Raw genomic sequence first — 325602 nt, forward strand, 5'->3', positions numbered from 1 at the left:
TACTATCTCAGGAGCTACAACTACTATTATTTACCCGTCCAGCATGCCCCCACACAGGAGGGTTATGGGCGCTATGGCATTGTCCGCAACAACGAATATCGTATCGAGATCACTAGCATCTCAGACTTTGGTACTCCGCTGCTAATGAACCCTGCGGATCATCCTGATAAGTACGTCCCCAAGCAGCCTATCTCTGCCACACTAACCCTCACGCCTCTTGTGGAGCACAATGACAAAGCCGACTTGTAGTCTCCCCTATCATCTAATAAATCATACTTAATTTATAGACGCCACGCTTAGGAAAACAAGCTATTCTTCCTAAGCGTGGCGTTGCTTTTGTAAAGCTATCGATCAACTAGACCACAGACACGCTTTCGAAGCATTTCCTTGAAACAAAGGCAATGATATGTGGCGTGATTTGCGTAGCTTTGTACAGGAAGTTTGAATTTGCAATTAAGACAATATGAAGAATAGACTCTGCGACCTACTAGGCATACGTTATCCGATCATTGCTGGCGGTATGGTCTGGTGTAGCGGTTGGCGACTCGCTTCGGCTGTGAGCAATGCGGGAGGATTGGGTCTCTTAGGTGCTGGCTCAATGTACCCTGAGGTGCTACGCGAACATATAGCCCGCTGCCGTGAGGCTACGGATAGACCTTTTGGGGTTAATGTGCCGCTACTCTACCCTGAGATTGACACATTGATCCAGATCATCATCGAGGAGCGAGTGCCTATCGTGGTCACATCGGCGGGCAGTCCCAAGCGCTTTACGCCCCTCCTCCATGAGCATGGGATCAAGGTGATGCACGTGGTCAGCAGTACGAAGTTTGCGGTCAAGTGCCAAGAGGCGGGTGTCGATGCGGTGATTGCCGAGGGCTTTGAGGCTGGCGGTCACAACGGTCGTGAGGAGACTACGACGCTGGCGCTGATACCGGCTGTGGCGCAGGCTATTGACCTGCCCCTCGTGGCGGCGGGCGGGATAGCTTCGGGGCGCTCTATCGTGGCGGCTCAGAGCCTAGGCGCTGAGGGTGTGCAAATCGGGACGCTCTTTGCGCTGAGTGAGGAGAGTAGTGCGCATGCGACTTTCAAGGAAGCGTGCGTCAAGAGTGACGAGGGGGACACGATATTGACCCTCAAGGAGCTCGCTCCGACACGCTTGCTGAAGAACGACTTTTACCAACAGGTGGCCACCCTGCAAGCTCGGGGTGCCTCTGCTGATGAGCTACGAGAGCTACTCGGGCGGGCCAGGGCTAAGCGTGGTATCTTCGAGGGAGACCTGACGGAGGGCGAACTAGAGATTGGTCAGGTGGCTGCGCAGATAGAGCAGGTGCAGCCGGTGTCTCAGATCTTCGAAAATCTTATTGCTGAGTACAATGCGGCTCGTGCGGAGCTGCTCGATATGAACTGGACAAATTGCTAAGGGCTATACCTTATATATGTACGATAAATACACTTACCATCCTTATCGCCATCTGACAGGCGCTGGCGTGGCGTTGATTACTCCATTTCTGGAGAATGGGCAGGTAGACTCGGCTTCGCTGAGCCGTCTGACGGAGCATGTGGTCTCAGGCGGATGCGACTTCGTAGTGCTGCTCGGCACTACGGGCGAGTCGCCTACGGTCGTTTACCCTGAGCGACTACTACTGATCGATGTAGTGCGACGGGCCATCGATGGTCGCTGTCCGCTGGTCATCGGTGTCGGGAGCAACAACACGCAGGACCTATGCCAGCGTATGAGCGACCCAATCTATGACAATGTCGATGCCATCCTCTCAGTCGTACCTTATTATAATAAGCCAACGCAGGAGGGACTGTATCTCCACTTTATGGCTGTTGCCGAGGCAAGCAAGAAGCCGATCATACTGTACAATATCCCCTCGCGTACTGGATGCGACCTACAGCCCCAGACGGTAGCTAGGCTACAGCGTGACTCGGCAAAGATCATCGGTATCAAGGAGGCTTCGGGGCATGTAGAGCGAATCGGAGAGATTCGCGAGCTATGCCGTCCTGACCTGCTGGTCTACTCGGGCGATGACCACCTGACGAAAGATATCATCCGGGCGGGAGGCGATGGAGTGGTCTCGGTCGTGGCAAACGCTTATCCGCAAGCGATCAAAGCGCTCGTCTCGGCTCTCATTACAGAGCAGCGGGAGCAGGCGGATGAGATTGATGCACTCTTTACGGAGATGTATCAGTTGCTCTTTAAGGAGGGCAATCCCGTGGGTATCAAGGGGCTGCTTCAGACCATTCACCTTATAGAGACCTGTGCGGTGAGACTACCGCTATGCCATGCTACGGAGCAACTCACGAGCCGACTACGTGCAGTACACAAAGAGCTACTCGTACCCTTGCAGAAGTTAGGAATAGACCCTCGACTATGATACTAAGCTCGCTGAGTGTCATCAACTTTAAGAATGTCGCTACGGCAAACTGCCACTTTGCACCCAAGCTCAACTGCTTCTTCGGGGGCAATGGTATGGGCAAGACCAATCTCCTAGATGCTATCCACTACCTCTCGGTGGTGCGTGGGCATCTAGGCACTACCGATCGCTACGCCATACGTCACGGGGCGCAAGAGGCGATTATACAGGGCGAGTACCTATGGGACGATGGGCAGGAGGACAAGATCAGCCTGCGCATCTCTACCGAGCGAAGCAAGCAGCTCTCTCGCAATGGTCGTCTCTACAAGCGTCACAGCGACCACATAGGGCGCTACCCGCTGGTTATCATATCGCCACACGACCAGAGACTCATACGTGGGGGAAGCGACGAGCGCAGACGCTCCGTGGACCGTATCCTCTCACAGCAAGACGCGACCTATCTGGCGAACTTGATCAACTACAACAGAGCTCTCGACCAGCGCAACAATATGCTGCGCAACCAGATCCACGAGCCAGCTCTGATGGATATCCTCGAGGAGACCTTAGCGACGACGGGACTAGCAGTCTCCACGATGCGACAGGCTTATGTCGATGAGCTCGTCCCCACCTTCGATCAGATTTATCAGCATCTCGCTGCGGGGGTAGAGCGTGCGGTCCTATCCTTTAGTGCCGGCAGTGCCAGCACCGCTCAGGAGCAGCTGCGCATACTACGAGACCATCGTCAGCGAGACTACGAGTATGGCTTCACAGCGACCGGCTGCCACAGAGATGACTTTGAGATGCTCCTCGGAGAGAACCTCATGCGCAAGATAGGTTCCGAAGGGCAAAACAAGACTTACCTCATCGCCTACAAGCTAGCCGAGTACCGCTATCTGCAGCAGCACTTGACGAATCAGACGGCTCCCCTACTCCTCCTCGATGACATCTTCGACAAGCTAGACAGCGACCGTGTGGAGCGCATCATCGAGCTCGTTGCTACGGACACTTTCGGACAGATCTTTATCACCGACACGAACCGCAAATACCTCGATGAAATCATCTCGTCGAAGCAAGTCCCCTATCGCCTCTTCCAGATCCAAGAGGGCGCTCCGACGGAAGTCACCCCGGGGTAATAAACTGCTGAGAAAGTGAGCTGACAGAGCACTTTTGAATTCGAAAAGAGAACTTTAGCGCAAAGTATCGTGGAAATAGTTTGTTTCTCCACTTTAATTCCGTATCTTTGTAGGGGCAAAGAGAGGAGACCCTGAAAAGCTTTCTCTTTGTCCCTTCTAAATAAAGCAAAAGGAGGCCATCCAGCTCCCCTATTGCACACATAGACAAGCATATAATCCCAAAACAATAAATATAGTAAGATGAAAAAGCACAACTTCTATGCTGGTCCCTCGGTACTAAACCGTGGCGTGATCGAGCGCACTGCTGATGCGGTGCTGAACTTCGCTGACATGGATCTCTCACTCCTTGAGATCTCTCACCGCAGCAAGCAATTCCAAGCTGTTATGGACGAGGCCGTAGCTACCTTCAAGGAGCTACTAGACATCCCCGAGGGTTACGAGGTACTTTTCCTCGGTGGTGGTGCTAGCCTCCAGTTCTACATGGTACCGCTCAACCTCATGGGCAAGAAAGCAGCTTACCTCAACACAGGTACGTGGTCTACCAACGCTATCAAGCAGGCTGGCTACGTAGACAAGGTCTTTGGTACGGAGACAGTTGTTGTCGCTTCTTCAGAGGACAAGAACTTCACCTACATTCCTAAGAACTTCACCATCCCCGAGGATGTAGACTACTTCCACTACACCTCCAACAATACCATCTACGGTACAGAGATCCGCAAGGACTTCGACTGCAAGGTACCTCTTGTTGCCGATATGAGTAGTGATATCTTCTCTCGTCCAGTAGACGTCAGCAAGTACGACTGTATCTATGGTGGTGCTCAGAAGAATATGGGTCCTGCAGGTACGACCTTCGTAGTCATCCGCAAGGATGCGCTAGGCAAGATCGATCGTCCACTACCTACGATGCTCGACTACCAGACGCACGTCAAGAAGGGCTCTATGTTCAATACGCCTCCTGTCCTACCTATCTACACTTGCCTCCAGACCATGAAGTGGTACAAGGAGATGGGCGGTGTCAAGGCTATGGAGCAGCGTGCTAAGGAGAAGGCTGACGCTCTCTACACAGAGATCGACCGCAACAAGCTCTTCCGTGGTACTGTCGAGGCTGAGGATCGCTCTCGTATGAACGTATGCTTCGTCCTCAACGACGAGTATGCTGAGCTACAAGATGACTTCTTCAACTTCGCTACTGAGCGCGGTATGGTAGGTATCAAGGGTCACCGCTCTGTAGGTGGCTTCCGTGCATCTCTCTACAACGGCCTCGAGATGGAGAGCGTACAGGCTCTGATCCAGGCTATGCAGGACTTCGAGAAGAAGCACTAATCTCTCTCATTACTTACATAACACTATCTGTCCTACCCCGCAGCACCTCACACCAACAGGGGGTCTACGGGGTAGGCTCCTAAATAAAGATATCACTCAATACTATGACTAAAGTACTTATCGCAACTGAGAAGCCCTTTGCACCAGTCGCTGTAGATGGCATTCGCAAGATTGTAGAGGGTGCTGGCTTTGAGCTAGTACTCCTAGAGAAATATACAGAGCGTCAGCAGCTCCTCGACGCTGTCAAGGATGTAGACGCTATCATCGTACGTAGCGACAAGGTCCAGGCTGACGTCTTTGAGGCTGCTAAGAACCTCAAGATCGTCGTACGCGCTGGTGCTGGCTATGACAACGTAGACCTAGAGGCTGCTACCAAGCACAACGTCTGCGTGATGAACACCCCTGGACAGAACTCTAACGCTGTCGCTGAGCTCGCTTTCGCACTCATGCTTGCTATGGTTCGCAATCACTTCAACGGCAAGTCTGGCTCTGAGCTCAAGGGTAAGAAGCTCGGTATCCAGGGCTTCGGACACATCGGTCGTTGCCTAGCTAAGATCGCTCACGGCTTCGGCATGGAGGTCTACTACAACAAGCGTCACCGCCTTGATGCTGCTGAGGAGAAGGAGCTCGGGCTCACCTACTGCAGCCAGGAGGATCTCTTCAAGCAGTGCGACATCGTATCGCTCAATACGCCTAAGACCGCTGAGACTGTCAAGAGCATCAACGGCAAGTATGTCAAGATGATGCCTCAGGGTGGTCTCATCGTCAATACAGCTCGTAAGGAGATCATCGACGAGGAGTGCTTCCTCGCAGCTCTCAAGGAGCGCACAGACGTACGCTACGCTACCGACATCCAGCCTGACATGCACGAGGAGTACCAGAAGGAGCTACAGGATCGCTACCTAGCAACCGCTAAGAAGATGGGTGCTCAGACAGCTGAGGCAAACATCAACGCTGGTCTTGCTGCTGCTAACCAGATCGTCGGCTTCATCAAGGATGGTTGCGAGACTTTCCGCGTCAACTAATCTGTAGACGACTTAGAGACTTTGGTCTCCTCACCTAGAGGGGACCGAAGTCTTTCTTTTTCACTCTCACCACACACTCAAAGACTCTTTATTATGGCTATAATCAAACCATTCAAAGGATACAGACCACCTCAAAACCTTGTTGAGAAGGTCAACTCTCGTCCCTACGACGTGCTAAACTCTGACGAGGCTCGCAAGGAGGCTGAGGGCAACCCCATGTCTCTCTACCACATCATCAAGCCAGAGATCAACTTCCCCGCAGGTACCGACGAGCACGACCCCAAGGTCTATGACGAGGCTGTCAAGCAGTACCAGCACTTCAAGAAGGAGGGCTGGCTCGTACAGGACGACAAGGAGTGCTACTACGTCTATGCTCAGACGATGAACGGCAAGACACAGTATGGTCTCGTTATCGGCGCTTACGTCGAGGACTACCTCAACGGTGTCATCAAGAAGCACGAGCTCACACGTCGTGACAAGGAGGAGGATCGTATGAAGCACGTACGCATCAACAATGCGAACATTGAGCCGGTCTTCTTTGCTTACCCTGACAATGCTGAGCTAGACAAGATCGTCGCTAAGTACACGGCTCAGAAGCCTGTCTACGACTTCGTCGCCAACGATACCTTCCAGCATCAGTTCTGGATCATCGACCAGGATCAGGATATCAAGCGTATCACCGAGCTATTTGGCCAGATGCCCGCGCTCTACATCGCTGACGGTCACCACCGTAGTGCTGCTGCAGCGCTCGTAGGTGCTGAGAAGGCTAAGCAAAACCCCAATCACCGTGGTGATGAGGAGTACAACTACTTTATGGCTGTAGCCTTCCCCGCTAACCAGCTCACCGTCATCGACTACAACCGTGTCGTCAAGGACCTCAACGGGCTCACCAGCGAAGAGTTCCTCAAGAAGCTCGAGAAGGACTTCGTCGTCGAGAAGAAGGGCACAGAGATCTACAAGCCCGCTAAGCTGCACAACTTCTCGCTCTACCTCGATGGCAACTGGTACTCGCTCACCGCTAAGCCAGGCACCTACGATGACAGCGATCCTATCGGTATCCTAGACGTCACCATCTCGTCGAATCACATCCTCGATGAGATCCTCGGCATCAAGGATCTACGTAGTGACAAGCGCATCGACTTCGTCGGTGGTATCCGCGGTCTTGGCGAGCTCAAGAAGCGTGTCGACTCAGGCGAGATGAAGGTCGCACTAGCCCTCTACCCCGTCACGATGAAGCAGATCATGGACATCGCTGACACGGGCAACATCATGCCACCTAAGACCACCTGGTTCGAGCCTAAGCTCCGCTCCGGTATCGTCATCCACGAGCTCAGCTAAAGCACAAACACATCTATATACGATTAGGGGACTGTACCTTTTGCGGTGCGGTCCCCTTTTTCTATTCTTTTGCGCTAACCGCTTAGCAGTCAAAACTGACATAACGATCAGTACACTAGACTGAAACTGGAGTTTCATAGGGAGGAAACTGGAGTGCCATACGTGTGGCACTGATTTCTCTAGCGGTATCCCGTCTGATTTCGTACCTTTGTGCTAGAAGTCTCCACAAGGTCGTGGAGGCATTTACCTCTCTAGATAGTTTTATGAACCAAGTATCTCCTTCTCCTGAGACTCTATCCGCAGTGCGTGAGGCGGTCGACGTATTACAGCGTGGTGGTATCATCCTCTACCCTACTGACACGATCTGGGGCTTGGGATGCGATGCGACCAATGAAGAGGCGGTGGATCGCCTCTCGGCAATTAAGGGTCGCCCCATGGGCAAGCCGATGCTGATGCTGGTCGATAGCGACGTGCGAATACAATCATACGTGCGTACGGTGCCATCGATGGCGTACCAATTGATCGATGTGGCGGTGCGTCCGCTCACCATTATCTACCCCGAGGGGCGCAATGTGGCGCCACAACTACTGGCGGACGATGGCTCGATCGGGATACGCATCGCAAGCGATACGCTCTGTCAGGAGATCTGCCGCATGCTGCGCCGACCACTCGTCTCCACCTCGGCCAATCTGGCGGGGACTAGTTCGCCACACAACTATTCGGAGATTGATCCCGCACTGATCAAGATGGTCGACTATGTGGTCCCGCTACGCCAAGATGAGCATATCGATGGCATGCCCTCAGACATTATCAAGCTGGGGCTCAATAATGAGGTGCAAGTCATTCGCTAAGTAATAAGGTTGGTCAGAAGCCGTTAAACGCCCTTTTAGTAGCTCCTAAACACGGTCCGATCTATGAGCAAGAAGTCTCGACAAGCTATGGTACGTCTGCGCTACATCGTCTCTGACCTTGTGGCGGTGCTGCTGGCAACGACGCTCTTCAACGTGGTGCGCTACGTGGTCGAGGATCAGAGTGCGACCTTTGGCGAGCTGTCGCTCTTCCTCTTCAACACGAAGATGTACTGGGTGACGCTCGTGGTGGTACTCTTCTGGATGGGCTTCCTAACGCTCTCGGGGTACTATAATAAGGTATTAGCGAAGAGCCGCATCGACGAGTTCTTTCTGACGGCTGGGAGTGTCTTCGTGGGGGTGGTCATCGAGTATCTCTTCCTCGTGGTGGACGATGTAATCGATGGGCGCAGTGAGCATCTGCTCCTCTTCGCCCTGCTCTATCTGACGCACTTCCTCCTCATCTATGCGGGTCGCCTGACGATTACTTTGCAGCAGATTAGGTATGACCGCATGCCAGAGCATTGGCCACAGATCCTGCTCATCGGGACGCCCGAGGTGATCGACAAGTTGCAGGCGGTGCGTATGGAGATGCATTACCACGCTGTGGCGCAGCTCCCCTTCGACTCTGAGCCTGTCACACTAGAGCAGGTACAGACTATACTGGAGGAGCAACCGATCGAGGCGATCTATATGGTGGCCAATGAGGCGGACACGCTACGAGCTACGCATCTGCTCTATGAGCTGTACCGTTGCAAGCTACCGATCAAGATATATCTAGAGGGGGTGATGGGGGTACGCTCCTCGCTACAAGCGCGCACGCTCCGTGGGTTACCGCTACACGATGTGACGCAGACGCAGATGAGCGAGATGGAGCAAAATGTAAAGTGGCTCTTCGACCGTATCGTATCGCTAATTTTGCTGATCCTCCTGTCGCCTCTCTTTGCGGTGCTAGCGGTCTTGGTTCGGCGCTCTTCGGAGGGACCCGTCTTCTATCGTCAGGAGCGTGTGGGGCGTGGAGGGAAGCCTTTTTGGATCTATAAGTTTCGCACGATGTATACGGACGCAGAGGTAGCGGGCCCTCAGCTTAGCCACGAGGGAGACAAGCGAGTCACACCATTGGGTGCCAAGCTACGCAAGTACAGACTGGACGAGCTACCCCAGTTTTACAATGTATTGCGAGGCGATATGTCTATCGTGGGGCCTCGCCCCGAGCGCGCTTACTACATCAAGCAGATCCTCGAGCGGGCGCCTTACTACTACCTGCTACACCAGCTACGGCCGGGCATCACGTCGTGGGGAATGGTGCGGTACGGCTACGCCTCGACGGTCGATGAGATGGTCGAGCGACTTTACTATGACTGGCTCTACTACGAACACATGTCGATCAAGCTCGACCTAGCGGTGCTGCTCTGCACGGTGGGCACTATTATCAAGGGAAAAGGAAAGTAACACGGCTGCGATGACGACTACGACTACACGCATATCACTACTACAACGCTTCATCCTATGGAGAGAGGCTCACATCAGTGAGCGCATCTTCGTACTGATCTTATCTTTTATCATCGGTATCTTGACCGCCCTGGCTGCCTTTGCGCTCAAACAATTGATCGGCACGATACAGCATCTCCTGATGCCCGCCATACGTCAGGCTAATGTGTGGTACCTGATCCTGCCACCTATTGGCGTCCTGCTGACGGCGGGTGTGGTCAAGCTCTTCATCCGTGACGACATAAGCCACGGTGTGACGAAGGTGCTGGGCGCTATGTCACAGCGCAAGAGTCGTATCAAGCCGCACAACACCTGGTCGTCGCTCCTAGCTAGTTCGATCACCATCGGCTTCGGTGGATCGGTCGGTGCCGAGTCACCTATCGTGATGACGGGAGCCGCCATCGGGAGCAATACGGGACGGCTCTTCAAGCTGGAGCAGCGTCAGCTGATGCTCCTCGTGGGGTGCGGTGCTGCGGGGGCTATTGCGGGGATCTTTAAGGCGCCCATTGCGGGCTTGGTCTTTGTGGTGGAGGTGCTACTCCTCGACTTGACACTGAGCAGTGTGCTACCGCTACTGATTAGCTCCGTCACCTCGGCTACGATGGCTTACCTGCTGACGGGACAGCAGGCGATGTTTTCCTTTTACCAGAGCGACCCTTTCACGGCAGAGCGCATCCCCTACGTGATCCTGCTCGGTATAGCCTGCGGCTTCACCTCGCTCTACTTCTCCAAGGTGATGTTTGCACTGGAGAGTTGGCTCAAGAAGCGCAGCAACTTCCTCAAGCGTTACGGCATCTCGATGCTTATCCTCAGTGTGGCTATCTTCCTCTTTCCACCGCTCTTTGGCGAGGGTTACAGCACGCTCAGCGACCTGATGGCGGGACAGTACAGCTCCGTGACGGACAATAGTATCTTCGCCTCCTTCGGGAGTAACTATTGGGTCATCTTCGCCTTCCTCCTCTGCACGATGCTGGTGAAAGTCTTTGCCTCCGTAGCGACCAATAGCGGCGGCGGATGTGGCGGACTCTTTGCGCCTAGCCTCTTCGTGGGGGGCTTGTGTGGCTTTGTCTTTGCCTATGCGCTAAACTTCTTCCCCTTCATTGAGGTCTACCTACCGCAAAAGAACTTTGTCCTCATGGGTATGGCGGGCGTAATGGCGGGCGTGATGCACGCTCCGCTGACGGGTACCTTCCTCATTGCTGAGTTGACGGGTGGCTACAACCTGCTTCTGCCACTCATGCTGGTCGCTATCTGCTCCTATGGGACGATCCGCATCTTCATGCCTCACAGCATCTACTCACTCCGCTTGGCGCAAAAGGGTGAGCTGATGACCCACAGCAAGGATCAGGCGGTGCTCACGGTGATGAGCATCGACAATGTGATCGAGACGGACTTTGATAAGGTCTACCCCGACATGACGCTCGGCGAACTGGTTCAGGTGGTGGGACGTGCTAAGCGCAATCTCTTTCCTGTGGTGGAGCGTGAGACAGATAAGCTCCTCGGTGTGGTTTCGCTCGATGATATACGCAATATCATGTTTCGCCCTGAGCTTTACGACCGCTACAAGGTGGATCGTATCATGGTCTCCCCGCCAGCCCGCATCCAGAGCGATATGCACATGGACCACATCATGCACCTCTTTGACGAGACCAAAGCGTGGAACCTCCCCGTCGTAACACCCGAGGGGCAGTACCTCGGCTATGTCTCTAAGTCTAAGATATTCAACACCTACCGAGAGGTGCTCAATGTCCTCTCACCTGACGAATAAACAGCTATGAAGAAAGATCAAGTCCGCATCATCTTTTACGGCACCGCTCCCTTTGCGACGGCCTGCCTAGAGCGTCTCGTCGACGAGGGCTACCCTATTGTCTCTGTCGTCACGGCTCCTGACAAGCCTGCGGGTCGTGGACATCGCCTGCAGCCCTCGGCGGTCAAGGTCTGTGCGACCAAGCTCGGACTACCTATATTACAGCCGACAAACCTACGAGACGAAGCTTTCGTCCAGCAACTCACGGAGCTAAAGCCAACGCTCGGCGTGGTGGTCGCCTTCCGTATGCTACCTCGTGAGGTGTGGAGCTTGCCCCCGTGGGGGACGGTCAATATACATGGCTCGCTACTCCCGCAGTATCGTGGCGCCGCTCCGATCAATTGGGCACTAATCAATGGCGAAAGCGAGACGGGCGTGACCCTCTTCCAGCTACGTCACGAGATCGATACAGGAGACATCATTGCCGCTTCGGCTTGTCCGATCGAGCCAGAGGACAACTTCGGCACCCTTTACGACAAACTGATGGCTCTGGGTGCTGAGCTACTGGCTCACGGCTTGAGCATACTGACGCAGCACGAGGGTTGCTACCCACAAGCACTACCGCAAGAGGAGCACCCCGACCTGCGCCCTGCTCCTAAGCTTACGAAAGAGAATACGCGCATTGACTGGCACCAGTCGGCGCACGAGATACACAACCTGGTACGTGGCTTGGCACCTCAGCCTGGTGCCTGGACGATGCTGGAGCTTCCCAACGAAGAGCCTCTCCTTGTCAAGATCTATGCGACCACGCTCCCGCAGCAGGAAGCGGACGAGCGACCCGTGGGACAGAGCCTCTCTCCTCGCAAAGGTCAGCTAGCCGTGCAGTGTGGCGATGGATTGCTCCTCATCGAGCAGCTAAAGCCTCAGGGCAAGAAGCTCCTCTCGGCACGTGATTGGCTCAACGGACTCAAAGTCTCTGTCGAGGAGGTTCGCTTCGTCTAGCCATTTCCATACAAGCAAAGTGACCCCACAGCTATCCATCACCCTACCTCCCTCAAAGAGTCTCTACAATCGGCTCTTCGTGATGGCACGGCTGGCGCATCGGCCCATCCCGTCGCTGTGGCATCAGCTAGACCTCTGCGAAGACTTGGCGGTGATGCTACATGCCTCGGGGAGTAGCGAGGAGCGCATATCCGTAAGGGCTTCGGGAACGGCTATGCGCCTCCTGACCGCACTCTTTGCTTTGACCACAGAGCGAGAGGTTCTGCTCGTTTCGCCAGTTCGTCGTATGACCGAGCGACCACTAGCACAGCTCATCGCACTACTCTCTCAGCTCGGAGCCGACATAGTCCAACCATCGTCCCAAGAGCCTGTCGAAGGGCTTTACCCACTGGTTCGCGTTCGTCCGATGAGCCTGCAGCAGGAAGGTCTCCCCACGCTAATCCTGCCGAGCGGACTAGAGAGCAGCCAGACGGTCACAGCCCTACTCCTCATTGCTCCCTATCTGCCCCACGGACTAGCCCTTCGCTGGCAAGATGACCAACTCCCCAGCGCCTCTTACATCCAGTTGACCTGCTCCCTGATGCAGACATGCGGCATCGAGCTCGCGGTTGATTGCCACGGGATCTATGTTGCCCCAGGAGCCTACTGCGAGGCAACGCTCACACGCCTACTCTCGCACCCCATCGGTGACTGGTCCTCAGCGCAGTATCCCCTCCAGTGGGCACTTATGGCGCCACGACCCTGCCAGCTCTTGCTGACCAATGTACCAGCGCAGAGCTTGCAACCTGATGCTCGTGCCTTAGAACTGCTACAGATCTCCCCCGAATGGCTAAGCGCAGGTGACAACACCCTCTGCTTTGACAGCGAGCTACTGCAGAAGCATTTGCGTGAGCTCACGTTTGGGAGCCTCTCCCTGTCAAACAATCCTGACTTCGCACCTACACTCATTGCACTACTCCTCTACTATCAGAAGAAAGCGCAGCTCCGTGGACTAGACCTCCTACGCCTCAAAGAGAGCGACCGCATCGCCCTCATTCTGCGCAATGGCGAGCAGCTTGGTTATCAGCTCACCTACGAAACGGAGAGCGGCTTCTGCTTAGCCGGCAGCGCACCAAGCTCCGTTCACACCCCAGTACCCATTGCTACAGATGTCGACCACCGTATGGTGATGGCATGGGCTCCTTTCGCCTGGTATCACCAGCTACAGATAGAGACTCCGCAAGCAGTTGACAAGAGCTACCCCACCTTCTGGCGAGACCTTCGCAAGCTCTGCGAGGTCATCGAGACACCTTTATATATATGAGCACGAATCCCCTTCACTATGACCTTTGACACATTAGACCTTTCGCCCGAACTCCTTCGTGCCACCGCCGACCTAGGCTTCTCCGAGCCTATGCCCGTACAGCAAGAGGTCATTCCATACCTATCCACTCATCGAGGGGATCTGATCGCGCTCTCCAAGACCGGCTCGGGCAAGACCGCCGCCTACGGACTGCCCCTCTTAGAGCGCATCATACAGGCAAGAGGCTCCGCACCCTGTGGACTCATCCTTACGCCAACACGAGAGCTCGCAATACAGGTGCAGAGCGACTTAGTCGCCTTGGCAAAGTATACCTCCGTTCGCCAAATCCTAGCCCTCTACGGCGGTGCCTCCATCGAGGAGCAGATCCGTCAGCTCGCCAAGGGATACCATATTATAGTAGCCACTCCCGGCAGACTCTGCGACCTGCTTAGGCGCAAAGCTGTCAAGCTGCGCAAGGTCTCGGTCGTCGTCCTCGACGAAGCCGATGTGATGCTCGACATGGGCTTCCAGCGAGATCTGCAGGAGATCCTGCAGGCGGTGCCACAGCAGGTGGAGCATTGGCTCTTTTCCGCCACCATGAGCCGAGAGGTGCGGGAGATAGCCGACAACTATATCAGCGATGCCCACGAGGTGCAGATAGGTGCGCTCAATAAAGCGAATGCGGACATCAAGCATCTCTACGTAGCGGTCCCAGCACGGCACAAGTACGCCGCTCTGAAGCGTGTCGTCGACTACTACCCCAATATCTACGGGATCATCTTCTGCCGCACCCGTGCCGAGACCAAGGAGATCGCCGAGTGGCTCATACGAGATGGGTACAATGCCGATGCGCTCCATGGCGACCTTAGCCAAGCGCAGCGAGATATGGTGATGAACCGCTTCCGCATACGCAACCTGCAGCTACTCGTTGCGACCGACGTGGCAGCACGTGGACTCGATGTAGATGATGTCACTCATGTGCTTCACTACGGCCTGCCCGCCGATCCCGACAGCTACACACACCGCAGCGGACGCACCGCTCGTGCTGGCAAGACGGGTCTCTCGATAGCCATCTGCCATCTACGCGACAGCAAGCAGATACGCATCATCGAGCAGCACGCTGGCATTCGGATTGAGTCGATGCCCCTCCCCTCTGGTCAGGAGATTTGTAAGAAGCAACTCTTCGCGCTAGCTACCAAGATCGAGTATGCCGACAGCAACGAGCATGGCACTCAGTACGATGAGTTACTCAATGCGATCGTGCAGAAGCTCGCCTGGCTCCCTCCCGAGGAGATCATACGTCGTGTCCTCACACTGGAGGCGGACCGTATCATGCGATACTACGCCAATACGCCCGACCTCTCGGCCCAAGAGCTAGCCACCGAAGAGCCTAAGTATAGGACAAAAGATTCCCACGAGGAGCATCGCAAAGCACCCAAAAAGCGTAGCCGCACCGACCTGCCGCCTATGACCTCGCTACGGATCAACCTCGGCAAGCGCGACAAGCTCTATCCGAACCGTCTCTTAGAGTTGATCAACCGCACGCTCCCCTATAAAATCACCATCGGCAAGATAGATCTCAGTCCCAGCTACAGCTACTTTGAGGTAGCCAGCGAATGGGCCGAAACAGTTGCTGCAGCCCTGAGCGAAGAGGAGTACAACGGCCGCCCCATCCGTGTCACCATTCAGAAGGATCGGTAAAACCCACGAGCCTGTATCACAACCCGCTTTCACCCAAGCATAGCCAAAAGCGTCGCCAGTCGCTCTCTTTTTCACGCTCAGGCACCTTTTAGGTATTGCAAAATTGTGAATTATTTGCTACCTTGCGACAAGTTTAGTGAGAAGCTAGTCAAGTAAGCCTAAGTAAGGGGAGAAACAAAGCATCAGAAGTCCCTACTTTCGCTCTCCTCCGATTAGCATTTTCGCTAGACTTACACATTGACGACCGCTACACTAGCTAGCGACGTCTAGACGACTGCAAACAAATTATTCACTCTAATATAACAGGCTATGCAATTGTATCAGACATCAGACATTCGAAACATCGCCGTCATCGGCGGCTCGGGTAGCGGCAAGACAACTCTTGCCGAGGCTATGCTCTATGAGAGTGGCGTCATCAAGCGCCGCGGGACTATCCAGGCACAAAACACTGTGTGCGACTACTTCCCCGTAGAGAAGGAGTATGGCTATACCGTTTTCTCCACCCTATTTAGTGTCGAGTTTGCTAATCGCAAGCTCAACTTCATCGACTGCGCAGGCTCCGATGACTTCGTCGGTGGCACTGTCGCTGCACTCCACGTGACTGACTCGGCTCTCGCTGTGGTCAATGCCAAGGAGGGCGTCGAGGTTGGTCTGGTCAATCAGATGCGTATCATAGAGCAACTGCATAAGCCTGTGCTCTTTACGATCAACCAGCTGGATAGCGACAAGGCAGACTACGACAGCACAGTCGCTGGGCTCAAAGCTCGCTATGGCGGCAAGGTGGTCGTCATTCAGTACCCCGTACAGGAGGGTCCAGACTTCCACCAGGTGGTCGATGTGCTCAATATGAAGATGTACCAATGGAAGCCTGAGGGCGGCGCTCCCGAAGAACTCGAGATCCCAGCTGATCAGCAAGCACGTGCTGAGGAGCTGCGCCAAGCGCTCATCGAGTCGGCTGCTGAGCACGAGGAGCATCTGATGGAGACCTTCTTTGAGAAAGGGTCGCTCGACGAGGAGGAGATCGTACAGGGCATGCGCAAGGGTATCGTCCTCGGAGATATGTACCCCGTCTTCTGCGTCAGTGCGCTCAAGGATATGGGCGTACGTCGTACGATGACCTTCCTGGGCGATGTAGCACCTCGCGTCACCGAGTCTGCGCTACCCGTCACGACGGAGGGCATAGAGGTAGCACCTGATGCTACCGCTCCCGTGAGTCTCTACTTCTTCAAGAGCACCGTAGAGCCTCATATCGGTGAGGTCTCTTACTTCAAGGTTATGAGCGGTACACTCAAGGAGGGTATGGACTTGACCAATGCTAAGAATGGCTCTAAGGAGCGCCTCGGTCAGATCAACGTGGTGGCTGGTGCGCAAAAGGAGAAAGTGAGCCAGCTCGTCGCTGGAGACTTTGGTGCAGCCGTAAAGCTCAAGGATGTACGTCGTGGAGCTACGCTCAATGATAAGGGTGTGGACTACCAGTTCCCCAACATCGAGTACCCCGCCCCCAAGTATCGTCGTGCTATCGTAGCAACTAATAGTGCCGATACGGAGAAGCTCAGCGAGGCTCTCACACGTATGCAGGAGGAGGATCCCACATGGATCGCTCAGCAGAGCAAGGAGCTACGTCAGCTCATCGTGTATGGTCAGGGAGAGTTTCACCTACGTACGCTCAAGTGGCGACTGGAGAACAATGACAAGATCCCCGTCACCTTTGAGGAGCCACGCATCCCCTACCGTGAGACTATCACGAAAGCAGCACGCGCTGACTATCGTCACAAGAAGCAGTCGGGCGGTGCTGGGCAGTTTGGCGAGGTGCATCTGATTGTCGAGCCTTACGAGGAGGGCAAGGAGCTACCAAGCGTCTTCCGCTTTAACAATCAGGAGTTCAAGATCACGCCTCGTGACACCCAGACCGTCGAGCTAGCCTGGGGTGGCAAGCTCATCTTCGTCAATAGTGTCGTAGGTGGAGCCATCGACAACCGCTTCATGCCAGCCATCCTCAAGGGTATCATGGAGCGCATGGAGCGTGGCCCGCTGACAGGCTCCTATGCTCGTGACGTGCGTGTGATCGTCTACGATGGTAAGATGCACCCCGTAGATAGCAATGAGATCTCGTTCATGCTGGCTGGGCGCAACGCCTTTAGCGAGGCCTTCCGCAATGCTGGTCCTAAGATCCTCGAGCCTATCTACAGCGTCGATGTGACCGTACCCGCAGACTACCTAGGCGATGTAATGAGCGACCTGCAGGGACGCCGTGCACTCATCATGGGTATGAGCAGCGATGGCAACTACGAGCAGCTCTCTGCCAAGGTGCCTCTCAAGGAGCTGAGCGACTACTCTACTTCGCTCAGTTCGCTGACGGGTGGACGCGCCTCGTTTGTCATGAAGTTTGACGCCTACGAGCTAGTCCCGACAGATGTCCAGGAGGCACTCCTGAAGGCCTACACAGAGGAGAGCGAGGAGGAGTAACAGACGGCTCCCCACTACCCTACTAAGTATCAGAGCGGTCTCAGGTCATGACGACTTGAGGCCGCTCTCTCTGTATGTAGTCGACAGCTCTCCCTAAATGCACTACTTGCCAATTTGTATCGTACTGATTTCTTAGCAGATACGAGTTCCAAGAGTTATTCCCCTCTTGGAACTTTTTAGTTCCAACAGAGGAACTTTTCGGTTCCAAGGGAGGAACTTTTTAGTTCCAGCGGAGGAACTTTTTAGTTCCAACCGAGGATCCGTTTGGCGGATAGACGTAGTTCTCTTTGTTTTTGTATCTTTGTTCGCAAGGGAGGGCTATTTTATCAGTTTGATGACGATGATCATCTGCTGCGGGTGCCTCCCTTCGCTATTTTGGTCTCTAAGACATCGCAGATATATACACTAACAAGGTTAGAATACTATGAATAAGCAAATCTATTTGGCCCTCGCATTGATCTTATCAACTTGCTTTGGGTTGGTCGGTTGTTACCGTGATTGCCCCGATGATGGTGGCGATCCCAACAAGGAGGATACGATCCCGATGGGCGAGTACACCCCTATCTACGAGCTAGATGCAGATGGCAATCTGAAGCATCTGCCGATCCCCTTCGTAGACTTTATGGCGGGTGAGCTACCCCTCAGGAAGTGGGAGGCCGCTCACGGAGCCATGCTACAGAAAGAGGTGGTTGCTGACTTTAAGGGTCAGCAGGTCAAGAATTACGTCTTCAACACTCAGGACAAGAGTGGCAAGCAGCCGCTACGCATCTATCTCGTCGGAGATGCTGGCAAGGGTAGACTACAGATATCAACCCTCCTCATCGACAAGAAGCTGGTCTACAATGAGCAGGGCGAGATCAGACAGGAGTTTGACATGATGACCATCAATGATGGCTTTGCGGCGATGGACGACAGCTCCAGCAAGACACCTATGTACCGCAAGGGGAACCTTATCGTAGGGGTCTCACAGAGCAAAGATCAGGCTGGATATGCTCAGCTCTCCTTCCTGCCTATGCCAGGATCGGTCCCTACGGGATACTTCGACAAGAGTCTCAAGGACTTCCCCTTCGCTAGTAAGAAGGCTGAGGATACCTCTCTAGATGAAATCCGCAAGTATGAGGCCGCTCTAGGACTCAGACAGGAGAAGGCGCAGAGTGATCCCAAGCGTGCCAACTTCATCACGAAGGACAAGAAGAAGGGCAACTTCGACCTAGTCGCTTACTACCCACAGGGCTACACGTCCAAGGGAGAAACTTACAAGCCTGGTATCCTGGCACTCAGTTATGCTCTCACTCTAGATATGGTAGAGAACAATGCCGAGGTAGCCGAGTGGTTTGTAAGCAACGGCTTTAGCAAGCCTCAGAAGTCAGACATTAGCGACAATACCTTCACCAGCGAAAACGACTACTACACACTCCTCATCATGGAGGGTGGTAATGGTGTAGCCTTTAGCTTCTCTGCCAAGGAGGAGGCACCCACGCCTGATCCCGCAGAGGACACTAGCATCTTCCCCTCCTACAACTTTAAGGAGAAGTTCAACCCCGCTGACGTGCCTACCCCAGGAACACCCGCAGGCTCTATCTACACCAGTGAGATGGCTAAGGGAGAGAATGTCACCTACAACGCTCCTGAAAAAGGCGATGATGGCAAGATAGACTATGGTATGACCAACCTTCAGGTCTTGATCAAAGACCCCTTTAAGGATAAAACTGCCGCCATCAACGGCTATTACTACTACGCTGCCTACGAAGCCACAGAGGCTACGATGCACGTCTATGATAATGGTGGACTAGCCATCAACCACGCTAAACAGTTTAAGACGGGTATCGACAAGGAGCTCAAGGCTGCTCTCGAGAAGGGGGGCTACCAATACACTGGAACGGAAAAGAGAACCTCGGGCTCTGAGTACTGGTTTTACTACAACGCTGAGCACAATGTTTCCCTCCACGTCTATAAGATGAAAGATAGCAGCTTCCTCATCGCTAACTTCTGGCCTGGCGATGACTACAAGCCACAAGCGGGCAACCAGATCCGCCTAAATACGCGCTACATACGCCGCTAAGCAGGAGCCTGTCGCCCCTGTGCGACTCGCCCAATGTACTAAACAGAGCAAGAGCCTACTCGCTAATCAGCGGGCAGGCTCTTGCTTTATCTTGCCATCTCTCTAAGTTACTCCCCCCCCTATCAGTCACTCCGTTTGTTAACTTTCCAAAATGCTTCCAAGCTTGGAAAAATAATTTTCCAAGGGAGGAAACTTTACTTTCCAAGGGAGGAAAAATAAATTTCCAACGCTGGAAATGTTTCGTTCCAACAGAGGAAAGGAAGCTGACCTCTGTTGAGACGTTTACACGCCCCAACTAAACAACGAAAGATAGGTGTAGTGCTTGGAGCCAGCTAGCCCTTGTACTAGCTTTTGGGCTGCGGGACTAAGATGGGCAGTTGCTGCTTTTGGATCGTGATCTCGATGCGACGCCCCAGCTCGATGAGCTCACCATCGACCTGCGCATAGTCCTCCTTCTCACGCTCTATGATGAGGTGGTCGGTGCGATAAATGTCGATGGAGGCACTATCGTTGATGTTTTTAGTAAAGAGGTTGATCGCCACCTGCGGAGCTTTTAGGAGCGACATATTGCGGATGACCACCACGTCAAAGAGCCCGTCGTCCAGCTCAGCCTCTGGGGCGATGATCGCATTATTGCCATACTGATCCGCATTAGCGCAGGTCACGAGGAAGGCTTTCTGCTCGATCACCTCACCGTTGAGATGAAGGCGATAAAGCGAGGACTTGTGCTTGATAAACTGATCGACCGTCGAGAGGACGTAGGAGAGTGGCCCCCGGAAGCTCTTCTGGTCGTAGCTAGCGGTCACCTGAGCATCAAAGCCCACGCCGAAGGTCACGAAAAAGGGAACCCCATCGGCCTCGCAGCAGTCGATACGCTTGGTATACCCTCGGCGAATAACCTCTAGGGCTGCTTCGGGGTCTAGCGGTATGTCTAGCGAGCGCGCCAACCCATTGCCCGACCCCATCGGGACGATGCCGAGAGACATCTCTGTCGTGCGCACCGCATCGGCTACCTCATTGATCGTACCATCTCCACCGATGGCAATAACTGTGTCAAACCCTTGACCAGCTATATCCTTGATGATGCGATCGGCATGTCCCTCTCCGTTGGTATAGACGAAGTATAGCTCACTGCCATTGTCCGAGAGCATGTTAAATGCGAGCTCTGGCAGACTCGTCTTCCTAGAGGTGCCAGAGATAGGATTGATGATGACGAGATACTTCCTTTGAGAGCTTAGCATACGACCAGATCTCTAGTGGTGGAAGGCGAGCATACGCTCACGAGCATACGACTCGTAGGGCGTACCTGGACGGCCATAATTGCAAAAAGGCACAATGCTAATGCCGCCTCGTGGCGAGAAGTCGCCCGTCACCTCGATATACTTCGGGTCCATCAGACGGATCAGGTCGTCCATGATGATGTTCACACAATCCTCATGAAAGGCACCATGCGAGCGAAAGCTAAAGAGATAGAGCTTGAGGCTCTTGCTCTCGACCATACGCACGTCTGGGATATACTCTATATATATGGTAGCGAAGTCAGGCTGCCCAGTGATAGGACAGAGTGCCGTGAACTCGGGGCACTCGAAGCGTACGTGGTAGTCGCGGTCTTGATGTCTATTCTCAAAAGCCTCTAGCACACTCGGATCGTAGTCCTGTGCGTAGACGGTGCGCTTATTGCCTAGTAGGGAGAGCCCCTCGACAGATTTGTCACGAGCTCCGTCATGAGCTCCCGCAGGAGATATAGTTTCTTTCATATTACAGATTTAGGATATTGGACTAGTGCTACTAAGCCTCTAGTAGCACTAGTCTCTATAGCATTAGAGTAGGTGTGAGGCCAGCTCACTGAGTTCGCTGCGCTCTCCCTTGATCAGGTTAACGTGTGCGAAGAGCGTCTCACCACGCATCTTGTCGATCATGTAGGCGAGACCATTGCTCTGGCTGTCTAGATAAGGTGAGTCGATCTGCTCCACGTCACCGCAGAAGATCATCTTCGTCCCCTCACCAGCACGCGTGATAATCGTCTTGACCTCGTGAGGAGTCAAGTTTTGCGCCTCATCGACGATCACGATAGCGTCCGCCAGACTACGACCACGCAGATAGGCTAGAGCCTCGATGATGAGCTTATTGTCCTGCTGGAGCTTCTCCAGCTCAGCCTGCTGCTTGCCGCCCTTAAACTGCGACTTGATCACATTCAGATTGTCAAAGAGGGGCTGCATATAGGGGCGCACCTTCTCCTGCTCCGTACCAGGCAGAGCACCGAGATCCTTATTGGCGAGAGCCACGATAGGACGTGCCAGCATAACCTGTCCATAGCGGTCAGCTTGGTCTAGAGCTGCGGCAAGTGCTAGGAGCGTCTTACCGGTACCGGCCTTGCCCGAGAGTGCCACGAGGAGTACGTTGGGATCCATCAGCACGTCAAAGGCAAAAGCCTGCTCCGCATTCCTAGGCGTGATGCCCATGTGAGTGAACTTGTCTACCCGCTGCACCATCGCCTCAAAGGGATTGTAGCGCGCCAGCACACTGCTCTGGTCACTCTTGAGGACGAAGCACTCATTGGGTTGTATCTTGCTGCCAAACTCAAACTCGTCAAGTGCTACTCCCTGCTCATTGTCATAGAGACGATTGATAAGCTCTGCATCGATCCCCTCGAAGACTGGCTGAGCCTCCTCAAAGAGGTCGAAGGTCTGCACCTTATCGTTGAAGTAATCCTCTACAGGGATGCCGAGCGACTTAGCCTTCATACGGAGGTTTATGTCCTTGCTCACGAGGATCGTCTGCTCTCCTTCGTTTGCCTCAGCAATGTGTAGCGTAGCGCTCATGATCTTATGGTCTGGGATGTTTTCCCCAAAGGCGTGCGCCACACGCTCATGAGGCTTATTGCCTAGATAGACGTAGAGGCGTCCTCTCCCCTCTCCTAGGTCAGCGCCATGCTCGAAGAAGTCAGCATCCGTCAGCTCATCAAGTCTGCGAACGAAAGCACGTGCGTTGAAGTTGATCTGATCGGAGCCTTTCTTAAACTTGTCCAGCTCCTCGAGCACCACGATGGGAAGATAGATGTCATTGTCCTCAAACTTGTCGATGCACTCATAGTCGTGCAGGATGACGTTGGTGTCCAGGACAAAGTTCTTGCTGTGCGATACTCTTGTAGCCTTGCCCTTAGCACTGGAGCGGGGCGTCGTCTTGGAGTGACTCTTGTTGGAGGTTCCCTTTCGCTCTGTAGTAGCAGAGGAGGTCTTCTTTTGAGCTGTTGGCATATTGGTCTGTTTTTCTAGTTCATATTCGCAAGCTTGTATCTTGCTCGTCCCAAAGTTAGCTATTTTGCTCCAAACGGCCAGCATCCAGCATCTAGGAGAGGACTACTTTGTCTAGATAAGCGGGTTCTTCCTTAGAGTGCGAGCCTAAGATGTCGCTGGTTTGAAATATATTTGGTAAGTTTGTACTATCGAATAAGAACCAATCTAGCAACAGAATATTCTATGGCAACTTTATCACCCGAACTAATACAACAAGCACAAGAGCGTGCTAAGCAATGGCTCGCACCCGCCTTCGACAGTGAGACACGTCAGCAAGTAGAGGCTCTCCTCGCCGCTGAGGACAAGACACCTCTCGTGGAGGCCTTCTACCAAGTACTAGAGTTTGGCACGGGAGGTCTGCGTGGCATCATGGGAGCCGGCACTAACCGCATGAATAAATACACCGTCGGCATGGCTACGCAGGGACTGGCCAACTACCTCCTGCAATGCTTCGCTGGCGAAGAGATCTCCGTAGCTATCGGATACGATGGGCGCAACAACAGCCCCTTCTTCGCTCAGACGACGGCCGACGTACTCACGGCAAACGGCATCAAGGTCTACCTCTACGATGCGCTCCGCCCTACCCCGATGGTTTCCTATGCGATCCGTCAGCTGGGCTGTAAGAGTGGCGTCATGGTGACCGCCTCGCACAATCCCAAGGAGTACAACGGCTACAAGGTCTTCTGGAGCGATGGTGCACAAATCATCGCACCGCACGACAAGGCAATCGTCAATGAGGTGAAGAGCATCACAGACATTGCCCAGGTGAAGTGGCAGGGCAATCCAGCGCTCGTCGAGATGATCGGAGCTGAGATGGACGACCGCTTCATCCACGATGTCTGTACCCTATCGCTCTCGCCTGAGTCGGTGCAGCGTCACAGTGATATGGGGATCGTCTACACACCCATCCACGGTACTGGCGTGCGTATCGTACCTCGTGCGCTAGAGGCTTTTGGCTTTAAGAATATCATCCATGTGCCGGAGCAAGATGTGATCGATGGCAACTTCCCAACGGTCGTCTCACCGAATCCCGAGGAGCCGGCAGCTATGAAGCTGGCGATAGAGCGTGCCGAGGCTACGGGTGCTGACCTAGTCCTAGCAAGTGATCCAGACGGCGACCGCATCGGTGTCGCTGTACGCAACGAGCAGGGCGAGATGCACCTGATCAATGGTAACCAGATCTGCGCCCTCCTGACCTACTATACGATAGCTCGCCGCAAGGAGCTGGGCGATCTACGTCCCGATGACTTTGTGGTCAAGACGATTGTGACTACGGAGCTAATCCCCGCCATTGCCGAGGACTACGGTGTAGAGTGCATGGACTGCTACACAGGCTTCAAGTGGATCGCCAATGAGGTCCGCGAGCAGGAGGGCAAGCGTCGCTACATAGGTGGTGGCGAGGAGAGCTACGGCTACCTCTGGGAGACTTTCGTACGAGACAAGAGCTCGGTGTCGGCTTGCTCTATCTTTGCAGAGCTGACTGCGTGGGCTTTGGACAAGGGCTTGACCATTGATATGCTCCTAGAGAAGATCTACTACGAGCATGGCTACTTCCTCGAGCAGGGCATTAGCGTAGTGCGCAAGGGCATCAAGGGAGCTCAGGAGATTAGCCAGATGATGGTCGACTACCGCTCCAACCCGATGAAGGAGCTGGCGGGCAGTCCCGTGGTAAAGATACTAGACTATCAGTCGCTCGAGGGTAAGTGCCTCAAGAGTGGCGAGACCTTCCCGATCAAGATGCCAGCGACCAGCAATGTGCTACAGTACCACACGGCCGACGGGACAGTTCTCTCGATACGTCCCTCAGGCACGGAGCCTAAGATCAAGTACTACATCGGTGTCACCTACAAGCGTGGCTCTGGTCCCGCTTGCGACCATCCCGAGCAGCTACTCCGTGACCGCATCAAGGCAATACGTGAGCAGCTAAGCATCTAAGAGCTGGTACACATTATATATATGGTTACAGACGATATCTACCAGCTCATCTCTGATCATCAGATCGCCGCAGCTGTCAAGCTACTAGGTGAGCAGATACAGTCTCATGTGCGTATCCCCGTGGAGCAGCGTGACCGCTACCACTCGGCCAAGCGCATCCTAGAGACGATGCTACAATACCTAGAGTCGCCGATACAAGACCCAGAGCTGGAGGCTAACTATAGCTACCTGCTCCGGACGCTCTACGAGGTAACCGATGCTCTGAGAGATAGTGAGTGGCTGGCTCAATCGCCCCAGTACGAAAAGCAAGCGAACTACTACTCCCTACTGCTGGACAATGGAGGACTCGCAATGGTTGTCGAGCAACTGACGCTCCAGTCCAACCTGTCTACAGTAGACCGTCCGCGCTACGACGAACTGGTCAAGCGCCTCACGATGGGACTCCTCTATACGCAGGAGTGGAGCGACGAGGTAGCCTCTGCGCTAGACCAGCTAGACGACTACATACAGCAGGCGGCACTCACAGCTGTCACCCTAGCCTTGCTACGCACGTGGCACTGGGGCAAGCTCTGTTGGCTACTCGCTAAGCTGATGGAGACACGAGGCGAACAGACGATGGTGCGCATTCGTGCCGTCGTCGGGGTGCTACTCGTCGGCGAACTATACAATAGCCGTCTAGCACTCTACGAGGAGCAGCTCCCCTACACGCTCCAGCAGATCGGAGAGGCAATCACCCTCGAGGAGTACGACATGATCTGGAGCCACCGCCTCCGCATGAAGTACACCCCACAAGTGGTGGAGTATGTGCAGAAGCTCTTCGGACGCTTTAACAGTCCTGAGTTTCAGCAACGCTTTCAGGAGATTATCTCTTCGACAGGCGATAGCACCAAGCCAGCCACCTTCGAGAGTGTCTTCGGCGATGAGGAGGAGCTACTACCCCTCGTGGACGATGTACAGGATGGGTACGAAGCTCTGAAGCGTCTCGTAGCACGAGGCTTCGATGTCAACGCCTTTGCGACTAACTCGCTCCTGCAGGGTCCTTTCTTTGAAGATGAGACGCACTGGCTTATCCCGTTTGACCTGCAGCACAGTTCGCTAGCGGCCGTGATGGCTCAGTTTAGCAATGAGTACCAGCTCGGCGAGGATCAGATCATGACGCTACTGCGTGAGTCCATCTTCCAGCAGGTCGACATAGACTTCTACGGCTCTATCTTTAGGATTAGCCAACTGCCTGGTCAGGTGCTACAAGGCATCTCACAGGGCGTCCTAGCTATGGAGAATGTGATCAACCGCACTCCATACATCCGTCCACAGGAGCGGCGAATGCTGGTGGCGGACGACTATACGAAAGCACTGCAAGGGTACATTTGCCAGTTAGCACGCATCTTCGCCTTTATTGAGGCAAAGGTAGCTGCCAGGACTCCCTTTAAGATGCTCTTTGGTCAGCCTAATCCCTTTGCACAGGTTCAGTCGGAAAAGCTCTGCGACAAGCATCTTGACCTACTGCGCGCTTACTGCGTTCAGACGAAAGAGTACGCTGGCGAGCAAGCGACGATACAAATGCAGCTGGGACGCACCTCAGATCCTGAGACTCGAGCCCAGCTCATGTACCGTCTCGCACAGACCTACTACGAGGAGCAGAAGTACATGCAGGCTTACTTCGTCATGCAGCAGATCCCTCCGCAGCTACTCTCGGGAGACACGAGTCCCCTCTTTATCGCGCAGATCCTCTACCGCATGGAGCAGCCGATGCTCGCTATCTCACTCCTCGAGCAGGTACGCCAGCAGGCAGAGCCTGAGCGGCCTTCGCTCGCTATCTTGCGACTACTCGGCGTGCTCTATGTGAAGCTCCGCACTTACGACAAGGCGCTCCCGCTGCTCTTGCAGTGCGAGTTTGAGGATGAGCACCCCGATACGCTCTATCCGCTCATCGCTTGGTGCCTCATGATGACACAGCGCTGGGATGAGGCAAAGGCTTACGCCAGTCGCCCCGTCACCTCGTACGATCAGCTGGACAAAAACTCTCTAGAGCTTCACTACAAAGAGTTTGTGCCCCTACTGCCAGTACTTCTTACGCTCATCGGTGGAGATCTGCAGAGCACACTACAAGCTCTAGGTAAGCTACTAGCCAACGCTGACGAGCACCAGCAGAAGAAACTTATCTCTGCCTATGGGGAGTGCGTGTACGACCTGATGCAGCTAGGCGTGCCGAGTCATCTGCTGGTGCTAATACACACCTGGCTCCATCAGCGTGTAAACACTTTCTAAGTTCATTCACACAGACCAAATACATACTTCTATTCATGATAAATATTCATCAGTTCGACTTCTCTGGTCTCCGCGCACTCGTTCGTGTAGACTTCAACGTCCCCTTTGATGATAAGGGGCAGATCACTGACGACACCCGCATGCGTGCAGCCCTGCCTACGCTACGCAAGATTCTATCCGATGGCGGCAGTGTCATCATCGCTACGCACCTCGGTCGCCCAAAGGGTCGTGATCCCAAGCTCTCTACCGCACTCATCGTACCGCATCTCAAGGAGCTCACCCACGTACCAGTCATCCACTGCCCCGTGAGCCGTGGTGCACAGGCACAGGAGATGGCGCAGGCACTCCAGTCGGGCGAGATCCTTGTACTAGAAAACGTCCGCTTCGAGGAGGAAGAGCAAGGCAAGCTAAACAACCCCGATCAATACACCAACGAGGAGGATCTCAAAGCTGCTAAGGCTGATCTCAAGGAGCGTCAGAAAGCTTACGCCGAGGAGATGGCTACGCTAGCAGATGTCTACGTCAACGATGCTTTTGGCGCAGCACACCGAGCACACGCTACGACGGCTCTCATCGCTCAGTACTTTGCCGCAGACAAGAAGATGTTTGGCATGCTCATGCTACAAGAGGTAGAGGCTGTGCAGCGTGTCCTGCATGGTGCTAAGCACCCCTTTACCGCTATCTTAGGAGGTTCTAAAGTCTCCTCAAAGATCGACATCATCCTCAACCTGATGAACAAGGTGGACAACCTCATCATCGGAGGCGGTATGGCCTACACCTTTGTCAAGGCGCAGGGTGGCGAGATAGGTCGCTCCCTCTGTGAGGAAGACAAGATCGACGTGGCACGAGACATCATGGAGCGCGCTAAAGCTAAGGGCGTGCGACTCCTCCTACCCGTAGATACGGTCGCCACGTGTGACTTTGCTAACGATGCCCCTGCCGAGACCTTCCCGACCAATCAGATTCCTGCCGACCGCATGGGTATGGACATCGGCGCTCAGGCTTGTGCCGACTACCGTGAGGTTATTCTGACTAGCAAGACGATCCTGTGGAATGGTCCTGCGGGAGTCTTTGAGTTTGACAACTTCGCTCGTGGCTCCGAAGCTATCGCTCAGGCAGTCGCTGAGGCTACACGACAGGGAGCCTACTCGCTCGTCGGTGGTGGTGACAGTGTCGCCTGCATCAACAAGCTCGGTCTAGGCGACGAAGTATCTTACGTATCTACTGGTGGCGGTGCGCTCCTAGAGGCTATCGAGGGAAAAGCTCTCCCAGGCATCGTAGCCATCGACCCGAACTATGGCAAGTAGTATGAGACAAGACGCATCCGCTACCCCACTCGTCTCGCTCGTTCGTATGACGCGGTGCGACCTCTGCAATGAGACGCACCAGAGCCATCTACCTACGCTCAGACAGCTCTACGAGGATGCTTTTCCTCATAGTGAGCGTCGCCCGTGGAGTGATCTAGAGCAGCTCATCGGGGAGCAGGGTGCTTATCACTTCTTCCTCTTAGAGCATCCCGAGCTAGGGGTCGTAGGCTTCGTCACGCTGTGGCACTTTGACGACTTCTACTACGGAGAGCATTTTGCCATCCTGCCACAGCTGCGCAACCATCGTCTAGGCGAGCAAACACTGCACACAGTCAAGGAGTACATCGGGCATGAACCCCTTTACTTCGAAGTAGAGCCCGAGACACTCTCCGAGATAGCTGGGCGACGCATCAACTACTACGAGCGCAACGGCTTTCAGGTGGTCAAGCGGGACTATCTGCAGCCCCCGTATCACCGTGAGGAGCAGGGCGTACCGCTCTACATCATGTCGTCCGAGCTAGGAGAGAGAGACTTCATCGAGCGGGTCTGCCAGACGCTCGTCGATCGAGTCTACCCGCACTTCTAGACAGACACGACATCCCCCATCAACGCAAGAGGGGACGGCCACACGAGTTGGTCGTCTCCTCTTTTTCTTGTCTCTTTGATACTCAGTTCCACCCTTGGAACTGAAAAGTTCCAAGAGGGGAACTATTTTTGGAACTCGTATGTACTACTAAGCCAGCACGATACAAAGAGATCCCAAGTCCGCCCCACAGCTTTCGCCCAAGGGGGGCAGTACGAGTTACAGCTAAGTTGACTTCGCCTAGCTCTCTACCTGCTGCAGGTCACAAGCGGTGCGGTAGTAGCCTGGCACATCGTACAGTTCGTCAGGCGTGCCAGAAGCAGCAACCGTGCCCCCAGAGAGTACTACGATGCGGTCCGCATTGCGTATCGTGCGCATACGATGGGCAATGATTAGCACCGTCTTATCCGTCGTAAGCTGTGAGAGAGCCCGCTGTATATGCGTCTCGCTCTCCGCATCTTGGCTTGCTGTCGCCTCATCGAGGATGATGATCGGAGCATTCTTGAGGATAGCTCGAGCTATCGATATGCGCTGACGCTCACCGCCAGAGAGGCGACTGCCATTCTCCCCTATCTGCGTCTGGTACCCCTCGGGCAGCCGCGCTACAAAGTCGTCACACTGCGCTAGCCGAGCTGCCTCGAGGACCTCGGCATCTGTCGCCTCTTTGCGTCCGACGCGAATGTTTTCCATCACCGTATTATTAAAGAGTACCACATCTTGAAAGACGATGGCGTAGTACTTGAGGAGTGTCTCTGGATCGACTGCTGTTAAGTCTTCGCCCCCGAGCGATACAACCCCACTCTGACAGTCCCAGAAGCGGGAGGCCAGTCGTGCACAGGTACTCTTGCCCCCACCGCTCGGACCGACGAGAGCTGTCACCTGGCCCTGCTTGGCGGTAAAGGAGACATGATTCAGCACCTGCGCACCCTCATTGTAGGAAAAGGATACATCCTCAAACGTTAGGTCGACGCTCTTAGGCGCAAAGTCCGTCCGCCCCTCCTGCGTCGGCATATTGTAGATCTCATTCATACGATCTATCCGCACAGAGGCAAAGAGCGTTACGAGGGCATTCGTCATCAGCATAGTCAGTGGTGTATAGACCGACACAGAGATGAGCAGGAAGAAGAGGAGGATGCCGAGCGACACCTCTCCCGCTAGGTAAAGGTGGCTCCCCACGATGACCAGCGTCGGGATCGCCAGCTGTAGCAAAGAGCGTAGTCCATTGACCACGACGAAGCTAGCCAACTCGGTGTTAAAGCTGGTGCGCTCATGACTCGCCAAGACGGCATCCAGCTCTGTCATATAGAGCGTTTCGCCACCGTATGCCTTGATCGTCTGATGTAGCTGTAGCCCCTCCTCGACCTTTTCGCTCACAGAGAGCTGCGACTTGGAGAGCTTGACGAAGGAGCGCTTTTGCGAAGCCAGACATCCCCATAGGATCAGAAGCGACACGGGTGCTGCCCAAAAGAGTGCCAAGGCTAACCGCCAATCTAAGAAGGCTAATCCACATCCCGCCAAGATGAGGACGATAAAGGAAGCTACCATCTGTGGCAGTATATGCGAATATGCGTTTTCAAGAAATGAGACATCAGACATCACACGACTTGTCAGATCGCTTGCATCGTGACGGTCAAAGAAGGAGAGCGGTAGTCGTCTCATCTTCTCCGCTAGTCGTATGCGCATAGTAGCACTCTCGCTGTAGACGGCGAGGAAGGTGCTGTTGTACTGTCTGCGAGTGATGAGATACATACCTATTATAGATAAGAGTGCCATCCCTACCAGCCCCCAGAGGGTGAGGTCTCTGCTCTCGCCAAATAGCTCCATCATTAGGAGGTAAACGAGCATCACGGGGAGCATGAAGGAGAGGTTTTGCACACCAGTCCAGAGACAAGCCGAGAGGAAGTTGTGCGCTCCTCTAGGCGAGAGCGCCATCTTGCGCTCCATCCAGTTGATTAGATTTAGATGCTTCATAGCTTATATAGTCCATTTGATAGATTCTTGATACTCTTGCCACATAGAGGCATAGAGTCCATTAGTACGAGCCAGTAGCTCCGTGTGTGAGCCTTGCTCTACGATGCGTCCCTGCTGCATCACCACAATGAGATCCGCATTGACCACCGAGGAGAGACGATGCGCTATCATCAGGACGGTCTTGTGCACCATCAGACGATGCAGGCTCTCCTGGATCGCATGCTCACTCTCAGGGTCGGCAAAAGAGGTAGCCTCGTCAAGGAGCAGTATAGGCGCATCCTTGAGGAAAGCTCTCGCCAGAGCGATCCGCTGCTGCTCTCCCCCACTGAGGTAGACACCCTTAGAGCCGATGACCGTGTCCAACCCTTGTGGCAGACTACGCACCAGCTCTAGGCAGTGCGCTTTGTCGAGAGCCGCATAGATCTCTTCGTCCGTAGCCTTAGCAGACCCATAGGCTACATTGTCACGGATGGACTTCTTAAAGAGCCTTTCACTCTGGAAGACGAAGGAGATATGCCGTAGCACCTCCTCGACAGCAACCTGACTTATATCTTCTCCCCCGATAGTAATCCGCCCTGTCTCCACATCCCAAAAGCGAGCCACGAGACGAGCCAGCGTTGTCTTGCCACTACCGCTAGCTCCTACGAGAGCCACGCAGGCGCCCTCAGGGATTGTGAGCGTCACATCACTCACCGCCAGAGGAGCCTCTGGAGTATATCTAAAGGATACCCCCTCCAGCTGGATCGTATGACTAGAAAGCTTGAGAGGCGTACTATCCTTTGCCCCCAAAGAGGCATCGCAGAGGGCATCCAGCCTATCCAGAGCCTGCACAGCCTCACGCTTACCACTGACCACATACATGAGTCGCATCGTACACTCCCCGATGAAGGGCGTCACGAGGATAAAGAAGACCAAGCTACTCACCACACCGACCATATCTTCGCCTCGGCTCAAGAGATAATAGGCAAAGGGTACCAAGATAAAGGCATAGCCAAAGGAAGCTACCGTGTAGATGCTAAACATACGCCGACAACTACGAGCATAGACCTTCGCCCACTTAGCATAGTCCAGTAGCGTCTGGTGAAAAGCATTGAAGGAGTAGATCGACTGCTGGAAAGCTTTCACCACGGGCATACCACGCACATACTCGACCGCCTCGCTACTCATCCTTTGCTGGTGATTCATATAGGCACCCATACTCTCACGGTACGCTTTGTTGGTCATCATCGAGCCCATCGCTAGGAGCTGTATCAAGACTGGTATGAGACAGAGCAAAGCCATGCGCCACTCCAGGACAAACATCATCACGCAGAGCGTCCCAAAGCAGACCAGCGTCCCAACGAGGTCTGGCAACTGGTGAGCGCAGAAAGTGTGGGTCAGACCAACATTGTCGTCGATGACGTTTTTGAGCTTGCCTAGGTTCTGCTGATCGAAGAAGCCCAAGGGCATCTCCAGCATACGCCTCATAGCATCCCCTCGCAAAGTCCGCTCTACCCTAAAGGCTGCCACATGCGTCAGCATCAGTGCCAACCCGTAGAGGAGTAGATAGAGCAGTCCCGCCCCGACTGCCCACCAAGCCCATCGCGTGATGGCGCTGGAGTCCACAGAGCCACTGAGCAACTCACGCAGGATAAGCCAAATAAAGATGAATGGCACCAGTGCCACCACGTGCGCCACAGCAGAGCAGGCCAGCCCTAGATAAGCGATCGGCCGCTTGCTCCCCATGGAGCGTCCTAGGCGTCCCAATGCGCCTAGGGATTGATTGTTTGATTGTCTCATATTGATCTGTTGTTATATACTACTTGGAGCCGTTTTGCGTTAATAGGCCCTATGCGCAAGAGCGTTCAGAGAGGAGGCAGAAAGCATCGCCCTATGGACACTCTTACACCGTGCAAAGGTAGAGCGTAATCGTTAGAACAGCAATACCAAATAGTCGGTAATATACTGTATATCAAAACAATGCGAACGTTCAACAAGGATCGTTCAAAGCTCGCAATTCGCTACCTCCACTTCTAGACAGACACAGCCTCCCCCATCAATGCAAGAGGAGACGGCCACACGAGTTGGTCGTCTCCTCTTTTAAGTTAGCGGGGTGTGGTCACTTAGTGGCGCTGGACCACTATGCGATGTAGCTCTCCTGAGATCTGGAGTAGGTAAAGCCCCGCAGGCAGATGGCTCAAGTCCATCTCTGCGATGCCCTGCGTGTCTGCCATAGCGACAGCCACGGCTTCGCCCTCTATATTATATAGTGTGAGCAGCAGATGTGGTGCAACGCCTGCTATGTGTAGCTCCTGAGCCGTGGGATTGGGATAGATCTGCAGCTGTGCACTAGCTACGTCAGTAACGGCTGTGCTCTTCTTAAAGGTTACCTTGACCTCGGTAGCTCCCTTGACGACAAACTGCTTGCTTGTCGTGATATCTTCGTCGCCCGCCATAATCTTGTCCAGCTCATAGCCTGTCTGTGGAGTGGCAACGACCGTGAGCTGAGAACCCTCCTCAACCTTTGTCAGATCCTTGGCACCCTCAACCTTTGCCGTACCGCCATCGCCAACAACGAGCGTCACTGCGAAAGTCTCTGCGACACCCTCGTACTCCTCTTGGTTGTCGTTAAGAACCTTCCAGTTGCGAGAGCGAGCATTTGCTACATCGACCTTTGTTGCCTCATTGTCTTGATTTGCTTTACGACTTGAGACGAGGATGAGTTGCCCCTCCTGAGTAGGTGTGGGTAGCGTACTGATCAGATGCGTCATACTGATGCCTTTGATTTGATTGCGTGGGCACTCTAGGTAGCTAAGGTTCTTTACACCAGAGAGGTCTAGACCCTGTAGCACATTATCTCCACAACTAAGAGCGACCAAGTTTGGGGTCTGCGATAGGTCCAGTGTTGCGATCTGGTTCTTCGAGCAGACGAGCGTTTTAAGATTTGGGGCCTTCGAGAGATCTAGCGTGGGTAGGTTGTTTTGTGCGCAGTCGATAAACTCCAATGCGGTAGACTTCGGAAGGTCTAGCGTAGAAAGCGCATTCTCGTTGCAGATGAGTCTCTTGAGCTGCGTGGCGGAAGAAAGTCCTTTGATCTGCGTGATGTCATTGCTAAAGCAGAGAATGCTATTTAGCTTCACACAGCGAGATAGGTCTAGCGTGGTGAGTTCATTTTTCGAACAGTTAAGATTCACTAGCGAAGGCATCTGAGTCACATCTAGCTGCGTCAGCATCGCATCAGAGACGAAGAGATGAGAAAGCTCTCCACGTATCGTGATCTTCTGAGATGCAAGCGTATACTTGACGGAGCCTGAGTTAGACTTAGAGGGTTGCTCCTTGACTCCATCGATGGTGATCTGGTTGACATCCTTAGCTATATAGCCAAACTCGATTTGCTCACCGACCTGCTTGGCAGTGGTGAATGTGACCGAGTAGCTGCTCTGCTGAGCTGACAGTGCCAGTGATGACCATAGCAGCACGAGAAAGAAAGACACCCCGAGGGCGCGGAGAAAGATCTGTTGATTACTTTGCTTCATAGGATAAGTTTGAGATTGTAGGTTTATAAGGTTACAAGAGAGTGACTACTTAGGTCGCTTAGTGGCGCTGGAGCACTATGCGATGTAGCTCTCCTGAGATATGGAGTAGGTAAAGCCCGGCAGGCAGATGACTCAAGTCCATCTCAGCGACGCCCTGCATGTCTGCCATAGCGACAGCCACGGCTTCGCCCTCTATATTATATAGTGTGAGCAGCAGATGTGGCGCAACGCCTGCTATGTGTAGCTCCTGAGCCGTGGGATTGGGATAGATCTGCAGCTGTGCACTAGCTACGTCAGTAACGGCTGTGCTCTTCTTAAAGGTTACCTTGACCTCGGTAGCTCCCTTGACGACAAATTGCTTGCTTGTCGTGATATCTTTGCCACCCGCCATAATCTTGTCCAGCTCATAGCCTGTCTGTGGTGTAGCGATGACCGTGAGCTTAAGACCTTCGGGCACCTTAGAGGGCTCCACATCTTCCTGAATCTTTGCCGTACCGCCATCACCTATGACGAGCTTCACAGCATAGCTGTCGACACCCTCGTAAGGATCTTGCTTGTCGTCTATCACCTTCCACTTGCGCGTGATAGCCGTGGCTACATCCTCCTTTGTGGCGATATTGTCTTCGTCATCCTTACTGCTCGACACTAGGATTAGCCAACCGCCTTTTTCGGGTGCTGGTAGACTACTTATCAACTGTGTCATAGCCTTTCCTCTTATCTGATTACCAGCACAGTTGACATCGTCTAGGTGGCTCAGGTTGGATAGATTTAGAGCCGTCAACTTATTGGCAGAGCAATCTAAAAAAGCTAGTTGCTTCGTCTGAGACAGATCTAGGGAGGTGATATTATTCTCTACACAGGTCAGGTTTTCTAGAGCCGTGGCATTAGAGAGATCTAGCGAGGAGATGCTGTTTTTGGAGCAGTCCAGATGTATCAGTGCCTTCATTTGAGAGAGATCTAATGCGCTAATAGCGTTTGCCTGACAGAGGAGCGTCTTAAGCTGTCGTGCGGAGGCGAGTCCCTTTATCTCCGTGATGTTATTGTGTAGGCAGTGAAGCTCCTTTAGTGCCACACTACGAGACAAGTCTAGAGAGGTAAGATTATTTTGAGCGCAGTTGAGGGTCTCCAGCGAAGGCATATTGGTGACATCAAGCTGCGTCAGCATAGCGTCTGAGACGAAGAGCAGGGAGAGCTCTCCTCGTATCGTCACGGTCTGCTTAGAGAGTGTGTATTTGATAGGCGTGCTCGAGCCAGACCTCGAGGGTTGCTCCTGGACTCCATCGATAGATATTTTGTCGACCTCCTTAGCAAGGAGTCCGATTTCGATCATCTCGCCAACCTTCTTAGAGGTTTTCATAGTGACGTAGTGATCGGTCTGCTGAGCTGACAGTGCCAGTGATGACCATAGCAGCACGAGAAAGAAAGACACCCCGAGGGCGCGGAGAAAGATCTGTTGATTACTTTGCTTCATAGGATAAGTTTGAGATTATAGATTTATAAGTCCACAAACCAGTGAGCGTGCGTTAGAGCCCGTTCACAAGACTTATGGTAGTAGACAGTCAGCTCCTGCTACAAGCTGAGAGCTGAGGGTCAAACCACCCACACATATATATATGACTAGTTATTCCCGGGTGCGAAAGTACAAAAAATGTATCGTACGATAGCCACATGGCGATTTCTAGTCCAGAGCTAACGCACTATATATAATGAACTCATCGACCTCTCTACTCCTTGCTGGTCGCTAATGTGTAGTTTCTGAAAGAGCAATTATGATGCGTCAGCCCTAGCTGGGAAAAATCGATGCCGACTCGCTACAATAATTTAGACCTGACTACATATCGAAACGGCACCATGTCGGGGAAAAGTGATTTCCACGTGGATATTTTGAAATCTCCACGTGGGGAATAAAAAATTCTTCGGAGGAATGAAATGAAACTTCGGAAGAATCAAATGAAACTTCGGAAGAAATGAATCACGCCCACATGGAAAATAAAAAACATCCACGTGGAGATTTGAGATTCCCCACGTGGATATTCGAGAAAGGAGAGAATCGGACGAATCTCCCCGTAAAGATATGTAAATGGGGATTAGAGGTTAGAGATGAGAAATTAGAGATCCGATCACTCTGATAGCTCCGATGGTTCCGATAGCTAACAGCTAACAGCCAATTCAGGGGTGACACATTATATATATGGTAACCTCATCTATGCCTCGCTTGTCGCTAATGGGTTGCTGCTGTCTAGTAAAAGCTTTTTGAGGGGGCATTGAGTAGGTCGTTCTGCAGAAATAAGCTAATTATCAGTTCATCAGCATGAAAGTAAAGTTTCATAGGTAGGAAACTGTAGATTGGTCAAAATCGAGGACAGAGTAGCATTTCGATCTGACTATCTCGGGCATTAAGAGCCGAAAAGTCAGGACAGGTAGCCCCAATTCATCAGATTTAGAAGCTAACAAGAGGTCCTCGCAGAGACTTTTCGTTTTTGGTCTGCCGAATACTTGCTTCATTGGGAAATTAGGTGTAACTTTGTCGTACATATCCGATAATCCTAATCATTAATTCAAATGAAGACAAGTGAGATCATTGCCCAGCTAGAGGCAAAGCATCCAGGCGAGCCGGAGTTTATCCAGGCTGTCCGTGAGGTCCTCCTCTCTATCGAGGACATCTACAACCAGCATCCAGAGTTTGAGAAGAACAAGATCGTCGAGCGCCTCGTCGAGCCCGATCGTATCTTCACCTTCCGTATCCCCTGGGTAGACGACAAGGGTGAGGTACAGATCAACCTCGGTTACCGCGTACAGTTCAACAACGCCATTGGCCCGTACAAGGGTGGTACGCGTTTCCACCACACGGTGAACCTCTCTACGCTCAAGTTCCTCGGCTTCGAGCAGACCTTCAAGAACGCACTCTCTACGCTCCCTATGGGTGGTGGCAAGGGTGGCTCTGACTTCTCTCCAAAGGGTAAGAGCGAGCGCGAGATCATGCGCTTCTGCCAGGCTTATGTCACAGAGCTCTACAAGTACATTGGCCCGGACATGGACATCCCTGCAGGCGACGTAGGTGTAGGTGGTCGTGAGGTAGGCTTTATGTACGGTATGTACAAGAAGCTCACCCGTGAGTGCACTGGTACCTTCACTGGTAAGGGTCATGAGTTCGGCGGTTCACGCCTCCGTCCTGAGTCTACTGGCTATGGTGCTATCTACATGGTCAATGATATCTGCAAGCAGCACAACATCGACTTCAAGGGCAAGACGGTTGCTGTATCAGGCTTCGGTAACGTAGCTTGGGGTGCTACCATGAAGGCTACTGAGCTAGGCGCTAAGGTTGTCTGCATCTCTGGTCCTGATGGTTACATCTACGATGAGAACGGTGTCAGCACACAGGAGAAGTTTGACTACATGTGCGAGCTTCGCAACAGTGGTAACGACGTCGTAGAGCCATACGCTAAGAAGTTTGGTGCACAGTTCTTCGCAGGCAAGAAGCCTTGGGAGCACAAGGTAGATATCGCTCTCCCCTGCGCTATCCAGAATGAGCTCAACCTCGAGGACGCTAAGAAGCTTGTTGCAAACGGCGTAACAATCGTTGCTGAGGTTTCTAACATGGGTTGTACAGCAGAGGCTGCTGAGTACTTCGTTGAGAAGCGTCTCATCTTCGCTCCTGGTAAGGCTGTCAACTGCGGTGGTGTCTCTTGCTCTTGCCTAGAGATGTCACAGAACGCAGCTCACATCTACTGGTCTGAGGCTGAGGTAGACGAGCGTCTACATCAGATCATGAAGGACATCCACACTCAGTGCGTAGAGTATGGTAAGGAGCCAGACGGCTACATCAACTACGTCAAGGGTGCTAACATTGCCGGCTTCATGAAGGTCGCTAAGGCAATGGTTGGTCAGGGCGTCTGCTAAAACAGATATACAGCACAATAGCCTAGCTACACACGTATGCGTGTCAGCTAGGCTATAGCTTATACCTTATTTGTTTGCCTTTTCATTAGAGAGGGTCGCTACTCACACGAATAGCGACCCTCTCTCTCTATTTTTCTATCTATGCCCCCTGAGACCGTTGACTTTTGCAACAGTCTCCCCTATCACCAGCGAATCGGCTCGTAGCCGTATCGCTGTAGGTAAGCATTGCCCTTGGAAAAGTGCCGGCAGCCGAAGAAGCCCCGGTGAGCCGACAGCGGACTAGGATGAGGCGCCTCGAGGATGAGGTGCTTCTGGCGGTCTATCAGTGCCCGCTTACAGCGCGCATAGTTGCCCCAAAGCATGAAGACGAGATGCTCCCTCTGTCTACTCAGGAGCGAGATAACCTGATCGGTGAAGGTCTCCCACCCGCGTCCCTGATGCGAGCCTGCTTCGTGTGCTACGACCGTTAGCGTAGCGTTCAGTAAGAGGACACCCTGACTGCACCAGGGCGTCAGATGCCCGCCGACGATCTGCGAGGGATGCCCTAGATCGGAGGAGATCTCGGTCAGTATGTTGCGCAGGCTGGGTGGCACCTCGACACCCTCTGGCACAGAGAAGGCTAGTCCCTCGGCTTGCCCTACCCCGTGGTAAGGATCTTGCCCGAGAATGACAACCCGCACATCTTCAAAGGGACAAAGGTCAAAAGCCCGAAAGATCTGTCCTCCAGGTGGGTAGATCCTCTTCGTCTGGTACTCCGAGCGCACAAAAGAGGTTAAAGTCTCAAAGTAAAACTTCTCAAACTCCTCCTCCAGCACCCGATGCCAGCTAGGCTCTATACGGACATTCATACGATACGGCTTAATAGTTTTATCAAAAAGCTAAGCGAGCCTCCTCTGAGCAACGATACTGGTGTCGCTACTAGAGAAGACTCGCATATAATGATCGGTAAGCTTACGACTACTTGCCCCAGCGCTTGATGACAGCCTCCTGAAGCATCTCTCTAAACTTAGGATGTGCGATGCCGATAAGTGCCTCAGCACGCTCACGAGCCGTCTTACCACGCAGACGCGCTACACCATACTCCGTGACAACATAGTCCACGTCGTTGCGACCCGTGGTGATGGCTGCGCCCTCGGCTAGGATCGGCACGATACGGCTGATCTCGCCGCCCTTGGCAGTAGAAGCGAAGGCAAGGATACTACGCCCGCCCTTAGAGCGTCTAGCACCACGCATGAAGTCCACCTGACCACCAGAGCCACTCAGCATGCTGTAGCCGATGCTCTCAGCATTAACCTGACCGAGCAGATCGATCTCTAGGCAAGAATTGATCGAGACCATGTTGTCGATGCTAGCCACGACAAAGGGATCATTCGTATAGCTCACAGGATACATCTCAACCTCCTCATTGTGGTCAAAGAAGTCGTACAGCTCCTTCGTACCCATCGCAAAGGCCGTGACCACCTTGTTAGGATTGCGCGTCTTACGCTTGCCCGTGATGACACCCTCACGCATCAGCTTCATAACACCATCGGTGATCATCTCCGAGTGGATACCTAGATCCTTGCGATCCTTAAGATTGCTCAGGACAGCATCGGGGATAGCACCAATGCCTAGCTGTAGCGTGTCGCCATCCTTGATCATGGATGCACAGATCTCACCGATCTTGCGCTCTATCTCACCAGGCACAGCGGGGGGCACCTCAGGTACAGCCGTACTCACCTCGATGATATGATTCAGCTTCGTCACATGGATCAGGTTGTCGCCACCGATGAAGGGGAGCTGATCATTGACCTCTGCGATTACGACACGAGCAGCATCGGTAGCTGGCTTGGTATAGTCACACGAGAGACTGAAGGAGCAGTAACCCTCTTCATTGGGTCTGGTCAACTGGACGATAGCAACATCTACAGGGTAGAAGCCATCGGTAAAGAGCCCTGGCACCTCATGGAAGTGGCAGGGGAAGAAGTCCACCAACCCCGCACGGCACGCCTTGCGCGCGTTGGCCTCGAGGAAGTTGATCTTAAGATTAAAGTTTTTGGCTATCTCAGGCGTAAACTGGTACCCAGCACCATAATACAGGACGTGAAAGATATTACCTGCGGGCAGCTCAGCGACATGCTCCATCATACATTTCAGGAGCGTATCAGGGGCGGCAGCCGCATGACCTATGACAATGTTACACCCCTCTGTAAGTTCCTTCTTGAGAGCCTCTAGGGGGGTGGTCAGATGAGATTGATAATAGGACTTCCAGTCCTGATTCTTTTGCATAGTGTGTCTAGCTTATCTGTTGAATGAAGTGTTGTCTATACTTAGCCCTTGAAAGCGCAGCCTCGCTCGTAATGGACTTAGAGCGAGGAGCGCATCGAGCTTTGTCGAGTACAAAGATACAAATTATTACGGAAGCGACTTACTCGTAAGCCAGCTCCAGGATCTGTCGTACGATCTCGGGCGTCATATTCTGATGCTCACCGAGTACAGTGCCACGCTCCGTAAAGCGACGCACCACCTCGTCGATCACCTCGTGAGGTACCTCCGCATCACGTAGCGTGACCGAGAGACCGAGCTTGGCAAAGAACTGCTTCGTCGCTTCGATAGCTGCCGTAATAGCGTGCTCTTCGCCTTGGCACGCCTGAGGGGTCAAGCCCCATATCCGAGCCGCATACTGCAGGAGCTTGTCCTGCTTGCCTAGATGGCGCATCACCTGTAGCGTGGCGGGCAGGATGATTGCGAGCGTATGCCCGTGTGTCAGACCCGTCAGGGCGGTCACCTCGTGACCTATATAGTGCGTACTCCAGTCTTGATCCACACCCCACGAGAGGTAACCGTTGAGTCCGACAGTAGCGCAGAGCATAAACTCACCCATCAGATCGACATCCTGATGGTTGTGCGTCAGCCCTGGGGCAATCTCAATGAGCGTGTGTAGCACCCCCTCGGCCATACGATCCATCAGGAGCGGACTGCGCATCGTCGTCATGTACTGCTCCATAACATGGACGAAGGTATCGGCTATACCACACGCTACCTGATAAGGTGGTAGAGAGGTCGGTATACGAGGGTCTAGGATGGAGAATTGTGGATGCTTGCTTGAGAATGAATACTTCTCCTGCGTCTCACGACAAGAGATAACTCCACCACTATTCATCTCCGATCCCGTAGCGGGGATCGTGAGCACGACACCGAGCGGTAGATGCTCGCCCCTATGCTTGCCAGCACGAACTATATCCCAAGGGTCCTGGTCACTGCACATCGCAGCGATGATTAGCTTACTTGCGTCGATGACTGAGCCGCCGCCTACAGCTAGGACAAAGTCGCACTGCTCCTGACGCCCCAGCTGTACAGCCTTACGGATCGTCTCGACCGTAGGATTGGACTCGATGCCCCAAAACTCGGTCACAGAGCGGCCCTCCAGTGCTTGGCATACGGCATCGTAGACGCCATTGCTTCGTATACTACCACCGCCCATCACGAGGAGGATGCGGTAGTGTGGATCAATGAGCCGAGGAAGCTCAGCAATGCGTCCCTCTCCGAAGACAAGCTTCGTGGGATTGTAGTATGTGAAGGGTTGTATCATGCTTCTTGGTAGATTAAAGTGTGAATTAGAAGATAGGCTTCGTAGCCTTGCCAAGAGCAAAGATACGAGTTTAGTCCATTATCTTCAGGTAAAGCTGGTCGATGATGCCATCTGCGACACCAATCGTTGGTACGATCACCTGATCCGCATGTAGGGCCGCGACGACTCTGGTGAAAAGCTCACCCGCCGGGACAATCACATCAGAGCGATCGGGCTTTAGATTAAAGCGGGTCATACGCTGTTCATCCGTCAGTGCCGCCAACGTCTCGTAGATCTCTTGCAGCGCCTCAGCAGAGATGAAGCGGGTATCCGGCATGGAGGGGTCTGTCGTGCCGTTGATACGTGCGAGCCGATTGATATTGCCACCCGTACCAACGATGGTCGCAGCTCCGTACTGACTATACAGCTCCGAGAGATACTGGTCAAAAGCCTCGAATGTCGCATCTCGCACTACCCCACTCAGCATACGCACCGTGCCGATGTCAAAGGAGCGTGTGGCGACAGGCTCTCCTCCCACATAGAGATTCAACTCCGTGCTACCGCCCCCCACATCCATAAAGAGGTAGTTACGATCTGTCGTGACGATACGGTGTATCTTGCTTTGCGCCACGAGAGCTGCCTCCTCCTCACCTGAGATCACCTCTATCTGTATACCCGTCTTACGTAGCACCTTGTCCACGATCTCACTAGCATTGCTCGCTTCGCGCATCGCTGAGGTAGCGCAGGCGCGGTAGTGAGCCACGTCGTAGATCTTCATCAGATGCTTGTAGACCTTCATGAGAGAGAGTATATCACGCTGCTTCCTCTTAGATATCTGTCCAGAGATAAAAGCATCTTCGCCCAGTCGGAGTGGCACACGCAGGAGCTGCACCTTGCTGAGCGGTTGATCAGAGAGGTCACTATTGACGCACTTGATGAGGAGCCGCACGGCATTCGAGCCAATGTCGATGGCGGCGAGGTTGAGCTTTCTCATATCTTCGTATCAGTGTCTATGTCTTGCTGTAGGTAGTAAGCGTAGAGGTCGGTCTGCGAGCGGTACCATGGCGTCGGAGCATCCTCACGCCGAGGACGACCGTCGTGACTATTGACGTAGTGTCCCTGCGATACATCTTGCAGTCCGCACGCCACGATGTGATGCAGGTCTCGCTGTATCTCCTTGTCGTAGACAGGAGCCACCACCTCGATACGCCGGTCTAGGTTGCGCTGCATCCAGTCCGCTGAGCCGATGAAGTAAAGCGGATCGTCATTATTGCAAAAGATAAAGATACGCGAGTGCTCCAGATAGCGATCTATGATGCCATAGACGCGAATGTTTTCGCTCACCCCTTTGACACCCGGCACCAGCGAACAGTTACCACGCACCAAGAGGTCAACGTCTACACCCGCCTGAGAGGCTGCGTAGAGACGCTTGATGAGGGCTGGGTCAACGATGTGATTCACCTTGACCATAATGTAGGCAGGCCTGCCAGCGAGCTTGTTTTTGATCTCCCGATTGATCAGAGCGGTAAAGCGACGACGCATATCATTTGGCGAGACTAGCAGCTCCTTAAAGTGGGTGTCTAGGTAAGGCTTCTCGATGTACTTAAAGACATCCGCCACCTCCCTCGCCACACACTTATTGGCGGTCATGAGCATCACATCGGTGTAGACACGGGCTGTGCCCTCGTGCATATTGCCCGTACCGATGCAGGCTATATCTCCATGACGGGTCGTGATATGGACCAACTTGCTGTGTATCTTCAGCGTCTCAGGACCAAAGAGCACATTGATGCCCGCCTCGATCATCTCCTTAGCCCAGGCTATGTTGCTCTCCTCGTCAAAGCGCGCCAGCAGCTCCACGACGACCGTCACCTTCTTGCCATTCTTAGCCGCAGCGATCAGGGCATTGATCACGTTCGAGTCCTTGGCGACACGATAGAGCGTACACTTGATTCCACGCACCTCATCGCTAATAGCTGCCTCACGCAGGAGGCGCAGGAAGCGGTTGAAGCTGTGATAAGGGAAGTGCAAGTGCCGGTCTCGATGTAGCACCTGATCGATCATACTCTCCGTAAAGTCAATGCCATCGCCTAGGATCGGTGTCTGTGGCGGATTGCACAAGTCTTGGCGACCGCATTTGGGGAAGTCCATCAGGTCACGCAGATTGTGGTAACGCCCGCCCGCCACCTTGGCATCGTTACTGTCTAGTCCCGCCTTGCGAAAGATCTTGTTGCGCAGCGAGCCAGGCATATCGGCATCGTAGACCACACGGAGCATCTCACCCTTGCGACGGCGACGCAGACCCTTAGAGACACGCTGTACCACACCCACATCGACATCCTCCTCGCGAATGTCCATCTCCGCATCTTTGGTAAACTTGAAGGTGTAAGCCTCAAAGTCATTACACCGCAAGCCCGCAAAGATATACTTAAGGTTGAAGCGAATCACATCATCGAGGAACATGATGCAGACCCTCCCCTCCTCATCGTCTGCTATGCGGATAAATCGGCCGAACTTCTCTACCGGAGCTTTGATGATGCCGACGCTCTGACGCAGTGGTTTGTCGCTGCCCGGCTCCAGCTCTTTCATCTGCACCGCTAGGTAGATCGACTCCTCTATCTGATCTGCCGAAAAGTCCATCTTGCGCAGCGAGAGCGGATTAGTACTTGCACCCAGCTGCCTAATATAGAAGTCAAAGACCTGCTCCTCCTGTCGAGGCGTCAGCTCCCGCTCGTTGACCACTCGTATGCCCTCCTTAGCGAGATCATCCAGTGCCTGCTGAAAGTTCTCCTCAAAGGTCTCAGCATACTCCTTATTGAGCTTGTAAATCTTGCGTAGCGTCCGCTCCGCTTCTTTACGCTGCGGTGCTGACAGCTCCTCGTCCTCTGCGATACGCCGTAGCGAAGCCACACGCACACGAAAGAACTCGTCCAGGTTGTTTGAGTAGATGCCCAAGAAGTTCAGGCGCTCCATCAGCGGGACATCCTCTCGGGCACTCTCTAGGAGGATGCGCCGATTGAAGGACATCCAGCTTACATCTCGATCTATGTAAGGGAATTTGTTCACTTTGCGTTTTGTTGTTTTGCCCATAAGTTGCGATACAATGGTATTTGGGCAAATGTACCACTTGTATGTTGAGGTTCTGTTAAGAAAGCGTGTATACCCCCCGCTCTAGTCACGGCGGAAGATATCTCGTGTGTAGACCCGCTCAGCGACATCGTCGAGATCCGCATGGTAGCGGTTCGTAATGATCGCCTGAGAGCGAGCCTTAAAGGTCGCTAAGTCGTTCTCCACAAGGCTCCCGAAGAAGGTCGTATGCTGCGCCAGCGTAGGCTCGTAGATAATCACCTTGGCCCCCTTAGCCTTGATGCGCTTCATCACCCCCTGGATTGAAGAGTGGCGGAAGTTGTCACTGTGGCTCTTCATCGTCAGGCGGTAGATGCCGATGACGCACTCACGCTCTTGCGTCGGGTCGTACTGATTCTCCTCCATATAACTATAGTAACCCGCCATCTTGAGGACCTGATCAGCGATGAAGTCCTTGCGCGTACGATTGCTCGCCACGATAGCGCCGATGATGTTTTGCGGCACAGCATCGTAGTTGGCGAGGAGCTGCTTCGTATCCTTAGGCAGGCAGTAGCCTCCATAGCCAAAGGAGGGATTGTTGTAATGGTCACCAATACGGGGATCTAGGCAAACGCCCTCGATGATGCTCTTGCTGTCTAGCTCCTTAAGCTCGGCATAGGTGTCCAGCTCGTTGAAGTAAGAGACCCGCAGCGCTAGATAAGTGTTCGCAAAAAGCTTGACCGCCTCAGCCTCCGTCGTACCCATCAGTAGCACAGGCATATCTTGGCGAATGGCCCCCTCACGTATCAGCTCGGCAAAGCTCTCTGCACGCTCCCGCTGATGCGCACTCTGCTTGTCATAACCCACGATAATGCGCGAAGGGTAAAGATTGTCGTAGAGTGCCTTGCTCTCGCGAAGGAATTCTGGCGCAAAGAGGATGTCGTCGTAGTCCATCATCTCACGCAGGTGAGCCGTATAGCCCACAGGCACCGTCGACTTAATCACAATTGTCGCAGAGGGATTGCAGGCTCGCACGGCAGAGACCACCGCCTCGACGGCAGAGGTGTTGAAGAAGTTCTGTACCGAGTCATAGTTGGTCGGCGTGGCCACCACGACGAAGTCCGCCCCACGATAAGCCTCCTCGGCATCTAGCGTAGTGCGCAGCCGGAGCTGTCGTGTCGCCAGGTACTCCTCGAGGTAATCGTCCTGTATCGGTGACTTACGCTGATTGATTAGGTCTACCCGCTCGGGCAGGACGTCCACGCCCACGACCTCGTGGTGCTGTGCCAGAAGCACCGCCACCGAGAGTCCCACATAGCCCATGCCTGCGACTGCTATCTTCATACGTTGAGAGGTTACATTTTAGTGTCTGGACAAAAATACAACAATTCGTGGATAGCGGCTCATTACTCCCCTATCCGCAATGCCGCAAATCGCTACAGGTCGCATCGTTATTCGTCTTGTCTTGCCACAACGACCACCCTCCCGCTAATCCATCTCTGTGAGTCTCCATCAAGCAGTCGCCCCCTCCGCAACGCTCGCATCGCACTGAGTACGTAACACATACGAGTTCTAAAAAGAGCTCCCCTCTTGGAACTTTTCAGTTTGTCCTCTCCTGAAATAGTACACAGTTGGGAAGCCAACCCCAACAACTATGAAAGAAGAAAAAAGTAACCGAGGACGAAAGGGATATCCCCTAGATTTCAAGTGGAGAGTCATTGATGACCTCCTAGCCACTGGCGAGAGCATCGCCACGACCAGCCAGCGCTACGGCATTACCACACGCACCATTCGAAATTGGTTGCGTACCTTTGGAGTAGAGTTACCCAACCAAAGCAGCAGTAGCACTATGAGCAAGACAAACAAGAACAAAGACGTAGATCCAGAGTACGCAGAACTCAAGCGCGAAAACGCTCGCCTCAAAGCAGCCCTCTTCCAGGCTGAGAGCAAGGCATTAGTCAACAAGACACTACTCGAAGTGGTCTTGAATCGCTACCACATTGATCTAAAAAAAAAGACCGATTTGCAGCCGTGAGACAGCTTGAACACGCCAAAGTGAGAGATCAAAAGCTCTCCATAACCTACCTTTGTCAGCTACTAGAAGTCAGCCGCAAAGGCTACTACAAGCACACCTTCACCGAGCAAGACGAAGATGTCAAAGTAGCCTCCGTCCTACACTATTGCCAGTATGTGCGAAGTAAGCTCCACAGGGCAGGCGTAGACACCCTTCAGCAGTGTGCCAAGGAATACTTCGAAGGAACCTTCCAAGTAGGTCGCGACTGGCTGTACAAAGTCTTAGGAGCCAACGATATGCTGCTGAGAAGTCGCAAGCACAAGCGTCCACCCCAGACGACCAAGGGAGTGGTTAATCACGGCTTCCAAGACCACCTGAACACCACCCCTAAATACATTGCCACTGACCATTGCCGGCTCACCGTCTCAGACATAACCTACGTCAAATGTTTAGGGGGCTTCGCATATCTCTCCCTGACGATGGACGCTTATAGCCGCATCATCACCGGCTTTGACCTGCAGCCCACGCTCTCCACAGAGGGCCCCTACAACGCACTAAGACAGACCGTTGACTTCTACCAGAAGCATGGCTTTGACCTCAAAGGGCTCATCTTCCATAGCGACCGAGGCTGTCAATATGTCTCCAAGCAGATGACCGACTACGAGGCCAGCCTAGGCATCGTAACCAGTGTCACCCAGACAGGCAACCCTCTCCACAACGCTATGGCAGAGCGACTTAACGGGATCATCAAGAACGACTGGCTCTACAACTTCGAGGATAAGCCCATAGATCAAGTTCGAGAGATCCTCTCGCAAACGATTGCTCTCTATAACACAGCGCGTCCTCATCGAGCCATCAACAAGAAGACTCCGATGCAGATGCTCATACCAGATTACCCCAACCCTATAACCACACAACCCTCTAAGAAACAGACATCTAAGAACAATTCACCAAAAGCTCCGAGCCTCAAATCTCCGAGCTCATGCCGCTTAACTCCACACAAAGACCTATCTTTGTGTACCTCCGCAGTAAAAACGACCACAAGTCGTGTACCCTAGCAGGAGCAAAACTAACAAATGAGTACACTCACAGGACTAACAAAAATGGATCATCCGAGATTTTGTGTGATGACCTGATCGTGGGCTAAGAAAGAAGCTGGCTCTATCTTTAGTACCTTTGAAAAAGTTAACCAATACTATTCGTTAGTACTTATGATAGAAACCAGCTTCCTATATCACAGCTTTGGAGTACGAGACGTTGTCAATACTCGTTGCGAGTACAAAGGTAACAAAACAATCATACACGTACGCTCCACACGTCCGCTTTGTTATTGCCCCCATTGCCACTCCTACACCTTGCTCAAAAATGGAACAAGAATGCGACAGATACAAACCTTACCTATTGGCTCCCGCCGTTGCTATCTCAAGCTGACGAACCAACGCTATAAATGCACCTCTTGCCATTGGGATGGCTGGCAAAAGATTCCTGGAGTATTGAAAGGCAAGTCCTATACTTATAGATTTGCGCAGCATGTCATTGACTTACTTAGAATGGGAACGATTAAGGCTGTTGCGAACCATCTAGGTGTCGGCTGGGATCTAATCAAAAGCATCCATAAAGACTACCTAAACAAGCGATACAAAAGCCCCAAATTAAAAGGACTCAAACGCATCGGCATAGATGAATTTGCTGTTAGAAAAGGACACATTTACGAAACCATTGTCGTAGACCACGACACGGGACGGATTGTTTATAGTCATCCAGGTAAAGACAAAGAAGCCCTAACCCCTTTTTGGGAAATGCTCAAACGTAGAAAGATAACGCTTGAAGCAGTCAGCTGCGATCTTTCCCCAGCCTATATAAGCGCAGTGATGGCGTATCAACCGAAAGCTCAGATAGTCTTAGACCACTTTCATATTATGAAGTTGATGAATCAGAAGATCGATGCTCTTCGCAAAGACCTATATAGAGAGGAGACAGATCTCAATAAGCGTAAGGTTATCAAAGGAGTTAGGTATTTACTTCTAGCAAATGGAGCAGACGTAATGGATGCGCTTCATCGCACAAGGTTAGAGAATGTGCTGGCTATGAACAAGCCTCTAGCTATAGCATACTACCTCAAAGAAGATCTTAGACTATTCTGGCAGCAGACCTCAAAAGAAAAGGCTGAGTCGTTTTTGAAGAAGTGGCTCGAACAAGCAGACGATTCGGGTGTTAGGCATGTCAAACAAATAGCTAAAACTATCCGGCTCTATCAATGGGGCATTCTAAATTGGTATGATCACCCCATTTCCAATGGGGTGGTCGAAGGAATCAATAACAAGATCAAAGTCCTCAAAAGGATTGCCTACGGATACAGAGATATGGACTACTTTCAACTAAGACTTTTTGCTCTCCACGATCAGGTCATCACACAGAATCTCGGATGAACCACAAAAATGACCCGAGTACCATCTCAGTAATACCTTCCCAACTGTGTACTTTTTTCAGGAAGAGGACAGTTCCAAAGGAGGAACTTTTCGGTTCTCAGGTAGGAGCTCAAGATTTCCAACGGTGGAAAAGAAAATTTCCAACGCTGGAAAAGAAAATTTCCAACGCTGGAAAAGAAAATTTCCAACGCTGGAAAGAAAGTTTTCCTCCCTTGGAAATTTATTTTTCCAAGGCTGGAAAGTTTTTGGAAACTTGTAGGAGAGACTCATCGTTTGACGAAATAAGACGAGCCACCCTGTGTGGGGTGGCTCGGATATGTCTAGCGGGAGTAGCTACACGTCGGCTTAGGTCGGCAGGTTGAGCTTGCTCGCGATCTGATTTGCGAAGTCAAGGCGATCACAAGCAGGGAGTGTTGACTTTTGCAACAGTCTCAAGTAGTGTGAAGACGGAAAAAGCCCCACGTCTGACGAGCAGAGCGTGGGGCTTCTGATAGTTGCAGCTTGACGAGACTATTACTTAGTTTGTAGTCTCTCTAGGCTGGTCGGTTGGTATGCTAGATGCCTAGCTGCTTCTTGACCTGCGCCGTGATATCAACAGCTGAGGGAGCCATATAGAGCATTATCGAGGCCTCCATGACATAGGTGTAGCCACCAGCGTCGCCTACCTTCTTGATTGCCTCTACAATCTTCTGCTGGATAGGTGCCATGAGGGTAGCCTGCTGCTTCTCCATATCTTGCTGCATAGCTTGATAAGAGCGCTGGATGCGGTTTTGCAGATCAGCTAGCTCCTGCTCGCGACTCTTGAGGAGAGCGTCAGAGAGTCCCTCCTTGTCCTTCATATAGAGCTCGAGCTTCTTCTGATACTCGTCGTTCATCGTCTGCATCTCTGCCGTGTACTTTTTGTCTAGCTCTTGGAGACGATCCTGAGCGACCTTCATATCAGGCATAGCGGTGAGGAGCTCCTGAGAGTTGACGACTGCTATCTTCTGCTGAGCCGTAGCTACGACAGGTAGCAAGAGTAGGAGTAGGGTTAGAAACAGATTCTTTGTCTTCATTGTTCTGTATTTAAGTTATTGATAATGCGTATGTATAGGGTTAGCGCTTGCGCCCATAGCCTAGCTTCTCTAGGACCTGATCGCTGATGTCGATAGATGGATTGGCAAAGACGATGCCTGCCGTAGAGCGGTCGAGGACTAGCTGGAATCCGCTCTGCGAAGCGATCTCCTTGATTGCTTGCCATATCTCGTCCTGTAGCGGCTTAACCATCTTAGAGCGACGCTCGAAGAGCTCACCCTCGGGACCGAAGTACTTGCCCTGTAGCTCGGTGGCCTGCTGCTCGGTCTTGACAATTTCCTCCTCACGCTGACGCTTTTGCTCGGCTGTGAGGAAGACGAGGTCGCTCTGATACTTCTTATAGAGCGTCTCAGCCTTGTCTTGGAGTGTCTTGACTTCCTGTTGCCAACGCTTAGAGACGGTCTCGAGCTGCTCATTCATCATCTCATAGTTGGGGATGTTCTTGAGGATATACTGCATATCCACAAGCGCAAACTTCTGTGCTGATGCTCCCAGTGTAAGAGCTAGGAGGAGTGTGAGGAGATATAGATGCTTTCTCATAATATAGATGTTTAGAAGGTCTGTACTAGTGTATATAGATGGCTTGGGTACTTGTTTGTTTAAGTGGAGCAAGCCTCGTACTCATACGCTAAGGAGACTAAAACTCCTGACCCATGACGATGTGGATGTTGCTGCCGCCTCGCTGTGAGGAGCCGTCAGGCTTGTCAAAGCCATAGCCCCAGTCGAGTCCGAGCATGCCAAGGAAAGGTAGCGTGATACGGAAGCCAACACCAGCCGAGCGCTTGAGATTGAAGGCGTTGAAGTTGCTGATGTCTCGCCACGCATTACCTGCCTCGAGGAAGGCGACGGCCCATACATTGTATTGACCCTCAAAGAGTATGGGCACATGTAGCTCAGCCATCATACGCATATAGGCATAGGCGTAGTCATAGTTGCCACCAGCGATCGATCCGTTGCTATATCCACGTAGCGGGATGGTCTCGTTGAGGAAGTTGCCTACATAGCCGCTCATGTTGTCTCCACCCATGTAGTAAGTGCCAAAGGGAGAACGCTTAAACGGTGTGTAGTGTCCGATGAAGCCTGCGTCTAGACGCGTCATGAGTACGGGCGTATACTTCACAGTGACAGGGTTCATGAGCGGGGTGAAGACCTTGCCCGAGAACTTCCACTTGTGGTACTCTACAAAGCGGTATCGATCCTCTGACTTGAGGTTAATGTTGGAGTAGTCGATGCCGTCCCAAAGGGAGTATGGAGGCGTGGCACTGACTGACAGCGTAAAGGAGGAGCCACGACGGGTGTAGATCGGATTGTCGATTGAGTTACGCGAGAGTGCCAGCGTGAGGCTTATGTCGTTAGCATGCCCATTGTGAAAGCCCTGGAAGGTCTCATAGACCCAATCACGGAGGTAGTAGTGGGTATAGTTGAGCGTAGCATTGACGTTAAACCAGTTGTCAGGCCAGTTGAGTCGCTTACCGAAGCCGACCGTGGCGCCGAAGATGTGCATGGACTGGTTGGGGTTGTAGGAGTTTTCCATCAGCGACTGCCTATAACCACCATCGTATCCATAGCCACCATAACCGCCATAACCACCATAACCGTAACCACCATAGCCGCCGTATCCGCCATAGTAACCTGGGTAGTAACCCATACCCTGCGTACGATTATTATAGTAGCGAGTATCGATAGCGGTCTGCATGGAGTAGAAGAGCGATGCCGTAAAGAAGTTCGGACGCTTGCCACCAAACCAGGGATCGGAGAATTGTAAGCTAAACGAGTGATAGTAGCGACCATTACTCATTGCATTGAGAGAGAGGGTCTGGCCATCGCCCTGCGGTATGAGACCACGGTACGCCTTCGGGTGAAAGAGGTTGTAGATCGAGAAGTTGGTAAAGTTGATACCAGCACGCCCGATGATACCAGCCTGAGACCAACCAAAGGAGAGCTCAAACTTGTCATTGTTTCTGCGCTGCAGCGAGTACTCTATATCTACGGTACCCTCCTGAGGGTTGGGGATTGGCGTGGGGAAGCTCTTCTCTGGATCAAAGTGCCCGAGCTGGTTAAGCGTCATCCAGGAGTTCATCATATCCTCCTTGCTAAAGAGCTTGCCAGGCTTCGTAAAGAGCTCGCGACGAATCACCTCCTCGTAGATGTCGTGGTTACCACGTATGATCACCTTGTCGATAGTAGCCTGTGGCCCCTCGACAATGCGTAGGTCAAGCGAGACGGAGTCGCCCTCGACGTATGTCTCTACGGGATCTATGCCTGAGAAGATATATCCATTGTTGTAGTAGAGGTTGGCGACAGCATCGTCCTCGACATAGAGACGCTTCGTAAGGCGATCCTGATCATACACATCTCCATGCTGCATGCCGAGCATAGCCTCTAGGAGTGGCGTGGGGAACTTCGTATTGCCCACGAAGTTGATATCCTTGATATAGTAGCGGTGCCCCTCGGAGATGTTGATGAAGATGTCGATCTGCTTGTCGTTTTTCGGATTTCGAGCGATAGAGTCTGACAGGATCTCTGCATCACGATAGCCCGCCTTATGATAAGCATTTAGGATGTTGTGCAGATCCTCACGATAGACATCTTGGATGAATTTCTTGCTTTGGAAGAGCTCTAAGAGGGAGTTCCACAGATTGCCACGATTGAGTCGGAAGGTCTCGTTCGTCTTCTTCATCGCCTTGCGCAGATCTGTATCAGAGAGAGCTTTATTGCCTGAGAAGTAGATGTTAGCGATCTTCGTCTTGTACTTCTTATCGACCGTGATGCCGAGCTTGACATAGCCCTCACGAGATAGGTCAGGCTGCTGATCGAAGGTGACCTCCATCTCGCTATACCCCTTCTCATTGTAGTACTTCTGTATCAGTTGCTCCGTGCGATCTAGCACATTGGGCGAGAGCTGCATACTCTCTCGTAGACCTGTTTTGGTCTGCAGGTCTTCCTGCTCCGACTTCTTGATGTTGTGGAAGGTCACCGAAGCGATACGAGGATGCTGCTCCAGCTGCACCTCTAGCCAGACCTTGTCTCCTACATACTTAGTCACCAGCACACGTGCATTGGCAAAGGTGCCATTGCGTGTGAACTGCTGCACTACAGCCGTCGTAGCAGCTCCTGGTATCTCTATGCGCTCCCCTACCTTGAGACCTGTATAGCCTAGCAAGACCTCCTGATCATATCCTTGTGCACCCGTTATGGTCACACCCGCGATGGTCTTGGTGACGGGACGAGCGTAGTCGATCTGAGGCGCATAGATCGTATCGGCAGGAGTAGTAGCAACTTGTGCGCTCACAGAGGTGACTGTGAGGAGTGCTATAAGTGCGAAGAGTATGTTGTGATATCGTTGCATTGTCATCGTTAAGAGATCAGATGGGGTCTGTGATATATGGGTCTGTGTTTTTACTGAAGCACCTTGCCAAAGCGTCTCTGGCGTGAAGCATAGTCTGCCAGTGCCTTGTCAAGCTCAGCCTCATCAAAGTCGGGCCATAATGTATCTGTGAAGTAAAGCTCTGTGTAAGCAGATTGTAATAAGAGGAAGTTCGAGAGCCTCTGCTCTCCACCTGTGCGAATGAGCAGGTCGGGCATCGGCATGCCACTGGTGTATAGGTAGTCATTGATCAGCTCGGGACGAGCCAGATCGTCGCTACTGAGTCGTCTGGACTGTACATCCGCAACGATATGTCGTATCGCATGGCTAACCTCTGTATAGGAGGAGTAGCTGAGCGCGATGCATAGGGTGATACGCTGACCACCCTTCGTCTGCTCCATAGAGTCTCTAAGCTGCGCGGCTGTCTCGGCGGGCAACTGGTCTATATCTCCAATAGCTCGTAGTCTCACGCCCTCCTTGATGAAGCGTGGCGTGTACTCGTGGAGTCCCTTGGCGAGGAGCTGCATGATATAGCTCACCTCGGGCTCTGGGCGACTCCAGTTTTCGGTACTGAAGGCGTAAACTGTCAGATACGGGATGCCTCTATCTGCTACGGCTGAGAGAGTCCGCTCTAGCACATCGGTACCCTGCTTGTGTCCGTAACTGCGAGACAAGCCTTTGCGCTGCGCCCAGCGACCATTACCATCCATGATGATGGCTATATGCTGTGGTGTCTGTTCTTTCATCATTTAGGTGTCTGCCAATTAGGGTAGCTATCCGATCCGTGACAGGGTTCGCTACGTTTGCCAAATTCATAGGTGATACTCACGATCAAGCCTATCGTAGCATCGCCCCCCTTGATCCAGTCCACCGGCATCCCGTAGGGGTTGTTGAGCCAGCCCGTCTGCTCTGTGGGGGTGTCCAGATGAGAACTAATGTAATAGATGCCCTGCAGTGCGGCGATCAGGTTAAGTCGATTGCGGAGCTTGTACTTGATGCCTGTCTTGATGCCTGCGCCTGGCAGGAAAGCCATCTTATGCGCCGCTAAGGTCGTGCCGACACTAAGACCAGCTCCTATATAAGGTACCAAAGAGCGGGTCTGCAGGTAGCGAAACTTGTCACTATAATGAGCAAAGTTGTACTCCACCCAGCCATTCAGAGCCAGCAGATGAGAGGCTCCACGGGTAGCTTGATCAGCCACTCTAGCCTGCGGATAGTCTGTCTGCGCATAGCGACAGTCGAAAGGGAGGAAGCTGTATCCGAGTTCGCCCGAAAAGGCCAGTCTGAAGTTGTGATTGTAGCGAAAGACTACCCCTCCCGTTCCTCCTATCGGCACAAAAGGAATACGTCTATTGGCATCTCCTAGATAAGACGCCGCCCCCACAGATCCGCCCATCTCATAGCGATACTCCTGTGCCGTCAGTGAGACAGCACAGAGCATCAAGAGGAGAGAAGCCAGAAGGCAGGAGCGGGTCGGCATAAGTCTACGAGGGTATACTTACTTAAAGTTTAAAGCGTATAGGTTGCCCGATCCAAAGCGTAGGCGTACCGCCCTTGATCCCTCCGAAGAGGTAAATGCGTCCATCATCGCCACGGTAGAGTGCTAAGCCTTGCTGATGCTTCTGTCCCTTCTCATAGTAGAGCGATGGAAGTATAGACTCTTCCGTCAGCTGCTGCCACATAGCGCCGTAGTTGAGAGATACGTAAGCACGCATAGCGGGTTGCTCAGCTTGCTTAGGACGAGCCGCCGGCTTGACAAGCAGTATAGTGTGGTCTTGAGGCTCATAGACCATCGCTCCAGATAGGTCGCTCGGCCAGATCTTGCTCACGACACCAGCATCGTGCGGTGTGAGCCAGTCAAGGCCATTGGAGGTGCTGTAGGCAAGTGCCGTCGTATCAGCGACAGAGCCACCGACTAGAAGTGCTACTGGATGATGCTCTACAATAAACGAGAGACGGGCATTCTGCTCTAGAGGGAAAGCCGCTGGGACTCGTATGCCTCCCTCACTATTGAAGTGTACCCCATCAGCAGACTTCACAGCTACGAGAGGCTTATTCTCCCCTCTATGGTATAGATTGCCCAAGAGATAGGAAGCTCTACCTGGCAGGGCATTGCTCTGCGCCCAGTCTCCCCCATTCGCGTGGTCGTAGCAAGCCTGCTGACCGCTCTCCTGTAGACAGAGGATCGCATCACGGCCGCCCTGCTCCACGATGTCTACGATGGGTGAGTCGAGCGCATTAGGTATTGTCACCTCTTGCCATAGTTCTGGCTCCTTGTGTGAGGCACGCCACAGATGTCTCTCGCTGGTAGTACGTGTGAAGTAGTAGTAAGCCTCGCCATTGTCCACGAGACGACTCAACACAATGTCCTCATTCGTGGCAGAAGCCGGCGCTGGGTGTGCAGACTTCGTCCAGGTGTGGGTGTATGGATCACGATCGTAGATGTTTATCTTGAGCTTATACTCCTTAGTCAGGGACGCGTTTTTACGATGCTGCATGACGATGCGAACTCCCTCAGCATGCTTGGACATATTGACCGTGTCTAGTCCTGACATAGAGGGTTGCTCGACACCTCCTATGTACACCTTAGGGAGCGCATCAGGCGAGGCTACAATCTTCAGCTTGACCGTCCCGATTTTAGTTCCCTTAGGTAGCGGGCGAGCGTTGTATATCAGTCCTTTGCGATGATCTATGGAGAAGAGTGTCTTCTCCAGCTCAGGGACAGACTTGTCACTCATCTTGAGTTCTGAGATCAGTACGCTCTCTATCCGAACATCCTCGACAATCGACTTGCGCTGGCAGCTAGGTAAGCTGATCAGCGGTAGCAAAGCTACAGCGAGGAGTAGGTATCTATGGAGTGATTGTATAGTACGAGTCATATAGAATTGTTGATATGAAGACAAAGATACTACTTCCCACGAAAATAGAGGTCAGACTTTAGAAGTGAGAGGTTAGAGAGACCACACGCCAAAGGATACGAGAAGAGGTCTAACTTCGAATCTCTAACTTCTATTCTCTAAAGTCTAGTGCGACACATGCACCCGCTTGGTGGCGGGAGCCATCGTCAGTCTTTCCTGCACGCGCTCGGTTACTGCCGTGGCTAACTCAGCGAAGTAGTGGCTCATCACCTGGTCACTCTGCGCAGCTATAGGCTCTCCGGCATCGCCAGCCTCGCAGACACTCTGCACGAGCGGGAGCTGACCCAGGAGCGGGATGTTAAACTGCTCAGCCAGTCGCTTACCACCGTCACGACCGAAGATGTAGTACTTATTGTCGGGTAGCTCGGCTGGCGTAAACCAAGACATATTCTCCACCAAACCGAGGATAGGCACATTAACCAGGTCGGTCTGGAAGAGATTGATCCCCTTCATCGCATCGACGAGAGCCACCTCTTGCGGTGTGGTCACCACGATAGCCCCCGTGAGCGGTAGCGTCTGGACTAGCGTCAGAGCTATATCTCCCGTCCCAGGAGGCATATCGATGAGTAAGTAGTCCAGCTCTCCCCAGTGTCCCTCTGTGAGGAGCTGCTTGAGCGCATTCGAAGCCATCGTGCCACGCCATAGGAGCGCTTGGTCAGGACGTACGAAGAAGCCGATCGAGAGCATCTTGATACCCTCTGACACAACAATGGGTGCGATACGGTCCTTGCCGTCTACCTCCTCAGCGACAGGACGGGCATCCTCACAGTGAAACATCTTCGGCATCGACGGCCCATAAATATCGGCATCGAGGAGCCCTACTTTGTAGCCTTGGCGAGCCAAAGCCACGGCGAGGTTGCTCGTGACAGTGCTCTTGCCGACGCCTCCCTTGCCACTGAAGATAGCGATCGTATTAGAGACCATCGGGAGCGGGTTCTCCACCTCAGGCTGCTCAGGCTCCTCTCTAAAGGTTGCCTTGATACGCCCCGCCACATCTGCCTCTGCATCGAGGAAGGTGAGGATGGCGGTCTCAGCCGCTTTGACCACGGAGCGAGCAAAGGGGTCTCGCACACGGGGGAAGTGTAGCGTCAGAGAGATCCGTCGTCCCTCTATCTGTATGTCGTCAGTCACGATGCCAGAAGAGACAATGTCCGTACCCGTACCTGGGTAACGCACATTGCGTAGCGCATCGAGGACCTGCTCGGTTGTATAGCTATTCATATCTTGTTTCTGTTTTTTTGGTCTAAGCTTTTATTCCTCCTGGGCAAAGGCTTGCTCCACTTGGTGCAAGAGACCTCCAGGTACTTGCGACCAACTGGTATAGTCGTCATGCTCCGGTTCACGCTCGGGCTCTAGCCATTGCTCGCGCATAGGCAGAGCAAAGCGAATATACTTGATTATCTTACCTCTGCCCAACCACTGCTTCTCGTAATGGGTCAGAACGCGCGGTATGCCATACTGTGTCAGCACCTGCTCCTCTTGGTATAGATCAGGCAGTGCCACTAGAGGCTGTATATCATTCACCTCTAGCAGACTCAGCGTGTACTCATAGAGGAAGGTGCTATCCGTCTTAAGATGCACCACTCCGTCGGGCTTGAGATAGCGATTGTAACTAGTAAAAAAGGCCGAAGAGAGAAGTCTAGCGCGTGTCCGCTTCATCTGCGGATCGGGAAAGGTGATCCACAGTTCGCTCACCTCCCCAGGAGCAAAGGCTAGCGGTAGCAGATTGATGTCGGTCCGTAGGAAAGCAGCGTTAGAGAGACCTTTGTCCAACGCCTCCGTGGCACCATGCCACATACGCGCTCCCTTGCGGTCCACTCCGATATAGTTGTGGGTGACATCTTGCTGAGCCAGTGCGACCGTGTACTCGCCTCGCCCGCAGCCCAACTCTAAGATGAGCGGGCGATCCTCGTCAAAGGCTCGCTCGCACCACCCTCCAGCTATTTGTCCTGCCACCTCTGGGGAGGAAAGCTCTGCATAGCCATACTCATACACATTGGGATAGCTATGCAGATCGGCAAATTTCTCCAGTTTACGTCTAGCCATAGGCGTACCTCAGTATCGATTACGTCTACTCCTCATCAGTATCGATTACGTCGACTAGCCCCTCCTCGGCATAGTAGTCGTAGAGCGTGGAGATCAGGTCATACGCATTATCTTCGTGCATCTTGACACCCACATCTTCGCTCAGACGACCAGAGACAAAGCTAGCCATCTCATCTATATCGAGATAACCCTCCTCATCATCTACCCCCTCGGAGTACTCGTCACAGAGATCCATGACGTAGAGAAAGATCTCGTCATCATCATACTCCTTGACAAAGGAGGGATCTAGATGGTTGCGCAGATACTGGATCGCATTGCGATCGAGCTGCTCAAAGTCTATGTCTGCCATGATACTATATATTGTATAGGTTATAAGTCTGCGACTGGCTTACATCACTTCAGCGACTTGTAGAAAGCCTCTAAGAGTCGTCCCGCCCCCACAAAGGGTGTGATACGATTCTCCAGGACCTCGTGCTCTATCGTCTCTTGAAGCTGCTTGACCTGCTCATTGTCGTAGAAGGAGCGACGCAACTCCTCGTTGACCGTCTCATACATCCACCACTTCTCCTGGCGACGACGATTATAGTCAAAGTAGCCACTCTCCTTACTCGTTTGGCGATACTCATCGATCATGTCAAAGATCTCCTTGATGCCTATCCCCTTCAGACCTGAGTAGGTCATAACCTTCGGCTCCCAGCCCGACTCGGTAGCGGGAAAGAGCTGGAGCGCGTTGCGAAAGTGCTGCGCCGCAAGACGAGCCTTATCTACATTGTCACCATCAGCCTTGTTGATGATAATCCCGTCAGCCATCTCCATGATACCGCGCTTGATGCCTTGTAGCTCATCGCCGGTACCAGCTAGCTGGATCAGGAGGAAGAAGTCGACCATCGAGTGCACAGCCGTCTCACTCTGCCCTACGCCCACCGTCTCGACAAAGACCGTATCAAAGCCCGCAGCCTCACAGAGGATAATGGTCTCACGCGTCTTGCGCGCCACACCACCTAGCGAAGAGCTACTAGCACTCGGACGGATGAAGGCACGCTCCTCACGAGAGAGCCGCTCCATACGAGTTTTGTCGCCTAGTATACTCCCCTTAGAGATCTCACTACTGGGGTCGATCGCCAACACAGCCAGCTTGTGCCCCTGCTTAATGAGGTGCATGCCGAAAGCATCGATCGATGTACTCTTACCCGCTCCAGGCACGCCAGTGATACCGACACGCATCGACTGCCCACTGTAAGGTAGGCACCCCTCCAGTATCTGCTGCGCCTTGAGCTGATGGTCATGACGTGTACTCTCGACCAGCGTCACGGCACGAGCCAGGAAAGTGCGATTGCCCGCTAAGATCTCCTTGATATAACGCTCCGCCGAGTAGTCCTCACGCTGCACCCGTTGTTGGCGCAGATAAGGATTGACCATAGGCTGAGCAGAGACACCTTTATTCACCTTGAGACCCGCATACTGAGGGTCATTTTCAGGATGATCATTCGTGAGCATATCGGGGAGATTAGAGGTTAGAGATTAGAGATCAGAAATTAGAGGTCAGAGGTTAGTAGTAACTTTAGCTAACAGCCAACAGCCAACATCTACCGCTTAGGTATGACGATCAAGACATTGCGTAGCGGAGCGTTCGGATCATTCAGCAACAAGTCAAAGTTTGCCTTAAGTGCCCCACGAGAGCGATCAGCTCCCTCTAGATTCAGGCGATAACGTATATCGAAGCTCTCGCCAGGAGCAATCGTCTCAGGATAGTCTAAGATGGTCAGGAAAGCTGTATTGCTCTCTGCAGAGTAGACATGCATCGGAGCTTTGCCATCATTTTTCAGAGTGACTGCTCCCTCATACACCGTCTCTTCTGGAGCTAAGTCCGTAAGACGCTGATAGGTCTTTAAGTCCGCAAGCGGTGCTGCTGCCCCCTTGTCAAAGTGCGGGGGCATCACAAGACGTACCATCACCCCACCAGAGAGATCAGGCTCACCATCCTGCGTTCGTACAGTGATGCCTATCCACCCTTTGTGAATGCCCGGAGCCACCGATCCATCAGTACGCGCCGTCAGGAAGATCTCCTCAGGCTCATAAGCTGCCAGTGTGGCTTGGCTTATACTACTAGATAGAAAGCTGGGTAGCGTATCCAGAGACACCACTAGAGGCCTACTCGTCGGATTATTGAGCATCAGACGGATCGTGTTCTCTTCGCCTGCTGGTTGCAATGGAAAGTCTAGAAAGAGGTTGCTCACCTGTAGTGCGCCAATCTCTTGCTGGTAGCGTGCATTCGTTGGGATCGGTCTGCCCAGTGTAGCTACGTTTCCCTTGATCGTCAGCTTGATAGGCTTACTCGGATCTACAGAGGTGTAGACACGCGTATACTTAACGAAAGAGCCTGGACGATTTAGCGGATTATAGGTGATCAAGATAGGTATCGAATCACCAGGAGCTACAGCCGTACGATCGTAAGTAGGTGTCGTACAGCCACAATCCGTATTAACACGCAGTATGACCATCTGCTGGTCAGAGACGTTGTGCAGGGTGAAGCTGTGAGACACCGTGCCCCGCTCCTCAGCAATCGTACCGAAGTTGTGTATTGCTGAGAGAGAGTCGATCATCTCTGCCGGCCGTTGCGCACGCACTACCCCTAGAGTAGCCGTGAGAGAGAGCAGGAGAGCTAACAATCTTCTTGTTGTAGCCATAACGATCTATCTTAGTTTGCTTGAGGCACGCTCCTCCACCCCATCGTCTTCGTCATGAAGGCTGTGGGGCTGTAGCGTATGTCGCCTCAAGTGACTATAAGACTTATCTCAGTAGTACGACTACTCGACCACGCCCTTGATGCGTAGTATGTAGCTACCATCCTTACCATTGCTATAGATAGAGATGGTCTTGACAAATTGCCCAGGGCGTCCTGCTGGATTGTAGGTCACCTTAACCGTTGTAGTCTTGCCCGGAGCGATAGGAGCTGTCTCGAACTCAGGCTTCGTGCAGCCACAAGAGGCTACGACACGAGTGAGGACGAGCGGAGCATTACCTGTATTCTTGATCGTGAAGGTATGGCTCACAGGGCCGTCTACCTCCTTGATAGAGCCAAAGTCAAACTCCGTCTCCGTAGCTGTAATCTGGGCACCAGACTGCTTGCTTGTGGTCTGCTTATTCTGAGCGCCAGCTAGCGTAGCACAGAGTAGTAGGATCGTTGTAAGGATTGCAATGCGTTTCATAACTTTGTTGTTTAAGATTATGTCCATAGTTAGTGTATTAAGCACGGGGGAATAGCTACACCACACAGAGCTCGCTCGCTCCATACGGATAGTCCCTCTGCTCTGCAAATGTACTCTTTTTTAGTCATACAAAGGCTATACCACGCCACAATTCACCATTTCAGCACGCTAAAGTGAGACTGTTGCAAAAGTCAACAGTCTCACAATCTTGCTTGCAAGATTGTCTAGACTTTGCAGAAAGGATGAAGCGCAAGGCGCTGAGGGTGAGGTCTGAAGGGAGCATACCTCCGTATGTGACCGAAGCCGAATCCCGAAAGCAACACAGCGATTCGCCTTTATGCAACAGTCTCAAAGTGTCTATCACGAGCGGAGTGACAACCCCTCAAGAAGCTAGCAGACATCGGCGAAGATCAGAAGCATCGAAAGAAATCAGACTCCATTGACGCTCTCCACCTTTCCCTAATTGATCGAAGGCAACGCTCCCCCATCTCTGCGATCCAATCTACTCCCCACGTGGATATCCTCAAATTTCCACGTAGGAATTTCCAAATCCCTTGGGAGGGACGAAATAAAACTTCGTGGCAGGGCCGACGCCTTATATACTATGAGCTCATCTACCGCCCTACTTCTCGTTTGTCGTCGTGTGTAGCTCCTGACTGAGCGACTATGATGCGTCAGCCCTGTTTGGGTAAATTCGACGCCCGCTCGTTACAATAATTTAGAACTGGCTACATATCGATACTGCGCAGTGTCGGGAAAAACTGATTTCCACCTGGATATTTCGAAATATCCACGTGGAGAATAAAAAATTCTTCGGAGGAATCAAATGAAACTTCGGAGGAATGAAATGAAACTTCGGAAGAAATGATTCGCCCCCACGTGGAAAATAAAAAATATCCACGTGGAGATTTGAGATTTTCCAAGTGGATATTCGAGAAAGGAGGGAATCGGACGAATTTTCCCGTAAAGATATGTAAATGGAGATTAGAGGTTAGAAGTTAGATATTAGAGGTTAGAGACCGACAGCTAGTTGTGGGTACGCTCGGCTCTGGAGCAGACCATCGGTACGTCCATCTCCGTCAAGGCAATACGTTGCTCTCCTTTCGCCTCCTGAGACTGTTGACTTTTGCAACAGTCTCCTCCTATGCTCCTTTGGCTTCAGACGGCAGGCTATCAAGAAATGATGCTGCGTGACAAGTATACGCCTACCCAGAGAGCAAGCAGGCCGATCAGCACGCTGCCCACAATATAGAGAATGGCTAGCCCATAAGCTCCCTCACGAAGCATGGCGTAGCTCTCTGCTGTAAAGGTTGAGAAGGTGGTGAACCCACCGCAAAAGCCTGTGATAAAGAGCAACCGAAGATGCGCTGTATCGCTACACAAGCCGATCAATAGACCTATGAGAAAGCAACCCAAGACGTTGACCACGAGTGTGGCCAACGGTATAGAGCCGGTATAGTGACGAGCTAGCAAGATGGCTGTGAGGTAGCGCATAGCACTCCCGAGAGCACCGCCTAGCGCTACAAGAAGAAGCTGTCTGAGCATAATCCAATCTGAGTCGAAGTCAGTAACCTTATCGGTCTATATAGACGAGCTTGTTGCCTTTTCTATAGTCACAAGCCCCTCTAGACTTCGATAATAAAAAAAATAGGTAGCACTCTCTCTGAACGGGAGAGTACTACCTATTATATTTATAGGATGATACATCCTGTCTCGCTAGTCGCTCAACTTAGCACCGATGAACTGACGGTTGAGGCGTGCGATGTGGCTGATGGAGACACTCTTAGGGCACTCCAGCTCGCAGGCACGTGTATTCGTACAGTTTCCGAAGCCTAGCTCATCCATCTTAGCGATCATCGCCTTAGCACGCTTGTGCGCCTCAGCACGTCCCTGAGGTAGCAAGGCCAGCTGGCTCACCTTAGCAGAGACGAAGAGCATAGCGGAGCCATTTTTGCAGGCAGCAGCGCAAGCACCACAACCGATACAAGAGGCTGCATCCATCGCTTCGTCAGCCTTGTGCTTAGGGATGGGGATCGAGTTAGCATCAGGTACACCTCCCGTATTGACAGAGACATAACCACCAGCCTGTATGATCTTGTCATAAGCAGAGCGGTCGACCATCAAGTCGCGAATGATCGGGAAGCCAGCAGATCTCCAAGGCTCGACAGTGATGGTGTCACCATCCTTGAAGGTGCGCATGTGTAGCTGACAGGTGGTGATGGCATTGACAGGACCGTGTGGGTGCCCATCGATATACATAGAGCACATACCGCAGATACCCTCACGACAATCGTGGTCGTAGATAACGGGTTCCTTATCCTCGGCAATGAGCTGCTCGTTGAGTATGTCGATCATCTCAAGAAAAGAAGCGCTCTGAGGCACATCCTTGAGTGCATAGGTCTCAAAGTGTCCCTTCTCGCGGGGACCTCTCTGACGCCATACCTTGACTTTGATATTTATATTGTGATCCATTGCTATGATTATCTACAGGGTTGCTTAGTTCTTATAGTTACGCTGGAGACGCTCGGTGAATTCGTATACCAGTGGCTCCTTGTGCATGACAGGGTCTTGACCCTCGCCTTGATACTCCCAGCAGGAGACGTAAGCAAAGTTCTCATCGTCACGCTTTGCCTCACCCTCCTCAGTCTGATGCTCTATGCGGAAGTGTCCACCACAGCTCTCCTCACGGTCGAGGGCATCGTGTGCCATGAGCTCGCCGATCTCGAGGAAGTCTGCTAGACGCAGCGCCTTCTCTAGCTCGATGTTGAGATCGTCGACCTTACCTGGTAGGTGGAGGTCACTCCAGAAGACCTTGCGCAGTGCCCTGATCTTCTCAATACCTGTCTGCAGGCTCTCCTTAGAGCGTGCCATACCGACATACTCCCACATGATGTGTCCTAGCTCCTTGTGGATGCTATCGACCGAACGCTTACCATGCATCGAGGCAATGCGCTGGATGCGCTCCTTGAGTGCCTTCTCAGCCTCGTCAAACTCCTTGTGGTCTACGCTAAAGTGCGGTACCTGGATCTGATCCGAGAGGTAGTTCTGTATCGTATAGGGCAGGATAAAGTAACCATCGGCCAGACCCTGCATGAGGGCTGAAGCACCGAGACGGTTAGCACCGTGGTCGGAGAAGTTTGCCTCACCGATAGCAAAGAGCCCAGGGATAGTGGTCTGTAGCTCATAGTCGACCCATAGACCACCCATCGTGTAGTGGATAGCTGGGTAGATCATCATCGGGGTCTCGTAAGGATTGTCGGCAGTGATCTGCTCGTACATCTGGAAGAGGTTGCCGTACTTGTCCGCAACAACATCACGCCCCATACGCTCGATAGCATACTTAAAGTCTAGGAAGACAGCGAGACCCGTATTATTGACACCGAAGCCAGCATCGCAACGCTCCTTAGCAGCACGGCTAGCGACGTCACGAGGTACTAGGTTACCGAAGGCGGGATAGCGACGCTCGAGGTAGAAGTCACGATCCTCCTCGGGGATGTCATTTGCCTTCTTGGTACCAGCTTGTAGTGCCTTAGCGTCCTCCAGCTTTTTGGGTACCCAAATACGTCCATCGTTACGGAGAGACTCAGACATAAGCGTTAGCTTGGACTGGAAGTCTCCGTGCTCGGGGATACAGGTCGGGTGGATCTGCGCCATACAGGGATTGCCAAAGTAAGCACCCTTCTTATAGCACTGCCAAGCAGCTGACCCATTGGAGGCGATAGCGTTCGTCGTAAGGTAGAAAGCATTGCCATAGCCACCCGTAGCGATCACAACGGCATGAGCGGCAAAGCGCTCGATAGCACCTGTGACTAGGTTGCGAGCGATGATACCTCTAGCACGACCATCGATGATGACTAGGTCTAGCATCTCGTGGCGGGTGTAGAGCTTGACGCTACCCTTGTGTACCTGACGGCTGAGTGCTGAGTAAGCACCGAGGAGTAGCTGCTGACCCGTCTGACCACGAGCGTAGAACGTACGGGAGACCTGCGCACCACCGAAGGAGCGGTTATCTAGTAGACCTCCATACTCACGTGCGAAGGGGACGCCCTGAGCGACACACTGGTCGATGATTGCGTTAGACACCTCTGCGAGACGATAGACATTTGCCTCACGAGCGCGGTAGTCACCACCCTTGATGGTATCGTAGTAGAGACGGTAGATGGAGTCACCGTCGTTCTGATAGTTCTTTGCAGCATTGACACCACCCTGTGCAGCAATAGAGTGTGCACGTCGTGGTGAGTCCTGTATACAGAAGTTCAGCACGTTGAAGCCTAGCTCTCCTAGAGAGGCTGCTGCAGAGGCTCCTGCTAGACCAGTACCCACAACAATGACGTCGAGAAGACGCTTATTGGCGGGGTTGACTAGCTTCTGATGATTCTTATAGTTAGTCCACTTCTCAGCTAAAGCACCTGCTGGGATTTTGGCATTTAGTTCGCTCATATCTCTGATGGTTAAGATAGTTCGTAGATTAGATGATAGGAAGAGAAGCTACAGTATCCTCAGCGTAGGGGATAGCCTCATTAAGACTCTCAGGACCTGAGTAGATGAAGCCAAAGTAAACGACTACAACGGCAAAGATGAGTACCAGTAGTGTGGCGACGATGTAGCTGATGACATGGAGGCGGTTGAACCACTTCTTATTGTTCCATCCGAGTGTCTGGAAGGCACTCCAGAAGCCGTGCGTCAGGTGGAACCAGATAGCTACGAGCCATACGAGGTATAGGATTACCACCCAGACATTGCTAAAGGTCTGCACGACGAGCTGATAGCCCTCTGCGCTCTGACCGCCCGTCCACTCTTGTAGCTGCATCTTGCTCCAGAAGTGTGTTAGGTGAAAGACCAATAGCCCCAAGACGATGATGCCTAGGACAAACATGTTCTTGCTGGCCCAATCTATCTTGGCACGAGTGAAGATAGCATAGCGATCATTACCACGCGCCTTGCGATTGAGGAGCGTCAGCCAGGCCGCATAGATAATATGTACAATGAAGCCTAATGCAAGGATGGGCACCATAATCTGTACCAAGATATTGGTACCCATGAAGTGGCAAGCTTGATTGTACAGGTCCGTGGGGAACTCGCTATTCACGTTGATAGCATCGTAGACGGCCAGCAGGTTGATGCTGCCATGTAGCAACAGGAAGATAATCAAGAAGAGCCCAGATAGACTCATGATGAACTTTCTCCCGATCGATGATTTAAAGATCCACATATTTGTTGGTTTGGTTACTTAAGTGATGTTGTTATCAATGACTATTGGTCTGTCTAGATATGGCAAAAAGCTACGCAGCGCTACTCCTAAGAGCGACCTACCTAACCTTTACGATAGCGAGACTTACCCTTCACTCCACAAAGATACCAAAATACCTACAATTAACTACTATAACCTCATTCTAATTTATACTCCCGTACGATCCACAAAAATAAAACTCGTAGAGAGCACGCCTTCTTTGTGGTCTATTAGATTGTTTGCAGACTCTGGATAGGCATTGCGTACGTCCGAGGGGAGCCTTTATGCTCCCCTCATACTACCCCTGCACTATCTACTATTGGTATGGTACTTCTGACAATTATCGAGCTGGAATAAACAAAGTGAGCGTGCTGACTGTAGAGGTCAACACGCTCACGACTGGGTATAGTATGAGGGGGCGATGCCCCTACTCTATCCTTATAACGAGTGCTTATTCAAAGGGGAAGGTCTTGATGAGCTCCTCAGCCTTGTTCATCTGCTCGTACATGACGACGTCATCCTCGACACGAGGGCAGACCTTGCGGAAGGTAGCGAGGAAGCCCTCGAGACGCTCCGAGGTCTTCATAGGACGACGGAACTCGATAGCCTGAGCGGCATTGAGTAGCTCGATACCGAAGAGACGATAGAGGTTGGCGATGAGTGGCATAAGCTTCGTCGCTGCGTTAGCGCCCATAGAGACGTGATCCTCCTGACCATTGCTGGAGACGATACTATCGCTAGCTGCTGAGTGGCAGTACATCTTGTTTTGGCTGACCATAGCAGCTGCGGCATACTGCGGGATCATGAAGCCACTGTTGAGTCCAGGATTGGCCACGAGGAACTCAGGCAGGTCGCGTAGCCCGAGGATGAGCTGTGCGACACGACGCTCTGAGATATTGCCTAGCTCAGCGAGCGCTATAGCGAGGAAGTCGTAGACGATGGCTAGAGGCTGGCCATGGAAGTTACCGCCTGAGACGACCATATCGTCATCGGGGAAGACAGTTGGATTGTCCGTAACAGAGTTGATCTCAGTCTCTACGACACTACGCACGTAAGCGATGGCATCACGCGAAGCTCCGTGTACCTGGGGCACACAGCGGAAGCTGTATGGATCCTGTACCTGGGGCTTGGGCTTAGCGATCATCTCACTACCCTTGAGTAGCTCACGCATGTGGGCTGCAACCTGTATCTGTCCCTGGTGTGGACGTATCTGGTGCAGACGATCATCATAGGGTGCGTCTAGTCCGGCGAAAGCCTCTAGTGAGAGAGCTGCGCACCAGTCGGCAGCTAGCTTGAGGCGCTCTGCCTGTATGAGGGCGTAGACACCGTGTGAGCTCATGAACTGAGTACCATTGAGCAGGGCTAGACCCTCTTTGCTCTTGAGCTTGATGGGCTCCCAGCCAAACTTGCCGAGGACCTCGCAGGAGGGAAGCTTCTCGCCCTTGTAGCGTACCTCACCGTAACCAATGAGCGGTAGGAAAAGGTTAGCCAGAGGAGCTAAGTCACCTGAAGCACCTAGCGAACCGCGGTCATAGACGACGGGTAGGACATCCGCATTGAGCATGTCAACGATGCGCTGTACGGTCTCTACCTGTACACCACTATTGCCGATCTGCAGGGCATGAGCCTTCAGAAGGAGCATGAGGCGAATGATGGGCTCTGCGACCTCGTCGCCACAACTACAAGCGTGGCTCTTGACGATGTTTTCCTGAAGCTTGGTGAGCTGATCAGGCGAGATGGTGCGGTTACAGAGTGAGCCGAAGCCCGTGGTGACACCGTATATGGGCTTGTCGACCTCCTCGACCTTGCGGTCTAGGTAGTTGCGGCAGTGCTCAATACGCTTGATAGCCTCTGGTGAGAGGGTTAGCTCGAAGTGGTTCTCTAGATACTCTCGGCATAGCTCGATAGTGAGCTGCTCGCTACCGATGGCGAATGATTTGCGTGCTGACATGTTTCTCTATTTGCAAGCTTCCTTAGTATACTCTATGACCTTAGCCTCACGTTCGATCACCTCACGCTCGAGACGATCAGCCTCTGCGGTCATGTCTGCGACAAATTGCTCGTCCTTGATGGAGGTCAGGTTGATGCGTACGTTAAAGAGTGCCCCGATGATCGCATTACGTGCGGACATCATAGCGACACAGCCATCGGTGACGGCGTTTTGGTTACCGTTGGAGACAACCTCCTCGATATCGCTGAGCAGGCTGTAGACACGGCGAGCGACCTCCATAGGTACGTTGGCAGCAATCTTGGTAGCCTCTTGGATCTGGGCAGAGCGTGCAGCCTTCTCTTCGTCAGTCTCTTTAGGCATTTGGAAGGCAGCAAAGACAACATTGTAAGCCTCGCTATCACGATCTACATCGAGGATCAATTGCTGACGGATCTGCTGCACACGCTCGGCGAGCTGCTTCATCTGCTCCTCGACCTCGGCATACTTTTTCTTGCCAATGGTGAGACCTGCTACCATCTCCGTGAGAGCTGCTGCAATGGAACCACAAAGTGCTGAGATGCTACCACCTCCAGGTACAGGATCTTTGCCTGCGGTGACGTCAAGAAGCCCCTTGACGGTCAAGTCTGTTAGACTATTATTCATAGGATGATTGAGATTGTTTGTTTGTTAATTAGATGGGGTGCGACTAACTTTATTTAGAATGCTAGACGCTGGGTGCGGGCGTCACGAGTTTGTTTTCGTAGATGGTACCCGCCTTGATGGTGGCTCGTACGAGGTTGACACCAAAGTGATAAGAAAGGAACTTGTACGAGGGGAAGCGTAGCAACGCTAGGTCGCCCGCCTTGCCTACCTCGATGCTTCCGATCTGATCTGCACGACCGATGGCGGCAGCGCCATTGAGCGTGAGTGCGGTGACGGCCTCCTCGACAGTCATACCCATATAGATGGTTGCTAGAGCAAACATCAAGGGGATGGAGGAGCTGAAGCAGCTTCCTGGATTGAGATCAGAAGCAACGGCTACAGCACAACCTGCATCGATCATACGACGTGCTGGCGCATACTTCTCGCCTAAGCTGAAGGCGGTACAGGGCAGACAGGTAGCCACCGTGTCGCTCTGAGCCAATGCTTGGATACCCTTGTCAGAGATCTGTAGTAGGTGGTCTGCAGATAGACATCCTAGCTCGGCTGCTAGCTCAGCACCACCGAAAGAGACGATCTCGTCAGCATGCATCTTGACTTTGAGCCCTAGCTCCTTAGCACGAGTCAAGAGGATGCGTGTCTGCTCATGGTCGAAGACCCCCTTCTCTGTAAAGATGTCGCAGCACTCTGCCAAGCCTCGCTCTACGACTACTGGCATGACTGTGTCACAGAGGTAGTGGATGAAGTCTGTGGAGCGTCCCTTGTACTCGGGCGGCGTGTCGTGCGCTCCCATGAAAGTGGGATAAAGGTCTATCGGGTGCTGCTTCTGTAGCGTCCGAATGACCTCTAGCTGCTTGATCTCCGTGTCAAGCTCCATACCGTAGCCACTCTTAGCCTCAACGGTGGTGACTCCCATTGATAGCATGGCGTCTAGATGTGCAGAGGCACGCTGGGTAAGCTCCTCAGCTGTTGCGCTGCGGGTCGCTTTCATCGTGTTGGCTATACCCCCACCACGCTCCATGATACTCATATAGCTGTCACCAGCTAGTCGCCACTGGAACTCATCCTCACGGTATCCCCCGAAGATGAGGTGGGTGTGACTATCGACGAAGCCTGGCAGGACGCACCCGCCCTGAGCATCATAAGCGACGCAGTCGGCGTGGTCTACTTGCTCGGCTTCCTTCATGGTCCCGACGAAGGCTATCTTGCCTTGTCGTACGATGATGGCGGCTGGTCCTTCGATGACTCCAATCTGGCGCATCGCCTCAGCGCCATGCTGTGCGGTAGAGCCTGGACGGGTCACGATCTGACCAATGTTGTATAGATAGAGATTGGACATTAGATTTTAGAAGTTAGAGGTTAGAGAGTAGAGTTTCTAGGCTTTTTAGGTACACTAGTGTCCCTAGTGATACTAGTTGTACTAGGGAGACTAGCTATCCTAGAGACTCTACTCTCTAGTTGGTAAAACGTTCTCTTTGAACTACTCCATCATGCGGAGCTCGAGGATCTGGGTCTCGCAGAAGTTCTCGATGCCGAGGTAGTACTCAGCGCAGTCGATGAGAGCCTTCATAGGTACGAGGCCGATGACCTCAGCACCAACAATCTCGACACCGTAGCGACGAGCCTCCATACGTACCATCTCGTGAGCACGATAGACGGCTGTCTTGGTGTAGTCGGTGAGGTTCATAGAGACCTGTACGATGTGCCTGTCGGTCAGCTCTACGCCCATAGCCTTGCAGAAGCGTAGACCGCCACCGATGTGACGTACCTTCTTAGCAATCGCATCAGCGATAGAGAGGTCAGAGGTGTTGAGGTTGACATTGTAAGCAACGAGTGGCATACGAGCACCGACAGCTACGACACCTGCTGTGGGGTGGATATCAGCTGGACCGAAGTCTGGGTGCCACTCATCCTCGTGGATCTTCTCAGCCATACCCTCGAATTGTCCCTTGCGGATCTTAGCGAGGTTCTCACGATGAGGAGCTGTAGCACTCTTCTCATAGAGGAAGACGGGTACACCGATGCGCTCACCGATCTCCTTACCGACCTCCTTAGAGAGCTCGATAGCCTCCTCCATCTCCATATTGCGAATGGGGATAAAGGGGATAACGTCGACAGCGCCCATACGTGGGTGCTGACCCTCGTGCTTGGTCATATCGATCACCTTGACAGCGATCTCGACAGCCGCGATGACAGACTTGCGGACAGCCTCAGGCTCGCCCATGACGGTCACCACGCAGCGGTTGTGATCCTCGTCATTGCTGTAGTCTAGGAGCTTGACGCCCTTGGTCTCTCTAAAGGGTTGTACGATCTGCTCAATCTTTGCTTTGTCGCGTCCCTCGCTAAAGTTGGGGACACACTCTACGATCTTTGTCTGGATAGCCATTGTATTATCTATTTATAGTGTTGTGTATTGATATCTTGGTAAGCCTTTTCGATAGGTCTCCTCAAACATTCCGCTAAGTTACTGATTATTTGAAGTCCTGTCAAGCTTTTCAAGAGAGAAATAGTACTAAAGTGTTCGTTAACTCTTGTAATAAGTGCGCTTGATACGTGGTGAGAGCTTGGAAATCACTTCGTATGGTATAGTGCCGATGCGCTCTGCGAGGTCACTCACCTGCAAGCCTGGCACACCGAAGATGATCACCTCGTCACCCTCTGCGACCTTGCCTTGGAGTGCCGTGAGGTCGACCATGCAAGTGTCCATACAGACGTTGCCCACGATCGGACAGAGCGTGTCGTGGATCATAACGCTCCCCACGCCACAGCTAAAGCGTCTGTCATAGCCATCGGCATAGCCAATCGGTATGATACCGATCTGCCCGCCAGGAGCGACCTGCCCACGTCGTCCGTAGCCGATAGTCTCCCCATCAGGGATCGTCTTGATCTGTAGGAGCGTGGTGCGCAGCTTAGCGACAGGCTCGAGGGTGAGACTACCCGTAGCACTAATACCATATAGTCCTACTCCTAGACGCCCCATATCGTAGTGATGATGGTTATATCGCTCGATGCCCGCAGTGTTTTGGACGTGACGTAGAGGACGATAAGAGAGCTGACTCGTCAGGTAGTCAGCACCCTCATCATAGAGGGCAAACTGCTGTTCCGTGAAGTCGCTCATCATCGGCTCATCGGCAGCTGCTAAGTGCGTAAAGATACTCTGCACCCGTATCAGTGGCTCCACCTCGTGTAAGGTCTGAGCTAGATGCTCTAGGGTCGCTCTATCTGGCGTAAAGCCTGTACGGTGCATACCGGTGTCTAGCTCGATATGAACAGGATAGTGGCTCAGCCCCTGACGCTCCACATGACGGGCAAACTCACGAAGTATGCGTTCGTTGTAGATCTCAGGCTCTAGGCGACTCTGCGTCATCACCTCAAAGGCCTCAACCTCAGGGTTCATCACGATAATCGGAAGAAGGATTCCTTTGCTGCGAAGCTCCTTGCCCTCGTCAGCTAGTGCCACCGCCAGCGCTGCGAGATCTTGTTGCTCCAGAGCCTTGGCCAACTCGTAAGCTCCGATACCGTAGCCCTGCGCCTTGGCCATAACGATGATACGTGTCTCAGGTGAGAGGAGCGCCTTGTAGCTCTTCAGATTGCTCACCAAAGCCTCTAGATCTATCTCTAGTGTGGTCTCGTGTACCTGCTTGGCTAGGTGCTGTACGATCCGTTCGAATTGGAACTGTCTGGCCCCCTTGACCAAGATCTCCGCATGACTGATGGTGCCGAGCAGGTCATCGGCGAGGAGCTGGTCGGTCGTCTCGTAGAAGGCGGTCTTCCCTTCCCCACTCCCCTGGAAGTAGTCCTGATAGTTGCACAGCTCCCGTCCCACACCGATGAAGAGCGTGTGCGGATACTGTGCGATCATCTCCCCCACCTGCTTGTAAAGGTCTCGTGGTAGCTGAGCACTCTGTAGGATATCGGAGAGGATGATGACCGCTTGCTGATGCGAAGTGGCGGTGCGCTGCTTCTGAAAGTCTAGCGCGATGCGTAGCGAGTTGATGTCGTTATTATACGCATCGTTGATCAGTCTATTGCCTGCCTGCCCCTCTTTGACCTCTAGTCTCATCTCTATCGCCTCCAGAGTTGCAAAGCGCGCTAGCACCGCCTGGCGCTGAGCCGTGGTGAGTGGCAGGAGACCAATGAGACAGAGACAGTGGGTAGCGTTTTGTATGGAGGCTTGATCCGCAAAGGGAATGGTCACCGTGCTGCTCTCATCCGCATGCTGCGCTGTAATGGTTGTAGTGCCGTCCCCTGAATTGCTGTAGGAGACGTGGTAGTAAGCTTTGCCTGGGGTAAGGCTCCAGCCGATAGCTTTGTCCGAAAGTCCTAGGTTGTCAATGCCTCGCTGTATCTCATCACTGTCGGCATCGTATACAAAGTGATCAGCATCGACAAAGAGCTGAAGCTTCTCTTCGATCTTCTGATTGAGCGAGACGAAGTTCTCTTGATGCGCTGCCCCAATGTTGGTCAATATACCGAGCGTCGGTCGTATGATACGCTGGAGGCGTAGCATCTCCATCGGCATCGAGATCCCCGCCTCAAAGATAGCGAGCGTATGCTCCTCCTCCATATTAAGTATCGAGAGCGGCACGCCTAGCTGCGAGTTGTAGCTCTTTGGCGAACGCACGATACGATAGCAGCCTGAGAGGAGGTGGTAGAGAAACTCCTTGACGACCGTCTTACCATTGCTCCCCGTGATACCGATGACTGGATAGTCGTAGCGCATACGCCAGTGGCTAGCGATCTGCTGCAGCGCACGGAGCGTCTCCTGCACCTGTACGATATTGGCATCAGGATAGCGCTCCACGTAAGGCTCGATCGGCTCACAGATGAAGAAGGCACGCACCCCATGCTCATAGAGCTGGGGAATATATTTATGTCCGTCGCCCGAGGCGGTACGCATAGCGAAAAAGAGGCTGTCACTCGGAGAGGTGAGCTTACGACTATCGGTCAGGATATGCCGTATCGGACGCTCATCGACGAGATGCGTCTGGATAGGACGAAGGTACTCAAGGATGTTTTGCAGTGTAGACATTATAGTTGTGTAATAGGGGTCATAATGATTCGATGATGGAGGGTATGCAGAGCTTCTCACCATATTGCTTCTGGTAATGTGCTATGCGCTCAGCTATCTGTGCCTCTAGTCGCTCGGCTCCATGCGGAGTCTTAGGGCGATGCTGTGAGAGCTTACGCAGACGCTGAGCGGCCTGACGCATCTCCACCTCACGCGCCTCTTGGCTTGCCCAGTATGCGACGAAGTGATCTGCGATATAGTCGATCGCCTCTTCAGACGGATGAGTCAAGTCACTAGCGTAAAAGCGATAGTCCCGCAGTTCGTCATGCAGGATCTCATAAGCGGGGAAGTAATGACAGGCGGGTAGCTCACGACAGAGCGTGTCGCAGAGGATACGAAGCTTGCTCTTTGACAAGTTGCTCTCCGCCAAGCCATCCTGCAAGTAGCGCACGGGACTAACCGTCAGAACTACCTGCAGTGGATGCTTTGCAAGAAGCTGAGAGAGCGTCGCAAGCATACGCTCCTGAAGTAGTTCTAGTGAAAGGTCCCGTCTGTCGAAGAGACGAGCAGGCAGTTGCTGGCAATTTGCCACAGCACGACCATCCTCAGCCAAGTAGTAGACCTGCGTAGTGCCTAGGGTGATCCAGAGCCAGTCCGCCTCCGCGAGTCGGCTATGAGCTGTATACCATAGCTGGGCGGTCGCCTCATGCGCCTCCTCGAGACTCTCGCCATAGATCGCACTATGGTGGCGCAGACTGTAGTAGAGTCCGTCGCGCTCTATAATATAAGGAGTGTAGTCGGGTCTGTGCTGCTCATCGCGGAGCAGATCCTCTAGCGTATCGCAGATACTGATCGGATTGTAGAGCGTACCATAAGGATTGACCAGTACGTCATACCCAAGATGTCTCATACGCTCGCCTATATGCTCACTAAAGCAGGAGCCAAGTGTCAAGATACGACCCCCATATCGCCCCGCTATAGCTGTCGGCAGAGGGGCTATCTCGATCGGTGTGAACCACTGTATGGAGGGTGAGGTGAGCATCTAGTGAAGTGTCAAGGCGCAGAGCCACCACAAAGGTACAAAAAAGCGGGTAGCACTCGGCTGAGTACTACCCACGATTCAGAGGAAACAGCGTACCTGATAGTGTATTAGTGAGTCGTCCTCTAGAAGCGGCCCACGATTCCTATCGAGTAGTCTCTTGTGTTAACCTTAGCCTGTGCCGACGGCATGGTACTGAGCAGGCTAACCTGTCCGAAGAGTCCGAAGAAGCCGTACCCTATCTCGCCACGCAGATCAAGTCCGAAGGGACGCACGTTGAGATCATTATCCACGAGCGTATTGACACGCTCATCGAGCGAGCGGGTGCGAGAGTTTTGCAGGCAGACGATCTTAGGAACGACCGCTAGCGAGCTCCACGCATTCGTCTCACCCCACGAGAGCGATAGACCTACGGGCATCTCAATAGTAAGGATACCTAGCTGCGTCCATGAGTAAACCATATCTGTCGACTCCTGCTTTAGGATAGTCAGTCCCTCATCGTCACGCTGCATAGCGTACTTCTTATCAAAGGCAAAGTTACGCGCCACGAGCGAGGTCCCTACGTTGAAAGCCCACGGACTACGCCCGATCTGAAGGATGCCATAAACACCAAATTCTCCACGAGTAGAGCCCCAGAAGCGCTGCTTGCCAACCCACTCAGGAGCGGTAAAAAGGTTCCAACCGAAGGAGGCTACAAAGTGATAAGAGACATCTCCCATGAGTGTCTTGTAGATGACGGGTCGTCCGTCTTGCTTATGGACCGTACTGACTCGGGAGCGATTCCAAGCAGATTGACGACCGCCTCTCGTCCATACCCTATCTATATAGAGTGGCACTTCTTTCTCCTGTCCCTTCGGGAGTCGGCTCGTCACCTCTATCTGAGTATCTTTCTCACCTCGCATCACATAGACCGTGCGGTCAGCTAGCTGGATCGTATCACACGATGTTCCTGTCTGCCCTGCAGCTCCTAGCGTAGAGAGCAGTAGGGTGACCAGTGCAAATAAGGGTAATGTATAAACTCTTGAGTACATAGTTACGATGCGATTAGAAGGTGATACTTAGTCCAGCTGTGAGGAGGCCCTTGTTGTTGTACCCGCTCATAGCGTCTTTGACGAGGAGTAGCGACTGAGGCGTATAGTGCACGTATAGTCCGATAGGCCTAAAGTCGATAAAAGCACCATAAGTCATCGACAAGGGCGGCGTAGCCTCTGTCATCGTACGCTCCTTGTGGCGATTGCCATACTGCTTGTGCATCACATACTCCTTGTACTTGATCTGCGGGATCACCTCGATACCGATGCGCATACGATTATTCATCATCGGGCGCATCCCCAGCGTGATTGGCAGCGATATGTATCGTGTCACCAGCTTGCTCTGACGTAGTCCTATCTCCTCATCGTAGTGGCTTTGGTTCAGTGCGTTGAGCTCCCTATTTGAAGTAAAGTAGTAGCCATCACGTAGGCTGTAGGAGCGCCCCTCCAGTGCAAAGTCAAAGCCGACGAAGTAACGCCCCTTGATATAGTACCTATACCCTATCGGAGCCACCATATAGTGGTTGAAGCAGGGGGTAGCAGCATGCGCGAAAGCATCTCCCAGCATCATCGTCGAGCCGAAGTAAAGCTTCGGGAAGAGCCGTATCGTACCCCAGCGAAAACTGTTGTCATCATAGACTCCGAATACACCACCCATGCCCGCAAGCACCTGACGTAGCTCACGATCTACCGAGAAAGCGTTCGTCTCCATACGGCGCACACGGTGCCGCTCGTTGTAGTCGACGAGTGTCACATCGGTCTGATCTTTACTAGACTCTATAATGACTTTGTAATCATCCCGCTCGATGATTGTGTCTGGAGCGAGGGTCGCCAAGGGGGTTGCCTCTAGCCAGTTAGTGGCACAGAGAAGAAGCAAACCTGCCAGCAATCCTCCTCGTAGCGAAGCACGTAAGTAATACTGCATAGGTAGTTGTGATATGAGTTGGTTAAACGATGTTTGTTACTCCGACAAAGTTAGAAAAATATTGCTAGCCGATGAAGAGTTCCTACCTTGGAAACTTTCTTTTCCTACCTTGGAAATTTTATTTTCCACCGTTGGAAACTTTTTGTTCCTCCCTTGGAACTGAAAAGTTCCAAGAGCAGAACTATTTTTGGAACTCGTATGTATAACGGGTTCAGCACGATACAAGAAGAGCTGTACCTCGTTGACGAAGTACAGCTCTAGCCTATTGTTAAGGTGTGACCTTACTGTGGTTGCACAGCAGGGGTGGTTAGCGACGCTGCTTCTGCTGCTCTTTTTGCTGCGCCTCTCGCTCTTTGAGCTTACGACGACGCTCCTCCTCGAGTGCCTTGAGACGCTTCTGACGCTCTTTCTCCTGCTGGCGTAGCTGCTCCTTGCGTGCTTTCTCCTGAGCACGACGCTCTGCCTCCACACGCTTGATCTGCTCCTGACGCAGTTGCTCCTGGCGGCGCTGCTCTTCACGGCGAGCCTTGAGCTCTGCATCGCGCTGGCGCTGACGCTCCTTGAGTTGCTCCTCACGCTCACGCTTCGCCTGACGCTCTTGCGCTTTGCGCTCGCGCTCCATCTGCTTTAAGTCTTCAGGAGTCACTTGTCGTGCCTTTTGGATCGTGGTGCGTTGATCCTGTACAGGCATCGTTTCCTCTGGCTTTTGCAGTAAGCTGTCCAGCTGCAGCTCCACCGCAGGCAGAGCGATCTGCGAGCGGTCTATCTCGAAGGTGATCGGCTTATCGACGGCGGGCAGTGCGGGCGAAGCAACCGTATCGGTCTTCACGGGCTTCTCAGCCTGCGAACCTGTGAGGAGGAGCCAGCGATCTAGGAGATAGTGCGCTGCGGGGTAAAGCTCGACCAAGCTATCAGCCACGAAGGTCATATAGTCGCCAATGCTCTTGGCGCCCGTGGCGACCTGACGGTAATTATCCTCCGTCATAACGAGGAGCAGTGCCGAACTGTCCAAAGCGGAGAGATAGCCCTCAGGACTATAAGCCCGAGTCACGTACTGCCATGCGACAGTAGCCGAGGGGAGGTCGCTGATGGTCAGGAGGGTCTCATGCTCCGAGGGTGCGAAGGCTACGGGGAGGATGTAGTCGGTGAACTGAGCGTAGTTGAAGCTCTCGACGGCGAAGCGCAGAGAGCGCTCCAGAGCGTCGCCTCGCTGTGGCACGATAAGCAGAGCCTGGTACTTGTCGCTACGCTTTCCAATGGTAAAAGGTTGCTCCGCCAATGTTCCCGCGACACTATCCTGCGAAGCAATGCGCAGATCCCAAGCCATGCCTTGGTAGCCACCCTGAGCGATGTGCGCTCCACGCAACAGACGCTGGAGCATCTCCTGAGCGAGTACGGCGACCTCCTCTTTAGGATAAGATGTGGTGAGCGACTCAAGCCCCTTTCTAAAGGCGGCTTCGTCACCCTGCAAGACATAGCTGAGCGCATTGACGAAGGCAAACTGCGGCAAGGTCTCGGAAAGCGGATAGGACTCCGCCGTCTCACGATACAGTCGCTGCACCTCTCGTGATCGGCCAGCTAAGTAGGCGTTGAAGGCTTGGTCGTAAAGTCTCTCATCAGCCCCGATGTTGGCGCGTAGCTTGGCTATGTAGTTAGGATCTTGTAGCGTGACGGCAAGTGGGTCTTCGGGCAGCTCAGCGAGTAACTTGCGTCGCCACGGCTCGGCGAGGTCTGCCCGCTCTAGTCGCTGATAGAGCATGTAGAGCGTGTAGTATATGGAGGCTCTGTCAGCGTACTCGGGATAGCGTCTGAGCAGGTCTTCGTAGCTCTTGACCGCCTCTTCGAAGCGCTCCATCTGCTCGTTGAAAGCTTTGCCCATACCGACCAGCGCCGTCTGGATAATCTCATCCGAAGCGGCAATCTGCTCGGGCGTGGTGGGGAGCTTGGAGAGGTAATACTCCCTCTGGAGGGGATCTTGGTCTGCGGGCAAACTATCGGTGGCAGAGGAGAGGCTATCTGTAGCATTGGCTACTGTGGATAGCGAGTCAGCGGGCTGTTCGCCAGGCTCACCCATCTGAGCCGTAGGGTCGCTCGCATCAAAGGAGATCTGCTTATTACGTCTCCGCCAGTCGTCCGCCAGTGGACGCTTGCCCCACTTGCGCTCGAAGAGGTCCTTACCCTGGGCCACCAGCGTAGGATTGTAGAAGTAGCTCTTGCCATTGCCACTACCCGCCATCGGGGGAGGCGTACCGAGACCGCCAGGACGACCGCCGCCAGGCATATTGATGTCGGCCTGCTGGTTGAGTGCCTCGTTTTGCCCCTGCTGCTCAGCGAGTAGCTCCTGCTTACGAGCCTCATCCTGCGCCTTCTTGTAGGCGGTGATGAGACTATCCGCATAGACCAGTCGCTCCGCTTCTGGGAGTGCTGCAACGCGGCGCAAGCTGTCCTGCTCGTAGACTTGCTGCGCAAAGGATACTAGCTGGTCTAGATCTGCCGAGAGCTTGGTCACAGCCTCGTAGCGTGGATGGCTTTTCTCAATAACACCCGCTGCGCCTGCGTACGCTTCCTGAGCCTTGAGGTAGTTGTTTTGCGCTAAGTAAATGTCGCCCAGATGAAGCTGACAGAGCATATAGTCGAAGCTGCGCTGCGTGCTCTGCTCCACGCCATGCGTAAAGGCAGTGACGGCATGTGTCGTGTCGGGCATCGCCAGGTAGAGGCGTCCCTGCGTGAGGTATATCTGGTCGACGAGCTCTTTGTTCTTATCTCTATGGGCCAAGCGCTCTAGACGCTGGATGACTCGCTGCGGATTGCCCTGCGCCTCGATCTCTAGGCGACGCATCGTGGCGGCAAACTCCAGCGGATAAGGTGGCGCCAGACGTATCACACGCCCGAAAGCTTGTGAGGCGTCGCTCCAGCGACCTTCATTGCTGTAAAGCTGCCCTAGGAGATAGTACAGTCTAGCTCGTTGAGCTTTGATCGGCTTGCGATCAATCGTCTGCTGCAGGTAAGAGATAGCTGAGAGCGTGTCGCCCTGCTTGAGTGCTAGCTCTGTCTCTGCTAGCGGATAGATCTTACTGCGACTCTTGTAGACGCCCTCTTCCGGTAGATTGTTCAGGATCTCGTCTGCTTCGCCTACCCAGCCTAGAGCAAGGTAGCAGCGAGCCTGCCAGATGCGCGCTTCGTCCCGCACCCTATCCTCCGTGCTGTAGAGCCTCGTCATATAGGAGAAGGTCGCCAGCGCCTCCATGAAGTGACCGCCGTAAAACTGCGCCTTCCCCACCATCATCCAGGCATTGTGCAGGAAGGGGTTGTACTCCATCTTGTTGTAGAAAGCCTTCTTCTTCGGATTGCGCAGGAGGTCTTCTCGCGAAATCTTCGGCTTCGTGCGGATTGAGTGCTCACGGATCGCCTTTTGTCCCTTTTCGATCGCTTTGCCTAGCGAACCGCCCACTTCTGTCTCCTCTGATGACTCCGCCCCGGCTGTGCGTGTGATAGGATCGGGTACCAGTAGCTCGGTGTAGCTCTCTGACAGGTCTTGGTAGAGAGACTTGTACCCCTCGTTAAAAGCTAACTGACCGTTGTGATAGACGTTGTAGCGTGTGGTCAGATTGTGGTAAAAGCGCGAAGCACTATCATTGCGCTTGGTACTACAGCCCACGGCACTGCCCAAGACGCACAGCAAAGCTACCACTACGCCTAGACAATGCTTAGTGCGCAGTGGTAGCTTACCACGATAAGATCTGTCTCTGTCTGTCACGCTTACAATTAAGTCTTAATCCTTGGGGGGCGTATCTATGCTACAATCCCCTACTCTCACAAACGTACCAGACCTTATATATATTGTACTATGCGCCTACCGTGTGACCAACTGCAAGATCTCAGGCGGGAGCAAGATGCCACGCATCGAGAGACTCTTGAGCCACCCCTTATAGTCGGTCTCGAGGAGCGTCTCGGCCACCTCGCGGAGCATCGCTAGCTCCGCATCGGTGTAGCTCTCTATAGGGCGGTGCGCCAAGACGTCCAGCTCCTCGTCGTCGTAGTAGACGATCCGAGGGGCGCGTCTTATCGCTTTCTCAGCCTCGGAGCAAGAGTCCGTACAGCTAGCACAAGCGGTCGCATCATCAGCACAGCGACTCGTTTCGGACTCGTCAGAGAGTGACTTTCTCAGTTCACGCTCCACCTCGCCGAGGGCAGAGCCTAGAGCTGACTCCTCAGTCGTCTGCGAGCTTTGCTGTGAAGCGTCGTTCGCGCCACGAGACTTCTGTCGCTCCGACCAGCGGACGAGCAGATGCACGATCAGTCCTATCGCTATGGATAGAAAAAAGATCTCTAGAGCCTCCATAGCTCAGCTTCAAAAGGCACTAGCAGGTGGGTAGCACCATCTTGTCGATACGCTCCTTGTGACGACCGCCCTCAAAGGGGGTGTCAAGGAACGCATGCAGACAGCGCTCAGCCTCCGCAGTCTCTATGAAGCGTGCCGGCATGACCAGCACATTAGCATCATTGTGCGCCCGGATGAGCTTAGCAATATCCTCGTTCCAAGCGAGCCCTGCACGGATGACGTTATACTTATTAAGCGTCATAGCCATGCCATTGCCCGTACCGCAGATAGCAATACCACGATCTACCGTACCCATCTGTACCGCAAAAGCAAGCTGATGCGCATAGTCTGGATAGTCACAGCGCTCCTCCGAATGAGTACCGTAGTCGACACACTCGATCTGCATGGCGGCGAGCCACTCTTTGACCTGCTCTTTGAGCTGATAGCCGGCGTGGTCTGAGCAAATACCTAGTTTCATAAGACTATTTCTCTATATCGTTTCGATTAATCCTCATCCTTCATAGGAGACTCAGGAAGCACGAAGTCTACGAAGCAAAGCCCTGCTAGTGCCGTACCGTAGCGCTTGGTCACCGTGATACCCTCCGTGATGAAGTTGAGCTCACCGAGGTAGTACTGACTGTATGTGTTCTGGTGCAGATCGTTGATGACACGTATCAGACGCGACTCTAGCTCCTCGATACGGTAGCGACCGCTCACCTCGCAGACGAGGCCACCAGCCTTCTCGTCGAAGTTCTCATCCTTGTACATCCAGGCGTAGACGACACCGGCGCTGACGAACTCATCTTGGATACCGTGCGAGACAGACATAATCGTCTTGAGCTCTGAGCCAAAAGGCGGCATATCCACCTCATCGGGCGATACAAGTCGAGCCGTAGCGGGTAGGACGGAGGAGTAGACCATTATATTATAGTCAGCGATGCCCGCATCGTAGAGTGCCATGTGGTAAGAGCCAGCATGCTTCTCAAGGTCAGACTCACCGCTTCCTTTTGTCGTAAAGAATGTATTGGGGATCAAGTTCCCGTAGTACTTGTTGCTCATCGTGATAGTTATTTATGAGTTAGGGAATATCTAATTTGCGTGGGCAAATATACGAAAGTAAGGGGACATAGCCAGAATTGGCGCATTACGTAGATTCAACTAAGGATGCATCTGTTCTGCCAACCATTCTTTCAAAACAACAGCATGATTACATTTCTCGTTTTTTGCGCCATACAGCAGGGTCACGTTATGATCTTGCAACTTCTGCACGCACAAATCTTTAAACTCCTGTGACGCTGAGTTCTCGGACAATTCCTGTCTGTATCTCTGTTTGAACTCATCATATCTTTCAGGAGTATGGGAAAACCATTTTCGAAGTCCATCTGATGGTGCGATCTCCTTAGCCCATAAATCAATTTTAGCTTTTTCCTTTTTCATTCCTCGTGGCCATAGTTTGTCCACAAGAACACGAAAACCATCTGCTTCAACTGGTGTTTGATAGATTCGCTTGTATCTCAATTCATTCATTATGTATTGTCGCCTTTAAGGTGAGAATTCATTCACTCGTGGTTGAAGGCAAATGTACGAATAAGTCATCATAATACGGTGCTATAATCGCACTCCATAGTGACTCTTGCATCTCCGCTGATTCCAATCTCCACCGATGAATTGCTTGATTTCCTTGATAGTAGCATTGACGCATTCATTCTAGATTGTGCACCACTCCCGCATTTGCTGATTGAATCTACGGGGAATATCTGTCCTATAATCTGACCAAAATATGTATATTTGCTGGCGATTGGTTAGCCCTAAGGGGGTGGCCAGCAAGTCTTGATTAGACTGATATAAATTCACTTTAAACAACCGTGAAATATGAGCGAATTCTTACATAACACTGCTGATGAGCGCAAGGCGATGCTCAAGGAGATACTCCTGCGCTTACATCAAGGAGAGCAGCCCGAAGCTCTAAAGCGGCAACTCTCCACACTCCTCCACGCTATCCCTTACCAAGAGGTCGTCGCTGTCGAGGAGGAGCTGATAGCTCAGGGACTACTATCGACAGATGAGATACAGCTCTTTTGCGACCACCACTCAGAGATCCTAGAGGGAGCTATAGATGTGAGTGGGGCTAAAGAGGTGCCGGCGGGGCATCCCATAGACACCTTTAGAGCTGAGAATGTAGCCCTAGGAGAAGTAATCTCCGAGTACTATGCTTTGGCAAAGGAGGTCAAAGAGGAGCACTGCGAGCGTCCTCTCTCAGAGCTCTTGCTAAGTCTGAGATCTATCTTCAACCGACTGATGGATGTAGACAAGCACTATCTGCGCAAGGAGTACCTCCTCTTCCCGTACTTAGAGCAGCATGGAGTGACTGGACCTCCTGTAGTCATGTGGGGCAAGCACGATGAGATTAGGAAGCTACTCAAGAGTGCCATAGCAGTACTCTCTGGGGAGACTTCAGATATGGCATCTCTGAGAGCTCACATCGTGGAGACCTTTGACCCCGCAGTGGAGATGCTGGACAGTATGATCACCAAAGAGGAGATGATCCTCTTCCCCATGACACTGGACCTACTGTCGAAGGCTGAGTGGTATCACATTTATCAGGAGACCCCTGAGTTTGGATACTGTCTATATGACCCACAGACTGTATGGAAACCAGACGTGGAGGCGGACAACCTGCACTTTCAGTACGAGAGCCATGATGCTATACGGCTGTCCACTGGTGCCTTTAGTGTAGCGGAGCTAGAGGCTCTACTCATCCACCTCCCGATAGACATCACCTTTGTGGACAAGGACGATAAGGTGCGCTTCTACTCTCACAGCCCCAAGCGTGTCTTCGCTCGCAATAGATCCATCATCGGTAGAGATGTGCGTATGTGTCATCCGCCCGAAAGTGTCCATGTCGTAGAGACTATCCTTGCGGACTTCAAGAGTGGTCGCCAGAGCTGTGCTAAGTTTTGGATTGGCAACTTCCGTGGGCGATTTATCTATATAGAGTACACGGCTGTGCGTGACCCCGAGGGTAACTATCTAGGGGTCGTCGAGTGCTCTCAGGATATTACTGAGCTACGGCAACTAGAAGGCTCTAGGACTCTTCTGAATTATGACTGATACGACACCTCTACTCATCACCCCTGAGACCAAAGTGGGGGCGATGCTGGACCGCTACCCAGAGCTCATCGATACGCTTGTATCGCTCTCGGATCGATATAGGAATCTGACTAATCCGATACTGCGCAAGACTGTAGCACCTCGTACTCCGCTCAGACTCGCAGCTCAGATGGGTGGTGTGGACTTAGCACTACTGGTTAACACGCTACGCCAAGCCGTCGGACAGCCACCGCTTGACTTGCCAAAGTAGGGCTTATGCGCATTCGTCTACTTTGGACGAAATCTAGAAAAAGGAGACTCAATCGCAACTCGAAGCGGTTGAGTCTCCTCTTGTTTTGCCAGTAAAGGCATGGGGGCTGATGAGTGTTTTCTCAGCGGGTCACGCGGATGTTGTAGCGACTCTTGTAGTCCACCTGGGGCATCTCGGGAAGTGACTTGAGGTACTGGACGATCACCTCGGCAGTCGTGATGCCTTGGTTCTTGTCAGGAGCCGAAGTATGATAGGTGTAGGCGGCCTGCACGTAAGAGCTCGTGGCTAGCGTGTAGAGTTTGTCTGGATCGATCGGTGTGTCGCTACCAGCGGGATAGACGGTGCAGTCGAGCAGTACGCCCGTGTCGTCAAGCTGGTAGTCCACCCGTAGCCCCGACGTGTGAGCTGGCGCATTGCTATCGGTCGTCCAGGCGTGGATGAAAAAGTCTTTGAGCTGTCGTCCCGTCATCGTGAGCACGGTCAGCTCATTGCCAAAGGGGTCTAGACGAAGGATGTCTTTGAGCGTAATATTGCCCTGTGGCAATTCACCGATGCGTACGCCACCTGGGTTTTGCATCGCAAAGTCCGCATGGCTATACCAGCGCTGCGCATCGGCAAAGATAGCGCCCAGCGTGTATTTGTCTTGGATCGGGTGCGGATTAGTCGTCACCACTTCGGCAAAAAGCGGATTAGCATTGTAGCCCTCCACCATGCGCTGCATCTTCTCATTGACCCCACCAGCGTGCGGGTCGGCTGGGAGGAGCATCTCTTGGTGTGAGAGCACCTGCCCACCTCTATGTCGTATCAATGCGAGGGAGATGTGGTGCGCCTTGTAGCCAGACTGCACGATGGGAACGGACGAGTGCAGATTGTTCGGGTGATCAATGAGCGTATGCGAGTGTCCGCCCACGATGAGATCTAGGTAGGGAGCCACCCTCGCCAGTATCGTATCCTCCTGCACGCCAATATGCGTCACAGCTATCTGCAGATCCGAGCAACCCGCCAAGTAGCGGTAGTTCTTAATCTCCTCGAGTGGCTGGGTGAAAGCTACGCCCCGTACATTCTTCGGGTGCGAATCGGGAATGCCCAACTCGCCCAGCTGAAGTAGCCCCACGACAGAGACCCGCGTGCCGTCAGGCATCGTGAAGATCTTGTAGGGCTTCAGGGCAATGCCATAGGAGGGCGAGGGAAAGACATTGGCCGAGAGGAAGGGGAACTTCGCACGATGCGAAATGTCGCCCAGTCCGTGCTGCCCCAGGTCAAACTCATGATTTCCCAAAGCCGAAGCGTCAAAGTGCATCTCATTCATCAGCTCGATGATCGGTAGCCCCTTCGGCTGGAAGTTGTCATTGATCGGGTTGCCCGTCTGTAAGTCTCCCGCAGCTAGCAGGAGCAGGTTGGGATAGATCGCCCGCATACTATCGACCATAAAGGCGATGCGGGGCAACTGATCGATGTTGGCATGGATATCATTGAGTCCTACGACAGCAAGCGTCGACACGCCACTCGGTTGTGCCTGCTGCTTGGCACGGCAAGCCGACAGGCTCCCCACGAGGAGCAGAAGTAATGCACCGTAAAGTGTATAATTAAAGGTCTTTCTCATGATCTGAAAAATGCTTTGTTATAGTTCTTTCAACTGACTTAGCGTAGCCGAGAGCGTACCCTCAGCTAGGCGAAGCTCTATGTCGTCGCCCTCACGAAGCTGCGAGGGGCTTTTGACCAGGTCGCCCTTGTGGTGCACGATAGCGTAGCCACGCTGCAGGACCGTCTGCGGGTCCATCGCTCGGATGATCTGCGCTAGATGCTCTATCTGCGTGCGCTGTGTGGTCGTAATCTTGCGCTGCTCCTGCAGGCTCTGCTGTCTAGCTTGCCACTCGTTGAGCTGAGCCGTGAGGTAACTCGCATAGCGATGCCTAAAGAGACTCAAGAGCGTATCCCACTCGTGCCGATAGCTCTTCGGCAGATAACGCGCAGCGCCAGCCAAGCGCTCTCGTTGTGACTCCAGTAGCATATGCTGATTGTGCAGTAGCGTACGAGGAGAGACGGAGAGTTGCTCGCGTAACAATAGCATCTGGCGCTCCTCACGGTGTAGCTGCTCTAGCGTCGTCTGGCGGAGTAGCTGAGCCAAGCGTTCCAGCCCCGTCTGCGCCGTCTGTCTCGCCTCCAGCCAAGATCGCTCCAGTCGCTGATGCGCCTCCTCGAGGAGCGTGTACTCTGCGCACCAAGCATCGATCACAGCGGTAGCCACTGCCGTAGGGGTTTTGAAGGCTCTGTGCGAAACTAAGTCCACGACGCTCTCGTCCCGATCGTGCCCAATGCCGCTCCACACAGGGAGGGAAAACTCCGCCACCGCACGAGCTACTCCGAAGTCATCGAAGGTGCCCAAATCAGCCGTAGCTCCCCCGCCTCGTATGATGACCACAAGGTCAAAGAGCATCTCGTGCTGGCGCACCCTTTCGAGTGCTGCAACGATAGACTGCGGCGCACTTTTGCCCTGCATCGTGGCTCGAAAGAGCGCTTTCTCTATAAAAGGAGCCACCGCACTCTCCTCCAGATGTCTCGTGAAGTCTTGGTAACCAGCAGCCGTCGGCGAGGAGATGATAGCGATGCGTCGCAAAGGTCTCGGCATCGGGTGCTGCTTGTTGCGCTCCATCAGCCCCATACGCTCTAGGAGCTGGAGCGTCTCACGTCGCTGTCGTGCCACCTCGCCCAGTGTGTAGCTCGGATCGATGTCCTGTATGTCTAGTTGCAGCCCATAGCGTGGATCATACTTGAGCTCCACGAGTGCCAATATCTTGATCCCGTCCGTGAGCGGCTGCCCCGTCACCTGCTGGAAGTGCTGAGCGATCTGATTGTAGCGGCTAGACCAGATCACAGCCGAAATCTGCGCCGATAGCTCTCCCCCACCCAACTCTGGGTGCAGCGGGTCCGACGTCTTATCTATTAGGTTAAAGTAGCAATGCCCCCGCTGGCTGCGTCCACGGTAGCCACTCACCTCACCCGTCACGTAGTAGAGCCGATTGTAATAACGATCAATGCAGCGCTGCAACGAGCTCAGTAGCTCGGTCAGCGTGTACCGCTTGGCTACTAACTCTGAGGCTTGCATCTCTAGTGAAGACATGGCGCAGGGGGAAAAGGCTTTTAGTTAGTCAAAGAGCGATACCTCTGGAGGCAAATCCTGTCGATAGGTACGCCCCAAGTGAGCATACGCCAAGCGTGTTGCCTGCCGTCCTGTACGGGTACGCTGTATGAAGCCCTCCTGAATGAGAAACGGCTCATACACATCCTCGATCGTACCAGGGTCCTCGCCCATCGCCGTGGCTATGGTGGTTAGCCCGACGGGTCCTCCGTCAAACTTGTCGATGATGGTCTTCAGCAGCTTGTGATCCGTATGATCCAGTCCATGCTTATCTATGTGCAGCGCTTCGAGTGCCACCGTCGTAATATTGCTATCGATCACCCCGTTGCCCTTGACCTGTGCAAAGTCTCGCACCCGCTTCAGGAGCGCATTGGCGATACGAGGCGTGCCACGACTACGCAGCGCGATACCCCGAGCGGCCTCCTCCTCGCACGGCACCTCTAGTATGCGAGCTGAGCGCAGTACGATGTCCGTGAGCGTATCCACGTCGTAGTACTCTAGATGTAGGTTGATGCCAAAGCGGTCCCGCAGCGGAGCCGTCAGCAGACCGCTACGCGTGGTCGCCCCCACTAGTGTAAAGGGGTTGAGGTCTATCTGTATGGAGCGCGCTCCTGGCCCTTTGTCGATCATCAGATCAATCCGAAAGTCCTCCATAGCCGAGTAGAGATACTCCTCCACAGTATGGCTCAAGCGATGGATCTCATCGATAAAAAGCACGTCACGAGGCTCTAACGAAGTGAGCAATCCCGCTAAGTCTCCCGCCTTCTCCAAGACAGGCCCCGAAGTAATCTTCATGCCGACCCCTAGCTCGTGCGAGATGATGTGCGAGAGGGTCGTCTTGCCCAGTCCTGGAGGACCATAGAGGAGGACGTGGTCGAGTGCTTCGTCACGGCGACGAGCCGCCTCGACGAAGACCTTCAGATTGTCCACAACATGTCCCTGACCTCGGAAACTGTCGAAGTAGGAGGGGCGCAACTGCTCCTCCTGCTGCAGGTCAGACAAACTCTGCGGGGGCGTACGCTCCTCGCGTATATCAAATGGATCTCCGTTCATACGTCAGCAAAGTTAGCGAAAAAGCTCATAGCCCCACCCCCTCCGCCCTGCCATAAGAAGAAAAGTCTAACAAAGGAGCAACTCTTTCCAGGAACTACTCCCAAGTAGCCACGTGGAGAATGTGAAGTCCCCACGTGGGCGAGAGAAGACTCCTCCGAAGGTTGATTCGAATCTTCCGAAGTTTTATTCCTTTCTATCGCGGTATGAATACTCGACTTCGACCAATCTATAGTTTCCTTCGTATGAAACTTTTGTGCCACGCGGTATGAAACTTTTGTTTCACCCAAGTGGTACTGATAGTTAGCTCATTTCTGCAGGGGAACCTACTTGAGCCTCCCAAAACCTTCTACCGGACAGCAATAATCTCCTTTCACGTGGAGATTACCTTTTATTATGAGGAAGGGATTATGAGGAAGAGAGGCTCGTGCTGCCCCCTTTTTTGATACCTTTGCACCGAGTTTGTAAATGGGATAGTCGCTCTAGACGACACCCCTCACAAGAAGGCAGACGTGACCCAAACAGATACTATCAACTTCACTCAAGGACCGATCCGTAAGCAGTTGCTGCGACTGGCGGCTCCGATCGTCGCCACCTCGTTTGTCCAGATGGCGTACAACTTCACCGACATGGCGTGGCTCGGACGTCTCGGCAGTCGTGAGGTGGCCGCCGTCGGCGTCATCGGGGTGCTCCTATGGATTGCCACCTCGATCGCTCAGCTCACCAAGATCAGTGCCGAGGTATGCGTCTCGCAGAGCCTCGGAGCGCGCGATAAACCTTTGGCGATCAAATTCGCCCGCCACTGTACCACCTGGGCGCTCATCGTCGGGACTCTCCTGGCACTCGTCTACCTATTCTTTGGCTCTCCCATCGTGGGCGTCTACAATCTAGAGACAGATGTGCACCAGATGGCACTGAACTACCTGCGCATCGTGTTGATTGGCTTGCCAGGCTACTTCCTGACGCTCGCCATGAGTGGCATTTACAATGCGCATGGACGGAGCATGACCCCATTCAAGATCAATTCGCTGGGGTTACTCTTCAACATGATCCTCGACCCGCTACTCATCTTCGTCTGTCATCTAGGAGTCATCGGAGCAGCCCTCGCCACACTCCTCTCTCAGCTGGCCGTCTGCTCTATCCTCTACTATCGCATGCAGCACCGAGACAAGATACTTGACGGGAGCTCTATCGTGACCAAGCTCGCGGGAGAGCAGAGCCGACGCATCTTCGCTATCGGCGTACCGGTGGTGCTGCTCAACTCTCTCTTTGCGCTGATCAGCATATTTATGGGTCGCTTAGCCTCTGAGCAGGGTGGTGCTATCGGTGTGGCGGTCATGACGACGGGCGGACAGCTAGAGGGCGTGACGTGGAATGCGTGCCAAGGCTTTTGCACTGCCCTAGCGACCTTCGTGGGGCACAACTATGCGGCACGTCAGTTTGACCGAGTATGGCGTGGCTACAAGACGACGATCCTCATGACGCTATCGATAGGTCTCTTCGGGACGCTACTCTTCCTCTTCCTGGGCGAAGCCTTTTTTGCGCTGATTGTGCCAGATCCTGAGACCTATATTGAGGGCGGACGATACCTTTACATCGCCAGCTTCTCCCAGCTCTTTATCATGGCGGAGATTACGACGCAGGGGCTATTTTACGGTGTAGGACGAAGCAAAACGCCAGCCATAATCAGCATCGTGGGCAATCTGCTACGCATACCGCTAGCACTCCTACTGATCTACCTAGGATGGGGACTACCTGCCGTCTGGTGGGCTATCTCCCTCTCATCGATCGGCAAGGGTATCACCGCCATCATCGTACTACTCATCAAGAGAAACAAACTAACCCCAACGAGCTTAGCCGCTTAATAACGCTATGTACCACCACTACACCTTTACTACAGAGCAACTCGGAGAGACGGAATGGGCGATGCCTCTACTCGCTCAGACGTTAGCCGACTGGGGCTTCGAAAGCTTTCAGGAGGAGCCAGGCAAGGGGCTGCTTAACGCCTACATATCCGATGACGCTTGGCAGGAGAGCCACGACGTTGCCACACAACTTGCCACGGATGCGGGCGTCTTGACACTATATAATATAGAGTGGCACTATCGCCAGTCAGTAGCCTCCTCAGGTGACTGGCTAGCAGCGTGGCGCAGTACGACCTTTGAGCCGATATCTCTACGGGGGCGCATGCTGGTCACCACGCCTGAGCTGGCACCAAGCTCACAAACGCATGAACTACAACTGCTCATCGAGGCGTACAATTCGTTTGGCTCGGGCGAGCACCACACGACACGGATGATCCTGGAGCATCTACTCGATTACGATGTGACAGGCGCTCAGGTGATCGACATGGGGTGCGGTACGGGCATCCTCGGCATAGCAGCTCTGCTACTCGGTGCTGGCTCGCTCGTAGCGATAGACATCTCGTCTGAGTGCGTGACCAATACGCTACACAACCTCCAGCTCAACGGCTTCGCATCCTCGGAGCGGATCAGCGTACTGCATGGTGACGCTGCGCAACTCTCCGCCTACCCCAGCAAGGCGGATCTGCTCTTTGCCAATATACACCGCAACATCATCCTAGAGGATCTGCCCCACTACGTAGCGGCTGTACTATCAGGCGGCGAGGTCTGGCTCAGTGGCTTCCTCCTCTCCGACCGCACGGCTATCTACCAAGCCTTAGAGGCTGTGAAACTAGCGGTCGTTGATGAAGCTACCTCCGAGGAGTGGCTCTTCGTGCGTAGCCGCAAAGGGTGACGAGATGCTCTCGTCGAACTTTCCTCTTTGAGAGTGCCTTACAGACACTGTAAAATGAGACAAAAACAGTGCCGGTAAAAAGTTTTAGCGTAAAGAATGAGAGTTTATACTCGCATTTTCTGTATCTTTGTGCTATTCAAGACATATAGTGGGATGAGAAGCTGGTTCATCAGATAGCCCTTTTCACTACCACTGACGATAAGTCAATTACAATGAGCGAACAAGAGAAAGACATAATGACTACACCTCAGGATAAAGGTGCTTACTCAGCCAGTAGCATACAGGTACTCGAAGGACTAGAGGCGGTGCGCAAGCGTCCCGCCATGTATATCGGAGACATCAGCGAGAAGGGACTCCACCACCTTGTCTACGAGGTGGTCGACAACTCTATCGATGAGGCTCTGGCAGGTTACTGTACCGAGGTACTGGTGGAGATCCTACCAGACAACTCAATCCAAGTGACCGACAATGGTCGTGGTATCCCTGTCGATATGCACGCCAAGGAGGGCAAGAGTGCCCTCGAGGTGGTCATGACGGTACTGCACGCTGGTGGTAAGTTTGACAAAGGTTCTTACAAGGTGTCAGGAGGTCTCCACGGTGTGGGTGTCTCCTGCGTTAATGCGCTCTCCGAGTCACTCATTGCCGAGGTACATCGTGACGGTAAGATCTATCGTCAGGAGTACAGCCGTGGTAAGCCTCTGACGGGCGTTGAGGTGGTTGGTAAAGCCGATGATACAGGTACGCGTATCACCTTCAAGCCTGACGACACGATCTTTCGTGAGACAGTATATAGTAGTGACACGCTCTCACACCGTCTGCGTGAGCTATCCTATCTAAATGCGGGTCTGCACCTTAAGCTCATTGACCACAGAGTGCACGATGAGGAGGGACAGACTAAGTCTTGGGTCTTCTACTCGGAGAATGGACTGAGCGAGTTCGTTCGCTACGTAGATGGTGCTAAGGAGTCGCTCATCCATGACGTCATCCATCATACGACAGAGAAGCAGGGCGTACCCGTCGAGGTGGCGCTGACCTACAACACTTCTTATCAGGAGAACGTCTACACCTACGTCAATGACATTCACACCATCGAGGGCGGTACGCACTTGACAGGCTTCCGCCGTGGACTGACCCGCACGCTCAAGAAGTATGCGACCGACTCGCACCTCCTCGACAAAATCAAGGAGGAGATCTCGGGCGATGACTTCCGTGAGGGCTTGACCGCTATCGTCAGTGTCAAGGTCGCTGAGCCACAATTTGAGGGACAGACGAAGACGAAGCTCGGAAACAGCGAGATCGTTGGTGTCGTCGATGCAGCCGTCAGCGAGGCTCTAGAGATCTACCTCGAGGAGCACCCCACAGAGGCTAAGCTCATCGTTGACAAGGTCATCCTAGCAGCCCAAGCACGTCACGCAGCACGCCGAGCTCGTGAGTTGGTACAGCGTAAGTCGCCCCTCACAGGCGGTGGGCTACCTGGCAAGCTCGCTGACTGCTCGAGTAAAGATCCTAGCGAATGCGAGCTATTCATCGTGGAGGGAGACTCCGCAGGTGGTACTGCCAAGCAGGGACGCGACAGCAAGTATCAGGCGATCCTCCCCTTGCGTGGTAAGATCCTCAACGTGGAGAAGGCTATGCAGCACCGCATCCTAGACAATGCGGAGATCAAGAACATCTACACAGCCCTTGGCGTGACGGTCGGCACAGAGGAAGACTCCAAGGCGCTCAACCTCTCCAAGCTTCGCTACCACAAGATCATCATCATGACCGATGCCGATGTCGATGGTGCGCACATTGCGACGCTGATCCTCACCTTCTTCTTCCGCAATATGCGTCCGCTCATTGAGAACGGCTACGTCTACATTGCCAATCCACCCCTCTACCTCTGCAAGAAAGACCGCATCGAAGAGTACTGCTGGACAGACGAGCAGAAGGCTGACTTCGTCACTAAGTATGGTCAGGGACAGGAGAACCGCATCAAGATACAGCGATACAAAGGTCTCGGTGAGATGAACGACGTACAGCTCTGGGACACGACGATGAATCCGCAGACGCGTACCCTACGCCAGGTGACCATAGACAACCTCGCGAGCGCCGACTCGGTCTTCTCCATGCTCATGAGCGAAGATGTCGAGCCACGACGCGAGTTCATCGAGGAGAACGCTACCTACGCCAACATTGACGCCTAGCACCTAGCTATGAAGACCAAGCGTGTCGCAGCCCTGACCATGGTGCGCAATGATGACTTCTATCTGCGCAAGTGGACAGCCTACTACGGCCGAGAGCTCGGTGAGGAGCATCTCTACATCTATCTAGATGGCAAGGATCAGCCCCTACCCGATTGGTGTCCTCAAGCTACGGTCGTGGCGGTAGATAAGATCCAGGGGCAGGTAGTCTCTGCCGAAAAGGAGCGACTAGCCTTCCTCTCTGAGCGTGCTAAGGAGCTACTCACCACAGGAGGCTACGATCTCGTCATCGGAGTCGATGCCGACGAGATACTCGTCGTCGACCCGCTCGTTGGGATGGGACTCAAGGAGTACCTAAGCCAGCGTCCTATAGGTGTCAGTGTCTCGGGACTGGGCGTCGATGTGGGGCAGCATCTTGAGCAGGAGGGAGACATTCGAGAGGATCTGCCCTTCCTCCAGCAGCGTCACTATGCGCGACTATCGACACGATACACCAAGCCATGCGTCATCGCACAGCCAGTCATCTGGGGATCAGGCTTTCATCGCATCAAGGGACACAACTTTACCATCGATCCGCAGCTCTACCTCTTTCACTTTGGCTACTTCGACATGAAGCGTATCGAGGCGCGCTTTGCCGATCCAGACCGACGAGAGGCTGGCTGGACCAAGCATATCGCCAAGCGGTCGAAGACCATCCAGCAGGTGACCAACCATAAGGCTCGTCCGTGGGACTCCACCGCACGCCTAGCTCGCACACTCCAGACCTATATACGTCCTCCCTATGCGTGGAATAAGCCCGCCATGCTGGGGCTCTGTCTCATCGTCGAAATCCCTGAGCGCTTTCGCAATATCGTCTGACCCCCTACCTAGCCATCTCTTATGCCTAAGATCTCCGTCATCATCCCTATATATAATGTAGAGAAGTACCTGCGACGCTGTCTAGACAGTGTCGTGGCGCAGACCTTCACCGACTGGGAGGCTATCTGTGTCAATGATGGGAGCCCTGACAATAGTGCGCAGATCTTAGCCGAGTACGCTGAGAGAGACTCGCGCTTTAAGATTGTGAATAAAGAGAATGGCGGACTTTCAGACGCTCGCAACGCCGGCATGGCCGTTGCTAAGGGCACTTTCGTCAACTTCCTGGATTCAGACGATCTGATCCATCCACAGACCTTTGAGATCGCCTACGCTTTGATCCAGCAAGAGGATGCCGATATCGTCTCTTGGTACAAAGACCCACTCTTTCGTCCTCGCCTCCTCGTGCGTCATGCGCTAGGCTTTGACATTGATAAGACGATGCCTCGTGGTCTCAAGAGACGCTTCACGCTAGACAAGGTGAAGTATCACACGACCGATGATGTCTTCGCTCACGTCACGGAGTACAGCCATACGAAGATCGAGAACCCGATCAAGCACTTCTACGTCTGGCGTCACTTGCTTCGTAGGAGCCTCGTGGAGGATGTCCCCTTTCTCAAAGGAGTGATCTTCGAAGACTTCCCCTGGTGGAGTGAGGTGATCCTCAAGAATCCCCGAACGGTCATCACCGATCTGCCCTTTTACTACTACTTCCCCAACATCGGATCGATAGACCGTTCCTCTAGTCGGACTAAGAAGGTCAAGAACTGGATCAAAGGCTTGGAGCACACCTATCAGCTCTATGAGCAGCGAGCTACGCCCTACCAGAAGGAGCATTGGCAGCGTGAGTGTATGTGGGCTATGATCAATAATCGTATCGCCTACAAGTTAGAGCAACGCATCACCGACCCTACTGATCGTCAGGAGCTGGCTCGAGATCTGGATAAGCTGAACAAGCTGGGGGTCTTTGACCATCCCTTTACGATCGAAGGTGTCAAAGCTCATCAGCGCATCCTGCGCTTTATCGATCAATATCAGTAGTCCCCTAGTCGCACCAAAGAGATGAACATAGCTTTCTTCAATTGGTATGCGATCGATCTGCTCTTTAGTGGCATCGAGAAGGTCTCTCATCGTGTAGCCACAGCTCTGGAGCAGCGAGGACATCATCTCTGCTACGTATGTGTGGATAGCTGGGGTAAGACCGCTCTCAAGCAAAACACCCTCATACTCCCCAATCCCTCTAAGATCAATTCGGAGGAAAACCGCATCGCCCTCAGCAACTTCCTGCGCTCCCACGACGTCTCCATCTTAGTCTCACACTCTGCTTATAGTCGTAGACTAGCAGTTATGCTCCGCGAGGCGACCGATGAGGCAGGAGCCAAGCTCGTACAGGTACTACACACTACCCCCGACTCGTATCACTACCGATACTGGAGCCACAAAGTGGTCAACTGGGTCGTCAGAGCCTTTATGAATCGCAAGTGGGGCAACTCTTGGCAAAAGATCTACGATCTCTCCGATGCTTTTGTTGTGCTGTGCCAGCCTAGTGCTGACTTCATCGCACAGATTGCTCACATCAAGGACACCTCGAAGTTTGCCGTCATACACAACGCCAATACGTATCTCCCTACGGAGCTAGCCCCTGCCTATGACAAGGAGCCTATCGTACTCTACGTGGGTCGTCTCGTCAAGGGCAAAGGTATCGAGCACATCCCCGCCATCTGGCGACAAGTCTCAGCAGCGCATCCCGACTGGCGACTGGTCGTACTCGGCGATGGCCCCTATCGTGCTACGCTAGAGCAGGCACAGTTAGAGCACTGTGACATCTTAGGCACGCAAGAGCCTAAGCCATACTACGAGCAGGCTGCTATCTCTATCTTAACCAGTGACGCTGAGGGGTGGTCGATGGTTCTCACCGAGGCCATGCAGCACGGGGTCGTACCCGTCGCTTTTGACTCCTTTCTAGCCACGGGGGTAGTCCTAGACGAGGGGCGTGCTGGCGTGCTGGTGCCTCCATTTGACCTTAACCTCTTTGCTCAGGAGGTCTCCTCGCTGATAGCTGATAGCGATAGACGCAGAGCTATGGCAGCACACGCTAGAGAGTATGTGCAGACCTTTGATATAGACCATATTATTACAGACTGGGAGAGACTCTTTGAGAGATTGTCATAATCCGTAGAGCTAGGAACACTCTACTAGTAAATCAGAACTTAAAGCTTCTATCATATCGAATGATTACAACCAAATCACGTTGGGTAGCGATCGCCTGTCACACGCTCTGGGCTATTGTACTGATGCAACTGTGCCGATTGCTCTACTACTTTTACAACCAATCTTTCTTTCCCTCGGTCGATGGCTGGCAGTTGCTCCACCTCATGCGGGGAGGCTACATACTAGACATGGTCGCCATCGCATACGGACTGCTACTCTACTACCTGATGATGATCGTAGGCGCTTACCTACCTAGACGGATCGAGATGAGTAGCTGGTATCGCTGGATACGCCATATAGCATACATCTTGCCACTAGGCTTCTTCATCTTCCTCAATGTCTCAGACACCGGCTACTATCCCTTCGTACTGAGGCGAGCAAATAGTGACATCTTCCGAGAGTTTCAGGGGAAGAGTATGTTTAGCTTCTACAAAGACTTCGTTGTAGAGTTTTGGCCACTCACCATAGCGTTCTTCGTCTTGCTCGCTCTAGCCATAGCGGGCTACTGGCTGGTGCAGTACCAGCGTGAGGCGCGCACCTCTCGCCGCTCTTACTGGGTAGACGGCACCTGCACACTGGGCATGGTCATCTTCCTCTTCTTCAGTATGCGTGGTACTTGGGAATTTTCGAGCAAACCCGTACCGACGATGCACTTCTTCTCCTACACGACTGACCCTGAGCAGTTCCCCTTGCTGCAAAACACCCCCGTCGCCCTGACAAAAGACGCCGCCTCACGACAGCTCTTCACCTTCTATACAAACGAAGAGCTACCTACCATCTTCACACCTTACTATCAGGCAGCTCCACTCTCAGAGAGCGATACGCTCTTTGGCTCTATGCAGGGGCGCAACGTCGTCGTGATCATCCTAGAGAGTATGGCGCGAGAGTACACGGGCTACCTCAATCGGTATATCGACGGGTACCCGAGCTACACTCCCTACCTCGATAGCTTGATGCCACACACGCTCTATGCGCAGTACGGCTTTGCCTCTGGCAAGCGATCCGTCGAGTCCTTTCCCTCGATCTTCGTCTCGCTACCTTCGTTTGGTGGCACCTTCGACGATGAGGCGTGGACTATGGACAACTACCAGCACTTCGACTCCTACGATACGGGCTTGCCCCTATCACTAGGCGATTACGGCTTCCACCTCAAGTTTTACCATGGTGATGAGCCGGGAGCTATGGGCTTCTACTCCTTCCTCAATCGCCTAGGTGTACAGGATCAATACACAGCTCAGGACTATCTAGCTAAGCATCCTAATGAGTCTAATGCTAAGGTCGGTACATGGGGTATCCACGACCTACCATTCGAGCAGGCTATGGCTGAAGATATGAAGTCGCTCCAGGAGCCATTTGGAGCCTTCTTCTTCTCGCTCTCTAATCATAGTCCTTTTAGCATGCCGAAGGGCTACAAAGGCAAACTAAAGCGAGGTACCCTCCCTATCCATCAAACAGCCCAATATGCCGATGACGCTCTCCGAGAGTTTTTCGAGCGGGTCAAAGAGGAGCCCTGGTATCACAATACACTCTTCGTCATCACGGCCGATCACACAAGCCTCAGCGACCAACCTCTGTATGCCAACTTAGCAGGACACGCTGCGGCGCCTATCTTATTTTTCGACCCGCAGGGCAAGCTACATGGAGAGATCAGCGACTATGTCGTGCAGCACATAGACATCCTCCCCACGCTCCTCTACCTGCTCGGCATCACGGAGCCTGTACTGAGCTACGGGAGTAACATCTTCGACCAGCAAGCAGAGCACTATGCGCTCAACTTCTACCACAACCAGTACCTCTTCTTCACGAAGGCGCTCACGCTCACGATGACCACCGATGGTCAGGTCAGCATCCAGAAGCCAGCAGCCTACCTGCAGACGGAGCCCAATCGCGCCACCGCCCCCACCTCGTCAGAGGTGTCGCACTACACCGCACTCTTTAAGGCGATCGTACAGGACTACAACAACCGTGTCCTCAAGAGCTCCTTCTCACTCAGAGATGTGACTCCCAAGTCGTCAGACTAGCCCTGCGACCTTCCGCTTAGTGCAATTTGTCGTGTAAGCTCGCACAGCCTCGTAAGAGCAAGGCACAGCGATCAAACGGCTCTCGAACGATAGCCACGTGGAGACTTATGAATTCTCATGTGGCTATTCTTTACTCTCCACGTGGGGAAGGAAAAATTCTTCGGACTTATCATTTCATTCTTCCGAAGTTTCATTTCATTCTTCCGAAGTTTTATTTCGTCCCCACGTGGGGATCGTTTTGTCCCTCCCTTGGGATTTTTTCGTCCCAACGCGGGTGGGAGATTTTCGTCCCATCAGTATGGGACGACCTTTCGGGACTATTTGTCATATTATAGACCCCAATGTGTAACCCGCTGTAGGTACGCACGGATAGTGTTTAGTGGGAGGGCATCCGTCTCCAAACCAGCGAAACGATGCTGTAACCTTTGACGACAACTGACGAACCGACGCTCTGCGTCCGTGCCGGGGCTCCCCACCAAGGGCTGCACGTGAAGTTTGCGGCATTGAGGATAAGTCATAGTCTAGAAATTTAGTATATTTGCGGGCAGTTGGGTACACTTTTTCCTCGAAAATCAAGCGGATTTTCCAAAAACAGCGCTGTAACCAACTGACGCTCAGCATGTCTTAGAATTAGCTCTCGCAGAGTATCTTCCACTAGAACAAGGATTAAGACTTGAACTCTCCGAAGTTTGGGATTATATTGATTAGTCTCGCAGAGTATCTTCCACTAGAACAAGGATTAAGACAAATTGGTTTAGTGTCATATCATCAAACTGATTGCCCTCGCAGAGTATCTTCCACTAGAACAAGGATTAAGACTTCTTTAGAAGAGAAAATATACTTCATTGAGGACTCGCAGAGTATCTTCCACTAGAACAAGGATTAAGACATTGTAGAGGTCTATCAAAACTCCAGAAATATCTGGCTCGCAGAGTATCTTCCACTAGAACAAGGATTAAGACTTCGTCAAAACTATACACGTTCATTTCTATTGTTTTCATCTCGCAGAGTATCTTCCACTAGAACAAGGATTAAGACTCTCTGACCGGTGGATGAAAAGACCGCTTCGACTACCTCGCAGAGTATCTTCCACTAGAACAAGGATTAAGACTTGGCACTCGTAGTGCGTAGAGGATGAGCCATATCATGCTCGCAGAGTATCTTCCACTAGAACAAGGATTAAGACACCCAAGAAGAGCTTGGGCTGTAGAATCCTTTATGTCTCGCAGAGTATCTTCCACTAGAACAAGGATTAAGACGACGAGAATGTAGCCTCTACCACATAGTGGTAGACCACTCGCAGAGTATCTTCCACTAGAACAAGGATTAAGACTGGGAATTCATGGTTTTTTCAAAGAGGCCTAAAACCCTCGCAGAGTATCTTCCACTAGAACAAGGATTAAGACGTAGCAATTGCTCGCTTATCGCCTGCATTCCAGGCGCTCGCAGAGTATCTTCCACTAGAACAAGGATTAAGACACCTGCCCCGCTGTCTTCATTATCTTTTTCATAGTCCTCGCAGAGTATCTTCCACTAGAACAAGGATTAAGACATTGTAGCATCCTTAATTATTACTTTCATACTGCAAACTCGCAGAGTATCTTCCACTAGAACAAGGATGGATGTAGAGAGGCTGGGACGTAAATCAAGAGAGGAGGCTGTTGCCACAACAGCCTCCTCTTGTTGTCATACGCCTTGCTGTGACGGGAACGGACACACCGATGGTCTGCGTCCGTGCCGGGGCTTCCCACTAAGGGCTGCACGTGAGCCTTGCGGAGTTGAGACTAGGGCGGATCTTCATCGGATAGAGATATTTTTCGTAACTTAGCCATCTGAAAGTAGAGGTCTCTCTCGGCTTTTAGCTCGATGAGTGACACCTGCTGGGTGTGGGTGGACAACTCGGAGGGGGCACTTCTCTCGGAGTCTCGTCTACCAGCCTCTACAACCAAGCGAATAAAACACAATTGACTCTATGGAAGATAGTATAGATAGGATTATCCCGGTGGATATTGAGGACGAAATGAAGACCTCTTACATTGACTACTCAATGTCTGTCATCGTATCTCGTGCACTACCCGATGTGCGTGATGGTCTCAAGCCTGTGCATCGTCGTGTACTCTACTCGATGAATGAGAGTGGCAATACCTATAATAATCCTACCCGTAAGTGTGCACGCGCCGTCGGTGATATATTAGGTAAGTATCACCCCCATGGCGACAGCTCCGTATATAACACATTGGTACGTCTCGCACAGGGCTGGAACATGCGTTACCCGCTCGTACAGGGACAGGGTAACTTCGGCTCTATCGACGGAGACTCACCCGCTGCGATGCGTTACACGGAGTCGAGGCTCAACCAGTTTGCACAGGAGATGCTCCGTGACATTGACATGGAGACGGTGGACTTTCAGGACAACTTCGACGGAGACTTCCAGGAGCCTACTGTACTACCTTGTCGCATCCCGAACCTCCTGATCAATGGTGCTGCTGGTATCGCCGTCGGTATGGCGACCAATATGGCTCCGCACAACCTTACTGAGACGCTGAACGCTTGTATCGCTTACATCGATGCGCGTGGCGAGATCACGGTCGATGAACTGATGCAGTATGTCAAGGCGCCTGACTTCCCCACGGGCGGTGTCATCTACGGCTACGAGGGGGTCAAAGAGGCCTTCCACACAGGCCGCGGACGTATCGTGATACGTGGCAAGGCTGACATAGAGGAGCACCACGGCCATGAGCAGATCATCATCCGTGAGATACCTTATCAGGTACGCAAGAGCGATATGGTCGCTAAGATCGCCCAGCTGGTCAACGAGAAGAAGATCGACGGCATCAGCGACATCTCTGATGAGTCGAGCAATAAGGGTATCCGCATTGTCATCGATATAAAGAAGGATGCCAACGCTGGCGTCGTACTCAACTACCTATATAAGTACTCCGACCTGGAGAGCTACTTCAGCGTCAATAACATTGCGCTAGTCCATGGTCGCCCTCGTCTGCTCAACCTTAAGGATCTCATCGGCCACTTCGTCGATCACCGCCACGAGGTGGTGACACGTCGTGCGCAGTATGAGCTTCGCAAGGCTCAGGAGCGTATCCACATCTTGGAGGGCTTGATCATTGCCGTAGACAACATTGACGAGGTCATACGCATCATCCGCTCTAGTGAGGAGACTCGCGAGGCGATGAATCGACTGATGGAGGCTTTCAACCTCTCGGAGCTACAAGCTCGTGCTATCGTCGATATGCGTCTGCGACAGCTCACAAAGCTCGATATTGACAAGTTGGAGCATGAGTACAATGAGCTCAAGGAGCGTATCGACTACCTAAACCTCTTCCTCAGCGACATCAATATGCGTATGGAGAAGATCCAGGAGGAGTGCCGTGAGATCATCGATAAGTATGGCGATGAGCGTCGCTCGGAGATCGTATATGCTTCGGAAGACTTGAATCCTGAGGACTTCTACGCTGATGAGGATATGGTCATCACCATCTCTCACCTAGGATATATCAAGCGTACACCCCTCTCGGAGTTCCGCACACAGACGCGTGGCGGTGTCGGGGTCAAGGGTGCCGATAGTCGTGACGAGGACTTTGTCGAGTACATCTACTCAGCGACGATGCACGCTACGATGATGCTCTTTACCGCTACGGGACGTGTCTACTGGCTTAGGGTCTTTGAGATACCCGAAGGCTCCAAGAGCTCTAAGGGCAGACATATCCAGAACCTACTAGACCTAGACGAGGAGAATCGTGTCACGGCTTTCCTACGTATTAAGAACTTGACAACCGATGAGGAGTTTGTCAATACTCACTACCTTGTCTTCGCTACTGAGCATGGCTTGATCAAGAAGACGCTTCTAGCGCACTACGCCAACCCACGCAAGACGGGTGTCCGCGCGATCAACCTACGTGACGATGATCAGGTCGTTTCGGTGGCTCTCTCTAATGGTAACTGCGAGATCTTCCTTGCCAACCGCAATGGACGCTGTGTCCGCTTTAACGAGCAGGAGGTGCGTCCTATGGGTCGCACAGCGACAGGCGTTCGTGGCATTCGTCTCGATAACGATCCCAACGACAAGGTGGTCGGTATGGTCGTACATCGCCTGAAGAACAGCGACGAGACGATCCTCGTCATCAGCGAGAAGGGCTATGGCAAGCGTTCGCTCATCGATGACTACCGCATCACGAAGCGTGGTGCCAAGGGTGTCAAGACGATCAACGTGACCGACAAGACGGGTCAGCTCATCGATATACGTGCCGTAGAGGATGACGACAACATCATGATCATCAATAAGAGTGGCGTCGCTATACGTCTCTCGATGGAGCAAGTACGTGTCATGGGACGCGCTACTCAGGGGGTCAAGATGATAGATCTCAATAAACGATCGGACGAAATAGCATCTATATGTAATGTAGTGGCTGAGGAAGAGGAGCCAGAGCTGCTTGACGAGGCTGACCTGGACGACCCCTCGGAGTTTGTTCCCCAGGAGGAGGATCTACAAGGATCAGACCCAGACGAGGAGCTAGAGGTCAATGATGATCAGGAGTAGGCTTCGCTAGCTAGACACTACAAGATAACTAGAATACAAACCAGTAACATCCACTTGAAATATGAAAACAACACGCAAAGTAACCCTAGTGCTACTCGTGCTGATGAGTGCACTAACATTCGGATGCGCACAGACCTCCAACGTCAGAGGTGCTGATCGTCTGTCCGACGCGAGCAAGCCTGACTATCCTGGGGCTCGTAACCTAATCCAGCAGGCACTAGAGAATCCTGAGACCAAGGACGACGCCAAGACATGGTACACCGCAGGACTGATCGAGGAGCGTGCTTTCACTAGCGAAAACCAGAAGAGCCTCAAGAATGAGCCACAAGATCTCGCTAGCATGTACAAGGCTCTACTCGCTATGCACGAGTACTACACAAAGACCTACGAGATCGATCACCAGCCCAACGACAAGGGCAAGGTGCGTCCTAAGTTTGAGAAGAAGATCTCTAAGGCATACAAGGACAACCTCCTCTACTACATCAATGCCGGAGGATACTACATGGAGCAGAAGGACTTCAAGAGTGCACTCAAGGCATTCCAGTCATTCAGAGAGATCAAGCGCTCTCCGCTATTCGAGGGTGATAAGTTCGCTCAGACCGACTCCAACTCGCTCATGGTTGACTTCTTTGCCATCATCACAGCTTATCAGGCTGGAGACAAGAAGCTAGCTATCCAGTATGGTGAGGAGCTTAAGAACTCTGGTTATCGTCAGAACGAGGTCTACCAGATCCTCGCTCAGACCTACATCGAGGAGGGCGACACGGCCAACTACATCACGACGATGCAAGAGGGTCTCAAACTCTTCCCCAAGGAGCCATACTACTCTGTCAACCTGATCAATACTTACATCGTACAGAACAAGTATGACGAGGCACGCACCTTCCTCACTCAGGCTATCGAGCTCAACCCTGAGAACCCCCAGCTCTACGACGTGATGGGTAAGCTCTACGAGGAGAGCAATGAGGAGGAAGCGATCAAGTGGTTTAGCAAAGCACTGGAGGTAGATCCGAACTATGTCGAGTCGCTTTGTAACATAGGACGTATCTACTACAACGAGGCGGTAGAGGTCTCTGACAAGGAGGATGGCGGTAGAGCTGCCGCTCAGGAGAAGCGCACAGCACTGCTCCACAAGGCTCTCCCCTACCTCGAGAAGGCTTACAGCATCAACCCAGACGCATCTTACTACCTACTCGGTAATATCTACTACGCACTGGGCGACAACGCTAAGTACGATGCGATCCAAGCTGCTCACGGCAACTAATCGCAGACACACGCTAGCCTCACGCTAGCTAGAAGACAATACAGGAGACAGATACCCACGGCGGGTGTCTGTCTCCTTTTTGTTTGTGCGCTCACGAGTCAATTACGCAAATACTACGAATAACGATTTGCTTGCATTTGAACTTAGAAAGCGAACACTAGAGTTACAGCGTCTAATGGCTGAACTTGTCATGTTGAGACTGTTGCAAAAGTCAACAGTCTCACAATCTTGCTTGCAAGATTGTCTAGACTTTGCAGAAAGGATGAAGCGCAAGGCGCTGAGGGTGAGGTCTGAAGGGAGCATACCTCTGTATGTGACCGAAGCCGAATCCCGAAAGCAACACAGCGATTCGCCTTTATGCAACAGTCTTATGTTGATGTGGTCCCGTGTAGGGGCGGACCTGCGTGTCCGCCCACAAGGCATACTGCGCTCCGATGAGGACGGGCGGACACATCGGTCCGCCCCTACAGTGGGTTACTCGTAAGGGTTGCGGAGTCTAGTGCAGCCGTAGACTCTTTGTCGTTCGGTCAAAGATCTGTAACTTTGGGACGATGAACAAGCTATGGACGCTTTGCTGGCTCCTCTTAGCCCTCGCTGGCTCACTCTCGGGAGGAGAGATATTCCCGCATCACATCTATACGACAGAAGTACAGACTCTACAGTGTCAGGTGTGGCGTGACGGGGAGCCAATTGCTATACCCTATCCGATCGCTCGCTTGGCTAGTGGTGATGAGGAGATCGTGGTGAGCTTTGACCTCGCAGACCCCGTCCCACATCGCATTCACTACCAGCTGGAGCTGTGCGATGCCGACTGGCAGATCAATGACCGTATGGCACTCAGCGAATACATCGATGGGTGGATCGGAGCGCGCTGGCAGACGGATGAAAGCACCCCTTCGGAAGCCACGAGCGTCGCTTATCGTCACTACGAGCTATGCCTCGGAGGGGCCTCCGTACTACAACCACTGCTCTCGGGCAATTACCGCCTCACCGCTTGGTGCGAAGAGCTACAAGAGGAGCCTATCTTCGTCACCAGCTTTGCCCTCTATGAGCCTCTCGCTGAGGTCGCTCAGCAGGTGGTGCCGACGACACCTCAGGGCAACTACTCCCGCTTTCAGCAAGTGGAGCTAGAGCTAACCTTCCCCCCCACACTGGCCAGCGACCCGCTCACGGAGCTACTCATCACTGTTGGTCAAAACGGTTCCTCCAACCGCTACCAGCGACTCACCCGCCCCACCTCCCTCGCTCCTGGGCGGCTCACCTTCAGAGGCCATGACGGAGCCACCTTTGCAGCGGGCAATGAGTGGCGCGCTTACGAGATATTGTCGCCCTACGAGGCGAATATGGGTGTAGAGCATCTCAATAGCCAGGAGAATCCTCCTGCCGCCTCCCTTTATCTAGACCACCCGACGAGTGGTAGCTACATTACGCTCTCCGATGCCAATGGCTATCGCAAGGTGCGCCAGACAGACTACGATCCGTACTACGACGAGACCATGACAGACTACTACCTCGTCACCTGGCGACTAGCTCTGGATGACCCACTCAGGTATGGCACCCCATTCATCGAGGGAGCCGCCTTCGATGCACTCCCCAAAGAGCAGCGCACGCTGCGCTACAACCGCGAGACGGGCTACTTCGAGCTGTCGCTCCTCGTCAAGGGGGGCTACGTCAGCTACCGATACAGCACCTCGCCATCGCCCGCTCCCCTAGCCAGCAACGCTATCGAGGGCGACTATTACCAGACAGAAAACCAATATACGACGCTCGTCTACCTCACCTCCCCCATGCTACGCTATCAAAGACTGGTAGCCGTAAAGTAATCCCAAATACTATGGACAGAAAGACCGCAACCATCTATCGCCTCATGTACCTCCGGCTCAAGAGCATCGAGCAGTACGCTAAGCAGAGCGAAGCTATCCAAATGCGCCAGTTCAAGCGCATCATGCGTGTATTACGTGGCACCGCCTACGAGCAGTCCCTCACGAGCGAGCCTATCCGCACCTACAGCGACTACCAGCGCATCGTCCCGATCGTCGAGTACGAGGAGTTGCGCCCCTCGGTAGAGCGTATGCTACAGGGAGAGCGCAATCAGCTCATCAAGGGTAGCTGCCGTTGGTTCGCCACCTCCAGTGGTACCTCGGGAGGTCGTAGCAAGTACCTTCCCGTACCTGGGTTGCATCTGCAGAGTTGCCACTATCAGGGAGCCAAAGATGCGCTCTGGCTTTATCTAGACACACGACCCGACAGCGAGTTCTTTGCGCACAAGAGCTTAGTCATCGGGGGGAGTCACAAGCCGACTGAGTTTGCCGCAGGCACCCACACGGGCGACCTCTCCGCCATCTTGGTGGAAAACATGCCAGCCCTAGGACAGATGTACCGCGTTCCCTCGAAGCAAACTCTCCTCATGAGCGAGTGGACTGCCAAGATGCGACAGATCGTCCGGGAGGTGGCGACAGCAGATGTGGGCAGCCTCTCAGGCGTGCCGAGCTGGATGCTCGAGACCATAATGGCGATCCTAGAGTATACAGGACGGGACAACCTCTCGGAGGTTTGGCCTCACCTCGAAGTCTTCTTTCACGGGGGGATCAGCTTCGATCCGTACCGTGAGCGCTACCGTCAGATCATCCCATCCGAGCGGATGCAGTACCGTGAGACCTACAATGCGAGCGAGGGCTTCTTTGGAGTTCAGGACGACCCCACCTCTAGCTCTATGCTCCTGATGCAGGACTACGGCATCTTCTACGAGTTCATCCCAATGTCTCAGTTTGACGAGCCCGACCGTCAGGCTATACCGCTAGCCGACGTACAGAAAGGGGTCAACTATGCACTCGTCATCTCCACCCTCGGAGGGCTTTACCGCTACATCATCGGCGACACGGTCATGTTCACCGAGCTGCACCCCTACAAGTTCATCATCACAGGACGTACGCAGAGCTTTATCAATGCCTTCGGCGAGGAGCTGATGGTCCACAACACGACCACAGCCATCTCGCGCGTCTCTCAGGAGATGGGCGTCACGGTGCTAGACTATACGGTGGCACCACGCTTCTGCCTAGACACGGCGAATGGCTATCACGAGTGGATCGTAGAGTTTGAGACGCCGCCAGCCGATCCAGAGCACTTCATCGAGCGCATCGACCAAGAGCTCCGTACGCTCAATAGCGACTATGAGGCAAAGCGCTATGCCAATATGGCACTCCTAATGCCCCGTCTGGTGGTTGCTCGGCGAGGGCTCTTCAACGACTGGCTCGAGGAGCAGGGCAAGCTCGGCGGGCAGCACAAGATACCCCGCCTACGGAGCAACGCCGAGCTCAACGATCGCCTCATCAAGCTCAACAAATAGCCACAACATCAGCCAGATAAAAGGAGCTTCCCCCTCGGGAAGCTCTTTTTTCTATGCCCCTTTCCCTCCGTCCCTCCGCTGGGACTTAGCCGTCCCTAGGGTGGGACAAAGAAATCCCTAGGGAGAGGTTTGAACTTTCCAACAGTGGAAAGGAACCTTTCCAGCGTTGGAAAACTAATTTTCCTCCCTTGGAAATTTTATTTTCCAAGCTCGGAACGGTTTTGGAAAGTTTACATTTCAGCTGGGAGCTACCGCCCCGCTCCCCCACAAATACGTAGAAAGCGTCAGCCCCGCTCGTGCGAGACTGACGCTTTGTGCTGTGCTAGTGCTGTATTCGTTAGATCATATCGGTGACCTCCCAGGCGAAGGCTCTCAGCCCTTGCTTCGGATTGTCTTGGTCGATCTGATGCAGTGCCGCGAGGAGTCGCTCGGCTCGCTCAGCGTCCGTGATAACCATCATAGCACCATTGGTCGTTGGCCAGGCGTGGCTACCGAGATGCGGATCGCCCGTTGCGGAGCCACGTCCGTAGACTTCGCTCCACTCGGTATAGCCCTTGGCATTGTGCTGCTCGAGGGTGCGCAGGACGAGCCCATGCAGGGCACTGTTGTAGACGATGAAGATTGCCTTTTGTCTATTCATAGCTTAGTGGTGGTTTTTGAGACTTTTCTTACGCCGACGCCGTATCTGACGGCGAGAGACCAGCGCATAGACACTGGGGATCAGGAGGAGCGTGACCAGCGTCGAGATGGTCAGACCGAAGGCTACCGTGACACCCATCGGCTGCCACATCTCGCTACCCTGTCCGATGCCGATAGCCATCGGGATCATACCGAAGACGGTCGTGAGGGTCGTCATCAGCACAGGACGCAGACGCGACGCTCCCGCATGGAGCAGCGCAGTGCGTACAGACATGCCACGCTCACGATTGAGTATGGTGTAGTCGATCAGGACGATACCATTCTTCACCACGATACCGACGAGCATAATCGCTCCGATGAAGGCAATGATACTCAGGGGGACACCCGTCACGAGCAAGCCGATGATAACTCCCGTAAAGGCAAAGGGCACGGAAAACATGATGACAAACGGGGAGACCAAGCTCTCAAACTCCGCAGCCATCACGATGAAGACTAGGAAGACAATGAGCAGCAGGAGCGTCCCTAAGTCTGCAAACGCCTCTTGTTGCTGCTCGAAAGCTCCTGTGATCTCGTAGCTCACACCCTCGGGCATATCCATCCCGTCGAGGGTCTTCCGAGCCGTGCGGACGAGGTCTGAGAGGGCTGCCTTGGGTGCTGGCGTGAGTGCAATGGTGACGACACGAGAGCGGTCTTTCTGGTAAATGGCAGGAGGCGCAAAGTGCTCCACGACCTTGCCCAGTTCGCCTAGTCGTACGCTCGTTCCCTGCGGGGTGCGTACGAGTGTCTGAGCGACGTCGTCTAGCGAGCGTCTGAACTCAGGTGCCAGGCGCACACGGATCTCATACTCCTGCCCATCCTCACGATAGAAGGAGGCGGTGGCTCCGTAAATGCTGTTGCGCAGATAGCTCGCTACCATACTATTGGTCAAGCCATGCTCGGCGAGGCGCTGCGGGTCGAAGATGACCTGGTACTCAGGCATAAACTCGTCCCGATTGCTCAGAGCCTGAGCACAAGCTGGAGACTTACTAATCTCCGCCATAAACGCTTTGGAGATCTGATCGGTGACGGCAAAGTCGTGTCCGTAGATATCAACATTGACAGTGCTTTGCTGTCCCCCGCCACCTGTCTGAATGGAGACATTGTACTGCTTGATACCAGGCATGACGCTTAGATCACGACGCATCTCGGCAGCAACCTCCTTAGAGGAACGCTTTCGCTCGGAGGCATCAACCAACTTGATATTGAAGGAGAGGATATTGTCACCATTATCCTGAGCCAGCGTCGAGGCACCAGACTGAAAAGCATCCGCCTGCCCCGTGGAGAACTGTAGCATCTCTATCTCGGGGTACTTCTTGTGCCACTCCTCGGTGAGGCGATGCCCCTCAGCGAGCGGGCGATCTATGGTAGTGCCTACGGGGTAGTACGCCTTGACAAATATATAGCCACCGTCTCCCTGCGGCATGAACTCGGTCTTAACCAGCGAACCGAGTGTGAGCGATAGTGCGAAGATGCCTACGGACAAGCCTACCGTGAGCCACTTGTGTCGTAATACCCAAGCGAGCGTGCGCTGGTAGAGCACCGTCAGTCGCTGGATGAAGTCGTTGAAGGGGCGTAGGATCTTTTGGGATACTTTTCCCTCCTTGCGCTGACGATTGGCTCGTAGCATGTGAGCGCAGAGCGTAGGTGTCAGGGCAAGCGCACAGATGGTCGAGACGATCATCACAATACTGACGATCCAGCCGAGCTGACGGAAGAGCAGTCCCGCCATGCCCTGCATCATCACCATCGGGAGGAAGACCGCCAGCATCGTCAGCGTAGAGGCGATGACTGAGAGCGCCACCTCGTTGGTCGCATGGACGGCAGCTTGCTTGGGGTAGCTTCCCCGCTCGATGTGGTTGGTAATATTCTCTAGCACTACGATCGCATCGTCCACCACCATACCGATGGCTATGGAGAGCGAACTGAGCGAAATAATGTTGAGCGAGTTGCCCGTCAGCAGTAGGTATATGAAGGCCGAGAGCAGCGATATCGGGATCGTCAGAACAATGATAAAGGTGGCGCGCCATCGGCCCAGGAAGAGCAGTACGATGAGCATCACGACGCAGAAGGTTATGCCGATCGTCGAGCTCAGACTATTGATAGAGCGCACGATGAAGTCGCTCTGGTCCATAATCACCTCTATCTTGATGTCCGTGGGGAGGTTCTTAACAATCTGCGGGAGCGCCTTGAGGACACGCTTATTCACCTGAACCGTGTTGGCACCCGACTGCTTCATCAGCATGAGCATGGCACCCCTCTGGTTGTCCACATAGGCGAGCGTTTGCTGCTCAGGATCGCCATCTACGACGCTCGCCACGTCTCGCAGATAGATGGTCCGGCCAGCGAAGCTCGTTATGGGTAGCTCCTCTAGCTGCTTCGGGTCAACGATCTCACCGATAGCTCGGAGGGAGATTTTACTCGTTTCTAGGTTCATCGACCCAGCCGAGATGTTGCGGTTTGCGACCGCAATGAGGTTGCTCACATCACTGACCGTGATGCCGTAGCTCTCGAGCTTGTGCGGGTCGCAGTAGACGTTGATCTGTCGTTGTCTAGCACCTAGTAGGTTGACGCCCCCCACCCCGTCAATGCGTCCTAGAGGGGTTATCAACTGATCATTTAGGATTTTGTAGAGCGACTTAGAGCTAGCGTCCGACTTGATCGAGAGCATGAGGATAGGCAGGTCATCCATGCCAAACTTGATAATGTTTGGCGTGCCAGCCCCGTCGGGGAGCACCTCGGTGATAGCACTGATCTTATCGCGAGTATCGTTGATCGCATTCTCTATGTCCAGTCCCTCTCTGAGCTCCAGCGTGACGACAGAGACATTCTCTTTGCTTTGCGAGGTAATGTGCTTGACTCCGTTGATACCGTTGAGGACGTTTTGGATTGGCTTGGTAATGTTGTTCTCCACTTCTTCAGGAGCGGCTCCAGAGTAAGAAGTGACGACCATGACCCGATTGATCTGCATATCGGGCAGGAGATCTATCGGCAGGCGTGTCAAGGCAAAAAGGCCCAAGACGACCACCCCGACGAAAATCATGATCGTGGTGACAGGACGACGTACGGCTGATTGATAAAGACTCATAAGCTAAAGGCGAGGATCTGTGTGTTGGGAGAGATTACTTCTGAGCCTGCGAAATCTGTACAGGCATCTGATCGGATAGGATGCTGGCTCCAGTCGTGACTACGACATCGCCTGAGGAGACACCCTCACTGATCGCTGTGTACTTGCCGATGGTACGCTCTACGACAACTACCTGCCGATGGGCTATGCCGTCTCGTACGATGTAGACGCACTGCTCAGCGCTACCTATCTGCTTGACGATGCTCTCTGTGGGGACGACCGTATACTCCTTGTCGCCTAGATTGATCGAGACGCGAGCGTACTGTCCCGGCACCAGCTTGCGCTCAGGATTGGTTGCCTCAACTTCCATCGTAAAGGTATGAGTCTGTGGATTGATCGTCGGATACTTCAGCGAAATCTTACCGGCAAAAGTCTCATCCGGCAGGGACTCCGAAGTGATCGTCACAGGCATCCCTTTGGTCATCTGCCCGTAGTAACGCTCCGAGGGATTGATCCGTAGCACCACTGGGTTGATCTGCTCCACAACGAGCAGAGGCATCTGTGGCGACATCATATCGCCCGCATCGTAGTTGCGCGCTGTGACCACCCCTGAGATAGGGCTACGAAGCTGTGTATTCTCCCTTATATTATTGTAGCTCGTCTGAGCCAGCGTGAGGGCTCGCTGCGTTGCCTCCCACTCCGACTGGGAGATACCGCCTATCTTGTATAGTTCGTCTATACGAGCCAGTGCGCTCCTGCGCTCCTCGAGTTGCAGACGCGCCTGCTCCAGCTGGCTGTGGTCCATCTCGGCGAGGAGCTGCCCACGAGAGACCTGCTGCCCTACCTCTACATAGATGCGCTTGATACGGGAGGCCATCTGCGGAGCTATCTGATTAGTCACCTTAGCCTCGACCGTGCTGGTGTACTCTTGTAGGTCTGGGAGCGTCTGCACCGAGACGGTCGCCACCTCTACATGCTTGATGTCTGTCGAGTCGATCGTGTGCGAAAAGGTCGTCTTGCCCTCCTTGCTCGCCGACTGACAACTGGTGAGAGAAATGAGTGCTAGGCTCAGTGCTATCGGAGCAAGTGTACGTATAGAGAGAAACATAGGATATTGTTTTGGCTTAATAGGATATATGGCGTTTAGAAGTATCGTGTCATTCGTTTGATCGAGTTGAGACGCTCCTCGTAATCATTGCTTGGATCGGAGGAGAGCGGTGTCTCGGGGGCTATGAGTTGCTCTATCTCTACGCCCGCTATGAGGTAGTCGTAGAGCGCCTGTGTCTGATTAAGACGAGCCTGTAGTAGCGCCAGCTCAGCATCGTTGACCTCTAGGAGCGTACCCATGCCCTTGTCGTACATACGCTGTGCGATGGTGTAGCCCCGCTCGGCTGTCGCTTGTATCTGTGTCGCTGTGCTGTACTGCTCCTGAGCCTTACGTGCTTTGTCTCGCTGGCTCTGCATACCGAGCGTGAGTGACCGCTCAGCATCTTGTCGCTGGAGCTTTAGCAGTAAAGCCCGCCCCTTGGCTTGTCGCGTCGTGTAGTAGTTCTTCAGCCCTGTGAAGAGTGGAATTTGAAACTGTAGGCTCACGACTGAAAAGGGAACCCAGAGACGACTCTTAGAGAGGTCAAAGTCGTTTGACGAGAAGTTGTAATTGTAGTTTGCTCCCAACGAAATCGAAGGCACCCAGCTCAGCTTGGAGAGCTTGATACTCTCGTCAGCTATCTGCTGCTGTAGCTCTAGTACTCGCATGGTCGGATTGGTTGTAAGCCATAGCGAGTCGGTCGTCGGGACCTGTGCGATGAGTTGCTGGCTCTCGGCTTGGTAGTCCTCGAGGTGCCCCACCAGTCGCAGACCTGTGTGAGGGTCTAGTCCTAGGAGTACCGCCAACTGCATATAGGCTAGGTCAACGCCCTGCTCTGCTTGCAGTACTGAGGGCTTGATATTGGCGTATTGTACCTCAGCGCGCATCTTGTCGTACTCCGCCACGAGCCCCGCTTCGTACCGCTGGGTGACCCGCTCGAGGTTCAGCTCCGCATTGCGCATGCTTTGCTGCAATGTCTCACAAGACTCCTGTGCGAGGAGCACCGTGTAGAAGGCTTTCTTGATCTGCCCGACCAACTCCTGACGAGACTGCGTAGCTTGCTGTAGTGCTAAGTCAACTTGCTTGCGGTTGATCTGCAGTGCCTTCCAGAGCGTCGCATTGACGAGTGGCATACCAGCTTGTAGCCCCAGCTGTATATTGTGCGTACGTCCCACCTCAATACCGTTTTCCATGCCAGGCATAGCGCCCATACCGGGCATGCCGTCGAAGTAGATGCGCTGCTTCTTGAGCGTGTAGCCGTAGTTGCCCGAGAGCGACAGCTGCGGGTAGAGAGCACTCTGCGCCTCCCGCTCGGCATACATTTGGTTGACCAGAGCCACGTCCTTGCCCAGCACCATGGGGCTCTGCTCCAGCCCGAGAGCGATGCTCTCGTCTAGTGTCAGCACGAGCGTATCCGGTTGCTGCGCCGAGAGCGTCAGCGTAAGCAAGAATAAGTATGGTAGCATCACATAGCGCCACCCAGAGATGAGATGTGTCTGTTGTCTCATATATAATAAGGTGTGTAGCGAACCCCTCTCCAGAGCGAGGAAGCCCCAGTCGGATCCTTCAAGAATACCAACTTAGAGACGAATAGGACTTTTTCGTTTAATCCAGCAACGACCTTTCGATGCTTCCGTATGAACCGCCAACCGCCACTAGGAGACTTCAGTCTGCTCCACCATTAAATATACTTGAGACCAGGGCTGACGCATTATATACAATGAGCTTATCTACCTCTCGACTCCTCGCTTGTCGCTCATCTGTAGCTCCTGACAAAGCGATTATGATGCGTCAGCCATCTCTGGGTAAATTCGACACTGACTTGTTACAATAATTTAGAGCAGACTACATATCGAAACGGCGCTATGTCGGGGAAAAGTGATTTCCACGTGGATATTTCAAAATCTCCACGTGGAGAATAAAAAATTCCTCGGAGGAATGAAATGAAACTTCGGAAGAATCAAATGAAACTTCGGAGGAAATGAATCACGCCCACGTGGAAAATAAAAAATATCCACGTGGAGATTTGAGATTCCCCACGTGGATACTCGAGAAAGGAGAGAATCGGACAAGTTTCCCCGTAAAGATATGTTATTAGAGATTGGAGGTTAGAGATTAGAGGGCAGGGGTGACACATTATATTATAATGACCTCATGAGACGATTGCATAAAGGCGAATCGCTGTGTTGCTTTCGGGATTCGGCTTCGGTCACATACGGAGGTATGCTCCCGTCAGACCTCACCCTCAGCGCTTTGCGCTTCATCCTTTCTGCAAAGTCTGGACAATCTTGCAAGCAAGATTGTGAGACTGTTGACTTTTGCAATAGTCTTCTCACCTATTCCTTGCTTTGTCGCTCATCTGTAGCCCCTGACAGAGCGATTATAATGCGTCAGCCCTGAGTTAGCCATTCAAAAAGAAATACACTATCTTTGCCTGCACTATCTCAATGGATGAAATGAGTAACCGCAAACAATCTCTCTGCACAGACAGACAGACAGACAGACAGCGTGGACACTCCGCGCCCTCCTCATCGGGTTTGTGACCATCGGACTTGTTGCATCATCCTGTGCAACGAGAACAAAGTCAACACTTCCAACCTATAATTTGATAGCTAGTCCCGTAGGACAGAGATGTCTTACGAGACCATCACAAGCAGAGGTAGATAGCTTAGTCGCTATTTATGGTCGCAACAAGGACTTACTCCCAGAGTACTCAGATGTCTTAGTCGTAGCTCTATCCTACTACCCTGAGCTACAGTCTACGCATATCAAATTTGAATATTCGAGCGAGCAAACGACTATGGCGTCCCGACCAGCGTCCGTTTTCCCTCCTAGGCGATATAAGATAGTTATCAACAACGCCCCCCAGTTCAAGGGGATACCTTTTGACTCTATTCCCTACAACGCCGCTGTTGGCATCGTCGGGCATGAGCTAGCACACATCGTGGAGTACGAGACCAAGACCCTCTTAGGTCTTCTAGACTGCTTGTTACTATACTCTGACAAGTCTCACGGGAAAGCATACTTCGAGAAGACAACAGATCTCACGACCATCCAGCATGGTTTAGGCTGGCAGCTTTATGACTGGGCAAAGTATGCTATGTATGACAACCAGATAGCTAGTGAAGAGTACAAAGCGTTCAAGCAACGCACATACTTATCCCCCGATGAAATCGAGCAGTACATACGCCACTACGCCAAGTACGCCACACCTCACATCAGGACTATCCAAGCTGAGTAGGATACCTCACCGTCTATGAGGGAACAAGGAACACACTGGTGGGGATCGCCCTATACCTTTAGAGAGAAGATAGACTTCCTTAAGTACAGACTCCTCTCACCCAAGGAGTCGCCCGAGAGCGATATCCTAGAGGGTATGCAGCCCCTAGTCTCTGATTACACCTTTAGACCCGAAGCTTCTGAAAAGGGAAAGGAAGTCTCAATGATCTTCACTGGAGATCTAATGCCCTTTGGCGATACTAAGCCAAGCCATACGGTAGAACTGGAGCAGTTCCTAGCATCGGCGGACTACATAGTCTTTAACCTCGAGGGCGTTGTCACAGATCAACAACGCTTCCTCGCTCTATCCCTTAGAGACACACCACTCTACGACTATCTGCATACTTCGTTCGGACGAGGGGTAATCCTAAATGTAGCCAACAACCACGCCTCGGACTTCGGACGCGAAGCGTTCAATCTGCAAAACCAACGACTTAGAGATCAAGGATTTTTAGTCGTCGGAGACACCCCCAAACCTCTTACTATTGAAGACCAAATCACCCTCTCGGCTAGGACACTCCTAAGCAATCAGCCACCTATCATCGAGACGCTTAGCCTGAGCCATCCATCAATTTCTCACGAATGGAGACCTCCCCAGCACACCTACAACATCTTTATGCCACACTGGGGATATGAGATGCACCTATCCCCAACACAAGAACAGATTAAGATGTACCACAGCATCGTCCCAGCAATCTATGATAGTGTCATAGGCAATCACGCCCACACACCCCAGCCTGTATATCTGTCTGAGAGCTCTGTCTTGGCAACATCTCTCGGCAACTATTGCTACCGCAACTACAACCCCAACCATTGGCTAGGAAGTTTGTTGAAGTGCACCTTCACGATGCAGGAGCTTCCTAATACCAAGCCCGTCCTCTCCCGTGTAGAGCTACGTCATACGATACAGCATATCACTAAGAACACACTCCAGCTAGACCTTGTGGACGCTATAGACTATAGCACACTCCGCAAAACAACTAACTTTTATCGCTGGAGCTATCTCAAAGACCTCCTCAAGTGAAGCCCCCCTATTCCTACAGCCTCCCGAGACATCAATCCCGCAACTCCTACGTGTGCCGATGTGTAGCCACGCACGAATTGTGTCTTCTTGCTCATTGCCACGCACAGTTTCTGTCAGATCATAATGCGTCAGCCCTGACTTGAGACGAGGAAGTACAGGGCTGACGCATTATAAATGACAAGCTGATTGTGATCTTAAGAGGGAGAATGAAAGGCCTAAAAAGTGAACTCAATATAGTCGCAAAAACTCTTCATTTTTCTCTTCAAAAAGCTTGTCCATGTCGTAGGTTTTTCGTACCTTTATAACTGATAATCAATACAATGAGTAATCTCTATGAGCATATTCAATCAGCTTCTAATGGTCGAAGATCCACGCATAAATCGATGCAAAAAGTTCCCCCTAGGATACATCCTTACGACGGTATTCACAGCTACTCTCTCTGGCTGCTCCTCTTGGTACGAAATAGAAGACTATGCAGAGGAGTACAAGGTTGATCTGGAGGCTCTATATGAGCGTATATCAGGAGAGTCGAGCTCTTGGGGAGTCCCCTCTCACGACACGCTCAATCGGGCTATCAGTCTTCTTGATCCCAATCAGATAGAGCTAGTCTACAAAGCCTTCCTGGAGGAAAGCTTTGAGATAACAACGGGCAAGCACATCTGTCTAGATGGTAAGACGATGCGAGGCGTTAAGAAGCTAGACTTCGATGCCGACAGCCATTGCGTTACAGCCTTTGACCCTCAGCAGCAAGCTTCATTGGCTCAGGTATATATCTCCACTAAGTCTAATGAAATCAATGCCATCAAAGAAATTCTCAAGGCTCTAGATCTGCGAGACACCGTCATCACTATTGACGCTATCGGCACTCAAACCGATATAGCAACCGCAGTGGTCGGGAAGGGTGGTGACTACCTACTCCAAGTTAAAGATAATCAGAAACTAACGAAGGAAGAGATGCAAAGTTTCTTTTGTCCCCTCTACGATGCTCATATCGTGCATCAAGAGCAGAAAGACTTTGGTCACGGGCGAATAGAAACACGCACGATGAGTAGCATCGTAAACCCTTTATCTCTAGATCCAGACTCGACTTTAGACAAATGGAAAGGGCTGAAAAGTATCCATATGATGACAAGAGTACGGACGGACAAGAAGACAGATAAGTCCAGCACCGAAACCACCTTCTATATTTCTAGCCTGACAGACGGAGCGGAGATCTTCAAATTAATACGTGAGCATTGGGCTGTGGAAAACAAGCTACACTATATGCTGGATATGCTTTTTAGAGAGGACTACTCTACCAAGAGAGCCCGCAACGCAGCTCAGAACATGAACATTATAAACAAGATAAACCTGACTATCATTCAACGGCTTAAAGACAAGCTCAAAGGCACATCAACGCTACGCCTGAGGAAAAAGCTTGCACGAATGACTCCAGAGGAAATCTTCGAAATGGAATTATAATGCGTCAGCCCTGCGAGGAAGTATTTGGTTTGTCAAAAAATTGTCGTACCTTTGTAGTCGCAATCAGCCAAGCAATGGTTCGTTGGCCGAGTGGTTAGGCAACGGTCTGCAAAACCGTGTACGGCGGTTCAAATCCGCCACGAACCTCCATCAATGAAGATGATTTCATTTCTTTGTAAAGATCCCTCTGCAAGTAATTTGTGGAGGGATTTCTTTTTTCAGGAGGTTAGGATCAAGAGCTTACGTGCACGCTCTCCCATAGTCGTCGCGAGCAGATAGTAGGTATCGCTCTCATCGGTCTTGAGCGTCTGCTTGAGCTGCTGAGCAGTCAGAGGGAAGTGCCGAGACATGATGGTCAGTGCTGGATAGCGCTGGCGGAGAGCCTGTAGCTCCTTACCTCTTAGGGTCGACTTGCTGTAGTCGATCTCCTCTATGAGCTTGTAGCTCTTGTAGAGCGGACTGGGAGAGGCCTTTGCTGAGGTGTAGATGTGACTATTGGGGCCGAGTAAGGTGAGCGACTGCTCCTCAGCGATGAGGTGAAAGGCACCGCTCTTCATCAGGAGTGGCTGTGGAATGTGTATATACTCCTCGACCTTAGTCGCATAAGCTGTACGCACTGACGATAAGTGGTGGTACGGGAAGCTCCAGCGGCTCACCTGCCCCAGGCGATCCACGACAGCTAGATAAATCTCTGAATCAGTCTCTTGTCGCTGCATAGAGACTGCGACCAGTAGCTCCTTGACCTCATCCTGCACCTGTACTATATGTACGGCACAGACCTGCGGGAGCTGCTCTAATATCCACTGTATATCTAGCATCGGCGACAACTTGAGGAGCAGTCGTCCCTGATAGTCCAGCTCTTGTAGCCTACTCATGATCTGTAGCGGTGATGGACTATACTCATCCATACTAATGAGCCGGCGATTAGGGTCCTCCATATCTCGGCGAGCCGGATCTGCGTAGATGAGTGTGATCCCCTCGAGTGTAGCACGCTCCATCGCTGCTAATGCGTCCCCGCAGTGTACCGTGACAGGACCCTGCGGCAAGATCTTGTGCAGATTATAGGTCAAGGCCTCTGCCATCGTCTGGTCTATCTCGTAGATGACGCTCAGCTCGGATACAGAGGCCATCGCTAGTGCGTCAATGCCTAGCCCACCAGTCATGTCTAGGATATGCTCCTGAGGTGCTATCAGTTGCTGCTTGTAGCGGGCTGTCAGTTCGCTACTACTCTGCTCGAAGTTGACTCGATGTGGTATATACCCACCGCTCTCGGCAAAGCGTGGCATCTTACGCTGCATCTTAGGCAGCAGAGCGACCTGTAGGGCTATCTGTCGCTTGATCTCAGGCTCCAGCTCACTCCGCTCGAAGAGTATCCTATCAGGCGATCTGTCGGCCCACTGCCTACTCAGAGCCACTACTTGCTCCATCTGTTGTTGTGATAGCATATTGACTTGATGGTCTTATGACGCAAAGTTAAGACAACGCCCCCTTACGAGCAAAATGCCTCAGCCCTGACTGGGGAAATTCAACGCCGACTCGTTACAATAATTTAGAGCTGACAACGTATCGATACGATACTGTGTCGGGGAAAAGTGATTTCCACGTGGATATTTCGAAATATCCAGGTGGAGAATTTTTATTTTCCACGTGGGGAATAAAAAATTCTTCGGAGGAATCAAATGAAACTTCGGAAGAAATGAATCACGCCCACGTGGAAAATAAAAAATATCCACGTGGAGATTTGAGATTTTCCACGTGGATATTCGAGAAAGGAGGGGATCGGACGAATTTTCCTGTAAAGATATGTAAAGCAGGATTAGAGGTTAGAAGTTAGAGATTAGAGATCAGATCACTCTGATAGCTCCGATAGCTCCGATAGCTCCAATCACTCCAGCTAACAGCCAACAGCCAATCCATGGCAGGACACATTATATATATAGCACTCATCTATGCCTCGCTTGTCCTTATGTGTGGCTCCTGAGAGAGCGATTATCATGAGACTATTGACTTTTGCAACAGTCTCATAATGCGTCAGCACAAAAAAAACTAGGCTATAAAACTCCCTATGAAGTTTTTTCCCTACATTTGTAACTGTGTTGCACTTGACACTGGAATGTGCGTATTCCTGATCACTAAACCGAAATCCACTAATAATGAGCAATGAATTGTAAAAAAACACACTCTATTGTAGTTGTCACATTAGCCCTACTCTTTCTGACAACGTCTTGTAAACAAAGCTCAGCCCAAGAAAGTTGGAGCATTTATTCTTTTAGTAATATTTGCTCTTTTAGGATTCCTAATACAATGGAGCTAAGAGCCCCCGATTCAAAAGTTGGTGTATTTATCAACGAGGCGGTTAATCGTATTTCAATAGAACTCGGGCAAACTATTGCTAATAGGGAAATAAAATTTCAACCCAGAGGAATGAATTCCTCCGATAGAGAAGAGGTTATTAAAGCAACATCATTGTATTCGCGGATTATTGTTGCGGATATTATTGATGATGATATACCATCTCAACAGGATGTTGCCTCTCTAACAAATGAAGAAATTGATGAGGTTGAAGCTATTTTCAAAGACGATGTTGAATCCCTTGCTAGACGGTTAAACTTTACTGTTGATTGGATATCTTTTAGACGAGAAAAAATTGCGGGTAAGTATGCGTTGGTTTCAGTATATAAAAGACCTTCTCAAAAAGGAGGACTAACCTATGTCGAGGAGTATAAATTCTTTATGAAAACCCATTTACTTCGCATCACATTAAGCTATCGAGAGGATGAAAGCAAATTATGGAAAGATGATTTCTCTAACATAATGAAAACCCTAAGTTTTAACTAAGCAAAGTAGATATTTAAGGTTCATCCCAATAGTGTCCTAAACGTTTGTGGAGGTGATTGTGGAATGAAGATTTTTGCGTACCTTTGCACAGTTCGTATGAGACGAAAGTTCTCACGGACATCCAAATCATTCAAATCTCAATATCAACAATGGCAACTAAAATCAGACTACAAAGATTCGGTCGTCGTGGCTACCCCTTCTACCGTATCGTCATCGCTGATAGCAGGGCTCCACGGGATGGAAAGTTTATTGAGAGGATAGGTTCTTATAATCCGAACACTAATCCTGCTACAATAGATTTGAAGTTTGACCGCGCTCTCTATTGGCTCAAGGTCGGTGCACAGCCTAGTGACACCGCACGTCGCATCCTCTCACGTGAGGGTGTCCTCCTTAAGAAGCACCTCGATGGTGGTGTCGCCAAGGGCGCATTCACACAGGAGGTCGCAGACCAGCGCTTTGAGAGCTGGCTCACAAACAAGCAGCAGCTCCTCAAGGGAGTCGCTGAGCGTGACCAGCAGAAGGCTCATGATATAGCTCAGAAGCAGCACGAAGCTGAGGAAGAGCAAAACAAGGAGCGTAGCAAGGCACTAGAGGAGAAGAAGGCAGCCATCGAGCGCGAGAAGGCTGAGGCCGAAGCTGCTGCAAAGGCTGAAGCAGAGGCTAACGAGGAGGCTAACGCTACCGAGGAGGCTCCTGCCGCTGAGGAAGCACCAGCTACCGAAGAGGCTCCCGCTGCTGAGTAAGCTGACAGCTACACAACCTTTACGACATACCTAGTCGTATCTACCATGATACGTATCTATGTATCATAACATCTAGAGAGGCCCAGACTACATGACTTTGTGTGGTCTGGGTTCTTTTTTGGAGCTGGCAGATCTATGTGACTGTCTCTCTCTTTCATTATGACATCTCCACAACTACAATACCACACCACTACCCAGGGACTACGTATCGTCTACTACCCTATCCCCAGCCAGGTCACCTATATAGGCTACATGGTACAGACGGGGTCGGCTCACGATCCGCAGCCCTACCATGGACTGGCGCACTGTACGGAGCACATGCTCTTTAAGGGGACGCATAGACGACACGCCCTACACCTAGTGAATCGTGTCGAGGCGGTGGGTGCTGATCTCAACGCTTTCACCACCAAAGAGGATACAACCCTACACATAACCATCCCCTCACGCTATGCGCTCAGGGCCATTCATCTGCTCACAGATATAGTGCTCAACAGCTACATACCATCCGAAGAGCTGAGCAAAGAGCAGGAGGTGATCATCGAGGAGATCGCCAGCTACCTAGATGCTCCGAGTGAGCGGATATATGATGAGTTTGAGGAGCTACTCTTTAGCGGCACGCCACTAGCGCACAATATCCTAGGCTCCGAGCAGTCTGTCAGACGTATCTCCTCGACAGTCGTGCGACGCTTTATGGATCAGTACTATCGTCCCGACAATATGGTGCTGGGCATCTGGGGCGAGATAGACTTTGACAAAGCAATCGAGATGATCGAGCATCTCTACAGCGAGCCACGAGTAGCTGCGGGAGACCCATTTAAGGTGCCAAAGGTCAAGCCCACGGCCACACCCGAGCAGCTCATCGCTAAGACCCACCACTACCGCACCAACCAGTGCCACTGCATCATAGGGACGCATGCTCCGAGCCTGCACAATCGAGAGCGCTACGCAATGACGCTCTTCAACAACTTCGTCGGAGGACCCGCCATCTCCTCGCAGCTGAACCTTCATCTGCGTGAAGAGCTGGGACTAGTCTACAGTGTCGAAGCAAATTATACGCCTTACCTGAGTGATGGCGTCTGGAGCGTTTACCTGGGTACAGGGAGCGACACACTACAACAAGCAGTGGAGGCGGTGCATAGCATCTTGGACCGCTACGTCACCACGCCTATGAGTGTGGAGCAGCTGGCGATCAGTAAGCAGCAGATCGTGGGGCAGCTACTCCTCGCCAACGATCAGCACGACAGCGAGCTCATCACGATGCTCAAGAGCTACCTTTACTTCGGCAGGGTCAGTAGCGTCGCCGAGGTGGCAGAGCGCATACAGGCGATCACGCCTGAGGATATCACCGAGATGGTCAGTCGCTACCTAACGAGAGCGCAGCGACACACGCTCATCTATAAGTAGTAAAGCGACATTACGAAGGAAGTGACTGTCAAGGGCTTTTTCATTACCTTTGTGAGCAAGATACAAGCACTGAGGCTCGTATGCTACGACTTCAGTATGTGAGACAACCCCCTACTCCTCTATGCTACTACGGATACTATACATTATATATATAGTCTTAATAGCGGCTCCCATCTATGCGGTGGTAACCATCGTCTTGGCACTTATCATGACGGTGGGCTGCTTGCTAGGCTTCGGCAAGTTCTTTAGCTACTACCCAGGACTCATCTGGTCGTGGCTAGGACTGATCCTATCCCTCTGTCCCGTCACCGTGCGAGGGCGCAAGAACTACGACAAGAAGTCGGGTCCCTATGTCGTCATGGCCAACCACCAGGGCGCTTACGATATCTTCCTCCTCTACGGCTTCCTCGGCATCCCCTTCAAGTGGGTGATGAAAGAGTCGCTGCGGCGTGTCCCCTTTGTGGGCAAAGCGTGCGCAGTCGCGGGCTTTATCTTTGTCAATGGGCATAGCATACAGAACATCCGCAACTCACTAGACGAAGCTAAGCGTTCGCTCGGTGATGGCTACTCGATCTTTATCTTCCCCGAGGGCAGTCGTACTCGCACGGGACGTATGCAGCCCTTCAAGAAGGGCGGCTTCGTGATCGCCGATGAGCTAGACATCCCGATCATCCCTGTCTCCATCTCGGGCTCCTATGGCGTGATGCGCGCAGGCTCGTTGCTACCACACTGGCGTCGCCTCTATCTAGATATACACCCGCCAGTCCACCCTCGAGAGTTCCATACTTCGGATCAGCCGATACAAGATCTCCGCGAGCAAGTTTACCACACGATACAGCAAGGCATACATGATGGCACAGAGCGACTCTAGTAGTAAAGCTCCTTACCGCATCCTCTTCGTCTGTCTAGGCAACATCTGTCGCTCGCCTCTCGCAGAGGCTATCATGAGACAACTCCTAGCCGAAGACCCCGCCAGTTCGTCTCGGATCGAAGTAGACTCGGCAGGCATAGGTGGATGGCATCAGGGACAACTAGCAGATCCGCGCATGCGTGCCCATGCAGCACGGCGGGGCATTGAGATGACGCATCGTGCGAGGCAGATTAAGGATGAAGACTTTGACGCCTTTGACCTGATCATCGCCATGGACGATGACAACTATGATGCACTGCGCGAGCTAGCCCCGACGCTAGAGCAGCAGGAGAAGGTCGTGCGTATGGCGGACTACCTCGAGCAGATGCCATGGGACCACATCCCCGATCCATACTACGGCGGGGCGTCGGGCTTTGAGCTCGTCCTGGATCTACTCACTGAGGGGTGTACCAATCTATACCACCGATGCAAGGCGCAGAGCGGTAAGTAATCGGGGGGAACACGACTTTTCGTACTTTTGCGCTAGACTTATTACGACCTCTTATTACGACCTTGTTAACGAGCAATCTTTTATTCCGATGATTCCTAAGATAAAAAGGCTTCTCTCCATCTGTGGGGGCTATCTGAAGCAGTTGTGGGGGCGTATGTGTAGTATGCCAAATCTCTTTGCCTTCCTGACCCTCCTGCAAGTGCTTATGGGGAGCTTAATGATACTGTACCTTCGCATGGAGATGCCTCTGCTCCTTTGGCTGGGAGGCTATATCGCCGGCACTGCGATACTGATGACGCTCCCTGCCATACTGCCGCAACGGTGGTGGCGCATCACTTGGACTAGTCTCATCGTACTGCTCTCGGCTGTACTATTTATATATGAGTATTATCTGCTCACCCAGTACGGCACGCTCCTCACGCAGACCGTCTTGCTGCAGTACTATCCGCCCTGGGCCGATGATGTGTGTCGCTCGCTACTACCATGGAGTATGCCGATGCACACGCTACTAGAGGCTATCGGACTGCTCTGTGGCATCAGTCTTGTGACCTGGTTAACCCGCAAGGGCTGGGGACTAGTCTTCATGCTACTGCTAGTACTTATCTCTGGTATACCGCACGCTACACAGCTAAGCCCAATAGTGACAGGGGGTATCTCGAATGAAGAGGCTTACACGCTCGCTCACGAGTACAGTATGATGAGCCGCTACGTAGCGACCACGCTAGGAGTCTTTACCAATCAAAAGCGATACGACGAGATGGGGCAAAACTTATGGAAAAACACTCCGACCAACGTTCGCCTCATGCCGCAGCGTCAGCCACACAACGTGGTGGTCATCATAGGCGAGTCTCTACGTCGCTTAGACATGCACTGCTACGGCTATCCACTAGAGAATACCCCACGCCTAGACTCACTAGTCCAGGCTGGCTCACTAGTCCTCTACGATGATGTCGTCTGCCCACAGCCTAACACGCTCACCTCGCTGCGACGCGTCCTCACCATACGAGGCGAAGACGAGCAAGCTCCTTGGGATGCCACGACGACACTCCCTATCACCTTCTCCTCTGCTGGCTACAAAACCTACTGGTGTAGCAATCAGGAGATGAGTGGAGACTGGATCGAGGAGGTCTCGCTCATAGCCTCCACGGCCGACAGCACTTACTACACCGATGGGAGTACCTCTAGTGCCTTGCACTGGAAGGCTGGGCAAGTCAAGCACGATGAACTCCTCCTCCCGCATCTGATCGACTATCGGCATACCACTTCACCTAATGGGAGCCTTCTCGTCGTAACTCACTTGATGGGGAGTCATGCGGCCTTTGCCGATAGATACCCCAACGATCGCTTTAGCCACTTTACAGCTACAGATGTAAAGCAAGTAGAGCCTCGCCTCAGCTCAGGAGAGGCGCAAAACTCGGCTGAGTATATGAACTCGATCCTCTACAACGACTCCATCGTCTCAGAGATTATCAAATACTACAGCCAGAGCTCCTCCATCGTCATCTACTTCTCAGATCATGCTATCTCTCGCTACGACAATCCCAAGGCTCCTCATCAGGCAGCACACGGAGTCTGCGAGAGTGCTCTGCAGGTACCCTTTATGGTCTATATGTCCGATCAGTTTGCTGCAGAGAATCCCGACATCCTACTCGCCGTGCAGCGTGCGCGATACAAACCCTTCATGACCGATCTCTTCACCTCTTCACTCATGGGACTTATGGGCATCGAGTCAAACTATACCATTCCCCGCTTACAGCTATGGAGTCTATCGTACGATGCGACCCGTCCTAGATGTATCAAGGGCTTTGGCTCTGAGGTAACCTTCTCACCTAAGCATCCAGATCAGCTATGAAAAAAGCACTCTTACACTACCTCCAGGGAGTCAAAGCTAGGATTCCACAGCTAGTATGGCTACTGATTGCGCTGCTAGCGATCTTGACGCTCAATAACCTCGTCATCAGAGGCCTACTCTCTAGGAGTGCCACTTATCTATCTAGAGAAAACCTCCCCCTACTATGGGATACCCTCTGGATGGCTACGCTACTCTACATCATCCCCACTCTGATTCCCCATCGCATCACACGTCGCGTGGTCCTCATCACCGAGCTAGTACTGGTTAGTGCCATACACATTATGGACCTCTACCTCGTCAGTACCTATCAGATGCCTTACTGCGATGCTATCGCCATCCCGATCTTTGCGACCAATCCCGGAGAGGCCCACGGCTTCTTTCAGTCGCTACGACTAGATATACCCTTTATGCTACGAGAGGGCGGCAAGCTCCTACTAGCTATCTTCCTGCCGCTCGGCATCTCTTGGCTCATAAGTCGTGCTAAGAGGACTAAAGAGCAAACCACACCTTGTGACAAGCGCATCCAGCGATACAGCTCCAGAGCCCTCTTTGTAGTAGTTCTCGTGGGTGCACACATACTCGGTATCAACTATCTGCGTCAGACGCGTATCGCCACCAGTTCCGGAGTCATACAGTACAATGTGCATGCACCTCTAGTTCGTCTCATGCTGAGCAGTGGAGAGCTATATCGCAATGCAAAGCACTGCTCGCTAGACTACAGACCCCGACAAGCGACACCCCAAGAGGTAGCCGTAGACTCGCTCCTACCACCACACAACGTCGTGCTGGTTCTTGCCGATGACGTTTACTCGCACCTGATGCACTGCTACAACCTAGACATCAATGAGAATACACCAACCATAGACTCCCTCCTGCAGGCTGGCTCTCTCATCAAGCTGGACAGCGTCTATAGTGCCTCTGACAATGCAGCTCTAGCTGCAGCCTGGACGCTCTCTCTCTGTCCTAAGGATAGCCCTGACAGCTGGGACACCTACCCCTCTATCTATAGTATCTTTCGTGCAGCAGGCTACGACACCTATTGGCTAGACAACACTCCTCGCATAGCCCGTGGACTAGATGTCTACCCACAGCTAGCTGCCGACTGCGACCAGCACTTCTTTACCAATCTACGTGCAGACGATCAGGAGTGGACAGACCGCATCCCCTACGATGATGCGGTCCTCGACCAGCTCAAGCAGCTAGAGAGCCAGTCTCGTCTCACCACCATACATCTCTTGGGAGCACGCAGTAACATTTGGTGGCGTATCCCCGAGGAGTTTTGTAAGTACAATCGTCTATCGGCAAACATTGACATAGACTTACCAGGCGATGCTCTAGACCACGTAGCTCAATACTACAACGTCGTCTACTACCAGGACTATCTACTCAAGCAGCTCATCGCACACTACCAGGAGACCCCCACGATACTTATCTATTGTAGCCCGGTGGGTGTGTATAGTGAGTGGCACCCCTACTCCAGCGGACCAGTCGCTCCCGAGATGAGAGGTCAGGTACCCATGCTACTCTACCTCTCCCCAGCTATGCAGCGCATCTCTCCCGCTCTACGAGATCAGCTCCTACAGCTCAACGCCGAGCGTCACAACCTCAGCGACCTACCCCAGCTACTGATGCGACTCTCTAGCATCCGGGTTTCCCTCTCGTAGCAGCAGTCCCCTATTACTCACACAACACGCTCGCCACACCTATGAGACTTCGAGTCTCATTCGTGTGGCTTTTTTAGTTTCATACCTATGGCACTGGAGTTTCATACCTATGAAACTATACTCTCCTCACAGACGTTGCTAAAGTTGCCCTAATTGATCTTCCCTTGGGCGGAGGCGGGGCAGGGCTGACGCATTATAATAATGAGTTCATCCAAACCCCGCTTGTCGCTCATGTGTAGCTCCTGCAAGAGCGATTATGATGCGTCAGACCTATTTGGGCAAAATTAGACGCTGGCTCGTTGCAATAATTTGGAACTGGTTACATATTGAGACGGCGCAGTGTCGGGGAAAAGTGATCCTCACGTGGATATTTCGAAATCCCCACGTGGAGAATAAAAAATTCCTCGGAAGAATGAAATGAAACTTCGGAAGAAATGATTCGCCTCCACGTGGAAAAAGAAAAATATCCACGTGGAGATTTGAGATTCCCCACGTGGATATTCGAGAAAGGAGGGAATCGAACGAATTTCCCCGTAAAGATATGTAAATAGAGATTAGAGGTTAGAGGTCTCGGAGTGAATCGGAACAATCGGAGGGATTGGAGCGATACGACCGCTTGCGGTCGGACAAATCATAGTCCCCAGTCGGAGGGGCTACGCCCCGAACGACTGGGGGTAGGAGTGCCATGTGAAGTAAGCAACCTCCCCATTGTGGGAGGTCGGACTGGAGCTGTAACTATAAGCTGCGTCTAGTCCGACCCACAAGGGGTCGATAAGTTGCTATAATCTTGTCCCCGTGGGTCGTTCGGGGCTTTGCCCCTCTGACCCACGGCGATGATTCGTCGGACCTCTTGCGAGGTCCTATCCATCAGGGCGGATCGGAGGGTGGGTTAGAGATTAGAGATCCAATCACTCTGATAGCTCCGATGGTTCCGATAGCTAACAGCCAATAGCTAACAGCTAACAGCCAATCCATGGGTGGCACATTTATATATAGTGACCTCATCTATGCCTTGCTTGCCGCTCATGTGTAGCCCCTGATAGAGCGATTATAATGCGTCAGCCCTGGCGGGGGGGGAAGATGTTGCTCAGTCTTAAAACATTTTCATACCTTTGCTAGGCGTCTGAAGCTCGATCGAATGTGAAGATTATAAAGCCTAGTCATACGATCACACTAAGTGTAGATATGAGCCTACCGCCACTAGCCTCTATGCGGTCGCTAGAGTGCGCTAGGGCCACATTTCTTCTGAGCTTCACCAGATACTTGTCACTTATTAAACAACCACCGATATAATACTAACTAAAAGTAATGAATCACCTAACGAATCGACTGATCTTACTGATCCTCATACCGCTCTGCCTCCTCACTGGAGCGAGTAGCGGTATCGCACAGCAATCCTTCGGAGGCACACCACAGCTTCTCGGGGAGGGCACACTACGCACTGCGACAGCCGGCATATCGCTTGCTCCAGACTTTAACACCCAAGACCTCATGCGCCGAGAGTCATGGCACGAGGGGAGCTTGCATCGCAAGCCTTACAACGTCGGCAAGGTAGTCCCCTGCTCCATAGACTTCGCTACTGATGCGGAGCTGATCGGCTCTGTAGCAGGCACCGACATTTATCGACTAGAAATAGATATGGAGCAGAGTCCTGTAGGACTAAACCTGTACTACTCCGACTTCTTCATTCCTCAAGGCGGACGTCTCTACATCTACACCCCAGGTGGCGAGCAGCTCCTCGGAGCCTACACACACGAGACGCATCCTAAGCATGGAGCCTTCGCCTCGGAGCCTCTGAGCGGTAGCAAGCTCATCCTAGACTATGAGGCTCCTCATAGCTCGGCTATGCCCTCTATCCAGATCAGTGGCGTGGGCTACCTCTACCGCTCGGTAATGCAGGCTAAGGTCAGACCTACCATAGAGAAGGAAGACGCTTCAGATCCTGGCAAAGATCGTTACTGCCAAATCAACATCAACTGTCCCGAGGGTGACGACTGGCAGGAGCAAAAGAGTAGCTCGGTCATCTATATGCCTGTCTTCGCTGATGGCACCATGAGCTTGTGCTCAGGCAACCTGATCAACAATGTCAAGGGAGACTTCAAGCCCTATATCCTTACCGCAGCACACTGCTCGGGCGAGAAGGGTACGGGAGACCCGATCGTGGGAGCGTTCAAAGGAAAGTTTGGCATTGATCAGAGCAAGATGGATCAGTGGGTCTTTGGCTTTCACTATGAGAAGCCTCGCTGCAACAACAGCGACTACGGCTTTCAGACGACCAAGACACTCACTGGTGCTACTATCCGTACCTACACATCTACCTATGGGTACTCTGACGGTATGCTTCTAGAGATCAATGAAGAGATACCTCTCGACTATCGTGTCTACTACTCAGGCTGGAATGCTAATGAGACGACTTGGCGCTCTGGTGCTGGCATCCATCACCCAGCAGGAGATGCGACCAAGATCGCCCTTTATAATGGAGGTATGAGTCTCGGACAGTGGGCCGAAGGTAATCTGAAAAACCCTACAACATTAGGTGGAAAAGATGATCACTACAAGCTTATGTTTGACAAGGGAAATACTGAGGGAGGCTCCTCAGGATCGCCACTATACAATGAAAACAAGGAGCAAATCGGCACACTCACGGGAGGATTTATAACTACCTGTTCTCAAGATGGGTACTATGGTCGCCTCAGCTCACACTTCAACAGGTACAGCGACAAGGGAGATCTATACCACATGGATATGTACCTCGATCCTGACAAGACGGGTCAGCGCCAGGTGGCCGGCACTTGGCGTAAGGGCTACAAGCCTTTTACTCCTGTACATGCGCTACGTGGCATGCTAGACCTCAAGAATCACCTCAAGGTAGAACTAGAGTGGGATGCAGTGCCTGCACACGCACAGGGCTACCCTATCAGCTATCAGATATACCGCAACGGCACACCACTCAAAGAGGTCACAGAAACTAAGTATACAGACCAGCTCACATACGATCTCACCTCTAGAGGCTCTGTCCAATACACTGTAGAGGCTCTCTACGATGTCGATGGTAAGAAGATCGCTACCCCAGCAGCTTACCGGACTATCTATACGGGCAAGCTCGTCAAGGAGGTAAATGCTAATGTCAAAGCGGAGGAAGCTGGAGGCGTAAAAGTCACTTGGGAACACCCCGTCAATGCGCAGACGATCTCTAAGATTGCTGATAGAGCAAAGATGCATCTAGTCAAAGCTTCCTCTAAGTATGTAGGTGCACTTGCTTACAATGGATATCCTGAGATACGCTACTTTGACAAGTTCCGTCTAGGGCAGTCTCCCTTTGAAAAGCCTCTATACGTACACCAAGTCAATGTACTGCCTGTACGAAAAGAGAAGGGATGGGCACATACCATCTATCTGCGCCAGAAGCGTAACGGGAGCCGTGAGTATGCTCAGACCTTTTCAGTACCCAAGGAGGGAGAAGGCTCTAGTGAGTGGATGTCTGTAACGTTCAGGAAGCCCTTTGAACTACACATGGATGAGAATCTCGAGGTAGGCTTTAAGGTTCGGACAAACTTTCCCCACGAAGTGTACGTCGATACGAACTCTAAGGATGAGTACATGGGGGTAGATGGCGGTTTCGCTGCAGTCTACTTTGGCTCGCCACTTAACCAGTTGCTAGGACAGCCAGAGCCCACCTTTACTACAGACGGCTATATGGCTATCGAGCTAGTCGTATCAGATAGTCCTACGCTCAGCGGAGACACGATCCGTGAGACCTTCACGCGTGGTCCACTGCCCGTACCCTTCCCCGAGGTCAAGGGCTATGTGATCTATCGCAACGATCAGAAGGTCGGAGAGACAGCCCCCACCGTACTCTCTTACAAAGATGCTGCGGGCAAGGAGGGTGACAACTACCGCATCGAGGTACTATACGATGCTCCTGAGAAGCTAGCGATCGATAAGAGCATAAAGAGCACGCAGCAGCCCTATCTCTACCCCTCTGTGATACGAGATATGGCTACCCTAGCTGAGGCAGACGAGGCACTGTCGCTACAGCTCTACGATCTCTCAGGACGCTGTCTCCTGACGCTACAAGGTGATGCACTACGTAGCTCTATCGATCTGACAGATCTACCCGAAGGCTCATACATTGCGCTCATACGCACTATGCAAGAGACCTTTACACAGAGAGTAATGATTAAACGAAACTAACCCTTAGCTCTCTAAGCAAGCAAAGGTGACTGAGGCGGAAGTAGCTCGCCAAGAGGCTTCCCCTCAGCACCCAGCTTAAACAGATTACAAACCCTAAACCAACAATTACCATGATGAGGCTTACAAGATCTATATCTCTACTCGTGATCGTCGCCCTCTCATCATATATATGGAGTGCGGCACAGGTAGACTGGGATGACGACGTATACTACGTCCCCTCCAAGACTTCTCAGCAAGATAGTCGCTCTAACAACCTGTGGGGCGACTATGAGTATCAGTATGACAATCAAGACCCTCTCGACGCTTACAACCGCCGTGGAGAGGAGTATCAAGGTGCGCGAGGACAGAGCTACTCCTCATCACAACAACCTAAGAAAGGAGTCGGTAAGTATAGCCGTCGCATCTCTCGCTTTCACAATCCTGCTACCATATATATATATGACTCAGACAACGTAGATGTGTACTACAATGAGGATGGTACCTACGGCATTTACAACTATCCCGATCGCTATGACTACGTAGCTGATCGCTACAACCCCGTCGGCATATCAATTAACCTATGGAGCCCGGGCTGGTACCCCTCGTGGGACTACTACTATGACTACATGTGGTACAGCTCTTGGTATCCATGGTACACGAATCGCTACCCCTACCCTTACAGCTGGGGTGGATACAGCTACTGGGGACCTTCTATATGGTACACCAACCCTTGGTCATGGGGCGGTAGCTACTGGTACGGATACTATCCACACTACGGAGGCTACGGCTATGGTGCTGGCTATAACAATGGATACTGGGACGGATACTATGCTGGCTCCTACGGTATCTACGATCCATACTACGGAAACTATGTCAAGCCCTCGACCTACTACTCCAACGGTCGCCTAGGTAGTAGCTACTATGACAAGGGCTATAGTAGCAACCCACGCGCCACACGTGGCAACCAAGGCTCCCTCTCGGGCAATGCTCGTAGAGGTTCGCTAGATCAATCTACTTATAGTCGCAATGAGGTAGCCAATCGTGGCAACTTCTGGCAGGATGATCGCAATCGTGTCTATGACAATACGCAGGGACGCAGTGCTCGTGGATCGTACGACCAGTCTACTAGCACACGCCGTGTCTCCTCTGAGCAGTACCAGATAGGTTCCGCCCGCTCACGTCGTGGCTCCTACTTTGAGGATAGTAGCACGATAAGACAAGATCGTCAACTCTCCTCGCCAAGTCGCAGCTACGATGCTAGCTCTGCTCGCTCACGTCGTGGTAGCTACGACGCCTCAACGACTAGCCAGAGGAGAAGCTACGACACGCCAAGAAGTTATCGCGAAAACAACAGTTCCTCTTCTGTACGCTCTAACCGCGGTAACAGTAGCTGGCAGGGAAGCTCCTCTAGCTCCTCCGCTCGCAGCAGTCGTAGCTACGACTCTCCCAGCAGCTCTAGATCATCCTCTAGTAGCTTTGGGTCTTCGTCCTCCTCATCACGGAGCAGCAGCTCATCTAGTAGTTCCTCTTCTTCTGGCCGCAGTGCTAGAGGACGCCGATAGTAGACACTTCTAAGGTATGAGACTTGTATCATTAGCCACTGCACGCAGGTTCTGACTAATGGTCAAGTCTCATTCGTTTATACACCTATACTTATAAACTATGCTTCGACACTATTTCATTCCCCTCATAAGCTCAGCTCTCCTACTCATCACGGGGGGCTATCTATCCGCACAGACTCATGATAATGCGCTACGCTTTAGCACCGAGACGCTCGACGGGACGGCTCGCTACCAAGCTATGGGAGGAGCCTTCGGTGCTGTAGGTGCTGACTACAGTAGCTTACGACAAAACCCCGCTGGACTAGGGCTCTTCCGCAGTAACGAGATACAGGGGACCATTGCTTTCGGACAAAACCTGGACCAAGCTACTTGGTACGAAGAGCACTACAAGAAGGGGCGCACAGCCTTCAGTGGCAATATGTCTGTCGTGCTGGCGACTCCGCTCAGAGGGTCTGGCCTAACCTTCAATCTGGCTCTAGGCTTCTACCAGCGTCAGAGCTTCGCACGCTCTTTTGACGTAAGCAACCATCATATCACGGACTTCTCACTAGCAGACTACACGGCTCTTATCACGCCGACCAATGTCTCTTCCGAGGATCTCCTCAGCAAGAACGCGTATGGCAACGTCCGCGCACCATGGCTCTCCATACTAGGGCATGGAGCTGGCTGGACAGTGCCACATCCAAAGGGATTCTATGAGAGTGCTTTCAACTACAGTGAGAAGGGGGGCATCTTAGGGCCGAGCAATTCGCAATTACGAGTCAACGAGCGTGGAGGCATCCAGGACTTTGACTTCACTGGTGGACTCAACTACAACGACCGCCTATACTTCGGTCTAGGTCTTAAGATCAGTGCGCTAGACTATCGCATGAACTCTTACTACGGCGAGGACTTCATAGACAAGGATTACCTAGAGCTCGCCAACGAGCTTCGCACCTCTGGTTCGGGCGCATCGGTTAGCTTCGGCTTGATCGCTCGTGTCTCAGGCCATCTGCGCCTAGGTGCTGCCATACAGACACCCACATGGTTCACACTGCAAGACAACTACGTGGCAGGTGCCGAGTCTCGACACCTACGAGTAGACAAGGAGGGCAAGCCTCTACCCGAGAAGGATTGGACCGTCAAGGATCAGACACCTAGCGATGCTGCTTGGCGTTACCAGCTACAGACTCCCACAAAGATCGTCCTCAGTGGAGCCTTCGTCGGACGGCATGGCATGTTAAGCCTCGACTATGAGCTGGCCAACTACTCGGGCATCCAGCTCAAAGACACCTATGGTCCCTTTGTCGATGACAACAAACTGATGAAGGAGTACTTCACCCCGATGCAGAGCACCCTACGTGTCGGTGGCGAGCTGAGAGTCTCTCCTCAGTTCAGTCTTCGTGCGGGTGGATACTGGAGACAAGCTCCTATGAAGGCTAGCTTCGACTCCGATCCTAAGCAGAGTGCCAAGATCCATGTCAACGAGGCTGGTACCGTGCCGCACTACGAGATCGTCGGCATGGGCTATGGCGTCACGGGCGGACTAGGCTGGCGCTTCTCACCCTCCTCTTATGTAGATCTAGCTGTCGTCTATCAGGGACAAAAGTCTCACATGTACCCCTTCCCGACAGGTTACGATGAGAAGACTAAGTTTCACGTTGAGACGCCTCAAGCTATCCAGCTACAGAAGCACCGCATCTACGGGGTAGCTACCTTCGGTTTTAAGTTCTAATCCTCTTTATATCCACAGAACCATGTCACTATCTTCCAAAGCTTGGGATCGTCTTCTAGACTTTGTCCTCGGAGCCAATATGGCGCAAGTCAATCGTGTCGAGTGGCTCACCGATACGCTCTACCCCTTTCTCTCTATCACCGAGCTAGAGCAGCTCGCCACGGAGCCTCCCCACCGCTTCCTCTCGGTCAAAGTGCTCAACCATATAGCCAATCAAGAGATACGTCGTCACACCGAACTCCTAGCTATGGGCTCGGCAGGCAGCAGTCTCACAGGCTGCATAGCTACATGGGTCGGCATACCGACAGAGCTAGCGCAGTACAGCGTCAACCTCGTCCTCCTCATACAGAAGCTCGCCTACCTCTACGGCTGGAACGACTTCTACTCCTATGGAGCCGTAACGGCAGAGACCAAGGCACGTATCACCTTTATGATGGGCAGCATGCTAGGCATACGAGAGGCTGACGCACTCCTGCGCAACGCTTGTCGTTCATATCAGGGACAGGTCTCCATAACGCCTATGCCCTACGTAGGCGACCGCTCCCCTATCGACAAAGTCATTGTAGAGATCTCAAAGCGTCTCTTGATACTCTCTGCCAAGGGAGGCGTCACCGCTTGGATCGGGCGCAAGGCTCCGCTCATCGGTGTAACCATCGGAGCCAGTACCTCTTACCTCCTTGTCAAGCCTTCGCTCGTACGTCTCAAGGTGCTCCTACGTGACCTCATGCAGGAGTAATCTCAGAGACTTCGGCTCTTTGGTGCATCTCAATAAATCCGTACCTTTGCCCCACATCAATTCACTTTTTAGACGAATAGCAACTATATGGCCAATTGGTTTGAATGCAAGGTGACCTACGAGAAGATGGTCGACAACGGAACGCCCAAGCGTACCTCCGAGGGGTACCTCGTACAGGGCGACACCTATACGGAGATAGAAGAGAGACTCACCAAGGAGCTCACGCCCTTTACCTCTCTAGGCGAACTCATCATCAATACGATCAAGCGGATCAAGCTCGCTGAGCTCTTCCTCTCTGATCACCCCGAGGACGATCGCTTCTATCGCTGCAAGGTCAACTTCATCTCTCTAGACGAAGCCAAAGGCATCGAGAAGCGCACCGCTGCAGCTATGATCGTACAGAGCGACAGCCTGCCCAATGCCCTCAACCGCCTAGAGAAAGAGATGTCTACGACCCTCTCACCTTACGAGATAGCCTCCATCACCGAGACCATCATCATGGATGCGTGGCCGATAGACTTCTCTAAGCCCAACGAGTAATAAATCCCTACTTCGAGACTGTTACCTAGAGACAGGTAGCAGTCTCTCTTTTTGTATTGTACCAATCTCAAATTCCCCTACACATCATGATCGCAGAGCGTCTAGCAGAGATACGGAGTCAGATACCAGAGCAGGTGCAGCTCGTGGCCGTCTCCAAGTTTCACCCCGTCGAGTCTGTCCGTGAGGCTTACGAAGCAGGTCAGCGACTCTTCGGCGAGAATCGTGCACAAGAGCTTGCCGAAAAAGCTCCCCAGCTCCCCGAAGACATCCAGTGGCACTTCATCGGCACCCTCCAGCGCAACAAGGTCAAGAACATCGTCCCCTACGTCTCCCTCATCGAGAGCGTCGACTCCGAGTCACTCCTCCAGGAGATCGTCAAGCAGGCAAATCGCTTCGACCGCCAGCTGCGCATCCTCCTGCAGTACAAGATAGCTCAGGAGGAGAGCAAGAGCGGACTAGACCACGCAGAGCTCCTAGCACTCGTAGAGCACTACCTAGCGACTCCCGAGTGGCGAGAGCGCATCACCATCTGTGGCTTGATGGGTATGGCGACGCTGACAGAAGACAAAGAGCAGATACGCCACGAGTTTGACACGCTCCGTGCGCTACAGACGGAGCTGCGAGAGCGTTACCCCGACATCTCATGGGACGAGCTCTCCATGGGCATGAGCAGTGACTGGCCCCTAGCCGTAGAGGCGGGCTCCACAATCGTACGCATCGGCACCGCCATCTTTGGTGAGCGACAATACTAGTAGTAGCCCAGCCCTCCCCCATCATTCTCTGACGAAAGTCAGACGCCCCCCACGCAAGGAGACTTAATCGCTGATTAAATGCGGTTAAGTCTCCTCTCTTTTGTCGTCTTCTCCCCTAAAAAACCTCTACTCCCCGAAAAGGGATCAGACTAGCATGATAAGCTGCTAAACAAGTCAAAGGTCCCCCCCACACAAACGAATGAGTCTAGTTTATCAACCTACTGAACCTTTGGGATACCAGCAGAAGGTCTTGATTCATACCTGCTTAAAGTCGTAAATTTGCATCGAAACATTTCTTAAACCTGTACAAGACTTATGACTCGTCTCTTGACCCGATGGCGACAATTGCTCGTCCTCACCCTCTTACTGCTTTGTAGCGTAGGCACTCTATCCGCACGCCCCTTAAGTGAGCGTCAGGCTCGACACCTAGCCGAGCAATTCTTCCTCCAGTCGACTCGCACGACCATGTCTCGTCCCATATCACAGCAGGGACTACAGCTCGTCTCAGCACCTGTACGAGACGCTAAAGGCTTGCAACTACGCTCACTCACTGGCGAGGAGGCTCGCTACTATTACATATACAATAGAGGTAGCAATGAGGGCTTCGTCATCATCGCTGGCGATGACGAGCTGACACCTTATATAGGATACGCCACTACGGGGCGGTTCATCGTAGAGGATATGCCCGAGCAACTAGCCGCTTTTCTCAAGGCATGCCAAGAGCGTATCGATGAGCTAGTCTCTAGTATCAGCTATCATCAGGCACTACAGCCGACACGCCCCAGAGCCTCCGAGCCGACACAGATTGCTCCTCTACTGGGAAACATACAGTGGAATCAGAGTGCCCCTTGGAATAATCAGACACCCGTCGTCGATGGTGAGCATACACCCGTAGGTTGTGTCGCAATCGCCTATACACAAGTGATGCGCTACTACCAGTGGCCTACACAAGGCGAGGGAACCTTCTCCTATACAGAAAAAAGAAGTGACCGCCAGCATAGTGTAGACTACGAGTCTACTACGTATGACTGGGCGCACATGCCTGAGCGGTATGCTGATCCATCACAAGCCACCGAAGAGGAGACCAACGCGCTCTCGACGCTTGCTTACCATGCTGGCGTTGCTGTTGAGATGATGTACGCACCTCGTGGCAGTGGAGCTTCTATGCCCTATGTAGACCGTGCTTTACGCGAACACTTTCGCTACGACAAGCGCGTGAGCTTCAAGAACCGAGTAAACTATACGCAGGCTACCTGGGAGCAGCTACTACGTAATGAGTTAATTGCCGCTCGCCCTATTGTCTATAGTGGCTATGGTCATGGTGGTCACGCCTTTGTCTGTGATGGGTATGATGCGAATGGTCTCTTTCACATCAACTGGGGCTGGGGAGGCATGAGCGATGGCTACTTCAACCTCAACTACCTGGTTCCTTCAGATCTAGGCATCGGTGGTGGTGCTGGTGGTGGCTATAGCCTAGGGCAGGGAGCGGTCGTCGGGATTATGCCTGATCGTCAGGGCACCTCGCAGCGACCGGAGTCTTCCGTAGTCACCACGTGGCGCTTCAGTATGCTCTTTGACAAAGGCACACTAGATGCCACAGCAGACTACATAGTAGCTCTCGTAGACGATGCAACCCCATACGATGACCTCATTACCTATGGTGTCACACGCCTAGGCTCTACCGATACGACTTACCTCGATCAGTACGCACGCAACGCTCATATAGAGAGCCTCTATCTGTCTGACACTATTACATCTCAAAAGCTCCAACTCAGTGGCTATATAAACGAGGGTACGTGGGACTTCTTCCTCGCCTATCGAGCTAAAGACGTAGCTGGTACTGCTTCTTGGAGACCTTGTGGGCAGCATGAGCGTGCTAAGGATCAGTATCGTCGCACCTTTACCATCTCACGAGAGGGCGATGGCTCCTATACAGCTACTGAAGATGCTAGTGCTAATCAACCTAAGCTAGAGCTCGTCGCTGGATCTGCTCAGAGCAAGATCGCAGGCTATGAGAAGAGCCAAGTCTCCCTCCAGCTGCGGAATACAGGACGTGTCGAGTACTTTGAGCAGTTATACCTCTTCGCCCGTAAGTCTGGCGAAAAGATGTTTCAACCGCTCCTCAATCTCCTTCCAGCCATTGAGGCTGGTGGTCAGAAACGTATGACCTTTGACATAGAGCGCTTCCCCTATGGTTCAGGATATGTAGAGCTACTGGTTGGCTATTTCGAGGGAGAGCGCTTTACCCCCCTCTGGTCTAATACGGTCTCCGTCCAGCCAGCGACCGATATACGCACGGCTTACGTCCTCTCATCGGATCAGCCCGTCACGGCCAACCTATCTACTGGAGCCCTCTCGCAGATACGCATACGCAATGTCGGGACGACAACGGCTCCTTTGCAAGGAGACCTCTACTATCGCTGGGAACTTAGCAAGGGCGACAACAAAGCTTCATCAGAGTGGACAACGATAACTCCTATCTCAGCTGGAGGCGAAGCCACCTTCACACCTAATCTAGAGCGCGAGCTTCAGAAAGTCAATGCTCAGGAAGGCGATGAGATTACGCTCACAGCGACCTTTGTAGTGCTTTACAATGAGGGAAAGTCTTACAGCTACATCCCTTTGCTAGAGCAGGGCTCACTAGCAGTCACCTGTACGAAAGACCGCATCATCGGCGACGGCATCATCACGATGACCACGACGAAACTAGTCGGAGAGACGATTCAGCTAGGTTACGAGGCAGACAAAGATGTCTCCGTTGAGGGGGCTGAGCTGATAGATGATTCAGAGCGGTTCATGCGACGATACAGAGTCACCAATCAGCAAATAACTCTGCGTGGAAATATCACAGCATTATTTTGTTTTACACAGGGATTGACTGATATAGATGTTTCCCAGTGTAGCTCCTTAAGCGAACTTTACTGCTTTGCCAACGAAATCAAGGGGAAGTCAATGCTACAACTGGTCAATAGCTTACCTGATCGTACAGGACTAAAGAATGGCACCTTAGTTGTCTACTCAGATGGCTCTCTCGGGGCAGAAGGCAATGTGTGTCTGAAAAGCGATGTCGCCATAGCTAGGGCGAAGAATTGGGACGTAAGACAACTGGTGAAATATAATGAACTAGAGTTACACCCCTACGACGGCGAGGACCCGACAAAGACCTTTGCCGTAACACTGACTCAGGGCGACAATGGATCCATCTCAGCCACCGGCGCAGACGATCTTAATGCCGTACTAGAGGGTACCGAGCTAACCATCACAGATCACCCCGACGAAGACTACCTACTAGTCGCTCTGACGGCCAACGGCGAAGACATCCTAGTAACGAAGAAGCTGAGCGTCCGGGAAGACTCTGAGATCAAGGCGACCTTTGCGAAGAAGAGCTATACCGTGACATTCTCGACGGAAGGCGAAGGCGAAAACAAGCTCACAGCTACTAGAAATGGGGAGCCCTTTACCTCTGGAAGCCCAGCTCATGAAGGCGACAAGATCGTCATCACAGCTCAGCCTGCTGAGGGGTACCAGATAGACAAGTGGCTCGTTGGCAAGGAAGAGATAGAGTTCACTCCCTATACGGGTCAGACGACCTTCGAGTGTACCGTCGGCACGGCAGATGTTTTAATCAAGGCGACCTTTGCGAAGAAGAGCTATACTGTGACATTCTCGACGGAAAGCGAAGGCGAAAACAAGCTCACAGCTACTAGAAATGGGGAGCCCTTTACCTCTGGAAGCCCAGCTCATGAAGGCGACAAGATCGTCATCACAGCTCAGCCTGCTGAGGGGTACCAGATAGACAAGTGGCTCATTGGCAAGGAAGAGATAGAGTTCACTCCCTATACGGGTCAGACGACCTTCGAGTGTACCGTCGGCACGGCAGATGTTTTAATCAAGGCAACCTTTGCGAAGAAGACCTACCCTGTGACACTGGCATACAATGAACATGGGACAATTTCCATCGTGGAGCCTGTGGACCTAGAGACAGTGCCATACGGTACGACTCTGACGGTCCAGGCTACGGGCAAAAATGCACAGTGCGAGCTGACCGCTCTGACAGCCAACGGCGAAGATATCCTAAGCTCTAAGAAATTCACCGTCAAAGAAGCCACCGAAGTGCAGGCAACCTTCGTAGACCATACGAGTGTAGAGACAATCGCTGGGAACGCCGTCCGTATCTATCCGAATCCAGCACAGACGTTTGTCCTGATCGAGGGCTTGCAACCAGCTAGCCAGGTCTCGCTCTACAGTATGGATGGCAAGCAGCTGTACACGGGTCAGACAGACCAGCAAGGGACTCTGCGAATTGACCTAACCGCTCTGAGCGATGGTGTCTACCTCCTCGTAGGTGAGGGGTGGCAAAAGCGTTTAGTCGTCAAGCAATAGACGATAAACAGCTACTAAGAGGCTGCTACATTGCGATGGACTCCATCACTGCAATGTAGCAGTCTCTTTTTGTGTCCTCCCACTTGGCACTGCAGTTTCTCCTAGAGGAAACTGGAGTTTCTTCCGCATGAAACTGGAGTTTCTTCCGCATGAAACTGGAGTTTCACCCCTATGAAACTAAAAAGGGAGACCCACCGACGGTGGATCTCCCTCTTATTGTCGTATGGCGCGACGGACTAGACGAAGCAGGAGTTCGAGTCTAGCGAAGCCATCGCCGTGATATTGACGATGTCCTTGACGTCTGCATCGTGGTCGGCGAAGTAGATCGGCTTAGCCAGTCCGATCTGGATAGGACCGATCACATCCTCCGCTATGTCTAGGTGCTTGAGGAGCTGATAGCACGCATTCGCAGCCGAGAGACGGGGGAAGATAAGCACATTGGCTGGCTCACCCTTGATGCGATTATTGGGGAACTCCTCATCGCGTCGCTGGTAATTGAGCGCGGTCTGTAGCTGCATTTCACCATCCACCACGATGTGTGGGTGGTCTCTGTGCAGTATCTCCACCGCCTTGCGTGCCTCCACAGAAGACTCGGCATCGGTGCTGCCAAAGTCTGAGAAACTCACCATAGCGATGACTGGCTTGATGCCAAAGCAGCGCACCTTTTCGGCAGCTAGGAGCGCAATGTCCACCAGTGTCTCAGCCTTGAGATTCTGATTGATCAACGTATCAGCGAGGAAGAGCGGTCCACTCTTCATCATCACCAGGTGCATCGTCGCAAAGTGCTGGTGACCAGGGGCTATACCCACCGTATCACGAGCTACATTGGAGAGGTAGGCATAGTTCGAGTAAATGCCTGTGATCAAGCTGTCAGCATCACCGCACTGTACCATCATCATGCCGAAGTAGTTCGGACCAAACATCTTGTCCTTAGCCTCGCTCAGGATACCGCCCTTGCGCCAGTTTTGCTCTGTGTAGCGACGGGCATACTCCTCACGCTTAACCTTCCACTGCTCATCATGCTGATTGATAATCTCGATCGTGGAGAGATCCAAATCATGCTCTTTGGCAAGCTCTCGGATGACCACGGGGTCACCCAGCACGATCGGATGAGCGATACCCAGCTGAGCCACCTCAGCAGCAGCACGTAGCACGAGTGGGTTCTCACCCGCAGCGTAGACCATACGCTTGGGGGACTTTTGCGCAGCCTCGTGGATGCGACGTAGCAGGTGACTCATACCTCCCGTACGCATCAGGAGCGACTGCTCGTAAGCCTCCCAGTCGGTAATCTCACGACGCGCCACACCCGTACGGATAGCTGCACGAGCCACAGCCATCGAGACTCTCGTGATGAGACGTGGGTCCACAGGCTTGGGGATAAAGTAGTCAGGGCCGAAGTGCAGTGGCATGTGTCCGTAGGCACTCGAGACCTCATCGGGGACAGGTTCCTGCGCTAGGTCTGCGATGGCTATCGTGGCAGCCATCTTCATCTCCTCATTGATCGCCGTAGCACGCACATCGAGTGCCCCTCGGAAGATATAGGGGAAGCCGATCACATTATTGATCTGATTCGGATAGTCCGACCGGCCCGTAGCCATCAGTACGTCAGGGCGTGCCGCTTTTGCATCCTCATACCTGATCTCAGGCTCTGGATTGGCTAGCGCAAAGACAATCGGATTGGGAGCCATCTTCTGCACCATCTCAGGCGTCAGCACACCAGGCTGCGAGAGTCCGAGGAAAAGGTCAGCCCCTTCGATTGCATCGGCCAATGTGAAGACACCCTCACGATCGGTCGCAAAGAAAGCTTTGCGCTCATCTAGATTGGGGCGGTCGGTGCGAATGACTCCCTTGGAGTCGATCATCACAATGTTCTCCCGCTTAGCTCCCAGAGCTATATAAAGCTTGGTGCAGGACTGTGCTGAGGCACCCGCGCCACTGACCACGATCTTAGCCTCTTCGATCTTCTTGCCGACGATCTTGAGTGCATTGAGCATACCCGCAGCGGAGATGATGGCGGTGCCGTGCTGGTCGTCGTGCATGACGGGAATGTCAAGCGTAGCCTTCAGCTCCTCCTCGATCTCAAAGCACTCGGGTGCCTTGATGTCCTCGAGGTTGATACCGCCGAAGGTAGGTGCCAGCGAGCGGACGATCTCGACAAACTTCTTGGGGTCCTTCTCGTCGACCTCTAGGTCAAAGACATCGATACCCGCGTAGATCTTGAAGAGCAATCCCTTGCCCTCCATCACCGGCTTGCCTGCCATAGCACCGATGTTGCCCAGTCCTAAAACGGCAGTGCCGTTGGAGATAACCGCAACGAGATTACCCTTGGAGGTGTAGTCGTAAGCACGCTCAGGATCGGCCTCTATATCCTTGCAAGGCACCGCCACGCCAGGGCTGTAAGCGAGCGTCAGATCCTGCTGTGTATTGTGCGACTTAGTGGGTCGCACCTCTATCTTACCAGGCTGTGGGAGCGCATGATAGGCTCTCGCAGCCGCTTCTAGTTTTTTGTCCATTATGCTATCTTATAGTATGATACATAGTTCTCCGTGGCAAGTATTTCGCCTCACTTACTGAAGAACGCATACAAAGCTACAACTTTTGCGCCACTCTAGAGCGCATCGCTAGAGAATTGTCCAGTTGTTGCGAAAGGTGAGTGTCAGGGAGATCATGTGGCTCAGCTGGCTCCGTATGGCGGTGCGCTGACTCCACCAGAGCGCACCCTCTAGGCGCAACGCCCCGAAGCTGGGAATGGGTACTTCTAGTGCTGGATAAACGCCTAGTCGCCACTGCTCCTCGGCTGTACGAGCGGACGCTAGGAGCGGCCCCCCATAGGGTGCATAGTAGCGGTGCACGTAAGTGGCATCTGTCGCTAGTCGCAGCATCTTGTGTCGCCAAGCTAAGCGACCATAGAGAGCGTATCCGAGCGGTGGCTCAGCCTTGCCGTCACGGAGCGAGGAGCCTAAGAGGTGCAAAGCGCCTTCGACCGCACCCTGCGTGGCATACTTATATTGTGTAGTCACCCCAGCGGCACCAGCTAAGTAGGTGTGTAGCGTGTCTGGAAGCGACATCTGCTGTATCTCTCCTGCCCGATGATGCGCCGTAGCTTGCAACTCTAGTTGCGTCTTCCAGCTTTCACTGCTGTGGAGCTGATAAGCTGTGGATAGTAGGGCTGAAAAAGCCTCCTGATGAGTCTCTCCAGGGAAGATAAAGCCTTGCCAATCCACAAGAGCTTCTAGCGCAAAGCGAGGATAGCGCAGCTGAATCATTGCCCCCTGCGCAGGGTCTCGTGTGAAGCTGTACTCGGGATCGTAGAGCGGTGAGACGAGCGAGAGCAACCCATCTTGATCGATCGTAGAGGAGGCGACACCTCGCAGTGCCACTGTCTGCGCTCCGAGGAGTGTCCCCATCGAGACGGTGACATGGTCATTTGGCCTGTATTGTAGGGAGAGGATAGGACGTAGATGCACGCCACTCCCCTGCTCCTTAGGGTCACCGCTCCAGTGTGGCAAGTGGTCGTACCACCCACCTCGTGGATAGCGCTGTGCACCTAGTAAAGTGAGGTTGTAGACGCCCCCCACGAGACGCACCTGACGATGCTCGAGTGCCACCGTGGGAGCCAATTCCCACCCGGGGAGCGTATAGCCGAGCTGGTAGTCGGCGTGGTACTCATTATTGCGAAAGAAGGTCACCGCATCTACCCCCACACTCAGACGCAGGGAGTCCGCACCCCGCTCTGCGGCATTGCTGGCAGAGAGTACGGAGATCGGGGCTAGCAGTAGGAGGAGCGTCCCCAGTAGCTGTCTCGCTTTCATCACGCCTGACGAACGAAGTGGTAGAGCAGTGCACTCGCTCTCATCGGGGTAAAGAGAGAGCGTATGTGGTAGGAGAAGCCGACGCCAAAGGCTTTGAGCCAAGTAATGAAGTTGATACGCCCCCCCTGGTTGTAGCTTTCGCTCAGCAGTGCAATGTAGTAGACATCTAGTCGCTGCGGGCGAATCTTCTTTAGGGTGAAGTGGTGCGCCTCCACCGTTTGTCGCATAGAGTGTGGCGTAAAGTGCCACAGGTGACGCGGCACATCGTAAGCGGCCCAGAGCGCACGGTAGTAGCTAGCGTCAAAGCTCTGCGCATTAGGCACAGCGATGCAGAGCGTCCCCCCAGGCTTGAGTAGCTGTTGGTACATCTCCAGTTGATCGGCAAGATCTGGGAGATGCTCTAGGCTATGCCACAGGCAGATAAGGTCTAGCTGACCTGATAGTTCGGAGTGGTACGCCACAAACTCTTGGGTCGTGGCAAAGAGTTGCTCGCTGGGGATCTGCTGAGCGCACAGCTCTCGTGCTGCCTTGCTCTGCTCCACGACATACGCCTTGCACCCTCGCTCCTGCATAGCGTGGGCAAAGGCTCCGACGCCCGCCCCGACCTCCAGCATCATCTGCGGAGCTGTCGCACAAAGCTTGCGAGCGGTCCGAACCCGCCGTCCCGTGCGGTAGCGCTTCACCGCACGATAGATGCGAGCCATACCGCCCCGCCCCTCTGTCTGATGACTCAGATATTCGGAGCTGTCGTAGTAGTGCCCTAGCTCCTCTGCGGGAGGTGGCGTCAAGGTCTGTAGCAGTCCACACTGGTTGCAGCGACCTATGGCATATCGCTCGTGCGAGACGAGGTGGTCCTCACACTCCCACAGCTCGGTATAGCTGCTATTATGGCAGTGTGGGCAGGTTTGATCGGAGAGACTACATGCTATCATAGCTAGACGGGACTATTTGCTGGTACCCTTTTTGGCCTCCTGCCATAGCGTCTCCATCTCCTCTAGTGAGAGGTCGGTAATGCTTTTGCCATGCTCCTTAGCAGTCCGCTCAATGTACCCAAAGCGGTCGATAAACTTACGATTCGTCCGCTCCAGCGCATTGTCGGGGTTCACTCCATAGAGACGAGCCGCATTGACAATGCTAAAGAGCAAGTCCCCTATCTCGGCCTCTAGGTCGTCAGCACTGCCCGAAGTCATCTCCTGCTCGACCTCCTGCAGCTCTTCGCGCACCTTCGCCCAGACCTCCTCACGCTCCTGCCAGTCGAAGCCGACAGCACGCGCCTTGTCCTGTATGCGATACGCCTTGATCAGTGCCGGCAGAGCTGACGGCACACCCGAGAGGACCGACTTATTGCCGTCCTTCTCCTTTTGCTTCACCTGCTCCCAGAGCTGGACCACCTGTCCGGCATCCTCGACCTGCTCGGTAGCATAGATGTGCGGATGGCGAAAGATGAGCTTGTTGCACAGCTTGTTGCACACATCTACAATGTCAAAGTCGCCCTGCTCATCCCCTATGCGTGCATAGAAGAGGACATGCAGTAGCACGTCGCCTAGCTCCTTAGAGATAGCGTTCGTATCTCCTTGCTCTAGCGCCTCGCTCAGTTCGTAGACCTCCTCGATGGTGTTCGCCCGTAGCGACTCATTCGTTTGCTTGCGATCCCACGGGCAGTGCGTGCGCAGATTGTCTAGGACATCCAGTAGGCGGGAGAAGGCCTCCAGCCGTTCATCTTTGCTGTGTATCATAGCTTGTCTATTATTATAGTGCAAAGGTACCACTTTGAGGACAAAGCACCTCACCCATCGAGTCGCTCCCGCAGTTTTCCAAAAACTTTCCAGCCTTGGAAAAATAAATTTCCAACGCTGGAAACTTTCTTTTCCTCCCTTGGAAACTTTCTTTTCCACCCTTGGAAATTTCCTTTTCCACCGTTGGAAAAGAAAAATCCCCACGTAGGGATCGCAGAGTTCCTCCCTTGGAACTAAAGAGTTCCTCCGTTGGAACTAAAAAGTTCCAAGAGGGGAACTATTTTTGGAACTCGTATATACTACTATATCAAACCGATACGAATGACACTGACGACAGCCTACGCTATGAGCGCACACGGATCAGGCTTAGCAGGAGGACGAGCAGTCTGTCATCGATGCAACTGTTGCAAAATTTGCAACAATTCAATCTGAGGGAAGTAAAGCCGTCTAGTAATTCAGTTGTTGCAAAAAGTGCAACAACTGAGTGTTAGTAAGGGCACACAGAGAGTGTCTAGCGGATTAGCTGGCTTGAAAAGCCTTAGCTTGCTCGTAGAGACTCTAGTGGACGGACGTATGAAGTAGTTAAGGGCAACTTCCTCTTCCACAGCTCAGGGGAGCGGCGTGATGTGCTTGATACGGAAGGAGGGCGAGTGCAGCTCGGTGAAGTGGAGCAGCAGCCTGCGCAGGGTCTCGTACTCGGCGGTCGAGAAGCTATTTGGGGCAAAGTGCTCTAGGTCGTATCGCAGAAGCCTCGGCAAGGCACTCTGGAGTTCTGGCGTGAGCGGCACGGAGTAGTCAGTCTGGAGCGGGAGTATCGTCCACTGCTCGAGGTCTAGCCAGTGTGTCCTGTAGCTTTCTGAGTTCAGGCTTCGCATCTCTAGACCCTCGGGTAGGTATCCTTTGGCACGCAGTATGGAGACGAACAGAGCTAGGTCAAAGCCTTGTAGCTCCTCAAGGCTCTCGATGCTGTCTAGCTGGTCTAAGGCTTGCACTACGATAGTATAGAGTTGCAGGTCCTCAGGCTCCTGTGCGAGCAGCTCTCTGAGGAGCTGGGATAGATAGAGGAAGTAACCGCTAGCAGCGGGTCGCTGAGCTAAAGGGAGCGCACCACGAACGAGCTGTACCTGACGGATGAGCTTGACGGGCTGACTGGCCGGCGAGGGGGTCGTAATCTGCAGACCTCGTAGCGGTTGGAAGAGGTTGCTCGTTGCTCGGCTCCGACCACCGATGGGTACGGAGAAGGCTGTAGCTCCCCACAAGTCGGTGTAGAGCGTAGCTATGAGTGAGCGGTCTGAGTACGGGATGACACGCAGCACGATGCCCTCGACGGTGGTGATCATAGGCGTGTCGCACTACTCGGTGTGAGCAGGGGCAGTAGCTCCCGCAGATCTCTGATCTCAAGCACGGAGTGCTGTTGCTGGTCATATTCGGGCATCGGCACTTGCCATAGATTGTACCAGATGGAGTCGATGCCACTGTTGAAGGCACAAATGATGTCGCTCGGCCAACTGTCCCCAATGACGAGTGCCTCCTGACGGCTACAGCCTACTGCCTTCAAGGCGTAGTCTAGAAACTCAGGTGCCGGCTTAGGCACACCGACATGGTCGACGAGGATCACTTTGTCAATGTAAGGTGCCAGGCCCGAGCCGTTGATCTTGCCGTATTGCACCTCGCCAAAGCCATTGCTCACGATAACGATTGTGTAGCTACGATGTAGCTCTGCGAGCACCTCTAGGGCATGCGGTATGAGTGCTGTCTCTTGCTGCACATACTCGATGAAGCGCTGATTGAGCTCCTTGACCTGCTGGTCGCTCCACGAGACTTGTCCTCGCAGTGGATAGCGCAGACGATCTAAGAGCAGTTGCTCCTTGCTGATATACCCCTTGCGATAATCGTCCCAGAGCTGCTCCTGATGAGGGAAATAGACGGCAAAGTACTCTTCGAAGGTTGCATAGTAGGTGCCCCACCCCTCCTCATCGTAAAGTCTGTGCAGGCTAGCCTTATTATTGTCAAAGGTAGCCCAGAGCGTATCATCGAGGTCGAAGAGTAGTGCTTTGTACTTCATAGGTTTGCTGGCAAACTAAAGATGAGTCTCATAAACTTCAAAGGGGAGGTGTCTTGAGGCACCTCCCCTTTTGCATTAATGTAATGTGTCAGGAGACAGATTAGTAGATCTGTATGACAAGTATCTTAGAGAGGCTCCAGAACTCTCGAGGATTAGTGATCTCAAGAGTTAGCATCTTGTCCTCTCCCTTGACCAGCTTGTAGCTAGACCCAGGGTGCTTCGTCTTGAGCTCAGCCTTCTTGGCATAGAGAGGTATGGAAGTAACCTTGCGTAGATCGATCTGCGTAAAGTAGTCAGACTGATAGCCCTCTGTGACGACCTCGCCATTGCGGATGATGTTCATATCCTTAAGGTCGCGTGAGGTACCGATGCAGTAGCGTACGGTGTTGAGCGCAGCGTCCTGACGATCTAGCTCGGCTTGCTGTGCTGCAGAGGTCTTGCTTAGATTCTCCACATTGCTACTTAGGTCTGTGACCATAGAGTCGAGGACACCGATAGCGTAGTTCTTGCGCTTGAGCTCCTCGGTGAGATCTAGGATCTCAGCATTCTTAGCATTGAGCTGCTCTTGTAGCGTGCCGATGGTGCGCTGTAGAGAGCTGTTCTTGTTTCCAGACTGAGCGAGCTTCTTGTTGAGGAGGTCGATGGTCTGGCGGTTAGACTCCAGCTTCTCATTGATCAAGCGTAGATTGTCCTCGATCTTACCACGCTGAGACTGGGGCACCTCGCTATTGCTGTCTAGCGTTATCATGCCTTCTAGCTGCTGTATCTGAGCAAAGTTCTGGATCACCATATTGATTAGTGAATCCTGCTCTGCAACTTGCGTGCGGAGAGACTGCAGTTCGGTGAGCTCCTTCTGTCGCTCTTCCTCCTGCTTACTGTTTTTACCGCAAGCGGTGAGCATTAGTAGCACTACTACCAATGCTGATAAAGTGAGAGATAGTGACTGTTTCATAATTGTATAGTTGTATCTTCTGTTATGTGTCTATTGTTGTTTTTAGAGGCCTTGACGGGTGTAGCGCCAGCTACGACGATGACAAACTCCCCGCGAGGAGCTGTCTCTGCAAAGTGGTCGCTCAGCTCCTGGAGCGTGCCTCGCCGTACCTCTTCGTGTAGCTTAGACAGCTCACGACAAGTGGCTGCCTGTCGCTCTGCGCCGAAGTATGTGATCAGGTCAGCGAGCGTGCGACAGACCCGGTATGGCGACTCATAGATGATGATGGTGCGTGTCTCGGTGGCTAGTGCCGTGAGAAGTGTTTGCCGCCCCTTCTTGACGGGGAGAAAGCCCTCATAGCAAAAACGAGACGTGTCCAGTCCGCTAGCAACTAGAGCTGGGACAAAAGCGGTGGCTCCTGGCAGGCAGGTGACCGTCACGCCAGCATCTATGCAAGCTCGTATGAGCATAGCTCCTGGATCATTGATGCCTGGCGTACCGGCGTCGCTGATGAGCGCGACGGAGGTACCCTCGGCAATGCGCTGAGCTAGCCGCTCGGAGGTCTTGTATTCGTTGAACTTATGGTGGCTCTCCATAGGCTTCGCTATCTCGTAGTGCCGTAGCAATACGGAGGAGGTACGTGTGTCCTCGGCAAGGATCAGATCAGCCTCACGCAGAGCTTCTAATCCACGTAGGGTGATGTCTCCCAGATTACCTATAGGGGTCGGTACGACCGTTAGTTGAGCCATTGTAGTTATACTGCGTTCTTGACTAGTCAAGAGACAATTACGGTGCAAACTTACGAAAAACTCGTGGAATCTAGCATTACCGCCCCGATCTAAACGAAGAAAGCGGTTGTCTACAAAGCTTTTACGAGTGTACGGACTTATTCGATATCTTGCTCTTTCTGCAGCGTAACGCCATAGATCTCCCCGGCCGCTGCGACAAACGCGGGCATATCGCCTTGTCGTAGCTGTACCGTGAGATGGTACTGAGAGGTGTAGTCCTGAGCGATGATCTCGGCTCCATGGTTCTTGACCAGCAGCATCACGGGCCCCATCAGATCCATCTGGAAGCTGAGCGTCACGCTACTATATAGGATCACCTCTCTGACTGTTGCCTTGTCTAGGACTAGTTCGGTCGTAGAGCGATAGGCGTCGATCAGCCCACTGGTGCCGAGCTTGACACCTCCAAAGTAACGGACCACCGCCACAGCTACGTTGGTTAAGTCACGAGAGAGCAAGCGTCCTAAGATCGGCTTGCCAGCAGTGCCTGAGGGCTCTCCGTCATCGTTGGAGCGTGTCTCGTACTCCTCAGCTCCATAGATCGAGTAAGCCCAGCAGACGTGCGTCGCACTGTAATGCTCCTTGCGAAGCTCCGAGATGCGCTCCAGGGCTTCCTCAGCACTAGCGACCGGATAGCAGTAACCGATGAAGCGGCTCCGCTGAATGTTTTGCTCGTCAATGGCTGGAGACTGGATGGTGTGGTAAAAGTCTTTCATCGGTCAGGCTTCCTCAGATTAGTTGAAGTTGGGTTGCTGCGAGAAGTCGCTCTCTAGGATGTTGACGTCTCCACTCTTGTGGTACTGCACGCCATCGGCACCCTCAGCGGTGATGACGTAGTAGTAGACTCCACTCGGTACGGGCTTGCCACGACAGGAGCCATCCCAACCGCCATTGGGATCACTCCAGCTATAGATCAGTCCGCCCCAAGAGTCGTAGATGCGCCCTTCGAAAGAGATAAGCGACTGATGCACCACCTGAAAGAGGTCATTGACTCCTGGACTGCTAAAGGGCGTAAAGACGTTTGGCACCTCTAGCCTCGAGCTTTGTACCGTTACCACCACGGGCTGAGAGGTAGCTGTGCAACTAGCTGTGCGGTCGCTCACTGTGCCGTAGAGGGTGTAGGTGCCCATCTTGTCGAAGGTGTACTGAGCTTGGCGTCCGTTGAACTGCATCACCACGGGCGCGTCCTTAGAGATGCTGGCTCCCTCAGCAATGATGATCTGGTAAATGACCGCCGCAGGCTCATTAGCAACCAAATCAATCTCCACCGTGGCAGGAGCCGAGAGACTGGAGGGGAGTTGCTCCGCATTGGTTGCGGTCGAGTCTGCCGCCTGCGACTGCCCCGTGCTAAGCAGCCGATAGCGAGCGTGCAGCTCTACACGACGAGCCTGTAGCACGGGACTCTCTATGGGCAAGCCGTACTGACTGGAGACACCCTCGGTAAAGCGGTCGCCGATGATAGCAAAAGAGGTGTCCGTGAGCGGAGCGATCAGATGCCACGCCCCACCATTGGTCTCGGGGAGCTGCTCTTCCTTTTGCTCTGCGGTGAAGGCATGAGCCTCCTCCTTGTAGACTAAGTCTTGGTAGCGCACTACTAAGCCACGATCCGCCTGCATGGAGGCACCCTGTAGCGTGTGATAGGATATGGGAGCAAGCGGACGAGAGAGGGCGAGCGTCACCTGCTGGCAAGGCTCCGCAGCATCGTAGTCCGCCGTCAGTGTGAGGTTACTCAGAGAGACACGGCTGTAGTCAAAGACCCAGTAGTAGGCCCGCGTCATCATGATCTGACTAGGCTGAGCGGTGAAGTACCCGCACTCCAGCTGCGCATTGGGTAAGGTGACGGACGTGCCCGCATACTGCGCCGTAGCGACGGGCTGCGCCTCCTGTATCGAGGTGGTGTAGCTGTAGAGCTGCTCTCCCGTAGCTATGGGAAAGGTCAAGGTAACCGCACCACTCCCCTCTCCACTAGCGGGATGATAAGCCAAGAGCTGTACCTGCTGCCCCGTCGGGGTGTAGGGCTGACTGAGTTTGCCCGGACTAGCTGTGACACCCTGCGCCGAGAGTGTCACGGCAGAGCTGACGAGCATGAGGAGTGATAGGATCAAGCTTCTAGTCTTCATGTGGCGTGCTACTATATATGGTGTCTCTAGAAATCAAGCTTCTTGCGTCCACAGATTGTCCTGTAGTTGCATTCATTGCAAATGTTCTGTACGGAGGTTTGGTAAAAGTGATTCTTAGGGTTTACTAGCTGGTTCAAGTATTCTAATACGATCTTTCTGATTACGTCTAGATCTTTGGGACTTTCAAAGTATATCGCCCCTTCGCTAGCCGGCACAGCGGGAGCCAACGAGTAGAGCGTAGGCTGCACCTCATGGATTCCGCCATTTACCTTCTGGATTCCACCCTTTACCTCCTGAGCATAGAGCAAGGCGTAGAGATAAGACTGTAGCATGTAACCGCCTAGCTTGTAGTTGTTTTCCTGAAAGCGCCAGCTTGTTAGCGTATCGGAGTCTAGTTTCTTTAGTTTCTTAGGCTGCTTGATGATCCCTGTCTTGTAGTCTACGATGCGACAGACACCTCCACAGACTTTGTCCACTCGGTCGGGCTGAGCAGTCATGTGTATCGTATGCTCGTCCCACTCGAAGGTGACGTTCATCATCTTCGTCTCACTGGCCAGCAGCTGGAGCGTGCCACTCTCCCCGAGCAAGAGGCGGTCTATCTCTAGAGCCTTGTAGATGTATCGCTCCAGGTCTGTCAGGAGGATTTCGTCGGGGGCACTCTTGTCAGAGACGATCTCTTTATAGATGTCTGTCAGCATCTGGCGAGAGACCTTGTGCTCGAGCTGATCTCGAGTTATGACGTCTCCAGGCTTCTGCACCAGTCCTTTGTAAAACAGCTCTAGATACTCATGCACTATCGAGCCCAACTCTATCTGTGTCACCACTCCAGGCTCAGGTCGTGGCTCGCCGACACCCTTTATCTTCTTAAGGTAAAACTGGTAAGGGCACTTGTAGTAAGTGATCAGGTCAGATGGAGAGAAGGTCCTCTTGCCTGAAGCCAACTGCGCTATGTAGCGACGCACCTCCTCATCTTGACCCGTGATCTGGGGCACCATCTCGTCTCTCGCCTCCAGTGGGTCTGCATAAGCGGACTCTTGGGGCTTTAAGTTTGTCAAGTAGCGTATCTGATCCACATAGCGCGAAGGCTCCATCGAGGAGATGCTCTTAGGACGAGTATCTTGGAGTAGATAAACTTCCTTAGCGCCCTGTATGAGGCGATAGAAGTGGTAAGCATTGGTGTCATCTTCCGTACGGTAAGTGGTCATACCGAAGGCTCTTCGTAGCATATCGGGGATCAGCGTCGTCGTATGGCTCGACTTAGGCAGATCACCCTCCTGCACATTGAGCATGATCACATAGTCAAAGGTGAGCGTACGGGTCTCCAAGAAGCCCATCACCTGCAAGCCCTCTAGCGGAGCTCCCTCGAAGGGTATACTCCCCACAGCCAACAGTTGCTCCAAGAGGTAGGCGACATGCATCGGTGTGTCTAGCAGATGCCGAACACCGTCGCGCGCTGTTAGCAGGTTAGACACCTGTGTGGCATAGCGAACTATCTGGTCGCGTGCCTCCGAGAGGATTACTTGATCTATCGGCTCCTCAGCAGCTTCGTCCTCCTCTTCCTCTGGTGCTGACGAGCTCTCTTTGATCAGCTCTAGCAGTTGACCAACACGACCGAGTAGCTCTTTACCAGTAAAGCTAGGTGTGAGTATCTCTAGGAGAGGCTGTCGTATCGCCTCATCAGCATCTTTCGTAAGCTCCTCGATGATCTCACGAAGCTCCGATGCTTTGATGGCATAGTGATGGAGAGCTATCTGCTCCATCAGGGTAGTCGTCAGCTCACCAAAGAGCTTGCGCGTCAAGGGGGCTGCCAGCCAAAGTTGCAAGCGTGAGCAGGTGAGCTTGACACGAGTTAGCTCTCTATCTGAGGGACTCACGAGCCCGAAGATGTTTAGGTATCTACGTATCCAAGTCGCGACAGAGGTGTACTGGAGGGGGTAGCCCATCGTCACGTTGAGCGATGTGCAGGTCGGCTGCTTGAGCGACTTCATCAGAGGGATGAGCGTTTTCTCATCGTTGAGGACGATCGCTATGCGTAGCTCTTCGAGTGCTTTAGGATCGCGCTCGATGATCTCGTCGATGAGACTATTGACCACTTGTGGCTGGAGAATGGTTGAGTTGAGCGAGAGGAGATGGATCTCTGGCGAATGCCCACGAGCCTCTTCTCCGTCTATGACCTCACCTCCGTCTATGACCTCACCTCCGAGAAGATTGACGTTTTGCTCGATCGTACGGTAGAGATGATTTGTAAATTCGTCTGTAGCGTCTAGCGAGACTTTCTGCCAGTAAAACTGCACCTTGAGCGCATCAGCATCGGCTGTCCGTAGCTTCTTGATGATCTCCTGCTCCGCTGGCGTCAGGTTGTAAAGTCCCACGAAGGAGACCAAGCTGATCTTCGAGCCACTATGGCGACGTAGCTCTCTGAGTAGATCATCATCAGTAAAGTCTCGCTCCGCAACGAGCCTATAAGCTGCTGCTCGGTATGCCACTCCGAGCTCGGTCAAACGTGCATTAAATCGCTTATAAATCTCTCTCCAGACGATGGAGAAGTGGAGATACTCTGCGCCGTGCGCTTTTTTGAAAAAGTCTTTAGGCAGTGTGGTCCAAAACTTTTGGATTGCGTCGCGCTCCTCTTCTGTTAGGAACTCGTAGTCATCAAAAGCATCTAGCTCCTCGAGATTTCCCAAGAGCATCTCCACATGCGCCAGGGCAAGATCCATATCTTGGAAGTCTCGTAGCATGCGCTCCGTCTGACTCAGGCGAAGCATCTGATCTGTCTCCGTCTGCGCCTCGCCCTGCTCCGCCAGATAAGCTGCGTAGACCTCGTAGAGTATCGATATGAGTGCTGTGTTGTCTAGGATGACCCGCCCACTCATCTCAGTGATCCACTCGTCGATGGTGACTATGCGAGGCAGGATAGTGGCAGCATCGGCCAGTTGCGCGATGAGCTCACGCTGTAAGAATGTGCCAGCACGCTTTGTCGGCACCACCACCAGCTGCTCTCTCAGCGGTGTGTCACTATTGCGCAGTTGCCTGACGACCTGCGAGAGAAAGTTGTCACTAGAGTCCATAGATACCCAAGACTAAAAGGTTATTACACATGTGTAGCGCGACCGATGGCCAGAGCGAACCTGTAGCCCAGCGCAGGTAACCCAGCAAGAGGGCCAGAAAGAAGATCTGTAGCATCCCCACGGGGTTGAGGTGCATCACGGCAAAAAGTAGTGCGGGCAGGAGGATAACACTCCAGCGTGGGAAGCGTCTCAGCATCATCCACCCCATGAGTGCCCCTCGGAAGAAGAGTTCCTCAGCAATCGGCGTCAGCACCCCGACGATGAGGAGAGACCACCCTATATTCGACTCCCCGATGAGCGTCGTCTGCGCCTCCTCGACCATCTTACTCCAGTTGCGTAGCCACGCACCGCCCCACCCCTCTGGCCATACGGAGACGAGTGCTTGATTGCTCCATGCGAGGAACAGATAGATAGCCACAGCAAGGATTGCGTAGAGGAGGAAGCGTGGCAGCCTCACCCCCTTTAAGTATTGTCTGAGCGGTTCGAGTGGCAGGGCTAGCAGTTCATAAGGCTCCTGCGGGGCTGGCTGATGGTAGAGTCTTTGGTAGCCCCATAGGTAAGTCCATGTGGCAAGTAGCGCACTGCCTCCGAAGGCGATGACTCCCACCCAGGAGACTGGGAGCAGTGGGTACGCCAGCACAAAGAGGATTAAGGAGTATAGGAGCAGTAAGACCAGCATCAGCGCACCTTAAAGTAATAGCCCAGCCCCACCGTGACGCCCAGCTCGCCCGCACGGCCATAGTCATCGCGCACGGTCGTGGCAAAGATGTCGCTCAGACCGTAGTAGAAGTGTCCGCTCAGCGTGATCCTATGCCTCTGAGCTATGTCTAGGCTCATGACGGGACCGCCTTTGAGACCCCACGAGAACTTGCTAAAGAGCGGATAGACATGTCGTCTCTTGACGACGGATCGCGTCTCTTCGCTCGGCGTAGGGCTGCTCACATCTCGTATGATGTAGCCCACACTTGGTCCCACCTCTAGTCCCAGCTGAAACGTACCAAAGGGATAGTAGAGGTGTGCCATCAGCGTCAAGTCTATGAAGTCCATATCTCTTGCGAAGCTGTAGGCGATCGGCTTCGTATACTCCTCTCGCCATCCACGCTGCTCGTAAGAGAGACGCATCGTCATGCCCGTATATTTCTGATTGGTCAGCAGCACCCCCACGTAGCCCATAGCACCTAGGTGAGGTAGCATCTCCACGCGAGGCACTAGGTCGAGCATCGATCCACTCACACCACCACCACCTCCTATGCGCACCTCTAGAGGCTTCAGCTGGGAGCGCTGAGCCTGTGCGGGGAGTATGGTGCAGAGGAGTGTGAGGAGCAGTCCGCTCCACCATTTCATCAAGCTTAGCATAGTGCTGATCTACTCTGACAGAGGGATCTGCTGACGCTGCACCCCCCGTGGACTATAAGTGATGAAGAAGAGGTTCAAGTTCGTGTAGCCCCCTCTCCCAGAGCTACGCCCCGTGATGGCTGGTGCAAAGAGGAAGCCCGACTGCAGACCATCGCTAGGCAGCTGATGCTGGTACTGCTGGAAGCCCCGTCCATACGACGAGAGAGCCGATATAAAGTAGCGCACCACGTCGTACCCCAGCAAGGCATAGCTTGGATAGCCCTCCTCTATATCACGTCCGTACCAATGCTTGTAAGATTCCCGGACTTGCTGACTCTCGGGTAGCTCCCGATCCCAGTAAAAGGTGGAAAAGATCGTAGCCCCTACCGCTTGCAGACGTTCATCTATATTCTTGCCATAGGTTTGCCACTGCGGATATCCGAAGAGCTGATAGTCACTCGTCGAGAGCTGCGCATCACGCATCGCATCCAGTACAGCCGTAAGGTCCGCCTTCTTGCTTGAGTTGAGCAGGATCACACACTTCTTACCACCCTGGCGAGGCCACTGCCCGACAGCTAGCTCTCGCAGAGAGCGGCTTTGCGTGGAGATACCCGCCTCTCGGCAGGCTGTCTCGATCGCCTTAAACTTGTCCGCCTGATCGCCCTCGCCACAGCGCACGAGTAGCACTTCGTAGTCCGCATAACGCTCTACAAAGGCTTGCTGCAGTCTCTCCGTGACACGATACTGTGCGGGGTTGAGCTGGAAGAAGTGGTCGTACAGCTGCCCCTTACCGCTCTGCCATACAAAGGGCGAGAGGTAGACCGCCTGTTGCACCTTGGCGCGCTGAGCTAGTAGCTCCACGCTCTGCTCTGAGTCACCACCGATGATCAGGTCGTACCGCTCGCCCTCCTTGCTCTTGAGGAGCTGCTCGAGTGCCGAGCGATTGACGGCTGCATCGACTTGTAGATCAATGCTCACGCCCTGACGCTGCAAACGCTCGATACCTAGGAGTACACCCTCGTAAAAGTGCAGATAGCGACTAGGCTGCCCACTCTCTCGCAGAGGAAGTATCAGGGCCACCCGCACTTGCGCTATCTGAGTACCATTCAGCGGGCTGGGCTCCTTCTTAAGCTTAGCTCCAGAGGCTACTACGATCCGCTCCCCTACTGCGATCTGCGCATCATGCTTCTGCGGGTTTAGCTCGAGGAGCTGGCCCATTGTCAAGCCATACTTACGACTAATGCCGAAGAGCGTCTCGCCGGACTGCACCACGTGAATGCCTGGCTCAGCCTGCACGACGGCTGGTGCCTCGACATAGATTGTGTCAGGCTTGCGCTGGGGTATCAGGAGCGTCTGTCCCTCACGAATGCCCCACTGACTGCCCTCATTAAGCCGGTAGATCTCCTCTTCGGAGACTCCGTAGCGCTTGGAGATAGCGTAGACCGTCTCCAACTTCTTGACCACATGCCGTAGAGGCGCCTGTGCCATGAGCGAGGTCGTGATTAGGAGCAGGCTCATGCAGAGCAAGAGAATACGCTGTAATATCTGTTTCATCGGTTTATCTCTCTTTTTACTTAGACAAAGGTAGCATAAATAGCACTCTTGGTCAACCGTTCTCCCCAAGAGATTTTAGTTTCATAGGTAGGAAACTTTAGTTTCATACGGAGGAAACTCCAGTTTCATACGGAGGAAACTCCAGTTTCATACGGGTGAAACTGGAGTGCCAAAGGGGGGTGGCACTAGAGTTTCACCCGATGGAACTTACATCTCCGCGCCTCCAGGCAACAAAAAGTCCCCGTAGCAATACTACGAGGACTCACAGATGTTTATTTGACGAGGGGGCTATCGGGGGAGCTGCTCGGTGGCTAAAGCGGTCGCCACGTCGTGGTAGTGCAGCAGAGCGTCGAGCGTCGGGGTGGCGTCGTAGGGTACGGCCGTCATAATTGGCTCAATGAGTCGCGCTATCTCAGTGAAGCCAATACGCTCATCGAGGAAGGCGCGCACAGCGACCTCGTTGGCCGCATTGAGCAAGCAGGGAATATTGCCACCCTGTCGGAACGCTTCGAAGGCGAGACCCAAGCAGGGGAAGTGGGCTGCGTCTGGCTCCTCAAAATGAAGCGTCGTGCCGACAAACGGCTGACGCGCTATGGGTAGCGGCTCACGCACACCACCATGGAGCGCTAGGCTGATCGGGAGACGCATGTCGGGGACGGCTAGCTGCGCCTTGACCGAGCCATCGGCAAACTGCACCATCGAGTGCACGATGCTCTCGGGATGTATCAAGATAGAGATCTGATCGGCTGAGACGGCAAAGAGGTGGCACGCCTCCATCATCTCAAAGCCTTTGTTCATCATTGTCGCCGAGTCGATCGTCACCTTAGCGCCCATCGACCAGCGTGGGTGATGGAGCGCATCTGCTACGGTAACTTGGCTTAGCTTATCGAGAGGCATCTGCCAGAAGGGGCCTCCACTGGCCGTGAGCCAGATGCGCTCTAGAGGTGTCTCCTCGCCCATCAGGCATTGGTAGATGGCTGAGTGCTCAGAGTCCACAGGAAGGATGCGCACACCATGCTCCCGAGCAGAGCGCATGATGAGTTGACCTGCCACTACGAGTGTCTCCTTATTGGCCAAAGCAATCTCATGCCCGCTCTCAATAGAGAGAAGTGTGGGGCGCAGACCAGCGAAGCCAACAAGAGCGGAGAGCATGACGTCGTAGTCACTATGCTGCGCCAGTTCGCAGAGTCCCTCGGTGCCGACTAGCACGGTGCAGGTTAGCCCTTTGAGGAGTGCGGTGTGCTCTGTGGCGGCTTTTTCGTCAGCTACGACCACGACGGTCGGATGGTATTTCTCCGCCTGCTCTACGAGGAGAGGCACGTTGCGATGAGTGGTAAGGGCATAGACGGAGAGCAGCTCGGGGTGAAAGGAGATGACCTCCAGTGCCTGGGTGCCGATACTGCCTGTCGAGCCAAAGAGTGCGATGCGTCGCATAGTGTGTAGTCTGCTTTGGGAAATGGGGGCTTACAGGTCTAATAGCCCTTGGGGTATGTGTAGCTGGATGGTTTTGCTCTCGGGATCTATCGCCTCGACCAGCTCCTCGTGGATGGGGATCAAGTGCTGAGTGCCGTCGGAGGTCTCGATCGTAAGGAGGATGTTTTCCGTTTGGTCATTGACCTCTAGGATCGTGCCGACAGGTTCCCCCTCGGGGGTGAGCACTTGGTAGCCAATGAAGTGATCCCAGCTATAAGCGACCTCGCTCTCTGCCAGTAGCTCTGTGGGAATGAAGAGACGCCACCCAGTCATCTGCTCAGCAATCGATCGATCAGCGACATGCGCCAGGGTGAGCAGGTAGCTGTCTCCCTTGCTGCGATAGCTCAGGAGCTGGTAAGGAACGGGGAGCGCGTCGATCTCGGCAAAGAGGTAAAAAGCTTCGCGACTAGGGTCGCTGCAGAGGGTCTCCAGCTCGATGGTTAGGTAAGCGGCTAGCTCACCACGCACGCCGTGAGGCTTGCCTAGGTGACCAACAGGCGTGAGCTCCGGTACGGTAAAAGCGGTCGTGCTACTCATCGCGTCTCTCGATGTGAGCGCCTAGAGCGTTGAGTCGCTCGTGTAGATGCTGGTAGCCACGATCTATCTGCTCCGCATTGTTGACCACACTGGTGCCATCGGCACTCATGGCGGCTATCAAGAGCGCGATACCGGCGCGTATATCTGGCGAAGCCATCACAGCGGGACGCAGACGGGTCTGGTGGTCTTTGCCAACGACGACTGCTCGGTGTGGATCGCAAAGGATGATCTGGGCGCCCATATCGATGAGCTTATCCACAAAGAAGAGTCGGCTCTCAAACATCTTCTGATGAATAAGGACGGTCCCCTTGGCCTGTGTCGCTACGACAAGGAAGACGCTCAGCAGGTCTGGCGTGAGTCCTGGCCACGGCGCATCGGCGATGGTGAGGATAGAGCCATCCATAAAGGTCTCTATCTCGTAGCTCTCTCTAGCGGGTATGATGAGGTCATCGCCTCGCTCTATAATCTCGATGCCGAGCTTGCGAAACATCTGCGGGATGAGTCCTAGGTCGGGCAGACCGACGTTCTTGAGCGTTAGCTCGCTCTGCGTCATAGCTGCGATGCCGATGAAGCTGCCCACCTCGATCATATCGGGCAGGATGCGATGCGTCGTGCCGTGTAGTCTCTCGACGCCCTCGATGGTGAGCAGGTTAGAGCCGATGCCTGAGATGCGAGCTCCCATGGAGACGAGCATACGGCAGAGTTGCTGTATGTACGGTTCGCAAGCAGCATTGTATATAGTGGTCTTGCCCTCTGCTAGGACTGCCGACATGATCACATTGGCGGTACCTGTCACGGAGGCTTCCTCGAGGTGCATGTAAGCGCCTCGCAGGTGTGGCACCTCTATGCGAAAGGCTCTACGATCCTGATCATACTCGCACTCCGCCCCTAGGGTAGCAATGCCAATCAGGTGGGTGTCTAGTCGACGGCGTCCTATCTGATCACCACCGGGCTTGGGGAAGACCGCATGGCGACAACGACCAACGAGAGGACCAACGAGTAAGACGGAGCCACGCAATATCTTGCTCTCATGGAGGAACTGTGGAGAGTCGACGAAGTCTAGATCTATCTCCTGAGCTTTGAAGCGATAGCTGTCGTGGCTGAGTCGTGTCACCTCGACACCGAGTAGCTCTACGAGCTTGATGAGGTTGTTGACATCGAGGATATCTGGTACATTCTCTAGGATGACCTCTTCGCTGGTTAGTAAGGTGGCGGCGATGACTTGGAGCGCTTCGTTTTTAGCTCCCTGTATGGTTACCTCGCCATGGAGTCTGTGACCTCCCTCGATGATGTAAGATGCCATAAGCTAGTATCGTAAGAGTAAGATAGTGAGTGTCTGTATCGGCTAACGTCTAGAACGGTTGGGGCGGCCACCACGGCGACCTCCTCCTCTGGAGTTGTTGCCTCCCCGTGCTGGACGCCTGAACTGTCGTCTAGAGCGGTTTCCACCCCGTCCCTGAGGCGTGCGTCGTGTGGCAGCGTCTAGCTGGTGCTCCTCTTCGGTCAGCACGAGCTTACCGCCGGAGAGTTCGTAGAGATCCTTAAAGATGGTGTAGTCGTCGACGGCACGCTTATTCCACAAGATATAAGCCTGCTTCATGCGGTTGGCAATGGAGAGTGCCAAAGCCTCGCGCTCGTCACCCTCGGGCATCTCGCACGCTTTCTTGATCAGCTCCTGAATGAGGTGACCATAGTGGCGGTAGATGATGTCGTCCTCGGGATAGGACAAGGATTCGGGCGCACCACGAAGTGCCTCCTCGTGAATGGGCTCTATGGGGTAGTCAATGTCTAGCGCAAAGTGCGACATGATGGCGAGGTGATCCCAGAGGACTTTGTGATCCTCCGACTTCTTAGCTTGCTCAGGCTGTATGATCGCCATCGCCTTGACAATAGCGTGCGCGCATCGAGTCCGCTCATCGCGATCCTCAATGGTCAAGCAGTGGTCTACCATGTGCTGGATATGGTGTCCATACTCAGGGAGAGGGATGACCTCGTGGTAGCTTTTCTGGGGGGTTGTTTGTATCGTATCTGTCATTGTTGTAATCTGTCGTAAGTTCATTTGTTGAGCCGCTGGCGCATCGCTTTCGTCTCGCTCTCGAAGCCTGGCTTAGCGAGGAGGGCAAACATATTGCGCTTGTAGTCCTCCACACCTGGCTGGTCAAAGGGGTTGATCCCCATCATATAGCCACTGACCGCAACCGCATACTCCATCGTATAGATGAAGGCGCCAATCGTCCTAGCATCGATCTGCGGCAACTGCAACTGCAAGACTGGCACACCGCCATCTTCGTGTGCTAAGAGCGTGCCTAGATGTGCCTGCTCATTGACATGGTGCATCGTTTCGCCTGCTAGGTAGTTGAGCCCGTCTAGGTTTTGCTCGTCAGTCGGGATGGTTATGGTGTCTCGCGGCGTGTCGACGACGATCATCGTCTCGAGGATATTGTGGGGACCCTGCTGTATCCACTGCCCCATGGAGTGCAGATCGGTCGTATAGGTCAGAGAGAGCGGGAGTAGTCCCTTGCCCTCCTTGCCTTCGCTCTCGCCAAAGAGCTGCATCCACCACTGCCCCATGGCACTCAGCCGAGGCTCGAAGGCTACCAGCACTTCGCTCACAGCGTGCTCCCGATAGGCTGCTTGTCTTGTCACGGCATACTGCACGGCTGGAGTCTCTAGCGGATGCTCCGTACTACGATATAGGAGAGCCGTGTCACTAGCGCCTTGGAGCAAAGCCTCAACGTCAAAGCCTGCCAAAGCAATCGGTAGCAACCCCACAGGAGTCAGCACGGAGAAGCGACCGCCTACATCATCTGGTATGACGAAGGTATCGTACCCCTGCTCGTCTGCTAGGCGACGCAGAGCACCCCGCTTCTTGTCGGTAATGGCTACGATACGTCGCTTAGCCACCTCCTGCCCATCACGAGCCACTAAGTATTGGCTCAGCATGCGGAAGGCAATGGCCGGCTCGGTCGTCGTGCCACTCTTAGAGATATTGACAATGCCAAAAGGCTTGTCCACGACCAGATCCATCAGATCGTGCAGATAGTCACTGCTGATATTGTTTCCAGCGAAGAGTACTTGCGGGCGTCCCAGCTCCGGCTGACGATGTGCGGAGAAGTGGTCTCCGAGTGCCTCCATGACGGCCTTGCCACCTAGGTAGCTGCCCCCGATGCCTATACATATTATATATAGGCACTCATGGCGAAGCCTGTCGGCTACCGTCTGTACTCGCTTGCAAAGGTCACGCTCGAGCATCTCCTCGGGGAGCGTGAGCCAGCCTAGGAAGTCGTTACCAGCGCCTGAGCCCGTGTGTAGCGTCTCAATCGCTGCGAGCGCATCTTGCTCTGCCTGGCGGATGGTCTCTGCCGATAGATGAGCTTGCGCATGTGTTGTGTCGATCTGTATGAGCGATGCGACTGTCTTCATGGTTGTATCGTCTGTTAGGTTAGAAGGTTTCGTCCGTCAGCAGGGTCTTGAGCCAGTGTTTAGCGGAACTTGAGCGAGAGCCGCTCAATGGTCTCCTTGGCCGACTGCTTATTATAGAGTATCTCGTAGACAGCGTCCATAATCGGCATATTGACTCGGTAGCGTGTCGTGTTGAGTTCGCGCACACACTTAGCTCCGTAGTAACCCTCCGCCACCATCTCCATCTCGACCTGCGCTGCCTTGACGCTGTACCCTTTGCCGATCATCGTGCCGAAGGTACGGTTGCGACTATAATTGGAGTAAGCGGTCACGAGCAAATCGCCTAGATAAACCGAGTTGGTGATGACACGATGGTTGAGCAAGTGTACCGTATTGACAAAGCTATTCATCTCAGCAATAGCGTTGCTGATGAGGACGCTCTGGAAGTTGTCTCCATAGTTGAGTCCGTTGCAGATACCCGCAGCGATGGCGTAGATATTCTTTAGTACTGAGGCAAACTCGATGCCGACCACATCGTCTGACGTGGTACAGGTGATGTAGTCACACGAGAGCGTGTCAGCCATCAGATGCGCCAGCTCATCGCTGTAAGACCCTGTGGTCAAGTAACTACGACGCTCCTGCGCCACCTCCTCAGCGTGACAAGGGCCACTCACCACGCCGATCTGCTCCTTCGGTAGGGAGAATTCCTTAATAAGGAACTCCGAGACCAAGAGGTTTTCGTCAGGCACAATTCCCTTGACCGCATTGATAACCTGCTTGCCCCGCATGCTACTACGCTTCACCTTCTTGAGGTAGTGCTTGATGTAGGGCGAAGGGGTCACCAAGATGATGGTGTCACTATTGCGAAAGAAGGGGTTGATCAAGCCCTCCGTATAGAAGGTTATCCGATCTGTATCAAAGGCAGCACTAGAGAGGTAGTCGGGGTTGTGCCCCGTAGCCTTAAAGCGCTGCACCTGATCATCACGACGCACATACCAATTTATCTCAGGCGTAGACTCTAGAGAGATCTTAGCCAGTGCAGTAGCCCAGCTACCACTACCTAGTATGCCTATGCGACCAATATCCATATTAACTGTATCGTATACACGCCATGCCCTCTAGCGAGAGAGGGACATGCGTGAACTATGATTATTTCGTAGACTCCTCTCCCACCCACTTGGATATTTCCTCCAGTGCGGGGATCTGCAAGCCTAGCTTATACTTCTTATTGATATCCATCATCTGCTGCATCACCTTGCCCGGAGCTTTGCCCGTAAGGTCTGCGACAGTGAGGTAGCCCGCCTTCTGCAGGAGTGGCACCCACGTCTTGTCAATGCCAACGGCTACATAAGCCTCCTCCTTGTCACGCTTAGGCTGTATCTCAGGACGCATCTGCGGGAAGAGCAGCACCTCCTGAATACTCTCCTGCCCCGTCAGGAGCATCACGAGACGATCCATACCGATACCCATACCAGATGTAGGGGGCATGCCAAACTCTAGAGCGCGTAGGAAGTCGTGATCGATATACATCGCCTCATCGTCTCCACGCTCGCTCAGACGTAGCTGATCCTCAAAGCGGTGACGCTGATCTATCGGATCATTGAGCTCTGAGTAAGCATTGGCCAGCTCCTTACCATTGACAAATAGCTCGAAGCGCTCCGTCAGATCGCTCCTATCACGGTGCTCCTTAGTGAGCGGAGACATCGCCTTAGGATAGTCTATGATGAAGGTGGGCTGTACCAAGTGTGGCTCAGCAACGGCACCAAAGAGTTCGTCGATTAGCTTGCCGACACCCATCGTTTCATCTATCTCTACGCCCTTATCTTGGCACACCTTGCGTAGCTCAGCCTCGTCCATGCCATCAATATTGACCCCGCCATACTCTTGGATAGCGTCGATCATCGTGAGGCGACGATAGGGCGGCTTAAACTCTATCGTGTGCTCCCCTACCTGAATGGCCGTAGAGCCTAGTACCTCCTGACAGATATGCTCGATCATCTGCTCCGTCATCTGCATCATCCAGCGGTAGTCCTTGTAGGCGACGTAGATCTCCATACAGGTAAACTCAGGATTGTGCGTTCGGTCCATACCCTCATTGCGGAAGTTACGGCTAAACTCGTAGACGCCCTCGAAGCCACCCACGATCAACCTCTTGAGGTAAAGCTCATTGGCGATGCGTAGGTAGAGCGGTATGTCAAGCGCATTGTGGTGCGTCACGAAGGGACGAGCCGCAGCACCGCCAGGGATAGACTGCAGGACAGGTGTATCCACCTCTAGATAGCCACGCGAATTGAAGAAGTTGCGCATCGACTGAAAGATCTTCGTACGCTTGATGAAGATGCCCTTCACCTCATCGTTGACTATCAGATCCACGTAGCGACGGCGGTAGCGTAGCTCTGGATCGGTAAAGCCGTCGAAGACCTGATCATCCTTAGACTTGACGATAGGGAGCGGACGTAGTGCCTTGCTCAGCAAGGTCAATTCCTCGGCATGCACCGAGATCTCGCCCGTCTGGGTACGGAAGACAAAGCCCTTGACACCGACGATGTCGCCAATGTCGAGAAGCTTCTTAAAGAGCTTGTTGTATAGATCCTTATCCTCTCCTGGGCAGAGGTCATCACGCGTCACATAGACCTGTATACGCCCTGAGGCATCTTGTAGCTCCATAAAGGAAGCCTTGCCCATGATGCGTCGGCTCATAACACGGCCAGCGATGCTCACCTCCATGCGAGGTGCCTCATCTTGATATTGGTCCTGTATCTCCTGCGCATGTGCCGTCACGGCATACTCGGCTGCTGGATAAGGGTTGATGCCCATCTGACGTATCTCGTCTAGGCTGTTGCGACGTGCTATCTCCTGGTCACTAAGTTCTAGTAAGTGTAAGTCCATAACTATAGTTAAGTATAAAAACGCTCCACCCGCTGAGTATACAGCAATAATAGGTGGTAAATACCCATCCCGTCCCCCTCAGATCGGCTGGGGAGGAAAGACAGGCTCAAGCTAGCTGAGGCGTATCTGCAATACACCCTCTGCAAAAGTACTCATTTTAGCCCTCACTACCAAAAGGGGCCCACAAAACGTAGATTCCCTACTCCTCGCTAGTCGTCATCTGTAGCTCCTGACGGAGTGAGTATGATGCGTCATCCCTGTGTGGCCTGCCCTTTTCGTTGCAGATTAAAATAAAAGTAATATATTTGTAGCGCGTGGCGAGGCCCTTTGCCTCGTTATTCGATGGCTTATAAGTTTAATGCAAACGAACTATGGGATTAAGCTACCAACTGGAGCTGCTTTACGATGAGAAGTGGTCCAAACTAAATGAAGCACTAAAGGCTCATGAGATTGCGATTCGCACGCCTTTTTTGCTGAGTCTAAATAAATACGACGAAGGGGATACAGAGAAATGGTACACCGATGCCGATCTGAAAGTCATGATATTTGGGCAAGAGGGGAATAGGTGGGAACTGCCTGCTGATAAACGTCCATTTCCTGCCAATTTTATGGAGCTGTATCAAGAGTTTTATAACGAGAATTACAAGGAAGATGCAACTGGCAAAATCCCATTTCCGGGGAGATCTTCTTTTTTCAAGCTCGGCTTTAATCATTTTACGAACTCCATCTTCGATTTTCTACGCGAAAAGTTTCCCACTAAAAGAGCTGCATTTCTTTGGAACAACATCTCCAAGCTTGCTGCTGTGGGTCGAAATGGGACAGGTGTATCTGTGAATAGCTTTACCCATCAATTAGAGCAAGAGTTTTTTCGTGTCATTCCTGACGAAATAGAAATTCTTAAACCAGATGTCCTCATTTTCCTCACAGGTGTCGACGAAAAGTACAATAGATATATTGCAGAAAACTTCATTATACGCGATAACCCTATCCAGCTATCAGGGTTGCCAATAAAAGATGTCGCCAAGCTGAATATTGAGTCAGTGAAATTGGCATACCGCACCCATCACCCTGCGGATAGATCCAGTGGCGATGACAGACAGATGTGGTATCAAGCTATTCTTGATGACCTTAAAAGCAACCTAAGGGGAATACTTGGAGAATGAGGTATAGAGCATACAAACAGCGCACATTATGAGTAAATGTGGATATTGCGGAAAAGAATATGGCGGCGACGGCCTCTGAAACGATGGCTTCTGTGGCGGAAAGTGTCGTGCTTTGGCCAAGAAAAACGACATAAATGGGAAGCTCCCCAAGGGATATCTCTATATACTCCTGATTTTCTTTGCCTTCTGTCTGTTGTGTGGACTGTTTAGTAAGTGCACTCATAGTGATGACGAAGAGATCAGCCCAGCTGTCGAGAACGTGTCCCATAAAAGTGACCAAAAGGGAAGCAGAACAGTAAACCACAAACGAAAAGCAGAGAGTAACTCACAAGTAGCGGAAAGTAGTAACGCAGAGGAACTTCCAAATGAAGAAGAGGAACTTCCAAGTGAAGTAGAGGAACTTCCAAGTGGAGAAGAGGTACTTCCAAATAAAATAGAAGAGGATACGTCCGTTGAAGAAATCTCTCCATCTGCACAGCCTGACTCTCAACCCAGTACAGAGGACGTCGAAGTTGACGCCGAAATATCTCCAACGGAATAACTTTTTCCTGACAGAGCGATTATGATGCGTCAGCCCTGGCTGGGCAAATTTAACGTTGGCTCGTTACAATAATTTAGAGCCGACTACATATCGAAACGGCATCGTGTCGGTGAAAAGTGATTTCCACGTGGATATTTCGAAATCTCCACGTGGAGAATGAAAAATTCCTCGGAGGAATGAAATGAAACTTCGGAGGAATGAAATGAAACTTCGGAAGAATCAAAACGTCCCCACGTGGAAAAAGAAAAATATCCACGTGGAGATTTGAGATTTTCCACGTGGATATTCGAGAAAGGAGGGGATCGGACGAATTTCCCTGTAAAGATATGTAAAGATGCTAGAGGTTAGAAATTAGAAGTTAGAGATTAGAGATCCGATCACTCTGATAGCTCCGATGGTTCCGATAGCTAACAGCCAATAGCTAACAGCCAACAGCCAATCCATGGCTGACACGTTATATATAATGCCCCATCTATGTCTCGCTTGTCGCTAATGGGTTGCTTCTGAAAAGACGATTATAAAGCGTCAGTCCTGCTTGCCAACCGCTGGGACTTGCTACAGCAGATTAAACGTTCTGCACCTAACACAGACCTTTCTCTCTTCGAAGGATTGCTGTTCAAAGCGACCCGTTGCGAGGTGAGCCGTCGTGAGGATTACAGCGCAGATGGCATCGGCTTACCATCGTGCCGAAAGTTCTTCCATGGTCGATAAGCGCCGAACCTTACGCTTGAACCATTTACGTTTTGGACCATTCATCTTGGGCTTTAAGCTAAATGGTCGCAGTTGCCGTGTCCCTCCAGGACGTAGTTCCTTTCCGTGTATTATTTTATTGCATGCATTGAACCACACATAAAGAGACCAGGCATAACCACGCTTGATTATTACATTGAGTTCCTGGATTGCAGTTGCAGCGAAGTGCAAAAGGTTCTTGCCTCCAAGTGCGACCGCCTTCGGGAGATACGATGCTTATGCTGCCACGAACTGCGTGAGATAACACTCAGCAATGAATCGCAATTAATCAAGATAGAATTCTCGTCAGACCACAAGATTAAGGAGAATCCTTGGAATTATGTTCAAAAGACCATCCAACAGAACAATGGCGAGATAGAAATTTGGACTCCTTGATGATATTCTTGATGCCAATGCCTCAATCTGGCATAGCCTCCATCGTAACTTTGCAGCACAATTCTAAAAATCATATAGTATGGCACTCAACATCAAAACAGTGAAAATCTCGTTCAGTCGTATTCGGAATAACGACCAGCAATACACCAAGACGAGTATGCTACCTCCCCATGGCCACTATCAAGTACATAGACGCAAAGAAAAAACAGAAACAAGAGTTTCTGACAGGGGCCTCTCTCGGCGATATGGATTCCTGCGTCATCTCCAAGAAGACTTATCTCGGACTTGTCATTGGAGGTTCATTCTTCGCAGTCCTCTGCAAAGACAATATGTATCACTTCTTCGACGAAGAAGGCGAACACATTGCCTCTCGCGAAATAATCGGTGTGCCGGTTCAAGTCGGCGAGGACGATTTCATCGTCAGGAACGGAGACATCTTGACAATGTATTTTGCAACCGGCGAAACGCTCAAATGGCGTCATCTTACAGAAGAAGAGAAAGAACAACTTAAAGAGAACGACCAATGACACGAAAAGAGAGCACAATCAATATTGAGCGCATTGAAGCGGCCAAGGATGTCGCAACCTTACGCGAGTTATTGCTGTCAGTGGAAGAAGATATAAAGGGTATTGTCGGAAACGATCCATTGAGTTTCTATCTTGAACGTCCTTCACAACAGGCCATGGAAGAAATAGACAACTACATCGGTCTGAGAACAATGATACTGGACAAGATGTTCACCTATGCTCCCGACGAGATTGAACGTATGGAGCAGGTGAACACGCTCCTGACCGACTTGCGGAAGAATATGTATCGGCGTACCTGTGCATTGTATCGCACCTTGCTGGCTCATGGCGTTGACAAGAGTTTCGATGATGACTATGAGGTGGAAGGTAAACTGACTGTAGGAGTTGAATACGATAGCAATGAGGGCGATTATGGGACCGTCCTGCATCTGGAAAACGATGCTTACTATGGTTCAGACTTTGCTTATATGCTGTATGTTATCATGAACAACGAAGAAAAGAGACGTTGCGCTCTTGGCTACATTGACAACTGCTGTGTGCGGCACGAAGAAGGAAACACGCCAGACATGACGGACGAGGAATTGCTTGTCGTTGACTTCGCAGATTTGGACGATGGCACCAGTTGGGACGAGTGCCTGCATCGCGATGATCTCAAGCATATCTGCTTTGGGTACGCATTCCATTCCCTCTATACCCATAACCCTTATTCGCTGGCCGACATCTTGCGCATCAACAGTTTTGATGTGAATGTTCAATTGGTTTGTCAACGGCTAACAGACCAGGCCGGTCGGCGATACAAAGACATAACCAAGGACAATGAGTGATTTTGACAAGAAATGCCAGGAGGACAACAACTTTTCGACAGCGAGTGGGGCAGATGCTTCACGCTAATGACAGAAAAGATTGTGCGTGTAAGAATATCTGCTGCTAATTTACCCAGAGTATAGTATGGAGGTCCTTTCTACAGAATACAAAGGCATATCCGCTGGTGCTCAAGAGCTTGGCACTAAAGTGCCAAGCCAGTTGGCCAATGACACCACACATGCGCTTGAAAAACTGCGAGATGCCCTTGGCGGGGATGTTAGCGGATTTGTGGCCAAACGACTTCACTTTTCTCAAAAAGAACTGTTTCAAGCATTGGCTATGGAGCAGATAGACAGTGTGGCCATGGCTATCTATAATATCGAAATGCGGAGTCAGGCCGTTATCATTGGAGACCAGACTGGCATAGGTAAAGGGCGACAAGCTGCGGCTATGATCCGCTATGGTATGTTGTCCGGCTATCTGCCCGTTTTCTTCACTGACCGCTATACGCTTTTTAGCGACATGTATCGTGATTGCAAGGCGTTGGGCATACAAGAGGCACGACCGTTGATAGTGAATAGCGGTGTCTCGGTTGTAGATTTTGACAAAGTGATAGAACCCGAGTCAATGCCTGATGCGCCTGACGAAATTTGGTCTCCTACAATCGGTGAGGATGAGGAGGCTGATGACAGCGGATTGATGACACTCTACCAAAAGCAATATGAGGTTGTATATAAATCGCTGAAGAAACGTGAGATGGAAATCATATACAGCAAAAGAGACATTCCTGAAGGTTGCTACGAGTATTTGATGATGACCTATTCTCAACTAAAGGATGCCAAGAAAGACAAGACACGACTCGATTTCCTCAATGCGCTTTGCGAAAAGCATCGTCTGCTTTTCATCTTTGACGAAGCACACCGCAGCAGTAGCGTCTCGGCTGGCAACGTGTCTGTCATCACCCAATGCATAAACTCTGTGCTGGAAAATAGTGCTGAAGCCCAATGCGTTTTCCTCTCAGCAACATTTGCCAAACGTCCTGAATGCCTGATAACCTTTATGCAGCGCACTGCTTTGAGTGCTTTGGCCACAAAAGCAACGCTTCAACTTGCTTTTGCCAGCGGAGGTGTACCCATGCAGGAATTTGTATCTTCTACCTTGGCTGCAGAAGGGCAGATGATACGGCGTGAACATTCAAACGAAGGTATTCCTGACCCTATTTACACCTATCTTGATGACGATTTGGTGGTACACTCCGAGCTGTTTGACAGGGTAATGTATTGGTTTCGCGAATTGGTAACATTGAGTCAAATGGTTCATCAGACTATTGCGCTTGGAAGGCTCTACCAACTCATAGCTGATTGGGGATGTTATCCTACACGCGGACAGTTGTTTTATGTAAACAAGATCCTATTGATTGCCTTGAAAGCCAAGACTATCGCCGACGCAGCTGTTGGGGAGGTTAGGCAGGGACGTAGCGTGGTTATCGGAATGAGCGATACGTTGGAATGCGTGCTGCAGGATGTGGTGAAGGATGAGAAAGGTAATTGCTCTGGCGATTTTTCGGCTATATTGCTTCGTTTATTGGAGAAGACGGTCATAGACACCCACTCCTATATGTCTCTGTTCAAACTCACTTTTGATATGGACTTACCAGGAGCAGAAGAAGTCGCAAATGCTATTGCTGAGGTGGAAAATTTCTATGAACTACTCAAACATGGCATTAAGGAAGATACCTTTCATCTGCCTCTTTCGCCCATTGATGTCATTAGACAATTGATAACAAGGGAGACCTTTGAGGCTCCAGACGGGCGTTTTATTCATATTCGCTTTGAAGAGTGTACAGGCCGTGTCCACCAGTTGGAATACACATGGCCTGACGGAGAGGACGATTTCTGTGCGGCTACCATCGTGTCTCGACGTAAGGTTCACAGTAACCGTATCTTTAACGATTTTCAGAACAACAAACTTGATGTAATCCTTATCAACGCATGTGGTGCTATCGGAGCAAGTGCCCATGCCATAGCCACAGCAGAGGTGCCCGAATCGCAAGTGCGTCAGCGCAAGATGCTCATTGTGCAGACAGACCTGGATGTAAACATAGACCTCCAAAAGCGTGGACGTATCAACCGCACAGGACAGCGCATGGACTTACCTCCCCTTTACGAATATATCATCACCTCCATCCCGTCAGAGAAAAGGCTAAATATGATGCTTCGCGCCAAATTGCGACTACTGAGTGCAAATACTGCGGCCAATCAGGACCAGGATCGCAAGCAAGCCGACTTTATTGACTTGAGCAATAAATATGGCAATCAGGTGGCACGTGAGTTTCTTGAAGCACATACGGAGTTGTCCTTTGTGCTAGGTCTGAAGCCAACATCTTCTCTTACTGCAAGCCGCCTGATGGCACGCCTTGCCATGCTTAGCGTTACTGCACAACAGGATGCCATCGACGAACTCTTTACTGCTTACCAAGCACTTGAAACGGACTTGCGCCGCATCAATCAATGGGATCTCGAACGAGAGCATCGCGATTTTGAGGCTGTTTTTGTTCGTGATGAGTTCTTTACGGCTGCGCTCGATGACTCTCGATTAGGCGGAGGGTCGTACCTCACTACCTACCGCTGCCGCCATCGCACTTTCCCCTATGATTCAAAATCACTCCAAAAGGCCATAATAGAAGCCCAACAACAATATGGCCTACCATTCAGAGAGAATAGTGTATTGCATAAGGAGGTGGATGCATACTACAGACTGCAACGCAAGAAAGTGCGAGAGCGCATCGCACAACGTCAGGATATCCTAACGCTGAATGTTCGTGAGTCTCTGAAGAAACATATCACGAATGACGAGTTGGTAGATGAACTGATAGCCATAGCACAACAGCCCTATGAGTCATGGTGTGGTATGGCAAAAGAAAAAGTAAAGGGCTTGCATATGCGGAATACAATACTGCGCCGTCTGAAATCCTATTCTAATGAATGGATGGCCAATGCGCAGCGCCTTGACAAGAACCTCAAGAAGATTAGCGAAGAAGGTAAACGTCTGCGCACCATTCTTTCGGCTGCTAAACTGGGCTTTTCATATGATATGAGCGGCTGTGTTGAACTGGAATTTGAATGCGATTATGTCATTGGTGTCTTAAAAGACATTCGCTTTGGACAAGACATTGAGAAGAAATTCCTTCCGGGCAAGGTGGAATTGGTATTTGCTCTGTCTGCTGGTATGCGTGAAATCACCATCAATCTAGTGCATTCTGAAAAGAACAGCAACTACAGCAAACTGGAAAGTATCATGAAATATGGACAGCCATATCCCTTCGATGCAATGGTTTGGAACGAAGAAATAGCCAAATATAACAACCGGATTATAGAGCGCAAAATCGTCACAGGCAATATACTCGGAGCTTATAGCGACCCAGCCATAGCCAAATTAAAACCTCGTTTCATCACTTTTACACTCGCCCCAGATAAGGCCGGAAAAAAGACTGTAGCTCATGGCCTACTGATGCCTCTCGACGAGGTGCGTCTGCGTGAAGTGTTGAAAAATGTGACACTGCCATTAGCTGATGGATTGCGTTATGCAAACTCAACATCTTCTGTATACTATGTTACTGGTTTGGATGTCACATTCTTGCTTATGCCCATCCGTGAAAAATCAAACGATGGACTGAAATTTCGTATCAGTGTGGATGAAAGAAGTACCAAGGCATTTGAGCAACTCTATGCTCCAATACGCTCTTTATTCATAGCGGAGCCAGTGTCTTCCAAATGGTCAGAACGTGACAAAGCTTCAAACAACCCGAAGCAACGCAAAACTCGTATGAGATACTATACGGACAATCTGCGTTTTGAGAGTGAGCCCATGCAGAGCATCATTGCCTTTTGGGTAAAGAATAAAGCGATGATTGTCGTACCACGCGAACAGATTACCATCGGTGAACTTAAACAATTTGAATCGCAATCGCTTCATGAAGAGAACATGGCTTGGCCTGTTCTCGACTGGCAAAACGAGACAGAACAACCGCTTCCGCCCTCGCATCGTGAGGTTCTTCTACACATCACACCACCCATGCTGAAAGACGATGATGAAGGTCTGGACGTACAATCATACTCGCCATTTGTGACTCTTTGCAAAGCCACATTAAAGTTGGAAGGATGCAGTATGAAGGATATGGCAACAAGATTGCAGTCCAGAAGCCTCTATTTCAACTGGCGTTCTTGCTCTCATCTTGAAGACAATGAACGTTCGTTACGTCGTGCCGTATTGGACGAACTGCGCCATGCCCTGATTGAACCGACCGATAAGATTAGTTTGGCTTGTTACGATAGATTATACAAGGCAAGTTGCAAGGAACGTCTCGATGTTGTTACGAGTATTAGAGAACGCTTCAAAGAAGAATTTCTTTTCATGTCTCCACCACGAGAACAGGTTATGGAGTTCCTTAACAACTGCCCTTGTAGTAACCGTCTTGAGCATATAGTGCAGTCTTTGAGAAGATACCTTGACGGAGAGACTGACGTAATAATGGATTAAACAAATGTATCTTGGCGAAAAAGGTATCGCAAATACAGAAAACGCAGAAGTCCTAAAGGCGGCACTTCACACGGCTAAACAGGAAATGCGTATGGGGACAACCATGTCTTGCATTAAAATGCGGACAGGTTGGGAACTTGGCGTGGAGGGTTTGTGGAAGTTTGAATACCCTGACCCATTCCACCCCAATGCCGTCATCGAAGATCACGTAAAAAGACATTACGGCGAACCAATAAACATAGCTCTATGTATGGCTGATACCTCCTTGCTTTCGGCATATCCCGCCTTTAATCGGCTAAGATTGTTCTCTTCTTACACTTCGAGAGGAGGCACGTTGGGCTACTTTGACCCCATCAATTATGGTATGGTGGTGACAATCGGAACCCCCAATGCACCCTTCGACCAACAGATTGAAGGCGTGTTGCTTCACGAAGTACAACATTTAATACAGGAGGCAGAAGGTTTTGCCAAAGGTGGTAACACATCTCAAGGATATTCCCGCTATCTTCGTCTTGCAGGCGAAGTGGAAGCCCGCAATGTGGTGATACGCCACAGCCTCTCGATAGAGAATCGCCGTGCCAAACTCCGTTCAGATACCCAAGACGTGCCCGACGAAATACAAATAATCGTGAGATAAAGAAAGATATGCTTTAATATGGCGGCTAAATCCTATTTTGAGGTGCTGGGGGAGAAAGCCATACGCAAAAAACTAACTGAAGTGAACGGAGATGCGGTAGAGGAAGAAGTCACCATTTCGGGTTCCATAGTTGATGGCGATAAAGCGTTGGAGATTCTGGTTGAGTGCTTCTGCTGAAGCGTTGGGCTTATAGCCTAGGAAGTAGTTGCAGATCTCTCCTATGTGCTTGACCATAAAGTGAGCGATGTTCTTGGCCTCTTCACATGGGCTACTGAGGTGATTGGTGATGATCTCTAGTAGTGCCTTTTTCTTGCGCTCCAATAGGTGTCGGGAGGGCGTTATGAAGCTGCCATCTCGCATGGGACGTTGGTACCACTTCCGTAGCGCTACGGAGAATTTGTACGCTTCTTTGATGTCGGGGAAAAGCCTAAAGAGTAGCCGAGCGCGTAGCTTTTGACTGGCTGTGTGCTCGTTGTGAAGCTTGTGTAGTAACCCTTTGCTACGCGGGAGAAGCTGTAGCTGGGTATCTCCATTGGACAACTCCTTTTTGAGATCTTTGAACTCTCGCTGGATCTTGGGATCGGGCTGCAGTTTAGGCTGTTTGCGACCCACCTCCTCCAGTTCTCGTTGCTTGCGAAGAAGCTCTTGCCGGTAGCGTATTCTTACGCTCTGAACTTGATCAATGATATTTTTGACGACGTGGAATTTATCCGCAACTTGGTAGGCATTGGGGAAGAGTTCGCGAGCCACCCAGTCGTAGTTTGGAGCCATATCACGGGTTACGCAAGAGACTGCGAAAAGTGCTTCTTGGGAGATGTTTGATCTCAAAATGTGGACGATCTGGGAGGCTCGGAGCGTGTTGACCATTAGGACGATTTTGTTCGTCTCTGGGTTCGACACGATGGTGTAGCAATCCCCGTTGATGTTCTTTTCGTCTATGCAGATGGTGGAGCCCATATTCTTCTCATTGAGAATGGGGATCTTCAGATCAGAACTTACAGTGCTTTTAGCAGAAGACTTGCCTGGAGATCGTGAGGCTCCAGTCTTCTGCAAATGGCGTTGGTGTGCTGGCCCTTTGTATCCGCTCAGGATATCTTTGTACCAGCGAAAAAGTTTCTTCGAGCTCATGCCCAGACAGTAGGCGACTTGCCCGATACTGGTGGGCTTAGACCCAATCAATCTCTTTTAAAAAATCGCCGAAAGCCTTGGTCGCTTTCATGCCTTTTTCAGTGTATGAGTAGCTGTTGGTGTAGCTCTTTTGCTCTTGTCGTTGCTCCTGTTTTATCTTCCAACGACGACGCTTGAGGTAGAGGAAGACCTCTTTGCCCATTGCCGGAAAAGTCTGCAACTCAATGTAGTTCGTATAGCCGTCTAGGACTATGTTTGAGAGATCTCCGTTGACCTCTTTTTTTCAACTCTGCGGGGATGTGGTCAGCGTCTTCTTTCTCTACCATATAGATGCGGTAAATGCCGTCTTCTTCGACCAGCTTTTCGAAGTCAAAGTCTCGGAGAATTTCTTGTGGAGCGAATAGCTCAATCCAATCTAGTTCTTTAGTCATATCTAAGGTGGTAAGGGGGAGGGCGAAAAGCTCTCCTCATTCATTTGGGGGTGCAAGTTAATCAATTCACTTCAGTTAGTTTTTTGCGTATGGCTTTCTCCCCCAGCACCTCAAAATAGGAATTAGCCGATTGTTTTTTCGCCACACAACCTGAGCAGGCTCCTCTGTAGTCTCTTCCTTTTTTGTACCTTTACGGATGAATTGAATATAGCCTGTGCCTTATGATGAAGCATATCGTATCTATCGAGCAGTGTGATGAGCAAGATATACTACGTATCCTGGATCGCGCTGCACTCTTTGAGGCCAATCCTAATCGCCATCTAATGGATGGAATGGTGGGTGCCACCTTGTTTTTCGAACCATCGACGCGTACCCGACTGAGCTTCGAGACGGCGGTCAATAGGTTGGGCGGACGAGTCATCGGCTTCTCCGACCCTAAGTCCAGCAGCTCGACAAAGGGCGAGTCGCTCAAAGACACCCTCCTGATCGTCTCTAACTATGCCGACGTGATCATCATGCGGCACTACCTAGAGGGTGCTGCGCTCTATGCTACAGAGGTCTCGCCCGTGCCGATCGTCAACGCTGGTGATGGTGCCAATCAGCATCCCTCGCAGACGCTCCTCGATCTCTACACGATCCGCTCTACACAAGGCACGCTCGAGGATCTACACATCGTGATGGTGGGCGACCTGCGCTTCGGACGTACGATCCACTCGCTCATAGAGGGGATGCGCTTCTTCTCACCTCGCTTTACCTTTGTCGCACCGCCTGAGCTACGACTCCCCGAGGAGTACCGGCAGTATTGCGATGAGCATCATCTACGCTATGAGGAGACTTCGCTCTTTACCCCTGAGGTGATCGCCGATGCCGACATACTCTATATGACTCGGGTGCAGCGAGAGCGCTTTACCGATATGGAGGAGTATGAGCGTGTCAAGGATGTCTACATACTTAATAAGGAGATGCTACAAGGCACTAAGGACAATCTGCGCATCCTCCATCCCCTACCCCGTGTCAATGAGATAGCGATCGATGTGGATAGCAGTCCTAAGGCGGAGTACTTTCGCCAGGCACAGAACGGGCTCTACATACGTCAGTCGATACTCTGCGAGGTACTCGGTATAGAAGTTGATAAGTAACACACTACACACTATGAATGCTAAGTCTCAGAAAGCTCTAATCAAGCAGCAAGAGGGGATGATGGTCACAGCCATCTGCAATGGCACCGTGATAGATCATATTCCCCCCAGAAAGCTCTTTAAGATAGCCCACCTCCTACAGCTCGAAGGTATGGAGGAGCCTATCACGATAGGCAACAACTTAGATAGTCGCTACCTAGGCAAGAAGGGGATCATCAAGATCTCCGGACGGATGCTCTCCGATGAGGAGGCAAGCCGTATAGCTCTCCTCGCCCCCGATGTGCATGTCAATATAATTAAGGACTACGAGGTGGTGGAGAAGCGGACGCTACACCTGCCCGAAGAGATTATTGGCTTCGTCAAGTGCCCCAATGCTAAGTGCATTACGAACAATGAGCCCGTGCGTACGCACTTTCACCTCATTGACGCTGAGCACGAGGTACTACGCTGTCACTACTGCGGACGCAAAGTATCGGAGGAGCGTATCGAGCTACTCTAATCAAAGAACTCACTAACAAACAAAGACTTAATACTATGACAAATCAATCTACAGCCACTAAGTCACGTCGTGGTCTGACGACGACAATTATCATCGTGGCGGTCGTACTGCTCCTTGTCTTCTGGGGCGTGGGTCAGTACAACTCGCTCGTAGTGCTAGACGAGCAGGTCAACACCTCGTGGAGCCAAGTGGAGAACCAATACCAGCGCCGTGCCGACCTCATCCCCAATCTTGTCGAGACGGTCAAGGGCTACGCCTCTCATGAGCGTGAAACCCTCGAGGGTGTGATCAACGCCCGCGCTAAGGCTTCACAGCCCATCGTCCCATCTGGCGAGGGGATGACTCAAGAGCAACTCAATCAGTTCCAGCAAGCTCAGGGAGACCTAACCAGTGCGCTTAGCAAACTGATGGTTGTCGTGGAGCGTTACCCCGAGCTCAAGGCAGACGAAAACTTCCGTCAGCTACAGGCTCAGCTAGAGGGTACGGAAAACCGTATCACGACGGCCCGCATGGACTTTAACAATCAGGCACAGCTGTACAATACGAAGATACGTCGCTTCCCAACGAATGTTTGCGCCGGTATCTTTGGCTTCCGCCAGCGTCCTTACTTTCAGGCAGAGGCTGGTGCAGAGCAAGCTCCTCAAGTAAAGTTTTAGTTGTTAGAGGTAGAGGGATAGGATTTCACTAGAGCCTCTAGTGGCACTAGTGAGCCTAGCCCTCATTTCTCTCTAACTTCTAACCTCTAATCTCTAACCTCTAGACTCCCCCATGAAGCGCACCTTACTCTTACTCGGACTACTGCTATCCTTTTGGGCACTACCTGCTCAGAAGGCTGTCTCGTGGGAGGATATCCCAAACGTACAGCTACAGGACAGCACGCAGTTTGTCTCCGACATAGCGCACATCATCGAGCCCGAGGCGCGACAACGAATCAACGAAGCGATCCTAAGCATGCGCCAGACGCATGGCGTGGAGGGAGTCGTCATCACCCTCCCCTCCATCGGTCAGAGTGGCTCTATCGAGGATCTCGCACGAGAGATACTTCGTGGCTGGGGCGTGGGCTCTAAGATAGACAATAGTGGCTTTGTCATGCTCATCTCGCTAGATAGTCGTCAGATACGCATCGAGACGGGCTACGGACTAGAGGGCGTGCTACCAGATGCCCTCTGTAGTCAGATCATTGCTCATCGTATGGCTCCACACTTCAAGCGTGGAGACTACAGTACAGGTATCCTCTCTGGCGTGCAGGCGATACAAGAGACGATCACGGCAAACTACGAGGGAGCGACGCGCACCGATGGTGCTGAGGAGGAGCTAGAGGCACGGAGTGTGTTCAACGGATTGATGATTCTCTTGGTGCTGATCCTCTGTGTCGTCATGATAGCCTCTTATAAAGACGAGCAGACAGCTCCGGAGCAGCGCATCAAGCGACTCAATAGGCAGATCGTAAGCTTCCTATTCATAGCTTTGATCTTAATGATCGGTGGAAGCTTCCTCTTGATAGCGGGAGCCATTGTCGTACTCCTCGCTCTCTACGCGATCTTGCGCCATCGGCTCTCTCGAGAGGCACTCATCTGTCACACATGTCATCAGAGCAAGCTACAGACTCTCTCAGACACGGCTAAGCTGTCGCTACTCACACCTGCACAGCAGCTGGAGGAGCGACTCGGCAGTGTGCACTACCTCGTCAAGCAGTGTGATAATTGTGGTGCCGTAGAGCGTTATGGCGAGGTAGATGGCAACTCACGCTACAAGCGTTGTCCGCACTGCGGGACCTATGCGCTGCAACACACTGGTACGCGCCGACTGCGCTCTACTGATCGGCATATCGCCTACATCCATCGTCAGGAGTATCACTGTCTCTACTGCGATCAAGACCATCACACAGACGAAACGGTCTACAAAGAGAGCAACTCTGCTCTAGACGGAGCTATACTCGGCGGTATCATCGGTAGCTCCCTCGGACGAGGCGGTGGTGGTTTCGGCGGCGGCGGTTTCGGTGGCGGAGGCTTCGGTGGCGGTTCAGGCGGTGGTGGCGGTGCCACTGGAGGCTGGTAAACGTGTACTACACCTTATATCTTAGGCATTATGTCCATACTACTCTACTTCTTACTGCTCATCTTAGGCTTGGTCATGATCACGGCTGGGGCCAACTTCCTCACCAATGGGTCTGTGACGATTGCTGAGCGACTAGGTGTGTCTCAACTAGTGATCGGTCTCACGATCGTAGGCTTTGGCACCTCAGCCCCGGAGTTAGTCGTGAGCATCACCTCGGCTCTGGCCAACAAGCCAGACATAGCCATCGCCAACGTGGTAGGAAGTAACATCGCCAATATCCTCCTCATCCTAGGCGTCAGTGCTATGATCTACCCGATTCGTGTGACGCATGACGCTATGAAGCGAGACATACCGATCGCCATGCTGGTCACAGCCATCTGTCTCGTCATGGCGAGCGATAATCTCCTCACGGGAGGCTTCTCGGGCAACATCATCGATCGTGGCGACGGCATCGTGCTCCTCTGCTTCCTCATCTTTTACCTTTATCTAGCCTTCATGTCTGCGCCCAAGGAAAAGGCACCCAAGCCTGACCTCTCGTCACTAGAAGATGATCTAGATAAGTCTAAGGCAAAGCATGCAACCAGGACACTGCTAATCTCTATCGCTAAGGTCATCGGCGGACTCGCTCTACTGATCTTCGGTGGACGTCTATTCGTAGACAATGCCTCTAGTATAGCACGCTCGTGGGGTGTGAGCGAAGCAATCATCGGACTCACCATCGTCGCTATCGGCACCTCACTGCCAGAGCTGGCCACATCGATCGTAGCAGCTGTCAAACGTCAACCCGACTTAGCCATCGGCAACGTTGTGGGAAGCTGTATCTTCAACATTCTCTTCATCCTCGGTGCCTCTGCCTCGATCACACCTCTAGTACCAGCCGGCATACAGCTCTTGGATTATCTAATGATGCTAGTGGCTGTCTTCCTCCTCTTTATCTTTAGCAACGTACTCGGACGAGCTATGATCAGCCGCAAGGAGGGCATTGCCCTGCTCGCCGTCTACATAGCCTATATGACCTACCTGATCCTCCAGTCGCTAGGCACCGGCATCTAGCCACTCAGCCGCTCCCCCTTCAGCACTCGTTTTACAGAGTCATCTGGTTTAGCAAACTGCGGGATGCACTTTTACGGGCCTTTGAGTCTCTGGGGAAGGTCGAGCGATCAGTGCTAATCGCTTCATTTTGTATCTTTGCACCTGTGGAGGTCATTGCTCTAGAGTGAGAGCCTCCCAGTGACGTATCATGGATATGGCAGTAGATCGGCTTGTCGCTGTCGCTAGTGGATGAGAGCCTCGGCTCCGCATCTCGTGCGAGAGAGGAAAGTCCGGGCAACGCAGAGTACCATACTCCCTAACAGAGAGCTATCCGCGAGGGTAGGTGACGTGTAGAAGAGAATGACCGCCCAGAGGTGCCTACGGCACGCTGGGTAAGGGTGAGAAGGTGAGGTAAGAGCTCACCAGCAGTGTGGGTGACCCACTGGCTGTACACACTATGGGTTGCAAGATCAAGTATACCGACGCTATGAGGGCTACTCGTCCTAGTCGGAGGGTAGATTGCTAGAGGCACTCGGCAACGAGTGTCGTAGATAAATGACAAGCACCACTCCTCGTGAGTGGCACAAAACCCGGCTTATAGATCTACTGCCCTCTCCGTGATTCGCTTCGCCAGCGCCGGGCGAGGTGATGCCCAGCAAAGCACACCTCCCTGTCGTACCATATATAATATAATATCGCTAACTTCATGCCACAACATACCAACTCTATACAACATAAGCGTCCCAGCTCTCAGCAGGCTACAACCGTAGAGCACGCCGCTCGCAAGCCCTCCACCTGGGTGCGCAAGCTCAAGGTGGGAGCCTACAAGGTGATTCGCTTCCTCACGAGCGACATGTGGCACATACAGCCACAGGAGGTGCGAGGCTTCAGACGGCTCTATATCAATACGCTCAAGGCTCTCTATATGGCCATCAAGGGCTATGTGGATCAACGGTTGAGTCGCCATGCCTCGGCACTGACCTACCGGACGTTTCTTTCTATCGTGCCGATGCTCGCGCTTATTGTAGCTTTTGCCAAGGGCTTTGGTTTTCAAGACACGATCTACGACTTTCTGATGACCTATATGCCAGGGCATCAGAACGAGCTAGACACGATGATGGGCTTTGTGGAGAACTATCTAGGGCAGGTACAGGGAGGGCTCTTCTTAGGTGTCGGCTTGGTGCTGTTTCTCTACACGATCTTCCTCCTTTTGGACACGATCGAGCAGACCTTCAACGTCATCTGGGGGGTGCCGCGAGGACGCTCCATAGGACGTAAGCTGACGGACTACATCACGATGGTCGTGCTACTGCCTATCTTGATGACGCTCTCGTCAGGAATGACCGTGATGATGGCGACGATAAAGAACACGTGGTTCAACGACTACATACTCTTCACGCCTCTGTGGGAGTTTATGCTCAAGCTCTTCCCGTACATCATCCTCATCTTTATGTTTGTGGGTATATTTATGGCACTGCCTAACACCCGGGTCAAGTTCCTCCCAGCACTCATCGCTGGTGCCATAGCTGGTAGTGCCTTCCAAATCCTGCAGGCACTCTACGTTAGCGGTATCCTATGGATCTCTAAGTACAATGCTATCTATGGTGGATTTGCCGCTATACCGCTCTTGCTCTTATGGCTGCAGGTGGTTTGGTCCATCACGCTCTTTAGTGCTAAGCTATGCTTCTCCATACAGAATGTGGTGAACTTTACCTACGCCAAGGACGCAACCAATGTCTCTCCTCGCTACTCCGACTTCCTGATAGTTCTGGTGATGGCTCACATCGTGCAGCGCTTCCTCGATCACACGGAGCCTGAGCCACATGATATACCTTCACTCTCAGAGGCCTGTCACCTGCCGATCAATCAGACCAGTGAGATCATCGCTAAGCTACTCGAGGAGGATCTGATCATCGAGGTAGTCTATAGCTCTCGTGACAAGGAGCTGCACTACAACCTAGCCGTCGACCCCGACTTGCTGACCGTGGGGTACCTCTTAGATCGCTTGGATCGCTCAGGACATCGTAACCACATGCTCACGCAGCAGCAGTTTGCCGAGGAGTGGGAGCTAGTGGTCGCTTCACGCCGTGCCTTTACGGAGCCACCACTGACGACGCTACTCGCAGACCTGCCTCTGGGCAGAAAACAATCAACCACCTAAATGAACCTGATATGGCACTCAACACTTCCGATCTAAAAGCTCAGGGAGAGCGTCTCATAGAGCGTAGCTCTGCCCTCATTTCCACTTCGCTCGATAAGCTGGTAGAGCGTGTCCGCACATGGACTTACGGCAAGCGACCTACCTTCGGTCTAGCTCTCTGTGGCGGAGCTGCTCGTGGGCTAGCCTACATAGGTGTCTTTCGTTTTCTAGAGGAGCATCACGTACGGCCTGACATCATCGCCGGGACTAGCGTCGGCTCGCTCATGGGGGCACTCTATGCAGACGGCTACAGTAGTGAGGAGATCTATGACCTGTCGTCAAATTTTGTCTTCATGAATATGACCTCGCTGACTACTCCGAGGCTCTCACTGCTCAAGACCAATAAGTATCGACAATTTCTCAAAGAGACCCTACGCCATGAGCGCATTGAAGATCTACCGATCCCCATGCACATCATCGCGACCAACTTGAATAAAGCCGAGGCGCGTGACTTTACAGAGGGTGACCTAGCCTCTACCGTGGTGGCCTCCTGCTCGATACCGATCCTCTTCGAGCCGGTTGTCATCGATGGCGAGCAGTATGTCGATGGTGGGGTCTTTATGAATCTCCCCGCACGTCCCATCCGTGAGTCGTGCGACTTCCTCCTCGGGATCAACCTAAGCCCGGTGGTAGACAATACGCCTACGAAAAACATGCTCCGTCTCTCGGACCGTCTCATACGCATTATGATGCGTGCTAATGTGACTATCGACCTAGAGCTCTGCGACGTTGTACTTCAGTCACCCCTACTCTCGCACTTTGGTGCCTACGATGTATCTCCCGTAGATATCATCTCAGACATTGGCTACCAGCTCATCAGCAAGGCATACGAAGAGGAGGAGCAGTTTAGAGAGATCATCGACCTACTCTCACAGCAGGGCAAAGCATAGGCTATGCGCACCATAATCTACTCCACACTAGTACGTCTATGGGGTAATAAGAAAGCGCACGCTCAGCTGACGCCTCATGGCACTCTAGAGCAAAACGGCACAGGCACGCTCGAAGACTTTGACGATGCAGCACTTGACTACCTCGCTTCGCTAGGAGTCTCTCACCTGTGGCCGATAGGGATCATACGCCACGCCACCCAGACACCTTTGCATAGCTGGACAGACTGTCCTGACCAACACCCCGACATTGTCAAGGGGCAGGCAGGCTCGCCCTACGCCATCACCGACTACTACGACGTACACCCGACCATCGTGCGAGAGCCGATGAGGCGACGAGAGACGTTTCGCTCTTTTGTAGAGCGCTGCCATCGTCATGGATTAAAAGTGATCATAGACTTTGTCCCTAACCATGTATCACGACAGTATGACGGCACTCACACGCCCCAGGGGGCTACTCCGCTGGGAGCTAAAGATGATAGGAGCAAAGCATTTGATCCGAACAACAACTTCTACTACCTACCTAGCACTTCGCTTCAGCTACCCAATCGCTCCTCTAGCTATCACGAGGAGCCGGCGCGTGTCACGGGTAATGACTGCTGGTCTGCCACTCCCTCAGCCAACGACTGGTACGAGACGGTCAAGCTGAACTATGGCGTGGACTACCGCCCCGATGGCTCTCGGATCTCACACTTTGACCCGATGCCTGCCACGTGGCTGCAGATGCGAGACATACTCTGCTACTGGGCTGCCGAGGGGGTAGACGGCTTTCGCTGTGATATGGTCGAGATGGTGCCAGTGGAGTTTTGGCACTGGGTCATACCGCAGGTACAGGAGCAGTATCCCGTCACCTTTGTCGCAGAGATCTACCAGATAGACAACTACCACAAGTACTTAGAGGAGGGAGCCTTCGATCTACTCTACGACAAGAGCGGACTCTACGACACGCTCTACCAAGTGATCACTCAGGAGCGCTCGGTCTCTGCTATCGAAGAGCGACTCATCTACAATAACAAGGAGTACGCTCCCGACGAGCTGCTCTACTTCCTAGAGAACCACGATGAGGTGCGTCTTGCCTCGCCTTACTTTGCCGACACGGCTCAGCGAGGACTCACCGCTATGACGCTGCTTGCGCTCGCTACCCCTAGCCCCCTACTCCTCTACGCGGGTCAGGAGTATGGAGAGAGAGGCGTCGATGCCGAGGGGTATAGTGGTCCTGACGGACGAACCTCGATCTTTGACTACTGGAGCATCCCCGCTCTGGGTCATCGTGACCCTGCCGACCCGATCTATCAGAGCTATCATCGCCTCATGCAGTGGGCGCAGAATCCAGTCATCCTGAGAGGAGCTTTTCACTCGATACAGGAGCAGGCTCGTCAGTGGGGAGGGTTCAATGCTGAGCGCACCTACGGTTACCTACGACTACTAGATCCCGCAGAGCAAGAGGCTGGCGAAACAATCGGCATCGCCGTCCTAAGCAATTTCACGGCAGACCCACAGCGTTACCCACTCTTCCTCCCAGTCTTGGAGGAGCGCGTAGAGACGCAGCAGCTGATGCGTGTGACGACACAGACCTATCTAGAAGCTTCCCAGGAGCAACTCTACGCCTTCCAGCCATGGGTTCCGCTGATCGTCAAGCTCCCCCCTTACAGTGTACAGGTCATCGAGCTACGAAACACAAATTCTGGTAGAATTAGTGGTTAGGTGGTGAAAAAGTCGTACCTTTGGCAATACCTATCTCTAGGTACCCTATCGAGACCATTCTTGATTAGCATATATCATATCACACAACGCTATGAATCGTATAGTCAGTAAGACTTTTCTCTCCGAAAAAGTAGCCAAGCTGGTTGTCGAGGCACCCTTGATTGCCAAGTCACGCCGTGCTGGACACTTTGTCATCGTACGTGTCACCGACCATAGTGAGCGCGTACCCTACACTATTGCCGATGCTGATGTAGATGCCGGCACGATCACGCTGATCGTTCAGGCAGTCGGCGAGTCCTCTCAGCGACTGGTCGCTCTGAACGCTGGAGACATGATCCACGACATCGTGGGCCCACTAGGACAAGCCACACATATTGAGAACTTTGGCACCGTAGTCTGTGCTGGTGGTGGTGTCGGTATGGCACCGCTCTATCCTATCGCCCGGGCACTCAAGGCTGCTGGCAATAAGGTGATCGTCGTCGCTGCGGCACGTACTAAGGAACTCATCATACTGGAGAAGGAGTTCAGAGAGTTTGCTGACGAGGTCATCATCATGACCGACGATGGCTCCTACGGCACCAAGGGGCTCGTGACCGATGGTGTCGAGTCTGTCATCAAGCGTGAGAAGGTAGACCTCTGCGTGACCATTGGTCCCGCCATCATGATGAAGTTTGTAGCTCTGCTTACTAAGAAGTACAACATCCCTACCACCTCCTCACTCAATACGATCATGGTCGACGGCACGGGCATGTGCGGTGCTTGTCGTATCACCGTCGGAGGCAAGACGCGCTTTGTATGCGTCGATGGACCTGAGTTTGACGCTCACCAGGTAGACTTTGACGAGCTACTGATGCGTCTGAATACCTATAAGAAGTAAACGTATCACTCTGAGTTAACCACATATTACAATGTCAGAACAAAAGGATCTGATCACTGCTCGTCGCAACGAACCTTGGCGCGAGGAGCTTCGCAAGGCACATACTGGTAAGGAGCGCATGGCTATACCACGAGTCAAGATGACTGAGGTAGATCCACACGAGCGTGCTCACAGTCTAACGAAAGAGGTCAACTGTGGTCTCACCGAGGCTGAGGCGCGTCAGGAGGCTATCCGCTGTCTCGACTGTGCCAACCCCTCTTGTATGGAGGGTTGCCCCGTATCAATCAACATACCCTCTTTTATCAAAAACGTAGAGCGTGGAGACTTTGCAGCAGCTGCGCACATCATCCGTGAGAGTAGCTCGCTGCCCGCTGTGTGCGGTCGTGTATGCCCTCAGGAGAAGCAGTGTGAGAAGCACTGTATCTACACGGAGAAGATGAAGCGCAACGCCGTCGCCATCGGTTATCTAGAGCGCTTTGTAGCAGATTATGAGCGTGAGAATGGGCTGTACGAGCTACCCGAGATGGCTCCCGCCAATGGCAAGAAAATCGCCGTCATCGGTAGTGGTCCTGCCGGACTCTCCTTCGCTGGCGATATGGCACGCTGGGGGTACGATGTGACCGTCTTCGAGGCTCTGCACGAGGTCGGTGGCGTGCTGAAGTATGGTATCCCCGAGTTCCGCCTCCCGCTACGCGTCGTCAATGCCGAACTCAAGATCTTAGAGCAGATGGGCGTACACTTTGAGACCAATGTCGTCGTAGGTCGTACGCTCTCTTACGAGCAGCTACAGGAGATGGGCTTCGTAGGCATCTTCGTGGGTAGTGGTGCTGGCTTGCCCAACTTTATGAATATCCCTGGCGAAAACCTCGCCGGCGTCATGAGCTCTAACGAATACCTCACCCGTGTCAACCTGATGGGCGCTGGTACCGAGGGTGCTGAGACACCTATCTATAAGGGAGACGTGGTCGCTGTCATCGGGGGTGGTAACACTGCTATGGACTCAGTCCGTACGGCACTCCGCCTTGGTGCTAAGCGTGCTATGATCGTCTATCGTCGTAGCGAGGAGGAGATGCCCGCACGTCATGAGGAGATCCTGCATGCTAAGGCTGAGGGCGTCGAGTTCCTCACCCTACATAACCCTATCGAGTACGAGGGCAACGAAAAGGGCAAAGTGTGCCGTATGAAGCTGCAGCGCATGGAGCTAGGCGACCCCACACCCGATGGTCGTCGCAAGCCGGTCCCCATACCTGGAGCTATCGATGAGGTAGATGTAGATGTCGTCGTTGTGAGCATCGGTGTCTCGCCGAACCCACTCATACCACGCTCCTTCCAGGGTCTGGAAGTTTCGCCCAAGGGGACTGTCATCGTCAACGAGCAGAACCAGAGCTCTATCAAAGAGGTCTACGCTGGTGGCGATATCGTCCGTGGAGGTGCCACAGTCATCCTCGCTATGGGTGACGGACGCAAGGCTGCTGCCAATATGCACGCAGCTCTAAGCCAGCAGTAACTCAGCACAGCCAGTAGCTCTGCCTATGCTGGCGCGCATCATCCTACCCCTAGCCCTCGAGGAGGAGTACACTTATCGTGTACCCGAGGCGCTGTGTGAAGAGGCGAGGGTCGGTATGCGTGTGCTAGTGCAGTTTGGCAGTAAGCGCTACTATTACGCTATCATATCTCAGCTGATCGAGGAGTCGGACAGACCTCTCGGTCAGCTGAAGTCTATTATAGCCCTACCCGATCGTGAGGCGATCGTGACCTCAAGGGAGATAGACCTCTGGCGCTGGGGCGCCTCTTATTATATCTGTTCGCTGGGAGCCTGGCTCACCGCCGCTATACCGAGTAGCTACCTACCCTCTAGTGAGACGCAGGTAGCGTGGCGGGAGCCAGACGAAACGGCCGAAGGCGATCAAGCAACCGACTACAAAGCGACCGAACTATCGGAAGCGATACGCTATGAGCTACTCTCCATGCGAGGACATCAGGCGAAGGTGAGCAAACTGGCGAAGATCCTTGGCGACCGCATCTATCCTGAGATAGACCGACTCCTGCAGGCTGGTGTACTCATCGGTAGTGAGTCTATACCACGTTACAGCCGCTCTGTGCAGGTCGGCTCGCCAGCCGTGCAGTTTGTCGAGGAGCTATGCTCTGAGGAGGCACTCAGCGAACTTGTCGAGAGCCTCTCCCGCGCCAAGGCGCAGAAAGCTATGGTAGAGCAGCTGATAGACCTCCTCTACCAGCATGAACTACCGCTTGACACGCCTCTACTCCGAGAGACACTCGTCGGGAGAGACACCAATCGGCAGGCCACACTCCGTACACTCATCAAGCGGGGCATACTACGAGAGACGGCGACACTCGCCGATCCGCTCATACGCCCCACGGCACAGCGCACCGCCTCAGCAGCTGGAGAGCAGCGACAGAGTCAGCTCTTCGAGAGTCTCATCAGCGAAACGTCCAAACCCGTACTCTACCAAGCTACAAGCAATGAAGAGCAAATAGAACTGGTCGTCTCGATGGTCGAGCAGATGCTCCAGCGCAACCCTGCAGCACAGGTAACTATCTATGTGCCACAGCTCTTTCTCTTTGACCAAAGCCTACTCTACAATGCCCTGCAGCAGCTAGCTAGAGGCAGCGGAGAGAGACGACGGGCGACGCCCTTTGACCTCGTCCTCTACAGCTCCTCCACGACAGACGCCGAGCGGATGGCGCTACGTGCTAGGCTCCTCGGGCTGACACACCGAGAGCGTGGACTCATCGTCCTCACCTCTCGCATGGGTAGCCTCCTACCCCTTTCGCACTGTGACCTCGTCATCGTCACCGACGAGGAGAGTAGTCGCTACAAGCAGTCCGATCCTGCCCCACGCTATCATGCGCGTGACCTGACTGTCGTCGCTTGCAAGAGCAGCCAGACGCCTCTCCTACTGACTACCGTCGCCCCCTCTGCCGAGGCACTATACAACGTAGAGCGGGGATACTACCGCTCACTCAATGACCTCAGTGCACCGAACACCCCAAAAGCACCACGACCCTTCGAGCTGATCGACCTATCCCTTCAGCGCAAGCAGGGCAAGCTCCCATGGGGACAAATGCTCTCCATCGAGCTACGCAAAGCACTCCTAGAGCAGTGCCAAGCGGGACGCAAAAGCATCCTCCTACTCAATCGTCGGGGCTACGCTCCGCACCTTGTCTGTAGACATTGTCAGAAGACGCTCCAGTGTCCCAACTGCGATGTAGGACTGGTCTACCACAAGTCCACACAGAGCGTCAGCTGTAGCTACTGTGGCTTCACAGCGTCTGCTCCTCGCATCTGTCCTCATTGTCATCAGAGTGACCAGGTTCCTCTAGACAAAACAGAAGTTGCGATAGACAACAGCCGGGGAGCCTTTAGCATACAGGGTTATGGTGTAGAGCGTATCGCCGAGGAGCTCACGCTCTTCATCCCGACAGAGGTTCACATCCTAGAACTCAGTGCCTCGCAATACTATAATAAGGAGGCGCAGCAACGGATGCGTCAGCTGATACGTAGCGACGAGCCTGCCATACTGGTCGGCACCTCAAGTCTTATCTATCTAGATGCTATCCGCAATGTGGGGCTCATTGGCTTGGCAAACCTAGATCAGCTGATCGTGGGCGATGACTTCAGAGCCAACGAGCGGGCCTATGCCGCACTCAGTCGCTTCGGGAGCAACTACCCCTCAGCGCAACTCTACATTCAGAGCTACCAGACCGACACACCCCTCCTCGAGAGCCTGCAGGGCGGTGACACGGCAGAGCCTTATGGTATAGGCGAGCTGGCAGAGCGTGAGTACCTCCGCTTCCCCCCCTATGTGCGCCTCATCTACGTTTATATACGAGGAGCCTCCGAGGGAGATGTCTGCTACACCGCAGCTGCGCTAGCACGTGCGATGCAGGCGGAGCCGTTTCAGCCACTCTGGCAGGCTTCTGAACCCAATGCACCCTACGTCTCTTGGGTGCGTATGCGCCATATTCGCTATATTTGCATGAAAATTCGTCCCTCTAGCCCTTGGCGGGAGGTGCGAAGGCAGATTTCTCATATTATCTCCACGATACAGAAGAGTGCTATCCAAGCTCGGAGGGTGCAGATCTACTGCGACGTAGATCCACTCTAGCACTATGACGAGCTAGACGCTCAGCCTATCGTGTGGGGATGTGAGCTTTTTTAGATTATACTCATTCGAGTCCTATATAAGTAGTATCCATGCATTACTATCGCTTTACCTTCTTATTATCACTCATCGCCCTTATCGGGTCATACCCCTTAGCAGCACAGGCAGATCACTCGGCGAGCCTCCAGAGCGAGGCTGACAGCGTCACGGCGCCCGTCGAGCTCACGACCCTCAAGGTGCAGTACCTCCTCAATCGCTCCAACCCCGTGGCACCACTACCCAAAGAGGTACTCCCCACCACCCTACTGCTGCAAGCACCCCTCTCGTCGGCCGTGAGCGTCATCTCTACTGACCAAGCTCCCGAGCTATCTCTAGACTTACCCATCAGCTTAGTAAGCAAAAGCAGTCCAATTGCCACAGCACTGCAAAACGAAGAGCTACAGCTCCCCCTCTTACAGCAATACTACGAGCGTAGCTTGCAAAGCGTCAATCAGCTCAAGCTTGCCACCCCCACACTCATCACACGTCGAGAGGGCGATCTACTGGCACACCGCATAGATATGACCACCGTCGGGAGCTCGAAGCCTATCGTCGATGCGACCATTGATGCCCCATTTGCAGGCGTTAATGCGTCAGACCAGCTTCACGGGGTAACGCTCGGCAGGAAGTACTGGTTCCCAGGACTAGAGAGCAACATACAGTTTAGCCAGACCTACATCTCGCCTAACTGGCACAAGGGTGGTAACAGCGCCCTCGCACTCCATAGCAAGCAGCTCCTCCGCCTGAGCTACGAAAAGGACAAGGTCAACTGGCTCAACGAGCTAGAGTGGCGTCTCGGACTCAACGCTGAGATACGTGACTCGCTCCAGGGGTACAACGTCTCTGATGACCTCCTCCGCCTACGTAGCAACTTAGGTATCAAGGCCTTCAAGGGGTGGTACTACTCACTAGATGTAGAGGCTCGCACGCAAGCCTTCGAGCAGCGGTCTGAAGATAAGACCGTGGTCTACTCTGCCTTTGCTTCACCACTCACACTCACCGCGGGTCTCGGTATGAAGTGGGTCGTAGACAACAAGTCCAAGACCTACTACGGGCGCCGCTTCCGACTAGACCTCAATATCGCTCCCCTCGCCTATGACTTCAAGTGGTCTGCACGCAAGGATATAGACATGACCCGACATGGCTTTGAGGAGGGCAAAAACATCTACAGCGCCATCGGATCTATGCTTCGCGCCAATATGATCTGGAACTTCACCGACACCTTCGCATGGGAGTCGCGACTCTACTACAATACCAGCTACAAGCGTATCGAGACCGAGTTTGAGAACTCTCTCGTCTTTGCCTTCAGTCGCTACATCTCCACCCGTATCAACGTCCTGCTACGCTACGATGATGCCGTACCGCTCACTCCTGAGAATAAATCTCGTCTACAGATCTACGAGATGCTGACCATCGGCTTCGACCTCAAGATTTAACCAGCTGACCTCATGCAGTTTACCATAGACCATACCTGTCCCCATAGCGACGCACGCACTGGAGTCATCAAGACCGCCCACGGAGATATACAGACCCCCGTCTTCATGCCTGTGGGCACTGCGGGAGCCATCAAGGCGGTCACGATGGAGCAGATGGAGCAGGAGACCGATGCGCGGATCATCCTCGGCAATACCTACCACCTCTACCTACGTCCCGGCATAGAGATACTCAAAGAGGTAGGCGGCCTGCACCGCTTCGGCACTTGGAGCAAGCCCATCCTGACCGATAGTGGAGGCTACCAAGTCTTCTCATTAGCAGCCATGCGGCGCATCACACCCGAAGGCGTCACCTTCGCCTCGCACATCGACGGCTCCAAGCACCTCTTCACACCCGAGCGGGTTATGGAGATAGAGCGTGCCATAGGGGCAGACATTATGATGGCCTTCGACGAGTGCTGCCCAGGAGATGCCAGCTATGCCTATGCCAAGCAGTCGCTAGACACCACCGAGCAGTGGCTCGACCGCTGCATCAAGCACCTCGAGCATACCCCGCCTCTCTATGGTTACGAGCAGGCTCTCTTCCCAATCGTACAGGGATGTGTCTACCCCGACCTCAGGCGTCGAGCGGCCGAGCATATAGCTTCGCTAGGCGCCCCCGGCAATGCCATCGGCGGACTAGCCGTCGGCGAGCCTACCGACAAGATGTACGAGATGATCGAGCTGACCAATAGCATCCTCCCCAAGGATAAGCCACGCTACCTCATGGGCGTCGGTACCCCAGCCAACATACTAGAGGGCATCGCACGTGGAGTCGATATGTTTGACTGCATCATGCCCACACGCAACGCCCGCAATGGGCAGCTCTTCACCTGGCAAGGCACCATCAACATACGCAATGCCAAGTGGCGCACCTGTCACGAGCCGATAGACCCCGAGGGCACCGCATCGACCGACCACCGCTACACCCGCGCCTACCTCTACCACCTCTTTAAGGCGCAGGAGATCACGGGGCTCACACTGGCTAGTATCCACAACATCGCCTTCTACCTCGACCTGGTCAACCAAGCGCACGACCACATCGTGGCAGGCGACTACACCGACTGGATGCGTAGCGTCCTGCCCGCCCTCACCCGCCGGCTCTAGCCTGTGCGTACAGTCAATGATCACTTACGCAATATCTTTCTCTCGGGGGAATTGTCCGAAGAGGGAACTATCCGGAAATCCCGAATAGTTCAGCAAGAAGAGACTGTTGCAAAAGTCAACAGTCTCACAATCTTGCAAGCAAGATTGTCTAGACTTTGCAGAAAGGATGAAGCGCAAGGCGCTGAGGGTGAGGTCTGAAGGGAGCATACCTCCGTATGTGACCGAAGCCGAATCCCGAAAGCAACACAGCGATTCGCCTTTATGCAACAGTCTCAAGAAGGGTCTCGCTTAGTAAGCCCTGAGGTCTCTCTACCCTCTGGAAGCGATCATCGCAACCAGTACGCTGTACCCAACCACCTGACGGGACGCCAGTATGACGCTTCTAACTTCTAACTTCTAACCTCTAATCACTATTTACATATCTTTACGGGGAAATTCGTCCGATTCCCTCCTTTCTCGAATATCCACGTGGGAAATCTCAAATCTCCACGTGGATATTTTTTATTTGTCCTCTCCTGAAATAGTACACAGTTGGGAAGCCAACCCCAACAACTATGAAAGAAGAAAAAAGTAACCGAGGACGAAAGGGATATCCCCTAGATTTCAAGTGGAGAGTCATTGATGACCTCCTAGCCACTGGCGAGAGCATCGCCACGACCAGCCAGCGCTACGGCATTACCACACGCACCATTCGAAATTGGTTGCGTACCTTTGGAGTAGAGTTACCCAACCAAAGCAGCAGTAGCACTATGAGCAAGACAAACAAGAACAAAGACGTAGATCCAGAGTACGCAGAACTCAAGCGCGAAAACGCTCGCCTCAAAGCAGCCCTCTTCCAGGCTGAGAGCAAGGCCTTAGTCAATAAGACACTACTCGAAGAGGTCTTGAATCGCTACCATATTGATCTAAAAAAAAAAGACCGATTTGCAGCCGTGAAAACGCTTGAATCCGCCAAAGTGAGAGGTCAAAAGCTCTCCATAACCTACCTTTGTCAGCTACTAGAAGTCAGCCGCAAAGGCTACTACAAGCACACCTTCACAGAGCAAGACGAAGATGTCAAAGTAGCCTCCGTCCTACACTATTGCCAGTATGTGCGCGGTCAACTCCCCAAAGCAGGCGTAGACACCCTCCAGCAGTGTGCCAACGAATACTTCAAAGGGACCTTCCAAGTAGGTCGCGACTGGCTATACAAAGTATTAGGAGCCAACGACATGCTACTGAGAAGTCGCAAGCGCAAGCGTCCACCCCAGACGACCAAGGGCGTGGTCAATCACGGCTTCCAAGACCACCTGAACACCACCCCTAAATACATCGCCACAGACCATTGCCGGCTCACCGTCTCAGACATAACCTACGTCAAATGTTTAGGTGGCTTCGCATATCTCTCCCTGACGATGGACGCTTATAGCCGCATCATCACCGGCTTTGACCTGCAGCCCACGCTCTCCACAGAGGGCCCCTACAACGCACTAAGACAGACCGTTGACTTCTACCAGAAGCATGGCTTTGACCTCAAAGGGCTCATCTTCCATAGCGACCGAGGCTGTCAATATGTCTCCAAGCAGATGACCGACTACGAGGCCAGCCTAGGCATCGTAACCAGTGTCACCCAGACAGGCAACCCTCTCCACAACGCTATGGCAGAGCGACTTAACGGGATCATCAAGAACGACTGGCTCTACAACTTCGAGGATAAGCCCATAGATCAAGTTCGAGAGATCCTCTCGCAAACGATTGCTCTCTATAACACAGCGCGTCCTCATCGAGCCATCAACAAGAAGACTCCGATGCAGATGCTCATACCAGATTACCCCAACCCTATAACCACACAACCCTCTAAGAAACAGACATCTAAGAACAATTCACCAAAAGCTCCGAGCCTCAAATCTCCGAGCTCATGCCGCTTAACTCCACACAAAGACCTATCTTTGTGTACCTCCGCAGTAAAAACGACCACAAGTCGTGTACCCCAGCAAGAGCAAAACTAACAAATGAGTACACTCACAGGACTAACAAAAATGACCCGAGTACCATCTCAGTAATACCTTCCCAACTGTGTACTTTTTTCAGGAAGAGGACAATTTTCCACGTGGGCGCAATTCATTTCCTCCGAAGTTTCATTTGATTCCTCCGAAGTTTCATTTCATTCTTCCGAGAAATTTTTTATTCCCCACCTAGAGATTTTGAAATATCCACGTGGAAATCACTTTTCCCCGACACAGCGCCGTATCGATATGTAGTCGACTCCTAATTATTGTAACGAGCCAACGTCTCATTTGCCCAGTCAGGGATGACGCATCATAATCGAAGTTTCAAGAGCTATACACAACGATAAGCGAGGAGCCTGAGAGACATTGTCTATCACGTCTCAGTGTTGACTTCTATCCCCTCAAAATGGACATTAGCCATAAGTGATGAACAAGAAAGTTGAGAGAAAGTTTTGTCAAGTCAGAATTTATTGCAACCTTTGCCTCAGAATAAAAACATAACGTTCTGTATCGTCAGACAAGCTATGAAGAGTACAAAAGAAACTATACTGAGAGAAAGCTTCAAGCTGTTCTTAGCCAAAGGTTATGATGGCACTAGTGTACCAGACATTGAGCGTGCTGCAAAGATTACTCGTGGAGCCATATTCCATCACTTCATCAATAAGGAGGATATATTTAAGCAGTCGGCGGACTATTTCGTACTTTCTTTTCTTGAAGAGGTCAACTACGGAGAGGAATACTTGAGTAGCTCAACCCCCTTAAAAGCGTTTATGGGTAAGTGCTTGGAAGTCATTGAAGCAAGAATGAAGACATTCGTACAAAAGACAAATGTGGAAATAACCCCCGCAAGCTTTATGAGCTTTGCCCTTTATCTGAAAGATCACTACGAAGGATGGCAAGAGAAAGCTCTTGAATACGAAAAGAGAAAGATAGATGCTTGGGAGAAAGCGATCAACTTAGCCAAAGAAAAGAACGAAATACACCCAGACACCAATGAGGCGTTGCTTGCAAGCACTTTTCATAACCTATATATGGGGTTGTCCTATGGAGGAGCCTTAGTGGATAAATTGTCCATCCCTGACTTACAGAGACTTTGGGATTATATCTACCAGCAACAGGTCGTAAAATAAGAATCGCGGATTATGGATAGACCTGCTTACATAAACCAGATCGCCTCTTTTCTGCCCAATATGCCAATTGAAAATGAAGAAATAGAGGCAACGCTTCAAGAGTCTGTTCCATCCTCCTTAGACAGCAACAAGGGACGTTTCTCACTCTAAAGTAAAACTACGCAATGATGATGCCAATGAGAAGTTACCTTTTGATGATGTGTTTGGTCTTTGCCCTCTTTTTCTCTCAAAAGGCATGGGGACAAGTCAGTTTCTATGATGCGAAGGTGAGCGACTACGGTCAGTTGGAGCAAGTCTTGGGCGACAAGTGGGATACTGTGGATTCTTTGATCGTGCATGGACCTATCAACGAAGCCGATTTCACAACCTTGTGGAAATGCAGTTTCGAGGGAAAACTCACGGTATTGAATCTAGAGCATGCACAGGTGGAGAATAATAAGATCCCTGTACGTGCACTTTTTAAAAGAGACAGGCAACTCGTTGATGATCCAAGAGCATATGAAGGAGTCGTCTATCTGCCAATACGTCGTCTGATCCTTCCCGAGGGTATTCAGGAAATAGGAGATTTCGCTTTTTCCCGAATGAGATTAGAACAAGTGAATCTTCCTAAGAGCCTAAGGAAGTTGGGGCGTTCGTGCTTTTCAAATTGCCATTGGCTGAGTACAGACCCTTTAATTATCCCAGAGGGGATCACGGACATTCCCACCCAATGCTTCATTAACTGTCAATCTTTTGGTAAGTTGATTCTTCCTTCTACGCTTAAAAGCATTGGCATATCTGCTTTCTATAACACAAGAGTGGTAGAGGTAAACTTTCCTGAGGGTTTGGAGCAAATCAAACTCGCTGCTTTTTTGGGATGTGACCTCATAGAAGCAATACTTCCTAATACAGTCATAGAGTTGGGAGAGAGTATTTTCTCTATGTGCCCAGCATTAAAGAAGATACAGTTACCAGAGAATATTAATACGATCCCCGCTTCTCTTGCGTCTTGGTGTCCTTTGTTGGAGACTGTGAATATCCCAAAGAGCGTGACAATAATAGATGAGGCGGCCTTTTGTGGGGATGTAATGCTCAAACCAGTAAACTTGCCCAATGGATTGAAACGCATAGAGAAGGATGCTCTTTGGTATGTTGCAGTTGATTCTATCGTATTCCCAAATTCTCTTGAGTACTTGGGGGCAGGGACTTGTGCAAATTGGAAATACGTCAAGAAAATATATTCGCTCTCTCCTATTCCACCATCTTGTGATACTAACGAAGAGGGGAAACATGAAACTTTTCACGGCTATACCCCCAACGACATACCTGTGTATGTTCCCATCGGATCGGGCGAGAAGTACCGTGAAGCTTTCGGGTGGAGTTACTTTACCAATATCATAGAGACGGATAAGCTCCCTACAGGGATAGAAACGCCCTCGGCGGACGATGCTGGAAAATACAAGATCTATGGAAAAGACGGCCGACTGGTCATTGAGGCGACGGAAAGCCTTTCCTCTCCTGTTTCGTATGCTGTTTATGCCATAGATGGGACGCTGATAGCGCAAGGAAGCTTCATCTCCTCCTCCCATTCCATTCCAATGCCGTCAAGAGGTACCTATATAGTCCGCATCGGTAACTCCATTCATAAAACATTGCTGTAAAGTCCCGTAGGGCCCTTAGTATCAGAACGAAAGAAACTACGCTCTGTATTAGCCGACAAGATATGAAGATTACAAAAGTAACTTCCACCATAGCTATAATACTGTGTTGCCTTGGTCTGTCTCTACAAGCCACAACTGCACAGGAAGTAACAGGTAGAGTCGTCTCAAAGGAGCGTACTCCGCTGGAAAATGTGCATGTGTTGCTATATAGTAACCAAGACTCCACATTGCTTACGATGGCTGTAACGGATAGTTTAGGTAGGTATGCGATGAGACTCCCCGAAAAGGCATTCAGCGTTACCTATTCACTCATTGGAGCTAAGCAAGTCACTATCCCATACGATGCCACACTAGAAGCTTACCGAGAGGTGATCATGGAGGATGATGACACTGCACTCGGAGAGGTGGTCGTCTTAGCGCATCAAGTGCGTACTAAGCCAATCGTAGGTGGCATCGAGTGCCGCATCCTTAATCAAGACTTAATCAGCAATCGTACTGCCGTAGATCTTCTTGCCTATGTGCCGATGATCTCAAAGAAGGGTTTGGACAGCTATTCCGTGGTGGGTACGGACGATGTTGTGTTCTTTATCAATGGTCGCCGCTCCCTTATGTCAAAGTCGGCCTTAATGAGCTATCTCAAGACGCTATCAGCAAGCCAGATCAAATCGATGAAAGTACTTTATCAGCCCTCACCAGAGTATGGCGTCGGTGAACGTACAGCAGTCATCGATCTTGTCATCGAGGACAACAATGTGGGGTTCCAAGGGAGTCTGCGTGGAGAACTGATCCGCACGAGAAAGCGGAAGGAGACGCTCAGCACGACACTCGTCTATCAGGCACCCAGATGGCAAGTGCAGCTCTACGCTGGGGCTCGTAACTTGAGAGACTATGAGCGGTCTGAGGGAGAGACTCACTACTTGCAGTCAGGCGTGATCAATACCTCGGAGCAGCTCCGAGACACTCGTCGTCGTCAATATGACCTCAACTTGACGGGAGAATACAAGATTGCGGAGGGACATACGGTGGGAGCCTCAATAGATCTCTATCGCTATGGAGGCAAGCCGCATACTACTATAACCGACCGTTATAGCTCCGTCGGCATAGACTCGACCTTCACGGGACAGATCAACAGAGACTACGTGGATAGCTACCTAGGGAGTATCATCTACTACCAAGGCAAGCTTCCCCGTGGTATGTACTTGACGGCAGAAGTTAGCGGTCTATGGAGTGACTACCGCCAGACGATGAGCCAACGCTATAATAGGAGTGACCTGCCAAGTCTTCCAGCCTACTTGGACTACCAGTCCAACCTCCCGATGACAACGAGTGGCTACTCCCTTAAAACGCAACTATCGATCCCGCTCTCTGAGAGACTATACCTCTATTTAGGCAACAATAGTTCGCTGAGCCAAGCTCGCTACAATGAGACCTACGACATCCGTGTGATCCCAGGCAGCTTTCGTCCAGCAGACCGCACATTGCATTACAGCGAGATGCTGCATCTCCCGTATCTCTTGGCATACTATCAGCTCCCGTACAATATCACGCTGTATGGTGGGCTGTATGGACAATATCATAGTACATCGGGGGCTTATGATGATGGTGCGAGGCAACACTATTCTGGGCGATGGTACCTGCTCCCCTATGCCAGTGTGTCTTGGCGACAAGGTGCATTGAGTCTCTCGTATGGCTTCTCCATGAGTAATGACTACTCCTCCTTTGCATCGTACTCGCCCTTTGTCAAGTGGACCGCAATGAATGCCTACACGCAGGGCAATCCAGAGTTGAGACCAGCTCGCTCTATGTTTCACACCTTGACGGCTCGCTACCGCAACTTTTATGCACAAGCTTATTACGGAGAGACGCGAGACAACATCGGCAGCTTTGCTATACTGACTCCTGATCGAGTAATTGCGACTAAGAGCTACAACTACGGTGTCGGTCGGTCGCTGAGCCTCTCTATGGGATATGGAGGTAACATCACCTCGTGGTGGTATGCCAATGCTAATGTGTCGGGACGATACACTCGTAATGAGGTGACCATAGCAGGACTCCCTCAGTATGGGTGCAACTACCGAACCTGGATGGCGGACGGCTCCTTCAACAATGCCTTCACGCTTTCAGACCGCTACGACTGGACAGCAGATATCAACTTCAGCTACTCATCTCCTTACCACTATCTCTACACCACCCAGGATGGGATGATGCAATGCAACATTATGATGAGCAAAGGCATTGGTTCCCGTGTGATGCTGACTTTATGGGCATACAAGTCTTGGAGGCAAAGCCTCGGACACGGCATCCACTCGTGGGGCTTATCAGAGAGTCACACACCGGACTTCAATCGGTGGACGAAGTCGTGGGGTGAGGATATGGGCATCTCGCTATCCATCGCTTACTACTTCGGCAAGTCATCGCTCAATCAGAAGATCCAAGCGAAGCGATCTGACGCCTCACGCATTATTCCCAATGATGACAAATAGGGCACTATTGTGTCGAAGTAAATGGCTACCTTTGCAAGCAAACAGAATAAGTCAATTAACGAAAATCACAGACCATAATGAGACGTATTAAACTTGCACTTACAATCGTCGCTTGTCTCTTGACAGCGTGTGCACCTGTTGCGACCAATTCAAATCCTCAGAGAAAGCTTGACTCAGAGATCACACGATTGGATAGTATTGCGATAATACTAGCTGAGATTAGAGCACTAGATCAAGGTATTAGAGACAACTCCAGTCTTTTCTTCGCAAACAGTCGGGCTTTTAATCTTCATACTGATAGTCTCTGCTTCTCCAAAGCAATTTGGGTCATCGAGCATTATGGGTATATCAAAGACTTAGGGAAGTACAACGACTCTTTCGGATACCTATTGGAAGCCCTGCCCGCAGTGTTACTACATAATCCTCAAAGGCTGATAGAGCCACAGACTTATGACCTCTTGAAGCGAGAGGTGGAAGCTGGCAGACTACCTGCCGAATTTGTAGCCACCCTGCTTGATAAGTATTATGTGATGAAAGAGAAACGTACATTATACTTTTCGGGGTTTCGACAGTGGCTACAACAGCCCTATCCTCAAAAGAGAGATCAAGCACTATCTGACAGTCTCAGACAAGACTTAGGACTACCAGTGCTTCCAGACAGTCTATTCGTATATTAGTGCTGTACGCCCATCTGTACAGGATCCTAATCTATTGCTGTCCGACAAAAGGCTGAAAAGGCATATCCAGGGAGCTCAACCCTAGAATTGAAGCGATTGAAGCGGTTGAGCTCCCTATTTTGATTGCCAAGCCCTCCCCTTGAGCAAAAGACTCTTCTTCCGCTGAAAAACTTTTACAGTAATACTTCCCGACTACGATCGAGAGAGAACTAAAAGAAAAAGCGAATTATTGGCAATACACTGAGGCATTGCCGACAATTCGCTTTCGCTTGTCTCTAGAGACACTTCGGAGTCTTTGCTGGCGGAGAGAGAGGGATTCAAACCCCCGAAGCGGACAAGCCGCTTTCCGGATTTCGAGTCCGGCCCATTCGGTCACTCTGGCATCTCTCCTAAGGGGGATAGCTCTTTACCCCCTATTACAGAGTGCAAAGGTAGCAACTATAATCCAAATGAGCAACTAATCACTTTCTCAAAATATGGGGAGAGCTTCGCCACCATAGAGGCATTTTCAAAAAAAGGCTAAGATCGCCACAATCATCTGAAGAATATTTGCTATATTTGCAACAGCGGACGATATAGGTTCGCCTAATAAAACTTAAATCAAAGCAATATGAAGATCAACGAAAAGATGGGCGCTCTGGTCAACGCTCAAATCAATGAAGAGTTTCACGCAGCATACCTTTACCTCGCTATGTCTTTCCAGATGGAAGAAGAGGGATACAATGGCTTCGCTCACTGGTTCCTCCAGCAGTATCACGAGGAGATCGAGCACGCTCTAGAGATAGCACACTACCTACAGACACGCTCTGGGCAGCCACATATCACAGGTGTAGCTGAGATGCCTCAGCACTTTGGTACTCCTATCGAACTCTTTGAGGCAGCCTACAAGCATGAGTGCCACGTTACAGAGCTGATACACAACATATACAAGGAGGCTCTAGAGACGAGCGACTACGCTACGAGCTCGTTCTTTAAGCGTTACATCGATGAGCAGGTCGAGGAGGAGAATACCGTACTCGGTATCATCGACCAGCTACGCATGGCTGGTGAGAAGGGTATCTATCTCGTCAACGCACATCTCTCTAAGAGACAATAACTAGATCCTCGATAGATCGAGGCAATGCAATGAGACATAGTCTTATGGACGGGAGCGCTCACGATACAGTCCCCCGCCAGTTCTACGTCTCATTGCTTTTTTCTTCTCTTTAGATCGGCAAGACAGTTGTCAAGACAAAAGTTTTTTGTACCTTTGCACTCACTAAGGCGTTGACAGAGTAATCTAGACGACCGAAGGGGCAGTTACCAGAGTGGCCAAATGGGGCTGACTGTAACTCAGCTGGCGCAAGCCTACGGTGGTTCGAATCCATCACTGCCCACGATAAGGTCTACGTCTTCAAGCGACTCAGCCTGCCAATCATGGCTAGACTATAGGTAGAGTCGCATAGTATGCGGAAGTAGCTCAGTTGATAGAGCATCAGCCTTCCAAGCTGAGGGTCGCGGGTTTGAGCCCCGTCTTCCGCTCTAAGGTGAATAAACGATGGGTAGAGTGGCACTTGTGTCGCTCTATCTTCGTATCTGTAGGTAGCCTACAAACAACAATAGAGCGGTAACCAAGTTATCGCTCTATTGTTGTGTTATAAGGTATTGCTTCTAGAAGAGATTTGCCGTAAGAAGCAATGGCCTTACTCTACGGGCTAAGCTCCGTGGAAGAGGTACTCGGCCTGTATGTCGCGGGTCATCTGCGTGAAGAGCTCCTCGATCAGAGCATCAGCCACATCGAGTGCATGCCACAAGATAGTGTCCGAAGCTTCTTGTAGCATATCCTGCGCAGCGTGCGTCATGCCCTTGTCTAGCATGTGACAGTAGCGACGCTGTATCTCCTCAATGCGCTCATCGCACTCCATCTCGAAGGCGTGGTAGCGAGCCTTGATCAGCGGAGCATACTTATTATAGTTCGTCATACCGAGCACCTGCACCTTGCGGAAGGTCCAGTAAGCCGACTCCTGTGAAGACTCTCCCCCACCCCGTGTATAAGGCTCTGGGTAAGAGGTCACACCCTGGAAGAGCGGTACGAAGAGACCTAGATCAGCCATACCTAGACAAACGTGGTTGATGCGTCCGACAGCTACAGGGAGCTTAGGCTGCACCTGTAGGATGTGCGTCTGCGTAGTACGGAAGATAGAGACAGGGCGGTACACCTCGTGCGGATTGCTGTGGAGGTAAGGGTCATGCTCCGTGCCGTCGTAGTGAAAGCGGAAGGCGTGGCGCATAGCCTCCATCGTGATCGGCTTCTCAGCCTTAGCATAGACGGGGAAGTTGTTGACAGCCACATCTTGCTTCATCGCAGGGGTAAACATCTGCTGGAGTCCCCAGACGCGTGGATAGTTGTACGTCGTGTCTAGCTCCACGTCACGGATGTAAGCTTTGTGAAAGTCAAAGGCTCCCTCCTTCGGATCATACAGTCCATGCTCCTGGGCAAACTCGATGAGGTCGCTGGATGCCATAAAGTGCTCCTTGTCCTTGGGATCATACTGGCGGAAGCGGCTCTGATTACCCGTGACGAAGTACTGCTCCTCAGGGATGCGACAAGCTAGCCAGCGGTGCCCCGAGGCGGTCTCTAGATACCATATCTCATCGCTATCGACGAAGCCAATGCCAAAGCCCTCGCTGACGCCATACTCCTCGATAAGCTTGCCGAGACGCTCCACGCCCTCACGAGCCGTGTGGATGTATGGGAGGACGATGTTGAAGACTGAGTTCTCAGCCACGCCATCCTCTACTAGGGGATCGACAGCCAGTGCAGCATCGCTGCTAAAGATAGACTCCGTAGCACTCATGCCGACACCCGACTCGTTGAAGCCCGCACTTCCCCAGTGACCTTTCAAGTGGTAGGGAGGTAGAGCCGAGTAGCTCTGCGCTTCGCCAGGCAAGTCGCAAGCGAAGGGGCTATCGAATGCATCAAAGCGCATCGGATCGACCGAGCCAGGCTCCCCTGGACGATAGATCGTGAGGTTCTTAGCAAACATAGCGTCCCAGTCTTCTGAGCGCGCTACGATGCGTGATCCATCAGCACTCATCCGACTGCCGACGATGATGGTCGTACACTCAGAGGGTAGATTAGAGTTTTTCTTGTTCATAGTAGTTGTGTCTTGATGTATTACTCTAGGGACAAAGGTAGCTATTTTACTTCACCTGAGATAGTCCCCGCCATACCCACTCTCAGTGAGTTTTTTTTCTGTGGGGAGGCTCTCATATCAGAAAAAAGCATTACCTTTGCACCACGACAGAGCGAACGGCACTTTCCTACCAGTAGGAATACAGACCACTAGCTCTGAAGTAAAGCTCCTCAGAGCCAACCAAGAGACACGCCTCAGTGGCTAGATCTCGGGTCCTATAGCTCAGTTGGTTAGAGCACCTGACTCATAATCAGGGAGTCCTTGGTTCAAGCCCAAGTGGGACCACCATAGCGGAATAGGCTGATATATAGCGGATTAGAAAGAATAACTAACTCGCTATATATCGTCGTATGAAAAAGTCAAGCCTACCATTTGCAACGAATTTGCAACAAACGCCCCTAAATGAGGCATCGAAAGGACACAAGAGGACAGAATCGTTGCAAATGTTGCAACGCAAACTACAGCCCGCTAGGGAAAACTCACTCGCAATACCAAGCATTATGCAAGTATCAGTAGTTATGGATAAGCGCAGAGCCAAGCAAGACGGAACTTATCCGTACATTCCACCCGCTAATGCAATTTCTCAAGAATGATGTTTTTGATGACTTCATTGGGTGTCTTATAGTTTAGGTTTTTACGGGGTCTATTGTTTAGTAGGTTCTGAAAGCGTCTAAGGTCAGCGTCAGTTAAGTCTTCGAAAGTAGAGGCCTTAGGAATAAACTGGCGTAGCAGTTTGTTTAGGTACTCAATATGAGGCTTATCCCAGGATTGATAGGGGTGGGCAAAGTAGACGGGCGTTTTGAGAGACCTCTCTATGGTCTTAAACTTGGCAAACTCACTTCCATTGTCGGTTGTGATCGAGTGTAGCAGTCCCATCTTCTTGTAGTACCTCAGAGCTTTATTCACCTCTCTGGCGAGAGCTTTGGCATCCTTGCCATGCTCCAGAAGTCGTATGATAGTAAAGCCTGTAACACGCTCTACAAGCGTTAAAATTGCTCCTTTCTGCTCTTTGCCTATAATGGTATCCATCTCAAAATCTCCTACTCGTGCCTTCTGGTCAATGCACTCAGGACGAGTCTCTATGGACTTTCGCTTAGGCCAGTCTGTTTTTATTGGTACGGCCAGGCGTCGCTTGCGATAAGCTAGCCCATGCCTTGTGTGTTTGTAAAGCTTGCCTCCAGCTTTCTTGTCTTGATGCAGGAACTTGTAAATGGAGGTCTTACCGACCATCGGCTTGCCCTCCAGCTTTCGCCTTCCAGCAATTTGCTCTGGAGACCATTTATGCTCTACAATGCACTGGACAATATCAGCTTTCATAGCATTCGTCAATTTAGCTCTTGCCTTGTTCTTCCAGTCTTGTCGCTCTTTGGCAAACATCTGAGCCTGAGTAGGGCTATAGTTGCCAGCGGGTGTCAAGTTCCTCTTAATCTCTCTACAGATGGTGCTAGGGTGTACTCCTATGACCTCTGCGATCTTTTTTTGAGGCGTGTTAGTCTTCAGAAGAGCAGCAATTTCGTATCTTTGCGCTTGGGTTAGATGCATACTTGTATATAGCTAAGTTTTTGTTTCCACAGCAAATATACTGCATTAACCTTAAAGGGACGGTGAGCGCATCGTCCCTTTTTTCGTCTCGGCAGCTCGCTACCTGCTCCTCCCGCCCTCCTAGGAGAGGAGGGGGCGTCCGGAGCAGGGCGAGCTCCACTCCAAATTGCATTTTGGAGTGGAAAATACGATCCCATTAAGTTACGCTACCGATACCGTGGCTCCGCACTATACTACACGCTGCCCATATCTATACGAGAGGAGTACTTTGTCGATGGCGTTGTCGTGACGACACGCAATAGGCGTATGCTCAACAACCTCATCGAGGGCTATCGTCAGAGAGCGCAGGCGCTACTGGATATGCTCACAGACAGTGGAGATATGCAGACGTTCGCCAAGCCTAGCGACCTCAAGAGCTATGTAGACAGCGTATTGTCAGGAGACATAGACCCGACAGCAGAGCTAGAGCAAAGCGAAGCCCCCACCCTTGTAGGCATTATGGAGCGGTTCATCGAGGAGCGCAAGCCCATATCAGGATTTAAGTATGTTGATAGCATGCGATCGGCACAGACGAAAGTCGAGGACTACGACCATGGCGTATTGCTCAGCGAAGTAACCGTCCGCTGGCTCAGAGCCTTTGAGAATTATTGTCTCTCCGAAGGTATGTCACTCAATGGTCTTGCCGTATATCTCAGGAACATTCGCACAGTCATCAACTACGCCATCGATATGGAGTTGATGTCTATAGACCAGTACCCATTCAGGCGATTCAAGATACGCACGCAGCCCACACAGCACAGAGCATTGACCGCCGAAGAGCTAAAAGCGGTGCTAACCTACCAACCGACTGGAGAGAGAGATGCTAGAGCAAAAGATATATTTATCCTCTCGCTATGCCTCTGCGGTATGAACGTCAGAGACCTAATCCTCATGAAGAAGTCCGACATACGTGGCGGACGCATTGAGACCTTACGACAAAAGACAGACGTACCCATATCGCTCGCCATACCGCCCGAAGCGCTGGAAATCATAGAGCGACACAAAGGTAGTGGCGAGTACCTGCTCAACCTCATGGAGGTCTATGCACAGATAGAGTCCGTGCCAGGGCATCTCAACAAAGGGTTGCGCTGCATACTGCCACACCTGACCACCTACTACGCCAGACACACGTGGGCTACAATCGCCGCCGAGCTAGATGTACCCGACCCCGTTATCGATATGGCGCAAGGACGCACACCCACGGGCGTGACGGCTATCTACGTCAAGCGCAACCCATACAAAGCTGACGAAGCCAACCGCAAGGTCTTGGATTATGTCTTTGGAGAGATAGATAAATAGCCCTGCTTGCTATTCAAAAAGAAAGCATTACATTTGCATATACAAAGACTAAGTTATGAAGTATAGCGAGCTACACCGCAAGCTCAGGAAAGCGGGGTGCTACCCTACGGGGCTATCAATGGCTAAGCACCCACAGTGGTATAGCCCACACACGGGGCGAATGTTTTACACCAGTCACCACGACAAAGAAGAAGTGGCGGTCGGGACGCTAAAGAAAATCCTGCGAGAGGCGGGACTCTAGTACAAACCAAAATCAATAAGACGATGAAAGAGATTGTAGCACACATCGAGAGCAATATGCAAGGGCTTTACTCCATTTACGTAGAGGAGGATTTAGCTTATAGCGTCATCGGTGACGGCAAGACCATCGACGAGGCTAAGGCTGACTTCTTAGCCGTCTATGAAGCCTCTAGAGCAGACCACAAGGAGCGTACGGGAGAAGACGTAGCTTACACATTTCGCTTTGTGATGGACGTCACCGCCTTCTTACAGAGCTATAAGGGATACTTGACACTATCAGGGCTATCGCAACTCACAGGCATCAACAAAGCGCAGCTCTCGCAATACGTCTGTGGCAAGAGACACCCTTCTGAGCGAACAGAAGAGCGCATCAAAGAAGCCGTCGAAAGCTTTGCCGAAGAGCTCAGCCGAGTCTTTGCGTGATATAAAAGACCTCACGGAAATGCCTCCAGCTAGATACCTCCTAACCATTTTCGTAACCTCACGAAAATGCCTCCAGCTAGACCGAGCCCAGCCGTCTTATATCCGCAAGCCTATTCAGCCAGCCCTTTAGGAAGCGTTTGTTCGTATACCGCAGCAACTCGCGCTCCGTAGCCTTGCGACCTAGCCGAGCCTCATAGCGTCGCACGCTACTATTAGTTATATCGTGTAGGTACTGCACACGAGCTGCATACAGACGCTCGAAGAACGCACTACCACGACTATTCAACGCGCCAAGCGTCACATCACCCACCACACCATCACGCTGCACACCGAGCAGTCGCTGAGGGATCGTTATACCGTATGCGCCACTACCCCACACCCAGTCCACCAGTATGTTAGCCACACACTGAGACTCGATACGATCAGCCTGCCAGCGATCCCAGTACATACTCTTCAGTATATCCAGCCACTCAGCGTCCGTCAGTCGCCGTAGCCTGTCCACCGTAGGGCGAGGGTAGCCCTTACGCTTGCAGTACTGCGTATAGGTCGACAGTGTCACGCCCATATTCGTCGCACCGCCACGATCTGCGGGGTCATTCACAAAGCCCCCCTCCCACTTCTTTATATAGGGTGCTAATATCTCAACCTTTGCCATTCTAATATTTTGCTGTTGGCTGTTGGCTAAAAGCTAACGGCCAAAGGCTAACAGCCAATTAAACCCACGGGTAAGGTGACGAGCTAGAGGTGACGAGCCACGTGGTGGCGTCTTTACGCACAAAGCGGTAGGTCGTCTTGCTCTCTAGCCACTGATTGGAGGATAGACCATTGCCGGCTGCCGATAGCCCGAAGAAGGAGTGACTATTGGCATAGAGATAGGCTTTGCGGCGGGTCTGTATGTAGATGCTCCTACCGATCTCGGCCGATAGCCCGCTGAATGATATGTACTGATCGCTAGCATCGCTCGTCAGTATCCAGTCGCCGTACCGAGGGTAGAGGGTAGAGCCTCGCTGACGTAGGTCAGTATTGGTGATGGGTGTGATCCGTGTCGCTGCCTCGAGCTGAGCGAGACGTTCTGAGATGATGTTTACATGTTTTCTCAGCGCATTGTGCGTGGAGCGTAGCGTGAGGGGGATCTGCTCCTTTGTGTAGGTAGGCTTCGGCTGGGTCTGAGGGGTGTACACACGACCTCTCGTCGGGATATCGTACCGCACACAAGACGCCTGCCTCTTGACCTCGATGACGCCACTATCAGACATGCCTAGCACCTGCAGGTTGCATAGCTGTGACTGCGTCTCGTTGATCAGCCCGATGGCATATTGGCTGCTATTATCTATCCTGCTATTGGCGGACTCGAGGCCTTGCTGTAAGCTTGTGGTTTGTTGCAGACAAGCATAAGCATCGCCAAGGGCTCTGGTGAGACCTCGTCTCATATCCTCAGTGACTGGCTCTTGTGACGTGATGCGGGTGCTATACTCAAGCATAGACTTTATAGATTAGATGTTAGAGATTAGAGGGCAGTTGGCTGTTAGCTCTAGTAGCTCTAGTGACTCTAGCCAACGGCCAAAAGCCAACAGCCAGCATCTACCCCCTCGGTGGCTTGATATGCGGAGCCACCTTACGATAGTAGTTGAGCTGAGCCATCAGGGTCTCTTGATTGCGCAGCACCTCGTCCAGCTTAGCGTCCTTCTCCTTAAGCTTTAGGGTCGTATCCAGTAGTGCTTGCTTGAGAGATGCTATCTCCTCCTGCAGGCTCATAACCTTGCTATTCAGATCACCATTGCGATCTGCCTGCATGGTGATCGTCTCATTTAGCTCTCGGATAGCGTCACTCGTATCCTTCACATGCTCTATGTGACGCTTCTTACGGCCCGCCCAGTATGCCCACACAGCACTCACGGCTCCGACGATAGCCGTCACGAGAGACGGCACTATATCTTGCCACATCATATCCTAGAAGTTCCTGTACAACTCAATATCGTAATACGCTGGCTCACTGGACTCCTTCACCAAGTCAGACTCAGACACATCACACTGCGCCCCCGTCACGATACGCTCTAGAGGTGCACTCGTACGACCCTTATTAACCGTCCACTGCAGGCCACTACCCTTAGACGATGTCACATCTGCGCCCGTCAGGTTGCGTACCACAGCCGTATGTCGTATCACAGCTCCACCACTACTATCATGTGCCGATGACACGATACGACCAGACACTAGAGACCCATCCTGAAACGTCTTGACCGTGTACAGCGACTGCACCTGCTCCGAGATCTTCGACGAAAAGCTATTCGACATCTTGCTCTCGGACGCCTGCACAGCAGATGCGATAGCACTCTGTCTATTCGTCGCCTCCTGCTTCAGATCTGTGCGTATAGTTTTCATCTCTCCCGTCAGAGCCGTCTGCATATTCGTCAGCGCCTCTTTTCGGGCTATCTCCTCTTCGGACACCTTAGACAGGGCCAGCGTACCATCATTGTCCGCCACCTTCTCCCAGTAGTACTGACCACTACTATTACGCACGAAGCGATACATCTTGCCACGATCACTGCCCGTGCCAGTCACGATATACGTATCGCCTATATGTACGCTCGGATCTCCCCCCTTACCCCATGGCATCGTACGAGCCTTAATCGAAGACTCAGACTCGCCACTCTGAGGACTCGGCACTCCCGTATCCGTCCACGTCGACTGCTCATTCTTAACCAGCGTCGCAAGCGTTTCAAGCTCAGAGGCCTTACTAATCACCTGACGAGACAAGCGGCTAAACTCTCCAGACTTAAAATCCTCAAAGTCCGAAGTCATCACACTATTCTGCTTCAGACTATTCAGAGATTTCTGTAGGCCATCCGCAAGCTTGGAGGTCTTCTCGGCATTACTCTGTAGCGTAGTCAGACTACCCTCTGCAGTCGTCAAGCGGCCTGACAGCTGACCCGCCAGCGTCGCTGTATCACTGACCTTCTGATCCACCGCCGTAAGATGAGCATCTCGACCCTGACGGTACACACGACCAGCCTCCACGGCTGCCTTGATACGACTCCACTCATCAGACTCTAACCAGTTAGCCTCCGTATAGCTACCATCTTCCAGCTTGTGAGTCAGCGTCGCAAAGTCTTGACTGACAGAGGCCTTGTCCTTAGCCTGTATCAAACTACTAGTCAGCGTCAAGATCCCTGGCAAGCTCCCAACTACACCCACAGAGCCACTAGATAGACCCGAGACGCGCTTACTCCATTCCAAATACAATGACATATACCTATTCCTTTAGTTGATTAAATCTCTATTCCACCTCGCAGCTTAGCACTCACATACACCAGCAGCGCATCATACTTACGCATACCACACCTAAACTCAGTGCCATCATACAGTAGCGTCGGCATATACTCCGCATAGAGCTTACCACGCCACGATCTAGCCCACTCGCTATCCAGCTCCCCACTCCTATCCTTACCTCCTGGGCTGATACGCTCCCACCGCAGGGCAGGCTTATATTTTGACAATGCCAAGTAACGACGCTCCAAGCCATCACGCGACACAAGCTCAGCACTCAGACGAGACATACCACCATCTATCTCCTCCTCAACAACATCAAGACACAGCAGCGACGACCTAAGCACATCTCCCAGCGTGATATCATACGTCACTCCCTCAAGGCCTTTTACCTCCCTCGCGTCAAGCACATGACCTTTACTACGACCTGCATACCGCATCAAGCGACCAAACACGATCCTGTCCAACGGCATCGACAGCTCCAACTCCTTAAGACCACCTTCACCTCCATCCAGACGAGCCAACGCTTCACGCAACTCTCGCACATCTCGCTCATGAGTGGACTGCAGACTCTCTACAATACCATCCAAGCCATCAAGACGAGGTAGTAATTCACGAGCCACATAGTCTCCCACAGGCTCCTTATCGTGCAGGTACAGCTCCCCATCACGATACACCAACCGAATATCCCCCTCCGCATCACTCAGCACCACACGACCACCCGACAACCGACTATCCTTAAAGCGCCCTATACGTCTCAATTCTGACATCACGATTCCTTCTTCTCTTCTACACCTCGCCTTGTCAAGCCCCAAGCAATACTAGCCAACCGATCAGCCAAGGCTCCTCGCTCAAAAATCGTACTCACCAAACTAGCACACATCCATACCACAGCAGGACGCAACCAATCAGCCATATCCACACGCAAATCATCACCTCGATGACTCCCCAAAGAATTCAAACCTCCCGACAATGCCCCCTCAGCACCTACAACACCAGGCTCTCGCACAACAACCAAATAAGACAACTCGCCCGAACCCGCTCCCGACAAATTATACCGCCCACCCAACAACGGATAACGCTTGTCCAACTTAGACACATAACTAGGACGACAGTCCAGCGCACGCACACCTCGAGGACTATACACCTCAGCCACAAGAGGCTCGTGACGACTACCACCCACATACGGATTAAACTGCATCTGCCAAGCGACACCATCAGGCTCGCTCAGCTCACGAACCTCCTTACCCCAACCCGCCAGCTTAACAGCCACAAAGCGCAAGCAATCAGCAGGCAACTCCACCAAAACACTCCCCACACCTCCCTTATCGATATCCACACTACGCACGATAACTAGAGGACGATCATCACCTCCCTCCATATCCCACAAACCATCGCCCGCCTTATCCCCATCCACAACCTTAAAGTCCTTTGGTCCCATACGAGTAGGTTCACCGCCCGCACCCTGCACCAGCCGTATAGCATCTGGCAAAACACGCCAGATGTACTCGTCCAAATGAGTCCCGTCATAGAGCAGACGACTACCCTCTACAGTAGCCTCACTGCCCCAATCGTACTCATTCAGACGAGTCTCCACCTCTGAAACAACCGAACCTAACAGAAACACAAAACCAAAAAACAGAAAAACCAATAAATCTTCAAAACACGTGTAGCCCTTTATATGGGCTTGACGGCTCGTGAACCGTTGTGTCTAGCGTAGCACCCACCCCGCGAGCTAGTGCTGGAAGCCCCGTATTCGCTTCCGTTGACTAGCCCAGTCTGGGGCGGTGCTGTTGCTGTTAGTTGTTAGCCATTAGCTTTTAGCTAACAGCTAATCCACCTTCCAATCAGGAAACTCCAAACCATACTCCTCCACAAGGCGCAGCACCTCCTGACGATTATTCATGCGCGCATACACTACACCGCACTCACGATTCAGATAGTCACGCACACCCTTCAGCGTACTCACCCCTTTCACCACCTTTCCACCCTCAGAGCCCTCTACTGACTCGACACTCGACTCTTCTACTGACTCGACACTCGGCTCTTCAGCAGACTCAACACTCGGCTCCTCAGCAGACTCGGCACTCGGCTCCTCAGCACATCGCTCAGTTACACGCCAGAATAAACGACACCCATCGGACAGCATCTCATCAAGGAGCTCCACCTCACCACCATCAGTCGTACTATACCGACAGCCGTCCTCCGCAAACGTCACACGACGCCACAACTCGCCACCCCGATAGAGTGGCAAGTTAAGGCGATTGTGCGCTTGATACACTACTCGTACCATCATATCACTTCATCGAAAACGGGATCACACGCATGTGCGCATTCGGGTTCTGTAGATACAGTGCCGTACAGCGCGTCAGTACCTTTGCGTCCACATCACGCTGACCACTAGAGCGTAAGTCCAGATTCTGACTCTCGGACACACCCGCAAAGTCCTTACGACGCAGGAAGTCCTCATCGACAACAAAGGCACACTTACTCTTGCTAATCACATCCAGCGACTCATCATAGATCACATCAAACGATCCAAAGTTCGTCGACATAGTCTGAAACGTCAGGTCAAATCTCGTAGTCGTAGTTACATTAACCTCATTACCCAGCTGTAAGAGAGACAGGTCACTCATAAACTCGCTACCGCAAAACATCGTCTTACGCTTCGAACCATTAGACCCGACAAACGCCTCCTTAAACAGATTCACAAAGTCCTCGGCCGTAATCTTATCACTCGTAGCACTACCCACGATCACATCCTTACCAGCCTGTGGCCAGATACCACCAGTCGTGTAGACCTCCTTCTTATTCTCATCATAGATAAGACGCTTACTACCAGCATAAAAGCTCACGCTCATACCTCGCATCATATCAAACAGAGCATCCTCCTCCATATCGCTCATCGTGAAGTTAACCTCCTTATTAGCAATCTTCATTGCCGTGGACTCCTCAACCTGAGCCTTAAACTTCTGTGTGTTCTGCTCCTTAGGACGGGGATACACAGCATACGGAGACGTCTGTATATCAGTCTCATTGTGCGCTCTACCTGCTCGGATCACCTTACTATCCGCAGGTACCGCAGGAAACTTCACACTGCCACTAGCATCCACCGTACCATTCACCGCCGTGATCTTGACCTTACCCCCGTTAGCCTCGATAACGTACGCCATAAGAGGCGCATGAGGAGTCTCCTTACCAAGCTCATCATATCCCTTCACATCGGGGAAGATTAGCGTCTCATACTTAGAGAAGATCTTATTATCTCGACACTCCAGCTCTGCTACCTCAGTCCCAGCCGAGATTGCCGTCTTAACAGACGTCTCTATAGGCAGCGTGTCCTGCTCATAATACTTAAACGCCTGAGTCTTAGTCGTACTAGACTGAGCTCGTAGCGCAATCACCGTCAGTGGATTACTCTGTGGTCGTATCTTAACCAGCACACGATCCACATCATTAACTACCAGGTCAGGAGACACAGCACGAGCCTGCTGTACAGTCTCTATATCTCCTACGCCTATAGCTGCTGCATCTGTTACACCAGCTACCGTATTAGTGCCATGCTTAGCATCTACCTCTGCATAATCCTTTGCCATAACTTATCCTATCTCTTTTGTTATTATACTATACTACTTCATATCATACATACTCGGCCTGCGTAAAGGACGAACATCATCCTCAGCGTCAACGGCAGACTCCATATTACTGCCTGTAGGATGGGGCAAACCATCACCCTCCGTACGCTTACGCTCCAGCTCGATACGCTCATTGCGCCCATCTACAAGGCCACGAGTCTCAGCCGTAGCCACATCTTGTGTGTACTGCATACCCTTCCACAACAGCTCCAGCGTCTCCTTACGCACCAAGCCAGTTATACCCTCATCAGCTATACGCACAAAGAGATCCACGAGATCTCCCATCTCATCATCGCCCAGCTTATGCTCCTCCGCAAAGCTACTGATCACCTCGCCGCTCTCCTCCAGATTACGCTCACGACGCTCACTATCATCACGCTCCTGACGCTCACGCTCTGCAGTCTCCTCGATACGCTTCTTATTCGCCTCAGCAACACGCTTAGCGACTTCAGGATCTCGCATATCTTCCTGCATCAAGTCATAGTAGTTCTTCGCAAAAGCCACACTAGGCTCCTCGCCGTTAGCCATATCATACATCACATCCACAAAGCGCGGATCGCGGCTAAACATCTCCTTGAGCTTCTCATCACTCTCTGCTAGACGATCATACTTACCACGCAGCTCATCATCATAATCCAGATAAGCACCATAGCGTGCATCCTCATCATCATAATCCACGTCAGGGTAGTACGACCGTATGCGATCCATATACTCCTCACGCTTACTACGGGGAGACGCACCACCCATAGAGGCACCCTCCACATCTGTCCCACCTGCTACGCCCTTTACACCAGTAGGTGCGTCAATCATAGCCGCAGCCTGCTCATCATAATCTCTTTCTGTAGCCATACGCTTCTACATTCATTCTACTTTACAAAATCAAAGATACATCACACACTTACATATACACGCCACAATATCCCAAATCCTCAGAGATTAGAAGTTAGACCTTAGAAATTAGAGCCGTGTAGCCCTTTGTAGGGACGTACCGTGGTGCGTCCGTTGTAGTACAGCGAGACTGCGCCTCCGATGGCTCCGATAGTTCTGATAGCTCCGATAGCTCCGATTACTACGCGCCCTCTGATCACTCCGATCGCTCCGATTACTACGCGCCCTCCGATTCCCATCTAATCTCTAACCTCTAATTTCTAATCTCTAATTTGGCGATATCCAATTCCCATATTACCTTTGTCTCCATAAAAGGATCTCCCTCATCTGAGATGCCTGCTAGAGGCGCAGTACCCACACCCATCCCCACCTGCGCTTCTATCTCTGAACCAGAGATCGCAGGCTCCCCACTCAGACGACAGGGGGATCTTTTTTACTTCCACCCCCCTCCGATTACTCCGACAAATGTTTGGATATTCAAAAAGAAACCACTACCTTTGCATCAGATTATCGCCCTTAGGTGGAAAAAACTAAGGCTAGCCACTTCAGAAATGGAGTGGCTTATTTCTAGTGATATGACCTCCCACGCTTCCCACTAGAACAGCGCACCCGGGGAGGTCTTCGAGTAAAGTGCCAGCTTCAGCTTTTTGTCCTGAGGCTTGCACTATAATAGAGGGAAAAGGGGCTATATCCAGCGAAAGCGGTCGATATAGTCCCGTTTTTTTATACCCCCTCCCCACGAGTAGCACTTTGTAAGCACGCCACCACGAATCCTGTAGGGACGCACGATCTGTGCGCCCGTTGTATCAAAGTGAGACGTCTAGCCCTCCGTAGGGGCGGACCTACGTGTCCGCCCGCCCGCCCCCGTCCACACCAGACTGCGCCTCCTCCGATCGCTCCGATACCTCCGATTGCTCTGATAGCTCCGATACAGGCGCTCCTTCCCAAAAAAACATAGAGACCACGCACCCCATATAGTACGCGGTCTCTACTGACTTGATACCCCCGACATCTGCGATTAGAGAGGATCGGGGGAGGACTGTATGTAATTTGGTTCAGACAGTTGCTAATTCATACAAGATGTGGATGTCAGCCCCGTCCAACTCGTGCGGGTACTCAAGGTTGTACTCTTTTGACACTTCGAGAGCGTCCTGTAGCGTCTCACGGAGCTTCTTGTCCAGCTCGCCCATAGTCCGAGCGATGGCACTAGCACTAATATCGTGAGAAGATACGTACGCTGAGAGAGAGTTATCGTCACTCTCCAGCGTTGCGATTACGTTAACATTCTTCATCTCGTTTCTCATTGATTATGATCTCAAAAAAATGTAGTGTCTTTGTAGATTGTCTTGTGGTTTCAATTCACGCACCCCGTGCGGGGTGCGACAGTCGCTCGCCCTCGTTGCGGTTGCTGTGGCTCGTGTTTCAATTCACGCACCCCGTGCGGGGTGCGACAGCTTCTACCCTCCCTTTACGATGCAAAGGTAGGAAACCCAAAGCAAAAAAAACAATAGCCCAAACCACCACTCCGATTACTCCGATCCACTCCGATCACTCCGATTCTCTCTAACCTCTAACCTCTAACATCTAATCTCTACTCTCCCCCCTTCCCACCAAAATAAGTCTCAATCACAAACCGCCTAGCAGAGCTATTCAGCTCACGATCATCCTCGTGCTTAGTCTCTGGCACCGAGTACTTGTACATCGTCAGATAAGCATCAACCTGATCTCTAGGAGTCATCTTAGCAAACGCTGTATTGAAGTCCTCAAAGTGATCCTCAAGCCAAGCCGACATCTTAGCTCGTAGATTCACAGACACATTATTACCGCTACCCATACGACGGCCTGGACGTGCCACAGGTACACCCTCCACAACCTCCATAAGCGAGTTAAACCCTCGCTCTGAGACCTCCGTCACAAGGCACTTTTCACCCTTAGCACTCTTCCCTCTAGGCTTCTTACTCCGCACCTTACCCTGACCACCCACAACAACCTCCTTAGACTTACCTCTACTCTCGCTCATACTAATCTCTAATCTCTAATCCAATCTCTCCAAAATAGTTGCCCAATTATCATTTGATAGTTGCCCAACTATTTTTCATTAGTTGCCCAACTATTTCCAGCCCCCCCACTGCGCCCTCCGATAGCTCCGATAGCTCCGATTACTATGCGCCAGCCAACCTCTAAATCGACGCCATACGTCCCTCACTCCTCACATACACAGCTCCCGCACTATCCACAGTCGTCGGCATAGGCATCTCCTCGTAAGCAACATACAGAGCTATCATACGAGTCATTACACGGTCATCGTGATTACCATTGCCACTCACATTTCCATAAGACCCATCACTACGCTTCTCATAGATCAAAGCCTCATTAATCATCTCCTCACAACGCTCCACATAGCCACCACCATCGCGCACCTCTCGAAGCAACGATATATAATTATCGATGATCATACGCTTCGTAGCCTTATTCGTATGGAAACCATACTTAGGTGGCACACCCTCACGAACCTGTACCTTAGACGCACGAGCATACAGATGTGGATAAACGTCTGAGATCAAACTAAAGATAAACTCACTATGATCTCCGTCAGACAAAAAGCTCTCCATACGACTATCATACGTATTGCTCTCAAACACCAGCAGAGCATCCGAATACCACTTAGCTATCTGAGTAGCATTCCATGCCAATAAATCTATATCCGTATGCCCGTGCCACTCCGCTACAATCTCGGGTACCTCACCATAAAGCATCCAGTACCTATCCAAGACGCAGATACAAGACGGGTCGCTACTACTGCTGCGCCCTCCAGGGTCTACAACAACCACATACCTATCGCGCACCTCCACACTACGATCAGGCCACTGCCACACCTTCAGGTGTCCATCACTCCGCTCTTCGAACGTCAACCCCTCCAGTAGCTCACCTCGCTTATGGAGATCCAGCTTAACCTCCGAGACACTCACACGACTAGAGTACAGCTCACCCACAGCGATAGCCTCCATACAACCACCACGCAGCTCCTCCAGACGCATACGATCGAAGATCATCTCCCCCGAATGCCTAAACGCCTCCACGTCCGTACTCGGGAACTCCTGCATCATCTGATCATCACTACCCAGCTCCTGACGCTTCAGACGATACCACTGGATAGCCTCCAGCGTTGCGCCTAGTGAAAACAAACTCCGCTCATACCCACTCAAGCTACGCACAAAAGTCTCCTCATCACCCTCCACAGGACAACTATAGATGTCTATGCAAAACCACTCCACAAAGACTGGCACATTACGACCCTCACCACGCTTAGCCTTCAGCCACTCCGTGTGAAAGTAATTACCCACACCCTTAGCCGTACTCTCATACACAATCATCGAGAGCGGCACATTAGGGATAATAGACGTCACAGACGCTATAAGCTCCTCTGGAGTATTATTGGCCGTCGTCGGATAGATGCCAACCTCCGAAAAGTGCGCCAAGTGAACCGACTGAGACCGAATACTATCGGGACGGATAGCACTTCCCACCGTTATACTACACCCGCGACCATCTATATTACGAGCCGTCTGCATACCATTCTTCGGCGACAACGTCAGGGCTACACGACCTTCCTCCACTGGCATCGACTCCACAGCATGATTATACATAGACATAATATTCCGTGCTGCATCTTGTGTATGTGCACAGATTGAAGACGAAAAGCCCTTAACCAAAACAGTCTGAATCCACAAGAAGTACATCTGCACCAACGTACTTCCTCCCCACTGGCGAGCCTTAAGCAAGATCACACGAATAGGCTCACGAGCCAGACGCATCTCCTCAAACACACCCAGCAGTCGCCTCTGACCCCTATTCAACACAAACCGTATAGGCAACCCACTCAGCTTATCCATAATCTTCAGGTTGGTGTAAGCGTAGTACTCAAAATCATACTGACAGCGACAACGGGCGAACTCCAGCAAGAACGCAAAGTATATATCCTGCGTAAACTTCCCTCCTCCAGACTCTACCAACCCACGCACACTACCACTCCTCGCTAAGTCGCGTACCACATCCTCCTTATCCCACATCTCACACGGCAACCACAGCTCACCACCAGGATAGTCCGACAATTGCAACACACGCCTAGGCGTACTCACACAACCCTCCCCCGTAAGAGGATTGTGGCGTGACCCATGCTCTGCCTTACGACGAGCATTCTCAGCGATCACACTACCTATATCCTCAAACGTCCAATCCATCAAAAGCCCATATTACGGATCGGATACCGATAACTCCGCAGATACAACGTATCCACCAAGCCCCTGATGAAGTCCAGCTTATCCCCCAACGCTGCCTCTGAGTAACCCCTGAAGCCTTCCCTGATACCCATCAGCTCCATCCAACCTCCGATACAGACCGACACAATATAGTCCACAACTCGCTGCTTGAACCCGCGCTCCCAAACCTCCGTGATTGGGTACTCGGGTACACGACTCAGCACCACAGTCACCTCCTCTCGATCCGCATGAGACTCACCATAACACCCGAACGCTCGCAAACGCTCTGACAACCCCACCAAAGCCTCATCAATCAGACCGCCGACACTATAACTACGACCATTTCCATACAGCACCTCCTGACCATCCTCACCATACACGCCACGACCATCCTCGCTCACTACACGCAGCACATCATCCCACGACACACCAAACGTTGTCGCATCCTCATCTTCTGTCAACGCCACCTTACGAAAGCCAGCCCCATCACTCGCCAACCGCACAGCTACCTGCGACAGATAGTTATACACCCGATGCTTGATCTCCGTATAAGAGATACTGATCTCTATTCCCCCACACACCAATCGCTTATCTACTCCTTCCATCATCTCAATCGATTATCAAATGCCTCTTCATATCGTATCACAACATCCCCAACCTCAAATCCACTAGGCACCAACCCCTCAAATGCCAACGCATAGTATCGCCAACCCCTACTCCTAGACATACCCAGCACCACATCTCTATATCCCTCACTCAGCCAACCGCCCAAGCCCCTACGCACGCCTCGCAGACCAACCCACTGCACGCCATCTTGACTACCCAACAAATGAACCGTCACATAGCTCTCCTCACCTTCTATCTGTCTTGCTAAAGGCATACACAGCGATAGCTTAACACCCTCCACACGACTATAACCTCCCCCCAAAACCAAAGGAGCCGTAACAGCGCGCACCATCGTCAGAAGACCACCCATGAGCTCCAACGGTCGCCACGATAACCTAACCCCCTCCGACCCCTGAGACACCCACACACACCGCCGAGACAACGTCATTATATCATAACTCCCCACGCAAGGCAACCGACTCCACACACCACCGCGCAACCAATAAACATACGCCTCGCCTACCAGCAACACGACAACTGCATCTCGTTCATAATCATACACCACCCTACGAACCTCGCTCATTCGAGACGAAAAGCTTCTCAAGTCCACACCCCAAGACACAGGGTCGCTAGACGGCAATCCTCCCACAGCCCTCGGCAAGTTGCTCACAGCACTCTGACTATCCAGCACCGCACTCAACTCCTTACGACCCCCCTCACTCATCACGCGCACACCCCTACTCGTACACAGCACCATACCAATAGGCGTACTAACCACACCAACGCCACTCACAACCACATCGCCTGACACCCGCTCCATACGGCCATACACCACATTGGCTTCCCCCACGCTCATAGCATACACCCCATCAGTCGTAAACACATACAGCGGATACCGCCCATAACGATAGTCGGGTGCCACATCATGCTGCATCGTACTGACACTCACCACATCACCCTGAAACGAGTAGACACCCCTCGTCGTAAATGCCTCCCCATTATCAGCCTCACTCACACGCAGCACGCCCTTACGATCCAACCAGCTACCACACCCCCTCAACTGCTTAGCCAACACCCCCAAATCAACCTTACCACCGCCCGCACTAGGTTCACTCACCGCACTACTATCAGCGTTAGTACCACCAGGATTCCTAGCACTACCACCACCTGCCTCACGCTTACCACCATACCCACTCGTATCGCGACTATCCAAATAGCTAAACGGCAACAAGCTATGACGCTTATACAGCAACCGCTGCACATCGCTACCCCGCAAGCTTTCCTCACTGATACCCCCTGCTGGCGAATTGCTAACCACCACACAACCCTCAACCAATGGATTCAGCGTCCACACAAACAAACCCTTACCATCAAACAGCCCCTTCCTACTAGAGCCCAAACAGACACGACCCGAGACTCCCATATCCACAACCACATACGTACCGCCACCACCCACAGCACTACGATCCCGACCAAGCCAATGAAGACCCAGCAAGCTACGGATACTAGAGTACTCACGCACACCCACCAAGTGACTACGCCCATTGATCGTGACACCATCCCCCTGTATCACATCAACACTCTGCACACGACCAAAGTCAAACGGCTCCTCCTGAACCCAGCGATCCATAGACCCCCATAGCGCAGCAACCTCGCCACGCCCCTCGCCTTCCCGCTTAGACAGGGTTGTCACCTCACCACCAAACCCCACATCACGACCAAAACGCTTCACCAAGCGAAACCCGTCACATGACTCCACAATACTCTCCCCCACACGCCCCCCTTGCACCGTACAACTCCCCCACGCACCAGGACCAGAACCATGACCAGCATGTCCCCTCACCGTCACTCCCCCATCACGACCCACCACAGGGTCTCTATATGGATCATAGCGATAAGCATACAAGTCCACACTAGACACCAAGTCCCACTCTGATCCACCAAAATCCCTGTCACTACTCCAACCCTGCAAACTCGCCGACACCTCAAAAGCATACATACCCACCTTTGCCTTTATCTCCCCACTATCCAGCGTTACCTTATCATGACTCACCCCACTCACCATAACAGTAAAACTGCCATCTCCATTGTCTGGGTAAATCTCCACCAAGTCACTCACCCCTACATAGCTACCATCAAACAGACGAACAGCTGCAAACATCAGATAGCGATCCGTCACAAACTTACTCTCCTCATTGATGCCTCGCTTCACCTTAGGCATGATACTACACAACCCCTCAGGACGCAAAGCCGCATCCCAGCACTCAGGCCACCTGCCTCCCACTACATCAGACTGCACGCCACCATTATTAAGCTTATAGGCCACCAAAATCTCCTCCAGATGAGACGCCTTAGAATCTGGCTCACCTGCTCGCGGAGTTCTTCCTGCGAATGCGTGTGTCTTCACGCGACGCCACGAAATACCCGCACGCAAGCCCGACAAGCGCACTAGACTATACCCTACCCCCTCACGCCACAGATAAGAATCATTACGCAGAGCATCGCCTAGACGAGACTGCACCGTCAGCAGATTGCCCACACTACGCATCGTCACACCCTCACCAACCACATAGCACAGACGCTTCCCCACAAGATCAAACGTGGCCGTATCGTTATTCTTCCACTCCCCACCACCAGGCACTACACTCCACCACAACTCATGACCCTTACGCACTACAACATGCTCCTCACCACTAGACACCACATGCACTCCTACCACATTATCCACACCCTCACCACGAGCCAGCTCCACACTGCGACTCACAACACGCAGATGACCCGTCTCACCTGGATACATATTAACCAAGTCCACTAGATCTCCATTACCCTCACCGCCCCACACGCCCTCCGTGCGGTTGATACCGCCAAACCTTATACGCTTATCCATAACTCTTACTCACTAGAAATTAGAAGTTAGAGATTAGAGGTTAGGCCTTAGACCTCCGATCCACTCCGATCCACTCCGATACCTCCGATTACTAAGCCCCCCTCTAATCTCTAATTTCTAACCTCTAACCTCTAACCTCTAACCTCTAATCTCTAATCTCTAACCTCTAATTTCTCTCCCTCTCCCCCCGCCATATTACGCTCTATCGACGCCAACAGCTTATCTGCATAACCCAGCGTACTATTCTCGATCAGCGTACGCACGTCTATAGCACCTGCACTAAACAGCTGCATCAAGAAGTCCTGCTGCATAGCTCGATACACAAGCGTACCGCTACTCTCCGTCAGCGACAGCGTAAAGTCCACATCTCGTATCAAGGATGGATCATACAGATTATAGTCCCCATCACCTCCCACCACACCGATATACCGAGGCTCATCATAGTACTGCATCACCAACTTCATATTCTTCAAATCACGAGACTCACGCAAACCCCTAAAGCTCTCCATCAGATCCGACAGCATAGCACTACTATTCTGAGACTGCGCTGCATACATAGCAAACGATTGATACCGATCATCACTACGCTGCCCCTGCAAAGCTCCACTCACACCCGACACATCATCAAACATACGGAGCTGTACGCTCAGCATATCATACACACCCGTATTGCTCGCATTCGATATCAACTGACTAGGTCCAGGCGCGCCAGCCTTAGCCCGATACATAATAATACCATTATGACGCTTCCACTCACTAGCTATATCATCGATACTCATACTGCTAGGTAGCGCATCCTCTGGCAAGAGCAGCACACCCTTAGCACTAGCCTTCTGTGTAAAGTCCTGCATCATCACCAAGCGATTGATATGACGCTGCACATCGATACTATCACTCACAAACGAACGTGCCACACCATTGTAAAACGGATAAACCTTCAGACTATACGGATGCCCTCGATGCTTGTACGGAGTCTCTCCCTCTGCCAATACATCCCCATACGGACTCATATAGCGATAGTACCAATAACGATCTATAATCCACTCAGCCTTGATCAACCGCACATCAGACACCCCCATAGCCTCTGCCTGAGCCTTGCGGCGTGCATTCTCCGCCAAAATTTCCTCCCAGTCACTAAGCTCCGCCAGATAGTAGCGCCCTCGCAAAGTATCGTGACAACGGATACGCTCCTTTGACTCCTTAGTCCAAACCTCTATCACACGACACAAACCACTATCCAACGGCCTATAGAAACTCAAATCCTCAACCTCCTCACCAAGCCACTGCTCCACACCACTACGCACCTCTTCGTCTAGACGCATACGATACACCTCCTTGATACGCCTAGCCTTACTCGGGTCACCCTTACTAAAAGCACTCAGCACATCACCCATACTCATATCATGCACCTCGCCAATCAACGTGATACCCTTACCACGTGGATCTTCCGTGTACCCCTCCACAAACAAGCGATTATAGTTAACCAAGTCAACCCACACATTAGACATATCAGCCTCATAGTCCCACGCATAGTACGACCGAAAGCACGCACACCCACTCACCACAAACATCTCCAGCGCACGCCTATCCAGCTCCCACAAGTTATTCGTCTGATACACATACTTCATCGTCTCAGTCATCACATCACTCAAATGCTCATCATTTTTCCTACGTGCCAAGCACACTGGCTCAGTACGCTGAGACGCAAACTGCCCCAAGATAGCACGAACCATAGGGGCTATACGATTATTCTTAAGCGGCACATTACCCTCACGCTCGATGATCTCACTCTCCTTCACAAACCGCCCAAACTCATCCAGCACACGATCACTCCACTGATCACCTCGAGCATAACGAGCACACCTATTAGCATTATCCCGAAACGTACGCATACTACTCCACGCACGCTCTGCACGTCGTAGCGTCGCCCAGTCCACATCATACGCACTACGACCCGACTTATTCAAACCCGCACTATCAAATACCTTCATATTATCCTCCTTATAGTATCACAACTCACATAGTAACTAGGTGCCTCACACGACACCACACGACACACTGCATCCTCTATTCCCATACCCAACGCCACCAAAGGCATAACCTCCATAACCAAATAAACAGCCCGATCATGCGCCACCGCACTCTTAAAGCTATCCAAATACTCCACACCACCCCGCAGATACCCACGCACGATCTCCACGCCCCTATCCACAGAAAGATAAAGACACGGAGCAGACTCTAGCATCACCTCTCCAAGCAACGCCTCACGACTCATACGACTAGCCACATCGCTCCCCAAGCGACGAACCACCCGATCGAAACTCCTACGCAAATCCCCCCTGCGACGATCCATATCTCTCACTTCACAAAGATAACCATATATTAGCCCCTAGAGATTAGAGATTAGAGGTTAGAGCCGTGACCGAGTCCTGTAGGGACGCTCGATCTGAGCGTCCGTTGTAGTACAGCCCCACGTCTACCCCTCTGTAGGGGCGGACCTATGTGTCCGCCCGCCCTCGTCCACACCCCACTGCGCCCTCCGATACCTCCGATACCTCCGAATCCCTCTAACCTCTAATCTCTAACCTCTAACCTCTAATCTCTAACCTCCATCATATACCCCTTTATCTCACTATACATCTCTGCCTCCACCTGCTGCAGCTCACCACGCCAAGCCCTATCCTCCTCATCTGTCAGCATACCTCGATGACTCTTATACTCCTTATACAGCTTATCAAAATCCTTAAACCACCCCTCCAGCATCTCATAGTCCACTCCCTTGCCATACTCCACAATAGACCGACTACGAGCATCATACTCACGCATACTCCTAGCACCCTCGAGAGACTCACGCATACCACGCTGCACCTTACTACGAGACTCCACCTCTCGGCGCAACTCCCAGAATCGCTCCTCGATACCACGACCTCGCAAACTATCATCATAGCGATAGAACCTATTCGTCACGGGACTAGCACTCACAGCACCACGTACCCCCTCAGCTGCCACTGCCCTATCCACCTGATCCAGCATCTGTACTATACCTCCGAAATACTGACTACACAGATAGCTATACACAAGTGGGTCACTCAGCGGAGACAACACACCATGACGCCACTCCGACACATACTTATCCTGACCGATACCATTGATCCACTTGCTCACCGATACCTGCCACTCAGGCGTATGCTTAGGCAAGCGCTTATACAACGGCAACGACTTATCCACATAACGACTCTCCCAGCGCAACGCCCCACCATAGAAATTCTGATTAGCCAGCAAATCCGTAATAGCCTGAATCTGTGCAGGTACAAAACCACGACCACCACGATACAGACTGCTACCCACCGACTCACCACGACGCTGACCCGCCACCATACCAGCCAGAGGACTAGCACCATTAGTCGGGTTGTACGCAACAATCTCGCCCATACTATCCATACTACCCAGCACAGCCTCCACAGCATCCTTCTTACCACTCACCAGACCATACAGCTCTTGACCCATACCATAGAACGCACGCATCTCTATCGCTAGTGGCACCTTCACATAGCTATCCTTATCCACCACAAAGCACATATTACTCTTACGCACCGCTGGATTGATAGCCCGATACACATCGCCATGATCATCATCCCCATCCTGTAGCGCTGCTACAGCATACCCCAGCACCATAAGACTAGCCACAACAGCACTACTGCCCCACGGATTCTCCACGGCCACACCATAAGCCAAGTTCATACCCTGCACACCCGCATTGAAAAACATCTGACAAGCACCTATCAACCGATACAAACCACTGCGCCCCGCACCCTTACGATTGAAGTTCACACTCACCTCCTTAGCATCACTGATAGACTCCGTAACGCTACGACCCATCTCACGACTCGTCACATACGTCGCAAAGCGTCCCCAGCTCTCGATCATCTCATTCGGACGAGCAAAGAGATTCAACACATCCTCACCCACACGCACAGCGCGAGCCTTACCGCCTGCGTCCAAAAGACTATTCACACGCCGACGTGCCTTATGCTCACTCAGCAAGCGCGCATAACCCGTCTGTCCACCATACCGCTTAAACTCATCCCAGTAAGCATCCACCTCTCTAGACACGCCAACACCCGTATGACCCTTACCCCATATACGACCCAAGATCAGTGGAGACACACGCAAGTAATTACGCATATAAGCTCGCGTGTACACACCCCCTCGCTTCAAGAAGTTAACCGCCAGACTCATCTGCGCATCTCGCAACAGATTCACAACCATAAAGCTCGGATTACGACTAGTCACGTTCTGAGCCATACCTCGTAGCAACCCCTTAGCAAACCGCTCCACATCTGTATCCTCGCCCACATTGATGCGATTCACAGCCTGAGCCAGATCAGGACGACCATTCACAAACACCAAATGCTCACGACCGCCTATCATAACCTTCACAACATGCTCTCCTAGAGAGCGTGCATCTGTCAGATAAGCCACACGAGCACCCCGCTCACGGATCAGCGTCACGGTACCATCTGCCAAACCCTCTCGCATACGATCCTCAAACTCCTCTACATCCTCCGACGCAAAGCTACTAGGATACAACGGAGTCAACAGCCCATCCTCACCCACACTATAATACTGACGACCCAAACTTGTGTAGTCACTCGGATAGTTACTCACCAACCCATAAAAAGCCTGCTTCTCCACATTGTGATACCCACCAATCACTGCACTACGTATCTTACGATACATAGCCAAGAGAGGTCTATCAGGACGTGACACACGACCCTTAGCGCGCTGGATAGGTTGCACAAAGCCCCCCACATGATCATGCATATACTCATAGTCACCACGTGACTCCTCAGCAAAGCCCTGCATAGGCACATACCACTCATACATACCACTCACAGCCTCATAAGCCTCCTGAGACATCATACCACAATCACGCCACACAACTAGGATCGCATCATTCACAGCTCGCACAGCCTTCCACAGCTCCTCCACAGACAACCCACGACTACGCATAGCCTCCTCAAACTGCTCCACCAAATCCGCAACACCCTCCACACCGTCTAGCAACTCATGACCCGCAAAGTGTTCTGGTATATCCTCTCCAAGCTGAGTCTCATAAGCATACTCCAGCTCTGCCTCCTTAGCCTTATACTTAGCCTCAGCCTTACGTCGCTCACTTGAATCCAACCACAAAGGATCATCCGCATGCTTTGCATCTAGCTTAGCCAACCTTTGCTCCACACCTCGCTGACGCATATAAGCATTACGCTCTGGCGCATGCTTAGCAAAGAGATAGTCATCCAGCTGTTCACCCGTCAAGCCTAGCCGACGAGACACCTCTCTAAGCTTCTTTGCCAGCTCACGATACACACCACCCTCCAGTTCCTCAATCTTACTCGTAGCTCGACTACTCGTCTGATTATATCGCATCCACACACTACGTGACCCCTCCACAGGACGACCTGAGAGCGCACCCACACGCTCCTCATACACACGGATAGGATTAGTAGCATCAACCCATTCTGTCTTAACACGCTCACGACGCTGCACCAGCGAGTTGTCCATCACTCCACTCAACCCCCACATCACGCCACCAGCATCTAGAGACACAGACTGACCATAACGCTCTCGGAGACGCTCCATACGTCCCACAAAAGCTCGCTCCGTAGGAGACAGCTTACGACCCATCAGCTCAGCATCAGCCTCTCGACGACGACGATAACGACGCTTCCGCACGCCTCGCTCCACGACATCACTAGCCGTCTCCTCTGCACTTCCAGACTGCGCCTCCCGATCGCTCTGATGGCTCCGATCGCTCTGATCGCTCTGATTTTCGCGCTCCGATTCTTTGGGATTCTCAAATTCTTTTACTACCTTTGTAGCTACAGAAAGCTCTTGATTATATGTAGCACTCGCAATTGGAGCGAGAGAGCTTATATAGTTGAGGGCTTTCTCTTTGTTTATGTACTTAGCATAGCCCTCTGCAAGCCAATGGACTACACGACTAGAGGACTTGCCATAAACACTTGATACGATATTAAATTCCACATCTGGACCCCTACCAATACGAATAGCAACAAGAACTTGCTTATCGTCCAAACGTAGCTCCGTAAGAATAGCTCTCGAGCCATCGCCCTGCGTATCAAACACCCCGATAGGATTTGCCACTGCTCTCGGCAAGTCTCGCAAGTCTCGCACATCAAAACCATGCTTATGAGCCTTCTTTATCAGCTTATTGCCATACAGCACCAATGCCTTATCAGCCACACCTGCCCCAAGCAAGACACCACTAGGACGACCCAGCGACAAGCGTACACCATTCGCATTATCCTCTGTCAGCCTATCCAGCTCTGAGTTAAAGCGATCATTCACAGCCTCTAGCTCGGACTCTTCACCACCCTCCACACGCCTATACCGCACGCCACTAGAGTCACCCCCTTCAATTGATAGCATCGCTTCACTGAGCAAGCGCCCAGACTCATAGGATAATTCAACTCCTTTTATTAACTTTGCCAGTGATATAGAGTTGTTGGTCAGCGTCTGTGACATTTCTCCTTGAGATGTTGCGGGCTTCGGGGCTAGCAACTCTATTTCACTTATATCATAGCTATGTAGCCGATTGCCAACATCTTCGTCACGATACACACGAACAGTCGTCTTAACCCTGTAGGAGATACCGCCATAACGCACTGCTCCATACAATCGCTGCACCTTATCAATATTCTCATCTCCCTCATTCCCTGCATAGCGAATGCCATCGGGGCTCTTCACCCGATCTCCATGCTCCTCCAAAAGCACAGATGACCTCACTACATCCACCAGGCGTGGAAGCAAATCCATATACGCCTGACGATACGCTAGAGGCTCATTCCCTATTTGATTATATAGCTTACGACGGGTCTTCTTACTAATCCTTAAGGCACCGACTCCTTCAGGAGTATCATATTCATCTATTCGATCGGGCAATCCAACTATAGCCCGCATAGCATCTCCATACGAAAGACCAACAGTAGCTATAGGGACAACTTCAACGCTACTATTCAATGGTAGCGAGGACACTCGCAACTTACTATCCCCTGAGACTGATTCTAGACGCTCCATTCTGTTTGTCCGCCGATACCTACGCCCATTCACAGCCTCTAGCTCGGACTCTTCGCCAGCCTCTACTCGCCTAAAACGTACTCGCTTGTTCTGCTCCTCGTCTGTAAACTTCGTATAGAAGTCCCCACTATTCTCCTGCTTACGCTCTTCTACAAAGCCCCCCACAACTTCATCAAAAGACCTATTAGCCTGACGCGACTGCTCCTGCTCAGCATACGACACTACCAAATCATCGTAGTACTGCTCCAATCCCTCTAGACGCTTATCCACATCTGCTATATCTCTAGTCAGATCAGATATACGACCCTCTGCACGCTCCACAGCACCCACCTTACGCTCCAATCGCGCCTTAGCTCGCTCTGCCTTCTCTCGCTCCTTCTTGATCAGACTCTTCTGACTAGATACCTCCCAAGAGCTATACCGACCCATATTAGCCGCAAGACCCGTCTCTATCGAGTCAGCCCTAGACTGACTCTCATTATAAGTCGTCAACGCATCTGACAAGACAGACTGCTCCGCAACGAGAGTCTCGCGCTCATGTTGTAGCTCCTTACGCTTCTCGGCCGTCGCAAAGCTCGCCCTAGACTTAGGATCACGAATCAAGTCCATCTTAAGCTCCTCTGCATCGATATCTCCCACATCAACTACATCCGCATCGGCGCGCATAGCCTCCTCATACAGACGCTGCTTAGTCTGCAACTTCTGAAGCATAAAGACATCCGCACTATCCTCCGTAAGCATATAGTTCACACGCAGATGATGCCACTGATTGCCCTGACGCCAGCAGCGACCCTCCACCTGTATCAACTGAGTAAAGTTCCACGGAAGAGACAGAATATACAGATCCGTAGCATTACGCTGTAGGTTCACTCCCTCCTTAATAGCAGGTGAGCCTAGCACAACCTTAATCTGACCATCATTAAAGCCCTTCTGAATACGTCCACGCTCAGAGATACTCGTCTTACCACTCAAGATAACAACCTCATCCTCCTTATAACCCACCTCGCGTATCAAGTACTCACGAAGCAAATCAAAATACTCTATACCCAGCTCCGAGTAGATCAATTGACCCGAACTATCATTCCCTCGCTTACTCTCAGCAACCAGACGCATCGTCGCTAAGAGCTTAGGACTACCCTCGACAAACTCCTTGTAATTCCTAGCTGTGAAACCACTCGCACCAGACGCATAAGGCGAGAAAGCTATCAAACGAGCATGACCTATACCCGCTAGCTTCTGCTTGTCATCTGTCAGCATAACGCTCAGGGCTGTCATAGCATCACGAGTCATATCATTCTGCGGTACCTTATACTCCTTGACGTGACGCTCGGGACGTACCAAGTTCGGATTATCCTCTACACCCTTGACATCGACAAACTCCCGAAGCAGATTATTAAAGACCGCATTGTTCTTAAAGCGTCGCACAGCCATACGCTCCGTCACAGCACCATCGGCTCCAATCTCCAAGTCTGGCTCTGCCTCCATAAACGTCTCAAAGAACTGCTCCACACGATAGAACCCTAGCTCCTTCAGACGATCATTAGCCACTAGTGACAACACAGAGTAATACTCCAAAGGCTTATTCGTAAACGGCGTAGCACTCAGCAACACAACATTACGACCACTATTCTGAGACTGTATCCACTGAGCAGCTAGCCACGTCTTGATACCCAAATCACTCGTACGCTGACTCTGACTCCTAAAGTCTGACGCTACATTCTTATCCAAACGAACCTTACCAACGATATGATTCGCATTGTGAACCTCGTCAAAGACCATATAGTCAAAGCCCAAATCCTCAAAGCTATACTCCTGCCTAGCTCCACGCATCATACGTCCCACCAGTCGATCCACCTGAGCCCTCTTCTTTTCCCTAGCACGAGCACTCGACTGATGATCCTTCAGGTCTTCCTGGATATAGGTGAACTCACCTGCCATACGATCATAAGTCTCATCCTTAAAGCCCATACGCTTAAGACCCTCGTACGTAACCAAGGTTATCTCACCCTCACCAACAGAAAAGTCCGTCAAGTCATAGCTAGCACCTAGATTCCCCAACACATTAATCTTAGCCTCAGGTAAAGCCTCATAAATAGTCTCTACCCACTGCTCCAAGATACTATCATTAGGACACACAATAAGCGGTCGCTTAGCATGTCCTCGCGTCATAGCCTCATGAGCTGACAACACACCACTCAGCGTCTTACCAAATCCCACCTCATGCGCCAAAACGCCAACACCCCGCATCGACATACGACCCACACCTGCCAGCTGGACACTCGTCAGCTGTAAGGGCTTACCATGGAAGTTCTTATTGATCTGACTAAACATAGGCACACCAGTATAGTCAGGAGTGTAAGTACCATTGTAAGCACGATTGAACTTACGCTCCACCTCCTGCTGCTCACTCTCAGTCAGCTCATGCTCCAAGAAATCTCGGAACAGACGATCACCCACATCCTTACGACGACGACGCTCAGCCGCATTCTCCGCCTTATCACCTCCCCTGACAGGTCTATTCTCAATATACGATCGAACCTCCCACTTGCTAGAACGACCAAACGCATCATACGGTAATTCCTCCACATACCCCAAAAAGCGATCCTTAAGAGACACACCACCCACAGCACCCATCTCATCACTCACTGGTAGTATCAGAGACTTGACAAACTCAACATTCGGCGTCAAGTAAATATGTCCCAAATCCTTATATGAAGGTAGTACAGCCTCAAGTAAAGCCTTCTGACCCAAATACTGGTTCTCCTCAATCTGACCCAATGCATGCAACAGCTCCAGATTTTCAAGCCTAGCATAGATATTCCCTGAGCAATAGTAAAACCGATGCATCCACCGACCATCTCCCACATAGCACGCCACAGACGGGTGCGCCTCGGGATGTGCTAAGTAACCTCCCAAGTCACAATCCGCAAACGCAGACATCTCCTCCTCGGTAAACCTCTTGAGAAACTGATCACTAGCATTGATCACCTCATCACCCTTCGACAGAGTGTACTTAATCTGACCACGCTTTATCTTCGGCAACCCACTCCCCTTTCTCTTCCCCTTTTCCTTTACCTTACTCTTATCCTTTTCCTCAACTCCACTCTTTTCCTCAACTGCGTTTGCTTCGTCCTTTCCCTCACCAGTCTCTCCCTTAGCTACACCACCTTCCTCAGACGTGTAACCCTCTGTAGGGGCGGACCTATGTGTCCGCCCGTCCTCATCAAGACCAGACGTGTCCTGTAGGGACGCTCGGTCTGAGCGTCCGTCCCCGTCAAAGCGAGACGTGTTGTCACTAGCACTAGCACCACTAGTATCACTAGAGGCACTAGACACACCCGCATCCGATTCTGGTGTCACATCGCCACTCACCCTCCTTTTCGCAATATCATTGAGACCCGTTAAGTAATCTACAAAGTCATACTCAGCCTTCGTAACTTGATGACCCACCTTGCGATCCCCATCATTCCACTCCCAAACCCTATAAACGCCTGAGGCTCCTCGAGGAGAGAAACTCATCTCTCCTGGCACCACATTATCGTGAAGAACACCTTTCACATCACCACCACGCCAGCGCCTCACCCAATAGTCCACAAGGGGTTCGTCATCTAGACGGCCCTCACGAGCAAGAAAACTATCCAGCTCTTCAACAGCTCTATGAACCTCCTCATCGCTCTTACCCTGACTATGCAGATAGTCCAAGAAACCTAGATAGTGACCATTCTTCTCCTTAAACCACTCACTACCATACGACCTGTCCACATCTGATTCATTAGACACAGACTGTTCGCTATCACTTGTCGCAACCTCACCACCCGACTGCGCATCCGATTGCTCCGACACCTCCGAAGACTTAGAAGTTACTGCGCCCTCTGATTGCTCCGATTTCTGCGCCTCCGTCTCCTGCAGCACCTCAGACTTATCACTCCACGCTACATACTCCTCCTCACGACCATAGCGATTCTTGCGAGTACCCAACTCACCTAGCACATGATCAGGATGAGACTCAAAGTAATTATGAGATCCCTCACCCTTGTACTTAGAATCCTTACGCAAGACAACAACATCTGTACCCACATCAGTCCCCGCAAAGACCCCATTAGGCAACCTATACGCCACCTCAATACGCCAACCACGCTCTACCTTATGACGATTTAACCAACCACTAGGAAGAACCATTGCCAAGACACCACCCTCGCGCAGCAAGTCCAACGAACGCTTGACAAAATAATCCTCATACCTAGCTATCCCAGGCTCCTCACCCAATCCTCTGTACTTACCTCGATGATCTCCATACGGAGGATTACCAAGCACCAGGTCATACTCTCCCATAGACTCAGGCTTACGCTTACCGCCTCGCTCGTCCATAAAGAGAGACTCAAAAGGTGCTATACGGACATTAGCCTCAGGGTGCAACACCTTAGCTATACGTGCCGAGATCTCATTAACCTCGTAAGCCCGAATCAACGCTGAGCGATTAGCCAGCTTAGGGATGCCATCCAAGAAATTTCCAACACCTACACTAGGCTCTAAAATCAACGCAGGACGTTTGGCATCACCTATCTCCGGCAAACCATCTAAAACACGCTTCACAAAAGAGACCACACCCCTAGGCGTGTAGTACTCATCTAGCACCCCACGACCACTCTTAGCGACACCACCACTCCTATAGCCAGACACAGCACGCCTCAGCTCATCTGTTACATCTCCTGTCAGGACAACCTGCCCATCGACAACATCAGTAACAGACGAGACTAGCTCTGCTATCTCAGCATTGCTATAACGCTTATTATCCTCTACAGATCTAGAGCCACGACCATCACTAGTCGCACTAGAACCATCACCCGCCCCTAAATCCTCTTTACCAGCAGACCAGCCTACTCCTCCATGCCCAAATCTAGATTCATGTTCTGAGCCGCCGACAGCATCGTCCCCCCGCTCAGCTTCGCTATCTGATCTAGACGAGCCACGATGTCCCGCCGTGTGTAACCCTTCGTCAGAAGACGTTGCAGGTTCGGGTACTCCGCTAGTCGTATCCCCTCCTTGTTCAGTTTCGCTACTGCCCAAAAGTCCTCCAGTACCCACTCCATCAGAGGCTCCCGAGGCTCCTTCGCTAGAACCTTCAGTATCCCCACCGTTAGATAAGGTAGACACTCCCGAGGCAACATCGTCTCCTCCTGACTGCTCTGGTAGCGAACCTTCATTATCAGCTCCGCCTTCTCTGGCGTCATCGCCATCTTCTCTTCTTCTATCATCTTGATTTTGATCTATTACTGGTTTTGATTCCGAGGATTTACCATCCGAGGTCTCACTCCCCGATGCATCCGCTTCGCTAAGATACGCATTTCCCCCTTGATCATTCGACACCTCCGATTCTTTGGGATTCTCAAATTCTTTTACTACCTTTGTAGCTACAGAAAGCTCTTGATTATATGTAGCACTCGCAATTGGAGCGAGAGAGCTTATATAGTTGAGGGCTTTCTCTTTGTTTATGTACTTAGCATAGCCCTCTGCAAGCCAATGGACTACACGACTAGAGGACTTGCCATAAACACTTGATACGATATTAAATTCCACATCTGGACCCCTACCAATACGAATAGCAACAAGAACTTGCTTATCGTCCAAACGTAGCTCCGTAAGAATAGCTCTCGAGCCATCGCCCTGCGTATCAAACACCCCGATAGGATTTGCCACTGCTCTCGGCAAGTCTCGTAAGTCATGCACGTCAAACCCATGCTTATGAGCCTTCTTTATCAGCTTGTTGCCATACAGCACCAACACCTTATCTGCCACTCCTGCCCCCAGCAAAACTCCACTAGGACGACCCAGCGACAAGCGTACACCATTCGCATTATCCTCTGTTAGCCTATCCAGCTCTGAGTTAAAGCGATCATTCACCTCAGAAAGCTCTTCACCACGCTCCGCAACCTCCACGGCATCACCCGCCAGCATATCTCCCTCCTCGGCTCTTTGACTCACTGCGCCCTCCGATCGCTCAGATTGTTGCGCTTGCACCTCAGACTCTTTCGCCTTCGATCCTCGCGCTTTTTTATTCCCGACGCTTTTACTACCTTTGCCTTTAGAAGGAGATGTTGTGGAAGAGTACTCGTTAGTATTCCTGTCCTCAGTCATAGTACTAGACGAGCCGGGCTTGGCAGGTAGGCCGTCTCTCGATACGGGTACAGATCCACCCTCTCCTGTTGGCGAGTTAGACGTACCGCTGGAAAGGGCTCCAGCCTCCTCAGGCGAGTCAGTCGATTCTGAGGGCATGATGAGGGGTTGCCCGTCCTCACCTCTAGTAGTCTCGCCTTGAGAGCTGTCAGGAAGAGCAGAAAGGGCTGCTGCTGCTTCTTCAGAAGTCTGTGTGAGGTCTTGCCCACCCTCGCTGACAGAACTCTCTCTTAGAGAAGGAGCTTTCTCGGTAGAGTTCCCGCTGAGGCTCGCAGGGCTACCTGGATATCCAACCTGCGTTGTCATATCCTCTTGGCTCTCGGTAGCAGGGTCAATGCCTAATGCGGGTACGGCAGAATCGAGAGGCTCCTTCTTGTCTAACTGCTCATCACCCTCAATCAAATCCCTACCCACAGACACAGGACTATCAGACCCATCAGGCAAAACCATATACAAGTCTGCGTCCACAACACCCACAACCTCGCCACCACGTACCTCACCACTAGACTCATCTCGCCAGCGAATACGACTACCCACACCTACACTCCCCGACGGGTTGTCCTCCGTAGGGGCTGACCTGCGTGTCCGCCCGCCCTCGTCACTAGCACCACTAGAGCCACTACCCCCATTAGCACCACCAGCACCACTAGGATCACTAGACCCACTAGACCCACTAGACCCACTAGAGTTACTAAAGCCACTAGCACCACCAGCTCCTCCAGCTCCCGAAGGTGCTGACGGCTCAGATGGCTCAGACGGTGCAGACGGATTAGATGGTGCAGACGGATTAGATGGTGCTGACGGATTAGATGGTGCTGACGGCTCCGATTCATCCGATACACGCGCTCCCGATTCTCTCTCCTCCTGCATCGCTCGCACACCACGGCTCAGCATCATACGGATATCACCATCACTCACCTTGAGCGACAACCCCAAGCCGTCCAGCAATTGCCTAAAGCCTGACACTATACGAGCCCAAACACCTGGATTACTATAAGTCTCTGCCTGATGAGCTATATACTCACTCGCCAAGTCGCTACTACTCAACCCAGGATACAAGTCTGCTATCTCCTCACGATCACGATCACTCATCGACTCCCACACACTATCGAAGTAATCATACAGCGCCTCTCTATCAAAAAGCGCAGCCAAACCCCTATGACCAACCACCTCGTGAAGCACAGAACGCTCCACACTCTTACGACTAACACCATCACTGAGGATCACAACCTCACCACTGCGCTCATCATACCATGCACGCTCACTACCATCTAGCTCCATACCCTCACCCGCTGCCTCCTCACGAGACATAACACGCCAAGGCACCTCGACACCCAGCCTACCCATCACATCACGCACCACGCCCTCCACATCATCTCGTGACAGCTCCACGACACCTTGCTCGTACGCATCCATCATACCGCTCACAGCCTGCATACGACCCTCCATATCTGCCACAACCTTAGCCTGCACGCCTTGATCTACAACATCACGACCCAGCACACGAGCTACACGCACATCATCAGAGTGAACCTGCTCACGCCCATCAGCGCCACGCACCACAACAGCTCCTCCCGAACCGTCCTCAAGACACACCTTACCATCACGCACAGCTCCTGACACCAAGTAACCCTTAGCATCATTAGGACCATACGTAACCTCCACAATCTCATAGTCCACAACATCACCCGCATCATCACGATGCGCCAGCACCTTACCATGCGCCCACTCATCCTCTAAGACCGCACGCCTACGAGACTCCAAGTCAGACTCCAGCTTACCACGAGCCTCCTCTATTTCAGCCTCAGACGCACCCACAAGCATCTCTCGAGACATCCAGTTAGACACATACCATATCTCAGCTCCCACACGACGAGCCTCACCCTCCAAGCTTAGACGCTCCTCAACACCCAGCGACTCATCTCTCAGACGAGACACAACCTCCTCCAGCTTAGTATGCCTGCTCAGTAATTCATCCTCCAGCTCCACATAAGAGCACTCACGCAACCGTCCTTGAAGAGCATCCACATCACCACCTTGCGCACGTAGACTCTCAGCAGAGCGTCGCACAGCCCCATTAACCTGACCCAAACGAGCGGTAGACCCCACAGCACCTATACCGCCAAAAGCAACCTGCATAGGTAGCAACGCCACAGCCGTCTGCTCCATACCCGACAAACTCCACACATCGCTCATCGACTGATCACCTATCGTCAATGCATTAGCACTGCCTCCAAGCTGCTCCTCCACAAACTCCTCACCAAGATTGCCCACACGAGTCATCTCTCGCATAGGTGCCAGCGTCCTCTTTGCGCCCGTATAGAAACGTCCCACAGCACGAGCCGACGGACGACTACCCAGCTTAGCAGCTAGCTCTCCCACAGCTCCACCCACAGCCTTACCCACACCACTCTTCGCCAACGGCTTAAACACAGCACGACCTGCCAAGCCCAAGCCCTTCATAACAGGCTCACCAAGCGTCTCACTAACCACCTCAATCGTCTGACTACCCAGTGCCTTAGCAAACGCAACCCCACGACTCTGCTCTGCACCCTCACGACGACCGCCAAAACCAACCGTGTCATCACGACGACCAGCAGAAGCTCCAGAAGCACTAGAAACAACAGAAGCACCACGCTCACCCCCATCAAGACGCTCAGCTACAAGCCTACCATGCATACGCTCCTCTGCGTCTCCTGCCACACGGGGCGCCTCAATAATCAGCGTACCAGCTATCTGTCCAGGAGCCTTCTTAAGCCACTCACCCAGATACCGACGCACAGCTCCCTTCACAGCTCCCTTTGCAGCTTCCTTAGCACCCGCCTTAGCTGCACCTCCTGCAGCACCTCGTGCAGCACTACTCAAGCCACCGCCCAGCACCATATCGCGAACGAAAGGCAACGCCTCCGCAGTCACACGACCTGCACCACTCCAATTATCCCCCAGTTGTTCCTCGTAAAACGCCCGATACGTATCGCGCACCGCCACCGCATCCAGCAGATTCCGCTCAGCCTGTGACAACCCCTCACGACCCACCTTCTCAAACCGCTTCAAAGCTTCAGTAATAGCCAGCGAAGTCGTCAGATCCTCCATACCGAAGTCCAGCAACTTCAGTCCCCCATCCATATCGTCCGCAAACGTCTTGCCCATACGGCTCAGCCACCCATCCTTGCCAGACACAACACGCTCCACAAGACGAGCATCTTTCTGATAGCTATCCAGCACATCCTTAGTAGCCAAGATGGCACGCTCATCAGCAGTCACACCCACCGTATTCCGCGCCACACCAAGCCCCACTGCCATAGGATTACCAGCTGCAGCAGCACCCGCTATCAATGCGCTACCTAGAGCCGTCTCGCCAGGCATACGACCACCAGCTGCAGCCTTCTTGCGAGTCATCGCCACATACTGCCCCGCCGTCTCCCTCGCAATACGATCCATCTGAGCCCCAAAGACATCTCGCTCTCCACCCTCCTCAGACTTACGATAAGACCACTCAGACCCACCGATACCACGACCCCTACCACCAAAAGTAAAGTCCCCACCACCAAGCGTCTGTAACATCTTAGCACCCTTATCCTCTCCTCTACCCGACAGCACATCAACCGTCCTACTACCCCAAGGACGACCCAGCCACACACCACTAGGCGTATCCGACAAACGAGCCAACTCCAGCCCCTTCTTACGAGGATCTAGCGGACTATGAGGCACACGCTCCACTTCAGGCTTTAGCACCACATCTTCCCCAAGCAACCCCTTCGTAGGGGCGGACCTATGTGTCCGCCCGTCACCGTCCGCCCGTCCCCGCAAGACTGCGCCACCCGATGGCTCAGATAGCTCTATTCGCTCCGACTCCTCAGCCTTCCGCCGCTCTCTACGACCCTCTTCAATCTCCCAAATATCTCCTATCTCCCCCTCTCTTCCACGCTCCTGAACACCCTGCTGATACAAACCCCACACACGACCACCTCGCTTACTCTTTGGCTCTGGCATATCTCTTCTAACTTCTAATCTCTAACCTCTAAAATCTAACCTCTAATTTCTAAAGGCTACTAGCTACCTCATCCATAAACTTATCCACACGACCCACCGCATTATCACCCACACCAGCATACATCTCAGACTCATACACCTGATACATCTCACCAACTGACACATCACACGCATTCGCATCCGCCACAATCGACTTAGCCATCAGCCCTGCTATACGCTTGCGATCACCATCGCTAATACCTCGCACCACAGCACCACGCACAGGTGACACCGTCTCCTCCATAACACGCGTCAGAGCCTCACCATCACCATACGACACAGACCGAGACAGCAAGAAGCCACGACTAGTCATAGCCAGCCCAGCATACAGATCATCCATCTTACCCTCCTTGCGCACCATACGCAACAAATCAGACGTACTAGCACCTCCTGTAGGCAAACCCATCTGCGCAGCATAGGTCCGCACATACACAGGATTCTTCTTAATCAGCCAACCAGCATTACTACGACCATACCTAATCGCCGACTCCCTAAACTCCTTCTCATTCCCCTCTGGAACCAACAGCTCATGATTCCAGCTATTCTTACCCCACACATCAAAAAACACACTACGACCTCCACCACGACTACCGCCACGACCCCCACGAACAGCCCCTCTGCCAGACCCGCCACCACGTGCCTGAGGATTCAACCGACGAGCCTGCAAAGCCCTGCGAGCCTTACGATCTTCCTGACGCTCCTTAAACTCCTTATCCCAATGATCATCCCTAACCTTATCCCGATCAGCACGATACTTCTTCTCCTCTTCCTCCCTAGCACGCCTAGCACGCTCAGCTCGCTCAGCCTTTGCGCCCGCAAGATCATCACGAGCATCCTGAAGCTCCACAGCCCTGGCACGATCCTCACGCCCCTGCACCTTCCCCAGCGCATCACGCTCCAATCCCTCAGCAAGCCTATACTCACTATCCAGCCGAGACAACTCACGAGTCAGCATCTGGTCATACCGAGCAGTACCCAAACCACGCTCCAACGTATAAGCATTACGATCAGCACCGTAAGCATCTATAGCATTAGCCACCATATCAGCCAAACTAACCATAGACCGCCACGCAGCACCCTTACGCCTATACGCCTCACGCTTACGCTGCACCTCACGAGGATCTTCCACGCCACGCATCAGAGCATTGTAAAACGTCTCATCGCGCAACCCCTCCACAACACGCTCCACAGCACGAGCCTTACGCTCACGAGCCACCTCCACATCATCCATAGGCTCCAGCGACACACCCCCACCAGCCTCGGCACCAGCCCCAGCACCGCTATCGCCACCCACCTGCGTCTCCGTCCCCTCACCTGAGCTGTTAGTGCTTCCCGACTGCCCCGCCACTGCGCCACCCGATGACTCCGTTACTGCGCCCTCCGACTGCCCATTCGTCCCCACACTATCGCCAATACTCACTGCGCCTTCCGATGGCTCTGATCGCTCCGATGGCTCTGATACCTCAGATCCCTGCGCCTCAGATCCTTGCGCCTCAGATCCCTGCGCCTCAGATCCTTGCGCTCCAGCCACAGGCGTCTCCGCCCGCTGACTCTGACGATAACCATCGATCACCTTAGCCCAGTCCACCACACCCATACTCTTAGTCGGCAACCCACCACCCTGAGTACCTACAACCTCCTGACCACCAGCTCCAGCTCCAGCACCAGCACCACCAGCACCTATCAGAGGCACACGCACGCCACCACCCGCAGGCACACCTCCACTCACACCCGCTCCTACCCCCGTCACACCACCACCCGACTGCCCATTCGCCCCCACACCATCGACACGCTCACTTACTACGCCACCCGATGGCTCACGATTTGTAGGGGCGGACCTACGTGTCCGCCCGTCACCCTCCGTAGGGGCGGACCTACGTGTCCGCCCGTCCTCGGCCACACCAGACTGCGCACTCTGATTGCTCTGATTGCTCCGATAGCTCTGATTGCTCTGATTCTCGCCTGCGCCATCCGACTCTTGCGCTTGTGCACCCGTCACATCAGCTCCAGGCATCTCCTGGTCATGCTTATCCAATGACTCCAATATCATAACTCCTACACCTTTTTTTGATCCTTCTTATCCTTATCGTCCCCTGAGCCACCCACACCAGCCAGCACATTATCAGCCACACTACCCACAGCATCTGCAACACCCTTCAGCGCATTATTAGCAGCCACAGCATGCGACCGAGCCATACTATCATGCATACCACTCATCGTATTAGCGTAGTGCGTACGCTGAGCCTGCCAACGAGCCAACGCATTATCCTTAACACGCTGACCCAAAGCTCCGATACGAGACACAGCATCACCATACGCCCCAGCACGAGCTCCAGCCATCTGAGCCTGAGACTCAGCCGTCGCTCCACTCACCAAAGCACGCTGCCTATCCCTACGACCGCCATCACTCATCTCCCTACGAGCACGCTCCAAAACCTGAGCCGCATCACTACGAGACAAAACAGACGAGTTAGACTCACGCAGATAATCAGCCCTAGCCGCATTCAGCAAGTCACGCTGCACACCTCTAGCACGCTCAGCCTCACGAGCCGACGCACGCTTACTCACTATCGCACTTATACCATTACCCAGAAGACTAAGTCCCCCCAAAACACCTCCTACAATCGCCGTAACAGACATAATCAATTCATTCTATAATCTCCCACGAATGTACCACCAACCAACCACCCCACGCCCTACATTTTCCCATAAAAGAAGTTAGAGATTAGAAGTTAGATATTAGACCTCAGAGACGTGTAACCCTTCGTAGGGGCGGACCTATGTGTCCGCCCGCCCTCAAAGCAAGACAGCACCCTCCGATTCACTCTAATCTCTAACTTCTAACCTCTAACCTCTAACCTCTAAATACCCCCGCACAACACCCTCAAAATCCTCAAACGACCGACAAACAGCATACCTATACCCCTCACCCACCACAGCACGCTCAAAAGCCTTCTGACTCTCAGACTGCCTACCTCGCTCAGTCTTCATTTCAATGAACAGCCCGTGCCACGCACCACAAGCACGAGCCACAAACAAATCAGCCACGCCAGGCAAAACACCCTCAGCCTTAAGTATCGCCCCCGTCACCGCATTACGCTTACCACCGTTAGGGATAGCATACACAACCACGTCAGGATACTGATAACGAACCCACCTCACACACGCCTGCTGCAAGCGACTCTCCGCATTATTCATCTCAGTACTCGGATCAGTTTATAGACTCCTATTGCCCCTGCACCTACAACCACCAGCGCACCAATAGCCGTCAGCCACCTACGCCACCACGGCTGTCGCTTAGGCGCTGGCTGTACCACCAGCTCCCTCGGTATCGACACCGTATCCACCCGCACAACCGTATCCGTAGCACTCCGATACCGAGTACGCCACTTAACCACATTCACAAGCACCGTATCACCACGCTCAGCAATACGCACCGTATCAGCAAAATGTACACTATCACGCTCCACACGCACAGACTCCCGCTCGTGATAGTAATGCACAGGCACATAGCGACTTCCACAACCCACACAAACCACCACACACACCCCAACAAACACACCCCGCCACGTCCCAACACGCCTCATCTCGTCTTTCATTCTTTATTATCCTCTTATTCACCACATTACGGATTCCACACATTACGATCCTTCAAAATCTTGGTCACCTGCTTAGCACTATACCTAGTCCGATGCACAGCTGCACTCACACTAGCCGAGTGACTCAGCCAGCAACGATTATACTCATACACATGCACCACCATATCAGGGCCACCACCCAGGAGCATACGCTCACGCTCCGCAAATTCACTTTCCATACGCCTCAGACGCTTATCACTCAACTCATCACCCATACCTCACACGCGCTCGCTAACCTCTACATAAGATTACGATAATAGCTATCACACCAGCTAACACTAGCTCATCAGCCACATAGTCCAGTACAATCAGGAGGAATAGCACCAGCATAGTAACACCCGCAAAGAAGTCAACAAAGACCTGCTCCGCTCGTTCCATTAGTCCATTCATACATCCCACACACCCGCTCGCTAACGTCTATACGACGCTCCCGTATAGCTGATCACAGCAAACATCTCATTGAATCTGTCCGCAATCCTATCACCATACTTCTGTCTCACTTCAGATGGCTCCAGATTAGTCGTCACAAGCGTCGTCAACCGCTGGTTATAGCGATACTCCAGCAGTTCCGTAATCGGACTAGTCACATTGCCAAACTTCATCACCTCCGTAGGCTCCCTGCCAAGGTCGTCCAGACAGAGTAGCGGTGTCGTTTGGTAGAATTTCAGCACCCCCGTTTTATCAGGTATCTGCGCTATCTCCTTAGCCTCCACAAGGTAATTCCCGACACGCTGACCCATACGGTTGTAGTAGGTGTTGTTTAGCAACTGCACCACCGACTGCACAGCTCGCATCATCGTCGTCTTACCATTACCGCACGTACCAGCTAGAAGCACCCCAAACTTGTGACCACCACTCGTCAGCGTCTCAGCAACCAGCCGTAAGTTGCGCACAGTCATCTCATCATACTGCACCACCCCACCACGGCTCTCCACCTGAGCCTCAAAAGCTCCTCGGATATAAACCTCTGCATCAGCTGCACTCATCGGCAACTTAAAAGCGTCCGTCCCACTGTTCAAAACTTTCAGCTGGCGCAACGCGGCCTTCACACCCTCGGCGTCTAGCATACCTGTCTGTTCCATTGTTTCTCTCATTTGCATTGTTATCATCCTTGTAGTTCCCCTCCAAGACCTTACGCCAATTCGTATCATCAGCGATCAACCAGTCAAAGGTTACGACCCATCGACCCTTATCACCTCGCAGCAGCGCAGAGCCCAGTATCTCCGCCTCCAGCTTGCTCAGCGTCTCGCCCAGGCTCCCTCTCGGACTCTTCGTACGCCACTCAGCAATACGATCCATCAGCTTATACCGACGTGTCCTCGTCAGCTCACCAACCACAGGCATACGACCACGAGCTATATTCATGTTCCACCAGCTCGTCACCACCGAAAAGTCTCCCATAGTAGCCTGCGAGAAACGCTCCTCCTCGGGATAGTCCACCTCCAGCTCGCTTTCTTTTTTAGCGCAACTTTTTTCTTTCTCTGCGCCAGCAGAGATGTTTGCTGAGAGGGCTTTCACTTCACCACCTACCGCCTCCCCAAAATTTTTCTTTGCGCTCTCCTCGTGCGGGCGCGCGCATTGACCGCGCTTTGCGCTTTCTTTTGGGGGGATTATAGGGGGGTATATTTCTTTTTCTTCTTTAGGGGGTGTGGGGGAACTTTCTTCGTTTTCTTTATGGGGGGAAGAAAGGGGTACCTTTTCTTGTCCATACAATTGTATTTCATCTGTACATACATTTGTATATACATTTGTATCTACACTTGTATCTCGCTTATCCCACCGCTTCTGTATCGCCTGCCTACGCTTCTCAGAGATACGAGCTTGCTTATCCATGTCCTTAGAGAGACGCTTGGAGTAGTAACGCTTGCCATCATCGGCAAAGGCAAATAGCCCAAAGTCCTCGACAATCTGCTTGATAAGTCCTGCACTGACACGGAGTTCAAAGGCTATCTCATTATAATCTTTGGAGCCCATGTGATCTGTGCGGTCTCGTAGTATCTCTATGATACCCCAATAGAGCCCGTACCCTTCCCAGCCCAGCCTCAGACGCAAGGCGAGAAGCTTCTCATCTTGTCGTGCGTTGCTGTCGTGCTTGATTTGATTAGGTCGTGCCATACTAAAGTACCTTACATCGCTCAGCGTGCCACACGCTTAATATCATAATGCTCCTCGGTCGTATCCTCACTAGACTCTAGCATCTGACCGATAGCCTCCATAGTACTATAGATACCCTTCAGGATAGCCTCGCGAAACTGGCTGTCATAAGCCACCGCCAAGCCCAGCGTACTACCCACCTCATACTTACGTCCGAAGTAAGACACACACGTCTTACCACCTTCACCCGTCAGCAAGATAGCCACACGGCCATCCTCTGCACCCTCGCCTTGCCAAGCCGACAAAGCCTCATTGATATCTTCTAGTCTCATATTCATTACTTATTATGCAATAGCTACAGGGGGCGGGGAGAAAAAAGCAATCCAGAAAAAAGCCCTCTTTAAGCCAATACAGGCACCCCCCAAAGCTATCAACTACACAGGTACAACACACTCATTTTTTCCCAATACTCTAGACCAACCTGTAAGAGGCAAAGCGCTTACCACCCTCCTCTACAATCGTCGTCTCAATATCTAGACCCGCATCTCGCAAGTCCCAGATACGAGCACCTAGACGAAAGCAGCCATACAGCTTCAACGCCTCCCGTGGCGTGATACTTCGACCACTCTCCAGGTGCTCACGTATCTGTCTCGTCTGTGACATCATACTCATAACCATTGCTTATTACGATTCACCTCCTGCTCCAGCTCAAAAAGCCCATCACGATCACTGCTAGACGGCAAGTAAATACCAGCCACCTGCGCCGACCAATTGCGAAAGCGCTCTATCGACAGCGTCATCTCCTCGACAGTCAAGGCACTACTACTGCGCAGGTACTCCTTATGACCGCTCAGCTTACTATCGCAAGTACGCACATAGAGATCTCCATTAGCAGCGCGCTTGTAGTAGTCACGCTTCACGCTTTCTAAGTCCTCACCCACCTGAATCGCAAAGTAGCCCAGCAAGAGATGCAGGTAACTATTTTGGGACGTCGTCCGCCTCTGACCCACACGCTTCAGCTCCACCACATCACCACGCTCCAAGTGATAAGACACCTTAACCTCGAACGAAGTCCGCTGCAACTCGCTATGTAGGTCGTAAATCATCGTCCTTGTAGTTTGTCTAGCTAACAGCTAACAGCCAACGGCTAACGGCTAAACGTCACTCTAAGCATCGCCTTACGCTCCGTCTCGGTTACGTACTGCTTGTAGATGTCGGGCTGCTCCGACTCTAGCTTCTTGCTGTCTAGTCGCTTAGTCGTAGAGGCGGGAGTGTAGGTTACTTTGGTACCGTCATCAGCTGTAAAGCTCTTGGTGCCCTTAGCTTCCATATCGGACTGTAGTTGCTCCTCTAGTGGAGTCAGTACTGCCTCTATATTGCTTATCATAGCCTTCAGACCCGCTATCTCCCTGCGAGCCTCGATCACACTCTTGATCAGAGACTCACCACTAGGTAGCGGAGCCTCATAAGTCTCACCAGCACGCCACAGCTCGATGATATGCTCCACCTCCTCAGCACTATGACGAGGCACTTCCACCAGCTTTGCCTCCTCACCACGCAGCCAGATAGCGTATAGTTTACCAGCCACAAGACCAGGATTCTGTAGCTCAAACATATAAGCGTAGATGCTCAGCTGCCACGACACATACCCCTCATTCAGCGCATACGTAGTCTTAATGTCGTACAGATTATACTGATCGTCCACACAGTCTATAGAGCTAGCCACCAGCCACTCATCATTACTCACCAGATACTCATTAGCGATCATTTTGATACCATGCGTATCCTTCAGAGACTTATAGTTGTCCACCTCTGCCTGATAGCGATCATCTCCCTCTTGAGGCTCCGTAGCCACACAGTCAGTAGCCTGACACAATTCATGGATACGAGTACCGCGCGCAGCTGCACGAGCCAGCACCTCCTCAGGCACACCATCATACTCATTGGGATAGACCACACCCTTCAGGATGCCCGTCACACCACTATACTTCGTCGTCTCAAAGTCCGCACCAACCACAAAGTAGTCATGCGCCACCGCGTCAAACGTCACAGGCGATTGTTTCAATTCTTTCTTTGCCATTTTTCTTGTACCATTTTGGAGGGCGGAAAATAGTCCTGGGACTTTCATCCGATAGTCCTGGGACTTTTGTTCGATACTCCTAGGACTATTTTCTATCCTTTAGCCAATAGCCAACAGCTAACAGCCAAAAGCCATCACACACCCTCCTGATTACTCATTACTTATTACATTCATCCAGCTTAGCACCCTCCAGCTTATCACGCAGCTCCGAGCAATACGCCTTCACCTGCGGATGCTCACGCAGACCCTGAGGCAACTCCCCAAAAGCCTTGTACAGCTCCGTAACAGTCTTAGACCCCTCCAGTTTCTGACGCATCTCAGCCGTCAGGGCGGGCTCAGCGGGCTGTTGGCCATTAGCCTTTGGCTGTTGGCTCTTAGCTGTCGCCTGCTTGCTGTTGGCTCCTTCCTTAGTCGCCTTAGTGTACTCGTCCGTGTCCGCATCCTTCGTATCGTCGATCGCAAATAGACCGTTCAATGCGTATTTCCTCGCATACGAGGAAGCGGAGCCTGTCATCTGTGACCCGTCCATTTTGCCCCTGACCAAGTCCTCACGAGCGTACGCTCTGTTCGTCACCTGCTCGCCCCGTTGATTGGTCAACGTGGCGGTGGCGCATACGTAGTACCGCTCACCGATAAGTACTATTTCGTCACCTACCACGAGAGACGTGTGTGTCTCTGCGAGGAGAGGCTTCAACGCCTCGAAGATGTCCTCCAGCGAGCGATACTTAAATCCGCCGAAGCTATTGTACTGCCCCTTAGGAGCCTTTAGCCTTGCTTGTATTATCTGTAGTTCCTGCATAATGTTTGGTTGTTTGGTTGTTTATTTACTCTGTTCTCTTTAAGGTCTAGAAAGGTGTTTCTGATTGCTGTACCCCTCTCTGTGCCTGCGTCCCAGCTTTGCTCCCGACATTATTGTCGTCAGCAAACTTTTGGATCTCCACACCGCTAGGGCTCGTAGATACATCCAGCGAGATAACCGTCTCACCTCGGTTGTTTGTGTAAGAACCAGCACCTAGACGACCACGCACCAGCACACGAGTACCACGTACTAGATAAGGCACCACATTTTCATAGCTCCCCATCACAAATACACCATACCACGTAGGCTTGCGATCCTCGCCATTAGCCTCCTTACCATTACTTACGGCAACGCTAAAGGTCAAAACCTCCTTGCCGTCCTTCCTGCGGATCACCTCGGCATCCTTGCCCAGGTTACCCGTAATCAAAATTTCCTGCATATTCTCTGTTTGTTTAGTTAGTTATTACTTCATCCATTTCCTAGAGCTACTAGTGCTACTAGAGCCACTAGCTCCTAATCATCCAGCTCCTCGTCTAACCCCTTGAGAGCTTTTTCCGTTTGCTCCCTAAACTCTCTCGTGCGATCCACGACTAGGCGCCACTCCCATAGCGTGTCGCCCGTCTCTTGGAGTGCTCTCCGTGCTATGATCATCGAGAAAACTGTCTTTCTCAGCCATCGCTCCTCATCTTGTGTGAGGTCGTCCGTCTCGGAGCATAGTTGCTCGATCGTCTTGCGGAGCGTCTTGTCAAGTGCGCTTGCGAGGTCTCTAGCTTGGTCGAATGCAACGTCTCTCAGCACGTCTGCGTGTCGTGGGAAACTCTCGTCATCTGGTGTCCAGTCGTACTGTACGAGCTTGATCTCTCCCGTCTCGGTCACGTCCGTCGTGACCTCTTGTATCTGCTTGTGCATACCTCAGTCCTCTAGCTCATCCTCAAACCTTGGTAGCATACCCCACTCCTGCAGCGTCTTGCCCACACGATACGTCAGGTAGAGCATACCACCCCCCGCGATGCGTAGGAGCAAACTCCAGTACCACACCATCGTCGGCTCCTCAGCGTCTAAGTCGTGTACCAAGAGAGCAAATCCCACTCCCGCCAGTAGTGCAAGCCCCACAAATCGGAGCCAGCTCTCAATTGCCGTTAATCTAGTCTTCGTCATTGTCGTTCTCTTTATTTCTTTCACACAGAGCCAAGGCTCTAGCACACATACTACGTAGCTTCTTATCTTTGAGCATAGCATTCGCTAGAGACTCTACTAGATTGCTCCTACTGCCACGGTAAGCGTTACGTACACTTTCCTCATCGCCTGCGATGAGCATTACAGAGCGATTATCCTCGTCTTCCTCAACCCACCCAAAGAGAGCTTTAGACAGCTCGTCCAGCTTGTCATTCTTCGTCATAATTCTAATTCGTTTAGTTGTTTCTCATTCTCTAGCCAAGAGCCAACAGCTAACAGCCAAAGGCCAACAGCCATCTCTCACCAGCTCTCCTGCCACATACGCATGATCTCCTTGCCCTCCACATAAGGCATATCATTCATCTTACGATAGCCACAGCGCATAGCGCCACGCTCTATAGCTCGGCTAATCGTCTTCGCATTCACACCCAGTATCTTCGCCGCCTCTCGCAGCGAGTACCTAGCCGTAGGCGGTACATTCGGTTTCTCATTCACCATATCCTTATCTGTTTTATTGTTATTGTATTTCTTTTAGGGTGGATAGCTCCCGCTCCGTCTTACGCGCTCATCTGTCACAATAATCACTCATCACCAGAGCGAGGCTATCCGTATTATCTCGTTATCTTTGTGCTGTCACAATTTCACTTACATCATTATGGCTTACGAAATGGACCAAAGGGTCATTCTCCTCAGTGGGGAGACTAGCGAGAAATTCAATGAGAAGACCGAAAGGAGGCTGTCGTTTTATTTCCGAAATGGCTGGCATATAGCTCAGATAAATGGTGTCAACTACCTCAGTAAGGACTATCCCGTGATATTCACCTCAACCCCAATGTTTGCTCTCTTCGTTCTTTTGGAGCGTCCGAAGGACTACCCCAAGAACAACCAGCGGTAGAACCTCACCCATCGTATCTCCTTTCGCTTCCTGCGAACCTCCATAAGCACCAGCGGGCTCTCTTGTAGCTCCCTCGGTAAGCTCTTGTAGTAGGCTCGCACCGCTCTGCACGTCTTGAGCTCTCGTATCTCATTTATTGCTCTATATACTTCATCTAAGTCTGTCATATCTCTATCCTCTAACCTCTAATCTCTCACCTCTAGTAACCTCTCCTCTATCTCATCATCCAGCACCTGCATCAATGACAGATAGTAGTGCGACTGATCCAGCAGTACACCCTCCAGACTATGCTTCAGCTCAAAGGCCTCATCACTCACCTCCGTGTAGTTCGTCGCAGACCCACTCATGTTGTACTCGCCCAGCTCATAAGCCGACCGAACCAACTGCGAGTACGAGTCCACAGCTCGCTCACGAGCCTCCAAGAGCGCACGCATACTCATACCCTCAGGCTCCACAGCCCGCACCTTAGCCTCTATATCCTTTAGTAGCATAGCTCTAATCATCAAATTCTACATCACACACCATACGGAGCATCTCCTCGCAGACAGCTTTCATCTCTCCCAGCACATCGATATGCTCCGTCAGCTCGTCCGTCACAGCATCCACATCCATACGACCATCTTTCGACCACGCCTCCAGCTCCTCAGCCATACCAGCCGTCGCTAGCTCATACATCAGCTTGTACTTCAGCTCGTACAGCTTATGGACAAGCTCCTGCATACTATCTAGCTTATCATATTCTAGCCCCATAGTCTTGTTCGCTTTTGTTGTTACTTGTCTAGTCGCTTGGCAATCTCCTCATCTACGCTCGAGAGGTGATCTCTGTAAACCTTTGCTTGTCTCTCGATACAAGATGCTAGTTCATCCTTTAGGGCTTTAACCTCCGTGCATGCTGCATCTCCTTCTGGCATGTCTAAGATCATGTACTCTTTGATCTCTCTTGCTGATCGCTCGAGCTTGACTATAGCCTCGTGGGTGTATGCCTTGTAGGTGATTAGAAATGATAGGCTGTACGCCTTAATATCGATACTGTTTAGCCCCCTTGCAATCTCGTGTAGTGTTACTGTCTGTATCATATCCTTGTCCGCTTGTGGTTACTTGTTTAGTCTCTTGACTATCTCATCTCCTAGTCTCTTGACAAAAGTCCCGTACATAGCTTCCTCGTCTGCGAGTGCTTGGAGGCACTCTTTTACGCAGTCTCTCACCTCATCGGGGTTGGCGTAGAGTACGCCTAAGTCGTTGTAGCTGCGTAGCTCATTGCAGATGCTATGTAGCTTTTCCTGCACATCCCTGGCGGTGTCTCTGACCGCCAGCAGTTTCTCATTCGTTACGCCCTCGAAGTCGTAGCGCTTTAGATTTTCTCTTAGCTCGTCTCGTCTCATACTCTTGTTTTTCTTGTCCGTTTTCTATTACTTTGTAGTCTTACTTACACCCAAGGGAGCTTTTGTCCTCCCCTTTCTGCTTGCAAAGGTAGAAAAAACTTCAATACAAACCAAGCTTTTCAAGAACTAATTTCAATATGAACGAAGAGAGATGTATCGATAGGTTCGATAAATATATGAACTACAGCGGATTAAATGACAATCAAGTCACAAAAGACGCAGAACTTTCTGTAGGAACAATCGGAAAATCCAGACAACCAAACAGAGATTTGTCTAACAGGGTATTGAATAAACTTCTACAAACATACCCAGACCTCAATCATGTTTGGCTCCTCACAGGCGAGGGCAGTATGCTCAACAGCGACACCCCCGAGCAGTTGACAGAGCCACGCGAGTTCTCACTAGACCAGTGGGACGAAGCACGCGCCTTTGCCGACCGCATGGGCGTTGACCTCGTACCACTATACACCGAGCCATTCCAAGCAGGTAACAAAGGCAACAGCATCATCACCGCATGGAACGAAGTCGAGAGCGTATGGGCACTCCCCGACATCAAAGCCGACGAACTAATCATCGTACGAGGCGACTCTATGGAGCCCACACTACCCGAAGGCACAGCCGTAGCCGTCAAGCAGTACCACTTCTACCCCGACGAACCCCTCAGCATACCCTTTGGCGAGATCTTCGGCATCGAGCTGCGCACCAGCGACGACCCCACAGACAGCGACAGCGTGCAAGCCTTCTTCAAGCGCATACGCAAGCACCCCGACACAGACAAGCACCTCACACACTGGATAGCACACTCCGACAACCCCCGTTACGAAGACTTCGAGATACGCATCGACCGCATCGCACGCCTCTGGCGCGTCCGAGCCAGCATCACCATCCAGCGCTACAACTAACCCACACCCCACACCTATATATAATGTATACCCTCCACCCTCCAGGTCTACCCTCTACCCCCTAAAGCCTACCCTCTAATATCTAATCTCTAACCTCTAACCTCTAAAGTCTAACCCACCTGTACCCGATACAGCACGATCGTACCCACGTCACCACCGACGTGTACCCGATTTCGCCAATTCGTACCCACATCACACCCAAACCAACCCCAAAAACCAACCCAAACCACCCAAATCATTTGCAACGCATTTGCACGCCACACGATTGAAACCGTGCAAACGCACCATCACAAACAACGTAAATCCGCCAATATCAGCACTTCCGCACCCTCAAAATCTTACTCATAATCAGGGAGTCCTTGGTTCAAGCCCAAGTGGGACCACCACGATGCGTACTGTGCATCCATTCACCTAGCGAGTGCAATCCAATAATTGTTTGGGTTGCACTCGTTTGTTTTTACATGGGTTACAGAATGCGAGCGGTTGCGCCGATTGCTATTTTCAGTACTTTTGCCCATAGGAGCGTAGTTGCAAATGGCTCAGCGACCTTGAGTTCGCTTTGCTCCATACTTTCTACCCAAGATTACCACTGCCCGATGAACGAAATAAGAAGATCTACACGTCCCCTGTCACGGCTGACTCGTATACCCATCTGCGCACTCTGTGCTGCACTCTTGCTGATGGCATGCGTGCGGTCGCCCTGGCAGTATGATCGCTCAGAGGGCACCCAGCCCTATCTATCTGTCGACACGATACGCCTAGACACGCTCTACAGCTCACTCTCCTCAGCGACCCACGTGGCGATGATCTACAATCCGCATGACCAGCCACTACTCCTCGATGAGGTGGCACTCCTGAGTGGTGGTAACAAGGGATACCGCATCAATGTGGACGGACGCATTGGCTTGCAGATACGAGACCTCACGCTGCCTCCTCGTGACAGCATCTATATCTTTGTGGAGGCAACCTTTACAGATGGGGACTCTGACCTGCCGACGCTGGTGACCGACTCGCTCCTGTGGCGCTGTAATGGGGTCACGCACTACACCCGTATCGAGGGCTATCGGCAAAACATCTCTACCCTACCCGCCAACTTGCACATCGCGAAAGATACCCTCTGGAGCAGCGAGAGACCTTACCTGATCACCGACAGCATCACCGTAGAGCCTGGCGTGCGGCTAACGATTGCCGAGGGAGGGCATCTGCTACTGCCTCAAGGAGGCCGGATCATCGTGCGGGGAGCCTTGACACTAGCGGGCTCCGCCTCTCGACCTATCCTTATAGAGGGTATCAGGCGAGACAACCTCACCTCCGATGTCTCCTATCGTCTCCTTCCGAATCAATGGGACTACATACAGTTTACCGCTGAGAGCCAGGGCAATGAGGTACGCTACACGACCATTCGCAATGGACGAGGGGGCGTGACTTTCGTCCAGGGGGGCGATCCTCTAGCTGAGCGACTGCTCCTCCAGTCCAGCACCATAACCAACATGGGCGGAGATGGCTTGACCCTCGCCGGAGGTAGCTACACCTTGCGAAACAGTGAGCTAAGCAATGTGCGCGGCTCCTGCCTGTCGATGAAAAAAGCTTCCGTACAGGCAGAGCATCTGACAGTGGTGAGTGACTACCTATTTGACCATAGACGCAGCCCCGTACTCTATGTAGGTGAGGGGGGCAAGCTCCAGATGATCAATAGCATTGTAGACGGACGGCAGACGATCACACTGCAGAGCGACACACTGCGCCGCTCGGGCGAGCTATCGTGGCACCCCTCGGCTCAGTCGCAGCTCGATCTGCAGCAGTGCTACCTGCGACTGGAGCAGGACTCTATCGTAGCTAAGCGGCTCATCGAGGAGCTCTTCCCTACTTGTCATCGCGCCACCATCCCCTTTGTCGATAGCTACTGGATGCTGGGCAAAGACTACAAGGATCGCAACAATAGGCAAGCCCCGTATCACTTCCACTTTGACTTCCATCCAGTCGAGACGGCTGGCCTGCAAGAGCTCTCGCCTATCGCACCTACGAGCTGTGACCTCGATCGTACAGGTCTGCCACGACGCAAGAATCGACTCGGTGGCTATACCGTCGGAGCTTACGAAGCGGTCACACCACCCGAAGAGGAGCCACAGAAACCATAACCCCGCTAATTCTTATTCTGAAGAATTGGTAGGCTTAGGTCTGATCTGTGACCAGCTGGATTCCTTTTGCGACAGAAAAACAAACGCCCTACGTGGGGATTGTGTCAAAAGCGATACTGGTTCATTACAATAATTTAGAGCCGACTACATATCAAAACGGCACCGTGTCGGGGGAAACTGATTTCCACGTGGATATTTCGAAATCTCCACGTGGAGAATAAAAAATTCTTCGGAGGAATGAAATGAAACTTCGGAGGAATCAAATGAAACTTCGGAAGAAATGAATCACGCCCACGTGGAAAATAAAAAATATCCACGTGGAGATTTGAGATTCCCCACGTGGAGATTCGAGAAAGGAGGGAATCGGACGAATCTCCCCGTAAAGATATGTTATTAGAGATTAGAGGTTAGAGGTTAGAAATTAGAGAGAGTCGGAAGTATCTGAGGTATCGGAGTGGATCGGAGGGATCGGAGGTCTAACTTCTAATCTCTAACTTCTAATCTCTAACCTCTAACCTCTAACCTCTAACCTCTAATCTCTAACTCCTATTTTCGTACCTTTGTATGCGTCTAGCCGTTTCGTCCTAGGGAGGCTTCGATCAGAGCACTACCGAAGGCGCTTTCGGCTCACACAGATGGCATCAGACTTAACTCATGAACTCCGTACGAAGACGTCGTAAACTCTTTTGGATCCTACTCCTCGTCCCGCTGACAGTACTGCTACTACTGGTGGGGTCGATCTACATACCTAGTGTACAACGCTGGGCAGTCGATCGTCTCGTCCATACCCTCGAGGAGCAGACTGGCTGGAAGATTACGGTCGAGGAGATGCGCATTAGCTTCCCCCTGCGGGTACGTGTCGACAAGCTACTCGCTACGGAGGGCAGTGACACGATCATCTGGGTTGACCAGCTACGCACCAGTCTGCCGCTGATGCCACTCTTTAACAAGCGTATAGAGGCGCCCCGCCTGAAGCTACAAGATGCCGTCGTGGCGATGCCTCTAGATAGTCTCAATCGTAGCCGTATCGATGCTCGCCTAGGGAGTATGGAGGCAGGACATGTGCAGGTAGACCTGAACTCGATGGATATTGATATCGCAGCGGTCTCACTGGCTGACGGGTTCTTTGCTTATACCCAGACAGATACAACGGAGAGTAGCGAGCCGGGGCCCCCGATGAGTATCAATATCAATCGTGTAGATCTCACGCGCTTTGCTAGCTACATACACCTCTACCCTTCTGGAGTACACACCGATGCTCTGATCGATCGTGGGGGTATTGACAAGGTGATAGTAGAGATTCCAGACTTTAACCTCCTCATAGATCATATCGACTTAGACCTTGCCAAGGCAACCTATGCGAGAGATACAGCTACGGTAAGTCTCCCCTACGTGGACTACAACCACATGGTTTATCGTGATGCGCATGTAGATATGGATGGACTCGACATCAATAGCCAGGGATTGGTACAGATGGACATTAACCAGCTGAGTCTACAAGAGCAGAGCGGTGCGCAGATGGAGCAGTTTAGGGGTTACTTTAAGCTAGAGGACAAGGTAATCAGCATGCGCAACTTCTCGCTCGCTACGCCCACCAGTAAGCTGACGGGCGATCTGATCCTACCTCTAGATCTCTTCTCTGGAGATAAAGAGGCGGTTGTCACGGCCGAGCTCAAGGGTACCTTAGCACCGCAAGATCTGTACTACTACACGCGCATTAGTCTAGATAGTATGCTCTATAGCCCGGGTGGTCACAGGCAGCTGGCCGACGTGCCGCTGTCGGTAGACCTGCGCTCGCGAGGCTCGCTGAGTGACTTGGACATATACAATCTGGAGCTGCAGCAAGAGGGCTTCATCGCACTCTCTGCCAGTGGCAAAGCGACAAACATCCTCGATAAGACAAAGCGCACAGCCTCTCTGCAAGGCAATATACAGACAGAGCCTGCGGCTAAGCTACTGCTAGCCCTCGCTGGGATAGACGAAACGTCTGGCTCTGTGACGCTACCAGATAGGATGGATCTAGACCTGGACGGCACACTACACGGAGATCAGATCAACGCAGATCTGCATCTAGGCACTCCTAGAGGCTCGCTATCTCTCAACGGACTATACTCCCTAAATCGACAGTGCTACAAGCTCGACGGCCAGCTCGATGGTCTTGATGTCGCTCAGTTTATGCCACGCGACTCGATCGGTGTGATCTCGGGAACGATCAAGGCAGACGGCACAGGCTTATCCCTGAAGACAAAGAACAAACATGGACTCGTCGCTGTAGACCTCGATGAGGTCAACTACAAGAACTATACGCTCCACAACCTCGCACTCGACGGTTTTCTGCGAGGAGACTCCGTGGCGGTATCTCTGCAGGCTAACGACCCCTCAGCACAGCTCGTCGGGAACCTAGCGGGGACGCTTATCACAGCTGGCAAGCGACCTTCCTTCGGTGGTAAGATAGACCTAGATGTCTCGCACCTAGACCTGCAGTCTATGGGGCTGAGCGATAGCATCATGGAGGGGCGCATGAGGCTGACAGCAGACCTCTACAGCGACTTTGCAGAGACCCACATGATCGATGGCCAGCTCTCGGGGCTACACCTTGCCATCGGCTCACAGCGCATAGACAACGAGCAGATCGACTTACGCCTAGCTAGTGACACAACACAAGTCTTAGCACAGCTAGCGGGTAGCGACATAGACCTAAGTGTGACGACGCAGGAGGGGCTGAGCCACCTCTTGACCTCGATCTCGGGCATCTCTAAGTGGGCAGGGGAATATCATTTTGACACGCCTCGACTGACCGCTTACAGCGACCTAATTGGCGTCCTACCCGATGCTCACATAGCACTACACATGGGGCCTGAGCATCCGCTACGCTCGCTGCTAGAGCGGTACAATGTCTCTGTAGAGTCTCTCGATGCGGATCTACTAACCAGTCCTAAGCTAGGGATCAATGGGCGCATCGACCTGCATCAGCTCCAGTACGATACGATACAGTGTGACAACGCACTCCTCCAGCTGACGACGCTCTCCCCTAGTCGTCCTATACTCCTAGACCGTCTGACCCATGTGAGCCAGCAGTTACCCTCTGAGGCTATGCGACCGCTGCTCCTGTCAGATCTCTCCGATCAATTTAGCTCTGACAAGATGGCTCAGCGCTATGTGCATCCGTTGCTACAGATAGATCTAAGCCTCGAAGGGGAGCGACAAGACAAGCGCCCACCCTACAAGATCATCGGATCGGCTCAGACAGACCTTGTCGCTGTCAATCTAGACTTCGACTGGCTACGAGACCACGAGCTATTCTACAGTTTGGGAGCTAGTGGCTATTACAATGCACAGGGCTTTGGTGTGAGCCTCTCCGACAAGGATATCTACCTTGCTGGCGAGCGACTTCGTGCGAATGAGGACAATGCGCTCTTCTACTTCCATAAGGACAATCAGATCTTTGCCAACCTCGAGCTGACGAATCCTCAAGGTGCCAAGCTCTCGCTACACAGTGATCTAGATGAGCCAAACAATGTACAGAGCTTGCTCTGCAACGTACAGCGACTAGAGCTGGGCGACCTAGCGCGCATCCTGCGCCTCCCGGATATGAGTGGACGCACCTTTATGGATCTGCGCATAGAGCGTGTGAACAACGTCTACCGTGCTACGGGCGACCTCTCGGTCAATGACATGACTTACATGGATGGCGATCTGGGCAACGTGAGTGTCGCCTTCTTCTACGAGCCTCGTGACAACGCTTCGCAGTATGTCACCGCTCAGGTGAGTAGCAATGGTAATCTAGCACTAACCGTGGATGGTATCTACCATAGCCGTAAGGGTGAAGAGGCTCTCGACATGAAGGCTGCTTTCGAATCCTTCCCGCTACGTCTGGCGAACCCCTTCATGGGAGGCAACCTCATCAGTCTCTCTGGTGCGCTCGACGGCTCTATTGCTGTGACGGGTACGCCTAAGAGTCCTATTCTCAATGGAGCACCACACATTACAGACGGACTGGTGGCACTCTCTCTGACGGGCAATCAGTACACCCTAGATAGCCGTCCGCTGAATATCGAGCAGAGCCGACTAAATCTCAAGGACTACAAGCTAACGCTACAAGGCAAGGAGACCTCGCTATACCTGGATGGCTGGCTAAATCTCTTCGGTCCAAAGGCGCTCAAGAGCGACCTCCGTCTCTACGCCGACCATGCACAGGTGATCGACAGCAAGTACCACAACAAGCAGTCGATCTATGGTCGAGCTATCCTCTCTGCCGATCTACGCTTGCAGGGCTACCTGACAGCACCTCAGCTACTGGGCTCTGTCACGCTACATGGAGGTACCAATGCGACCTACGTCATGTCGCAGGCAGCTATCAAGGCGCAGGACAACATGTCGGGCGTTGTAGAGTTTGTCAACGTATCTGACACCACGAGCGTCAAGGAGCCTGAGGAGACGCACACGCGCTCCCTCGGTCGTATGGATCTATCTGTGGCACTGCACATCGAGCCTGCAGTACAGATCGGCGTAGACCTCTCCTCACGAGGACAAGACTACGTACGCATCCAGGGCGGTGGAGACCTCCGACTGAAGTATCCACCACTCGGCACGATGAGCCTCGTAGGGAGGTACGACTTTAGCGGTGGCGAGGTGCAGTATGAGTTCCCCGTGGTAGGACGACGGCACTTCGACATTGAGCCCGAGAGCTACCTTGTCTGGAGTGGCGAGCCTCTCGATCCTTACCTACACTTCATCGCTTCGCAAAAGCTACGTGCCGACGTGACCAGAGGCGAGACAACTAATAAGGTAGACTTTGAGGTATCTATCAAGGCAGATGAGAACTTAAAGGATATGTCACTCGCCTTCGACCTGGCAGCGCCCGAAGACCTAGAGACGCAGACGCAACTCTCCTCTATGAGCGAAGAGGAGCGTGGCAAGCAGGCGGTAGCTATGCTCGTATCAGGCACCTACCTTGCCTCCGATATGGGACAGATGTCGATGGAGAAAGTCCTGAGCAACGTCGCCATGAGTGAGCTCAACAACCTAACGGGCAAGCTCCTCCAGGGGACGAATCTATCTCTCGGTATGGAGCTAGGTGGGTACAATCAGTCGCAACTACAGCAGACCAACTATACCTACAGCTTCAGCCGTCGCTTCCTCAACGACCGCATACGCTTCGTCATCGGCGGGCGCGTAGCTTCGGGCAATCTGCCGACCAATTACGAGCAGACCTTCATCGACAACGTAACCTTTGAGTATCGTCTTGACGAGGCGGGCAGACAGTATGTGACGCTATTCCACAGACGTAACAACGACAATATGCTCGAGGGCGTCGTGACCGAGACGGGCGCTGGTTATCTGGTCAAGCTCAAGGCGCGTCGCTTCGTTGATCTCTTCGATCCGCGCAACTATATGTGGTGGCAAAAGAAGAAGTCCGAGAAGCCTACTGACCCCAAGAAGCAACCTGACGAACTAGGTACGATGCCGTCAGACAGCACCTCCGTATCGATCGCCACAGATAGCTTGTCACACGCTACGCCCACCGCTCCAGACTCCGTAACCTCAACCCCTCAGACTCCACAGCTATGACCCGTAATCTCTACAGCAGACCAAACATAGCTCATGCACTACTCCTACTGCTCGGCACGATACTCGCTCTGAGTAGTTGCTCCGTGACACAGCACATCCCTGAGGGGGAGCTACTATATATAGGTATCGGCAAGACACGCATACAGGGAGACGACGGCAGTGACGCTGCAGATCGTGCTATCTCTAATATGGAGAAAGTGCTCAACGTGCCACCCAACGACGCCTTCTTCGGCAGTGCTCGCTCCCGCTTTCGCATACCCATCGGGCTTTGGTTTTACAATGGTTTTGTCAACGACAGCACCTGGGTGGGCAAGCGCCTCTATAAGCTTTTTGCTGAGGAGCCTAAGCTCATCAGCGACGTACGCCCCGACGTGCGTGCTAAGCAGTCTCAGTTTATCCTACACGAGCACGGCTACTTTAATGCAGTCGTGACTGATAGTATAGCACGCTCCTCTAGCGACTCGCTGCAAGCACGTGTCTACTACAAGGCAGATCTCGGAGCGCCCTACCTCTACGACAGCATCAGCTATATGGAGCCGTGGCTCCTAGGCAGTGGGGAGATTTTAAATCATGCTGAGCTATCCAGGATACACAAGGGGGATCAGTTCAACTTCTCGCAGATCCTCCAAGACCGCAACATGCTGGTCACGAACCTGAGAGACCGTGGCTACTACTTCTACGCGCCCGATCTACTCGTCTATCAGGTAGACACGCTACTCACGCCAGGCAAAGTCTATATGCAGGTGCGGGAGCAGAGTGGCTACCCCAGCTACACCTTCGAGCCATGGCGCATAGGCTCCGTCCACGTCCTACTCACAGAGGATGATCGGCTCGCACTGACGGACACGATGCAGTTTAAGGGGATCACACTGCACTACCGAGAGCATCCGAGGGTGCGTCCTGCGGTCTTTGCCAATAGAGTACAGCTACGCTCGGGCGAACTCTACTCGCAGTCTCTCGAGCAGTCTACCCGTCAGGCTCTGCTGGGACTAGGAGCCTTCTCCTACGTCGACATGCAGTTTGTCGCTAGTGATACGATGCACAACCTCCTCGACCTCTACATCACCGCTGAGCTAGACAAACCGTGGGACTCCTCGCTCTCTGCGGTCTTCACGACCAAGTCCAACAACTTCATCGGTCCAGGACTCAACCTATCACTCGGACGTCGCAACCTCTTCGGGGGTGGCGAGCGTCTCTCGCTCGATCTCTACGGCTCCTACGAGTGGCAGACCAATCGTACACGTAGCAATCAGGACGTATCCATATCCGACATCAACAGCTACGAGGTGGGCTCTAACCTCAACCTACAGGCACCACGCATCTTGCTGCCGTGGCTCTACGATCTGCACCTTACGCACGACGTGCAGACCACCTATACCCTATCCGCCTCTATGCTCAATCGTGCACGCTACTTCCAGATCACCTCTCTAGGACTGTCCGCTAGTTATAGCGTACGCAATGAGCAGCATCAGCACATGATCACCCCTCTGCGGATACATTACAACCGCCTCTCTCGCCAGTCCGAAGTCTTTCAGAAGGTCATCACCGACAATCCTATCTTGGGTCTGAGCTTGCGGAGCCAACTGATCCCGCAGATGAGCTACCAGTACACCTTTGACAATATCTTCACAGGCCTAGGCAGTCATCACCTGCACATCGATCTAGGCATCTCTCAGGCTGGCAATCTCCTCAACGGGATCTACTCGCTAGCAGGTCGCAACTACCATGAGACTAAAAAGATCCTCGGCGTCCCCTTCGCACAGTTTGTCAAGGGTACCGCAGAGCTACGCTACACCTACGGCATCGATCGCAACCAGAGTTTAGCTCTGCGAGCTGGCGTGGGTGCCATCTACAGCTTTGGTAATATGACGGTGGCTCCGTATAGTGAGCAGTTTTACGTAGGCGGGGCAAACAGCATCCGCGCCTTCACCGTACGCAGCATAGGTCCAGGACGCTTTGTGCCACGCAATAGTCGCTACGCCTTTATGGATCAGACAGGAGAGTTCAAGCTCGAACTGAATGCTGAGTACCGCTTCCGTCTTGCGGGCGATCTGCACGGCGCATTCTTCCTCGACTCTGGCAATGTGTGGTTGCTTCGTCCTGACGAAAACCGTCCAGGCGGATCACTCCAGGAGATCACCGATGCTAAGGACTTCTTCAATCAGCTCGCCCTTGGCTCTGGCGTAGGACTACGCTACGACCTCAACTTCCTAGTCATCCGCTTTGACGTCGGTGTGGGGCTGCACCTCCCCTTCGAGACCTCGCGTCAAGGCTACTACAACCTCCCTAAGTTTGCCAATTCCCTCGGCTACCACTTTGCAGTAGGCTACCCCTTCTAGCCGCAAGCGATGCAACAAGATATAGGAGCTACGTACTTGCCGTGGCTTAGTGGGTTACGGCTTAGCCTCTTGCAGGGCTGCGAAGTAGCTCTCTACCTCTTGGGGATAGGCATCGCGGATGATGACCCGCTTATGCTCGTCAAGCAGGTAAAGGACAGGCAGCACGCGTAAGTCATATAGGCTCTGATCGGTGACCATACCTGTGGCGTCTCTGCCTGTAATCGCATAAGACGGGAGGTGCGATAGGCTCTTGCGCCACGTCTCTACATCGTGCTCTACATAGACGCAGAGCCACGACACCTCACTGCCTAGCAAGGCTTGGATAGGCTCACTGTGAGAGAGGAACTCTAAGACATCCTTACAAGCATTGCACTCGGGATCGTAAAACATCAAGAGGAGCTTCTTGCCCGGACTGGTCTTGTAGAGCGTGCTGGTCTGCCCATTGGCGAGCGTGTACTCAAAGTCTTCAGCCGCCTCTCCCTCTTGATTCTTCTGGTAGAGACTTCGTCTGTCCTCTAGTTTTAACTGCTGGGCATAGTCCAGGATGCCGAGCTTGTCTGCCTCTTCGTAGGTCTCGATAAAGTAGGCCTGGTTAAAGAGCGGTGACTCAGGCGTGTCAAAGTAGCGACCCGCTATGCTGAGGATGACCGAGTCCATCGCTGGAGTCGCCAGTTCGAAGAGCTTGCTCATAGAGGCTCTTCGAGCGCGCTCGCTGGCAAGCGCCCCGAAGCCAAAGTAATTTACTAGAAATTGCTCTCGCTCACCGCTGTCTCTAAAGGTGAGCGTGTCTATGCCAGCGATGCCATTCCAGACATTATCTAGGACGTAGTCGGCACGCTCGGTGGCATTCGCTAGGGAGCGAGGTGGCATAGGAAAGGTCGGTGCAGCGGTAGCCATAGTGCTCTGAGTGCGGTCCCCCTTCTTGCAGCTGACTACTATAGTAGTGCCAAGCAGGAGTGCGATGAGGAGTATCTGTCGTATGGTTAGATCCTTTTTCATTGAGTTACGGTCAATACTTGTTCTTGCCGAGGGCGGCTGGGAGGTCTTAGTGTACGCTTCCATCTATGGTAGCTCTCTTAGCTAGAGCACCTCTGAGGGAGAGGGCTTAGCACCAAAAGCAAAGTGGTTCATCATATAAAATCTCGGATGAGCCATCCAATTCAATCTAATTCAATCCTATGTGATTTAACTACTTTGTATTCCTTGTTAATGATCAACATATAGGAATACGCACACAGGCTCGTAGCCACAATAAAAGAGTAGTCAATCTGCTTTGTAAATCTCTGGAGCTCGTATATCTCTGCTAGAAGTACTCCATCCATAAGGTAAGAGAAGAAAAGGCAGTACTTACTACTGCTTGACAACTTTCTGAAGTTACTATCAAGGATATCTGAATGAAAATCACCTCGGTAGAAGCCTTGCCTTTTTATCAGCATTTCCTTTTGTTCCTGGGTTTCAGCCACAGGGATAAAGATGAAGGAGTCTAGATCGTAAATAACGCTTGAAACGGCAATGCTTTCTCTATCCACATTTAGATCTCTTGAAATGTAATCAAGGACATTGTTATACAGAGCTATACTGTCATTCGCTTGGCATTTTACATAACCAGAAAAAGAAAACAACACGACAATATATAGCAGGAGTCTTTTCATCATTTCGGAGTTTCAATTCTTATCTGTTTTGAATCGTCACATGGATTATCGCCTCTTTTAATATCCTCAAGAGGACTTGAGTCAAAAGCAATAAAACTGACGCATCCGTAAAATCTGCGGGATCTAGGGGCCTCGCTAAGAAATCTAGACTTTCTGCCCCTCGCTCCCCACACATTTCACTAACCCAAAGGTAGTAAATCTTTCACTCAATCGAGGAGCTCTCAGCAGTGTCATCCGCATGGCACTATAGTTCCCTACCCATGGCACTGGAGTTTCCCATGTGTGGCACTACAGTTTCTTACCTAGGAAACTGGAGTTTCACCCGTATGGCACTGGAGAATGCCTTTGGCTACTTGGGACTATCCGCTCTCTGCGGTTATGAAGAGCTGAACGAGGATAAACGGTTGCTACCCGATGGGGCTACACTCCTTAATCGGTCTCGCTTTACTTATGGTGGAGCGATACATAGCTCGGTAGAACTGTTCCTTACTGACAATCTGCTCTTCGTCCTCAAAGCTCAAGGGCAACTGCCCTTCGGCTCTGATCTGCATCATTTTCGTCCTGCTATCTCAGCAGGACTCAAGTTCAATATCTAACTACCCCACATTGCCAGAGTCAACTAAAATCAGTAGCTTTGACAAGTCAAGACAACTTATTCTAGTTTGACGACAAACACGATGTCAACTGACATCCGTTTCAGCAAAAAAACAAGTCAACCATTTTTAGAGAATGCCCCCCGATTTCAGTCTTATTGCCACAACAAAAAGGAACGAAGAAATGGAAACAACAAAGATCAAAGAACTCGCCGATGCCTACGCTGCAGGAAAAGTCGAAGAACTTATGAATAATGCAATTGCGGACGCTTATTCAGATGGTTTCATAGCAGGTTATAAAGCCTACAAAGAAAGTCTTTCAGATGTCACAACAAACGAGAATGGCTTTGTTGACCTCGGCTTGCCAAGTGTCACAATGTGGGCTAATGACTTCATCAAGGACGAGAACGAAAGAGCTCTGATACTCCCGTATCAGAAAGCTCTTGACTTTACTATCCCAACCGAACAGCAATGGCGTGAGCTAATGACAGAATGTCGGTTTGCACATAACCACGAAAGAATTAATAATCCGGGAAGCTACACATATTACTATCGCTGTTGGATTGTTTGTACTGGCCCCAATGGGAATAAAATAACCTTCGACTGCATCTCTTGCGAGGACAAAGGCGGTCTAAATAATCGTACTTCTGCATTTTGGCTACAAAACGGCATGATAGCAAGATACAATGACTCTGATTCGAATGTTGAAATCTTAACCGATTTTTCCGGGTACAGAAAAGGCATCCGACTCGTAAGAAACAACAAATCATAATAGTAGAAATCAAATCGCCATCCTTGTAGCGGTACGACAGAGCGGAAGCAGGTGTTGTTATTCGCCACTTCACAGAGCCAATCCTTATCCTCACGGCTCATTCGCTCGCCACTATTAAGCTTTGCTCTCAGGAGATATATAGAGCTGTCACTAAGGCTTTCCAATGGGGGTGCGTCCCAATGGACGAACTTGGTAGCCAACGCCTGCTCACTTTGTTCAAACTCAGAACTTATGCGGTAATGAGAGGAGGAGCTATATCCTTTTTCTTTCGTTGATGATGTCATGTTTACTTTCTGCTTATTCATAAGAGACCTTTTTTTATGCGTTCAAAGATCGGAGTATGCTGATTCCTTTTTTCAAGCAAAAACAAGGTAGCGGGGCGAGACTTACACAAAGTTTTGGCGGAAAATACTACCCGAAGCAAACAGCATAGGTGTGGAGATGGCTTGTTTGTATTCTCCGAAATCTACTACCTACATGGCTGGGCTGCCAGAATAGATGGTGTGGACGCAAAGCTCCTCCGATCCGACTACCTACTGCATGCACCTGCAGTACCTGCCAGCAAGCACCAAATCGTACTCTCCTTTCATTTCCAATCCCTGAAGATCACAAAGTCGATCTCCCGAGGAACAAGTGCCCTGCTGGCGACAATACTCACGGCGCACCCAGAGTAGCCCCAAAAAGTTGCCCCCCCCAAAAACAAGCCAACCATCCCCCCGATAAATTGCCACTATCCGCAAAAAGTTTCGCTTCTATCCGTGAAACTCTAAGCCCTCCTCAGACATCTAATTCTCAATCATTCCTGGGGAGGGCTTTTTGGCAACCTATCGCACGCTTATTTTCCTTATCGGATCCCTCAAAAGCCCCGTCTAAAAAAATCTCAGAAAACTGTAGTCTCATGCAGAGGAGACTCGATTAGGACGCACTAAAAAGGCAAGCAACGCCACGCACTCCGAGAGATCTACCTAGATCATGCCAACAGAGCCCACCAAAAACGGGGAAAAACAACAACTGTCAGGTATTTTCCACCCAACGGGATTGTTTTACCTTTGTGCATTGATCGGAAACACGAGAGATACAACACATGAAAGCTTACCACTTTGCTCTTATTCTTCTCATTCTTGCTCCCCTAAGAGGATTTGGGCAAGACAGCTTGATGATGTATCACGAGCTAGACGAAGTGGTTGTCACGGCCACCCGGACCCCAAAGAAAATATCGGACTCTCCAGTACTCACGCAAGTCATCTCACGCAAACAGATCGAGAGACAAGGCTGGATGGACATCAAGTCCCTCCTACAAGACGAGATACCAGGTCTCTCATTTAGCGAAGTGGGATTTGGCACAAGCATCAACCTACAAGGGCTTGGAGCCAAGCACATATTATTCTTGATCGATGGGGAACGGATCGCCGGCGAGTCGGGCAACAACATCGACTACACCCGATTGAACCTCAACAATATTGAACGCATCGAGATCGTACAAGGTGCTGGATCGGCACTCTACGGCTCACAAGCGATGGGCGGTGTGATCAACATCATCACACGCAAGCCAACCGACCGACTAAGTCTAGGTGTGGACCTGAGATGGGGGACGAGGTTTCAAAAAAACTACTCCCACATAGAGCCTGATGACAAATACCGGTACTACAAGACAAGGACAGACATGCCAAATACCGACGGCGCACTGACCATCGGGTACAAAAAGAAAAGCTGGAGCACCCAGACCGTACTCTCAATGCAAACCAAAGATGCCTACAACATCTACGACAAAGCCGGTAGCACCATATACTACCCCGAGCTCAACAAAACGGTCACCAAGGAGAAAAGCTCCACACCTACCAACATTTCTGGGTTCACCACAATGACTGCCAAGCAGACCTTGTCGTGGACCCCCATCAAGGCACTGACCCTGACTGCACAAGGCAACTACTACTCCAAGCGCGTACATGACCTCTACCTGGACAACAAGCACGAGTACAACCGAGACCTCTCCGGACTCTTTTCTGCAAAATACACCCTACCCAACGGTGATACTTGGGAAGCAAATATCCACGGAGACAGATATCGCAGATACACCATATTCGAGCAAAAAAAGATGCAAAAACAGCTCGTCTACACGCACACAGTCCTCCAGCCCAATATTTCGTACAGATGGACCATAGGCAATGACCATGAACTGATCACCGGAGCTGAATACCTACGGGAAGTACTCTATGCGGATAAGTTTAGCAAAGATGGACTGACAGCCCGAGCACAGGGGGCTTACGCTCTATTTGTCCAAGATGACTGGAAAATACCGGGGACCTCACTGAGCATGATCAGCGGGCTAAGGGTAGACTATAACAAAGGGTACGGCATCAACTTCTCCCCAAAATTGGCTCTACTTTACAAGGTGTCACCCTTTACCATCCGGCTAAACTACGGTCGCGGCTACCGATCCCCAAGTATCAAAGAACTCTACATGGACTGGGACCACCTCGGTATGTTTTGGATCTACGGCAACAAACAGCTCAAGCCGGAGTCCAACCACTACCTCTCTCTGACGACAGAGTACACACATCCCCAACTGTATGTGATGCTCTCGGGATACTACAACTTCTTCACCAACAAGATCGAGGGTATCTGGTCCGAAGACCAAAAAGAGCTCCACTACCGCAACATCTCCAAGTCCACACTCGCAGGTGTTCAAATCCAGATGCGCATCAGGCCACTCATCAGCCTGCCCCTACAGATCCACCTGGCATCGCACTACCTGCACCCTTTCTTTCACGACGGAGTGAGACTCACTTCCCAGGCACCGATCTCCGGGACCGGACGAATCGAGTACCTACAGTACTGGGGCAACCACCGGCTGGCACTCAATATCAGTGCATCAGTAATGGGAAAGAAAATCCTATCTGGACTGACAACCATCGAGGACGAAGGAATCCAAAAAGAGACTCCATACCGAATAACCATACCGGGCTACGCCCTAGTACGGTCGACCATCGCCTACACCCACCCAAAGTGGGGCACACTCACCATAGGGGTAGATAACATTCTCAACTACCAAGCAGATGTTGTCTCCTTCAACTCCTATGCCGGCCCCGGTCGAAACTTATTCATGTCCTACCACTTCAACCTATAAAAACAACTGTCACTATTACCTATTAAAGAGATGAACAAAACAAAATGCATGCTCGCACTGATCAGTGCCCTGGTGCTGTCATTGGGCATCGTCTCCTGCGGAGACAACAAGCCAAACGCACCATCCTCAAAAAACAAAAAGACCTACACGCAGAGCCGACGTTGCAAAGGAGAGCTCGGGAAAGACTGGATCTACTTCAGCTTCGCCACTGGCAAAGAGGTGCCCGGAATTGACGAAACCAACTTCAAGGAACGTACCGACTGGGACATTGCGATCCACTCATTTTACTTCCGAGCCAACTGCGGCACATCCGGCAAAGGCAAAGGAGGGGCTCTCATGACCAACCAGACAAGCCTATCCGCAGTGAAAGAAGCCCCCACCGAAGGCTACATCGTGGACGAAGCAATCACCATATTGGGCTGGAAAGGCGAACTGATAAAAGCCGAAGTATCCGGCAACCCCGAGCTCAACAAAATGATCGGATTCAGTGGTCCACCCCCAAAATACACTCCCTCGGACAATATATTCATCATCCGAACAGCCGACGGGAAATACGCCAAAGTCAAGATGATTAGCTACATAGACGACAGTGGCAAGAGCGGTATCGTCTCCTTTGACTACGTCTACCAACCCGACGGCTCCACCAAGCTAGACTAGGAGATCCGGACGAAATAGGACAGACAGCATCTCAGGTGCGACATCGCACCTGAGATACTCTTTGTATGACGGGCATGTCATACCGAAAGTCGGTCAGAAAACTTCCGTTTCCCGACCTACTCGATTGTAAAACAAAAAACCAAAATGAAACGCTCTCGATACACCCTCCTAAAAGGATGGCACAAGTGGATCTGCCTAGTCATCACCATACTCGTACTAGGCTTTGCTGGATCCGGCATCGTCCTAAACCACAGAGACCTGGTGTCGGGTATTGACCTACCCCGCTCCTGGCTACCCAAGGCTTACCACTATAAATCCTGGAGCGGTGGCAGCCTCACCGGGAAGATCCGAGCGACCCCTGATGAGGAGTGGATCTATGGAGCCACCGGAGTATGGGCTTACAACCCACAGCTAAAAAGCTACGACAGCCGGAGCGATGGACTAGACCCTGCTGCCGACAGGAGGTCGGTCCAAAGAGTAGTCCGGACAAACCGTGGCGACCTCTACGCCCTCACCGCATACAGCCTATACAAGTGGCAAGCCGACAAAAAGGAGTGGGCGAAACAACCGAAGCTTACACCCAAAAACGAACGCTTGGCAGATCTGGAAACGCAAGGCGACACCCTTGTTTTACTGAGCCGAAGCCACCTATACCTTATCTTTCCCTCTCAAGAATCCCCCACACTCGTAGACCTTCCCGCACCGGACGACTATGAGCCACGGGTATCGCTATTCAGCACTATCTGGCAGATACATAGTGGAGCATTCTTTGGAACAATAGGACGACTAGTTGTTGACCTGATGGGAGTGGCACTCATCCTCCTCTCCATCACCGGCGTTTTGATCACCTTTGTCCCCAAAAAAGCAAAGGTGTGGAAGCAATTTCTCAAGGAACACAATAGGTGGGGCAAATGGTGCTTTTGGGGTTTGCTTTTTGTGACGATCACAGGCGCATTTCTACGTCCTCCGTTGATGATTACAGTCATCAAGGCACAGGTCCCGACCATTCCGGGAACAAACCTTTACAGCACTAACCCGTGGAATAACAAACTGAGAATGATCCGTCGCGATCCCATAACAAAAGAGTGGTTGCTATCGACCTCTCGGGGCTTTTATGCGCTGGAGCAGTTTGGAAAAGCCCCCAAGCGACTGACCGGCACTCCTCCTGTCAGTGTCATGGGACTCAATGTCTGGGAGTGGAGTGACCGAGACTCACTGTGGGTGGTGGGATCGTTCAGTGGAGCATTCAAATGGAGTCGACAAAAAGGGCAAGTCTACGATGCGCTGACAGGCAAGGCCTACACCGAATCCGGACGAAAAGGCATGCCCATCTTTGGGACCCCAATCAGTGGGTACACTATTGACTCTGACGGGAGAGAGCGATTCTATAGCTACTCCTCCGGTGAACTCCAAGCGGAGAACGCGACCGACACTATGCCACCAATGCCAACAGAGATAAGTCCCGGTAGAATTTCACTCTGGCATGCCGCACTTGAGTTGCATGTCGGCCGACTGTATGGGAAAATACTCGGTCCGCTCCAGCCTCTATACATATTCCTTTCGGCCCTACTCCTCACCTTAGCTTTGGTCACTGGATGGATGCTCTACAGACGGTATCACCGGAGAAGAGGAGGGAAAAAGCCAAAGAAGTAATCCACCGAGAGACTTTTGTCACAAGTAGCTAGAGAAAAGCCAATAACCATCAACAATCAAGTAGGTTGGGAAACGAAGTAATAGTAATAGCACATTGTTTAGTTTTGATCAGTCATAACAGCCTGTAATACATCGGCATGAAAATACAAATTCAAAATGAACGTCATTCAACTGTTTTGCCTATCTTTGTTGATGACAAATATTAATCATAACCAAATAAAGAAGAATCATGAAACAGATAATCAATCCCATTGGGAAGGAAATCAATACTCTAGGTAAGGTGATTGACAACAAGGAACTCATGCTTGTACACCTGCAATTGAAAAGCGGAGAACAAGTTCCCTCACACGACCATAAAGGACAGGAAGTATACTTCACCATAGTGAAAGGAACTGTAGAGGTTACTCTCGACGATACGGAGGTACATCGTATCAGCACAGGTACCGTTCTACATTTCCCCGGAGAAGCCCACGTAAGCGTAAATGCCATAGAAGAGAGTGATTTTTTCGTTTACCTCATCAACAGACAATAATGTTATGGATATGAAAAACATCTGCCGCATGTAGACCTTGATAAACTCGGCAAAATACTCGAGATTAAAGAGGCATACCAACGAGGAGATATTTCATTGGAAGAGGATAGAACCCGAATAAGAGAGCAAGTTGGAAAAATCTACCCTTATGAAATTGCATTGGCAGAACAGAAACTCAAAACCATTGAAGAGGATGAGTGTCGTAAGGAGGATATTCAAAAGATGATTGAGCTATTTGATGAAGTGATGGACACCAGTCGCCCAAATCTTCCTCTCAACCACCCTATCATGTGCTACTACAGAGAGAACGATGAAATGCGTCGCCTTATGCTCTCCATAGAAGATCTTGTACAATATCCGATTATCAAGGACCAGTGGCTTGAATTGTACGACCAAATAGCGGCTTTTAGCACTTACCTTTTGACTGTACTCATCTTCTTCCTCTGGAGGCTCTCTGAGCTAGAGCACCTCTGAGGGAGAGGGCTTAGCACCAAAAGCAAAGTGGTTCATCATACAAAATCTCGGATGAGCCATCCAATTCAATCTAATTCAATCCTATGTGATTTAACTATCTTGTATTCCTTGCTAATGATCAACATATAGGCATACGCACCCAGGCTCGTTGCCACAATAAAGGAGTAATTAACATGCTTTGTAAATCTCTGAAGCTTGTAGATCTCTGCTAGAAGTACTCCATCCATAAGGTAAGAGAAGAAAAGGCAGTACTTACTACTGCTTGACAACTTTCTGAAGTTACTATCAAGGATATCTGAATGAAAATCACCTCGGTAGAAGCCTTGCCTTTTTATCAGCATTTCCTTTTGTTCCTGAGTTTCAGCCACAGGGATATAGAAGAAGGAGTCTAGATCGTAAATAATGCTTGAAACTGCAATGCTATCTCTATCCACATTTAGATCTCTTGAAATGTAATCAAGGACATTGTTATACAGAGCTATACTGTCATTCGCTTGGCATTTTACATAACCAGAAAAAGAAAATAACACGACAATATATAGCAGGAGTCTTTTCATCATTTCGGAGTTTCAATTCTTATCTGTTTTGAATCGTCACATGGATTATCACCTCTTTTAATATCCTCAAGAGAACTTGAGTCAAAAGCAATAAAACTGACGCATCCGTAAAATCTGCGGGATCTAGGGGCCTCGCTAAGAAATCTAGACTTTCTGCCCCTCGCTCCCCACACATTTCACTAACCCAAAGGTAGTAAATCTTTCACTCAATCGAGGAGCTCTCAGCAGTGTCATCCGCATGGCACTATAGTTCCCTACCCATGGCACTGGAGTTTCCTGCCTATGGCACTGGAGTTTCCTACCTATGAAACTGGAGTTTCTCACCTAGGACACTAAAATGCGCTAACGAAATCGGAGCGTTAAGAGCGAATTTCTGTATCTTTGTAAGCGAATGAGTGGTGGGCGGACTCGTCAAGAGCTTCGCAACACCTATCCTATAGTATACCAGTTATGGATCTACATTACGAAGACATACGACGTGACTACGGCCGCAGGAGCCTCAGTCGTAAGGATCTGACGGACGATCCCTTTGAACTAGTTAGGCTGTGGCTTCAAGAGGCGGTGGACGATCCCAAGGTCCTAGAGCCTACAGCAGTGCTAGTCTGCACCAGTACGCCCGATGGACACCCTAGTTCGCGGACTGTACTGCTCAAGGAGCTCCTCGGTGAGGAGTTTATCTTCTACAGCAACTACGAGAGCCGTAAGGGCCAGCAGATGGCTGCTAACCCACACGTCAGCCTCACCTTCCTCTGGCACGAGCTGGAGCGACAGATACATGTCGAGGGCACGGTGCGGCACCTAGAGCCTGAGATCAGTGATCAGTACTTCGCCACACGTCCCTACAAGAGCCGTGTCGGTGCTCGCATATCGCCTCAGAGCCACCCGATACCTGACCGCAACTACATTTACACACACTTTGTCACGGAGGCCGCTAAGTTTGCCCTGCAGACTGTGCCTCGCCCCGACAACTGGGGGGGCTTTGCCGTATTGCCTAGTCGCATAGAGTTTTGGCAGGGCCGGCCTAGTCGTCTGCACGACCGCTTCCTCTATGAGCGTCAGGAAGACAATTCGTGGCTTATCAATCGTCTGGCACCTTAGTGCTTATGAACGCAACTAAACCTGTACTCCTAGCTATCGATACCGCCCTACAGGGGTGTAGCGTCGCTGTGACCGACAGCAAGCAGATACTATATAATAAGGTATACCAAGAGACCGAGATATCTAATGCGGTGCTCATCGGACGCTACACTCAGGAGGCTATCTCCTGGTGCCAAGAGCAGGGCTACCAGATAGCCGCCATAGCGACGACCGATGGGCCGGGCTCCTACACGGGGCTGCGCATAGGTGCTGCACTGGCTAAGGGACTAGCCTTCGGGCGGAGCATCCCGCTCATTGCCGTCTCCACGCTTCAGCTCCTACTGACGGGTTTGCCGAGCTTCGCTGGTGAAACCATCGCGCTACTCGATGCGGGGCATGGAAACGCTTATCAGCAAACTTTCGACGCTGAGGGGGCTCCCCGTGACAAAGCGATTTTTGTCACCATCTCTTCTGAGTGGCACGCACCCACCGAGAGCCGCATCGTCTATGTCGGTTCGCTGCCCGTAAAGGGTCCCGCCATCGCTCCGCCAACGGCCGAAACGCTCGCCACCGTGGCGCGCAACTACTGGCAGGAGGAGCGATACGTCGACACCGCCTACTGGGAGCCAAACTATGTCAAGCCCTACAAGGCAGTCGTAGGACAAAACAAAGTCCTCGAGCGACTCAAACTATCTAAACAAGCATAAACCACAACTACGACCTAACTATGATCAAAGATATCATCGTACTTGCCAAGCAAGTCCCCGACACACGTAATGTCGGCAAAGATGCTATGAAGGCTGACGGCACTGTGAACCGTGCCGCCCTCGACGCTATCTTTAACCCCGAGGATCTAAACGCGCTCGAGCAGGCGCTCCGTATCAAGGAGCAGAATCCAGACTGCCGTGTCTCCATACTCACCATGGGTCCTCCCCGTGCTGCTGAGATCATCCGTGAGGCACTCTATCGTGGCGCTGACCACGGTTACCTGCTGACCGATAGAGCTTTCGCTGGGGCTGATACGCTTGCCACGAGCTACGCTTTGGCCTGCGCTATACGTCATATCTACAAGGGCGGACTGCCCGACCTCATCCTCGGTGGCCGACAGGCTATCGATGGCGACACCGCTCAGGTGGGACCACAGGTGGGTGAGAAGCTCGGCATCAACGTGGTCACCTACTGCGAGCAGATAGACCAGATCGAGGGCGACCAGCTCACCATCACCCGCCGTCTGGAGCATGGCGTGGAGACGGTACGTGCGCACAAGCCACTCCTGCTGACAGTCACGGGCAGCGCAGCTCCCTGTCGCCTGCGCAATGCTAAGCGTGTACAGAAGTACAAGTATGCCGCCTCGTCTCTAGAGCTAGACGCACTGCCCGAGACCTGGCGCAAGCGTCTCGAGAGCAACCCCGAGGAGCTGACGATCGACATCTTGACGGCTGAGAGCACTGGCGCAGATATCGCTCAGTGCGGTCTCTCGGGCTCTCCGACGAAGGTCAAGAGTATCGAGAGCGTCGTCTTTAAGGCTAAGGAGGTGATGCACCTCTCCAGCAGCGATGCCGATCTAGAGACTTTGATACAAACCCTATTAGCAAACCACACCATCGGCTGAAAGAGTGCCGCTTTTGCACACCCATATAATAAGACAGACTATGAACAATCTATTCGTATACCTAGAGATCGAAGATGGGAGCGTACACGACGTCAGCCTAGAGCTACTCACCAAGGGGCGCTCACTGGCCAACCAGCTGGGCGTGGCACTAGAGGCGATAGCTATCACCGACCGCGCTGAGGGGATCGCCGACACGGTCATGCCATACGGCGTAGACAAGCTACACCTCTTCGTAGACCCTCGTCTGGAGCATTACCAGACGCTACCACACGCAAGCATCGTCATCAAGCTATTCCAGCAGGAGAAGCCACAGATCTGCCTCCTCGGTGCGACAACCATAGGACGTGACCTGGGTCCTCGCGTCTCCTCGTCACTGGGCAGCGGACTAACTGCTGACTGTACCTCTCTGGAGATCGGAGATCATACGGAGAAAGGCAAGGAGTTCAAGAATCTCCTTTACCAGATCCGCCCAGCTTTCGGTGGTAACATCGTAGCAACGATTGTCAACCCTGAGCATCGTCCACAGATGGCGACGGTACGCCCAGGTGTAATGAAGAAGGAGATCTACAAAGCTGACCACAAGGGCGAAGTGATCAACCATTCGGTGGCTGACTTCGTTCGTGACGAGGACTTTGTCATCGAGATCATCGACCGCCACGTGGCCAAGAGCAAGATCAACCTAGGCGGAGCCCCGATCATCGTATCGGGTGGCTACGGTGTCGGTAGTGCTGAGAGCTTTGAACTGCTTCACGAGCTGGCCGAGCTCCTTGGCGGAGAGGTAGGTGCTACGCGTGCAGCCGTCGATGCGGGCTTTACCGAGCATGAGCGACAGATAGGACAGACCGGTGTGACCGTACGTCCTAAGCTATACATCGCCTGCGGTATCAGCGGACAGATACAGCATGTGGCTGGTATGCAGGAGAGCTCGATGATCATCTCTATCAATACGGACCCCGACGCTCCGATCAACACAATCGCTGACTACGTCATCACGGGGCGTATCGAGGAGGTTATCCCCAAGCTCATCAAGTACTATAAGCAAAACTCTAAGTAAATCCCCCTAGACGACAGAATCATGGCTAATTTCTATACAGACAATCCACATATACAGTACCACCTCCAGCATCCGCTCATGGAGCGCATTGCACGACTTAAGGAGCGTGACTATGCCGATGCTGACCAGTATGACTATGCCCCCTCAGACTATGCCGATGCGCTGGATAGCTACCAGCGTGTACTAGAGATAGTCGGTGAGGTGTGTGGCGAGGTGATAGCTCCCAATGCGGCCGAGGTGGACCTGACGGGACCAACGCTCCACGAGGGACGCGTCTCTTACGATCCGCTCACAGCGCAAAACCTCGACACGGTACGACAGACCGGTCTCATGGGTATGGCACTTCCCCGTCGCTACGGAGGTCTCAACATGCCGATCACTCCTTATATTATGGCTGCCGATATGGTCTCACGTGCTGACGCGGGCTTTGAGAACCTCTGGGGACTACAAGACTGCGCCGAGACGCTTTACGAGTTTGGCTCTGAGGATCAGCGTGAGCGTTTCCTACCCCGTGTCTGCGCCGGCGAAACGATGTCTATGGACTTGACCGAGCCGGATGCCGGTAGTGACCTGCAGGCGGTCATGCTCAAGGCTACTTACAACGAGGCTGACCAGCAGTGGTACCTCAACGGCGTCAAGCGCTTTATCACCAATGGCGACTCAGACATTCACCTCGTACTAGCACGTAGTGAGGAGGGGACCAAGGATGCACGTGGTCTCTCCATGTTTATCTATGACGCTAAGAAGGGGGGCGTGACCGTCCGCCGCATAGAGAACAAGATGGGTATCAAGGGTGTCCCCACCTGCGAGCTTGTCTTTAAGGATGCTCCGGCTGAGCTCTGTGGTGAGCGTCGTCTAGGACTCATTCGCTACGTCATGTCTCTGATGAATGGAGCTCGTCTAGGCATCATGGCGCAAGCTGTCGGTATCTCTGAGGCTGCCTATCGTGAGGCTAAGGCTTACGCTGCTGACCGTCATCAGTATGGGCACGCTATCGACAAGTTCCCCGCTGTCTATGAGATGCTAGCCCTCATACGTGCTAAGGCTGATGCGACCCGTGCGCATCTCTACGAGACGAGTCGCTTCGTGGATATGTACAAGGCTTACGACGACATAGCGCGTGAGCGCAAGCTTACTCCCGAGGAGCGCAAGGAGCAGAAGTATTACAGCCGTTTGGCTGACGCTTATACGCCCATTGGCAAAGGTATGAGCACCGAGCTAGCCAACCAAAATGTCTACGACTGCATCCAGATATACGGTGGCTCAGGCTATATGAAGGACTACACCTGCGAGCGTCTCTATCGTGACGTGCGTATCACCAACATCTACGAGGGTACCACGCAGCTACAAGTCGTAGCGGCTATCCGCCACGTCACCACTGGCACATACTTCGCCCGCCTCGAGGAGTACCAGCAGGTAGCTGTCTCGCCCGAGTGGCAGGAGACGAAGGAGCTACTAGCCACTTGGATAGAGCGTGCTAAGGCTTGCACCGAGCTGGTTACTGAAGCTAAGGATCAGACCCTCCTCGACTACCACGCTCGTCGTCTCGTCGAGATGTGTGGGCACTGCATCTTCGCACACCTGCTACTCATCGCAGCGCAGGAGCGTCCCGACCTCTACGAGCACTCCACACACGTATATGTACAGTACGCCAGTGGAGAGATGGACAAGTGCGAGGGACAGATACGTCGCTTCGATCCCAAGCAGCTCCAGCACTACGCTGTGCAGACCTCTACGTCCGCCACTGAGGCGTAGAGGGCTGTAAAGACGGGCGGACGCACGATCACGACTCCTGTAGGGACGCTCGATCTGAGCGTCCGTCGTCGAACGATCTTGACGCAGTACATTGATACGTCGCCCTGTAGGGACGCTCGATCTGAGCGTCCGTCGTCGAACGATCTTGACGCAGTACATTGATACGTCGCCCTGTAGGGACGCACGATCTGTGCGTCCGTTGTCGAACGATCTTGACGCAGTACATTGATACGTCGCCCTGTAGGGACGCTCGATCTGTGCGTCCGTCGTCGAACGATCTTGACGCAGTAACCCTGTAACGGGGACGGACGCACGAGCCGTGCGTCCCTACAAAGGGTTACTCGTTCTCGCCCCTTCACTCTAACCAACGTACCACTATGCAGCAATACCTTGACCTAATAGAGCGTGTCCTCACCGAGGGCAACGAACGCACAGACCGCACGGGCACTGGCACCGTCGGTGTCTTCGGACATCAGATGACCTTTGACCTGGCCGACGGATTCCCCTTGCTCACCACCAAGAAGCTACACCTGCGCAGCATCATCCACGAGCTACTATGGTTCCTCAAGGGCGATACCAACCTCCAGTACCTGCACGACAACAAAGTCTCTATCTGGGATGAGTGGGCCGACGAAGCGGGCGACCTAGGCCCCATCTACGGGGCGCAGTGGAGACATTGGTTCGACCCACACACGGGGCAGACCATCGATCAGATGCAGCAAGCCCTCGACCTCATACAGCATCAGCCCGACAGCCGACGTATCGTTGTCTCAGCGTGGAATGTTGCCGACCTACCCCTCATGCACCTCTCCCCCTGTCACTGCCTCATGCAGTACTACGTCGTGGGGGACCAGCTCGACCTGCAGCTCTACCAGCGCAGTGCCGACATCTTCCTCGGGGTCCCCTTCAACATCGCCTCCTACGCACTCCTCCTCATGATGACGGCGCAAGTCACGGGGCTACGTCCCGGACGCTTCATCCATACCCTCGGCGATGCACATCTCTATAAGAACCATCTCGAGCAGGCGCGCCTGCAGCTCACCCGTACGCCACGCCCGCTCCCCACGATGACCCTACGAGACCGCGGGCAGTCGCTCTTTGACTTCGTCTATGACGACTTCACCCTCTCCGACTACAACCCCTACCCGCACATCCCCGCGCCCGTCTCCGTCTAGCTCCACGCTAGCAAGACAGTGCTCGCTCCCCGATTACTCAGATTTCTTCACCGCTTGTTAATTCAAAGGAAATAGTTATCTTTGCATCGAAGAGCAATGGGTCGGTGGACCTACTCAATAAATAGACACTCACTAATAACCCAACACAAATAACTATGACAAAAAAAATCTTTCTAGCGCTCGCAGCGCTCACAGCACTCACGCTGTGCTTCTCGTCCTGCAAGAAGGACAACACGAGTGGCAACAAGCCAAAGCCCAAGACTGAGGTCAAGCTCAAAGTTGAGCCCAAGGATGTCAAGGTAATGGTCGGCAAGACCCAGGAGCTCACTGTAACCGTTCAGCCAGCTGACACGAAGTACACCTTCGAGTCCGCTAATGCAGACATCGCTACTGTTAGCGACAAGGGCGTCGTAACGGGTGTCAAGGCTGGTAAGACCGTCATCACCGTCAAGGCTGGCGACGCTACCAAGACCGCTAATGTCGAGGTCATTGATGCAAGTTCTATGGATACAAACTCTGGTATTGGATCTAAGGATCAGGATATTCCTCACTTCATCTACGTACCTTCAGACAAGGCTAACTTCACTAAAAATAACCTAGAGGTCTTCAAGATGGTCATGACAGCTGCTGGCTGGGAGTGGGATCAGGAGTCTTATGACTATAAGGACAACAAAGACTTCATGTTCCCATTCCAGTCTCCTATGGTTGACACTAAGGACGGGAAAGCTCCTAAGTACTTCTTCCACGGTGTACGCTACATCCACACCCCTCCAAGTGGAAATCCATGGATTTCTCCCTTTGTACTTTGGGTTTACGAGAAGGATCCTCTAGCTCCAGAGCTACGTGCTGATGCTGAGAAGGATGGTGGTGTAGTATACCTATTGAAAAACCTCTATGGCTTTGACACAAAAGCTGATTACGAAAAGGGAAAGAACGCATGGATGGGCTTTAACGTAAAAGCCATCAAGGATGTTCCCCTAGGAGTCTATGTCTATAGTAAGCAGCTGAAAAAGGAAGATCTTGCTCCAAGCGATCAGAAGTTCGTAGGCTATTACTCTTTACGTTTTGAGCTTGCTTATGCAAATGTCGGAGACAAGTCAAAGGTAGCTACTATCTTCAAGAATGCAGAGGCACGTGACTTCGATCTGTCATTCGCCAAGGGTCAGCTCAAGGCTGTTAAGAACTAAACACGACAGTTCCACAGAGACTGACTAAGACTACAAAGAAGTAGTCTAGTGAAATAAAGAGACTCCCCCCGCAGTTATGTGGAGGGAGTCTTTTTATTCTGTCTGAAACAGTCCTCCTCCTATACACCTTGTTCTTATACACCTTGTATGGGAAGCACTAACTAACGACTTGCCGTGCCCCCTTGACGTCTAGCGATCTGCAGGAGTCTAGTTTTCACTTCAACACAATTTCTCGGCAGGATAGTGACTGGTAAAGATATTTTTTGTACCTTTGCCAACCGAAGCCTTCACTCATAGTGAGTAGGTTCTTCACCATAGTAATCATAAGCATCAGAGACATACCGATATGAAGCGTACATTCCAACCATCGAACCGCAAGAGAAAGAACAAGCACGGATTTAGAGCTCGTATGGCGACTGCATCAGGTCGCAAGGTACTAGCTATGCGTCGCGCCAAGGGTCGCGCTAAGCTATCTGTATCTGACGAGTACTAGTAAGTCCGTCGCACCACTTCTCTAACCCATAAGGTTACATGCTCTAGATAGCCACGGCTATCTGGCGTTTGTATAAGCTCACACCTAGAGTACACGCTACTCTAGGTGTGAGCTTGTTTTTTGTCGAAAACGGCAAGACGACTCCTGTAGGGACGCACGGTCGTATCTAGAGAGAGGGCGTCCGTTGTTGAATAAGCAAGACAACTCCTGTAGGGACGCACGGTCTGTGCGTCCATACAGGAGTTACTCGTCTCCGATCTCCTCTAATCTCTAACCTCTAATCTCTAACTTCTAATTCTATCCGCTCCGCCCACGGCATCATGGCATTGATAAGGGCGATGCGATCGTAGGCGGATAGTGTAACGAGCGGTATGTCCCGCGGCGTCAGTACCCCCTCAGCGATCAAATGCGCGCGTTGCACCCCAGCAAGTAGCGGCACACGAGGCGTGTACCAGCGGTTCTCTTGGCGCAAAGCGATATTCGTGTAGGAGCTGTCCGTGAGCAAGCCCTCCTCATTGACGATCACGATCTCATCCGCCTCACCACGCAACTCCAGTAGTGCCTGCAAGGCTTCCCGGTCGGCCCACTTGAGGTGGTAGTCCAGCGCCGGCGCAGCGACAGCTCTCAGCGACTCGATCGTACGCCGATGATAAGGAGCGTAACCCACCTCCAGCGGCTCCGCATCGTATAGCAGACGGCACTTGACCACCCCCATAAGTGACGCCGGACAAGGGTGCTGCGCTAGATAGTCCGCCAGTCGCCAGCGAGGCGTGACGCCATACGCAGCGAGCGACCGGTCGACGCGCTCTTGGTGCAGAGGCAACAGCTCCGGCTCGCCATCTACGTAGCGGATGCTCTCTAGTAATAACGGTACGCGACTCATACGAATGGTAGATAAACCTTTTGACACACCTCCCGATACTCCTCTGCGCACTGACTATTGATCGTGATCCCGCCACCGCTACGGTAGCGCAGCGCGCCATCCGCCTGCTGCTCTATGAAGCGTATCATCACGCCACTGTCTAGCGTCTCCCCGTCGAAGTATCCGCAGATGCCCGTGTAAAAGCCTCTCGGCTCCCCCTCCGCCTCAGCAATCGCCCGTACGGTCGCCTCCTTGGGCGCCCCACTAATAGAGCCCGCCGGGAGCAGTTCGCTCAGGATGCTTCCGAGATGAGCGCGCCAGTCAGGAGCAAGCTGTCCAACGATCTCTGAGCTCACCTGAAGCAAGTGTCCACGACTAGTAACCAGTTCATCGATATACCTAAAGCGCCTCACCGCAACATGGAGACTCACGCGGCTCAAGTCGTTGCGTATCAAGTCGGTAATCGTGTAGTGCTCGGCCGTCTCCTTGTAGTCGCCGAGGATGGTCGCAGCAGCATCGGGCCGGGTCGCATCTATCGTCCCCTTCATCGGGAAGCAGCTGATCTCATCCCCCACGATGCGCACGAAGGTCTCAGGCGAAAAGCAAACGAATCGTCCCGGCAGATAGCACTTATAGCGAGCCTGCGAACGAAGGAAGACCTCCTCCAGCGAGATATTCAGCTCTATGGGGGTCGACACCGTCAGATTGGCCAAAAAGCTGTCGCCTCTCTCCAGGGCATGACGGATCACTGCAAAACGCTCCGCATAAGCCTCCTCGCTGATCGGTGTGGCCTGTAGCACAGCCGGCGTATCGCTCACGGAGCGTGCCGGGCTATTGGTCACGCCGCCTATATCGAAGCGCAGCTCTTGCTGCGCCAGCGGCTCCTCGAGGAGGAGCAGTTCGCTCATCTCATAGTCTAGGCAGAAGACAAAGGGCTTGCCCTGCCCGCCCAGTTCGTTGAGCCTATCAATCATCGATTGCTTCATATCATTCGCTCGTTTTACTCCATTTCAATTTCGCAAATCTCACGAGTAACGATTTGTAGGGACGCACGGTCGTGCGTCCGTCCCGTTAAAGTCCTGACGCTGTAACCTTTGACGCAACGGACGCACGACCGTGCGTCCCTACAAGGCGACGTATCGATGTACTGCGTCAAGCTGGTTCTACAACGGACGCACAGACCGTGCGTCCCTACAGGGCGACGTGGACTACATATCATTACTCGTCAAGTGTGACCACTTGCGTCGTTAGTATCTGCAAATATACTATCTTCGTGGCTTGTAATGAAACATCTACTGATAGCTGACAATCACGACTCCTTTGTCTACAACCTCGTAGAGCTCCTGCGGCAGCTCGACGAGTGCTCCATGGAGATACACTACACGGAGCAGATCACGCCCGCCATGGTCGCGCACTGTCACGGCATCCTGCTCTCTCCAGGTCCTGGGATACCGACGGAGCAACCCTACCTGATGCAGCTCATAGACAGTTACCACACGGAGCTGCCCATGCTGGGCGTTTGCCTAGGACATCAAGCACTCGCCAGCTACTGCGGTGCCGAGCTAGTGCAGCTCCGCGCCCCCCTCCACGGGCATACCGACCAACTCATCATCGATCATCACGACACACTGCTACGAGACATCCCCACCGGGAGCCACATCGGGCGTTATCACTCGTGGGTCGTGCAGCCCGACAGCCTCCCCGACACGCTACAAGTCACGGCACACGCACAGTCCGATGGCACCATCATGGCACTACGTCATCGCAGCCTGCCGCTGTGGGGCGTGCAGTTTCACCCCGAGAGCTACATCTCCGACCACGGACGCCGCTACCTGCACAACTTCATCGCCCAGCTCTAGCACATCGTCCCCCGCCTTCCGCCAAAACCACTTTTCGAAAAGCTACTTTTGCACGAAAAGTCGCTTTTCCAAAAGTTACTCGCCTGTTGCCTATTGGCTGTTGGCTATTGGCTAGAGGCTCTAGTGCTACTAGGAATACTAGTGCCACTAGAAAAACCTCTAATCTCTAACTTCTAATCTCTAACCTCTAACCACAGGGGCATTTTTGTTATCTTTGCATCATACCATGGGGTGGCTCTCGAGCGCACCTCGCTAGATCAACGACAATATCCCTATGTATCGAGTCAACGTATCTATCTTTATCAAAGCTCAGGAGTATCAGCTCCTCGACCGTTTCCTACGCACTACGCTGGTGCCACTGCTCCGTGACGATGAGGGCGTGGCGCAGGTGGATCTCCTAGAGGTGATGGCACAGGCGCCTGTCGTGGAGATGGCGCAGCCGATGGACGATATGGTCCTAGCTCTGCTCATCTCTCTAGAGCAGGAGCGAGATGTAGAGCACTACCTCTCTGAGGTACTGTGCGAGCGGCTGGAGCTGCTGGGCAAGACCTTTGGCGAGCGCGTCCTATACCATGTCACCCCAATGAGACAGATCGCACTATGAGCAAGTCACGCGGCGAGCGCATCCTTATCGGCATCGACCCCGGCACCATCGTGATGGGCTACGGGTTGCTCTCCGTGCGGGGGCAGCAGGCCGAGATGCTCACTATGGGGGTGATCGAGCTGAGCCGTTACGAGGATCACTACACCCGTCTAGGACGTATCTATAGCCGTGTGGCGGGACTGATCGACGAGTTCCTACCTGATGAGATGGCTCTAGAGGCCCCTTTCTACGGCAAGAATGTGCAGTCGATGCTCAAGCTGGGGCGGGCGCAGGGGGTCGCTATGGCAGCGGCTCTGAGCCGAGACATACCCATCGCGGAGTACGTGCCGATGCGTGTCAAGCAGGCGATCACTGGTACGGGGCAAGCTTCCAAAGAGCAGGTGGCGACGATGCTCCAGCGAGTGCTGCGCATTCCCACCGAACTGATGCCGGAAAAGCTCGATGCGACCGACGGCTTGGCGGTCGCCTACTGTCACTTCCTGCAAACTTCTAATGCTGTGGCTACGTCCAACGTGAGTGCCAAGAGCTGGAAGGAGTTTATCAAAGCCAACCCCAACAAAGTGCACGGACTCTAAGCGAAACAGAACCATAACAACAGAACCTATGACCTCCATCCGCAAACTACTCATACTCCTCTGCTGCTACCTCTGTGGCGCACTGCTTCTATCAGCGCAACAAGAGACAAAGCAGGCACTTCCCCTCGGCATCTGGGAGGGCACCCTGCAAGTCTCAGGCACGGAGCTACCGCTCCGCTTCAACATCTTTAGAGATAAACAAGAGACTGTCTGCTGCACGATGGATAGTCCGTCGCAGATGGCGACTGGTATCGAAGCAACGATCGAGCTTGCCGAGGGCGTCGTCATCACCATTCCGAATCTATACATTCGCTACGAGGGGAAGCTAACGAGTAGCGACACCATCGTGGGAACCTTCGCTCAGGGCGGTATGTCGCTACCGCTCACACTCGTACGAGCCAGTAAGCCCGCCAAGGCTGATCGTCCGCAGACGCCACAGCCCCCCTACCCCTACGAGACGGAGGAGGTGACCTTTTACAACGGCTCGGCACCGCTCCACGGCACGCTCACCTACCCTGTCGGGCATCAGGCGGGGAGCCGTGTGGGGCAGGTCGTGCTCTTTGTCTCTGGCTCGGGCATACAGGATCGTGATGAGACTCTTGCGGAGCATAAGCCCTTTGCCGTGCTGGCGGACTACTTGGCGCGGCATGGCGTAGCGACGCTGCGCTACGACGATCGTGGCTATCACGACGATATAGACTCGGTCAGTGTCGCCGAGGCGACTACTGCAACGCTAGCGGACGATGCAGCAGCAGCGGTCCACTACCTACGCAGTCGTAAGGCTTTCGACAAGGTGGGCGTGCTAGGTCATAGCGAGGGCGGTACCATCGCCTTCATGCTGGCAGCTCGAGGCGTCCCTGACTTCATCATTAGCTTAGCGGGTAGCACGCTGCCTGGCAAGGAGGTTTTGCAAGACCAGATGGACCTGGCCCTTACTCGGGCAGAGGTGCCAGAAGAGCTTCGAGCAGAGTATCTGCGAGCAGCTGTGGCGACCTTTGACCAAGCTGCTCAGAGCGACCTGCGTGGCGAGGCTTTGGTCACCAAGGTGCTGTCGGAGGGACATTACCAGCTTCCTATCGGATTGGTCTTGGATCTCAAGAAGGTTGCCGATGGGCTAAACCCTTGGCTTATCTACTTCACGCAATACGATCCGAAGGGGGATATAGCGCAGACGCACTGCCCTGTGCTGGCACTCAACGGTTCGCTAGACCAACAGGTGCTGGCGGACAAGCATCTGCCCGTCATCGAGCAGAGTCTCCCGACGGGGACACCACGGCAAGTGCGCAAGCTGGAGGGGCTGAACCACCTCTTCCAGCATGCGACGACAGGAGCCGTGAGCGAATACTATCAGATCAGCGAGACGATCGCTCCCGAGGTACTGGAGCTGATCGCCGAGTGGATCACCAAACTAACTAAATAGAGACTGTTGCAAAAGTCGACAATTTCAAATAAGGACTAAATCAATGAGTAAGATCAAGACTCCACAGAGCGGTGAGACGGGGCAGCTCTCGTGGCTATACGACCCCAAGGAGCAGTCGCTCACACTATCGGGTGCGGGTGCTATACCCGACTACCCTATTGGAGAAACCCCATGGCGGGAGTTCAGAGATGAGATCAAGTCAATCGTGCTAGAGGAGGGGGTGACCCGTATCGGTGACTACGCCTTCTATAACTGCAAGGCACTCACGAGCGTTGAGATACCCGAGGGGGTGACGCAGATCGGAGAGAGTGCTTTCGCCTGCTGCCAGAGCCTAAAGGCTGTGACGATCCCAGGGAGCGTCACGGAGATTGGCGAGGGCGCTTTTGAGTCTTGTGACAGTATGAAGACGCTAGAGCTGACTTCGGGGTTGAAGCGTGTGGGTGCCTTTGCTTTTAGCGAGTGCTTCTCACTTAGGGCGCTCGACCTGCCTGACACGGTGGAGCGGATCGAGCGTAGTGCTTTTACGGGTACGGCGCTCAAAAAGTTGGTCATCCCCAGCAATGTGCAGGAGATCGGCGACAACGCCTTCAATGGGTGCATCAGGCTCAGCAAGCTGAAGCTCTCGGAGGGCATTCGGGTGATTGAGGAGATGGCTTTTAGCAATTGTAGCGACCTCACAAAGGTGCTCATCCCCGCCTCGGTAGAGCGTCTAGGCGATGGGGTCTTTGCGGACTGTCTGGCTATGACGAAGATCGCTGTTGCCCCTGAGAGTGAGCACTTTGTCGTAGAGGACAACATCCTATATAGTAAGGACATGAGTACACTGCTACACTATCCGGCGGGTAAGGAGGAGCAGGAGTTTACACTGCCTGAGGAGGTGCGCAAGATTGCGGGTCTAGCCTTTGCGAGCAACTACTATCTCACGGACGTAACGCTCGGAGATTATCTAGAGGAGATTGGGTCGTATGCTTTCGCCCGCTGCTATGGTCTCACCTACATGTATCTGCCACCGCAGACGACGCGTCTCGGGGTCGCCCCCTTTCACGACTGTACGGAGCTCCAAGAGATTGAGGTCGATCTGGACAATCCTTGCTACTCCTCGCTCGGTGGAATCATATATAATGAGGAGCAGACGCAACTGATCCAGTACCCTGCAGGAATCTGTGCTGAGTCTTATACCATTCCCGAGATGGTGCAAGAGATCGCTGAATACGCTTGCTACGACGCCCAGAACCTCGAAGTCTTAGAGATACCCGCCGGGGTGCGCAAGATTGGAGATCTGGCGTTTGCTTTCTGTGATCAGCTGCGCGAAGTGGAGCTCCAAGCGACTGATCCCGCACAGATAGAGGTCGGTATGATGGCTTTCTTTAGTGTATTTGGTACGCCCCGCAAGCTTCGTGTGCCTAGGGGGAGCCGCAAGCTCTACGAGAAGAACGACCTGTGGCTAGACTACTCCCACAAGATCGTCGAGCAACCGAAGAAGAGTTAGAGATTAGAAGTTAGAGATTAGACCTTAGAGGTTAGAGGTTAGAGGTCTGATCATTCCGATAGCTCAGATGGTTCAGATGGTTCCGATAGCTCCCCGCCAACAGCTAACAGCTAACAGCCAATCCCTATTTACATCTCTTTACAGGGAAATTCGTCCGATTCTCTCCTTTCTCGAATATCCACGTGGATACTTTTTATTCTCCACGTGGGCGTCAAAAAATTCCTCCGAAGTTTCATTTGATTCCTCCGAAGTTTCATTTCATTCTTCCGAAGTTTTATTTTGCGCCCACGTGGAGGATTTTCTTTTTCCACGTGGGTATTTCAAAATCCCCACGTGGAAATCACTTTTCCCCGACACAGCACCGTATTGATATGTAGCCAGTTCTAAATTTTCGTAATGAGTCAACTTCTAGTCGGAGAAACCCGTCCGTCCCCAAACCAGCGATACGTCGACTTGTAGGGACGAAGTAACACTAGCTAACAGCTAACAGCCAATCGCTAACAGCCAACAGCCAACAGCTAACCTTGGCTTCGCTTCAGATATTTGAGTACCTTTGCATAATTACTGTATGATGCCCTTTGTATAGTCTTTGATACGGGCTAGGTGGGGGCGCATACTGTTGCTTGACTTCTTTTATCTGTTGTAACCATAACACAGCCCGCACGTTTCACCGCTAAGACTCACGCTCGCCTATGTCGCATCACACACCTCGTCCACGGCGCCGATCGCTACTCCCCTCCTCTAGGATTATTGCGATCGTCTGTATCGCCCTACCACTCTTCCTGCTGGGATCTATCGCTCTCCTTGAGGTGGGCAAGTGCCACCTAGAGCAGTCGGTACGCGAGGAGATGACCTTCACTGTCTTACTAGACCCTGAGACCACTCCTCAGGATAGCATACGACTGATGCAGCAGGTGAGTCAGGCTCCATACGTCAAAGATGTAACTTACATAACGCCCGCAGATGCTGCACGACAGCTCCAAGAGGAGATAGGCGAAGATCCTGTGGCGGTCCTCGGCTTTAACCCCCTACAGCCCTCGCTTGAGGTGCATCTCAAGTCTCAGTACGCCGTAGCCGATAGCATGGCGCAGATAGAGAGCGACTTCGCCTCGTGGGGTAATGTGCAGATGATGAGCTACCGTGGAGACATGCTCCAGATGATCGATGAGAATATGCAGCATCTCTCCACAATCCTACTGATCGTCTCACTAATTCTGTTGATCATCGCTATCATACAGGTCAATAGTATGACCCACATTATGATCTACAGCCGACGCTTCTTGATCCGCTCTATGACCTTATTGGGCGCCAAGCCTAGCTTGATACGTAAGCCTTTTACCACCTATAGTATCTTCAACGGTCTGTGGGGAGGCTTGCTGGCGGTCTGTATGCTCCTAGGCACGCTCTGCTATATGACACAGCGCAATCCGCTACTCATCGAGAGCTACCTCAGCTATGGCGAGGTGGCGATCATCCTCGGGGGGATCATCTGCCTCGGCATCTTGCTCTCGTGGATCACCGCCTCGATATCGACGAGTAAATATATTCGTATGGATGGCGGACGTATCGTCATGGCTTAGTCATTATCTCATACATCACAACTTATCAATTATGGTATTTGGCAAGAAGAACTATATCCTCCTAGCGATCTCCGTGGGGATCATCATCTTGGGTCTCCTCTTGATGTCGGGGGGAGGTAGTGCAGACAATCCAGAGTTTACGGCAGAGATCTTTAGCACACGTCGTATCGTCGTAGCACCTATCGTCACGCTGGTCGGCTTCCTCCTAATCATCTACGCTATCATGGCTAAGCCCAAAAGCCCCAACAAAAGCAAAGACAAGGATAGCAATACTACGCCACAGAACAAGTAAACCTCTTGTGCCGAAACGCTTAAGATGACGCTACTCGAATCCATTATTCTAGCCATCGTAGAGGGGCTGACGGAGTTTCTCCCAGTCAGCTCTACGGGGCACATGATCCTCACGCAGGGTATACTCGGGATGGAGAGTACCCCTTTCCTACGAGCCTTTACGGTGATGATCCAGTTTGGAGCGATCCTATCGGTCGTAGTGCTGTACTACAAGCGATTCTTCACCTTTCGGGTAGAAGAGGGCGCACGACAGCTACCGCAGCGGTGGCAGTGGGTAGGACGCTTTTCCTTTTATATCAAGCTCCTCGTCGGTCTCATCCCGGCAGCAGTCATCGGACTACTACTGGAGGAGCAGATAGACAAGCTCCTAGACAATGTCTATGTAGTCGCCACGATGCTCTTCTTGGGTGGCATCTTTATGCTCTTCATCGATCGCATTTGGCCTGCTACAAAACAGACGGTGGAGCGTCCGTCGTATCGCAATGCTTTCGTCATCGGTTGCTTTCAGACCATCGCTATGATCCCAGGCGTATCACGCTCTATGGCGACGATCGTGGGTGGACTGCAACAGCGACTCACGAGACGCGCAGCGACCGAGTTCTCCTTCTTCCTGGCGGTGCCGACGATGCTCGGCGCTACCCTACTCAAGGGGTACAAGCTCCTCTCCGATCCTGTCTCTAGTCAGAAGCTTCAGGAAAACTGGGTGGCACTACTAGTGGGTAATGTGGTTGCCTTCGTAGTAGCACTACTGGCGATCAGGTTCTTTATCAACTATGTGACCCGCTACGGCTTCAAGCTCTTCGGCTACTACCGTATCGTGGTCGGTCTACTGGTACTCATCCTACTACTCTGCGGGGTGCCTCTAGCAATGCACTAAGATGAATCAGGAAGTCTCCTCCAAGCTCTACACACCTGCCGACCTGCAGACTCATCGCCCCCTCACGCTACGTTCGGGAGCGATCATACCCTTGGACAAGCCGTTGGGGTGGACCTCCTTTGACGTGGTCAATAAAGTGCGCATCATGGTGCGCAAGGTGACAGGCGTCAAGCGCATCAAGGTGGGACACGCTGGGACGCTCGACCCGCAGGCGACGGGCGTGCTGGTGCTCTGCACAGGGCGTGCTACGAAGCTCATCGAGCAGCTGATGGACCACGACAAGGAGTACCGCGCCACGCTACAGCTCGGAGCCACCACACCCTCCTTTGACAGCGAGCACGAGATCGACGCAACCTATCCCTACGAACATATCACGGAGGAGATGGTGCGGAGTGCCTTGCACCAGTTCACGGGAGAGATCGATCAGCGACCTCCCACCTTCTCAGCTGTCAAGGTAGGGGGCATACGCGCCTATGACCTAGCCCGTCAGGGACAGGAGGTAGAGCTAGCACACAAGCGCATCACCATTCACGAGCTAGAGCTACTCAGCTTCACGCCCCCCGCCCTACAGCTACGCATCGTCTGTAGCAGAGGCACCTACATTCGTTCGCTGGCTCGTGACCTCGGCACGGCTCTCAGTTCGGGAGCTTACCTCACCCAGCTGGTGCGGACACGCTCTGGCGAGGTGTCACAGGCAGACTGCTTTAGCCTCGATCAGCTAGACGAACTGCTCGCCCTAACGCCCGACGAGGAAAAGCTCTCCTGACCAAACACCCTTACTATACTCACTCTATCCCATTAGAAACAGAATCCAATATGCGACATAAAGCGAAGCTTTCACACTTTGATTACAAGCTCCCCGAGGAGCTTATTGCTCAGTACCCGACCACCTTCAGAGATCAGTCTCGTATGATGGTACTACACCGCACAGACGGCTCTATCGAGCATAAGAACTTTGTGGACATACTCGACTACTTTGGAGAGAAAGACACCTTTGTCTTCAACGATACGAAGGTTTTCCCCGCCAGGCTCTATGGTCTGAAGGAGAAGAACCAGGCGAAGATCGAGGTCTTCCTCCTGCGTGAGCTCAACGAGTCCCTGCGTCTATGGGATGTCCTCGTAGATCCAGCTCGCAAGATCCGCATCGGCAACAAGCTCGAGTTCGGCGAGGAGGGCGGAGCTCCCGTGCTGGTCGCTGAGGTTATTGACAATACCATCTCGCGCGGTCGTATCCTACGCTTCCTCTACGACGGCTCTCACGAAGACTTCCTCAAGGATCTGTACAGTCTAGGCGAAGCACCGCTACCCGCGGAGATCAAGCGACCCGCTGAGCCAAGCGACCTAGAGCGTTATCAGAGTGTTTTTGCGAAGCATATCGGCGCCGTCTGCGCTCCCGCTGCGAGCCTGCACTTCAGCGACATTATCCTGCACAAGCTACGTCTGCAGGGCTGCAACCTTGCTTTCCTCACACTGCACCACAACCTCTCTAGCTATCAGGAGATTGAGGTAGAGGCGATCAGCAAGTATAAGGTGGAGAACGAAGAGATGTACATCCCCATCGAGTGCTGCGACATCGTCAACCAAGCGCGCGACGACAATGCGCAGATAGTGGCTGTCGGAGCTACCGTCATGCGAGCCCTCGAGACAGGCGTCAGCACGGACGGCTACCTCAAGGAGTTCAGTGGCTGGACCAATGAGTTTATCTATCCGCCTTACCACATTCACCTACCAACCGCTATGCTGACCAACTTCAATGCGCCAAAGAGCATCAACCTCATGTGCGCTGCCACCATGGGTGGTGAGAAGAATGTGATGAATGCGATGAATGTAGCGGTCAAGGAGAAGTACCGCTTCGGTTGCTACGGGGATGCGCTCCTCATTATGGACTAAAGGATTCCGCTAAGACTCTCTCACTGTCGCTCCTATGCCTACTGCTTACATAGCCCTCGGTAGCAACCTTGACGAGCCTCGTCATCAGTTGCTAGAGGCGATTAGGCGAATGCGCCTTCGTGGGTTCCAGATCTACAGTATAGCCCCCTTTGTAGAGACTCACCCCGTGGGCTTCGCTTCGGAGCATCTCTTCCTCAATAGCGTCGTGGCCGTTCACACGACAGCGACGCCAGCAGAGCTTTTGGCACAGCTTCAGGCTATCGAGCGTGAGATGGGGCGACTGCACAAGTCGCACGACGGCATCTACTCCGACCGAGTCATAGACCTAGACATCCTGCTCTACGACCAGTGTGTCGTGACCACGCCTGAACTCACCATCCCGCACCCTCGTATGTGTGAGCGAGCCTTCGTCCTGCAGCCACTCAGCTACATAGCACCTGAGCTCACCATCCCCACGATGGGAGCCACCGTGGCTCAGCTACTAGGAGCCCTGCCCTCATGATACATGATCTGAGCGAAACGATCTGCGCGCCGGCCACTGCACTAGGCGGAGGGCTTGCCGTCATACGTATCTCGGGAAGCTTAGCCCCGCAGATCGCCGAGACGCTTCTTGGCAAAAGGCTCGCGCCTCGTGAAGCCACGACCGCTGGACTGCGAATTGACGGACAACTCATAGACCTCGTCGTAGCCACCTTCTTTGCCGCCCCACACTCCTACACTGGCGAAGAGGTCGTCGAGTTCTCCTGTCACGCCTCTCCCTTCATCGTACGCACCATACTGGAGTGGATCGCTCAGCAAGAGAGGTGCCGTATGGCCGATCCTGGCGAATTTACCCGTCGTGCCTTAGCGCATGGCAAGCTTGACCTCGCCGAGGCTGAGGCGGTCGCCGACCTCATCGCTGCGACCACTGCCACACAGCACAAGATGGCTATGGAGCAGCATACCGGCAGGCTCAGTCATCTGCTCAACGAGCTGCGAGCGACGCTCCTACGCTTTGCCGGTCTCCTCGAGCTGGAGCTAGACTTTAGCGAAGAGGATGTCGCCTTTGCCGATCGCTCCACTTTAGTTGAAACGTTAGCTACGATACAGCACCAGCTTCGTCTGCTCACGCAAAGCTTCAGCACCGGGCAAGAGCTCCAGCAGGGCATCCCGACCGCTATCATTGGCGCACCCAACGTAGGCAAGAGCAGTCTCCTCAACGCCCTCCTCCAGCACGAACGAGCTATCGTCAGCGACATCCCCGGCACCACCCGAGACACCGTCGAGGGGCGACTAACCATTCGCGGTACACTCTTCCGGCTCATCGACACCGCTGGCCTGCGCCAGACGACCGACCTCGTGGAGCAACTAGGCATCGAGCGCAGCTACCAGCAGATCTCCTCGGCACGGCTCATCCTTTGGGTTATCGCCCCGCCCCTACCCACGTGGGACGAGCTAGAGACACAGCTCGGTGAGATCCTTCCGCTCACCTCCCCCGATAGTACCCTCATGATCCTGCTCAACAAGCGAGATCTACTCACCGAGAGCGAGGTCACGGACTGGCTCAACCACTACTCCGACCAGTTACAGCGCATCACGGACAAACGGCACACCACCCCTCCGCTGGCTATCTCAGCACGAGCCGCTGAGGGCATCGAAGCTCTCGAAGAGCTGATGGTAACCACTGCCCAGCCCCTCCACAGCGATGAAGAGACCGTGATACTCTACAACCTACGCCACTACGAGGCGCTCACCAGGGCAAGTCATGCCTTAGAGTTAGTCTCCGAGGGACTCCACAACGGCTTGACCAGCGACCTCATCACCCCCTATCTCCGTGAGGCTATCGAAGAGATCGGCCTCGTCACAGGCGCCTCCATCACCTCCGACGAGGTGCTCGGCTACATCTTCTCCCACTTCTGCATCGGCAAGTAGTATGGGCCAGGGACGTATCGCTGAGGAGCAGCAGGTCATTCGGCAGATGATCCAGCTCTACTGCCGGAAGAAAGAGGGTAATGAAACGCTCTGCGACAGTTGTCGCGAGCTACTCGAGTACGCCACACGGCGACTATACCGTTGCCGCTACGGTGCAGCGAAGCCGACCTGCCGCAAATGCCCCGTACACTGCTACCGACCCGACATGAAAGCCCGCATTCAGGCGGTGATGCGCTGGGCCGGTCCACGTATGCTCTTCCACCACCCCCTCGCCGCCGTCAAGCATCTCCTCCGCGAGCTCTAGTCCACCCGCTCCTTTACCACCTTTTTTTTAAGTTGCCTGCAAGGCGTTTGAACACTTCTTGTAGAGTTTTCAAAAGGTTTCCTTCCTTGGAAAAATAATTTCCAAGGGAGGAAATCTTTTTTTCCAACGCTGGAAAGCTTTTTTTCCAACGCTGGAAACTTTTCGTTCCAACGGAGGAAACGATTCGTCCCTCCGTGGGGAGCTTTTCGTCCCGCCCTTGGGATTGTTTTGTTCCAACGGTGGGAGCGATTCGTCCCATGAGGATGGGACGTTGTTTGAGGCGTGTTTTAGCGAGTAATACCTATTACTGGGTAGATTTGCGGGGGCGATCCCTTGGCAAAGAGGTATAACTTTGCGGTGCAATAGATCCATACAAGCTCTAATCCCTGCAACAACTGATGGCTAAGGCTCAGCATAACGCATATATCAAGCAGATGCACCGCTACGATGCACTCATGACGGGACGCTCCTGGTGGGGGCATCTCTTTATGAATGGGCTCTGGCAGGTGGATCAGCTACAGATGGCGGCAGAGGTCTTGGCTATGATCCCCGATGACTTTGCGGGGCGACTACTAGATGTGCCGGTGGGGACTGCGGTCTTCACCTGCGACAAGTACAAGCAGCTTGCCAAGGCTCAGATCACTGCGCTGGACTACTCCGAGAAGATGCTCGAGATGGCCGCCCACCGCTTTGAGGTGGAGGGGGTGACCCATGTATCGCTCGTGCAGGGCGATGTGGGGGCGATGCCCTTTGCCGATGGGGAGTTTGACTATCTACTCACGATGAGTGGTTTGCAGGCCTTCCCCGACAAGGAGCGAGCCCTCCGTGAGATGCACCGTGTACTAAAGCCGGGAGGGCGACTGTGTGGATGCTTTTACGTGCGTGGGGAGCACCGCGTGGGCGACTGGATAGCTCGCCATATATTGGAGCGCAAGGGGTACTTCTGCCCGCCACACTATACAGCGACAGAGGCGATGGCACTTCTTCGGGAACTCTTTGGGGAGCGTATCTCCGTACGTCAGTACCACGCTATGCTCATCTGCTCAGTAGTCAAAGATAAGTAAGCAAACGAACTATGAATAGTCCGACACCAGATATACAGCAGCGTATCAAGGAGACGGCCTTACGGCTCTTCTCTCGGCATGGCTACATAGGCACCTCGATGCGTATGGTTGCCAAGGAGGCTTACGCCTCGCTGGGCAGTATATACTACTATTATGAGGACAAGGAGGCACTCTTTCGCTCGCTCGTAGAGCCTGCGATCAAGGGGCTAGAGGCATTTTACGCCTTACCGCCTGAGGATCAGGACATGGAGATGGATATGCTGGACCCCGAGGAGCGTAAGCGGAGGGGCTACTCGAAGGCACCCTTCTACCAGTACATCATTAACCATGCGGAGGCTCTGCGACTGGTCTTCTTCGCCAGTGCAGGCTCCTATCTGGATCAGTACGAGGATCGACTCAATCAGCTGAGCAACGAGGCGACCATCCGCTACTTCGAGCGGTATCGAGAGCTGCATCCCGACTGGAAAGCCGAGGTCGATCCTTCCTTCATCGATATTTACTCAGCCTTTATCACGGCAACCATCAAAACTATACTACAGCGGTCCGACACCAGTCCAGAGGAGCTGGCACGGTTCTGTCGGTGCCACGAGAAGTTTAGCTTCGGCGGTTGGCGAGCACTCTTAGGGGTCTAGTGAAACAGTTCACTAGCCCCCTTTTTTGAACGTATAGCGAAAGACGTTCAGTTCCCCCTCTTCCCAATAAGCAAATCAACTAACTAATCAATGAGACGATACAGACTACTATTACTAATCATGCTACTCTCCCTCAGCGCAGCAGTAGCTCAGGAGTACCACTACCGTGGCAACGTACTTGATGATGCGACGGGCGAACCCCTCATCGGTGCCAATGTCTATGCCGAGCCAAAAGGTGCTGGAGCCGTCACCGATGCCGAGGGGCACTGGGAGCTCACCTCCAAGCAGCGAGTCAAGAGACTCGTCGTGAGCTATGTGGGCTACAAGAGCAAGCGCATCACATCTCCACGGCAAGATGGCAAGCCGATCAGCGTGAGACTAGAGGTCGATGAGACGACGCTAAGCAGTGTCGTCGTCGTTGCCAAGCGTCAGGAGCGCGCGCTGCGTGAGTCCGCTATGCCTATCTCAGTCATCTCGATGCGACAGCTACAAGGCACCGCCTCCTCGATAGACGAGGTGCTGTCTCGCACTACGGGTGTGACGCTACGCAATACGGGTGGACTAGGGAGTGCCTCGCGCATCTCGCTACGTGGACTAGAGGGCAAGCGAATGGGCATCTACATTGACGAGACACCCTTTGGCGAGATGAGCGACTTCATCTCGATCAATGATATCCCGACCGATATGATCGAGCGGGTGGAGGTCTACAAGGGGATCGTACCCTACAAGTTTGGTGGCTCAGCTATGGGCGGAGCGGTGAATGTAGTGATCAAGGAGTACCCGCCGAAGTACTTTGACGCTTCGTATGAGGTGGGATCGTACAATTCGCACATGCTCTCGACAGTCTTCAAGCGCACACTAGAGGATGCGGGCGTGCAGCTAGGAGTTGGCGGTACGCTCGCCTACTCGGACAACAACTACAAGATGGAGCTGCCACAATACAAGGATCGGATCGTGAGGCGCGACCACGATCAGTTTCGGAAAGCGATCCTAGGCGGTAGCCTCAAGGCGACGAAGTGGTGGTTTGACGAGATCAAGCTAGAGTGCGCTGGGACCTACATTCGCAGAGAGATACAGGGCTTCGAGTGGGACGTACGAGAAGCTTTTACCCTCTCCAAGGGCTTGGCTCTGGAGAGTACCTTCAAGCGTGCGGACTTCTTCCTCCCAGGGCTCGATCTAGACGCATCGGTCGGGGTGGTCTTCGGGCAGAATGGACTGACCGACAAGGCTGCGCATCGCTACGACTGGGATGGCAAGGAGTACCCCGCAGGCTCCTCTTATGGAGGCGAGCTATCGAGCATACCTGCCGATGGGGTCAATCGGACGATCAACCTGGTGGACAAGCTTAACCTGAACTATACGCTAGACCGCCATCAGGCTTTCAATCTAAACCTGTGCCACACTTACGCTTATCGCAATCCTACGGACACGCTTATGGATCGAGCTTTGGGCTATAAGGCGAACTTCAAGAGCCGTATGAACAGCCTCACGGCGGGAGCCTCCTATGACCTCACGCTCTTTGAGGATAAGCTCCAGAATGCCTTCACCGCAAAGTACTACAACTACCGCTCTCGCTCTAAGATCATCGGGACGATCAGTCTGGGCGACCTCAAGGATGTGGAGACTAACCGACACTTCTTCGGCTGGAGCGAAGCTATCCGCTACCGCTTCACGCCAGACTTCCTGATCAAGGCTTCCTATGCGGACGAGGTGCGCATACCTACGAGTGAGGAGCTGCTAGGCAATGGTTACTCGATCAGTGCCTCGACGGACCTTCGTCCCGAGCATAGCCGTGGAGGTAACATTGGCTTAGTCTATCGCAACCTCTCGCCCACATCAATGCGGTTGATCGAGGCTGAGATCAATGCTTTCGGCTCTTACATCACCGATATGATCCGCTTTATGCCAGGAATTATTCCCTCCATGAGTTGCTATCAGAACTTCGGGAGCATCCGCACGTGGGGCGTAGAGGGCGAGGTGAAATGGGATGCCCTCCCCTGGCTCTACCTCTATGGCAATGCAACTTACCAAGACCTCAGAGACACGCGCCGACTGATCCCCTCGACGAATGTCGCTAACCCGACTTACCTCAAGCGTATGCCCAACATCCCCTACTTCCTGGCCAATGCGGGCTTGGAGCTACACAAGGAGAATCTCTTCGGCGGGGAGGGCTACAACAGCCGTCTGATGCTCGACGCCTCCTATGTGCATCAGTACTACTACGACTTTGAGGTGAGCCAGTACCAAGAGCGCAAGATACCGACTGCACTGCGCCTAGACTTAGGACTAGAGCAGAGCCTGCGCAATAATCAGTGGACGATTACCTTCAAGGTCAAGAACCTGACCAACCAGCGTCAGATGTCGGAGCTAAACCGTCCGTTACCAGGCATTAACTTCTCGGTAAAGTTGCGCTACCTCTTCAGATGACAATCAGATGACAACTATATATTCACCAATTCAAATAACAGATTTCACTATGAACAGATTCAACAAACTAACCAACAGGCTCACCCTTATCGCTGCCCTCCTACTAGGGCTAGCGCTCACCAGCTGTGACAAGGAGCCTAAGCCGACACCCCAGACGGGTAGTGAGCGGATTATCTTCTCTACTTCAATAATAAATGCGGACGGTGCCTCAGGCAATGGTTACCTGCAGGCTATCGGCTCTATCGAGGCGAAGAAGTACGACAACAGCCGTGGCGTGCCAGTCGGCTTCGGCACGGAGCCTATCTACTGCGGAGATCATCTCTACGTCCTGCCAGACTATATGGGTATGGGCAAGGCTGAGCTCATCAACTACACCGTAAGCAAGGAGTTACAGCTCACCAAGCGTGGCGCTATGGAGCTGCCAGGAGGAGGCGCTGCCTGCAATGTGGTCGAGGTCTCGCCTGAGAAGGCTTACATCAGCTTCCAAAACATCGGACAGGTCTGGGCGTTTAACCCCAAGACGATGACCAAGACGGCTGTGATAGACCTCAACCAGTACAAGCACGATGACACCAATGTGATGCCCGGTGCTATGGCAGTACGCGACGGCAAGCTCTACGTAGGACTCTGTCAGATGGACCCCAAGTGGATGCCACTACACAAGGAGGTCGAGCTGGCGCTCATAGACATCGCTACGGACAAGGTGGAGAAGAAGATTTCCTCTACCACCTCGGGGCTCTCTGTCGCTACCCGTCCTATCGTGGCTAACTCGATCTTCCTCGATGACAAGGGCGATCTGTACATACTCTGCATGGGGAGCTTTGGCTTCAACCCTGAGTTCCCCGGAGGTATCGTTCGCATCAAAAAGGGTGAGACCGAGATCGACCCCTCATGGTCTATGAATCTCTCGGAGATCAACATAGAGGTCAAGGGTATCCTACCCCAGACGACCAAGCTCCCCGCCAACTACATCGTATCGATGCACTACATCTCTGGCTCTAAGGTGGTCGCCATCATGGGCATCTATGCGCTCGACCCCGAGAGCAAGAACCCCTACACGGCTCTCTACTGTATCCCTACGGTCATCGACCTAGAGCAGCGTACGATTCAGCAGATTGAGGGTATCCCAGTGTCCAATCCTCACGCATGCGCCCTCGGGTGGTACAACGATCAGATCATGATCGGCTCGGCAGGCAAGGAGCGTAGCGGATTCTACTCCTACGATCCTAAGACAGGCGCCGTCTCCGACGGACCCGTCTTTGAAATAGAGGGCAATCCCGTCTCCTTCTACCAGATGAAGTAGTTTAGAGGTCTATAGAATCCTAAAAAGGCGGGTCGCTAAGAGAGCGATCCGCCTTTTTCTATGGCTTCGTATTTGAGTAGGAAGGCTACTCGGTGGTGAGGCGCTTAACTAGCGAGGCTAAGGGGCGCGCCCTACCCCTTGGTGGCTGCCTGTACGACGTTGAGCACGTAGTCACCCAGCTGCTCGTAGTAGCCAACAAGGTCCATATAGCTTACGGACTCGGGGTAGTCGTACTTCTGCGTACGGACGTTTTCCATGTTCTGCGCTTTTAGCAAGGTACGCAAGTCATTTAGTTGCTTCTCTAGGGTGTAGCTCTCACGAGCGTCCGACTCCGAGAGCTTGTTGCGTCGCAGTAGCTCGGCCATCTTGAGAGCCGTCTCTGTGGCGATCGAGTGGATCTGCAGGAGGTTATTGCGCACCATATCGGTGTAGCTCTTGCCGAGCTGGTGGTAACGATTGATCTCACGCGCTATGCCCACAGCTGCATCGGCGACACTCTCTATCTCGGTCGCTACGCGGTAGTAGACGAGTATATCGCTCTGCGACTCCTTACCCAGCTCGGTGTGAGAGATCTTATTGAGGTAGTCAGCTATCTCGACCTCTACGGCATCGGATATGTCCTCCTCCTGCTCGCACTTGTTGTAGAGCTTCTTGAGCTCGACAGGATTGTCCGTCTTGAGCATCCCCTCACAGTAAGACATCATCTGCGATACTCGGCTGGCGTACTCGGCTAGCTCTTGCTGCACTTGTAGCAGACCGATCTCACCCGTTGGTAGGATACCGGCACGTATGTAACGTAGGTGTGTCTGCTCTGTGTCACCCTTCTTAGACTTCTTCATCGGTATGGCTCGCTGGCAAATCTTGACATAGACAGGTACGAACCAGATCATGACAAAGGCGTTCAGCATGTTGAAGGTGGTGTGGAAGAGTGCGAGTCCTACTGAGACAACCGCTGCTAGCGAACCTATCTGAGCCTGTATCGCAGCTAGCGAGGGATCGGCGAGTGTCTCTGTCGAGGAGATAGCACTCATACTAGCGGGATCGTATACCTGACTGAGGCGAGAGGTGTACTCGTATAGCTCTCGTGGATCACCTATGCCCATATTCATCAGCCAGTTGGCGATCATATTGGTAAAGGGGTAGAAGAAGATCAAGACGAGTAGCACACCGAAGACGTTGAATAGCAGGTGAGAGAGTGCCGCGCGCTTAGCATTGACATTAGCTCCGAGGGCTGCCAGATTGGCGGTGATGGTCGTTCCGATGTTTTCGCCCAGGATCATCGCCGTGGCGATCTCAAAGGGTATCCACCCTTTCGAACACATGATGAGTGTGATCGCTACCGTCGCACTGGAGGACTGGACCAGCAGCGTCATAATGGTACCGATCAGGAGGAAGATCAGGATAGAGGCAAAGCCCATATCGGTATACCCACGGAGAAACTCGAGTGCCTCGGGATGACTCTGGAGATCTGGCATCGAGTCCTTGAGAAACTGCAATCCGAGGAAGAGGAGCGAGAAGCCTACGAGGAAGTTGAGCTGCTCCCGCTTCGTATAGATAAGCGGTATGGAAATGGCGAAGAGCGGTATGGCAAAGGTCGATATATCTATCTTAAAGCCGAAGAGGGTGATGACCCAAGCGGTGACGGTCGTACCAATGTTAGCGCCCATAATGACCGATATCGCCTGTCCTAGCTGGAGGAGTCCCGCATTGACGAAGCTGACGACCATCAGAGTCGTAGCACTAGAGGACTGCACCAAGGCGGTCACCAAGACTCCCGTGAGTAACCCTAGGACGCGACGAGAGGTCATCGCTGCGAGGATCTGACGCATCCTATCGCCTGCTGCCTTTTGGATGCCCTCGCTCATGATCTTCATACCAAAGAGGAAGAGTCCTAGCGATCCCAGCAGATAGATAAAGTCAAACAGAGTAAATGCCATGAGTATGTCGTTGTTTGTATGTCATTACCGTGCGAAAGCTCCCCTAAGACCTACCAGCTACATGAGGCTCAAAGCCGCATATTCACAAGGGTTGTCATGCGACTGAGTCACCTCGTACGACTGATTATGGTCCTTTGGTGACAGCTATTTCGTAACTTCGCATGCAAAGGTAACGATTTTAGACTGGTTAGACTAACTAACCGGCTATACAATTTGACAAAAGATATCTAAGTATCAGCCCCTATGGAGAATCTATCAATATATTGCCCCAATCTAGACGAGCATCTCAGCGTACCCCCTGGAGCCACACTTTATCAGGTAGCACAGAGCTACCGCAACGCTCTAGGCTTCGAGCCTGTCAATGCGCGTGTCAACAACCTCACCGTCGCCCTCGACTGGAGGCTCCGCGAGTCCTGTCAGGTTGAGTTCATCGGGCTCACCGAGGAGAGCGGCCGGCACACCTACCTGCGCTCCCTCTGCCTCCTCTTTGCTAAGGCACTCCACGATGAGCTACCGCACTACCATCTGAGCGTACGGCACTCCCTCTCGGGGGGCTACTTTAGCGTCGTCAGGTGTGGTGACAAGGGCATCACTGAGGAGCAGCTAGCCATCGTCAAGCGACGCATAGACCATCTCATTGCTGAGGATCTACCCTTCGAGCGTCGCACCGTACCAGCCGAAGAGGCGGTGCAGATATTTACTGCCATGGGTGAGATGGACAAAGTCGATCTCATCACCTCCAGCGGTCAGCCCTACGTCACCTATCACTATCTCGATGGGTATCCTGACAACTACTACGGCTCTCTGCTTCTCTCCACAGGACAAGTCCAGCTCTACGACCTCGACCCCTACCTGGGTGGTGTACTGATACGTGTACCCTCGACAGTCAAGCCTACAGAGCTGACACCCTTTGAGCCACAGCAACCGATGCGTGAGGTCTTTGACAAGCAGTCTCGTCTGCTCAACCTCCTCGACGTAAGCTATGTGGGTAGTCTCAACAAAGCAATCAGCACGGGACACTTCTCCGAGATCATACAGGTCGCCGAGGCTGCACAGGAAAAGGAGATAGCCGCCATGGCTACTGAGATCGCCGAAGCATACAACAAGAAAGGTGTGCGCATCATACTCGTGGCAGGACCCTCATCTTCGGGCAAGACCACCTTTACCAAGCGGCTACGCCTGCAGCTTATGGCGAACTACCTACGCCCGCACCAGATATCGCTCGACAACTACTTCGTAGCCCGTGAGTTGACTCCCCTAGATGACAATGGGGAGTACGACTATGAGCATATCGAGGCGTTAGACCTAGAGCTTTTCGCCAGTGATCTGCGTCGGCTCCTAGCGGGTGAGCTGGTCGATATGCCACTCTTTGACTTTACTCAAGGAGCTAGAGTGTACCAAAAGGAGCTCCTACAGCTTGGTGAGGGGGATCTGCTTCTCATCGAGGGCATTCATGCGCTCAATCCACGACTCATCCCCGATGACCTACAGCACCTCACCTATAATATATATATCAGTGCCCTGACCGCCCTCGGACTAGATGCACATAACCGCATCCCCAGTACCGACATACGCCTCCTCAGACGCATGGTGCGTGACCACAAGTACAGAGGCTACTCAGCCATTGATACCATCAGCCGGTGGCGCAGCGTGCGAGATGGTGAGGAGCGATGGATCTTCCCCTACCAGCAGAGAGCCAACGTACTCTTCAACAGTGCGCTTCTATACGAAGTTGCCGTCCTCAAGACCCTTGCCGAGCGGATCCTCTACCAGGTACCCGCCTGCGTCAAGGAGTACAGCGAGGCGCGCCGTCTGCTACGCTTCCTCGAGCACGTCAGGCCAGCACCCACCGACGAGATACCCTCCACCTCGCTCCTGCGCGAATTTGTCGGGGGCAGCTCATTTCACTATTAACCCCTACAGCTATGTCCAAGAAGAAGAAGAACAAAGCCCCCTCCACGGGAGGCATCGTATACAGTACCGCCCCCGACTGGTCGCCACAGCTAGCGAGTAGCGAGGCTGAGACCCTTCCTCCTGCTCAGCAACGGCTGCGCATACAGTACTCCCGCGCTGGCAGAGGAGGCAAGGAGGCACTCATCATCATGGGCTTCGTCGGGTCTGACGGCGATCTAGCAGACCTCGCCCGTCAGCTCAAGCAGTCGCTCGGCTGTGGAGGCTCTACACGTGATGGCGAGATACTGCTCCAGCAAAACGATAAGGAGAAGCTCATCAAGCTCCTTCAGTCCAAAGGGTACAAAGACACTAAGTAAAGTCCCCGCTATGCCCATAGAGAAAACCTCCATCCTAGAGATGCAGCGTCTCACCACCGAGGAGTACCACGCAGCTCCCAAGGTGCCGCTCACCATACTCCTAGACAATGTGCGTAGCATGCACAACGTCGGCTCGATCTTTCGCACGGCAGACGCCTTTCGCCTGGAGGAGCTACTCCTCGTCGGCATCACAGGCTGTCCACCGCACCCGCTCATTCACAAGACCGCCATCGGTGCCGAGGAGGCGGTGCCATGGCGACACCTAGACTCTGCCATCGACTTCCTTGAGGCGTGCCGAGCAGCGGGACGCACTATCCTCGCTCTCGAGCAGACACATCAGAGCATCACGCTCGGCAGTCAGCCACCGCTAGACGATCGTGGAGCCGTCTTGATCGTGGGCAACGAAGTGCATGGCATCTCTGACGAGGTCATTCAGTATGCTGACTATTGTCTAGAGATCCCGCAGTACGGCACCAAGCACTCGCTCAATGTGAGCGTCGCCACTGGCATCACTATCTACGACCTCTGCACCCCTTATCTAGAGATGCATCGTAGCTTAACCTAGCCGTAAGAGACGTTTCAATCTTTTTATGTAGCTTTGCCATATAGAAAACCCAACACGATAACACTATGGAAGAAAACATGATCGCATACATCGGCACCAATGCCGGTCTCGTCTGGAACGCACTAGACAAACTAGGCAAGATGGACGTCAAGCAACTCAAGAAAGCGACCAAGATACGTACCGAAAAGGATGTCTACGCAGCACTCGGCTGGCTCGCCAAGGAGGAGAAGCTCACCTTCGTCTACGAGGACGACACGCTCCTAGTCGCACTGCGGTAGTCTCTCACGAGATAGCTGACAGGCAGACTATCTAGGTTGCTATACATCAGTGCATTGAGTCTCTTTGCTGTAAGATTTGCGAAATCTAGATTGTCTGATCGCTTGCTAATTCAAAGATTATTCTTACCTTTGCAGACGCAAACCTCGCTGCGGTCGTGGCGGAATTGGTAGACGCGTTAGACTTAGGATCTAATGCCGCGAGGTGTGTGGGTTCGAGTCCCACCGACCGTACAACGATAGAGAGACCTCTCTGACACCCCTTGTGGGAGCAGACGGGTCTCTCTTCTTTTTATCCCTATCGCCACGCGATATCCACCCTCTCTAGACCCAAGTCTCACGGTAAAAACGAGTTTCGGTCAATTACCCCCGCATAGTAACACCTTTGTAATCGCTATGTGCGCCATTAGTCGTACATTTGCAGTAAATCATACGCAATCTATGCCTGAAGAGAGCTTCCATCCACAGCAGGTCGACATAGCCGCTATCCTCAATCGACGACGCAAGAAGCCGTTGCCAGCCTTCGTGACCAATGGCGTGGCACGCTTGATACACCAGCGTGAGATCAACGATGTGCTACGTCGCTACGGACACCTGGAGGGGGTAGACTTTATGGATGCCCTGATCCAAGAGTTTCGCATTGACCTAACGCTCATCGGTGCCGAGCATCTGCCCGCAGATCCTCGTGCACTCTTTATCAGCAATCACCCGCTGGGAGGGCTAGACGGGATCTGTCTGACTCACCTCATAGCTAGTCACTATCAGACTGATATCCGCTACATCGTCAACGATCTCCTGCTCAATCTCAAGCCACTCGCCAATATCTTCGTTCCGGTCAATAAGTATGGCGCACAGGCACGCACCTCTATTCAGAGGATGCACGAGGCACTGGAGAGCGACCTGCCTGTGATCACCTTTCCCGCGGGACTCTGCTCACGACTTATCAAAGGGCAGATACAGGATCCTCTCTGGCGACCCAGCTTTATCAAGCAGGCAAGACAGTTTCGCCGTCCCATCGTGCCGCTCTTCTTCCACGGGCGTAACTCAATGAAGTTTTACCGTATTGAGCAACTGAGGAAAGCACTCGGCATACGCTTTAACATTGGCACGGCATTGCTACCACACGAAATGTTTGCTGCACAGGGTAGCTCCTTTACCGTAGTGGTCGGGGAGCCGATCCCCTATGAGACGCTCGAGGGGGTGAAGCCTAGCGACTTACCAGAGCAGGTAGAGCGCATCAGGCAGCAAGTATACCAACTGAAAGACCAACTATCCAAATGAGTGCTACAGAGCAACCCATCATAGCGCCGATAGATCGGCAATTGATCCGACAGGAGCTGACACCAGAGCTCTTCGTCCGTAAGACCAATAAGAGTAATAACGAGATCTATGCCTTTCGAGCTGCGCAAGCACCACACACGATGCGTGAGGTGGGACGTCTGCGCGAGGAGAGCTTTCGTGCTGGCGGTGGTGGTACGGGGCTAGATTGCGATGTAGATAAGTACGACCTGATGGACGATGGCTACGTACAGCTCATCGTCTGGAACCCTGAGCTCGAGAAGATCATGGGTGGCTACCGATACATACTCGGTGAGGCGGTACTACGCCATCAGGAGCAGACGGATGCACTCGCCACGTCGCACATGTTTAGCTTTAGCGAGGAGTTCGTACGGGACTATCTCCCCTACACGATCGAGCTGGGACGCTCATTCGTAAGCCACGAGTTTCAGACGACACGGGCGGGGCTAATGTCTTCGATCTATACACTCGACAACCTGTGGGACGGGCTCGGAGCCTTGACCGTCATCTACCCTGAGATCAAGTACTTCTTTGGCAAGGTGACCATGTACAAGACTTACAATAAGTACTGCCGCAACCTGATCCTCAAGTTTATGGAGATCTACTTCGGAGACAAAGATCACTTAGTCGTCCCGATGACGCCGGTCGAGGTAGACATTGACCCAGCAGAGATAGATCGCCTTTTCGTCAAGAACGACCTCAAGAGCGACTACCGCGCGCTCAAGGCGGAGGTCCGCAAGCACAATATCAACATTCCACCGCTCTTTAACGCTTACATGTCGCTCACACCGAAGATTCGCATCTTTGGCACAGCGATCAACGATGAGTTTGGCGATGTCGAGGAGACGGGTCTGCTGACGCCCATTGCGGACATTATCCCCGAGAAGAAAGAGCGGCACATAGACACTTACCAGAACGCCCATAAGTCGTAAGGGATCAGTCTTATGGCTCTCGCTAATGAGCTTGGAGCTGCTGGCGAAAAGGCTGCTCAGCGCTACCTCCTCTCTCGACGGATACGCATCCTCGAGGTCAACTGGCGTGATCCGCTCTGCGAGATAGACATCATAGCGTCAGACGGTCGGCACCTACTGATCGTCGAGGTGAAGAGCCGTATGGAGTACTCCGCGACGAGTCCACTAGACGCCGTCAATGCAGCAAAAGCGCATCAGATGATGCTCGGTGGCATGCGCTACGCACAGCGGATGCGCATCGACTTGCCGATACGCTACGATGTCGTCGAGGCACTCTACTGCCCAGCGAGCGATGTTTTTGAAATGAAGTACCACAAAGGCTACTTCTCCGCAGAGGAGATCGCCCTCCAGGAGACACTTCCCCACGGCTTCGCACAGCCGTAGTCTACTCCTTCCTATTCGGCATTTATCAATGAGGGCCGTGGAGCCCTTTTGATGTAGAGTTATTTTGTCTATATTTGCGAGAGGAACTAGAGATATGAAACAGATAGATACCCCCAAGCTATGGTTGGCTTTTGTAGTCGTTATTTTTGTAGCCACTCTTTCGAGTTGTGGTTTAAACTCACCTCAAGTGAGAGTTGCAATGCCTCTGTCCCAATTTCAATATGCCTATATTGCTCCAACTGGAGGAGTACACAGTTCCTCAAGTGTGGCAATAGGAGGCTATACACTACCTTACTCTAACTCTGTCAATCCTAGAGATCTCATAGCAGGACATTTGTCCAAGCGAGGGTTCGTAATAGTTCCAGAGGTTTCGCCAAGGTACGCTAAGGAAACCCTCATTGTGAACTATGGAGAGAGCAACAAAAGGGAACTCCTAGTTGGTTATGCTCTAGAAGTCACAATCCAGTTTATTACAGCTGATACAAATAAGCTAGTAGCAGTTGCTACTGCAGAAGGACTGGGGTCTACAGAGGCGGATGATATTCGAGAGGCTATAGCTCGGGCTATTTCTGCTCTATTTGACACCCCCAAGACAGATAACAACCCAATAGTTTCTCTTGAAGGCACTTATTATTGAACTAAACAATACGAAATAGAAGAGAGTCCAAATGGCTGAGAAGAGAGAGTTTACGCAAAGTCGTCAGAAGGTGACATTCATCGATTTATTTGCAGGCGCTGGAGGTATTAGCGAAGGTTTTCTACAGGCCTATACTGCGGATAAGTACTATGACTTCTTGCTAGCGTCAGACATCAATACAAATTGTCAGCTTACGCACGAAGTACGCTATAATTACCAGCTAGGACTCTCCACAGAATTTCTATGTCAGGACATTATGGAGGAGTCTTTTCTCTCCAATTTGCTCGATAAGATTGGAGAGAAGCAGATTGATGTTGTGACTGGAGGTCCTAGTTGCCAATCTTTTAGCTTAGCAGGGTCTCGTAGCAAGTTTGACAAGAGAGATAACCTTTTCTACCACTACCTCAAAGTCATCAAAGCTTTGCGACCAAAATACTTTGTTATGGAAAACGTCAAGGGTATTCTAACAAAGGATAAGGGTAAGTTTGTAGACCGAATATTGAGCGAGATAAGTTCAATAATTGATGAAGCCGCAATGCCATATTTACAGGCTTTTCTCAAAACTAAGCTTCCCAACTATCTATCCCCATTTATGGTCAAGCTGTGGCTTACTAAATTGGATGTAGAGGCATATGATGCTTTAGCTTCTGACACTTACGAGAGGGGGTACTTCGATCTATTAAATCGTCAATTCAAAGTAATCACCCAAGGAATTTCCTATAAAGAGAGCAAATCCAATCAAGATATCAACACCATTCGCCATGGCCTTCTATTGCTTCAAGAAAGTTCACAGCGAGAGCTTATCATCCAGAGTCTTGTAAATCTTAAGACGCATTGCAATGTAAATAATGACCACTTCGTAGAGCAACTTAATGACTCCATAGATCAAATGTGTGAGGAGAGAATCATAAGGCGGATGCTTAGCTCTCTAGAAGCTATCAAGCCTTTGACTAGAAATTCTCTAGATGTTGAAGATATGGAGCAAGCTTTGAAAGTCTTTGCACTACGATTTGATGATTGTCTTGATGAAATAAAAAAGCTACTAAATAGGACAGACCTTGTTGCATTTCAGAGGCTAGTCGACAACGTGCATCTATATCGTATAGATCAGCCGATAGTCTTAACAGCTGCAGACTATGGTGTCCCACAAAATCGAGAGCGAGTACTTTTCATCGGATGTCGCAAGGATCAAAAACTTATTACTAGCATTCCTACAACGATAAAAGAAAATGATCGGGTGACAGTATTCGAAGCTCTTTGGGACTTAGATATGATTGGTAATGGAGAGACTGTAAAAACGTATCGAGCCACCCAACCCATCAAGCAATATCAAAGCTTACTACGAGCTCGCTCAGAGGATAGTGTTCCGATAAGAGGGGGACAGATGTATTCAAGTTGGTCTAAATGTGGAAGACTGAAGCATCGATTTGAATTCGACTCTGAGCCTTTTTATGTCAAGACAAGAGGAGAGCTAAGCTCCCGTCTCAAGTATCAGAAGATGGAGCTCTTCAATCATCAAACGAGCCAACAAAATGCTGATGTACGACGTCGGTTACAGCTCATTGCAGAGTCTGGAGACTACGACTCTGCTAAGCCTCAATTAAAAAAAGAGGGGTTAGAATCAAACAAACGCAACTATACCGTATTAAATCCACAGGGACAGAGTCCTACTGTGTGTACTATGCCAGACGACTTTATTCACTACGCAGCTCATCGCCCACTCACTGTACGCGAGATGGCACGATTACAGTCATTTGATGACTCTTTTGTTTTTCAAGGAAAGAGACAAACGGGTGGTAATAAGCGCAAAGTAGAGATTCCGCAGTATACATTGGTGGGAAATGCAGTCCCTCCATTGATGGCTAAAGCCATTGCCAATGAAATTCTAAATAAAATTGACTAGCTTATGACACATATGCGTTCTTTCTCGAAGCTTGAGGAGCAAAACATTGCTTATCTTGTAAACCATAACATAAGCTTTACCCTCGTTCAAGTCACAGGAACTGGATTGAAGAAAAGTATTTTAGACGCAACAGCTCCAATGCGTAGCTATTTCTTCGAGCAAGGTATTCACAACTATTCAGAACAGCTACAGGGTCCTAATCACAAGCAAATACTTCCTACTAGGATCTTCGATGAACAGAATGAATATCAAACCAAGACCTCTCTTTATCGTCCTATTACAAAAAAAGGAGATCCTCGCCTTTGGATTTATCAGCTAGGAGAGCATACCCATCCAGATGACATCCATGCAATTTGCGTCTATAAGATGGAGTTTAGAGTAATCAATATAACACGTGTCAACATCGAGAAAAGCTACACCGCCTCCGAGCCATCTCCTCTGAAAGAGTTCATAGCAGAACTTTACCACACAAGCTCTACGACATCAGAAGAGCTCCTTGCATTTTTCAAATGTCACAAAGGAGAGTGGTTTGAAGCTGAAATAACCGCAGATACAGGCATTGGGCGTACCATTGAAACAATGTTAGGCATAGCGCAAAACTCTAACAAAACACCTGACTACAAAGGAATAGAACTCAAGAGCTATAGAGAAAAGCGATCATCTACTAAGAATGTCCTCTTTACTCAAACGCCCGACTGGAGCTTGAGTACTCTCAAATCAGGACGTGAGATTGTCGCCAAGTATGGATACTTAGATAAAATCAAGGGAAAGAAAACCTATCAAAATACAGTACAATGCAACCTCCCTAATAGTCAAGGGTTGGGGCTAACACTTGACCAAGTTAAAGAACTCCTAGAGCTTCAGTACTTTGGTACACCAATCGAAGATGTTGCTGTATGGACTTTACGCAAACTACATCAGCGCTTGAGCGAAAAACATCGAGAGACCTTTTGGATAGCCGTTGATAATAAGTATCAAGACGGAAAGGAGTATTTTCGATATCAAAGTATTGAGCATACAAGAAATCCAATCTTACCTCAATTCGATTTACTTCTAGAAGCTGCGATTATCACCGTAGACTTGTTGCTCTGTAGACCGAGTGGACATGGAGACACCTACAGCTTTAAAATAAAGAAGAAAGGTATGCCCCTACTATTCCCTGAAAGCCTTACTTACGATCTCCTCTCATAAAAGCCGAGCGCGGTGAGTGCGGAACGGACGGAGGCAGGGACGCCTCGTACGGTGTAGTCGCGTGGCTCGTAAGGGTGCTGGTAGTGGACACGCTGCTGCTCGAAGGTGTCGGGACTAGCTACCAATCGCTTCATAATAGCCGGCAGGTCGAGCGTGTGGATCATCGCACGCCAAGGTATCTGCCACGGTTCGCACCCCGAGAGGTCTATGTATGGCTCCGCCACGGGACGAGGGTGCGCCAGTGCTATGCGAGTATCACTAAGATTGAAGAAATCGCACAGGTGACGCAGGCTCTGCACAGCTCCCTGCGCCTTGCCATGCACTGAGAAGCCCGCAATGTGGGGTGTACCGATGAAGACTCGATCCAGTAGCGGCTGTGCTATGTGTGGCTCACCCTCCCAGCAGTCGATCACAGCTCCTGCGACCGCTTTGTCGTCAAGGGCGCGTACTAGTGCGGGGGTGTCGACGACGGATCCACGACAAGCGTTGATGAGCCAAGGTCGTTGCTGAGCATTTCGCAAGAAAGTGTCATCAACTAAGTGATAAGTAGGGTGTGCGCCCCCCTTCGTTAGAGGCACATGGCAGGTAATCATCGTAGCCGAGGCGAGGAGCGTCTCTAGATCTACATAGCTATCTCGTAGAGCTGGCATATCGTCCGCAAGGTAAGGACGTGGTAGTCCGTTGCGATCCAACTTCTCCAGATAGCTCTGCCAGTCAGGGTGCTCATCGTAAGCCGCCACGAGAGGCGAATCGTAGAGGAGCGTTCGCATGCCGAGTGCTTTGGCGCGCTGATAGACCCGTCCGCCGGTATGTCCCGTGCCAATGATCCCGAGGGTTATATCCTCAGGAGCCAATCCCTGCTCTAGTGCGATACGAGAGATAGCCGTCAGGACATACTGCGCCACAGAGGCAGCGTTGCACCCAGGGGCGTTGAACCAGCGAATGCCCGCCTCACGGCAGTACTCGGTATCTATATGGTCAAAGCCCGCCGTCGCTGAGGTGATCAGACGTACAGCACTCCCCTCCAGGAGGGTGCGATCACAACGCGTCACGCTACGGATCATCAGGGCATCAGCATCAGCGACCGCTTCGGCCGTAATCTCGCCACTCGGCAGGTAGCGCGCCTCGACCCCGAGGGGCATACCGTCGGCCATGTAGGGGATAGAACTATCTACAACTATTCGCAGGGACATATATATATAATAGTATAGCTACTTAATATAAAGAGGAAGGTGACTAGATCTGCACTCCCGATGTGATGGGACAGCGTCTAGTCACCTTCGTTGTTAGTTATGCTTTGCTGAGAGCTACGATTACTTGAGACTATTGCATAAAGGCGAATCGCTGTGTTGCTTTCGGAGTTCGGCTTCGGTCACATACGGAGGTATGCTCCCTTCAGACCTCACCCTCAGCGCCTTGCGCTTCATCCTTTCTGCAAAGTCTAGACAATCTTGCAGGCAAGATTGTGAGACTGTTGACTTTTGCAACAGTCTCTACTTGATCACGCCCAGCTCCTTGCCGATCTTGATAAAGGCAGCGATCGCCTTGTCGAGGTGCTCACGCTCATGAGCTGCTGAGAGCTGTACGCGGATACGCGCCTCGCCCTTCGGTACGACTGGATAGTAGAAGCCAGTTACATAGATACCCTCCTCGAGCAGACGAGCAGCGTAGCGCTGAGATAGAGGAGCATCGTAGAGCATCACAGCACAGATAGCACTCTGTGTAGGCTTGATGTCAAAGCCAGCTGCTAGCATCTTGTCGCGGAAGTAGTTGACATTATCCATCAACTTCGTGTGTAGTGAGTCATCCTCCTCCAGCATCTTGAAGACCTCGATACCTGCGCCAACTACTGCGGGGGGCAGTGAGTTAGAGAAGAGGTAAGGTCTAGAGCGCTGACGTAGTATCTCGATGATCTCCTTAGGACCAGCCGTAAAGCCACCGACAGCACCACCGAATGCCTTGCCTAGCGTACCCGTGTGGATATCGATACGATCGAAGCAGTCGAAAGCCTCAGCGACACCGCGGCCCGTCTTGCCGACTACACCAGCTGAGTGGCACTCATCGACCATCACGAGAGCGTCATACTTGTCAGCGAGGTCGCAGATCTTGTCCATGGGAGCTACGTTGCCGTCCATACTGAAGACACCGTCCGTGACGATGATGCGGAAGCGCTGCTCCTGAGCCTCCTGGAGGCACTTCTCAAGCTCCTCCATGTTGGCATTGGCGTAGCGATAGCGCTTAGCCTTGCAGAGACGTACACCGTCGATGATCGAAGCGTGGTTCAGTGAGTCACTGATGATAGCATCCTCTGGGCCAAAGAGAGGCTCGAAGACACCGCCGTTGGCATCAAAGCAAGCAGCGTAGAGGATAGCGTCCTCCGTGTGGAAGTAGTGTGCGATAGCCTTCTCAAGCTGCTTGTGGATATCTTGCGTACCGCAGATGAAGCGTACGCTACTCATACCGTATCCGTGCGAATCCATCATGGCCTTGGCAGCCTTGATGAGGCGAGGATTGTCGGAGAGACCTAGATAGTTGTTAGCGCAGAAGTTCAAGACATCCTTGCCCCCCTCTACCTTGATAGCGGCTGTCTGAGGGGTGATGATAATGCGCTCCTCCTTGTAGAGACCCGCATCCTTAGTGTCTTGGATCTCCTTAGTTAGGAAGTTCTTCAGTTCTTTGTACATGATATTATGTGGTAAAGTTATAGACAGAATCGATGAGCCAAGTGTGGCTCGGAAGATGCTTTTACTCCTCTGCTGGAGCCTCCTCACTAGCCTCCTCAGGTGCAGGCTCGGAGAAGTCGGTGTGCCCCGTCTCTACGAGGATGTTGTACCAGCGAAAGATCTTCTTGATATCGTTGTCGTGGACGCGCTGACGGTCGTACTCGGGGAGAACCTCTGCAAAGAGGTCGAAGTAAGCCTCCTTGCCAGTGAGCCCCTTAAGGTCGACTGGCTTGCCCTCATACTTGTCGAGCAGCGTCTGCAAGATCTCTCGCAGAGGTGCCTCTTCGGTAGTCGTATAGATCGATATATCGCCTAGAGATACGACACGATCCGAGGCGTAAGCGGGGATACGACGCTTAGTCTCTAGATCCTCGACGATGATACTATTCTTGGTGTGTGTCAGGAGCTTAAAGAGTCCTGGCTTGCCTGAGATGGATAAGATTTCTTTGAGCATAAACTATATTATGTAGCGAAAGCCCTCGAGGCTCTCGTGATATCACCTGCAAAGATACCAAAATAGTATCGTATGGTGTGTACACGGACCACTCTTTTAATTTGGCAGGCCGAGCAATGATAAGGATTTGGACAGCCAGTGCCACTACAGAACGTATCTAATACGACAACGGACGCCCGATCTCGTGCGTCCGTCGTCTAGGGGAGGAGTGTAGCCAGCACAACTAGCCCTCTGCGGGCTTGGTCTTAAAGTCGAAGTAAGCAGGATCTGTCGTCAGTCCTAAATCCTTATCCCACCCGAATAGCACTAAGACGTAGTCTGTATTTGGTGTCAGACCAGTATTAGTCTCTTCATTGATCTGTAACTCACCAACCTTGAAAGCATCTGGCATAGGATCCATCTGGTGTACGCTCTGCACTAGCTTGTAGCACATCATCTCCTTTGCGGGTACACCATCTAGTACTTCGTTACCAGGCTTCGGATTGCGGTAAAAGTCTACATAGCGCTTGCTCTGTATAGCGTAGAAGTAAGACTTCGTCATATCCGACGGACGCACCAAAGCTGAGACCCATGAGTCGCTAGGGGTAAGGTTCTCAACATTAAAGGTGAAGTTTAGCATCGTACGAGGTTTCGTCTTCTGCTCGAGCTCTATGACCTTAGTTAGCTCGTAGCCATCCTGATCCATACCATAGATTCTTGCGACAATGGTATGATCAGCTGGATAAGGATAGTCTGAGCCTGAGATCTCTCCTAGGTCAAACTCTCTCGTCCCCTTGAAGGACTCCCGAGCCATAGCCTCTCTGTATCCTGCGCTTCCTATTTCGCCACCTGAGACAGCCTTCCACCACTCACGATTGGCATTGGGCTGATTCTGTAGGTTATTGAGGATGCGATCGTAGCCCTCTCGCGTACCAGCATTGACTGAGTAGAGCATCTCAGGATCTTTAGGCGTCACCTTAATGTAGACGTTAGTTGCCGTCACCCTAAGGATCTCTATGGCAAAGTCCTCTTTGGGAGCTGGCTCCTGGATCGTGATCTTGCACGAGGCAGAGACACCATCCACCTCAGCTAGGATAGTCGTCTCGCCCTTGGCAACGGCTGTGACCACTCCCTTGTCAGAGACCGTCGCCAGCTCAGCATTGAGACTGCGGAAGGCGACTGGCTTGTTGAGGTTCGGCTGCTGCGTCACCTGTAGCTGTAGGCTCTCGCCGATGGTCATAGTAGCCTTATCTGGAGTGATCGCCAAGGTCTCGACCTTTTGCTCTACGGGCGTATTGACATCATCATCACAACTGACGAGCGTCAGGAGCGGGAGCAGGAGTAGTAGATAGAAGATTGTTCTTTTCATACTGTCGTTTGGGTTATTGGTTTATATAAGTGTGCAGTCAACACTATCGTGTGCGTCGCATACAAATGTAATACAAAAAAACACAAACTATTGCTCATTCATCAAGCTTATCCAACCGAGGCTAACGCATTATGTTATAATGAACTCATCGACCTCTCTACTCCTCGCTGGTCGCTAATGTGTAGCTCCTAAAAAAATGATTATGATGCATCAGCCCTGGCTGGGCAAACTCGACGCTGGTTAGTTACAATAATTTAGAGCCGACTACATATCGAAACGACACCATGTCGGGGAAAAGTGATTTCCACGTGGATATTTCAAAATCTCCACGTGGAGAATAAAAAATTCTTCGGAGGAATGAAATGAAACTTCGGAAGAATCAAATGAAACTTCGGAAGAAATAAATCACGCCCACGTGGAAAAAGAAAAATATCCACGTGGAGATTTGAGATTCCCCACGTGGATATTCGAGAAAGGAGAGAATCGGACGAATTTCCCCATAAAGATATGTAAATGGAGATTAGAGGTTAGAAATTAGAGATTAGAAGCTAGAGATTAGAGATCCGATCACTCTGATAGCTCCGATGGTTCCGATAGCTAACAGCCAATCCAGGGCTGACACATTATATATAATGCCCTCATCTATTCCTCGCTTGTCGCTAATATGTAGCTCCCAAAAGAGCGATTATAATTTCAGCCCGGATTCCTTACGCGAAGATTATCCCAACTCAGATATTATTGTTATCTTTGCGAGAGAATCGTGTGAGCCTCTGCTCGCGCTTGAGGGGCTAGGGGCTTCGCACACCTATGTATGACGACTAACTGATTTAATTTCACATAGAATGAAAAGAGACCAAGAGATCTTTGATCTGATCGAACAGGAGCATCAGCGCCAGCAAAAGGGCATTGAGCTGATCGCCTCTGAGAACTTTGTCAGCGACCAGGTCATGCAAGCTATGGGTAGCTGTATGACTAATAAGTACGCTGAGGGATACCCTGGCAAGCGTTACTACGGCGGTTGCGAGGTAGTGGACAAGTCTGAGAACCTAGCCATAGAGCGTATCAAGAAGCTCTTTGGCGCGGAGTATGCCAACGTGCAGCCCCACTCAGGTGCTCAAGCTAATATGGCTGTCCTCTTTACCTGCCTCAAGCCTGGTGATACCTTCATGGGTCTAAACCTAGACCACGGTGGTCACCTCTCACACGGTTCGCCTGTCAATAGCTCTGGTATGCTCTACCACCCCATCGGCTACAACGTAAGCAAGGAGACGGGTATGGTCGACTATGACGAGATGGAGCAGCTAGCTCGTCAGCACAAGCCTAAGCTCATCATCGCTGGTGGCTCGGCTTACTGCCGCGAGTGGGACTACGCACGCTTCCGCAAGGTAGCTGACGAGATCGGTGCTATCTTTATGGTCGATATGGCTCACCCCGCCGGACTGATCGCTGCTGGTCTGCTCGACAACCCTGTCAAGTATGCTCACATCGTCACCTCTACGACACACAAGACCCTACGTGGTCCTCGTGGTGGTATCATCCTCATGGGTAAGGACTTTGAGAATCCTTGGGGTCTCAAGACACCTAAGGGGGTTGTCAAGATGATGTCTCAGCTGCTCAACTCAGCTGTCTTCCCAGGCATCCAGGGCGGTCCACTAGAGCATGTCATTGCAGCTAAGGCTGTTGCCTTTGGCGAGGCGCTTGATCCTTCATTTAAGGAGTATCAGAAGCAGGTGATGAAGAATGCTAAGGCACTTGGCGAGGCTTTTGTCAAGATGGGCTACAACTGTATCTCTGGCGGTACGGACAATCACTGCCTCCTCATCGACCTACGCTCTAAGTATCCTGACCTAACGGGTAAGGTGGCTGAGAACGCACTCGTACGTGCTGACATCACGGTCAATAAGAATATGGTACCCTTTGACTCACGCTCTGCATTCCAGACCTCTGGTATCCGTGTGGGTACGCCCGCTATCACGACGCGTGGTGTCAAGGAGGACAAGATGGCATACATCGTCGAGCTCATAGACCGCGTACTGCGTGATCCTGAAAACGAGGCTGAGATAGCTAAGGTACGTAAGGAGGTCAACGAGATGATGTCTCCACTACCTATCTTCGCTTGGTAAGATAAACTCAAAAGAGGCCTAGCCTCTTAACCTGATAGAGACTGAATGCAGGGGGGACGCACGCTTAGACTTCTAAGGAGCAGACCCTAGCACTCAGTCTCTTACTATTTTCCCTACCCCACTTGAGCCTATGACGAGATATGTCACGAGGCTCTCTATACACACACTTAACTGACACAAGAGAGATGCCCACACCACCGTTTCAGTACCAGCCGATGTTTCCCGTAGGAGCCGATAAGACTGAGTACGAGTTAATCACCTCTGACTACGTGCACACGGTCGACTGCAATGGTCACCAGATGCTACAAGTCGAGCCAGAGGCGCTACGCATACTTGCCGAGCGAGCTATGCACGATGTAGCCTTCTACCTACGCCCTGCCCATCAGGAGCAGGTCGCATCAATACTATCCGACCCTGAGGCTTCGGACAATGATAAGTTTGTCGCCCTCACCTTCCTCCGCAATGCTGAGGTGAGTGCTCTAGGGCAGCTTCCCTTCTGCCAAGACACGGGTACCGCCATCATCCTAGGTAAGAAAGGACAAAACGTCTGGACTGGTGCTTGCGATGAGGAGTACCTCTCGCACGGAGTCTACGACACTTACACCCGCTACAACCTCCGCTATTCACAAAATGCACCTCTCGATATGTATCGCGAGGTCAATACGGGGTGCAACCTCCCCGCACAGATCGACCTGATGGCGACCGAAGGCGATGAGTATAAGTTCCTCTTTATCGCTAAGGGCGGTGGCTCTGCCAATAAGACTTACCTCTATCAGGAGACCAAAGCACTCCTCACGGAGGAGCGGCTCTTCCCCTTCCTAGTTGATAAGATGCGTTCGCTAGGCACTGCTGCTTGTCCTCCTTATCATATAGCCTTCGTCATCGGCGGCACCTCGGCAGAGGCAAACCTCAAGACGGTCAAGCTCGCCAGTGCCAAGTACTACGACGAGCTACCCACCGAGGGCAATGAGCTGGGGCATGCTTTCCGAGATCTAGAGATGGAGCAGCGACTCCTTGAGGCAACCCACGAGATTGGTCTGGGAGCGCAGTTTGGCGGTAAGTACTTCGCCCATGACATACGAGTGATCCGCATGCCTCGTCATGGAGCTTCCTGTCCCGTGGGGCTAGGCGTGAGTTGCTCAGCAGACCGCAATGTACGGGCTAAGATCAATAAGGATGGACTGTGGATCGAGCGACTCGAGAAGCACCCCGCACGACTCATCCCCGAGGCTATGCGCCACGGCACCGAGGGCGAGGTCGTCAAGGTAGACCTCAATCGCCCGATGGACGAGATACGTAAGCAACTGAGTCAGTACCCTGTCTCTACGCGTCTCTCGCTCTCAGGCACCATCGTCGTAGGACGTGATATAGCCCATGCCAAGCTCAAGGAGCGTCTCGATCGTGGTGAGGAGCTACCCCAGTACATCAAGGATCACCCGATCTACTACGCTGGCCCCGCCAAGACGCCTGAGGGTATGCCTAGTGGCTCCTTCGGTCCCACGACAGCAGGACGTATGGATCCCTACGTAGACCTCTTCCAGAGCCATGGTGGTAGCCTTATCATGATTGCCAAGGGCAACCGCAGTCAGCAGGTTACGGACGCTTGCAAGGCACATGGAGGCTTCTATCTCGGTAGCATCGGTGGCCCCGCAGCAATCCTAGCGAAGGAGAGCATCAAGCATGTCGAGTGCCTCGAGTATCCCGAGCTGGGTATGGAGGCTATCTGGCGCATAGAGGTGGAGGACTTCCCTGCTTTCATCTTAGTCGATGACAAGGGCAACGACTTCTTCCAGCAGATCAGACAGTGCGCTGGCTGCCCCCGTGGCTAGCCTCACACGATGCTGAGACTTGTCTGCTCTCACAGTGGCTCAGACCACGAAGACGCAGACTGCTGAGAAGTTTATAAATATCGGAGTGATCGGAGTGACAAAAGACTCGGATCACTCCGTTTATGTATGATCTATTTTGCACTTCCGATCGACTCAAAATCCGAAGCCGATATAACTTTACAACCACATAGAGAAGCTATCTAGAGACCCCTCTCGTAACTTATTCGTAATCCCCTAGATAGCCCTCATTCTTGATTGTCTATTACTCTGATCACTCCACGCATATATCATCGTAATAGACTAATCAATAAGCAATTAGACCAAATCTCTTAATTGTCAACAACTCTACACCCTAAACCTTTGACAACAATACAGATAGGCGGGAGGAGAGGTGCTTTTGTCGTTTTGTCCTGTTGCATGGCATCGTCAAAGTTAGGATCTTTGCAAGTGAAAAGTGACCCCTCACAGAGGAGCCTCCTCATGGGTCACTTGACTATCCTACTGTTGCAAAGATAACAGTCTCATTTTACATCGACTACTATCATATACTTGACTACTTAAT

The 325602-nt window shown here is 52.3% G+C and carries 257 protein-coding genes, 6 tRNA genes, 1 other RNA gene and 1 CRISPR repeat array (1 of these 265 cut by a window edge); of the genes, 138 read left to right on the plus strand and 126 right to left on the minus strand.

Features of this window, described 5'->3' with window-relative positions; translation table 11 throughout:
• The 15 genes from Q2J34_RS08540 to Q2J34_RS08610 all read left to right on the plus strand — a co-directional run.
• Nucleotides 1-249 carry the 3' portion of a fimbria major subunit gene (locus tag Q2J34_RS08540; protein ID WP_300969995.1) on the plus strand. It extends 1233 nt beyond the left edge of the window, so the window shows 249 of its 1482 coding nt (coding positions 1234-1482); its start codon lies beyond the left edge, outside the window; the stop codon is at nucleotides 247-249.
• A 214-nt stretch (nucleotides 250-463) separates the two neighbouring features.
• Nucleotides 464-1420: an NAD(P)H-dependent flavin oxidoreductase gene (locus tag Q2J34_RS08545; RefSeq protein WP_298888018.1), complete on the plus strand. Its 957-nt coding sequence runs from the start codon at nucleotides 464-466 to the stop codon at nucleotides 1418-1420.
• Between the two features lie 16 nt (nucleotides 1421-1436).
• Nucleotides 1437-2381, plus strand: a complete 945-nt coding sequence (gene dapA / locus Q2J34_RS08550; protein ID WP_298888020.1) for a 4-hydroxy-tetrahydrodipicolinate synthase — start codon at nucleotides 1437-1439, stop codon at nucleotides 2379-2381.
• Nucleotides 2378-3493 carry a DNA replication/repair protein RecF gene (gene recF, locus Q2J34_RS08555; protein WP_298888022.1) on the plus strand — a complete coding sequence of 372 codons (1116 nt, stop codon included), beginning with the start codon at nucleotides 2378-2380 and terminating at the stop codon, nucleotides 3491-3493. Before dapA ends, recF begins: the two co-directional genes overlap by 4 nt.
• A 240-nt stretch (nucleotides 3494-3733) precedes the next feature.
• Nucleotides 3734-4816, plus strand: coding sequence for a 3-phosphoserine/phosphohydroxythreonine transaminase (gene serC / locus Q2J34_RS08560; protein WP_298888024.1), 1083 nt, complete (start codon nucleotides 3734-3736; stop codon nucleotides 4814-4816).
• Nucleotides 4817-4920: 104 nt separating this feature from the next.
• Nucleotides 4921-5841 carry an NAD(P)-dependent oxidoreductase gene (locus Q2J34_RS08565; protein ID WP_007366173.1) on the plus strand — a complete coding sequence of 307 codons (921 nt, stop codon included), beginning with the start codon at nucleotides 4921-4923 and terminating at the stop codon, nucleotides 5839-5841.
• A gap of 93 nt (nucleotides 5842-5934) precedes the next feature.
• On the plus strand, nucleotides 5935-7179 hold the full coding sequence (locus Q2J34_RS08570; RefSeq protein WP_297729099.1) for a DUF1015 domain-containing protein: 1245 nt from the start codon (nucleotides 5935-5937) through the stop codon (nucleotides 7177-7179).
• 263 nt (nucleotides 7180-7442) lie between these two features.
• On the plus strand, nucleotides 7443-8030 hold the full coding sequence (locus Q2J34_RS08575; protein WP_298888027.1) for an L-threonylcarbamoyladenylate synthase: 588 nt from the start codon (nucleotides 7443-7445) through the stop codon (nucleotides 8028-8030).
• 63 nt (nucleotides 8031-8093) lie between these two features.
• Nucleotides 8094-9479 carry an exopolysaccharide biosynthesis polyprenyl glycosylphosphotransferase gene (locus Q2J34_RS08580; RefSeq protein ID WP_298888029.1) on the plus strand — a complete coding sequence of 462 codons (1386 nt, stop codon included), beginning with the start codon at nucleotides 8094-8096 and terminating at the stop codon, nucleotides 9477-9479.
• Nucleotides 9480-9489: 10 nt separating this feature from the next.
• Nucleotides 9490-11286 carry a chloride channel protein gene (locus tag Q2J34_RS08585; RefSeq protein ID WP_298888031.1) on the plus strand — a complete coding sequence of 599 codons (1797 nt, stop codon included), beginning with the start codon at nucleotides 9490-9492 and terminating at the stop codon, nucleotides 11284-11286.
• 6 nt (nucleotides 11287-11292) lie between these two features.
• Complete coding sequence (gene fmt, locus Q2J34_RS08590) at nucleotides 11293-12267, plus strand: methionyl-tRNA formyltransferase (protein WP_298888033.1); 975 nt, start codon at nucleotides 11293-11295, stop codon at nucleotides 12265-12267.
• 19 nt (nucleotides 12268-12286) lie between these two features.
• Nucleotides 12287-13570 carry a 3-phosphoshikimate 1-carboxyvinyltransferase gene (locus Q2J34_RS08595; protein ID WP_300969996.1) on the plus strand — a complete coding sequence of 428 codons (1284 nt, stop codon included), beginning with the start codon at nucleotides 12287-12289 and terminating at the stop codon, nucleotides 13568-13570.
• Between the two features lie 18 nt (nucleotides 13571-13588).
• On the plus strand, nucleotides 13589-15250 hold the full coding sequence (locus Q2J34_RS08600; protein WP_300969997.1) for a DEAD/DEAH box helicase: 1662 nt from the start codon (nucleotides 13589-13591) through the stop codon (nucleotides 15248-15250).
• Nucleotides 15251-15559: 309 nt separating this feature from the next.
• Nucleotides 15560-17716 carry an elongation factor G gene (locus tag Q2J34_RS08605; protein ID WP_300969998.1) on the plus strand — a complete coding sequence of 719 codons (2157 nt, stop codon included), beginning with the start codon at nucleotides 15560-15562 and terminating at the stop codon, nucleotides 17714-17716.
• Between the two features lie 424 nt (nucleotides 17717-18140).
• Nucleotides 18141-19778 (plus strand): hypothetical protein, encoded by a 1638-nt coding sequence (locus Q2J34_RS08610; RefSeq protein WP_300969999.1) that lies wholly within the window; start codon nucleotides 18141-18143, stop codon nucleotides 19776-19778.
• Between the two features lie 344 nt (nucleotides 19779-20122).
• Here the strand turns inward: Q2J34_RS08610 and Q2J34_RS08615 are convergent, their stop codons facing one another.
• The 3 genes from Q2J34_RS08615 to Q2J34_RS08625 form a co-directional block, all read right to left on the minus strand.
• Nucleotides 20123-21019, minus strand: a complete 897-nt coding sequence (locus tag Q2J34_RS08615; RefSeq protein ID WP_300970000.1) for a diacylglycerol/lipid kinase family protein — start codon at nucleotides 21017-21019, stop codon at nucleotides 20123-20125.
• Nucleotides 21020-21031: 12 nt separating this feature from the next.
• Nucleotides 21032-21535 carry a preQ(1) synthase gene (gene queF, locus Q2J34_RS08620; protein WP_300970001.1) on the minus strand — a complete coding sequence of 168 codons (504 nt, stop codon included), beginning with the start codon at nucleotides 21533-21535 and terminating at the stop codon, nucleotides 21032-21034.
• A 63-nt stretch (nucleotides 21536-21598) separates the two neighbouring features.
• Complete coding sequence (locus tag Q2J34_RS08625) at nucleotides 21599-23119, minus strand: PhoH family protein (RefSeq protein ID WP_298888048.1); 1521 nt, start codon at nucleotides 23117-23119, stop codon at nucleotides 21599-21601.
• A gap of 138 nt (nucleotides 23120-23257) precedes the next feature.
• Between Q2J34_RS08625 and Q2J34_RS08630 the strand changes: the two genes are divergently transcribed.
• The 4 genes from Q2J34_RS08630 to Q2J34_RS08645 are packed head-to-tail and all read left to right on the plus strand — an operon-like array spanning nucleotide 23258 to nucleotide 29170.
• Nucleotides 23258-25009 (plus strand): phospho-sugar mutase, encoded by a 1752-nt coding sequence (locus tag Q2J34_RS08630; protein ID WP_300970002.1) that lies wholly within the window; start codon nucleotides 23258-23260, stop codon nucleotides 25007-25009.
• 21 nt (nucleotides 25010-25030) lie between these two features.
• The gene (locus Q2J34_RS08635) at nucleotides 25031-27277 is read left to right on the plus strand and encodes a tetratricopeptide repeat protein (RefSeq protein WP_300970003.1); all 2247 of its coding nucleotides are present in this window, start codon (nucleotides 25031-25033) and stop codon (nucleotides 27275-27277) included.
• Between the two features lie 35 nt (nucleotides 27278-27312).
• The gene (locus tag Q2J34_RS08640; protein WP_300970004.1) at nucleotides 27313-28584 is read left to right on the plus strand and encodes a phosphoglycerate kinase; all 1272 of its coding nucleotides are present in this window, start codon (nucleotides 27313-27315) and stop codon (nucleotides 28582-28584) included.
• 1 nt (nucleotide 28585) lies between these two features.
• Nucleotides 28586-29170 (plus strand): GNAT family N-acetyltransferase, encoded by a 585-nt coding sequence (locus tag Q2J34_RS08645; RefSeq protein WP_298888056.1) that lies wholly within the window; start codon nucleotides 28586-28588, stop codon nucleotides 29168-29170.
• A gap of 237 nt (nucleotides 29171-29407) precedes the next feature.
• Here the strand turns inward: Q2J34_RS08645 and Q2J34_RS08650 are convergent, their stop codons facing one another.
• From Q2J34_RS08650 to Q2J34_RS08665, 4 genes are all read right to left on the minus strand, one after another.
• A complete protein-coding gene (locus tag Q2J34_RS08650; protein WP_300970005.1) occupies nucleotides 29408-31138 on the minus strand; it encodes an ABC transporter ATP-binding protein in 1731 nt (576 codons plus the stop codon).
• A gap of 3 nt (nucleotides 31139-31141) precedes the next feature.
• Nucleotides 31142-32917, minus strand: coding sequence for an ABC transporter ATP-binding protein (locus Q2J34_RS08655; protein ID WP_300970006.1), 1776 nt, complete (start codon nucleotides 32915-32917; stop codon nucleotides 31142-31144).
• A 323-nt stretch (nucleotides 32918-33240) separates the two neighbouring features.
• Nucleotides 33241-34653 carry a T9SS type A sorting domain-containing protein gene (locus Q2J34_RS08660; protein ID WP_300970007.1) on the minus strand — a complete coding sequence of 471 codons (1413 nt, stop codon included), beginning with the start codon at nucleotides 34651-34653 and terminating at the stop codon, nucleotides 33241-33243.
• A gap of 58 nt (nucleotides 34654-34711) precedes the next feature.
• Entirely contained in the window at nucleotides 34712-36124 is a 1413-nt protein-coding gene (locus Q2J34_RS08665) for a T9SS type A sorting domain-containing protein (protein ID WP_300970008.1), read from the minus strand.
• A 1091-nt stretch (nucleotides 36125-37215) separates the two neighbouring features.
• Between Q2J34_RS08665 and gdhA the strand changes: the two genes are divergently transcribed.
• On the plus strand, nucleotides 37216-38553 hold the full coding sequence (gene gdhA / locus Q2J34_RS08670) for an NADP-specific glutamate dehydrogenase (RefSeq protein WP_300970009.1): 1338 nt from the start codon (nucleotides 37216-37218) through the stop codon (nucleotides 38551-38553).
• A 182-nt stretch (nucleotides 38554-38735) separates the two neighbouring features.
• Here the strand turns inward: gdhA and ung are convergent, their stop codons facing one another.
• The 6 genes from ung to Q2J34_RS08700 all read right to left on the minus strand — a co-directional run bounded on the left by ung (nucleotide 38736) and on the right by Q2J34_RS08700 (nucleotide 46513).
• The gene (ung, locus tag Q2J34_RS08675; RefSeq protein ID WP_300970010.1) at nucleotides 38736-39401 is read right to left on the minus strand and encodes a uracil-DNA glycosylase; all 666 of its coding nucleotides are present in this window, start codon (nucleotides 39399-39401) and stop codon (nucleotides 38736-38738) included.
• Between the two features lie 109 nt (nucleotides 39402-39510).
• Nucleotides 39511-40821: an acetyl-CoA hydrolase/transferase family protein gene (locus tag Q2J34_RS08680; protein ID WP_298888069.1), complete on the minus strand. Its 1311-nt coding sequence runs from the start codon at nucleotides 40819-40821 to the stop codon at nucleotides 39511-39513.
• 139 nt (nucleotides 40822-40960) lie between these two features.
• On the minus strand, nucleotides 40961-42121 hold the full coding sequence (locus tag Q2J34_RS08685; protein WP_300970159.1) for an iron-containing alcohol dehydrogenase: 1161 nt from the start codon (nucleotides 42119-42121) through the stop codon (nucleotides 40961-40963).
• 73 nt (nucleotides 42122-42194) lie between these two features.
• Nucleotides 42195-43097, minus strand: coding sequence for a Ppx/GppA phosphatase family protein (locus Q2J34_RS08690; protein WP_300970011.1), 903 nt, complete (start codon nucleotides 43095-43097; stop codon nucleotides 42195-42197).
• Nucleotides 43094-45193: an RNA degradosome polyphosphate kinase gene (locus tag Q2J34_RS08695; RefSeq protein ID WP_300970012.1), complete on the minus strand. Its 2100-nt coding sequence runs from the start codon at nucleotides 45191-45193 to the stop codon at nucleotides 43094-43096. Before Q2J34_RS08695 ends, Q2J34_RS08690 begins: the two co-directional genes overlap by 4 nt.
• Before the next feature lie 81 nt (nucleotides 45194-45274).
• On the minus strand, nucleotides 45275-46513 hold the full coding sequence (locus tag Q2J34_RS08700) for a nucleotide sugar dehydrogenase (RefSeq protein WP_298888073.1): 1239 nt from the start codon (nucleotides 46511-46513) through the stop codon (nucleotides 45275-45277).
• Nucleotides 46514-46823: 310 nt separating this feature from the next.
• Between Q2J34_RS08700 and Q2J34_RS08705 the strand changes: the two genes are divergently transcribed.
• The 4 genes from Q2J34_RS08705 to Q2J34_RS08720 all read left to right on the plus strand — a co-directional run bounded on the left by Q2J34_RS08705 (nucleotide 46824) and on the right by Q2J34_RS08720 (nucleotide 49871).
• Complete coding sequence (locus Q2J34_RS08705; protein WP_300968995.1) at nucleotides 46824-47204, plus strand: transposase; 381 nt, start codon at nucleotides 46824-46826, stop codon at nucleotides 47202-47204.
• The gene (locus Q2J34_RS08710) at nucleotides 47201-48241 is read left to right on the plus strand and encodes an IS3 family transposase (RefSeq protein WP_300970013.1); all 1041 of its coding nucleotides are present in this window, start codon (nucleotides 47201-47203) and stop codon (nucleotides 48239-48241) included. Before Q2J34_RS08705 ends, Q2J34_RS08710 begins: the two co-directional genes overlap by 4 nt.
• Before the next feature lie 153 nt (nucleotides 48242-48394).
• On the plus strand, nucleotides 48395-49612 hold the full coding sequence (locus tag Q2J34_RS08715) for an ISL3 family transposase (RefSeq protein ID WP_422763822.1): 1218 nt from the start codon (nucleotides 48395-48397) through the stop codon (nucleotides 49610-49612).
• Nucleotides 49613-49658: 46 nt separating this feature from the next.
• Nucleotides 49659-49871 carry a hypothetical protein gene (locus Q2J34_RS08720; protein WP_300970014.1) on the plus strand — a complete coding sequence of 71 codons (213 nt, stop codon included), beginning with the start codon at nucleotides 49659-49661 and terminating at the stop codon, nucleotides 49869-49871.
• Between the two features lie 295 nt (nucleotides 49872-50166).
• On the opposite strand, the gene Q2J34_RS08725 is transcribed toward Q2J34_RS08720, so the two are convergent.
• The 29 genes from Q2J34_RS08725 to Q2J34_RS08865 form a co-directional block, all read right to left on the minus strand.
• The gene (locus Q2J34_RS08725) at nucleotides 50167-50667 is read right to left on the minus strand and encodes an OmpH/Skp family outer membrane protein (protein ID WP_298886703.1); all 501 of its coding nucleotides are present in this window, start codon (nucleotides 50665-50667) and stop codon (nucleotides 50167-50169) included.
• A 40-nt stretch (nucleotides 50668-50707) separates the two neighbouring features.
• The gene (locus Q2J34_RS08730) at nucleotides 50708-51226 is read right to left on the minus strand and encodes an OmpH/Skp family outer membrane protein (protein WP_025883252.1); all 519 of its coding nucleotides are present in this window, start codon (nucleotides 51224-51226) and stop codon (nucleotides 50708-50710) included.
• A gap of 97 nt (nucleotides 51227-51323) precedes the next feature.
• Nucleotides 51324-54041, minus strand: a complete 2718-nt coding sequence (locus Q2J34_RS08735; RefSeq protein ID WP_300970015.1) for a BamA/OMP85 family outer membrane protein — start codon at nucleotides 54039-54041, stop codon at nucleotides 51324-51326.
• A gap of 44 nt (nucleotides 54042-54085) precedes the next feature.
• Nucleotides 54086-54802 carry a polyprenyl diphosphate synthase gene (uppS, locus tag Q2J34_RS08740; RefSeq protein ID WP_300970016.1) on the minus strand — a complete coding sequence of 239 codons (717 nt, stop codon included), beginning with the start codon at nucleotides 54800-54802 and terminating at the stop codon, nucleotides 54086-54088.
• On the minus strand, nucleotides 54799-55533 hold the full coding sequence (locus Q2J34_RS08745) for a hypothetical protein (RefSeq protein ID WP_300970017.1): 735 nt from the start codon (nucleotides 55531-55533) through the stop codon (nucleotides 54799-54801). Before Q2J34_RS08745 ends, uppS begins: the two co-directional genes overlap by 4 nt.
• Nucleotides 55534-55555: 22 nt before the next feature.
• Nucleotides 55556-56932, minus strand: a complete 1377-nt coding sequence (locus Q2J34_RS08750; RefSeq protein WP_300970018.1) for a DUF6242 domain-containing protein — start codon at nucleotides 56930-56932, stop codon at nucleotides 55556-55558.
• 144 nt (nucleotides 56933-57076) lie between these two features.
• Nucleotides 57077-58192: an Mrp/NBP35 family ATP-binding protein gene (locus Q2J34_RS08755; RefSeq protein ID WP_300970019.1), complete on the minus strand. Its 1116-nt coding sequence runs from the start codon at nucleotides 58190-58192 to the stop codon at nucleotides 57077-57079.
• Between the two features lie 30 nt (nucleotides 58193-58222).
• Nucleotides 58223-59017 carry a tRNA (guanosine(46)-N7)-methyltransferase TrmB gene (gene trmB, locus Q2J34_RS08760; RefSeq protein ID WP_300970020.1) on the minus strand — a complete coding sequence of 265 codons (795 nt, stop codon included), beginning with the start codon at nucleotides 59015-59017 and terminating at the stop codon, nucleotides 58223-58225.
• A 25-nt stretch (nucleotides 59018-59042) separates the two neighbouring features.
• Nucleotides 59043-59366: a hypothetical protein gene (locus tag Q2J34_RS08765; protein WP_300970021.1), complete on the minus strand. Its 324-nt coding sequence runs from the start codon at nucleotides 59364-59366 to the stop codon at nucleotides 59043-59045.
• A gap of 44 nt (nucleotides 59367-59410) precedes the next feature.
• Nucleotides 59411-60514, minus strand: coding sequence for a methylmalonyl Co-A mutase-associated GTPase MeaB (meaB, locus tag Q2J34_RS08770; protein WP_293964078.1), 1104 nt, complete (start codon nucleotides 60512-60514; stop codon nucleotides 59411-59413).
• Between the two features lie 89 nt (nucleotides 60515-60603).
• Nucleotides 60604-61704 (minus strand): DUF1573 domain-containing protein, encoded by a 1101-nt coding sequence (locus tag Q2J34_RS08775; protein WP_300970022.1) that lies wholly within the window; start codon nucleotides 61702-61704, stop codon nucleotides 60604-60606.
• A 120-nt stretch (nucleotides 61705-61824) separates the two neighbouring features.
• A complete protein-coding gene (locus tag Q2J34_RS08780; RefSeq protein ID WP_300970023.1) occupies nucleotides 61825-62226 on the minus strand; it encodes a DUF1573 domain-containing protein in 402 nt (133 codons plus the stop codon).
• A 1173-nt stretch (nucleotides 62227-63399) separates the two neighbouring features.
• Complete coding sequence (gene crcB / locus Q2J34_RS08785; RefSeq protein ID WP_300970024.1) at nucleotides 63400-63771, minus strand: fluoride efflux transporter CrcB; 372 nt, start codon at nucleotides 63769-63771, stop codon at nucleotides 63400-63402.
• 171 nt (nucleotides 63772-63942) lie between these two features.
• Nucleotides 63943-64698 (minus strand): succinate dehydrogenase/fumarate reductase iron-sulfur subunit, encoded by a 756-nt coding sequence (locus tag Q2J34_RS08790; RefSeq protein WP_297173072.1) that lies wholly within the window; start codon nucleotides 64696-64698, stop codon nucleotides 63943-63945.
• 24 nt (nucleotides 64699-64722) lie between these two features.
• The gene (locus Q2J34_RS08795) at nucleotides 64723-66666 is read right to left on the minus strand and encodes a fumarate reductase/succinate dehydrogenase flavoprotein subunit (RefSeq protein ID WP_300970025.1); all 1944 of its coding nucleotides are present in this window, start codon (nucleotides 66664-66666) and stop codon (nucleotides 64723-64725) included.
• A 28-nt stretch (nucleotides 66667-66694) separates the two neighbouring features.
• Nucleotides 66695-67438: a succinate dehydrogenase cytochrome b subunit gene (locus Q2J34_RS08800; protein WP_298888370.1), complete on the minus strand. Its 744-nt coding sequence runs from the start codon at nucleotides 67436-67438 to the stop codon at nucleotides 66695-66697.
• 469 nt (nucleotides 67439-67907) lie between these two features.
• Entirely contained in the window at nucleotides 67908-69407 is a 1500-nt protein-coding gene (gene hutH, locus Q2J34_RS08805) for a histidine ammonia-lyase (protein ID WP_298888372.1), read from the minus strand.
• 6 nt (nucleotides 69408-69413) lie between these two features.
• Nucleotides 69414-70049 (minus strand): cyclodeaminase/cyclohydrolase family protein, encoded by a 636-nt coding sequence (locus tag Q2J34_RS08810; RefSeq protein ID WP_298888374.1) that lies wholly within the window; start codon nucleotides 70047-70049, stop codon nucleotides 69414-69416.
• 61 nt (nucleotides 70050-70110) lie between these two features.
• Nucleotides 70111-71385 (minus strand): imidazolonepropionase, encoded by a 1275-nt coding sequence (gene hutI, locus Q2J34_RS08815; RefSeq protein WP_298888376.1) that lies wholly within the window; start codon nucleotides 71383-71385, stop codon nucleotides 70111-70113.
• A 141-nt stretch (nucleotides 71386-71526) separates the two neighbouring features.
• Nucleotides 71527-72432, minus strand: coding sequence for a glutamate formimidoyltransferase (ftcD, locus tag Q2J34_RS08820; RefSeq protein WP_298888379.1), 906 nt, complete (start codon nucleotides 72430-72432; stop codon nucleotides 71527-71529).
• 138 nt (nucleotides 72433-72570) lie between these two features.
• Nucleotides 72571-75078 (minus strand): bifunctional UDP-N-acetylmuramoyl-tripeptide:D-alanyl-D-alanine ligase/alanine racemase, encoded by a 2508-nt coding sequence (locus Q2J34_RS08825; protein ID WP_298888381.1) that lies wholly within the window; start codon nucleotides 75076-75078, stop codon nucleotides 72571-72573.
• Nucleotides 75079-75097: 19 nt separating this feature from the next.
• On the minus strand, nucleotides 75098-76099 hold the full coding sequence (locus Q2J34_RS08830) for a GSCFA domain-containing protein (protein ID WP_298888383.1): 1002 nt from the start codon (nucleotides 76097-76099) through the stop codon (nucleotides 75098-75100).
• Nucleotides 76100-76221: 122 nt separating this feature from the next.
• The gene (locus tag Q2J34_RS08835; protein WP_298888385.1) at nucleotides 76222-77127 is read right to left on the minus strand and encodes a hypothetical protein; all 906 of its coding nucleotides are present in this window, start codon (nucleotides 77125-77127) and stop codon (nucleotides 76222-76224) included.
• Between the two features lie 13 nt (nucleotides 77128-77140).
• The gene (locus Q2J34_RS08840) at nucleotides 77141-78052 is read right to left on the minus strand and encodes a hypothetical protein (RefSeq protein ID WP_298888388.1); all 912 of its coding nucleotides are present in this window, start codon (nucleotides 78050-78052) and stop codon (nucleotides 77141-77143) included.
• Between the two features lie 307 nt (nucleotides 78053-78359).
• Nucleotides 78360-81809 (minus strand): type IX secretion system periplasmic lipoprotein PorW/SprE, encoded by a 3450-nt coding sequence (gene porW / locus Q2J34_RS08845; RefSeq protein ID WP_298887261.1) that lies wholly within the window; start codon nucleotides 81807-81809, stop codon nucleotides 78360-78362.
• 96 nt (nucleotides 81810-81905) lie between these two features.
• Complete coding sequence (locus Q2J34_RS08850; RefSeq protein WP_298887258.1) at nucleotides 81906-82394, minus strand: hypothetical protein; 489 nt, start codon at nucleotides 82392-82394, stop codon at nucleotides 81906-81908.
• Nucleotides 82395-82413: 19 nt separating this feature from the next.
• Nucleotides 82414-82851, minus strand: a complete 438-nt coding sequence (rpiB, locus tag Q2J34_RS08855) for a ribose 5-phosphate isomerase B (RefSeq protein ID WP_298887255.1) — start codon at nucleotides 82849-82851, stop codon at nucleotides 82414-82416.
• 26 nt (nucleotides 82852-82877) lie between these two features.
• Nucleotides 82878-83432: a pyruvoyl-dependent arginine decarboxylase gene (locus tag Q2J34_RS08860; protein ID WP_004331580.1), complete on the minus strand. Its 555-nt coding sequence runs from the start codon at nucleotides 83430-83432 to the stop codon at nucleotides 82878-82880.
• Nucleotides 83433-83531: 99 nt separating this feature from the next.
• On the minus strand, nucleotides 83532-83900 hold the full coding sequence (locus Q2J34_RS08865) for a DUF488 domain-containing protein (protein WP_298887252.1): 369 nt from the start codon (nucleotides 83898-83900) through the stop codon (nucleotides 83532-83534).
• A gap of 345 nt (nucleotides 83901-84245) precedes the next feature.
• On the opposite strand from Q2J34_RS08865, the gene Q2J34_RS08870 reads away from it, so the two are divergent.
• Both Q2J34_RS08870 and Q2J34_RS08875 read left to right on the plus strand, forming a co-directional pair.
• Nucleotides 84246-85484 (plus strand): DUF438 domain-containing protein, encoded by a 1239-nt coding sequence (locus Q2J34_RS08870; RefSeq protein WP_300970026.1) that lies wholly within the window; start codon nucleotides 84246-84248, stop codon nucleotides 85482-85484.
• The gene (locus Q2J34_RS08875) at nucleotides 85477-85734 is read left to right on the plus strand and encodes a DUF1858 domain-containing protein (RefSeq protein ID WP_298630554.1); all 258 of its coding nucleotides are present in this window, start codon (nucleotides 85477-85479) and stop codon (nucleotides 85732-85734) included. Before Q2J34_RS08870 ends, Q2J34_RS08875 begins: the two co-directional genes overlap by 8 nt.
• Nucleotides 85735-85855: 121 nt before the next feature.
• On the opposite strand, the gene Q2J34_RS08880 is transcribed toward Q2J34_RS08875, so the two are convergent.
• From Q2J34_RS08880 to ruvB, 3 genes are read right to left on the minus strand one after another with little or no spacing between them, the layout of a single operon-like run.
• A complete protein-coding gene (locus Q2J34_RS08880; protein WP_298887246.1) occupies nucleotides 85856-87337 on the minus strand; it encodes a bifunctional metallophosphatase/5'-nucleotidase in 1482 nt (493 codons plus the stop codon).
• 18 nt (nucleotides 87338-87355) lie between these two features.
• On the minus strand, nucleotides 87356-88855 hold the full coding sequence (gene xseA / locus Q2J34_RS08885) for an exodeoxyribonuclease VII large subunit (protein ID WP_298887243.1): 1500 nt from the start codon (nucleotides 88853-88855) through the stop codon (nucleotides 87356-87358).
• A 24-nt stretch (nucleotides 88856-88879) separates the two neighbouring features.
• Nucleotides 88880-89926: a Holliday junction branch migration DNA helicase RuvB gene (gene ruvB / locus Q2J34_RS08890; protein WP_298887240.1), complete on the minus strand. Its 1047-nt coding sequence runs from the start codon at nucleotides 89924-89926 to the stop codon at nucleotides 88880-88882.
• Between the two features lie 509 nt (nucleotides 89927-90435).
• Here ruvB and Q2J34_RS08895 point away from each other — a divergent pair.
• From Q2J34_RS08895 to Q2J34_RS08945, 11 genes are all read left to right on the plus strand, one after another.
• The gene (locus Q2J34_RS08895) at nucleotides 90436-91788 is read left to right on the plus strand and encodes an MATE family efflux transporter (protein ID WP_298887237.1); all 1353 of its coding nucleotides are present in this window, start codon (nucleotides 90436-90438) and stop codon (nucleotides 91786-91788) included.
• 7 nt (nucleotides 91789-91795) lie between these two features.
• Complete coding sequence (gene prmA / locus Q2J34_RS08900; protein WP_298887235.1) at nucleotides 91796-92680, plus strand: 50S ribosomal protein L11 methyltransferase; 885 nt, start codon at nucleotides 91796-91798, stop codon at nucleotides 92678-92680.
• 212 nt (nucleotides 92681-92892) lie between these two features.
• Nucleotides 92893-94866 (plus strand): DNA topoisomerase (ATP-hydrolyzing) subunit B, encoded by a 1974-nt coding sequence (gene gyrB, locus Q2J34_RS08905; protein ID WP_298887230.1) that lies wholly within the window; start codon nucleotides 92893-92895, stop codon nucleotides 94864-94866.
• A 9-nt stretch (nucleotides 94867-94875) separates the two neighbouring features.
• Entirely contained in the window at nucleotides 94876-95721 is an 846-nt protein-coding gene (locus Q2J34_RS08910; protein ID WP_298887227.1) for a glycosyltransferase family 2 protein, read from the plus strand.
• Between the two features lie 21 nt (nucleotides 95722-95742).
• Nucleotides 95743-96759, plus strand: a complete 1017-nt coding sequence (locus tag Q2J34_RS08915; RefSeq protein ID WP_298887224.1) for a glycosyltransferase family 2 protein — start codon at nucleotides 95743-95745, stop codon at nucleotides 96757-96759.
• A 21-nt stretch (nucleotides 96760-96780) separates the two neighbouring features.
• On the plus strand, nucleotides 96781-97890 hold the full coding sequence (locus Q2J34_RS08920; protein ID WP_298887221.1) for a glycosyltransferase: 1110 nt from the start codon (nucleotides 96781-96783) through the stop codon (nucleotides 97888-97890).
• A 59-nt stretch (nucleotides 97891-97949) separates the two neighbouring features.
• Entirely contained in the window at nucleotides 97950-99950 is a 2001-nt protein-coding gene (locus Q2J34_RS08925; RefSeq protein WP_298887218.1) for an LTA synthase family protein, read from the plus strand.
• A gap of 636 nt (nucleotides 99951-100586) precedes the next feature.
• Nucleotides 100587-101576: a CRISPR direct-repeat array (repeat unit 37 nt; unit sequence CTCGCAGAGTATCTTCCACTAGAACAAGGATTAAGAC).
• Nucleotides 101577-101922: 346 nt separating this feature from the next.
• Nucleotides 101923-104505 carry a DNA gyrase subunit A gene (gyrA, locus tag Q2J34_RS08930; RefSeq protein WP_298886904.1) on the plus strand — a complete coding sequence of 861 codons (2583 nt, stop codon included), beginning with the start codon at nucleotides 101923-101925 and terminating at the stop codon, nucleotides 104503-104505.
• Between the two features lie 61 nt (nucleotides 104506-104566).
• A complete protein-coding gene (locus Q2J34_RS08935; RefSeq protein ID WP_298886901.1) occupies nucleotides 104567-105769 on the plus strand; it encodes a tetratricopeptide repeat protein in 1203 nt (400 codons plus the stop codon).
• A 551-nt stretch (nucleotides 105770-106320) separates the two neighbouring features.
• Nucleotides 106321-107592, plus strand: coding sequence for a type IX secretion system plug protein (locus Q2J34_RS08940; RefSeq protein ID WP_298886898.1), 1272 nt, complete (start codon nucleotides 106321-106323; stop codon nucleotides 107590-107592).
• 11 nt (nucleotides 107593-107603) lie between these two features.
• Entirely contained in the window at nucleotides 107604-109115 is a 1512-nt protein-coding gene (locus Q2J34_RS08945; RefSeq protein ID WP_298886895.1) for a GH3 auxin-responsive promoter family protein, read from the plus strand.
• 337 nt (nucleotides 109116-109452) lie between these two features.
• Here Q2J34_RS08945 and Q2J34_RS08950 read toward each other — a convergent pair whose 3' ends face one another.
• Genes Q2J34_RS08950 through Q2J34_RS08965 form a run of 4 tightly spaced genes read right to left on the minus strand, consistent with a single transcriptional unit; the run spans nucleotide 109453 to nucleotide 115452 of the window.
• Complete coding sequence (locus Q2J34_RS08950; RefSeq protein WP_298887664.1) at nucleotides 109453-109755, minus strand: PG0541 family transporter-associated protein; 303 nt, start codon at nucleotides 109753-109755, stop codon at nucleotides 109453-109455.
• A 3-nt stretch (nucleotides 109756-109758) separates the two neighbouring features.
• Nucleotides 109759-112878 carry an efflux RND transporter permease subunit gene (locus Q2J34_RS08955; RefSeq protein WP_298887662.1) on the minus strand — a complete coding sequence of 1040 codons (3120 nt, stop codon included), beginning with the start codon at nucleotides 112876-112878 and terminating at the stop codon, nucleotides 109759-109761.
• A 34-nt stretch (nucleotides 112879-112912) separates the two neighbouring features.
• Complete coding sequence (locus Q2J34_RS08960; RefSeq protein ID WP_298887660.1) at nucleotides 112913-113965, minus strand: efflux RND transporter periplasmic adaptor subunit; 1053 nt, start codon at nucleotides 113963-113965, stop codon at nucleotides 112913-112915.
• A 35-nt stretch (nucleotides 113966-114000) separates the two neighbouring features.
• Nucleotides 114001-115452, minus strand: a complete 1452-nt coding sequence (locus Q2J34_RS08965) for a TolC family protein (protein ID WP_298887658.1) — start codon at nucleotides 115450-115452, stop codon at nucleotides 114001-114003.
• A 1292-nt stretch (nucleotides 115453-116744) separates the two neighbouring features.
• Between Q2J34_RS08965 and Q2J34_RS08970 the strand changes: the two genes are divergently transcribed.
• From Q2J34_RS08970 to Q2J34_RS08985, 4 genes are all read left to right on the plus strand, one after another.
• Entirely contained in the window at nucleotides 116745-117185 is a 441-nt protein-coding gene (locus Q2J34_RS08970; RefSeq protein WP_300970027.1) for a hypothetical protein, read from the plus strand.
• 15 nt (nucleotides 117186-117200) lie between these two features.
• Nucleotides 117201-118247 carry a CapA family protein gene (locus Q2J34_RS08975; protein WP_300970028.1) on the plus strand — a complete coding sequence of 349 codons (1047 nt, stop codon included), beginning with the start codon at nucleotides 117201-117203 and terminating at the stop codon, nucleotides 118245-118247.
• A 327-nt stretch (nucleotides 118248-118574) separates the two neighbouring features.
• Nucleotides 118575-119708, plus strand: coding sequence for an ISAs1 family transposase (locus tag Q2J34_RS08980; RefSeq protein WP_300970142.1), 1134 nt, complete (start codon nucleotides 118575-118577; stop codon nucleotides 119706-119708).
• 76 nt (nucleotides 119709-119784) lie between these two features.
• Nucleotides 119785-119858: transfer RNA gene (locus Q2J34_RS08985), tRNA-Cys, on the plus strand.
• Between the two features lie 68 nt (nucleotides 119859-119926).
• Here Q2J34_RS08985 and Q2J34_RS08990 read toward each other — a convergent pair.
• The gene (locus Q2J34_RS08990) at nucleotides 119927-121153 is read right to left on the minus strand and encodes a THUMP-like domain-containing protein (RefSeq protein WP_300970029.1); all 1227 of its coding nucleotides are present in this window, start codon (nucleotides 121151-121153) and stop codon (nucleotides 119927-119929) included.
• A gap of 134 nt (nucleotides 121154-121287) precedes the next feature.
• Between Q2J34_RS08990 and Q2J34_RS08995 the strand changes: the two genes are divergently transcribed.
• From Q2J34_RS08995 to Q2J34_RS09065, 15 genes are all read left to right on the plus strand, one after another.
• Nucleotides 121288-121542 (plus strand): hypothetical protein, encoded by a 255-nt coding sequence (locus tag Q2J34_RS08995; protein ID WP_300970030.1) that lies wholly within the window; start codon nucleotides 121288-121290, stop codon nucleotides 121540-121542.
• 470 nt (nucleotides 121543-122012) lie between these two features.
• Complete coding sequence (locus tag Q2J34_RS09000; protein ID WP_300970031.1) at nucleotides 122013-122546, plus strand: hypothetical protein; 534 nt, start codon at nucleotides 122013-122015, stop codon at nucleotides 122544-122546.
• A 149-nt stretch (nucleotides 122547-122695) separates the two neighbouring features.
• Nucleotides 122696-123289 (plus strand): 30S ribosomal protein S16, encoded by a 594-nt coding sequence (locus Q2J34_RS09005; RefSeq protein ID WP_297118338.1) that lies wholly within the window; start codon nucleotides 122696-122698, stop codon nucleotides 123287-123289.
• Nucleotides 123290-123448: 159 nt separating this feature from the next.
• On the plus strand, nucleotides 123449-124693 hold the full coding sequence (locus tag Q2J34_RS09010; protein WP_300970032.1) for a M16 family metallopeptidase: 1245 nt from the start codon (nucleotides 123449-123451) through the stop codon (nucleotides 124691-124693).
• A 121-nt stretch (nucleotides 124694-124814) separates the two neighbouring features.
• On the plus strand, nucleotides 124815-125564 hold the full coding sequence (locus Q2J34_RS09015; RefSeq protein ID WP_297118333.1) for a lysophospholipid acyltransferase family protein: 750 nt from the start codon (nucleotides 124815-124817) through the stop codon (nucleotides 125562-125564).
• Nucleotides 125545-126054, plus strand: a complete 510-nt coding sequence (locus tag Q2J34_RS09020; RefSeq protein WP_293964812.1) for a low molecular weight protein-tyrosine-phosphatase — start codon at nucleotides 125545-125547, stop codon at nucleotides 126052-126054. The genes Q2J34_RS09015 and Q2J34_RS09020 overlap by 20 nt, the downstream gene beginning before the upstream one ends.
• Nucleotides 126055-126142: 88 nt before the next feature.
• Nucleotides 126143-127906 carry a phosphoethanolamine transferase gene (locus Q2J34_RS09025; RefSeq protein ID WP_300970033.1) on the plus strand — a complete coding sequence of 588 codons (1764 nt, stop codon included), beginning with the start codon at nucleotides 126143-126145 and terminating at the stop codon, nucleotides 127904-127906.
• Entirely contained in the window at nucleotides 127903-129570 is a 1668-nt protein-coding gene (locus Q2J34_RS09030) for a sulfatase-like hydrolase/transferase (protein WP_300970034.1), read from the plus strand. Before Q2J34_RS09025 ends, Q2J34_RS09030 begins: the two co-directional genes overlap by 4 nt.
• A gap of 1308 nt (nucleotides 129571-130878) precedes the next feature.
• Nucleotides 130879-133764, plus strand: a complete 2886-nt coding sequence (locus Q2J34_RS09035) for a T9SS type A sorting domain-containing protein (RefSeq protein WP_300970035.1) — start codon at nucleotides 130879-130881, stop codon at nucleotides 133762-133764.
• 110 nt (nucleotides 133765-133874) lie between these two features.
• Nucleotides 133875-135305, plus strand: a complete 1431-nt coding sequence (locus Q2J34_RS09040; RefSeq protein WP_300970036.1) for a hypothetical protein — start codon at nucleotides 133875-133877, stop codon at nucleotides 135303-135305.
• Nucleotides 135306-135405: 100 nt separating this feature from the next.
• On the plus strand, nucleotides 135406-137019 hold the full coding sequence (locus Q2J34_RS09045) for a hydrocarbon degradation protein (protein WP_300970037.1): 1614 nt from the start codon (nucleotides 135406-135408) through the stop codon (nucleotides 137017-137019).
• A gap of 22 nt (nucleotides 137020-137041) precedes the next feature.
• Nucleotides 137042-137755, plus strand: coding sequence for a hypothetical protein (locus tag Q2J34_RS09050; RefSeq protein WP_298888706.1), 714 nt, complete (start codon nucleotides 137042-137044; stop codon nucleotides 137753-137755).
• Between the two features lie 87 nt (nucleotides 137756-137842).
• Nucleotides 137843-138295 (plus strand): DUF4494 domain-containing protein, encoded by a 453-nt coding sequence (locus Q2J34_RS09055; protein WP_004331207.1) that lies wholly within the window; start codon nucleotides 137843-137845, stop codon nucleotides 138293-138295.
• An 86-nt stretch (nucleotides 138296-138381) separates the two neighbouring features.
• Nucleotides 138382-139047: a YggS family pyridoxal phosphate-dependent enzyme gene (locus tag Q2J34_RS09060; RefSeq protein WP_298888719.1), complete on the plus strand. Its 666-nt coding sequence runs from the start codon at nucleotides 138382-138384 to the stop codon at nucleotides 139045-139047.
• Between the two features lie 315 nt (nucleotides 139048-139362).
• Nucleotides 139363-143430, plus strand: a complete 4068-nt coding sequence (locus Q2J34_RS09065) for a C10 family peptidase (RefSeq protein WP_300970038.1) — start codon at nucleotides 139363-139365, stop codon at nucleotides 143428-143430.
• A 236-nt stretch (nucleotides 143431-143666) separates the two neighbouring features.
• Here the strand turns inward: Q2J34_RS09065 and Q2J34_RS09070 are convergent, their stop codons facing one another.
• The 21 genes from Q2J34_RS09070 to lysS all read right to left on the minus strand — a co-directional run bounded on the left by Q2J34_RS09070 (nucleotide 143667) and on the right by lysS (nucleotide 169137).
• Nucleotides 143667-145943, minus strand: a complete 2277-nt coding sequence (locus tag Q2J34_RS09070; RefSeq protein ID WP_300970039.1) for an NADP-dependent malic enzyme — start codon at nucleotides 145941-145943, stop codon at nucleotides 143667-143669.
• Between the two features lie 108 nt (nucleotides 145944-146051).
• On the minus strand, nucleotides 146052-147242 hold the full coding sequence (locus Q2J34_RS09075; protein ID WP_300970040.1) for a hypothetical protein: 1191 nt from the start codon (nucleotides 147240-147242) through the stop codon (nucleotides 146052-146054).
• Nucleotides 147242-148174 carry a methyltransferase domain-containing protein gene (locus Q2J34_RS09080; protein ID WP_300970041.1) on the minus strand — a complete coding sequence of 311 codons (933 nt, stop codon included), beginning with the start codon at nucleotides 148172-148174 and terminating at the stop codon, nucleotides 147242-147244. Before Q2J34_RS09080 ends, Q2J34_RS09075 begins: the two co-directional genes overlap by 1 nt.
• 12 nt (nucleotides 148175-148186) lie before the next feature.
• Nucleotides 148187-148978: a nucleoside triphosphate pyrophosphohydrolase gene (gene mazG, locus Q2J34_RS09085; protein WP_298888717.1), complete on the minus strand. Its 792-nt coding sequence runs from the start codon at nucleotides 148976-148978 to the stop codon at nucleotides 148187-148189.
• Between the two features lie 608 nt (nucleotides 148979-149586).
• Nucleotides 149587-150318: a DNA repair protein RecO gene (recO, locus tag Q2J34_RS09090; RefSeq protein ID WP_298886122.1), complete on the minus strand. Its 732-nt coding sequence runs from the start codon at nucleotides 150316-150318 to the stop codon at nucleotides 149587-149589.
• Complete coding sequence (locus tag Q2J34_RS09095; RefSeq protein ID WP_298886125.1) at nucleotides 150315-151043, minus strand: YjjG family noncanonical pyrimidine nucleotidase; 729 nt, start codon at nucleotides 151041-151043, stop codon at nucleotides 150315-150317. Before Q2J34_RS09095 ends, recO begins: the two co-directional genes overlap by 4 nt.
• Before the next feature lie 100 nt (nucleotides 151044-151143).
• Entirely contained in the window at nucleotides 151144-151995 is an 852-nt protein-coding gene (locus Q2J34_RS09100) for a Cbp1 family collagen-binding glycoprotein adhesin (protein WP_300970042.1), read from the minus strand.
• The gene (gene rsmI, locus Q2J34_RS09105) at nucleotides 151992-152723 is read right to left on the minus strand and encodes a 16S rRNA (cytidine(1402)-2'-O)-methyltransferase (protein ID WP_298886131.1); all 732 of its coding nucleotides are present in this window, start codon (nucleotides 152721-152723) and stop codon (nucleotides 151992-151994) included. The genes Q2J34_RS09100 and rsmI overlap by 4 nt, the downstream gene beginning before the upstream one ends.
• A gap of 137 nt (nucleotides 152724-152860) precedes the next feature.
• Nucleotides 152861-153475, minus strand: a complete 615-nt coding sequence (locus Q2J34_RS09110) for an IMPACT family protein (RefSeq protein ID WP_300970043.1) — start codon at nucleotides 153473-153475, stop codon at nucleotides 152861-152863.
• A gap of 18 nt (nucleotides 153476-153493) precedes the next feature.
• Nucleotides 153494-154879: a T9SS type B sorting domain-containing protein gene (locus tag Q2J34_RS09115; RefSeq protein ID WP_300970044.1), complete on the minus strand. Its 1386-nt coding sequence runs from the start codon at nucleotides 154877-154879 to the stop codon at nucleotides 153494-153496.
• A 26-nt stretch (nucleotides 154880-154905) separates the two neighbouring features.
• Entirely contained in the window at nucleotides 154906-157947 is a 3042-nt protein-coding gene (locus Q2J34_RS09120) for a PD-(D/E)XK nuclease family protein (protein ID WP_300970045.1), read from the minus strand.
• Nucleotides 157937-158626, minus strand: a complete 690-nt coding sequence (locus Q2J34_RS09125) for a CPBP family intramembrane glutamic endopeptidase (RefSeq protein ID WP_300970046.1) — start codon at nucleotides 158624-158626, stop codon at nucleotides 157937-157939. The genes Q2J34_RS09120 and Q2J34_RS09125 overlap by 11 nt, the downstream gene beginning before the upstream one ends.
• Nucleotides 158626-159303, minus strand: a complete 678-nt coding sequence (locus Q2J34_RS09130) for a porin family protein (protein ID WP_300970047.1) — start codon at nucleotides 159301-159303, stop codon at nucleotides 158626-158628. The genes Q2J34_RS09125 and Q2J34_RS09130 overlap by 1 nt, the downstream gene beginning before the upstream one ends.
• Nucleotides 159304-159312: 9 nt before the next feature.
• Nucleotides 159313-160836: a PBP1 and LysM peptidoglycan-binding domain-containing protein gene (locus Q2J34_RS09135; protein ID WP_300970048.1), complete on the minus strand. Its 1524-nt coding sequence runs from the start codon at nucleotides 160834-160836 to the stop codon at nucleotides 159313-159315.
• A 288-nt stretch (nucleotides 160837-161124) separates the two neighbouring features.
• Nucleotides 161125-162270, minus strand: a complete 1146-nt coding sequence (dxr, locus tag Q2J34_RS09140) for a 1-deoxy-D-xylulose-5-phosphate reductoisomerase (protein WP_300970049.1) — start codon at nucleotides 162268-162270, stop codon at nucleotides 161125-161127.
• 30 nt (nucleotides 162271-162300) lie between these two features.
• A complete protein-coding gene (gene rimM, locus Q2J34_RS09145; protein WP_300970050.1) occupies nucleotides 162301-162846 on the minus strand; it encodes a ribosome maturation factor RimM in 546 nt (181 codons plus the stop codon).
• Nucleotides 162839-164149, minus strand: coding sequence for a UDP-N-acetylglucosamine 1-carboxyvinyltransferase (gene murA, locus Q2J34_RS09150; RefSeq protein WP_299369826.1), 1311 nt, complete (start codon nucleotides 164147-164149; stop codon nucleotides 162839-162841). The genes rimM and murA overlap by 8 nt, the downstream gene beginning before the upstream one ends.
• 42 nt (nucleotides 164150-164191) lie before the next feature.
• Nucleotides 164192-164881: a DUF4290 domain-containing protein gene (locus Q2J34_RS09155; RefSeq protein ID WP_300970051.1), complete on the minus strand. Its 690-nt coding sequence runs from the start codon at nucleotides 164879-164881 to the stop codon at nucleotides 164192-164194.
• A 20-nt stretch (nucleotides 164882-164901) separates the two neighbouring features.
• The gene (locus Q2J34_RS09160; protein WP_300970052.1) at nucleotides 164902-166269 is read right to left on the minus strand and encodes a glucose-6-phosphate isomerase; all 1368 of its coding nucleotides are present in this window, start codon (nucleotides 166267-166269) and stop codon (nucleotides 164902-164904) included.
• 59 nt (nucleotides 166270-166328) lie between these two features.
• Entirely contained in the window at nucleotides 166329-167336 is a 1008-nt protein-coding gene (locus tag Q2J34_RS09165) for an NAD(P)H-dependent glycerol-3-phosphate dehydrogenase (protein ID WP_300970053.1), read from the minus strand.
• 61 nt (nucleotides 167337-167397) lie between these two features.
• Complete coding sequence (gene lysS, locus Q2J34_RS09170) at nucleotides 167398-169137, minus strand: lysine--tRNA ligase (protein WP_300970054.1); 1740 nt, start codon at nucleotides 169135-169137, stop codon at nucleotides 167398-167400.
• Nucleotides 169138-169508: 371 nt separating this feature from the next.
• On the opposite strand from lysS, the gene Q2J34_RS09175 reads away from it, so the two are divergent.
• From Q2J34_RS09175 to Q2J34_RS09200, 6 genes are all read left to right on the plus strand, one after another.
• The gene (locus Q2J34_RS09175; RefSeq protein ID WP_300970055.1) at nucleotides 169509-170300 is read left to right on the plus strand and encodes a hypothetical protein; all 792 of its coding nucleotides are present in this window, start codon (nucleotides 169509-169511) and stop codon (nucleotides 170298-170300) included.
• Nucleotides 170301-170412: 112 nt separating this feature from the next.
• Entirely contained in the window at nucleotides 170413-170841 is a 429-nt protein-coding gene (locus Q2J34_RS09180; RefSeq protein ID WP_300970056.1) for a hypothetical protein, read from the plus strand.
• Nucleotides 170842-172136: 1295 nt separating this feature from the next.
• Entirely contained in the window at nucleotides 172137-172493 is a 357-nt protein-coding gene (locus Q2J34_RS09185; RefSeq protein WP_300970057.1) for a hypothetical protein, read from the plus strand.
• The gene (locus Q2J34_RS09190) at nucleotides 172490-173317 is read left to right on the plus strand and encodes a hypothetical protein (RefSeq protein ID WP_300970058.1); all 828 of its coding nucleotides are present in this window, start codon (nucleotides 172490-172492) and stop codon (nucleotides 173315-173317) included. Before Q2J34_RS09185 ends, Q2J34_RS09190 begins: the two co-directional genes overlap by 4 nt.
• A 124-nt stretch (nucleotides 173318-173441) precedes the next feature.
• Nucleotides 173442-177836: a strawberry notch-like NTP hydrolase domain-containing protein gene (locus Q2J34_RS09195; protein ID WP_300970059.1), complete on the plus strand. Its 4395-nt coding sequence runs from the start codon at nucleotides 173442-173444 to the stop codon at nucleotides 177834-177836.
• Between the two features lie 4 nt (nucleotides 177837-177840).
• A complete protein-coding gene (locus tag Q2J34_RS09200) occupies nucleotides 177841-178473 on the plus strand; it encodes an LPD23 domain-containing protein (protein WP_300970060.1) in 633 nt (210 codons plus the stop codon).
• A gap of 72 nt (nucleotides 178474-178545) precedes the next feature.
• Here Q2J34_RS09200 and Q2J34_RS09205 read toward each other — a convergent pair whose 3' ends face one another.
• Genes Q2J34_RS09205 through Q2J34_RS09215 form a run of 3 tightly spaced genes read right to left on the minus strand, consistent with a single transcriptional unit; the run spans nucleotide 178546 to nucleotide 180032 of the window.
• A complete protein-coding gene (locus Q2J34_RS09205; RefSeq protein ID WP_300970061.1) occupies nucleotides 178546-179601 on the minus strand; it encodes a transposase in 1056 nt (351 codons plus the stop codon).
• A 37-nt stretch (nucleotides 179602-179638) separates the two neighbouring features.
• Complete coding sequence (locus Q2J34_RS09210; RefSeq protein ID WP_298889732.1) at nucleotides 179639-179803, minus strand: hypothetical protein; 165 nt, start codon at nucleotides 179801-179803, stop codon at nucleotides 179639-179641.
• 19 nt (nucleotides 179804-179822) lie between these two features.
• Nucleotides 179823-180032, minus strand: coding sequence for a hypothetical protein (locus Q2J34_RS09215; protein ID WP_300970062.1), 210 nt, complete (start codon nucleotides 180030-180032; stop codon nucleotides 179823-179825).
• Between the two features lie 224 nt (nucleotides 180033-180256).
• Here Q2J34_RS09215 and pyrB point away from each other — a divergent pair, with 224 nt between their 5' ends.
• The 19 genes from pyrB to Q2J34_RS09315 all read left to right on the plus strand — a co-directional run bounded on the left by pyrB (nucleotide 180257) and on the right by Q2J34_RS09315 (nucleotide 204414).
• Nucleotides 180257-181171: an aspartate carbamoyltransferase gene (pyrB, locus tag Q2J34_RS09220; protein ID WP_298889741.1), complete on the plus strand. Its 915-nt coding sequence runs from the start codon at nucleotides 180257-180259 to the stop codon at nucleotides 181169-181171.
• Between the two features lie 13 nt (nucleotides 181172-181184).
• Nucleotides 181185-181670 carry an aspartate carbamoyltransferase regulatory subunit gene (gene pyrI, locus Q2J34_RS09225; protein WP_293964089.1) on the plus strand — a complete coding sequence of 162 codons (486 nt, stop codon included), beginning with the start codon at nucleotides 181185-181187 and terminating at the stop codon, nucleotides 181668-181670.
• A 35-nt stretch (nucleotides 181671-181705) separates the two neighbouring features.
• The gene (locus Q2J34_RS09230) at nucleotides 181706-182326 is read left to right on the plus strand and encodes a LemA family protein (RefSeq protein ID WP_298889730.1); all 621 of its coding nucleotides are present in this window, start codon (nucleotides 181706-181708) and stop codon (nucleotides 182324-182326) included.
• Between the two features lie 112 nt (nucleotides 182327-182438).
• Nucleotides 182439-183728: a TPM domain-containing protein gene (locus Q2J34_RS09235; RefSeq protein ID WP_298889728.1), complete on the plus strand. Its 1290-nt coding sequence runs from the start codon at nucleotides 182439-182441 to the stop codon at nucleotides 183726-183728.
• Between the two features lie 30 nt (nucleotides 183729-183758).
• Complete coding sequence (locus Q2J34_RS09240; RefSeq protein ID WP_298889726.1) at nucleotides 183759-184781, plus strand: calcium/sodium antiporter; 1023 nt, start codon at nucleotides 183759-183761, stop codon at nucleotides 184779-184781.
• Between the two features lie 196 nt (nucleotides 184782-184977).
• Nucleotides 184978-185374, plus strand: an RNA gene (gene rnpB / locus Q2J34_RS09245) — RNase P RNA component class A.
• 92 nt (nucleotides 185375-185466) lie between these two features.
• Complete coding sequence (locus tag Q2J34_RS09250) at nucleotides 185467-186921, plus strand: YihY/virulence factor BrkB family protein (RefSeq protein WP_298889724.1); 1455 nt, start codon at nucleotides 185467-185469, stop codon at nucleotides 186919-186921.
• A gap of 11 nt (nucleotides 186922-186932) precedes the next feature.
• Nucleotides 186933-187850, plus strand: coding sequence for a patatin-like phospholipase family protein (locus Q2J34_RS09255; protein ID WP_298889722.1), 918 nt, complete (start codon nucleotides 186933-186935; stop codon nucleotides 187848-187850).
• A gap of 3 nt (nucleotides 187851-187853) precedes the next feature.
• Entirely contained in the window at nucleotides 187854-189551 is a 1698-nt protein-coding gene (locus Q2J34_RS09260; protein WP_298889719.1) for an alpha-amylase family protein, read from the plus strand.
• Between the two features lie 91 nt (nucleotides 189552-189642).
• Entirely contained in the window at nucleotides 189643-190428 is a 786-nt protein-coding gene (locus tag Q2J34_RS09265) for a sulfide/dihydroorotate dehydrogenase-like FAD/NAD-binding protein (RefSeq protein ID WP_298889717.1), read from the plus strand.
• Nucleotides 190429-190459: 31 nt separating this feature from the next.
• Nucleotides 190460-191935, plus strand: a complete 1476-nt coding sequence (gene gltA / locus Q2J34_RS09270; protein ID WP_298889715.1) for an NADPH-dependent glutamate synthase — start codon at nucleotides 190460-190462, stop codon at nucleotides 191933-191935.
• A 25-nt stretch (nucleotides 191936-191960) separates the two neighbouring features.
• Nucleotides 191961-194558, plus strand: coding sequence for a replication restart helicase PriA (gene priA, locus Q2J34_RS09275; RefSeq protein ID WP_298889713.1), 2598 nt, complete (start codon nucleotides 191961-191963; stop codon nucleotides 194556-194558).
• Between the two features lie 89 nt (nucleotides 194559-194647).
• Nucleotides 194648-196030: a DUF3078 domain-containing protein gene (locus Q2J34_RS09280; RefSeq protein ID WP_298889711.1), complete on the plus strand. Its 1383-nt coding sequence runs from the start codon at nucleotides 194648-194650 to the stop codon at nucleotides 196028-196030.
• 12 nt (nucleotides 196031-196042) lie between these two features.
• A complete protein-coding gene (tgt, locus tag Q2J34_RS09285) occupies nucleotides 196043-197173 on the plus strand; it encodes a tRNA guanosine(34) transglycosylase Tgt (protein WP_297117116.1) in 1131 nt (376 codons plus the stop codon).
• Nucleotides 197174-197434: 261 nt separating this feature from the next.
• A complete protein-coding gene (locus tag Q2J34_RS09295; RefSeq protein WP_298889708.1) occupies nucleotides 197435-197566 on the plus strand; it encodes a hypothetical protein in 132 nt (43 codons plus the stop codon).
• A gap of 161 nt (nucleotides 197567-197727) precedes the next feature.
• Complete coding sequence (locus Q2J34_RS09300) at nucleotides 197728-199161, plus strand: IS3 family transposase (protein WP_300969099.1); 1434 nt, start codon at nucleotides 197728-197730, stop codon at nucleotides 199159-199161.
• Between the two features lie 524 nt (nucleotides 199162-199685).
• Entirely contained in the window at nucleotides 199686-200291 is a 606-nt protein-coding gene (locus tag Q2J34_RS09305) for a TetR/AcrR family transcriptional regulator (protein ID WP_300970063.1), read from the plus strand.
• Nucleotides 200292-200461: 170 nt separating this feature from the next.
• Entirely contained in the window at nucleotides 200462-201931 is a 1470-nt protein-coding gene (locus Q2J34_RS09310; protein WP_422764151.1) for a leucine-rich repeat domain-containing protein, read from the plus strand.
• A gap of 269 nt (nucleotides 201932-202200) precedes the next feature.
• Nucleotides 202201-204414, plus strand: a complete 2214-nt coding sequence (locus Q2J34_RS09315; protein ID WP_298889702.1) for an outer membrane beta-barrel protein — start codon at nucleotides 202201-202203, stop codon at nucleotides 204412-204414.
• A 976-nt stretch (nucleotides 204415-205390) separates the two neighbouring features.
• Here the strand turns inward: Q2J34_RS09315 and Q2J34_RS09320 are convergent.
• Nucleotides 205391-205481: transfer RNA gene (locus tag Q2J34_RS09320), tRNA-Ser, on the minus strand.
• A gap of 220 nt (nucleotides 205482-205701) precedes the next feature.
• Here Q2J34_RS09320 and Q2J34_RS09325 point away from each other — a divergent pair.
• The 3 genes from Q2J34_RS09325 (at nucleotide 205702) to Q2J34_RS09335 (ending at nucleotide 206612) form a co-directional block, all read left to right on the plus strand.
• Nucleotides 205702-206187, plus strand: a complete 486-nt coding sequence (locus Q2J34_RS09325) for a ferritin (protein WP_298889699.1) — start codon at nucleotides 205702-205704, stop codon at nucleotides 206185-206187.
• 197 nt (nucleotides 206188-206384) lie between these two features.
• Nucleotides 206385-206467: transfer RNA gene (locus Q2J34_RS09330), tRNA-Tyr, on the plus strand.
• Between the two features lie 72 nt (nucleotides 206468-206539).
• Nucleotides 206540-206612, plus strand: a tRNA-Gly gene (locus Q2J34_RS09335).
• A 173-nt stretch (nucleotides 206613-206785) separates the two neighbouring features.
• On the opposite strand, the gene Q2J34_RS09340 is transcribed toward Q2J34_RS09335, so the two are convergent.
• The gene (locus tag Q2J34_RS09340; protein ID WP_298889697.1) at nucleotides 206786-208228 is read right to left on the minus strand and encodes a C69 family dipeptidase; all 1443 of its coding nucleotides are present in this window, start codon (nucleotides 208226-208228) and stop codon (nucleotides 206786-206788) included.
• A gap of 250 nt (nucleotides 208229-208478) precedes the next feature.
• Here Q2J34_RS09340 and Q2J34_RS09345 point away from each other — a divergent pair.
• Nucleotides 208479-208555, plus strand: a tRNA-Ile gene (locus Q2J34_RS09345).
• A gap of 282 nt (nucleotides 208556-208837) precedes the next feature.
• Here Q2J34_RS09345 and Q2J34_RS09350 read toward each other — a convergent pair.
• Nucleotides 208838-209809, minus strand: coding sequence for an IS30 family transposase (locus Q2J34_RS09350; protein ID WP_300969182.1), 972 nt, complete (start codon nucleotides 209807-209809; stop codon nucleotides 208838-208840).
• A 306-nt stretch (nucleotides 209810-210115) separates the two neighbouring features.
• Between Q2J34_RS09350 and Q2J34_RS09355 the strand changes: the two genes are divergently transcribed.
• The 3 genes from Q2J34_RS09355 to Q2J34_RS09365 are packed head-to-tail and all read left to right on the plus strand — an operon-like array spanning nucleotide 210116 to nucleotide 211810.
• Complete coding sequence (locus Q2J34_RS09355; RefSeq protein ID WP_300970064.1) at nucleotides 210116-211147, plus strand: tyrosine-type recombinase/integrase; 1032 nt, start codon at nucleotides 210116-210118, stop codon at nucleotides 211145-211147.
• A gap of 55 nt (nucleotides 211148-211202) precedes the next feature.
• Entirely contained in the window at nucleotides 211203-211388 is a 186-nt protein-coding gene (locus Q2J34_RS09360; protein WP_300970065.1) for a type II toxin-antitoxin system HicA family toxin, read from the plus strand.
• 23 nt (nucleotides 211389-211411) lie between these two features.
• Nucleotides 211412-211810, plus strand: a complete 399-nt coding sequence (locus Q2J34_RS09365) for a hypothetical protein (protein WP_300970066.1) — start codon at nucleotides 211412-211414, stop codon at nucleotides 211808-211810.
• 76 nt (nucleotides 211811-211886) lie between these two features.
• Here Q2J34_RS09365 and Q2J34_RS09370 read toward each other — a convergent pair whose 3' ends face one another.
• The 34 genes from Q2J34_RS09370 to Q2J34_RS09535 all read right to left on the minus strand — a co-directional run bounded on the left by Q2J34_RS09370 (nucleotide 211887) and on the right by Q2J34_RS09535 (nucleotide 254944).
• Nucleotides 211887-212465 (minus strand): glycoside hydrolase family 108 protein, encoded by a 579-nt coding sequence (locus Q2J34_RS09370; RefSeq protein ID WP_300970067.1) that lies wholly within the window; start codon nucleotides 212463-212465, stop codon nucleotides 211887-211889.
• Nucleotides 212466-212523: 58 nt separating this feature from the next.
• Nucleotides 212524-213291, minus strand: coding sequence for a hypothetical protein (locus tag Q2J34_RS09375; RefSeq protein WP_300970068.1), 768 nt, complete (start codon nucleotides 213289-213291; stop codon nucleotides 212524-212526).
• A gap of 100 nt (nucleotides 213292-213391) precedes the next feature.
• Nucleotides 213392-213757: a hypothetical protein gene (locus tag Q2J34_RS09380; protein ID WP_300970069.1), complete on the minus strand. Its 366-nt coding sequence runs from the start codon at nucleotides 213755-213757 to the stop codon at nucleotides 213392-213394.
• Between the two features lie 3 nt (nucleotides 213758-213760).
• The gene (locus Q2J34_RS09385) at nucleotides 213761-215059 is read right to left on the minus strand and encodes a hypothetical protein (RefSeq protein ID WP_300970070.1); all 1299 of its coding nucleotides are present in this window, start codon (nucleotides 215057-215059) and stop codon (nucleotides 213761-213763) included.
• Nucleotides 215060-215079: 20 nt separating this feature from the next.
• A complete protein-coding gene (locus tag Q2J34_RS09390) occupies nucleotides 215080-215847 on the minus strand; it encodes a hypothetical protein (protein ID WP_300970071.1) in 768 nt (255 codons plus the stop codon).
• Complete coding sequence (locus Q2J34_RS09395) at nucleotides 215847-216704, minus strand: hypothetical protein (protein ID WP_300970072.1); 858 nt, start codon at nucleotides 216702-216704, stop codon at nucleotides 215847-215849. Before Q2J34_RS09395 ends, Q2J34_RS09390 begins: the two co-directional genes overlap by 1 nt.
• A gap of 204 nt (nucleotides 216705-216908) precedes the next feature.
• Complete coding sequence (locus Q2J34_RS09400) at nucleotides 216909-217373, minus strand: hypothetical protein (RefSeq protein ID WP_300970073.1); 465 nt, start codon at nucleotides 217371-217373, stop codon at nucleotides 216909-216911.
• Nucleotide 217374: 1 nt separating this feature from the next.
• Nucleotides 217375-218673 carry an SU10 major capsid protein gene (locus Q2J34_RS09405; RefSeq protein WP_300970074.1) on the minus strand — a complete coding sequence of 433 codons (1299 nt, stop codon included), beginning with the start codon at nucleotides 218671-218673 and terminating at the stop codon, nucleotides 217375-217377.
• 33 nt (nucleotides 218674-218706) lie between these two features.
• Nucleotides 218707-219561, minus strand: coding sequence for a hypothetical protein (locus Q2J34_RS09410; protein ID WP_300970075.1), 855 nt, complete (start codon nucleotides 219559-219561; stop codon nucleotides 218707-218709).
• A gap of 101 nt (nucleotides 219562-219662) precedes the next feature.
• Nucleotides 219663-219839 (minus strand): hypothetical protein, encoded by a 177-nt coding sequence (locus tag Q2J34_RS09415; protein ID WP_300970076.1) that lies wholly within the window; start codon nucleotides 219837-219839, stop codon nucleotides 219663-219665.
• Nucleotides 219840-220655: 816 nt separating this feature from the next.
• Nucleotides 220656-220892 (minus strand): hypothetical protein, encoded by a 237-nt coding sequence (locus Q2J34_RS09420; RefSeq protein ID WP_300970077.1) that lies wholly within the window; start codon nucleotides 220890-220892, stop codon nucleotides 220656-220658.
• Nucleotides 220893-221191: 299 nt separating this feature from the next.
• Entirely contained in the window at nucleotides 221192-221620 is a 429-nt protein-coding gene (locus tag Q2J34_RS09425; RefSeq protein WP_300970078.1) for a hypothetical protein, read from the minus strand.
• A 160-nt stretch (nucleotides 221621-221780) separates the two neighbouring features.
• Entirely contained in the window at nucleotides 221781-223841 is a 2061-nt protein-coding gene (locus tag Q2J34_RS09430; RefSeq protein ID WP_300970079.1) for a terminase large subunit, read from the minus strand.
• On the minus strand, nucleotides 223841-224467 hold the full coding sequence (locus tag Q2J34_RS09435) for a hypothetical protein (protein WP_300970080.1): 627 nt from the start codon (nucleotides 224465-224467) through the stop codon (nucleotides 223841-223843). Before Q2J34_RS09435 ends, Q2J34_RS09430 begins: the two co-directional genes overlap by 1 nt.
• On the minus strand, nucleotides 224464-227352 hold the full coding sequence (locus Q2J34_RS09440) for a hypothetical protein (RefSeq protein ID WP_300970081.1): 2889 nt from the start codon (nucleotides 227350-227352) through the stop codon (nucleotides 224464-224466). Before Q2J34_RS09440 ends, Q2J34_RS09435 begins: the two co-directional genes overlap by 4 nt.
• 152 nt (nucleotides 227353-227504) lie before the next feature.
• Nucleotides 227505-229343, minus strand: a complete 1839-nt coding sequence (locus tag Q2J34_RS09445) for a portal protein (RefSeq protein ID WP_300970082.1) — start codon at nucleotides 229341-229343, stop codon at nucleotides 227505-227507.
• Between the two features lie 604 nt (nucleotides 229344-229947).
• A complete protein-coding gene (locus Q2J34_RS09450) occupies nucleotides 229948-244620 on the minus strand; it encodes a MuF-C-terminal domain-containing protein (RefSeq protein WP_300970083.1) in 14673 nt (4890 codons plus the stop codon).
• Nucleotides 244621-244669: 49 nt separating this feature from the next.
• On the minus strand, nucleotides 244670-246709 hold the full coding sequence (locus tag Q2J34_RS09455; RefSeq protein ID WP_300970084.1) for a hypothetical protein: 2040 nt from the start codon (nucleotides 246707-246709) through the stop codon (nucleotides 244670-244672).
• Nucleotides 246710-246714: 5 nt separating this feature from the next.
• Complete coding sequence (locus tag Q2J34_RS09460; RefSeq protein WP_300970085.1) at nucleotides 246715-247227, minus strand: hypothetical protein; 513 nt, start codon at nucleotides 247225-247227, stop codon at nucleotides 246715-246717.
• A gap of 279 nt (nucleotides 247228-247506) precedes the next feature.
• Complete coding sequence (locus Q2J34_RS09465) at nucleotides 247507-247857, minus strand: VRR-NUC domain-containing protein (RefSeq protein WP_300970086.1); 351 nt, start codon at nucleotides 247855-247857, stop codon at nucleotides 247507-247509.
• A complete protein-coding gene (locus Q2J34_RS09470) occupies nucleotides 247854-248162 on the minus strand; it encodes a hypothetical protein (protein WP_300970087.1) in 309 nt (102 codons plus the stop codon). The genes Q2J34_RS09465 and Q2J34_RS09470 overlap by 4 nt, the downstream gene beginning before the upstream one ends.
• Before the next feature lie 122 nt (nucleotides 248163-248284).
• On the minus strand, nucleotides 248285-248476 hold the full coding sequence (locus Q2J34_RS09475) for a hypothetical protein (protein ID WP_300970088.1): 192 nt from the start codon (nucleotides 248474-248476) through the stop codon (nucleotides 248285-248287).
• A 231-nt stretch (nucleotides 248477-248707) separates the two neighbouring features.
• Nucleotides 248708-249316 carry a P-loop NTPase family protein gene (locus tag Q2J34_RS09480; protein WP_300970089.1) on the minus strand — a complete coding sequence of 203 codons (609 nt, stop codon included), beginning with the start codon at nucleotides 249314-249316 and terminating at the stop codon, nucleotides 248708-248710.
• A complete protein-coding gene (locus tag Q2J34_RS09485; RefSeq protein WP_300970090.1) occupies nucleotides 249291-250412 on the minus strand; it encodes a Lin1244/Lin1753 domain-containing protein in 1122 nt (373 codons plus the stop codon). The genes Q2J34_RS09480 and Q2J34_RS09485 overlap by 26 nt, the downstream gene beginning before the upstream one ends.
• Before the next feature lie 20 nt (nucleotides 250413-250432).
• Nucleotides 250433-250723, minus strand: coding sequence for a hypothetical protein (locus Q2J34_RS09490; protein ID WP_300970091.1), 291 nt, complete (start codon nucleotides 250721-250723; stop codon nucleotides 250433-250435).
• A 139-nt stretch (nucleotides 250724-250862) separates the two neighbouring features.
• A complete protein-coding gene (locus Q2J34_RS09495) occupies nucleotides 250863-251057 on the minus strand; it encodes a helix-turn-helix domain-containing protein (RefSeq protein WP_300970092.1) in 195 nt (64 codons plus the stop codon).
• A gap of 2 nt (nucleotides 251058-251059) precedes the next feature.
• Entirely contained in the window at nucleotides 251060-251497 is a 438-nt protein-coding gene (locus Q2J34_RS09500) for a hypothetical protein (RefSeq protein ID WP_300970093.1), read from the minus strand.
• Between the two features lie 41 nt (nucleotides 251498-251538).
• The gene (locus Q2J34_RS09505) at nucleotides 251539-252471 is read right to left on the minus strand and encodes a hypothetical protein (RefSeq protein WP_300970094.1); all 933 of its coding nucleotides are present in this window, start codon (nucleotides 252469-252471) and stop codon (nucleotides 251539-251541) included.
• Nucleotides 252472-252628: 157 nt separating this feature from the next.
• Nucleotides 252629-253270 (minus strand): ERF family protein, encoded by a 642-nt coding sequence (locus Q2J34_RS09510; RefSeq protein WP_300970095.1) that lies wholly within the window; start codon nucleotides 253268-253270, stop codon nucleotides 252629-252631.
• Nucleotides 253271-253316: 46 nt separating this feature from the next.
• On the minus strand, nucleotides 253317-253709 hold the full coding sequence (locus Q2J34_RS09515; RefSeq protein WP_300970096.1) for a single-stranded DNA-binding protein: 393 nt from the start codon (nucleotides 253707-253709) through the stop codon (nucleotides 253317-253319).
• Between the two features lie 74 nt (nucleotides 253710-253783).
• Nucleotides 253784-254179, minus strand: coding sequence for a hypothetical protein (locus Q2J34_RS09520; RefSeq protein ID WP_300970097.1), 396 nt, complete (start codon nucleotides 254177-254179; stop codon nucleotides 253784-253786).
• A 3-nt stretch (nucleotides 254180-254182) separates the two neighbouring features.
• Nucleotides 254183-254428 carry a hypothetical protein gene (locus Q2J34_RS09525; protein WP_300970098.1) on the minus strand — a complete coding sequence of 82 codons (246 nt, stop codon included), beginning with the start codon at nucleotides 254426-254428 and terminating at the stop codon, nucleotides 254183-254185.
• Nucleotides 254415-254669, minus strand: coding sequence for a hypothetical protein (locus Q2J34_RS09530; RefSeq protein ID WP_300970099.1), 255 nt, complete (start codon nucleotides 254667-254669; stop codon nucleotides 254415-254417). Before Q2J34_RS09530 ends, Q2J34_RS09525 begins: the two co-directional genes overlap by 14 nt.
• Nucleotides 254670-254746: 77 nt before the next feature.
• Nucleotides 254747-254944, minus strand: coding sequence for a hypothetical protein (locus tag Q2J34_RS09535; RefSeq protein ID WP_300970100.1), 198 nt, complete (start codon nucleotides 254942-254944; stop codon nucleotides 254747-254749).
• 157 nt (nucleotides 254945-255101) lie between these two features.
• On the opposite strand from Q2J34_RS09535, the gene Q2J34_RS09540 reads away from it, so the two are divergent.
• Entirely contained in the window at nucleotides 255102-255341 is a 240-nt protein-coding gene (locus Q2J34_RS09540) for a hypothetical protein (protein ID WP_300970101.1), read from the plus strand.
• A 185-nt stretch (nucleotides 255342-255526) separates the two neighbouring features.
• Here the strand turns inward: Q2J34_RS09540 and Q2J34_RS09545 are convergent, their stop codons facing one another.
• Genes Q2J34_RS09545 through Q2J34_RS09560 form a run of 4 tightly spaced genes read right to left on the minus strand, consistent with a single transcriptional unit; the run spans nucleotide 255527 to nucleotide 256723 of the window.
• A complete protein-coding gene (locus tag Q2J34_RS09545; protein ID WP_300970102.1) occupies nucleotides 255527-255832 on the minus strand; it encodes a hypothetical protein in 306 nt (101 codons plus the stop codon).
• A gap of 4 nt (nucleotides 255833-255836) precedes the next feature.
• Entirely contained in the window at nucleotides 255837-256091 is a 255-nt protein-coding gene (locus tag Q2J34_RS09550) for a hypothetical protein (protein WP_300970103.1), read from the minus strand.
• Between the two features lie 20 nt (nucleotides 256092-256111).
• Nucleotides 256112-256417 (minus strand): hypothetical protein, encoded by a 306-nt coding sequence (locus tag Q2J34_RS09555; RefSeq protein WP_300970104.1) that lies wholly within the window; start codon nucleotides 256415-256417, stop codon nucleotides 256112-256114.
• An 18-nt stretch (nucleotides 256418-256435) separates the two neighbouring features.
• Nucleotides 256436-256723 carry a hypothetical protein gene (locus Q2J34_RS09560; protein WP_300970105.1) on the minus strand — a complete coding sequence of 96 codons (288 nt, stop codon included), beginning with the start codon at nucleotides 256721-256723 and terminating at the stop codon, nucleotides 256436-256438.
• 284 nt (nucleotides 256724-257007) lie between these two features.
• Between Q2J34_RS09560 and Q2J34_RS09565 the strand changes: the two genes are divergently transcribed.
• From Q2J34_RS09565 to tamL, 4 genes are all read left to right on the plus strand, one after another.
• A complete protein-coding gene (locus Q2J34_RS09565) occupies nucleotides 257008-257625 on the plus strand; it encodes a S24 family peptidase (protein WP_300970106.1) in 618 nt (205 codons plus the stop codon).
• Between the two features lie 596 nt (nucleotides 257626-258221).
• Nucleotides 258222-259763: a hypothetical protein gene (locus Q2J34_RS09570; RefSeq protein WP_298889695.1), complete on the plus strand. Its 1542-nt coding sequence runs from the start codon at nucleotides 258222-258224 to the stop codon at nucleotides 259761-259763.
• Nucleotides 259764-260417: 654 nt separating this feature from the next.
• Entirely contained in the window at nucleotides 260418-265334 is a 4917-nt protein-coding gene (locus Q2J34_RS09575) for a translocation/assembly module TamB domain-containing protein (protein ID WP_298889693.1), read from the plus strand.
• Entirely contained in the window at nucleotides 265331-267673 is a 2343-nt protein-coding gene (tamL, locus tag Q2J34_RS09580) for a translocation and assembly module lipoprotein TamL (RefSeq protein WP_298889691.1), read from the plus strand. Before Q2J34_RS09575 ends, tamL begins: the two co-directional genes overlap by 4 nt.
• Before the next feature lie 54 nt (nucleotides 267674-267727).
• Here the strand turns inward: tamL and Q2J34_RS09585 are convergent, their stop codons facing one another.
• Nucleotides 267728-268672 (minus strand): DUF5106 domain-containing protein, encoded by a 945-nt coding sequence (locus Q2J34_RS09585; RefSeq protein WP_298889689.1) that lies wholly within the window; start codon nucleotides 268670-268672, stop codon nucleotides 267728-267730.
• A gap of 161 nt (nucleotides 268673-268833) precedes the next feature.
• Complete coding sequence (locus Q2J34_RS09590) at nucleotides 268834-269328, minus strand: hypothetical protein (RefSeq protein ID WP_300970107.1); 495 nt, start codon at nucleotides 269326-269328, stop codon at nucleotides 268834-268836.
• 275 nt (nucleotides 269329-269603) lie between these two features.
• Between Q2J34_RS09590 and Q2J34_RS09595 the strand changes: the two genes are divergently transcribed.
• The 7 genes from Q2J34_RS09595 (at nucleotide 269604) to Q2J34_RS09625 (ending at nucleotide 277133) form a co-directional block, all read left to right on the plus strand.
• Complete coding sequence (locus tag Q2J34_RS09595; protein WP_300970160.1) at nucleotides 269604-269921, plus strand: conjugal transfer protein TraO; 318 nt, start codon at nucleotides 269604-269606, stop codon at nucleotides 269919-269921.
• A 181-nt stretch (nucleotides 269922-270102) separates the two neighbouring features.
• Entirely contained in the window at nucleotides 270103-270690 is a 588-nt protein-coding gene (locus Q2J34_RS09600) for a hypothetical protein (RefSeq protein WP_298886321.1), read from the plus strand.
• Between the two features lie 1156 nt (nucleotides 270691-271846).
• Complete coding sequence (locus Q2J34_RS09605) at nucleotides 271847-273817, plus strand: TonB-dependent receptor plug domain-containing protein (protein WP_298886319.1); 1971 nt, start codon at nucleotides 271847-271849, stop codon at nucleotides 273815-273817.
• Nucleotides 273818-273847: 30 nt separating this feature from the next.
• On the plus strand, nucleotides 273848-274474 hold the full coding sequence (locus Q2J34_RS09610; protein WP_298886317.1) for an HmuY family protein: 627 nt from the start codon (nucleotides 273848-273850) through the stop codon (nucleotides 274472-274474).
• A 144-nt stretch (nucleotides 274475-274618) separates the two neighbouring features.
• Nucleotides 274619-276127 (plus strand): PepSY domain-containing protein, encoded by a 1509-nt coding sequence (locus Q2J34_RS09615; protein ID WP_298886315.1) that lies wholly within the window; start codon nucleotides 274619-274621, stop codon nucleotides 276125-276127.
• 229 nt (nucleotides 276128-276356) lie between these two features.
• Nucleotides 276357-276659, plus strand: coding sequence for a cupin domain-containing protein (locus Q2J34_RS09620; RefSeq protein ID WP_297114897.1), 303 nt, complete (start codon nucleotides 276357-276359; stop codon nucleotides 276657-276659).
• Between the two features lie 159 nt (nucleotides 276660-276818).
• Nucleotides 276819-277133, plus strand: a complete 315-nt coding sequence (locus tag Q2J34_RS09625) for a hypothetical protein (RefSeq protein WP_300970108.1) — start codon at nucleotides 276819-276821, stop codon at nucleotides 277131-277133.
• A 65-nt stretch (nucleotides 277134-277198) separates the two neighbouring features.
• On the opposite strand, the gene Q2J34_RS09630 is transcribed toward Q2J34_RS09625, so the two are convergent.
• Entirely contained in the window at nucleotides 277199-277693 is a 495-nt protein-coding gene (locus Q2J34_RS09630) for a hypothetical protein (RefSeq protein WP_300970109.1), read from the minus strand.
• A 447-nt stretch (nucleotides 277694-278140) separates the two neighbouring features.
• On the opposite strand from Q2J34_RS09630, the gene pdxH reads away from it, so the two are divergent.
• From pdxH to rpmH, 8 genes are all read left to right on the plus strand, one after another.
• Nucleotides 278141-278788, plus strand: coding sequence for a pyridoxamine 5'-phosphate oxidase (pdxH, locus tag Q2J34_RS09635; protein ID WP_298887334.1), 648 nt, complete (start codon nucleotides 278141-278143; stop codon nucleotides 278786-278788).
• Nucleotides 278789-278793: 5 nt separating this feature from the next.
• The gene (tsaB, locus tag Q2J34_RS09640) at nucleotides 278794-279474 is read left to right on the plus strand and encodes a tRNA (adenosine(37)-N6)-threonylcarbamoyltransferase complex dimerization subunit type 1 TsaB (RefSeq protein WP_300970110.1); all 681 of its coding nucleotides are present in this window, start codon (nucleotides 278794-278796) and stop codon (nucleotides 279472-279474) included.
• 20 nt (nucleotides 279475-279494) lie between these two features.
• On the plus strand, nucleotides 279495-280379 hold the full coding sequence (locus Q2J34_RS09645) for an electron transfer flavoprotein subunit beta/FixA family protein (protein WP_300970111.1): 885 nt from the start codon (nucleotides 279495-279497) through the stop codon (nucleotides 280377-280379).
• 40 nt (nucleotides 280380-280419) lie between these two features.
• The gene (locus Q2J34_RS09650) at nucleotides 280420-281433 is read left to right on the plus strand and encodes an electron transfer flavoprotein subunit alpha/FixB family protein (protein WP_300970112.1); all 1014 of its coding nucleotides are present in this window, start codon (nucleotides 280420-280422) and stop codon (nucleotides 281431-281433) included.
• 21 nt (nucleotides 281434-281454) lie between these two features.
• Nucleotides 281455-283188 carry an acyl-CoA dehydrogenase family protein gene (locus Q2J34_RS09655; protein WP_300970113.1) on the plus strand — a complete coding sequence of 578 codons (1734 nt, stop codon included), beginning with the start codon at nucleotides 281455-281457 and terminating at the stop codon, nucleotides 283186-283188.
• 377 nt (nucleotides 283189-283565) lie between these two features.
• Nucleotides 283566-284363, plus strand: coding sequence for a thymidylate synthase (locus Q2J34_RS09660; RefSeq protein ID WP_298887319.1), 798 nt, complete (start codon nucleotides 283566-283568; stop codon nucleotides 284361-284363).
• 155 nt (nucleotides 284364-284518) lie between these two features.
• Nucleotides 284519-285550 carry an Ig-like domain-containing protein gene (locus Q2J34_RS09665; RefSeq protein WP_298887316.1) on the plus strand — a complete coding sequence of 344 codons (1032 nt, stop codon included), beginning with the start codon at nucleotides 284519-284521 and terminating at the stop codon, nucleotides 285548-285550.
• Between the two features lie 346 nt (nucleotides 285551-285896).
• Nucleotides 285897-286043 (plus strand): 50S ribosomal protein L34, encoded by a 147-nt coding sequence (gene rpmH / locus Q2J34_RS09670; RefSeq protein ID WP_007364380.1) that lies wholly within the window; start codon nucleotides 285897-285899, stop codon nucleotides 286041-286043.
• A 277-nt stretch (nucleotides 286044-286320) separates the two neighbouring features.
• On the opposite strand, the gene Q2J34_RS09675 is transcribed toward rpmH, so the two are convergent.
• Both Q2J34_RS09675 and Q2J34_RS09680 read right to left on the minus strand, forming a co-directional pair.
• Nucleotides 286321-286926 carry an aminotransferase class IV gene (locus Q2J34_RS09675; protein ID WP_298887312.1) on the minus strand — a complete coding sequence of 202 codons (606 nt, stop codon included), beginning with the start codon at nucleotides 286924-286926 and terminating at the stop codon, nucleotides 286321-286323.
• A complete protein-coding gene (locus tag Q2J34_RS09680) occupies nucleotides 286923-287891 on the minus strand; it encodes an aminodeoxychorismate synthase component I (protein WP_298887309.1) in 969 nt (322 codons plus the stop codon). The genes Q2J34_RS09675 and Q2J34_RS09680 overlap by 4 nt, the downstream gene beginning before the upstream one ends.
• Nucleotides 287892-288188: 297 nt before the next feature.
• Between Q2J34_RS09680 and Q2J34_RS09685 the strand changes: the two genes are divergently transcribed.
• From Q2J34_RS09685 to Q2J34_RS09745, 13 genes are all read left to right on the plus strand, one after another.
• Nucleotides 288189-288764, plus strand: a complete 576-nt coding sequence (locus tag Q2J34_RS09685) for an anthranilate synthase component II (RefSeq protein WP_298887306.1) — start codon at nucleotides 288189-288191, stop codon at nucleotides 288762-288764.
• A 274-nt stretch (nucleotides 288765-289038) separates the two neighbouring features.
• Complete coding sequence (locus tag Q2J34_RS09690) at nucleotides 289039-289368, plus strand: hypothetical protein (RefSeq protein WP_298887303.1); 330 nt, start codon at nucleotides 289039-289041, stop codon at nucleotides 289366-289368.
• Nucleotides 289365-289943, plus strand: coding sequence for a crossover junction endodeoxyribonuclease RuvC (gene ruvC, locus Q2J34_RS09695; protein ID WP_298887300.1), 579 nt, complete (start codon nucleotides 289365-289367; stop codon nucleotides 289941-289943). Before Q2J34_RS09690 ends, ruvC begins: the two co-directional genes overlap by 4 nt.
• A 28-nt stretch (nucleotides 289944-289971) precedes the next feature.
• Nucleotides 289972-291363, plus strand: coding sequence for an alpha/beta hydrolase family protein (locus Q2J34_RS09700; protein WP_298887297.1), 1392 nt, complete (start codon nucleotides 289972-289974; stop codon nucleotides 291361-291363).
• A 43-nt stretch (nucleotides 291364-291406) separates the two neighbouring features.
• Nucleotides 291407-292852 (plus strand): leucine-rich repeat domain-containing protein, encoded by a 1446-nt coding sequence (locus Q2J34_RS09705; protein ID WP_300970114.1) that lies wholly within the window; start codon nucleotides 291407-291409, stop codon nucleotides 292850-292852.
• A 692-nt stretch (nucleotides 292853-293544) separates the two neighbouring features.
• Nucleotides 293545-294432 carry a cell division protein FtsX gene (locus Q2J34_RS09710; protein WP_300970115.1) on the plus strand — a complete coding sequence of 296 codons (888 nt, stop codon included), beginning with the start codon at nucleotides 293545-293547 and terminating at the stop codon, nucleotides 294430-294432.
• A 31-nt stretch (nucleotides 294433-294463) separates the two neighbouring features.
• The gene (locus Q2J34_RS09715; protein WP_298887286.1) at nucleotides 294464-294724 is read left to right on the plus strand and encodes a DUF3098 domain-containing protein; all 261 of its coding nucleotides are present in this window, start codon (nucleotides 294464-294466) and stop codon (nucleotides 294722-294724) included.
• A 24-nt stretch (nucleotides 294725-294748) separates the two neighbouring features.
• The gene (locus tag Q2J34_RS09720) at nucleotides 294749-295600 is read left to right on the plus strand and encodes an undecaprenyl-diphosphate phosphatase (protein WP_300970116.1); all 852 of its coding nucleotides are present in this window, start codon (nucleotides 294749-294751) and stop codon (nucleotides 295598-295600) included.
• Between the two features lies 1 nt (nucleotide 295601).
• Nucleotides 295602-296366, plus strand: coding sequence for a tRNA pseudouridine(55) synthase TruB (gene truB, locus Q2J34_RS09725; protein ID WP_300970117.1), 765 nt, complete (start codon nucleotides 295602-295604; stop codon nucleotides 296364-296366).
• Between the two features lie 50 nt (nucleotides 296367-296416).
• Entirely contained in the window at nucleotides 296417-297490 is a 1074-nt protein-coding gene (queA, locus tag Q2J34_RS09730; protein ID WP_297113697.1) for a tRNA preQ1(34) S-adenosylmethionine ribosyltransferase-isomerase QueA, read from the plus strand.
• Between the two features lie 34 nt (nucleotides 297491-297524).
• A complete protein-coding gene (gene folK, locus Q2J34_RS09735) occupies nucleotides 297525-297992 on the plus strand; it encodes a 2-amino-4-hydroxy-6-hydroxymethyldihydropteridine diphosphokinase (protein WP_300970118.1) in 468 nt (155 codons plus the stop codon).
• Nucleotides 297989-299401, plus strand: a complete 1413-nt coding sequence (gene mnmE, locus Q2J34_RS09740; RefSeq protein WP_300970119.1) for a tRNA uridine-5-carboxymethylaminomethyl(34) synthesis GTPase MnmE — start codon at nucleotides 297989-297991, stop codon at nucleotides 299399-299401. The genes folK and mnmE overlap by 4 nt, the downstream gene beginning before the upstream one ends.
• 1 nt (nucleotide 299402) lies before the next feature.
• Complete coding sequence (locus Q2J34_RS09745) at nucleotides 299403-299705, plus strand: nitrous oxide-stimulated promoter family protein (RefSeq protein ID WP_300970120.1); 303 nt, start codon at nucleotides 299403-299405, stop codon at nucleotides 299703-299705.
• 13 nt (nucleotides 299706-299718) lie between these two features.
• On the opposite strand, the gene Q2J34_RS09750 is transcribed toward Q2J34_RS09745, so the two are convergent.
• Nucleotides 299719-299964 carry a hypothetical protein gene (locus Q2J34_RS09750; RefSeq protein ID WP_300970121.1) on the minus strand — a complete coding sequence of 82 codons (246 nt, stop codon included), beginning with the start codon at nucleotides 299962-299964 and terminating at the stop codon, nucleotides 299719-299721.
• A 139-nt stretch (nucleotides 299965-300103) separates the two neighbouring features.
• On the opposite strand from Q2J34_RS09750, the gene Q2J34_RS09755 reads away from it, so the two are divergent.
• The 4 genes from Q2J34_RS09755 (at nucleotide 300104) to Q2J34_RS09770 (ending at nucleotide 305131) form a co-directional block, all read left to right on the plus strand.
• Entirely contained in the window at nucleotides 300104-300769 is a 666-nt protein-coding gene (locus tag Q2J34_RS09755) for a class I SAM-dependent methyltransferase (RefSeq protein ID WP_300970122.1), read from the plus strand.
• Between the two features lie 11 nt (nucleotides 300770-300780).
• Nucleotides 300781-301401 carry a TetR/AcrR family transcriptional regulator gene (locus Q2J34_RS09760; RefSeq protein WP_300970123.1) on the plus strand — a complete coding sequence of 207 codons (621 nt, stop codon included), beginning with the start codon at nucleotides 300781-300783 and terminating at the stop codon, nucleotides 301399-301401.
• A gap of 90 nt (nucleotides 301402-301491) precedes the next feature.
• A complete protein-coding gene (locus tag Q2J34_RS09765; protein ID WP_300970124.1) occupies nucleotides 301492-303828 on the plus strand; it encodes a TonB-dependent receptor in 2337 nt (778 codons plus the stop codon).
• Nucleotides 303829-303877: 49 nt separating this feature from the next.
• Nucleotides 303878-305131, plus strand: a complete 1254-nt coding sequence (locus Q2J34_RS09770) for a hypothetical protein (protein WP_300970125.1) — start codon at nucleotides 303878-303880, stop codon at nucleotides 305129-305131.
• Between the two features lie 131 nt (nucleotides 305132-305262).
• Here Q2J34_RS09770 and Q2J34_RS09775 read toward each other — a convergent pair whose 3' ends face one another.
• Nucleotides 305263-307068 carry a Na/Pi cotransporter family protein gene (locus Q2J34_RS09775; protein ID WP_300970126.1) on the minus strand — a complete coding sequence of 602 codons (1806 nt, stop codon included), beginning with the start codon at nucleotides 307066-307068 and terminating at the stop codon, nucleotides 305263-305265.
• Between the two features lie 243 nt (nucleotides 307069-307311).
• On the opposite strand from Q2J34_RS09775, the gene Q2J34_RS09780 reads away from it, so the two are divergent.
• From Q2J34_RS09780 to Q2J34_RS09830, 11 genes are all read left to right on the plus strand, one after another.
• Nucleotides 307312-308982, plus strand: coding sequence for a nucleoside kinase (locus tag Q2J34_RS09780; RefSeq protein WP_300970127.1), 1671 nt, complete (start codon nucleotides 307312-307314; stop codon nucleotides 308980-308982).
• 11 nt (nucleotides 308983-308993) lie between these two features.
• Nucleotides 308994-309338: a translation initiation factor gene (locus Q2J34_RS09785; protein WP_300970128.1), complete on the plus strand. Its 345-nt coding sequence runs from the start codon at nucleotides 308994-308996 to the stop codon at nucleotides 309336-309338.
• Between the two features lie 10 nt (nucleotides 309339-309348).
• Nucleotides 309349-309903 (plus strand): RNA methyltransferase, encoded by a 555-nt coding sequence (locus Q2J34_RS09790; RefSeq protein WP_300970129.1) that lies wholly within the window; start codon nucleotides 309349-309351, stop codon nucleotides 309901-309903.
• 77 nt (nucleotides 309904-309980) lie between these two features.
• On the plus strand, nucleotides 309981-310181 hold the full coding sequence (locus Q2J34_RS09795; protein WP_298889518.1) for a winged helix-turn-helix domain-containing protein: 201 nt from the start codon (nucleotides 309981-309983) through the stop codon (nucleotides 310179-310181).
• Between the two features lie 149 nt (nucleotides 310182-310330).
• A tRNA-Leu gene (locus tag Q2J34_RS09800) sits at nucleotides 310331-310412 on the plus strand.
• Nucleotides 310413-310619: 207 nt separating this feature from the next.
• Nucleotides 310620-311459: a 1-acyl-sn-glycerol-3-phosphate acyltransferase gene (gene glsA, locus Q2J34_RS09805; protein WP_298889501.1), complete on the plus strand. Its 840-nt coding sequence runs from the start codon at nucleotides 310620-310622 to the stop codon at nucleotides 311457-311459.
• The gene (glsB, locus tag Q2J34_RS09810; protein WP_300970130.1) at nucleotides 311456-312409 is read left to right on the plus strand and encodes a glycine N(alpha)-acyltransferase GlsB; all 954 of its coding nucleotides are present in this window, start codon (nucleotides 311456-311458) and stop codon (nucleotides 312407-312409) included. Before glsA ends, glsB begins: the two co-directional genes overlap by 4 nt.
• 12 nt (nucleotides 312410-312421) lie before the next feature.
• The gene (locus tag Q2J34_RS09815) at nucleotides 312422-312832 is read left to right on the plus strand and encodes a YraN family protein (RefSeq protein WP_300970131.1); all 411 of its coding nucleotides are present in this window, start codon (nucleotides 312422-312424) and stop codon (nucleotides 312830-312832) included.
• Between the two features lie 94 nt (nucleotides 312833-312926).
• Nucleotides 312927-313469, plus strand: a complete 543-nt coding sequence (locus Q2J34_RS09820) for a DUF4136 domain-containing protein (RefSeq protein WP_300970132.1) — start codon at nucleotides 312927-312929, stop codon at nucleotides 313467-313469.
• Nucleotides 313470-313500: 31 nt separating this feature from the next.
• Nucleotides 313501-315372, plus strand: a complete 1872-nt coding sequence (locus tag Q2J34_RS09825; RefSeq protein WP_300970133.1) for a DNA cytosine methyltransferase — start codon at nucleotides 313501-313503, stop codon at nucleotides 315370-315372.
• A 3-nt stretch (nucleotides 315373-315375) separates the two neighbouring features.
• On the plus strand, nucleotides 315376-316563 hold the full coding sequence (locus tag Q2J34_RS09830) for an MvaI/BcnI family restriction endonuclease (protein WP_300970134.1): 1188 nt from the start codon (nucleotides 315376-315378) through the stop codon (nucleotides 316561-316563).
• Here the strand turns inward: Q2J34_RS09830 and Q2J34_RS09835 are convergent.
• From Q2J34_RS09835 to Q2J34_RS09850, 4 genes are all read right to left on the minus strand, one after another.
• Nucleotides 316545-317756 carry a 4-phosphoerythronate dehydrogenase gene (locus tag Q2J34_RS09835; protein WP_300970135.1) on the minus strand — a complete coding sequence of 404 codons (1212 nt, stop codon included), beginning with the start codon at nucleotides 317754-317756 and terminating at the stop codon, nucleotides 316545-316547. The genes Q2J34_RS09830 and Q2J34_RS09835 overlap by 19 nt on opposite strands.
• Nucleotides 317757-318056: 300 nt before the next feature.
• Entirely contained in the window at nucleotides 318057-319247 is a 1191-nt protein-coding gene (gene kbl / locus Q2J34_RS09840; RefSeq protein WP_298889512.1) for a glycine C-acetyltransferase, read from the minus strand.
• 61 nt (nucleotides 319248-319308) lie between these two features.
• Nucleotides 319309-319740, minus strand: a complete 432-nt coding sequence (locus tag Q2J34_RS09845) for a DUF5606 family protein (protein WP_300970136.1) — start codon at nucleotides 319738-319740, stop codon at nucleotides 319309-319311.
• Between the two features lie 223 nt (nucleotides 319741-319963).
• On the minus strand, nucleotides 319964-321088 hold the full coding sequence (locus Q2J34_RS09850) for an Ig-like domain-containing protein (RefSeq protein WP_300970137.1): 1125 nt from the start codon (nucleotides 321086-321088) through the stop codon (nucleotides 319964-319966).
• Nucleotides 321089-321930: 842 nt separating this feature from the next.
• Between Q2J34_RS09850 and glyA the strand changes: the two genes are divergently transcribed.
• Nucleotides 321931-323211, plus strand: a complete 1281-nt coding sequence (gene glyA / locus Q2J34_RS09855; RefSeq protein WP_300970138.1) for a serine hydroxymethyltransferase — start codon at nucleotides 321931-321933, stop codon at nucleotides 323209-323211.
• 185 nt (nucleotides 323212-323396) lie between these two features.
• Nucleotides 323397-325040, plus strand: a complete 1644-nt coding sequence (locus Q2J34_RS09860; RefSeq protein ID WP_300970161.1) for a fumarate hydratase — start codon at nucleotides 323397-323399, stop codon at nucleotides 325038-325040.
• The last annotated feature ends 562 nt before the right edge of the window (nucleotides 325041-325602 follow it).

Source organism: Porphyromonas vaginalis, assembly GCF_958301595.1.
Taxonomy (GTDB): Bacteria; Bacteroidota; Bacteroidia; order Bacteroidales; family Porphyromonadaceae; genus Porphyromonas; species Porphyromonas vaginalis.

Excerpts from the sequence above, each read along its gene's own strand:
- Q2J34_RS08545 (WP_298888018.1), top strand. The coding sequence starts at position 464 with ATGAAGAATAGACTCTGCGACCTACTAGGCATACGTTATCCGATCATT.
- dapA (WP_298888020.1), top strand. The coding sequence starts at position 1,437 with ATGTACGATAAATACACTTACCATCCTTATCGCCATCTGACAGGCGCT.
- recF (WP_298888022.1), top strand. The coding sequence starts at position 2,378 with ATGATACTAAGCTCGCTGAGTGTCATCAACTTTAAGAATGTCGCTACG.
- serC (WP_298888024.1), top strand. The coding sequence starts at position 3,734 with ATGAAAAAGCACAACTTCTATGCTGGTCCCTCGGTACTAAACCGTGGC.
- Q2J34_RS08565 (WP_007366173.1), top strand. The coding sequence starts at position 4,921 with ATGACTAAAGTACTTATCGCAACTGAGAAGCCCTTTGCACCAGTCGCT.
- Q2J34_RS08570 (WP_297729099.1), top strand. The coding sequence starts at position 5,935 with ATGGCTATAATCAAACCATTCAAAGGATACAGACCACCTCAAAACCTT.
- Q2J34_RS08575 (WP_298888027.1), top strand. The coding sequence starts at position 7,443 with ATGAACCAAGTATCTCCTTCTCCTGAGACTCTATCCGCAGTGCGTGAG.
- Q2J34_RS08580 (WP_298888029.1), top strand. The coding sequence starts at position 8,094 with ATGAGCAAGAAGTCTCGACAAGCTATGGTACGTCTGCGCTACATCGTC.
- Q2J34_RS08585 (WP_298888031.1), top strand. The coding sequence starts at position 9,490 with ATGACGACTACGACTACACGCATATCACTACTACAACGCTTCATCCTA.
- fmt (WP_298888033.1), top strand. The coding sequence starts at position 11,293 with ATGAAGAAAGATCAAGTCCGCATCATCTTTTACGGCACCGCTCCCTTT.
- Q2J34_RS08600 (WP_300969997.1), top strand. The coding sequence starts at position 13,589 with ATGACCTTTGACACATTAGACCTTTCGCCCGAACTCCTTCGTGCCACC.
- Q2J34_RS08605 (WP_300969998.1), top strand. The coding sequence starts at position 15,560 with ATGCAATTGTATCAGACATCAGACATTCGAAACATCGCCGTCATCGGC.
- Q2J34_RS08610 (WP_300969999.1), top strand. The coding sequence starts at position 18,141 with ATGAATAAGCAAATCTATTTGGCCCTCGCATTGATCTTATCAACTTGC.
- Q2J34_RS08615 (WP_300970000.1), bottom strand. The coding sequence starts at position 21,019 with ATGCTAAGCTCTCAAAGGAAGTATCTCGTCATCATCAATCCTATCTCT.
- queF (WP_300970001.1), bottom strand. The coding sequence starts at position 21,535 with ATGAAAGAAACTATATCTCCTGCGGGAGCTCATGACGGAGCTCGTGAC.
- Q2J34_RS08625 (WP_298888048.1), bottom strand. The coding sequence starts at position 23,119 with ATGCTGGCCGTTTGGAGCAAAATAGCTAACTTTGGGACGAGCAAGATA.
- Q2J34_RS08630 (WP_300970002.1), top strand. The coding sequence starts at position 23,258 with ATGGCAACTTTATCACCCGAACTAATACAACAAGCACAAGAGCGTGCT.
- Q2J34_RS08635 (WP_300970003.1), top strand. The coding sequence starts at position 25,031 with ATGGTTACAGACGATATCTACCAGCTCATCTCTGATCATCAGATCGCC.
- Q2J34_RS08640 (WP_300970004.1), top strand. The coding sequence starts at position 27,313 with ATGATAAATATTCATCAGTTCGACTTCTCTGGTCTCCGCGCACTCGTT.
- Q2J34_RS08645 (WP_298888056.1), top strand. The coding sequence starts at position 28,586 with ATGAGACAAGACGCATCCGCTACCCCACTCGTCTCGCTCGTTCGTATG.
- Q2J34_RS08650 (WP_300970005.1), bottom strand. The coding sequence starts at position 31,138 with ATGAAGCATCTAAATCTAATCAACTGGATGGAGCGCAAGATGGCGCTC.
- Q2J34_RS08655 (WP_300970006.1), bottom strand. The coding sequence starts at position 32,917 with ATGAGACAATCAAACAATCAATCCCTAGGCGCATTGGGACGCCTAGGA.
- Q2J34_RS08660 (WP_300970007.1), bottom strand. The coding sequence starts at position 34,653 with ATGAAGCAAAGTAATCAACAGATCTTTCTCCGCGCCCTCGGGGTGTCT.
- Q2J34_RS08665 (WP_300970008.1), bottom strand. The coding sequence starts at position 36,124 with ATGAAGCAAAGTAATCAACAGATCTTTCTCCGCGCCCTCGGGGTGTCT.
- gdhA (WP_300970009.1), top strand. The coding sequence starts at position 37,216 with ATGAAGACAAGTGAGATCATTGCCCAGCTAGAGGCAAAGCATCCAGGC.
- ung (WP_300970010.1), bottom strand. The coding sequence starts at position 39,401 with ATGAATGTCCGTATAGAGCCTAGCTGGCATCGGGTGCTGGAGGAGGAG.
- Q2J34_RS08680 (WP_298888069.1), bottom strand. The coding sequence starts at position 40,821 with ATGCAAAAGAATCAGGACTGGAAGTCCTATTATCAATCTCATCTGACC.
- Q2J34_RS08690 (WP_300970011.1), bottom strand. The coding sequence starts at position 43,097 with ATGAGAAAGCTCAACCTCGCCGCCATCGACATTGGCTCGAATGCCGTG.
- Q2J34_RS08695 (WP_300970012.1), bottom strand. The coding sequence starts at position 45,193 with ATGGGCAAAACAACAAAACGCAAAGTGAACAAATTCCCTTACATAGAT.
- Q2J34_RS08700 (WP_298888073.1), bottom strand. The coding sequence starts at position 46,513 with ATGAAGATAGCAGTCGCAGGCATGGGCTATGTGGGACTCTCGGTGGCG.
- Q2J34_RS08705 (WP_300968995.1), top strand. The coding sequence starts at position 46,824 with ATGAAAGAAGAAAAAAGTAACCGAGGACGAAAGGGATATCCCCTAGAT.
- Q2J34_RS08715 (WP_422763822.1), top strand. The coding sequence starts at position 48,395 with ATGATAGAAACCAGCTTCCTATATCACAGCTTTGGAGTACGAGACGTT.
- Q2J34_RS08725 (WP_298886703.1), bottom strand. The coding sequence starts at position 50,667 with ATGAAGACAAAGAATCTGTTTCTAACCCTACTCCTACTCTTGCTACCT.
- Q2J34_RS08730 (WP_025883252.1), bottom strand. The coding sequence starts at position 51,226 with ATGAGAAAGCATCTATATCTCCTCACACTCCTCCTAGCTCTTACACTG.
- Q2J34_RS08735 (WP_300970015.1), bottom strand. The coding sequence starts at position 54,041 with ATGACAATGCAACGATATCACAACATACTCTTCGCACTTATAGCACTC.
- uppS (WP_300970016.1), bottom strand. The coding sequence starts at position 54,802 with ATGATGAAAGAACAGACACCACAGCATATAGCCATCATCATGGATGGT.
- Q2J34_RS08745 (WP_300970017.1), bottom strand. The coding sequence starts at position 55,533 with ATGCCGACCCGCTCCTGCCTTCTGGCTTCTCTCCTCTTGATGCTCTGT.
- Q2J34_RS08750 (WP_300970018.1), bottom strand. The coding sequence starts at position 56,932 with ATGACTCGTACTATACAATCACTCCATAGATACCTACTCCTCGCTGTA.
- Q2J34_RS08755 (WP_300970019.1), bottom strand. The coding sequence starts at position 58,192 with ATGAATAGCTATACAACCGAGCAGGTCCTCGATGCGCTACGCAATGTG.
- trmB (WP_300970020.1), bottom strand. The coding sequence starts at position 59,017 with ATGGCTAGACGTAAACTGGAGAAATTTGCCGATCTGCATAGCTATCCC.
- Q2J34_RS08765 (WP_300970021.1), bottom strand. The coding sequence starts at position 59,366 with ATGGCAGACATAGACTTTGAGCAGCTCGATCGCAATGCGATCCAGTAT.
- meaB (WP_293964078.1), bottom strand. The coding sequence starts at position 60,514 with ATGCTCACGAATGATCATCCTGAAAATGACCCTCAGTATGCGGGTCTC.
- Q2J34_RS08775 (WP_300970022.1), bottom strand. The coding sequence starts at position 61,704 with ATGGCTACAACAAGAAGATTGTTAGCTCTCCTGCTCTCTCTCACGGCT.
- Q2J34_RS08780 (WP_300970023.1), bottom strand. The coding sequence starts at position 62,226 with ATGAAACGCATTGCAATCCTTACAACGATCCTACTACTCTGTGCTACG.
- crcB (WP_300970024.1), bottom strand. The coding sequence starts at position 63,771 with ATGCTCAGACAGCTTCTTCTTGTAGCGCTAGGCGGTGCTCTCGGGAGT.
- Q2J34_RS08790 (WP_297173072.1), bottom strand. The coding sequence starts at position 64,698 with ATGGATCACAATATAAATATCAAAGTCAAGGTATGGCGTCAGAGAGGT.
- Q2J34_RS08795 (WP_300970025.1), bottom strand. The coding sequence starts at position 66,666 with ATGAGCGAACTAAATGCCAAAATCCCAGCAGGTGCTTTAGCTGAGAAG.
- Q2J34_RS08800 (WP_298888370.1), bottom strand. The coding sequence starts at position 67,438 with ATGTGGATCTTTAAATCATCGATCGGGAGAAAGTTCATCATGAGTCTA.
- hutH (WP_298888372.1), bottom strand. The coding sequence starts at position 69,407 with ATGTCAGCACGCAAATCATTCGCCATCGGTAGCGAGCAGCTCACTATC.
- Q2J34_RS08810 (WP_298888374.1), bottom strand. The coding sequence starts at position 70,049 with ATGAATAATAGTCTAACAGACTTGACCGTCAAGGGGCTTCTTGACGTC.
- hutI (WP_298888376.1), bottom strand. The coding sequence starts at position 71,385 with ATGTCCAATCTCTATCTATACAACATTGGTCAGATCGTGACCCGTCCA.
- ftcD (WP_298888379.1), bottom strand. The coding sequence starts at position 72,432 with ATGGCTATCCAGACAAAGATCGTAGAGTGTGTCCCCAACTTTAGCGAG.
- Q2J34_RS08825 (WP_298888381.1), bottom strand. The coding sequence starts at position 75,078 with ATGTCTACACTGCAAAACATCCTTGAGTACCTTCGTCCTATCCAGACG.
- Q2J34_RS08830 (WP_298888383.1), bottom strand. The coding sequence starts at position 76,099 with ATGCTCACCTCACCCTCCATACAGTGGTTCACACCGATCGAGATAGCC.
- Q2J34_RS08835 (WP_298888385.1), bottom strand. The coding sequence starts at position 77,127 with ATGTACTCAAGAGTTTATACATTACCCTTATTTGCACTGGTCACCCTA.
- Q2J34_RS08840 (WP_298888388.1), bottom strand. The coding sequence starts at position 78,052 with ATGCAGTATTACTTACGTGCTTCGCTACGAGGAGGATTGCTGGCAGGT.
- Q2J34_RS08850 (WP_298887258.1), bottom strand. The coding sequence starts at position 82,394 with ATGGAGGCTCTAGAGATCTTTTTTCTATCCATAGCGATAGGACTGATC.
- rpiB (WP_298887255.1), bottom strand. The coding sequence starts at position 82,851 with ATGAAACTAGGTATTTGCTCAGACCACGCCGGCTATCAGCTCAAAGAG.
- Q2J34_RS08860 (WP_004331580.1), bottom strand. The coding sequence starts at position 83,432 with ATGAGCAACAAGTACTACGGGAACTTGATCCCCAATACATTCTTTACG.
- Q2J34_RS08865 (WP_298887252.1), bottom strand. The coding sequence starts at position 83,900 with ATGAATGAATTGAGATACAAGCGAATCTATCAAACACCAGTTGAAGCA.
- Q2J34_RS08870 (WP_300970026.1), top strand. The coding sequence starts at position 84,246 with ATGAGCGAATTCTTACATAACACTGCTGATGAGCGCAAGGCGATGCTC.
- Q2J34_RS08875 (WP_298630554.1), top strand. The coding sequence starts at position 85,477 with ATGACTGATACGACACCTCTACTCATCACCCCTGAGACCAAAGTGGGG.
- Q2J34_RS08880 (WP_298887246.1), bottom strand. The coding sequence starts at position 87,337 with ATGAGAAAGACCTTTAATTATACACTTTACGGTGCATTACTTCTGCTC.
- xseA (WP_298887243.1), bottom strand. The coding sequence starts at position 88,855 with ATGTCTTCACTAGAGATGCAAGCCTCAGAGTTAGTAGCCAAGCGGTAC.
- ruvB (WP_298887240.1), bottom strand. The coding sequence starts at position 89,926 with ATGAACGGAGATCCATTTGATATACGCGAGGAGCGTACGCCCCCGCAG.
- prmA (WP_298887235.1), top strand. The coding sequence starts at position 91,796 with ATGTACCACCACTACACCTTTACTACAGAGCAACTCGGAGAGACGGAA.
- gyrB (WP_298887230.1), top strand. The coding sequence starts at position 92,893 with ATGAGCGAACAAGAGAAAGACATAATGACTACACCTCAGGATAAAGGT.
- Q2J34_RS08910 (WP_298887227.1), top strand. The coding sequence starts at position 94,876 with ATGAAGACCAAGCGTGTCGCAGCCCTGACCATGGTGCGCAATGATGAC.
- Q2J34_RS08915 (WP_298887224.1), top strand. The coding sequence starts at position 95,743 with ATGCCTAAGATCTCCGTCATCATCCCTATATATAATGTAGAGAAGTAC.
- Q2J34_RS08920 (WP_298887221.1), top strand. The coding sequence starts at position 96,781 with ATGAACATAGCTTTCTTCAATTGGTATGCGATCGATCTGCTCTTTAGT.
- Q2J34_RS08925 (WP_298887218.1), top strand. The coding sequence starts at position 97,950 with ATGATTACAACCAAATCACGTTGGGTAGCGATCGCCTGTCACACGCTC.
- gyrA (WP_298886904.1), top strand. The coding sequence starts at position 101,923 with ATGGAAGATAGTATAGATAGGATTATCCCGGTGGATATTGAGGACGAA.
- Q2J34_RS08935 (WP_298886901.1), top strand. The coding sequence starts at position 104,567 with ATGAAAACAACACGCAAAGTAACCCTAGTGCTACTCGTGCTGATGAGT.
- Q2J34_RS08940 (WP_298886898.1), top strand. The coding sequence starts at position 106,321 with ATGAACAAGCTATGGACGCTTTGCTGGCTCCTCTTAGCCCTCGCTGGC.
- Q2J34_RS08945 (WP_298886895.1), top strand. The coding sequence starts at position 107,604 with ATGGACAGAAAGACCGCAACCATCTATCGCCTCATGTACCTCCGGCTC.
- Q2J34_RS08950 (WP_298887664.1), bottom strand. The coding sequence starts at position 109,755 with ATGAATAGACAAAAGGCAATCTTCATCGTCTACAACAGTGCCCTGCAT.
- Q2J34_RS08955 (WP_298887662.1), bottom strand. The coding sequence starts at position 112,878 with ATGAGTCTTTATCAATCAGCCGTACGTCGTCCTGTCACCACGATCATG.
- Q2J34_RS08960 (WP_298887660.1), bottom strand. The coding sequence starts at position 113,965 with ATGTTTCTCTCTATACGTACACTTGCTCCGATAGCACTGAGCCTAGCA.
- Q2J34_RS08965 (WP_298887658.1), bottom strand. The coding sequence starts at position 115,452 with ATGAGACAACAGACACATCTCATCTCTGGGTGGCGCTATGTGATGCTA.
- Q2J34_RS08970 (WP_300970027.1), top strand. The coding sequence starts at position 116,745 with ATGGCGTCCCGACCAGCGTCCGTTTTCCCTCCTAGGCGATATAAGATA.
- Q2J34_RS08975 (WP_300970028.1), top strand. The coding sequence starts at position 117,201 with ATGAGGGAACAAGGAACACACTGGTGGGGATCGCCCTATACCTTTAGA.
- Q2J34_RS08990 (WP_300970029.1), bottom strand. The coding sequence starts at position 121,153 with ATGCTATCACAACAACAGATGGAGCAAGTAGTGGCTCTGAGTAGGCAG.
- Q2J34_RS09000 (WP_300970031.1), top strand. The coding sequence starts at position 122,013 with ATGGAGCTAAGAGCCCCCGATTCAAAAGTTGGTGTATTTATCAACGAG.
- Q2J34_RS09005 (WP_297118338.1), top strand. The coding sequence starts at position 122,696 with ATGGCAACTAAAATCAGACTACAAAGATTCGGTCGTCGTGGCTACCCC.
- Q2J34_RS09010 (WP_300970032.1), top strand. The coding sequence starts at position 123,449 with ATGACATCTCCACAACTACAATACCACACCACTACCCAGGGACTACGT.
- Q2J34_RS09015 (WP_297118333.1), top strand. The coding sequence starts at position 124,815 with ATGCTACTACGGATACTATACATTATATATATAGTCTTAATAGCGGCT.
- Q2J34_RS09020 (WP_293964812.1), top strand. The coding sequence starts at position 125,545 with ATGGCACAGAGCGACTCTAGTAGTAAAGCTCCTTACCGCATCCTCTTC.
- Q2J34_RS09025 (WP_300970033.1), top strand. The coding sequence starts at position 126,143 with ATGATTCCTAAGATAAAAAGGCTTCTCTCCATCTGTGGGGGCTATCTG.
- Q2J34_RS09030 (WP_300970034.1), top strand. The coding sequence starts at position 127,903 with ATGAAAAAAGCACTCTTACACTACCTCCAGGGAGTCAAAGCTAGGATT.
- Q2J34_RS09035 (WP_300970035.1), top strand. The coding sequence starts at position 130,879 with ATGAATCACCTAACGAATCGACTGATCTTACTGATCCTCATACCGCTC.
- Q2J34_RS09040 (WP_300970036.1), top strand. The coding sequence starts at position 133,875 with ATGATGAGGCTTACAAGATCTATATCTCTACTCGTGATCGTCGCCCTC.
- Q2J34_RS09045 (WP_300970037.1), top strand. The coding sequence starts at position 135,406 with ATGCTTCGACACTATTTCATTCCCCTCATAAGCTCAGCTCTCCTACTC.
- Q2J34_RS09050 (WP_298888706.1), top strand. The coding sequence starts at position 137,042 with ATGTCACTATCTTCCAAAGCTTGGGATCGTCTTCTAGACTTTGTCCTC.
- Q2J34_RS09055 (WP_004331207.1), top strand. The coding sequence starts at position 137,843 with ATGGCCAATTGGTTTGAATGCAAGGTGACCTACGAGAAGATGGTCGAC.
- Q2J34_RS09060 (WP_298888719.1), top strand. The coding sequence starts at position 138,382 with ATGATCGCAGAGCGTCTAGCAGAGATACGGAGTCAGATACCAGAGCAG.
- Q2J34_RS09065 (WP_300970038.1), top strand. The coding sequence starts at position 139,363 with ATGACTCGTCTCTTGACCCGATGGCGACAATTGCTCGTCCTCACCCTC.
- Q2J34_RS09070 (WP_300970039.1), bottom strand. The coding sequence starts at position 145,943 with ATGGACAAAAAACTAGAAGCGGCTGCGAGAGCCTATCATGCGCTCCCA.
- Q2J34_RS09075 (WP_300970040.1), bottom strand. The coding sequence starts at position 147,242 with ATGAAAGCGAGACAGCTACTGGGGACGCTCCTCCTACTGCTAGCCCCG.
- Q2J34_RS09080 (WP_300970041.1), bottom strand. The coding sequence starts at position 148,174 with ATGATAGCATGTAGTCTCTCCGATCAAACCTGCCCACACTGCCATAAT.
- mazG (WP_298888717.1), bottom strand. The coding sequence starts at position 148,978 with ATGATACACAGCAAAGATGAACGGCTGGAGGCCTTCTCCCGCCTACTG.
- recO (WP_298886122.1), bottom strand. The coding sequence starts at position 150,318 with ATGATCACCACCGTCGAGGGCATCGTGCTGCGTGTCATCCCGTACTCA.
- Q2J34_RS09095 (WP_298886125.1), bottom strand. The coding sequence starts at position 151,043 with ATGAAGTACAAAGCACTACTCTTCGACCTCGATGATACGCTCTGGGCT.
- Q2J34_RS09100 (WP_300970042.1), bottom strand. The coding sequence starts at position 151,995 with ATGAAACAGTCACTATCTCTCACTTTATCAGCATTGGTAGTAGTGCTA.
- rsmI (WP_298886131.1), bottom strand. The coding sequence starts at position 152,723 with ATGGCTCAACTAACGGTCGTACCGACCCCTATAGGTAATCTGGGAGAC.
- Q2J34_RS09110 (WP_300970043.1), bottom strand. The coding sequence starts at position 153,475 with ATGAAAGACTTTTACCACACCATCCAGTCTCCAGCCATTGACGAGCAA.
- Q2J34_RS09115 (WP_300970044.1), bottom strand. The coding sequence starts at position 154,879 with ATGAAGACTAGAAGCTTGATCCTATCACTCCTCATGCTCGTCAGCTCT.
- Q2J34_RS09120 (WP_300970045.1), bottom strand. The coding sequence starts at position 157,947 with ATGGACTCTAGTGACAACTTTCTCTCGCAGGTCGTCAGGCAACTGCGC.
- Q2J34_RS09125 (WP_300970046.1), bottom strand. The coding sequence starts at position 158,626 with ATGCTGGTCTTACTGCTCCTATACTCCTTAATCCTCTTTGTGCTGGCG.
- Q2J34_RS09130 (WP_300970047.1), bottom strand. The coding sequence starts at position 159,303 with ATGCTAAGCTTGATGAAATGGTGGAGCGGACTGCTCCTCACACTCCTC.
- Q2J34_RS09135 (WP_300970048.1), bottom strand. The coding sequence starts at position 160,836 with ATGAAACAGATATTACAGCGTATTCTCTTGCTCTGCATGAGCCTGCTC.
- dxr (WP_300970049.1), bottom strand. The coding sequence starts at position 162,270 with ATGCGACGCATCGCACTCTTTGGCTCGACAGGCAGTATCGGCACCCAG.
- rimM (WP_300970050.1), bottom strand. The coding sequence starts at position 162,846 with ATGAGTAGCACGACCGCTTTTACCGTACCGGAGCTCACGCCTGTTGGT.
- murA (WP_299369826.1), bottom strand. The coding sequence starts at position 164,149 with ATGGCATCTTACATCATCGAGGGAGGTCACAGACTCCATGGCGAGGTA.
- Q2J34_RS09155 (WP_300970051.1), bottom strand. The coding sequence starts at position 164,881 with ATGACAGATACGATACAAACAACCCCCCAGAAAAGCTACCACGAGGTC.
- Q2J34_RS09160 (WP_300970052.1), bottom strand. The coding sequence starts at position 166,269 with ATGAAGACAGTCGCATCGCTCATACAGATCGACACAACACATGCGCAA.
- Q2J34_RS09165 (WP_300970053.1), bottom strand. The coding sequence starts at position 167,336 with ATGGATATTGGTCGCATAGGCATACTAGGTAGTGGTAGCTGGGCTACT.
- lysS (WP_300970054.1), bottom strand. The coding sequence starts at position 169,137 with ATGGACTTACACTTACTAGAACTTAGTGACCAGGAGATAGCACGTCGC.
- Q2J34_RS09175 (WP_300970055.1), top strand. The coding sequence starts at position 169,509 with ATGGGATTAAGCTACCAACTGGAGCTGCTTTACGATGAGAAGTGGTCC.
- Q2J34_RS09185 (WP_300970057.1), top strand. The coding sequence starts at position 172,137 with ATGGCCACTATCAAGTACATAGACGCAAAGAAAAAACAGAAACAAGAG.
- Q2J34_RS09190 (WP_300970058.1), top strand. The coding sequence starts at position 172,490 with ATGACACGAAAAGAGAGCACAATCAATATTGAGCGCATTGAAGCGGCC.
- Q2J34_RS09195 (WP_300970059.1), top strand. The coding sequence starts at position 173,442 with ATGGAGGTCCTTTCTACAGAATACAAAGGCATATCCGCTGGTGCTCAA.
- Q2J34_RS09200 (WP_300970060.1), top strand. The coding sequence starts at position 177,841 with ATGTATCTTGGCGAAAAAGGTATCGCAAATACAGAAAACGCAGAAGTC.
- Q2J34_RS09205 (WP_300970061.1), bottom strand. The coding sequence starts at position 179,601 with ATGAGCTCGAAGAAACTTTTTCGCTGGTACAAAGATATCCTGAGCGGA.
- Q2J34_RS09210 (WP_298889732.1), bottom strand. The coding sequence starts at position 179,803 with ATGGGCAAAGAGGTCTTCCTCTACCTCAAGCGTCGTCGTTGGAAGATA.
- Q2J34_RS09215 (WP_300970062.1), bottom strand. The coding sequence starts at position 180,032 with ATGACTAAAGAACTAGATTGGATTGAGCTATTCGCTCCACAAGAAATT.
- pyrB (WP_298889741.1), top strand. The coding sequence starts at position 180,257 with ATGAAGCATATCGTATCTATCGAGCAGTGTGATGAGCAAGATATACTA.
- pyrI (WP_293964089.1), top strand. The coding sequence starts at position 181,185 with ATGAATGCTAAGTCTCAGAAAGCTCTAATCAAGCAGCAAGAGGGGATG.
- Q2J34_RS09230 (WP_298889730.1), top strand. The coding sequence starts at position 181,706 with ATGACAAATCAATCTACAGCCACTAAGTCACGTCGTGGTCTGACGACG.
- Q2J34_RS09235 (WP_298889728.1), top strand. The coding sequence starts at position 182,439 with ATGAAGCGCACCTTACTCTTACTCGGACTACTGCTATCCTTTTGGGCA.
- Q2J34_RS09240 (WP_298889726.1), top strand. The coding sequence starts at position 183,759 with ATGTCCATACTACTCTACTTCTTACTGCTCATCTTAGGCTTGGTCATG.
- Q2J34_RS09250 (WP_298889724.1), top strand. The coding sequence starts at position 185,467 with ATGCCACAACATACCAACTCTATACAACATAAGCGTCCCAGCTCTCAG.
- Q2J34_RS09255 (WP_298889722.1), top strand. The coding sequence starts at position 186,933 with ATGGCACTCAACACTTCCGATCTAAAAGCTCAGGGAGAGCGTCTCATA.
- Q2J34_RS09260 (WP_298889719.1), top strand. The coding sequence starts at position 187,854 with ATGCGCACCATAATCTACTCCACACTAGTACGTCTATGGGGTAATAAG.
- Q2J34_RS09265 (WP_298889717.1), top strand. The coding sequence starts at position 189,643 with ATGAATCGTATAGTCAGTAAGACTTTTCTCTCCGAAAAAGTAGCCAAG.
- gltA (WP_298889715.1), top strand. The coding sequence starts at position 190,460 with ATGTCAGAACAAAAGGATCTGATCACTGCTCGTCGCAACGAACCTTGG.
- priA (WP_298889713.1), top strand. The coding sequence starts at position 191,961 with ATGCTGGCGCGCATCATCCTACCCCTAGCCCTCGAGGAGGAGTACACT.
- Q2J34_RS09280 (WP_298889711.1), top strand. The coding sequence starts at position 194,648 with ATGCATTACTATCGCTTTACCTTCTTATTATCACTCATCGCCCTTATC.
- tgt (WP_297117116.1), top strand. The coding sequence starts at position 196,043 with ATGCAGTTTACCATAGACCATACCTGTCCCCATAGCGACGCACGCACT.
- Q2J34_RS09295 (WP_298889708.1), top strand. The coding sequence starts at position 197,435 with ATGCAACAGTCTCAAGAAGGGTCTCGCTTAGTAAGCCCTGAGGTCTCT.
- Q2J34_RS09300 (WP_300969099.1), top strand. The coding sequence starts at position 197,728 with ATGAAAGAAGAAAAAAGTAACCGAGGACGAAAGGGATATCCCCTAGAT.
- Q2J34_RS09305 (WP_300970063.1), top strand. The coding sequence starts at position 199,686 with ATGAAGAGTACAAAAGAAACTATACTGAGAGAAAGCTTCAAGCTGTTC.
- Q2J34_RS09310 (WP_422764151.1), top strand. The coding sequence starts at position 200,462 with ATGCCAATGAGAAGTTACCTTTTGATGATGTGTTTGGTCTTTGCCCTC.
- Q2J34_RS09315 (WP_298889702.1), top strand. The coding sequence starts at position 202,201 with ATGAGACTCCCCGAAAAGGCATTCAGCGTTACCTATTCACTCATTGGA.
- Q2J34_RS09325 (WP_298889699.1), top strand. The coding sequence starts at position 205,702 with ATGAAGATCAACGAAAAGATGGGCGCTCTGGTCAACGCTCAAATCAAT.
- Q2J34_RS09340 (WP_298889697.1), bottom strand. The coding sequence starts at position 208,228 with ATGAACAAGAAAAACTCTAATCTACCCTCTGAGTGTACGACCATCATC.
- Q2J34_RS09350 (WP_300969182.1), bottom strand. The coding sequence starts at position 209,809 with ATGCATCTAACCCAAGCGCAAAGATACGAAATTGCTGCTCTTCTGAAG.
- Q2J34_RS09355 (WP_300970064.1), top strand. The coding sequence starts at position 210,116 with ATGCTCAACAACCTCATCGAGGGCTATCGTCAGAGAGCGCAGGCGCTA.
- Q2J34_RS09360 (WP_300970065.1), top strand. The coding sequence starts at position 211,203 with ATGAAGTATAGCGAGCTACACCGCAAGCTCAGGAAAGCGGGGTGCTAC.
- Q2J34_RS09365 (WP_300970066.1), top strand. The coding sequence starts at position 211,412 with ATGAAAGAGATTGTAGCACACATCGAGAGCAATATGCAAGGGCTTTAC.
- Q2J34_RS09370 (WP_300970067.1), bottom strand. The coding sequence starts at position 212,465 with ATGGCAAAGGTTGAGATATTAGCACCCTATATAAAGAAGTGGGAGGGG.
- Q2J34_RS09375 (WP_300970068.1), bottom strand. The coding sequence starts at position 213,291 with ATGCTTGAGTATAGCACCCGCATCACGTCACAAGAGCCAGTCACTGAG.
- Q2J34_RS09380 (WP_300970069.1), bottom strand. The coding sequence starts at position 213,757 with ATGATGTGGCAAGATATAGTGCCGTCTCTCGTGACGGCTATCGTCGGA.
- Q2J34_RS09385 (WP_300970070.1), bottom strand. The coding sequence starts at position 215,059 with ATGTCATTGTATTTGGAATGGAGTAAGCGCGTCTCGGGTCTATCTAGT.
- Q2J34_RS09390 (WP_300970071.1), bottom strand. The coding sequence starts at position 215,847 with ATGTCAGAATTGAGACGTATAGGGCGCTTTAAGGATAGTCGGTTGTCG.
- Q2J34_RS09400 (WP_300970073.1), bottom strand. The coding sequence starts at position 217,373 with ATGATGGTACGAGTAGTGTATCAAGCGCACAATCGCCTTAACTTGCCA.
- Q2J34_RS09405 (WP_300970074.1), bottom strand. The coding sequence starts at position 218,673 with ATGGCAAAGGATTATGCAGAGGTAGATGCTAAGCATGGCACTAATACG.
- Q2J34_RS09410 (WP_300970075.1), bottom strand. The coding sequence starts at position 219,561 with ATGGCTACAGAAAGAGATTATGATGAGCAGGCTGCGGCTATGATTGAC.
- Q2J34_RS09415 (WP_300970076.1), bottom strand. The coding sequence starts at position 219,839 with ATGGGAATCGGAGGGCGCGTAGTAATCGGAGCGATCGGAGTGATCAGA.
- Q2J34_RS09420 (WP_300970077.1), bottom strand. The coding sequence starts at position 220,892 with ATGAAGAATGTTAACGTAATCGCAACGCTGGAGAGTGACGATAACTCT.
- Q2J34_RS09425 (WP_300970078.1), bottom strand. The coding sequence starts at position 221,620 with ATGAGCGAGAGTAGAGGTAAGTCTAAGGAGGTTGTTGTGGGTGGTCAG.
- Q2J34_RS09430 (WP_300970079.1), bottom strand. The coding sequence starts at position 223,841 with ATGGATTGGACGTTTGAGGATATAGGTAGTGTGATCGCTGAGAATGCT.
- Q2J34_RS09435 (WP_300970080.1), bottom strand. The coding sequence starts at position 224,467 with ATGATGGAAGGAGTAGATAAGCGATTGGTGTGTGGGGGAATAGAGATC.
- Q2J34_RS09440 (WP_300970081.1), bottom strand. The coding sequence starts at position 227,352 with ATGGATAAGCGTATAAGGTTTGGCGGTATCAACCGCACGGAGGGCGTG.
- Q2J34_RS09445 (WP_300970082.1), bottom strand. The coding sequence starts at position 229,343 with ATGAAGGTATTTGATAGTGCGGGTTTGAATAAGTCGGGTCGTAGTGCG.
- Q2J34_RS09450 (WP_300970083.1), bottom strand. The coding sequence starts at position 244,620 with ATGCCAGAGCCAAAGAGTAAGCGAGGTGGTCGTGTGTGGGGTTTGTAT.
- Q2J34_RS09455 (WP_300970084.1), bottom strand. The coding sequence starts at position 246,709 with ATGATATTGGAGTCATTGGATAAGCATGACCAGGAGATGCCTGGAGCT.
- Q2J34_RS09465 (WP_300970086.1), bottom strand. The coding sequence starts at position 247,857 with ATGAATAATGCGGAGAGTCGCTTGCAGCAGGCGTGTGTGAGGTGGGTT.
- Q2J34_RS09475 (WP_300970088.1), bottom strand. The coding sequence starts at position 248,476 with ATGGAAAGTGAATTTGCGGAGCGTGAGCGTATGCTCCTGGGTGGTGGC.
- Q2J34_RS09485 (WP_300970090.1), bottom strand. The coding sequence starts at position 250,412 with ATGGCACGACCTAATCAAATCAAGCACGACAGCAACGCACGACAAGAT.
- Q2J34_RS09490 (WP_300970091.1), bottom strand. The coding sequence starts at position 250,723 with ATGAGACTAGAAGATATCAATGAGGCTTTGTCGGCTTGGCAAGGCGAG.
- Q2J34_RS09495 (WP_300970092.1), bottom strand. The coding sequence starts at position 251,057 with ATGATGTCACAGACGAGACAGATACGTGAGCACCTGGAGAGTGGTCGA.
- Q2J34_RS09500 (WP_300970093.1), bottom strand. The coding sequence starts at position 251,497 with ATGATTTACGACCTACATAGCGAGTTGCAGCGGACTTCGTTCGAGGTT.
- Q2J34_RS09505 (WP_300970094.1), bottom strand. The coding sequence starts at position 252,471 with ATGGCAAAGAAAGAATTGAAACAATCGCCTGTGACGTTTGACGCGGTG.
- Q2J34_RS09510 (WP_300970095.1), bottom strand. The coding sequence starts at position 253,270 with ATGCAGGAACTACAGATAATACAAGCAAGGCTAAAGGCTCCTAAGGGG.
- Q2J34_RS09515 (WP_300970096.1), bottom strand. The coding sequence starts at position 253,709 with ATGCAGGAAATTTTGATTACGGGTAACCTGGGCAAGGATGCCGAGGTG.
- Q2J34_RS09520 (WP_300970097.1), bottom strand. The coding sequence starts at position 254,179 with ATGCACAAGCAGATACAAGAGGTCACGACGGACGTGACCGAGACGGGA.
- Q2J34_RS09525 (WP_300970098.1), bottom strand. The coding sequence starts at position 254,428 with ATGACGAAGACTAGATTAACGGCAATTGAGAGCTGGCTCCGATTTGTG.
- Q2J34_RS09530 (WP_300970099.1), bottom strand. The coding sequence starts at position 254,669 with ATGACGAAGAATGACAAGCTGGACGAGCTGTCTAAAGCTCTCTTTGGG.
- Q2J34_RS09535 (WP_300970100.1), bottom strand. The coding sequence starts at position 254,944 with ATGGTGAATGAGAAACCGAATGTACCGCCTACGGCTAGGTACTCGCTG.
- Q2J34_RS09540 (WP_300970101.1), top strand. The coding sequence starts at position 255,102 with ATGGCTTACGAAATGGACCAAAGGGTCATTCTCCTCAGTGGGGAGACT.
- Q2J34_RS09545 (WP_300970102.1), bottom strand. The coding sequence starts at position 255,832 with ATGCTACTAAAGGATATAGAGGCTAAGGTGCGGGCTGTGGAGCCTGAG.
- Q2J34_RS09550 (WP_300970103.1), bottom strand. The coding sequence starts at position 256,091 with ATGGGGCTAGAATATGATAAGCTAGATAGTATGCAGGAGCTTGTCCAT.
- Q2J34_RS09555 (WP_300970104.1), bottom strand. The coding sequence starts at position 256,417 with ATGATACAGACAGTAACACTACACGAGATTGCAAGGGGGCTAAACAGT.
- Q2J34_RS09560 (WP_300970105.1), bottom strand. The coding sequence starts at position 256,723 with ATGAGACGAGACGAGCTAAGAGAAAATCTAAAGCGCTACGACTTCGAG.
- Q2J34_RS09570 (WP_298889695.1), top strand. The coding sequence starts at position 258,222 with ATGAACGAAATAAGAAGATCTACACGTCCCCTGTCACGGCTGACTCGT.
- Q2J34_RS09575 (WP_298889693.1), top strand. The coding sequence starts at position 260,418 with ATGAACTCCGTACGAAGACGTCGTAAACTCTTTTGGATCCTACTCCTC.
- tamL (WP_298889691.1), top strand. The coding sequence starts at position 265,331 with ATGACCCGTAATCTCTACAGCAGACCAAACATAGCTCATGCACTACTC.
- Q2J34_RS09585 (WP_298889689.1), bottom strand. The coding sequence starts at position 268,672 with ATGAAAAAGGATCTAACCATACGACAGATACTCCTCATCGCACTCCTG.
- Q2J34_RS09590 (WP_300970107.1), bottom strand. The coding sequence starts at position 269,328 with ATGATGAAAAGACTCCTGCTATATATTGTCGTGTTGTTTTCTTTTTCT.
- Q2J34_RS09595 (WP_300970160.1), top strand. The coding sequence starts at position 269,604 with ATGTGTGGCACTACAGTTTCTTACCTAGGAAACTGGAGTTTCACCCGT.
- Q2J34_RS09600 (WP_298886321.1), top strand. The coding sequence starts at position 270,103 with ATGGAAACAACAAAGATCAAAGAACTCGCCGATGCCTACGCTGCAGGA.
- Q2J34_RS09605 (WP_298886319.1), top strand. The coding sequence starts at position 271,847 with ATGATGTATCACGAGCTAGACGAAGTGGTTGTCACGGCCACCCGGACC.
- Q2J34_RS09610 (WP_298886317.1), top strand. The coding sequence starts at position 273,848 with ATGAACAAAACAAAATGCATGCTCGCACTGATCAGTGCCCTGGTGCTG.
- Q2J34_RS09615 (WP_298886315.1), top strand. The coding sequence starts at position 274,619 with ATGAAACGCTCTCGATACACCCTCCTAAAAGGATGGCACAAGTGGATC.
- Q2J34_RS09620 (WP_297114897.1), top strand. The coding sequence starts at position 276,357 with ATGAAACAGATAATCAATCCCATTGGGAAGGAAATCAATACTCTAGGT.
- Q2J34_RS09630 (WP_300970109.1), bottom strand. The coding sequence starts at position 277,693 with ATGATGAAAAGACTCCTGCTATATATTGTCGTGTTATTTTCTTTTTCT.
- pdxH (WP_298887334.1), top strand. The coding sequence starts at position 278,141 with ATGGATCTACATTACGAAGACATACGACGTGACTACGGCCGCAGGAGC.
- tsaB (WP_300970110.1), top strand. The coding sequence starts at position 278,794 with ATGAACGCAACTAAACCTGTACTCCTAGCTATCGATACCGCCCTACAG.
- Q2J34_RS09645 (WP_300970111.1), top strand. The coding sequence starts at position 279,495 with ATGATCAAAGATATCATCGTACTTGCCAAGCAAGTCCCCGACACACGT.
- Q2J34_RS09650 (WP_300970112.1), top strand. The coding sequence starts at position 280,420 with ATGAACAATCTATTCGTATACCTAGAGATCGAAGATGGGAGCGTACAC.
- Q2J34_RS09655 (WP_300970113.1), top strand. The coding sequence starts at position 281,455 with ATGGCTAATTTCTATACAGACAATCCACATATACAGTACCACCTCCAG.
- Q2J34_RS09660 (WP_298887319.1), top strand. The coding sequence starts at position 283,566 with ATGCAGCAATACCTTGACCTAATAGAGCGTGTCCTCACCGAGGGCAAC.
- Q2J34_RS09665 (WP_298887316.1), top strand. The coding sequence starts at position 284,519 with ATGACAAAAAAAATCTTTCTAGCGCTCGCAGCGCTCACAGCACTCACG.
- rpmH (WP_007364380.1), top strand. The coding sequence starts at position 285,897 with ATGAAGCGTACATTCCAACCATCGAACCGCAAGAGAAAGAACAAGCAC.
- Q2J34_RS09675 (WP_298887312.1), bottom strand. The coding sequence starts at position 286,926 with ATGAGTCGCGTACCGTTATTACTAGAGAGCATCCGCTACGTAGATGGC.
- Q2J34_RS09680 (WP_298887309.1), bottom strand. The coding sequence starts at position 287,891 with ATGAAGCAATCGATGATTGATAGGCTCAACGAACTGGGCGGGCAGGGC.
- Q2J34_RS09685 (WP_298887306.1), top strand. The coding sequence starts at position 288,189 with ATGAAACATCTACTGATAGCTGACAATCACGACTCCTTTGTCTACAAC.
- Q2J34_RS09690 (WP_298887303.1), top strand. The coding sequence starts at position 289,039 with ATGTATCGAGTCAACGTATCTATCTTTATCAAAGCTCAGGAGTATCAG.
- ruvC (WP_298887300.1), top strand. The coding sequence starts at position 289,365 with ATGAGCAAGTCACGCGGCGAGCGCATCCTTATCGGCATCGACCCCGGC.
- Q2J34_RS09700 (WP_298887297.1), top strand. The coding sequence starts at position 289,972 with ATGACCTCCATCCGCAAACTACTCATACTCCTCTGCTGCTACCTCTGT.
- Q2J34_RS09705 (WP_300970114.1), top strand. The coding sequence starts at position 291,407 with ATGAGTAAGATCAAGACTCCACAGAGCGGTGAGACGGGGCAGCTCTCG.
- Q2J34_RS09710 (WP_300970115.1), top strand. The coding sequence starts at position 293,545 with ATGTCGCATCACACACCTCGTCCACGGCGCCGATCGCTACTCCCCTCC.
- Q2J34_RS09715 (WP_298887286.1), top strand. The coding sequence starts at position 294,464 with ATGGTATTTGGCAAGAAGAACTATATCCTCCTAGCGATCTCCGTGGGG.
- Q2J34_RS09720 (WP_300970116.1), top strand. The coding sequence starts at position 294,749 with ATGACGCTACTCGAATCCATTATTCTAGCCATCGTAGAGGGGCTGACG.
- truB (WP_300970117.1), top strand. The coding sequence starts at position 295,602 with ATGAATCAGGAAGTCTCCTCCAAGCTCTACACACCTGCCGACCTGCAG.
- queA (WP_297113697.1), top strand. The coding sequence starts at position 296,417 with ATGCGACATAAAGCGAAGCTTTCACACTTTGATTACAAGCTCCCCGAG.
- folK (WP_300970118.1), top strand. The coding sequence starts at position 297,525 with ATGCCTACTGCTTACATAGCCCTCGGTAGCAACCTTGACGAGCCTCGT.
- mnmE (WP_300970119.1), top strand. The coding sequence starts at position 297,989 with ATGATACATGATCTGAGCGAAACGATCTGCGCGCCGGCCACTGCACTA.
- Q2J34_RS09745 (WP_300970120.1), top strand. The coding sequence starts at position 299,403 with ATGGGCCAGGGACGTATCGCTGAGGAGCAGCAGGTCATTCGGCAGATG.
- Q2J34_RS09750 (WP_300970121.1), bottom strand. The coding sequence starts at position 299,964 with ATGGGACGAATCGCTCCCACCGTTGGAACAAAACAATCCCAAGGGCGG.
- Q2J34_RS09755 (WP_300970122.1), top strand. The coding sequence starts at position 300,104 with ATGGCTAAGGCTCAGCATAACGCATATATCAAGCAGATGCACCGCTAC.
- Q2J34_RS09760 (WP_300970123.1), top strand. The coding sequence starts at position 300,781 with ATGAATAGTCCGACACCAGATATACAGCAGCGTATCAAGGAGACGGCC.
- Q2J34_RS09765 (WP_300970124.1), top strand. The coding sequence starts at position 301,492 with ATGAGACGATACAGACTACTATTACTAATCATGCTACTCTCCCTCAGC.
- Q2J34_RS09770 (WP_300970125.1), top strand. The coding sequence starts at position 303,878 with ATGAACAGATTCAACAAACTAACCAACAGGCTCACCCTTATCGCTGCC.
- Q2J34_RS09775 (WP_300970126.1), bottom strand. The coding sequence starts at position 307,068 with ATGGCATTTACTCTGTTTGACTTTATCTATCTGCTGGGATCGCTAGGA.
- Q2J34_RS09780 (WP_300970127.1), top strand. The coding sequence starts at position 307,312 with ATGGAGAATCTATCAATATATTGCCCCAATCTAGACGAGCATCTCAGC.
- Q2J34_RS09785 (WP_300970128.1), top strand. The coding sequence starts at position 308,994 with ATGTCCAAGAAGAAGAAGAACAAAGCCCCCTCCACGGGAGGCATCGTA.
- Q2J34_RS09790 (WP_300970129.1), top strand. The coding sequence starts at position 309,349 with ATGCCCATAGAGAAAACCTCCATCCTAGAGATGCAGCGTCTCACCACC.
- Q2J34_RS09795 (WP_298889518.1), top strand. The coding sequence starts at position 309,981 with ATGATCGCATACATCGGCACCAATGCCGGTCTCGTCTGGAACGCACTA.
- glsA (WP_298889501.1), top strand. The coding sequence starts at position 310,620 with ATGCCTGAAGAGAGCTTCCATCCACAGCAGGTCGACATAGCCGCTATC.
- glsB (WP_300970130.1), top strand. The coding sequence starts at position 311,456 with ATGAGTGCTACAGAGCAACCCATCATAGCGCCGATAGATCGGCAATTG.
- Q2J34_RS09815 (WP_300970131.1), top strand. The coding sequence starts at position 312,422 with ATGGCTCTCGCTAATGAGCTTGGAGCTGCTGGCGAAAAGGCTGCTCAG.
- Q2J34_RS09820 (WP_300970132.1), top strand. The coding sequence starts at position 312,927 with ATGAAACAGATAGATACCCCCAAGCTATGGTTGGCTTTTGTAGTCGTT.
- Q2J34_RS09825 (WP_300970133.1), top strand. The coding sequence starts at position 313,501 with ATGGCTGAGAAGAGAGAGTTTACGCAAAGTCGTCAGAAGGTGACATTC.
- Q2J34_RS09830 (WP_300970134.1), top strand. The coding sequence starts at position 315,376 with ATGACACATATGCGTTCTTTCTCGAAGCTTGAGGAGCAAAACATTGCT.
- Q2J34_RS09835 (WP_300970135.1), bottom strand. The coding sequence starts at position 317,756 with ATGTCCCTGCGAATAGTTGTAGATAGTTCTATCCCCTACATGGCCGAC.
- kbl (WP_298889512.1), bottom strand. The coding sequence starts at position 319,247 with ATGTACAAAGAACTGAAGAACTTCCTAACTAAGGAGATCCAAGACACT.
- Q2J34_RS09845 (WP_300970136.1), bottom strand. The coding sequence starts at position 319,740 with ATGCTCAAAGAAATCTTATCCATCTCAGGCAAGCCAGGACTCTTTAAG.
- Q2J34_RS09850 (WP_300970137.1), bottom strand. The coding sequence starts at position 321,088 with ATGAAAAGAACAATCTTCTATCTACTACTCCTGCTCCCGCTCCTGACG.
- glyA (WP_300970138.1), top strand. The coding sequence starts at position 321,931 with ATGAAAAGAGACCAAGAGATCTTTGATCTGATCGAACAGGAGCATCAG.
- Q2J34_RS09860 (WP_300970161.1), top strand. The coding sequence starts at position 323,397 with ATGCCCACACCACCGTTTCAGTACCAGCCGATGTTTCCCGTAGGAGCC.